This window comes from Synechococcus sp. BIOS-E4-1, assembly GCF_014279995.1.
GTDB lineage: Bacteria > Cyanobacteriota > Cyanobacteriia > PCC-6307 > Cyanobiaceae > Synechococcus_C.
This window is the reverse complement of sequence record NZ_CP047935.1, coordinates 344312-791801: the sequence shown is the minus strand read 5'-3', so window position 1 is coordinate 791801 and position 447490 is coordinate 344312. Positions and strand designations below refer to the sequence as shown.

Annotated in this window: 476 protein-coding genes, 16 tRNA genes, 3 rRNA genes, 1 other RNA gene and 5 pseudogenes (2 of these 501 cut by a window edge); 309 read left to right on the top strand and 192 right to left on the bottom strand. The window is 56.8% G+C overall.

Going from position 1 to position 447490, the window contains the following annotated elements; translation table 11 throughout:
• Positions 1–437: the beginning of a DUF1611 domain-containing protein gene (locus tag SynBIOSE41_RS03910; RefSeq protein ID WP_186540772.1), read on the bottom strand. Its footprint begins 610 nt before the window's first position; 437 of the gene's 1047 nt are visible here — the first part of the coding sequence; the start codon lies at positions 435–437; its stop codon lies off the left edge, out of view.
• A gap of 578 nt (positions 438–1015) precedes the next feature.
• Here SynBIOSE41_RS03910 and SynBIOSE41_RS03905 point away from each other — a divergent pair.
• Positions 1016–1339: a hypothetical protein gene (locus SynBIOSE41_RS03905; protein WP_186539683.1), complete on the top strand. Its 324-nt coding sequence runs from the start codon at positions 1016–1018 to the stop codon at positions 1337–1339.
• Between the two features lie 202 nt (positions 1340–1541).
• Here the strand turns inward: SynBIOSE41_RS03905 and SynBIOSE41_RS03900 are convergent, their stop codons facing one another.
• The gene (locus tag SynBIOSE41_RS03900; protein WP_186539682.1) at positions 1542–2630 is read right to left on the bottom strand and encodes a dipeptide epimerase; all 1089 of its coding nucleotides are present in this window, start codon (positions 2628–2630) and stop codon (positions 1542–1544) included.
• A gap of 97 nt (positions 2631–2727) precedes the next feature.
• Between SynBIOSE41_RS03900 and miaB the strand changes: the two genes are divergently transcribed.
• From miaB to ftsZ, 5 genes are all read left to right on the top strand, one after another.
• On the top strand, positions 2728–4122 hold the full coding sequence (gene miaB, locus SynBIOSE41_RS03895; RefSeq protein WP_186539681.1) for a tRNA (N6-isopentenyl adenosine(37)-C2)-methylthiotransferase MiaB: 1395 nt from the start codon (positions 2728–2730) through the stop codon (positions 4120–4122).
• A gap of 39 nt (positions 4123–4161) precedes the next feature.
• Positions 4162–5223, top strand: coding sequence for a D-alanine--D-alanine ligase family protein (locus SynBIOSE41_RS03890; protein WP_186539680.1), 1062 nt, complete (start codon positions 4162–4164; stop codon positions 5221–5223).
• 25 nt (positions 5224–5248) lie between these two features.
• A complete protein-coding gene (locus tag SynBIOSE41_RS03885; protein ID WP_066906837.1) occupies positions 5249–5659 on the top strand; it encodes a hypothetical protein in 411 nt (136 codons plus the stop codon).
• Entirely contained in the window at positions 5659–6501 is an 843-nt protein-coding gene (locus tag SynBIOSE41_RS03880; protein ID WP_186539679.1) for a cell division protein FtsQ/DivIB, read from the top strand. The genes SynBIOSE41_RS03885 and SynBIOSE41_RS03880 overlap by 1 nt, the downstream gene beginning before the upstream one ends.
• Before the next feature lie 103 nt (positions 6502–6604).
• Positions 6605–7732 (top strand): cell division protein FtsZ, encoded by a 1128-nt coding sequence (ftsZ, locus tag SynBIOSE41_RS03875; protein ID WP_186539678.1) that lies wholly within the window; start codon positions 6605–6607, stop codon positions 7730–7732.
• A 65-nt stretch (positions 7733–7797) separates the two neighbouring features.
• Here ftsZ and ffs read toward each other — a convergent pair.
• An RNA gene (ffs, locus tag SynBIOSE41_RS03870) (signal recognition particle sRNA small type) lies at positions 7798–7894 on the bottom strand.
• Positions 7895–7938: 44 nt separating this feature from the next.
• Here ffs and panB point away from each other — a divergent pair.
• Positions 7939–8757: a 3-methyl-2-oxobutanoate hydroxymethyltransferase gene (gene panB / locus SynBIOSE41_RS03865; protein ID WP_186539677.1), complete on the top strand. Its 819-nt coding sequence runs from the start codon at positions 7939–7941 to the stop codon at positions 8755–8757.
• Here panB and hemW read toward each other — a convergent pair.
• Positions 8669–9931: a radical SAM family heme chaperone HemW gene (hemW, locus tag SynBIOSE41_RS03860; RefSeq protein ID WP_186539676.1), complete on the bottom strand. Its 1263-nt coding sequence runs from the start codon at positions 9929–9931 to the stop codon at positions 8669–8671. The two genes, panB and hemW, sit on opposite strands and share 89 nt — an antisense overlap.
• A gap of 70 nt (positions 9932–10001) precedes the next feature.
• Between hemW and SynBIOSE41_RS03855 the strand changes: the two genes are divergently transcribed.
• The 5 genes from SynBIOSE41_RS03855 to cbiB are packed head-to-tail and all read left to right on the top strand — an operon-like array spanning position 10002 to position 14599.
• A complete protein-coding gene (locus tag SynBIOSE41_RS03855) occupies positions 10002–11156 on the top strand; it encodes a PIN/TRAM domain-containing protein (RefSeq protein WP_186539675.1) in 1155 nt (384 codons plus the stop codon).
• 29 nt (positions 11157–11185) lie between these two features.
• Positions 11186–11857 carry an ATP-dependent Clp protease proteolytic subunit gene (locus SynBIOSE41_RS03850; protein WP_067094175.1) on the top strand — a complete coding sequence of 224 codons (672 nt, stop codon included), beginning with the start codon at positions 11186–11188 and terminating at the stop codon, positions 11855–11857.
• Positions 11858–11911: 54 nt separating this feature from the next.
• Positions 11912–12514: an ATP-dependent Clp protease proteolytic subunit gene (locus SynBIOSE41_RS03845; RefSeq protein ID WP_186539674.1), complete on the top strand. Its 603-nt coding sequence runs from the start codon at positions 11912–11914 to the stop codon at positions 12512–12514.
• 56 nt (positions 12515–12570) lie between these two features.
• Positions 12571–13566 carry a ketol-acid reductoisomerase gene (ilvC, locus tag SynBIOSE41_RS03840; RefSeq protein ID WP_186539673.1) on the top strand — a complete coding sequence of 332 codons (996 nt, stop codon included), beginning with the start codon at positions 12571–12573 and terminating at the stop codon, positions 13564–13566.
• Positions 13567–13594: 28 nt separating this feature from the next.
• Positions 13595–14599 carry an adenosylcobinamide-phosphate synthase CbiB gene (gene cbiB / locus SynBIOSE41_RS03835; protein ID WP_186539672.1) on the top strand — a complete coding sequence of 335 codons (1005 nt, stop codon included), beginning with the start codon at positions 13595–13597 and terminating at the stop codon, positions 14597–14599.
• Here the strand turns inward: cbiB and SynBIOSE41_RS03830 are convergent.
• Positions 14593–15351 (bottom strand): sugar transferase, encoded by a 759-nt coding sequence (locus tag SynBIOSE41_RS03830; protein WP_066906817.1) that lies wholly within the window; start codon positions 15349–15351, stop codon positions 14593–14595. The two genes, cbiB and SynBIOSE41_RS03830, sit on opposite strands and share 7 nt — an antisense overlap.
• A gap of 196 nt (positions 15352–15547) precedes the next feature.
• Here SynBIOSE41_RS03830 and SynBIOSE41_RS03825 point away from each other — a divergent pair, with 196 nt between their 5' ends.
• Positions 15548–15805: a hypothetical protein gene (locus SynBIOSE41_RS03825; protein ID WP_186539671.1), complete on the top strand. Its 258-nt coding sequence runs from the start codon at positions 15548–15550 to the stop codon at positions 15803–15805.
• A 299-nt stretch (positions 15806–16104) separates the two neighbouring features.
• Here the strand turns inward: SynBIOSE41_RS03825 and SynBIOSE41_RS03820 are convergent.
• The 3 genes from SynBIOSE41_RS03820 to glyQ all read right to left on the bottom strand — a co-directional run bounded on the left by SynBIOSE41_RS03820 (position 16105) and on the right by glyQ (position 19114).
• A tRNA-Ser gene (locus SynBIOSE41_RS03820) sits at positions 16105–16191 on the bottom strand.
• A 40-nt stretch (positions 16192–16231) separates the two neighbouring features.
• The gene (locus SynBIOSE41_RS03815; RefSeq protein ID WP_186539670.1) at positions 16232–18169 is read right to left on the bottom strand and encodes a ComEC/Rec2 family competence protein; all 1938 of its coding nucleotides are present in this window, start codon (positions 18167–18169) and stop codon (positions 16232–16234) included.
• A 39-nt stretch (positions 18170–18208) separates the two neighbouring features.
• Positions 18209–19114, bottom strand: coding sequence for a glycine--tRNA ligase subunit alpha (gene glyQ / locus SynBIOSE41_RS03810; protein WP_186539669.1), 906 nt, complete (start codon positions 19112–19114; stop codon positions 18209–18211).
• A gap of 229 nt (positions 19115–19343) precedes the next feature.
• Between glyQ and SynBIOSE41_RS03805 the strand changes: the two genes are divergently transcribed.
• Positions 19344–19589, top strand: coding sequence for a DUF1651 domain-containing protein (locus SynBIOSE41_RS03805; protein WP_186539668.1), 246 nt, complete (start codon positions 19344–19346; stop codon positions 19587–19589).
• A gap of 956 nt (positions 19590–20545) precedes the next feature.
• On the opposite strand, the gene SynBIOSE41_RS03800 is transcribed toward SynBIOSE41_RS03805, so the two are convergent.
• The 6 genes from SynBIOSE41_RS03800 to SynBIOSE41_RS03775 form a co-directional block, all read right to left on the bottom strand.
• Complete coding sequence (locus tag SynBIOSE41_RS03800) at positions 20546–21142, bottom strand: hypothetical protein (protein WP_222930575.1); 597 nt, start codon at positions 21140–21142, stop codon at positions 20546–20548.
• Positions 21143–21191: 49 nt separating this feature from the next.
• Positions 21192–21737, bottom strand: coding sequence for a hypothetical protein (locus SynBIOSE41_RS03795; RefSeq protein WP_186539666.1), 546 nt, complete (start codon positions 21735–21737; stop codon positions 21192–21194).
• A 4-nt stretch (positions 21738–21741) separates the two neighbouring features.
• The gene (locus SynBIOSE41_RS03790; protein ID WP_186539665.1) at positions 21742–22080 is read right to left on the bottom strand and encodes a hypothetical protein; all 339 of its coding nucleotides are present in this window, start codon (positions 22078–22080) and stop codon (positions 21742–21744) included.
• Between the two features lie 66 nt (positions 22081–22146).
• Complete coding sequence (locus tag SynBIOSE41_RS03785) at positions 22147–22896, bottom strand: hypothetical protein (protein ID WP_186539664.1); 750 nt, start codon at positions 22894–22896, stop codon at positions 22147–22149.
• Positions 22897–23005: 109 nt separating this feature from the next.
• The gene (locus tag SynBIOSE41_RS03780; protein WP_186539663.1) at positions 23006–25135 is read right to left on the bottom strand and encodes a hypothetical protein; all 2130 of its coding nucleotides are present in this window, start codon (positions 25133–25135) and stop codon (positions 23006–23008) included.
• On the bottom strand, positions 25132–25296 hold the full coding sequence (locus SynBIOSE41_RS03775; RefSeq protein WP_186539662.1) for a ribbon-helix-helix protein, CopG family: 165 nt from the start codon (positions 25294–25296) through the stop codon (positions 25132–25134). Before SynBIOSE41_RS03775 ends, SynBIOSE41_RS03780 begins: the two co-directional genes overlap by 4 nt.
• A gap of 218 nt (positions 25297–25514) precedes the next feature.
• On the opposite strand from SynBIOSE41_RS03775, the gene SynBIOSE41_RS03770 reads away from it, so the two are divergent.
• The 4 genes from SynBIOSE41_RS03770 (at position 25515) to SynBIOSE41_RS03755 (ending at position 28460) form a co-directional block, all read left to right on the top strand.
• A complete protein-coding gene (locus SynBIOSE41_RS03770; RefSeq protein ID WP_222930574.1) occupies positions 25515–26201 on the top strand; it encodes a hypothetical protein in 687 nt (228 codons plus the stop codon).
• 92 nt (positions 26202–26293) lie between these two features.
• Positions 26294–26935, top strand: coding sequence for a hypothetical protein (locus tag SynBIOSE41_RS03765; RefSeq protein WP_186539660.1), 642 nt, complete (start codon positions 26294–26296; stop codon positions 26933–26935).
• Between the two features lie 103 nt (positions 26936–27038).
• Positions 27039–27479, top strand: coding sequence for a hypothetical protein (locus tag SynBIOSE41_RS03760; RefSeq protein WP_222930573.1), 441 nt, complete (start codon positions 27039–27041; stop codon positions 27477–27479).
• Between the two features lie 411 nt (positions 27480–27890).
• Positions 27891–28460: a hypothetical protein gene (locus SynBIOSE41_RS03755; RefSeq protein ID WP_186539658.1), complete on the top strand. Its 570-nt coding sequence runs from the start codon at positions 27891–27893 to the stop codon at positions 28458–28460.
• A 50-nt stretch (positions 28461–28510) separates the two neighbouring features.
• Here SynBIOSE41_RS03755 and SynBIOSE41_RS03750 read toward each other — a convergent pair whose 3' ends face one another.
• Positions 28511–28804 (bottom strand): hypothetical protein, encoded by a 294-nt coding sequence (locus SynBIOSE41_RS03750; protein ID WP_186539657.1) that lies wholly within the window; start codon positions 28802–28804, stop codon positions 28511–28513.
• 297 nt (positions 28805–29101) lie between these two features.
• On the opposite strand from SynBIOSE41_RS03750, the gene SynBIOSE41_RS03745 reads away from it, so the two are divergent.
• Complete coding sequence (locus SynBIOSE41_RS03745; RefSeq protein WP_186539656.1) at positions 29102–29821, top strand: hypothetical protein; 720 nt, start codon at positions 29102–29104, stop codon at positions 29819–29821.
• Between the two features lie 282 nt (positions 29822–30103).
• Here the strand turns inward: SynBIOSE41_RS03745 and SynBIOSE41_RS03740 are convergent, their stop codons facing one another.
• Together SynBIOSE41_RS03740 and SynBIOSE41_RS03735 are read right to left on the bottom strand one after the other, a co-directional pair.
• The gene (locus SynBIOSE41_RS03740; protein ID WP_186540771.1) at positions 30104–30349 is read right to left on the bottom strand and encodes a Nif11-like leader peptide family natural product precursor; all 246 of its coding nucleotides are present in this window, start codon (positions 30347–30349) and stop codon (positions 30104–30106) included.
• Between the two features lie 347 nt (positions 30350–30696).
• Complete coding sequence (locus SynBIOSE41_RS03735) at positions 30697–30939, bottom strand: Nif11-like leader peptide family natural product precursor (RefSeq protein WP_186539655.1); 243 nt, start codon at positions 30937–30939, stop codon at positions 30697–30699.
• 59 nt (positions 30940–30998) lie between these two features.
• Here SynBIOSE41_RS03735 and SynBIOSE41_RS17950 point away from each other — a divergent pair, with 59 nt between their 5' ends.
• A complete protein-coding gene (locus SynBIOSE41_RS17950; RefSeq protein WP_255475931.1) occupies positions 30999–31523 on the top strand; it encodes a DNA-3-methyladenine glycosylase in 525 nt (174 codons plus the stop codon).
• Between the two features lie 296 nt (positions 31524–31819).
• On the opposite strand, the gene SynBIOSE41_RS03720 is transcribed toward SynBIOSE41_RS17950, so the two are convergent.
• The 6 genes from SynBIOSE41_RS03720 to SynBIOSE41_RS03695 all read right to left on the bottom strand — a co-directional run bounded on the left by SynBIOSE41_RS03720 (position 31820) and on the right by SynBIOSE41_RS03695 (position 35963).
• Positions 31820–32077 (bottom strand): Nif11-like leader peptide family natural product precursor, encoded by a 258-nt coding sequence (locus SynBIOSE41_RS03720; protein ID WP_186539654.1) that lies wholly within the window; start codon positions 32075–32077, stop codon positions 31820–31822.
• Positions 32078–32144: 67 nt separating this feature from the next.
• Entirely contained in the window at positions 32145–32285 is a 141-nt protein-coding gene (locus SynBIOSE41_RS03715) for a hypothetical protein (RefSeq protein ID WP_186539653.1), read from the bottom strand.
• Between the two features lie 184 nt (positions 32286–32469).
• Positions 32470–33618: a PriCT-2 domain-containing protein gene (locus tag SynBIOSE41_RS03710; protein ID WP_186539652.1), complete on the bottom strand. Its 1149-nt coding sequence runs from the start codon at positions 33616–33618 to the stop codon at positions 32470–32472.
• Between the two features lie 14 nt (positions 33619–33632).
• A complete protein-coding gene (locus SynBIOSE41_RS03705) occupies positions 33633–34433 on the bottom strand; it encodes a hypothetical protein (RefSeq protein WP_186539651.1) in 801 nt (266 codons plus the stop codon).
• 238 nt (positions 34434–34671) lie between these two features.
• A complete protein-coding gene (locus tag SynBIOSE41_RS03700; RefSeq protein WP_222930572.1) occupies positions 34672–35466 on the bottom strand; it encodes a hypothetical protein in 795 nt (264 codons plus the stop codon).
• Positions 35467–35612: 146 nt separating this feature from the next.
• Positions 35613–35963 (bottom strand): hypothetical protein, encoded by a 351-nt coding sequence (locus tag SynBIOSE41_RS03695; RefSeq protein ID WP_186539649.1) that lies wholly within the window; start codon positions 35961–35963, stop codon positions 35613–35615.
• 300 nt (positions 35964–36263) lie between these two features.
• On the opposite strand from SynBIOSE41_RS03695, the gene SynBIOSE41_RS03690 reads away from it, so the two are divergent.
• From SynBIOSE41_RS03690 to SynBIOSE41_RS03650, 9 genes are all read left to right on the top strand, one after another.
• Positions 36264–38165, top strand: coding sequence for a DUF3987 domain-containing protein (locus SynBIOSE41_RS03690; protein ID WP_186539648.1), 1902 nt, complete (start codon positions 36264–36266; stop codon positions 38163–38165).
• Between the two features lie 79 nt (positions 38166–38244).
• Complete coding sequence (locus SynBIOSE41_RS03685) at positions 38245–39123, top strand: hypothetical protein (RefSeq protein WP_186539647.1); 879 nt, start codon at positions 38245–38247, stop codon at positions 39121–39123.
• A gap of 572 nt (positions 39124–39695) precedes the next feature.
• The gene (locus SynBIOSE41_RS03680) at positions 39696–40796 is read left to right on the top strand and encodes a VapE domain-containing protein (RefSeq protein ID WP_186539646.1); all 1101 of its coding nucleotides are present in this window, start codon (positions 39696–39698) and stop codon (positions 40794–40796) included.
• A gap of 527 nt (positions 40797–41323) precedes the next feature.
• Positions 41324–42115: a hypothetical protein gene (locus tag SynBIOSE41_RS03675; RefSeq protein ID WP_222930571.1), complete on the top strand. Its 792-nt coding sequence runs from the start codon at positions 41324–41326 to the stop codon at positions 42113–42115.
• A gap of 405 nt (positions 42116–42520) precedes the next feature.
• On the top strand, positions 42521–43090 hold the full coding sequence (locus SynBIOSE41_RS03670; RefSeq protein ID WP_222930570.1) for a hypothetical protein: 570 nt from the start codon (positions 42521–42523) through the stop codon (positions 43088–43090).
• A gap of 820 nt (positions 43091–43910) precedes the next feature.
• The gene (locus tag SynBIOSE41_RS03665; protein ID WP_186539643.1) at positions 43911–44522 is read left to right on the top strand and encodes a hypothetical protein; all 612 of its coding nucleotides are present in this window, start codon (positions 43911–43913) and stop codon (positions 44520–44522) included.
• A 160-nt stretch (positions 44523–44682) separates the two neighbouring features.
• Positions 44683–45081, top strand: a complete 399-nt coding sequence (locus SynBIOSE41_RS03660; RefSeq protein ID WP_186539642.1) for a hypothetical protein — start codon at positions 44683–44685, stop codon at positions 45079–45081.
• 101 nt (positions 45082–45182) lie between these two features.
• Positions 45183–45881, top strand: a complete 699-nt coding sequence (locus tag SynBIOSE41_RS03655) for a hypothetical protein (protein WP_186539641.1) — start codon at positions 45183–45185, stop codon at positions 45879–45881.
• A gap of 50 nt (positions 45882–45931) precedes the next feature.
• The gene (locus tag SynBIOSE41_RS03650; RefSeq protein ID WP_186539640.1) at positions 45932–46510 is read left to right on the top strand and encodes a hypothetical protein; all 579 of its coding nucleotides are present in this window, start codon (positions 45932–45934) and stop codon (positions 46508–46510) included.
• On the opposite strand, the gene SynBIOSE41_RS03645 is transcribed toward SynBIOSE41_RS03650, so the two are convergent.
• On the bottom strand, positions 46504–48555 hold the full coding sequence (locus SynBIOSE41_RS03645; RefSeq protein ID WP_186539639.1) for a hypothetical protein: 2052 nt from the start codon (positions 48553–48555) through the stop codon (positions 46504–46506). The two genes, SynBIOSE41_RS03650 and SynBIOSE41_RS03645, sit on opposite strands and share 7 nt — an antisense overlap.
• A gap of 143 nt (positions 48556–48698) precedes the next feature.
• Between SynBIOSE41_RS03645 and SynBIOSE41_RS03640 the strand changes: the two genes are divergently transcribed.
• On the top strand, positions 48699–49568 hold the full coding sequence (locus SynBIOSE41_RS03640) for a hypothetical protein (RefSeq protein WP_186539638.1): 870 nt from the start codon (positions 48699–48701) through the stop codon (positions 49566–49568).
• Here SynBIOSE41_RS03640 and SynBIOSE41_RS03635 read toward each other — a convergent pair.
• Positions 49565–49963 (bottom strand): hypothetical protein, encoded by a 399-nt coding sequence (locus SynBIOSE41_RS03635; RefSeq protein ID WP_186539637.1) that lies wholly within the window; start codon positions 49961–49963, stop codon positions 49565–49567. The genes SynBIOSE41_RS03640 and SynBIOSE41_RS03635 overlap by 4 nt on opposite strands.
• Before the next feature lie 782 nt (positions 49964–50745).
• Here SynBIOSE41_RS03635 and SynBIOSE41_RS03630 point away from each other — a divergent pair.
• The 10 genes from SynBIOSE41_RS03630 (at position 50746) to SynBIOSE41_RS03590 (ending at position 57184) form a co-directional block, all read left to right on the top strand.
• On the top strand, positions 50746–51234 hold the full coding sequence (locus SynBIOSE41_RS03630) for a hypothetical protein (protein ID WP_186539636.1): 489 nt from the start codon (positions 50746–50748) through the stop codon (positions 51232–51234).
• Between the two features lie 178 nt (positions 51235–51412).
• Positions 51413–51658 carry a hypothetical protein gene (locus tag SynBIOSE41_RS03625; protein ID WP_186539635.1) on the top strand — a complete coding sequence of 82 codons (246 nt, stop codon included), beginning with the start codon at positions 51413–51415 and terminating at the stop codon, positions 51656–51658.
• Positions 51659–51707: 49 nt separating this feature from the next.
• Positions 51708–52376: a hypothetical protein gene (locus tag SynBIOSE41_RS03620; protein WP_186539634.1), complete on the top strand. Its 669-nt coding sequence runs from the start codon at positions 51708–51710 to the stop codon at positions 52374–52376.
• A 477-nt stretch (positions 52377–52853) separates the two neighbouring features.
• The gene (locus SynBIOSE41_RS03615) at positions 52854–53051 is read left to right on the top strand and encodes a hypothetical protein (protein ID WP_186539633.1); all 198 of its coding nucleotides are present in this window, start codon (positions 52854–52856) and stop codon (positions 53049–53051) included.
• A gap of 145 nt (positions 53052–53196) precedes the next feature.
• Positions 53197–53727, top strand: a complete 531-nt coding sequence (locus SynBIOSE41_RS03610) for a hypothetical protein (protein WP_186539632.1) — start codon at positions 53197–53199, stop codon at positions 53725–53727.
• Positions 53728–53792: 65 nt separating this feature from the next.
• Positions 53793–54161: a hypothetical protein gene (locus SynBIOSE41_RS03605; protein ID WP_186539631.1), complete on the top strand. Its 369-nt coding sequence runs from the start codon at positions 53793–53795 to the stop codon at positions 54159–54161.
• 876 nt (positions 54162–55037) lie between these two features.
• Positions 55038–55400 (top strand): hypothetical protein, encoded by a 363-nt coding sequence (locus SynBIOSE41_RS03600; protein WP_186539630.1) that lies wholly within the window; start codon positions 55038–55040, stop codon positions 55398–55400.
• A 456-nt stretch (positions 55401–55856) separates the two neighbouring features.
• Positions 55857–56141: a hypothetical protein gene (locus SynBIOSE41_RS03595; RefSeq protein WP_186539629.1), complete on the top strand. Its 285-nt coding sequence runs from the start codon at positions 55857–55859 to the stop codon at positions 56139–56141.
• 158 nt (positions 56142–56299) lie between these two features.
• A complete protein-coding gene (locus SynBIOSE41_RS17945; RefSeq protein ID WP_255475930.1) occupies positions 56300–56434 on the top strand; it encodes a hypothetical protein in 135 nt (44 codons plus the stop codon).
• A gap of 72 nt (positions 56435–56506) precedes the next feature.
• Positions 56507–57184 (top strand): hypothetical protein, encoded by a 678-nt coding sequence (locus SynBIOSE41_RS03590; RefSeq protein WP_186539628.1) that lies wholly within the window; start codon positions 56507–56509, stop codon positions 57182–57184.
• Positions 57185–57469: 285 nt separating this feature from the next.
• On the opposite strand, the gene SynBIOSE41_RS03585 is transcribed toward SynBIOSE41_RS03590, so the two are convergent.
• From SynBIOSE41_RS03585 to hisF, 5 genes are all read right to left on the bottom strand, one after another.
• Positions 57470–58726, bottom strand: a complete 1257-nt coding sequence (locus SynBIOSE41_RS03585) for a site-specific integrase (RefSeq protein ID WP_186539627.1) — start codon at positions 58724–58726, stop codon at positions 57470–57472.
• A 173-nt stretch (positions 58727–58899) separates the two neighbouring features.
• Positions 58900–59247 (bottom strand): hypothetical protein, encoded by a 348-nt coding sequence (locus SynBIOSE41_RS03580; RefSeq protein ID WP_066906811.1) that lies wholly within the window; start codon positions 59245–59247, stop codon positions 58900–58902.
• Between the two features lie 85 nt (positions 59248–59332).
• Positions 59333–60034, bottom strand: a complete 702-nt coding sequence (ubiE, locus tag SynBIOSE41_RS03575; RefSeq protein WP_186539626.1) for a bifunctional demethylmenaquinone methyltransferase/2-methoxy-6-polyprenyl-1,4-benzoquinol methylase UbiE — start codon at positions 60032–60034, stop codon at positions 59333–59335.
• Entirely contained in the window at positions 60031–60234 is a 204-nt protein-coding gene (locus SynBIOSE41_RS03570) for a hypothetical protein (protein ID WP_255475929.1), read from the bottom strand. The genes ubiE and SynBIOSE41_RS03570 overlap by 4 nt, the downstream gene beginning before the upstream one ends.
• A 101-nt stretch (positions 60235–60335) precedes the next feature.
• Entirely contained in the window at positions 60336–61115 is a 780-nt protein-coding gene (gene hisF, locus SynBIOSE41_RS03565) for an imidazole glycerol phosphate synthase subunit HisF (protein ID WP_186539625.1), read from the bottom strand.
• 77 nt (positions 61116–61192) lie between these two features.
• On the opposite strand from hisF, the gene SynBIOSE41_RS03560 reads away from it, so the two are divergent.
• From SynBIOSE41_RS03560 to SynBIOSE41_RS03550, 3 genes are read left to right on the top strand one after another with little or no spacing between them, the layout of a single operon-like run.
• Positions 61193–61441 (top strand): DUF2862 domain-containing protein, encoded by a 249-nt coding sequence (locus SynBIOSE41_RS03560; RefSeq protein ID WP_066907168.1) that lies wholly within the window; start codon positions 61193–61195, stop codon positions 61439–61441.
• A gap of 11 nt (positions 61442–61452) precedes the next feature.
• A complete protein-coding gene (gene chlG, locus SynBIOSE41_RS03555; RefSeq protein ID WP_066906806.1) occupies positions 61453–62406 on the top strand; it encodes a chlorophyll synthase ChlG in 954 nt (317 codons plus the stop codon).
• Entirely contained in the window at positions 62403–64412 is a 2010-nt protein-coding gene (locus SynBIOSE41_RS03550) for a transglycosylase domain-containing protein (RefSeq protein WP_186539624.1), read from the top strand. The genes chlG and SynBIOSE41_RS03550 overlap by 4 nt, the downstream gene beginning before the upstream one ends.
• Here SynBIOSE41_RS03550 and SynBIOSE41_RS03545 read toward each other — a convergent pair.
• Positions 64390–65733 carry a 16S rRNA (cytosine(967)-C(5))-methyltransferase gene (locus tag SynBIOSE41_RS03545; RefSeq protein ID WP_186539623.1) on the bottom strand — a complete coding sequence of 448 codons (1344 nt, stop codon included), beginning with the start codon at positions 65731–65733 and terminating at the stop codon, positions 64390–64392. The two genes, SynBIOSE41_RS03550 and SynBIOSE41_RS03545, sit on opposite strands and share 23 nt — an antisense overlap.
• A 305-nt stretch (positions 65734–66038) precedes the next feature.
• Between SynBIOSE41_RS03545 and SynBIOSE41_RS03540 the strand changes: the two genes are divergently transcribed.
• On the top strand, positions 66039–66818 hold the full coding sequence (locus SynBIOSE41_RS03540) for a phycobilisome rod-core linker polypeptide (RefSeq protein WP_066906800.1): 780 nt from the start codon (positions 66039–66041) through the stop codon (positions 66816–66818).
• Here SynBIOSE41_RS03540 and SynBIOSE41_RS03535 read toward each other — a convergent pair.
• Complete coding sequence (locus tag SynBIOSE41_RS03535) at positions 66797–67159, bottom strand: MGMT family protein (RefSeq protein ID WP_066906797.1); 363 nt, start codon at positions 67157–67159, stop codon at positions 66797–66799. The genes SynBIOSE41_RS03540 and SynBIOSE41_RS03535 overlap by 22 nt on opposite strands.
• A gap of 128 nt (positions 67160–67287) precedes the next feature.
• Between SynBIOSE41_RS03535 and SynBIOSE41_RS03530 the strand changes: the two genes are divergently transcribed.
• Entirely contained in the window at positions 67288–68307 is a 1020-nt protein-coding gene (locus SynBIOSE41_RS03530; RefSeq protein ID WP_186539622.1) for a hypothetical protein, read from the top strand.
• 64 nt (positions 68308–68371) lie between these two features.
• Here SynBIOSE41_RS03530 and SynBIOSE41_RS17940 read toward each other — a convergent pair whose 3' ends face one another.
• A complete protein-coding gene (locus tag SynBIOSE41_RS17940; RefSeq protein WP_255475928.1) occupies positions 68372–68785 on the bottom strand; it encodes a glycine zipper 2TM domain-containing protein in 414 nt (137 codons plus the stop codon).
• Between the two features lie 163 nt (positions 68786–68948).
• Here SynBIOSE41_RS17940 and SynBIOSE41_RS03520 point away from each other — a divergent pair, with 163 nt between their 5' ends.
• Both SynBIOSE41_RS03520 and SynBIOSE41_RS03515 read left to right on the top strand, forming a co-directional pair.
• Complete coding sequence (locus SynBIOSE41_RS03520; RefSeq protein ID WP_186539621.1) at positions 68949–69488, top strand: hypothetical protein; 540 nt, start codon at positions 68949–68951, stop codon at positions 69486–69488.
• A gap of 67 nt (positions 69489–69555) precedes the next feature.
• A complete protein-coding gene (locus SynBIOSE41_RS03515) occupies positions 69556–69750 on the top strand; it encodes a hypothetical protein (protein ID WP_066906784.1) in 195 nt (64 codons plus the stop codon).
• A gap of 78 nt (positions 69751–69828) precedes the next feature.
• Here SynBIOSE41_RS03515 and SynBIOSE41_RS03510 read toward each other — a convergent pair whose 3' ends face one another.
• Positions 69829–70173 (bottom strand): AIR synthase, encoded by a 345-nt coding sequence (locus SynBIOSE41_RS03510; RefSeq protein ID WP_186539620.1) that lies wholly within the window; start codon positions 70171–70173, stop codon positions 69829–69831.
• A 160-nt stretch (positions 70174–70333) separates the two neighbouring features.
• Here SynBIOSE41_RS03510 and trmH point away from each other — a divergent pair, with 160 nt between their 5' ends.
• Entirely contained in the window at positions 70334–71023 is a 690-nt protein-coding gene (gene trmH / locus SynBIOSE41_RS03505; protein ID WP_186540760.1) for a tRNA (guanosine(18)-2'-O)-methyltransferase TrmH, read from the top strand.
• 36 nt (positions 71024–71059) lie between these two features.
• Here the strand turns inward: trmH and SynBIOSE41_RS03500 are convergent, their stop codons facing one another.
• The gene (locus tag SynBIOSE41_RS03500) at positions 71060–71320 is read right to left on the bottom strand and encodes a hypothetical protein (protein ID WP_066906732.1); all 261 of its coding nucleotides are present in this window, start codon (positions 71318–71320) and stop codon (positions 71060–71062) included.
• A 21-nt stretch (positions 71321–71341) separates the two neighbouring features.
• Positions 71342–72160 (bottom strand): ABC transporter permease, encoded by an 819-nt coding sequence (locus tag SynBIOSE41_RS03495; protein WP_255476023.1) that lies wholly within the window; start codon positions 72158–72160, stop codon positions 71342–71344.
• A 119-nt stretch (positions 72161–72279) separates the two neighbouring features.
• Here SynBIOSE41_RS03495 and SynBIOSE41_RS03490 point away from each other — a divergent pair, with 119 nt between their 5' ends.
• Both SynBIOSE41_RS03490 and SynBIOSE41_RS03485 read left to right on the top strand, forming a co-directional pair.
• Positions 72280–73692 carry a HAMP domain-containing sensor histidine kinase gene (locus SynBIOSE41_RS03490; RefSeq protein WP_186539618.1) on the top strand — a complete coding sequence of 471 codons (1413 nt, stop codon included), beginning with the start codon at positions 72280–72282 and terminating at the stop codon, positions 73690–73692.
• Positions 73689–74057: a hypothetical protein gene (locus tag SynBIOSE41_RS03485; protein WP_186539617.1), complete on the top strand. Its 369-nt coding sequence runs from the start codon at positions 73689–73691 to the stop codon at positions 74055–74057. Before SynBIOSE41_RS03490 ends, SynBIOSE41_RS03485 begins: the two co-directional genes overlap by 4 nt.
• On the opposite strand, the gene SynBIOSE41_RS03480 is transcribed toward SynBIOSE41_RS03485, so the two are convergent.
• Genes SynBIOSE41_RS03480 through SynBIOSE41_RS03460 form a run of 5 tightly spaced genes read right to left on the bottom strand, consistent with a single transcriptional unit; the run spans position 74008 to position 77483 of the window.
• Positions 74008–75432, bottom strand: a complete 1425-nt coding sequence (locus tag SynBIOSE41_RS03480; protein WP_186539616.1) for a sensor histidine kinase KdpD — start codon at positions 75430–75432, stop codon at positions 74008–74010. The genes SynBIOSE41_RS03485 and SynBIOSE41_RS03480 overlap by 50 nt on opposite strands.
• Before the next feature lie 48 nt (positions 75433–75480).
• Positions 75481–76083 carry a prepilin-type cleavage/methylation domain-containing protein gene (locus SynBIOSE41_RS03475; protein ID WP_186539615.1) on the bottom strand — a complete coding sequence of 201 codons (603 nt, stop codon included), beginning with the start codon at positions 76081–76083 and terminating at the stop codon, positions 75481–75483.
• A gap of 1 nt (position 76084) precedes the next feature.
• Entirely contained in the window at positions 76085–76624 is a 540-nt protein-coding gene (locus tag SynBIOSE41_RS03470) for a Tfp pilus assembly protein FimT/FimU (protein WP_186539614.1), read from the bottom strand.
• The gene (locus SynBIOSE41_RS03465) at positions 76621–77034 is read right to left on the bottom strand and encodes a hypothetical protein (protein WP_186539613.1); all 414 of its coding nucleotides are present in this window, start codon (positions 77032–77034) and stop codon (positions 76621–76623) included. The genes SynBIOSE41_RS03470 and SynBIOSE41_RS03465 overlap by 4 nt, the downstream gene beginning before the upstream one ends.
• A complete protein-coding gene (locus SynBIOSE41_RS03460; protein ID WP_186540758.1) occupies positions 77031–77483 on the bottom strand; it encodes a hypothetical protein in 453 nt (150 codons plus the stop codon). The genes SynBIOSE41_RS03465 and SynBIOSE41_RS03460 overlap by 4 nt, the downstream gene beginning before the upstream one ends.
• Positions 77484–77646: 163 nt before the next feature.
• On the opposite strand from SynBIOSE41_RS03460, the gene SynBIOSE41_RS03455 reads away from it, so the two are divergent.
• The gene (locus tag SynBIOSE41_RS03455; RefSeq protein ID WP_186539612.1) at positions 77647–78360 is read left to right on the top strand and encodes a response regulator transcription factor; all 714 of its coding nucleotides are present in this window, start codon (positions 77647–77649) and stop codon (positions 78358–78360) included.
• Here the strand turns inward: SynBIOSE41_RS03455 and SynBIOSE41_RS03450 are convergent.
• Entirely contained in the window at positions 78335–79621 is a 1287-nt protein-coding gene (locus tag SynBIOSE41_RS03450; protein WP_186539611.1) for a sensor histidine kinase KdpD, read from the bottom strand. The two genes, SynBIOSE41_RS03455 and SynBIOSE41_RS03450, sit on opposite strands and share 26 nt — an antisense overlap.
• A gap of 132 nt (positions 79622–79753) precedes the next feature.
• On the opposite strand from SynBIOSE41_RS03450, the gene SynBIOSE41_RS18260 reads away from it, so the two are divergent.
• The 12 genes and pseudogenes from SynBIOSE41_RS18260 (at position 79754) to SynBIOSE41_RS03395 (ending at position 91464) form a co-directional block, all read left to right on the top strand.
• Entirely contained in the window at positions 79754–80254 is a 501-nt protein-coding gene (locus SynBIOSE41_RS18260; RefSeq protein WP_186539610.1) for a type IV pilin protein, read from the top strand.
• A 96-nt stretch (positions 80255–80350) separates the two neighbouring features.
• Positions 80351–80869 carry a type IV pilin protein gene (locus SynBIOSE41_RS03440; RefSeq protein WP_186539609.1) on the top strand — a complete coding sequence of 173 codons (519 nt, stop codon included), beginning with the start codon at positions 80351–80353 and terminating at the stop codon, positions 80867–80869.
• A gap of 3 nt (positions 80870–80872) precedes the next feature.
• Positions 80873–82657 carry a hypothetical protein gene (locus SynBIOSE41_RS03435; protein ID WP_186539608.1) on the top strand — a complete coding sequence of 595 codons (1785 nt, stop codon included), beginning with the start codon at positions 80873–80875 and terminating at the stop codon, positions 82655–82657.
• A gap of 187 nt (positions 82658–82844) precedes the next feature.
• Positions 82845–83354 (top strand): hypothetical protein, encoded by a 510-nt coding sequence (locus SynBIOSE41_RS03430; RefSeq protein WP_186539607.1) that lies wholly within the window; start codon positions 82845–82847, stop codon positions 83352–83354.
• Positions 83341–84030 carry a Tfp pilus assembly protein FimT/FimU gene (locus SynBIOSE41_RS03425; protein WP_186539606.1) on the top strand — a complete coding sequence of 230 codons (690 nt, stop codon included), beginning with the start codon at positions 83341–83343 and terminating at the stop codon, positions 84028–84030. The genes SynBIOSE41_RS03430 and SynBIOSE41_RS03425 overlap by 14 nt, the downstream gene beginning before the upstream one ends.
• A gap of 219 nt (positions 84031–84249) precedes the next feature.
• Positions 84250–85758, top strand: a complete 1509-nt coding sequence (locus SynBIOSE41_RS03420) for a VWA domain-containing protein (protein ID WP_255475927.1) — start codon at positions 84250–84252, stop codon at positions 85756–85758.
• A gap of 358 nt (positions 85759–86116) precedes the next feature.
• Positions 86117–86728 carry a prepilin-type N-terminal cleavage/methylation domain-containing protein gene (locus SynBIOSE41_RS18255; RefSeq protein ID WP_304623149.1) on the top strand — a complete coding sequence of 204 codons (612 nt, stop codon included), beginning with the start codon at positions 86117–86119 and terminating at the stop codon, positions 86726–86728.
• 616 nt (positions 86729–87344) lie between these two features.
• Positions 87345–88994, top strand: a complete 1650-nt coding sequence (locus tag SynBIOSE41_RS03410) for a hypothetical protein (RefSeq protein ID WP_186539604.1) — start codon at positions 87345–87347, stop codon at positions 88992–88994.
• Positions 88987–89076, top strand: a pseudogene (locus tag SynBIOSE41_RS18295) (prepilin-type N-terminal cleavage/methylation domain-containing protein); the annotation flags it as partial. The gene SynBIOSE41_RS03410 and the pseudogene SynBIOSE41_RS18295, both read left to right, overlap by 8 nt.
• 99 nt (positions 89077–89175) lie before the next feature.
• A complete protein-coding gene (locus tag SynBIOSE41_RS03405) occupies positions 89176–89610 on the top strand; it encodes a hypothetical protein (RefSeq protein ID WP_255475926.1) in 435 nt (144 codons plus the stop codon).
• Positions 89558–90937, top strand: a complete 1380-nt coding sequence (locus SynBIOSE41_RS03400; protein WP_186539602.1) for a prepilin-type N-terminal cleavage/methylation domain-containing protein — start codon at positions 89558–89560, stop codon at positions 90935–90937. Before SynBIOSE41_RS03405 ends, SynBIOSE41_RS03400 begins: the two co-directional genes overlap by 53 nt.
• Positions 90938–90939: 2 nt before the next feature.
• Positions 90940–91464: a prepilin-type N-terminal cleavage/methylation domain-containing protein gene (locus tag SynBIOSE41_RS03395; RefSeq protein WP_186539601.1), complete on the top strand. Its 525-nt coding sequence runs from the start codon at positions 90940–90942 to the stop codon at positions 91462–91464.
• A 28-nt stretch (positions 91465–91492) separates the two neighbouring features.
• On the opposite strand, the gene lepA is transcribed toward SynBIOSE41_RS03395, so the two are convergent.
• The gene (gene lepA / locus SynBIOSE41_RS03390) at positions 91493–93307 is read right to left on the bottom strand and encodes a translation elongation factor 4 (RefSeq protein WP_186539600.1); all 1815 of its coding nucleotides are present in this window, start codon (positions 93305–93307) and stop codon (positions 91493–91495) included.
• 497 nt (positions 93308–93804) lie between these two features.
• Here lepA and SynBIOSE41_RS03385 point away from each other — a divergent pair, with 497 nt between their 5' ends.
• The 6 genes from SynBIOSE41_RS03385 to SynBIOSE41_RS03360 all read left to right on the top strand — a co-directional run bounded on the left by SynBIOSE41_RS03385 (position 93805) and on the right by SynBIOSE41_RS03360 (position 99203).
• The gene (locus SynBIOSE41_RS03385) at positions 93805–94137 is read left to right on the top strand and encodes a hypothetical protein (RefSeq protein WP_186539599.1); all 333 of its coding nucleotides are present in this window, start codon (positions 93805–93807) and stop codon (positions 94135–94137) included.
• Positions 94138–94199: 62 nt separating this feature from the next.
• Positions 94200–94715: a type IV pilin protein gene (locus SynBIOSE41_RS03380; protein ID WP_222930569.1), complete on the top strand. Its 516-nt coding sequence runs from the start codon at positions 94200–94202 to the stop codon at positions 94713–94715.
• Positions 94716–95545: 830 nt separating this feature from the next.
• On the top strand, positions 95546–96448 hold the full coding sequence (locus SynBIOSE41_RS03375) for a hypothetical protein (RefSeq protein WP_186539597.1): 903 nt from the start codon (positions 95546–95548) through the stop codon (positions 96446–96448).
• 2 nt (positions 96449–96450) lie between these two features.
• Positions 96451–96972 (top strand): prepilin-type N-terminal cleavage/methylation domain-containing protein, encoded by a 522-nt coding sequence (locus SynBIOSE41_RS03370; RefSeq protein WP_370594178.1) that lies wholly within the window; start codon positions 96451–96453, stop codon positions 96970–96972.
• On the top strand, positions 96969–97577 hold the full coding sequence (locus SynBIOSE41_RS03365; protein WP_186539595.1) for a type IV pilin protein: 609 nt from the start codon (positions 96969–96971) through the stop codon (positions 97575–97577). The genes SynBIOSE41_RS03370 and SynBIOSE41_RS03365 overlap by 4 nt, the downstream gene beginning before the upstream one ends.
• Before the next feature lie 81 nt (positions 97578–97658).
• A complete protein-coding gene (locus SynBIOSE41_RS03360) occupies positions 97659–99203 on the top strand; it encodes a vWA domain-containing protein (RefSeq protein ID WP_186539594.1) in 1545 nt (514 codons plus the stop codon).
• Between the two features lie 72 nt (positions 99204–99275).
• Here the strand turns inward: SynBIOSE41_RS03360 and SynBIOSE41_RS03355 are convergent, their stop codons facing one another.
• Together SynBIOSE41_RS03355 and SynBIOSE41_RS03350 are read right to left on the bottom strand one after the other, a co-directional pair.
• On the bottom strand, positions 99276–99608 hold the full coding sequence (locus tag SynBIOSE41_RS03355; protein WP_186539593.1) for a Nif11-like leader peptide family natural product precursor: 333 nt from the start codon (positions 99606–99608) through the stop codon (positions 99276–99278).
• A complete protein-coding gene (locus SynBIOSE41_RS03350; protein ID WP_186539592.1) occupies positions 99605–101812 on the bottom strand; it encodes a sulfatase-like hydrolase/transferase in 2208 nt (735 codons plus the stop codon). Before SynBIOSE41_RS03350 ends, SynBIOSE41_RS03355 begins: the two co-directional genes overlap by 4 nt.
• A 386-nt stretch (positions 101813–102198) precedes the next feature.
• On the opposite strand from SynBIOSE41_RS03350, the gene SynBIOSE41_RS03345 reads away from it, so the two are divergent.
• The 3 genes from SynBIOSE41_RS03345 (at position 102199) to SynBIOSE41_RS03335 (ending at position 104478) form a co-directional block, all read left to right on the top strand.
• Entirely contained in the window at positions 102199–102528 is a 330-nt protein-coding gene (locus SynBIOSE41_RS03345; RefSeq protein WP_186539591.1) for a multidrug efflux SMR transporter, read from the top strand.
• Positions 102529–102601: 73 nt separating this feature from the next.
• Positions 102602–103741, top strand: a complete 1140-nt coding sequence (locus SynBIOSE41_RS03340) for a glycerol dehydrogenase (protein WP_186540754.1) — start codon at positions 102602–102604, stop codon at positions 103739–103741.
• Between the two features lie 65 nt (positions 103742–103806).
• The gene (locus SynBIOSE41_RS03335) at positions 103807–104478 is read left to right on the top strand and encodes a TVP38/TMEM64 family protein (protein ID WP_186539590.1); all 672 of its coding nucleotides are present in this window, start codon (positions 103807–103809) and stop codon (positions 104476–104478) included.
• Here the strand turns inward: SynBIOSE41_RS03335 and SynBIOSE41_RS03330 are convergent.
• Positions 104467–105948 (bottom strand): malate:quinone oxidoreductase, encoded by a 1482-nt coding sequence (locus tag SynBIOSE41_RS03330; protein ID WP_186539589.1) that lies wholly within the window; start codon positions 105946–105948, stop codon positions 104467–104469. The two genes, SynBIOSE41_RS03335 and SynBIOSE41_RS03330, sit on opposite strands and share 12 nt — an antisense overlap.
• A 91-nt stretch (positions 105949–106039) precedes the next feature.
• Between SynBIOSE41_RS03330 and SynBIOSE41_RS03325 the strand changes: the two genes are divergently transcribed.
• The 3 genes from SynBIOSE41_RS03325 to SynBIOSE41_RS03315 all read left to right on the top strand — a co-directional run bounded on the left by SynBIOSE41_RS03325 (position 106040) and on the right by SynBIOSE41_RS03315 (position 108746).
• The gene (locus SynBIOSE41_RS03325) at positions 106040–106285 is read left to right on the top strand and encodes a NifU family protein (RefSeq protein WP_186539588.1); all 246 of its coding nucleotides are present in this window, start codon (positions 106040–106042) and stop codon (positions 106283–106285) included.
• Between the two features lie 74 nt (positions 106286–106359).
• The gene (locus SynBIOSE41_RS03320) at positions 106360–107499 is read left to right on the top strand and encodes a hypothetical protein (RefSeq protein WP_186539587.1); all 1140 of its coding nucleotides are present in this window, start codon (positions 106360–106362) and stop codon (positions 107497–107499) included.
• Entirely contained in the window at positions 107496–108746 is a 1251-nt protein-coding gene (locus tag SynBIOSE41_RS03315) for an urea ABC transporter substrate-binding protein (RefSeq protein ID WP_186539586.1), read from the top strand. The genes SynBIOSE41_RS03320 and SynBIOSE41_RS03315 overlap by 4 nt, the downstream gene beginning before the upstream one ends.
• On the opposite strand, the gene SynBIOSE41_RS03310 is transcribed toward SynBIOSE41_RS03315, so the two are convergent.
• Together SynBIOSE41_RS03310 and SynBIOSE41_RS03305 are read right to left on the bottom strand one after the other, a co-directional pair.
• The gene (locus SynBIOSE41_RS03310) at positions 108743–109462 is read right to left on the bottom strand and encodes a DUF4079 domain-containing protein (protein ID WP_186540752.1); all 720 of its coding nucleotides are present in this window, start codon (positions 109460–109462) and stop codon (positions 108743–108745) included. The genes SynBIOSE41_RS03315 and SynBIOSE41_RS03310 overlap by 4 nt on opposite strands.
• A gap of 405 nt (positions 109463–109867) precedes the next feature.
• Positions 109868–110053: a DUF350 domain-containing protein gene (locus SynBIOSE41_RS03305; RefSeq protein WP_255475922.1), complete on the bottom strand. Its 186-nt coding sequence runs from the start codon at positions 110051–110053 to the stop codon at positions 109868–109870.
• On the opposite strand from SynBIOSE41_RS03305, the gene SynBIOSE41_RS03300 reads away from it, so the two are divergent.
• From SynBIOSE41_RS03300 to SynBIOSE41_RS03275, 6 genes are all read left to right on the top strand, one after another.
• Positions 110043–111182 carry a hypothetical protein gene (locus SynBIOSE41_RS03300; protein ID WP_186541442.1) on the top strand — a complete coding sequence of 380 codons (1140 nt, stop codon included), beginning with the start codon at positions 110043–110045 and terminating at the stop codon, positions 111180–111182. The genes SynBIOSE41_RS03305 and SynBIOSE41_RS03300 overlap by 11 nt on opposite strands.
• Before the next feature lie 17 nt (positions 111183–111199).
• Positions 111200–111415, top strand: coding sequence for a hypothetical protein (locus tag SynBIOSE41_RS03295; RefSeq protein ID WP_186539584.1), 216 nt, complete (start codon positions 111200–111202; stop codon positions 111413–111415).
• The gene (locus tag SynBIOSE41_RS03290) at positions 111412–112953 is read left to right on the top strand and encodes a polyamine aminopropyltransferase (protein WP_255475921.1); all 1542 of its coding nucleotides are present in this window, start codon (positions 111412–111414) and stop codon (positions 112951–112953) included. Before SynBIOSE41_RS03295 ends, SynBIOSE41_RS03290 begins: the two co-directional genes overlap by 4 nt.
• On the top strand, positions 112953–113564 hold the full coding sequence (locus SynBIOSE41_RS03285; protein ID WP_186539583.1) for a DUF4178 domain-containing protein: 612 nt from the start codon (positions 112953–112955) through the stop codon (positions 113562–113564). Before SynBIOSE41_RS03290 ends, SynBIOSE41_RS03285 begins: the two co-directional genes overlap by 1 nt.
• A 650-nt stretch (positions 113565–114214) precedes the next feature.
• The gene (locus SynBIOSE41_RS03280) at positions 114215–115429 is read left to right on the top strand and encodes an aminotransferase class V-fold PLP-dependent enzyme (RefSeq protein WP_186539582.1); all 1215 of its coding nucleotides are present in this window, start codon (positions 114215–114217) and stop codon (positions 115427–115429) included.
• A 13-nt stretch (positions 115430–115442) separates the two neighbouring features.
• Positions 115443–116366 carry an alpha/beta fold hydrolase gene (locus SynBIOSE41_RS03275; protein WP_255475920.1) on the top strand — a complete coding sequence of 308 codons (924 nt, stop codon included), beginning with the start codon at positions 115443–115445 and terminating at the stop codon, positions 116364–116366.
• A 90-nt stretch (positions 116367–116456) separates the two neighbouring features.
• Here SynBIOSE41_RS03275 and SynBIOSE41_RS03270 read toward each other — a convergent pair whose 3' ends face one another.
• From SynBIOSE41_RS03270 to yidD, 3 genes are read right to left on the bottom strand one after another with little or no spacing between them, the layout of a single operon-like run.
• Entirely contained in the window at positions 116457–117977 is a 1521-nt protein-coding gene (locus tag SynBIOSE41_RS03270; protein ID WP_186539581.1) for a UDP-N-acetylmuramoyl-L-alanyl-D-glutamate--2,6-diaminopimelate ligase, read from the bottom strand.
• 26 nt (positions 117978–118003) lie between these two features.
• Positions 118004–118288, bottom strand: coding sequence for a glutaredoxin family protein (locus SynBIOSE41_RS03265; protein ID WP_186539580.1), 285 nt, complete (start codon positions 118286–118288; stop codon positions 118004–118006).
• A gap of 4 nt (positions 118289–118292) precedes the next feature.
• The gene (gene yidD, locus SynBIOSE41_RS03260; protein ID WP_186539579.1) at positions 118293–118571 is read right to left on the bottom strand and encodes a membrane protein insertion efficiency factor YidD; all 279 of its coding nucleotides are present in this window, start codon (positions 118569–118571) and stop codon (positions 118293–118295) included.
• Positions 118572–118645: 74 nt separating this feature from the next.
• Here yidD and rpsD point away from each other — a divergent pair, with 74 nt between their 5' ends.
• On the top strand, positions 118646–119254 hold the full coding sequence (gene rpsD / locus SynBIOSE41_RS03255) for a 30S ribosomal protein S4 (protein WP_066906690.1): 609 nt from the start codon (positions 118646–118648) through the stop codon (positions 119252–119254).
• Between the two features lie 143 nt (positions 119255–119397).
• On the opposite strand, the gene SynBIOSE41_RS03250 is transcribed toward rpsD, so the two are convergent.
• Entirely contained in the window at positions 119398–119700 is a 303-nt protein-coding gene (locus tag SynBIOSE41_RS03250) for a hypothetical protein (RefSeq protein ID WP_186539578.1), read from the bottom strand.
• A gap of 1113 nt (positions 119701–120813) precedes the next feature.
• On the opposite strand from SynBIOSE41_RS03250, the gene SynBIOSE41_RS03245 reads away from it, so the two are divergent.
• Complete coding sequence (locus SynBIOSE41_RS03245; RefSeq protein ID WP_186539577.1) at positions 120814–121161, top strand: hypothetical protein; 348 nt, start codon at positions 120814–120816, stop codon at positions 121159–121161.
• 179 nt (positions 121162–121340) lie between these two features.
• On the opposite strand, the gene SynBIOSE41_RS03240 is transcribed toward SynBIOSE41_RS03245, so the two are convergent.
• On the bottom strand, positions 121341–122066 hold the full coding sequence (locus tag SynBIOSE41_RS03240) for an SDR family NAD(P)-dependent oxidoreductase (RefSeq protein WP_255475919.1): 726 nt from the start codon (positions 122064–122066) through the stop codon (positions 121341–121343).
• Between the two features lie 1695 nt (positions 122067–123761).
• On the opposite strand from SynBIOSE41_RS03240, the gene SynBIOSE41_RS03235 reads away from it, so the two are divergent.
• From SynBIOSE41_RS03235 to SynBIOSE41_RS03225, 3 genes are all read left to right on the top strand, one after another.
• A complete protein-coding gene (locus tag SynBIOSE41_RS03235; protein ID WP_186539576.1) occupies positions 123762–124154 on the top strand; it encodes a type IV pilin protein in 393 nt (130 codons plus the stop codon).
• A gap of 48 nt (positions 124155–124202) precedes the next feature.
• The gene (locus tag SynBIOSE41_RS03230; RefSeq protein WP_186539575.1) at positions 124203–125159 is read left to right on the top strand and encodes a hypothetical protein; all 957 of its coding nucleotides are present in this window, start codon (positions 124203–124205) and stop codon (positions 125157–125159) included.
• A gap of 380 nt (positions 125160–125539) precedes the next feature.
• Positions 125540–125791, top strand: coding sequence for a hypothetical protein (locus SynBIOSE41_RS03225; protein WP_186539574.1), 252 nt, complete (start codon positions 125540–125542; stop codon positions 125789–125791).
• A 93-nt stretch (positions 125792–125884) separates the two neighbouring features.
• Here the strand turns inward: SynBIOSE41_RS03225 and SynBIOSE41_RS03220 are convergent, their stop codons facing one another.
• The gene (locus SynBIOSE41_RS03220) at positions 125885–126034 is read right to left on the bottom strand and encodes a hypothetical protein (RefSeq protein ID WP_186539573.1); all 150 of its coding nucleotides are present in this window, start codon (positions 126032–126034) and stop codon (positions 125885–125887) included.
• Between the two features lie 79 nt (positions 126035–126113).
• Positions 126114–126251, bottom strand: a complete 138-nt coding sequence (locus tag SynBIOSE41_RS18290; protein ID WP_370594221.1) for a hypothetical protein — start codon at positions 126249–126251, stop codon at positions 126114–126116.
• Here SynBIOSE41_RS18290 and SynBIOSE41_RS03210 point away from each other — a divergent pair.
• Positions 126246–126449 carry a hypothetical protein gene (locus SynBIOSE41_RS03210; protein WP_186539572.1) on the top strand — a complete coding sequence of 68 codons (204 nt, stop codon included), beginning with the start codon at positions 126246–126248 and terminating at the stop codon, positions 126447–126449. The genes SynBIOSE41_RS18290 and SynBIOSE41_RS03210 overlap by 6 nt on opposite strands.
• Positions 126450–126870: 421 nt before the next feature.
• Here SynBIOSE41_RS03210 and SynBIOSE41_RS03205 read toward each other — a convergent pair whose 3' ends face one another.
• Positions 126871–127128 (bottom strand): hypothetical protein, encoded by a 258-nt coding sequence (locus SynBIOSE41_RS03205; RefSeq protein WP_186539571.1) that lies wholly within the window; start codon positions 127126–127128, stop codon positions 126871–126873.
• A gap of 84 nt (positions 127129–127212) precedes the next feature.
• Here SynBIOSE41_RS03205 and SynBIOSE41_RS03200 point away from each other — a divergent pair, with 84 nt between their 5' ends.
• From SynBIOSE41_RS03200 to cysK, 3 genes are all read left to right on the top strand, one after another.
• Positions 127213–128370: a PLP-dependent aspartate aminotransferase family protein gene (locus SynBIOSE41_RS03200; protein WP_186539570.1), complete on the top strand. Its 1158-nt coding sequence runs from the start codon at positions 127213–127215 to the stop codon at positions 128368–128370.
• Positions 128367–129854 (top strand): PLP-dependent transferase, encoded by a 1488-nt coding sequence (locus tag SynBIOSE41_RS03195; RefSeq protein ID WP_186539569.1) that lies wholly within the window; start codon positions 128367–128369, stop codon positions 129852–129854. Before SynBIOSE41_RS03200 ends, SynBIOSE41_RS03195 begins: the two co-directional genes overlap by 4 nt.
• A gap of 133 nt (positions 129855–129987) precedes the next feature.
• A complete protein-coding gene (gene cysK / locus SynBIOSE41_RS03190; RefSeq protein ID WP_186539568.1) occupies positions 129988–130974 on the top strand; it encodes a cysteine synthase A in 987 nt (328 codons plus the stop codon).
• Between the two features lie 61 nt (positions 130975–131035).
• Here cysK and queA read toward each other — a convergent pair whose 3' ends face one another.
• From queA to lipB, 6 genes are all read right to left on the bottom strand, one after another.
• A complete protein-coding gene (gene queA, locus SynBIOSE41_RS03185) occupies positions 131036–132157 on the bottom strand; it encodes a tRNA preQ1(34) S-adenosylmethionine ribosyltransferase-isomerase QueA (RefSeq protein WP_186539567.1) in 1122 nt (373 codons plus the stop codon).
• A 15-nt stretch (positions 132158–132172) separates the two neighbouring features.
• A complete protein-coding gene (locus SynBIOSE41_RS03180) occupies positions 132173–134068 on the bottom strand; it encodes an APC family permease (protein WP_255475918.1) in 1896 nt (631 codons plus the stop codon).
• A gap of 74 nt (positions 134069–134142) precedes the next feature.
• Positions 134143–135537 carry a dihydrolipoamide acetyltransferase family protein gene (locus SynBIOSE41_RS03175; protein ID WP_186539566.1) on the bottom strand — a complete coding sequence of 465 codons (1395 nt, stop codon included), beginning with the start codon at positions 135535–135537 and terminating at the stop codon, positions 134143–134145.
• A gap of 64 nt (positions 135538–135601) precedes the next feature.
• Positions 135602–136045, bottom strand: a complete 444-nt coding sequence (locus SynBIOSE41_RS03170; RefSeq protein ID WP_114993972.1) for a YlqD family protein — start codon at positions 136043–136045, stop codon at positions 135602–135604.
• Positions 136046–136117: 72 nt separating this feature from the next.
• Complete coding sequence (locus SynBIOSE41_RS03165; protein WP_186539565.1) at positions 136118–138061, bottom strand: AMP-binding protein; 1944 nt, start codon at positions 138059–138061, stop codon at positions 136118–136120.
• A 102-nt stretch (positions 138062–138163) separates the two neighbouring features.
• Complete coding sequence (gene lipB, locus SynBIOSE41_RS03160) at positions 138164–138877, bottom strand: lipoyl(octanoyl) transferase LipB (protein WP_255475917.1); 714 nt, start codon at positions 138875–138877, stop codon at positions 138164–138166.
• 11 nt (positions 138878–138888) lie between these two features.
• On the opposite strand from lipB, the gene hpf reads away from it, so the two are divergent.
• Genes hpf through SynBIOSE41_RS03135 form a run of 5 tightly spaced genes read left to right on the top strand, consistent with a single transcriptional unit; the run spans position 138889 to position 143601 of the window.
• Complete coding sequence (gene hpf / locus SynBIOSE41_RS03155; RefSeq protein ID WP_066911959.1) at positions 138889–139476, top strand: ribosome hibernation-promoting factor, HPF/YfiA family; 588 nt, start codon at positions 138889–138891, stop codon at positions 139474–139476.
• Between the two features lie 37 nt (positions 139477–139513).
• Complete coding sequence (locus SynBIOSE41_RS03150; RefSeq protein WP_186539563.1) at positions 139514–140194, top strand: 2-deoxyribose-5-phosphate aldolase; 681 nt, start codon at positions 139514–139516, stop codon at positions 140192–140194.
• The gene (recO, locus tag SynBIOSE41_RS03145) at positions 140191–140979 is read left to right on the top strand and encodes a DNA repair protein RecO (RefSeq protein ID WP_186539562.1); all 789 of its coding nucleotides are present in this window, start codon (positions 140191–140193) and stop codon (positions 140977–140979) included. Before SynBIOSE41_RS03150 ends, recO begins: the two co-directional genes overlap by 4 nt.
• Positions 140980–141008: 29 nt before the next feature.
• The gene (locus SynBIOSE41_RS03140) at positions 141009–142388 is read left to right on the top strand and encodes an MFS transporter (RefSeq protein ID WP_066912023.1); all 1380 of its coding nucleotides are present in this window, start codon (positions 141009–141011) and stop codon (positions 142386–142388) included.
• A gap of 28 nt (positions 142389–142416) precedes the next feature.
• Complete coding sequence (locus SynBIOSE41_RS03135) at positions 142417–143601, top strand: glycosyltransferase family 4 protein (protein ID WP_186540736.1); 1185 nt, start codon at positions 142417–142419, stop codon at positions 143599–143601.
• On the opposite strand, the gene proC is transcribed toward SynBIOSE41_RS03135, so the two are convergent.
• The 6 genes from proC to der form a co-directional block, all read right to left on the bottom strand.
• Entirely contained in the window at positions 143598–144416 is an 819-nt protein-coding gene (gene proC, locus SynBIOSE41_RS03130; RefSeq protein ID WP_255475916.1) for a pyrroline-5-carboxylate reductase, read from the bottom strand. The two genes, SynBIOSE41_RS03135 and proC, sit on opposite strands and share 4 nt — an antisense overlap.
• A 12-nt stretch (positions 144417–144428) precedes the next feature.
• On the bottom strand, positions 144429–145004 hold the full coding sequence (locus tag SynBIOSE41_RS03125; protein ID WP_186539561.1) for a cell division protein SepF: 576 nt from the start codon (positions 145002–145004) through the stop codon (positions 144429–144431).
• Between the two features lie 106 nt (positions 145005–145110).
• Positions 145111–145764 (bottom strand): YggS family pyridoxal phosphate-dependent enzyme, encoded by a 654-nt coding sequence (locus tag SynBIOSE41_RS03120; RefSeq protein ID WP_186539560.1) that lies wholly within the window; start codon positions 145762–145764, stop codon positions 145111–145113.
• Positions 145765–145786: 22 nt separating this feature from the next.
• Positions 145787–146053, bottom strand: a complete 267-nt coding sequence (locus SynBIOSE41_RS03115; protein WP_066911974.1) for a PipX family protein — start codon at positions 146051–146053, stop codon at positions 145787–145789.
• Between the two features lie 17 nt (positions 146054–146070).
• Positions 146071–146988: an energy-coupling factor transporter transmembrane protein EcfT gene (locus SynBIOSE41_RS03110; RefSeq protein ID WP_186539559.1), complete on the bottom strand. Its 918-nt coding sequence runs from the start codon at positions 146986–146988 to the stop codon at positions 146071–146073.
• A 5-nt stretch (positions 146989–146993) separates the two neighbouring features.
• Positions 146994–148361: a ribosome biogenesis GTPase Der gene (gene der, locus SynBIOSE41_RS03105; protein ID WP_186539558.1), complete on the bottom strand. Its 1368-nt coding sequence runs from the start codon at positions 148359–148361 to the stop codon at positions 146994–146996.
• A gap of 183 nt (positions 148362–148544) precedes the next feature.
• On the opposite strand from der, the gene SynBIOSE41_RS03100 reads away from it, so the two are divergent.
• On the top strand, positions 148545–148928 hold the full coding sequence (locus SynBIOSE41_RS03100) for a L,D-transpeptidase (protein ID WP_186539557.1): 384 nt from the start codon (positions 148545–148547) through the stop codon (positions 148926–148928).
• Positions 148929–148930: 2 nt separating this feature from the next.
• Here SynBIOSE41_RS03100 and SynBIOSE41_RS03095 read toward each other — a convergent pair whose 3' ends face one another.
• The gene (locus SynBIOSE41_RS03095; protein ID WP_186539556.1) at positions 148931–149395 is read right to left on the bottom strand and encodes a DUF1823 family protein; all 465 of its coding nucleotides are present in this window, start codon (positions 149393–149395) and stop codon (positions 148931–148933) included.
• A gap of 82 nt (positions 149396–149477) precedes the next feature.
• Here SynBIOSE41_RS03095 and SynBIOSE41_RS03090 point away from each other — a divergent pair, with 82 nt between their 5' ends.
• The 3 genes and pseudogenes from SynBIOSE41_RS03090 to SynBIOSE41_RS18285 form a co-directional block, all read left to right on the top strand.
• The gene (locus tag SynBIOSE41_RS03090; RefSeq protein WP_066911987.1) at positions 149478–150059 is read left to right on the top strand and encodes a hypothetical protein; all 582 of its coding nucleotides are present in this window, start codon (positions 149478–149480) and stop codon (positions 150057–150059) included.
• A gap of 27 nt (positions 150060–150086) precedes the next feature.
• Positions 150087–151115, top strand: a complete 1029-nt coding sequence (gene dusB / locus SynBIOSE41_RS03085) for a tRNA dihydrouridine synthase DusB (RefSeq protein ID WP_255475915.1) — start codon at positions 150087–150089, stop codon at positions 151113–151115.
• A 14-nt stretch (positions 151116–151129) separates the two neighbouring features.
• Positions 151130–152320 (top strand): annotated as a pseudogene (locus SynBIOSE41_RS18285) (glycosyltransferase family 2 protein); the annotation flags it as partial.
• 786 nt (positions 152321–153106) lie between these two features.
• Here the strand turns inward: SynBIOSE41_RS18285 and SynBIOSE41_RS03075 are convergent.
• Together SynBIOSE41_RS03075 and cobI are read right to left on the bottom strand one after the other, a co-directional pair.
• Positions 153107–153733 (bottom strand): DUF4079 domain-containing protein, encoded by a 627-nt coding sequence (locus SynBIOSE41_RS03075; protein WP_370594174.1) that lies wholly within the window; start codon positions 153731–153733, stop codon positions 153107–153109.
• Positions 153730–154521 carry a precorrin-2 C(20)-methyltransferase gene (gene cobI, locus SynBIOSE41_RS03070; RefSeq protein ID WP_186539555.1) on the bottom strand — a complete coding sequence of 264 codons (792 nt, stop codon included), beginning with the start codon at positions 154519–154521 and terminating at the stop codon, positions 153730–153732. The genes SynBIOSE41_RS03075 and cobI overlap by 4 nt, the downstream gene beginning before the upstream one ends.
• A 61-nt stretch (positions 154522–154582) precedes the next feature.
• Here cobI and SynBIOSE41_RS03065 point away from each other — a divergent pair, with 61 nt between their 5' ends.
• Positions 154583–155128 carry an acireductone dioxygenase gene (locus SynBIOSE41_RS03065; RefSeq protein WP_186539554.1) on the top strand — a complete coding sequence of 182 codons (546 nt, stop codon included), beginning with the start codon at positions 154583–154585 and terminating at the stop codon, positions 155126–155128.
• A gap of 4 nt (positions 155129–155132) precedes the next feature.
• Here the strand turns inward: SynBIOSE41_RS03065 and SynBIOSE41_RS03060 are convergent, their stop codons facing one another.
• The 3 genes from SynBIOSE41_RS03060 to aroQ form a co-directional block, all read right to left on the bottom strand.
• Positions 155133–155375, bottom strand: a complete 243-nt coding sequence (locus SynBIOSE41_RS03060; RefSeq protein WP_255475914.1) for a hypothetical protein — start codon at positions 155373–155375, stop codon at positions 155133–155135.
• 164 nt (positions 155376–155539) lie between these two features.
• On the bottom strand, positions 155540–156166 hold the full coding sequence (locus SynBIOSE41_RS03055; RefSeq protein ID WP_186539553.1) for a tRNA-(ms[2]io[6]A)-hydroxylase: 627 nt from the start codon (positions 156164–156166) through the stop codon (positions 155540–155542).
• Positions 156163–156606, bottom strand: a complete 444-nt coding sequence (gene aroQ, locus SynBIOSE41_RS03050; protein WP_186539552.1) for a type II 3-dehydroquinate dehydratase — start codon at positions 156604–156606, stop codon at positions 156163–156165. Before aroQ ends, SynBIOSE41_RS03055 begins: the two co-directional genes overlap by 4 nt.
• A 105-nt stretch (positions 156607–156711) precedes the next feature.
• Between aroQ and SynBIOSE41_RS03045 the strand changes: the two genes are divergently transcribed.
• From SynBIOSE41_RS03045 to SynBIOSE41_RS03030, 4 genes are all read left to right on the top strand, one after another.
• Positions 156712–156793 (top strand) — tRNA-Tyr (locus SynBIOSE41_RS03045).
• 10 nt (positions 156794–156803) lie between these two features.
• Positions 156804–156875: transfer RNA gene (locus SynBIOSE41_RS03040), tRNA-Thr, on the top strand.
• A gap of 229 nt (positions 156876–157104) precedes the next feature.
• Positions 157105–158610 (top strand): glycerol kinase GlpK, encoded by a 1506-nt coding sequence (gene glpK, locus SynBIOSE41_RS03035; protein ID WP_186539551.1) that lies wholly within the window; start codon positions 157105–157107, stop codon positions 158608–158610.
• A complete protein-coding gene (locus tag SynBIOSE41_RS03030) occupies positions 158603–160171 on the top strand; it encodes a glycerol-3-phosphate dehydrogenase/oxidase (RefSeq protein WP_186539550.1) in 1569 nt (522 codons plus the stop codon). The genes glpK and SynBIOSE41_RS03030 overlap by 8 nt, the downstream gene beginning before the upstream one ends.
• 21 nt (positions 160172–160192) lie before the next feature.
• Here the strand turns inward: SynBIOSE41_RS03030 and SynBIOSE41_RS03025 are convergent, their stop codons facing one another.
• Entirely contained in the window at positions 160193–161887 is a 1695-nt protein-coding gene (locus SynBIOSE41_RS03025) for an alpha-amylase family protein (RefSeq protein WP_066912036.1), read from the bottom strand.
• 119 nt (positions 161888–162006) lie between these two features.
• Between SynBIOSE41_RS03025 and SynBIOSE41_RS03020 the strand changes: the two genes are divergently transcribed.
• The gene (locus SynBIOSE41_RS03020; protein ID WP_186540728.1) at positions 162007–163407 is read left to right on the top strand and encodes an aldehyde dehydrogenase family protein; all 1401 of its coding nucleotides are present in this window, start codon (positions 162007–162009) and stop codon (positions 163405–163407) included.
• 78 nt (positions 163408–163485) lie between these two features.
• Positions 163486–164562 (top strand): LysM peptidoglycan-binding domain-containing protein, encoded by a 1077-nt coding sequence (locus SynBIOSE41_RS03015; protein ID WP_186539549.1) that lies wholly within the window; start codon positions 163486–163488, stop codon positions 164560–164562.
• 7 nt (positions 164563–164569) lie between these two features.
• On the opposite strand, the gene SynBIOSE41_RS03010 is transcribed toward SynBIOSE41_RS03015, so the two are convergent.
• Together SynBIOSE41_RS03010 and SynBIOSE41_RS03005 are read right to left on the bottom strand one after the other, a co-directional pair.
• Positions 164570–166057: an ATP-dependent DNA helicase RecQ gene (locus SynBIOSE41_RS03010; RefSeq protein WP_186539548.1), complete on the bottom strand. Its 1488-nt coding sequence runs from the start codon at positions 166055–166057 to the stop codon at positions 164570–164572.
• Positions 166058–166099: 42 nt separating this feature from the next.
• On the bottom strand, positions 166100–167122 hold the full coding sequence (locus tag SynBIOSE41_RS03005; protein WP_186539547.1) for a hypothetical protein: 1023 nt from the start codon (positions 167120–167122) through the stop codon (positions 166100–166102).
• Positions 167123–167278: 156 nt separating this feature from the next.
• On the opposite strand from SynBIOSE41_RS03005, the gene SynBIOSE41_RS03000 reads away from it, so the two are divergent.
• From SynBIOSE41_RS03000 to mtnC, 4 genes are read left to right on the top strand one after another with little or no spacing between them, the layout of a single operon-like run.
• Positions 167279–167488 (top strand): photosystem I reaction center subunit IV, encoded by a 210-nt coding sequence (locus tag SynBIOSE41_RS03000; RefSeq protein ID WP_066912053.1) that lies wholly within the window; start codon positions 167279–167281, stop codon positions 167486–167488.
• A gap of 5 nt (positions 167489–167493) precedes the next feature.
• Positions 167494–168414 carry a DNA-formamidopyrimidine glycosylase gene (locus SynBIOSE41_RS02995; RefSeq protein WP_186539546.1) on the top strand — a complete coding sequence of 307 codons (921 nt, stop codon included), beginning with the start codon at positions 167494–167496 and terminating at the stop codon, positions 168412–168414.
• Complete coding sequence (gene mtnB / locus SynBIOSE41_RS02990; protein ID WP_255475913.1) at positions 168398–169009, top strand: methylthioribulose 1-phosphate dehydratase; 612 nt, start codon at positions 168398–168400, stop codon at positions 169007–169009. Before SynBIOSE41_RS02995 ends, mtnB begins: the two co-directional genes overlap by 17 nt.
• Complete coding sequence (mtnC, locus tag SynBIOSE41_RS02985) at positions 169006–169764, top strand: acireductone synthase (protein ID WP_186539545.1); 759 nt, start codon at positions 169006–169008, stop codon at positions 169762–169764. Before mtnB ends, mtnC begins: the two co-directional genes overlap by 4 nt.
• A 96-nt stretch (positions 169765–169860) precedes the next feature.
• Here the strand turns inward: mtnC and rrf are convergent.
• The 5 genes from rrf to SynBIOSE41_RS02960 form a co-directional block, all read right to left on the bottom strand.
• Positions 169861–169977: ribosomal RNA gene (gene rrf, locus SynBIOSE41_RS02980) — 5S ribosomal RNA — on the bottom strand.
• A gap of 116 nt (positions 169978–170093) precedes the next feature.
• Positions 170094–172959 (bottom strand): 23S ribosomal RNA (locus tag SynBIOSE41_RS02975).
• Between the two features lie 394 nt (positions 172960–173353).
• Positions 173354–173426, bottom strand: a tRNA-Ala gene (locus SynBIOSE41_RS02970).
• Between the two features lie 9 nt (positions 173427–173435).
• Positions 173436–173509: transfer RNA gene (locus SynBIOSE41_RS02965), tRNA-Ile, on the bottom strand.
• 183 nt (positions 173510–173692) lie between these two features.
• Positions 173693–175177 (bottom strand): 16S ribosomal RNA (locus tag SynBIOSE41_RS02960).
• The 16S, 23S and 5S rRNA genes sit together here with 2 tRNA genes alongside, the layout of an rRNA operon.
• A gap of 664 nt (positions 175178–175841) precedes the next feature.
• Between SynBIOSE41_RS02960 and SynBIOSE41_RS02955 the strand changes: the two genes are divergently transcribed.
• Positions 175842–177350 carry a glycoside hydrolase 100 family protein gene (locus SynBIOSE41_RS02955; RefSeq protein ID WP_066904178.1) on the top strand — a complete coding sequence of 503 codons (1509 nt, stop codon included), beginning with the start codon at positions 175842–175844 and terminating at the stop codon, positions 177348–177350.
• Between the two features lie 49 nt (positions 177351–177399).
• Here the strand turns inward: SynBIOSE41_RS02955 and petD are convergent, their stop codons facing one another.
• On the bottom strand, positions 177400–177882 hold the full coding sequence (gene petD, locus SynBIOSE41_RS02950) for a cytochrome b6-f complex subunit IV (RefSeq protein ID WP_066904183.1): 483 nt from the start codon (positions 177880–177882) through the stop codon (positions 177400–177402).
• A 75-nt stretch (positions 177883–177957) separates the two neighbouring features.
• Positions 177958–178614, bottom strand: a complete 657-nt coding sequence (gene petB / locus SynBIOSE41_RS02945) for a cytochrome b6 (protein WP_007100534.1) — start codon at positions 178612–178614, stop codon at positions 177958–177960.
• 66 nt (positions 178615–178680) lie between these two features.
• On the opposite strand from petB, the gene ctpZ reads away from it, so the two are divergent.
• The 7 genes from ctpZ (at position 178681) to SynBIOSE41_RS02910 (ending at position 183455) form a co-directional block, all read left to right on the top strand.
• Positions 178681–179985, top strand: a complete 1305-nt coding sequence (gene ctpZ, locus SynBIOSE41_RS02940; RefSeq protein WP_186540724.1) for a carboxyl-terminal processing protease CtpZ — start codon at positions 178681–178683, stop codon at positions 179983–179985.
• Positions 179986–181233, top strand: a complete 1248-nt coding sequence (locus SynBIOSE41_RS02935) for an HD domain-containing protein (RefSeq protein WP_186539544.1) — start codon at positions 179986–179988, stop codon at positions 181231–181233. It begins immediately after the preceding gene.
• Between the two features lie 26 nt (positions 181234–181259).
• Positions 181260–181934: a septum site-determining protein MinC gene (gene minC / locus SynBIOSE41_RS02930; RefSeq protein ID WP_186539543.1), complete on the top strand. Its 675-nt coding sequence runs from the start codon at positions 181260–181262 to the stop codon at positions 181932–181934.
• 68 nt (positions 181935–182002) lie between these two features.
• Positions 182003–182818: a septum site-determining protein MinD gene (gene minD / locus SynBIOSE41_RS02925; RefSeq protein WP_066904192.1), complete on the top strand. Its 816-nt coding sequence runs from the start codon at positions 182003–182005 to the stop codon at positions 182816–182818.
• A gap of 5 nt (positions 182819–182823) precedes the next feature.
• Positions 182824–183102: a cell division topological specificity factor MinE gene (minE, locus tag SynBIOSE41_RS02920; RefSeq protein WP_066904195.1), complete on the top strand. Its 279-nt coding sequence runs from the start codon at positions 182824–182826 to the stop codon at positions 183100–183102.
• Between the two features lie 48 nt (positions 183103–183150).
• On the top strand, positions 183151–183393 hold the full coding sequence (locus SynBIOSE41_RS02915) for a response regulator transcription factor (protein ID WP_186539542.1): 243 nt from the start codon (positions 183151–183153) through the stop codon (positions 183391–183393).
• Positions 183384–183455 (top strand) — tRNA-Thr (locus SynBIOSE41_RS02910). The genes SynBIOSE41_RS02915 and SynBIOSE41_RS02910 overlap by 10 nt, the downstream gene beginning before the upstream one ends.
• A 23-nt stretch (positions 183456–183478) precedes the next feature.
• On the opposite strand, the gene SynBIOSE41_RS02905 is transcribed toward SynBIOSE41_RS02910, so the two are convergent.
• The 5 genes from SynBIOSE41_RS02905 to SynBIOSE41_RS02885 all read right to left on the bottom strand — a co-directional run bounded on the left by SynBIOSE41_RS02905 (position 183479) and on the right by SynBIOSE41_RS02885 (position 186780).
• Entirely contained in the window at positions 183479–183652 is a 174-nt protein-coding gene (locus SynBIOSE41_RS02905; RefSeq protein WP_186539541.1) for a hypothetical protein, read from the bottom strand.
• Entirely contained in the window at positions 183640–184233 is a 594-nt protein-coding gene (locus SynBIOSE41_RS02900; protein WP_255475912.1) for an L-threonylcarbamoyladenylate synthase, read from the bottom strand. The genes SynBIOSE41_RS02905 and SynBIOSE41_RS02900 overlap by 13 nt, the downstream gene beginning before the upstream one ends.
• Before the next feature lie 51 nt (positions 184234–184284).
• Positions 184285–185178, bottom strand: a complete 894-nt coding sequence (prmC, locus tag SynBIOSE41_RS02895; protein WP_186539539.1) for a peptide chain release factor N(5)-glutamine methyltransferase — start codon at positions 185176–185178, stop codon at positions 184285–184287.
• A 9-nt stretch (positions 185179–185187) separates the two neighbouring features.
• Entirely contained in the window at positions 185188–186243 is a 1056-nt protein-coding gene (locus tag SynBIOSE41_RS02890) for a DNA-processing protein DprA (protein ID WP_186539538.1), read from the bottom strand.
• Between the two features lie 87 nt (positions 186244–186330).
• On the bottom strand, positions 186331–186780 hold the full coding sequence (locus SynBIOSE41_RS02885; RefSeq protein WP_186540721.1) for an acyl-CoA thioesterase: 450 nt from the start codon (positions 186778–186780) through the stop codon (positions 186331–186333).
• Positions 186781–186834: 54 nt separating this feature from the next.
• On the opposite strand from SynBIOSE41_RS02885, the gene SynBIOSE41_RS02880 reads away from it, so the two are divergent.
• Positions 186835–187683 (top strand): universal stress protein, encoded by an 849-nt coding sequence (locus SynBIOSE41_RS02880; protein ID WP_186539537.1) that lies wholly within the window; start codon positions 186835–186837, stop codon positions 187681–187683.
• A gap of 31 nt (positions 187684–187714) precedes the next feature.
• On the opposite strand, the gene psbM is transcribed toward SynBIOSE41_RS02880, so the two are convergent.
• Complete coding sequence (gene psbM / locus SynBIOSE41_RS02875) at positions 187715–187819, bottom strand: photosystem II reaction center protein PsbM (protein WP_006042119.1); 105 nt, start codon at positions 187817–187819, stop codon at positions 187715–187717.
• A gap of 58 nt (positions 187820–187877) precedes the next feature.
• Positions 187878–188372, bottom strand: a complete 495-nt coding sequence (locus SynBIOSE41_RS02870; protein ID WP_186539536.1) for a 2Fe-2S iron-sulfur cluster-binding protein — start codon at positions 188370–188372, stop codon at positions 187878–187880.
• A 261-nt stretch (positions 188373–188633) separates the two neighbouring features.
• Here SynBIOSE41_RS02870 and psbB point away from each other — a divergent pair, with 261 nt between their 5' ends.
• The 11 genes from psbB (at position 188634) to SynBIOSE41_RS02815 (ending at position 197102) form a co-directional block, all read left to right on the top strand.
• Positions 188634–190193, top strand: coding sequence for a photosystem II chlorophyll-binding protein CP47 (gene psbB, locus SynBIOSE41_RS02865; protein ID WP_186539535.1), 1560 nt, complete (start codon positions 188634–188636; stop codon positions 190191–190193).
• Positions 190194–190214: 21 nt separating this feature from the next.
• Complete coding sequence (locus tag SynBIOSE41_RS02860; RefSeq protein WP_006042122.1) at positions 190215–190310, top strand: photosystem II reaction center protein T; 96 nt, start codon at positions 190215–190217, stop codon at positions 190308–190310.
• Between the two features lie 117 nt (positions 190311–190427).
• Positions 190428–190904 (top strand): transcriptional regulator NrdR, encoded by a 477-nt coding sequence (gene nrdR / locus SynBIOSE41_RS02855; protein ID WP_067095529.1) that lies wholly within the window; start codon positions 190428–190430, stop codon positions 190902–190904.
• A 101-nt stretch (positions 190905–191005) separates the two neighbouring features.
• On the top strand, positions 191006–192112 hold the full coding sequence (locus SynBIOSE41_RS02850; protein ID WP_186539534.1) for a 30S ribosomal protein S1: 1107 nt from the start codon (positions 191006–191008) through the stop codon (positions 192110–192112).
• Positions 192113–192125: 13 nt separating this feature from the next.
• A complete protein-coding gene (locus SynBIOSE41_RS02845; protein ID WP_186539533.1) occupies positions 192126–192923 on the top strand; it encodes an HAD family hydrolase in 798 nt (265 codons plus the stop codon).
• Positions 192924–192963: 40 nt separating this feature from the next.
• Entirely contained in the window at positions 192964–194190 is a 1227-nt protein-coding gene (gene metK, locus SynBIOSE41_RS02840; protein ID WP_186539532.1) for a methionine adenosyltransferase, read from the top strand.
• 7 nt (positions 194191–194197) lie between these two features.
• Positions 194198–195484, top strand: a complete 1287-nt coding sequence (locus SynBIOSE41_RS02835) for an FGGY-family carbohydrate kinase (protein ID WP_370594172.1) — start codon at positions 194198–194200, stop codon at positions 195482–195484.
• Between the two features lie 148 nt (positions 195485–195632).
• The gene (locus SynBIOSE41_RS02830) at positions 195633–195920 is read left to right on the top strand and encodes a DUF2470 domain-containing protein (RefSeq protein ID WP_186539531.1); all 288 of its coding nucleotides are present in this window, start codon (positions 195633–195635) and stop codon (positions 195918–195920) included.
• A 21-nt stretch (positions 195921–195941) separates the two neighbouring features.
• The gene (locus SynBIOSE41_RS02825; protein ID WP_186539530.1) at positions 195942–196613 is read left to right on the top strand and encodes a ComF family protein; all 672 of its coding nucleotides are present in this window, start codon (positions 195942–195944) and stop codon (positions 196611–196613) included.
• Between the two features lie 25 nt (positions 196614–196638).
• Positions 196639–196711: transfer RNA gene (locus SynBIOSE41_RS02820), tRNA-Phe, on the top strand.
• 157 nt (positions 196712–196868) lie between these two features.
• Complete coding sequence (locus SynBIOSE41_RS02815; protein ID WP_186539529.1) at positions 196869–197102, top strand: hypothetical protein; 234 nt, start codon at positions 196869–196871, stop codon at positions 197100–197102.
• 195 nt (positions 197103–197297) lie between these two features.
• On the opposite strand, the gene SynBIOSE41_RS02810 is transcribed toward SynBIOSE41_RS02815, so the two are convergent.
• Entirely contained in the window at positions 197298–197999 is a 702-nt protein-coding gene (locus SynBIOSE41_RS02810; protein ID WP_186539528.1) for a hypothetical protein, read from the bottom strand.
• A 213-nt stretch (positions 198000–198212) separates the two neighbouring features.
• Between SynBIOSE41_RS02810 and SynBIOSE41_RS02805 the strand changes: the two genes are divergently transcribed.
• Positions 198213–198446 (top strand): hypothetical protein, encoded by a 234-nt coding sequence (locus SynBIOSE41_RS02805; protein WP_186539527.1) that lies wholly within the window; start codon positions 198213–198215, stop codon positions 198444–198446.
• A 33-nt stretch (positions 198447–198479) separates the two neighbouring features.
• On the opposite strand, the gene SynBIOSE41_RS02800 is transcribed toward SynBIOSE41_RS02805, so the two are convergent.
• Positions 198480–198944, bottom strand: coding sequence for a hypothetical protein (locus tag SynBIOSE41_RS02800; RefSeq protein ID WP_186539526.1), 465 nt, complete (start codon positions 198942–198944; stop codon positions 198480–198482).
• 170 nt (positions 198945–199114) lie between these two features.
• Here SynBIOSE41_RS02800 and SynBIOSE41_RS02795 point away from each other — a divergent pair, with 170 nt between their 5' ends.
• From SynBIOSE41_RS02795 to SynBIOSE41_RS02745, 11 genes are all read left to right on the top strand, one after another.
• On the top strand, positions 199115–199561 hold the full coding sequence (locus tag SynBIOSE41_RS02795) for a hypothetical protein (RefSeq protein WP_066904241.1): 447 nt from the start codon (positions 199115–199117) through the stop codon (positions 199559–199561).
• Positions 199558–200160, top strand: coding sequence for a phycobilisome polypeptide (locus SynBIOSE41_RS02790; protein ID WP_186539525.1), 603 nt, complete (start codon positions 199558–199560; stop codon positions 200158–200160). The genes SynBIOSE41_RS02795 and SynBIOSE41_RS02790 overlap by 4 nt, the downstream gene beginning before the upstream one ends.
• 50 nt (positions 200161–200210) lie before the next feature.
• The gene (locus tag SynBIOSE41_RS02785; protein WP_186539524.1) at positions 200211–200933 is read left to right on the top strand and encodes a phycobilisome rod-core linker polypeptide; all 723 of its coding nucleotides are present in this window, start codon (positions 200211–200213) and stop codon (positions 200931–200933) included.
• 311 nt (positions 200934–201244) lie between these two features.
• Entirely contained in the window at positions 201245–202147 is a 903-nt protein-coding gene (locus tag SynBIOSE41_RS02780; protein WP_186539523.1) for a phycobilisome rod-core linker polypeptide, read from the top strand.
• A 295-nt stretch (positions 202148–202442) separates the two neighbouring features.
• Positions 202443–203144 carry a pentapeptide repeat-containing protein gene (locus SynBIOSE41_RS02775; RefSeq protein WP_186540717.1) on the top strand — a complete coding sequence of 234 codons (702 nt, stop codon included), beginning with the start codon at positions 202443–202445 and terminating at the stop codon, positions 203142–203144.
• A 142-nt stretch (positions 203145–203286) separates the two neighbouring features.
• Positions 203287–204171 (top strand): phycobilisome linker polypeptide, encoded by an 885-nt coding sequence (locus SynBIOSE41_RS02770; RefSeq protein WP_186539522.1) that lies wholly within the window; start codon positions 203287–203289, stop codon positions 204169–204171.
• Between the two features lie 54 nt (positions 204172–204225).
• A complete protein-coding gene (locus SynBIOSE41_RS02765; protein WP_186539521.1) occupies positions 204226–205872 on the top strand; it encodes a phycobilisome rod-core linker polypeptide in 1647 nt (548 codons plus the stop codon).
• A 93-nt stretch (positions 205873–205965) separates the two neighbouring features.
• On the top strand, positions 205966–206700 hold the full coding sequence (locus SynBIOSE41_RS02760; protein ID WP_186539520.1) for a phycobilisome rod-core linker polypeptide: 735 nt from the start codon (positions 205966–205968) through the stop codon (positions 206698–206700).
• 299 nt (positions 206701–206999) lie between these two features.
• Positions 207000–207536, top strand: coding sequence for a phycobiliprotein lyase (locus SynBIOSE41_RS02755; protein WP_186539519.1), 537 nt, complete (start codon positions 207000–207002; stop codon positions 207534–207536).
• A gap of 23 nt (positions 207537–207559) precedes the next feature.
• Positions 207560–208174, top strand: coding sequence for a chromophore lyase CpcT/CpeT (locus SynBIOSE41_RS02750; protein ID WP_186539518.1), 615 nt, complete (start codon positions 207560–207562; stop codon positions 208172–208174).
• Positions 208175–208480: a CpeR family transcriptional regulator gene (locus SynBIOSE41_RS02745; RefSeq protein WP_186539517.1), complete on the top strand. Its 306-nt coding sequence runs from the start codon at positions 208175–208177 to the stop codon at positions 208478–208480. It begins immediately after the preceding gene.
• A gap of 2 nt (positions 208481–208482) precedes the next feature.
• On the opposite strand, the gene SynBIOSE41_RS02740 is transcribed toward SynBIOSE41_RS02745, so the two are convergent.
• The 4 genes from SynBIOSE41_RS02740 to SynBIOSE41_RS02725 form a co-directional block, all read right to left on the bottom strand.
• Positions 208483–208704 carry a Nif11-like leader peptide family natural product precursor gene (locus SynBIOSE41_RS02740; RefSeq protein ID WP_186539516.1) on the bottom strand — a complete coding sequence of 74 codons (222 nt, stop codon included), beginning with the start codon at positions 208702–208704 and terminating at the stop codon, positions 208483–208485.
• A 36-nt stretch (positions 208705–208740) separates the two neighbouring features.
• Complete coding sequence (locus SynBIOSE41_RS02735; RefSeq protein ID WP_186539515.1) at positions 208741–209037, bottom strand: Nif11-like leader peptide family natural product precursor; 297 nt, start codon at positions 209035–209037, stop codon at positions 208741–208743.
• Complete coding sequence (locus SynBIOSE41_RS02730; RefSeq protein WP_066904279.1) at positions 209037–209357, bottom strand: hypothetical protein; 321 nt, start codon at positions 209355–209357, stop codon at positions 209037–209039. Before SynBIOSE41_RS02730 ends, SynBIOSE41_RS02735 begins: the two co-directional genes overlap by 1 nt.
• Before the next feature lie 851 nt (positions 209358–210208).
• Positions 210209–210718: a hypothetical protein gene (locus SynBIOSE41_RS02725; RefSeq protein ID WP_186539514.1), complete on the bottom strand. Its 510-nt coding sequence runs from the start codon at positions 210716–210718 to the stop codon at positions 210209–210211.
• Between SynBIOSE41_RS02725 and SynBIOSE41_RS02720 the strand changes: the two genes are divergently transcribed.
• From SynBIOSE41_RS02720 to SynBIOSE41_RS02705, 4 genes are all read left to right on the top strand, one after another.
• Positions 210717–211253 (top strand): bleomycin hydrolase, encoded by a 537-nt coding sequence (locus SynBIOSE41_RS02720; RefSeq protein WP_066904285.1) that lies wholly within the window; start codon positions 210717–210719, stop codon positions 211251–211253. The two genes, SynBIOSE41_RS02725 and SynBIOSE41_RS02720, sit on opposite strands and share 2 nt — an antisense overlap.
• Before the next feature lie 43 nt (positions 211254–211296).
• Positions 211297–211794, top strand: coding sequence for a class 2 C-phycoerythrin subunit alpha (gene mpeA, locus SynBIOSE41_RS02715; RefSeq protein ID WP_066904288.1), 498 nt, complete (start codon positions 211297–211299; stop codon positions 211792–211794).
• Positions 211795–212108: 314 nt separating this feature from the next.
• Positions 212109–212990 (top strand): phycobilisome rod-core linker polypeptide, encoded by an 882-nt coding sequence (locus tag SynBIOSE41_RS02710; RefSeq protein WP_186539513.1) that lies wholly within the window; start codon positions 212109–212111, stop codon positions 212988–212990.
• Positions 212991–213129: 139 nt separating this feature from the next.
• Positions 213130–214023 carry a HEAT repeat domain-containing protein gene (locus tag SynBIOSE41_RS02705; protein ID WP_186539512.1) on the top strand — a complete coding sequence of 298 codons (894 nt, stop codon included), beginning with the start codon at positions 213130–213132 and terminating at the stop codon, positions 214021–214023.
• Between the two features lie 8 nt (positions 214024–214031).
• Here SynBIOSE41_RS02705 and SynBIOSE41_RS02700 read toward each other — a convergent pair whose 3' ends face one another.
• Together SynBIOSE41_RS02700 and SynBIOSE41_RS02695 are read right to left on the bottom strand one after the other, a co-directional pair.
• Positions 214032–214661 (bottom strand): HEAT repeat domain-containing protein, encoded by a 630-nt coding sequence (locus SynBIOSE41_RS02700; protein ID WP_186539511.1) that lies wholly within the window; start codon positions 214659–214661, stop codon positions 214032–214034.
• Positions 214662–214749: 88 nt separating this feature from the next.
• Positions 214750–216066, bottom strand: coding sequence for a HEAT repeat domain-containing protein (locus SynBIOSE41_RS02695; protein ID WP_186539510.1), 1317 nt, complete (start codon positions 216064–216066; stop codon positions 214750–214752).
• A 204-nt stretch (positions 216067–216270) separates the two neighbouring features.
• Here SynBIOSE41_RS02695 and SynBIOSE41_RS02690 point away from each other — a divergent pair, with 204 nt between their 5' ends.
• A complete protein-coding gene (locus tag SynBIOSE41_RS02690) occupies positions 216271–216543 on the top strand; it encodes a hypothetical protein (protein ID WP_186539509.1) in 273 nt (90 codons plus the stop codon).
• 22 nt (positions 216544–216565) lie between these two features.
• Here SynBIOSE41_RS02690 and SynBIOSE41_RS02685 read toward each other — a convergent pair whose 3' ends face one another.
• Positions 216566–216991 carry a DUF2656 family protein gene (locus SynBIOSE41_RS02685; protein WP_186539508.1) on the bottom strand — a complete coding sequence of 142 codons (426 nt, stop codon included), beginning with the start codon at positions 216989–216991 and terminating at the stop codon, positions 216566–216568.
• Between the two features lie 42 nt (positions 216992–217033).
• Between SynBIOSE41_RS02685 and SynBIOSE41_RS02680 the strand changes: the two genes are divergently transcribed.
• Positions 217034–217915, top strand: coding sequence for a HEAT repeat domain-containing protein (locus SynBIOSE41_RS02680; protein ID WP_186539507.1), 882 nt, complete (start codon positions 217034–217036; stop codon positions 217913–217915).
• A 58-nt stretch (positions 217916–217973) separates the two neighbouring features.
• On the opposite strand, the gene cpeA is transcribed toward SynBIOSE41_RS02680, so the two are convergent.
• The gene (gene cpeA, locus SynBIOSE41_RS02675) at positions 217974–218468 is read right to left on the bottom strand and encodes a class 1 C-phycoerythrin subunit alpha (protein WP_066904317.1); all 495 of its coding nucleotides are present in this window, start codon (positions 218466–218468) and stop codon (positions 217974–217976) included.
• Between the two features lie 50 nt (positions 218469–218518).
• Entirely contained in the window at positions 218519–219073 is a 555-nt protein-coding gene (gene cpeB / locus SynBIOSE41_RS02670) for a class 1 C-phycoerythrin subunit beta (RefSeq protein ID WP_066904320.1), read from the bottom strand.
• 374 nt (positions 219074–219447) lie between these two features.
• Here cpeB and SynBIOSE41_RS02665 point away from each other — a divergent pair, with 374 nt between their 5' ends.
• The 9 genes from SynBIOSE41_RS02665 (at position 219448) to SynBIOSE41_RS02625 (ending at position 225694) form a co-directional block, all read left to right on the top strand.
• A complete protein-coding gene (locus SynBIOSE41_RS02665; protein ID WP_066904975.1) occupies positions 219448–219681 on the top strand; it encodes a hypothetical protein in 234 nt (77 codons plus the stop codon).
• Between the two features lie 23 nt (positions 219682–219704).
• Positions 219705–220295 (top strand): phycobiliprotein lyase, encoded by a 591-nt coding sequence (locus SynBIOSE41_RS02660; RefSeq protein WP_186539506.1) that lies wholly within the window; start codon positions 219705–219707, stop codon positions 220293–220295.
• Positions 220296–220298: 3 nt separating this feature from the next.
• A complete protein-coding gene (locus SynBIOSE41_RS02655) occupies positions 220299–221003 on the top strand; it encodes a 15,16-dihydrobiliverdin:ferredoxin oxidoreductase (protein ID WP_186539505.1) in 705 nt (234 codons plus the stop codon).
• Positions 221000–221773, top strand: a complete 774-nt coding sequence (locus SynBIOSE41_RS02650) for a phycoerythrobilin:ferredoxin oxidoreductase (protein ID WP_186539504.1) — start codon at positions 221000–221002, stop codon at positions 221771–221773. The genes SynBIOSE41_RS02655 and SynBIOSE41_RS02650 overlap by 4 nt, the downstream gene beginning before the upstream one ends.
• A gap of 185 nt (positions 221774–221958) precedes the next feature.
• Positions 221959–222477, top strand: coding sequence for a phycocyanin subunit beta (locus SynBIOSE41_RS02645; protein WP_066904331.1), 519 nt, complete (start codon positions 221959–221961; stop codon positions 222475–222477).
• Positions 222478–222516: 39 nt separating this feature from the next.
• The gene (gene cpcA / locus SynBIOSE41_RS02640; RefSeq protein WP_066904334.1) at positions 222517–223005 is read left to right on the top strand and encodes a phycocyanin subunit alpha; all 489 of its coding nucleotides are present in this window, start codon (positions 222517–222519) and stop codon (positions 223003–223005) included.
• A 68-nt stretch (positions 223006–223073) separates the two neighbouring features.
• Positions 223074–223721, top strand: a complete 648-nt coding sequence (locus tag SynBIOSE41_RS02635; protein WP_186539503.1) for a chromophore lyase CpcT/CpeT — start codon at positions 223074–223076, stop codon at positions 223719–223721.
• A gap of 35 nt (positions 223722–223756) precedes the next feature.
• Positions 223757–225133 carry a HEAT repeat domain-containing protein gene (locus tag SynBIOSE41_RS02630; RefSeq protein WP_186539502.1) on the top strand — a complete coding sequence of 459 codons (1377 nt, stop codon included), beginning with the start codon at positions 223757–223759 and terminating at the stop codon, positions 225131–225133.
• Between the two features lie 66 nt (positions 225134–225199).
• Complete coding sequence (locus SynBIOSE41_RS02625) at positions 225200–225694, top strand: low molecular weight protein-tyrosine-phosphatase (protein WP_186539501.1); 495 nt, start codon at positions 225200–225202, stop codon at positions 225692–225694.
• A gap of 7 nt (positions 225695–225701) precedes the next feature.
• On the opposite strand, the gene SynBIOSE41_RS02620 is transcribed toward SynBIOSE41_RS02625, so the two are convergent.
• Both SynBIOSE41_RS02620 and SynBIOSE41_RS02615 read right to left on the bottom strand, forming a co-directional pair.
• Positions 225702–227225, bottom strand: a complete 1524-nt coding sequence (locus SynBIOSE41_RS02620) for a bifunctional pantoate--beta-alanine ligase/(d)CMP kinase (RefSeq protein ID WP_370594220.1) — start codon at positions 227223–227225, stop codon at positions 225702–225704.
• Positions 227226–227254: 29 nt separating this feature from the next.
• On the bottom strand, positions 227255–227965 hold the full coding sequence (locus SynBIOSE41_RS02615; protein WP_186539500.1) for a septal ring lytic transglycosylase RlpA family protein: 711 nt from the start codon (positions 227963–227965) through the stop codon (positions 227255–227257).
• Between the two features lie 348 nt (positions 227966–228313).
• Here SynBIOSE41_RS02615 and purM point away from each other — a divergent pair, with 348 nt between their 5' ends.
• Complete coding sequence (gene purM, locus SynBIOSE41_RS02610) at positions 228314–229351, top strand: phosphoribosylformylglycinamidine cyclo-ligase (RefSeq protein ID WP_186539499.1); 1038 nt, start codon at positions 228314–228316, stop codon at positions 229349–229351.
• Positions 229352–229484: 133 nt separating this feature from the next.
• The gene (locus tag SynBIOSE41_RS02605; protein ID WP_186539498.1) at positions 229485–230102 is read left to right on the top strand and encodes a histidine phosphotransferase; all 618 of its coding nucleotides are present in this window, start codon (positions 229485–229487) and stop codon (positions 230100–230102) included.
• Here the strand turns inward: SynBIOSE41_RS02605 and SynBIOSE41_RS02600 are convergent.
• Positions 230090–231049 (bottom strand): aldo/keto reductase, encoded by a 960-nt coding sequence (locus tag SynBIOSE41_RS02600; RefSeq protein ID WP_186539497.1) that lies wholly within the window; start codon positions 231047–231049, stop codon positions 230090–230092. The genes SynBIOSE41_RS02605 and SynBIOSE41_RS02600 overlap by 13 nt on opposite strands.
• A 49-nt stretch (positions 231050–231098) precedes the next feature.
• On the opposite strand from SynBIOSE41_RS02600, the gene SynBIOSE41_RS02595 reads away from it, so the two are divergent.
• Both SynBIOSE41_RS02595 and SynBIOSE41_RS02590 read left to right on the top strand, forming a co-directional pair.
• A complete protein-coding gene (locus SynBIOSE41_RS02595) occupies positions 231099–231266 on the top strand; it encodes a hypothetical protein (protein ID WP_186539496.1) in 168 nt (55 codons plus the stop codon).
• A 4-nt stretch (positions 231267–231270) separates the two neighbouring features.
• Positions 231271–231783 carry a hypothetical protein gene (locus SynBIOSE41_RS02590; RefSeq protein ID WP_222930568.1) on the top strand — a complete coding sequence of 171 codons (513 nt, stop codon included), beginning with the start codon at positions 231271–231273 and terminating at the stop codon, positions 231781–231783.
• 26 nt (positions 231784–231809) lie between these two features.
• On the opposite strand, the gene SynBIOSE41_RS02585 is transcribed toward SynBIOSE41_RS02590, so the two are convergent.
• Positions 231810–231880 (bottom strand) — tRNA-Cys (locus tag SynBIOSE41_RS02585).
• 60 nt (positions 231881–231940) lie between these two features.
• Here SynBIOSE41_RS02585 and SynBIOSE41_RS02580 point away from each other — a divergent pair.
• Both SynBIOSE41_RS02580 and SynBIOSE41_RS02575 read left to right on the top strand, forming a co-directional pair.
• Positions 231941–233158 carry a lipid-A-disaccharide synthase-related protein gene (locus SynBIOSE41_RS02580; RefSeq protein ID WP_255476021.1) on the top strand — a complete coding sequence of 406 codons (1218 nt, stop codon included), beginning with the start codon at positions 231941–231943 and terminating at the stop codon, positions 233156–233158.
• Between the two features lie 43 nt (positions 233159–233201).
• Entirely contained in the window at positions 233202–233465 is a 264-nt protein-coding gene (locus SynBIOSE41_RS02575) for a hypothetical protein (protein ID WP_186539494.1), read from the top strand.
• A gap of 6 nt (positions 233466–233471) precedes the next feature.
• Here SynBIOSE41_RS02575 and SynBIOSE41_RS02570 read toward each other — a convergent pair whose 3' ends face one another.
• Positions 233472–234116, bottom strand: a complete 645-nt coding sequence (locus SynBIOSE41_RS02570; protein ID WP_186539493.1) for a ribonuclease D — start codon at positions 234114–234116, stop codon at positions 233472–233474.
• Positions 234117–234242: 126 nt separating this feature from the next.
• Here SynBIOSE41_RS02570 and SynBIOSE41_RS02565 point away from each other — a divergent pair, with 126 nt between their 5' ends.
• Genes SynBIOSE41_RS02565 through SynBIOSE41_RS02555 form a run of 3 tightly spaced genes read left to right on the top strand, consistent with a single transcriptional unit; the run spans position 234243 to position 236057 of the window.
• The gene (locus SynBIOSE41_RS02565) at positions 234243–234626 is read left to right on the top strand and encodes a helix-turn-helix transcriptional regulator (protein ID WP_066904367.1); all 384 of its coding nucleotides are present in this window, start codon (positions 234243–234245) and stop codon (positions 234624–234626) included.
• A gap of 32 nt (positions 234627–234658) precedes the next feature.
• On the top strand, positions 234659–235213 hold the full coding sequence (locus SynBIOSE41_RS02560; RefSeq protein ID WP_186539492.1) for a cofactor assembly of complex C subunit B: 555 nt from the start codon (positions 234659–234661) through the stop codon (positions 235211–235213).
• Position 235214: 1 nt separating this feature from the next.
• Positions 235215–236057, top strand: coding sequence for an N-acetylmuramoyl-L-alanine amidase (locus SynBIOSE41_RS02555; RefSeq protein WP_255475911.1), 843 nt, complete (start codon positions 235215–235217; stop codon positions 236055–236057).
• Here the strand turns inward: SynBIOSE41_RS02555 and hemF are convergent.
• Positions 235984–237084: an oxygen-dependent coproporphyrinogen oxidase gene (gene hemF / locus SynBIOSE41_RS02550; protein ID WP_186539491.1), complete on the bottom strand. Its 1101-nt coding sequence runs from the start codon at positions 237082–237084 to the stop codon at positions 235984–235986. The genes SynBIOSE41_RS02555 and hemF overlap by 74 nt on opposite strands.
• Before the next feature lie 115 nt (positions 237085–237199).
• Between hemF and SynBIOSE41_RS02545 the strand changes: the two genes are divergently transcribed.
• The 8 genes from SynBIOSE41_RS02545 (at position 237200) to SynBIOSE41_RS02510 (ending at position 247712) form a co-directional block, all read left to right on the top strand.
• The gene (locus SynBIOSE41_RS02545) at positions 237200–238276 is read left to right on the top strand and encodes an Mrp/NBP35 family ATP-binding protein (RefSeq protein WP_186540713.1); all 1077 of its coding nucleotides are present in this window, start codon (positions 237200–237202) and stop codon (positions 238274–238276) included.
• 2 nt (positions 238277–238278) lie between these two features.
• The gene (gene rodA / locus SynBIOSE41_RS02540) at positions 238279–239553 is read left to right on the top strand and encodes a rod shape-determining protein RodA (RefSeq protein ID WP_066904376.1); all 1275 of its coding nucleotides are present in this window, start codon (positions 238279–238281) and stop codon (positions 239551–239553) included.
• A gap of 38 nt (positions 239554–239591) precedes the next feature.
• Positions 239592–240962, top strand: coding sequence for a sensor histidine kinase KdpD (locus tag SynBIOSE41_RS02535; protein WP_186540712.1), 1371 nt, complete (start codon positions 239592–239594; stop codon positions 240960–240962).
• Positions 240963–241055: 93 nt separating this feature from the next.
• Positions 241056–241487, top strand: coding sequence for a photosystem I reaction center subunit II PsaD (locus SynBIOSE41_RS02530; protein ID WP_066904379.1), 432 nt, complete (start codon positions 241056–241058; stop codon positions 241485–241487).
• 77 nt (positions 241488–241564) lie between these two features.
• Positions 241565–243097: an anthranilate synthase component I family protein gene (locus tag SynBIOSE41_RS02525; protein ID WP_186539490.1), complete on the top strand. Its 1533-nt coding sequence runs from the start codon at positions 241565–241567 to the stop codon at positions 243095–243097.
• Positions 243094–244242 carry a glutamate--cysteine ligase gene (gene gshA / locus SynBIOSE41_RS02520; protein ID WP_186539489.1) on the top strand — a complete coding sequence of 383 codons (1149 nt, stop codon included), beginning with the start codon at positions 243094–243096 and terminating at the stop codon, positions 244240–244242. The genes SynBIOSE41_RS02525 and gshA overlap by 4 nt, the downstream gene beginning before the upstream one ends.
• Positions 244239–247250, top strand: coding sequence for a phosphoenolpyruvate carboxylase (gene ppc / locus SynBIOSE41_RS02515; protein ID WP_186539488.1), 3012 nt, complete (start codon positions 244239–244241; stop codon positions 247248–247250). The genes gshA and ppc overlap by 4 nt, the downstream gene beginning before the upstream one ends.
• The gene (locus SynBIOSE41_RS02510; protein WP_255475909.1) at positions 247251–247712 is read left to right on the top strand and encodes an N-acetyltransferase; all 462 of its coding nucleotides are present in this window, start codon (positions 247251–247253) and stop codon (positions 247710–247712) included.
• A gap of 20 nt (positions 247713–247732) precedes the next feature.
• Here SynBIOSE41_RS02510 and SynBIOSE41_RS02505 read toward each other — a convergent pair.
• Positions 247733–247806, bottom strand: a tRNA-Arg gene (locus SynBIOSE41_RS02505).
• Positions 247807–247928: 122 nt separating this feature from the next.
• Here SynBIOSE41_RS02505 and recF point away from each other — a divergent pair.
• Complete coding sequence (gene recF / locus SynBIOSE41_RS02500; protein ID WP_370594171.1) at positions 247929–248987, top strand: DNA replication/repair protein RecF; 1059 nt, start codon at positions 247929–247931, stop codon at positions 248985–248987.
• Between the two features lie 29 nt (positions 248988–249016).
• Positions 249017–249499 (top strand): adenosylmethionine decarboxylase, encoded by a 483-nt coding sequence (gene speD / locus SynBIOSE41_RS02495; RefSeq protein WP_186539487.1) that lies wholly within the window; start codon positions 249017–249019, stop codon positions 249497–249499.
• Positions 249500–249507: 8 nt separating this feature from the next.
• Here speD and larE read toward each other — a convergent pair whose 3' ends face one another.
• Complete coding sequence (gene larE / locus SynBIOSE41_RS02490; RefSeq protein WP_186539486.1) at positions 249508–250356, bottom strand: ATP-dependent sacrificial sulfur transferase LarE; 849 nt, start codon at positions 250354–250356, stop codon at positions 249508–249510.
• A gap of 60 nt (positions 250357–250416) precedes the next feature.
• On the opposite strand from larE, the gene SynBIOSE41_RS02485 reads away from it, so the two are divergent.
• Entirely contained in the window at positions 250417–251613 is a 1197-nt protein-coding gene (locus tag SynBIOSE41_RS02485) for a cob(I)yrinic acid a,c-diamide adenosyltransferase (RefSeq protein WP_186539485.1), read from the top strand.
• A 16-nt stretch (positions 251614–251629) separates the two neighbouring features.
• On the opposite strand, the gene moeB is transcribed toward SynBIOSE41_RS02485, so the two are convergent.
• Both moeB and SynBIOSE41_RS02475 read right to left on the bottom strand, forming a co-directional pair.
• Complete coding sequence (moeB, locus tag SynBIOSE41_RS02480; protein WP_186539484.1) at positions 251630–252793, bottom strand: molybdopterin-synthase adenylyltransferase MoeB; 1164 nt, start codon at positions 252791–252793, stop codon at positions 251630–251632.
• Positions 252790–253341 (bottom strand): M67 family metallopeptidase, encoded by a 552-nt coding sequence (locus SynBIOSE41_RS02475; RefSeq protein WP_186539483.1) that lies wholly within the window; start codon positions 253339–253341, stop codon positions 252790–252792. Before SynBIOSE41_RS02475 ends, moeB begins: the two co-directional genes overlap by 4 nt.
• Positions 253342–253394: 53 nt before the next feature.
• Between SynBIOSE41_RS02475 and SynBIOSE41_RS02470 the strand changes: the two genes are divergently transcribed.
• On the top strand, positions 253395–253751 hold the full coding sequence (locus SynBIOSE41_RS02470; RefSeq protein ID WP_066904406.1) for a CAAD domain-containing protein: 357 nt from the start codon (positions 253395–253397) through the stop codon (positions 253749–253751).
• A gap of 40 nt (positions 253752–253791) precedes the next feature.
• On the opposite strand, the gene SynBIOSE41_RS02465 is transcribed toward SynBIOSE41_RS02470, so the two are convergent.
• Positions 253792–254673, bottom strand: a complete 882-nt coding sequence (locus SynBIOSE41_RS02465; protein WP_186539482.1) for a fructosamine kinase family protein — start codon at positions 254671–254673, stop codon at positions 253792–253794.
• A 35-nt stretch (positions 254674–254708) separates the two neighbouring features.
• On the opposite strand from SynBIOSE41_RS02465, the gene crtD reads away from it, so the two are divergent.
• Positions 254709–256223 carry a C-3',4' desaturase CrtD gene (gene crtD, locus SynBIOSE41_RS02460; protein WP_186539481.1) on the top strand — a complete coding sequence of 505 codons (1515 nt, stop codon included), beginning with the start codon at positions 254709–254711 and terminating at the stop codon, positions 256221–256223.
• Here crtD and SynBIOSE41_RS02455 read toward each other — a convergent pair.
• Positions 256207–257127, bottom strand: a complete 921-nt coding sequence (locus SynBIOSE41_RS02455) for a prephenate/arogenate dehydrogenase (protein WP_255476019.1) — start codon at positions 257125–257127, stop codon at positions 256207–256209. The two genes, crtD and SynBIOSE41_RS02455, sit on opposite strands and share 17 nt — an antisense overlap.
• Positions 257128–257212: 85 nt before the next feature.
• Between SynBIOSE41_RS02455 and SynBIOSE41_RS02450 the strand changes: the two genes are divergently transcribed.
• From SynBIOSE41_RS02450 to SynBIOSE41_RS02440, 3 genes are all read left to right on the top strand, one after another.
• Complete coding sequence (locus SynBIOSE41_RS02450) at positions 257213–258655, top strand: helicase (RefSeq protein ID WP_186539480.1); 1443 nt, start codon at positions 257213–257215, stop codon at positions 258653–258655.
• Positions 258656–258695: 40 nt separating this feature from the next.
• The gene (locus SynBIOSE41_RS02445; RefSeq protein ID WP_066904418.1) at positions 258696–258935 is read left to right on the top strand and encodes a DUF2839 domain-containing protein; all 240 of its coding nucleotides are present in this window, start codon (positions 258696–258698) and stop codon (positions 258933–258935) included.
• Between the two features lie 76 nt (positions 258936–259011).
• A complete protein-coding gene (locus tag SynBIOSE41_RS02440; RefSeq protein WP_186540706.1) occupies positions 259012–259356 on the top strand; it encodes a DUF1815 family protein in 345 nt (114 codons plus the stop codon).
• Here the strand turns inward: SynBIOSE41_RS02440 and recA are convergent, their stop codons facing one another.
• The 6 genes from recA to SynBIOSE41_RS02410 form a co-directional block, all read right to left on the bottom strand.
• Positions 259357–260499 (bottom strand): recombinase RecA, encoded by a 1143-nt coding sequence (gene recA / locus SynBIOSE41_RS02435; protein WP_186539479.1) that lies wholly within the window; start codon positions 260497–260499, stop codon positions 259357–259359. It lies immediately after the preceding gene.
• A gap of 153 nt (positions 260500–260652) precedes the next feature.
• Positions 260653–261417, bottom strand: coding sequence for an HAD family hydrolase (locus SynBIOSE41_RS02430; protein WP_255475908.1), 765 nt, complete (start codon positions 261415–261417; stop codon positions 260653–260655).
• Between the two features lie 16 nt (positions 261418–261433).
• Positions 261434–261505, bottom strand: a tRNA-Gln gene (locus tag SynBIOSE41_RS02425).
• A 105-nt stretch (positions 261506–261610) separates the two neighbouring features.
• Complete coding sequence (locus SynBIOSE41_RS02420; RefSeq protein WP_186539478.1) at positions 261611–263245, bottom strand: AAA family ATPase; 1635 nt, start codon at positions 263243–263245, stop codon at positions 261611–261613.
• A 69-nt stretch (positions 263246–263314) separates the two neighbouring features.
• A complete protein-coding gene (locus SynBIOSE41_RS02415) occupies positions 263315–264328 on the bottom strand; it encodes an LdpA C-terminal domain-containing domain (RefSeq protein WP_186539477.1) in 1014 nt (337 codons plus the stop codon).
• A 32-nt stretch (positions 264329–264360) separates the two neighbouring features.
• The gene (locus SynBIOSE41_RS02410) at positions 264361–264822 is read right to left on the bottom strand and encodes an NAD(P)H-quinone oxidoreductase subunit N (RefSeq protein WP_186539476.1); all 462 of its coding nucleotides are present in this window, start codon (positions 264820–264822) and stop codon (positions 264361–264363) included.
• A 395-nt stretch (positions 264823–265217) separates the two neighbouring features.
• Between SynBIOSE41_RS02410 and rplC the strand changes: the two genes are divergently transcribed.
• The 30 genes from rplC (at position 265218) to prfA (ending at position 281862) form a co-directional block, all read left to right on the top strand.
• Positions 265218–265874, top strand: a complete 657-nt coding sequence (gene rplC / locus SynBIOSE41_RS02405; protein WP_186539475.1) for a 50S ribosomal protein L3 — start codon at positions 265218–265220, stop codon at positions 265872–265874.
• Entirely contained in the window at positions 265874–266509 is a 636-nt protein-coding gene (rplD, locus tag SynBIOSE41_RS02400; protein ID WP_186539474.1) for a 50S ribosomal protein L4, read from the top strand. Before rplC ends, rplD begins: the two co-directional genes overlap by 1 nt.
• The gene (locus SynBIOSE41_RS02395) at positions 266502–266804 is read left to right on the top strand and encodes a 50S ribosomal protein L23 (RefSeq protein ID WP_066904443.1); all 303 of its coding nucleotides are present in this window, start codon (positions 266502–266504) and stop codon (positions 266802–266804) included. The genes rplD and SynBIOSE41_RS02395 overlap by 8 nt, the downstream gene beginning before the upstream one ends.
• Positions 266805–266819: 15 nt before the next feature.
• Positions 266820–267683: a 50S ribosomal protein L2 gene (gene rplB, locus SynBIOSE41_RS02390; protein WP_066904446.1), complete on the top strand. Its 864-nt coding sequence runs from the start codon at positions 266820–266822 to the stop codon at positions 267681–267683.
• Positions 267684–267718: 35 nt separating this feature from the next.
• Complete coding sequence (gene rpsS / locus SynBIOSE41_RS02385; protein ID WP_006854824.1) at positions 267719–267994, top strand: 30S ribosomal protein S19; 276 nt, start codon at positions 267719–267721, stop codon at positions 267992–267994.
• A gap of 4 nt (positions 267995–267998) precedes the next feature.
• A complete protein-coding gene (gene rplV / locus SynBIOSE41_RS02380) occupies positions 267999–268364 on the top strand; it encodes a 50S ribosomal protein L22 (protein ID WP_066904449.1) in 366 nt (121 codons plus the stop codon).
• A 19-nt stretch (positions 268365–268383) separates the two neighbouring features.
• Positions 268384–269115 carry a 30S ribosomal protein S3 gene (rpsC, locus tag SynBIOSE41_RS02375; protein WP_066904453.1) on the top strand — a complete coding sequence of 244 codons (732 nt, stop codon included), beginning with the start codon at positions 268384–268386 and terminating at the stop codon, positions 269113–269115.
• Positions 269116–269131: 16 nt separating this feature from the next.
• Positions 269132–269605, top strand: coding sequence for a 50S ribosomal protein L16 (gene rplP / locus SynBIOSE41_RS02370; protein WP_114993315.1), 474 nt, complete (start codon positions 269132–269134; stop codon positions 269603–269605).
• A 2-nt stretch (positions 269606–269607) separates the two neighbouring features.
• Entirely contained in the window at positions 269608–269817 is a 210-nt protein-coding gene (gene rpmC, locus SynBIOSE41_RS02365) for a 50S ribosomal protein L29 (protein ID WP_186539473.1), read from the top strand.
• 17 nt (positions 269818–269834) lie between these two features.
• Entirely contained in the window at positions 269835–270101 is a 267-nt protein-coding gene (gene rpsQ / locus SynBIOSE41_RS02360; protein WP_066904462.1) for a 30S ribosomal protein S17, read from the top strand.
• Complete coding sequence (rplN, locus tag SynBIOSE41_RS02355) at positions 270098–270463, top strand: 50S ribosomal protein L14 (RefSeq protein ID WP_066904467.1); 366 nt, start codon at positions 270098–270100, stop codon at positions 270461–270463. The genes rpsQ and rplN overlap by 4 nt, the downstream gene beginning before the upstream one ends.
• A gap of 1 nt (position 270464) precedes the next feature.
• Positions 270465–270821 carry a 50S ribosomal protein L24 gene (gene rplX, locus SynBIOSE41_RS02350; RefSeq protein ID WP_066904470.1) on the top strand — a complete coding sequence of 119 codons (357 nt, stop codon included), beginning with the start codon at positions 270465–270467 and terminating at the stop codon, positions 270819–270821.
• A gap of 49 nt (positions 270822–270870) precedes the next feature.
• Positions 270871–271410, top strand: coding sequence for a 50S ribosomal protein L5 (gene rplE, locus SynBIOSE41_RS02345; protein ID WP_066904473.1), 540 nt, complete (start codon positions 270871–270873; stop codon positions 271408–271410).
• 19 nt (positions 271411–271429) lie between these two features.
• Positions 271430–271831 (top strand): 30S ribosomal protein S8, encoded by a 402-nt coding sequence (rpsH, locus tag SynBIOSE41_RS02340; protein WP_066904475.1) that lies wholly within the window; start codon positions 271430–271432, stop codon positions 271829–271831.
• 15 nt (positions 271832–271846) lie between these two features.
• Entirely contained in the window at positions 271847–272386 is a 540-nt protein-coding gene (gene rplF, locus SynBIOSE41_RS02335; protein ID WP_066904479.1) for a 50S ribosomal protein L6, read from the top strand.
• A 33-nt stretch (positions 272387–272419) separates the two neighbouring features.
• Positions 272420–272788 (top strand): 50S ribosomal protein L18, encoded by a 369-nt coding sequence (gene rplR / locus SynBIOSE41_RS02330; RefSeq protein WP_066904482.1) that lies wholly within the window; start codon positions 272420–272422, stop codon positions 272786–272788.
• Between the two features lie 13 nt (positions 272789–272801).
• Complete coding sequence (rpsE, locus tag SynBIOSE41_RS02325; RefSeq protein ID WP_066904485.1) at positions 272802–273449, top strand: 30S ribosomal protein S5; 648 nt, start codon at positions 272802–272804, stop codon at positions 273447–273449.
• Between the two features lie 6 nt (positions 273450–273455).
• Entirely contained in the window at positions 273456–273908 is a 453-nt protein-coding gene (gene rplO, locus SynBIOSE41_RS02320; RefSeq protein ID WP_066904488.1) for a 50S ribosomal protein L15, read from the top strand.
• 104 nt (positions 273909–274012) lie between these two features.
• On the top strand, positions 274013–275332 hold the full coding sequence (gene secY, locus SynBIOSE41_RS02315) for a preprotein translocase subunit SecY (RefSeq protein ID WP_066904995.1): 1320 nt from the start codon (positions 274013–274015) through the stop codon (positions 275330–275332).
• Positions 275333–275426: 94 nt separating this feature from the next.
• Positions 275427–275978, top strand: coding sequence for an adenylate kinase (locus SynBIOSE41_RS02310; protein ID WP_186540702.1), 552 nt, complete (start codon positions 275427–275429; stop codon positions 275976–275978).
• 47 nt (positions 275979–276025) lie between these two features.
• Complete coding sequence (gene rpmJ / locus SynBIOSE41_RS02305; protein ID WP_066904998.1) at positions 276026–276142, top strand: 50S ribosomal protein L36; 117 nt, start codon at positions 276026–276028, stop codon at positions 276140–276142.
• A gap of 101 nt (positions 276143–276243) precedes the next feature.
• Complete coding sequence (rpsM, locus tag SynBIOSE41_RS02300) at positions 276244–276609, top strand: 30S ribosomal protein S13 (RefSeq protein ID WP_066904493.1); 366 nt, start codon at positions 276244–276246, stop codon at positions 276607–276609.
• 56 nt (positions 276610–276665) lie between these two features.
• On the top strand, positions 276666–277058 hold the full coding sequence (rpsK, locus tag SynBIOSE41_RS02295; RefSeq protein WP_066904496.1) for a 30S ribosomal protein S11: 393 nt from the start codon (positions 276666–276668) through the stop codon (positions 277056–277058).
• Positions 277059–277103: 45 nt separating this feature from the next.
• On the top strand, positions 277104–278042 hold the full coding sequence (locus SynBIOSE41_RS02290) for a DNA-directed RNA polymerase subunit alpha (RefSeq protein WP_066904499.1): 939 nt from the start codon (positions 277104–277106) through the stop codon (positions 278040–278042).
• A gap of 37 nt (positions 278043–278079) precedes the next feature.
• Complete coding sequence (rplQ, locus tag SynBIOSE41_RS02285; RefSeq protein ID WP_066904502.1) at positions 278080–278430, top strand: 50S ribosomal protein L17; 351 nt, start codon at positions 278080–278082, stop codon at positions 278428–278430.
• Positions 278431–278453: 23 nt separating this feature from the next.
• Positions 278454–279341 carry a tRNA pseudouridine(38-40) synthase TruA gene (gene truA, locus SynBIOSE41_RS02280; RefSeq protein WP_186540700.1) on the top strand — a complete coding sequence of 296 codons (888 nt, stop codon included), beginning with the start codon at positions 278454–278456 and terminating at the stop codon, positions 279339–279341.
• A gap of 156 nt (positions 279342–279497) precedes the next feature.
• Positions 279498–279950 (top strand): 50S ribosomal protein L13, encoded by a 453-nt coding sequence (rplM, locus tag SynBIOSE41_RS02275; RefSeq protein WP_066904508.1) that lies wholly within the window; start codon positions 279498–279500, stop codon positions 279948–279950.
• Complete coding sequence (gene rpsI / locus SynBIOSE41_RS02270) at positions 279947–280351, top strand: 30S ribosomal protein S9 (protein WP_186539472.1); 405 nt, start codon at positions 279947–279949, stop codon at positions 280349–280351. Before rplM ends, rpsI begins: the two co-directional genes overlap by 4 nt.
• An 8-nt stretch (positions 280352–280359) precedes the next feature.
• Complete coding sequence (gene rpmE / locus SynBIOSE41_RS02265) at positions 280360–280629, top strand: 50S ribosomal protein L31 (protein ID WP_186539471.1); 270 nt, start codon at positions 280360–280362, stop codon at positions 280627–280629.
• A 135-nt stretch (positions 280630–280764) separates the two neighbouring features.
• Positions 280765–281862, top strand: coding sequence for a peptide chain release factor 1 (prfA, locus tag SynBIOSE41_RS02260; RefSeq protein ID WP_186539470.1), 1098 nt, complete (start codon positions 280765–280767; stop codon positions 281860–281862).
• Between the two features lie 10 nt (positions 281863–281872).
• Here prfA and SynBIOSE41_RS02255 read toward each other — a convergent pair whose 3' ends face one another.
• A complete protein-coding gene (locus SynBIOSE41_RS02255; RefSeq protein ID WP_066904521.1) occupies positions 281873–282370 on the bottom strand; it encodes an HNH endonuclease in 498 nt (165 codons plus the stop codon).
• A 73-nt stretch (positions 282371–282443) separates the two neighbouring features.
• Between SynBIOSE41_RS02255 and alr the strand changes: the two genes are divergently transcribed.
• Both alr and SynBIOSE41_RS02245 read left to right on the top strand, forming a co-directional pair.
• Positions 282444–283625 carry an alanine racemase gene (gene alr / locus SynBIOSE41_RS02250; RefSeq protein WP_186539469.1) on the top strand — a complete coding sequence of 394 codons (1182 nt, stop codon included), beginning with the start codon at positions 282444–282446 and terminating at the stop codon, positions 283623–283625.
• Between the two features lie 34 nt (positions 283626–283659).
• Positions 283660–283748, top strand: a tRNA-Ser gene (locus SynBIOSE41_RS02245).
• Positions 283749–283769: 21 nt separating this feature from the next.
• On the opposite strand, the gene SynBIOSE41_RS02240 is transcribed toward SynBIOSE41_RS02245, so the two are convergent.
• A complete protein-coding gene (locus tag SynBIOSE41_RS02240) occupies positions 283770–284666 on the bottom strand; it encodes a serine hydrolase (protein ID WP_186539468.1) in 897 nt (298 codons plus the stop codon).
• Between the two features lie 17 nt (positions 284667–284683).
• Between SynBIOSE41_RS02240 and SynBIOSE41_RS02235 the strand changes: the two genes are divergently transcribed.
• Together SynBIOSE41_RS02235 and SynBIOSE41_RS02230 are read left to right on the top strand one after the other, a co-directional pair.
• Positions 284684–285424 (top strand): C40 family peptidase, encoded by a 741-nt coding sequence (locus SynBIOSE41_RS02235; protein ID WP_186539467.1) that lies wholly within the window; start codon positions 284684–284686, stop codon positions 285422–285424.
• Between the two features lie 97 nt (positions 285425–285521).
• The gene (locus SynBIOSE41_RS02230) at positions 285522–286484 is read left to right on the top strand and encodes a glycosyltransferase family 2 protein (protein WP_186539466.1); all 963 of its coding nucleotides are present in this window, start codon (positions 285522–285524) and stop codon (positions 286482–286484) included.
• Here the strand turns inward: SynBIOSE41_RS02230 and SynBIOSE41_RS02225 are convergent.
• Positions 286442–286936: a HEAT repeat domain-containing protein gene (locus tag SynBIOSE41_RS02225; protein WP_186539465.1), complete on the bottom strand. Its 495-nt coding sequence runs from the start codon at positions 286934–286936 to the stop codon at positions 286442–286444. The genes SynBIOSE41_RS02230 and SynBIOSE41_RS02225 overlap by 43 nt on opposite strands.
• Before the next feature lie 114 nt (positions 286937–287050).
• Here SynBIOSE41_RS02225 and SynBIOSE41_RS02220 point away from each other — a divergent pair, with 114 nt between their 5' ends.
• The 5 genes from SynBIOSE41_RS02220 (at position 287051) to SynBIOSE41_RS02200 (ending at position 295330) form a co-directional block, all read left to right on the top strand.
• On the top strand, positions 287051–287170 hold the full coding sequence (locus SynBIOSE41_RS02220) for a photosystem I reaction center subunit VIII (RefSeq protein WP_114993331.1): 120 nt from the start codon (positions 287051–287053) through the stop codon (positions 287168–287170).
• 58 nt (positions 287171–287228) lie between these two features.
• Entirely contained in the window at positions 287229–287720 is a 492-nt protein-coding gene (locus tag SynBIOSE41_RS02215) for a photosystem I reaction center subunit XI (protein WP_066904544.1), read from the top strand.
• A 128-nt stretch (positions 287721–287848) separates the two neighbouring features.
• A complete protein-coding gene (locus tag SynBIOSE41_RS02210; RefSeq protein ID WP_186539464.1) occupies positions 287849–290986 on the top strand; it encodes an efflux RND transporter permease subunit in 3138 nt (1045 codons plus the stop codon).
• 139 nt (positions 290987–291125) lie between these two features.
• Positions 291126–291395: a Nif11-like leader peptide family RiPP precursor gene (locus tag SynBIOSE41_RS18280; RefSeq protein WP_186539463.1), complete on the top strand. Its 270-nt coding sequence runs from the start codon at positions 291126–291128 to the stop codon at positions 291393–291395.
• Between the two features lie 614 nt (positions 291396–292009).
• Positions 292010–295330: a type 2 lanthipeptide synthetase LanM family protein gene (locus SynBIOSE41_RS02200; RefSeq protein ID WP_186539462.1), complete on the top strand. Its 3321-nt coding sequence runs from the start codon at positions 292010–292012 to the stop codon at positions 295328–295330.
• Between the two features lie 10 nt (positions 295331–295340).
• Here SynBIOSE41_RS02200 and SynBIOSE41_RS02195 read toward each other — a convergent pair whose 3' ends face one another.
• Positions 295341–295649, bottom strand: coding sequence for a hypothetical protein (locus SynBIOSE41_RS02195; protein WP_186539461.1), 309 nt, complete (start codon positions 295647–295649; stop codon positions 295341–295343).
• A gap of 153 nt (positions 295650–295802) precedes the next feature.
• Here SynBIOSE41_RS02195 and SynBIOSE41_RS02190 point away from each other — a divergent pair, with 153 nt between their 5' ends.
• Positions 295803–296729, top strand: coding sequence for a cupin (locus SynBIOSE41_RS02190; protein ID WP_186539460.1), 927 nt, complete (start codon positions 295803–295805; stop codon positions 296727–296729).
• Positions 296730–296843: 114 nt separating this feature from the next.
• Here SynBIOSE41_RS02190 and psaB read toward each other — a convergent pair whose 3' ends face one another.
• Entirely contained in the window at positions 296844–299051 is a 2208-nt protein-coding gene (gene psaB, locus SynBIOSE41_RS02185) for a photosystem I core protein PsaB (protein WP_067095224.1), read from the bottom strand.
• Positions 299052–299073: 22 nt separating this feature from the next.
• Positions 299074–301380, bottom strand: coding sequence for a photosystem I core protein PsaA (psaA, locus tag SynBIOSE41_RS02180; RefSeq protein ID WP_186539459.1), 2307 nt, complete (start codon positions 301378–301380; stop codon positions 299074–299076).
• Positions 301381–301769: 389 nt separating this feature from the next.
• On the opposite strand from psaA, the gene SynBIOSE41_RS02175 reads away from it, so the two are divergent.
• Together SynBIOSE41_RS02175 and cobJ are read left to right on the top strand one after the other, a co-directional pair.
• Positions 301770–303176, top strand: a complete 1407-nt coding sequence (locus tag SynBIOSE41_RS02175; RefSeq protein WP_255475907.1) for a hypothetical protein — start codon at positions 301770–301772, stop codon at positions 303174–303176.
• Positions 303177–303228: 52 nt separating this feature from the next.
• Positions 303229–305049: a precorrin-3B C(17)-methyltransferase gene (gene cobJ / locus SynBIOSE41_RS02170; protein ID WP_186540696.1), complete on the top strand. Its 1821-nt coding sequence runs from the start codon at positions 303229–303231 to the stop codon at positions 305047–305049.
• A 16-nt stretch (positions 305050–305065) separates the two neighbouring features.
• On the opposite strand, the gene SynBIOSE41_RS02165 is transcribed toward cobJ, so the two are convergent.
• Positions 305066–305139 (bottom strand) — tRNA-Pro (locus SynBIOSE41_RS02165).
• An 18-nt stretch (positions 305140–305157) separates the two neighbouring features.
• Between SynBIOSE41_RS02165 and lipA the strand changes: the two genes are divergently transcribed.
• Entirely contained in the window at positions 305158–306036 is an 879-nt protein-coding gene (lipA, locus tag SynBIOSE41_RS02160; RefSeq protein WP_186539458.1) for a lipoyl synthase, read from the top strand.
• 4 nt (positions 306037–306040) lie between these two features.
• On the opposite strand, the gene SynBIOSE41_RS02155 is transcribed toward lipA, so the two are convergent.
• Positions 306041–306346 (bottom strand): YciI family protein, encoded by a 306-nt coding sequence (locus SynBIOSE41_RS02155; RefSeq protein ID WP_186539457.1) that lies wholly within the window; start codon positions 306344–306346, stop codon positions 306041–306043.
• Between the two features lie 15 nt (positions 306347–306361).
• Positions 306362–310960, bottom strand: a complete 4599-nt coding sequence (gene gltB / locus SynBIOSE41_RS02150) for a glutamate synthase large subunit (protein ID WP_186539456.1) — start codon at positions 310958–310960, stop codon at positions 306362–306364.
• A gap of 98 nt (positions 310961–311058) precedes the next feature.
• Here gltB and SynBIOSE41_RS02145 point away from each other — a divergent pair, with 98 nt between their 5' ends.
• The 9 genes from SynBIOSE41_RS02145 to SynBIOSE41_RS02105 all read left to right on the top strand — a co-directional run bounded on the left by SynBIOSE41_RS02145 (position 311059) and on the right by SynBIOSE41_RS02105 (position 319665).
• Positions 311059–312753, top strand: a complete 1695-nt coding sequence (locus tag SynBIOSE41_RS02145; RefSeq protein WP_186539455.1) for a phosphodiester glycosidase family protein — start codon at positions 311059–311061, stop codon at positions 312751–312753.
• Positions 312754–312805: 52 nt separating this feature from the next.
• On the top strand, positions 312806–313132 hold the full coding sequence (locus tag SynBIOSE41_RS02140; protein ID WP_066904576.1) for an AIR synthase: 327 nt from the start codon (positions 312806–312808) through the stop codon (positions 313130–313132).
• 76 nt (positions 313133–313208) lie between these two features.
• Positions 313209–313583: a 30S ribosomal protein S12 gene (gene rpsL, locus SynBIOSE41_RS02135; protein ID WP_186539454.1), complete on the top strand. Its 375-nt coding sequence runs from the start codon at positions 313209–313211 to the stop codon at positions 313581–313583.
• A gap of 75 nt (positions 313584–313658) precedes the next feature.
• Complete coding sequence (gene rpsG / locus SynBIOSE41_RS02130; protein ID WP_066904590.1) at positions 313659–314129, top strand: 30S ribosomal protein S7; 471 nt, start codon at positions 313659–313661, stop codon at positions 314127–314129.
• Between the two features lie 85 nt (positions 314130–314214).
• Positions 314215–316290, top strand: coding sequence for an elongation factor G (gene fusA / locus SynBIOSE41_RS02125; RefSeq protein WP_066904593.1), 2076 nt, complete (start codon positions 314215–314217; stop codon positions 316288–316290).
• Between the two features lie 42 nt (positions 316291–316332).
• The gene (tuf, locus tag SynBIOSE41_RS02120; protein ID WP_066904596.1) at positions 316333–317532 is read left to right on the top strand and encodes an elongation factor Tu; all 1200 of its coding nucleotides are present in this window, start codon (positions 316333–316335) and stop codon (positions 317530–317532) included.
• 148 nt (positions 317533–317680) lie between these two features.
• On the top strand, positions 317681–318001 hold the full coding sequence (gene rpsJ, locus SynBIOSE41_RS02115) for a 30S ribosomal protein S10 (protein ID WP_006042265.1): 321 nt from the start codon (positions 317681–317683) through the stop codon (positions 317999–318001).
• 57 nt (positions 318002–318058) lie between these two features.
• Entirely contained in the window at positions 318059–318721 is a 663-nt protein-coding gene (locus tag SynBIOSE41_RS02110; RefSeq protein WP_186539453.1) for an LON peptidase substrate-binding domain-containing protein, read from the top strand.
• The gene (locus tag SynBIOSE41_RS02105; protein ID WP_066904602.1) at positions 318721–319665 is read left to right on the top strand and encodes a methyltransferase domain-containing protein; all 945 of its coding nucleotides are present in this window, start codon (positions 318721–318723) and stop codon (positions 319663–319665) included. The genes SynBIOSE41_RS02110 and SynBIOSE41_RS02105 overlap by 1 nt, the downstream gene beginning before the upstream one ends.
• On the opposite strand, the gene pheA is transcribed toward SynBIOSE41_RS02105, so the two are convergent.
• Entirely contained in the window at positions 319662–320501 is an 840-nt protein-coding gene (pheA, locus tag SynBIOSE41_RS02100) for a prephenate dehydratase (protein WP_186539452.1), read from the bottom strand. The two genes, SynBIOSE41_RS02105 and pheA, sit on opposite strands and share 4 nt — an antisense overlap.
• 50 nt (positions 320502–320551) lie before the next feature.
• Here pheA and SynBIOSE41_RS02095 point away from each other — a divergent pair, with 50 nt between their 5' ends.
• Positions 320552–321157, top strand: coding sequence for a DUF1997 domain-containing protein (locus SynBIOSE41_RS02095; protein ID WP_186539451.1), 606 nt, complete (start codon positions 320552–320554; stop codon positions 321155–321157).
• Here SynBIOSE41_RS02095 and SynBIOSE41_RS02090 read toward each other — a convergent pair.
• From SynBIOSE41_RS02090 to SynBIOSE41_RS02080, 3 genes are all read right to left on the bottom strand, one after another.
• The gene (locus SynBIOSE41_RS02090; protein ID WP_186539450.1) at positions 321098–321670 is read right to left on the bottom strand and encodes a ribonuclease HII; all 573 of its coding nucleotides are present in this window, start codon (positions 321668–321670) and stop codon (positions 321098–321100) included. The genes SynBIOSE41_RS02095 and SynBIOSE41_RS02090 overlap by 60 nt on opposite strands.
• The gene (locus SynBIOSE41_RS02085; protein WP_186539449.1) at positions 321667–323592 is read right to left on the bottom strand and encodes an Rne/Rng family ribonuclease; all 1926 of its coding nucleotides are present in this window, start codon (positions 323590–323592) and stop codon (positions 321667–321669) included. The genes SynBIOSE41_RS02090 and SynBIOSE41_RS02085 overlap by 4 nt, the downstream gene beginning before the upstream one ends.
• Positions 323593–323854: 262 nt before the next feature.
• Positions 323855–326434, bottom strand: coding sequence for a TIGR03960 family B12-binding radical SAM protein (locus SynBIOSE41_RS02080; protein ID WP_255476017.1), 2580 nt, complete (start codon positions 326432–326434; stop codon positions 323855–323857).
• Between the two features lie 146 nt (positions 326435–326580).
• On the opposite strand from SynBIOSE41_RS02080, the gene SynBIOSE41_RS02075 reads away from it, so the two are divergent.
• From SynBIOSE41_RS02075 to SynBIOSE41_RS02065, 3 genes are all read left to right on the top strand, one after another.
• Positions 326581–327807 carry an LL-diaminopimelate aminotransferase gene (locus SynBIOSE41_RS02075; protein WP_186540693.1) on the top strand — a complete coding sequence of 409 codons (1227 nt, stop codon included), beginning with the start codon at positions 326581–326583 and terminating at the stop codon, positions 327805–327807.
• 49 nt (positions 327808–327856) lie between these two features.
• On the top strand, positions 327857–328177 hold the full coding sequence (gene clpS, locus SynBIOSE41_RS02070; protein WP_066904616.1) for an ATP-dependent Clp protease adapter ClpS: 321 nt from the start codon (positions 327857–327859) through the stop codon (positions 328175–328177).
• Between the two features lie 104 nt (positions 328178–328281).
• Positions 328282–329037: a CPBP family intramembrane glutamic endopeptidase gene (locus tag SynBIOSE41_RS02065; RefSeq protein WP_186539448.1), complete on the top strand. Its 756-nt coding sequence runs from the start codon at positions 328282–328284 to the stop codon at positions 329035–329037.
• Here SynBIOSE41_RS02065 and SynBIOSE41_RS02060 read toward each other — a convergent pair.
• Complete coding sequence (locus SynBIOSE41_RS02060; protein WP_186539447.1) at positions 329001–330617, bottom strand: photosystem II high light acclimation radical SAM protein; 1617 nt, start codon at positions 330615–330617, stop codon at positions 329001–329003. The genes SynBIOSE41_RS02065 and SynBIOSE41_RS02060 overlap by 37 nt on opposite strands.
• A 174-nt stretch (positions 330618–330791) precedes the next feature.
• On the opposite strand from SynBIOSE41_RS02060, the gene psbA reads away from it, so the two are divergent.
• Both psbA and SynBIOSE41_RS02050 read left to right on the top strand, forming a co-directional pair.
• Positions 330792–331871, top strand: coding sequence for a photosystem II q(b) protein (gene psbA, locus SynBIOSE41_RS02055; protein WP_066904623.1), 1080 nt, complete (start codon positions 330792–330794; stop codon positions 331869–331871).
• 179 nt (positions 331872–332050) lie between these two features.
• Entirely contained in the window at positions 332051–333634 is a 1584-nt protein-coding gene (locus tag SynBIOSE41_RS02050) for a permease (RefSeq protein WP_186539446.1), read from the top strand.
• Here SynBIOSE41_RS02050 and SynBIOSE41_RS02045 read toward each other — a convergent pair.
• Genes SynBIOSE41_RS02045 through SynBIOSE41_RS02035 form a run of 3 tightly spaced genes read right to left on the bottom strand, consistent with a single transcriptional unit; the run spans position 333626 to position 336650 of the window.
• On the bottom strand, positions 333626–334606 hold the full coding sequence (locus tag SynBIOSE41_RS02045) for a glycine betaine ABC transporter substrate-binding protein (protein ID WP_186539445.1): 981 nt from the start codon (positions 334604–334606) through the stop codon (positions 333626–333628). The genes SynBIOSE41_RS02050 and SynBIOSE41_RS02045 overlap by 9 nt on opposite strands.
• Positions 334603–335499: a proline/glycine betaine ABC transporter permease gene (locus SynBIOSE41_RS02040; protein ID WP_186539444.1), complete on the bottom strand. Its 897-nt coding sequence runs from the start codon at positions 335497–335499 to the stop codon at positions 334603–334605. The genes SynBIOSE41_RS02045 and SynBIOSE41_RS02040 overlap by 4 nt, the downstream gene beginning before the upstream one ends.
• Complete coding sequence (locus SynBIOSE41_RS02035; protein ID WP_255475906.1) at positions 335499–336650, bottom strand: glycine betaine/L-proline ABC transporter ATP-binding protein; 1152 nt, start codon at positions 336648–336650, stop codon at positions 335499–335501. Before SynBIOSE41_RS02035 ends, SynBIOSE41_RS02040 begins: the two co-directional genes overlap by 1 nt.
• A 222-nt stretch (positions 336651–336872) precedes the next feature.
• On the opposite strand from SynBIOSE41_RS02035, the gene SynBIOSE41_RS02030 reads away from it, so the two are divergent.
• Genes SynBIOSE41_RS02030 through aroC form a run of 4 tightly spaced genes read left to right on the top strand, consistent with a single transcriptional unit; the run spans position 336873 to position 340202 of the window.
• Positions 336873–337715, top strand: coding sequence for a class I SAM-dependent methyltransferase (locus tag SynBIOSE41_RS02030; RefSeq protein ID WP_066905010.1), 843 nt, complete (start codon positions 336873–336875; stop codon positions 337713–337715).
• Positions 337716–337718: 3 nt separating this feature from the next.
• The gene (locus SynBIOSE41_RS02025; RefSeq protein ID WP_186539443.1) at positions 337719–338576 is read left to right on the top strand and encodes a cyclopropane-fatty-acyl-phospholipid synthase family protein; all 858 of its coding nucleotides are present in this window, start codon (positions 337719–337721) and stop codon (positions 338574–338576) included.
• Positions 338576–339079, top strand: coding sequence for a cupin domain-containing protein (locus SynBIOSE41_RS02020; protein WP_066904630.1), 504 nt, complete (start codon positions 338576–338578; stop codon positions 339077–339079). Before SynBIOSE41_RS02025 ends, SynBIOSE41_RS02020 begins: the two co-directional genes overlap by 1 nt.
• 34 nt (positions 339080–339113) lie before the next feature.
• Positions 339114–340202 (top strand): chorismate synthase, encoded by a 1089-nt coding sequence (aroC, locus tag SynBIOSE41_RS02015; RefSeq protein ID WP_186539442.1) that lies wholly within the window; start codon positions 339114–339116, stop codon positions 340200–340202.
• Between the two features lie 28 nt (positions 340203–340230).
• Here the strand turns inward: aroC and SynBIOSE41_RS02010 are convergent, their stop codons facing one another.
• The 5 genes from SynBIOSE41_RS02010 to psbO form a co-directional block, all read right to left on the bottom strand.
• Complete coding sequence (locus tag SynBIOSE41_RS02010; protein WP_186539441.1) at positions 340231–340887, bottom strand: hypothetical protein; 657 nt, start codon at positions 340885–340887, stop codon at positions 340231–340233.
• 52 nt (positions 340888–340939) lie between these two features.
• Positions 340940–341593, bottom strand: a complete 654-nt coding sequence (locus SynBIOSE41_RS02005; protein ID WP_186539440.1) for a bifunctional 4-hydroxy-2-oxoglutarate aldolase/2-dehydro-3-deoxy-phosphogluconate aldolase — start codon at positions 341591–341593, stop codon at positions 340940–340942.
• Complete coding sequence (ftsH3, locus tag SynBIOSE41_RS02000) at positions 341568–343421, bottom strand: ATP-dependent zinc metalloprotease FtsH3 (protein ID WP_066904641.1); 1854 nt, start codon at positions 343419–343421, stop codon at positions 341568–341570. Before ftsH3 ends, SynBIOSE41_RS02005 begins: the two co-directional genes overlap by 26 nt.
• Positions 343422–343467: 46 nt before the next feature.
• Complete coding sequence (sat, locus tag SynBIOSE41_RS01995) at positions 343468–344634, bottom strand: sulfate adenylyltransferase (RefSeq protein WP_186539439.1); 1167 nt, start codon at positions 344632–344634, stop codon at positions 343468–343470.
• A gap of 128 nt (positions 344635–344762) precedes the next feature.
• The gene (gene psbO, locus SynBIOSE41_RS01990; protein WP_186539438.1) at positions 344763–345584 is read right to left on the bottom strand and encodes a photosystem II manganese-stabilizing polypeptide; all 822 of its coding nucleotides are present in this window, start codon (positions 345582–345584) and stop codon (positions 344763–344765) included.
• Here psbO and SynBIOSE41_RS01985 point away from each other — a divergent pair.
• Positions 345583–346008, top strand: a complete 426-nt coding sequence (locus tag SynBIOSE41_RS01985; protein ID WP_370594168.1) for a hypothetical protein — start codon at positions 345583–345585, stop codon at positions 346006–346008. The genes psbO and SynBIOSE41_RS01985 overlap by 2 nt on opposite strands.
• Before the next feature lie 17 nt (positions 346009–346025).
• On the opposite strand, the gene coaBC is transcribed toward SynBIOSE41_RS01985, so the two are convergent.
• Together coaBC and SynBIOSE41_RS01975 are read right to left on the bottom strand one after the other, a co-directional pair.
• A complete protein-coding gene (coaBC, locus tag SynBIOSE41_RS01980) occupies positions 346026–347324 on the bottom strand; it encodes a bifunctional phosphopantothenoylcysteine decarboxylase/phosphopantothenate--cysteine ligase CoaBC (RefSeq protein WP_186539437.1) in 1299 nt (432 codons plus the stop codon).
• 4 nt (positions 347325–347328) lie between these two features.
• On the bottom strand, positions 347329–347532 hold the full coding sequence (locus SynBIOSE41_RS01975; protein ID WP_186539436.1) for a DUF2555 domain-containing protein: 204 nt from the start codon (positions 347530–347532) through the stop codon (positions 347329–347331).
• A gap of 71 nt (positions 347533–347603) precedes the next feature.
• Between SynBIOSE41_RS01975 and SynBIOSE41_RS01970 the strand changes: the two genes are divergently transcribed.
• The 6 genes from SynBIOSE41_RS01970 to SynBIOSE41_RS01945 all read left to right on the top strand — a co-directional run bounded on the left by SynBIOSE41_RS01970 (position 347604) and on the right by SynBIOSE41_RS01945 (position 350434).
• Positions 347604–347676: transfer RNA gene (locus tag SynBIOSE41_RS01970), tRNA-Ala, on the top strand.
• Positions 347677–347698: 22 nt separating this feature from the next.
• On the top strand, positions 347699–347860 hold the full coding sequence (locus tag SynBIOSE41_RS01965; RefSeq protein ID WP_066904648.1) for a PCP reductase family protein: 162 nt from the start codon (positions 347699–347701) through the stop codon (positions 347858–347860).
• 3 nt (positions 347861–347863) lie between these two features.
• Positions 347864–348016: a hypothetical protein gene (locus tag SynBIOSE41_RS01960; RefSeq protein ID WP_156486651.1), complete on the top strand. Its 153-nt coding sequence runs from the start codon at positions 347864–347866 to the stop codon at positions 348014–348016.
• Positions 348017–348083: 67 nt separating this feature from the next.
• Positions 348084–348284, top strand: a complete 201-nt coding sequence (locus SynBIOSE41_RS01955; protein WP_006042295.1) for a hypothetical protein — start codon at positions 348084–348086, stop codon at positions 348282–348284.
• A gap of 225 nt (positions 348285–348509) precedes the next feature.
• Complete coding sequence (locus tag SynBIOSE41_RS01950) at positions 348510–348851, top strand: DUF565 domain-containing protein (RefSeq protein WP_066904650.1); 342 nt, start codon at positions 348510–348512, stop codon at positions 348849–348851.
• A 77-nt stretch (positions 348852–348928) separates the two neighbouring features.
• Positions 348929–350434, top strand: a complete 1506-nt coding sequence (locus SynBIOSE41_RS01945) for an NAD(P)/FAD-dependent oxidoreductase (RefSeq protein ID WP_186539435.1) — start codon at positions 348929–348931, stop codon at positions 350432–350434.
• Here SynBIOSE41_RS01945 and SynBIOSE41_RS01940 read toward each other — a convergent pair.
• Both SynBIOSE41_RS01940 and SynBIOSE41_RS01935 read right to left on the bottom strand, forming a co-directional pair.
• On the bottom strand, positions 350383–351423 hold the full coding sequence (locus SynBIOSE41_RS01940) for an aspartate carbamoyltransferase catalytic subunit (protein WP_186539434.1): 1041 nt from the start codon (positions 351421–351423) through the stop codon (positions 350383–350385). The genes SynBIOSE41_RS01945 and SynBIOSE41_RS01940 overlap by 52 nt on opposite strands.
• Before the next feature lie 57 nt (positions 351424–351480).
• Complete coding sequence (locus tag SynBIOSE41_RS01935; RefSeq protein WP_370594219.1) at positions 351481–352002, bottom strand: DNA-3-methyladenine glycosylase; 522 nt, start codon at positions 352000–352002, stop codon at positions 351481–351483.
• Between the two features lie 194 nt (positions 352003–352196).
• Here SynBIOSE41_RS01935 and SynBIOSE41_RS01930 point away from each other — a divergent pair, with 194 nt between their 5' ends.
• Positions 352197–352427 carry a Nif11-like leader peptide family natural product precursor gene (locus SynBIOSE41_RS01930; protein WP_186539433.1) on the top strand — a complete coding sequence of 77 codons (231 nt, stop codon included), beginning with the start codon at positions 352197–352199 and terminating at the stop codon, positions 352425–352427.
• Positions 352428–352638: 211 nt separating this feature from the next.
• Here SynBIOSE41_RS01930 and SynBIOSE41_RS17925 read toward each other — a convergent pair.
• The 3 genes and pseudogenes from SynBIOSE41_RS17925 to SynBIOSE41_RS17915 all read right to left on the bottom strand — a co-directional run.
• Positions 352639–352842: pseudogene (locus tag SynBIOSE41_RS17925) on the bottom strand (hypothetical protein); the annotation flags it as partial.
• Positions 352805–352936 carry a hypothetical protein gene (locus tag SynBIOSE41_RS17920; RefSeq protein WP_255475905.1) on the bottom strand — a complete coding sequence of 44 codons (132 nt, stop codon included), beginning with the start codon at positions 352934–352936 and terminating at the stop codon, positions 352805–352807. The pseudogene SynBIOSE41_RS17925 and the gene SynBIOSE41_RS17920, both read right to left, overlap by 38 nt.
• 257 nt (positions 352937–353193) lie before the next feature.
• A complete protein-coding gene (locus tag SynBIOSE41_RS17915; protein ID WP_255475904.1) occupies positions 353194–353325 on the bottom strand; it encodes a hypothetical protein in 132 nt (43 codons plus the stop codon).
• A 491-nt stretch (positions 353326–353816) separates the two neighbouring features.
• Here SynBIOSE41_RS17915 and SynBIOSE41_RS01925 point away from each other — a divergent pair, with 491 nt between their 5' ends.
• Positions 353817–354050: a Nif11-like leader peptide family natural product precursor gene (locus SynBIOSE41_RS01925; protein ID WP_186539432.1), complete on the top strand. Its 234-nt coding sequence runs from the start codon at positions 353817–353819 to the stop codon at positions 354048–354050.
• A 187-nt stretch (positions 354051–354237) separates the two neighbouring features.
• On the top strand, positions 354238–354474 hold the full coding sequence (locus tag SynBIOSE41_RS01920; protein ID WP_186539431.1) for a Nif11-like leader peptide family natural product precursor: 237 nt from the start codon (positions 354238–354240) through the stop codon (positions 354472–354474).
• Between the two features lie 303 nt (positions 354475–354777).
• Here SynBIOSE41_RS01920 and SynBIOSE41_RS17910 read toward each other — a convergent pair.
• A pseudogene (locus tag SynBIOSE41_RS17910) lies at positions 354778–355011 on the bottom strand (hypothetical protein); the annotation flags it as partial.
• Between the two features lie 145 nt (positions 355012–355156).
• Here SynBIOSE41_RS17910 and SynBIOSE41_RS01915 point away from each other — a divergent pair.
• Complete coding sequence (locus SynBIOSE41_RS01915; RefSeq protein ID WP_186539430.1) at positions 355157–355777, top strand: glycosyltransferase; 621 nt, start codon at positions 355157–355159, stop codon at positions 355775–355777.
• Positions 355778–356146: 369 nt separating this feature from the next.
• Here SynBIOSE41_RS01915 and SynBIOSE41_RS01910 read toward each other — a convergent pair whose 3' ends face one another.
• Positions 356147–357337, bottom strand: coding sequence for a hypothetical protein (locus SynBIOSE41_RS01910; protein ID WP_186539429.1), 1191 nt, complete (start codon positions 357335–357337; stop codon positions 356147–356149).
• Between the two features lie 969 nt (positions 357338–358306).
• Here SynBIOSE41_RS01910 and SynBIOSE41_RS01905 point away from each other — a divergent pair.
• From SynBIOSE41_RS01905 to gatC, 5 genes are read left to right on the top strand one after another with little or no spacing between them, the layout of a single operon-like run.
• Positions 358307–360328: a tetratricopeptide repeat-containing sulfotransferase family protein gene (locus tag SynBIOSE41_RS01905; RefSeq protein ID WP_186539428.1), complete on the top strand. Its 2022-nt coding sequence runs from the start codon at positions 358307–358309 to the stop codon at positions 360326–360328.
• Positions 360329–360386: 58 nt separating this feature from the next.
• A complete protein-coding gene (locus tag SynBIOSE41_RS01900; protein ID WP_186540689.1) occupies positions 360387–361163 on the top strand; it encodes a queuosine precursor transporter in 777 nt (258 codons plus the stop codon).
• A 4-nt stretch (positions 361164–361167) separates the two neighbouring features.
• Positions 361168–361311, top strand: coding sequence for a hypothetical protein (locus tag SynBIOSE41_RS01895; protein ID WP_186539427.1), 144 nt, complete (start codon positions 361168–361170; stop codon positions 361309–361311).
• A 44-nt stretch (positions 361312–361355) separates the two neighbouring features.
• Positions 361356–362144 (top strand): creatininase family protein, encoded by a 789-nt coding sequence (locus tag SynBIOSE41_RS01890; RefSeq protein ID WP_186539426.1) that lies wholly within the window; start codon positions 361356–361358, stop codon positions 362142–362144.
• Entirely contained in the window at positions 362141–362434 is a 294-nt protein-coding gene (gene gatC / locus SynBIOSE41_RS01885; protein ID WP_186539425.1) for an Asp-tRNA(Asn)/Glu-tRNA(Gln) amidotransferase subunit GatC, read from the top strand. Before SynBIOSE41_RS01890 ends, gatC begins: the two co-directional genes overlap by 4 nt.
• Before the next feature lies 1 nt (position 362435).
• On the opposite strand, the gene crtR is transcribed toward gatC, so the two are convergent.
• Complete coding sequence (crtR, locus tag SynBIOSE41_RS01880) at positions 362436–363464, bottom strand: beta-carotene hydroxylase (protein WP_066904687.1); 1029 nt, start codon at positions 363462–363464, stop codon at positions 362436–362438.
• Positions 363465–363518: 54 nt separating this feature from the next.
• Positions 363519–363600: transfer RNA gene (locus SynBIOSE41_RS01875), tRNA-Leu, on the bottom strand.
• 54 nt (positions 363601–363654) lie between these two features.
• On the opposite strand from SynBIOSE41_RS01875, the gene SynBIOSE41_RS01870 reads away from it, so the two are divergent.
• Both SynBIOSE41_RS01870 and ileS read left to right on the top strand, forming a co-directional pair.
• The gene (locus SynBIOSE41_RS01870) at positions 363655–364191 is read left to right on the top strand and encodes a Ycf66 family protein (RefSeq protein WP_186539424.1); all 537 of its coding nucleotides are present in this window, start codon (positions 363655–363657) and stop codon (positions 364189–364191) included.
• A 22-nt stretch (positions 364192–364213) separates the two neighbouring features.
• Entirely contained in the window at positions 364214–367138 is a 2925-nt protein-coding gene (ileS, locus tag SynBIOSE41_RS01865; protein ID WP_186539423.1) for an isoleucine--tRNA ligase, read from the top strand.
• Here the strand turns inward: ileS and SynBIOSE41_RS01860 are convergent.
• Together SynBIOSE41_RS01860 and SynBIOSE41_RS01855 are read right to left on the bottom strand one after the other, a co-directional pair.
• Positions 367123–367416: a hypothetical protein gene (locus tag SynBIOSE41_RS01860; RefSeq protein ID WP_066904693.1), complete on the bottom strand. Its 294-nt coding sequence runs from the start codon at positions 367414–367416 to the stop codon at positions 367123–367125. The genes ileS and SynBIOSE41_RS01860 overlap by 16 nt on opposite strands.
• A gap of 2 nt (positions 367417–367418) precedes the next feature.
• Positions 367419–368030 carry a DUF3177 family protein gene (locus SynBIOSE41_RS01855; RefSeq protein ID WP_186539422.1) on the bottom strand — a complete coding sequence of 204 codons (612 nt, stop codon included), beginning with the start codon at positions 368028–368030 and terminating at the stop codon, positions 367419–367421.
• A 70-nt stretch (positions 368031–368100) separates the two neighbouring features.
• Between SynBIOSE41_RS01855 and SynBIOSE41_RS01850 the strand changes: the two genes are divergently transcribed.
• The 4 genes from SynBIOSE41_RS01850 to SynBIOSE41_RS01835 are packed head-to-tail and all read left to right on the top strand — an operon-like array spanning position 368101 to position 372396.
• Positions 368101–369411: an FIST N-terminal domain-containing protein gene (locus SynBIOSE41_RS01850; protein ID WP_186539421.1), complete on the top strand. Its 1311-nt coding sequence runs from the start codon at positions 368101–368103 to the stop codon at positions 369409–369411.
• Positions 369411–370118 (top strand): tRNA (guanosine(46)-N7)-methyltransferase TrmB, encoded by a 708-nt coding sequence (gene trmB / locus SynBIOSE41_RS01845; protein WP_186539420.1) that lies wholly within the window; start codon positions 369411–369413, stop codon positions 370116–370118. The genes SynBIOSE41_RS01850 and trmB overlap by 1 nt, the downstream gene beginning before the upstream one ends.
• A complete protein-coding gene (locus SynBIOSE41_RS01840; RefSeq protein ID WP_186539419.1) occupies positions 370118–371416 on the top strand; it encodes an IctB family putative bicarbonate transporter in 1299 nt (432 codons plus the stop codon). The genes trmB and SynBIOSE41_RS01840 overlap by 1 nt, the downstream gene beginning before the upstream one ends.
• On the top strand, positions 371413–372396 hold the full coding sequence (locus tag SynBIOSE41_RS01835; protein WP_255475903.1) for a BadF/BadG/BcrA/BcrD ATPase family protein: 984 nt from the start codon (positions 371413–371415) through the stop codon (positions 372394–372396). The genes SynBIOSE41_RS01840 and SynBIOSE41_RS01835 overlap by 4 nt, the downstream gene beginning before the upstream one ends.
• On the opposite strand, the gene glmM is transcribed toward SynBIOSE41_RS01835, so the two are convergent.
• Both glmM and SynBIOSE41_RS01825 read right to left on the bottom strand, forming a co-directional pair.
• A complete protein-coding gene (gene glmM, locus SynBIOSE41_RS01830; protein ID WP_186539418.1) occupies positions 372383–373771 on the bottom strand; it encodes a phosphoglucosamine mutase in 1389 nt (462 codons plus the stop codon). The two genes, SynBIOSE41_RS01835 and glmM, sit on opposite strands and share 14 nt — an antisense overlap.
• A gap of 86 nt (positions 373772–373857) precedes the next feature.
• The gene (locus SynBIOSE41_RS01825) at positions 373858–374061 is read right to left on the bottom strand and encodes a hypothetical protein (protein ID WP_066904706.1); all 204 of its coding nucleotides are present in this window, start codon (positions 374059–374061) and stop codon (positions 373858–373860) included.
• A gap of 25 nt (positions 374062–374086) precedes the next feature.
• Here SynBIOSE41_RS01825 and SynBIOSE41_RS01820 point away from each other — a divergent pair, with 25 nt between their 5' ends.
• On the top strand, positions 374087–376168 hold the full coding sequence (locus SynBIOSE41_RS01820) for a lytic transglycosylase domain-containing protein (protein ID WP_186539417.1): 2082 nt from the start codon (positions 374087–374089) through the stop codon (positions 376166–376168).
• Here the strand turns inward: SynBIOSE41_RS01820 and SynBIOSE41_RS01815 are convergent.
• Complete coding sequence (locus tag SynBIOSE41_RS01815) at positions 376130–376639, bottom strand: hypothetical protein (protein ID WP_066904710.1); 510 nt, start codon at positions 376637–376639, stop codon at positions 376130–376132. The two genes, SynBIOSE41_RS01820 and SynBIOSE41_RS01815, sit on opposite strands and share 39 nt — an antisense overlap.
• Before the next feature lie 120 nt (positions 376640–376759).
• On the opposite strand from SynBIOSE41_RS01815, the gene SynBIOSE41_RS01810 reads away from it, so the two are divergent.
• Positions 376760–377305: a thioredoxin domain-containing protein gene (locus tag SynBIOSE41_RS01810; protein ID WP_186539416.1), complete on the top strand. Its 546-nt coding sequence runs from the start codon at positions 376760–376762 to the stop codon at positions 377303–377305.
• Between the two features lie 66 nt (positions 377306–377371).
• Positions 377372–378097, top strand: coding sequence for an FAD-dependent thymidylate synthase (gene thyX, locus SynBIOSE41_RS01805; protein WP_186539415.1), 726 nt, complete (start codon positions 377372–377374; stop codon positions 378095–378097).
• A 30-nt stretch (positions 378098–378127) separates the two neighbouring features.
• Here thyX and dcd read toward each other — a convergent pair whose 3' ends face one another.
• Together dcd and SynBIOSE41_RS01795 are read right to left on the bottom strand one after the other, a co-directional pair.
• Entirely contained in the window at positions 378128–378721 is a 594-nt protein-coding gene (gene dcd / locus SynBIOSE41_RS01800; protein ID WP_066904716.1) for a dCTP deaminase, read from the bottom strand.
• Positions 378721–379329: a cob(I)yrinic acid a,c-diamide adenosyltransferase gene (locus SynBIOSE41_RS01795; protein WP_186539414.1), complete on the bottom strand. Its 609-nt coding sequence runs from the start codon at positions 379327–379329 to the stop codon at positions 378721–378723. Before SynBIOSE41_RS01795 ends, dcd begins: the two co-directional genes overlap by 1 nt.
• 143 nt (positions 379330–379472) lie before the next feature.
• On the opposite strand from SynBIOSE41_RS01795, the gene rph reads away from it, so the two are divergent.
• The 4 genes from rph to SynBIOSE41_RS01775 all read left to right on the top strand — a co-directional run bounded on the left by rph (position 379473) and on the right by SynBIOSE41_RS01775 (position 382724).
• A complete protein-coding gene (rph, locus tag SynBIOSE41_RS01790) occupies positions 379473–380210 on the top strand; it encodes a ribonuclease PH (RefSeq protein WP_186539413.1) in 738 nt (245 codons plus the stop codon).
• A 75-nt stretch (positions 380211–380285) separates the two neighbouring features.
• Positions 380286–381020, top strand: coding sequence for a global nitrogen regulator NtcA (ntcA, locus tag SynBIOSE41_RS01785; protein ID WP_066904724.1), 735 nt, complete (start codon positions 380286–380288; stop codon positions 381018–381020).
• Between the two features lie 58 nt (positions 381021–381078).
• The gene (locus tag SynBIOSE41_RS01780) at positions 381079–382290 is read left to right on the top strand and encodes a DUF3084 domain-containing protein (protein ID WP_186539412.1); all 1212 of its coding nucleotides are present in this window, start codon (positions 381079–381081) and stop codon (positions 382288–382290) included.
• Positions 382287–382724 (top strand): resolvase, encoded by a 438-nt coding sequence (locus tag SynBIOSE41_RS01775; RefSeq protein WP_186539411.1) that lies wholly within the window; start codon positions 382287–382289, stop codon positions 382722–382724. The genes SynBIOSE41_RS01780 and SynBIOSE41_RS01775 overlap by 4 nt, the downstream gene beginning before the upstream one ends.
• Here the strand turns inward: SynBIOSE41_RS01775 and SynBIOSE41_RS01770 are convergent.
• From SynBIOSE41_RS01770 to psbH, 4 genes are read right to left on the bottom strand one after another with little or no spacing between them, the layout of a single operon-like run.
• The gene (locus SynBIOSE41_RS01770) at positions 382702–382959 is read right to left on the bottom strand and encodes a DUF3146 family protein (RefSeq protein WP_066904730.1); all 258 of its coding nucleotides are present in this window, start codon (positions 382957–382959) and stop codon (positions 382702–382704) included. The two genes, SynBIOSE41_RS01775 and SynBIOSE41_RS01770, sit on opposite strands and share 23 nt — an antisense overlap.
• Complete coding sequence (gene pth / locus SynBIOSE41_RS01765; protein ID WP_186540687.1) at positions 382959–383588, bottom strand: aminoacyl-tRNA hydrolase; 630 nt, start codon at positions 383586–383588, stop codon at positions 382959–382961. Before pth ends, SynBIOSE41_RS01770 begins: the two co-directional genes overlap by 1 nt.
• Before the next feature lie 6 nt (positions 383589–383594).
• Positions 383595–383834: a TatA/E family twin arginine-targeting protein translocase gene (locus SynBIOSE41_RS01760; RefSeq protein WP_066904732.1), complete on the bottom strand. Its 240-nt coding sequence runs from the start codon at positions 383832–383834 to the stop codon at positions 383595–383597.
• Between the two features lie 22 nt (positions 383835–383856).
• A complete protein-coding gene (gene psbH, locus SynBIOSE41_RS01755) occupies positions 383857–384057 on the bottom strand; it encodes a photosystem II reaction center phosphoprotein PsbH (RefSeq protein ID WP_066904734.1) in 201 nt (66 codons plus the stop codon).
• Positions 384058–384143: 86 nt separating this feature from the next.
• Between psbH and psbN the strand changes: the two genes are divergently transcribed.
• On the top strand, positions 384144–384284 hold the full coding sequence (gene psbN, locus SynBIOSE41_RS01750; protein ID WP_066904736.1) for a photosystem II reaction center protein PsbN: 141 nt from the start codon (positions 384144–384146) through the stop codon (positions 384282–384284).
• Here the strand turns inward: psbN and SynBIOSE41_RS01745 are convergent.
• A complete protein-coding gene (locus SynBIOSE41_RS01745; protein ID WP_255475902.1) occupies positions 384272–387031 on the bottom strand; it encodes an alpha-mannosidase in 2760 nt (919 codons plus the stop codon). The two genes, psbN and SynBIOSE41_RS01745, sit on opposite strands and share 13 nt — an antisense overlap.
• Positions 387032–387063: 32 nt before the next feature.
• On the opposite strand from SynBIOSE41_RS01745, the gene SynBIOSE41_RS17905 reads away from it, so the two are divergent.
• The 3 genes from SynBIOSE41_RS17905 to SynBIOSE41_RS01735 all read left to right on the top strand — a co-directional run bounded on the left by SynBIOSE41_RS17905 (position 387064) and on the right by SynBIOSE41_RS01735 (position 390801).
• Complete coding sequence (locus SynBIOSE41_RS17905; protein ID WP_255475901.1) at positions 387064–387252, top strand: hypothetical protein; 189 nt, start codon at positions 387064–387066, stop codon at positions 387250–387252.
• Between the two features lie 56 nt (positions 387253–387308).
• Entirely contained in the window at positions 387309–387428 is a 120-nt protein-coding gene (locus tag SynBIOSE41_RS01740) for a photosystem II reaction center protein I (protein ID WP_006172424.1), read from the top strand.
• A gap of 112 nt (positions 387429–387540) precedes the next feature.
• Positions 387541–390801, top strand: coding sequence for a DUF3769 domain-containing protein (locus tag SynBIOSE41_RS01735; protein WP_186539409.1), 3261 nt, complete (start codon positions 387541–387543; stop codon positions 390799–390801).
• A 12-nt stretch (positions 390802–390813) separates the two neighbouring features.
• On the opposite strand, the gene SynBIOSE41_RS01730 is transcribed toward SynBIOSE41_RS01735, so the two are convergent.
• The 7 genes from SynBIOSE41_RS01730 to SynBIOSE41_RS01700 form a co-directional block, all read right to left on the bottom strand.
• On the bottom strand, positions 390814–391284 hold the full coding sequence (locus SynBIOSE41_RS01730) for a pentapeptide repeat-containing protein (protein WP_186539408.1): 471 nt from the start codon (positions 391282–391284) through the stop codon (positions 390814–390816).
• A 79-nt stretch (positions 391285–391363) separates the two neighbouring features.
• Complete coding sequence (locus tag SynBIOSE41_RS01725; protein ID WP_186539407.1) at positions 391364–391978, bottom strand: 3-isopropylmalate dehydratase small subunit 2; 615 nt, start codon at positions 391976–391978, stop codon at positions 391364–391366.
• A 63-nt stretch (positions 391979–392041) separates the two neighbouring features.
• On the bottom strand, positions 392042–393445 hold the full coding sequence (gene leuC, locus SynBIOSE41_RS01720) for a 3-isopropylmalate dehydratase large subunit (protein WP_186539406.1): 1404 nt from the start codon (positions 393443–393445) through the stop codon (positions 392042–392044).
• 43 nt (positions 393446–393488) lie between these two features.
• Positions 393489–394760: a competence/damage-inducible protein A gene (locus SynBIOSE41_RS01715; RefSeq protein ID WP_186539405.1), complete on the bottom strand. Its 1272-nt coding sequence runs from the start codon at positions 394758–394760 to the stop codon at positions 393489–393491.
• Positions 394753–395898: an MraY family glycosyltransferase gene (locus tag SynBIOSE41_RS01710; RefSeq protein ID WP_186539404.1), complete on the bottom strand. Its 1146-nt coding sequence runs from the start codon at positions 395896–395898 to the stop codon at positions 394753–394755. Before SynBIOSE41_RS01710 ends, SynBIOSE41_RS01715 begins: the two co-directional genes overlap by 8 nt.
• Before the next feature lie 90 nt (positions 395899–395988).
• Positions 395989–397278, bottom strand: coding sequence for a serine hydroxymethyltransferase (gene glyA / locus SynBIOSE41_RS01705; RefSeq protein WP_255475899.1), 1290 nt, complete (start codon positions 397276–397278; stop codon positions 395989–395991).
• A gap of 98 nt (positions 397279–397376) precedes the next feature.
• A tRNA-Arg gene (locus SynBIOSE41_RS01700) sits at positions 397377–397450 on the bottom strand.
• A gap of 92 nt (positions 397451–397542) precedes the next feature.
• Between SynBIOSE41_RS01700 and SynBIOSE41_RS01695 the strand changes: the two genes are divergently transcribed.
• From SynBIOSE41_RS01695 to SynBIOSE41_RS01685, 3 genes are read left to right on the top strand one after another with little or no spacing between them, the layout of a single operon-like run.
• Positions 397543–397797 (top strand): 2TM domain-containing protein, encoded by a 255-nt coding sequence (locus tag SynBIOSE41_RS01695; RefSeq protein WP_066904750.1) that lies wholly within the window; start codon positions 397543–397545, stop codon positions 397795–397797.
• A gap of 30 nt (positions 397798–397827) precedes the next feature.
• Entirely contained in the window at positions 397828–398118 is a 291-nt protein-coding gene (locus SynBIOSE41_RS01690) for a DUF3181 family protein (protein ID WP_066904752.1), read from the top strand.
• Between the two features lie 25 nt (positions 398119–398143).
• A complete protein-coding gene (locus SynBIOSE41_RS01685; RefSeq protein ID WP_066905031.1) occupies positions 398144–398407 on the top strand; it encodes a cytochrome-c oxidase in 264 nt (87 codons plus the stop codon).
• On the opposite strand, the gene murJ is transcribed toward SynBIOSE41_RS01685, so the two are convergent.
• Positions 398394–400001, bottom strand: coding sequence for a murein biosynthesis integral membrane protein MurJ (gene murJ, locus SynBIOSE41_RS01680; protein ID WP_186540683.1), 1608 nt, complete (start codon positions 399999–400001; stop codon positions 398394–398396). The two genes, SynBIOSE41_RS01685 and murJ, sit on opposite strands and share 14 nt — an antisense overlap.
• A gap of 81 nt (positions 400002–400082) precedes the next feature.
• Between murJ and sfsA the strand changes: the two genes are divergently transcribed.
• The 9 genes from sfsA to SynBIOSE41_RS01635 all read left to right on the top strand — a co-directional run bounded on the left by sfsA (position 400083) and on the right by SynBIOSE41_RS01635 (position 407680).
• Positions 400083–400847, top strand: coding sequence for a DNA/RNA nuclease SfsA (gene sfsA, locus SynBIOSE41_RS01675; protein ID WP_186539403.1), 765 nt, complete (start codon positions 400083–400085; stop codon positions 400845–400847).
• 95 nt (positions 400848–400942) lie between these two features.
• Positions 400943–402415 carry an ammonium transporter gene (locus tag SynBIOSE41_RS01670; RefSeq protein ID WP_186539402.1) on the top strand — a complete coding sequence of 491 codons (1473 nt, stop codon included), beginning with the start codon at positions 400943–400945 and terminating at the stop codon, positions 402413–402415.
• 131 nt (positions 402416–402546) lie between these two features.
• A complete protein-coding gene (locus SynBIOSE41_RS01665; protein WP_066904756.1) occupies positions 402547–403746 on the top strand; it encodes a 4-hydroxy-3-methylbut-2-enyl diphosphate reductase in 1200 nt (399 codons plus the stop codon).
• A gap of 66 nt (positions 403747–403812) precedes the next feature.
• Positions 403813–404436 carry a DUF1997 domain-containing protein gene (locus SynBIOSE41_RS01660; protein ID WP_255475898.1) on the top strand — a complete coding sequence of 208 codons (624 nt, stop codon included), beginning with the start codon at positions 403813–403815 and terminating at the stop codon, positions 404434–404436.
• A gap of 307 nt (positions 404437–404743) precedes the next feature.
• Positions 404744–405133, top strand: coding sequence for a hypothetical protein (locus SynBIOSE41_RS01655; protein ID WP_186539400.1), 390 nt, complete (start codon positions 404744–404746; stop codon positions 405131–405133).
• Between the two features lie 211 nt (positions 405134–405344).
• Positions 405345–405668: a hypothetical protein gene (locus SynBIOSE41_RS01650; protein ID WP_186539399.1), complete on the top strand. Its 324-nt coding sequence runs from the start codon at positions 405345–405347 to the stop codon at positions 405666–405668.
• Between the two features lie 155 nt (positions 405669–405823).
• Positions 405824–406240 (top strand): hypothetical protein, encoded by a 417-nt coding sequence (locus SynBIOSE41_RS01645; RefSeq protein WP_066904760.1) that lies wholly within the window; start codon positions 405824–405826, stop codon positions 406238–406240.
• Positions 406241–406302: 62 nt separating this feature from the next.
• The gene (gene fldA / locus SynBIOSE41_RS01640) at positions 406303–406866 is read left to right on the top strand and encodes a flavodoxin FldA (protein WP_370594167.1); all 564 of its coding nucleotides are present in this window, start codon (positions 406303–406305) and stop codon (positions 406864–406866) included.
• A gap of 595 nt (positions 406867–407461) precedes the next feature.
• A complete protein-coding gene (locus tag SynBIOSE41_RS01635) occupies positions 407462–407680 on the top strand; it encodes a hypothetical protein (protein ID WP_186539398.1) in 219 nt (72 codons plus the stop codon).
• A gap of 322 nt (positions 407681–408002) precedes the next feature.
• On the opposite strand, the gene SynBIOSE41_RS01630 is transcribed toward SynBIOSE41_RS01635, so the two are convergent.
• Together SynBIOSE41_RS01630 and purH are read right to left on the bottom strand one after the other, a co-directional pair.
• Positions 408003–408461: a DUF4079 domain-containing protein gene (locus SynBIOSE41_RS01630; RefSeq protein WP_186539397.1), complete on the bottom strand. Its 459-nt coding sequence runs from the start codon at positions 408459–408461 to the stop codon at positions 408003–408005.
• Between the two features lie 82 nt (positions 408462–408543).
• Positions 408544–410127, bottom strand: a complete 1584-nt coding sequence (gene purH, locus SynBIOSE41_RS01625) for a bifunctional phosphoribosylaminoimidazolecarboxamide formyltransferase/IMP cyclohydrolase (RefSeq protein ID WP_186539396.1) — start codon at positions 410125–410127, stop codon at positions 408544–408546.
• Positions 410128–410186: 59 nt separating this feature from the next.
• Between purH and SynBIOSE41_RS01620 the strand changes: the two genes are divergently transcribed.
• Positions 410187–410792, top strand: coding sequence for an alpha/beta hydrolase (locus tag SynBIOSE41_RS01620; RefSeq protein WP_186540679.1), 606 nt, complete (start codon positions 410187–410189; stop codon positions 410790–410792).
• 27 nt (positions 410793–410819) lie between these two features.
• On the opposite strand, the gene SynBIOSE41_RS01615 is transcribed toward SynBIOSE41_RS01620, so the two are convergent.
• Positions 410820–411188: a DUF3155 domain-containing protein gene (locus SynBIOSE41_RS01615; RefSeq protein WP_066905043.1), complete on the bottom strand. Its 369-nt coding sequence runs from the start codon at positions 411186–411188 to the stop codon at positions 410820–410822.
• Between the two features lie 392 nt (positions 411189–411580).
• On the opposite strand from SynBIOSE41_RS01615, the gene SynBIOSE41_RS01610 reads away from it, so the two are divergent.
• Complete coding sequence (locus SynBIOSE41_RS01610) at positions 411581–412726, top strand: sensor histidine kinase KdpD (protein ID WP_186539395.1); 1146 nt, start codon at positions 411581–411583, stop codon at positions 412724–412726.
• Here the strand turns inward: SynBIOSE41_RS01610 and SynBIOSE41_RS01605 are convergent.
• Complete coding sequence (locus tag SynBIOSE41_RS01605; protein WP_255475897.1) at positions 412674–413489, bottom strand: adenosylcobinamide-GDP ribazoletransferase; 816 nt, start codon at positions 413487–413489, stop codon at positions 412674–412676. The genes SynBIOSE41_RS01610 and SynBIOSE41_RS01605 overlap by 53 nt on opposite strands.
• A 34-nt stretch (positions 413490–413523) precedes the next feature.
• On the opposite strand from SynBIOSE41_RS01605, the gene tgt reads away from it, so the two are divergent.
• Both tgt and SynBIOSE41_RS01595 read left to right on the top strand, forming a co-directional pair.
• Entirely contained in the window at positions 413524–414642 is a 1119-nt protein-coding gene (gene tgt / locus SynBIOSE41_RS01600; RefSeq protein ID WP_186540672.1) for a tRNA guanosine(34) transglycosylase Tgt, read from the top strand.
• A gap of 29 nt (positions 414643–414671) precedes the next feature.
• Positions 414672–414815 (top strand): photosystem II reaction center protein K, encoded by a 144-nt coding sequence (locus SynBIOSE41_RS01595; RefSeq protein WP_066904771.1) that lies wholly within the window; start codon positions 414672–414674, stop codon positions 414813–414815.
• A 5-nt stretch (positions 414816–414820) separates the two neighbouring features.
• Here the strand turns inward: SynBIOSE41_RS01595 and SynBIOSE41_RS01590 are convergent, their stop codons facing one another.
• Positions 414821–415567, bottom strand: a complete 747-nt coding sequence (locus SynBIOSE41_RS01590) for a WecB/TagA/CpsF family glycosyltransferase (RefSeq protein ID WP_186539394.1) — start codon at positions 415565–415567, stop codon at positions 414821–414823.
• Between the two features lie 49 nt (positions 415568–415616).
• Between SynBIOSE41_RS01590 and SynBIOSE41_RS01585 the strand changes: the two genes are divergently transcribed.
• On the top strand, positions 415617–418805 hold the full coding sequence (locus tag SynBIOSE41_RS01585) for a glycoside hydrolase family 15 protein (RefSeq protein WP_186540674.1): 3189 nt from the start codon (positions 415617–415619) through the stop codon (positions 418803–418805).
• Positions 418806–418826: 21 nt separating this feature from the next.
• Here SynBIOSE41_RS01585 and SynBIOSE41_RS01580 read toward each other — a convergent pair whose 3' ends face one another.
• The 4 genes from SynBIOSE41_RS01580 to SynBIOSE41_RS01565 form a co-directional block, all read right to left on the bottom strand.
• Complete coding sequence (locus SynBIOSE41_RS01580; RefSeq protein ID WP_186539393.1) at positions 418827–419831, bottom strand: Gfo/Idh/MocA family protein; 1005 nt, start codon at positions 419829–419831, stop codon at positions 418827–418829.
• A gap of 55 nt (positions 419832–419886) precedes the next feature.
• Positions 419887–421200, bottom strand: a complete 1314-nt coding sequence (locus SynBIOSE41_RS01575; RefSeq protein ID WP_186539392.1) for a hemolysin family protein — start codon at positions 421198–421200, stop codon at positions 419887–419889.
• A 13-nt stretch (positions 421201–421213) separates the two neighbouring features.
• A tRNA-Ile gene (locus SynBIOSE41_RS01570) sits at positions 421214–421286 on the bottom strand.
• Positions 421287–421300: 14 nt separating this feature from the next.
• On the bottom strand, positions 421301–421774 hold the full coding sequence (locus tag SynBIOSE41_RS01565; RefSeq protein ID WP_255475896.1) for a hypothetical protein: 474 nt from the start codon (positions 421772–421774) through the stop codon (positions 421301–421303).
• Positions 421775–421882: 108 nt separating this feature from the next.
• On the opposite strand from SynBIOSE41_RS01565, the gene pyrE reads away from it, so the two are divergent.
• Together pyrE and SynBIOSE41_RS01555 are read left to right on the top strand one after the other, a co-directional pair.
• Entirely contained in the window at positions 421883–422482 is a 600-nt protein-coding gene (gene pyrE, locus SynBIOSE41_RS01560; RefSeq protein ID WP_186539390.1) for an orotate phosphoribosyltransferase, read from the top strand.
• Positions 422482–423336, top strand: coding sequence for a folate-binding protein YgfZ (locus SynBIOSE41_RS01555; RefSeq protein ID WP_186539389.1), 855 nt, complete (start codon positions 422482–422484; stop codon positions 423334–423336). Before pyrE ends, SynBIOSE41_RS01555 begins: the two co-directional genes overlap by 1 nt.
• Here the strand turns inward: SynBIOSE41_RS01555 and SynBIOSE41_RS01550 are convergent.
• Positions 423237–424802, bottom strand: a pseudogene (locus SynBIOSE41_RS01550) (TM0106 family RecB-like putative nuclease). The gene SynBIOSE41_RS01555 and the pseudogene SynBIOSE41_RS01550 sit on opposite strands and share 100 nt — an antisense overlap.
• A 53-nt stretch (positions 424803–424855) precedes the next feature.
• On the opposite strand from SynBIOSE41_RS01550, the gene SynBIOSE41_RS01545 reads away from it, so the two are divergent.
• The 6 genes from SynBIOSE41_RS01545 (at position 424856) to SynBIOSE41_RS01520 (ending at position 431863) form a co-directional block, all read left to right on the top strand.
• Positions 424856–426319 carry a phosphoglucomutase/phosphomannomutase family protein gene (locus SynBIOSE41_RS01545; RefSeq protein ID WP_186539388.1) on the top strand — a complete coding sequence of 488 codons (1464 nt, stop codon included), beginning with the start codon at positions 424856–424858 and terminating at the stop codon, positions 426317–426319.
• Between the two features lie 2 nt (positions 426320–426321).
• Positions 426322–426909 (top strand): RdgB/HAM1 family non-canonical purine NTP pyrophosphatase, encoded by a 588-nt coding sequence (gene rdgB, locus SynBIOSE41_RS01540; protein ID WP_186539387.1) that lies wholly within the window; start codon positions 426322–426324, stop codon positions 426907–426909.
• Positions 426910–426986: 77 nt separating this feature from the next.
• Positions 426987–428024: an SAM-dependent methyltransferase gene (locus SynBIOSE41_RS01535; protein WP_186539386.1), complete on the top strand. Its 1038-nt coding sequence runs from the start codon at positions 426987–426989 to the stop codon at positions 428022–428024.
• Positions 428024–429079 carry a Glu/Leu/Phe/Val dehydrogenase dimerization domain-containing protein gene (locus SynBIOSE41_RS01530; RefSeq protein ID WP_186539385.1) on the top strand — a complete coding sequence of 352 codons (1056 nt, stop codon included), beginning with the start codon at positions 428024–428026 and terminating at the stop codon, positions 429077–429079. Before SynBIOSE41_RS01535 ends, SynBIOSE41_RS01530 begins: the two co-directional genes overlap by 1 nt.
• Positions 429076–430263 carry an FAD-dependent oxidoreductase gene (locus SynBIOSE41_RS01525; protein WP_186539384.1) on the top strand — a complete coding sequence of 396 codons (1188 nt, stop codon included), beginning with the start codon at positions 429076–429078 and terminating at the stop codon, positions 430261–430263. Before SynBIOSE41_RS01530 ends, SynBIOSE41_RS01525 begins: the two co-directional genes overlap by 4 nt.
• Before the next feature lie 25 nt (positions 430264–430288).
• Positions 430289–431863: a BCCT family transporter gene (locus SynBIOSE41_RS01520; RefSeq protein ID WP_255475895.1), complete on the top strand. Its 1575-nt coding sequence runs from the start codon at positions 430289–430291 to the stop codon at positions 431861–431863.
• On the opposite strand, the gene SynBIOSE41_RS01515 is transcribed toward SynBIOSE41_RS01520, so the two are convergent.
• The 4 genes from SynBIOSE41_RS01515 to hisB all read right to left on the bottom strand — a co-directional run bounded on the left by SynBIOSE41_RS01515 (position 431778) and on the right by hisB (position 436051).
• Positions 431778–433031 (bottom strand): MFS transporter, encoded by a 1254-nt coding sequence (locus SynBIOSE41_RS01515; RefSeq protein WP_186539383.1) that lies wholly within the window; start codon positions 433029–433031, stop codon positions 431778–431780. The two genes, SynBIOSE41_RS01520 and SynBIOSE41_RS01515, sit on opposite strands and share 86 nt — an antisense overlap.
• 42 nt (positions 433032–433073) lie before the next feature.
• A complete protein-coding gene (locus SynBIOSE41_RS01510) occupies positions 433074–433784 on the bottom strand; it encodes an SIMPL domain-containing protein (protein ID WP_186539382.1) in 711 nt (236 codons plus the stop codon).
• A 111-nt stretch (positions 433785–433895) separates the two neighbouring features.
• Complete coding sequence (locus SynBIOSE41_RS01505) at positions 433896–435383, bottom strand: carotenoid oxygenase family protein (RefSeq protein ID WP_186539381.1); 1488 nt, start codon at positions 435381–435383, stop codon at positions 433896–433898.
• A 59-nt stretch (positions 435384–435442) separates the two neighbouring features.
• A complete protein-coding gene (gene hisB / locus SynBIOSE41_RS01500; protein WP_066905059.1) occupies positions 435443–436051 on the bottom strand; it encodes an imidazoleglycerol-phosphate dehydratase HisB in 609 nt (202 codons plus the stop codon).
• Positions 436052–436109: 58 nt separating this feature from the next.
• Between hisB and SynBIOSE41_RS01495 the strand changes: the two genes are divergently transcribed.
• The gene (locus SynBIOSE41_RS01495) at positions 436110–437315 is read left to right on the top strand and encodes an NAD(P)/FAD-dependent oxidoreductase (protein WP_186539380.1); all 1206 of its coding nucleotides are present in this window, start codon (positions 436110–436112) and stop codon (positions 437313–437315) included.
• 33 nt (positions 437316–437348) lie between these two features.
• On the opposite strand, the gene fabI is transcribed toward SynBIOSE41_RS01495, so the two are convergent.
• The gene (fabI, locus tag SynBIOSE41_RS01490; protein WP_186539379.1) at positions 437349–438131 is read right to left on the bottom strand and encodes an enoyl-ACP reductase FabI; all 783 of its coding nucleotides are present in this window, start codon (positions 438129–438131) and stop codon (positions 437349–437351) included.
• Between the two features lie 120 nt (positions 438132–438251).
• Here fabI and SynBIOSE41_RS01485 point away from each other — a divergent pair, with 120 nt between their 5' ends.
• Both SynBIOSE41_RS01485 and SynBIOSE41_RS01480 read left to right on the top strand, forming a co-directional pair.
• The gene (locus SynBIOSE41_RS01485) at positions 438252–439193 is read left to right on the top strand and encodes an FAD-binding domain-containing protein (protein WP_370594166.1); all 942 of its coding nucleotides are present in this window, start codon (positions 438252–438254) and stop codon (positions 439191–439193) included.
• A 3-nt stretch (positions 439194–439196) separates the two neighbouring features.
• Positions 439197–439625 (top strand): hypothetical protein, encoded by a 429-nt coding sequence (locus SynBIOSE41_RS01480; RefSeq protein WP_186539377.1) that lies wholly within the window; start codon positions 439197–439199, stop codon positions 439623–439625.
• On the opposite strand, the gene SynBIOSE41_RS01475 is transcribed toward SynBIOSE41_RS01480, so the two are convergent.
• A complete protein-coding gene (locus SynBIOSE41_RS01475) occupies positions 439583–440113 on the bottom strand; it encodes a hypothetical protein (RefSeq protein WP_186540669.1) in 531 nt (176 codons plus the stop codon). The genes SynBIOSE41_RS01480 and SynBIOSE41_RS01475 overlap by 43 nt on opposite strands.
• 99 nt (positions 440114–440212) lie before the next feature.
• On the opposite strand from SynBIOSE41_RS01475, the gene SynBIOSE41_RS01470 reads away from it, so the two are divergent.
• Together SynBIOSE41_RS01470 and SynBIOSE41_RS01465 are read left to right on the top strand one after the other, a co-directional pair.
• Complete coding sequence (locus tag SynBIOSE41_RS01470; protein WP_186539376.1) at positions 440213–440830, top strand: thioredoxin family protein; 618 nt, start codon at positions 440213–440215, stop codon at positions 440828–440830.
• A gap of 10 nt (positions 440831–440840) precedes the next feature.
• Complete coding sequence (locus SynBIOSE41_RS01465) at positions 440841–442052, top strand: DegT/DnrJ/EryC1/StrS aminotransferase family protein (RefSeq protein ID WP_186539375.1); 1212 nt, start codon at positions 440841–440843, stop codon at positions 442050–442052.
• A gap of 2 nt (positions 442053–442054) precedes the next feature.
• Here the strand turns inward: SynBIOSE41_RS01465 and SynBIOSE41_RS01460 are convergent, their stop codons facing one another.
• Both SynBIOSE41_RS01460 and SynBIOSE41_RS01455 read right to left on the bottom strand, forming a co-directional pair.
• Positions 442055–443533: an FAD-binding domain-containing protein gene (locus SynBIOSE41_RS01460; protein WP_186539374.1), complete on the bottom strand. Its 1479-nt coding sequence runs from the start codon at positions 443531–443533 to the stop codon at positions 442055–442057.
• A 14-nt stretch (positions 443534–443547) separates the two neighbouring features.
• The gene (locus SynBIOSE41_RS01455) at positions 443548–444108 is read right to left on the bottom strand and encodes an NUDIX hydrolase (RefSeq protein ID WP_186539373.1); all 561 of its coding nucleotides are present in this window, start codon (positions 444106–444108) and stop codon (positions 443548–443550) included.
• 26 nt (positions 444109–444134) lie between these two features.
• Here SynBIOSE41_RS01455 and SynBIOSE41_RS01450 point away from each other — a divergent pair, with 26 nt between their 5' ends.
• Positions 444135–445910, top strand: a complete 1776-nt coding sequence (locus SynBIOSE41_RS01450) for an ABC transporter ATP-binding protein (RefSeq protein WP_186539372.1) — start codon at positions 444135–444137, stop codon at positions 445908–445910.
• A 1-nt stretch (position 445911) separates the two neighbouring features.
• Here the strand turns inward: SynBIOSE41_RS01450 and folK are convergent, their stop codons facing one another.
• Positions 445912–446421, bottom strand: a complete 510-nt coding sequence (gene folK, locus SynBIOSE41_RS01445) for a 2-amino-4-hydroxy-6-hydroxymethyldihydropteridine diphosphokinase (protein ID WP_186539371.1) — start codon at positions 446419–446421, stop codon at positions 445912–445914.
• A 21-nt stretch (positions 446422–446442) separates the two neighbouring features.
• On the opposite strand from folK, the gene SynBIOSE41_RS01440 reads away from it, so the two are divergent.
• Positions 446443–447490, top strand: partial view of a putative cobaltochelatase gene (locus SynBIOSE41_RS01440; RefSeq protein WP_186539370.1) — the 5' end (the start) only. The gene runs 1127 nt beyond the window's last position; the window shows 1048 of its 2175 coding nt (coding positions 1–1048); it begins with the start codon at positions 446443–446445; the stop codon falls past the right edge of the window.

Below are 447490 nucleotides of genomic sequence, written 5' to 3'. Positions count from 1 at the left end.
TGACAGGGGAGCGCAGCAGCGCGAGCTTTGCCGACGCCAAGTCCAGTGGGCTCTCGGCGCAGGTCCCAGATCCAGCGACCGGGTTGCAACGCTGCTTGCAGCTCCTGGTCATCGTTCAGATAGGTGTGCAAACCACTGGCGATGGACAGGCCGGCCTTGAGTGCCGCCAATACATCGGTCCTCATGGCATCGGGCAATCCACCGCCAGAGGGAGCCAGACCGACGACAGCAACAGTTGGTCCAAACGCCAGCGCCTCGGCCAGATTGCGCACTACAGGCACTGGCCTGGCAATCCCTGTGACGAGCTCCAGCCGCTGTCCTGCATGGTCAGGATCAATCACGGCCACGATCGGGCCAGGCCGATGGCGCAACATCGCCAATCCGGTCTTACCGGTGAGAGACGACAGCCCACCGTGCTGCATCAGCACCACCGGCATGGCAGCAAAGCCTGAAGGGCACTGAGTAATGGATTCAAGACTCAAGCGATGGGGCCCACACCAGTGACCATGGATCTAGCAACGCCCACCAACCTGCATGCGCCCCGACCTGGATGGGCAGCTCTCGATGCACATCCAGGAGAAGAAGACTGAGCCTGAAGCGTGAATCAACCGCAAGGGCTTCGATGACCGCTGCGACGCACAGCTCATCGAAGACACAACGCAACCCCGCAACAAAAAACCATCAACTCAATGAAAAGTCACGATTTTTTGTGTCGCCAAGAGCCTCATAAGCAGGCTTTTGGGGACCAATGACACAGAACACTGTAGAAACTTGATTGTCATCGACAAGCAAAAAATATTTTTGTGTTTTGAGCAAACTCGAGCAGCACTACTGATTAATCTTCTGTTCAGAAGGCTGCGTTTTTCTGGGGGCACTGCTCATGTCCAAAGGATTAAAAGAAGCAAGTTTTCTCGGCGCCACATTCCTACTGGGCCTTGCCACACTGGAGGCCCTGCTTCATTTGGCTGGCTTTTGAACAGTCTTTCTGAAGCCAGAATCACACTGCTTGAGCAGGTTGCGAAGTGCCCTACAAGGCAGACGAAAACATTCTGGTGATCAACCTGAGATTCCAGCAATCCAAACCTCGACAAAAAAGGTCGAAACAAGCGGCGAGGATGATGTAGACCATCAGTTGCAATTGGTCATCCACCACTCAGGAACATTGCTCAACCCTTTAAAAGCAACCATGCATGGCGATGCGCATGCAGAGCAATGGAGCAGAACAGCTTGTTTTGAGCCAAGACTTAAGCCGCAGAAGGTCAAACAACCTCAGACCCAATCGACTGTTCGTCCGATTGTGCAGGTCAGTCTTTCATGCAGAAACTTGAAAGCCGTGTAATAATTACCTAACGCCGAAGAGCCCTGAAGGGTCCACTGCGCGAGATCCGATAAGTCGAACCCAAATGAATCGAAGAGAAACTTCTCCCCATCGGGAGTGGAGAAGGTCTGGCAAACCTGCCAAGGCCTACCAAATCACAGGATACGAGTCACCACAGAGACGCCGTTATCTGCGAGAACTTGCAGAACAAGAGGCCAGCCAATCAGTTTGAACACATTGCCTTGCTGCTGATGCCCAAACCAGCTGCAAACGGCGGTGACAGTCTGTCCTGATCCAGCGCAAGCCCCAGATAAGGGTCATCAACAAGATTGAGATGGCTGTCCAGATCAGGCCATCGGATCAACGACATCAGTTGAGCTGCAGCCCCATTGAGCAGAGAGCTGTCTGAATAACAGCCCACCATCAGATCAAGGTTCAATCGCCTCGCGACTTTTGCCATCAGCAGGGCTTCCGTTAAGCCACCGGTTTTAAGCAGTTTGAGATTGACCCCATCCACATGGGGGGCCAAACGCAGCAGATCCCCAAGATCCCAGCAGCTTTCATCGGCCACAATCGGCAGGCTGCAGTGCTCTTGCAAAGCGACAAATCCCAGCAGATCCTGCTGGGGATCATTGTTTGCAGCGATCGGCTGCTCCAGCAGCACAACCTCAGCAGCCACAAGGTCTGATTGCATCTCCCTGGCCTGCTGCACAGTCCAGCCACCATTGGCATCCACCTGAAGCTCATGGACCACTCCGGTCTGCTGCTTTCGGGCTTTCAGCATCGTCGCCACCGCTCGCAACAGTGACCTGTCATGGTCAAGGCCATCGGGGCTGCCCAGCTTGAGTTTGATGCGGGTGGCAGGCAGTTGCTGCCACCAGCGATGGAGCCGCTGCTGCACGCCCTCGACCGAAGCCAGGCCCAGGGTGACGCTGGTGGCAACAGCGCAACATCCATCAAGGGAGCACAACCGCCAGAACGGTTGCTGCAAGAACTGACCCCACCAGTCCCAAAGCGCCAGATCCACAGCACATCGCGCCGGTGGGGAAAGGTTGCTCAACAGCGTGTCAAAAACGCTTCGATCGGCAGGATCAAGCCTGTTCAGGGCAGGCAGCACACCCTGGAGTTCAGCCTCGATGTCCTCCAATCCATAGGACCGGTGACCGGTATCCAGACCACCGGTTTCACCCCGAGCGGTGATTCCTTCATGGTCAAGGCGCAGTTCAAGCCGCTCGACAGCCGATGTGGTGCCTCGGCTGATGGCCAGTGGAACCGCCTTGGTGAGCGGAAACCGACGCAGAGACCAGCCCATGCAACATGCGCACCGAACCTCAAGGTGACACAGGACCTTTGTGAACCACACTGAAGGAAGGTTCCATCGTCGGCGGTCCATCGGACGGCCCTCCGTCTTGACCGTCACCGCCTCTCCCTCAACCGCTCAAGTGCCAGGCCTGGAGCGGGGCAGCTACTGGATCACCACCTTCGGCTGCCAGATGAACAAGGCTGATTCCGAGAGAATGGCCGGCATCCTGGAGTCGATGGGTTATCGAGAAGCCACGGCTGAGCTGGACGCCGATCTCGTTCTCTACAACACCTGCACAATCCGCGACAACGCTGAGCAGAAGGTTTACAGCTACCTCGGACGACAGGCACGCCGGAAACGCATCAACCCCCATCTCAAGCTTGTCGTCGCGGGCTGTGTTGCCCAGCAGGAAGGTGAATCACTGCTAAGGCGCGTGCCCGAACTGGATCTGGTGATGGGCCCGCAACACGCCAATCGGCTGGAAACCCTCTTGCAGCAGGTTGACAGCGGTCAGCAGGTGGTCGCGACTGAGGAGCACCACATTCTTGAAGACATCACCACAGCGCGCCGCGACAGCAGCATCTGTGGCTGGGTCAACGTGATCTATGGCTGCAACGAACGCTGCACCTATTGCGTTGTTCCATCCGTTCGCGGCAAGGAGCAGTCGCGCCTGCCGGATGCGATCAAGCTGGAAATGGAAGGACTGGCGGCACAGGGTTACCGCGAGATCACCCTGCTGGGCCAGAACATCGACGCTTATGGACGCGATCTGCCTGGCATCACTGCCGAAGGACGGCGCAAAAACACGCTGACCGACCTGCTCCATCACGTCCATGACGTGGAGGGAATTGAGCGAATCCGATTCGCCACGAGCCATCCGCGCTATTTCACTCGGCGTCTGATTGATGCCTGCGCCGATCTGCCCAAACTCTGCGAGCACTTCCACATCCCCTTCCAGAGCGGAGACAACGACGTACTGCAGGCCATGGCCCGCGGATACACCATCGAGCGCTACCGCAAGATCATCGACTACATCCGAGAGCGCATGCCTGAGGCCTCACTCAGCGCCGATGTGATCGTTGCTTTCCCCGGCGAAACCGACACCCAGTTCAGACGCACCCTGCAATTGATCGAGGAGATCTGCTTCGATCTGGTGAACACGGCCGCCTATTCACCACGGCCCAACACCCCAGCTGCAAACTGGGAAAATCAGCTTCCAGAGGACGTGAAGGTGGCACGCCTACAGGAGATCAACGCCCTGGTCGAGCGCTGCGCCAAGCAGCGGAACGACCGCTATGCCGGCCGGGTCGAAGAGGTGCTGGCTGAGGGCATCAACCCCAAGGACCCCACGCAGCTGATGGGACGAACGCGCACCAACCGCCTGACGTTCTTCAGTGCGCAGGGCTCTGATGGACGCCACTATCAACCCGGCGACTTAGTTCAAGTTCGCATCAGCGCGGTGCGTTCCTTCTCTCTCAGTGGCACTCCTGTGCACGGCTGATACGTTTGCGGCGCAGACCGTTGTACAGCTTGTCCTCCCATGCCGACTCCCCTGATCCGCGTTGGCGTGGTGTTCGGAGGTGCGTCCGGTGAACACGACGTCTCAATCCGGTCGGCCACAACGGTGATCAAGGCCCTGGCCGACGCCAGCAATCGGGAGAAGTTCGAGGTGACGGTCCTCTATATCGACCGTGAGGGCCGCTGGTGGCCGGAGACCATCGCCAGAAATGTGTTGAAGAGCGGAATCGCACTGAGTGATGAGCAACTGCCTCAACCACTGCCCGCGCGAGGTCTGCGCCAGTTGCCGGTGGACCCCGATCAAATCGATGTCTGGTACCCAGTTCTGCATGGACCCAACGGAGAGGACGGCACCGTTCAGGGGCTGTTCACGCTGATGCAACAACCCTTTGTGGGCTCCGGCGTGCTCGGATCGGCCGTGGGCATGGACAAGCTGGCCATGAAAGCAGCCTTCGCCGTCGCGGGCATCAATCAGGTGCCCCACATCGGAGTCAACGCGGCTGACCTCAACAACCCGCAGCAACTGGAGCGTCTGCTTGTCAAGTTGGAGGAGGAGCTCGGCTACCCCTGCTTCGTGAAGCCCGCCAACCTCGGCTCATCCGTGGGCATCAGCAAGGCACACAATCGCGATGAGTTGCTGGCAGGCCTGCAGCTGGCAGCGGAACTCGATCCGCGCCTTGTGGTGGAACAGGGCGTCAAAGCAAGAGAACTGGAATGTGCAGTGCTCGGGCGTGATCATCTGAAGGCGTCCGTGGTTGGCGAAGTGCGGTTCGATGCCGACTGGTATGACTACGAGACCAAATACACGGAAGGGCGCAGTCAAACGCTGATCCCCGCACCCTTACCCGATGCAGTCAGCCAGAGGATTCAGGCCATGGCCGTTGCTGCCTGCCGCGCCGTTCACGCCTATGGCCAGGCACGCGTGGATGTCTTCTACGACGAAGCGGATGGCCAGATCTGGATGAATGAAATCAACACGCTGCCGGGCTTCACCTCCCAGAGCATGTATCCCACCCTGTGGGAAGCCTCCGGTATTCCTTTGCCACAGCTGGTGGCGGAGCTGGTGGCCACAGCGCAAGAATGAGCCTTCTGCCTCTGCTGCTGCCGCAATGATGCACGGTTTGCTCTGGTTCCCTCTGCTGCTGGTGTTTGTGCTGTTGGCGGCCCTGGGCTGGCTGGAGCGACGACGCCAGAATCTGTTCAGGGTCTGGAGCGAATCATCCGAGCTGGCCAAACTCGATGGCTGCGGCGCCGCACGACTGAAAAACGGTGAACTGTGCTGGAGCAGTTTCCATGCCGGCAGCTTCAAAGATGAAGGGCGCTTTGTGATCAAGACACTGGAACTGGTGGAGTTGATGTCGCTCTCCTCGGGTGATGCGCCACTGGCCCACGAATCGCAGGGTCGCTGCCGCCTGAGGTTGATCGGTGAAGGCCGCCAGATGGATGTGCCCTTCTCAGATGCGGAACGGGCTCGCCGCTGGATGAATCAATTGATGGCGAAGGCTCGTTGCGACCTGTGATGGCACGCTCGAAAGTCAATCAAAAGGCCAGCAAGAGCAGCGCCCCCCTGCCGCCAGGCGTCGAACGCCGGCGCAGGCTGCGCAAGGAGCGACGGCGAGAGCAGTTGATTCAGAGCTGGCGCATCCTGCTGTTCGGCGGAGTCTCAGGCGGACTGATCTGGGTGCTGCTCAGTGCCGGCTGGAGCCTGCGCTCTCAGCAGCAGCTCACGGTGCGAGGCAGTGACCGACTTGGCAGTGAGGCGGTGGTTAAGGCCGCCGGCCTGCGTTTCCCACGCCCCCTGATCACCCTCGAACCGGCTCGTCTCGAACGCCGATTGCTGGCCGAACTGCCGGTGCAGTCGGTGTCGGTTCAGCGCCGCCTTGTGCCTCCCGGTCTGGAGATCGAGCTGAAGGATCGCCGGCCTATCGCCGCTGCAAGCCGGATGGGAGCCCGAGGCAAGGAACAGGGCATGGTTGACCTTGAAGGCCATTGGATGCCGCTCACCGTTGCGCGCCAGGGCGAAGCCCCAGCCAGTGCGGTGCGTGTGGAGGGATGGATTCCCAGCCGGCGCTCAATGATTGCCTCAGTGCTGGCGCGACGGGATCAGTTAGGCAGTCCGTTAAATGTGATCCATATCGCCCCGGATGGCGATCTCAGCCTGCGCTTAAAAACTCTCGGGCTCGTGAGGCTGGGCTCCAATGAACGTCTGTTGGATCAGCAGCTCAGCACGATCGCCCTGCTGTCCAGCAGTCTTCCTGAAACCCTGCGAGGCAAAGACAGCAGCGGTATTGATCTTTCCGACCCCTCCAAACCGGAGTTGCAGTTAAAAGCTGATCAGAAACAGACAACGAGCAAACCCTGACCAGTGGTTACTCAGTGCTGAAACCACAACGAGTGTTATTTGAATTCGGCGATCGTCGCTCGCAGGGACATAATGCACGCACCTCAATGGTTCGACGTCGACGATGGAGATGGTGAGCGGTCAGATGTCCCCTTCTCCTGATTCAGCAGGAATTCTTCCCTCTCAATCCGCGCGAATTGAAGTCATCGGCGTTGGTGGCGGTGGCAGCAATGCTGTGAACCGCATGATTCAAAGCGACCTCGAAGGAGTTGCTTACAGAGTTCTTAACACTGATGCGCAGGCGTTGCTGCAATCTTCATCAGAACATCGCGTTCAGCTTGGCCAGACCCTGACCCGTGGCCTCGGGGCCGGCGGTAATCCCAGCATCGGCCAGAAAGCAGCTGAAGAATCCCGCGCTGACCTGCAGCAGGCACTTCAGGGTGCTGATCTGGTCTTCATTGCCGCTGGCATGGGGGGGGGCACTGGAACCGGTGCAGCACCCGTGGTGGCTGAAGTCGCCAAGGAAAGCGGCGCCCTCACCGTTGGCATCGTGACCAAGCCCTTCAGCTTTGAAGGACGTCGTCGCATGCGCCAGGCCGATGAAGGCATCGCCCGGCTGGCTGAGCATGTGGACACGCTGATCGTGATTCCCAACGACCGTCTGCGCGATGCCATCGGCAGTGCCCCTCTTCAGGAAGCCTTCCGCAGTGCTGACGATGTTCTGCGCATGGGCGTGAAGGGCATCACCGACATCATCACCTGTCCAGGACTGGTGAATGTTGACTTCGCTGATGTGCGCTCGGTGATGACTGAAGCAGGCACCGCCCTGCTTGGCATCGGCGTCGGATCCGGCCGTTCCCGCGCGATCGAAGCCGCCCAGACGGCGATCAACAGTCCTCTTCTTGAGGCTGCCCGGATCGATGGTGCCAAGGGTTGTGTGATCAATATCAGCGGCGGCCGCGACATGACCCTTGAGGACATGACCAGCGCCTCAGAAGTGATTTACGACGTTGTGGATCCCGAGGCCAACATCATTGTTGGCGCCGTGGTGGATGAACGTCTCGAAGGGGAGATTCACGTGACGGTGATTGCCACAGGCTTTGAGAACGGCCAGCCCTATCGCACCGAGAGAAGCGTTCCGCGCGCAGCAACATCGGCCTTCAGCTCTGCCGAATCTCAGGATGCCGGTGCGCGCATCCCCGAATTCCTAAGACAGCGTCAACAGCACCAGGATGGCGGGAAGGACAGCTGATTGAACCATCAGCACTTCAGATCAATCGCCTGAATCCGACGCGTTCAAGCGAACTTAATCAATGTGGTGACCCGGAGTCCACGCCTGTTCAGAGCATCCCGTGTGGCTGCTGCCTTCCGGTTCTGACCAAGTTTGGGCGTCTGAACCGCATAGGTCCGAGTCGCTTGCAATGTTAGCAATGGAAGTCCGCTGATCCGACAACGCGGTTGCGCGCTTCTGACCTGATCCGGTTCAAGCAGACCGGCCAACCGATCACCATGCTCACCGCCTGGGATGCCCTGAGTGCCTCCCTCGTGGAGGATGCCGGCGCTGATGTGGTGCTGGTGGGGGATTCACTGGCCATGGTCAGCCTCGGCCACAGCACAACCCTTCCCGTCACGCTGGAGCAGATGCTGTTGCACACCCAGGCGGTCTGCCGAGGCTTGAGTCAACCACTGGCTCAACAACCGTTGGTGATCACGGATCTTCCCTTCCTCAGCTACCAGTGCGGATTGGATCGCGCTGTGGCTGCAGCAGGAACCCTGATTAAACAATCCGATGCGGCTGGGGTGAAGCTTGAAGGCGCCGAACCCGAGGTGTTGGCCGTGATTGAACGCCTGGTTCGCACTGGGATCCCTGTCATGGGGCACCTGGGACTGTTGCCTCAGGCGGTCCACAGCCTTGGCTACCGACGTCAGGCCAGGGATCCCCGCAGTCAGGAACGCCTGCTGCAGCAAGCTTCGGAACTGGAATCAGCGGGATGCTTTGCCATGGTGCTCGAGCACGTTCCCGCCGAACTCGCAGGTCAGGTGAGGCGGCGTCTGGCCATCCCGGTGATCGGCATCGGTGCTGGGGATGACTGTGATGGGCAGGTGAGCGTGACCGCAGATCTGCTTGGACTCACCCGATCACAACCCCCGTTCAGCCAGGCCCGGATGGAGGGTCGGGGGCTGGCGGTCAGGGCCTTGAGCAGCTGGCTGGATGATCAGCGGCAGCCGTCAGCTCCTCCCACCACTCCACCAGCTCCACCAGAACCGCATTGCTGACAGCCATTCCCCCAGGATCGGTGAGCTGCCAACGGGAGCCGCAGTGCCGCATCAGATCAGTTGGCAGAAATTCTGCCCAGCGCGCCTCCAGCTGAGGCAACCAGCGGCTGCAAACGTCCAATGACCAGCCACAGCTCTGAGCCTGCTCCAGCAGGTCAACGCCTTCCCGTCGCCTCAATCCCACCAGCAGACGATCCTCCAGGCTCATCGGCGCGGCCAGCTCTCTCAGCAGCGAGGAATGTGGCCCATCCCTGTGTTGTTGCTCCAGCCAATCCCCATAGGCCTCACGGGTGCGGGGCCTGGCGAAGCGCTCACCCCATGGAGCACTGGTTGCACCCAGACCGAACGCCCACCAGCCGGCTCCGCTCCAATACACCCGGTTATGGCGCGACGCATGACCTGGCCTGGCGAAGTTGGAGATTTCGTAGCGGCAGTAGCCAGCCCTGGCGAGCCGATCACTGGTCGCAGCGATCCGATCGGCAGCGCCGTCCTCATCGGGCAACTGCAGATCACCGCGTTGCTCCAGCTTCGAGAACACAGTGCCGGGTTCAACGCTGAGGTCATAAATGGACAGATGGGGAGCAGCCATCGCAACGGCACGCTCCAGCTGCACGCCCCAGCCGTCATCGCTCTGGTCGGGCAGGTTGCGGATCAGGTCAAGGCTCCAGCTGCGCAGAGCGCCGTTCTCAACGGCTCCATGAAGCCATTCGCAGGCTTCCAGCAGATCCGAACGGCGATGACGACGACCGAGGGATTCCAGAACCTGGTCGTCGAAACTCTGACCGCCGAGACTGACCCTGTTCACTCCGGAGCGCAGCAACGCTTCGAGATCCATCTGCTCAAAGCTGGCAGGATCCATTTCCAGAGTGATTTCAGATCCGCACTGCAAACCGAAACGCGTTCGCAGTGCGTTGAGCACTCGCCCGATCTGTTCAGGAGTCAGCAGCGAGGGGGTACCTCCTCCGACATACACGGTGGCCAGGGGCGGCCCCGCTGGAGAAAGCTCGATTTCATGGAGCAGCTGCCCTAGATAGGCCTCGATCGAGCGACTCCCTGGCCCGCCCTTGGCATCCGCCTTGTCTCCCAGTGGCACCACCGCGAAATCGCAGTAGAAGCAGCGCCGATGGCAGAAAGGAATGTGGACGTAGGCGCTACGGGGCGCGGGTGCGGCCATCAGCCCGAGCCAGGAGAGTGAGAATGGTGCATGCTGCCTGCAATGGACTGGGCAGTGAGAACCCAACCTCATGGTCGAAGCGCTCATCATCATCCTGTTCCTGATCTCCGGAACGGCGACCGGCTGGATGGGCGTGCATCTGCTCCCACAGGAACTGTTGGATGACACCAACGCCCAGCAGGTGCGTCTGGGGCTGAGTGCCGGGGGGGCAGTGATCGGCCTTGTGGCAGGACTTGTCTTCAGGCAGTTGCGGCAGCGACTGATGAATCAGGTGCGCACCATGCCCACCGATCTTCTGGTCAGCCGGGCGGTTGGACTGATCCTCGGTCTGCTGGTGGCCAACCTGTTGCTGGCTCCGATTCTGTTGCTGCCTCTGGCCGGCGCCAGCTCTCTGGTGAAGCCCCTGGCAGCGATTCTGAGCAATGTGTTCTTCGGAGTGCTGGGTTACAACCTGGCCGAGGTGCATGGACGGACGCTGCTGAGGCTGTTCAACCCAACCTCCACCGAAGCTCTGCTGGTGGCGGATGGAGTGCTCACACCCGCCACAGCCAAAATCCTCGACACCAGCGTGATCATCGACGGGCGCATCCAGGGAATGATCGGCTGCGGGCTGCTGGAGGGGAAGGTGATCGTGGCCCAGACGGTGATCAACGAGATGCAGCAACTCGCTGATTCCAACAACCTCGAGAAACGCGGCAAGGGACGACGCGGCCTGAAGCTTCTCAATGCCTTGCGTGAGACCTACGACAAACGTCTGGTGATCAACACGACCCGCTACGACGGGGCCGGCACGGATGATCGTCTGTTGCAGCTCACGGAAGACACCGGCGGCACCCTGGTGACAGCGGACTTCAACCTGGCTCAGGTGGCCCGGGTCAAAGAGCTCAAGGTGATGAACCTGAGCGAACTGGTGATCGCCCTGCGCCCTGAAGTGCAGCCCGGGGATGAACTCAACCTGAAGATCGTCCGCGAAGGCAAGGAAGAACACCAGGGGGTGGCTTACCTGGATGACGGAACGATGGTGGTGATTGAGAACGCCCGGGCCGCCATCGGTGAACGGCGGGCCGTGGTGATCACCGGAGCCTTACAAAACCCAAGCGGTCGAATGGTGTTCGGCCGGCTCGACAAGAAAGGCGAAACAACCGCCACCGGAAAGAACAGCCCAGACGCAAAAACGCACCGCAAGAACCGTCGCAACGAGCGTCCAACCCCTGAGTCCCGCTAGGGTCCACAGACCACGGCGGCCTGACGCGGATGACCACATCAGCTCCCTATTACGGCGATTCGTCGGTGATGCGGACGCCCCCTCCTGATCTGCCTTCGCTGCTGCTCAAGGAGCGCATTGTCTATCTGGGGCTACCCCTCTTCTCCGATGACGACACCAAACGTCAGGTGGGTCTGGACGTCACTGAACTGATCATCGCCCAACTGCTTTTCCTGGAATTCGATAATCCCGACAAGCCGATTTACTTTTACATCAACTCAACTGGCACCAGCTGGTACACAGGCGATGCCATTGGATTTGAAACGGAAGCTTTCGCCATCTGCGACACCCTCCGCTACGTGAAGCCCCCCGTCCACACCATCTGCATCGGCCAGGCGATGGGTACGGCAGCTGTGATTCTGTCTGCCGGAACCAAAGGTCACCGCGCAGCCCTCCCCCACGCCTCGATCGTGCTGCATCAGCCCCGCAGCGGAGCACAGGGTCAGGCCACGGACATCCAGATCCGTGCCAAGGAAGTGCTGCACAACAAGCGGGCCATGCTCGAAATTCTTTCGACGAACACGGGCCGCAGCGTGGAGGAACTCTCCAAGGACTCCGATCGCATGAGTTATCTGACCCCGGACCAAGCCAAGGACTATGGGCTGATTGACCGGGTGCTCTCCAGTCGCAAGGAGCTTCCAGCTCCAGTACCGGCCGGCTGATTAAGGCCTCTTCTCCCACATTTCACCCCTTTTTCCTTCAACCCACCAGGACTCATGCCGATCGGTACCCCAAGCGTCCCTTACCGCCTCCCTGGCAGCCAGATGGAGCGCTGGGTGGACATCTACACCCGACTGGGAGTGGAGCGAATCCTGTTCCTCGGCTCTGAGGTCAACGATGCCGTGGCCAACAGTCTTGTTGCCCAGATGCTCTATCTCGACTCCGAAGACAGCAGCAAGCCGATTTATCTTTACATCAACTCCCCTGGTGGATCTGTGACAGCAGGGCTGGCGATTTACGACACCATGCAATACGTCAAGAGCGACGTGGTCACCATCTGCGTGGGTCTGGCGGCATCGATGGGCGCTTTCCTTCTGGCAGCGGGCACCAAGGGCAAGCGATTGGCCCTGCCCCACAGCAGGATCATGATTCACCAGCCACTGGGTGGAACTGCACAGAGACAGGCCAGCGACATCGAAATTGAAGCGCGCGAAATCCTGCGCATGAAGGAGATGCTCAATCGCTCCATGGCTGATATGAGCGGCCAGAGCTTCGAGAAAATTGAGAAGGACACCGATCGCGATTACTTCCTCAGCAGCGAGGAGGCCAAGGACTATGGGCTGATTGACCGAGTGATCGCTCATCCGAACGAGGCTTGATCGGTCCGGCACTTGCGTAAGCTCTGTCGTTACCAAGCTCCACGTTCATCGTCCGGATGGCTCAGCTTTTTTACGACTCCGATGCCGATCTCTCGCTGCTCAGCGGCAAGAGAGTCGCGATCATCGGCTACGGCTCCCAGGGCCACGCCCACGCCCTGAACCTCAAGGACAGCGGTGTGAACGTGGTGGTGGGGCTTTACGAAGGAAGCCGCTCCGCTGACAAAGCCAAGGCCGACGGTCTTGAGGTGCTGAGCGTTTCTGATGCTGCCGCCAAGGCGGACTGGATCATGGTGCTGCTACCCGATGAGTTCCAGAAAGAGGTCTATGACAAGGAAATCGCCCAGCATCTGAGCGCTGGCAAGGTTCTCAGCTTTGCCCACGGTTTCAACATCCGTTTCGGTCTGATCCAACCGCCCGCCGATGTGGATGTGGTGATGATCGCCCCCAAGGGCCCCGGTCACACCGTGCGTTGGGAGTACCAGAACGGCCAGGGTGTTCCAGCCCTGTTCGCCATTGAAAAAGACGCTTCCGGGAACGCCCGTGGCTTGGCCATGGCCTATGCCAAGGGGATCGGCGGAACCCGTGCCGGGATCCTGGAGACCAACTTCAAGGAAGAGACCGAAACCGACCTTTTCGGCGAACAGGCTGTGCTCTGTGGAGGCCTGTCCGAGCTGGTGAAAGCAGGCTTCGAGACCCTGGTCGAGGCCGGCTATCAGCCAGAGCTGGCTTACTTCGAGTGCCTGCACGAAGTGAAGTTGATTGTGGATCTGATGGTGAAAGGTGGTCTGTCTGCCATGCGCGACTCGATCTCCAACACCGCCGAATATGGCGATTACGTGAGTGGTCCCCGCCTGATCACCGGCGACACCAAAGCGGAGATGAAGCGCATCCTGGCGGACATCCAGGACGGAACCTTCGCCAAGAACTTCGTGGCCGAGTGCGAAGCCGGCAAGCCCGAGATGAACAAGATCCGCAAACGCGACGGTGACCACAAGATCGAGGAAGTGGGCAAGGGGCTGCGCTCGATGTTCAGCTGGCTGAAGGCCTCCTGAACGGGGCATCATTCAGCCCTTTCTGCTGGTGATCGCCGCAGCCGGTCTCGACCGGCTGATCGGCGATCCCCTCTGGTCTCCCCATCCTGTGGTGTGGATGGGGCGTTGCATCAGCCAACTGCAACGCAGCGTTGAAGCCTGGAGCGGCGATCAGCCCCTGCGGCTGCGCATCGGAGGAGTCGCCATCACGCTCGCTCTCACACTTGGCAGCGCCGGCATCGGCTGCCTGATCGAACGGGTTGCCCTGTACACGCAAGGCTTGCCCCAGGCCATTGCGGTGCTTGCGCTAGTAGCTGGCCTTGCCAGTGCGCTGGCAGCCAAAAGCCTTGAACAAAGTGTGCTGAATGTGATTTCAGCCCTTCCCTCAACAGAGGGAGAGGATCTTTCGGCAGCACGCGAAAAACTCAGCTGGATCGTGGGTCGCGATACGAGCTCACTGAGCAGGGGTGAGATCCTTCGCGCCACGGCAGAAACCGCCAGTGAGAATGCGGTGGATGGGCTGTTTGCACCGTTGTTCTGGATGTTGGTGGGCGCCGGTCTTTGGAACTCGGGGCTGACCGCCGCTCCAGGCCCCCTGGCCCTGGCCTGGGGGTTCAAGGCAGCCAGCACCCTGGATTCCATGCTTGGGTACCGCAGAGGAAACCTCCGCTGGCTGGGCACAGCCGGGGCACGGTTGGATGACCTGCTGACCTGGCTTCCCTGCCGCTTGGTGTTGCTGACCCTGCCGCTGGTGAGCAGGTCCTGGCTGAAGTGGCCAGCACTGGTCAAATCTGCTGAATCCGAGGGCAGACACGATGCATCCCCCAACGCCGGGCGCTCAGAAGCGATCTATGCACACTGTGCCGGCGTGCAACTCGGCGGCAGAAACCGTTACGGCGATCGCTGGCTGGACAAGCCACAGCTTGGCGCTGGTTACCCCAACGCAGACCCAAAAGCGATCAAAAGAATCCTTCAACTGACGCAACGACTGGAACTGCTGTGGATCCTGCTTGCGGCCTCGTTGAGCTGGCGACTGCAGATAGGGATTCAGTAGGCGCCACGATCCATCGGCAGCAACAACACGCCGAAGGTGCGCAGGATGATGGCCAGATCAAGCAAGAACGAACGTCCGCGGGCATAGGCCAGATCAAGCCTGACCCGCTTGGGATAGCTGAGGTTGTTTCGGCCACTCACCTGCCAGAGGCCGGTGAGACCTGGCCGGACCGCCAGAACTTCATCCATGTAGTCGCCGTAACGACTGATCTCTTTGCGCACGATCGGTCGTGGACCGACCAAGCTCATCTCGCCACGCAGAACATTGAGAAACTGAGGAAGCTCGTCAAGGCTCGAACGGCGCAGAAACCTGCCGATGGGCGTGATTCTTGGATCGTTGCGCAGCTTGAAATCGCGTTCAAATTCAGCGCGCATCTCAGGTGAGCGCTCCAACACCTGGGCCAGAACTGAATCAGCGTCAGGCCGCATCGTGCGGAATTTGATGCATCCAAACTGTCTATAACCGCGCCCAACCCGTTTCTGCACATAAAACACTGGACCGGGTGAACTGAGTTTCACCAGAACCGCCAAAAGCAGAAACAGTGGGGAACCCAGCCCAAGCACTGCGGCTGAGAACACAACATCACCACTGCGCTTCAGCGAACGCCCCACTCGACTCTGACGGCGAACCAAAGTGAGCGCAGGCAGGCTCGAAGGCGGCGCAGCAACCAACTCGAGGTGTCGGCGTGAAGCGCGAAGACGGAGCTTGGAGGGAGACGCGGAAAGGACAGGTCGACGGGGAGCACTAACCACGCATTGTCCCTCTCGTCTCAAACCAATCAACCTCAAGGATGAGCGTTCGTCAGCCGCAAAGGGCCAGTAACCGCAACGGCACAGAACCAGCTCAACAACCTACCGAGCCATCCAAGCGTGTCTCACGACGCGACAGATTGATCAAGAAGTCTCTCAGGGGATTGCCGTCCCACGCCCCTATCCCGAAGCTTGTGGCATGGCATCCACAAGCACTGCTCTCAATGGCCTCCTCGAAGAGGCTCTCCAGGAAGCCTCCATCGGAGAAACCACCCACTTCCATTGGCATGCCACAGCCGTGGGAATCGCCGCGCTTTGGCAGGGGGATGCTCCCCCCAGCACCCCTCCCTTTGACCAAGCCGTGACCGAAGGACTGGAAGTCGGCCTGGACCTGAGCCGAGAGGAACGGGAGTTTCATCAGGTCAGCGATGGACTTGTGCTGCTGTTCCACTCATAAATCCAATGTCGCTGGCTGCAGCATCAACCTCTTTTCGAGAATCGATTGTCGGCTGACCTCTCAGGGCCAAGTCGAACCATGGGGTTCAGATCACTCGCTCAATCAGGGCATAGCCGGAACTGTTTGATGCAAGCCAGCAGGAGGGTTTCGATCAAACATCAGGCAAGAGGCCAAGTCCGAGCCAGTCAGAGTCAGCCTCAGAAAAAAATTTCAACCGAATGATTGAAAGCAAACAGCCCAAGCTCAAACAGAACCCCGATTAAACGGGTTAAAAAATCTCATTTAAATACTAGTTAAAACGGAGAGGGTGGGATTCGAACCCACGAGGGTGTTACCCCTACACGATTTCGAGTCGTGCGCATTCAACCGGGCTCTGCCACCTCTCCAAGCGCTTAAAGCACTAACCCACTTTAGTAGGCAGCCATCTCACACCCTGGGCACCAGGCCCGATTGGGGCTGAAGATCGCTGCGGCGCAGTCGTACGGCTCTGCTCCCGAAGCGAACATCCAGAAGACGACCATGGCGCTTAGGGACACCAACACTCAGTCCATCACTCTGCAAACGCTGTCCTGCTGACAGGGGCAACCGTCCTCTCTGTTCTGCCTGCAATGTGCGCGCCAAGGCGTTCCAACACGCTTGCTGATCTGCACCGACAGGATCGAGAACCGCCACCCAGTCCAACCGCTGATGACCGAGCCCATGACTCAGTCGTGTCGCGATTCGACAACTGAGCTCATCGCCATGGCTGCTCAACATGGCAGCCCGTCCTCGGTGGCGCAACAACAACCACTGACGCCCCCACTGCGCCACACGAATCAAGTCATCCCGAAACTGAACGCGAGCCTGCAAACCCACCACCAACAGAAGCAACGGCAGCGAGAGGCAGCGCAAGCCCTGTGAATAGGGCAACAACCAAAGGAGCAAGCCCAACGAAAACACCAGCACCAGCAAAGGATGCACCGGTCCTGTGAGCAGCTGAGCCCATGGCCACTGACTGATCCAGTGCACCAAGCTGATCAGCAGCCAGCTCAGCTGCTGCACCGGCCAGATCAACCAGGGCAGCAGAGCAGAGCACAGCGCCGACGGCAGCAGCAGAACCATCAGAGCAAGAGCCATGGCGGCGAGGGTGAGGGGCCCCAGCAGAGGCGCCGCCAGCAGGTTGCTGATCACGGCATAAAGCGGTGCTGCGCCGAAATGAAGCAATTGCAGCGGGAGGGTCCAGAACAAGGCAGCAATTGGAATCGAGAGCGCTGGAGCTAACCGGTGCAATGGGCGAGGCAGGTGCTGCACGATCCACTGCTCCATGGGCCCAGCCGAAATCACCAGGCCAGCCGTTGCCGCTGCACTGAGCTGAAAACCGATGGAACGTGCCCAGGTCGGATGCAGCAGCAGCATCACGACCAATGTGAGCAGGAGCACCCCCAGCGGGCGACTGCGATGTCCGCTCTCACGAATCAGCAGTGCCGCCGCACCCATCAACACCGCACGCACCACGGATGGCTGCGCCCCCGCCAGGGCGAGAAACAGCGCCATTGCTCCACTGCCAGCAGCCAGCCTCAGTCCGCCAGGCCAGGCCCTGGTGCAAGCCATAGTGCTGCCCAGCAGTACGGAAAGATGAAATCCCGATGCTGCAAGGGCATGCGACAGGCCGGCCATCCGGAAGACATCGCGCAAGCTTTGCGGTAACGGCACCTGGGCACCTCCGAGCACCAGCGCAGCAAGCAAACCACCCTGTTGCTCTCCGGCAACAGCGATCAAACGCTGAGCAATCTTGCGGCGTGCATCGGCCAGAAGGGTCCGGTCCTGCCTCAACACCTGGATGGCATCGGTGCGTAAACGACTCCAAGTTCGTTGCAGCGCCAAGCGCTCATCAGCACCGGCCAACAATGGATGCGAGCCAGCTTGAGGTCGTCGCATTTCACCTTGAAGCTCAATCCAGGCTCCTGTCAGCAACGGGGTTGTACAAGGATCAAGAGTCAGCTCCGTTCGACCACGACTCCGCTGGCCATTGAGGCTGCTGACCGCCAGCAGAGATCTGCAGCGTCCGTTGTTCACAGCACCGTCAGCCTGGATCCGGCCCACCACGCGCACCGCAAGAGGCTTGCCATCAGGAGGAATGAACAGGCTGGGATCACCAGGCTGAGGCTGGGGCATGGCCCCAGTTCCGCAGCGAACACTGACCAGACAGAGCATCAAAGCGAGAACAGCAATCGCCTTTCTCGGTCGACGACAGGCCCGCCCCCAGGCCGCCAGTCCGCAGACCAGAAGGACCACCAGGAGCAACCAATGCATCGAGGAGCGCAGATAGGCCGCCCCAATGCAGGCAGAAAGCAGCAACAACCCGGCACTGAAGACCGGTTTCATTCAGCATGATCGGAGTTGCTGCGAAGGTTCCCCCCGCAATCAGACAGCGGTGGCGGTGGCGGTTGCAGGGGCGGACTGCTGTTGGAGCAAGGGGAATCCCAGCGCTTCACGCTCGGCGAGCCAGGCTTCTGCAACTTTGCGGGCCAGGTTGCGGATGCGGCCGATGGTGGCCGTGCGCTCGGTCACCGAAATCACCCCACGGGCTTCCAGCAGATTGAAGGTGTGGCTGCACTTGAGCACAAAATCCAGGGCCGGAGCAGGCAGATTGTTGTCAATTAGATCGGCTGCTTCCGCTTCATAGATGGCGAACAACTGCTTGAGGCGCTCAGGGTTGGAGACCTCGAAGTTGAAATGGCACTGTCCTTTCTCAAAGGGAAGCCAGATATCGCCGTAACTGCGCTCGCCATTCCAGCTCAGATCCCAGATACTTTCTACGTCCTGCAGGTACATCGCCAAACGCTCAAGCCCGTAGGTGATTTCAATCGACACCGGCTTGCAGTCGATGCCGCCGCACTGCTGGAAATAGGTGAACTGGGTCACCTCCATGCCATCAAGCCACACCTCCCAGCCCACGCCCCAGGCACCCAGTGTCGGTGACTCCCAGTTGTCTTCCACGAAGCGGATGTCGTGCTCGGCAGGCTTGATGCCAAGTGCTTCCAACGAGGAGAGATAGGTCTCCTGAATGCCATCCGGTGAAGGCTTGATCAGCACCTGATACTGGAAATAATGCTGTGCCCGATTGGGATTGTCGCCGTAGCGACCATCGGTGGGGCGGCGACAGGGTTCGGGGTAAGCCACCGCCCAAGGCTCCGGCCCGATCGCTCGCAGCACGGTGTGCGGACTCATCGTTCCTGCGCCCTTTTCCGTGTCGTAGGGCTGCAGCAGCAGACAACCCTGCTCCGACCAGAAACGGTTGAGAGTGCTGATGATGTCCTGGAAGTGCATTGTGCTTAACGCTTCTTGCTATGACTGGGTTCTTGGCCTATCAATCTGTTTAACAGTTGCTTAACAGAGGAGGTAGGAGGCATGAGTGACTCTAGTCCAGCACTTGCATCTCACCTGTTGAACAACGAGCGCATAACAAAGGGGACACCACGTGATTCCGTTAAACAAAGGCCGTTGACAAGCCTCCAGCCCCGCAGCTAGTACATGTGTTCTAGCAACGAGGAAGGTCATGGATGGATGGCTCGCAGATCCGAAGGGGTATTGGCGTGCAAGGTTCCACAGAGATCCAACAAAGACCTGGGCCAAGGATCAGAGGGTGTTTGTTGACCACGGCAGGCCCATGCCAGACGGTCCAGCCCTGCTCAAGACACGCAGGGAGATGCGATATGAAGACGCAGCCTCTCTTTGGTTTCAGCTGAAGAGGCTGGGCTGGACCATTGCCAAGCCTGCATGGGGAGCAGATGCCGAGCCATAAGGAGAGCACCGATGCGTGCTCTTCAGTTTTTATTTTCAGCAAAGCTGGGCACCTATCCAGCCATCAATCGGCGGCTTCACGCAGCACCAGAGCAGCTGAAATCACCATGACGGCTCCAGCTATTACGGCCTCGAGGAGGAGAGGCATGCGAGCAAAGCAGCTGCTCCCAAGCTGATGACATTCGCCAGTACTGACAGCAGCGAGGCACTACCAGGTACGACTGATCCTTCCTCCGACCACATTCCGTGACTGACGTCTTCGCTTTACCCAGCTGTCGCTGGGAAAGCTCGACACAAGCAGAGCAGTCCCCTCTTACTGATGAGCCTCCGTCTAATCGCAGAGGGCAGACTTGAGTAAGGCAGCTAGGTACATATGCCTAGATCGCCACTCTTAAGCTGCTGCTTTTGCTGTGACTTGCGTCGACGGGGCACATTCCCTTTCTCTTTCTTGAAGGCTCGCAGGCGCGGGCACGAAAGCCGCCTCGGTTTCAAGAACTTCAGAAGAAAAACAGCGACTCAAAAAACATACGAACTTTCCCGAAGAAAGCCATAGCTTTACGCACGTAAGTGACACTATCTAGTTACTAATACGTGCTATTACTTAATCCTTGCTGCAGCATATGTGCAACCTTAAATGCAAAACCTTTGATGCACATACGCGTCACGACGAATGCGTGAGGCATCGTAGCAACTTTACTTAAGTTAACAATTGCCACCCATTAGTTAGGCGCTAGTCATGACAAAGGTTTTGACCGACGATTAAACAGGCGGAACTGTTTACGTAAACCCCGATAGAGCTTGACTCAAACTCTGACTCTGGGGTTTCACGAACTCATGTGTAGTGCCATACTTCAAACGTGAACCGTATGCACTACGCATTCTCTATTGGAATACTAAAATTAATTAGTAGTAATCTTTAGTTTCCTTATATTATTTAGCATGATGCTTGATCTTCGTTTATTTGCGTGCCACGTCATAGAAGTCTTCACGCTTGCTAATCCAGTTATTGCCACCACGTACCCGCTTACCTTGTCGTACTGCGACCTTGGGATTGTCTAATGCCTGCTGAAAACTTGCGTCGAGTTCAGCTCGAATTCTTTCTGCGTCAGTGAGCTCGTCAAGTACTCCTTCTTTAACCCTCTCTTCATGCTGCTCTTTAGAGATAGTGCCATGTGTCCCCTCTGATATATCAAAGATAGACTTCTTGTTCTTCGGTGCGAAGCCTCTCTTGTTTTTACCAGTCACTGGGTTGATGCGATGAATCTTGCTCCACTCCTCTACTGACATTTGCCCAGCTGCTGGTGTTATCCCTTTAGCCGTTGCTTCAGCTACACCGACGGCACAGGTACTCATGTAAGTATCTGTGCTCTCTTGTTCTTTTGTATGCCGCAACTCATCCACAGCATCATCGTAAAGCACACGGAGTATTCCACTTAAATGCAATAGCTCATTCCTTGTGAGTTTTGTGATATCTAGATCAGCAAGCTCACCCAGTGCTTCACATCTAGCTTCAGGATCTATGGGGAGATATTGCGACACAGCTCTCTGTCGCATCCTCTTGACAGCTTGTTTGCGTAGATCATCAGCTTGAAGTGGCTTTCGTTTAGGACGAGGCATCTGTCTTGTCTCCTGTCACAAGGCTTTCACTCTTGGCAAAGAGCTGCTCTAACTTGTTAATATCTTTTTGTTTTACAGGGTAAGGTTTCGTACTGCCTTGATCATCAAGGATAAACATCTCAACTTTTCTGAAAGATAAAGCTGCTGCATAATGAGCATGCAGTGTGTGCAGAACTTGAGCAGCCTCCAAGATTTCGGTTGAAAGGATACTCATTGCTTCCGACAGCTCTTGGGGATACCGTGTGTCTTCTGTGTATGCTGCTTCTTCAGCTCTGGCCTGCGAAGACAGTCCTACATTCAAGGTAGATGAAATTGCTAGCAGCATCCCGACGGCTGGGTTTAGGTCGCTGCTGTCAGTAGCATTGTCGTTGATGAAAGAATCTACAGCTAGGAGATCGGTTGTTCTTACCGCAGCTTGTTTTGATTCCTCAAAATTCTGACTGACCAACTCCTGATATAGGTTCGCTCTTTGTTGAGGGCTCATTGCAGAGACGGCTTCCTCTGCTTTAGCTTGTCTTGAATCTTCACTCATAATTTCACCTTATATACTCCACAGTGTCTACTGAAATAGGAGTTCCATTACTCATCACAGTGGTATTTGGTGACACGATAGGAATGGGAGGTTCATATTGGCTGACTTTTTTAAAACGATTCATAGCCTCGACTCCTGCCACAGTTTGCTCAAATTGAGCTTGCATATTCTGTTCCGCAGTAATGTAAGTCCCAGGTGCATCTGGCTCTGACACAGTCCTTACAACTCTGTCGGATTGAGACATACTATTATTAGCAGCCATCATTCCCATCTTCTGAAGCTGTTCTTCAACCTGTCTTGGATTCAGCCCACTTGCTTGTAGCGCTTGAATAAGGTTAGCCATGTCATTGTTCATTTGTTTTTCTCCTTATGTAATAAGTTTAAGTGAATGATCTATTGAATGTGAAGGCTATAAAATCCCTTCGGCACGCAACTGCATCCCTACTTCTTGTTGAGCAAGACGGATTGCAGTATCAAAGTCCATCGGAGCAACGCTGCCGTCAGACTGTTGAATCGGCGTAGCCATCAGCTCTTGTGCTCTGTTGTTCACAAGGTCAGCGACTTGTGAATCGAAGGTGTTGGCAGGGCCCTGATCAATAGCTCTCTGCTGCGCTCTAAATTCAAGAGATTGAGCTTCTTCGGCGGCTCTGACTTCATCGTCAACCAATGCCCTCACGACAGCAGGTGAACCGATGCTTTCATTCATTTGCTGAACGTTTGCCCTTGCCTTCGCCAGTGGGTCGAGGCCTAGGCCACCAGCGATACCACCAGTAATTCCATCAATAAAGTTTCCAGTACTACGCGAGGCCACTCGGAATGGAGTTGGTTCATAACCTTCGTTCATTAGTTGATTAGCTGCGTTGAGTGCAGCTACTGCACCAGCAGTTCCAGTAATACCTGCGGCAAGGTAGGCGCCACGAGGGATCGCTCTTACCTGTGCTTGTGCGTCACCTACCGCATCGATCACGTTGCGAGTGGCATCTGACTTCATAAATTCAGGCAGATATTCCATAACATCTTCCCGACCTTGAACCCTTTCGTTCTGCCTGCGAATCTGCTCTGCGGCTGCGTAGTCATTGATAAGTTGCTGCCGTCTCGCACCTCCGAATGGGTTGATTCGTTCAATAAAGTTCAGCTCTTGTGGAGTGGGGACTGGCATAGTTTGCCTGGGTTCTCTATTGATTCCGCGTCGTCTTGCTTTAGTCATTTGTCTTGTCTCCAGTTGTTAGTAAGTAATAGATAGATAGCTGTCAGTAGTCATTGAGTATTCATAACAACTGCTCCTCATCTTTTTGCTTCCTTCGGGCTCCGATCTCTTCATCAATAGAGCTGGCCTTTGATAGTGCCCACATCTGCTTGCCCAGTAAATCGCTAGCTCTTTCCCTGTCAGGACCAGGGGCCATCTGATCAATCAAAGATTGCTGCTCAAGGGCGTAATCCATGAGAGCTGCCTGCTGGTTACGCCTTGAGAACCCGACCGCAGATTGCTCACGTTCCTGTGCAGCGTTTGGATTCTCTCGACCCATGCGGATCTTGGTGTCAAGAAGAGCCGCTGCGTTTGATTTGTACTGGTCGTAATCCAAGTCCTCGCCGTACTGTTCGGCAAAGTTCCGACGCCTGCGCTCGTCCTCTAGTGCTCCAGCGATGGCTCCAGCAGCAAGAGCTCCGACGGTTCCGCCAGCTGCAAGGGCAGACAAGGTACGAACATTATTCGTCCATGAGTTCTGTGCATCAGGTGCATCGAAGAACCTCTGGACTCCACGGACACTGTCACCGAGTGGCGTGCCTTCCTTGAATGCTGGATTGAAGTTTCGTTCGCCTACACCCTGGTCCTTACGCGGTATCGATTCAGGAATAAAACCAGCTGCTTTTCCAAGCGCCTTCTCAACACGGTTGCCTTTGCTTATCTTCTGGCGATAAGCCTCTGCGATCTTTTTGTTTGGATCATTCAAACGTCCTCGACGAAAACGAAGCGACCCAACATTTGAGAGTGCAGCTCCAGCTGCTGTACCAAGCAGAGCACCAGCAACAGGCATCAGCGTGTCGTTCACTGGCAATGACTTCCCGAGGAACTGAACTTCAACACCTCGTATCCCATCAGGGTTGGTCTTGAGCACGCCACCGAGATTGATCTTGCCGTCATCAAACGGATTCAGATCGATCTCTCTGTCACGGAGATAGCCCTTGTACTGGTTGTATTCAGCCCGTGTGACGTCAGGTCTTTCAAGCAGAACGTCATCAGCAGGTAAGAGGTTGCCCTCACGTCCGAGGAAATATCGAGAGGCAACCTCGGCAATGGCATTGCTGGTTTGCCTGGGATCCTCATCACTCGGAACGGTTGCGGCGTAACCGTCTTGCCTATCCAGTAGGCCAATGCCTGCGTTAACTGCTGTTGCGGCAGGTAGTAGAGCAGCAAGGCTGACGAGGTTCGGATTAAACCGACGACGCTTGAAGAAGGTCTTGCCTCCCTCCCGTTCAACCTTCCTGACCCCAGGCGCACTGGCTACATAGTTCTCTGCCTTGTTCCTTTCCTTCCTCTCGTTATCGAGCAGGTCCTTGTAGTTCTTCAGCTTGTCCTGTGCATCCTCATAGAGCGCTTGCTGTTCAGGGGTGAAGACAAGAGGATCAAGCTGACCGTAACCAGCAGCAGTGCCGCCAGGAGGAACGGGTGAAGGTTGAATCCCATCGACAACTTTCTTGGCCCTATCCCACTGCTCTTCTGCTGTACCTCCCTTCGGACTGAAACGAATCAGACCAAGCTTCTCGGCTTCAGTAATTCCATCAGCTCCAGAGGTGAGACGTTCGGCACCGAATAGGGAAGGGTTCAGTTGAGAAGCAACACTTTCACTAGCCAGGTCGACCACTGCCTGGGGTGCGTTGATCAGCCACCAAATGTTCCTTGATGCGTTGTTCGTGAAGTCCTGTGCAAGGTTGCCCAGTGCATACCCTGCCTTGGAGACAGTAGGAATTCTCCGCAGCTTTTCCTTGAAGGCTTCGACTACTTCAGGTGAAGCATCAGGCTTGATCTGTTCACCTCGGGTGAGTTGAGGCCCGAGGAGGAAGCCAGCATTCCCACGGCGGATCAGCTCCTCATCGTCATAGGGACTGATGCCAGGAAGCATCCGAGCAATCCTTCCTTCAGGGTTGACTGCCTTGACTTGCTTGGCCAGATCCACCAAAGGATTATTGCCAAGGACGTAGTGAATACGCGGTGCCTCGTCCATGCCCTGCACATCTCGAATGTGCCTCAACATTCCATGGCGCTCTTCAGGAGCCACATCCATGCCTCCCTTAAGTCCGTCACCTAATGCTCGCCAGAACTCTGGGTTAGCTGGATTGCGTGCACGCTCAAGGAAAACAGGATCGGAATATGGATTGCTGTTGTAACTGGACGTCATTGCCTCTGTCCTCTCTGTGTCAGCTCAACCATCTCCAATGAATGACGCAGGCTGCGTCTCACAAATTCAGAGGGAGAGATGCCTGCTTGCTTGGCAACCTCGGCGATCTGATCCTTGTAATCGCCTGGAACACGCACGTTCAGCGTGCTTTCTTTGTTCAAACCACTAATCATTTGTATTACTCCACTCAATACTGTTACTTCTATTCTACAATATTTTGTAAGACAAATATGATAACAAAGAAGAATATATTGCACTAATAATAATGGCTGCTAATAGAGCGCGTAGGCGTCAGCCTTCTATGGGTGAGGTTGAATTCAACCAAGCTTTTGATCGGATGTACGGTCGGCAGCCGACTGCTCGTGAAAAGCGTGAAGCGATGAGCGCAGTTGAGAGACTTGCCGAGCAAGAGGCAGGTGCACGGTTCATCGACGAACAGGATCGGGATGCGCTGCTTGCTTATCAGCAGAGAGAAGACGACATCTTTAATCTCTTCCCTGGCGATAGACCAGACGAACTTCGTAGCGTCATCGGCCCTGGTCTTGAGGACCATACCTATCAAGCCCCTGGTGTTTACTCAAGACGAGTGAGTATGGAGACTCCTGCAGCAGAGCTTTCGCCAGCTGAAGCTCGGACAAAGCTGCAGGCCATCGATGCGATCAGGGGACAGATCATCAAGGGAGCAATGCTTACAGGCGGTGCTGCATCAGCTGCTGGCTTGATCAACGCTCTCCAAGGAGAAGGCCTTGTTGGGTCAGCAATCACGCCTGCTGCTCTAGGCCTCCTCGCTGCAGGAGCTGGTGTAGGTGCAGGAGCTATTGCTCACAGAACCTCACGATTGCCTAGCCGTAGGTACGTTGAAAGGATCGGTCAGCTTGAGGATCGATTCGGGCCAGAGAAAGTTGTCAGCAAGATCGGCCTTCTCGACAACGCCATTGAGAAGCAAGCAATGGAGAACGCGCTGATGTCAGGAGGCCTGACCTCTGCAGGTGTGTCTACCTTGGGCCTGATCAACGCCATGGCCAACAGTCCTGACCGTGACATCGAGATGTATCCCTTCCCCTGACTGCTGAAGGGGATGACACTAGCCCTAGTGCCGTAGGGGGTTGAGACTCCATCTGCAGTGCCTAAAATGAAGGGTCACTTGATCTCGAACTCATGAAGGGTTTGTACGCACTGCAAGAGCAGATCGATCGGATCACTGCCCCGATGCTGGAGATCGAGGAGCTGGTTGCTCCCATGCGCAAAATAGAAGAGAAGCTTCTCGGGCCAGAGCGCAGGATGCGCGAAGCGATGGGCCTCCCTTCCAAGTCAAGTCAGCACACCTCCTACAGGTCAAGCCATCAGGGCACTGTTAAAGCCGTGGGAATTTCAGAAGAGCAGGCAGTGGTTAACCAACGCCAGGCTGCTGTTAACGAGAAAGCCGCGATCGAACGTGAGCGGATGAGGCTCGACATCAACAGGATTCTTGAAAAGGATCAGCAGGGTATGTACGTGATGAAGCTTCCGAACGGGCTGTACCTGAATGTTGGCTGGGGCAGTGACCTTGATGAGCGCATCAAAACCCATGAGTCAAAAGCTGGTGGTGAATGGATCTTGATGGCGAAAACCTATGGCGTCTCCAAGACTGAAGAGGGACGGGTCCACGCCAACCTCAAAGCAGCAGGCCATAAGCGATACGGAAACAAGAAAGAGGAATACGAGAACACCCCCGAGCTAGTTGCTGATTTAAGAAAAGCTCGACTTATTCCCGACGACGTTTCTGACACAGACTTCTTCCAAGGAACGCTTGCTCTCTGACTCAACCCTCTACTCGTGTGTTCAGCTTGAGCGGCTGGACACTTTGCTTGTGGTTCACTGCAGCAAAGAGTTATGAGTAAGTCAGGCATAGCGAGAAGAAGCAATGGCAAAGATGTACCTTGCAACGTTGAGTGAAGCAAACAACAACGATATCGCTCGACAACAGTGGTTACTTGAAAACGTCTGCTCTCGCTTTGAATTTATTCGAACTGTCTCTCACTCGGTAAGAGATGACAGCTGCGGAGAGATGACTTCGTTAATTCAACTGTTGTCAAAGGTATACGCAGCCTCATCATCACCACAAGGACACCCGCCTAAATACCGCGAAATCTACAAGGCTCTCGAGGAGATGCTGCACAAGTACGAAGAGCAGTGGGATCCTGAACAAGTCGCTAGGGCAAGAGAAGAATTCGCACGCAAGGGAGATGATTTAATGAATGAACTCGAAGAGATAGAAGAAAAGCGCGACGTAGAAAAGCTTGAGCGTCTACCAGCCTTCACCTTCTTCTCGCCTAACGCTCGGAGACATCGTCGCCAGAGATAACACGACAATCAATCTTGTTAGATTATATCGGTAACCAATGCAATACATATGCCTGCTTAAAAGAAAGCACAAAAGAAAGTAGACTACGGCTCACCTACTTCAGACCATACTGTTTCTTCAGATGGAGACTACATCCATGTAGCTGGAGGGCAGGTTTACAAGCGAGTTGTCATACCAGCTGGAGAAGGTTTGTCAGTTGCCGAGCCTACTGAAGATTTAACATCCGCAGAGTTCGAGGGAACGCCGAGAGAATCAGGATTGAGCGAGGAGCTTCCATGGCAATCATTATGCAAACATAAAGACGTGTGCTTTTAAGTTGCGTATCTTTGACAGCATCAGTTGTCTACATAGCTAGTCTTTAAAGACTGATGATTAAATGCAATGGGTCTTACGTGTGAACATAAGCTAGCAATGGTATTCGAGTCAGAAGATGTAGCCCTTCGTGTGTTTAACAGACTCTTATCTGAAAGCAAAACAACAGAGCCCTTCCCTGGTGGCCTTGCTGATGCTCACTGCGAAGAAGGCTTCAATGAATATGGCGTGACTATCGACGATAAAGAAAGCAAGCTAGAAGATAATTACTTTGTACTTTCGTCTGGTGGTTACGGAGCATTCGCCTATAATGAGTTTGCTTTACGACCATCTGAAAGGGAGGACTTCATCGGCTGGGTCTCGATGATCCAGAGCATTCAAGGTGAAGAGGAGACGATCGACCACGTTTTGAGTGGTGAATCCTTGGACGATCCTATTGGGTTCAATATGTATTCACTCCCCGAGGAAAAGGTATGGCCCTTGCCTGTTACTGCTGATGTCAAATGCGAGAAGTATGAAGAGCAGAATGGTGAACCACCGAGTGACGAGCACTATGAAAAGTGGGAGCAGCAATATCAAAAAGATATAGAGGAACGTCCAGCAAAGATGCAAGAGCAGTTCCAGATACTCCTCTCTCGAATGCGTGACGGTGGTATGTCTGATCTGTAGCAGCACAGCACCGTCAAGCACTCACGACCATCGACTCATCTACTAAAGCTTCAAGTCGCAGCCACTGCGGGTGCTTCATCTGCTTCAGCTTCGGTAGCTGTGTCTTGTGCGGCTGCAGCTTCGATTGACTTCAGACGCTCCACCAGATTGTTCCAGGTCTCAATGTTTGCTTCACTAACAATCCTGTCCTTTAAGTCATAGCTATTCAGATCCTGGTAATTCTGAAGCAGTGCGCTTGTACAAACCTGGAGAAGCACATTGACAGGTTGTGCCTGGACAAGATTTGATACGTAAATGGAAGCGAGGAGCTGAAGCTGCTTATCATTAAAAATAGAATCGCTCATTTTTAATTATCACGAGTACCAATTAACTATAGCTACTGCTTATATTTAATTGGGGATTATTTGTGTAGTGATAAACCTAATAACAAGGTAGTGCTATCCACCAGACATTATCACTCAAGATGCTAGCGACTCACTGGGATTTCAAGGAATACGATCTTATCTCTTTGCAAACATTACGCTACACATGTAGTGTGATTACTCTTGCAAATGTGACTGAAATGCAACCGACAATGACGCTATTAATATCCACAAAAGATACAATCTATAGCTAGACTAATAGTATAAATAAGAATGCAAATGAAACCAATTACAGAACTACTTACAACAGAACAACTCAAGAAAGACTTCGCTCAATACAAGATCATCAACCCGCTTCTATTCGCAAGGAAACTGAATAAGCTGCTCCGCTCTGAACGTGTGCGCCGTGAGGTTCACCGTGCATGCTTGGCCTTCGATGCGGTGAAGAGGTGGGAATGCCTAGAGAATTACAACTTCGACAGGTATGTAGAACCACGTCGTCCCTTGAAAGACGAGAAGTATCTACTGCCTTGGCAGGTGGTGACCATGGACTGGGACTGTTTCCTCCCACCAGGGCGTAGGCCGAACTATCACCAGTTTGTAATGGCAGCAGGTTGTCACTGGCGTGCTGGCTACGACCTGATGCTGGCTCGTGAGCTAATGCCAGAGCACGACTGGGTTGTTGTCTCTGCAGAAAAACACACGATGGTTATGGCTCCTGAAGCACAACTCATCTGGGACATGAGCTTCTATGCCATGGGCGTTGATGCACAGTCAGCTCTCGAGCAAACCTTCGGTGAGGACCTCGACAACACTGACTACGATTTATACGAGGATGACTTCTCCTTTTCTCTTTACACTATTGAGCTCATCAATATTCTCGACACGATTGATAACAGCAGTAAAGACAAGGTTCAACTAATTAAAGACGTCAAACTGATCATGGATGGCGTTGACCCTGATGAACTTGCAGTGCAACGAGAGCTTGTCGCTGCTTAACCTTGGACAAAAGAAAAGCCCGACGAGTGCATGCGTCGAGCTTCTCTCTATCCTTGAGCAAAAGCAAATGAACTTAACTCTTTTGCTCTTTTAATCCTAACAATCAGCAACAAATAATGTGTCTTGGAATTAGATCTATCTTGACGGTTTGAGAAGAGATAACCAAGACTATATTCATTTTAACCATTACCCTTTTTGTCAAGAGACTCTCGTAGCATTGAAGCAAAAGCCCTGTCAATGCAGGGGCTTTCGCGGGTGTGTAGGCTTGAGAACGCAGGTAGGCTAACCCTCAACAGTTGGCACAGAGTAAAAGTCTTTGCAAGCACACCTCCCTCCAGCTGCGCCCTCCAATTCCTCATCTGAAAGCTCTGTGACTTGAGCGTTCTTCAAGTCTTCAGCAGAAATCTTAAACCCAGCCTCTTTCGCAATCGCAAGAACTGCATCAGTATTAGCTGCAGCTTTCAGCTTCTCCTGAAGGCTGGTGTCTGCTTTGACCTTCTCCAAGAAGGCTTTGAGTGCCGTTTGTATTTGATGTGCGGCTCAATCAAATCCCAGAGGAGTGGCATCAGGTTGCGGTGAGATTTAGACGGGCGAATGGCATCCGTGATGGTGATAGGGAGCGAAGGTTTTGGCAGTTGCGTTGAGGAGATATAAGTAGATGTAAGGTTAAAGAATGCGGAGGCTTTATTCGCTGTGCCTTGTATTTTTTGTGGATGGATTAGGCGGTTGGATGGGTGAAACTAGTGACTGTTTTATGGATAATGGTGCCAGGTATTGAAGGCTGATTTATGGGGTCAGTCAGACCATTGAAGCAATAAAAAACCCCTGTCAATGCAGGGGCTTTCGTGGGTGTGTAAGTCTGGGCTTGCGAACGTCTATCGAATGCAGTCGGGGTTGCAGGACCAGTCTTCCCTAGTGCAGTCGTAACCACCCCCAGCCGCGCCTTCAAGTTCCTCATCTGAAATTGACGTCCGAACGTCATCAGCAGAAATACTAAACCCAGCCTCTTTCGCAATTGCAAGAGCTGCGTCAACATCAGCGGCTGCTTTGAGCTTTTCCTGAAGACTGGAGTCGCCTTTGACTTTTTCGAGGAATGCCTTGAGTTGTTCTTCTGACATAAGGGAAAGAATGTAGATAATTCAATTGTCTCTTCTGCAGGCTGCATTGTCAGACTTCAGTGAAGAAGGTTGTCGCTCCAGCCACGCCCATAGCCACCCAGCACATCGCCAACGATTTCCCAGCTCTACCTCAATCCTTCTTCTGCCGCCCTGCAGAGGTGGTGGGACCTGACTTGGTGGGCTGTCGGCTGGTGAAACGCCAGAGCGATGGAGGGGTGTTGTGGGGCGTGATTGTGGAAACGGAGGCGTATTCACAGGACGAACCTGCCTGCCACGGCTACCGCAGGCGTTCGCCGCAAAACGAGACGCTGTTTGGTGAGCCTGGGCGGTTCTGCCAGAAGTATCGCCATCACGCCAAGGGAGGGGCTAAGTGCCATTGGGGCTCAAGGATGCTGAAGCGATTGGTTGGGAGCAGTAGAAGCAAGAAGAAACGGGTCTCACCAGGGCAACAGCAACTCCCTTTTGCTTTTGATGTTCGGCTCAATCAAATCCCAGAGGAGTGGTATCAAGTTGCGGTGAGATTTAGACGGGCAAATGGCATCCGTGATGGTGATAGGGAGCGAAGGTTTTGGCAGTTGCGTTGAGTGGATATGAATAGATATAGGACTAAAGAAAGCTGAGGCTTTATTTGCTGTGTCTTGTATTTTTTGTGGATTGATTAGGCGGCTGGGCGTGTGAAAGCTTTGACTGTTTTATGGATAATGGTGCCAGGTATTGAAGGCTGATTTGTGGGATTACTGGCGAGATTGAAGAAATAAAAAAACCCTGTCAATGCAGGGGGTTTGAGTGTATTGGCTGTGGTCAATCTCTAACGGCAGTCCTGATCTTCTAGCAACACAGTGATGGGTAACATATGTCAGTGGCACAGCCAGTGACCCCCCTACACACACCAGCATATTAACACAGTGCACCTCTGTCCAGTCGAGACACCAGTGACCTTCCCCCCAGATGCATTTTCAAGCTCTTCTTCTGAAACCTTTGATTGAGCGTTCTTCAAGTCATCAGCAGAGATGCTAAAGCCAGCCTCTTTTGCAATCGCAAGAACTGCGTCTGAATCAGCAGCAGCTTTGAGTTTCTCCTGAAGGCTGGTGTCTGCTTTGACCTTCTCCAGGAAGGCTTTGAGTTGTTCTTCTGACATAGGTTTCAGGAGTCTTTAACGGTTATAGCATTGATATCTTCTAGTGTCTTTGTCTGACAACCATCTATCAATCTGCTTTATCGACAACCTCCCGTAGTACAGAAGGTAGAAGCATCTTCTCAAGCTCCTTTCTTGCGATCAGGATTTGAGTGAGCTCTTCTTCTTCTACCTGCTCTTCATGCTTACGTTGCCAGATGTCGTCTTCCATGTTCACTTCTTCTCCTCAAGATAACGAGCTACCAGTTGATCATGGTCTGCCAGGAAGGAACTCAAGACATGCCTAATACTGTTGGCTCTATCGCAATCGATGTGCATTGCATACCAAGTGAGAAAGCCTTCCTCAAAGTCAGTAAACCTGACAGTGATTTGATTATTTCGTTTAGGTGTCGTACTCATGATTCGTAGCCAGTAAGTGAAAAATTGAAGAAGCCTGGAGTACCTGGCTTATGTGAACGCAGGAGCTGGAAGCAAGGACTGATGAACTGTTTCTGTGTCTTTCCCATGAAGGGGCAGAGATAACGCCACTGTTTATCGCTTTCGTTGGCGTAGTGGATTAGCGTTCCAATCCCTATGGCAGAAGTCTCACTGAAGCGTTCCCAGTTCTGCTCCATATAGGACCAGGCTCTCCAGTAGTGACCGTCGTCAAACCGTGAACAGGTTGCAAGCCATGGCTCCTTGAGGTCATCACTGATGCCTCGACAAGCCATGCCAACCTTGGTCCATGACTTACGGTCAGTCAGTACCTCCTCTGACAAGACGTCGTTCTCCAGAATCCAGAGTGCAAGCTGATAGTCCTGCTCGTTCTCTTCCTCGGTACGTCGTGCCTTTGGTTTGAGACGTTCTCCCTGTTGTTCACGGAAGTCAGCAATCAGCTGATCCATCAGATCTACAGGCATGCAGCCATCGTTCAAGTAGAGCCAGCTGTCGGTTGAGCAGGGATACGTGCTCTTTGTTCCGTCATCTCGTTGGAACTCGACGGGAGTCTTACCGTCGTTGCCATACATCAGCTGGCCAACAGTCTTACCGCAGTCGTCCTGCAGTCCTTCAATGCCGAGCTCTCTGCAGAAGCGGTCATAGATGTATTCACTGACTGCGATGCGCTCGACGTGGACAGCTGTCCTCTCCAATGCGATTGCAGTCGTGGGCTTACCTGTGTTGAAACTTCTGCCAACACGGAACAAGACACGAGATCTGACCTGTCCATCAACTCCCTTCTTCTCTGCAGTGACACTGCTGCTGGCACTGGGCCAGATCGCAATACCGAATGCCTTAAAGACAGGCAGTTCGGCAATCACAGCAGGATCGATGCCTTCATCCTCGTCAATAACAACGGTGTCACCTCCGAAAGCGTTGGCACCAGAGCGATAGCCACCTCTGAACAGCGATGGACAGAACGCATAGCCCTTACGAACAAACTCATTGATGAGATCACCAAGAGGCAGAGCAACGTTTTGCCATTGCTCGTGCTCTCCTTGATGTCGGGTCTTGTTCGTGCAACAAGTATTGGTCGAGACCGTGACTCGAATGTCCTTGGGATCCATTGCTCTGACCTCGATCAGAACGGCAGATCATCAAGGCCGATAGCGGCATTGCTGGTATCGACACCGTCGACGTCATAACCAGACTCGTAGTCAGTAACAGGGGTCTGGGCCTTTTTACCACCACCGTTGTACCGCGACTTACCCGCAAAGCTCACACATTCTTGAGCAGTAGTGATGGCCAAGCTCACGTGGTCATAGGGGTTGTACGTCGTGCCCTTGTCATCAGTGCGAGCTTCCGTGCTCTGCTGACGACTCAACGATCCAACGACTGCGACGTTCTTGCCTTTGAGGTGAGCAACGTCAGCCTGTGCTTGCTTGGTCAGCTTCACGGCGAGTGGACTCTTGTCATCTTCAACACTGCTGTTCAAGTGAATGAACTCCATTGACCAACCCTTGTCTTGGATCTGACCAAACAGAAAGACGGTGTTGCTGTGGGGGTCGACGTCAGGTCGCGGATGCACAGGCCTGACGGTTGCAGCAGCGACATGAAGCTTCAGTTGACGATCAGGATTTCCTGCCAGCTCTGAAGGTGCGTAATCCATCTCGACAGGACCAGTCACCTGGAAGCGGAAGCTTGCTCTCCCTTTTGCTTGTGCTCCCTTATCGAGAGCTTCGATCTGTGCACGAGCAGCCTCCGCAGCAGAGATCTCAACAGGGAACCAGATATCGGTATTGCCTTGAGCGTTCGCAGTCATCGTGAGGATTCCTCCTTCGACGGCATAAGTACCGACCTTGGCAGCAACAGTGGCCACGATCATTCCGCAGTGAGCTGGCGAATAATCAAAGTCAGTAAGAGCTTTAGTTTCAGTGGACATAATTAATGATGATTGTTGATCTTTGTATAGGTACTGCGCATACACACAGCTGATAGCAATTTGAATATCAATCTATTCACATCGCTTTCAATAATATAAACGATTATTTCTATAATTGAGGATCTTTGAATATCTTTTCCAGACTCTCATATATTAGAAATGTGACTAGATATTAACAAGTGCAAAACAAATGCCCTTGCCATTCAACCAGAGCAAAGCGTCAGATACATTGCAATGACTATGCACTCATCAATTCAAGCGCCTGCTCTGTTGCTGACTGATTAACAGATACTCCAGGAGTGACCGTCGCTTTCATCGTCTGCTTGGTCTTACAACATTCTTCAAAGACTCTTGCCATCTTATTGACAACGTGCGCCTGGGCTGATGTCATCTCACCTTGAAGACGTTCAAGGTCATACAGGCAATAGCTACTTTCACATACGACAGGCTCGGTATCGACGAACTCAACATCAGCTCCGATAGTGAGCACTGCTGTTCGCGTACCCCTACCAATTGCCAACTCACCGATAGCAGGGATGACTTCAGAACCCTTTGCAGCGTCTGCTTCCACCATCAGATCCTGAAAAGCTGCAAGGTCTTTGGGCCTGGTGACACCGATGGTCCTACATAGCCAGCTCAAGTATTCGGTCTTGGCCAGAGGAGCCTTTGAACGGCGCTCGTAATCATCCAGAACAGTCGCCGCTCTCCTGTTGATCACCTTGTGCCCATTCGTCTTGAACGTGTCTTCAAGGCGACCAGAGAACACGGTGAAGACAGGTACTCGTCCAATGCCAGGAACAACAGTCGAGCCATGAGGACTGTCGAGCTGAACGCAAGAAGCAATAGTGCATCCGCTTCTACTGCTCAACTCACGGAACCCATCAAAGGCAGCCAGCTGCTTCTCCCTTGATTCGCTAACGGCCACAAGAAGACCGACCATGCTCGGGATCTCCAACACACCTTTGTCTGCATTGACGACACGCGTTTCGATACCCATCAACGCAAAGAACTGTTCAATCAAATAAGTCTTCATTCGCTTTTCTACTTCGTTTTTTAAGTCTAGTCTTTTATATTGCTAAACATGACCTCATCCTTGTCTATTTTAGATGAACTTCGATGCATAAAAAAGCCGCTCATATCGAACGGCTTCCTCTTGACCTTTCACTAATCTAGCAACAGTCAATCAATAATGCAGACAGACTTCTTCTTCCCCTTCCGCATCCCAGAGCCAGCCTCCTCACACATCTTTGACAGTTTATATGTGTGCACATAGCGATTATTAACTACTTGCTGCCTCCTATCCAGGAAGGACAAACGAGCTGCACTGGTATGAGCAATGCCCGTTATATTCCTCAACTTCTTCGCTGTGTATTGCCGCTGAAATTCAGAAGGGTTATTGGTTTCAAATACCCAGCAGGCCAGGGTCTTCGCATCCACCCAAGCGTTGTCAGCATTGACCTCGCAAAAGAAGTCGACCAGTCGGCGGTCAAGATAGTTTTGAATTTGATTGTGTTGATAAAGTTGATTCATGATGAGACCCAGATTGATACTTTGATCAGAGTGTTTGCCTCTGTTTCTATTTTAATTCACATTACTTTCGCGAGATTGCTATAGTCAATGTATAGGGAATGATATACAAATATTCCTTTTGACCTATCGACAGTTAACCAATGACTAGTAAATTAGTCGCTCAAGAAAATGTCAGGATGACACTTGAGCTTAAACATAAATTCAACCAGCTAATCGATGAGGGCAACCTCAACAAATCCTCCGTACTCCGCTCTCTTGTTGAGCAATGGATCAAGCAGCAACAAGGAAGGAGTTGAGGAGATGAACATGACGATTCAAGAACCATCAAAGAACGCAAATAGTATTCTGCTGTCCACTAATCCTAATCCATCCAATCACAATTTGCGTGAAGGAGAAAGTGAAGCTTATTTCGCCTTTCAGGATTATGTCTCCACGGCTAGTAAGAAAGGGGGAAGAGTTAAGTCTCAAACAAATAGCAATACCATCGATGCTCTTGCAAAGCTGCTGGGTACTTACCCAAGTGTTGAGCCTGTAGCAGTCAAGTTCGTTGCTGAACTCTGGGACATGTCTACCTACGAGATCAGGCAGAGCGTCGCCAAGGCTTCTGAAATTCTCGACAAGACGCAGCAGTACGCCGATGCACTTGGCAGCTTGGCTCCGAAGTTTGAAGCTGACTTCAATATTGAAGACCTTCTACCACCAGCTGTCGCATCCATCATTCAAGACTCCTGTGACCGCAGCGGTACTGACTGGAAGTCCTCTGTCTTCCTGCTGCTTGCAACGACAGGGACCTTGCTCGGAAGCAAGATCATGGGCCATTCAGGAGTGAACGGCTCCGACCCGATCCCGCCCAACCTGTATGTCTTCTGCTGCGGAGACACAAGCTCGTTCAAGAGTGTCACCTCAAACAAGTTCATCACTCCACTACGTCAACTGCGCCGCATGATGAACACGCTGCGTAAGAGCGCGCTTGAAGAAGCCAAGCGGCTTGATGACCCAGCCCAACAAAAGGCAGAAGTCAGACGTCTTCAGGACAACCTCAAGGACTACATCTCTGAATCGCTGTCGTTCTCTGCTGAAGGCTTTGCTCGTGAGCTCTCAAAACAAAAAGCTCGCTCTGGCTTTCACCTGCATCAGGACGAAGGCTCTGACCTTTTGGCTTGCAACCGCTACGGGAACAACGGCAATAGCGGTGCTGGCGTTCAGAGCATGGGACTCTTCATCAAGATGCTTGTTGAGGCCTACACCAAAGAGCTAACCAATACTTTCACTCGGGCTAACAGCGACAACAACATCGAGTTCCGTGCACAGTCCGTCACCCTGACTGCCAACCTCCAGCTCCGTTTCATCACAGAGATCCTTGACTTTGCAGAGGATTCAATGGGCTGGACGAGCCGCACTCTTGTAGTCGAGTCAAAGGCAAAGGAAGGTTCTTTTGGACTGAACACCACTGACCCAGGTGACGCATCTATCGATCCGATTCAGGAGTACATCTCCACTCGCTTGATCCCGTGGTGCCTTGATATAGATCGAATGGCTGCAACTCAAACAGATGTGCTTGGCAATGTCATCGACTATCAAGTGCTTCACCTAGATCGGTATGACGGAGCTCAAACGCTTTACAACGACAGCGTTAGAGACCGTATGGAGATGGCTTCTGACATGGAAGCCGAGAGTAAAGAGGCAGGCCTTCGTTCCTTCTTGAGGAAGACAGGTGTGCGCGTGATCAAGTTCGCTGTACTGCTCCACGTCCTCGAAACGCTGGTAGGCAAACGCTTCACGTCAGCGAAAGATGGTCAAGGCAATCAAATCCGTACACCGTGCTCTGACGCTGTGCATGCTGTGACCTCAATCCCTATCTCCAAGGAAACCGTTCAACGTGCTCTCAACCTTGAAGCTCTTGCCTGTAGTCAGTACCAACACATTGCTGACATCTGTAGAGCTGCTCCTTCTATTCGGGAAGCCGAGCTAGTACGTGAGGCAACACTCAAACGCCTTGACTATGTACTGCGCAAAATCCGAGAGCACACACCAATCAAAGAGAGTGTCCTCAAGACGAAACTGAAAGGTGTCAAAGGGTTCTCTCGAGAGGACATCACCAGTGCAGTCGTGCAGCTTGAACGACAAGGATGCATTACTCGACTTAAACCAAAAGGTGAACGCACTTATTACTTGACTTACGTTCGAGATCTTCGTCAGTGACTTGCTGATGACAACAGCGCTCCAGCTACGGGGCGCTTTTTCAATGTGAGTGTATTATGCATCTAGTGATTCTCTAGGAATGAAAAAATTCATTGCGCTAGGTATATTTTTATCATTGACTATCTGCGCCTGTGACACTAATCAAACACAGCCTGATAGGCCTGAAGCTGAATCTCAAAAGGAATCTCCAAAAGAATCAACCAGCTCCAAACCCGTTGAACCAGGAAAGGGAACATTTCAAAAGAAAGGTGGAGAGCTTGAGACTTTTGACATAACCGTTCACGATCGAGGCCATAAAAAGTTTTACGGTGAAGGAGATGCACCCATTATTGTCATTGACTGGTCTGATGGTTATTCGTCTGCATATCTGTTCGGACTTGATAATACTGGACTAGTTTATGACTATGATCCCAAGTCAGAGAAATGGGGGAAAGACGGTGCAAAGATGGAATGGGGTTATCTCGGTAATAATATTTCCATCACTTCAGAGAGTGGGGCTAAAACTGTATTGGGAGGCGTCAGTGAAAAATTAAAACCAATGCTTGCTAGCTTTAAGGATTTCCAGAAGCAACAAACCGAAGCCTATGAAGCTAGGCAGAAACAGCAAAAAATGTACACTGATATGGATTTAGGACAGCTTGATACCGAGTTCAAGCAGAACCGCATCAGAGCCAGGAGAAATTATGAGAATAGAGTCATTACCGTCAGGGGCGAGATTGATGCGATTTATGATGACCACATGACTTTATGCCAGTCTAATTCTGGTGAGTGCATAAGCTTGCCCTACGGTTACTTGGAGCCTGGTCTTGAAAACTGGCTTGCTGATAGAAGTCAAGGAGACAGGGCTACAGTCACAGGGACCCTGCAGATAGATGTGGCATTAGGTGTCCCTACTTTTAGAATGGGTAGATGGAAGATTGTTTCTGGCTATTCCAATGCGCCTTTGAGCCTCGACTGAAAAGGAAATTTGAGATCACACCGCTTTCATTTGTTATCTGAACACGGTGCGCCGAAGGCGGTGTCACTCACTTAAAAGATAATATTATTATTATTTCTTTAGTCTATGACAGGGTTCTTGATTACTGAAAGGCAGAGATGTTTTCTCAAACGAGCACCTAGGTGATCAATAATATTCAACGAAAGCGGGGAGGGCGGTGCTCTATTCAGAGCTTAACTCTGCGTCTATTCCTCGAGATCAATTGCTATGACTAGATCAGCTTTTCAGAAGGGGGAGCGGTGACCCATATTTCACACCGCTTTCATTCCTACAGCTGAACACGGTGTTATCGCATCCCCGTCATATCCCCAATCAAAATCAAAGATAGCTACCGTAGATATATCCTTGAAACCTTTATATAAATGACAAACTTTACCTTTCAACCTGCTCCTGAACCTTTGAAGTTGTTGCAGGGCGGTGTTACTACAGCAGGACCAGGCCGTCCTCTCAAGACAGCTGACGTAGTTGCTCAAGAAAAAATTGCTGATATTGAAAAGATCAGAAGTACTGACGTCAACTTCAGGAAGAATTTGATGACAAATCAGATTGAGTTTGCCGATACCAATGGACGCACTGCTGCACTCGAAGGCGACCGTTTCACCTGGCTGGGCTCTGATCTGGCCGTAAGGTTCGGCGCTTCTCTACCAGACGGGCGGCTTAAATCTGCAGTTCAGTTCCTGGCAAACGAAAACTCCTATGACCCCCGCACTCAATTCCTTGAACGGTGCGTTGAAGAGCATGAGCCATCAGAGGGGATCAACTCAATAGCTACTGACTACTTCGGCAACGAATCAGAGATCGCCAACCTGGCAATGAAGCGGATGATGATCGGCGCTGTAGCTAGGGCATACAACCCAGGCTGCTCGATGTCCTGGCTGCCGATCCTTATCGGTGCACAGGGACGAGGCAAGAGTCAGTGGGCAAAGAGCCTTGTACCTACAGAGATGTTTTCGGAGATGAACTCCGACCTCCACACCTTAATCAAGGAGGCCTATCGCCTTCACACAGGCTGGATCCTTGAGCTCCCAGAGATTGATCAATTCTTCAAGCCGCAGAACGCGGAGGTACTGAAGAACCTGATCACACTCCAGGTCGATGAGATCAGACGTCCCTATGAGCTGCCAACCAAAGCCAAGCGGGGGTTCATCTTCTTGGGCACGAGCAATGAGCCACAGCTTCTAGTCGACAGCACAGGCAACAGACGCTTCGTACCGATTCGTTTACCCAACGATCACGTCGTTCCTTGGCGGAAGTTGAAGGATGAGCGAGGCAGCTTATGGGCTGCTGCCGTCAAGCTTTACCGAGAGCATGAGCCATGGGAGTACACGTCTGGCCAACTGGCAGAGCTCGCTACATATCAGGATGACTTCTTGGAAAGGGACTCCTGGTACGAGTCGATCAGTAGCTACATCAGCGACAAGAAGGACACGACCACTTCCAACATCCTTCAATACGCAATCAACATTCCCCTTGACCGCGTGAATAACGGCCATCAGCGCAGGGTCGGAAGAGTAATGAGGTCTCTGGGATGGGAGTACAAGCAGACGAAGAGGACCATCGATGGCAAGCGAAAATCCGTCAGGCTCTGGCTGAACCCAGAGGATCCGAAGCAGTCAGCTAGCTCGGACTTCTGATCCCTCTCACCTGTCATTGACGATCACTTATCCCCCGAATGGGGGATGACGATATTGGCCCCAAAAAAATAAGGTGCGATGCAACTCGTATTCAACATGATTCGATCTATCTCTTTGCTGGTATTGGCTACCGTTTTTGCCTCATTGCCAGTAGAGGCCAGCTCTGGAAGAAGAGCGGCAAATGAGCATGCGAAAAGCGCGATTATTGCAACCTGCGCCGTAGAGCTTGAGACAATGGATTACGACGATTCAGAGGACTTTATAAGGGAAAGGATGAAAAGCAATTTATCGAGACGGGACTATCAGTTGTGGGCAAACTATATGAGCAGAAAGGGGTTAAGCTCAATAGCAAATAAAGCAGTTGACAAGACAATAAGCAGGTATGGCGGATGTAAAAACGTTCTTGAGTCACTTGGTCCTGAATATTTGCCTACCTCCAGTTACTAGCCCATAAAGAAGAAACAGTAATCCTCTAGAAAATGGACTCCCCCAAACGAGGGAGTGGATCAAGATACCCAGTCATACCAATGGTTTCAGATTCACTCGAATGGGGGATGTGCTCTCTATCCATCTCAACGATGGTGAATAGGTCAGAGGGCGACCTCACACACACGGACTCAACAATGACTACTACCTTCCCCACCACCAACGTCGAAGAGTGGCGCGAAGCAAACCTGGGTCTGGCATTCGTGACACCGAGGCTCGAAGCTTGGACCATGATGGCCGCTAAAGACGAGAAGTATCAAGGCGGCCTCGACAATGATCAGGAGAGATGGACGGAGTTAGTGAAGTTGAATATGGCCTCACCAGCTCCTTACAGAGACAACGTCATCAGGAACAAGGCTTTCGCTTTCTCCAAGGTGAACTGCTTTGGTCAGATGAGTGAAGACACAGAGGCGTTTGTAGAGGCATACCAGGCAGCATTCCGAATGGAGTGGTTTGTCGCAGAGAACGACTACATCTCTAGTCGCCTGACCGAAGACGAAAGAGCTAGGCAACACGAAGCTGGATACGACATGGACTTGAGTTACTACATCGAAGTCCTGGCCTTCTACTACTGCAATCGCCTATGCAACCTTGCTGATGGTGGCGATAGAGATGTCGTTTCAGTCGATAGCCCAGAGCATGCACGCCTAGTTGAGCTCACCAAAAAGCTTGAGGAACGAAAGATGTTCGATGAAATGTACCTCGTACGAGTCGGAGTGGCAGGTGCCTTCAGTGCATTCACTGGACCGAGCTGGAAGCCTGATGGGATTAAGTTCATGGAAGACGCTGTCGTCATGCTCTCGGAGCTGTACAACGTCCCTGTCGCTGCTTGAGCTGCAGGACTGACGTAAAAGCAGCGGCCAAATTTTCGTAAAAGCACGCGGAAGGTTTTGGATGAAAGCCTTCCTTTTTTATTTCTCGAATTCCCTTCGGGAAACCCAGTCATAGCAATGCATCAGAAGAATATATTCATATTCAAATAACTCGCGTTTGACTACTATTGTCGCTAGCTTATATATGCACTATTCATTTAGTAGCAAGTCACATAACGTGACCGATGCGTAAATACTTAAGTATGCAGCATCAACAACCTATATTTAATTTGACACTTAATCATGACACTACAAGTTTTGCCTCCCGAGTTGACCCAAGCAACTGCTGATTCAACGAGCAAAGGAGACAACAAATTTGATTCGAAAGAATTTCTTGCTTCATCTTTGAGCGATGGTCAATCCGTCTTGCTTCGTCCTCTAGGAGTCTTTTCCAGTGGACATGCCGCACTGTTTTACAGATGGCCAGTCGAGCAAGCGGTTCAAGGCGAGCTCAAGTTTTCTGGATATGACTTCAGCCAGGCGTGGCCTGGTGATCCTGCTCCTAACGCTGCCCGTGCAGTCGACTGGAGTAATCCCGCGCGACCCAAGATCGAAGGTGAGTACGTACGTCCCAAGCGTGCTCTGGTCTGGACGGTCTACAGCCAGGAGACCAAGCGCGTTGAAGTTGCTGTGATCGAGCAGCGTTCGTTGAAGGACGGCATCATCGAAATCATTGGAGAGTCCGATGACTACACCTTCACAGACGATGGTATTGCCAACTTCTGCTTGAAGATCACGCGCAAGGGAACTGGTCTAGACACCAGCTACTCGGTCCTGCCCAAGCTGACCAAGCCAACCAAGGCTGAAGTTGATGCTTTCCAAGAGGTTGCAGAGACTTCACAGATGAGCAACTACTTAAAAGGCAAGCATCCTCTGCGTAAGCCAGCTGCTGAATTCAGCTCCACAACTGAAGCAGGCGCGACGTCCGAGTTCTGATTACAAACTAATCACAACCATTGGAAAGCCTCGGCAGAAATGTCGGGGCTTCTTTTTAGTTAGACTTAAGATCCAACTATTGCGGAAGTATTGTGAGATTTGCTGGCGACATTTATTCTCAACGAACTCCTCCTGGGAGGCATTTGGAATCGCTGCCTAGACCTACAAACTCCGTGCATCAAAGTAACGACAGTGGGGCGGCATCTGTTGATAGAGATAGTGACCACTACAGAAGGCATCTCGCTGCAGCGGCAGGAGGTGGACGGGTCGATAGGCTGGGGTGGTCGCTATCTGTTTAGCTCGAGTATTAATCAATAGAATAAATATCTAGAATAGAAATATATTTTGCGGCAAGACAATGGCACGTATGGCAGGAACTCTCGGAGAAGATACCCCTGATGCAATCCTGATCGCCCTTGACCCACGTCAGCGTATGCAGCCAAATGCTGAAGAACTACGTTTTCAGTACCAACAGCTGCAGGATGAGCTGAATCAAAATCCTTCAGTGGATCCCAATTCCCTCGGGCTTTCTGGGGATCAGGTCCCAGCAGGTGAGTTTGGAATCCCTCCAACGATGATCCCGATGCTCCGTGACAGATACCTCATGGGACCACAGTCGCCACTTGCTAGTGGTCGTTAGTACTGGAGCTCTGCATCCTTCAAATGCACTAGCCCAATAGGGGGAACGAGCAGACAAGCTCTAGTCATACCAAGCGATCTTGAGGATTCAAAGATCCCCTGAATGGGGGATTCTTTCTGCTGTCGAAAAGGCGATCGTTAATTCACGGGGCGAGAGCTCCACTTACGCACAAACAAACCAATGACCACTACTTACCCACGTCTGACAGGTGCCGCTCTACTGGAGCGAGTCAGAGAACTTGGTGACGCGTCTGGCCCAGAAATTGCACAAGCTTGCGGCTACTGCGATGGAGACACGCTTGAGTTCAGAGCGCTGCACGATGCCCTCCTCCTAGCCAAGGCAGGCGAGCTAGGACTCGATGCTGAAGACTTTAGTTCTATGCGTTTAGCCCCAACGGATGCTGATAGAGACGCTGAATTTCTAGAGGTTTTCAGACAAGACTTCGAGACTATGGGTCAGTACTTCGCCATGTCTTTCGAACAAGCGTGGCTTGATGCGAACGAGAAGGGTGAATTAACCACTGCAGCTTTCGTCAACGCTATGACCGTGGGTAACCCTGCTGCACAGGTCATGGCAGAGTCGCCTGGAAGCGTAGACGTTGTCCATAAGTATGTCGCTGAAATACTTGATAAGTATGTTCCCGATCCTGCTAATACTGCAGAACAAACTGCGGAACATATGCTTCAGACGAGTGCGTTACTCGCAGTGATGTCGAAGGAAGCTCTCTATACACAGAAAGTACCTCTGAACGTAGGTGACGTTGCTCTCAAGCCCAAGCACTGGAGTAACTGATTAAGTTCTCACCTTCGGGAAGCCTGATGCTTCCTCTTCAGTGAGGAAGTCGAAAGCTATACAAAACCATCAAAGGAAAGGCAGGGGGCGTTGTGTAGTCGCCATCGATCTCCCGAAGAACAAATACTTCGCACCAAGACAACTACCACTCATAGAACAAATGGAATCAATTTCTCCAGATACTCAATCTAAAAGCACAGAAGTGAATCAAATCTGGTATCTAAAGCAAAAAGACGTACTGGTCGAATTCCGCAGCCTCACAGACACAGGCTTTTTAGAGATCGTAACCTGCGGAGCTAGTAATCAAGAGCCCGAGGTTCTTTCCGTTGAAGCAGCACGTTCTAGATGGAGAGAGCTTCGAGATGAAGGCTTTTTCCGAGTATTCAGGCTTGAACATTCGGTTCGACCAGAGGAGAAATTATCAGAGCCCCTCCCTGCGTATTGGGGAGAAAACAGAGGAGACGAAGAGCATATTCCTTTTCCGTTTGAAAAGATCGAGTACTCACCTTCTATCAATGAACAACTGGGAGTTAGCTATGACGCGGAGGATTGGAGCTAACAGACCTATCTCGGCGAGCTCGTGAAAGTCTTTTGATTGATAAGTTATCTTAATAGATTGAAAGGGCCGAATGGCAACGGGCATATCAGCCCAAACTAATAATGACAATCGCATATCAAGGCTTCGTCGTTGACGGTGAAGCATATCCTTCTGTATCTTCAATCATCAAATCAGACCCGAAGCACAAGCAATCAAAGAAGTCTGCCTGTCTTGCTAATCAAGGCAAGAAGAAACAGCATCAGCTCAACAGCACGAACCGAGGCCTTGCAGTGCACAATGCTTGCAGGCAGTACTTAAAAACGGGAGAGTGTGACCTCGACCCTGCTTATTTTAAATACTTCGATCCAGTACACGATTTACTCAAGACACTTGACCTGAAGTTGTGGTGGGCAGAAGGTCCTGTACTTGAAGAACTTAACCACCTTCGATCAGGAGATAAGTCTGCTGTCTGGTCGAACAAGCCACACAAGTACATCGGCATACCTGATGCGGCAGGTTTAGTAGGAGGTGTGCCTTGTCTACTTGAATTTAAAACCAGTACCTTACCTATCCGTAGTAACTACAATCCAAAGCAATTCAATCAATATTCAGAGTGGGTTAGATATAGCTGTGCTGCGCAACAGGTGTCCGCTTACATCCATGCCTGGAACCAACGCATAAAGAGTAGACCTATACACACAGGACTCATAATCAACAGCACGCCAGAAGGTGCTCAACTATTTATAGTAGAGAAAGGTGAAGTGAAAAAACGCCTAGCAAGCTTTCACAAACTCTGCAAAGAATACAAATCCCTTTATTAATTACTATGGCTCAAAGACGCGATACCTCCTCCTTAAGTTTCGGTAGAAGAATGCTTCAGCTTGAAATGGAAGCTGCTGAAAACTCACGCAAGGTTGCAGAGCTTGAAAAAGGCAAGCTCACTTCTGCAGAAAAGGAAGCGGCACGGGAGATGACACGTGCTCGTCGCGCCGAAAGGAATAGAGCTGCAGCCCTTTTGTCCAGCTACAGCACGAGCGCTGACGATCTTCTCTCGCTGGATACAGGGTCACTCACTCGAGCACAACAATTTCTTGTGGGAGAACAGCTGAAGGCTTTGGCCTTTGCAGATGCTGTAGCACCTGCCATCGTTTTCAGCGATGAAGCATCGTTGCGTATGCAGAACTGGCGTCAACTGCAGCCGATCAACGGTGCTCAAGCATTCGCCAAGAGCAACTGCCGTGGCTGGGTAGAGCCGCAGACCGAGTTCGAACGGTGGTCAACCAGGCGTGATGAACCCTCCGCGCGGAAGGCACGGGAGGAAAACCAAGCACGTCAGCTGCAGCTGGAGCTAGATCAAGCAAGAGCTGCTGCTGCTAAAGCCAGAGAGCCGAAGCCCCAAGGAACTCACTTCGGAGTGTCAGCTCTCAACAAGCACAGGTCAGATCAGTAACCCTCAATCAGAGCCTCTAAAAATTCAGCATCATCAGCAGAAATCTCACGTCGTTTCAGTGCTTCTTGTTGTATTGCCCTTACACCCGTAGGTCTCACAAAGACATCAGTAGGGTCAACCTCAACACGAACTGGTGGTACGCGAGTAGTGATAGGAGCGTCCCCTAGACCGAGTAGATAATCAACTTCATCGGTGTTAGTGACGGGCCTCCGCGATGGTCTTCGCCTCGGCGTTGGCGCGCTCGGATCCCATCTTGGACGTTCAGCAGCAGCCGCTCGCAATTCATCCACGGGGAGAAGATCCTCATCCTCCAAAAGCTCTTGTCTGGTCTGGGCGTCGAGAGATCTCGCAGCTCTGGCAGCTTCCCTTGGCGTTAGTGGTTCTGCGCTCTGCAGTCTTCGGAATGGAACTGCAGGACCGTAGTTCGCTTCATCGACGATCGCTCGCAGACGTAGCCCCTCACGAGTATTCACGCTGATCCCACGCGCCCTCATCTCCGCAAGAGTTTCTGCAGCAGCTTCTTGAGTCGGGGTTAGGGCGCGCCTATTTATCAATGGAGTATTTGGCCGAATCGGGTCACGCCCTGGAAGCGACGAGAGCATGGCGACACTATCTGGTACAGCGTTTTCAGGACCAACTCGTCGTGACTGAAATGTGCCATCAGCGTTAAGTGTCGGCGGTGGTGTGCGCGGCGGATTCGAAATAGGCCAGTTCAATGCTTGTGATTCTTGCCAAGCACGGAGAGCCGCAACATCTTCTGGTAGATAGTTCTCTTGAAGCACTACGTTCAAGTCGTCATCGGCAGTGCGAGTAACAGCTGCACGCTTAAGTCGATCGCGTACGACGCTCGGGTCATGGTCATATCCTGTGGCGCTAATTCCACTCTGGCTTGCTCTCAATGCATCGATCATTTGTGCCCGCCTCCCTTCCAGAGTGCGCGCATTGATTTCGTCAAATTCAGTTAGTCTCCAATTGTTCAATTCATCGAAACTGCGGTCACGCTGAAGATCTGCGGCAGTAATTCTTGGAGGTATAGGACGTGGCCGATAATCATTGATCACATCGATTTGATCTCTTGCCCCCGAAGGTACAGCACTTGCACGGATCTGCTGCTCTCTAAACCACGCCAAATCCTCTGGAGTGGGTTGATAGTCACCCCTGTTCGGATACCGCCGTGCCATCTCCGCATTTCGACGCATACCAATCTCGGGCGGAATGTCATCCCCCACAACACTTCCATATCCGCCCTGGGGTTCCGTGTATGAGTCAATAACTCTCGCCCTTAAATCCGCTTTAGTAGCAGGGGTTGGCTCGTCATAATATTCACCATCGTCGTAGTCATAATCTTCGGCTGTAAGACGTCGCTCTTTATACGGTTGAACAACAGATTCTGGATTGAGATTTTCCGCTAGCCGTTTATTCAACTCACGGCGAAGAACGTCGTTTGTCTCCATGTCGCCTGATGCATATGCTCTATCAGCAAGGTGGCGAAGATGTTCTGCATCCGCCTTGAAGGGAGAGAGCGGCTCTATCTTCCCTCCTTTGACGTAACCGTACTGGTAACCATCGCTCATTAGGGGACCAAACCCCTTCCTTAAATACAAATCCGCACGCTCAAAATCCCCACTAGTCGCACCGACAGGAGTATTTCTGACAATAGTGTTGGTCGGAAGCTCCTTCAGCTGCTCTGACCACGCACGCTCTGCAGTACGAGCAGCGCGCATCTTCGTGCCTGTGTCATCACCTGGGTGTGCGGTAGTACTCCATGCAAGCTCAACGATACCAGGAGAATTCAGTTCACGAATTTTCTGCAGCTCTGCTTTGTTTCCTATAATCCTATCTTCATCAAAGATGGTAGGCATGTAGACGGAGCTACCAGAAATATGTACATTCTCATTAATTCCAGGGACAGGCACATCTTTACTAAACCCTAGGCCAGCGTTTTCTTTTTGTAGCTGTTCCGTAAGCTCCTTAAGCTCTTGAGTGATATCTTCTAAAGGAACACCAGCGGCTAAACGTGCGCCAGCAAATCTACGATTACCCATATCCTTACCTGCACTTTTAAGCCTTATTAATCTCTTTTCTATTTTATCTTTTTATTAATAAGATTGTTTCGCTTTTACATACTTAACAGCCCACAAATTGTATCTTCATTAGTTATAGTATAGATATGATTGTATCTACAAATATGTCTCAAGTAACTGACAAAAAATTTCAAGCTTTTAAAAAGATATTTGATGAAGTTGTCGCTGAAGTCAAGCAGTTCAAGAGTGTTTGCGCCATCCTCAAAACGAAGGGTTTAGATCGATCAGATTTTTACCGCAAGATTAGGCACTATGGTTTTGATGTAAGCCAAGTGAAATTACAGAGCTACCGAAAAGAACTGCTACAGGAAATGCTTGATGACATTTGCAGTTACAAAGTGACTAGAACTGAAGTAGCAGAAACGCTGCAGACTTCCCCTCAATACATCACAGTTCTGCTTGCCGATATGGGAATTGTGCTGGATTCAGCCAAGGCAAAAAGAGCCGCTCATCGCCGCAGAATTCAGAAAAAATACAAGCCAGTGCTTGACCACATCGAACAACACGGTGGTTACGCAGTCGATGCATGCAGAGCTCTTGGAATCCCAGACCACGCTGCAGTACTCGTAAGACGTGTAGCTGAAGAGCTCGACTTCCCACTTGATGACTACACTTTTGCCTATAGAAGATACGGTGATTGGATCACTCTGCCGAAACCTGCAAAGCCACTACAACACAAAGGTCAAGGCAAGATTCTTTCATGCCGTTGCACGCTGTGCGGCACAGAGCATGACGTCGCATACTGTAATTTGGCAGCAGGTCGGTCAACATGTTGCTTGAAATGCGCGTCAGTCAACAAGAAGAATTACGTGATTGAGTGCGACCAATCCACAGAACAATACTCGTCTTTCCCGAAGTTCTTTGAAGCTGTTGATATTGGCAACCGCTGCAAACAGAAAGTGAAACACGATTTACGAAACGGTAAGGCCATCACAATTGACGGTTGTGCTTGGCGCGCTACACCTATTGATTAATCTTCTCTCCCTTTAATCGTTCCAGCCAGCGCAGCCTGTAGAGCTTTATGCCTTAACCGTAGCTCCTCAAGCTCCATCTTTAGTTGATGATTTTTCTCACATAGCTCAATTACATTATCTTCCACAGCAATAGAGTAAGCGTTCAATTTTGCTGGAGCTTCAAGACCAAAGCGGAGGAGGATATCTTTACTGTCATCTGAAAGGTCCGCTACAGCAATTGTCTCGGGCAATTCTTTGAGGACGTTCTCTGCAGACATCCCGTCAATCGTATCGACACTTGCCTTTAGTTGTTCATATGTCTTGTCGTCCATAGGAAATGGCTTGGGATTGAGCTGGCCCAATTCGTTAACCTCTCCCTTGATATAAGCGGCTACTTGTTTTAGTGCGGTTTCCATTACATTATTGCGTCTGCTTTTATGTTAATTGCATAGCTAGGTTGATGTGACTTCAGTGCCTTTCCCGAAGTGTTATTGACCAGAACCTTTCCCGAAGTTAAAAACCTCTATAGGACCTAAAAAATGCTACAAAATTTTTGATAGGTTAAAACCCCTCTGTTCTTCGGGGGTTGCTCAAACAAAAAAATAAAGTACTTATGTATGCACATAGTACTTGTGTTATCAACACAATATTATTTTTGTAGCAACCAACGAGAACGAAAGGGTTTCAGCTCACAAGAATCAGAACTAAAGTTCTTCTTCTGTTCACATTCCAAACGTGAAACACTTTGTGTTTCGTTTGTCTTTGAACTTCAGACTTAAGTCTTCAGTTCTTTAATTGAAATGACACAAACGATTCGTTTGTTATTTCATTCGCGAACGTACGAACGTCGTTCTTGTTCGCTGATTTAGATTCAGTTACCAATGTTCCATTGATACTGGGCACCAATCCGAAGGATGACGAGCGACAACGTTGCCTGCTTCGTTGATGCGCTGATGCTTCAGCCACCGCCGCACTGCACACAGCATCTGTTCACATGCATGACGTGTGTGCTCGTGTGCGGCTTCAGTTGTTTGCTTCGTTGTGCTGGTGTTGATGCGGTGGTTGCCTGACCTACCACGCCTACCGAACAGCCAGCTGTCGTGAAAGCAGCGGTTCGATTTGTGCACAGTCACTCTTTCTTTCCTTGTAGATGCGCGCCTATCGCGCGCCTCGAGGGGGATGTTCTTCTCTTATATCCATGAGTTCCTTCCCTTCAGTCGTTGAGGCATACGAGCAGCAGCGTGTCGCTACTGCCAAAGCCAACGGCTTCTCTCTATTCGCCATCAACGGCGATAACGAGTGCCCAGCCCACGTGTACACGATCGGTCTGTCCCAGTTCAAACTGCCAGAGCTGCTTTGCTTCTCCACACCAGAGATGATGCCAGGCACTGTCGCCATGATGTCCCAGCTTGCTGCTCACCTTGTTGAGGGTGTCAAACGTTTGCCTCGTCTCGCTCTCGTCAAATCTTTGATTGACCGAGGTATCACCGTGAGTGATCCAGAGATCCACTATCAACCCGAGTTTTTACAAGGCGATGACTTCGTCTACGCCCTTCAGGGTTACGTAACCAGAGCAACCAGATACAGACATGAGCTCGGCATGCCACGAGGAGTTCTCGTACTCAATCATGACGGTGTGCCAACGATCCAGCAAATTCGCGCAGCAAAAATGCTTGCCGCTGTTTGATAGACATATCCAGTTGCATGTGTCTTCAGACTCCGATGACTACAGCTGTTAGCTTGTAGATATGCCCGCCTATCGCGGGCTCCGAGTCTTCTCGCTCTTTCAGAGCAACAGCCAACAGCCCTAGGGCGCTATCGCGCCCACAGAGGGCAGGCTGTACACATTCAATATTTTTAAATCAATGACTACTACTATTTCTGCAACTGAAATAGAGACCTTCACAGTTACCTACAGAGTTGACACATACTTCACCGTTGACGTTGAACGTCCGACAGGCACTGACGTTGATGCTGTAATCGCTAGTGTCACTGCTAGTGAACTTGCTTCTGCCGAAGAAGTTCAAGGCACAGTTGAGGGTCTTGAAGACGCCCGTCTTTCTCAAGACGTTGTGCGTGTCGTCAACCAAGACGACGAAGATCTTCTCTGATAATTACCACCTTTAAATCAAACACACGTTATAAACTATGCATTCCCAATTGACACCTAACGCCTTTAACAGCGTTGACATTCATGACACAGAACTAGGCGACGTAGTTGCCGAGAGCAATGCCTCTGCAATCACTCGCTATCTGCAGAAGTCCATGCAGGATCTTCTGCTTGACAATGTTGAGTTTGATCCTTTCGCAATTGCGATTACCTCCAATAGGTACATGACCGCAAGTCTTAACTACGAGGATCGTGTGCAAGCCAGCAGAGTTGCAGGTCGCTACTTCGGTAACCTCGCACTAGAGGCAGGCGAAGAGCTGCTTTACGTAGGCACTGCCTTCGTAGGACTGACGAATGATTCAGGATCAGATGTCAGACCAGCAGACGACCCCGATGCTCGTCAGGTTTTAGTGACGCATGTCCAAGACTTACGCCCCATGCATGAGGCTTCTGACGTAGACGGATTTGTTGAAGCTCTGAAGCAATCAGACATGCGTGTCTCCATTGCCTCTTTACATGAGGGGCTAATCATTGACGTACTGTCTGATGCCGACAAGGTAATACCTCACGATCAGTACAACGCTATCTCTGAAGATGACCGCACAGGTTTCACAACTCTTGACTCTGCACTGTTACCAGAGATCTTCACGGGCGCTGCACCTTCATTCGCCGTAATCGCTAAAGAAGCAGACAAGGCTCAAGCTAAAGCTGCTGTTTAAGTCGCTCGGTTTCTGCTACGCAGAAAGCTCGCTCTGTAAAGTGCACAATTTAAGTACTAATACTACTCATATAGTGCACTAATTACCCACACTATTTGTTTAAATTTGTTATATTAATTGTATGCCCTAGAGATTATATCCTTGATCTTGAGGCATGCACTTTATACGTTTAACCAAATGAACAACTCTACTGTTAAATCCCAGGCTCTCGCACTTGAGTTTAAGCAAGTACGTGAAAACATGCTCGCTGATTACGTAACTTCTATCAGCGGAAACGATCTATTTAAGATTATCTTTGATCATCTTTCGGATACAGAATACGAAAGGTTCGCAAGCAACTTCTATGAAGACGACGAGTACACCTCTGCTTGCTTCGATTAATTCTTACTCCCAACAGCCAGCGGGCCTATCGCCCGCTCCGAACTCGGGTGCTATTCGATAAACGAGTAGCACCTTTACTCACTCAATAATTTTCAAATGACAACAGCTACACCCACGCAACTCACAACTGATCAAGCCAAAGAGCTTGTCATGAACGGTCTTGAAATCTTCTTCTCTGATCACTATGAGGATGCAGAGAAATCAATGAGAGACGGTGAACTCGGCGATGAATTTGCTACTGCAATTGATCTAGTCGGTATTAACTTTCCTTGGAAAGTTTCTGTCTCCTTGTAATTCAACAGCCAGCGGGCCTAGCGCCCGCCTTGAACTCGGGTGGCAGGTAATGAATAACAGAGTCGTGTACTCAAATTAGTCAGAGACTCAACATTATTCTGCCATTCAAATTAGACTTAACTTAACTCAAGTATTTATCCCAATCATGACATTACAAAAGAATCACAACGGGGAATATGTCATCTCCCCTCGCAAGGCAGGTCCAGAAGCTGCCGCATTCGGTACTGGCTTTGCACCAGACATCAATGCAGACGGTTCAATGCTCGGCTTCGACGGTCTTGTTGAAGGTACAAGCGGAGGCTTGATTACCTACGCCATCTACACAGCAGTGCTGACGTTCCTCGACACAGAGAAATCAGTCAAGTCAGGACAGCTAACTCGAGACGAGCAACGAGAGATTGTCCTTGATAGGACTTGGGAATGCACCAAAGGTGCCGTGCCCACAGTCATCATCATCAGTTGCTTGCTTGCTGTCTTCCCCTTCCTAGGTTGGCCAGCTTTCCTCGCAGGTCTAATCGGCGGCGGTGTCATGGCTACTCGCATTACACGTGCTGTCTTTGACGCATTGAGCGAGGAACAACGCCAGACACTCGTTACCAAAGCGAAAGAAGCAGAGGTGACGATCAAAGGTCTCACCGATGTTGATGACGCAGATCCAGCTATGGGCGTCGCTTGATAACAACTAATGCCGCTACTTTTGTATGCGGCTCTTAACATTTACTTAACATTCGCATTAAACTAATGACCTACCGATTGATAGGCATAGCGATACTTGTGCTTGCCATAAGTAAAGTAATTGCCACACGCATTCTCATTCCTTCTCTCTATATAGCATTCAAACTTATAGAAAGAACCTTTGCTCCAGATGAATCTACTCAACCAGCTCTAGCTTTAATTACTCCTATTACTGCTGCTATTCCAGAAGCTGATGTTCCCTCTGTCCCAGCTTCTACTGTCAAGCCTAAAGCTGCTGCCACTTCTTCTCCAAAGAAGGATGTGCTCGTGGCTGATGTAACTAAAGATGCAGTTAAAGCTCCAAGAAAAGCTAGGCGTAGGAAACCAAGCCAGAAAACCCTTGAGCGTATCCAAAGCCTCAAGGTTTCTACTTGATGCAGATTCTACCGCCAGAGCTTACTTGTTTCAGCCGCACTAGACATCACTCTGATATTGACTATCGCCACTTGATTGATATGGAGATGCAGGCTGAAAGATTCCAAAGACTAACAATTTTATTTCACAATATTGATATCTACAATGACACCACTTATGAAACCTCCAACACCCAGCTTCAAAGTCAAGCCGACTGAAGCTTTAGATGCTCGCCTCCTCATGAGGCAGCTGCCCGAGACGATCCGCAAGAGACTCGGCATGATCGAAGAAACAGGCTTTCACCTCGGACTTAATCGCCGTGATATCTACTGTCAAAACGGATCTGTTCAATACGTTCTGAACAGTGACACTATGACTGTTGACTTCGACTGATTACAGACTCAACCACATCAGGAAGAGAGCCTCTATTAACTACTGCTTTATAAATACAGGGGCCAGCCTACCGCTGGCTCCGAGCAGGGGTGTTCATTCTTTAAACCTAATATGAATACCATATTGCTATTGAATACTGCTTGCTTAACGGTGAGGTCTGTACAGATACCGTTTACTCACAGAGGAAGGCCAATCAATTAAGTGACAGGCTTGAGTCTGATGACAACGTTATTGCTATCCGTCTACTGTACGGCTGACAATTGAATAACATAAGGGCACTATCGTGCCCCCAGATTCTTCGTACATTTATATCCTCAATCAAATGCAAGTACCTAATCGTTACCATCACAGCAAGAAAGATACCAAGCCAAAGCTGAAGCCACAGGCATTAAGAGCTAGGCGGCAGGCACTGAAAGCACTGAAGCGAAAGCTCAACTGCAAATAACAACAGCGGGCCTATCGCCCGCTTCATTTGCTGGTGTTCTCTCATAAGAACTATCTCTCATGACTACAGCTCCAGCCAGCAAACTGCTCAAGCTTGGCCGCTTTGTACTGACCCGAGGTGTCGCTGACTTTATCGACACAGGTGTCTTGCCTTATGACGATGAACCTCTACCTGGCACACTCGGTGTGGACTGGCGGCGGCACTGGCTCACTGTCTGCGTTACCTCTCACGCAGATGGATGTTGGGGTGACACCTGTGCTGAAGATGCCGCACTGAATGACGAGGTCTACAACAACCCAGGTTGTGGTGGACGTCTCATGAGTGTGTGGCACAGGTCAGGCTTCCCCAAACTCTGGGTCATCACTGAAGACTTCGGCGGGGCTCACTGCAATACCTGTGCTCTGTGGCCTGACGAGTACTGATTCAGAAATCCCCCGATCGGGTGAGGACATGCGTCTGCTTCCGACGGATGCTGATAAGTGACCCACCCGTTTATTAATCCTTCTTCCTGTTAATTAATCCAATGCTTCGTTTGTCTTTAGCCGATTACATTCCTGAATAGCCATGTGGTTAAAACTAAATTGGTGGCAAAGGATCTTGCTCTTTCTCGCAATCTTCTTACCTTACAACTGGGTGCAAACCCATTTGAATACGGAGAAGACATGCGAACGTTTAGTCACAGGTCAGATTAACTACATCGTCGCGATCCAAGACCTGCGGATTAACAAGTATGCGATAGGAGATTCCAATCCAAAGCAGTACGTTCAAGATTACTGCAAAGTCAATTCGTACTCTGCAAGAGGTTAATTGATCCCCAAAAAAAAGCTAACACCGCCGCTTAACAGCGGCTTTTTTCTTGCGTGTCATTCATATCTCCTATGACAACTACCTCTGCACCAGGCACAGCTCACTCACTGCCTGCCTTCAACATCAACGGCACTAATCCTCGTGCCATCGAGGACGAGTACGAAGCTGCACTCAAAGCAGTTCGTATCGCTGAACAACTACTCGTTGCAGCTACCTGTCATGGCCGTGACTTCCAGACGTTGCCACCTACTGCATTCGAGCAAGCCCGTGATCAGAGAATGCAGATGCTCAAGCATCTGTGTGAAGTCCACGACTACATCGAGGCCTGGTACTGGCATGCAGTGGATGCCCAGTAATGCATCTACCCATTGCACTCACTGCTCTATCAGCAGCAGTGTTGTTCAGCTCGACACCCTTGATTACAGCTGAACCCCCTGACTATGCAACCTTCATTGCCATTGAAGGCTGTCGTCTTATGCAAGAGGAAGGTATTAACCCTGCATTAGCTGGTCAGATGGCTAAAGAAATCACACTCAATAGTCATCACGGACCAGCTCTCAAACGTGCATGGCAAGACGGTAGTTACTTCGCTCGTGTAGCTCATCAACTGATGGCGACATGTCCTGACTACTTCCGCAGCCTCGACTAAACCAATGCCCGCCTAGCGCGGGCTTCATTCCTTGGTGTTCTCTTCTTGAGAACTTCAATCGCTAGATACTCAATGACTATCGCAGTCGTTCCAACTGACGAGCTCGGCATCAACAACCTGGCTCAAGGCGTCACTGGTTTCCTCGATGAAGGAGAGGAACAGCTTCAGCAATCGATGATGACCACGCTCTTCATTGGTGGTAGCTGTCCTGAAAGTCAAGGCCGTGCGGCATACATGCTGCTCGACGATGGCTCCAAACTCTGGATGCCTAACTCCCTGCGCTGCTGGCTGGTTGACCTCAAGATCATCACTCAAACCTATGAGTCCTTTGATCCTGTCGACAAGTTACTTGTCCGTGTCATCGCTGCTGATGGCACATCGTATGTGTACCGCACATCGCTCAACAGCTGGACAGCTTCAAGCTTCTTGCTTCAGCTCAAGTACCTAACGCGCAAGCAGCTTGGTGATCAGCTCACCATCACTCTTGCACCCAAGGGGAGGGCAACGTTCGTCAACGTTCAATACGTTGAACAAGGTGCATTCCACCGTGTCGACATTCCCAAAGAGGAGTTCGGCAAAGGCAAGATGGGTTACGACGACATGCTTGATGCAATCTCTTGGGCAAATGGAACTGCTCAAGAGAATGAGGATTCACCTCAACTAACCCAGCAGGTTGATGAGGAAGAAGTTCCTTTCGATGTACCTGAAGAAGAGCTTGACCAGCTTCTCGCCGAGGTTCGCCAGGCATAGCGCCTCTGGCTCACTCGCCTCGTCTCATTCAATAATTTCAATGCCCTCCCTAGCGGAGGGCATTCTTTCTTATTTCTCAAAGCCTCAACATTTCATTCGGTTTCCACGCCTTGTGACAATCGCTCATCTGTCCTACGCTGAACATGAAGAAAGCGAAGGTTGGCGGATGACTGAAGTCGATTGGGTTGGTGTATGCGCACTTATATCGATCATTACTTTGATCACAGTGATTGGATACCGAGAAGGACACTCAACTCTTTAGATACAGCGAGCTACGCAGTATCGCTACAACAATTCGTTGATCAACTGATCTTCATTGAGCTGTTCGTAGTCTCTCATCATGACTTTCAAGTCATGCCCACAATTACGGGCGACGATGTACGGAGCCTTACCTTCAGCTAGACGATCAGTGATGTATGTCGCTCTTGTTGAGCGGATTGTGTAGCCCTTACCCTCTAATCCAATGTGACGGAGTCGATCACGAAACATTTTCCCGTAATGAGTGTATGAGTACGCCTTATTACTTGGGGGATACGCAAATACCAAGTCAGATCCTTTGATCTGTGGGTAACCATTCTCTTTTCTCCAATCATTCGAGTATTTCTTGAAGGCTTTCAGCAATACCCCTGCATTCGTTGCAACTGAACGCGAACCTTTGCCTTGATCGTTGCGAACGCGGATGACAAGAGCAGAATCAAGCGCTCTAGCTGTAGCATTCGCCCCTTGATTGCGGAATTTCAGGTCATTCCACGTGATGATCTGGGTTGCTTCCTGTGGACGCAGGCCTGACAGCACAAGCATCTGCATCAGGTAGAAGAAGTTCCTTCTTCCGAACCAATGCACTGGACGCATCCTCTTGATCTTCCAGTCAGGGCCTTTCGCTTCGGTAAAAGCCCAGCGTTTCAGCTCTGCAAGGAGCTTTTTCCAGTCGGCATCTGTGAATGCCACGTTGCGTTGCCGTGGTTCCTCCCGTCTGGTGGAAAGCTCTTTGATTTCAAGCTCGACCTCGCTCAATCGCTGTGCCTTCACCCACTTCCACCACATCCGCAGCTCCCTGATCCCTTTATTGAGGGACGAACGGCGCATAATCCCTGCCTTACCAGTGGTGATCAGCAGTGATTTGTCCCGACGCCAGGGCAAAAACTCGTTGAAGCTGTGCGCTTGGACGTGAGTCAGCAGGGTCAGCTCCTGCAAGCCGCAATAAATCAAAGCAACAGAGAGCTGTGCCCTTGAATCCCGCAGTGCGCCTGCCTGTATCTCCCCTGCTTCCACCCTCCGCTGCTGATACGCGTAGTAATCCTCGATGCAGGCGGCGATTGACCCTGCTTTCAACGGCACATTGGCCTCAATCAAGGGCATCGACTCCCGCCAAAGGGCTATTGCCCTGTCAGTCGCTACTGCCTGGTCGGTCGTGCGCAGAGAACGCGTGATGTAACGCCTGTTCTTGCGGTCGTACAGACGTGCTTGATAATTAGGTCGGTCATCGAACCGCTGAATCAGCAAATCCCCGCCCATCAGGCGGATGCTCTCGAGGATTTTCACGTAAGTGCAACCCTGTTCAACAGTTGTTTAACAGTTGAGACAGGCTAATCACCCAAGCCAGTAGTTGCAACGGATCTCAAGGACAAAATCGAATGTTGTCTTTCTGTCCTGAAAATGCATCCGTGCGCTGGAGCCAATCCGATGCATTCTCTCGTCAGAGCCGCCTCGGCAGCTCAGCTCAAGGAAAGGCAGCGGCGCAGATGGGCGATCGCATGATGCCGATGGGGATGACTGCGACCCGGACCCATGGTGCCCAGCCAGAAACTGCCATCACCCTGAAACACCAGAACGGGCTTGCTGGCCCCTTTGCCGTGGGTTTCCAGCAGCGACATGCAGAGCTTTTCAGCCACCTCCGCACCTCTGGGCCGAGAACGCAGACGGCGCAGCACAGGATCCACCTGAGAAAAGGAAACGAAGGTGGCCTTCTGTGCGTCGGTGACCAGGATCATCCCGTCCAGCCACTGGACTTCATCCAGCAAATCCTCAATGGAGGACAGCAGAGACGGCAACGGAAAGGCCATGCGTTTCTCCCCCGCTTCTTAATCATTCCTTCATAGTTCATCGGTCTCACTTGTCGCAAGCGAGCTGCGCCGGGGGATTAATCTTTCAGGCCCAAACCGTGAGAAGGCCCATCAGGCCACCTGCCAACGGGCGATGGCAGGCTTCGCGGAAGCCGGCGTCGAGTGCCAAATGCTGCTGTGCGGGTCCATCGGGGAAACGCATGAGGCTCGCTTCGAGATAGGCGTAGTGATCGGCAAGGCCGGCCCTAGACGCAACAGGAACCACCACTCTGCGCAGGTAAGTCCGTTGGAACACAGCCGCAGCAGTGCCAGACGGCGGTCGGTTGAAATCCAGCAGACCGGCGCGGCCTCCCTCACGCAACACGCGCCGAAGCTCCCTGAGGCCAGCAGCCGGATCAGCCAGATTGCGCAATCCATAGGCCATCAACGCCCCATCGGCGCAGGCATCCTGCAGTTCCAGATTCAGAGCATCGCCCTGCTGCCAGTGCACCGGCAGCCATGGTTCCCGCGCTGATCGCTGGGCCGCGATCGCCAGAGGAGCAGCCGCCGCATCCACACCAACCACGCCCCCGCCAGGTCTCAAACGGCGTGCCAGAGCGAGGGCCAGATCACCCGTTCCGCAACACAGATCCAGCCATTGCTCTCCTGGCCGCGGTGCAAGCTGCAGCACCATCTGTCGCTTCCACTGGCGATGGAGTCCGAAGCTCAGCCAATCGTTCAGCCTGTCGTAGCTGGGCGCAGCCTCGTTAAACAACTGTTCAACAGCTTCTGCATCGCCGGGTTTCAAAGCGGCAGGCCACTGAGCGTCATAACCATCACCGTGGCGATTCCAACTGCGGCTGAACAGACCATGCAGCCAGCCAGCATGAGCGAAAACTCTCCCTGATCCATGGCGGCTTGCATCAACTGAAGAGCCCAGCCCACAAGGGCGATCACCACGAACACAAGCAAAATGCCAAGGGGCAGCACCCAGCTCGAGGGAATCAATGGCTGACCAGAAGAAACCTTCAGTGCCTCAATCGTGGAAAGCGGGAGATGCACTAAGGGAATCCAACTGTGAAGAAAAGTTCCACACACATTAAGAGAAATCAAGCCTCCAAAGGCCGGATCATCAGGCCTCGACTGAGCAAATCCGCCTTAATCGCCTCAACGGTGAGGATTCCGTCATGAAGCAGGGATGCCAGCAGCGCAGCGGATGCCTGGCCTCCATCCGGGCCGGAGTCAAGAGCCGCAGCGATGTGATCAAGACAACCGGCGCCTCCGGAAGCGATCACAGGCACGGGAACGGCCTGTGCGACCGCCCGCGTGAGCTCCAGGTCATAGCCCGCCTGGGTGCCATCACCATCCATGGATGTGAGCAGGATCTCGCCGGCTCCGAGTGCAGCGACCCGCCGTGCCCAGGTGATCACATCTAGGCCGGTGTTCTCACGACCACCCTTCACATACACATCCCATCCGCCTTCATCCCGGCGGCGAGCATCAATGGCAACCACGATGCATTGACAACCAAAGCGATCCGCTCCCTCCTTGACCAGCTCCGGCCTTCGCACTGCTGAGGAGTTGAGGCTGACCTTGTCAGCACCGGCCCGCAGCAGCTCGGTGATGCCCTCCACCGAGGCGATGCCGCCACCAACCGTGAAGGGAATGGTGACCTGATCCGATGTTCTGCGGACCATCTCCACCAGGGTGGCTCGGCCCTCATGACTAGCCGCGATATCCAGAAACACGAGTTCATCCGCACCGGCCTGGCTGTAACGGCAGGCCAACTCGACAGGATCTCCCGCATCGCGAAGTCCCACGAAATTCACTCCCTTCACCACGCGCCCCTTGGCGACATCAAGACAGGGAATCAGGCGCAGGGCGACCATGGCATTCGATACACGGCTGTTAAGGTGCAATGTCTTTCCAAGCCTTGCAGGTCATGCTGGGAAATGTTCTCAATCTGATCAAACGATTAACCGGCTCAGAACCTCTTCCAACACCGAAACTCGAGTCCATTGAGGTCGGAAGCAAAGTTCGCGTAACCCGGGTTCGTGATCGCATTCCTCAGGACATGGTTGACCTGTTGAAAAGTGATGCATTCGGCACCGTGACTGAATTCCGTACGGTCGACGGCAAAGGCATTGGAGTGGTCGTCGAGCTGAGTGATGGATCCAGCTCCTGGTTCTTTGAAGATGAAATCGTCGCAGCCTGAGGCTTGATTTTGTGAGTGACGCCCGTCAGCTGCTCGGCATGAAAGGTGCCAGCGGCACCACCAACATCTGGAAGCTGCGTCTGCAGCTGATGAAACCGGTCACCTGGATCCCCTTGATCTGGGGCGTTGTCTGCGGTGCAGCCGCAAGCGGGAACTACGAATGGCGGCTTGATCACGTGCTCGCAGCCATCGCATGCATGGTGATGAGCGGCCCCCTGCTGGCGGGGTACACCCAGACCATCAACGACTACTACGACCGCGAAATCGACGCGATCAACGAGCCTTACCGCCCGATTCCCTCCGGTGCGATTTCCCTCGGACAGGTCAGGCTGCAGATCTGGGTCTTGCTGCTGAGCGGACTGGCCGTGGCCTGGGGGCTCGACCAGTGGGCCAACCATGAAATCCCTGTGCTCTTCCTGCTGGCGATCGGCGGGTCTTTGGTCAGCTACATCTATTCAGCGCCTCCCCTCAAACTCAAACAGAACGGTTGGCTTGGGAACTATGCCCTCGGTGCGAGTTACATCGCCCTTCCCTGGTGGGCAGGCCAGGCACTATTCGGTCAGCTCACCTGGGCGACTGCCCTGCTCACCCTGGCCTACAGCCTTGCTGGGCTGGGAATCGCCGTCGTCAACGACTTCAAGAGCGTTGAAGGTGACCGTGCCCTCGGGCTTCAGTCACTTCCGGTCGCATTCGGAATCGGCCCCGCAAGCTGGATCAGCGCTGGAATGATCGATGTTTTTCAGCTGCTGATGGTTGCGGTGCTGATCGCAATCGGGCAGCATTTCGCTGCTGTTCTTCTTGTGCTTCTGATCGTGCCGCAGATCACCTTCCAGGACATCTGGCTGCTGCGTGATCCCGTGGCCTACGACGTGAAATACCAGGCAAGCGCGCAACCCTTTCTGGTGCTTGGAATGCTGGTCACTGCTTTAGCGATTGGTCACAGCCCTCTGACCCAAGTCATGTGATTCGCACCCGTCGTCATTGGATCCTGATCGGCGGTTCAGCCCTCGTGATCGGCAGTGGTGTGGCTCTGGCCCAATCTGCTGTGGTGAGAGCATTCGATGCCACACTCCCGGACGCACGCGGCATCAGCCGTTTCAACAGACCCGGCACCATCACCCTGCTGGCCAGCAACGGAGCGGTGATTCAGAAACTGGGTCCGGCGACCCGCGAGAAGATCCAACCGGGGCAGATGCCTCTGCTCGTGAAGCAGGCGTTCATCGCCGCGGAAGACCGGCGCTTTTATGAGCACAACGGTGTTGATATCTGGGGAATCGGCCGGGCCCTGGTGCGCAACGTGCGCCAGAGAGCGGTTCGGGAAGGCGCCAGCACGATCACCCAGCAACTGGCTCGCACGGTGTTCCTCAGCCAGGACCGCACGATCACGCGCAAGCTCAAGGAAGCAGCGCTGGCCTACAAACTCGAACGCCAGCTCAGCAAGGAGCAGATACTCGAGCAATACCTGAACTATGTCTATCTCGGGGCCAGCGCTTATGGGCTGTCCGATGCCGCCTGGGTTTATTACTCCAAGACACCGGATCAACTCAATCTTCAGGAAGCCGCACTGATTGCAGGCCTGCCTCCGGCTCCATCGGTGTATTCACCCCTGGTGAATCCCGAACTGGCCCTGGAGCGGCGAAGCATCGTGCTCAATCGGATGCGACAGGCTGGCTTCATCACCGCAAGTGAAGCCGAGCTGGCACGCACCAGCCCGCTCGATCTCAAACCAGCCATTCCCAAATATTTCAACAGCTCAGCGCCTTACTTCACCAGCTGGGTTGCTCAACAGTTACCGCAGCTGCTCACCCCCGAGCAGATCGAGGTGGGAGGCCTGAAGATCCGCACCAGCCTCAACCTCGACTGGCAGAAGAAAGCCCAGCAGGTGGTCCGCAAGTTTGCCCCGTTCAACACCGAAGGGGTGATCGTGTCGATGGAACCCGGCACTGGCCTGGTGCGGGTGATGGTGGGAGGCAAGAACTTCAGCAGCAGTCAATTCAACAGAGCAACCCAGGGCCTGCGCTCGCCGGGATCCACCTTCAAGCTGTTTCCCTATGCCGCCGCCATCAGTTCCGGAGTGAAGCCGGAAGACATCTTTGTGGATTCTCCCCGCTGCTGGTCCGGGTACTGCCCCAAGAATTTCCGCAACAAATACTTCGGCAATATTTCGCTCGCAGACGCTCTCAAGAATTCTCTGAACACGGTGGCCGTGCAGCTTCAGGACAAGGTCGGCTTCGACGCGATCATCAGCACCGCAAACAAGCTGGGCATTGGCAACGAGCGACCTCTCGGCAAGTACTACCCAATGGCGATCGGCGCCTATGAGCAGACCGTGCTCGACATGACCGCGGCCTATGCCGCAGTGGCCAATCGCGGTGTGTACGTGAAGCCGATGGCCTTCGAAGAGATCCGCGGCCCTGAAGACAACGTTCTCTGGAGCAGGCGCATCGATGGTGAGAAGGGCAGTCGGGCACTCGACAGCGAGGTGGCCGATGCCATGAACTGGATGCTGCAACGGGTGGTGACAGGAGGAACGGGTGCTGCAGCCCGCCTCGACGATCGCCCCGTAGCTGGCAAAACCGGAACCTCTGAAGGAGCCAGGGACCTGTGGTTTATCGGCTCCATCCCACAGCTCACCACCGCAGTGTGGTTCGGCTACGACAACAATGCTGAAACCAAAAGTAGCAGCGGCGAGGCTGCCTGGGCCTGGAAGCAATTCATGACTCAGGTCAAAGGCAGCTACAACGTCCAGAACTTCCCTCCTAAACCGGTGCTCAACCGCCCCTTCAAAGGGCCTAAGAAGAAGGGCCGCACCCCAGGGGGAGACTCAGCAACCGGTGGCAATGGTGATCAGCCCTTCAGCAGCGGAGAACAAACCACACCAGTCGCGCCGGTCGCACCACCCAGGCGCTACATCGCTCCAGATGATGGTCCACCGGTTGATGAGAACTTCAGGCCGCTGCCGGTGCAGTGATCACCGCGGCATAAAAGCCATCCCCCCCACTGGGATCAGGCCAGCGCTGCTGCTCTGATTCGAGCACCAGATCAGGATGGTCCTTCAGCCAGCCATGAACCTGTTCGGTGTTTTCTGAAGGATGAATCGTGCAGGTTGCGTAAACCAGGCGTCCGCCTGGGGCCAGTAGAGATCGCAGGCCATCCAGAAGGACGATCTGCAGTTTCAGCAATTCAGCCACCGACGCCTCGGTCACCCTCCAGCGAGCATCGGGATGGCGCGCCAGGGTTCCCAGGCCGGAACAGGGTGCGTCGACAAGAATCCGATCAAATCGATTCCTCCACTCAGGTCGCTCCTGCCCGAGCTGCGATGCATCGGATGCCAGAGCATGGATGCTGCTGCAGCCCAGCCTTGCGGCATTGGCAGCCACCCGCTGCAAGCGACCGGGTGAACGATCCACAGCCCAGATCTCTCCCTCGTCACCCATCAACTCCGCCAGATGGGTGGCTTTGCCTCCTGGGGCAGCACAGGCGTCCAGCACTCGCTGACCAGGCCGAGGATCCAGCAGTGGAGCCACCCACTGGGCCGCACGGTCCTGGACACACCAATAGCCTTCGCTGAAACCGGGCCACTGGCGCAGATCACCGGATGGTTCCAGCACCTGAAGCCCGTGCGGGCAGCCTGAGATCGGAGCTGTTGCAATGCTGCGTTCAGCGAACAGTGCTGCCGCCTGGTCAGGCGTTGAACGCAGCCGATTCACGCGCAGATCGAGGGGCGGCACCTGATTGAAGGCCCTGGCTACGCGCTCAGCCTGCTCCGAACCACACCACTGAAACAGCCCACGGCTGATCCATAACGGCAGCGAATGCTGCTGCGCCAGAGCCGCCGCGGGCTCCTCGGGCAGAGCCAAGCCTTCTCCGGCCTCATGGGCTCGCAAGGCTGAACGCAACAGTCCATTCACCACCGGTGCCAAACGTGCCAGCTTGCCCTGCTTGGCCAGTTCCACCGTGGTATTCACCGCAGCGGAGGCAGGAATGCGCTCCATACGCAGCAACTGGTAGAGGCCGATGTGCAGGAGCCAGCGCAAACGCGGAGGTTGCTTACGGGCCGGAACTTTGCCCAATCGATCCAGCCAGCCATCCAGCCACTGACGCCAGCGAATGGCCCCATAGGACAGCTCCGTGACAAATCCGCGGTCGACAGGAGCCAGAGACCGTCGACGCAGAGCCCTCTCCAGAGCGACATCCGCGTAAGCCCCAGCCGCAACAGCTTCAAGAACGTCCCAGGCGACATGGCGAGAGAGCAAAGCATCTCGGGAAGACGGTTCAGCAGGTTGAGCCATAGATGGGCTTCGCTGGCTTCAATCATCTGCCAGCAACATCCAACACCTCGACTGAAGCGCCAGCAGCCGGACAGGGCTCCTGCTGAGACCGAGCGCTTCAAAGCCAACCCCTAGATCAGAAATTCAAAATCAGCTCTTTACCAGAAAGATTGAAAACAGCTTAAAAATGAAACCCAAATTCACCAAAAACGCCGATTTATTTGAACAAAAATCTTGTTTATTTGCGAAAGCATAAGAATCTTTCAATTCAATCTTAGTTCGGTCCAGGACTCTCTTTGATACCAAGGTCATGTCCAAAAATTGCCATGCTTTCGTCCACCTCTGTCGCGACACAATTCGGCGGTGAACGTGCAACAAAGCAGCCCGTAAAACTGCGTTCCGGCTTCGCAGGCTCTGCCGAAGCAGCTGATGTCGACTCGGCGATTCATGAGGCCTACAAGCATGTCTATGGCAATGGACATGTCATGGAGTGTGAGCGCTCAACCTCTCTTGAGGCTGAATTGCGCGATGGAAGGATCACCGTTCAGGAGTTCATCCGTGGCCTGGCCAAGTCGGACTTCTATCGCAAAAATTTTTACGATTCCTGCTCTCCACAGAGAACCATCGAACTGGATTTCAAACATCTGCTGGGCAGACCGCCTCATGATCAAAGTGAAGTGTCTGAATGCATTCAGCTCCAGGCTTCACAAGGTCATGATGCGCTCGTGGATTCTCTGATTGACTCCGAGGAATACAGCCAAGCCTTCGGAGAGCATGGCGTTCCATTCGTGCGCTCCTGGCAATCCCAGCCTGGATCAGCCCAATCGGCCTTCAACCGAACCGCCGCGGTGTCTCTGGGTTACGCCTACAGCGACAAAGCGATCGGAACAGGCTCCAGACTGGGTAATCAGCTGGCTTCTGGACGCGCCAGCACGATCGCTTTTCCTGCCTCCGCCGCAGCCCAGTGGATGAGGGCCTCCAGCAGCTGGAGAGGCAATCAGCCACCGCGCTGGGCCACCCGGGTTGCAACGGTGTTCGTGATCGCTGGCGTGATCGAAATCACGCGCCTGGTGGTCACCGTCGCCTACAGCGCCCTGAGCAACTGACCCATCTCGGCAATCTGCCCTTCATCAGGTGACCACAGGAACCTTTTGAGGGGCAAGCGGCCTTCCAGATCCACAGGAATTCCCTCGGCGATCAAAAGCTCCCGCTGCATCCAGTCGGATCCCTCGCGACTGAGGCTCATGGAGATACGACCCTGGGCATTGACAACACGCTGCCAAGGAATCTGAGAAGGCAGGCTCAAACGACGCAGAGCCCAACCCACCTGGCGCGCACAGCCATAGGCACCAATACGGTCGGCAACCTGGCCATAGGTGGAGAGATGTCCATGAGGAATTTGCCCAACCATGGCGTAGACACGTTGATCAAAATCGGTGCCTTTCATCACACTTTTGAGATCTTTGATATTACTAAATATCCTCAAAACCCCTTCATAGGGCTTAGCTGGCCACAATTGCGATATTTCACTCAAGCAACGTGTTAATCCATCTTCTCGCCGGATTGTCATCAGGCTTGACCACAGTTGCCCCTGTTTCGCTCGAATCAATTCCTCAGCGGTTGGATTTTCAACACCAACAAAACAAGCCAATGATGATGAGCGGCTTGGGCCAAGGATGGTGCTGGGCAAACGAAGGCGGAACGATCAAAAAATTAGATACCTTCTGCGGCGGTGGGGGAGAAGGTGCTTCAGACATCAGTTGCACCCCCTTTTATTATCGCCCCTATCAATTCAACTGGGACAAAGGTTTATCGCCGGTCTGTAAAAGCAATAACAACGATCCCTATGACATTGTTAATGGAGCCAAATACAACATGGGAGCCCGAACATGGGCCAGCTTTCCCAAAGAAGGGCGCAAAGATTATTGGGTATTTCATAATTGCGATGGAGCTGGAATTCAACCCGACTGTTTAGGTGATATCAAATACATCGAACGCTTCGATGGGCCACCGACATCTCCCGAATGTGAGAACAGCGGCTCAAGCAGCCCCCACGGGCGTAATCACTGCACATTCACGCATCCCAATTCTGGGACTACTTTTGGTGTTCAAAGATATTGGGCAGGATGGTACAGCGATGGCAATACGGTCATCAGCGGTGCTGTTTGCGGAGCAGGACCAGAACAAAACCAACGCAAATGGAATAAGAGTGTCTGTCAAAAAATCCAAGACATCCACCAAGTCAATCCATATGCAAACGTGAAAGGCGTGCTTAAGACGTTCAACTTCGCCCTTTATCCATGGGTTTGCGAAGCAGATTCAAGCATGCCTAACACCAATTTCACCTCGCCAACGATGGATACTTTTGGAGTTAAGAGTGGTTGGAAATGTTATGCCGACAACGAGCCTGGATGCAAAGACGACTGCTGGCCACCTTTTATCGAGATTTACTACGCGGGTCTCTTTGATGAAGGCAATGGCGTCTATGCGTTGCGACTGGATAAATGGATGATCAACAACAGCGACACACCGGAATTGATCGGGAAGGGCTATCGCATCTATCCCTGCAACAGCGGCGACAACTGCGAATGGTGAGACTGCTGATTGATCGCTTATCCAGTCAGAAGACTGACAAAACCCTTCCCCCATCCAGCAAAGATCAGCCCCCGTCAACCTGGCAACCAATCAGTGCACCAGCGGCACCACCGACAGGCATACCGATCCAGCGACCGTTGCCACGGGACAGCACTGCGCCGAGACCGGCCCCGAGCAGACCACCGATCACGCTGCCTTCAACGCAACTGTTGGTATCTGTACCTGGTTCGTCCCATGCAGCCCGCTGAGCCACTCCATTCGGTCGATACAGATACTCACGGCTGTTCTCATAGTCACGGCTGTCGTCATAGTCACGGCCGATGCCGTAGGCGCGACGGCCGTAGTAATCGCGGCCGTCGTAGTAGTTACGCCCGTCATCACCGCGATACTCGTGTGCGAGCAGAGGAGTTGCCGTCATGGGCAACAGGGCAGCGAGCGTCAGCAAAGCGGACCAACGCATCGGAACAGGCTTATTCATGAAAACTTCATTCATGGACAACGCCATCCTGTTGAAGCCCACCTCTGAAGAGATGACTGAATATCAGCGACCCTGCATCCAGATATGACTGGGATCAGTCACCTGCAGCGAACAGTCATCACGAACAAGCCATCAGCGTGGGCAAGGCGAAGGGGACGAAAACATGAGCAACCAACCCAAAAGCAACCAACCCAAACCCATCACCTATGCGCTGCAGGATTCAGAAATCCTTGAGTTGCTCGCAGCCTTGCCGAACACAACGATGGGACGCCGCTATGGATTCGCCTTCCAGCTGATGGCGACCTATGGCCTCAAAGCGGCTGACCTGCGCTACCTGCAGGTATGCAGCCAGGAGAGCGAGCTTTGGCTGCGATCCAGACGCCATGGCGCTGAACACAGCGGACGCAGCAACGAGCCCTGCAGACTTCAAGCCTTGAAGGTTGTGAATGTCGAGGGCATTCCCCAGGACTGGAATCTGGTGCGTCGCGTCGTGCTCGGCGAGCGACTCCCCCCCCTGGGCAATGACTCCGAAGCAGACCGGCATCTGGAGCTGTACCTGAACGACAAAGCTGTCTGGCGACAGATTCAGATCAATGCACAGCGATCAGGTCAAAAAGCCATGGTTGACAGCTTCTGTGAGCGCTATGCCTCCTCAGCCCAAAACCTTGACCGTGCCATGGGGAATGCTGATGAAGAGTGCTGAACTCAGCAATCGAGATCCTTTCAACATCAGACAGGCATAATGATGGATCACAGCACAAGCTTCAACAATGTCTGAGCAAGGCAATATCCAAAGAGTCGAGTTGATCAACTACAAAAACGACGCTGGAAAAGAGCTGCTGGGCCTTGGCATCGAACTTGCCGACGATCCAGACGGCGGCATCAAAGTGCGCGTTTTAATGGACCCTCAAGTTGTGAGTGGCGTCACCGTGACACCACTGCAGCAGAGCGGTTGCTGCGGATAAATGTGCAAAGGCAACCGACCGACCCTGGGCACCTAGAGCTGAACCTTAAGAAGAGAACTTCAACCAGTAGCAAAGATTTTAAGCAGCCCTGAAAGAGAAACAATTTCCGCACGACGACACATCAATCGTCTTACCAGAGAGAAAAAAACCGCCCCCAGAGAGAGACTCCTGATAATCGATCACAAGACCGGAAAAGAGCCGAACCTGCTCAGCCTTGGAGTAGAGCGTTACCCCAGCTTCTCTGGAGATTGGCTCACCTGAATTGCGCCCTGCTTTGAACACAATCGCGTAATCAGAGCAACCTCCAGACACCACTTCCGCATGCATTTCACCCGGCAGGCCAGCAACAGCGGATTGACGCATGAGCTCCAAAGCCGCATTGGACGTCAAGATCGTGCCCATCACCAGATCCCTCGCTTCCATCAGAGCTATCAGCTGAAGTCACCTTGAGCCTGTGGTCATGACAGGGCCCTGTGTAGCAAATGCATTGGGCGCTCAGCAGGATGCCGGTTGCGGCTCGCATGCAAATCTGAGCCATGCCCATGGCTGCCAGCAAACCTTCACGCCTGCAGCGATCTCAGCGATGCCGATCCTTCCCCGCAGATTTCAGCGTCTGAAGCAGGTTCTGAACTGCCGGATGACGGATCTCACCGTGCTGGTGGAGCACGTGGAAAAGCCCCATAACCTCTCGGCGATCCTGCGCAGCTGCGATGCCGTGGGGGTTCTGGAAGCCCATGCCGTCAGTTTCAGCGGACGGCCCCGCACCTTCAACAGCACCGCCCAGGGCAGTCAGCGCTGGGTGCCACTGCATGACCATGCCGACATCAGCAGCGCCGTGCGCCAGCTCAAGAATCAAGGATTCCGGCTGTATGGCACCAACCTGGGCGTGAACGCGCGCGACTACCGCGAATGCGACTTCACTGGCCCCACTGCCTTCGTTCTCGGTGCTGAGAAATGGGGACTGACCGCAGAAGCCACCGCATTGATGGATCAGGCGGTCTTCATTCCAATGCGTGGGATGGTGCAGTCCCTGAATGTGTCGGTGGCCACGGCCACATTGCTGTTTGAGGCCCTCAGGCAGCGTCAGGCGGCTGGGCTCGCACCGCTTCAAGGTGAAGGCATTCCTGCAGAGCGATACACCGACCTGCTGTTTGAGTGGTGCTATCCGGAGGTGGCGGGCTGGTGCCGTGAGCAAGGCCGCAGCTATCCCGCCCTCTCCGAAGACGGTGAGATTCTCGAACAGCTGCCTCGCACCGCCAAGCTGCACTGCTGAACTCTGAAGCCAGGAGCCGAAGCTCTGCTAACAGGTTCAGAACGGCATCAACACATCCTTGCTGCCTTGCCTGCGCTCCATCACAGGATGGTTTCGGCGCGCTGCCGGCAGTCGCAGGGCGAACACCAGAGCAAGCAGTTCCAGGGGCAGACTGCGACCAATGAACAGGACCACGAGCCCCAGCGCAATCGCCAGCATCTGCTCCAGAAGACCGATCACATCATCTGGGTTGCTGCGGCCAGACACCCAGAGCGTCACCATCAGCGTCATCAGAGCGAGCGTGGCCCAGAACGGCATGGTCTGATCTGTCCTGTTGAACTATTTTGCCGCGTCCCGGCCCGTGCTGCTCACCCAGGCTTCGAGACCCTCACCCAGAAACGACAGCCCCAGCACCAGCACGAACATCGCTAGGCCTGGATAGAGAGCGGTCCACCACACACCGGTCGGCACAGCCGCGAGCGCAAGATTGAGATCACTGCCCCATTCCGGCACCGTTTCCGGAAGTCCTAAGCCGAGGAAGCCAAGGCCACCCAGCACCAGCACCGCATCGGCAGCATTGAGCGTGAGCAGCACCGGCACGGAGGTGATCACGTTGCGCAACAGATATCGGCGCAGGATCCAGACCGGTCCGGCACCGAGCGTGCGCGCTGCCTCCACGAACAGCTCCGCCTTCACCTGGGCCGTCTGGTTGCGCACGACCCTGAAGTACTGGGGGATGTACACCACGCACAACGCCGCAGCCGCGTTGGGAACCCCCCGACCAAGGAGAAAGGCCAACACCACCGACAGCAACAACACCGGCAGTGTGTACAGCGTGTCCATCAGCAGCACGAGCAAGCGATCGACGCCTCCCCCCAGGTAGCCACTCACCATGCCCAGGGGCACACCAATCACCAGCGCGAAGGTCACGGCCAGGAGCACCACCTGCAGGGCCACTCCGCTGCCCTGCAAGGTGCGCACGCAAACATCACGCCCAAGCCGATCGGTGCCGCACCAGTGCGCTAACGAGGGAGGTGCATAGATGGGATTCTCCAGGCCGGCATTGGGATCCGGCAGCAGGCCAGCGGCCAAGAGCACCGGTGTGATCAGGGCCACCAGGCCATAGATCGCCACGATCACCAGGCCCCAGCGGGCCATGCGAGCCGAAAGGCTGGGGCGGGCGATGCCCAGCGGCGAGGCGGCAAAACTCACAGAGGAGTGCAGTGCTGATCAAGCGCATTCTTGCCCGACTGTCCGACCAAGAGCAGCATTGGAGCATGAACCGTTCCCGCCACTGGCGCTCCCGCCTGACGGGCACCATGCTCGGCCAGCTGCAGCTCGCCACCTACGCCGCAGTGCTGCTCGGCTTCACCGGTGCCACCAGCACAGGGCTGTTGCTGAGCGAACGCAGCCGGCTGCGCGTGGGAGAAGCTGAGCTGCTGACAGCATCAGCAGCACTCGCTTTTCAGCTGGAGAGCCAAGGCGATCAGGGCGAAACGCTGATCGTGCAGGAACTTCAGAACCACTCCAGCCTGCGCACCAACCTGTGGCTGGAACAGCCGGACGGGCAGCTGATCACCCCCAGACGAGACCACCGCCCCATCCCAGCAGCACTGCTGCAAGCCGCCGCAACGGCCAATCCACAGCGGGAACAAGGCCAGTCGAATCTGATCGTGCTGCAGGAGCGGGAGTACCTCACCCTGCTGGACCGCCGTTTGCGGTCTGGTGATCTGCTCTGGAGCAGCACGGAAATCTCCGGCCTGGGCCCTGCTCAGAGCGAATTTCTGGCCTGGATGATCCTGATCTGGGGCAGCGCCCTCAGTGGCTCGTTGCTGCTGGTCAGCCTGTTGGTGAAGCGAATCACCAGACCATTGCAGGAGCTCAGCAGCCGCAGCGCCGAGCTCACTGCCGAAGGCCTGCAAACAGCCGCTCTACCGGTGCCGAGGGGACCACAGGAACTCAGCCAGCTCACACGCACCTACAACGCCCTCACCGAACGACTGGCCCAGTCCTGGAGCCAGCAGCGTCAGTTTGTGAGCGCCGTGAGCCATGAATTGCAAGCGCCACTGACCCTGGTGTCTGGATCTCTCAAACGCGTGATCCGCAAGGCACCGCAGCTGGAGGCACAGCTGGTTCAGCGCCTTCACGACGCTGAAGAAGAGACGATCGGCATGCAGCAACTGCTCAATGACCTGCTCGACCTTTCACGCAGCGATTCCGGGCGCTTGCAGGTCAAGCAGGAGCCCGTGGATCTGCGACCACTGCTCGAGGAAGTGGTGCGAGCCCAGGGATCGGCCCTGGCCCGTGAACTGACCCTGGAGCTGCCTGCAGAAGGCAGCTCCAGCATGGCGCTCGGCGATGCCGCCAGGTTGCGCCAGGTGTTGCTCAACCTGATCGAAAACGCCCACAAGTACTCACCGGCTGAGCAGCCCATCCAGCTGCGCTTGCGTTCAGGCATCAACAACCTGACGCTTGAGGTGGAAGATCGAGGCATCGGCATTCCCTTGCAGGACCAGGCCTACGTGTTCGATCGCTTTCACCGTGGCGCCAACACCACGGGGCAGAGCGGCAGCGGCGTTGGACTCTCCGTGGTGAAACTGCTGTTGGAAGCGATGGGTGGCAGCATCAAGGTGAGAAGCGAACCCGGCATGGGCAGCTGCTTTCGCATTCAATTGAGGCGAGCCCCTTGATTCCCTACCTGATCCTGGTTTCGCTGCTGGTGCCGGCCAATCTCTGGGCGTCGATCACACCGCATCTGCACAGCGATCTGAGCATGCGTGTTCTGCATGGCGTCTCGACGCTGGTGTTGCTGCCACCCCTGTTCAGCATGTGGCGTCAACGCCGGCAGATTCAACGGCTACCCGCCCTGCTGCTGGCGAGCTTTGCCGTGGTGCTGGTGGTGGTGAACAGCAAGATCACCGCCATGGGCATGGGCGTGCAGTACGGCTGGGTGGATCACCTGTTTCTGGCCATCGCCTGCATGGCCGTGCTGGCCTTCTACCTGCTCAATGAAGCGGAGGATGACCTTCCGGCGCAGGAGACGAGCACCTCCTGAGACCCAGCACAACAACGGCACCTCCGCCTTGGGCGTCCTCGATCGACACGCTGCCTGCCATGGGGTCGACCAGCGTCTGCACCACGGCCAGCCCGATACCACTGCCGGAACTTCCCTCACTGTTACGGCCACGCCGGAAACGCTCGAACACCAACTGCCGTTCTTCCACGGGGACGCCGGGGCCATGGTCGCGAACCTGCAGGAACACCCTCTCTGCTTGGCAGAGATAGCCAATCTCGACTGGAGAAGCTGGCGGACTGTATTGGCAGGCGTTGTTGAACAGATGGGCAAGACACTGCAGCACAGCATCACGATCAGCGAAGACCTCGATCAACCGGGGATCAACGCCATCAGCAGGAATCACCACAATCCGCGGCTGTGCCTGTGGATCGAGCAGCGCAATGGCCTGCTGAACCAGATCAGCAATGCAAAGAGGCTGACAATCCAGGTTCTGAGCGCTGATCTCAGCGCGGGTGATCGTCACGAGATCGGTGACCAGTTGTCCCAACCGGCGGATTTCATCCTCAACAATCAAGAGCTGTCGTCGCTGATCGTCAGTGAGGTTTTGGGCGCGGCGCATCAGCCTGCGGTTATAGCCGCCAATGATGGTGATGGGATTGCGCAGCTCATGGCTCACGCTGCTGGCGAACTGTTGCTGATGATCCAAGACGTTCGCAAGACGCTCGCGCAGATCGTTGACAGCAGCAGCCAGAGGCTTCAACTCCAGTGGTTGCTGGTCGGGCGTAAGCGGTTGATGCTGTAGAGGATTGGAGCACAACGTCTCCAACATGTCGCCAAGGCGCGTTAAGGGCTGCAATGCACGGTGAATACCACGGCGATTGAGCAGGACAGACACCAGCGCGGCCAGAACAGCGGCAAGCAGCAACAGTGCGTTGCGTTGATGCTGAAACGCCATTTCAGCAGAGACATCCTCCAGCAGATACAGGTGGAAGGGGTTGCCGTTGAGATTCACAACCCTGCTGGTGACGATGTAACTGTTGCTGCGGTTGCGGAATAGCTGAGGCCTGGATTGGTTTTGAGCCAGCTGCTCAGCCCGTTGGCGCAGATCTGCAGAGGGATCCATCAACGCAGCATCAACGGACTGCTGATCTGAAAAGTGCCCCCAAACCGCCAGATTGGAACTGGAGAAGGCGCCGAACAAACGTTGCAGCTGTTGGGGTTGACCTGCAAGCGCAACGTTGCTGCGCAGCAAGCGTTCAGCCCGCTGCATCGTGGTCAGCTGTCGCTGGTTGCGCTGCTGCTGGAACAACTGAACATTCGCCAGCACCAACAAGGCGTACCCCAGCAGCACCACCAGCACACTGGTGCGCTCCAACCGTCGCCGGATCGACGTCTGTTCAACCTCGGCGCTCACAGTGGCCTCTCTGCCGCAGCACCAGAGATCGGCAATCTTCTCAAGCCGTCAGGCGGCCAGACGGCTACGCAGGACTTGCGGATCCCCGGAACGGGACGGCAACTGCTGTTCGATCTCCAGCTCCAGCACAGGCCATTGCGGGTGCGGACGTGCCGTGAATCCTGAGCCGATGTCGTGGGGAAGTGCATCCAGCAGCACCCGATTCTGGAAAGCACCCCGGAGGTTAGGCACACCATCCAGGCCGTAGGCCGGGCCACAGCGCATCAACACCTGCCCGCGCCAGATGGAAGCTGGAGCAGAACCCACCGAATACACGATCACGCTTTCGCCGCGTGCCTGAGCATCGTCAGCGAGAGTTGCAATGGCCAGCACCGGACGGCGACCCCGCATGCGGCACGGCCAATACGCGGAGACCGGTGGATCGACCATCCAGCCATGGGCCCGTCCCAGTTCCTCGCGGATCAGCTCCAGACTGCGGCGTTGTCGCGAGCTTTCGCTCAGGCGCAGGGCCATGGCCCTGCCCAGCTGGAGATCGGCGCCGATCAAGCGCAGCAGCAGGGCAAAGAGCAAGGTGCCCAGGCTCAGAGCCAGCAGCAGCTCCACCAGCGTGAACCCCCAAGAGCCTCCTGGCTTGCATCGCCCTCGCTTCATCTCAACCCTCCTGAACCCTGGGTTTGCAGAGCGTGCTGCGGGGTGCCTCACCGAGCGCGGGAAGGTCTCCCTGATACGTGCCAACCCTGCTCACACCCAACGGCAAACTCACCACCAGGCAGCGCCCCTGATCCAGCCGCTCATGGCTGAGCACGGTGGTGCCGCCATCGAGCAGCAAGCCGTTGGCTGACACGCGAATCAGCTCCGGCAGGTTGGTGTGCACCCGAATCGGCCCCTGCTCGAAGGCCTCCTGCAAGGCCAGGTCAACCCCTGAGCAGGGCGCCAACGCAGCCGGCAACTGCTGTTGCCCTGGCTCCAGCCAGGCATCACTGCCAAGGCTGATGCCGCAGGCCTGCTGCGCACGTCTCGCCGCCAGGCGGGCCCGTTCCAGGCCCAGCTGCAAGCGCCGGGCCGCCGCATCCAGCTGCAGCCGATCACGATCAGAAGCAGCATCGGGCACGACCAATGAGGCGATGATCCCCAGAAGTGCCACCGTGACGACCAGCTCCACGAGACTGAACCCTGCGTTGACACGCTTCATGAGCGGCAGAGCCCATAGGCCGCTGGGCTGACCAGCTGGCGGCGCTGCAACAGCACCTCACCATCGACGTTCAGCGCAGACAGCTCCTGCCAGATGCCGAGCTGATCAGCATCCACAACCCATTGGCGAGTCATCCCCTGTGGCAACGGCACAGCCTGATCCAGCGCAACAGCAACAGCACTGGCATCCAGCAGGCATGGATCCAAACCAGGGATCACCAGATTGCGCTCAGCGCCGTGCTGCATCAGCCAGCGATGGCTGGCCAGCTGAATCAGCTCCAGCTGATCTGCTGTTTGCTGCAGCGTGCGGCTCTGCTGCCAGGTCGCCGTCGCCTGGCTCCAGACGCCAAGGGCCGCACTGCTGCTGCTGGCCAGGAGAATGGATGAGATCAGGACCTCCGGCAGGCTCATGACAGGGGCTCCGATCGATCACGCCCGATCAACTGCACAGCACGGATACGCAGGATCTGAGCTCCATCGGCGGCCAGCTCAAGCCTGAAGCTGGCGCGACGACCATCGGCCAAGGCCAAGCGCAAATCCCCCGAGCCGGCGGCGGGTTGCCAAGACAGCAGCTGCCATTGCTGATCAGCAACCATTCCTCTCAGCAATGATCGGGGCTCTGCGCCGGAGCATCTGTTCTGAAGCAAGCCCCAGTCATCAGAGGGCCATTGCAGCAGACAGGCATGCTGCGCACCAGTGGCCATGGTCGTAAAGGCCTGGGCCGCTGAGTGCAACTGATCGGCCGACTGATCACGCTCGATGGCCGCGTGCAAATGCAGGCGGCCCTGCAGACTGAGCGTATGAATGGAGGCGCTGCTTAGTAACAACACCGCGGAAGCAGTCAGTGCCAAGGGCAGCACAAAACCTGTTACTGCTGGCTTCGTGTTCGCGCCAGGCCACTGGCGAAATCCCGGACACAACACGGCAGAGCTTCACGACTGCACAAAGCATTCCCCCGAATGGGTGATGTGCATTGCTACCACTTCAGAAAGGATGGGGCGAGCCGAGAGAGGAGATGCAGGGATGGCTAGTTCCGCAGTGGATGCCAGCAGAGTGTTGGTTGTTGATGACGATCCGGAACTGCTGCAGTTTCTGCAGGACGAGTTCAGCCAGCAGGGGCTGGACTGCAGCAGCGCCAATTGCGGTGGCGATGCCCTGCTGATGCTGAGGCAGGAGAGCTTTGATCTGGTGGTGCTCGACTGGACCCTGCCGGATTTCGATGGCACGGAGATCTGCCTGCGACTGCGCAGCAGTGGCGACACCACGCCCGTGCTAATGCTCACCGCTCACGACGATCTGGATGATCGGGTGCAGGCACTGGATCTTGGCGTCGACGATTACCTCACCAAACCCTTCGAGCTGAAGGAATTGCACGCCCGCGTGCGCGCCCGCTTGCGCCGAGGGCAGTTCGCGAGTTCTGAACGCGCTAAAGACAGCCTCACCCTTGAAGATCTACAGATTGACCTGATTGAACATCGGGTCACACGAGGGGATCGTGAATTGGCTCTCTCTCAGCGTGAATTCGATCTGCTCGCCTACCTGGTGAAGCACAACAACGAGGTGCAGACCCGGCAAGAGATTCTGGAAGGGGTGTGGGGCAAACCCTTTGTGGGCGATCCCAACTCACTGGATGTGTACATGGGATATTTGCGCAAAAAAGTGGAAGCCAAAGGTGAACCGCAGCTGCTGCACACCGTGCGCGGCGTGGGCTTTATGGCCCGGCTGCCGCAAGCCTGAAACGCAGCTGCAGATCGGCGCCACCACCTTCAGCATCGTTGATCAGCAACTCACCCTGCATGACCTGCATCAACTCGTAGACAAGAGCCAAACCAATACCCATGCCCCGGGTGCCAGCAGAATTAACGCCGCGCTTGAAGCGCTGAAGCAGAACAGAGCGATCGCCTTCTGCGATGCCATCACCCTGGTCGATTACGTGCAAGATCAAGCCATCACAGCTCTGCTCTGTTTGCAATCGCACAATCCCCGAGCTGTAGAGAAGAGCATTACGAATCAGTGCTTGCAAACACTGCTGCACCCGCGCTGAATCAGCCCATAGAGATGGCATTAATTCGCCAGCAGGTTGAGGCAACTGAAGCCGACCATTGGAATTAGCGGAAAGCGACTCGTAAGCCAGCAGCAACTGATCATCAGGATCGAGTGATTGGTAATCAAGTTGAAGGCGACCGGAGTCGATCAGAGCCAGATCACGCAACACCCGTAGCAGATCAGCGATTCGCGCAGCTTCCGCATTGATCAGATCAGCGGAACGCTGGACAGATGCCGGGAGTGCTTCGCGCTGAAGCCGCTGACTATGGCCGGAGATCACGGTGATCGGCGTGCGTAGTTCATGGGCTACCCCATCCACAAAAGCCCGCTCTCGACGCCAGGCAGCGGCAAGGCGTTGCTGCAGGTTGTTGAAGGCGATAGCGATGGCACGCAATTCCTGCGGCTGCAGCTGGGGATCCAAAAGGTGCTCACCGAGGTTGTCGGCTTCCAGGGTCTGCAGCTGCTGGTCGAAATCATCCAATGGAACCAACAACCCACGCCGAATCACAGGCCTAAGCAACAGAGCTGTGAACAAAGTCGAAAGTCCTGCGGCTGCAACCAAAAGCAACTGCGCCAAGCGCTGTTGCTCAAGGGAACTGGTCACGTTCTGCCGAAGCTGAAGCCAACGTTGTTGACCACTGGGCAACTGCAGGAGTTGTCGACTAACCAGCCATTGCTCACCAGAAGCATCACGCTGAAGCCTGGGCTTCTGAGCTGAGCCTACCGCCAGTAACGATGCCTCCAGCCCAAAGCTGCGCAAGGGGGCTGGATCCAATTGCACCACTGCAGCCCGTTGCACCAACGACTGCACTAACCGTTGATGCTGTTGACGTCTCTGCAGCTCAGACAAAACACCGTTAAGCAGCAGCAGCACGGTGTAACCCGCCACAACCGTGAGCACCGCGGTGGACTGCAGCCAGGTGCGCAGCGAGGGTAGAGGCTGGTAGTTCAAAAGCTCAGAGCAACCCTAAGAACGTTCTTAGAGAGCTCTAGCTGTTCTTTCCTCTGCAGGCCAAACAAAGGAGAGATGCTGAATTTGTGAGCACGACATGTGCCAAAACCATTTACAAACACTGATTCAGCCATGACAACTCTCAACAGCCGCCTTCAACTGGCGATGCTCAACCGCAAGAGAGGACGCAACCTGATCGAAAAGGGCTTCACCTTGGTGGAGCTGATGATCGTGATCGTGATTGTTGGAATCCTCTCTGCTGTTGCGCTACCCAACTTCCTGAATCAAACAAGCAAAGCCAAGGCCACAGAATGCACTACGAAAGCTGGAACAATAATGGGAACAGTGGGAGCAGATGCATTAGATAGCCCAGCAGCAGGGACAGCGACGTTAAATGCACTCGTGAGTGACGCCAACGGTAAATCCGCTCTTTGTACATTTACAGCGGGAGGAACCGGAACGAGCGTAGGCGTACCTGTCAGTGGTGTATACACATTAACTGCAGTAGGAAAGTCAGGTAGTGATCTAGAAAATAAATACAGCGGAGATTTCTGTGTAAACTACGAGACTGGCAAAAAAGGGCAAGCAACATCAAATACAGCAACCGCACCAACCCCAGGCGCATCATGCTAAAGAGCTAAACAATCAGAAGAAAGAGCAAAAAGGCGATGTATCAAAAATCGCCTTTTATCAAGGCAAACTTATCTTAAACGCTTAAAACAAGTCAACATGAACCATTTAGCAAAGCGCAGACGAAAGCGAGCACGACAACTAAGCCACCATACTCAACCAGACATCAACGGATTCACTTTAACAGAGCTGATTATAGCCGTCGGAATCGTTGTAACTCTCAGCTTTATTGCAATACCGAGCTATTTCAGCCAGGCTTGTAAATCAAAAACAACAGAAGTTATATCAAGCGTCAGCTCTCTGCAAGCAATCATTTCCGCCTATATCGACGAAACAGGCGCCTACCCGACCAACTGGGACAACCTCAACAGCATCAGCGCCATCATGAGCGTCGGTGGTGAAATGACAGGAGAATTCACTGAAATATGGACACTGCCAAGTGAACACTATGAAATCACCGTCAGCGGTCCAGCAAGCTCGACGTACAACATCACTGGAGTCTCGAAAGATGGGTGTCCTAACAGAGACGTCAAAGCCTGCTTGAACGCAAGTACCGGAGCCAGCAAACTCAGCAGAGGAGATGGAACAACCAATGCAGTAGATGTCATTTGCACGTAGACCATGAAAAGCAGATTCGTAGAAACACAAAATTCATCATTAGCCCCCAATCAAGAACAAGGGATGGCCATGGTGATGGCCTTATTGATGGGAACCGTGTTGCTCGCAGGAACTACCGGCCTCATGATTCGCCAGATGATGGCTAGAAAACTTGGAGCAGCAGAGAGTTACAACCAATTAGCCGAATCTGCAGCATTGAATGGACTCAATCGCATCATCAGTGACCTGAACAAAGATGATCGTGATAACTACACAGGATTTCTGCTCACGCTTCGCAACGACTCACAGCAATGGGGTTGGTCAAACCCAAACGCTCCAGCCACAGACACCTCACCAAGTACTCAACTGGTTGAACTCTGTACCCCAGTCGAGCCATTCATCAATGCCTACCCCACGGGCACAGTGGGAAAACCACAAATCATTCCAATCAACACAAGCAACATCCGAGCCGATGGTGTCGATGGGGACATCGAAGTGGGATACCGTCTACGCAGCTACAACACCACGGCGACAGGCGGCAATGGAGAAGGCAGTTTCTACGTCGAAGGCATTGTCAAGCGTGGAGACACACTTCTGTCACGAGCGTTGCTCAAAAGGGCTCTCTACGTCAATTCGAGGGTCGTAGGGGCTGGAGATTGGGCGGTGATCAGTGGACATAACTTACGACTGAACAACACCAGCATTGACGGACCTGGATATATCTTTTACTTAACCAAATCACCTGACAATTATTCTGCCGATCAATACTCTTCACGTTGCTTTGGCTCACTGCTTAATGATGTCGGAGCCACTAACGTAAATCTTGGAGGAACAGATAGCGACAATCAGATCTGGCCAATCAATATTGATGAAACTAAGCGTGGCATCAGCGGTCTTCCGCCTGCAAATCTTTTTGAAAAAGATCGCATTAACGACACAACATCGGATTCCGACGGAGACACGATTCGAATCTGGAGTTTTGACGACAGCCCACCAGCCCCAGACGATCGCGATGGCGATGAACTCAACGACATCGACCCGTTAACCGGCGAAGAGATCCTGTATCCGCCACTCCCCTGTGGTGAGGTGATCTGCGTTCGCAATGCAGATCAAACAAATGCCAGCGACTTTCGAACGCTTGCACAAGAAGGAATCAATCTAGACCAGACCGGCGGAAAAATAAAATTAACCAAAAACGTTCTGTGCAATAATTCGGACAACTTTGACTGCCATGTTCATCTTGATCACGTCAGGTTGAGTAGTACACAATTACATTTTGAACCATCAGAGTCAGGCGCGATTGTTCTGCATCTGGATCAGCCCGTGAGCTATCCCAACAACCTGAATCTGACTCAAGCCATTCACCTATCTGGGTCAGCAGAGCTGTGTGCTGCCACGGGCAATGATTGCAGCACCAAACCAGAACAACTCGTCATCATGGCGGCAAGCGGAGAAGCACCCTCAACAGATGCCTGCTACCGCACTGAACAATCAGTGGTCTTTACAGGAGAAACCTTGCCGTATGCATTGCTCTACTTACCAACAGGAATCGTACGACCGAATAACGCCACACTCACGGGGCTGGTTTGGGCTAGCAGCATCTGCGTCCTCAAGGATGAGGACGCATTAGCCGATGAAGACACAACACCACCAAGCTTTAATTTAAAAACAGAACAGGATGGGATTTCGGTTGTTCAGAGCGCAAACAATCACTGGGGCTGGACAGAACGTTTTAATTATCCAGGCTATGGGCGCATGGTCACCCGCGCGATTCGTGGCACCAGCCTTGATGTCTTTGAACGATGGTAAACAAACAGTACATGGAAATATTCTCATCAAAAACTCAGGCGCACCACATCAAACTCTCTTGATCGCTTAGACCAATTGTCATCAGCTGAGCATTACGACAGACCAGAATAGAAAAGGAGGTTCTCAAGCAGCAATTACGTTTCGGCACACCCTGTCGAATGGCTCAGAGAAGGCTCATTCAGACACCATGAAGCAGCCATCAACCCTAAAAATATTCAGGCCTCTCAAAAGAGATGCTTCAGTGGCTGGATTCACATTGGTCGAAACGCTAGTTGCTGGCCTTGTCATCGCAGCCGTGATGACAGCTGTGGGGCGTCTGAGCGTTGCAGGCATGGCCGCCAGCCAAAATCAGTCGGCAAGAAATTCCATTGAAGCTGCGATTAATGATCACATTCAACTCCTACAAATGCAGGATTCTTATCTGACTCAGGAAGCGATTACGAGTGCTGCTGGCCTCGATAGCCCAATGGAGACTGCTTGCATCTCTCCAAGCACCTTCTTAAAAGATCACCTGCAAAAGCCAGAAATCGCAGGAGTCGTTGAGCATCCTGCTGTAGAACTTGAATGGAATGCCGATAATCCATATTTGTTAGTGGTCACCCACAGCTTCGAAGCACCTGAATCGTCCATCGGCTTGGAAAAACGCATCACAGAGCTCAATCCCAATTTTTCTTCGCAATGCTATGACCTGCAATAACACCAAGCAAAAGGGATTTAGCCTCGTTGAACTCATTGTTGGGCTGGCAATTCTAAGCACTGCATCAGCAATCACAGTTCCAATCATAACTCGAAATTGGTGGCAAGTTGATGTGGATCGTTATGCATCACAACTCGAATCAGGCATTTATGGCTTACGCGCAAAACTCGGTTCACGCAAAACCAGCTGTTCCATGATGTTTCCTGCTGCAGAAAGCTTTATGACACCAGAAACCATCACGGAATTTAGCCAAGGTAAAAACAGAACAGATTTCAAGTGTTGCGACTCCGAAATCAGCCAATTGATCGACGACACGGGCTGCATGGAGGGATATGCCGGCAACAAGCTCAGTGAGATTACGGGAAGGCCTCTCGATAACTTAAGGCTTGTGCAAAAAGAATCCGCGCCAGAATCGCAACATGTCAGAGTTGCGGTCAGCACAAGAGACTTTGGCTTTACGCCACCTGGAACAACTGCAAACGCGGGAACGCTCACGTTTTTAATTTGTCATCAAAAGGCCCTATCCAAAGGTGATCCCACCAACTGCATCCCTGGTCAAGAACGACTCAGCATTCGCTGTATACAAATTGATGGAACTGGCGCTATTGAGAGTGGCAACTGGATCAACGACACAAGCATTGCAGCGTCGAGTAATGGTCGTTGCCAAGCAACATAAGCTTGACTATCAGCGATCTCTCATAACAAATTCAGCGATAACAAATTTATGAGTCCCAACAGGATGGCAGATTGAAGGGAAGATCAAAAAGCTGGTAAAAAGAAAATGCTTTTAATCTCACCAAAAAACAAGCGTTCACACAAGAGATCAAAGGGGTTCACGATCCCAGAATTGATGGTAGGCGTTGTATCAGGAACACTGATTATGGGTGCTTCCTCCATGGCCTTGCGCTCAACACAAACACTGATCTCTGAAGGACAAGGGAAAGCAACGCTGCGACAAAATACAACCAATGGCCTTCGGTTAATGCGCTCAGAGGTTGAGCGCAGCATGAATCTCTTGGTCACGCGAACTGATACCACTGAAGGAGACGATCCAGAGATGGATCTGATGAGCAATCATGCTGATGTGGTCATGCTGTGCAAGAATAATGCAGGCAGCCAAGGATTTAAGCCGATATTTGGAATCAATATGGTCGAACTTGAAGAGCCTGTGATCTATGGCGTCAGCCTGAGTAGCAACCAACGCGGCTATTCGATTTTGAGGTGCGGAGCTGCACTGAATATGGATGGAACATATCAGGGAAGCAAATCAGGCACCAGTGAGGCAACCACTTCTGATGAGACCTTTGAATCGCAACTGTTTATCAGTCGGGTGATTGATGATATTGGAACAATCCCTTGCAGACTGGACGACTTGGCAGAAGACGAAGGCTGTCCAGCTGGGCAGCCGCTAGCCGATGTTCTCGAACAATCAGAATTCACCTTCACGCAGGGCAAAACACCAGCAAGAACCTTTCAGCAGCCAGCCATTCGAGTCCAAACTGACATCAACACCAAGCTCGTTAAGTTTATTGACCCGTACACCCTGGACGATTCCAACACAGAGGACCCTTATCAAATTTCAGCAAGTTATTTAGAAAAGACGTCCGACGTTAAATCCAGTACCAAAAAAGACCTTCACTTTGCAGCCTTTGCAAGAGCCGACAAGAGAGTGCGCTATGGATTTAACGACACCAACGGCAATCAAGGCGATGGCTATAGCGGCGGTGCTTTTTTCCAAAACATCACCAGCCGCAATGTTCGCTTTATCCTTGATGGATCAGGCTCAATGAGTGCCTGTGTGGCCTGGAGTGGCGAATATAGCAATTCATGGAGACTCTTCTATGACCCTAACAAGGGGTGGTTTTATACCAGAGAAATCTGCAGTTTCACCAGGATGGAGGCACTGCAACACGAGATGATTGACATCATTAAAAACTTACCTGACGCCACCAAGATGGGCCTTGCTGCATTCAGCACAGAAGATAATGATAACAACAAAACGTGGGCACCGAGTGAAGAAAACCTTGTGGAACTTGGACCACCTACTTCAGAAACTCGCCAATCTGCAATTGATTTTGTTCTCAGCCTCAGCGCCGGCAATCCAGGCTCTTGGGGTGGCACAATGCCATGGGACAGCCTTGATCAAGCGTTTGGAGACAGCGTCACCGACACCGTTTACTTCCTCTCTGATGGCAAACCAAATCGTGACCAAGACTCAAACGATTGGACTAATAGTGATTACGACATAGTTGCCAATTACTACGCCGGCCTTAATGCTTCACGGGTGACCAATGGCAACCGCTCGATCAAAATCAACTCCACAAGTGTTGGTCTTGACTCCCCATGGATGCAATTACTCTCAAGCAAAACCTCAGGAGAATACATCAAAGTCGATGATATTTAGATCGCAAACTCAGAGGTAAACAGAGATTTACGCAATTCAGCCAACATAAGATTCTAGCTACATCACAAAAACAAATTACATATCCGATAAAGAATATCTAGCCTATTTGAGGCGTTGAAACAGAGAAGAATGATGATGTGAGGCGAGAGTGGCTGAACAACGGACCTAAACACTTGGCACGGAATTAAATCCTAAAGCAAGATGGGGAACTTGCCTCAATAACCCGTCTTAACATCAAGGCCAAAAAGCCAACCATCCAGCGACTCTGAAGTTTTAGCCATCAGATTCAAACCACGAACGCAGAACGCATCCGAAGCGATGATCATCAAAAACAAAGAAGCTTCAAAGCGTAAACACATTGGTTGCAGACGCAAGCGCCAAGCAAGGCTTTTGCAGCCTTGCTCATAGCGACATGAAAACTTTAGCCTTTCTTTCCCCCATATCCGGCGAAAAGTGTGAAGGTGAGGTGGTATGCGCCATCGGTGCGGCACAAACATCCACCCACAGACCAGCCATGACCACATTGAACAGCCGGCTCACACTGGCCATGCTCAAGCGCAAAAATGCACGCAACATGCTTGAAAAGGGCTTCACCCTGGTGGAGCTGCTGATCGTTGTGATCATCATTGGAATTCTCTCAGGCGTAGCACTGCCGGCTTTCCTGAACCAACAAGACAAGGCCAAAGTCAATGCAGCCGAAACTCAGGTCATGAGCGCGGCTAAGAGCTGTGCTGCTCTACAAGTCACCGGCCAAGAATCTAGTTTCGAAATTCCCGAAAAAGCCGGAACCGCCACAGTGACATCAAACGCCACTGCTACCAACGGCTGCGATGCAAGTGGAGTAGGAGATATCACTTTTACATCTGTTAGCGCTGCGGGCTCTCCTTTTGAAGGGCTTGCAACACCAGCCGTAGCAACATTAAGCGAAGAGGGGGGCGTGAAACTCACACAAGCAGCAGCAAAAAATTAGTATCGGAATAGAATACAAATACAAGTCGCCATCAAGAAGCTTGAAAGCCAAAAAGGTGGCGACAAACACCAAGAAAAGCGAACAAGTCGACTATGTTGAAACCCCGAAATTGAGGCTTCGCTTCAGCTTAAATTCTTTAACATCAAAACCCACAAGCAAGCGCTGACCGATTCTTCCACAAAATCGTGACAGCGAAGAGAATGGCAACTTCACCCAGAAATATTTAAAGCAATTCAAGCAAATTTACTCACCAAAATTGCCAGAACATTCAGAACAAAACCACAAACAACGACTATAAATACGCATAAACACTTACGATATAATTCGTTGTCATGATAAGCACCTAACAGACCTCAAGGTCCAACAATTTCCGCAGCTCAACGATCAGTCAAATCATAGACTTAATCAGCAAAACCAGTTATTAATGAAATATCAACGCACAGAAGTCAAACAAATCGTCAGAGCAAACAGCAAAAATCTCACGCATACCCCGACAAACGCCTAAACACCACTACAGCGATATGCACATTGACAAAAAACACAGAAATAGCTAAAAAGAAGTATAAGCTTGTAATTCATCGACCCTTCAACTTAAAACACTAACAGATTAATCCCCTTGACTTGGCCAACCAAGCCATCCAGAAAAACATCTTCCAACCAGAGAGAGCCTGACGGGTACGTACTAATCCTGGTAATTTTTACAGGATTAATACTCGCGATTGGCGCTATGGTTATCGCTGCACGGAGTTTTGATGGATTAATTAAATCAGGTAGACAAAAACAAAAAAGCGAGGCAGTAGACATTGCTGAAATAGGAGTAAATAATATTCTGGATGAATTAAACAGCAATTATCCTTCACTATTAACGGTCAACTGCAAAGTAGAGAACAACAGTGTTTCTGAGCAGTTTAATAAACCTTACTGCACGGGTTGGGATCAATTTACTTTAGGGAAATTCGGAGGGCCAACTAGCACTTGCCCCGGTCGATCAACTAAACCCTGGCAGATTATTGATGATCAATCTGAAACGCTATACAAGACAATAAACAATAATAGTGGGGCTTATCGATTAAGGAATTACGAATTTCTGGGTGATCAGAGTCAGGGTGGAACCGCAATCATTCAGGTACAAGGGCAACAATTCAAAAAAGGGGATACAAGCAGTCTGGCAGCCTCGGCAATCCTCGAGCAGGAGGTAACGATCGTACCTAAATGTTGCAACAAAGCTCCCTATGCAGCCTGCTCATCTTCTGGATGGGGGTATGGCTTGGCAACGAAAAATATCGCACTGCAACTCGGCGATATCATCGACGAAGTTCGCCCTACAACTCCAAGCGGGGCCAATGTTCATTGTGTGAATTGTGACGAGCCACCTCCGGAAAAATGTGAACCATGGACGAGTGCTGGGCAAAAAATCACTGTTGACTGTTCAGCTTTTAATCAAGAAAGTCTCGATGAGCAATTGACTGGAGCAGGTGTCATTGACGGGGAACGTTCAAGCGGAGAAATTGATTTTCCTACAGCACCGACCTGGGAGGATATACGAGACGCAGACGGAAAGGAACTGCCTGACAATTTAAAAAATTTAGAACCTTGGAGTTTATATTATCAAGCTGTCACAATCGGGCATGACTCAGAGCCTGGGAATTTTCATCCAGAACACTGTATTACAGTTACCGAAACGTCTACCAATAAAAAAACGACTCATTGCAGAATCCTAAACATTAATGCTTCAGGCACAACCACACTAACCGTCAAACCCCAAATAGGTGGAAAAATTATATTTTACATGGAAGGTCAACAAATTAATCTGTCTGGAGAAAACAGCTTTAAGTGTTATATCGAAGACCCAGTAACCGGAGAGGAATTACCTTGCGAGTTTGGGCAATTTGTCATTTACGGTGGAGCGAGTACATACACGGGACAATGGCCTAGCATTCCGGATACTACACAATATGCTTGCGGGCAGAAAGATTTCAACCTATCTGGTGGTGGAGCGATAGACGCATTTTTACACATGCCATGCTTTAATGTTAATTTGAGCGGAGGCAATGAAACATATCCGATCACCATCAAGGGCGCGGTCATTGCCAATGATTACGACACTACGGGGGATTACGCAAGATTAATCGTTCCCACAGGTGCAGGATCAATCATCTGCAACAATTACAAAATCTGCTCAAGTGGAAGCAGCAAAATGGAATTTATCGCCCTTGGTAGTAATCGCTGGTCACTCATTCAAATGAATAGTAAAGATAATGATTGATTTAAACACAGAACGGTCACAGCTGGGGCTCACTTTTGTTGAACTAGTGATAGCTGTGACGATCCTAGGAATACTTTCAAGCATTGCCTTGGTCAATCTGTCATCCTCATGGAAAAATAATCGACTTCTGTCAAGCACAAGAGAGTTGGAGAATTGGCTCAGCACTCAGCGGAGTTATGCGATGACTCATGGTCTCACCTGCCGAATCGTGATTGATGAGAATTCCAAACAACTCTTCAGCAGAATGGATGTTGATAACAGCAACACTCCATGCAGCATTGATTCCTCAAATCCGAACGACTCCTCTTTTGATTTGTCTAAAAGCTTTGGCGACGGCAGTGAAAAAGTCGCACTGAGTCTTAACCCACCGCCCGAAAAAGGTCATACCACTCGGGTCATCCGCTTACAACACCAAGGATTCAGTCAAGACAATCAACTCAATGCACTAGGTGAATTAAAAGATGGGAACATCAATGATGGCGTACTTGAACTAAAAATTCAACACGAAGATCTTGATCAACAACGCTGTATCAGAATACTTTCACCAATCGGCATGATTCGTGATGGTCGTGCAGAAAAAGGACGCTCAGATTGTGATTATGACAAATCATTCTAACGAATCACCAAGCAGTTTCGATCCAATGGTCCACTCTGAATCAGGGTTGACCTTGGTTGAATTATTGGTCGCCTCGTTAATTGCTGGCATCGTGTCAACATTAACATGGAACATCTTGATCCAAAATGCCAAAGGCGACGCACGCGCTGAATTCAGACGAAGGCTTCATCAGGATTGGCAGCAGGCAACATCATTGATTCAATCAGAGATTGCTCTTAGTGATGTAATCAAGTCGCAAAGCCTTTCACAGGAAGACGTCGAAGCCACTGGCTGCGCACTCCTACAAGACCAAAGTGCACGATTGAAGCTGAAAATGCACCTCCTTGGAACATTGCCGGAAATCATCTATGGTGTCCGTAAAATCAGCTCCCTGCCGGTTGATTACTCCAAGAAGCTATTGGGAGGCCCAGATGCAGGGGTGTTGATACGTTGTGGGCCTCGGATGACAATTAGCAAAAAAGGAAGAATCGAATATATCCAAGGGAATTATCAACAATCAATCGTCCTGGACAATCTTGACTTATCGGAACATGATGGTCTTGATATTCTTGATAGAATAACTAGTCCTGACGGGAAAACAAGTCAAAAATTTGTAGATTTTTCATTAAGCATGATAGAAAATTCAAGCGAAGCTAACGACAGAGAAATACGAACAAAAACATTCAACAGCGGTGGCGTATCACGAATCAACGAAGTGCCGCCGATCCCCAGTGATCAATCAGTCTGCGAAGCAATTTGTCGAATCCAAGATGTTGAATGCGGAAATAACGTAGTCACACTCCTCAAAGCTGATGAAAGCTTTCACGTGGCAGGTGGGCGTGAGGAACCAGCCTTTGGCACTGAAACAATCTGCACCAATCGTCCATACTCGTACAGTCAAGGTATACAAGGGGCCAACGGTAATTATGTGCTGGATGGCAACCCAACGCCCAGTCGAACTAATCCATCTCGAGTCACACTGATTGGTGGACAACAAGGTCGTAATATTCTGCTTGGCTCACCAGCCGATGACGTCATGAAGGGTGGCGAAAAGCATGATGCACTGATCGGACGGGGTGGCAATGATCAACTTGATGGAAACGACGGTAATGACAGTTTCCTTCCATGGTCCGATACCTCACAAGAAAACGGAAGCACCATTTCAGTGAACGGGGGTAAAGGATTTGATCGTGTCTATCTCAAAGGCGATCAAAAAACTTATCGACTGGCTGGTGGCTGTGATGACAAGACGTGCGAAGTGCGCTTGAGCGGAAACGATAACGTCATCCTCAATCTGATAAGTGTGGAGCAAATCATCTTCAACAATGGTATAACGACCTTGAAATAAATATGGGGATCTACACGTTTCCAAATCGCTCATCAATTTGCGAACCACAAGCTGGATTCAGCTTGATTGAGGTTTTAGTGGCATTCACAATATTACTCATCGTGCTTGCGGGAGTATTTGAGTTGCGATTAAGCAGTATTCGTCGAACTGAGGAAACTGGAACCCGCAATCAAATCCAGGACTTGATTCGCATCGACATTGCCCTTGTCCGCAAAAAAGCACTTCAATGGCAATGCCAATCAGGACCATCGTGCAGTGGAACCCAACCCCAGACCGCTCAATATCAACCAACGCGCTATATGAATTCATATTGTTCTGAAACGATCAACGATCAACTGGGGCATTTTCTAACCGACGAAGGCATTAACGACAAGACGATTGAAAACAACGAGCAAAACATCAACATTTCCAGAACGATCAACATCAATGGCAAACAAATTGATATCACCTACCTCGGCTCTTCAGGAAAGCAGACCATCAGCAAAAACATCTCTCTCCTGCCTGAGGCGATCAGCTGGTGCGGCTGATCAAAGTGTGATCAACCGAAGCTATGGATCAATTCGCGTGATTCAGTTTCAGCACCGCCATGAAAGCCTCCTGGGGCACATCCACCTTACCCATGGCCTTCATGCGCTTCTTGCCTTTGGCCTGTTTTTTCAGCAGCTTCTTCTTGCGCGAAATGTCACCGCCGTAGCACTTGGCCAGCACGTCTTTGCGCATCGCACTGATGCTGGTGGAAGCAATGATGCGACTACCAATTGATGCCTGCAGGGGAATCTTGAACTGCTGGCGGGGAATCAGCTCCTTGAGCTTTTCCACCAAACCCTTACCCACGTTGTAGGCCTTGTCGCGGTGCACGATGGTGGTCAGCGGGTCAGCCCGTTCACCATTGATCAACACATCGAGGCGTACCAGTTCGTTTTTGCGATAACCGATCAGGTGATATTCCATCGAGGCATAGCCCTGGGTGCGCGTCTTCATCTGATCGAAGAAGTCGGTCACCACTTCAGCCAGCGGTAGTTCATAGATCAGCGTCACCCGGTCGGTGGTGATGTACTTCATATCGATATACTCACCTCGACGCTCCTGGCAGAGGCCCATCAACGTACCGTTGTAGTCATTAGGTGCATAGATCTCCATGCGCACGTAAGGCTCTTCGATGGATTCACGCTTCTGCGGATCGGGAAGCGTGGCGGGGTTATCCACCATCTCTTCAGTGCCGTCAATCATGTTCACCTGATAAATCACCGACGGTGCGGTAACGATCAGATCAAGGTCGTATTCGCGCTCCAGGCGTTCCTGCACGATTTCCATGTGCAGCAAACCAAGGAAGCCACAACGAAACCCGAAACCCATGGCACTGCTGGTTTCAGGCTCGAACTTGAGTGCAGCATCCGAGAGCTGCAGCTTGTCGAGCGCTTCACGCAGATCGGGATACTGATCCGCTTCAGTAGGGAACAGACCGCAGAACACCATCGGCTTGGCCTCGGTGTAACCGGGCAGCGGCTCATCCGCCGGAGCATTCAGCAAAGTAATGGTGTCACCCACACGGGCATCGGCCACGGCCTTGATCGATGCAGCCAGATACCCCACCTCACCAGCGTGCAGCTCATCAACTTTGCGCTGGTCAGGGGCCATCACGCCCACTTCATCGAGCTCATAGACCTTCTTGCTTTCCATCAACAGGACCTTGTCCTTGCAATTGATCCGGCCGCTCATCACCCGGAAATACACAATCACCCCCCGGTAGGGGTCGTAATAGGAATCAAAGATCAGCGCCTTGGTGGGCTCATCCACCGCATCGGCAGGCGGCGGCACCTTATCGACCACTTCTCGAAGAATCTCGGGAACACCAAGCCCTGTCTTGGCTGAACAGGGAATGGCATTGCTGCAATCCAGCCCGATGATCGCTTCGATCTCTTCCTTAATCCGATCGGGGTCCGCTCCTGGCAGGTCGATCTTGTTCAGCACCGGAATGATCTCCAGATCGTTTTCCAGGGCCAGGTACACGTTGGCCAGCGTCTGAGCTTCGACGCCCTGGCTGGCATCCACCACAAGCAGGGCACCTTCGCAGGCCTGCAGGCTGCGGCTCACCTCATAGGAGAAGTCCACGTGACCAGGGGTATCGATCAGGTTGAGGGTGTAGGTCTCACCATCAGCAGCGGTGTACTTCATCCGCGCGGCCTGGAGCTTGATCGTGATCCCCCGCTCCCGCTCCAGATCCATGTTGTCCAGAAACTGCTCCTGCATGTCCCTGTTGGCCACCGTGCCTGTGTCCTGCAGCAAACGGTCGGCCAGGGTCGACTTGCCGTGGTCGATATGGGCAATGATGCAGAAATTACGGATCCGTGAGACGGGAGCGTCGGTCATGCGGTTGGCGGTCTCCCGTCGAGGGCTTATCAATGCGTTTTTAATCCTAAGTAGCAGCCATCAGCACCAAGAGCCTTGGAATTGGGATTTAAGCGTGGCGCAACGCAGCGACCGGTAACAGGTATAAGGCTTCGTGGTGCAGCTGCTGAGAGCACGCGCTGAACCCTACAAGCAGCCGCTAAATCCTTTAGTTAAAGGACGGAAGAAATCCGGTTGCCAGAGCTGAATCAAAAGGCTCTCATGCCAGCACCTGGGCCACGCAGAAACCCAAAGATTGCTTGCAACGGCACATCCAGTCGCATCTGGTCACAAGCTTCTCAAGAAGAACTCAGACAATTTTCAGACAAATGGTCTGCAGAAATTAAAATTTGTGTTAACGGATCGAGGATGCACAGGAGCAAGCAAGACATTCCACTCAAATTCCTATAGCCATGACAGTAATCAAAACTCAGCTCCTGTGCACACTTGCTGCACACTCAGGCAGGCCCAGATCATCTTTGAAGACTGGGATTCTCTGCGCCGTTGCGCTGCCCCAATTCATCAATCAAACCCAAACAGCAGCGGCTACTGAAGAGACAGCACAAGCATCAACAATTATCAATCAAGCCAGTCTTGACAACCTGGAGAATGGCAATATCTCCAGCGGCATCGAGCACCCTGACTGCAAAGACTACGCAGGACTTCCAAAAGCGACTAACACAAACTTCACAGATCAATGCGACGGCACCAAAGGTAATTTGGTGCACAACAATAAAGACGGGGTCGTCAGAAAAACTGATGAAGACCTGACCGATGGAGCATTCAAAAAACCGGTCGTCACAGGCATTTAGGCCAGTAACGCTCAACAGCCATTTTTGCAACCCAAACAATGATGTCATTCAAAAATAAAAATTTGGATGGCTTTTCATTAGTTGAAATGCTGATCACTGTATCGATCATTGGCATCTTAGCGGCCATTGCTTTGCCCCAATATTTTTCTCAGGTCCAGAAAACACGCCAGAACGAAACCGCTGCAAGTTTGTCGCAACTGCAGGTCACGATTGCGGCATTTGTTGATGAGATGGGCTTACTCCCTGAAAGCTGGGCTGATCTCAACAAAATCACGCCGCTGATGACCATTAGTGGACCCGCTGTTCAAGAAGATTTTGAATGGATCACGTTGGCGAGCGCCACCTGCGGTAAAACAGCAAAACGCGAGGCCAATGGTGAGCTGAATTGCTACGAGGCTTACGTCAAGGAAAATGATCAGCTCTACACCCTAGAAGCACGCTCGAAGAATCCAAGAGCCAGCACCTACAACGTTGTGGCCTGCCTTGATCTACGCAATGGATCCAGTGATCTGAGAAAAGGAACTCACAACGCAGTGGCCTCCGTCGCAGATTTGCAATGCGTGAGGAATGGACAATGACGCGATCATTGACCAACAGCAGCAAAAGACACCGTGATCAAGCAACAATCGAGAGAAGACGCTGTGAAGACGGACTCGCCTTAATCTCAACACTAATGCTGGGGGTGATCATTACGGCAGGAGTCAGCAGTCTGCTGGCCAGGCAGTTAATGTCACGCCGATTAAGCGTCAAAGAAAGCTATCAGCAACTGGCTGAAGCAGCCGCTAACAATGGATTGAACCGTATTCTTGGCGAACTCAACAATCCAAATCCAGATCAAAACAGAGGATTTCTGTTCACACTTGATAACCGCGAAAACCTCAACGAAGCCAATAACGGATTCCACTGGGAGCGCTTGAATAGCAATCAATCACCCCAATTTTCAGAAGTCTGCCTGGATACATCCATCGGTCTGCCCAAACAGGGTCAGGGTCAATCCGGTGAATCCTGGCCAACGACAGAAGTTGCACTCGAAGACGCAGATGATCCATCACTGCGAGAGGATGGAATTTCTAAAATAGAAACGTTTTATCGACTGAGAGGATATAGCAGTCCGGGCACATCAGGAAGCACAGACAATGGTGAAGCGAAATTCATCATCGAAGGGATTGTGCGTCGCAAAGATGCACCGCCTGATTCCTATCTCGCACGAAGTCGCCTGGAACGATCGCTCTATATTCAATCCTGGGTCGATGTGAATCGGTCAAATGATTGGGCCATTTTGGCTGCCCATCATATGGAGCTGGGCCCAATTGAGCTGGACAGTCCTGGGCAAATTCTCTGGCATATATCGGACGACAAAGCTAGAGCACTTGCGAGCCAATGCAATCAATCAGCAATTGTCAAACAGATGAAAGGCATCGATAACTACACGGCAAATTTGCCATCTCGTATCTGGCCAGTTATCAATCAAAAACAACCCGCTGCCGGCATTTTCAAAACCAACGGATCCAAGGATAATTACCCGGGAGAGCCCTCCACCACTCGTATCTGGAGGGTTGATGATGATCAGTACAACCCTTCTGGCCGCTGCTCGTGGCGTGTAATTTGCCAGCGTAGAAATCAGTCGGGGGTCTACAGCACACCCGTCAACATTGACAGCAGACGACGCTGGCGTCGTGTAAACGGCCAATGGCAGACAACCGCAACAATTCGATTACGCGAAAAAGACATCTGTACAGGAAAGAGCGGTGATTGTCATGTCTACTTTGATCGAATCAATCTCAGTCGTTCACGACTGCTGATTGAAAACAGCACGAGGCCTGTGGTTCTTCATCTGCTTGGACCTCAGCAAGCACAGTTCAGTGGCACCAACAGCGAAAATGCTTCCATCACTCTGGGGCCGCGGGCACTGATCTGCGGGGTCAACACCAACTCCAACACCTGCAATCAGCAACCTGAACGACTGGTGATCATGACGGACGCACCCCAAGATCCTGCGCAATGTGCAGATCAAAACAACAGAATCAATCTAGCCGGCAGCAGTCTCCCGGCAGCATTGATTCTGATGCGACAAGGAACCGTGGCATTGCAAGAAGATGCACAGCTTCAGGGAGTGATCTGGAGCCACAGCTACTGCTCCAATGGTCATCGTCTCAGCCTGAATGCACAAACGAAGGGAGGCAGATCCGCATCGCTGGTAAAGCAGGCATCCACTGTTTGGGACTGGGCCAAAAAGGGGTTCTCGGGATATGGGCGCAGAATCACCCGTGGAATCAGAGGAACGGGCCTTGATCAATTCCAGCGGTTCTGATCATGGCCAAGAACTCGCTAATGCAACAGTTTTCTCCCCCCGGTGGCCAGAGAAGCGAGGGCTTCACCATGGTGGAGGTGCTCATCGCAGGAGTGATCATGCTGATTGTGATGGTTGGAACAGCAAGGGTTTCAATCCAATCCATCACCAGCGGCAGACATCGAATCGAACGGGACAGAATCGAAGCTGCAATTCACAACAATATTCAATTAATTCAACAGGCGGATTCAAAGCTCACCCTGGAATCCATGCCAAGCCAGGACCAACGGGCAGCCTGCCTCAATCCAGCGGCTTACCTGAAAAAGCAGTTATCCCAGCAAGGGGGATCAAACGCCGTTCCTGCACCAGAGATATCAGGGGTAAGCAATAACAACCTGATCGAACGATCAATCACCGTCGGGGACCATCCGGGCATCACCGTTGTGACCTATCAATTTTCAGCCCCAGAGCATTCAATCGACAATGAACGAAGAACCATCGAACTCAATCCAAATTTCCAAACGCGATGCATTTTAGAAGAATGAAGAAGAATCAATTCCCACCGACACGTGGATTCAGCCTTCTGGAAGTGCTGATTGCGGCACTGATCGTGATGATCAGTGCATCATGGGCAATCCCTCAATACCGGCGTCAACTGGCACTGAATCAACTCGATCAATACACACAAAAAATCGAATCAGGATTGTTCAGCTTGCGAGCTCGCCAGTCTACAGAAGGGACAAGCTGCGAAATAAAATTTGCAGCCAATTATGTTGGCATTGACAATATCAATGGCGGATTTGGAGCAGTTGAAAATGTTGTCGAGTTAGGCCATTTGTCGAAAGAAGACCGTGCTCAAAGGCTTGAATGCTGCGACACAACGCAATGCGAATGGAATCCTCCATATCGCTTAATCAACCTGGAAAAAACAAGAATCTCAAAAAATGTAGAAATCAAAGTTTCCCAATCGGCCTACTCCCTCTCTCCTCCGGGTACAAGCACGGATGGGAATGCTTTGGTTTTGCTCGTTCGCTCAACCAGCTGGAACCAAGATCCAGAACGACCTCTACCCATTCGCTGCATCAAGTTATCGACGTCCGGTCACCTGCACAGCGGCACATGGGAGGAGAGGCGATGTCGACGCCGATGACATCAACGAGAAACGCATTCTCTCCCTAACACTCTCCGATCATCCGCTTTTCAATCGATGAATCCCCTAACCATCAAGCCCATGACCCAAATCAAACAACGCATGGCCTGCCGTGATCAACGCGGCTTTGGGATTCCGGAAACATTAATTGCGGCCAGCGCAGGAGTTGCACTGATCGGGGCATCAACATTGGCCCTGCGAAGCACTGGGAGCCTGATCGACAAGATGGATCTCAAGGCAGGCTTGCAACAAAACACCATCAGTGGAAAACGTATCATGCGTTCAGAAATTGAGCGCAGTTTGCACCTACTGATCAGAACCAAACAAAAGCCAACAGATCAACTGGCTCATACAGATCTGAATCACGACGACTACAAAGTCTCCCTCAGCCAATGCCAATCATTGGCACAACAAGCAGGACAGGTCTTCAATCCAGTATTCGGCGTCAAGATGGCTGAACTGAACAATCCTCTATATTACGGCTTATCGCTCAGCAGTGTTGGCAAAGGCTATTCATTAAAGCGTTGTGGGGCCTCAATGCAGCTCGATGGCCGATATAACGAAACAGAGCAACAATCGCTCGCCATGGTGATTGACGATATTGGTGTGATTCGATGCAGCTCAGATCAGCCTGAGTGCATCATTGATCCCCGCAAGGAAACAACACCCCTGAGTGAGCTGGCCGCGAACACTGATTTCGTCTTTAACGAAGACAAGACCCCCGAGCGATCCTCTCGAGAGCCAGCCATTCGCCTGATGACAGACGAAAACAGAAAGCTGATCCGGTTCATCGACCCGACCACAGAACAAGACAACATTCAAACAAGCTTCCTGAAAATCGAAACTGTCAACAAAGAGATCACCACACACCCGTTCTATTTCGTGGCCTACTCCCGTGCCGACAAACGTCTTGAGAAAGGACCGGAAGACGGCGAAGTGCTCGATGGTCTCTTCTTCCGGAATGTCAGCAGCAATCGTATGCGTTTTCTTGTGGATGGCTCTGGCTCGATGAGTGCATGCATCCTGTGGGGTAGTGGCTTCGGCAACTGGAAGATCTTCTGGAATGGTCGTCATTACTTCTGGAGCCGGAGAAGTTGTGCACTCACGCGCATGGAGTCGCTTCAGCACGAGTTAAATTCACTTCTCCAAGAGCTTCCCAACGACACACAGATCAGCCTCCGCTCTTTCAGCTCACCTGGCTATCAAAACCATCGAATTTGGCAGAATTCGGCCAAGTCACTGGTCAAAATCGGAGCTGAAGGCACGCGTGATTCAGCCATTGCCTTTGTCAACACCTTGGATGATGGCTACCCCTACCGCTGGGGAGGAACCGATCCCTGGGAGGGGCTTGATGAAGCATTCGCCGACAAGAACACTGACACTCTTTACTTCCTGTCCGATGGCGAACCCAATTACGACCGCAATCGCGGGCGCTGGACGAAAGCCGATCACGCATCAACCTCTGGTCATTATGCAGGCCTGAATAACAATAGGGAGATCACACTCAAAGTGAACACCATTGCACTGGGACTACAATCTAATTGGATGCAATCCCTCGCAGGAAAAACAACCGGCGACTACCTACACATCGACAAAAAATATGTACTGAGCTCGTCAACAAAATAATGCTCAGATCTCACAATAACTGAGCCAATGTCCTGATCATGCCTTTTTGAGCAATCTTCTGGAGGGGGAAACTTAAGCCCGGTAGTAGCTCATCGGCTGCTCAGGCTTTCCTCCCCGGTCAATCTGCAACTGGATCCTGGCCATGTAGCGGCGGGCCACAACGGCGTTGTCCATCTCAAAGGAGGCAAAACGCTCCAGATGCCGACACTGACTGGCCACCACATCAGCTCGATCAAAGTGAAATCCGATCTCTGAGGCCAGAGCGATCACAGCATCCAGGTCAATATCGAGAGGCAGATGGGCGTCTCCCCAAAGCTCCACATGAAATGCCGTCAGTTGCTGTTGCAGCTCGGCATCCGAGCGCACCCTTTCCAGAAAGGCAGTGAGCTGCTCGGCTCCGTTCATCCCCACAAGCCAAGAGGCACAAAGCCACCGATCCATTCCACAGCCAGATCCGAGAGCTCCAGGCCACTGGAAAGACCGGTGATGTACTGATAGGTGGGACCGTTGGTACCGGTGATATTCGAAACCAGAACATCGTCCCTGCTGAAGACCAGCTCCCCATCTTCGATCTGACTTTGCAGCGTGACGATGTTGTAGCTCTGGCCCGCTCTGGTGTTGAAGGCCACTTCAAGGGCATTGCTCCCGTCCCCTGTCGGTAGCAGCCTCACAATCGGATCGCCATCGTCGTAGGCGGATGACTCTCCAGCGGAACCGCCTCGATAGATGGTCACCGTGGGTTGCCGTGATGGAAAAGGCTCCAGCGGCGTGAGCCGACGATCAATCTGCTCATCCAGCAACTGCGACATCTGCGCATAGGCCAGCCGTTGCTCATCGGTGGCCAGGGGCTCGTGTCCATGGATCACTCTCAGGGCCTCGGCCTTGGGATCCAGATTGCGCAGTTCCAGAGGAGCGGCCTTAAACGGATTCAACTGGCCGGTGATGGGATCGATGTTGGGGTAATAGTCGCCGCCTCCGGGCCGGAGGTCATAAAACTCGCCCTGCCAATTCGCCGGTTCATACGGCTCATCACCGGAGAAGTAGCGAACGTATTTGTAATCCTTCGTTCGTAACGCCTGCAGACGGTTGGGGCCTGGCAACAGCCCATGATCCCATGCACCCTCTGGGATTGAATTAGCAGGATCTTGGCCTGCATAGATATCGTCGTAGGTGTAGAGCAACGACGACTGCACATCGAGGTCATCAATGGAGAGCGGCGAACCTGTCGCAGCTCTGCGAATGATCGGGGAGTAGTCAACGCCGCGCAGGTCGTAACCCTCCAGTTGCTGTTCACTGGAGCCATAGAGCCCAGCCACAGTGGGCAGGAAGTCCACAAGCGAGACAAGAGCATCAGACGTCTGACCGCCCTTGAAGTATTGGGGATTCGACCAGATCATCGGAACCCGAATCGACTCTTCATAGGCGTTGAACATCTTCTGAACCATGCCGCCATGGGTCATGCCCATCTCGCCGTGATCACTGGTGCTCACAAACATGGTGTCGTCGACCATCCCATGACGGCGCAACGCCAGGATCACGTTGCCCATCTGGGTGTCAGCGATCTCCATGAGATTGCCGTAGAAGTTGAGATAGTTGAGCTTCATCTCATCAGTCGGCAGCGGTTGAGCACCGGCCTGCGCAATCAGCCACTCACGCTGAATCTGAGGTTTGTAATTGCCTGCTAAATCAAACCCTTGCTGAACCGCCGTCGGTGATGCGATCGGTTCCTTCACCGTCTTTGGCAGGATGTCGATGCTGCCTTCGATCATGTCCCGGCTGTAGCCGAACTTCGTCTGAGGATCACCCTTGCCCCAGGTCTCTGGATACGACAACACATCGTGGGGATTGACCAAAGACACGACCATGGCAAACGGGCGGTCATTCCCCGACTTCACGCGTTGATTCAGCCAACCGGTGGCCTCATCAACAAAACGGGAGTCGTTGTCGGCGTAACCACCACCTGCGTTGGCAGGATCCATATCCTGCCCGGCATCCGGCCCCTGCCAGTCGCTGAACTCATAGGGCTGCATGTCCTGGTAAACCACCTCGCCGTCTTCGAGGGTGATGGTCTTGCTCAGGTGGGTCTTGCCGAAAAACGACACGTCATAGCCCTGATCCAGCAACACATTGCCGAGAGTGGGCAGATCGGGATTGAGCTGAACCTGAGAATCGAGAATTGGATTCTCAATGTCGCTGAGAAGCAGGTCGAGCTCATGCTGAGCCGGGAACTTCCCCGTGAAAAACGTGGCACGTGCAGAGGAGCACATCGCCGTGTTGGTGAAGGAGTTCTCGAATGAAAGTCCGTTATCAAGCAACCACTGACGGGTTGGAAGCTTCTCCTTTGCCCAGTCGCGAGGAAGCCAAAGGTCCTCTGGTTTGACCTGATCTCGGATGAAAACCACCAGATTCGGTGGACGTGCCGTTGCCGACTCAGCATCAGCAAGAAACTCAAGGACCTCTTGCAGATCGGCTGAGCTTTGCAAGCCAGACAATCCAATCTGTTCAGCAACATTCAAATAATCCCTGCAGAGCAACAGCTGTTGATCGCTGAGCTGATCTGGATTGAATCCCGCCAACGCAGCAACAAGCCGCTCGTCCTCGCTGGGCATCAACCCCAACTGATCAAGACTTGGTGACGAGGACTGGTCCAGTTCAGGAACCCCCTAAAGAACGTCTTATTCGGCAATTCTTGCAGGATTTAAGGGCTTTGCAAAAACCCTCGAGACGTTATTTGCCGATCGACGACAAGACGCAGGCTCGAGCCAAGAAACAACGCAGACTCAGTCGTCATGATGCAACCAACCGCTTTAAAGACTTCGCCATTTCAATCAGCGATCAGCGATTTATCCAGCTTAATGACGTAGCCAGGACTGATCGCTGAACAATCCGTCCTGGTCATTCACAACACGACTCCATCGACCACATCGCGACGAAGTCCAAGGGCGAAGCCGAACGCCATTGCGTTGAATGGAAAGCGTCCCTGACTCGGACAGGCATGGGCTCTCCCTGGTTGTTGCTGCTGCTGGCCATCACAGCTGAGGTGATCGGCACCTCTTGCCTCAAGCTCTCGCAAGGCTTCAGTCGACCGGTTCCCACCCTAGTGGTGCTGTCGGCTTATGCCATTTCGATGACATTGATGTCACGGGTGGTGCAAGTGCTCCCCATGGGCCTCACCTACGCGCTCTGGAGTGGCATCGGAATCGTGGCGATCGTGATGATTGGCCTGCTCCTCTATCACCAGGTGCCGACCCAGGGTCAGCTGATGGGCATGGCCCTGATCACAGCCGGCGTAATCACCGTGAACCTCAGCGGGAACCACGGTTGATCACGCCTCAGCCACCGAAGCACTGACGGACACCCAAGGCCTGGCTAGGGAAAGATCATTGCCTAGATGGGCTATGGGCTATCGCACAGATTTCGGCAGGGATCACCAACGCCCGCTGGCGGTGTTCGCCTCACCGGGACGGTACGTCCAGGGTCCCGGTGCCACCTGGGAACTGGGCACAGAGCTGAAACGCCTGGGCCTGAGTGGACCGGTGCTGTTCATCGCTGGTGGCACGGCCCGCAGAACGCTGGCTTCGATCTGGAAGGAAACACTGCCGCCTGTCGGCATCACGCCGGTGGTTGAAGCCTTCGGTGGCGAATGCAGCGATCAGGAGATCAGCCGTTTGGTCGGCCTGGCAGCAACGCAGCCCTTCTCAGCGGTCGTCGGCGCTGGTGGTGGCAAAACCTCCGACACAGCGAGGGCCGTCGCCGATGAGCTGGATCTGCCAGTGGTGATCACCCCAACTCTGGCGAGCACCGATTCGCCGTGCAGTGCCCTCTCGGTGATTTACACCAATGGCGGAGGGGTGCAGGGCTTCCGCTTTTACAACCGCCATCCGCTGCTGCTGCTTGTTGACACGGAGGTTGTGGCCAAGGCGCCGAAGCGGCAACTGGTCGCTGGCTTCGGCGATGCCCTGGCCACCTGGTTTGAAGCCCGAAGCTGCCGGCAAAGCCACAGCTGCAATGTGGTTGGGGGCTACCCGACCACCACGGCCACAGCCCTGGCGAAGCTGTGCTGCGACATTCTTTTGGCCGATGGGCCTGCCGCCTGCTCCGCCGTGGATTCGCAGGTCACCACCCCCGCTCTCGAGCGCATTGTGGAAGCGAACAATCTGCTTTCGGGGCTTGGCTTTGAAAGTGGTGGACTGGCACTTGCCCATGCCGTTCACAACGGCATCAGCGAGATCCCCGCAAGCCACGCGATGCTTCATGGGGAGAAGGTCGCCTTCGGACTGCACACCCAACTGGTGATGGAAGGCCAGCCACAGTCGGAGATCCAAGAGATCTTCAGCTACTGCCAATCCGTGGGACTGCCCACCACGCTGCAGCAGATCGGGATCAACCCCGACGACGACGAGGCCATCCAGCAGATTGCGCAACGGACGGTGATCCCAGGCGAAAGCAGCCATAACGAGCCTTTCGAAGTCACCGCCGCAGCGGTGGAGGCTGCTATCCGGGCAGCTGATCAACAGGGGCGTGCCTATATCAACTGATACCGGTGGTCACAGGAGGTGACATCGATATGGGAAGGTCATCAGCACGCTGAACCTCCCCGCCTGTGCCGCGCTTTCGCCGATTCCTGCTGATTGCAGCTGTGATTGCCGTGCTGGCCGTGCTGTTTCAGATCATCAGGGCGAATGGCCTTTGGCCAACCCGGGAAGAAATCGAACTGCAGGTGAAGACCCTCGGGATCTGGGGGCCCCTGGCACTGTTTGCGCTGCGTGGTGTGAGCATTGTGCTGCCTGCACTGCCCAGTACTGTTTTTTCACTTGTAGCCGGAGCAGTTCTTGGCTTTCGCTCAGGCTTCATCACCATTGTGATCGCCGATCTGATCTTCTGCCAGGCAGCCTTTCTACTGGCCCGTAACTACGGGCGAGACCCTGTCCGAAAGCTGGTGGGAGATCGGGCAATGGGCATCATCGAAGGATTCAATCGCAATCAACTGGAAGGCAATCCCTTTCTTCTCAGCGGGCTGCTGATGACAGGGTTATTTGATTTCGTCTGCTACGCAGTCGGTCTTGGAGGCACTCGCTGGCGAGCATTCATCCTGCCGTTGCTGTTCAGCGTGATTGTGAGTGACGCTCCGATCGTGGCTCTTGGCGCCGGCATCTTCAGCGACAACAACAGCAAACTGTTGATCGGCGCGGCGGTTTTTGGAGTGTTTGGCCTGGCCGTCATCGCAGGCTGGGTCAAGAAGCGCATGCGCAAACAGACGAGTTCAGACACGTAGACCCAGCAGCCCGTCACTGCGCTCCCTTGTGCGTGCGAGCAGCTCCGGATCGCTGTTGAGATCCTGGCGGTAACTGGGAATCAGCTGATGGAGGCGCTCTTGCCAGGCCTGCGTGGCCAGCTTTGCAGCAAAGCAACGCTCCAGCACCTCCACCATGATCTGCACGGAGGTGCTTGCCCCAGGAGAGGCACCCAGCAGAGCGGCCAGGGATCCATCCGCAGCACTGACCACTTCGGTGCCCATCTGCAGGCGACCACCATCAGGCGTGCGTTTGATGATCTGCACCCGTTGACCGGCCACCGAAAGGCTCCAGTCATCCGCATTGGCCTCTGGCAGGAATGCCCGCAATGCCTCCATCCGATCAGCTTCGCTCTGGCGCAGCTGATTGATCAGATACTTCACCAGAGGCAGGTTGTTCACTCCCACCTGCAGCATCGGCAGCAGGTTGGTGGGACGCACCGACAGCGGTAGATCCATCAGCGAACCGGTCTTGAGAAATTTGCTGCTGAATCCGGCATAGGGACCGAACAGCAGGGATCGCTTGCCGTCAATCCAGCGGGTATCGAGATGGGGCACCGACATCGGCGGTGCGCCCACCTTCGCCTTGCCGTACACCTTGGCGTGGTGACGCTCCACCAGAGCTGGCTCGCCGCACACCAGCCATTGGCCGCTCACGGGAAAGCCGGCATAGTCGGCGGCCTCGGGGATGCCACTGCTCTGCAGCAGTGGCAGGGCACCACCACCGGCGCCCAGGAACACAAACGGAGCCTGCACCTTGCGACGGCCCGACGGACCGCGCAAATCAAGCTGCCAGTCACAGCAGGTCATCGACTCCGTCAGCGGTCGTTTGAGTCCCTGCACTGAGGTGCCATACACCACCTGAAGAGCGCCCGCTGTCTGCAGCGGCAGCAGCAGTGCCCTGGTCAGAGCACCAAAGTCGAGATCGAGTCCACGCTCGATACGGGTGGCTGCAATCTGTTGACCAGGCCGACGTCCTGCCATCACCAAAGGCATCCAGTCGCCGATCTGCCAAGCATCCGTGCTCCAGTGCATGGCGGCGAAGGCCGGCAGCGCACTCAACTGACGATGCCGCTGCTGAAGAAACGCCACATCCTCCTGTCCCCAGACAAAACTGAGATGGGGCACCTGGTGAAGAAAGCTGCCTGGGTCAAGAACTCCCCGTTCTGTGAGGGAGGCCCAGAACTCCAGACTTCGCTCGAATGCTGCATTGATCGCCAGTGCTTTCTCAGTGGACACCGTCCCGTCGGCCTGCTGAGGGGTGTAGTTGAGCTCACAGTTGGCGGCATGGCCGGTGCCGGCGTTATTGACTGCTGCACTGCTCTCCAGAGCGGATGCCTCGAGACGCTCCACCAGCAGCAGGCGCATCTCCGGGTCGAGGGCATGCAGCAACGAAGCCAGGGTGGAACTCATCATTCCCGCACCCACCAGCACGGCGTCGTAACGATCCATCGCGTGAGCTGATCCTGCTTCTCAAGGGTATGAATCCATCCGGACACGTGCCTGCCTACCCTGAGCGAAAGCACTTACCCCCCATCCGGCCATGAGCACCGAAACGCTGCCGCTCACCCAAGACAACGTGGAAAAGGTGCTCGATGAGCTGCGCCCGTTCCTGATGGCCGATGGTGGCAACGTGGAAGTGGTCGAAATCGATGGACCGGTGGTCAAAGTGCGATTGCAGGGTGCATGCGGCAGCTGCCCCAGCAGCACCATGACCCTGAAAATGGGAATCGAGCGCAAAATGCGCGAATCCATTCCTGAAGTCAGTGAAGTGGTTCAGGTTCTCTGATTCGGTCCAGCCACTGACAGGCTCAACTCGAAAAGCCATCCTGAAGACATCAGTGCAGGCGCGAGCAGCTGTCGATGCGGAGGTTGCCCCGTCCACGCCCGTTCGTGTTGGTGCTGCTGGCAGCACTCACGATCGTTCTGATGCTGAGCGGACGAGGGCTGATCGGCCAGGGGCCCTCCGAGGTGCTCGACCGCGATGCTGTTACGGCGGTGATGGAGGGTCCCTCAGGCCTGGAAGAAGTCCAGCTCTCGGAAGCTCTGGTGCGCAAACATCCGTTCATCTACGCCGGAATCCATCTCGACAAGATCTATGAGCTGAATCTGAACTCACGCACCTTCACAGCCGATGGTGAGATCTGGCTGGAGTGGCTGCCTGAGGTGGAAGCGCTGCTGCAGAAACATGGCGACGAACCGGCCGACCTGATTGCACTCGCCAACCGCATCGAAACGTGGGACTCCACCTTCGAACCCTCAACAGATACACCACGGGAGCTTTCCGGTGGCAGGCGTCAGCAGCTCTATCACTTCTCGAGCCGCTTTTACGACGATGAAGTCGACTTCCGCCGTGATCCATTCGACATGTTGCGGCTGCCGGTGATCGTGGAGCTCAAACCACTGTGGACCTCGCAGAAATACGCCGATCTGCGGTTGCTGCCCGAACCGAGTGATGACAACCTTGTGGGAGAGCTGGGCACCCTGAGCGGCTATCAGCTCGAGAGTTCCAGCTTCACGCCCTATCTGCGACGCACAAGCAACCGGCGGGGCACCTGGTATCGGCCGCACATGAGCCAGGTGCGACTGGAAGTGGTCTACCAGTCGAATCTCTGGCCTGGAATCGTCAACTGGGTCATCCCGCTGATGATCATCAACTCGATTGTGTTGATGGCTCCTTCGGTTGAGGGAACACTGTCCGATGTGCGCCTGGCCATCCCGTCCACGGCAATGCTCACACTGATCTTTTTGCAGCAGTCGTATCACTCCTCGCTGCCGAAACTGCCCTACACCACCTTTCTCGATGATCTGTTCACTGCCAGTTATCTGATCGCCATGGCCCTGTTCGCTCTGTTCACATGGGGGTACAACACCTATGCCGCCGCGCCCGACGATCAGAAGCTCGAGACCATGCGCCGGATCAACCGAGCTGACATGCGCTTTCAGGTCATCTCGGCCTCAGCCCTGGTACTGACGGCCTTCATCAGCTGGGGAAGTCGATGAACGACAAGATGTTTGTCAGCCTGCTGGCCACCCTGCTGGTCAGTGGTTGCAACACAGGCGCTTCCACAACCGACGTCAATGTGGTGCGTGTGGGCCTGCTCCATTCCCGCAGCGGGACGATGGCGTTATCGGAAAACACCGTGGCCGAAGCCGAACGACTGGCGATCGAAGAAATCAACGCCAGCGGTGGGCTGATACTGAAGGGCAAGCGCGTCTTGATTCAGCCGATCGAGGAAGACGGCATGTCCGATCCGGACACCTTTGCGCGTCAAACCGAACAGTTGCTGGATGACGAGCAGGTGGTAGCCATCTTCGGAGGCTGGACCTCGGCCAGTCGCAAGGCGATGCTGCCTGCCCTGGAAACACGGGATGCCCTGCTGTTTTATCCGGTGCAATACGAAGGCCAGGAGTGCTCCCCTTACGTGGTGTATGGCGGTTCGGTTCCCAATCAGCAGTCGGAACCCGCCTTGAACTGGATGCTGGCCAACCGCAGCAAACGCATCCTGCTGATCGGCTCGAACTACATCTATCCACGCACCGCCAATCGCATCATGCGTGCCCAGGTGCAACGCGAAGGGGGAACCGTTCTTGCTGAGCACTACCTCCCACTCGGCAGTGCAAAGGTGGAGCCGCTGGTTGAAAGCATTCGGCAAGCCAGTGCGAGCGGGCCGGTTGTTGTGATCAACACCCTTAACGGCGACAGCAACATCGCCTTCTTTGAACAGCTCTACCGCGAGGGCCTCATTGGCTCACAAGCCATGGATAGCGCAGTGACCGTGTTGAGTCTCTCTGTCTCGGAGGAAGAGGCGCTGGCGATCGGTACGAACAAACTCTCCGGGACTTATGCCAGCTGGAGCTATTTCCAATCGTTAGCTGGAGACGCCTCCAAAACATTCGCGCAGCGCTTTCGTCGTCGCTACGGCTATCACCGCGTGATCAACGATCCCGCTGAAGCCGCCTACAGCCTGGTCCATCTCTGGGCCCGCGCAGCGGAAAGCGCCGGCAGCACCCATCCCAAAGACGTGCGTCAGCAGCTGATTGGCACCAGCTATGCAGCCCCGCAGGGTTTACTGACCATCACCCCCAGCCAGCACCTCAACAAGCGCTCCCTGCTTGGCCGAGCCGATGACACTGGAAACTTCCAGGTGGTGAAGGATTTCGGCGTGATTGAGCCCCAACCCTGGAATCCCGATCATCCCGACTCAGCAGGGCAGCACTGTTATCAGCGCAGCGGCACCGCTCCCTAAGGCATCGATGCAGGAGGTGGCGGGGCCAACGGCGGGCAGCTGCGGGCCTCAAAGTTGCAGGCATAGATCGTCGACTTCTGCCAGCTCAGTGGAATCTCCAAAAGATCGCGGGTGCCCGTGATGCCCTGAGCCACGAACAGCACCGCAGCAAGCAGATTGGCGGTGACATGCAGGCGGCGCAGGCGCAGGTCGCGCAGGATCTCCGGCCGGGCACCGAGCGAAAACAGCATCAGGCCCACCACGGCGACACCCGACCAGTAATGGGATTGCCAGAACGCGGGCGAGAAAGGGTCATCGGATAATCGCCAAACCTCCGGCTGAGCTCCCAGACCAAGCACACCAGCCCAGGTAATCAGAGCAAACGCCAGTCGCAGGCCAGGTGCCTTCGCCATCCAGAGCGCGCCAAGACTGAGCAGGGTTCCGATCAAGACCAGCAGCAGCGTGCCAGCCCGGCGGAAGCCACCTTGAAACTGATCGAGCGGCCCATGCGTTGCGATGACCACAGTGAGCGCAACGATCACCAGAACAACCACAGCTGCGGCGAGCCAACGGCCGAGATCGCTGTGGTCGCGTCCCACCGTCGGGGGCGGTTTTGCAGTCTTCAAGCGCCGGGATCGTGTCTGAATCGCCAGTCGGATCACGATGCCCGTGAGGGGATAGATCAACACCACCGCCAGCACGGGGTGAACAATCCAGACCCAGTCCACCAAGGTCATCGGTGATACCAACCCAACGGACAAACGCAACGTAGCCATGGCTTGGCTGAACACTCCTCAACAGAGCCAAGTCCTGAAATGAGACACGGGCCCCTTCGAAGGAGCCTGGCAGAGCCTGGGATTGCAGCAATGAAGCTCCAATCAACAGGGAAGCACTACTAAAAACGCTGTTCGCAAAAATATTATTTTTAATTTTCCTGGCTTTCTTTCAGCTGATCAATGACAAGAATTTCTCAAGCCGGAATACTTCTATCACCATGGCAGCAATTCTCCCAGATCCCGCTGCAGTCTTCTTTCACTCTTTGACCATTGCCGGGCAGTTGCTTTAAACGATGAGCATCAATCAAGACACTAACCACCGGAGAAATAAGAATCATCCCATGAAACAAATTGGAATAAAAACAACTAAGTAAGAACAACAGCAACCACAACAGCAGTAATTGAAACGACCACAGATGCGACTACCAAACCGGCCGCCACATTCCCTTTGCGAATTTCAGCTCGATAATCAATTGGAGTGAGTCGATCAAACAGCCAGGTACCTCCAAGGATCAAAAGAACACTGATGAAACTCCACCCAATGGTGAGCATCACCTGGGTGACCAGCTGGGACATCGAAACAATTGCAACGTCAACCCTTATTCTACTGAATGTGTTGACTGCCCTTGCATTTATGGCTCAGCCATCGGGCGTGCACAGACCCTTTCAGTCGATTCGACAGCAACCATTGTTGCTTTGGCCTCTTCTCAGCCTGATGATCCCCCTATGGCCGGGATGCACGGCACCACCGCCCAAACGTGAACTTCTCGGCCAGGAGCTGATCTTGCCGAGCAATGGTGAAGTGATTTTAAGCGAGCCTTTTGTTCTTGATGCAGAAGCGGTTGGCGCGACACGCCTTTTTGCATCGGTTGGCCTGCCTGTGAATTCGGCGATCTCGCTCACCACTGAATTATTAAATGCTTCCGACCAAGTTGTTTTGGCATTTGACAAGGAAGGATGGAGAGAGAGGGGAACTTGGCAAGAAGACGGACAAAGCGGCATTTACGATGAATCTGACAGTTACTATGAAGTGCTGTTTAAGCCAAATCAATCAGGGCAATATCGACTTCGCTTTGCAGTCGACGGCCTTGAAGATCAGGCTGGTCAAGCACTGCTGGCTCAACTACCTCTAAGGGTCAATGTGCAAGATCGACAAGTCGATCACGGACTCGCTATTTGGACATTCTGGATTGGTTTAGGAATTGTGCTCATGTTCCTAAATAGTATTTATTGCCAAGGACGACGTCGACATGGGGGACGTATTGATGACCTCCTAGAAACCTCATCATTCACACGAATGAATTACGAAAGAGGCGTGATTATGTTAAAAATAAAAGGTCGCTTTGAACTTCCCTCTCGCGTCAAATCGGATGCATATCAAAAAATATCAAGCAGCTTCCAACTACCCCTGAGCCTGGAGATCATTGATGGCAACGGACTGACCCTGCAGTCGGAAAAGATCACTCTGTATCTTAATAAAAAATCAGCAAATGATGAAGACGATCCACCCTACTGGCAGTTTAAAAAACGACTGTTTTTTTACAACCCCAGACTTAGAAGCCTGAGGTTCCGATTATCCATTCCAGAACAAATTGACTGCCTAGAACAAGAATGGATTGATTTCGACCTTCGAGATCGAATTGTATCCATGAGACCGCTCAACATCAGGAGAATTCTCTAATGCATCGACCTCTTCTTTTGGTCCTATCAGTTTCGGTCACGGTGCTGGGAAGCAACGATTCAATCCACCGCCCAGCGATCTACCGGCTCGGGAACGACGGAACGCCCTCCAGCCGACCGTCATCCGCTGGAGGTGTCATTTACCGTGGCTCCGGCAGTGGTGGACAGTGGCGCACCAGTTCACGGGGGGGCTGGGGTGGTTTTCAGGGACGTGGACCATCGGGTGTGAAGTGACGAATTCCATCGCACCCAGCCAAGTGCGCGTGCTGATGATGACAGCGATGCTTTCGTCAGCAGCCGGACTGATTCTTGAGCTCTTGCTGGTGACGCAAGCCAGCTACCTCGCAGGGAATGCCACCGTGGCGACAGGCGTGGTGGTCGGCACCTTCCTCGCCGCCATGGGCCTTGGAGCCTGGTTGACTGAATTTTTAGCCGTGTCGACAACTCCACAACCAGCCTTATTGCGCTGCTTGTTAATCGTCGAACTCAGTCTATGTCCCTTGTGCTTCCTCGGACCTCTGGGCTTATTTCAACTGTTCGCCATGGATGGTCCTCTTTGGTTAGCCGTTGTCATGCTCACCGTCTTGGTCGGTGTCTTGGGGGGCATGGAACTTCCATTAATCACCCGGCTACTGGAGACACAACAACAGCTCAGGCAGGTCTTAGCGCGTGTTCTAGCCCTCGATTACTTCGGGTCATTACTTGGAGCATTGGCATTTCCATTGCTGCTTTTACCAACACTTGGGTTACTGCCAACTGCAGCCGCTCTTTCCTTGGTTCCCATCGGCTGCGCATGCTGGCTCAGCTGGTCATTCGATGATTTACGTCGATGGCGACGTGGAACACTCTTCGCCATTCCCTTAATTGCAACAGGAGGATTTTTCTCTATCCCAATGGGAGATCGGATCGAAGACAACCTCTACTCAGATCCAGTCATCAGCAGAGTTCAGAGTCGATATCAACGCATAGTTTTAACGCGAAGACGTGGTGATATACGTCTTTACTTAGATGGGAATCTTCAATTTTCTAGCCGCGATGAATACCGCTACCACGAGGCCTTGGTCCATCCTGCAATGGCAGCTCACCCCAAGCCAAAAAATGTCCTGCTTCTCGGAGCGGGCGATGGGTTGGCCCTAAGGGAAGTGTTGCGCTGGCCAAGCGTCGAACATGTTGAACTGATCGAACTGGATGAAGCCATTCTGACCATGGCTCAAGAGCACCCAGCGCTTCAACGCCTTAACCAAAACAGCTTCGCAGATCCAAGAGTGCACATTCAAGTTGGTGATGCATTCGGGTTAATAGCGAAAATGCCAGGTCCGTTCGACGTGGTGATTGCTGACTTTCCTGATCCAGACACCGCTGCAGTGGCAAGACTTTACAGCGTTGGCTTCTATAACCGTTTAATCAAACAACTTGATTCCGATGGTGTCTTCGTGACACAAGCCAGTACACCCTTTTTTACGCCATTGGTGCTGGCCTCCATCGAAAAAAGTCTTCAACATCTGCCGTTGCAGACCCATCCCTACAGTGTGACGGTACCAAGTTTTGGGCCATGGGGCTTCGTGCTCGCGCATCGCGAAAGCCAACAACTTGCTTTTCAAACGGTTCCCTTTGAAGCGAAATGGTTTGATCACGCTCAACTCACTCGGATGTTGGAATTTCCAAGGGACTACAGACCCTCCGACCGAGATTCAGTACGAGCCAATCGACTTACCAGGCCCATTCTGATTGACTATCAACGCAGAGATCGCTGGTCAGCCCCCATCCGCTAATGCTCTTTATTCTGATTCTCGTCCTGATAGCGGCTCTAGCTGTATGGCTGCGCTTCCGCTCCAAACGCATGGCCATAGGGCGATATGCAGAGCTAAAAGGGAAGGTTGCGACAGAGCGAACACTATTCACCCTTCAGATCGGCGATGTTGTGCAATATCAAGCACGGGATTGGATTGTTGAAACTGTTTATCGTTATCAACAGGGTCAATTCGAGTGGACTGAATACCTATTACGAGACAATTCTGACGTAGCATGGCTTGTGGTAGTTGAAGATGATTGGCTGGAAGTGAGCTGGCTAAGCCCCGTACCTGAGGACCAGCTACACATCGAACTACCGCCACCAAGATACATCACTTACGCAGGCACCGACTATTCATTGAAGGAGAAAGGAGAAGCAAGATACTCAACAGAAGGCAGAGCCAAAAATCAGTTAGGGAATTGCTTGTTTTATGATTACGAAGCAAAAGATGGCTTACAGCTCAGCCTTGAGGCGTACGATTCCAAAAATGAAGGAGGCCTTGATATCAACGTTGGCGAAAAGATCGATTCTCGCGACCTATCTCTACTCCCAGGAGATGGCAGAAGTGTTTATTCAAAGATATCTCGTTAAATAGATTACGACACAAAGACAAACATCAGCGCAGTGATTAGCCACCTGGCTACCAACGACTATTGGCGGCATACCCACGAACTGATCACTGCCAACATAGTTCCATGCTAGGCGATTCACTCACAACAAATCACCTTGCCAGGGGCAGCACAAATACATTTCATGCTAGTCAATGCGAAGCGCAAATTAGCTTCGTTTTTTAAATATAAATGATTCGCAGGACATCTTCGCCAGCGACTAGGCAATAGATGTTGACACCCAGAGCTGCGACTGAGCGTTATAGCGATCGCCTTCCACGCAGAGCAATCAGCCACCGCAGGCGCAGCTGCAGGATCCTCTGCCATAACTAGTTTCATAGCAGGGATGATCTGTTGGGCAAGATTCGGGGCAGAAGTACTGCCCATTACGGACAGCAACAGCTCATGAAGCATCCATGCATTGACATGGTTTTTAAGCGGGCGAAAGTTTTTACGCCATTCGATAGGTCGATCCAGCGGTCTCAACCAATCCTCCATGAATGACTGGCTGAATGTCCTTAGAAACGCCACGCTGTAGCTGATCCCCATTCCGCGCTTTTCGGACGTAAAGATGCTTCCGATGGGTCACCTTTCGACACAGCGTTAGTTACTCACTGGTACGCCCAAGGGCCTATGGACACCAACAAGCTGCGATCACTCTGCCCCGCGCTGGCTAACAAGACCTACTTCAACTACGGCGGGCAGGGGCCGCTGCCAACACCCTCGCTGGAGGCCATCACCACCAGCTGGAAACAGATCCAGGAACTCGGCCCCTTCACGACCGACATCTGGCCCTACATCAGCTCCGAAGTGAGCAAAACTCGCGGCCGTCTGGCCCGGTTGTGCAATGTGCCAGCCCATCGGCTCGCCCTGAGTGAGAACGTCACCACTGGGTGTGTGCTGCCGCTCTGGGGCCTTCCCCTTGAGGATGGCGACCACATTCTGATCAGCGACTGTGAACACCCCGGCGTCGTCGCGGCCTGCCACGAACTGGCTCGTCGCCGCCAGCTTCAGGTCAAGACACTGCCGGTGAAGCAACTCAGACTCGGACACGATCAACAGGCCCGCACCGATCGCGACGTGCTGGCGGCCCTCGAACAGCAGCTCACCAGCCGAACCCGGCTGGTGGTGTTGTCGCATCTGCTCTGGAACACCGGTCAGCAGATGCCGATTACGACAGTGGCCGCACAGCTGCAACAGCACCCGGCACAGCCTTACCTACTCGTTGATGCTGCACAGAGCGTCGGCCAGATCCCCGTTGCAGAGGCGGCAGAAGCGGCCGATATCTATGCCTTTACCGGGCACAAATGGACCTGTGGTCCGGAAGGGCTGGGTGGGGTGGCGCTCTCAGAGCGCATGCTTACGGAAGCCCATCCCACCATGATCGGCTGGCGCAGTCTTCAGGATGAAACGCGGGCTGTAGCTGATGATCCAGACCCCTTCCATCACGACAGCCGTCGCTTTGAGGTGGCCACCAGCTGCGTGCCATTGATGGCTGGTCTGCGCTGCTCTCTTGAGCTGCTGGAGCAGGCAGGCTCGGATGGCGATCGACTCGAGTGCATCCGCACTCTGAGCAACCAGCTGTGGAGTCAGCTGCAGTCGATCCCCGGGATCTCACCACTGCTTGAAGGCCCACCGCCTGCTGGTCTCGTGAGTTTTCAGATGCACGCTGAGGCAACGGCAGTCCCACCAGCCGATGTGGTGAAAGCACTGGGTGCAGAACAGATCTGGATCCGTGATTTGGCAGATCCGATCTGCCTGCGTGCCTGCACCCATATCTGCACCAGCGAGAACGACATGGCGCAACTCATCGATCGGATTCGGACGTTGTCAGCGATGGGCAGATAGCGCCAGGAGCGCCATGGAGCGAGCCCTGAAAGACATGAAAAACACACTCCAAAAACTAATCATTCCATCTTCTTATCTCTGGACTGCGCTGGCCTCGGCTCAGGTCAATTTCACAGAAATTGACAACAGTCTTTTGCACTCTCAATATCATCCAAACCCCAATTCAATCTTCAAAGGCACTATTGTTTTTCAAAACGGAACAGGATCGTCATTAGAAGCATGGTCTGCAAACGAAACGTTCTTTGAGTGCATCAAACAGCTTGGCAATCTGTTCATGTACGACCGAAGCGGCCTAGGCCAAAGCTCACCAGACTTCAGCGTCTCTTCAGCAAATCCGATCACAGCGAAACACGTCAATTCCAAACTCGTCCAACTCCTAGACAGGAATCGCATTAAATCACCATATATTCTCGTTTCACACTCATACGGTGGACTCTATGCAGGATATTTTGCACGCAAATATCCTGACTCAATCGCCGGCATGCTGATGGTTGATCCAGTACCGAGCAATTTCCTGTATTCAGACCGGATTCAAAAACAATTTGACATCGCCCTCACAACAATTGGAGACATTCCCAGCAGGGAAGCCTACAAGCTATACAACGTTTCAAATCAACGCAAAAACAATGGAATCACAGCCGATGGTTTTTATCAACAGAAAGGATTTCAGGCAAGCAAAAGGCAAGTGGCAGAGCTGCCTCCGATGAGCAGCACATTCCCAATCATTATCATGTCATCTACTGAAATGAATTCCAGCACTCCAATCAAAGGAAATTGGAACAGCCTGCAAAAGCAATGGTTAAACCAGAATCCAAACAGCAAGGCTCTCAGAGCTCAGGGTGGACACTTCATACAGATCGAACGTCCCAAGCTCGTTTGCGAACAACTCAATCATCTCGTGAAAATAGCAGCACAGAAATCAAAGCCAACTCGATAGGAACAAAGAAGTTATGAGCATCAAAATCACTCAAGACAATCGCATCTTGAGTAGCAATCATCAAACTGATGCCCGATCAAAAACTGAAGCTTAACGACCAACTTTTTTGGCATCGAAGCGTTGCTTGAGGGCTCGCTCTGCTTCTTCTCTGTCGTCGAAATGCAGCTTTTCAGTACCCACAATCTGGTAATCCTCATGCCCTTTACCGGCGATCAAGACAAGATCACCGGTTCCTGCCTGAGCAATCGCCTGAGCGATCGCGATCGCTCGGTCAACTTCCACCTGGTAGTCGATGCCTGAAGAAAGCCCCGCCACCACATCGTCGAGAATGCGCTGAGGATCCTCCGTGCGTGGATTGTCGGATGTGACCACAACGCGATCAGCCAGCTCTGCAGCAATCGCGGCCATCTGAGGACGCTTGCCCCGATCACGGTCGCCACCGCAGCCAAACACACATACCAGCTGTCCATCCACAAAGGGACGACTGGCCTCAAGAGCGCTGCGCAGGCCGTCCGGGGTGTGGGCGTAATCCACAACAACGGCGGGCAGCTGGACTGTGGCAGAGGCGGAAGGCAGCACCCTCTCCATCCGACCAGGCACACCACGGAAATGCGGAAGGGCCTTTAACAACAACGGCAGTGGCAAGTCCTGCTGAAGCAGCGAGCCGATGGCCTGCATCACATTCATCAAATTGAAGCGACCGACCAGAGGCGAATGAAAACGTCCTTCGCCTCGAGGTGTCACCAGCATTCCCTGCACGCCGCTGGATGTCATCACGAGATCGCGCATGCTGAGATCGGCCATCTCGTCGAGGCTGCAGCGCCAGCAGCGATCGCCAAGGCGATCCGCCAGACGACGTCCCCAGGGGTCATCGACATTCACCACCGCACGGGGACCTTCCCCGATCAGGAAAGGATCGGCAAACAGACGCGCCTTTGCTTCGAAATAGGCCTCCATCGTCGCGTGGTAGTCGAGGTGGTCCTGCGTGAGGTTGGTGAACACGGCAGAGGAGAAACGACAACCCGCGACGCGTTGCTGATCCAGAGCATGGGAACTGACCTCCATGGCCGCCACCTGGGTGCCCCGGTTCAACGCTTCAGCCAGCTGAGCCTGCAGCTGATCCGCAACCGCAGTGGTGTGGGTCGACGTCAAGCTGTGTCCAGGCCAGCGGTTGACCAGTGTTCCGAACAGCGCTGCGGAACAACCGCACGCCAGGCTCAGATGTTCAATCAAGTGGGTTGTGGTGGTCTTGCCATTGGTGCCGGTCACACCGATCAAATGCATGCGCAATGAGGGCTGCTGCCAGAAGGCGGCAGCCAGCTCTCCGGCCCAATGGGACACCGGCTCAGGAATCACCAGAACGGGATCCTGATCAGAGGGCGGATTCGACTGTGCTGCTTGCGAACCGATCAGCGCGGCCACGGCTCCAGCCTTCAGGGCCTCCGGCCAAAAACAGCCGCCATCGACGCGTTCACCAGGGAGACCGATGAAAAGACAGCCCTGGCGGACACTGCGGGAATCACAGGTGATCGATGTGACCGCGGGGTTAGGGAGTCCCTCCGGCAGTGGAAGCCGCACTGCTTGCAGCAGCGCATGGAGCGTCTGCGTCATCACCGGCTCCTAAAGCTGAGGCCGTTCTAATCCGATCCGGCGACGCTGGAGCAGTGCCGTTGCAACCAATTGAACAGTCCCTCACCGCTCAGGCGAGGGGAGACCCGTGGCAAGGGCTTGCCCTGCAGTGCCAGAACCGGCACTTCAAGGTCATAACGAGCCCGCAGTTGCGGCTCAATCCCCTCTGCATCAATATCGATCACCTCCAAGCTCAGCGGTGGTTCGAAGCGACTGAGATCTAGGCCTTGAAGCCTTTGCTCCAAGCCTTCACAAAGGCAGCAACCCTGCCTGCTGAACAAGGTCAGCTGCATGGACTCAGTCAGGAACGGGGTCACAACCGCAGGGGGTGAAGGGATGACAGCGACAAACCCGGCGCAGAGTGAGCCAGCCACCCCGCCAGGGGCCATGGCGTTGAATCGCTTCCAATCCGTAGGCACTGCAGCTGGGAATGAAGCGACAACGGGGGCCAAACAGTGGAGACAACCAACTGCGATAAAAACCGATCGCGGCGATCATCAGCTGGGCCATGACCTTGCTGAAACCCTGTCCAACGGACTCCAGGAAGCCGACAGATAGGATGTGTGGTTCGCGCATGCAGAAACGCAAAGCTGACATCAAGTCCAGCATGGCGTCTCATCAGCGTGAATGGTCCAACACCTTCTTCACCTATGTCTCGTTACCGCGGCCCTCGCCTGAGGATCACGCGGCGCTTGGGAGACCTCCCTGGTCTCACTCGGAAGGCCGCAAAGCGGTCCTATCCACCCGGTCAGCACGGCCAAGCCCGTCGCAAGCGCTCTGAATACGCGATCCGCCTTGAAGAGAAGCAGAAGCTTCGTTTCAACTACGGCGTCTCCGAACGCCAGCTCGTGCGCTACGTGAAAAAAGCGCGCGCCCAGGACGGTTCCACAGGAACCAACCTGCTCAAACTTCTCGAAAACCGTCTCGATAACGTCTGCTTCCGCCTCGGTTTCGGCCCCACTGTGCCTGGCGCCCGCCAGCTTGTGAATCATGGCCATGTCACTGTGAATGGCCGCGTCACCGATATCGCCAGCTATCAATGCAAGGCCGGTGATGTCATCGCCGTCCGTGAGCGCAAGGGCAGCAAGAAATTGGCTGAAGGCAACCTGGAATTCCCAGGTCTTGCCAACGTGCCTCCCCACCTGGAGCTCGACAAAGCCAAGCTCAGCGCCAAGGTGGTCAGCAAGTGCGAACGCGAATGGGTCGCACTGGAGATCAATGAACTGCTGGTGGTGGAGTACTACTCCCGCAAAGTCTGAGGCCTGCCTCGCATCTCACCGCGTTCTTGCTCTGCATTCCCCGCACAGGTGCTCTGGAGCGGGGTTTTTCATATAGGGATCAATGCATCGGTGACGTTGGGTTCACTCGAACAACCGATCACCACCATTCTTAGCGGAAAGCTTCAGTTGGCCTCCGCCAGAATTTTCCAGGAGATATCTTCCATCAGCACGGATGGCTGCCCTTCCAAAGCTGCAGCCAGATCTGCCGGTTCGGAAAGATCAACCAGTATCACTCCATCCCTGCAGAGAAACTGCATGTCGGATTGATCGAGACTGACAACCCGAAAGGCAGCCGCGTGTTCTTGTGACCAAAGTGTTGCTTTCGCTCTTGCTTCAAGCAGGTTGAGATTGTCTGCAATGCAGTCCCAGCCTTTGTCAGAAAGCCGTTGAATACAAAACACGGTCGCACCCTGTGATAACGACACTCTGCGTCAACCAGCATTTACAAGCCACTAAGCAATAGATCAGCTTTGGGATCAGGCAGCGTCTGACGACACTATGAGCAATGTCTTACGCCTGAACTTTTAACGGAGAGAGTCAAACAAATCGGACGGTGTGGCTGGTTTCATCCGTCCTGCTTTTTGAGTCTGATGGCTGATGCTCGCGGTCGCCGGGGTTGATTCGCCAACATTTCCAAAATACATTCACGACGATGCTTCGCCTCTCGACCCTTCTCTGCGCAACGCTTCTCATTACAGCTCCTGCATTCGCAGGATCAGGTGGCTGTCAGCGCAGCCAGAACTCAGCAGATGCCGAGACCACTGAACAAAAGCAGGAAGCCGAGGCTCAGTCCTGACGACAAAGCACCGTTGGTCTCGAGACGTTAAGGGTTCTCTGCAAAAAGCATTTGCACTGCCATCATCGAAGCATGCAGGTGGCTGGGGTCGGATTTATCCGGCCCCTTTTGTTTTGGATTGCGATTCATCCCAAAGACCACTGGCATGAACCTCTCCAGACCTTGAACGGGTGATCGAGTTGTACGGGTGAATGAACCAACGAAATCACAGCGCCAGCCGTAGCGACCGAAAGCACCAAACCGCAAAAGCACTGACGCCGAGTCAAATCGGATACAACGATATTGAGTGTTGATAAGCGGCCGTAACGGGCGAACTACAGCTCATCGACCAGAGCTAGCCTGGATCAATATGCTCGAAAAATGCTGAATTGGTTAATGTCCTTACTGTCTGTCAACCAGACATTTCCAGACGAAAAGATGCTCCTAATTCTCGGCCAAGTCCCCAAAGAAGGAAGATGCGAAACCGCTGAATGAGTTGCCCAATTCTGCTCACACTCTCACTCGGAAATCTCGAAATCAGTGAACTCAGCGCAGCTGTTCTCATCACTGTTTCACTGGTATTTCTAGTGAGCTTCGCAATTGTCTCCCTTAAAAACGACAGCAAGGGAATGATGGAATGGATGTTTGACAATAAAGCCAGTGAAAAGCGCTGATGTTATAAGGACAGACCACTCAAGAACGCGAGATCGCACCAAAGACCCTGAGCCTAGAAAACGTAGCCATCATCGACATAGGGCGAGTTATGCCTAAGGAACAGCATGCACTCGTTAAGGACTTGTCTGCATCCGACGGCCAGCAGACAGCACCTGTCCGGAGATCAGATGCCGAAGCACAGGCACACACGTTCTGCCGCATTCAACCTCTGGAAGCAAGAAGTCTTCAAGGGAACAGAATCAACCTGCTTCCCACGAGTCATGGCTTGAAGTTCCGTCTTCTTGATAAGCAGCCTCAGGGAACCATTGATCAGATGATTACCCGAACTGAGGCCGGCGACACATCAGTTCAGGCTGCTGCACCAGAGTTGACGGAAGACTCTGATGCTCAGTGCCAGCTGCTGAAGGATAGTCAGGGAGCTTCGAACAGCCCTTGAGTACGTAGATCGCCATACAGCAGTAATCGCAACGAATCGAGCCTTCTCAATCAATCCGCAGACCTACTGACCAGTAAGCCAAGCATCTGGAAAAGATTCATTGCTCCAAGCATCGAAATGGAAGCGATACTGTTTAATTGAAAGACTATCCACCAAATCAAGACGCTCTAATACACTCATCACCATCCAAGATTTGAGTTAACAGATACCTCAAAAGGAACAGCTCTATTATCGAGCTTAAGCAGTGCAGAACTTATATCGGCAATATCTTCAGGCTGAGTCATTTCTTCTGGCTTGAGCGAATGTGTTGGCCAAAATTCACTTGGCTCTGCCAATACAGAATGAGCCATATCAGTGTTAACCCAACCTGGGCAAATAGCTGTGACTCTAATGCCATCATTCCAACCTTCATTACGCATCGTCTGACACAAACCTAACAACGCGAATTTACTGGCGCTATATGCGGCGAGTTTACCTTTACTTTCTTTCCCGCTCAGCGACACCAGCATCTGAATTCTTCCAGAACCATGATGAACCAGCTGAGGCCAAGCGGCCCGGGCCAAAATCCAGGGAGCTATCAGATTTATTTTCATTGTCCGCTCAATCTCCTCTTCTTCGCCTGGAGAAAATAAGACTGAAACCCTACTGAATATACCGGCGCTGCATATCAAACTATCAAAAGAACCAAAATAATCCACCGTGGCATCAACCCAGGACTGAGCTCCAAGTGAATCTTCAGCTGAGTATGAGTGCAGCATTACACGATGTTTTCCAGCAACTTCTGGGTCTAATACTGAACCTTTTAGCGAGTTCAAATCTCTGAGCCCTAGGCTTAAGCGGTGACCATCAGCCAATGCCTTCCTTGCAATTGCCCGCCCGATGCCACGACTTGCACCACTGATCATCAATGTCCGCACAATTTTCACGAGCCAAGCAAGCAAAAAGAAACCCCCGCCGAAGGCAGGGGTTCTGAAAACTCTTGAGGGAGTGTTGCCTTGTTTCCACCCCGCGAGTGTTTTCTCCTCACGATCGGATTTTATTCGCAAGGCATGGCCATGCAATCAGCTAAGACCAGTAAGTCAAACGGCACAAGCTGTCGCGCTTTCAGAGACCATTAGCCCATCACACCGTGACACCCAACCCTCACCCCCAGCCGTTGCGCCAGCCGAACGCCCATCGCTATTGATTGGCATCGCGCAGCCAGGAGAAAGGAGGTTTTTTGCTTACTGAGCAGCACGGATCATCTGTTTACGCAAATGAGTACAAATTCACTAGCAAATAGTACATGTGTTTGCTATAACTCTCATAGTTGGTTCTCCTCACAAGGGCATCCAACTCCTTACACGGACAACCATGAGACCCAGCGGTCGCCAAGGCGTTGGGTCTTTTTTATTGGATTGACCGTTAAAGCCCATAATCAAGCCTTGCGCATCCTTTCGTGCATTAACTGCCTTGCCCTTCGCCTGGATCTCCTTTGCGACAGATCCACTCAGGCAGGGGTTTTCCATCTTTATCCTTACATTCCTCAAGCATTTTTACATCAACGTTGCATCCTGAAACGAGGACAGCAAGAGCAAGAAAGCCTGGAAGTTTTTGACGCATATTCAATAGATGGCTCCTTGTTATTGATAGCTGATCAGAAATAAAAAGCCAACAACCTGATTGCAAATGTTGCTGACATCAGCTTTGAGGCACGAACGCTTCAACAATGCCCTGTCTTACTGATCAGTCGGAACTCGGTCTGCATTCAAGCCCCCAGAGCCAAGAAAGCAGTCCTGGCATTTTCTGAGATACAGCACTCGGCAAGCATCGGGCGTTACCCATGGGCACGGACGCCAGATGGGTTTCAACAGCCGCGCCTTATCCTGTAGCGATCCGCCTCGAGCAGGGGCGTGGATGGCCTGCCGTTTCAACCCTTTGGGTGAGGTGAACCGAATTGGTTGCGGAGATGGAAATGAGGTCCGAGAGCGACGAGCTCCTCTCCTTCCATCAAACACATGAAACGGTCTACTTGTATCGCTATCGCTGCTGCGAACAGCAGATTACGCTTAATCCCTGCACTTGGCCGAGCTGGCTAGCTTTAGAACTTAACGATCGTGCTGGGAGCAGCAGCAACAATGGAAACCTCAGAATAACGATCACTTATAAGCACACACTAAGAGTTTATTTTAATGATAGGAATCAAAGCCCCAAGGATTCCGGATGAGCTTATTAGAACATTTGCAATTTGAACAGAAGTCAAGAAGCGCCGGGGCTAAACTTTGCATGCAGGAAGCAATTGTATTGTCATTCAAGATGTTGGCGGTATTTCACTGGCCAAGAAGATATACGAACAAGCAATGTTTATGTCTTATTGAATAATGGTCGGGAAGCCTGGTGCCCTTACAAGATAGCTGAAAGCAATACAAAACCCTTGCTGAGAAAAGCAGGGTGGTCTTGCGAGTTGTGAGTGACTGAACCAGCTCTCGGCAGAACAAGCCAGACCTCAGGACGCTGTGAGCAGAATCACAGCAAACATTGCCCCAGGTCATCACAGCAAGCAGTGGTTCGGGAGATGGTGTGTGCATCGGAGGGGGACCTCCACCACTCCACTCAAACCAATGAACAACTTTCTCAAACGTTCTATTGCTAAGCGCAATCAAAGGCAAAACGGCTTCACAGTACTCGAGCTGATGGTCACCGTCTCAATCGTTGGCATCCTCAGTTCATTAGCTGTTCCAAGTTTTACTGGGACTCTTGAGAGTTCAAAATCCATTAATGCCAAACAATTTGTAGTTGACGCCGCCAAAGATTGCTCAACTGCAATTCTTTACGAACACGCTAAGCCAACTGTCACTCAAGCTGACGCTGGACCAGACATTACTCTCATCACCCACAACTGTATCGAAGAAGGGTCGGTTGTTGCCGACGGAGGAAACGATCGTTGGACAGTTGAAATTGACGCAGACGCTATTCCGGAATTCCCGGTTAAATCTGCAATCCCTGCAACCTGAAAATCTATTAACCAAGTAACCGATCAACAAAAACACCAAAACAAAACCATGAATCTCACAACAGTTCTTGTCGCCGTCGTCGTTGCTGGGTCTGCCACACCGGGGATCAGCAGAATGGCGATTCAACCAGTAATCGCTCAAAAACGAGCAACCAATTTCGGTATTGCCGAATCACAAGCTGTCACATTTGCCGCCATGAACGAGGGCAAAATGTCCTTAATACAAACACCCAACCAATGCAAACTTCAAGGCATCGGCAACAATGCTTATGCGATTACATGCCGGGAAGGCAAAAGCAAATACGAAATGTCTGCGACTCGTGCTTTCAGGCTAGGAACATCAGCTTCAGGAACGAGCCCCATTAATTCAGGAACGGGCTCCACTAATTCAGGAACGGGCCCCACTAATTCAGAAACGGACTCCGTTGATTCAGGAATTAATTCAATCGCAATAGATGTCGGAGCCACGACAACTAGTAACAATCATGTGCACGCGGAGGGCACATCAACATCTACAAGTGGGAGATCATATGAAGAAAACCACACAACGAACGAACATCAATCTTCTGGAGATAGAACATCAAGTGATAAAAAGTACACTACGAACGAACGTCAGTCCTCCAGAGACGGCACATCGAGCAATGAAAAACACAAGAAGGACTGTGATAAATCCTCCAAAGGTAGAACATCAAGCAAAGAAAAGTACGCAACAAACGAGAAAGTTTATTCTAGACATGAACAATCAAGTGACACAAAGCAGCAGCACCACCATCATGACCCTAGGCATTATGACTCTAGTCATCACGACCCTAGATATCGCGACTCTAGGCATCATGATCCTAGATATCGTGATCCGAGATATATTGAGTCGAGCAGAATTCGTCAAGCATCCCAACATGATGTTCGCAGAGTTTATACCCGCAAGGTCACTGGCAATACACGAGTGATTTCTGGTACCAAATCCAACTACCGTATCAGTCAATTCGGAATCCGAAGGAGGTATTGATTTAAATCTTTTGCCAAATAGCCTGAGGGCATCACGCGTGGACTGACAGAAACAAAAAACTCGAGAATAGAAAAGGGAGAAGCGTTGAGTGTCTCTATGAATCTGCCGACAGAATCCTTAGATCAATCACGCCCCGCCAAGTGCGGGGTTTTTAATGCTTTAGAAGCCTAAATCAACTGATGCAGGAAATCGACAGCATTCAGTTTGAGCTGACTCTCTTGAAGCGAAGTCTTTTCAAATAGTTCGCAGATGAGCTAGCGGCGGACTAGCAGCCTTCGGCAGCAATGATCCTTCACGCCTAGAAACAGAGAGAGCCTGTAAAGACTCGGCTTGCCAGGGTATCGGATTGACCCTGAAGCCAAGAGGCGACCTAGACAGGATTGAATAGAAGGGAACGTAATAAACTGCTTCTGCAGGAAAAAGAGATCCACCACATCGCTGATGGATTTGATCTGACTGAAGACGGCATATCAATCTTTGCTGACGCGTCAATCAAACTGAAAAGCAATGCCAAGCCTGCAAAAAACTTTAAATGGCAACAAAGTCTTGATGGCATTGCCGCGGCGATGAGCCGGCCAGTGGCGCAATTAATGCCTGCATTGGCTGAGATCAAGCTATATCCAATAATTTAGAATTACCCATAACAAGATTTTTCAAGCGAATGAATCAATTTGCATGATATTCACTCTTTACCATCCCATTGCAGGCAAGGCATTGAATAACTATTATCTGAGATTAAATCCACCACAATACATCCAAATATCCCACAGCGATGGCCGTAGAGGCTGATTGCCTGCAGTCATTTCAATATTTTCGTTGACTTTTTTTGATTGCGACTCTTCCTTAAGAGCCTTGTTTTCTTGTCCTTCAGGCATTGAATCAAAGAATTGTGGGATTGACCCCGAACATCTTCACTATTCATGTCTCATATTTGAGCATTTGGTCAAACCCTGGTCAGGGGGCAGAATATTTCTGGTGAAAAGCAGGTAAGCAAATCGATATTTCTGCTGCAAAGACGTAGGTCATAAAGTCAGCGATGTACCAGCTGATCTCACCGGAATCCACTGCAGCAATCTGGGACAGGTTGTGAATCCTCGGATCACGGGCAGCGCCGCCGCCATGGATGACATGTTCGATCCACCCATCACGGTCGCGTTTCTCTCAGGGGGAGATCGTCGTGGCGCACGACACTCTCATCCCTGGAGCCACGTCCAGAAAGATCGAGCGCCCTCCCAACTGCTGCTGGGTGTGGCTACTGCTTCTGTATTGGCCAATCACCATTGTGCCTAGACGAACTCAAGCATTCATTGAAAAGGTGAGCGGTGATATCAAGCTTCAGGAGGAACTCAAAGCAGCTGGGATATCGAAGCAATGGCTGCAATTGCCACAGAGGAATGATTTAGCATCTCTGCTGATGACCTGAGAGCGATAGGATCACCGCATTCAGTGATATCAAGGAGTTAAAAAGCATGGCTGGTGGACCGCAATACCCATGATGAATGCGTTCCAATTGACAGCTAACTCGTGTGAGCTCCATCCAGAATGCATAACTTGCATTAAGGCGCGAGATATTTCGTGTTTACAGACACTCCAAGCTTCGGCGAAAGAGCTGAGGCAGAAAAAACTGACAGTAACTTTTAGAGACTTTTTATCTATTGCTACTGTAGATATCAACTGAAACGAGGCAATTAGCGATCGTGGCGCGGTCACTTCAACGGATCAGGTTCGCCTTGAAAAAGCCCAGTCCCAACCCGAAGCCTTTGGGCTTGTCTTCCAGAAAAGTGATGGCGAGCTCGAAATCCATCAGTCCCTCCTGCTCGATCAGATCACGAGCGAGCTGCCCCTGACGCTGCTCCAGATAGCGAGCATGAATCTGCTGCTTGTTCTCGCTCAGAAACGTGACGATTTCGCTGAGCACATGATCCCGCCACTCATCCTTATGGCTCTGTGGCACTGAGGTGTCAGCCAAGGCTCCTGGTCTTTAGGTCGGACTCGACGCTAGCGGCGACAGTCAGCCTGTTTCCTAGCTTTGAGACCTGATCGCAGCCATCACTTGCAGCGCCCAGCACCAATACCAGCCGACGCCACCCTGGCGATTCACCACGGGGAGAGTTTTGCGGAGGGGACGGGCACCGTGATGCCACCGATTTACTCCACCTCAACGTTTGCTCATGGCAACGCTGGTGGTTTCGATTACACACGCTCTGGGAATCCCAACTTCCGCATCCTTGAGGACGTGCTCGCTTCAGTTGAGCACTGCAACCATGCCACGGTGTTTGGGTCGGGAGTCAGCGCGATCACGGCGATTGCCTCCGGTCTCAGCCAAGGGGATCTGGTGCTCTGCGAGGAGAACCTCTATGGCTGCACTGTGCGGCTGTTTGAACAGGTGTTCGCCAAATTCGGGATCCGCACTGAATGGGTGGATTTCACATCAGCCGAAGCCCTCTCCAGCATCGCGGCTCGAAAGCCAGCGATGGTCTGGCTGGAAAGTCCCACCAACCCGCTGCTCAAGGTGATCGACCTGAGACAGGTCTGCACGGCAGCCGCGGCCCTCGAGGTGCCCGTGGTGGTGGACAACACCTTCGCCACCGCGCTTGTGCAGCGCCCCCTGCAGCTTGGGGCCACCCTTTCACTTACCAGCACGACGAAATACATCAACGGACACTCCGACGCCCTTGGTGGTGCGGTCTGCACTGACGATCCGGCCTGGCAGCAAAAGATGGTGTTTGCCCAGAAAGCCCTGGGCCTGCAGCCTTCCCCGTTCGATTGCTGGCTGATCACCCGCGGCATCAAGACCCTGCCGTTAAGACTCAATCAGCAGATGGCCAACGCGGCCGCTTTGGCTGATCACCTCGCCAACCATGCCCTGGTGAACTGGGTGCGCTACCCCCATCGCCCGGATCACCCCCAACACTCCCTGGCGATGCAGCAAATGAGCAGCGGTGGCGCCATCGTCACGATTGGAGTCAAAGCCAGCCGCGCCCATGCTTATGCCATGTGCAAGGCCCTGCGCTGGTTCACCATGGCCGAAAGCCTTGGAGGCGTGGAAAGCCTGATCTGCCACCCGGCCACGATGACTCACGCTTCGGTGTCCACAGAGGTCAAAGAAAAACTGGGCATCAGCGATGGGCTGATCCGTCTGTCCGTGGGCTGTGAAGACGCTGCCGATCTGATCGCTGATCTCGACCAGGCACTTTGCTCGCTCCAATGAGTTCGCGCGACCTGCTGCGCGATCCCTGCTGGCAAGGCAGCGATCTCGGCCATCCTCTTCCTGATGCCACCCATGCCGTCTCGGTCGCCCTGCCTCGATGGAGCGATGTCATCGCCTATGAGGAACAGGATCCCGGGTGCCGAAGAGCGTTGCGGGCGGTGTATCCGCGATTCGGTCAGCATCCGCTGGTGGCGCAGTTAGCGAAGCTTTCGCTGCAGGTCTCCGACCTCGCCCCAGCCAAGGGCTCAAGCAGCTGGCCGTATCCGAACCGCACGGCGGCAGAAGCCGCTCTCGCCCACTGCCACAGAACAAGGCCTGCGGGAGAAACGCAGCTCATCACAATCCATGGCCTGACCTGCCTGATTGCCGACCCAGCCAGCACTCCTGCCGCAAAGGCCTTCTGGCAACACACTGGCCTTGGAGCATCCTCCAGGCTGGCTGCCATCGCCCTCGGTCAAGAGCCGAGCGCCGGCGTAGCCGCAGCAGAGAACGCCCGCAGCAATGTGATTGGCCGGCTGGCGCGAATCTATCGCTGTGAGGGAGATGCGATCAGCCTCCACCCCTCAGGCATGTCGGCTCTACACAGAGCACTCCAACTGATCTCGGCCATCCGGCCCAACAGGCCCGTGTTGCAGATCGGTTTCCCCTACGTGGATGTGCTCAAGCTGCCCCAGGTGGTGTTCAACGGGGCCGAACTGCTGCTGGATGACAGTGCAGCCAGTGTGGATGCCGCTCTCGAGCGCCTGCAGCCGTCGGCAGTGGTCGTGGAGCTGCCTAGCAATCCCCTGCTGCGCTGCATTGATCTGGCAACGATCGCCAGGCTTGCCCACCGGCAGGGCATCCCCGTGATCGCCGACGACACCATTGGATCTGGAATCAATATCGACGGGTTGCCCCACGCCGATCTGGTCTTCAGCTCACTCACCAAAAGCTTCGCGGGCCGTGGTGATGTTCTGGCTGGAAGTCTGGTGCTGAGTCACCACTCCCGCTGGAGAGATCAGCTGGCTGCATCAGCCAGCTCCCTGCAACCACTGGCTGAGCTTGCCGACGGGGATGTCATCGCCCTCGACCAGGGCAGTGAAGACGTGGTCGAACGGGTGCATCAGCTCAATCGCAACACGCTGTGCCTTGCTGAACAGCTGCGCGACCACCCCGCCGTGGAGAAGGTGTTCCATCCGGGTGCATGCGAGAACTTCAAGGCTCTGCAGCGGCCAGGTGCAGGCCATGGCTGTCTGCTGTCCTTTGAACTGAAAGGAGGAACTCCCTCGGCGCAGAAGGTCTACGACGCACTGGAGATCTGCAAGGGGCCAAGTCTCGGCACCGCCTTCACCCTGGTCTGCCCCTACGTGCTGCTTGCTCACTACGACGAATTGGTTTGGGCGCAACGCTGCGATGTGCCATCCCATCTGCTGCGCGTCTCCGTGGGACTTGAGGATCAGCAGAATCTCTGGAAGCGGTTCCTGCTGGCTCTGGAGAAGGCGTGACCGGAGAGCTGGGGAAAGGAATGCTGAGTTGCTGCCTGCTGGATTGACAGAGTTTGAACAAGCTCTTAAGAGCCAGGCACCTGACTGAGAGTCTCCCTAAATTGCAAAAATTGGCCATTTTTTCGACTCCCTCATGTCTCGCGTTTACGCCGATAACAGCCAGGCCATCGGTAATACCCCCCTGGTGCGTCTGAACCATGTCACCAAGGACTGCAAAGCCACCGTGCTCGCCAAAATCGAAGGTCGCAATCCCGCCTACAGCGTGAAGTGCCGCATCGGCGCGAACATGATCTGGGATGCCGAGAAGCGTGGTGAACTCACTGAAGGCAAGGTGATCGTCGAGCCCACATCGGGCAATACCGGCGTTGCTCTCGCCTTCACCGCAGCTGCTCGCGGTTACAAGCTGGTGCTCACGATGCCAGAGTCGATGTCGATTGAACGTCGTCGCGTGATGGCTGTTCTCGGTGCTGAGATCGTGCTCACCGAAGCCGCCAAGGGCATGCCCGGCGCCATCGCCAAAGCCAAGGAAATCGCAGCAACCGACCCTGACAAGTACTTCATGCCCGGGCAGTTCGAGAACCCTGCCAACCCGGAGATTCACGAAAAGACCACTGGCCCTGAGATCTGGAACGACTGCGAAGGAGCCATTGACGTTCTGGTGGCCGGCGTCGGCACCGGCGGCACCATCACTGGCGTGTCTCGCTACATCAAAAACGAGCAAGGCAAGGCGATCGAATCAGTGGCGGTGGAGCCCAGCCACAGCCCGGTGATCACTCAGACCATGAACGGCGAAGAGCTGAAGCCAGGTCCCCACAAGATCCAGGGGATCGGCGCCGGCTTCATTCCCAAGAACCTTGACCTTTCCGTTGTCGACAAAGTCGAGCAGGTGACCAACGACGAGTCGGTTGAGATGGCTCTGCGTCTGGCCAAGGAAGAGGGTCTGCTGGTGGGCATTTCCTGCGGAGCCGCAGCGGCGGCCGCCATTCGACTGGCCAAGCAGGACGCCTACGCCGGTAAGACCATCGTGGTTGTTCTCCCCGATCTGGCTGAGCGCTATCTCTCATCAGTGATGTTCGCCGATGTTCCCACCGGGATCATCGAGCAACCCGTCACCGCCTGAACCGCAGCGTTTGCACACCACTCAGCCCCGGAACACCGGGGCTTTTTTAATGCCAATCTGCTCAATCATCAGCTCGTGGTGTCACACCAGGAAGCACGGCATCCGGAGCGATCCACATGGCATCGCCATAGGAATAGAAGCGATAGGTCTCGCGAATGGCGACTTCATAAAGTTCAAGCAACCTGCTGCGTCCGATCAGAGCGCTGACCAGAAGCAACAGCGAGCTCTTGGGCAGATGAAAATTGGTCAGCAGGCCCTGCACCACCAGGAAACGAAAGCCGGGCTGGATCACCAGATCAACAGGTCCCCTTAGAGGTTGCAGGCTGCCACCCCCTGCGGCCGCAGCTCCCTCCAGAGCCCGCACGCTGGTCGTGCCCACGGCAATCACACGTCCTCCACGCTGCCGGCACGCGATGACAGCGTCCACCAGCTCAGCAGTCACCTCCACCCATTCGCTGTGCAGACTCAGATCCGTGAGATCTTCAGTCTCCACGGGCCGGAATGTACCCAACCCCACGTGCAACGTCACCGTGGCCAGTTGAACGCCGCGGCCGCGGATCAGCTTCAGGAGCTCGTCACTGAGGTGCAAGCCCGCTGTTGGAGCAGCAACCGCTCCTGGCCTGGCGGCATAGCGAGTCTGATAACGCTCCTGATCCGACTCGTCATGACGCGTGATGTAGGGCGGTAACGGCACTTCGCCATAGCGCTCAAGCAGGGTTTCAATCGCGGCGGCATCAACGAAAGCCGCAGGGAACTGAATGATGCGACCGCCACTGGCGCCGTCCGATGCCAACACCTGCAGAGGAACGGGATCCTGTTCGAGCGCTTCAAGCCAGAGCTGATCACCGGGCTTCAATTTCTTACCGGGTCTGGCAAGACACAACCAGCGGCCTTCGCCGCGGGGCTCCAGCACCAAAAGCTCCGCAAGCCCACCTCCGGAACGCCGCACCCTCAAACGCGCACGCAGAACCCGTGTGTCGTTGACCACCAGCAGGTCGCCAGGACGCAGCTCATCCTGCCAATCCCACACCCGACGATGCATCAGCTCCGTCATGGGTTGGTTGATGGGGGGCGCCATCAGCAGTCGTGCTGCATGGCGTGGCTCCACTGGTGCCTGCGCGATCCGCTCTTCGGGCAAGCGGTAGTCGTAGGAGCTGAGCTGAAGATCCCTTGGATCCACCACAACGCTTGAACGTGATCAATCCATGCTGCCTGAGGGCGACGATCCCCCTTTGCTGGCCAAGCGGGGAACGAAATAGCGCACAATTGAAAACACCCTGCTCTGGTCGTCGGAGAGCGCCTCGAACAGGTTGCGAGCCCTTTGGTTGAGCAGAGCCACATCCAGTCGATCCCTGGGAATGGCCACAGGCATGACCACCGTGGTGGTGCGCTCGGGATGCCGTCGCTCTTCCTCCATCACAAAGTCACAGAAGGGATCCAGCAGCGAACTGTATGGACTGTCGAGCAGCACCAGCTCCAGAGCACCGGTGTCCGTGCCCGCATAGCGATCCCACATCTGGCTGAGCTTTCCGGCATCCTCTTCCTTCTGGACCACCATCACCGCCGTGACTGAATCGGCGAACGAGCAGGCGTAGCGCAACGCCTCAAAGGAAGGTTGCATCATGCTTGCGACCCAGACGATCGCGTGGTGCCCTGTAGGTGGATCGCGGGGCACCAGCTTCAGTGACGACCCATCATGGTCGAGAGCAAGGGCAGTGAAGATCTCCCGGTATCGGCGGCGGATCAAGGCCAGTCCCCACACCAGCAGAGGAATAGCGATCACCACGGTCCAGGCCCCCTCATCAAATTTGCTCACCACGATCACCATCAACACCACAAAGGTGGTGAGCGATCCGAGCGCATTCATGGCCATCCGCCCCCGCCAGCCCTCTCCGCGAAGCTTCCACCAGCGACGTACCAGACCCAGCTGCGACAGGGTGAAAGCGGTGAAGACTCCAAGGGCATACAGATTGACGGCCACAGTGGTGTTACCCCTGCAGATCACGATGATCAGCGCCGTGATTGTCACCAGCACCCCGATCCCGTTCTGGTAGACGAGGCGGTCACCCAGCAACTTCATCTGCATGGGCAAGCAGTAGTCCTCCGCGAGCATGGCCGCCAGACGCGGGAATCCGGAGAAGGCCGTATTCGCTGCAAGTACCAGAATCAGCAGCGTTGAGATCTGCAGGATCCAGTAGAGAACGCTGCCATCACCGAACACGCGCTGCCCGATCTGAGCCAACACGGTGATGTCGGGATTGGGTGCAACCCCATACATGAAGCCCAAGGTGCTGACCGCGAGGAACATCACCGACAGCAGAACACCCATAACCAGAAGGGTTTTACGGGCATTGACTGGAGCAGGCTCGCGAAAAACCTGCACACCATTGGCGATGGCTTCGATGCCGGTCATCGCTGAACAACCGGAGCTGAACGCCCGCAGAATCAGAAACAGGCCGATCGGCTCCAACGCAGCCTTAAGAGGAGGGGCATCGGGAGTCCAGCCGTGATGGAAGGTGAGATCCTTGAGCCCCGCAACCGTGAGCAGCACAATCATCACCACGAACGCATAGGTAGGAACCGAGAACACACGCCCTGCCTCCCTGACCCCGCGAAGGTTCGCCCAGCCCACGAGCACGAGCAGCAGCAGGCCGATCGGAACCTCGTAGGCCAACAGGGATGGCTGCAGTGAGGACAGTGCCTGGGTTCCCGCCATCAGGCTGACCGCTGCGGTGAGGGTGTAGTCGATCAGCAGTGCAGCGGCCGCCACCAATCCCACATTGCGTCCGAGATTGTCGCGGGCCACCACGTAGGAACCGCCACCCTTGGGATAGGCCGAGATCGCCTGCCGATACGACAACACCACGATCGTGATCAAAGCGATGATCGCCACCGTGATCGGGAGCGACAGCCGAAGAGCGGCACTGCCTCCCAGGATCAGAATTCCAAGCGCCGCTTCGGTCGCATAGGCCACGGATGACAGAGCATCCGAGGACAAGATCGGCAACGCCTCGAGATTGGGGAGTCGCTCATCCTTGGCACTGGACCGCGGCAGAGGACGGCCCAGCAGGCGTGAAAAGGATGGAACAGACACGAGGCGACCTACACCACGTCAAGAGTGGCAAGGTTCCCTTAGCTCGGCAGCTGAGTGTCTTCTGCTGACCTGATTCAGATCGCCAGACTTTCAGGGCGGGTTTCGATCAATTCCGCCAGATCCTTGAGGAACGCGGCACCATCGGCGCCATAGATCACACGGTGGTCCGCCGTGAGATTGACCTGCATCTGACGCTTCACAGCGATGGACCCATCCTTTCCAGCCACAACGGCAGGTCTTGAAGCAGCCACCGCGAGGATGGCACCGGTGCCGGGGGGAAGGATAGCATCGAAGCGATCCACCCCGAACATGCCGAGGTTGGAGAGGGTGAAGGTGCCTGTGCTGTACTCCTCAGGCTGCAGCTGCTTGCTGCGCGAGCGCTTGACCAGATCCGACCACTGACGGGAAAGCTCATAGAGATCCGTTCGATCGGCCTGACGCAGTACGGGTGTGATCAAACCACCGTCCTCCATGGCCACGGCAACAGCCACATTGACGTCGGCGGGATAGCTCATGCCCGCGGCGGTGGTTGCAGCATTCACCTGAGGATGCCGAGCCAGGGTGACGGCTACGGCCTTCGCCAGAAGAGCCGTCATCGTGACGCCCTTGGGCTTCACCTGCTGATAGAAGGCATCGAGTTGATCGGTGGTGATCGTGTAGCCCACCCGGAAGCAGGGGACGACGAGGCTGGCTTCCATGTTGCGGTTCACCGCACCCTGGAGGGTGTTGAACGGGACTGTGTCGCCAGGGCGACCGAAGCTGTTGCCGGCAGGGGAGCTGGGAGCCTTTACGGCGCTCGCAGCTCCGGCATTCACGGCAGCGGCGGTCCCTTCCCCGACCAGGGGCACACTGATGGGACGCCCAGCGGCGCGCTCCACGTCTTCCGCCTGAATTCGACCATTGGGGCCGCTGCCGCGGACCCCGCTGAGGTCGACGCCCATCTGAGAGGCCAGTTTCTTCGCCCTTGGACTGGCAATCAGTCGACCATTGCTCGTTGGCGCAGCAGCAGGAACAGCAGGCGCAGCAGCAGGAACAGAAGGCGCAACTGGCGGTTGAACCGCAGCGGGAGCGGGTGCGGCGGCGGAAGCAGCTGGCACTGGTGCCGTTGGCGCCGTCGATGCTGGCGCAGAAGCTGTTGCCGCAGGAGCCTGGGCTGCGGGGGTGGGGGGTGCAACTGCCGATCCACCACCCGACGGGGCCTTGGCCTGGGCCTCGGCAATCTCAGCCTCGGTCTCCACGATCAAACCAATGGTCTCGCCCACAGGAGCCGTGCTGCCCGCGGGCATCAAAACAGCTGCGAGATAACCCTCATTGAAGGATTCGACATCCATGTCGGCTTTATCGGACTCGACCACAAGCACGGACTCGCCGCGGCCCACCTTGTCGCCAGGATTTTTAAGCCACTCAACGATCTTCCCCTCCGTCATCGTGGAGCTGAGGGCAGGCATGAAGATGTCGTGGGTTGCCAAAACCGTCTCCAGAGGGGCTGACTAGAAAAATCTTACGGGCCGGCAGGCCGGCCCCCATCAGCGCTCAGCCCTGCTCAATCGACTCGATCACGCCGTCGCGCACGACCACGGCAACCTGCATTTTGCTCACCAGGTTGTCGCCCACCTGGATGTCGCAGAAGCTCTCAAGCTGACCCTGATCCACGATCTGTTCCATTTCAAGATCGCGAACCTGGGCCTGCTGCTGAAGAAGATTGCGCTTCTGCTCTTCGAGCTCAGCCCGCTTGGCTGCAACCTGCTGCTGCACCTGAGCGACCTGCTCCTGTACACGCGGATCAAGCGGGTTGGCGCTCTGACGACGAACATCATCAACAACCTGCTGGCCCTCCTGTTCGAGCTGGGCCAGTTGCTGGTCGGTGGTGGAGATGCCAGCGCTCAGCTCACGCTCGGCCTCTTCTTTCCAGGCCGGAGTAACGACGGCACGGATAGTGATGGAACGCTTGATTGACAAAGTGGTGCCGTCAGACATCGGGGCGGGGAAGCAGCGCCAAGCGTCTCAGCACCTCGGCGGATGGTCAACCCGACCCTGGCGTGATGGCTTTCAGCGGCCGTACACGCTCTCGATTGACGAGCGATCGCGGTCTGTGATCCGATCTCGGCGTTGCTTGAGCGTCTGGGTGAGCAGGCCGTTCTCAATCGAAAAGGGTTCCACAAGAGCCACGCCGGCAAGGCGCTCATCAGCCCTGGATCCAACACGGTCAGCCAACAGTCGGTTCAGCTCTCCGCGCAGCAGCTTGAGCAGGCGCTCATCACCCGGATAACCGCCAAGGTCATCACCTGGATCGCAGCCCTGGGAGCTGGCCCAGGCCTTGATCGCCTCTAGCCGCGGCACCACAAGGGCTCCCAGTTGACGCTCGTCCTGCCCCACCAACATCACCTGCTCGATCAGGGGGCTGGAAACCAGCGCCTCCTCAAGCGGCCCAGGCTCAATGTTTTCACCGCTGCTGAGCACGATCGTGTCCTTGGCCCGTCCGGTCAGGACTACAGATCCATCGGGGAGAAGCATGCCCAGATCGCCTGTGTCAAACCAGCCATCAGCGTCGAGAACCTTGGCTGTGGCCTCGGGTTTGCCCAGGTAGCCAGCCATCACCTGAGGACCGCGCACCAGCACCACCCCACGTTCCCGGAACCCGAGTGGCTTCCTGGTCTCGGCATCAACAATGCGGAATTCTGTTTCCGGGAGGGGCAGACCGGAGCTACCGCGGATGTTGCGCCACGGCCGCCGGCAGCTCACCACCGGACTGGTTTCCGTGAGGCCATACCCAACCAGGAGCTCAATGCCCACCGCTTCAAAGAAGGAATCCACGTGGGGAGCAATGGCACCTCCTCCGTTGATCGGATAGCGCAGTTCTCCGCCACTCAGCTGCTGCCTCAGCTTGGGCCAGATCAGCTTGGAAGCAAGCGCATGGGCGGGCCAGCGGCGGCTCGCCTCTGCCGCAGCCCTGAGACGGTCGCGCTTGCGCAACGGTTGAATCATCAGGTCACGGCTGCGGCGCCTGGCCAGGGTGTAGGCCGTGCTGTTGGCCAGGGCAGCCCTCAACAGGCGTTGACGGGATGCGGGAAATGTCTTGACGGCATCCTCGAAGCCAGCCTGAACCGCTTCCCACAGCCTGGGCACCGTGGCCATGATCACGGGCTTGACCCGAGGCAGATCCTTTTTGAGCTGCTTGATCGTGGTGTAACTCTGCGAACAGGCACAGGAAAAGAAGTAGTACTCGGCGCTGCGTTCGTAGGAATGCCAGATCGGCAGAACGCTCAACACCGGTGATCCCGGTTCCGGTCGGGTGACGCAGGCAAGGCTGCGCATCTGATGCAGAAGGTTGGCATGCGTGAGTGGCACGCCCTTGGGCCGACCTGTGGTTCCGCTCGTGTAGAGGATCGTGGCCGTGGTGGCTGGCGCAGAGGCACGGTCCCGCCCGGTCATTGGATCCGGTGCTCCCTGACCCTTGCCAAGGGCCAGAAAAGAATCGAAGTCGAGCGCACCAGCAGCAGCCGGACCCTCCAGTACGAGCACAAAACGCAGTCGCTCCTGCTGATCCGCGGGAAGCTGTAGGCGCTGCAACAGATCAGCGGTTTGCACCACCAGCGCGACGGCCGCTGAATCCTCGAGGATGTAGCGCAGCTCTTCGACAGGTGCTGCTGCACCACGCACCGCATCAATGGCGCCTGCCCGCATCAGACCCTGATCGGCCACGAGCCAGCGAGGACTGTTCTCCGCGAAAAGGCCCACGACATCGCCACTGCCGATCTGCAAACTGTGGAATGCGGCAGCGGCTTGATCAATCCGCTCCGCCAGCTGTTGGTAGCTGAGACGCTCGGGATGCGCGGCATGGGGGGCATCAACAGCCATCACATCACCGTGATGGGATTTCAGCCAGGGCCAGACCTGATCCACCCTGCCGAGACTTTGAACATGGGCCTGGCGAGCCAGTGCCGCCTGCTCTCGGGAGGTTGGATACCAGGTGGATTTGGCGGCGGTAGTCACGAAAACGGTATGCAGTCGCCCAGGCCTATCACCTCAAGGCTGCTTCGGCAATCGAACGGCTTCGGCAATCAAACAGCTTCGCGAATCAGGCTGATGCGGACATCAAGGCTTTTGAGTGCTCTCTTGCCAGACCAGCTCGAAGCGTGCGGCCAGGGCATCGCGCAGCAGAGGTTGCACGATCTCGATTTCCAGATCAGGAATCCAGTCGCAAAGTCGACCGACAGCTCGGCCTTTGATGCCACAGGGCACCACGGACGCGAAACCCTCCAGATCGCAATTCACGTTCAAGGCAAGACCATGCTGTGTGATCCAGCGACGGCATCCCACACCGATCGCCGCCACCTTCTGCTGATCGAGCCAGACCCCGGTCAGTCCTTCAATGCGTTGGCCCTGCAGGCCGAGAACCTGCAACACATCAATCACCACCTGTTCCAACTGACGCAGATACCAGTGCAGATCGGTGCGACGACGGCGCAAATCCAGCACTGGGTAAACAACCAGTTGACCGGGTGCGTGATGCGTCACTTCCCCACCACGGTCAATGCGGTGCAGTGGGGCGGGCGGATGCTCTGGGTCGAACAGCAGATGATCTTCACTGGCGCCGCGGCCGAGGGTGTAACAGCGTGGATGCTGCAGCAGCCAGACCGCTTCCGCATCAGCTTCGGCTGCTGACTCCAGGAGCAAACGCTCCTGCCAGCGACGCTGAAGATTCCAGGCCTGCTGGAAAGGCACCAGCTGATCAGGCTGAAAAAGAAATGCCGAAGACCCGGTTCCGGAATCCAACGGCGTCACTAGCTTTCCGTTAGGCGCAGGCACCGGAGGGATGCATGAAGCTCTTGATCCATGGTCGCAATCTGGATGTGACTCCCGCATTAAGGGATTACACCGAGACGAAGCTTGATCGGGCGATCCATCACTTCAACGATCTTGTTCAGGAAGCGGATGTACATCTATCGGTGGCTCGCAATCCCCGCGTTCCCCAGCAGACGGCCGAGGTCACCGTCTTCGCGAACGGCACAGTGATTCGTGCCCAGGAGCGCAGTGAGAATCTCTACGCCAGCATTGACCTTGTGGCCAGCAAGCTGGCACGGCAGCTGCGACGCTTCAAAGAACGCCACAGCGACCATCACCACAGCCATGGCCATCGGGCCACTGAGACCCCAACCACTGAAGCTGTGCTGGATGACAGCCCCGTGGACGGTTCACTGCTCGAGGGGAAGGAGGCTCAGCTGCCCAGTCCGGGGGTGCGGCGCAAATACTTCGCCATGCCACCGATGACGCTGGATGATGCCCGCACCCAGCTGGATCTCATCGACCATGACTTTTATCTGTTCCGCGACAGTGAAAGCGGCGAGCTCCAGGTGATCTATCGGCGCAACCACGGTGGCTATGGAGTGATCCAGGCACGCAACTGAACCTTTCGTGACGGCTTGATCCGTCGTTTGCTCAGCGATGACCAAGTCACCGCGCCGGCAGGACCTGCCGGACATCCCCCCTCTGATTCATCAGGCTCTGCTCAATCCACTGCTGCAGGAGGAGGAACTGCTCACGCTCTGCGACGCCGCCCGCCAACTGGGATTCGGCGGTGTCTGCGTCAGCCTCACTCACCTTGAAGTCGTGCGCAGGCGCCTGGGAGGCCAGGGACCGGTGAAGTTGATCGCCACCGTCGCCTTCCCATTCGGAGCGCTTCCCGCCGAGCTGAAACAGGCCCAAGCCGAATGGGCGGCTGCCCATGGGGCCGAAGCTCTCGAAGTCACACCGGACTGGTCAGCGCTTGTGAACGGCCGTGCCAACAGCTTCGCCGAGGAATTGGCAGCGATCGCAGCACTGGATCTGCCCATGACTGTGGTGCTGGATGTCAATCAGCTCAATGAAGCGCAGCTTGCTCTGGCCGCGGAGGCAGCCATGGATGCAGGCGCTGCATCGCTCCAGGCCGGCAACGGGTTCGGGGCTGCCGTTTCAGCGGACCAGATCCGAGAACTGCGGCAGCTCACCCGAGGCCGTTGCGCCATCAAGGCCGCCGGCGGGATCCGGGCGCTGGAGCAGGCGCTGGATCTCGTGGAAGCAGGAGCCATCGCGTTGGGCACAGGTCATGGCCCAGCCTTGGTGAAGGCCCTGCGACAATCGCGATGAGTGGGGACAAGCGCCTGACGGGACTGGCCCTCAAGGTGGGCCCCCTCGGCGAGCATGACCGACTGCTGACCCTGCTGAGTGATCAAGAGGGTGTCGTGCGCCTGGCCGTGCCTGGAGCGCGCAAACCACGCAGCAGCCTTGCCGCTGCAGTTCCGCTCACCCTGCTGAATCTGCAGGTGGTGGGTCGTCGCAGTTTGAAGAGGGTGAGGCAGCTGCAGGTCGTGCATAACTACAGCGGTGTTGCGAAACAACTGGAAACGCTCGCTGCAGCCCAGGCTCTGGCGGAACTTGCCATTGCCCTTGTCAGCGACTGCGACCCTGTTCCTGGAATGCTGGAGACGGTGCTGATTCATCTCGAAAGCTTTGAAACCCTGAGCCGCTCCACCCAACCCGACGCAGATCTCTGCCTGGCCATGCTCGTGCAGGCGGGAGTGCATCTGCTGGCGCTGGGTGGCTATGGAATTCCACTGCAGGTTTGCTGCCGGACAGGAGCAGAGCTAGCTCCTCCGATCGGCCAGTGGGATTGGCGCTGCAGCCTTCTGCCTGAGGAGGGACTTGCGATCGGTTCATTACCGGGCGCCACACTTCAGTTCAACCCATCCGAGCTGGCTCTTCTGCAACGGTTGCCCAGGGCGGAACTGCCAAGGAGACGCGATGGCGGACTGATGGGCCCACGGCCGGTGTGGCTGAAGCTCCTGGCTGTTCTGGAATGCTGGTGCCGCACCCATCTGCCCCGCCCAGTGCGGTCGCTGGAGATGGTCGGCAACTGCATGCCAGCGCAGTGAGCGATCATGAGCCGGTCATTGCTGGAACCTTGAGCGGATCCCCCCTGAACAGTCCAGAGCCGGTCCTACCCACCGGCAACAATCCGGAGGGAGGCCGCGGTCTCCAGGCCGTGTTGCGCCTGAGCGACTTTCGCAAACTCTGGATCGGCCAGATCTTCTCCCAACTGGCGGACAAGTTCTACATCGTGCTGATGGTCTTTCTGATCGATCAGCACTTGCTGCTCACGACACAGCAGAACGGCGTTCTTGCCGAGGTGGCTTCCGATTACGGCCTCGACATCAGTACCCGCACAAAGGTCATCACCCTTCTGGCCACAGGGATTTTCGTGGCAAACACGCTGCCGGCGATGGTTCTGGGCAGCGTTGCGGGGGTCTGGGTTGACCGCTGGCCCAAACGGCGGGTGATGGTGGCCTCAAACGGACTGAGGGCACTGATGGTGATGCTGACCCCTCTGTTTCTGATTCCAGGTCCCCTGATCCTTGGACTGCCCTGGGGCTACTGGGGTCTGATCGGCATGACGTTTGTCGAATCGATCCTCACTCAGTTCTTTGCACCGGCCGAACAGGCTGCCATCACCTTGCTTGTGCCAGGCGAACACCTGCTGGCAGCGAACTCGCTGTACCAAACCACCAGCATGGGAGCCACCATCGTTGGCTTCGCTCTGGGTGAGCCGATCCTGCGAGGACTGAATCACCTGTTCAGCTCGGTCGGAGTGCGCGGTGGAGAGTTCATTCTGCTGCCGTTCTGTTACGGCATGGCGGCGCTGAGCCTGCTGGCAGTCCGCTACCGGGAACGGGAGATCCACAACGACGGTCGGTCGGTCTGGCACGAGATCGGAGAAGGGCTGCAGGTTCTGAAGCGCATCCCCACGGTGCGCAACGCCATGATTCACCTGGTATTGCTCTACAGCCTGCTGGCCGCTCTCTATGTTCTGGCCCTTCAACTGGCAGGCCTGATTCGCAGCCTTGGGCCCTCTGGTTTCGGCATGTTGCTGGCGATGAGCGGACTGGGAATGGCTCTTGGCGCGGTGATGATGGCCCAGCTTGGTCATCACTTCAGTCGGCGTCGACTCACAGCGGCAGGCCTTGGCTTGATCACCTTTTCACTGGTGTTGCTCAGCCAGTTCAAGGGCTCACTCAACAGCACCCTGGCTTTCTGCGGGATCCTCGGCATCGGAGCCGCCCTGGTCGCCATTCCGGCACAGACAACCATCCAGGAGGAAACTCCTGAATCCCAGAGAGGCAGAGTCTTTGGCCTGCAGAACAACCTGATCAACATTGCCCTCAGTCTGCCGCTGGTGCTGGCAGGCACTCTGGTCAGCAGCATCGGGCTCAGTCCGGTGTTGTGGTTGCTCGCCCTGCTGGCTCTTATTGCCGCCTTGCTCGAACGGCCCTGGCAGCGCTGCTAGCGTCAGCCATGGCCTGTGAACGGTGGCGGTGACGCATATTGCCTGGCTGGGCAAAAAAACTCCGTTCTGCGGCAATGTCACCTATGGGCTCAGCACAACGGAGGCCCTGCGGGCACGGGGTCATCAGACCAGTTTCATTCACTTCGATAATCCGAAGGCACCTGGCAGCAGCACATCGCTGCTGGCCAATGATCCCGATGTCAGCCTTCCCTATCTGGTGAAATCGCAGGTTTACACGATCCCCTCGCCGGGTGCCCAGCGTGAGTTGCGCGAATCGCTTGAACGCCTGCAACCCGATCTGGTGCATGCAAGCCTCACGCTCTCGCCGCTGGATTTCCGACTGCCGGAGCTCTGTCAGCAATTGGGGGTGCCCCTGGTGGCCACCTTCCACCCTCCCTTCGATGCCAGCCTTCGCAACCTGACGGCAGGCACACAGCAACTCACCTATCAGCTCTACGCACCGGCACTCTCCAGGTACGACCGGGTGATCGTGTTCTCCGATCTGCAGGCTGAATTCCTGGCGCGTCTTGGCGTGCGTGAAGACCGTCTGGCCGTCATCCCCAATGGCGTTGACACCAACCAGTGGAAACCCTCTGAGCTGAAGACAGATCCGGGCATCACACCGGCAATTGGCAGTCCAATGCATCAGGTGCGCTCCCGCCTTGGTCAGCAGCGCGTCTTCCTCTACATGGGGCGTGTTGCCACCGAGAAAAACGTCGAGGCTCTGCTGCAGGCCTGGCGTCTGGTACGGATGGAAGGCTGTCGTCTGGTGATTGTCGGCGAAGGGCCTCTGCGCAGCACCCTTCAGAACAGTTACGACGAAGACGTGCTCTGGTGGGGCTATGAAGCAGATCTGGCCACGCGCATAGCCTTACTGCAATGCGCCGAAGTATTCGTGCTTCCTTCCCTTGTGGAGGGGCTGTCACTGGCACTGCTTGAGGCCATGGCCAGTGGCTGTGCCTGTGTGGCCACGGATGCCGGAGCCGATGGAGAAGTGCTCGCCGGTGGGGCAGGAATTGTGATGAGCACCCTGGGAGTGACGAGCCAGCTGCGCACCTTGCTTCCGGTGCTGCGCGAGCAACCGGTGCTGACGCGTGAACTTGGTCGACAGGCCCGCGAGCGAGTGCTTGAGAAATACACCATCAGCCGCAATATCGACTCCCTCGAACGTTTGTACGGTGACCTGATGAGCAGAGCTCCTCTGGCGGCTTAGCGCAAGGCCCGTCCATGTTCAGTGGCCGCAATCACCGCCTCAATCAGGGCTGTCCGCACACCGGCGTTCTCCAATTTGCGCAGAGCCGCCATGGTCGTGCCACCAGGCGAGGCAACCATGTCCTTGAGCTGAGCTGGATGAAGCTGCTGCTGATCGAGCAATGCGGCGGTTCCGGCCAGTGTCCGATGAGCGAGTCGGTGGGCTTGCTCACGCGGCAAACCAGCGGCCACTGCACCGTCAGCCATGGCTTCGGCAACCAAAGCCACATAGGCAGGTCCTGAGGAGGTCAGAGCCAGAAACGCATCCAGCCTTGACTCCGGCAGCTCAAGCACCTCACTCACAGGATCAAAGGCTTCCTTCACCCACTGACGCTGCTGCGCTGTGATGCCCTCTCCCCATGACAACCCACACAGTCCTTCTCCCACCAAACAGGGGGTATTGGGCACCGCACGCACACACACCCTCCCCGGGAATTGGCTCTGAAGACGCTTCAGGGTGACACCTGCCAACACCGAGATCAGCAGCGATGACTGACCGAATTCAGGGGGGGGAACGCATTCAGCAACAGCATCAAGCTGCTGGGGCTTGATGGCCAGCAACTGAACAGGGGCATTCCAGGCATCGAGGGCCCGGGGATCAGATGCCGGAACAACGACTAAACCCTTCGGCGATTCAGGAGTCAACCTGGCGACGGACGCTTGACTGCCGACAACCGCGATGACATCGGCTGACTGAAGCTTGCCTTTCTCAATGAGAGGAAAGATCAGGGCCTGAGCCATCCGACCCATGCCAATCACACCAACGGAAACGGTCACCGAAGCGAAAACTCAGAGAGCGGCAGCATCCGAAACGGACCAGGCTGGAGCAGGTGCGACACTGCTCTCGGCGGAAGCCTGCTCAACATCCTTGGTGACCACAGTGGGCGTGGTGCTCTCGTCCTGACTGGCATTGGTCACGGTGACGCAACTCGGGGCGAACAGGAAGATGCTCTCACCAACGCGCTCCTGATGACCATCAATGGCAAAGGTTCCACCGGCAACAAAGTCAACCGCTCTCTGAGCCTGGTCAGGCTCCATCATCGTGAGATTGAGAATCACTGTCTTGCGCTCACGCAAGGCCTGAATTGCTCTCGGCATTTCATCAAAGCTGCGCGGTTCCATCAGTGAAACCTCTGCTGTGCCGGAACTGATTCCAGGCATACCGATTACGTTTGAGCCTGAGAAATTCTGGTCCATCTCAAAGGGGTTGGCTGCATCCAGAGGTGCCAGAGCGCTTGTGTTGACAGACGACATGCCCTGCATGTTGTCTTCATGCTCACCTGTGTCGTAGTCGAGCTCGTCATAATCGCCGTCCAGGTAATCATCACCAGCAACGACCGCACGAAGGCGAGAAATCAACGACACTGGAAATCTGCAGAACCTTGACCCTGAATAGCGCTCAAGGGAGTTGTGAGCAAGCGTGTCCAGATGAATTGATGTCCATCTCGCAACGTTGCTCTGTTCATCGCCATTAGGGGATCACAGGCGGCCGCGCACCAAACAGGGCTGATCCCACACGGACCCAGGTCGCACCGGCGGCGGCGGCCTGGGGCCAATCGCCACTCATCCCCATCGAACACTGAGACAGATCGAGCTCATCCGCCAGATTGCGGCAATCACTGAACAGCCCCTGACGCTCGTTGCTGTCCAGTCCCAACGGGGCCATGGTCATCAGCCCGGAGGCATTCAGGCCTGGCAACTCGCGCAGCACCGGCCAAGCCTCTTTCAGAGTCTGAGGGTCCCAGCCACCCTTGGCGGGATCAGGCCTCAGCTTCACCTGGAACAACACTGACGGACAACGTCCTTCCTCCAGGGCAATGCGGGAGACACGTTCCGCAAGAGCCATCGAGTCGATGGAATGAATCCAGCTGAAGGCCTTCACGACCGCACGCACCTTGTTGGCCTGCAACCGGCCAATGAAATGCCAGCGCAAATCGGTGAGGTCCGACAGGGCCTCCTGCTTGGGCAAGGCCTCCTGAACACGGCTTTCACCAAAATCGATCTGACCGCAAGCGGCCAGCTCTCGAACTGCCGAAGCAGGCTGCGTTTTGCTCACAGCGAGCAACTTGACTCCCTGCGGGAGCCGCTGTTGCAGTTGCTGCCAGCGACTCTCAATCTCCGTCACCCGAGCTGTCCGTCTTGCATGGTCAGATGAAGGTCTGATCGAACAACTGCTTCCAGCTGCCGTAATCCTCCGATGAATCCCGGCGACGACGGGCCAGATTCAACTCAGCGTGATGACGCGCATCCAAATAGGGAATCACCTCGAACTGAGCCCCTCGAGGCTGCAGAGTGACCAAAAAGAACATGCGCTGTGCGTACAGCGTGGCGTATACGTCACGACCTTCCCCGGCAGGAGCCACTCTGTAGAGCATCCCAAAGGTGGGGTGGTTGAGATAACCCTCAGCGCTCACAGACATGAAAACGGGGATCAGAGAGCACCGTACCTTCCGCGCAGAACCAGAACAGTGACAAGCCCCACAGCAGCCACCCCGTTCAGAATGCTGCGGGCAGCACTCTTCGTGGCCTGATCTGGACGAAACGCATCAGCAGGCAACCAGGTTCCACCTCGAGCCAGCAGCGCTTCGGCGCCCTGTTCAGCACGCAGCAGGATGTTGGCCAAGAGGCGCTCTCCCACTGAAAGCACCAGAGCAAAGGAGGCTTTAAAGCCGAGCCGTCGCAGGTTGACAGCGCGACTGGCGAGGGAGCGCAACAAGTTCTGGAGCTCCTCCTGGACCAGCGGCAGAAAGCGAAGGGCCAGCAGCAACTGAAAGCTCAGTCGATCAATCGGCACGCCAAGTCGAGCCAGAGGAGCCAGCCACCAACTCAGAGACCACATCAATTCCTCACTGGGGGTGGAAAGCAACATCAGATTCACGCTGTGGACAACGGTCACGATCAGGGTGGCGCTGTTCAACCCCAGCTCAGCCGAGCGGCGATCGACCACAAGCGGGCCAAGTTTCAGAGATCCCAACTGAAGAGGCCCAAGGCGAATCAACTCCCAGGAGGGTGATGTCAGCGTGAGACCTGCAATCTCCCCCGGCGGCCGCAGGTGCACGCTGGCTCCAGGATCACCAGTCGGCAGCAACATGGCCAGCACTCCGACCGCGCAACCGAGAACACTGACCAGCAGCAACGAGCGCCACCACAGCCGAGGCGGCAATCCACTCACCAACGTGATCAACAGGAGAGCCATCACAAGTGCCACTCGCCACAGCGGACCTGCCAGCACAGGCGTGAGCAGAAACACCAGAACCCACAACAGCTTCAGGCGGGGATCCAGCTGACGCAGCCAACCACCGGCACCATCCACGTACTGACCGATCGGAATCTGCCTCAGCCAATCCATGCTGCTCAGCCCTGATGGTTCTGCTGCCTGGCCAGATCCTTCTCCGCGTCACGCTGCTGCTTCCCACGCCAGAACAATTTCAGGGGAGTGCCATCAAACCCGAGCCCTTCACGGATCTGACGCTCGACATAGCGCCGGTAGGTGTCACCGAAAAGCTTGGGGTCGTTCACGAACAGGGTGAAACTCGGAGGCCTGGTCGCCACCTGGGTGCCGTAATACAGCCTGCCCTGACGTCCACCCCTGGTTGTCGGCGGGCTCCGCCAGCTGAGGGCTTCCTTCAGGACTTCGTTCACCACAGAGGTGCTGACACGACGACGGTGCTGCTCCACAGCCAGAACCGCCAGGGCAAAAATGCTGTCGACACGCTGGCCGGTGAGCGCTGAGGTGAACAGCATCGGAGCCCAGTCGAGGAAATACAGCTTGGAACGCAGCTCCTTCTCCATGGCCGTCATGGTGTGGCTGTCCTTCTCCACGGCATCCCATTTGTTGACAACGACCACGCAGGCCCGACCGTCTTCTTCGATGCGACCTGCCAGGCGTTGATCCTGCTCGGTGACACCGTCCAGCGCATCAATCACCAGCACGCACACATCACTGCGCTCAATCGCCTTGAAACTGCGATTGATCCCAAAGAACTCAGGCCCGTAGTTGACACTGCGGCGGCGTCGGATCCCAGCGGTGTCGACCAGGCGCCAGGGACGATTTTCACGCACGATGCTGGTGTCAATCGTGTCGCGGGTGGTGCCTCGAATCGGACTCACGATGGCCCTCTGCTCACCGCAAATGGCATTCAGAAGACTTGATTTACCCACATTCGGACGACCGATGATGGCCATCTGAATCGGCTCTTCCTGATCACCCTCCTGATCCTTCGGAGGCAGGAACGTGAGCACCCGATCCAGGACTTCTGCTGTGCCTGCCCCGTGAATTGCCGAAATGGGGTAAGGCTCTCCCAGCCCGAGGCTCCAGAACTCCGCAGCCATGGCCAGACCTTGATCCGGTGACTCACACTTATTTACGGCGAGCAATGTTGGGCAACGCTGGCCGCGCAGGAACTCCGCGATGGCTTCATCCGATGCCGTAAGGCCCTGCTGACCGTCAACGATCACCACAGCGACACTGGCCTCCTCGAGAGCCAGCGCGGCCTGCTCGCGGATTTCAGGCAGAAACTCACTGTCGTCATCGAACACCAGTCCGCCGGTATCGACCACCTTGAATTCGCGATCCCCCCAGTAGCCGTCCTGATAGGTGCGATCACGGGTCACACCGGGCTGGTCATGAACAATCGCCTCTCGACTGCGGCAGAGACGGTTCACCAGCGTGGACTTACCAACGTTGGGGCGCCCGATGATCGCGACGACGGGACGCGCCAAGAAGGTTCACAGCAAGAACAGTCTTGACAGTACAGAGGCGTCTGTCGGCGGGAGGAGGCCCTGAAACGGAAGCCGCTCGACTTTTCATTTCGCCAACAAGAATGGGAATTCTTTCCGAGCGAGACCAATAAGTCTCAAAAGAGACAGCTAGCGGTGGATCAGTGCACCCGCTGTCACACAATCATGCTCGAACTGATCGCCACCCTGGTGGTGGACCTCTCGGATCAACAGCTCACCGTCTACGACAACAACGATGAAATCGTGCGGGTCATCCCAGTGAGCACTGGCAAGGCGTCCACGCCAACCCCAACCGGAGAAGCCAAGGTGCTCACCAAATATCGCTCCGTGACCATGCGTGGACGGGGCTATGTCGCACCCGGGGTGCCCTATGCGATGTGCATCACCGCCAACGAGATGATCTGCATGCACGGCGCTCCATGGCAGGAAGATGCCGGCCATGCCTTCGGTGTTCCCCGCAGCAATGGCTGTGTTCGCATGCCCACGCATCAAGCCCGCTGGCTGTTTGAGAACACACTCAAGGGCACCAAGGTGGTGATTCAGGTGTGAGCTCATTCCACCAGCGGATCGCCGGGGTGCCCCTGCACCGGATCCGCCGGTGGAATGAGCAGAGGTGGTAGAGACCCGTCTTCTGGCAGCAGCTCACCAGCTGACACCAGCCAGGCCAGCAACCAGTTCACCGCAGTGGCACGGCGCGTGCGCCTTGGATTGAGCTCCGTGATGCGATAGCCGCCGAACTGCAGCTGCTGCTTCAGCAGCTGCTTGGATTCCTTGGCAATCGACCGAGTCAGACGCACCGAAGCGGGCCGCGAAGCAATCACCTGCGGGGCCTCCGGGAAGGCCTCTCTCCAGGCGGCGGGCGTTGCAGGGCCTGCCAGCCATGGCCCCTCTCCAGCCTCAGGGGGGAGATACGCCAATCGCTCCCAGATCAGCGAGGCCACGAATCGATCGCTGAGACGATCTTCAAGGATCGCCATCAGGAGAGTTCGGCTCAGACTCCAGGAGTGTGATGACATCGCCGCATGCTGTCATCCACAGCCGCTGCCACCGCAGAGGGACCACGACAGCCCCTGCCTCACCTCCATTACCTTCTGCTATATGTACGTCTTCGACACAGCCCTGGAACCGAAGACGTCACTTCTTGGTGATGCACGCCTGCAGCGTCTGATTTTTCGGCTTCCGGACGAGGTCATGGCAACCGTCAAACGCGATCGTCGGCGTCTGCTCAAAAACCGGCAGTGCGGTGAGATGTCTCCCCCTCCCTGGGATGCACAAGGCAGGGTGTGCTTCAGCTACAGCGGCAAGACCGGCATCAGCACCCCGGTGTTTGCCGACCGTCGTGACGCGCCTCTAGGCAACAGAGGCCTGCAACGCATTCGTGCAGGTTGCCCTGTGCGATTGACAGTGCGTCAGGTGCGACACCGGCAGCCACGTGCCGGCACCAGGCTTCAGGTCTTGAAAGTGCAAGTGCTCCACCTCGATGCTCCCCACCAGGGGGGACTGGCCAGTCCCCACAGCATCCAGAACGTGAACCTTCAACTGCCGCTCGATCTGATGCAGGAAGTGGAGCGACTGGCCCTTTATGAAGACTGGTCCAATCAAGCCTGGCTTCGCAACGCCATCGAATCCCAGGTTCGCGACACCCGTACCCGGCTTGGACTGGATGAGTCTGTGGCCTGAAAGCACTTGGGCCTGCCATTGGCGAGGATGCGTGAACTGAATCCAATGCCGATGGTGAGGGGCCTGCAGCTGAGTGGAAGCAGCGTTGAGCGCGTTTTGCGCTGCAACGTGCTGCAGTCTCCGCTTGCAGGAGTCAGCGACAAAATTTTTCGTGCTCTGGTGAGGCGCTGGGCGCCGGATGCTCTGCTGTTCACGGAAATGGTGAACGCCACCAGCCTTGAGCTCGGCCACGGCAGGGGCAAAGTCGAGGAGCTGAGCCAGGAAACCGGACCAATCGGCGTCCAGCTTTTCGATCACAGACCCGAGGCGATGGCCGATGCAGCCCAACGAGCCGAGGACGCCGGTGCCTTCCTGATCGACATCAACATGGGCTGTCCTGTCCGCAAAATCGCCCGCAAAGGCGGTGGCAGCGGACTGATCCGCGATCCCGATCTGGCCTGCCGGATTGTGGACTCGGTGGCTTCAGCCGTCGGCCTGCCTGTCACCGTGAAAACACGCCTGGGATGGTGCAATCAGCCACAAATCAAAGGGTCTCATCAAGCGGCAGTGTCCTGGTGCAGACAACTGCAAGATGCGGGTGCAACGCTGCTGACCGTGCACGGTCGTACGCGGGAACAACACTTCAGTGGATCAGCGGACTGGGAAGCCATTGCCTCGATCAAGCAGTCACTCAGCATTCCGGTGATCGCCAATGGCGATGTCAACAGCCCTGATGCCGCCTTGCGCTGCCTTGAGAAAACCGGTGCCGATGGGGTGATGGTGGGGAGAGCAACCATGGGCGCTCCCTGGCTGGTCGGTCAGATCGATGCGGCGCTGAGCGGTCACACCATTCCCCTCACCCCAGGCCCGCGAGAACGCCTGGTGCTGGCCTCTGAGCAACTGCGGGCCCTCGTTGACTGGCGAGGAGATCACGGCCTGCTGATCGCGCGGAAACACATGAGCTGGACCTGTACAGGATTCACTGGAGCGTCTCAGTTCCGCCAGAAACTGATGCGTGCGCCCACCCCTGATCAGGCACTGACATTGCTTCAACAACAGCAGGAGCAGCTGGCTTGAACTGGCTGCCACTCATGGTGTTGGCGTGGCCTATCTGGTTGAGGAGACAGCCTGAGCAGCTGAGCCCCATCTGGAAGCGACGCAGTCTGATCCTGCTGATCAGCCTGCTGACCGCCCGATATCTGCATTGGCGGATCACCAGCAGTCTCAACCTGAGCACAAACCTGAGCACAGGACTGAGCCTGTTGTTGCTGACGGCGGAAGCCTGGCTGCTGCTGTCAGGACTGTTGCCGTTATGGCTGGCCTGGCGTCGCTTTCCCGACCGTCGAGGCTCGTTGCAGCAGCTGCAAGACCAGTGGCAGAAAAGCGACTGGCGGCCAATGGTCGACGTTCTCGTGCCCACCTACGGCGAACCCCTTGAGGTGCTGGAACGCAGCCTGATCGCCTGTTGTCATCAGAACTATCGGAACCATTGCGTGTGGGTGCTGGATGACAGCGGCCGAGACGAGGTGAAAGAACTGGCTCTCAGGCACGGTTGCCATTACCGCCATCGACCGACTCGCACCCATGCCAAAGCCGGCAACCTCAATGACGGCCTCCACCACTGCAGCGGCGAGCTGGTGGCTGTGCTCGACGCTGACTTCATTCCGCAGCGAAACTTTCTCGATTGCTGCATCGGCTTTCTCCAGGACCCCTCGGTGGGGCTGCTTCAGACCCCGCAGACCTTCATCAATGCCGATCCGGTGATGCGGAACCTGGGCATGGAGCGTTGGTTACTGCCCGATGAAGAGAGCTTCTATCAATGGATCGAACCCGTTCGCGATAGCTGGGGAGCAGTGGTTTGCGCCGGCACTGCTTTTCTGGCTCGACGCAGCGCCATTGATTCAGTCGGAGGATTCAAGCAAGAGGCGATCTCCGAAGATTTCGTAACGGGGCTTCGGCTGCGGCGCAAGGGCTGGAAACTGCTGTATCTCCAACAGAAGCTCAGTGCGGGCCTCGCGGCCGAAACCATGGCCGACTTTGTGCGTCAGCGCCAACGCTGGGCGAATGGAACGCTGCAAAGTCTGAAACTGCGTGATGGTCCACTGGGTCCGGGCGACCTCCGCGTTGGAGAGCGGATGGCCTATCTCGAAGGCGTTGTGCATTGGTTCAACAACATGCCCCGGCTGGTGCTGATGCTGATGCCGCTCAGCTACGGCCTGCTTGGCACTGTTCCCATCCTGATCAGCACAAGTGACGCTCTCCGGATGCTGTTGCCGCTCTGGGCAACACTTCTGCTCAGCATCGGCTGGATCAACCGCGGCTCCCGCACAGCCTTGCTCAGCGAACTGACCGGCTGGGTGCTGACGGTGCCGCTGACGCTGACGGTGTTCACCAATCTGATGGGACATATCGGTGGTTTTCGTGTGACACCAAAACACCAGAAACGCACTCGGGGCAGCTTCAGCATCGTGCTGGTGATCCCTCTGCTGGGACTGCTGCTGCTGAACCTGGTCAACCTGTTTGGACTGGTGACGACGGCATCACTGGACAGCGAGATCCTCGACTCCCGGCCGCTTGGCCTGACCTGGGCGGTGATCAACCTGCTCAGCCTCTGGATTGCACTGCGAGCCTGCTGGGATCCACCCGCACGAGATCCAGCACCATGGCAAGCCGTGTCCTTACGGGCAGAGCTGGAAGACGTCGCCGGGCAGTGGCGACCGTGTCGAATCACAGCCCTCAGCGAGAGCGGTGTGGAGCTGGAGACTGCCATTCCAATGCCAGCGCAGGCGAAGATCAGGCGGCTTCGCTGGACTGACGACGTCCCGGCACTGCCGGTTGAACTGGACAGCAGCCAAGGCAATCAACTCGCGCTTCGCTGGCGGACACTCAGCGACACGGCACGGCAACAGCTGATCCTCTGGTTGTTCTGCCGACCTCACTGCTGGCCGGAACGCCAGGCCAAGCCTGAGTTGCGAGCTTTACTCGTCCTGATCAGCCGTCTGTTCATCCTGCCGTCACGACGTCCGTTCCATCGCTGTCTGATGCCTCAGACCCCGCCGCCCTCACACTCAGCCAAGCCAGAGGTCACGGGTTCCTGTGATGGCCTGAGTCGCCAGCAAAAGGGCCACGAAAAGATTGAGAGACACATGCAGACGGCGCATCCACAGGCGACCGGCGATCTCCCGCTGACAAGCCATGGTCAGCAGCAGAAAAGCGAGCAGCAACAGTCCACCCCAGGTGTGCGACTGCCAGACAGCAGGAGCCCCAAGCGCACGATCAGTCGCTAGCAAAGGCTGGATCGTGATCAGCAGCAGAAACAGCCAACAGCTCCAGGAAAAGAGCAGCCGCAGGGCCAGTCGGCGGGTGCGCAGCAGGGCTAGAAACGACAGCACAACCCCTGCCGCCTGCAGGATGGACAGCACCCAGCTCCTCAGTCCGGCATCTGCGGCAGCCAGGTCATGGCTCAAAGCGAACAGCACAGCCACGAGCAAACCAGCCGTCGCCCATCGACCGTGATCAACGTGTTCAACCGGCACGGTTGGAGCGATGGGATTGATCTCCAGACGGCGCTCTCTGGCCAGAATCCCGAGCCGAATCGTGGCGCCGATCACCGGATACACAAACAGGATGATCAGCACCGGATGCACCAGCGCAAGCCATTGCAGGGGTGTCAACGGTTGCAAAGCGGCGATCAAGGCAACACCTCAGGCCATTGCTGACGGATCAGCAGCAATGAGAAGTAGGGCTTCACATCGTCGGGCACCGCCTGAGCCGGGGCCACCCACTGATCAGGCCAACCAACCCGTTGAGCAAAGAGGGCCCGATCCAGCAGTTTCTCCTGCTCCAGCGCTGCTCGCACCCAGGACCAACGCTGTCCCAGCTTGATCAAACCCAGCACCGTGGAGGTCTTGCGCGCACTCTGCAGCAAGGCGATCAACTCGACATTCGTTTCCGGACAAGGACGGATGAGCAAGCCCTCCTGCTGAAACGCCAAAGGAAGATCGAGAGATCCCTCGACAGCAGCTGCTGCCGCTGCACACACCGAGGGAATGCCTGGAATCAAGGCGAAGGGAACATCAGGGTGATGGCGCCGCAGAGCCAGTTGCACGTAGCTCCCGGTCGCAAACAGTGAGACGTCCCCTTCGCAGAGCAGCACGACCCGGTTGCCGGATCTGACCTCTGCAGCCAGCACATCAGCCGCCTGTCTCCAGGCTGCGATCCTTGGCTGAGACTCAGTCACCATGGGGAACAACAGAGGCAGCAGGCGCTGATCAGAGCGAATCCAGCGGGACGCAATGGCAAGAGCCATACCCTCAGCTCCCTCATGAGCAATGGGATAGGCAACAACATCAGCAGCCTTCAACACTCGAACTGCAGCCACGGTGAGCAGCTCAGGATCCCCCGGACCTACGCCAACCAACACCAGCTGATCTGAGGAACACTCGGACGCGATGGACAACGGCAATGCAAGCCAACCAGCCATCCAGCATGCTGAACAGGGTGACAGGAGCTTTGATGCACTGCATCAGGATTGCTTCCGGACCATGAGCGAACTGACTCTCTATTCAGCGCGATCCAACACTGTCTTATTGAAAACCCGAGAGTTCAGGCTGATTCAGGATCTTCTGAAGCAACGCGGCATTGGCTTCGAACGCTGGCCGACCCAGCATCGGCCGGAAACCAACGCTTCCTCCGCACAGATTTTGGAGCGCTACAAAAGCGAAATCGAACGAACTCAGGCTCGAGGGCATTACCCCAGCGTTGATGCCATCAGGGTGCTTCCTGATCATCCGGATCGCGTGTCCCTGCGCCGCAAGTTTCTGAATGAGCACGTCCATGCAGAGGACGAAGTGCGGTTCTTCGTGGAAGGCTGCGGCCTGTTCTGTCTGCACATCGGCGATGAAGTCATGCAGGTGCTCTGTGAAACCAATGACTGGATCAGCGTTCCTGCCGGAACGCCTCACTGGTTTGACATGGGCGAGACGCCTTATTTCTGCACACTGAGATTTTTCAACAATCCCAACGGATGGGTTGCTGAGTTCACCGGAGACGCAATCGCCGATGACTACCCCCGCCTCAGTACGCCTTAGGAACTCAAGCCGCCAGAAGCAAACGCGCATCAACAGCGGATTTCAACGATGCCGTCCTGCAGGTCGGCAACTCGGCTACCAGGCACTGATCCTCCAGCAGCATCGCGGCCTCCAGATCAGCACAACGACCGATCAGGTCGCGAACCAGTGGGTTGGACTTGAGGCCATCCCATTGCTCATCAGTGGTGCCGTTACGCAAAGCCTGCAGCGAGTCAGCAACAGCGGTCACAGGGTCAGGCATCGACATTGCAAAGTGACTGGGTCAATTCTAGAAGTGACCCAGACTCCATGGCGCGTCTCTTCAGACTTCTTTTGGACTCCGGTTACGAACTTGCTGCGCCTGGTGCTCACGCCACTCTCGACCACCTGGCAAGCCTCGCCTTAATCAGGTGATGGACAGGCAATCCCTGATCAGGCATCAACTCCAACGGAATGCATGCGCACAGCCTCCGGTGCGGCAAGCTCACCGCGCAACGCATCCACCTCCGCCGCGGCCAGCTCGTGAAGCCGAGGCACGATCACATCCCTTGGATAGCGGTCTGCGCACAGCACCCAGTAGAGGCCGAAATGGCGGGCTTCGCTCTTCAACAGATCGCCATAGAGCAAGCGCAGATCTGGATCCGGGCTGTACTCAGCAAGCAGGGCCATGCGCTCATGGCTCCTGGCCTCGATCAGCCCCGCAACCAGGAACGAGTCGAGCATGCGCTCGGGCTCTCCCCGGCGCACCTGCTTGGCCAACCATGCTCCATAACCTGGCGAGGGCAGGGGCTCCAGATAACGTCCCCGGTCCTTGAGGAGCGTCAACACCCGTTCAAAGTGTTCAAGCTCTTCACGCGCCAGCGGACTGAGAGCCTCGCCCAGGCCTGGCTCGCACAGATAGCGGAACATCAGCTGAACAGCCGCCCCAGCCGCTTTACGTTCGCAATGGGCATGGTCGATCAGCACCTCCATCGGCCTGGCGATGGCTTGCTCCACCCAGCGACGGCTGGTGGGTGCTGCAAGCCAGCGGATACTCGTCACCGAAGAGGTGATGGTCATGGGGCAGATCTGCGCAGGTGATTCAGCAGGCCATCGAAGGCCAGGTCATAACTGAAGGGCCCGAAGCCACTGACGACGCCAACGGCACGATCGGCCAGAAACGACTGATGACGAAAGGCCTCTCGGGCATGCGTGTTGCTCAAATGAAGCTCGACATAGGGAATCGCCACTCCCAACAGAGCGTCACGCAGAGCGATCGACGTATGCGTGTAGGCGCCTGCGTTGACGAGAATCCCGTTCACCCCATCCATGGCCTGGTGGACGCGTTCCACCAGCGCACCCTCGAAATTGCTTTGAAAACACTCCAGCTGCACACCAGCAGCCGTTGCACGCAGATGCAGATCCTGCTCAATCTGCTCGAGCGTCTGATGTCCATAAAGACCAGGTTCTCGTTGCCCCAGAAGATTGAGGTTGGGGCCGTTCAGGAGCAGCAGGCGCATGGCCTTACGAGAATTCCTTGGGGACCCGATCGTATCGAGAACCAACGAGAGGCACAGATCGCTGAAGGGAACGCCAGGCCGACTGGTAAGTTCTTCGGGTGGTTCGGGTCGGTGCCCGAGTGGTTAATGGGGGCGGACTGTAAATCCGCTGGCTCTGCCTACGTTGGTTCAAATCCAACCCGGCCCATCCACCACAAGCCCTTGTAGCTCAGCGGTAGAGCACTCCCTTGGTAAGGGAGAGGTCTCGAGTTCAAGTCTCGACAAGGGCTTCATCCAACACCCAGGCACCGGGTGTTGAGTCCAGAGGCAATCAAGAATGGAAGGCTACTCAGGACCTCAGCTCTGATCTTGGGTGGCGTCAGCTCTCGGGGGTCAGGCCAGCCCGGGGTTCATGGATGAAAACCTGCCCCAGAGCAACGATGCCCTGGTGATGCGACATCAGCTCATCGTGTGGCGACAGCCGACAAGTGCCGCTAGCACTTGAAAAACGACTCGTCCATGGCAGCAACGCCCCTCCTTCTCGCACTGGATCAGGGCACCAGCAGCTCACGCGCCGCCCTGTTTGACTCGCGTGGCTTCCCCGTTGCTAGTGCAAGCGCTCCCTTGGCCATCAGCTATCCAGCTGACGGATGGGTGGAACAGAACCCAGGCGAGATCTGGGAAAGCCAGCGTCTGGCCATGGAGCGCCTGGAACAGACCATCAGCCAGGAACAGAGAGACGCTGTTGTTTCCTGTGGAGTCACCAATCAGAGGGAAACAACGATCCTGTGGCGCCGCAGCGATGGCCAGCCCTGCGGCCCGGCCTTGGTGTGGCAGGACGGCCGCACCTCGGACATCTGTCAGCAATGGAAAGAGGATGGCCTGGAGCAGGAATGGTGCGCCCGCACCGGCCTGCTCCTAGACCCTTACTTCAGCGCCAGCAAGATCCGCTGGCTGATGCTGCATGAACCAAGCGCCACCAGCGCTGCCGCCAAGGATGATCTCTGCTTCGGCACGGTGGAGAGCTGGTTGCTGTGGAACCTCAGCGGTAACCGCCGCCACTGCTCGGACATGAGCAATGCCAGCCGCACTCTGCTCATGGACCTGAAAAAACGTGAGTGGGTGGATGCATTCTGCGAAAAGACAGGCCTACCCCTGAGCGCATTGCCGGAGCTTGTGCCCTGCCGCGGCGACTTTGGCGCGATTGCATCGGGCCTCCCCTTTGCCGGAGTCCCGATCCAGGCCCTGCTCGGCGACCAGCAAGCAGCGACGCTGGGCCAGTTATGCCTGGAACCCGGCGAAGCCAAATGCACCTACGGAACAGGTGCATTTCTGGTGGTGAACACAGGCAGCAACATTCATCGCAGTGATGCGGGTTTGCTGAGCACCCTCGGCTGGACCGACGACCAGGGTGAGCCCACCTACTGCCTTGAGGGCAGTCTCTTCAACGCCGGCACGGTGGTGCAGTGGCTGCGGGACGGATTGGGGATCATCGAGACAGCCGAAGACGTCAACCAGCTGGCCCGCAGCGTCGAAGATTCGGGAGGTGTCATGCTCGTTCCAGCCTTCACAGGCTGGGGGACACCGCATTGGGATCCTGGTGCTCGCGGCCTTCTGATCGGATTGACCCGCGACACCGGTCGAGGCCAGATCGCCCGTGCAGCCCTCGAAGGCATTGCGCTCTCAGTGGCGGGACTGGTGCAGCTCGCCGAGCAGTCCCTTGGCCAGGAGCTCGGAGAACTGGCCGTGGACGGCGGTGCAGCCGCCTCAGATCCACTGCTGCAGGCCCAGGCCGACAGCACTGGACTGAGGGTCCGACGTCCGGCCTATCTGCAGAGCACCTCCCGCGGAGTCGCGCTGTTGGCAGGTGTTCAGGCCGGGGTGATCAACAGCCTGCAGGATCTGGAATCCCTTCGCGGCAAGCAGGCGGACGTTTTTGATCCCTCGCTCACTGGCGAACAACGCCAGAACTGGCTGAAGCAGTGGAGCGATGCCATCTCAAGGAGCCTGCGCTGGCATGAATGACAACTGCTTCGACCTTCTGGTGATCGGCGGCGGTGCCAGTGGAGCCTGCGTGGCCTATGAAGCCGTCTGCCGGGGGCTCAAGGTGGCCCTGCTTGAGGGCCATGACCTTGGTGGCGGCACCAGTTCACGGAGCACAAAGCTCTTGCACGGAGGGGTTCGCTATCTCGAACTGGCGTTCAAGACCGCCGACACCGCTCAGCTTCGACTGGTGCGCGAAGCATTGCTGGAGCGCGGTCATTGGCTGAAACATGCGCCGTTTCTTGCCCATCGCCTTGAGCTGGCTCTGCCAACGGATGGGCTGATCGGCCAGATCTACTACCGCCTTGGGCTCGGCATCTACGACGCCCTCTCAGGCCGTTCGGGAATCGGCAGCAGCCGGCTGATGTCTCGAGCACGGATGCATGAAGCTCTGCCCGATCTGCGCAGCGATGTCAGCGGAGGGGTCGCCTACAGCGATGGGCAGTTTGACGATGCCAGATTGAACCTGCTGATGGCTCTCAGCGCCGAGCGACACGGGGCGGTGGTCCGCACGCGGACACCGGTGGTGGAGCTGGAGAAAGACAGCCATGGAAAGCTGTGCGGAGCCATCAGCGAAAGCGCGGATGGGCACAGAGAACGCTGGCAAGCCCGCGTGGTGGTCAACGCCACTGGCATTCATGCCGATGTGCTGAGGCGCATGGCCGAACCCGATTGCCAGGAGCGCATGTTGACCAGCCGCGGAGTCCATTTGGTGCTGAAGCAGCGACTCTGTCCACAGCGAATCGGCCTGCTGCTGCCCTCCACGGATGACGGCAGGGTGCTGTTCATGCTGCCCTTCTTCGGGCGCACATTGGTGGGAACAACCGACACGCCCTGCAGCCAACAGCAGGCAGCCATGCCATCCGATCAGGAGCAGAGCTATCTCCTGGACTACGTGAAGCGATGGTTCCCAGGCCTGAACAACATTGAAATCGGCAGTTGCTGGGCTGGAGGAAGACCCTTGCTCAAGCCTGCCGATGCAGACATGAACAGCAGCCGTGTGGTGCGTGAGCACGAGGTGGAAACGCTGCAAAGCGGTCTGGTGAGCGTGATGGGAGGGAAGTGGACCACTTGCCGTCCCATGGCTCTCGACACCCTCACTGCGGTTGAGAAGCAACTCGGACAGTCACTGCCACCGCCTGAGGAACTGCCCCTGATCGGCGCCGACGCCAATCCCCTGCAAACCCCAAACCGGCTGATTGCACAACGCACAACCCTCCAGGATCTATTGCCGAAATCGCCGCAACAAGCGGAACAGATTGACCATCTTGAAAGCAGTCATGGCCTCCATGCAGAGGCTCTGGTGAACAGCTGGTCAGAAGCAGAGCGTGAACCACTCAGCTCGGTGATGCCCATCTGCAGAGGAGAGCTGCGGCATGCCGTCGAAACAGAAAAAGCGAGAAGCGTCACAGACGTGCTGGCCCGGCGAACGCGGCTGGCCATGGTCGACCGCGACGAAGCGCAACGGTTGACTCCTGTGGTGAATCAAATTCTTGAGCAGTGCGGCCATGGCAACAGCACACCTCTGGAACTGAATCACTGATTGATGTTCAACGATCAGGATTCATTGATTGGAGTTCACCAACTCAGTGTTCACTGATCGATCGGAGTTCACATCCTCCACTTCGCCGATCAGCCACCAGCTGAATCCATGGGATGGCAGATAGACGAACCAATTCTCCGAAGCAGGCGGATATTCACACCCCCAGAAGACCTCACGCGTGCGCATACCGCTCCAACGGCTCAGATCAAGATGCAGAGAGGCCCCTGCTGCCGAAAGGTTGGCAGCCACGAGCACCGTCATGCTGCCGTCACAGCGCACGTAGCTGATCACCCCTGGGTGGGCACATTTCAGGAGTTCGAAATTGCCATGTCGCAGCGCCGGCAGTAATCGCCGGCAGGTGAGCATGCGCCGGTGCCAGTTCAGCAGTGAACCAGGCAGCTGCTTCTGCACTTCAACATTCACCACGCGGTAGTCGTAGCCGGGAGCTGTGATGGGTGGCAGCACCAGCAGCGGATCAGGTGCGGTTGAAAAGCCACCGTTTCGCGCTGGAGTCCAGGCCATAGGTGTGCGGTTGGGATCGCGGTCGCGCAATCCCGGCCAATCCCCCATGCCCAGCTCATCGCCGTAATAGAGGCATGGCATCCCCGGCAGGCTGTAAAGCAGAGCGTGAAGAACACGGTTAGAACCTGGATCTCCATTGAGTAATGGCGCCAGGCGACGGTTGATTCCCCAGTTGAGCCAATGCCCCTGTCCTTGATGAAGACCAGCACGGATGGTCTGGATCACCTCCTCCGGGATCAGGTGACCATCACCCAGCCACAGCTCATCGTGATTACGCAGAGGCAAGGCCCAGCGGCAGCCACTGACGACCTTCTGTGCCTCCTCAAGACACTGGCGCAGATTCTCCACACTGCCGCTGGCGATCGCAGCAAACAGGTGTGCAGTCAGAGCAAAGTTGAAAGCGCCGTGGAGCTCATCCTGCAACAGATAGGGCGCGATTTCTTCAACTGGCTGGATCGCTTCCCCCACCAACAAAACATCCCGACCATGGGAATCCACCCGCTGGCGCAGTCGCTTGAGAAAAGCGTGGGTTTCAGGAAGCCCCTCACAGCGTGATCCCTCCTCCTCACACAGGAAAGGCACGGCATCCAGGCGGAAGCCATCGACACCACGATCAATCCAGAAATCCACCACATCCAACATCGTCTCCTGGACAAATGGATTGGCGTAGTTGAGATCAGGCTGATGGCGCAGGAAACGGTGAAGGAAGTACTGACCTGCCACCTCATCCCATTCCCAGTTCGACGACTCGAAATGGCGGAAGAGCACCGGAGCATCCGCATAACGATGCGGATCATCACTCCACACGTAGATCTCACGCTCAGGGCTGCCCTGTGGTGCCCATCGAGCGCGCTGAAACCAGGGATGGAGGGTGCTGGTGTGATTCATCACCAGATCCATCACCACCTTGAGGCCCTGCGCATGCGCAGCCGTCAGAAAACGATGGAACGCTGCGAGATCACCCAGGTCCGGATGAATCGCCTTGAAGTCGGTGATGTCATATCCACCGTCATCCAGCGGTGAGGGATAGATGGGCGTCAGCCAGATCGCTTCCACCCCCAACCAACGCAGATAGGGAAGTCGGCTGGCCAACCCCTGAAGGTCTCCGATCCCATCACCATTGCCATCGCGGTAACTGCGCACGATCAACTGATAGATGACGGCACCGCTCCACCAAGGCTTCTGCTGACTCATCAGGCCGTTGCCTCTGATCACGGTGTAATAGCGATCGTGCACAACGTCATCCCCGCGCCAACGGTTGAGCCAACGAAACTGCGAGCATGCCCAGCACAGTCAGCAAGCTCATCCCCGTCATGGTCCAGGCCAACGCTGCACCACATTTCACCGAAACCGATCTGGGACGCCTGCGTAAACCTGTGTTGGAGGGCATCACCAGGCCGGAAGCCTGGCGTCGTGCACAGCTTCAGCGCCTGCGTGAGCTTGTGACAGAACACGAGCCAGAAATTCTTGAGGCCCTTCGCCATGACCTTGCCAAGCCAGACCTGGAGGGGATGGCAGAGGTTGTGACCTTGCTGCAGGAGCTCAAACTCGCTGAACGGCGACTTCGGGCCTGGATGCGTCCGCGCCGAATCCCTGTTCCATTGGTGCAGAAGCCCGGCCGTGCCGAACTGATCCGCGAACCACTCGGATGCGTGCTGTTGATCGGCCCCTGGAATCTGCCCTTCAGTCTCACCTTATGGCCCCTTGTCAGCGCCCTGGCGGCCGGCAACACCGCGGTGATCAAGCCCTCTGAACATGCGCCGGCAACCGCAGAGCTCATTGAAAAGCTCGTACCCAAGCACTTTCAAAGCGATGTGGTTCAGGTTGTCAACGGCGATGGAGCTGTTGCCGCTCAACTGGTGAGGCAGCGCTTCGATCACATCTTCTTCACTGGCGGAGGAAAGATCGGAGCCAAAGTGCTGGAGGGGGCCGCCGCCAATCTCACACCGGTGACTCTGGAACTCGGAGGCAAAAACCCTGCGATCGTTCTTCCTGGAGCCGATCTGTCCGTCACGGCACGCCGGCTGATCTGGGGAAAGGGTTTCAATGCAGGCCAGGCATGTATCGCACCGGATCATCTGCTGGTCCAAGCGGAGCAGCGTGCACCTCTGCTGCAAGCCATTGCAGAGGAACGGCTGAAGCTCTACGGCAGCGATCCACTCGAATCCAAGGCACTCGCATGCCTGATTCACGACCATCATTTCGGGCGACTGGAGGCATTGCTGAAGCAGGCCAAAGATGAAGGTCGTGTACTGATCGGCGGTGAGTCGGACCCGATCAGACGCCGTATTGCACCGACGCTGATCGCCGTGCAGGACGAAAAGGACCCGCTGATGACCGATGAACTGTTCGGACCACTGCTGCCTGTGCTGGAGATCACCGATCTGAATGACGCCATTCAAAGGATCCAGAAGCAGGACAAACCGCTTGCCCTGTACTTATTTGGCGGTGACGATCGTGACCAGGAGCTTGTACTGCGCAGCACAAGCTCAGGTGGTGTGTGTTTCAACGACGTGTTGATGCAATGTGGCGTCCCCGATCTGCCCTTCGGTGGGGTGGGCGCAAGCGGGATGGGCACCCATCACGGAGAAGCGGGATTCAGAACCTTTTCCCATGAACGATCGGTGCTGCGTCGTCCGTTCTGGCTTGATCTTCCTCAGCGCTATCCGCCTTACACCCTGAAGCCGGAAACATTCCGTCGTTTATTGAGCTGACCAGCGTTGAAATAAGTACAGCCTGGGACTGGCGCACCACGGGAGGCACCTTATCTTTCGCCCAGCCAACGGACACGCATGCGCCGCACCCTCCTGACCGTCCTGGCCGCAATGGCCCTGACACCAATCGCCAGTCATGGCTCCAGCGTGACGGTCAAGTCAGGTGAGACCCTCTCGGATATTGCCGCTCGCTATGGCGTATCGATGAACAGTCTGATGCGCCTGAACGGGATCAGAAACTCAGACCATGTAGAGGCCGGCCAGACACTTCGGTTACCGGGGAGCGTTTCAGCCGGAAAAGGCCGGCACAACGTGCGGTCCGGAGACACTCTCAGCGGCATTGCCGCGCAGTACAGAGTCAGTGAGCGTCAGTTGATGGCCCTGAATGCGCTGTCGAGTGCTGATCATGTTGAGATCGGTCAGACCCTGAAGCTGCCCAGCAACGCGGTGCTTCCTCAGGCAAAGCCCAGAGCCACAGCCAAACCGGTGCCGATTCAGGCCAAGCCAAATGCCATCTCCCACACCGTGGCCCGCGGCCAGACGCTCACCCAGATCGCCAGGGCCTACGACATCCCGATCACGTCATTGATCAACATCAATGCCATCCAAAATCCCAATCAGGTCAACATCGGAACCCAGCTTATGCTGCGCTCCACCGAAAGCAACAGCAACGCATCGATCGCCACGTCGACAACACCTGCTGAACGGCAACCCTTGGCGACCGAGAGCCAGCCCCAAGAGCAGAAGCCAGCTCAGGCCCAGTCAAAAACCGAGAGCGTCAAGCCCACAGCGGCCAATCCGGCGACTGTGAAACCAGAGGCTGCCAAGCCCGCAGCTGCGAAGCCAAAGGTTGTCAAACCCGTCACGACCGCCAAGGCAAGCCAGACAGCCACGACCAACGTTCAGCCGAAGCCTGCCTCCTGGCGCACCTATGGCCCCCTTCAGGTCGACTGGGGTAACTGGCAGTCGATGGGTGGAAGCGAGGTGGCCCCAACACTGAACAGCGATGGACAATCGCTCTACGTGGCTGTGAATTGTTCTGCCAGGAAGATCAATGCCACCGGCGCAAACGGGATGTGGAAAAGCTGGATCGCACCCCAGTCTGAATTCGAGAAGTCGCTCGTGAAGGATCGCTGTACGGCTGCAAAGGGTTGAATACGGGCTAAGCGGCGTAGTGCAAGGGCCAGGGCTGACGCAGAAAGCGCCGGCCGCTTTCCTTCAAATACAGGCGCTGGCTGCCGTCATCGGTTTCATGGATCAACTCCTCCTGAACCAGCCGCCGCGTGAGCCATCCCCAGTGCACCGAACGACCTTCTTCAGCGTTAAGCCGTTCACTCAGCCTGCGGGCGTCCGTGCCGTGAACCTCGGCCAGCAACTCCAAGACAGCCGTGGCCTGGTCAGACCAGTCCTGCCTTGAGGCACCGGAGAGACAGCGATCACAGCGGCCACAGGGAGGAACCAGTTCACCGACGGACAGCAGCAGAGCCTGTTCTCGGCAGGTTTCGCCCTCTGCAACGGCCTCCATACGGCGCAACTGCTGCTGCGCCAGTTCAATCCGACGCGATTCTTCAACAGCATTGCTGGCGGACGAACGGCGCAGCGCACTCTGCATCGCCCATCCAAGACTGGTTCGATCTCTCGGCGAGAACAACACCAAACAGTGAGCCGGCTTGCCATCACGCCCGGCACGACCTGACTCCTGCAGATAGCCCTCCGGGGTGCTCGGGAGATCCAGGTGCAGAACCAAGCCGACATCAGGCCGGTCCACCCCCATACCGAAAGCCACAGTGGCCACCAGCACGGGATCCTGCGCTCCCAGGAAATGTTCGAGGGCCCGATGCCGAACCTCAGGCTCAAGACCGGCGTGATAGGCGATGGCCTGAATCCCGTTGGCACAGAGACGCTCAGTCCAGCGCTCCACCGAAACACGGGTGCGGGCGTAAATCAGACAGGCGCCGCGGGCCTTCTCCAAAGCTTCCATGACATCCTGCAGAGGATCTCCAACCCGCCGGCGCATGGCGTAGTGCAGGTTGTGACGCCGAGCCGATCCCACCTGAATCAGCGGCCGCCGGAGATGCAGAAGACGGAGAAGATCTGCCCTGACCCTGGGGGCAGCCGTGGCACTGAGGGCCACCAATGGGACCCCTGGACAGAGTGCCCGCAACTCTCCCAGCCGGCGGTAATCAGGACGGAAGTCATGCCCCCAGGCGCTGATGCAGTGGGCTTCATCCACAGCGAGCGCCACCAGCTGTCCTTTGGCGGCATGCTCCTGCAGAACGGCACGGGTGGCTTCACCCTGAAGACGCTCCGGCGCGAGATACAACAGCCGCAAAGAGCCTTCGTTGAGTTGCTCGAGCGTCTGGCGTCTCTGAACTGGCTCGATTCCACCGTGAAGACAGGCCGCTGCGATGCCTCGACGTCTCAACTGGAGAACCTGATCCTCCATGAGCGCGACCAATGGTGAGATCACGACCACAAGCCCTGATCTCACCAGGGCAGGCAACTGGTAACAAAGAGACTTGCCTCCACCGGTCGGCAGCACTGCCAAGCAGTCCTGCCCCTGCAATAGGCACTCCACAACGGGACGCTGCCCTGGCCGGAAATCGGACCAGCCGTAATAGCGCTTGAGCGCATCCAACAGCAGGTCCAAAGCACTCCACAGATGGTGTGCGTAGCCTACCGAGCCCCAGATCTAGGGGATTGGAGGAGGATCCAGCTGATCCGGTGATTCCTCAACCAACTGGAGACGCACCCGCTTCCCGCCCGCCAATTCTCCCAGAGACACCCGCAGCGTTGCACCGCTGAGACTCTGCAGCGCCGAGAGCACATCCCGGAGATACGGCGTACTGCTGCCACTTTCCACCCAAAGACGTTCCTGCAAACCACCCAGTCGTCGCCAGGAGGTATGCAGCTTGAGCACCGCCGATTCCAGAGACTGCGCCTGACCGACTGCATCAGCCAGCAATCCCAGTGCATCCAGCCGCTGCGCTTCCTGCATCGCCTTCTCGAGATCCAGCTCACCTTGCTGGAAGGCACGGACAGCGACACTGGATTCAGTCGCCTTGGTGATCCATCGGGCGGTGTGAGTCACATCCTTGATGCGATCAAGCTCAGGCTCATCGCGCAGCACCTTGCGCAGATCATCCTGCTGTGGCTCCGGCAGCTTGGCCAGCTCACGCACCAGCGGCGCAACCACCTTCGGTGGCAGCAGATTCTCCTGGGTGCGTTGCCGGATTTCCTCAGGAAGCAGTGGGCTCGTGGCAGCCATGAACTCGTCCGTCAGACGTCGGACCTGCTTGCGGGTGATCTCCTGCCCTTCATTGGCAGCCTCGGAGATCATCAGCTGCACCTCAGGTGCCGCCTGGGCAGTTTCCATAAAGGCGCGTTTGGAGAACTGATTGACGCTGGTCTCCTCGAGCACGCCCTCACCCAGCATTTCCTGCGCCGACTCCGCCAGCTGGATCAATCCGTAGGCCCGGGTCTTACTGATCTCCCGCTCCCTGAGCCACTGCAGGAACCCGGCGCCACGTCCTTCTCCCCCTCTCTTTTCACGATCGCGAACGGCCTTGAGGATCTTTCCACGCCAGATCTCAGTCTGGAGATCGAATTTGTCACAGACAGCCCAGGCCTGTTCCAAGCGAGCCAGAAACTCCATCGTGCTGATGTCGTCCTGTTCGGGATCTGGCAGATCCAGCTCCAGAACTGGAGTTTCCATGTTCGTTGGCAGCAAGGCAGGCAGCACTCCGGAGGCTGGATGCTGGCATGGCGCAGGGCCGGCAAACGGTTGATCAGGGCGACATTGTGTGACGCAACAGCACGCCAGGGAAAGACCCAGAGATAGGGTTTATGTGCTTTTAGTTGCTACGAAGCGATGGCGATCTCCCGCGGTGACATGGTGCGGATCAAGCGCCCTGAGTCCTTCTGGTTCAACGATGTCGGCAAGGTCGCCTCAATCGACACGTCGGGCATCCGTTACCCAGTCGTGGTCCGATTCGAACAGGTCAACTACAACGGCCTGCAGGGTTCGGACGGTGGCATCAACACCAACAACTTTGCGCTCGACGAACTCGAGCCGGCCTGAGTCTGTTGCCGGAACTTCCGGAAGTTGAGACGGTTCGTCGGGGACTGGCGAGCCGTCTTCAATCCTTTGTCATCCAGGAGGCCGAAATCCTCCGCGAGAGGGCAGTGGCAAGCCCTGGCGGTTCGACAGCCTTTTGCCGGGGGCTTGCTGGTCAGACCGTTGGTGACTGGCAGCGACGCGGTAAGTATCTGATCGCTCAGCTGCTGCATCCCAACACAGGAGAGCCCAGTGGTTGCTGGGGAGTTCATCTGCGCATGACGGGACAGTTCCAGTGGCACGAAGAGCCCACAGAGCCTTGTCAACACACACGGGCACGCTTCTGGAATGCCAGGGAGCAGGAGCTGCGTTTCGTTGACGTGCGCAGCTTCGGTGAGATGTGGTGGGTTCCACAGGGCACCGCCACTGACTCCGTGATCACAGGATTGAAGCGGCTAGGACCGGAACCCTTTAGTGAAGAGTTCAACGCCGGTTATCTGCAAAAGAAGTTGAAAGGGTCCACTCGCTCCATCAAGGCTGCCCTGCTGGACCAGTCACTGGTGGCAGGAGCAGGCAATATCTATGCCGATGAAAGCCTCTTCGCAGCAGGCATTGCACCCCAAACACCCGCAGGCAGGCTCAACCGCAAACAACTTGAAAAAATCTGCGAAAGCCTTGTGCACGTCCTCGAGATCAGCATCGGCGTTGGTGGCACAACCTTCAGTGATTTCCGTGACCTTGAAGGCGTCAACGGCAATTACGGAGGGCAGGCAGCGGTCTATCGACGCACTGGGCAACCCTGTTTGAACTGCGGCACTGCCATTGATCGGGTCAAGCTTGCGGGTCGCAGCACCCATTGGTGCCCCACCTGCCAATCCGGAAACTCGGATGCGATAGGACGGAGAAGGATGAAACGCGGGGGGCAAGGAACCGTTGATTCAGGCTGCTGAAGAACTCGCAGCCACGATGGAGGGGCTGCATCGCCGCGGCTGGTGCGACGGCACCGGGGGCAACTTCAGCGTTGTGGTTTCGCATCAGCCTCTCAAACTGTTGATGGCGCCCAGCGGAGTCGACAAGGGATCAGTTCAACCAGAAGAACTGATCGAAGTGAACAGCAGCGGAGACGTTACCCGCGGAGCGGGCAAAGCAAGTGCAGAAACCCTGCTGCATCTGCGCATCATTCACTGTTGCGGAGCAGGGGCCGTGCTGCATACCCATTCCCTGTCGGGGACTCTGCTGTCGAAAACGGAGCTGGAACAAGGCGGCGTGATTCTGGAGGGCTGGGAGATGTTGAAAGGCATCAAAGGAGTGACCACCCATGACACCAGCGTCAACGTGCCCATCATTGCCAACAGCCAGGATCTACAGACCCTGAGCGACTCAGCAGCCCTGCGGTTGAGTGAAGCCCCTCATGGACTGCTGGTCTCAGGCCATGGGCTCTACGCATGGGGCGACGACCTGAAAGAAGCTCGTCGCCACACCGAGATCCTGGAATTCCTCTTGGAACTCACCTGGAGACAATCACTACTCAGGAGTCACAAGTGATTCGGGCCATCGTTCTGGATATCGAAGGAACAACCTGTCCTGTCAATTTTGTCAGTCAGACGCTGTTTCCATTCGCCCAAAAGAACATGAAAGCGGCCTTAATGCACAGATCTAGCAATATCGAGATTGACGCATTAGTGCATGAAGCCATCGACGAATGGCGGGCTGATTCAGATCCAACCAGCCAAACAATGCTGCGCCAAACCAGGAAAAAACCACCATCAACAGCAGAGGTGGAGGAGTATCTACAACACCTGATTCGATCAGACAGGAAGTCCACGGCCCTCAAGGAGTTGCAAGGAATCATCTGGGAAAAAGGCTACTTATCAGGCGAACTGAAATCACCCTTATTCAGCGATGTACGACCACAACTCGATGCCTGGGAACGCAATGGAATCAGTCTTTCCGTGTACTCATCTGGCAGCATTCAGGCTCAGAAACTCCTTTACGCCCATACCAACGAAGGAGACATAACAGATCGTTTTTGCCATTGGTTCGACACTCGCACAGGCCCCAAGCTGACCGAGCAGAGCTATACAGTGATTGCCCAGAAACTGGGCATTCAATCCAACCAGGTGCTGTTTATCAGCGATCATCCAGGCGAATGTGATGCAGCTCAGCGGTCAGGAATGAACACTGTTTTCTGCTTGCGCGCGGGCAATCCGCATCAAGACCCTGGCGATCACGCAGTCGTACATCAACTTTGCGATATCGATCTCGAGAAGATCAGTGCAGCGAATGACCATCAATGCTGAATTAAACCTGACAGCAGCAAACGCGCGTCAAGGCACAAAAAAAGCCACCCTCTCCGGGGTGGCTTTCTTCGTATCACAATGTGATTGGAATGTTTTACCTGGCATCGAGCTATTTTCTCAGGGGGCTACCCCCCAAATATCGTCGCCGCTGCTGCGTTTCACAACCGAGTTCGAGATGGATCGGAGTGGTTCCACAGCGCTATGGACACCAGGATAGAAAACATTCCCAAGGGTGAACCCTGAGAACTGCATAGGACATGATCAACAACTTTCATCATCAATCATTCGTCTGAATCGAATAAAACTTCGCCTCAGGCAAGAACCAAATCATGGTCAAGCCCTCGGTCTATTAGTACTCCTCCGCTGCATCCATTACTGGACTTCGACGTAGAGCCTATCAACGGGTGTTCTTCCCGTGACCTTACTGGGTTACCCCATGGGAATACTCATCTTGAGGTGGGCTTCCCACTTAGATGCTTTCAGCGGTTATCCACTCCGCACATGGCTACCCAGCGTTTACCGTTGGCACGATAACTGGTACACCAGAGGTGCGTTCCTCCCGGTCCTCTCGTACTAGGGAGAAATCCTCTCAATATTCCTACGCATACACCGGATATGGACCGAACTGTCTCACGACGTTCTGAACCCAGCTCGCGTACCGCTTTAATGGGCGAACAGCCCAACCCTTGGGACCGACTTCAGCCCCAGGTTGCGATGAGCCGACATCGAGGTGCCAAACCTCCCCGTCGATGTGAACTCTTGGGGGAGATCAGCCTGTTATCCCTAGAGTAACTTTTATCCGTTGAGCGACGGCCCTTCCACTCAGAACCGTCGGATCACTAAAGCCGACTTTCGTCCCTGTTCGACTTGTAGGTCTCACAGTCAAGCTTCCTTCTGCTTTTGCACTCAGCGGCTGATTTCCAACCAGCCTGAGGAAACCTTTGCGCGCCTCCGTTACCTTTTAGGAGGCGACCGCCCCAGTCAAACTGCCCACCTGATACTGTCCGCTCCCCGGATAACGGGTGAACGTTAGAACCCTAGCTCTGAAAGAGTGGTATCTCACCATTGACTCCCTCGTACCCACAAGCACGAGATCAACGTCTCCCACCTATCCTGCGCATTCAGAGCCCGGGCACAATACCAAGCTACAGTAAAGCTTCATAGGGTCTTTCTGTCCGGGTGTATGTAGTCCGCATCTTCACAGACAATTCTATTTCGCCGAGCCTCTCTCCGAGACAGCGCCCTGATCGTTACGCCTTTCGTGCGGGTCGGAACTTACCCGACAAGGAATTTCGCTACCTTAGGACCGTTATAGTTACGGCCGCCGTTCACCGGGGCTTCAGTCGCCAGCTTCGCTTACGCTGACCGGCTTCCTTAACCTTCCGGCACTGGGCAGGCGTCAGCCCCCATACATCGTCTTGCGACTTAGCGGAGACCTGTGTTTTTGGTAAACAGTCGCCAGGGCCTTTTCACTGCGACCACCTTGCGGTGGCACCCCTTCTCCCGAAGTTACGGGGCTAATTTGCCGAGTTCCTTAGAGAGAGTTACCTCGCGCACCTCGGTATTCTCTACCACCCCACCTGTGTCGGTTTCGGGTACTGGCAGTTATGCCTTAACGGGTATAGAGCTTTTCTTGGAAGCATGACATCACCAACTTCGCTGCCGTAGCAGCTCGTACTCACGCCTCAGCTCGGAACGTTTTCGCCGCTCCTCATAGCCTCGAACGCTTGAACCAGTAACCAATATCTGGCTTGGCTAGCCTTCTCCGTCCCTCTTCCCAAAACATAACCGGTACAGGAATGTTGACCTGTTATCCATCGACTACGCCTTTCGGCCTGACCTTAGGACCAGACTAACCCTCCGCGGACGAGCCTGCCGGAGGAACCCTTAGGGTTTCGGTGCATGGGATTCTCACCCATGTTTTCGCTACTCAAGCCGACATTCTCACTTCTATGCAGTCCACGCCCGCTCACGCTAACGCTTCGCCCCACATAGAACGCTCCCCTACCATAAATCCGCAGCTTCGGTACAACGCTTAGCCCCGTTCATTTTCGGCGCAGGATCGCTCGACCAGTGAGCTATTACGCACTCCTTTGAGGATGGCTGCTTCTAGGCAAACCTCCTGGTTGTCTGGGCAATCCCACCTCCTTTATCACTTAGCGTTGATTTGGGGACCTTAGCTGGCGGTCTGGGCTGTTTCCCTCTCGACCATGGAGCTTATCCCCCACAGTCTGACTGCCTCGCTACACACAGGGTATTCAGAGTTCATCTCGATTTGGTACCGCTCTCGCAGCCCGCACCGAAATGGTGGCTTTACCCCCCTGCTGGAGCACGAGACGCTACGCCTCAACGTATTTCGGGGAGAACCAGCTAGCTCCGGGTTCGATTGGCATTTCACCGCTAACCACAGCTCATCCAGTGACTTTTCAACGTCAGTTGGTTGGGACCTCCACTTGGTATCACCCAAGCTTCATCCTGGCCATGGTTAGATCACCCGGGTTCGGGTCTATAAACACTGACAAACGCCCTATTCAGACTCGCTTTCGCTGTGGCTCCACCATTTCCGGTTTAACCCGCCAGTGCCTATAAGTCGCCGGCTCATTCTTCAACAGGCACACGGTCACCCGATAAGTCGGGCTCCCATTGCTTGTAAGCTCACGGTTTCATGTTCTATTTCACTCCCCTCCCGGGGTTCTTTTCACCTTTCCCTCGCGGTACTGTTTCGCTATCGGTCACACAGTAGTACTTAGCCTTACGAGGTGGTCCTCGCGGATTCACACGGAATTTCACGTGCTCCGTGCTACTCGGGATACAGCTAGGTCAGTTCAGTTTTCGTGTACGGGGCTTTCACCTTCTTTGGCGTGTCTTTCAAACACTTCCACTAACATCCCTTTTCCACATTGCTGTCCCACAACCCCGATGGTCGAAACCATCGGTTTAGGCTCTTCCCCGTTCGCTCGCCGCTACTCAGGGAGTCGTTTTTACTTTCCTTTCCTCCAGCTACTAAGATGTTTCAGTTCGCTGGGTTGGCTCGTGCCAGCCTATGGATTCAGCTGGCCGTTCTAAGGGTTGCCCCATTCGGAAATTCCCGGATCAAAGCGTGTTTCCAGCTCCCCGAGACTTATCGCAGGTAACCACGTCCTTCATCGCCTCTGTGTGCCAAGGTATCCGCCGTGAGCTCTTTGTAGCTTGACCATTCATCTCCAAAACGCTTGCTGTCGTTGAAACAGATTCTGACTAATTCAAATTTGAATTAATCATCAAACTCTCGATTGCTCGACACAATCAAAAGAACGTTATGGAGTCTCGGCTCTTGCTCAAGAATTGACATCATCCTATAAAAGAATGATGCATCCATGAGAGATGCTTTATTCTTACAGACTTTTTCCTATGCAGTTGTCAAGGTTCTGCTAGACATCAAACTGATCAATCAGTTCGAGCCCAGCATCTTATCAACCAAAACAATCGTGATGATTCACTTCATTTCGGAATGACAGGAAGCTGGGGTCATGCCAGCGGACACATCTAAATCACATCACATTCGAGTTCATCTTCCATCATCCAGAAGATGGAGATTGAGTTCGATCAGTGGAGGTTAGGAGACTCGAACTCCTGACATCCTGCTTGCAAAGCAGGCGCTCTACCAACTGAGCTAAACCCCCAACACCGAATGGGCCATCCTGGACTTGAACCAGGGACCTCACCCTTATCAGGGGTGCGCTCTAACCACCTGAGCTAATGGCCCAGGAAGACTCAACCCTTGTGGGATGTGACCTAGACAAAGTTTAGGAACTGAAAATCTCCATCAAGCAATGCACATTGCTACACATTCTTGACTTCAAAATTGAGGTACCGATCGACCTAAGGTGACAGGATTTCGGCCTAAGAATTAAGTACTCAGACATCAAAATCGTTGTTTGTCTCCCTGTTAGGAGGTGATCCAGCCGCACCTTCCGGTACGGCTACCTTGTTACGACTTCACCCCAGTCATCAGCCCCACCTTCGACGTCCTCCTCCACAAGGGTTGGAGTAACGGCTTCGGGCGTGGCCAACTTCCATGGTGTGACGGGCGGTGTGTACAAGGCCCGGGAACGTATTCACCGCAGTATGCTGACCTGCGATTACTAGCGATTCCTCCTTCACGTAGGCGAGTTGCAGCCTACGATCTGAACTGAGCCACGGTTTATGAGATTTGCTTGTCCTCGCGAACTTGCTGCTCTTTGTCCGTAGCATTGTAGTACGTGTGTAGCCCAGGATGTAAGGGGCATGATGACTTGACGTCATCCACACCTTCCTCCGGTTTATCACCGGCGGTCTCTCTAGAGTGCCCAACTAAATGCTGGCAACTAAAGACGTGGGTTGCGCTCGTTGCGGGACTTAACCCAACATCTCACGACACGAGCTGACGACAGCCATGCACCACCTGTCACTGCGTTCCCGAGGGCACTCTCTCGTTTCCAAGAGATTCGCAGGATGTCAAACCCTGGTAAGGTTCTTCGCGTTGCATCGAATTAAACCACATACTCCACCGCTTGTGCGGGCCCCCGTCAATTCCTTTGAGTTTCACACTTGCGTGCGTACTCCCCAGGCGGAACACTTAACGCGTTGGCTACGACACCGAGGGGGTCGATTCCCCCGACACCTAGTGTTCATCGTTTACGGCCAGGACTACAGGGGTATCTAATCCCTTTCGCTCCCCTGGCTTTCGTCCATGAGCGTCAGTTATGGCCCAGCAGAGCGCCTTCGCCACTGGTGTTCTTCCCGATATCTACGCATTTCACCGCTACACCGGGAATTCCCTCTGCCCCTACCACACTCAAGCCCAACAGTTTCCACTGCCATGATGGAGTTAAGCTCCACGTTTTAACAGCAGACTTGAAAGGCCGCCTGCGGACGCTTTACGCCCAATAATTCCGGATAACGCTTGCCACTCCCGTATTACCGCGGCTGCTGGCACGGAATTAGCCGTGGCTTATTCCTCAAGTACCGTCAGATCTTCTTCCTTGAGAAAAGAGGTTTACAGCCCAGAGGCCTTCATCCCTCACGCGGCGTTGCTCCGTCAGGCTTTCGCCCATTGCGGAAAATTCCCCACTGCTGCCTCCCGTAGGAGTCTGGGCCGTGTCTCAGTCCCAGTGTGGCTGATCATCCTCTCAGACCAGCTACTGATCGATGCCTTGGTGAGCTCTTACCTCACCAACTAGCTAATCAGACGCGGGCTCATCCTCAGGCGAAATTCATTTCACCTCTCGGCATATGGGGTATTAGCGGTCGTTTCCAACCGTTATCCCCCTCCTGAGGGCAGATTCCCACGCGTTACTCACCCGTCCGCCACTAACCCGAAGGTTCGTTCGACTTGCATGTGTTAAGCACGCCGCCAGCGTTCATCCTGAGCCAGGATCAAACTCTCCGTTGTAGATCAAGTCCTCTTAAAGGCTTTCACCTCTTCAACTTGATTTGCTTTACCCACTCATCAGCACTGGCGCACTGATGGCAGTTAAAACCTCCTTCCTCTGACAGAAGGGTTCTTAAGAGTGCACTTAGAATCTCTCCCTCGTGACTTTCCAGGATCTCAGATCCGGTTGTTGCTCCACAACGTGCACACCGACAAACTCAAAAGCTCGTGAAAACTTTCAACCTTGTAAGCACGTTGCTTCCTTGCAACGAATAATTGTTGACGGGACCTCACACTTACATCGCATTTTCATCAAGCTCAATTACTCAACCTTGCGGCTCAGCAACCGAAACTCGACGCGATGAAAGCGTCAGTTCCTAAACTTTTCGATTGTCCAGGTTCTGCCGTCGCGTCCCCTCTCAGGAACGGTTGGCCGTGCGGTCTCGCGACCGCTTGTGAAACTTACAACACCGTGGGATCTCTCCCTCCTGGCCTCGTAAGCACCCCCAAACATTACAAGCTCGCGCTCTTCATGCTCAAAGGCTGCGCTGCAGGCTTCCGCCTGACGCGCAGTCCAAAAACATAACTCACAATCCACCCCATACGCAACTGGTTGCATCTCAAGACTTACTTCCACTGCCGTAATCGAAAGCCAGCACTACGTTTTGGCTACTTGCAACGGAACATGGCAGGACGCTTCAGCCAGCAGAACCAGCGTGTCCGACCGAGCTCGAAGGAAGACCAGGTGGTCCAGAAGGCCCGCGAACACTTCGAGCGAACGCTGATTCCCCTGCGTGGACAGCTGGCTGGCAGCGTCGCCGCCCTGGAACACCCCCGTCATGACGAAGCGCTCAACTACGGCGAGATCTTTCTGAGGGACAACGTTCCCGTGATGGTCTACCTGCTGACGCAGAAACGATTCGACATCGTCCGTCAGTTCCTGACCATCTGCCTTGACCTGCAGAGCACCACCTACCAAACACGAGGAGTCTTTCCCACCAGCTTCGTGGAAGAGGAAGGCCATCTCATTGCGGACTATGGCCAACGCTCCATCGGGCGGATCACATCAGTCGACGCAAGTCTCTGGTGGCCCGTTCTGTGCTGGATGTACGTGAAATCCAGTGGGGACGAGGAATTCGCCTCGAGTCAGGGTGTACAGCGCGGTGTCCAGCTGCTGCTGGACCTGGTGTTGCATCCCACCTTTGAAGGAACTCCGGTGCTGTTCGTACCGGACTGCGCGTTCATGATTGACCGTCCGATGGACGTCTGGGGAGCACCACTGGAAGTGGAGGTGTTGCTGTACGGATCTCTGCGTTGCTGCACTCAGCTCATGGAGCTGGGACGAAAGCACCACAACAGCAGGCTGCTGGACCAACGGCTGGTCCTGACCCGGCAGTGGGTTCATGACCTTCGCCAGTTTCTTCTCAAGCACTACTGGGTCACCAGCAAAACCATGCAGGTGCTGCGTCGCAGACCCACAGAACAGTACGGAGACAACCAGCACCAGAACGAATTCAATGTTCAGCCCCAGGTCATTCCTGACTGGCTGCAGGACTGGCTTGAAAACCGTGGGGGCTACCTGATCGGCAACATGCGCACAGGACGTCCTGACTTCCGCTTTTACAGCCTCGGAAATTCACTCGGCTGCCTGTTCGGACTGCTGACTGCACCACAACAACGGGCACTGTTCCGCTTGACGCTGCACAACCGCGACAACCTGATGGCTGAAATGCCGATGCGCATCTGTCATCCTCCGATGGAAAGCCTTGAGTGGCAGAACAAGACGGGTTCGGATCCGAAGAACTGGCCCTGGAGCTATCACAACGGTGGCCACTGGCCGAGCTTGTTGTGGTTCTTCGGTGGCTCCATCCTTCTGCACGAGCGTCGCCATCCCCATGCTGATGTCCTGCTGATGGGGCAGATGAAAGCACTGCTGGAGGAGTGCTACTGGAGTCATCTCAACCAATTACCGCGGCAACAGTGGGCTGAATACTTCGATGGACCAACAGGCACCTGGGTGGGTCAACAGTCCAGGACCTACCAGACCTGGACCATTGTTGGCTTCCTGCTGCTCCACCACTTCCTGCGCGTCAATCCTGATGACGTGCTGCTTCTGGACCTCGATGAAGGAGCTGTTCCTGACCCTGCGGATGATGATCCTGAGGGCAGTGATCACGACTGGGATCACCAATAAAAAAGCCCAGCCATGAGGCTGGGCAGAGGTCATCCTTCAGTCAGGAGATTCAGAAGAGGCCGAGGGTCAGTGACTTGTCGATAGGCATTGCTGCACCGATACCTAAGTAGATGGTGGTGGCAGTGCCGAACAGGAAAACAGCCATCGCAACCGGACGACGGAAAGGGTTTTGGAACTTGTTGAAACTCTCGATGAAAGGAACAAGCATCAGACCCAGTGGGACAAGAGTCTGAAGAGCGATCCCCAGAAGTTTGTTAGGAACAACCCTCAGGATCTGAAAGACCGGATAGAGATACCACTCAGGAAGAATTTCCAAAGGTGTTGCGAAGGGATCTGCCTTATCGCCAAGCATGGCTGGATCCAAGACGGCGAGACCGACAATGCAGGCAATGGTGCCCAGAATCACGACCGGGAAGATGTAGAGAAGGTCGTTGGGCCAGGCTGGTTCGCCGTAATAGTTGTGGCCCATGCCCTTGGCGAGCTTGGCGCGCATTTTGGGATCAGTCAGATCCGGCTTCTTGAGGATGTGCATGGATCAGGATGTGATGTTTGAACCTTAATCAGACCAGGGGTGCTGAACGACCGAGCGCTCAGAGACTGAAACGGATCACAAGGGACCGGAAATGCCTTGCTTTCGGATCATCAAGAAGTGCATGAGCATGAACACCGCAAGAAGCCATGGCATCACAAAGGTATGAAGGCTGTAAAAGCGCGTCAGCGTGGACTGACCAACACTTTCACCGCCACGAAGCAGTTCAACCATGAAGTCTCCGACCACAGGGATGGCAGCAGGAACACCCGAGACGATCTTCACAGCCCAGTAGCCAACCTGATCCCAAGGGAGGGAATAGCCGGTGACGCCAAAGGAAACAGTGATCACGGCCATGGTCACGCCGGTGACCCAGGTGAGTTCACGGGGACGCTTGAAACCGCCTGTCAGATAGACACGGAACACATGGAGGATCAGCATCAGCACCATCATCGAGGCACTCCAGCGATGGACCGAGCGGATCAACCAGCCGAAACTCACATCCGTCATCAGGTACTGAACGGAGGTGTAGGCCTCAGCGACCGTCGGCTTGTAGTAGAAGGTCATCGCGAAGCCTGTCGCGAACTGAATCAGGAAGCACACAAGTGTGATTCCACCGAGGCAGTAAAAAATGTTGACGTGTGGAGGCACGTACTTGCTGCTGATGTCATCAGCAATGTCCTGAATTTCAAGACGTTCCTGGAACCAGTCGTAGACAGGTGAGGAGTTCGCCATGCAGAGGTGGGCTTGGATTGCGAGAGTCTACCGATGTCGTTCCAGTTGCGGGCCGGGATGAAGCCAATGTTGCCGACTGTTAACGGATGGTCAGATCGTCTGCGACGGCTGGCTTTTGGATTGGCGAGTGCCATCCTCATCGTCCTGCTTGCTAGCCCGCACGCCCTGGCGCTTAACGATGCGCAGCAACTGGTGGTGGAAAGCTGGCGATTGGTGAATCAGGGATATCTGGACCCTGAACAGTTCGATCGGATCCGCTGGAAGCGCCTTCGCCAGAAGGCACTTGAAAACACGATTGAAAGCAGCGAAGAGGCTTACAGCGCCATCGAAACGATGCTGCTGCCGCTGAATGATCCCTACACACGCCTGCTGAGACCTGCGGACTACGAGGTGATGAAGGCCAGTAACGAGGGGAACCTCAGCGGTGTTGGCCTGCAACTGGGCCATCGCCAAGACAGCACCGCAACCGTGGTGATTGCTCCTCTGGAAGGATCTCCTGCAGCTGACGCCGGCATCGTCAGTGGAACTGAAGTGTTGGCAGTGAATGGCGAATCCGTTGAAACACTCGGCCTTGAAACAACTGCAGCTCGTCTCCGCGGAGCTGTGGGAAGCCAGGTGGTGCTCACGGTGCTGCCGCCGCAGGAGGTGCAGCAGCAGGAGATCACCCTGGAACGGCGCAACATCGATCTGCGACCGGTGCGGACACGGCGGCTGCGCAGTGACACCCACACACTCGGTTACATCCGCATCACACAGTTCAGTGAGGGCGTCCCCGAACAGGTCCGCGCCGCCATCGACGAGTTATCGGACAAGAGCGTGGAGGGGCTGGTGCTGGATCTCCGCAATAACTCAGGAGGACTGGTCAGTGCCGGGCTCGCGGTTGCTGATGCATTCCTCAATCAGCAACCGATTGTGGAGACCCGAAATCGCAGCGGCATCGCCGATCCAATCCAGGCAGGGCCTGAGGTGCTTTATTCGGGACCGATGGTGACACTCGTCAATGGAGGTACGGCCAGCGCCAGCGAAATTCTTGCGGGCGCCCTGCAGGACGATGAACGATCGCTGCTGCTCGGTAGCAACACCTTCGGTAAAGGCCTGATTCAAACTCTGACCAACCTCAGTGATGGCAGTGGACTTGCGGTGACTGTGGCGGGCTATGTCACCCCCAGCGGTCGGGACATTCAGGGCGAAGGCATCACACCGGACAGGATCCTGGACGGACCGGAACCCCTGAATCCCGGCGGAGAAGGTGATCGCTGGCTCACGGACGCCGAACTGGTGCTCCAGTCGATGATTGATCAGGAAGCCAGTCAGGCCAGTGCAGATCCAATGCCGATCACGGACGAGATTGAAGCGGAGCCGATGAGCTGAATGGGCTCCCGCACCTATCACGACCCTCTTCATCACGGCATCAGCCTCGACGCCGATCAACCAGCCGAAGCCATGGTGCTTGCGCTCGTGGATTCGGCGCCTTTTCAACGACTAAGGCGCATCCGGCAGCTCGGCCCAGCATTCCTCACGTTCCACGGCGCCGAGTCCAGTCGTTTCACCCACTCGCTGGGTGTTTTTGCCATCGCGCGCCGAGCGATGGGCCGCCTGATTGAGCTCGATCCCTCTCTGAACAAGCAAAAGGGCGTGCTTTACGCCGCCGCTTTGCTCCATGACCTTGGCCATGCTCCGCTCAGCCATTCAGGCGAGGAGATGTTTGGCACGCACCACGAACAGTGGTCAGCACGTGTGATCCGGGAACACCCAGACATCCAGGCCCCCCTCGAACAGTTTTCAGCAGGCACCGCTGCCTCAGTGGCTGATCTTCTCGAACATGGACGTGCGGAGCGTGGTGTCATCAAGGCCCTGGTGAGCAGTCAACTTGACTGCGATCGCCTGGATTACCTCCTACGCGACAGCTACAGCACAGGCGCCCGATACGGTCAGCTTGATCTTGATCGCATCCTCGGTGCGATCACCCTTGCACCAGATGGTGAATTGGCCATTCATCCGAAGGGCCTGATGGCGGTGGAGCACTACCTGGTGGTCAGGAGCCTGATGTACCGCAGCGTCTACAACCATCGCCTCAATGTGGTTTGCAATTGGTTGCTGGATCAATTGATCCGTCAGGCACGGCTGCTTGGCCCCAGTCGCATCTGGGCAGACCGAACCATGCAGGCATGGCTGTGGCAGACCCAGGAGCTCGACCTCCAGAGTTACCTCGCCAACGACGACCTGCGCACCGGTTATCACTTTCAGAGATGGAGAGAGGAAGCACCGGAGCCGCTTGCCGAACTCTGCGATCGATTTCTGAACCGCCGACTGTTCAAAGCTCTCGATGTCAGCCAGATGGATGCATCAACGCAATTGGAGCTGCTGGCTAAAGCGCAGACCTATGCGGCGGCTGCAGGCCTCGATCCTGAAATGTGTTGTGGACTTCGACACCACCAGACCCGGGGCTATCACCCCTACCGAGGTGGATTGCGCCTTTGGGACGGTCAGAGCCTGCAGGCGCTCGAACAGTGCTCGCCATTGGTGAACAGTCTCGCGATTCCAGCAGCGTCAGCCTGGTTGATTCACCCGGGAGACATCTCAACCGAACTGAATGGGGCCATGGCCAGCATTCGCTAGGTGGGTGATCTGCCTACTCTCCGGCCATGACCGTTGAACCAACACCGCAGATCCCTTACTGCCTCAGCCTCCCGGCTTTCCGATCCGTGTCCTGGCAGCAATGGCTTCCGGCGCAGCTGCCATCCCTTCCTTCGGGTGACATCGACCTTGACACCGGTGACTGGACCCTGAGCTGTCGCGATTTGGAGGCGTTGCTGCATGCTTTGCATCAGGCTGGCCACAACGTTCAGCTGTTGATCACGCGCTGCCGCAACACGTTGATCAGCGCAGCTGCACTTGGTTTGCCTGTTCGAGAGGCCAGCACTGTGATCCCCACCCTTGAAGCCAGAGACGATCAGCCGAACGAGGCCAAAACCAATGTTGATCTCACGGTTCATCGGGGAACCTTGCGATCCGGTGATCACATCGAAACTCAGGGGCACCTGCTGATCGTGGGTGATGTGAATCCGGGCGGATCGGCATCGGCCGAGGGAGATGTCTATGTCTGGGGACGCCTGCGAGGCAGGGCCCACGCAGGAAGCAAGGGCAACAACACCGCCAAGATCGTGGCATTGCAGCTGAGGCCACTGCAGCTGCGGATTGCGGAGCTTGTGGCGCGAGGTCCAGAGGAACGACCGCAGCCTGGGCTCGCCGAGCAGGCTTGCATTCTGGATGGCGCCATCTCCATCCAGCCAGCCAGTGCGCCCTTCATACCTCAGTAAATCTGATCGATTTCAGGCGGACGGGACGAATCAATGCCATTAAGGTGGCGCGATCAAAACGGGACCCCGTGACCAATTCGCGAACGATCCTGATCTGCTCGGGAAAGGGTGGCGTCGGCAAGACCACCCTCACTGCCAATCTCGGCATCGCTCTGGCTGGACAAGGAGCTCGCACCGTGGTTCTCGACGCGGACTTCGGACTCAGAAATCTCGATCTGCTGCTTGGACTCGAGAATCGAATCGTGTATACAGCACAGGAAGTGCTGGCAGAGAGCTGCCGCCTTGACCAGGCACTGGTCAAGCACAAGCAAGAGCCGAACCTGGCACTGCTGCCTGCGGGGAATCCGCGGATGCTCGAGTGGCTGAAACCTGAAGACATGCAGACCATTGCCGGGATGCTGTCTGAAAGTTTCGATTACGTCCTGATTGACTGCCCAGCAGGCATCGAGGACGGCTTCAAGAACGCCGTGGCAGCCGCAAAGGAAGCAATCGTGATCACGACTCCGGAAGTATCGGCTGTCAGAGATGCCGATCGTGTGATCGGATTACTCAACACCCACGGGGTTTCACCCGTTCAGCTCGTGCTGAACAGGGTCAGACCAAAAATGATGGCCAATCAGGAGATGCTGGCGGTCGACGACGTCACCGACATCCTTGCTCTACCGCTTCTTGGCCTGGTTCTTGAAGATGAGCAGGTGATTGTCAGCACCAACCGAGGCGAACCCCTGACTCTCAATGGAAGTGCTTCTCCTGCTGCCAAGGCTTACGGGCATATCGCCCGTCGTCTCCAGGGAGAAGACGTCCCGCTCATGGACCCTGCAAAGGACGGTCGACGCGGCATTCGCGCCAGGGTGCGCCAACTGATGCAAACCAAGATTTTCTGAACGCCATGACCTTGCAAGACTTGATCGACAAAATCCTGCGCCGTCAACCCGCCAGTGCAACCACCGCACGTGAGCGCCTGCAACTGGTTTTGGCCCACGACCGCAGCGACCTGAGTCCTGAAACTCTGGATCAGATGCGACGTGAAATCTTTGAAGTCGTGGCCAAATATGTGGACATTGACCTCGAGGAAGGCGATGTGAGCCTGGAGACCGAAGATCGCGTCACAGCACTGGTGGCCAATCTGCCGATCCGGCGTTCAATGGCGACCAGCTCACAAGAGTGACGCGTCGGCGATTGAGGGGAATCCCCACATCAGCACTTCTCCCGATCCATGACAAACTTTCAGCTCACACCAGCAGAGATTGGCGTGCTCAATCTTCTGTTGGAGGGCAACAGCAACCGTGCCATTGCTGAAACGCTGGTTTTGAGTGTGCGCACCGTTGAAAGCCATATCAGCAGTTCCCTGGGCAAGACAGGCTGTCGTTCAAGACTGCAGCTCAGCCTTTGGTGGTTGCAGCAGGTCAAAGAGGACAAGCGGGTGTGCGCCGGTAGAGTTCCGTCATTGCCGGCTTAGCTCAGTGGTAGAGCAGCGCTTTTGTAAAGCGAAGGTCGTCGGTTCAAATCCGTCAGCCGGCTTCACGGGACTGAAAACCCATTGCTCAGCGCGTTCTATCGGAGTCAGTGCGCCCTGCCAGAAACCAGATCCCCAGCAAGCCGAGTAGCAAGGGCAGCACCCTCAGTTCGAACAAGGGCGTGAGCCATCGGATTGCCGGTTCCAGCGTCCAGTGAAAGAGGGCCTGGAGTAGCAGCACAAGTGCAATCAGCCAGAGCATGGAGGAGACCTCTCAATCACATCAACCATCACAGCGCCCTGGCGCAGCAGTTGCCAGCACCCTGGAGATTTCCAGCCAATCACAGTGCTCGCCAGCCCAGAGGTCTGGGGCCAGGGCAGCGGAGCCAGCAGCGGCAGATCCGGAAAAGCCGCAGCGGCTTCCGCTGCGTTCTGACTTGGCGGTGCGCCCGAAGGATTGGCACTTGTTGTTGCCAGTGGACCGCTCTGCATCAGCAGAGCTCGGGTGAGATCACAATCCGGGATGCGCATTCCCAGGGTTCCTTGACCTGGATTGAGGCTCTGAGTCAGACGCCCCTGCACCGGAAGCACCAGAGTCAGTGCGCCTGGCCAGAAGCGACGGGCGAGCGGTTGCGCATCAATCCTGGCGTCTTCACTGGTAAGCGCAAGTAACTGATCAGCCTGAGCTGCCATCAGGATCAGAGGTTTCTCCTGAGGACGCTGCTTGAGAGTCCATATCTGTGCCGCATGGTCAGGTACGGCGGCAAGCGCTGGCAAGGTATCCGTGGGTAGCAGAGCTGCTCCACCACCCCTGAGATGCCGGACCAACTCGATGGCTGACATCAATGAGGGCTTGTCATGGGTCATGAGCGAGAGCAAAGAACAGGATGAAAGTCAAAGGTGACGCCTCGCGATAGCAAAACGCCTGACGCCGCTGAGATCGGAGCGGGCTCTGGACGACACAAGTCCTGCAGAGCTCATCAGGCCAAGCACCTGATCACTCTGATCGTGATGATGCTCGAGCAACAACCATCCGCCTGGTGAGAGTGCCTGAGGGGCCAGTCCCAAAATCGCTCTGCAGCAATCCAGACCATCTTCCCCACCACACAGAGCCTGCCTTGGTTCATGGTCGCGAACGAGTGGATCGAGCTCGTCCACAACCTGAGTGGGGATGTAAGGCGGATTGGCGACCACAAGGTCGAACTGTCCCCACCAGCATTCCAGTGGATCCCACCAAGAACCTTGATGCAGCTGCCATCTGAGAGATGTCGTCAAGGCGTTGAGGTTGATCCGCGCCAACTCGAGAGCAGCAGCGCTGAGATCCACAGCATGTCCATCCCATCCCGGCAGGGCACGAGCGAGAGCAACGGCAAGAGCTCCGCTGCCTGTACCCAGATCAGCCCAGCGTCCCGCAGAGGCCCAACCTGTCGCCGATGGATCCTGCAGGCAATCAAGCGCGAAATCAATCAGGAGCTCCGTCTCCTGGCGGGGGATCAGTGCTGCTGGGCTAATTCGAAGATCGAGATCGCGCCATGGACAGCGTCCGACAAGATGCTGCAGCGGAACGTGGTCCTGAAGATGCACTGCCCAGAGCTTCTCCAGGTCCTGGAGGGTGCTGGCCAGAGGAGCGATCGACTCGGGCAGAATCCGCAACCGCTGAAGTTCCGCCCAGCTGAGATTGGCCTCCATCGCCAAAAGCCAGTCGAGATCAACAGCCCGCCCTCCACGAAGTAATTGCTGGCGTCGCCAGGTCAGCAATTCCTGTCCTGAACACGAAGCCGACTCCATGAAATCAACCTAAAGCGAGCGCCAACGCAGGCCTGGCTGCGCCACAACCAAACCATCCAGCTCAAGTTTCAGCAGCTCCGCAGCAACACGGTCAGGGGTGGTTTGCAATGCTTGCACCATCACATCGAAGCTGGAATCGTCATCCACCAGCTTCAACAAACGAGTCTGCACAGGATTGACAGTCAGAAGCTTCTCTGACTTCAAAGCGGGAGCATCACTCTTCCCAACACAGGAAATACAAGGACCTGGCCCAAGCTGATCAAGCAAAGCCTGGACATTGATCAGCGGCAGTGCCTCCGACTGAAGCAGCGCATTGCTGCCTTGAGACGATTCACGCAGCGCATCACCTGGAACAACCCAGACGGGGATGCCTAAGCAACGCGCCATCGCAGCCGAACGCAGCGCTCCACTGTTCTCAGGACATTCCACCACCACCACAGCCCTTGTCACAGCGACGAGCAAGCGGTTGCGCAGAGCAAAACTGGATCGCAGGACCCTCTCGGAATCGCGGAGCTCAGTGATCAGCAGCCCAGCCTCTGCGACCTCCTGCTGCAAACTGCGATGTTCAGGCGGATAAACGCGATGCAGCGGAGTTCCCAGAACAGCCACGGGACTGCCTCCAGCCTGAAGACAGGCTCGATGAGCAGTTGCATCAACGCCCTCAGCAAGACCACTGACCACAGGCCATTGAGCCTGGGCAAGGGCTCGACCCAGATTGTCCGCCATCCGAAGGCCGTGGCTGGAAGGCCTTCTCGTACCCACCACGGCAACCGCCTGCTGCATCGAGAGCAACGACAAAAGACTTCGACTGCCACGCCACTGAATTGACAGAGGCGGGCGCTCCAGCCTCTCAAAGCCAGCCGGCCACTCAGGATCACAGGGCAACAGAACATTGATAGGAACCTTGATGCAAGGCTTCAGGCCGAGACTTGATCGATAACGCTCAAGCGATGCCAGCACCGAAGCCGGCCATCCGAACTCCTTCTGCAATGTCGGGAGAGACCAGCTCCAGAGATCCTGAAAACCCCGTGGCGCATCAGCGGCTGCTGAACAGAGCTGGCGCATCCGAGCTGCGCCTATCCCAGGGCACTGCAACCACAACCATCTCCAGGAGCGTTCCAACACGCCATGAGCGCTAGTACAAAAATACTATCAACCCTTGCACTTTGGCCCCTCAGCCAAGGCCCTGAATGCCGCTGCCACTGCTTCAGGCGGGTGCCGCAGAACCTTTCGGACTGGACGCACGCTCACCAAAGCAAGCTCCACTGAAGCTTCAGCCACGCAAACGCCAGCTTTGATGAATTGAGTTGACCAAGGCCAGCGAACACCCCGGGGAGCGCAGGAGACGCTCATCAGCTCCACCTCATCGCCAAGCATCAGCGCCTCCCGATAACGAATCTGCAGCTGAACAACGGGCATTTCCAGCCCACCTGAAGCCATCTTTTCGTAGGGGTATCCGGTTGCAGACAGCGCCTCCACCCGGGCCTCCTCAAGCCAACCCACATAGGCGCCATGCCACATCACACCGCCATGGTCTGTGTGCTGTGGGAGCACTCGCTTGTCCAGGCGCCAGGGGAGCCTGGTAACGCTCTCATTCAGCATGCGAACTGGGAACTCCAATCAGCCATAGGCTGCTGCATAGGCTGAAACTTCGCCGTGTTCAAGAACCTTCTGATCGCCGATTCAGGCAAAGGCCACGTCGGTGAAATGATCAACATGCTGCGCGACCTGCCTGCCTTCAAGGCTGCCAGGATCAATCTCCTGCATGTGGTCCCGGAACAGACCATGGCGGCAACGCAACAGCACTGGGAAAGCGCAGGCAGCCTTCTGGCTGAGTCTGTGGAAAAGCTGGGACTTAACCCGCAGGACGTCAATTCGATCATCCGTCAGGGGGACACCAAGCAGACCGTTCTCAATGTGGCGGATGAACTGAACGTGGATCTCATCGTGATGGGATCACGAGGACTTGGCAGGCTCCGGTCAATCCTGTCCAACAGTGCCAGTCAGTACGTCTTCCAACTGTCGACGCGACCCATGTTGCTGGTCCGCGACGACCTTTACATTCGTCATATCAACCGGGTTCTGGTCACCATCGATGGCACGGGAGTCGGCGATGACGCCCTCAAGCTCGCTTGCGAAATGGTCCTCGAGATTCCAGGAGGGCAGCTAACCGGCGTCCACGTGGCGCGACAAGACCCCACCCCATCACGAGGAGCAGCCATCAAGAGCGATACCTATCTCGACTGCGCTGTCCAGAGAGCTCGCAAGCTCGGGGTTGAACTCAAGCCCTTGCACGTCACCGACGCCGACATCGGCAAAGGGGTGTGCTTGGCAGCAGAACAGATCAATGCTGACCTGGTCGTGCTGGCCTCTCAGGACCGTCGCCCTCTGGTGGCGAGAGGACTGGTTGACCTCGACAAACTGCTTGGTGGTTCAGTCAGCGACTACATCCGAGTTCACGCCCCTGCACCGGTGCTTCTTGTGAGAGAACCGGAACAGAGGTGAAAGGTCACGATCGGAACAGCCGTGAGTGGAGTCACCCCTCACGGCTGTTGGTCTGAATGAACAGGATGATCAGGAAGACGGTCGGCACCAGAACAAACAGCAGGCTGGCCACGAAGCCGAGATCGTTGGTTTCCATGAACGTGAAAGAACCTGCTGGAACGTATCACCGTCCGGAAAGCTTTGACTCGAACCGATCAGCGCTCTTCACCGGGCGTTGCAGGCGAAGCCTGACCTGAGACTTTCAGCGGCCGCATGGATTCGTCAGTGACTGACTGATCAGCCGTCTCCCCATCAACAGCAGGCGCAACAGGCCACTCCACTGGACCAGGAGGAAGAGTTGCCGCCAGGGCGGCAGCCACCCGCTTGTTCTGTTCAGGCATGGATGCCTGAGGTTTTGTCACCACCACCACCGACTGCTCAACTAGAGACTGGCAAGCCAGGCGCCATCCTTCTGGCCTGCGCCTGAGCTTCACCTCCTCCACCGCGGTTCTTGGGCTCATCGCGGCTGTGGACGTCTCACCTTCAATCTTTACGAAGCAGGTACTGCACTGACCGCAGCCCCCACAGTTACCGAGCTGACCTTTCAGCCCGTAAAGCTGAATTCCCTCCCGCACGGCCACAGCGCGCAGGTTTTCACCCGGGAAGCACTCCACATCCCGACCCTCACGCACAAAACGGATGACAGGCATTGAACCTCTTGAAGAGAAGGGCGCTGCGACACGCCGGGGCACAGACACTACGAGCCTCAGGTTGAGTTTTGTAACCCCCCGCGAGAGATTGCTGCGAAGACAAGCAAACCCAGGAATCCGGCGGGCACGAGAACTTCGATGTAATAAGAGCCCGTCAATTCGCATTTCAGCTCACGACAGCCTGGCGCATACATCGAAGTGAACGACCTACGATCGAAAAGTCTGACTGCATTGGCAGCTACGTTCCCCCGAACCTGACTCATGGGATTGCCCTGGTATCGGGTGCACACCGTCGTCATTAACGACCCAGGCCGCCTTCTGGCCGTGCACCTCATGCACACTGCCCTCGTCGCCGGCTGGGCCGGCTCGATGGCTCTTTATGAACTCGCCATCTTCGACCCCTCCGATCCAGTCCTGAACCCGATGTGGCGTCAGGGCATGTTCGTGATGCCCTTCATGGCCCGCTTGGGCGTGACGGACAGCTGGGGAGGCTGGAGCATTACGGGAGCCTCAGGCGTAGATCCTGGCTTCTGGAGCTTCGAAGGTGTCGCCGCTGCACACATAGTTTTCAGTGGCTTGCTCATGCTCGCCGCTATTTGGCACTGGACATTCTGGGATCTCGAGATCTGGCAAGACCCCCGCACAGGGGAGCCAGCGCTCGACCTCCCCAAAATTTTTGGCATCCACCTGCTCCTGGCAGGTCTCGGCTGCTTTGGATTCGGAGCTTTTCACCTCACAGGAGTCTTTGGCCCAGGAATGTGGGTCACTGATGCTTACGGGATCACCGGTCACTTAGAGCCTGTACAACCGTCTTGGGGTCCTGAAGGTTTCAACCCTTTCAACCCAGGTGGAATTGTTGCCCACCACATTGCTGCTGGAATCGTCGGCATCATTGCAGGAATTTTCCACATCACAACACGTCCACCTGAACGCCTCTACAAGGCCTTGCGGATGGGCAACATCGAAACAGTTTTGGCCAGTGCCATCGCTGCTGTGTTCTTCGCAGCATTCATCGTTGCAGGAACGATGTGGTACGGAGCTGCTGCAACTCCGATTGAGCTGTTCGGCCCCACTCGTTATCAGTGGGACCAGAGCTACTTCAAGACCGAGATCAACCGTCGCGTTCAGACCGCGATGGATCAAGGTCAATCAGAATCTGAGGCCTATGCTTCGATTCCAGAAAAACTTGCCTTCTACGACTACGTCGGCAATAGTCCGGCCAAGGGTGGACTATTCCGAGTTGGCCCCATGGTCAACGGAGATGGCTTAGCCACTGGATGGTTGGGGCACATTGCTTTCACAGATAAAGACGGACGTGAACTGCAGGTCCGTCGCCTGCCGAACTTTTTCGAGAACTTCCCTGTGATTCTTGAAGACACTGATGGAGTTGTCCGGGCTGACATTCCCTTCCGTCGAGCTGAAGCGAAGTACTCCTTCGAACAGCAAGGCGTCACGGCATCAGTGTTTGGTGGAGCACTTGACGGTCAAACCTTCACTGACCCTGCTGACGTGAAACGACTGGCCCGCAAATCACAGTTAGGAGAAGCGTTCGAATTCGATCGCGAGACCTACAACTCCGACGGCACCTTCCGCAGCTCACCGCGTGGTTGGTTCACCTTCGGTCACGCGGTATTCGCTCTGCTCTTCTTCTTCGGCCACATCTGGCACGGAGCCCGTACGCTGTATCGCGATGTGTTCGCCGGAATTGATCCCGACCTCGGCGAACAGGTGGAATTTGGTCTCTTCCAAAAACTGGGAGACCGTTCTACTCGCCGACTGCCAGAGGGCTACGTTCCCCCTGCAGGCACACCGCTCAGCTGATCAGCCCTTTGGAGATAACCGATGGAAAGCTTCGCTTACATCCTCATCCTCACTCTCGCGATTGCAACTCTGTTCTTCGCGATCGCATTCCGCGATCCTCCGAAGATCGGCAAGTGATCTTCTCAGCCCCGCATTGAGCGGGGCTTTTTTTATGTCTAAAACGTGAATTCGCGCCATAGATGTCATGGGTGGACGCGAGCCTTACAATTCATACATCTACGTAATTGTTAGGGCGTGCAGTGCCCCTCCTGCCAGAACACCGATAGCCGGGTGCTCGAATCAAGAGCCGCCGACGGAGGTAGAAGCGTGCGTCGGCGACGGGAATGCCTCAATTGCGAATTTCGTTTCACCACCTACGAACGGGTTGAAACCGTTCCGATCACAGTGATCAAGCGAAATGGCAATCGTGAAACTTTCAGTCGCAGCAAATTGCTTCATGGCTTGAGTCGTGCCTGCGAGAAGACTGGGATTCCTCCAGAACGCCTTGAAACCATGGTTGAAGAGCTGGAACTCAGTCTTCAACAACGCAGCGGCCGTGAAGTCTCCAGCAGTGACATCGGTGAACTGGTGCTCGAAAAGTTGAAAAGTCTCAGCGAAGTCGCCTATATCCGTTTTGCATCCGTTTATCGCCAGTTCAGCGGTGTGAGTGATTTTGTAGCCACCCTGGAAGGCATCAATGCAACCAAGGCGGAGCTCACAGCCGCGATCTGAGCTTGATCGTCGATCTGTAGAATCTGCAATTGCCTGATCCAGGTCGGCGGGCCTGTTTCAGATCCCATCGCTCTGTCCCAGAGGCAGACCGCCAACGTTCCATGACTGTCACTCCCACAGATCCTTCCCAGGAATCTGCAGTGGACACCGCAGAAGCGGTCGCATCCGAAACCGAAGCAGTGGCTGAAGGGTCAGCTGATCAAGCCGACTTCGGTACCGATGAAGACCTCGGCATTCCCGAAGACATCCCCACTGCTGACGATCCCAGCAGCCGGGCGACCAGCCGGGACATGGACAGTGCTGGATTCACCCTGGATGAATTCGCGGCGTTACTGAGTAAGTACGACTACAACTTCAAGCCCGGAGACATCGTTAACGGCACGGTTTTCGCCCTGGAATCCAAGGGCGCCATGATCGATATCGGAGCAAAAACCGCTGCATTCATGCCTCTTCAGGAGGTGTCGATCAATCGCGTTGAAGGACTCAGCGATGTACTGCAACCCGGTGAAATCCGGGAGTTCTTCATCATGAGCGAGGAGAACGAAGACGGACAGCTCTCCCTCTCCATTCGACGGATCGAATATCAGCGAGCCTGGGAACGTGTTCGCCAGTTGCAGAAGGAAGACGCCACCATCTACTCAGAGGTGTTTGCCACCAACAGAGGTGGCGCCCTGGTGAGGGTGGAAGGACTGCGTGGATTCATCCCCGGATCCCACATCAGTACACGTAAACCCAAGGAAGAACTTGTTGCCGACTTCCTCCCCCTCAAGTTCCTTGAGGTTGACGAAGAGCGCAATCGTCTGGTGCTGAGTCACAGGCGCGCTTTGGTCGAACGCAAGATGAACCGCCTCGAAGTAGGTGAGGTTGTGGTGGGCACCGTGCGCGGAATCAAGCCCTACGGCGCCTTCATCGACATCGGCGGTGTTAGCGGTCTGCTGCACATCTCTGAGATCAGTCACGAGCACATCGAAACGCCACACTCGGTGCTCAACGTGAATGATCAGATGAAAGTGATGATCATCGATCTCGACGCAGAGCGAGGCCGAATCTCACTCTCCACCAAGGCGCTTGAGCCAGAGCCTGGTGACATGCTCACAGATCCGCAGAAGGTGTTTGACAAGGCTGAAGAAATGGCAGCTCGCTACAAGCAGATGTTGCTTGAGCAAGCCGAGGAAGGCGAAGAGCCCCTGGGTTCAATGATGATTTGAGGGATCCGAGCCAATGGCTCACCTCAAACTCAAGGACTGTGAGCTCGGTTCAGTTCAGGGGGTGCTGTTCGATAAGGACGGCACCCTTTCCCATAGCGAGCCGCGTTTAATCGAACTGGCTGACGCCAGACTTGATGAAGCAGGTCGCAGATTTAGATCGCGAGGTGCCTCAGCTAGAGAGCTCCGGGAGCTGAGCGATCTGCTTGCGAGAACCTACGGACGCTGCAGTGCAGGAGTCATCCCTGACGGCACACTGGCGGTAGCGTCGCGACATCACAACCTGCTGAGCACCGCAACGGTGTTCTGTCAGATGAATCTGAACTGGCCTCAATCATTGGTCCTGGCTCAGGAGGTGTTTGATCATGTGGATCAGCACAAACAAGCACTGCATCCAGGTGGGCACCCAATTGGCTTGTTGCCAGATGCAGCAAGACTTCTTAGAGAGCTGGCCGCTGCTGGAATCACTTGTGCCGTGATCAGCAATGACACCACAAAGGGCATTGAGAACTTTCTCCACCAGCACCAACTCAACGACTGCATCAGCGGGCTGTGGAGTGCCGATCACCATCCAGCCAAACCAGACCCAAGAGCTGTTCAGGGACTGTGCTCACAACTGGGGCTAAGAGTGGAGAAATGCGCCCTGATCGGAGATGCCGACACCGATCTGTTGATGGCACGACAGGCAGGGATTGCACTGACCATCGGCTATGTGGCCGGATGGCATCGCCAGCCAACGCTCACCGCCCATGAACATCTGATCAGTCACTGGAGCGAACTGACCGCAACGTCAGACGCATTATCAAAGGCCTAAAGAGTCGACCTCGTAAAGTCGCCGGCAATTACCGATGGTTATGAGTCGATACGTTTTTACCTCCGAGTCCGTTACGGAGGGGCATCCCGACAAGATCTGCGATCAAGTCAGTGATGCTGTACTCGACGCCCTTCTGGCGCAGGATCCCACCAGCCGTGTGGCCTGCGAAACAGTTGTAAACACTGGCCTTTGCATGATCACAGGCGAAGTGACATCCAAAGCGCAAGTGGACTTTATCCACCTTGTTCGCAACGTGATCAAGGAGATCGGCTACAGCGGAGCCCGCGCCGGTGGCTTTGATGCCAACAGCTGTGCTGTCTTGGTCGCCCTCGACCAGCAGTCGCCCGACATTGCTCAGGGTGTAAATGAAGCCGATGACCACGCTGGCGATCCGCTGGATTTGGTTGGCGCTGGCGATCAGGGGATCATGTTCGGCTATGCGTGCAACGAGACACCCGAGCTGATGCCTTTGCCCATCAGCCTGGCCCACCGGCTGGCAAGAAGGCTGGCGGAAGTGCGTCACAACGGCACCCTGGACTACCTCTTGCCCGACGGAAAAACGCAGGTGAGTGTGGTTTATGAGAATGACAAACCGGTTGCGATCGACACGATCCTGATCTCGACCCAGCACACGGCTGAGGTGGGAGGCATGGGTGACGAGCAGGGCATCCGTGAGCGAATCACGGAGGACCTCTGGACCCACGTGGTGGAGCCGGCAACAGCCGATCTGGTCCTGAAACCAAGCCGCGATGCGACCAAATATCTCGTCAACCCAACCGGAAAGTTTGTTGTCGGTGGCCCCCAGGGTGATGCCGGGCTGACCGGTCGCAAAATCATTGTGGATACCTACGGGGGTTATGCCCGTCATGGGGGCGGCGCCTTCTCAGGCAAGGACCCCACCAAAGTGGACCGCTCAGCGGCCTATGCAGCCCGTTACGTGGCGAAAAGTCTTGTAGCAGCTGGTCTGGCGGAAAGGGCCGAAGTGCAGCTGAGCTATGCGATCGGCGTTGCCAAGCCGGTGTCAATTTTGGTTGAATCCTTCGGAACAAGTCAGTTCGCCAACGACGCGCTGACAGGTCTGGTTCAGGAGCACTTTGACCTGCGCCCCGGAGCCATCATCGAAAGTTTTGGACTGCGCAACCTGCCTCAGCAACGTGGGGGACGCTTCTACCAGGACACTGCTGCCTACGGGCACTTCGGCCGCAATGACCTGAAAGCGCCCTGGGAGAACGTTGACGCCAAGGCGGCAGAACTCCGCAACGCCTGATCGGTTGATGCACGATTCACTGGCGCTCGGCATTGATCTGGGCACCAGTGGAGTGCGGGTTGCGGTTCTTAATCAACAGCGCGATCTGCTCTACACGGATTCCAACGGCTACGACCGAGGCCTGGCGGATCCAGATGATTGGCTGACAAGCTGCACCCAGCTGATCAATGCCATTCCAAACGAGCTGCGCAGCCAGCTCAAGGCTGTGGCTGTCGATGGAACCTCAGGGACGTTGGTTGCCTGCGATCCAGATGGCACCCCCCTCGGAAAGGCTTTGCCCTACAACGTTGCCTGTCCGGAACAGCTGGAGCAGGTGCGTGAGCTGGTGCAAGCAGGCCAGCCGGCGGCGAGCGCCAGTGGCAGCTTGGCCCGCGCTCTGAGGCTCTTGGAGCAACACTCGCCACCGCTGATCCTTCGTCACCAGGCTGACTGGATCAGCGGCTGGCTGGTCGGGGACTGGAGGTTTGGAGAAGAGGGCAACAACCTTCGCCTGGGCTGGTCGCTCAGCGATCAACGATGGCCTCATGCTTTTGAGCATCAGGCCTGGCGCGAAGCACTGCCGGAGATCCGACCGAGCGGCTCAAGGCTCGGAATCATGAACACTGCCCGAGCCAAACAGCTGGGGCTATCGGAGGACATACTCGTGATCGCAGGCACAACCGATGCCAATGCAGCAGTGCTTACGGCCGATGCCGCCGACGATGAAGGCATCACCGTGCTGGGAAGCACTCTTGTGCTCAAACGCTTCACCAGCATCCCTTTACGAGATGGTGCAGGGACGTCCACCCACCGCGTGGGCGGTCGCTGGCTTGCAGGGGGAGCCTCCAACAGCGGTGGTGCAGTGCTGCGCAAGTGCTTTCCAGGAATCGACCTCGACGAACTGAGCCGTCAAATCGACCCTGATCAACAGAGTGGGCTGAAGCTGCTGCCCCTGATCGGTCGAGGAGAGCGTTTTCCCGTGGATGATCCCGATCTTGTACCAATCCTGACTCCACGACCGGTGAGTGATGCGCTGTATCTGCATGGTCTATTGGAAGGCCTTAGCCAGATTGAACGCCAGGGCTGGACCAAGCTCACTGAACTCGGAGCACCCGCGCCCAAACGTCTGGTGACCCTGGGAGGGGGCGCCAGAAACCCCCAATGGCGACGGATGCGGCAACGATTACTCGGTATTCCGATCCGTAGTTGTTACAGCCCTCCTGCTGCAGGGGTTGCGCGGCTCGCACTCACCGCTCTGCAACAACAAGATGATCAAATCACCTGTTCCAGGCGAGAATCGGTTGAGCTTCCATGAGCCTTTGGCAAACAGACTCCGCGACGCTCTTGCCATCGGGCTGTTCATCGTGTTGGCCGGATTCGTCGGGTACAGCGGTCTACGACTAGCCCTGCTGCTCTGGCAACGCTTTAGCTGATTTCGTTCATCCACTCCCTGCATCTTTCCCATGGCCGCCGAACCGCTTACTCCAGCCATCAGCGAACGCATCTGTCGTCATATGAATGACGACCACAGTGATGCTGTGCTCCGCTACGCCCACCACTACGGAGGCCTGACATCGGCAACGGAAGCCTCAATGACAGGAGTGACCGCAGAAGCCATGACCCTTGAGGTGAATAGCAAGACCATCAGCATTCCCTTCGACCACATGCTCACCGACAGCGAGGATGCACACCGCACTCTCGTGGCCATGTTGAAAGCCATGCCTGCCGGGGCTGACAAAGGGGAATCCTGAAGTCAATCGCAGATCGTTGCCTTGCTGACCTGCATCAAGACCTGTCTTGGGCAGCTACTGATCGAACCCAGTTGCGCAATCTGCAAGCGACAGCTCATCTCAGAAGCTGATCAGTCAGGCCTCTGCCAGACCTGCCAACAACGCCTGGGGCTTGCTGAATCTGGGGTGAAGGGCAACAGCCCCCTGCCCTGGCGCGCAGTCTCTTGGTACAGCGGTGCCATGCGCCAGTTGATTCTGTCGTTGCGCAGGACTCACGATCTTGGCTCTCTGCAGGCGATTTGCACGAGTCTTCAGTGCGATCTACCACAAAACAGTCTGCTGATACCGATCCCTGGCTGGAAGGCGAAGAGCCGATCGAATCCGCTTCCGGAACTGATCTGCCGCTGCCTGGAACGACCAACACTTCAGCTGCTGCAGCGTTGTCGCCCCACAGTGGGTCAGCACTTGCTCAATCGTCGGCAGAGAGTGAGCAACCAGTCCGGCAGCTTCACCCTGAAGCAAACTTCGACCCAATCGACAAGTCATCCCTGGACGTGCCTGCCCAGACAGCAGCAGGTCTGGCTTGTGGATGACATCGTGACAACAGGTGCAACCGTTATGGCCGCGCACCAGGTTCTTCAGGCCTACGGAACCTCCATCCAAGGGGTGCTCTGCCTGGCCAGAACACCCTGGGAGTTCCACCCTGTGATTTAGGATTCACAAGTCGCGCAGACAACGCGCCGGGATAGCTCAGTTGGTAGAGCAGGCGACTGAAAATCGCCGTGTCCCCAGTTCAAATCTGGGTCCTGGCACCTTTCTTAAGCGCCCAAAGAGCACTGAATGGTCCCCGTAATGGAACGATTCGGTGCTTTTTAGTTCGCGAATTCCTGGAGGCCATGCGCCGCACCTGCAAAGGTGCAGCCATGACTCAACGGACCTAGAACGCCCCGAATGAATACAAAAAACGGGATGGCTTTCCGGACCATCCCGCTCCCCCTGTTCGCGTTTTCCGCAGCCTGCGCAACCCCCTTCATCTGGACGTACTTATTTTTGTGTATCGCATCGATACACAAAGTCGTCAAAAGCACAATTCAGGTCATCGGTTTGGCCAGGTACAAAGTCGAAGCTTCAGCCTCCACTGCAGAGCCGAACTGCTCCGGCATTGGTCATACCATCGGCGAAGGCCTCTTCGGCTTCTTCTGACTGGGAGTGCTGGAGGTGGAGTTCTCTCCGGTCATGGGTAGGACATCGCTACAAGACAACACCCAGAAACTCATCAAGGGAGAGGGATGCCTGCTACTCACCAGCACAAGCCTTCTTGAACCGGTGTTAGCGCACATCTCTAACCCTTCTGCCACTGGCCGACGAAGGGAATGAATACTTTTCAAGAGTGCCGCTTTACTTGACTTGCTTCCTGATCACAGGGAACTGCGGACAATTCAGAGCAGGAAAATCTGATTTCGCCTCCCTAAAGAGATTACGGATCAGGGTTTTGTATTGGCGCCTGGTGTCGTCCACAGAGATTCCCTTCACTTCACAGTATTTGCGAATGATGAGGAAAAACTCCAGGAAATCGTTGCTGGAAATTCGCTCAATCCTTTTAGTGGTCGCCCAGGGCTGGAGACCAAGACCTGTGGGCCCATTCCACAGGTGCCGCTTGTCACTCAACCAGCGATTGCGATTGTTCCTTGGTTGCTGCTCTTCATGGGCATACCACCGTTCCCAATACACGGAAAGTGCCTGGCCTTGCTCACGCTGCTGCTGTTCCAGCTGCTGATGAAGGCTTCGCCACCGCTCCTGTGACGCAGCCACAGCAATGATTGCGGCCTCCCAGGGGTCAGTGGTTCCACAGGTCCCCTCGATCGACAGACGCTTGCCTTGTCCTCGGTTGGTTCTTCCCGCAAAGGGACGCGGATCATCGGCCTTGTCTGGAAGAAAACGCCATTGAAGATTCTTGGTCTTCCTGCTTTTGGCGCTTGGTTTCTGGCGGAAGACAGACAGTGATGGGTGAACGATCGCCCCTGGCCATCCCAGGTCTCTCAGCACATTCAGGCTGTGCAGAGTTCCGTCGATCCAGTTCTGGGGAAGAGAGCGAGACATAGAGTTCCCTCACCAACGCCAACGATCAGGAGGGCGAAGGACGTACCGCCAAACCGAACCAAACGTAAGGACGCGGTATGGGAACAGCAAGACAAGCCTTTGCTGAAAGGCGTTGTCTTGATTACTGCTGAACCAAGCTGAGTGTTTTAACGGGTCAATAGTCGCATCACCCACAGCTCAAATCCTGGTCCTGGCACTTCGCAGAACCGCTCATTGATTCCAATCCCGGTTAACGACGATCGACAGTTCAACAACGCTGACGGATTCGCCATGGTGTTCGATCCCGTCTGGAAGGAATGTCTCAGGCGCGGCGAACTTGAGAACAAATCAATCGATGAAAAAATCGAAACAGTGATCGACCATTTGAACGATCATCCGTTTGTGCAGTCAGAGCCAAAACAGGCACGCCAGGTTGCTCAGTTCAGGGTCCGCCTGCTTGAGCTGTAAGCAGCCGAATCGGACCTGGCCCCCACCCAATGATCAGGCACTCAGGAGATCAATCTGATCATTTTCGTCCTGATCCTTGACCTCCTCTTGTGAAGGCTCAAGTTGCGGGTCATCCACGTAGACCGTCTCATTCAGCGACGTCTCAAGCTCAGCCTCAATGTCCTCCAGATCGTCAGGATCAGAGACCTCTTCATCCCGGCAGGCTGGGGCCATCTCTTCGGATGTTGGCGTCACGAGTTTGACGACCTGACCGGGGGCCTCTTCGCCCAGCAACCCCTGCAGATGTCTGAGACGGTCACCACTGTCGTCAAGCAGCTGTTGACTTGCTTCGTCTGGCACGGGGTCTGATCCATCCGACAAAGCATTCAGATGCAACTGCTCAAAACGCTCCTCCAGTGCAAGCAAACGCAGCGTGAGTGACTCAGCAATCTCGCTGACGACATGCAATTGACGACTGAGCTGCTGGACCATCAGTGCATTGGATTCAGCTGCAGCCATGGGACACGAGCGGTGGCGGCCCGATCGTATCGATCGTGCGTGGGTTGTCCAGGAGTGCCTGGCGCCAGCACAACCGGGCCTCACTCCATAGGCTTCTGGTGACATCCCTGGCGTTCGACACCGGAGATTCCGAACAGTACGGATACAGTTCCCAAGGCCGGACTTGAGCGATGGATGGATCACAGCAGGCCAACCTCATGTCGTTGATCGAGGGGGTCGGAGATCAAAACGAACAGCTCCATTCGGTCGGCGATCAGATCCTGCGGCTCAACCTGAAGCCCGAGGACCTGCAGCTCTGGCAGGACACCTTCGCAGCCATGCCAGAACCTGGAAATGTGCTGCTCGCCTGCGAAAGCGATGCCTGCCCGTTAGAGGCGACCAAACTCACCTGGGTTGTTGGTGCCGCCATCCGCAGTACGGCAGTCAGGTCCGCATCCGATGTTGGAACACTGCTGAAGAATCTGGGAGTGAGTGATCCAATCGCGGATGCCATCCCCTGTCATTGCCCGGGAGTTGGCCAGGAGATTGCATGGGCTTTCTATCTGGAACGCCACGGCTGGCTGACCGCGTGTCCGATTCTTCCCATCACTTCCAGAAACAACGCTGTTCATCCGTGAGTTCCGCCTCAGCAGAACAAATCCAAGAACTGGCACGACATTCGAAGGTGTGTGGGCTCGATGGAGATCCCAGCCTTCCGGAGCAACTGCGTGTTCTGATCCATGGAGCCGATCAGAACAAACGCTTACTGACTGACGAGGAGATTCACTTGTGCTGTGGCTGGTCAGGCCTTGAAGCCGCTCCACTGGCTGCACTTCAGCGACAGGCTTCCGATCTTGTTGACCAAGCGCGCGCGGATCTTTTGAGAGAACAGCCGCAGCTGGTGCAACCGGGCGGCCAGTTGTTTCCTCAGGAACGGGCCGAAGCCTGCTGGCGCGACTGCTTCCATTTTCTGCGGGTCAGCCTTTACGGGACTGCCTTACGCAGGACCGACGTCACCGACAGCGAGGGCATGCGATGCCTAGCGCAGCTTTACGCACTGCTCGATGTTCCAGTGCCTGCATTACTGCTGGCACTGGAGTGCCTACGTCTGCATTCAGTGACCAGTTATCGCAAACTTGGAGCAGGGGCTGATGCTGAATCACTCGGTGACGCGTTATCTCATCTCTGCATCATTATTGGCAACGAGATGAAGAGACACGACGGGGCGCAGCAGTAAGGCCGTGCAGCAGGCATAAAATGATCGGCGTTCATTGAGCATTTCTACGGATGGCGCTTCAGCTGCTCGACTACCCGCTCACAAGCCAGAACAATCGTGTCGGCGACCAGGGTGGCCTGAAGGCTGAGCTGAATCGCGCCACATTCCCAAGCCGTGAAGACCGGAACTTCCAGATCGAGCAGGCCTACCGGCAAATCTTTTTTCACGCCATGAAATGCGATCGTGACGTGAATCTGGAATCCCAGTTTCGGGATGGAAGCATCACAACCAGGGACTTCATCCGCGGCTTACTGCTGTCCAGGCGCTTTCAGGAAGGCTACGTAGCCTGCAGCACGAATTACAGACTTGTCGACCAGGTGGTCGGTCGCGTTCTAGGTCGCGAAGTACATGGGCAAAGTGAACGAATTAGCTGGTCAATTCTGATTGCAGAAAAAGGCTTCAGCAGCTTTGTCGATGCTGTGCTCGACAGCAGTGAATATCTTGATTCTTTTGGTTACGACGATGTTCCAACTCAGCGCTCCCGCGTCATTCCCGGGGCATCAACAGGAGTGATGCCGATTTACCAGCAATTCCCTCGCTACGGAAGCGACTGGAGGGATCAACAATGGGATCAAAAGCTACAGGCCAGGATTGAAATTGAAACGCTCGTCCCTGCCTACATCAAAACGCCTGAATGGGCCAAAAAGGTATGGCTTGGCCTGGCTGCTATCGGAGCCTTTGAACTGATCAGAGTCCTTCTGATTGTGGCCGGGGAAATGTACAGCACTCGCTAGCTGAAGTGCGCTGGAACCAGAAATTCATCTCAGTCAGCATTGGCCACACAGGGCGCCATCTTTCAGATGATTGCTCAGGACAACTCGAGGCCTTGGCGTCAAAAAGCTACTCAAGCGCAGAAACAGCATCACTCGATGACACCCAAATCAATGGAAAACGAGGAATTAAGAATCATTAAGCGGCCAATCGCCGATCGTTAAGAAAACCAAAAAATCGCCAGAAAACATTTTGTTGCAAGCCTCGTGGCTCTGCGGAGTTCATCTGTAAACGCGATTATTGTCTGGTCACAAATACCCCTTTGAGATCAGTAATGGTCGCCATCAAGCCGACACGTGATTTCACGAACCTGAACCGCGTCTCTTACGCCACAGGGAACTCCAAGAAAGCAATACAAAACAAGACGACCAATCTCTACCGTCAGGAGTGCGAGAAAGGCAACTTGATACCACGCAAGGGCCGGGCAGCGTCAACTCCTGAGGAATACAAAGAAAACCTATGTTCCGCCATGGGCATCGGCATCGGACCAAGAGTCCACAGCGAATGCCCTTTCAGCAGCGTGAACGACGTTTATGCAGCAAACGGAAGTGAGGCCTTAGAGAGAGCCATCGCAGCGAGTTACAAGCAGGTATTCGGAAACCTCGGGCCCATGGACAATCAACGCTGCACTGAGCTGGAATCGCAACTCAGCAACGGCGAAATCAGCGTTCGAGATTTCGTGGCCGGACTCGCCAAGTCAGACCTCTATAAAGAAAAGTATTTCCATCGTGTTTCACCGATTCGTGGCATCGAATTGAACTACAAGCATCTGCTTGGAAGGCCCCCGATCAATCAAGCCGAAGTGAGCGCAGCCATCAAGCTGGTCGCGGAGAGTGGCTTTGATGCTTTGGTCTACAAAATCACTCACTCTGGGGAGTATATGGAAGTGTTTGGAACAGACACTGTTCCCTACCCACGTGCCTGGACTTCGGCAGCTGGCGCTTATTGCTCCACATTCACAAATCTCGCCAGAGTGACTCCGGCCAACGCTGCTTCAGACACAACGATCGAGTCGCGCAGCCAACTGGTCATGGAGTTCAGCAATGCCCGTCGGATATCTGAATCGGGCCCCGGATACGATGTGAGTGGATTCGTTTACTCCAAGGCAGTCAAAGACCCCTATAGCGGAGCATTCCAACGGATGTATCAGTCTAAAAATGCAAAAACCTGGGCATGACTTAACCGTCCTAGGTGATTCAAGACTCCATCTCAACCAAGCGTGAAGATAACAGCATCGACCTCTCCAGTCGGTGCTTTTTTATGGCTTGATGAAACCAAGAAAAAGCACCAAAATCAGCGAACCATCCTGAGTCCTTTCAAGCCGAGATACCATCAAGACTTGGACAATGAGCAACAGCTTGACCGCAAGAACAATCAGGCTTTAGAGCTCCTTGATTAACTTCAGCCTGACAGCAAAGGGGTAACCTCCTTTCAGCGCCATCAAGGAGGCTCGAGCTCTGACATCTCAATTCATCGACCTTCGTACCTGGACAGCTCCCGAAACTCAAACGCCTGAAGACGCCAAAGGTCCAGCCGTGGACGCTCGTGGTTCCGACTGGAGCCATCGGGATTTAGGCCAACGTGATCTGAGCGGAGCCTTGCTTTGCCGTTGCAACCTTCGCGGCAGTGATTTAAGCCAATGCAAACTGGAAGGAGCAGATCTAAGACTGGCGATATACGACTCACAAACCAAATTTCCCGACGATTTCGATCATCAAAACTGCGGAGCTGTGGGCCCAGGAGCAAAGCTAAATGGCGCATTTCTCAATAACGCTGACTTAAGAGGAGTTGACCTGCGCAAAGCTGTCTTGATGGGCGCCTATCTCAGCGGAACCGATCTCAGCGGGGCAATTCTCGATGGCACTGCAATGGCTGGAGCAGATCTTCGACACGCAAACCTGCGTGGTGCGATGTGCAGAGGCACGCGCTTTGGAACCAGCCAGCTCGACATGGCCGATTTCAGAGGCGCAGACCTGGAATCTGCGGCCCTGGACTGCGTCGAATCCATTCGAGGGGCTGACTTCAGCCTTTGCAGGGGTCTCGACCAGCAACTGGAAGCATTGCTGAACCGTGCACCCCTTGAACTTGATCAATGGAACCCGCTCACACGCAGCTCGACACGGACAAGCCTGGAATCGCTGAAAGCTAAAAATGATTCATCAAACCAAAACTGATGCATGCTTCAAACCCCTTCCAGGAGCACAGAATTGTCATGTCACGCAATATTTAGACACACTTGATTGAGCTTTATAAAGAACGCGCTCTCGCACGGCGGATCTGACGGACGATGGGTCCGCGAATATCGCGAGAACCTTCATGCCCTTCGGTCCTGCCTCGCTTTTGGGGGTCGAGCGCTTCTCGGACGAGAGTGAAGCCCCCCTCGAACTGCTCCCTGGCGACGACGATGCCAAGAAGGAGCAGATCATCCGCAAGGTGTATCAGCAGGTGCTTGGCAACGCTTACGTCATGGAAAGCGAGCGCCAAATCATTGCTGAATCGCAGTTCAAGCTCGGTGAGATCAGCGTTCGAGAACTGGTGCGGCGCATCGCGAAGAGCGAGCTCTACCGCACACGCTTTTTCGATACCTGCGCACGGTACCGCTACATCGAGCTGGCCTTCAGACACCTTCTAGGACGGGCTCCTGAAGACTTCCAGGAAATGCGCACCCATGCTGAGCGTCTGGACAGCCAGGGGTATGAATCAGATATCGACAGTTTTCTGGATTCAGCCGATTACCAAAATGCTTTCGGTGAATGGACAGTCCCCTATCAAAGGGGTTGGAAAACCGAATGCTGCACGACCCTTCAGGAATTCACCTGGAGCTTCCAGTTATTACGTGGAAACAGCAGCAGCAGCCTGAAAGGTGATCTGGCTGGTAATCGCAGCAAACTTGGCGGCGCGGCATACCAAAACCTGCCACTTCCCGTGGTTCCGCCTTCATCCACCCAAGCGACAGGCTGGAGTTTCCGCCCCTCCACCAACTTGCAGGATGCACCCACCCGACTGGGTGCCGGTGCTGGCGAGGAGGGAGTGACCTACCGAGTGGAGGTCACTGGCTACAGCGCCAACAACGTGCGACGAATCTCTCGCTACACCCGCAGTAACCGAGTCTTCTACGTTCCCTTCGACAAGCTTTCCGAACAGTTCAAAAGGATTCACCGAGAAGGCGGAAAGATCGCAAGCATCACTCCGGTGACCTGAACGCATCAGAACAAACATTCGACCACGACCCAACCCCATTCATTGATCTGAACCATGGCAACCAACCAAACTTCGAACGGATTCGGCGCTGAAACCAAATGGAATAAGCCTGTCAGCTTCCAGAGAAAAGGTCAGAACGCTCCGAAACCTGCACTCACCATTGGCGAATTCCTCAAGCAGTCATGCGATCAGATGGCGATCGGCGTGGGCCCTCGCAGCCATGAGGATTGCCCACACCGCGTTACCGCAGAGTGCTACAGCCCTGACGACCAAGCATCACTGGATGAAGTGATTGCTGCCAGTTACCGACAGGTGTTCGGGAACGCCCACGTCATGGATTACGAACGCTGCAATGAACTTGAAGCGCAACTGCGCAACGGCGAACTCGATGTCAGAAATTTCGTCCGAGGACTGGCGAAGTCAAGCTTTTACAAATCTCGATTCTTTTCTTCAGTTGCCCCGCAACGTGGAATCGAACTGAACTTCAAGCACCTCCTGGGTCGAGCACCGCATTCTCAGGGTGAGGTGTCCCAAAAAATCAGTTTGCAAGCTGAAAATGGCCACGATGCGCTGATTGACAGCATCATCGATTCCGCTGAATATCTCGAAGTTTTCGGCAGTGACATTGTTCCTTACGCCCGTGCGTGGAGTTCACCTGCAGATCTAGCCACATCAGCATTCCCCATGCTGGCAGCACTGCAAAAGAGCTTTGCTGGAAGTGACAGCGCACGCGGAGGCAGCAGTGCACTGACAACCAGCATGGCATCGGGCATTGCTCCTCGCATCAGCAGTCCTTCTGAGACCATTGGAGTCCGCCCGTCCTCTGCATTCTCAAGGGGACAGATCGCCAGCAAAGCGCCTGGAATCACCAGCGGCAGCGATAGCGCACCGATGCGCGGAGATTCTTACGTGTTCTTTGGCCTGGGACAAAGAGAACAAGAAACGTTCCAGCGCTGCCCTGGCGATAGTGCAGATCAGCTGAATGCCCTGATCCGGGCCACATACAAGCAGGTGATGGGCAACCCTCACCTCATGGAATTCGAAAGGTCAGTCTCGGCAGAAAGCAAATTCATCGATGGCTATCTAAGCACTCGCGAGTTTGTACGGGCGATTGGTCTTTCAGCCGAATACAAAAAGCGTTTCTTCGAGACGAATGCTCCCTATCGATTCATCGAACTGAACTTCAAGCATTTCCTCGGACGTGCACCAAAATCACAAGCAGAAATCAGTGATCACACACGAATTCTTGCTGAAGGAGGTTATGAAGCCGAAATTTGCAGTTACGTTGACTGTGAAGAATACCAAAGCACTTTTGGTGAAGATACCGTGCCATTTGCACGAATTCTCTCCGAAGATGGTCGCTCACAAGTTGCCTTTAACCGTCACCTCAAGCTGGCCGAAGGTTTCGCTGCAAGTGACACAGTTCTGACAAGTTCTTCGTTGGTCACCTCAGTGGCAACGGGAATGGTTCCCGGCGGTTGGAGCTCCACCACCACCAGAATCAACAGAACTGGTACTCAATCTGGTGCACCAGATCCCACCAAAAAGCGCTTCCGGATTGTGGTTGCAGCTCAAGCTGCTCGCACCAGACAACGCACCGCAGGCAACACTTATCTGGTTTCTGGCAAAGACATGTCCAGCCAGATGAAGTACATCCACGCTAGAGGTGGAAAAATCGTTTCCATCACCGAAGTGATGTAAGCAAACCTCCAGTATTGACCTGTTGAAAGGGTCTTTTGATATTCAAAAGGCCTAAAAATCAACTCATCACCTAATCACCTAATCACCTGAGACATGACGGAAACCACCACACTGGCGACCCAGGCAAATGCAGATCTGGGACATGCTGATGATGTGATTCAAAGCATCTACAAACAGGTTTTTGGCAACCGTCATCTCATGGAGCTTGACGTCAACAAGTCTCTCGAAGCCTTGTTTATGAATGGAGATTTAACTGTTCAAGGCTTCGTGACAGCTCTGGCACAGTCGGATACATATAAGAAACTATTTCTTGAAGACAGGAGTCCCTATCAATTTGTAGAGCTCAATTTCAAGCATTTACTTGGCAGACCCCCTCATGATCAGCAAGAGCTGATGGAACATGTCAGCAAGCTGAGCACCGAAGGATATGAAGCGGAAATTGCTAGTTACACCTATAGCGAAGAATATCTCGCAGCATTTGGTATCGACGGAGTACCTCATAATCGCTCAAGCCAATCCATCAGTGGTGGACGAACGATTAATTACACACGAGGAATTGCTGTTGATGCAGGTTTCGCAGGCTATGACGCGGCCAGCAATGAATCAAAACTCCTGAGCAGCCTCTCCACTGGAAATGCTCCAGCGATTGTCAATCGCAAGAGCGTTGGCAACGCCAATGGAATCTCAATCTTTTGGACAACCCGTCGTCAGGTCAGTGCCAATCGTCGTGTGATGCAGAAATCAGTTGTCAGCCAAACTTCAATGTCCGCAACTCTGCGGAGCATCCAAGCCCAAGGTGGTCGGATCGTTTCTATTTCGAAGGCTTAAACCTTCATAAGATTGAGCTCTGATTGTTCATGGCATCAGAGATAATTGAATTGGCGTTAGCTAACGTCAATTCAATTCCGTCTTTCAGACACGCACCTAGTTTTTCTCGTTTACACACCCTGACATGCCAATTCTTAGAGACACGACCAGGTCTGACCCGAATCAGACAGACGCTTTTAATAAGTCTGTATCATCGGTCCCCATGGCAATGTCGATGATGGTTGACTCAATGGTCAACATGATGCAAGCAAATTTGCCTAAAAACACTGAAGGATTCGACAGTCACGGCAGAAACACTGATGAATATTGAGCAGTTTGTTGCTCAAAGCATCGGAGAATGGCGCTCAATGAGAAGCGGACACTCCCTTGCATTTCAACAATTCGAAGATGTAGTCAGTGAAATATCAATCAAAGAATTCATTGATGACGACAATCAGCTGCGGGAGCTGATCAAAGCTTCATCACAACCCAATGACAGCCACTACATTTCTCCCTTTTCAATGGAATGGAGTGCAGAGAGTGATTGGGAACCTGACGATCCCAGTGAAGTTTCCAGTGGGTCGTGCATCATTCTGCCGATCCCGAACGATGAACAATCCGGGAAACTATTGAGAAGCGTTGGCTATGCAGAGTCGGTAGCAGCAGAGTCAGAATACCGTTTTCTTGATGATGGCACGTTCATTCTCAAGACTCACTATGATCAATCCATTGCAGAAGAAAGAATTTGGTTCATTTCTGATCATGTCCGCTGCCGCTCATCAGTCCTGAAAACATCAAAGGGATCGGGCATTCTGCAAGCTTCATTTGCTTCCGAAGTCAGAAAAATCTCTGTTTAGTCCTCAGCGACTACATCCCATTCATGAAACCTGAAGAAAAAATCAGATTCGCAAAAACATTATCTGGCGTCTTTGATAATTTTGCACAGTCTCAAGAGCGACCCAAAGACTTTGCTCGAATTAATATTGTATTCAGGCCACTACCGTGGCATATCTTTCAAGGACCCGGCTTTTATTCAGAGCAATATTACGACTATTCTCCATGGGATCCTTATAGACAGGGAATTCATCGCTTGTATTACAAAGAAGATATCTTTGTTGTAGAGAACTTTGGTTTCAGCAATAAAGAGCGGTTGGCTGGATCTGGGCGAAGACCAGAATTACTTGATTCGTTAGATCTCAATAGCCTGGAAAGAAGATGCGGATGCGCAATGTACTTCACAGAAAAAACAGCTGGTCACTATATTGGCAATGTAGAGCCAGGCAAAGCATGCATAGTACCTCGAGACGGGAAACTAACTTATCTCGTCAGCGAGGTTGAAGTGAACGAACAAAGTTGGGTAAGCCGCGACAGAGGTTTTGACCCCGAAACAGATGAAGTACGATGGGGTTCTGAACATGGTCCACTTAAGTTCAAACGAGTCGAAGATCTTTCTGAGATGGTCACATCTGAATGGATCGACAAAACCAAAGAATGAATGCAAAACAGCATAAAACAGCTCAAAGGATGGATACGATCACAACATCTGATCTGCGAAGGAACTGATTTTATATTTGAAACTGTTGATCAAACGCAACTCGAGAAGTTTGAAAAATGTATGGACGAAATCGGTGGAAAAGTAAGGCAAATTAAAGCCGTGGGTAACTGGCCGATGGGGCCAAACCGTTCATTTAAAATTTTAAGGGCAATTGCGAGCGTCCCTAGACCTGGCGGGGAAAGTCTCGTAACTTATTGGGCGAAACGAGGAGGAAAACAAACACGTTATTCAGATATCAATACTTGAAATCACTCCGAGAACCAACCCATCCATGTTGGCTTGGAGAAGTCGGTATGCTTGCTCCACTTCCTTAAAATAGCTAGCGGGTCGATTAAAAAACCACGTTCTGCCGCAATGGCAATGACTTGATCCTGATTGAGTGCCGCCTTGATCTCGTCTTGAAGACTTTGATCTGCTTTAGCTAGGGCGATAAATTGTTCAAGGATTTGATCCTGTTCAGCATCAGACATCATTCACCTCACAATATCGTGATCTGAGCACGAGAATCAGGAATGATTCGTGTCCGCACCCTCCATCAGCATAGCTCTCCAAGCAGAAGTCTGACGAAAAGCCCATGACCAATGACTGGTCTGAGCAGCTAGGATTTTTTGCTGAGTGGAATCAGATAACTGAGCGAAGTCACGTTCAAAGTAAGAGTTCCATTCATTCTGATTAATATTGAAGCCCTGACTTTGGGCATAAGCGATAATCTCCTCGTGCGATACAAGAGGTTTTAATCCCGTCGCAAGCTCATGAGACCGAATCACCTCATTGACAAAACGGGGGAGTTCTTGAGAATTCATCAGCAACTCTCGATCCAGATTGCAAAATTAGCGTTGGTGCAGATCAATTGCAAAACAAGTGGTCCGCCAGTGCAACGCAGCAGCCTCCAGGGGAGAGCATTATTAATCACACCGGAATCCACAAGAATCTTCGGAGGACGGGTGGCCTGATCGAGTGGGATCAGGGCGGCACCTGTTAGGGATGGGTCAACAGATTGAACGGCCTTACGAAGGCCTTCTATATCACTCACCTGATTTAACTGATTCTGAAAATTCTGGTCATTGTTCAGTGTCTCGACAAAACGTGGCAACGCTTTTTCCGCTTCAGCAGAGACTGGCATTTGTTTTACAGAAAGCTGATTTATGCTATCAGACAGGATGAAAGCCCTGAATGACTCAATTCCAGAGAGTTAAATCTGCATAAATTTACAATCAACATGTGTGAGACAAACCCGGGGCAATCCGATGAGCTGTCGGAATGCTTCACAGGAGGGGAGGCCTCACAATCCAAACTGAACTCCAAGTTGAGAGCAACGATCAAGTCAAAAAGCAACCGAAGCATTCGCGGGAGGATTGCTACGATAACGAATAATTTTCAAGATAGGGCAACTGGAATTGATTTAATAAATGATTAAAAAAGTCTTCTGAAAGCAACGAGCAACCTCAACAACTCGAGAAAGCAACAAATCTGTTCTACAAATTGTTGTCAACGCTGAGACATCAGTGATCAATCCAGCGAAAGCCAGTCAAGACTGAACTGAATCCTCTAACAAGGTCACGCAAGCAAAATTGAAGAGCCTTGATCGACTCGATCGACCACCTGAGTCGAGGATTAGATCAGCTCCAACTAAGACCAATTCAGAGGATTCGATCGGCCAACCGGAGCTCGGAGCAAGATCAGTGCGTGCGCGAGCGGGAAGGCTGGGTTGCGGATGCAGGAGAGGATGAGACCTTGCAGACGATGGAACAGACCAGACATCAAGAGCTCAGAGAAAAATGCTTCAGCATTCATTAACTGCCAATGAGCTTGGACGGCACACCCTGAACTCCGGAAGATCTGACAGACCTTGCTCTCTGATCACACTCGAGCCTGACTCGCGATGAGACAGCATATGATTCAGCTGAAGGACGGGAGAATTCAAAAAATTCAACGTCTTCCTCTCAAACGTTTACCTGCGACAAGAGCAAAGGATCAAAATGCTCTGAACCAATGGCCAGCCCAGCCATGACTGAAGCAAAACGTTGATTGATTGAGAGTTGAACCGAACGATGGCAACTGTGCGATGACACAAGGTTCGATATGCAACAAGCGCATGAGCGCCGAGCTGATTTGCATCATCACGACTGAAAGACCACCTGGATCAGCCAGGACGTTCACAACAGCTGCTCGATCCTGTTGCAAGCTTGCACCGAAAGGCTTAACAGACCTTCGCCATGAAACTCGATCAGTTGCGTTGTTAGCAGTGAAAGAGCGCCATGGATGGGTCCTTAAACAGACGTCATAAACATCAAGACCCACTGCAGCGCAGGGCAACCAAAGCCAGAGAGGCGACAGGTTTGCAATTTTTGGTTTTTCCTTGGATTTGAGTTTGCAAACTTGTGTGTCCTGACAATCTGCTTTTGGTGGGGGGACAGAAAGCAGGGTTAACGTCATTCGTGATGCGGATTTGCATCCCCCTCTAAAACTTTCCGAAGCACCCATGCTCGACGCATTCTCCCGGAAGGCCGTCTCGGCCGATTCCAGCGGCGCTTTCATCGGCGGAGGCGAGCTGGCCTCCCTCAAGTCCTTCATCTCCGATGGCAACAAGCGTCTCGACGCTGTCAATGCGATTACTTCTAACGCCGCTTGCATCGTTTCTGATGCCGTTGCAGGTATCTGCTGCGAAAACACCGGCCTGACCGCGCCTAACGGCGGCGTGTACACCAACCGCAAAATGGCTGCATGCCTGCGCGACGGTGAGATTGTTCTCCGTTATGTGAGCTACGCCCTTCTGGCCGGCGATGCTTCCGTGCTGCAGGACCGCTGCCTGAACGGTCTGCGCGAAACCTACGCCGCACTGGGCGTTCCTACAGGTTCCGCTTCCCGAGCTGTGGCCATCATGAAGGCTGCTGCTGGTGCTCTGATCACCAACACCAACAGCCAGGCCAAGAAGATGCCTGTCACCCAGGGTGACTGCGCAAGCCTGTCTGCTGAAGCTGGCAGCTACTTCGACATGGTGATCAGCGCCATCAGCTGAGCCCTATCTGTTTGATCGTTCAAAACAACACACATCCTTCATCATGAAGTCCGTCATCACCACTGTTGTCGGTGCAGCCGATAGCGCTTCCCGCTTCCCCTCTGCTTCCGACATGGAATCCGTTCAGGGTTCCATCCAGCGTGCAGCTGCACGTCTGGAAGCTGCTGAAAAGCTGGCTTCCGGTTACGACGCCATTGCTCAGCGTGCTGTTGACGCTGTATACGCCCAGTACCCCAACGGTGCTACCGGCCGTCAGCCCCGTGCGTGTGCCACCGAAGGCAAAGAGAAGTGCAAGCGTGACTTCGTTCACTACCTGCGTCTGATCAACTACTGCCTGGTCACCGGCGGCACCGGCCCCCTGGATGAGCTGGCCATCAATGGTCAGAAAGAGGTCTACAAGGCCCTCAGCATCGACGCTGGCACCTACGTGGCTGGTTTCTCCCAGATGCGTAACGACGGTTGCTCACCTCGTGACATGAGCCCCCAGGCTCTGACTGCCTACAACAACCTGCTCGATTACGTGATCAACTCCCTGGGCTGATTCGTCAGTTCAACTGTTGAATAATTCAGCAATGTGATTGGGGTGGGCATTTCTGCCCACCCTTTTTTATTACCTTCAGCTCGAAAGTAATCATCACGCCAAACTTGTGGCATTGCTGAATCATGGGACATTCCATTCGGCCACATCATTGGCCGAAAACAAAGACTTACACCATTCTCGACAGCAACAAGAGGCCGATAAGGTTTTTCTTGTTCCCTCAAAGTTTGAAACCGATTGCTCTTGAGCTTCAGCGTCTAAAGCAACTATCAGGGGTAATTCGGGACCAATAGTCAAACCTATCCCCAATTCACATCATGCTCGGCCCAGAAACCAGTCTCAAATCAAACACTTCAGCAACCCGAACCGGGCCTGCTGCGTATTCAACACCCAGCAAAGCAGGCAAAAACACAATCCACCGCACATTTGCAGGGGCACGCGCCGAGTACAAGAGGCAGCACTGTGCCTCCATGGGAATTGGGATTGGTCCCCGACTTCACGCTGAATGTCCCTTTGGAGCTGTTTTCGATCAATACAACCCAGATAATTCTGCAGCTCTCGAACGCGTAATAGCTGCCGCGTATCGTCAGGTTTTCGGAAACCTTCATCCCAGAGAGAGTCAAAGAGAGACCTCACTGGAGGTCAGGATGATGAATGGTGAAATCACAGTCCGTGATTTTGTCAACGGCTTAGCGAAATCAGATTTCTACAAAGCAAACTTCTTCCATTCTGTGGGAGCACAGCGTGGTATTGAGCTGAACTTCAAGCACTTGCTTGGCAGACCTCCTCTGAATCAAGAGGAAGTCCAGAATCACATCAAACTGCAGGCTGAAGCCGGCTTTGATGCACTGATCGACAAGCTGACTGACTCGGCTGAGTACACCGAGGTCTTTGGTTCGGACATCGTTCCTTACCAAAGAAGCCACGATTCCTATGCAGGGATGTTCACACGTTCCTTCAACCTGATGCGTGAACTGGGCGGCATGAAGGTTGCTGTCAGCGACAATGCTCAAGGCCGCAACAGCCGTACGATCAATCCACTTGCGATTGCATCGAGAGAAGAGGCAAAGCCCCAGGCATTCACCTACACCTCAGTTCAGAGGACCCCAGTCAAACTGCCTCAACAGCAGTACAGCGGACATCAGACTCCAAAGATGACCGATTACGTGGCATTCCGCCCTTTCGGAGTTCACTTCTGATCCCAATGCAAGTTTGATCTAAATGCAAGTTTGATCAATAGGTTCCTAAACCCATCTTTAGATGGGTTTTTTTTTGCCAATGGCCAACCAACAGAGCTTCGAGCCAATCAATTAGATTCAATACAAGCGAATGATGACCATGAGTGAGGCAACATCGAATCAACAAATAGAAGAACTTGACAGTCTCACCGAGCAGGAAGCTTTCGAGCTGGCTGAAGTACTGAAGCAAAAACTGACTGATCAAGAGACCCCTCGCTCTGATCAAACTTCAATCAAGCAAATGATTGCTGGATTGGGAGATCAGCGTGGTGCTTTACGACTGACATTCGCGCAAAGTCTTGGGAATGTGGGTGAAGCAGCTGTTCCATATTTATGCGATGCATTGAAAAACAACCCGAATGTCATCATTCGACGCGCATCTGCGAAAACACTAAATTTAATTGGTAGCAGAAAAGCATTACCGAATCTCGTTGAAGCATTCAAAACAGATTCTGATCCAGTCGTTCAAGGATCATCGGCAGGCGCCATGGCAACAATTGGCGTCCCTGCAATCGATGCCCTACTTCAAATTCTGGTGGAACCAGACTGCACAGCTTTTCAAGTGGGGCTTATCAATCTGGCACTGAGCTTTATTGGTTCGAAAGCACCAGATGCATTTGATCAAGCGACACAATCAGACAATGTTGAAATCCGCATCGCTGCGATCACAGTGCTGGCTGAACAGATTCAGGAGCAAACGAGCAATTCAGCGAAAATTGCACTTATCAAAGCGTTATCTGATGAGGCCAGCGAAGTTCGTGCGGAAGCGGCCACTATGGCCGGCAAAATCCTAGAACCCGAAGATGCCTCCAATCAATTGTGCAAGATGCTCAAAGATAAATCCAAGCAAGTCAGAAAAAACACATCACTTGCTTTGATGAAAATGGAAGCAAAAGATGCAATAGATCGAATTAAAGATGCAATAAAAACTGAAAAAGATGAACAGGTTAAGTCTGTGATGACTGTGGCAGTGAATGTACTAAATAAAAACTAGGACTTCCGCTAGTTAAAACCCAGACTCTGTCGTCTCTCAAGACTAGCTTGAGCAACTTCGCGAATTAATTCGTCTTTAGAATCATCTTGAACCAGCCTTTGCAGGCATTCATTCACCAATGGAGAATCTAATTCAGCCAGAGACATAGCCGCACCTTGAACATGTGCAATATTGCTATTGTCGCAGGCTTTAATCAACAAAGGAATAACACGAGCTTCTTCTGAAGCTTGTTTGGAAAGATGGCCAAGAGTCATCAGAGCGGACTGAGCCACTACCGGGCTGTCATCATCGAGAGCTTTTTCCAACATCGTGATCGTGTCAACAGAAAAAGCTTGATCAGGAAAACTGACTGAGACCTGAACGATTGCCTTAATACAACATGCTCTAATAGTTCCATTATCAGATGAGTCAAACAGTTGAATCAGATCGGGGACACTCTTATGGCCGATCATGCCTAGAGCTTTAACAGCAGTGCGATACACACCTGGATCAGAATCGTGCATCAAAGCGAACAGCCTTGGCATTGCCTCCTCAGGGAACTGCTCAGCAAGAAGTGAACAAGCAGTGAAGCGAATATTGGGATTTGGATGGACTAAATCAGCAAATAAAGAGTCAATGGAGTTGCTAGACGCGTCCATATAAATACGTGCAAATATCGTTCAATACTACACCAGCGCAAGGAGCATATTAGAGTCAATTCCATCCATATTGAAACAACAGGTTCAATCAAGCCAGTCGTATCGATGCCAGCCTGGCTTGAACAAAACAATCATCGTCATCGACAAGTGATTTCAATAAATCTTCAACTTGAGCTTGATTGGCTTGACTAGAAATTGATTCCAACGCCAGGATCGCCACATAACGACAATCCCAAGCAGGCAAATATTGATCAGACAAAAACATTGGCATAAGCTCGAGAAAGCTATCTGGATTCCATTGAGCCATAGAATACATGGCTGCAGGACGACTCTTTTGAAACTGAGGTCGCATATTAATTGCTGAACTTTTCAGGATTTCATCAATAGAATGCACTGCTTGCTGAGGCCAATCAGATCGAGAACCAATTAACCGCATGAAGAAATAATGAGCCCCATAGTCGTTATGAGCTTCTTCTTCCCACTCTCTTGAAATTACAGGCCAGAGCACTTGCGAAGGCATTTGACTCAACGTCTTCATGGCAAGATAACATCGACTGAAATCGGTGTTGAAGAGGTCACGCACTAAAAAGTCGAGACCAGGCGTGACGTCATACTCATGCACAATGTTGATATCGCTTGGATTATCAATCAGAACAGCATCAACGAGGTGCATTGATTCGACCAACGCTGAATGATCTAGTGAATTCAGTAGAAGCCTGCAAGCGCGAACTCGAAAGGTCGGCGACACTGGCGAGCTAACAATGGCAGGAAGCTGCTCAACTGCCTGGGCATCGATTAGATCCTGGATTGCACATTGACGATCCATCTGGTTTGGCAGCAAAAGATGGTCAGCAACAACAGAAAGCTCCTTCCTGCAACCTGTGAGTTGAGCATCTGCAGCAATTGCGGCACCTCTGATCCCGGGAGATTCGACATTCTTGAATACCTGAATAGTCGTGAGACTTTCCTGTACAGATAAGCTCGCCAAGCATTGAATTAAAACGCGTTGATTGTAATCATCGTCTTTTAGAAGATTGATTATTTTTGCAATCAGATCAGTCTGATTACATTTTAGCTGCCTAAGTGAGCAGACAGTGTTTTCAACCAAGTAACGATCATCAGACCACAAGCATCGACCAATTACAGAGATCGAAGACTCAGCACCCAGCCTTCCGAGAACTTCCACAGCCTTTCGTTTCGCAATATTTACAGCTTGCTCATTGAGAGGATTTTCCAACAAATCTACCAAAGCTTGCTCAGTATCTGATCCCGGGCAATTAATCAAATGAGACGCAGCCATATAGTAATCGCTTTGCGACTCCAACTCATTAATAGGTCGAAGAAGAATCTGCCGAGCATGCTCACATGTCAGCTCAGGATGAATATTGTCAAAACGACCTGTCATCAAGAGAAGTATTAGTGTATAAATTGTACCTTAAAATCAAGCAAGGTGTCTTCACTAAACTCAAACTGATCAAAAAAAACTAACTCGATGCCTTGAAAAGCAAAATCAGCATAGACTCTCATGAGTTACTTAAACATTGTGGGACCTTTTTCTGGCAAGCGATTCATCGTACAAACGACGACCATGAATCGCTCAAGGCCATCGATGTCAGTCAGTTTCAACATTCCGTTTAATGGGTTATGTCAGGGGATGCAAGTGATGCATCGATCTGGATTTAGCGTTACTGCTCTGAATACAGATCACGCAAAAGGTGAAGGCCAAGTTCAAACAACTACCGGCAATAACGAGCTGAAAGCTGAAAATGCTCCAAAATCATCTAATCCTAAAACCACACAGCTGAAACCAGAGAGCAAGTCAGAAAGCACAAAAGAGGAGAAAAAGTCAACTCAGAAGAATCGACGCCAACGACGCAAATAAAAGAAATCTGACCTTCGTTATTTCATGATCTAATTTCAAAGATTGCATCGCTGGGTCGTCCGCTTTTTAGGCCTTCCCAGTTGATGCCAAGCAGAAACTGATTCGGGTCTGCACATTCAACAACGTCAACGCCCCAAGATCCTGCTTGAAGTGGTGAACCAGTTGATCCCGGGGAATCTTTGCGCCCGCCAAGTGCGAGCCAGTGATGTTCAGAGCCATGAGAAGAAGAAATTCGAAATTTTTTCCATGCCTGAACAAGCTCCTTGGCCATTTCTTCCGGTGGTAATGAAGACTCTAAGCGGATAAGCCAATGCGGATGACTCAAGGCTTCGGCGTGGTCAAAAGCATTTGATTGTCCCTTCAATCCCTCAGCTAACGTTTGAGCAGATAATGTAGGAACACTATCTGATGTGATCTGAAGGTTATGAGAGACAATAAAAACGGTCATGGTTTGGGCTATGGTCAAAGTCAAATGTGATGAAGGAGCTCAATGAATGACTTCGCTGAAACACAGTTGAGTCAAGAAGAAGCTCTTGATCTGGCCAATCATCTCAAAGAAAAACTGAGAGCGGGATTGCCAATCGATGCTGATCCAGATTCGATCGCGATCATGGTAGCTGGGCTAGGGGATCCTCGAGGGCTGCTGCGCCGCCAAATTTCCGAGGGTTTGGGATCAGTTGGGAAAGCAGCTGTACCTGCTTTGTGTCAGGCGATGCGACGCAGTGATCAGGTCACAGTGAGAAGGGCAGCTGCTAAGACTCTGACCTTGATTGCTGATCGCAATAGCCTGCCTGATCTACTGACAACTTTTCTGACCGATACAGACTCGGTCGTTCAAGGTTCAACGATGGGGGCGATGGCTTCCATGGGGAAAGAATCGATCGGAGCAATTTTCAGCATTGTTGAAAATGTTGATAGCACAGAAATGCAAATTGGCTTAGCGAATTGGGCACTCACGATCATTGGCGATCGAGACCCAGAAACACTAAAAGCTGCATTATTATCAAATAATTCCAAAGTACGAAAAGCTGCAATATCCGCTCTTGCAAGCCAAATTCAATCTCTCAATTCTCAAGAAGATCGCGACTTACTGCAAAAGGCTCTGCAGGATTCATGTGCTGAAATTCGTTCCGAAGCAGTGATTCTGCTTGGAAACCTTGAGGATTCAGAGTGGGCATTATTCTTACTCTCTCCTGCTCTTTCGGATCAGGAAAGTTTAGTCAGAAAAAATACTGCCTTGTCACTGATGAAGCTGGGTTGCAGCTCAAGCATTCCCAATCTTCAAAAACAACTCGAGAGCGAGTCTGACCCAGCAGTTCGTAAAGTTCTTCAGCTTGCCATTGATCGGCTCCAAAAATTCGCAGAAACCTAGGCACAAAAAAGGGGATGACTGAACACCCCCCGATTTTGTTATTTGCTGTGAGCCAAACTCAGGAAAGAGCGTTGATCACATAATCCAGGTAGGACTTGAACTCGTTCAGAGCCTGAGGACTCATGTCACGAGGTGCACAAGCACGATCACGGGTGTATGTGAGGGCTTCGACGTAAGGACCAGTCGGCAGACTCAGTGAACGATAAACCTCACGAGCACCGGCGATGCCCCATTCGTCCAGAGGACCAGTACCGCCAACAACAAGGCAGTAGTTGATCAAACGCAGATAGTGGCCGAGATCGCGGTAGCACTTGTCAACCTTGACCTGGCTATCACCAGCCTCACCAGGCTGCTTGAGATAGGCATACTTGTTGAAGCAGGCATCACCGGCTTCACGCGTCACTGCGTCCAGGCCGGCAGCAAGCTTTTCAGCAGCTTCCAGACGGGCAGCGGCACGCTGGATGTTGCCCTGGACTGCTTCAAGATCGTTCTGGGAAGGGAAGCGACCTGCTGCATCTGCAGCAGTCACAACTGTGGTAACGACGGACTTCATTGTTGGGTTCCTTTAAAAGCGAGGGTGTCTGAGAAGAAAGCGAGAAGCCGTCAGGAAACGGCGCCGATCACGCGATCGAAGTAGGCACCAGCTTCAGCCACAAGCGCGGAGCAGTCACCTTGCGTGGTCTCCATCTTGCGGAAACGCTTGCCGCCAGAGGCAGGAGAGTTGGTTTCGCCGATGAGAGCAGTTGCTGAAGCCTTCATGATGGCCACGGCACGGGCTGCCGACTGGGTCGGAACTCCCAGAGCGATGTAGGTCTCTTTCAGACCATTCAGGCAACGGTCATCCAGCACGGAAGCGTCGCCTGCAAGCAGGGCATAGCTGATGTAGCGGAGCACGATCTCGCCATCGCGCAGACAAGCAGCCATGCGGCGATTGGGATAGCAGTTACCACCAGCCTGAATGAGGCCGGTGTTTTCGCAGATCATGCCGGTCACAGCATCAGAAACGATGCAGGAGGCGTTGGAGGTGATGGCGTTGACAGCGTCCAGGCGCTTATTGCCTTGGCTGACGTAGCTGCGAAGGACAGCGAGGTCGCTACCACCAACGGGTGCGGTTTTGGCGTCAGCGCTGACGACCGAACGGGAGAATGCGTCGAGCATTTGGGGCCAGACAGTTTTGTGGGGGAGAAGCTTCTAATGCCGAGAGGCAACCAGTGAACAAGGCCTTTAAAGGTGTCTTGAGCACATGGCTGATAAACCCAAGGGGTTGGAAGCGCTTTAACAAGCTAAGCCGGGTCAACCAAGCAGTGGTTCGTGATCAGCTGATCACGCAAGAGTTCGTCACCTTGTGAGCGCAAGAATGCTCTCAACTGGCCTCAGGACGCTCAATAGCCTTAGCAACGAACAGAACAAAAGGCACACTCCCGGGAAAAATCTGTCTGCAGAGCCACTAGATCACCAATCACAACGCAGGCAGCACTTCGGCTTCAGTCGGCGGGTAGGCTCACACTCGCTTTTCTGTTCATTTGCTCAGCATGGCGGATCAACCTCCTCAGCAAGCACCAAGCATTGAAGAATTGCAGGAATCGATTGATGAACTTTCCACCTATCGAGAGCGACTTTATAACGACGTTCTAGGTCTGGGAAAAAAACTTCGTTTATCCCAGAAGAAGATTGATGCAACGCTCAGCGAACACCCTGAGCTCACACGTATCGATGAGGTACTGGATCAACTTAAGGCGCAAAAAAATGCTCAGAGCGGCCAATGATGGGACCAGAGGGGCTAGCCCCCATGACGATGGCAAGCTTTTTTGAAGCCAGTCGTGGTACTTGGCTGAACCGTCGAGCGGTCCATCACCTGGATTGCCAAGACGATGAAGCTGCGGATTCAAATCTGATTATCGAACCTTTCGACAACAACGATCCCGTTGTTGAAAAAGTTTGTACCGCACTGAACGTGAAGATCAGCGATGCAAGTGGCGGAGCAAGATTTTGGTGGGAAAGCAACCTGATGGAAGACACGCGTAATAACGATTACGCTGCAGTGGTTGTGGATGCCCCTAATCCTAAAGATCCCAGTCAAGGTTTTCTGCTGAGAGATGTCGGTTATGTTGAAAAAAAATCGGTCGTTAGTACCTATTCTTTCGCTGATGACGGTGTGTTGACAATTAAAACCCGATACGACACCAATACGGGTATCGAACGATGCTGGTTTGTGAATGACCAAATCAGAATGCGGGTGAGTTCAGTGCAATTTCTCAACGGTGTCGCCATGACCACGTACTGCACAGAATTTCGCTGCCCCAGTGATGCTGACATTGCTGCACTTTCGTCAGCAACCAGAGCGAAAGCTGACAACAATCCTCCAACTCAGGAGAGCTGAAACGTGTTTGACCCATTTCTCAAAGAGCTTCACCACGGCATCGAGCAAAGAGGCGGTAAGTCCATCGAGGTGCCTGCTGGGCTCGAGGAATGCCGATCCAAAAAAGGCACCAGCGTGATCCGCAGCTGGCTATGGAAGGTCCCGAACTTTCGTCGCTGGCGTGTCACCAGGCTTGATGCCGGTGAGAAGCTGCAGGTCCTCAACTCTGTTGCTTACCCCGATTACAGCCTCGACCATCCTCTGATGGGGGTTGACCTGCTCTGGTTTGGCGCACGGCAAAAGCTTGTCGCCGTTCTCGATTTCCAACCTCTGGTCCAGGATTCAAATTATCTCGATCGATACTTCTCCGGACTGAAACAACTGAATCAGGAATTTCCTGATCTGAACGGCGAGGAGACCATGCGTTCCTTCGACCCAAACCAGTATTTCTCGTCCTGGTTGTTGTTTTGTCGTGGCGGTGCTGATCAAGCTGAGACCTCTTTACCGCCGGCATTCAGTGCATTCCTGAAGGCTTACTGGGAGCTTCACGACACCGCTCTCAACAACGACGCGCTCATTCAGTCGGACGAAGTCAAACGTCTGCAGGACAACTACGACGTTTACAGCGCCGAACGGGACCCTGCGCACGGACTCTTCACCAGTCATTTCGGCAAAGAGTGGTCCGACCGATTCCTGAGCGAATTTCTATTCCCAGCATCCAAGCAATGAGTTCAACCCGACGCAGCAGCCTCGACCCTGTTGCCATTGAAGGCTGGAGTTGGCAACCGTTCCTCGAGGACGCTGTCAACTCTCTGCAACCGCTTGGCATCGAGCCTTATCCGGTGAGCGACGCTTTTCTATTCAAACAAGATCAAACAGGATCGAAAGCAAAACCTGTCAGCGTGACCACCGCGACCTGGGCCTGCAAAAGCGAGAAATTCCGTCAGGTGAGGGCAGCTTGCGTCAGTGCCGGCACATCCGCATCGGTTCTGAACTTCGTGATCAATCCGCTGCCGCGATATGACTTGCCCTTCTTTGGTGGAGATCTTGTCACCCTGCCGTCTGGCCACTTGCTGGCGCTTGATCTTCAACCGGCTGACAAGCAGGACAACCAACACACTGAAGGCGTTTGGGATCGTCTGATGCCGATCTTTGACCGCTGGCGTTCTCAGTTACCGGATGGAGGTCCAATTCCTGACGAAGCCCAGCCCTTCTTCTCGCCTGGGTTCCTCTGGACGCGACTTCCCTTGGGTGAAGAAGGCGATCAGCTGATCGACACCGTTGTGCGACCGGCTTTCAATGATTACCTCAACCTCTATCTCGAACTCGCAGCTGCAGCTGCCCCTGTCTCCGATCAACGCATGGAGCATCTCTTAGCGGGTCAACGGCGGTACACCGATTACAGAGCAGAGAAAGACCCTGCCCGAGGGATGCTGACTCGATTCCATGGCAGTGAATGGACCGAGGCGTACATCCATGATGTGCTGTTTGACCTCTGAAGACTGGCTGGCTTCCTGCTCTGACTTGGGCAAAGTCCTGCATTGACAGGGGATTAAGCATTATGAACAGCAATCGGGTGCGCTTCGACCGTTTAGCGAGAATTGTCTTCGACCCCGACGGGACTTTTACGATGTCCCTCCGGTGTCTGTGACACCCATTTCGACGCTGCCAAGAGGAGTTCCAAATGTTCGACGCCTTCACCAAGGTTGTCGCCCAGGCCGACGCCCGGGGACAGTTCATCAACACCAGCGAGATTGATGCTCTCGCCGCCGTCGTCTCTGACAGCAACAAGCGTCTGGACGCCGTGAACCGCATTTCCAGCAACGCCTCCACAATCGTCGCGAATGCTGCACGCGCTCTGTTTGCTCAGCAGCCTGCACTGATTGCACCCGGCGGCAATGCCTACACCTCCCGTCGCATGGCAGCCTGCCTGCGCGACATGGAGATCATCCTTCGCTATGTCACCTACTCCGTGTTCACCGGCGACGCCTCAGTGATGGAAGATCGCTGCCTCAATGGCCTGCGTGAGACCTACCTGGCTCTGGGTACACCCGGCTCATCCGTAGCCGCCGGCGTCAACCTCATGAAAGAAGCTGCTCTGGCAATCGTCAACGACAAAGACGGAATCACCTCGGGTGACTGCGCATCTCTCAACAGTGAGATCGGAACCTATTTCGATCGCGCAGCAGCCTCTGTCGCTTGACACCGATAACCGCCTTTTTCGCTTAACTCCTTCTTCATCATGAAAACCCCCCTCACCGAAGCCGTAGCCGCTGCAGATTCTCAGGGACGCTTCCTAACCAACGCCGAAGTGCAAGCTGCCTCCGGTCGTTTTACCCGTGCCAAAGCCAGCCTTGAAGCTGCCAAGGCTCTCACTGCCAAAGGTGATGCCCTGGTCAACAGTGCTGCACAGGCTGTTTACACCAAGTTCCCTTTCACCACCCAGATGGAAGGTTCGAACTACGCCTCAACAACTGAAGGCAAAGCCAAGTGCTCCAGGGACATCGGCTATTACCTGCGCATGGTCACTTACTGCCTCGTTGCTGGTGGCACAGGCCCCATGGATGACTACCTGATTGCTGGCCTCGCTGAAATCAACCGTACATTTGAGCTGTCACCAACTTGGTACGTTGAAGCCCTGAAGCACATCAAAGCCAACCACGGTCTTTCTGGTGATGCGGCTACCGAAGCCAACAGCTACCTCGACTACGCAATTAATGCCCTGATCTGAACCACGTTGTTATTCAGACTCTCAACAAGCCCCCATTCGGGGGCTTTTTTGTTTTCAGGTCATCACTGATGAAACCATCTCTGCAACGATTCCTAGACCTTTTATGTGGAGAGTACAGCAATCAGCAGCAAGCCCTGGACAACCCACCGTTATTTGCACATATTTTTCTTAAATATCGACCAATAGAACATCTTGATCCAGGATCCATCCTCCTGGAACAAACTTATGCTGTTGATCCTAAAAACCCATACCGATTAAGGATGATACGAGCAGAAGAAATTGAAGACGGAGTCATCAAACTCTGGAACCATCTTTTTCGCGAACCCGATCGATTCTCAAAAGCAACAGCAGACCTCAATCTACGAAAACAAATAAAAGAATCAGATCTCATAGCATTGGATAATTGCCACTATCAAGTCACCAAAAGAGAAAACGGATATCATGGCGAAATAGAGCCAGGCTCTCGATGCATTGTCAAACGAGACGGCAAAGAAACGATTCTTGTTAGTTCATTTCACCTGGATAACGAAACTCTGTCAACGCTTGATCGTGGTCAGGACCCAGTCACCAACGAGAGATGCTGGGGCTCGATCGCAGGTGAATTTCGCTTCAAAAGGACTGCATCATGGGAAGCAAAATGGAGTCAATCTTCCGAAAAAGATCCCAAGCCTGATGGAGGTTTCTCGGACACGCAGGGCGAAGAAACCCCTATTTAAACTGAAGCGGATGATCTGTTGCTGAGAATTCAGACTTGATCCCCATCAACTCAACACAATCAGCCCTCGAAGCCCTGGATCATGAAGATGCTGGTGTTCGCTACCACGGCGCCTGGTGGCTTGGCAAACACAGAGCTTTCGAAGCAGTACCCAAGCTGATTGATTGCCTGAAGGATGAAAGGGAGATCACCTCCTCAGGTGGGTACCCCCTGAGACGGCAGGCGGCACGATCCCTGGGCATGATCCGAGATGCAAGCTGCGTCCACGCGCTTCTTGAAACACTGGAAACCGATGATGTTCAACTACACGAAGCAACATTGAGAGCGCTGATAGAGATCAAAAGCGATCAATGCTCCAGCTCACTCATCAACTACCTCGACAAAGATATTCATAACAAGCCCATAGAAGCTCTGATTGAAGCGCTGGCTTCGCTCCGAATCTGGCAGGTTTCTGAAAAAATCCAGCCCTTCCTCCGATCAGATTCCGAAAGAGTGGTGAGCTCAGCTGCATCTTTCTTTTTTTGCTGCACAGGCGACAAAAGCTATCTCGATCAAGTCGTTGCACTCCTCAATCACGAGAATCGCTTTGTCAGGCAGTCAGCCGCATTCGATCTTGCCCGCATCGGAACGCTCGCAGCAGCCAAACCGATCCTGGCAGCCAACATCCCCAATAACGTCAAGATGTATGCCATCAGGGCAATCCTGAGCGATTCATTGCTCAAGTCAACCAAGAGAGAAAATAATCAAGAGGCACGGAATGAAGAGGTGCATGATTCTCTATTCACAACACTCGATGAATTAACGAGAGAAAACTTTGCGGGCAATTTGCTCATTAGCCAAGAAGTTCAAAAATCCACCAATCCCGAGCAGCCACCCAGTTCAACAGCTGAATTAATCTCCAATGCCTTTAAGAGGCTCGGGTCGCCGTCGTTAATGGAACGGGAACAAGGCATCAAGTTGCTTGTCAACAGTCCGGAAAGCATCAAAGGAGATCTACACAATCTGTACTTTTCAGAATCAGATCAGGACATCAAAATGGGCCTTGTCAAAGCCATGGCAAAGCTCAAAGACAGGATTTACATCCCAGCATTGATTGATGCTGTTGGAGTCGAAATCGGCAATCACTGCCAAGGCAACATACGACGTGTAGCCGCATGCGCACTGGGAGACATTGATTGGATTCAGCAAGCCGATCATCAATCACTCACGATCACAATGGATAAACTGAGCTGGACACTTCAATACCCTGACGACTGGGGATTGCGCTACAGCGCTTGCATCGCACTGGAAGGCATCAGCGACGCCCGAGCCAGGGATCTTCTGATTGAAACAAGCGAACAAGAGACAGATCCGGTGATCTCAAGACGCATCAATATCGCCATAGCCAGAATGAGCAAAAATAACGACCCATAAACCCTTTCAATGTCTGACATCACGGCATTTCGCCCCGGCCGATGACTCACACCAGTCTTTAAAAACATGAAATTACTCTTCGTCTGTCTTGGCAATATCTGTCGTTCACCCGCAGCGGAAGGCGTTTTTCTGCATCTTCTCCATGAACGAGGACTATCAGACCTCTACGTGGTGGACTCCGCCGGCACCGGCAGCTGGCACGTGGGTAATCCCGCGGACCGTCGGATGCAGGCCGCGGCCAAGCGGCGTGGCATTCACCTGCCAAGTCGGGCTCGACAGATCGAACGCCATGACCTGGAACAGTTCGATCTGGTACTGACCATGGATGACGACAATCTCGAGGCCGTCAAGGGATTAGCTCTTGAAGCGGGGGCAAGGGCCACCGCCCAGATCCGGCCAATGCTCAGCTACGGCGAGCGTTACAGCGAAAGCGAAGTTCCTGATCCTTATTACGGAGGGGAGGCCGGCTTTGATCATGTGCTGGATCTACTGGAAGATGCCTGCGCGGCATTGCTCGATGAACTGAGCGCACAGGATCAAGGGGAACCCATCCAAGACTGAACAGGGATCAACGTTCGGGAGTGGGCCAGACCTCTTCAGCAACCCGCCTGCGGAACAGGTCCTCGAGTGCGTCAATCACGGCTTCGATCCCCATCCCGTCGGTGATCAACTCAGTGGCATCCTGCGCCTGCACCAGAGGGGCAATTGTCCTGGTGCTGTCGAGCCGGTCACGCTCAACAATCTGCGCTTCGAGTTCACTGAGGGCAGGCACGGAATGACCGCGCATCTGCAGATCCTTGGCGCGGCGACGGGCCCGTTCTTCAGGAGTCGCCGTCAGGAACACCTTGAGCTCGGCATCCGGAAACACAGCCGTTCCGATATCGCGTCCTTCCGCCACCAATCCACCCTTCTCGCCCAGTCGCTGCTGCTGCCGCGTCAGCAGTGCTCGCACGCAAGCATGGGCAGCCACCAACGACACCGCAGCGGTGACCTTGGGATCACGGATCGCCTCCGTGACGTCCCTGCCGTTCACAAAAACGGTCTGCACACCGTTCCGCAACGGTGAAAGATCCACCTCCAACCCGTTCAGAAGCCGCTCGACGGCGTCTGCATTGGCAGGATCAGCCCGGTGCTCCTGGACCCACAAGGTCACGGCCCGATACATGGCGCCGGTATCGAGATAAAGCAGGCCCATGCGTTCAGCGAAGGCCCGGGTGACCGTGCTCTTGCCAGCACCGGCGGGGCCGTCAATGGCAACGATGGGAGAACGGGTCATGACAAAAATGTGATCGATCAGGCGTGTGGAGCCAGAGCAGACTGCTGCCGCCAAAAGGCGCAAGGACTGCGTTTCCTGCGCAGGCTGCAGCGTGGATGGATCCACGACCTCTACATACTCCACCTCAAGGCCAGCGGTTTCGAGCTGCCGTCTGAGTTGGATCAGAACATCATTCTGGCCGACAAGCCTGTTCTGCAGCTGCGTCGCAGCACCACGAAGAGCGACTCCGATCGCTACCGCGCTGCGTCTCTCCGCTGGAAGCAGGTACAGATTGCGCGAACTGGCAGCCAGACCATCAGACTCCCGCACGGTGGCACATCCCCTGACCCGAACCGACAAACCCAGGTCACTCACCATCCGGCGCACAATCGTGAGTTGCTGCCAATCCTTCTCACCCAGCCAGAGCTGTCTTGGCTGGACCAGTGCCAGCAGGCGGCTGACCACGGTGACGACTCCATCGAAATGACCTGGCCTTGAGGGACCACACAACACCGACAGCAAGGCTGATGGTGCTTGGAGTCTCCACCCAGAAGCCACGCCCTCCGGATAAATCTGGCGCTCATCCGGGCACCAGATCGCTGTTGCACCCGCCTGCCCTGCCAAAAGGCAGTCAGCCTCGAAGGTGCGGGGGTAACGCTCAAAGTCTTCCCCCTCGCCGAATTGCAGTGGGTTGATATAAACGCTCACCACAACTGATCCCGGCTCAGGGCAGCAAGCAACCGCACGTCGGATCAGTTCGGCGTGACCCTGATGCAGCCCCCCCATGGTGGGAACGAAATCAACCGGGCCAGGCCTTGATGCACGCCAGGCAGACAGTTCGGAGCCAGATCGGAGGACGCGAAGGCTCAGCGAAGCACCTCAAGACGAACCTGGGCAATGCCACTGCTCGTCAATCCCAGTTCGCTTGCGGCGCCATGCGCCAAATCAATCACTCTGTCACCGGCGAATGGACCACGATCATTGATGCGCACCACCGCTTTACGACCATTCCAAAGGTTCGTCACGCGCACACGCGTCCCGAAGGGCAGTGTGCGGTGAGCGGCAGTCATCGTTCCGCGGCGGAACACCTCTCCGCTAGCGGTGCGATTTCCGTAAAAACCGGGGCCATACCAACTGGCTTCACCGGAATATGTGGAGATCACCAGAGGAACAACAGGATTGGGAGGCTCCGGGGGAGTTGGGATCGCCGCTGGCTCAGGCTCGGCGACGGCTGTCAGTGGGTCAGTTGTCAGTGGGTCAGTTGTCAGTGGGTCAGTTGTCAGTGGGTCAGTTGTCAGTGGGTCAGTTGTCAGTGGGTCAGTTGTCAGTGGGTCAGTTGTCAGTGGGTCTGCTGTCAGCGGGTCAGTTGTCAGTGGGTCAGTTGTCTCCGGATCAACGAGCTCTTCGATCGATGGCTCAACAATTTCGACAGCGGAAACTGGCTCGGAAGGCAGCACGAGGTCCAGAGGGTCAGTGATCTCAAAGCCATCGAGATCTCTCGCAAGCACAGGGTAGAGAGCCATGCTTGTCAGCGAAACGCTGGCGAATGCAGCAATGGCAGGAAGAAAGCGAGCCATAACAGTGGGTCAAACGGCGGGCCTGGATAACCCCTTGCTTCGGCCCTCAAGGACCAATGCGCACCGCGACCAAAACACACAAAAGTGAATTGACCGTAAAAATGACTGGAGGCTCCTGCAGACCGGGATGGTTCATGCGGATCGGCAGCAAGACGCTGATGAGCTACCCGGAGAGGATGCGACAACTGGGCTACTAGCAGAGAGCCCCGACGCCCCATTGATCAGTCCAGGCAATCCGAGCAACAAGCCTCGCTGATCACCAGAGGACCGGCGACTGCAGCGGCACAAGCAGAGGACACGACACTCCGCTCGTAAAGGGAGAGGATCAGAGCAGAACGACAGCTGTTGATGGACTACCGAGCCGCCGGTGTGGACGTGGAAGCTGGGCGAGCTTTCGTGCAGCGGATCAAAACCGGCGTTGAAGCGACTCACCGTCCTGAGGTTGTCGGTGGACTGGGCGGCTTTGGCGGCATGATCCGACTGCCGCAGGGGTTGAAACGTCCACTGCTGGTGTCGGGGACCGATGGCGTTGGCACCAAGCTTGAACTCGCCCAGGAGCATCACGGACATCACGACGTGGGGATTGACCTGGTCGCCATGTGCGTCAATGACGTCATCACCAGCGGCGCTGAACCCCTCTTTTTTCTCGATTACATGGCAACAGGAGCCCTGAGTCCTGATGCCATGGCCACTGTGGTCGAAGGCATCGCTGATGGCTGCCGCCAGAGTGGCTGTGCATTGCTCGGCGGCGAAACGGCGGAGATGCCTGGCTTTTATCCAGCCGGTCGCTACGACCTGGCAGGTTTTTGCGTCGCCGTCGTTGACGAGGTCGCCGTCATTGACGGCAGTCAAGTTCGAGCCGGCGATCGCATTCTTGGGATCAGCAGCAGCGGAGTTCACAGCAATGGCTTCAGCCTGGTTCGCAAAATCCTCGAGGCCAACAACGTCTCAGCCGAAACCCGCTTCGGCTCCGATGATCAACCTCTGATTCAGGCGCTCCTGAAGCCGACCCACTTGTACGCAGCACTGGTGAAGCGGTTGATCGAATCAGCCACTCCGCTTCACGCCATGGCCCACATCACAGGCGGAGGCATTCCCGAGAACCTTCCTCGCTGCCTTCCGGATGGCTTGATCGCCAAGGTGGAGCCCGAGCGCTGGCCGCGCTCAGAGCTGTTCAGCTGGCTTCAGTCCCACGGAGAGATCAAGGAACGCGATCTCTGGCACACCTTCAATCTTGGAATTGGCTACTGCCTCGTGCTTCCCGGAACAGCCGTGGAAGCTGCACGCAAGCACTGTGAACACCAGGGCTTCAGGGCATGGGACATCGGCGAGATCTTGACCTCAGCTGACAAGGGAATCTCTCCAGTGCTCGGCCTACCGGCCTGAAACAGACCTGCATCCAACAAACTCCAACAGCTGGACGACAAAGCGCACTGAGGCCTTTCAGCCCCGTTAGTCTCCAAGCAGACAGATCGATCCTGCATCGATCAATGCGTCGTGACATACGTCCTAGTAAGCCATGCCATTTGATAGACCTCAACGCACGACCCGACGACGTTCGTCGGCGGGTCCCACACCTCCAAGACGCCCAGTCAGTTCTGGATACGACAAAAGCGGAGCTCACCGTCAGGGCGGACCGAGGCCAACCTTTCTGGCACTGAAGGACCACGGCAAAGTCTTCGTTGCCGACATGCCCTTTCTCTCAGATGGGCAACTGGCCAACATCAGCAAAGAAGCTGCGGAGGTGCTGGTCAGCCTTGAGCGTCGCATCAGCGAGTTGGAGCAGGTTCAGGGTGACCGTGACACGTTGATCAAGGCCTGCACGAAGCGCGATGTCACCCATCGTTTTCTGAGAGCGATCGAGGAGGAACAGCAACAGCGCCGGGACAACCCGGCCGTTCGCCGCGCTGCGGGAGAGTCCCTGCCTCGAACATTCCTGGAGATCGCGCGCCACCGCCTTCCTGGCGCGACGTTCGATTCCCTGCTTCAGGAAGCGCTCTCAGCCTGCGAGCAGTCGGCGGAAGAACCTTCACCCACCATCAAACCACCACTCAAGGTGGTTTCCCTGCAACCCCAGGCTTCATCCCTGCCGGTGGTCGTGAGTCCAGACCCGGAACCCAGTGATCAGGCGCTCTGAAACGGATTGTCCGGCATGCGAACCGGACAATCGCGACTGAGCTGATCGAGCAGATTGCGCTCCTGCTGAGTGAGGTTCCAGCTGAGGGCCTGTTGGGCATCTTCAACCTGAGCGGGTCTGCGAAATCCAGGAATCGGACAGGTTCCGTGAGCCCTGCACCAGTTCAGTGCCACCTGCACCTGATTCACCCCCCTTGCCTGCGCCATGTCAGCCATCGCCTGACGCAGAGTCAGCGAACCTGGCAACAGGCGACGAAAAAGGCCTGAACGCAAAAGAGTTGCATCTGCCGGCGTCCATCCAGGGCGGCGCGCCAGAACCCCAAGAGCCAGAGGGCTATAGGCCAGCACCTCAACACCAAGGTTTCGGCACACGTCAAGAATGCCGCCAGCCCTGATCGGCTCTGGCGCCAGCAGTGAGAGCTGAACCTGCACACTGGCCAGCCGAACACCCCGATGCGCCAGATGATTGTGGAGAAGCTCTAGACGCTGGGGTCCGACATTGGAAACACCAAGCTCACGCACTTCACCCTGCTCCACCAGATCAGCGAGTCCATCCAGCAGCGGTCGCTCCTGCCATGGCGCATAGCGGGCCGTGCTCCAGTGCAACTGGACCCGATCCAGCTGCCCACGCAGGCGCTGCCGACTGGCCTGGAACGCTTTCAAAAGGCCGCGACGGCCAAGACGCCAGGGGAAGGGAGCCAGCTTGGTGGCAACGATGAGGTTGGCACGCGAAGAAGCCTCAAGCCCTGTCAGACACTGACCCAGCAGCTCTTCGCTACGACCATTCAGGTGTCCTGTGCCGTAGGAGTCGGCCGTATCCACAAGGCGGAGTCCGGCAGCAACGGCTGAGCTGAATGTCGCCCTCAGCTCTGAATCGTCTCTCTCGGGGCGATAGCCCCAGAGCAGCTGGTTGCCCCAGGCCCAGGTGCCGAATCCGATTCCTGTCACAACGCCGTGGATCGCTGCACGCCATGATCGCTTCAGTACGGTCGATGCGATGTCACTCTCCGCTGCCGAAACAGCTCGCAATCGGCGGGACGAGAGCTCCGCGCAGGATTCAGCCAGCACCGCTTCGCAAGAGCGCGTGCTTTGCTCTCACTGCGGTCGTACCGCCAGCAATGGCATCAGCTGCATCGGCATGTGTGTCGCCGACAGCGACTACTGAAGTGATGCGCTTCCCACCAATCCACCGAGAAGCCCTCCGCGGGTGCGCCCTGGCGTTTGTCATGGGCTGCCCACTCGCCGCTCATGCCGAACTCGAATCCTTTGCAGGTCGGTATCAGGCCCAAAGCAGCAACTGTCGTTTCACCCCCACAACTGGACAAAAGCGTGGCTGCCGCTTGGTCCAGATCGATGGCAGGACATCCACGATCATCAGCATCCGCTTTGTCGGATCTGGCGATCGGCCCGGCTCCAGCCAGAGGCTCACATTCGTGGTGTCCGAGTTGTCATCAACGCCTTTTCTGAACTGCAGCCTTGGCAGCTGCCAACTGAAAACGGCCAACTGGCAGGGCAGGATCAACAGTGTGTCCGTTTCGAGCTACGACGCCGATGGGCTTGCTGGAGGTGTGCCGAAGGCCTGGGCTGTGAGCCAGGGGGGCTGCAGCGCTCAGGCTGGACGGATTCTCTGTCGTGCTGAGATACCAGATGGAGGACAGGTCAGTGCTGAAGCACAACTCTGATCATCCAGACAGTGTGATGAGAACGAAGGCGGCACCCAGATTCGAACTGGGGATAAAGGATTTGCAATCCTCTGCCTTACCACTTGGCCATGCCGCCACTCGGAGCAAAACCGCTCCACTGGCGGATCGTATCAGCGAGACCGCCCCTGCTCTGTTGGTGATCAGCAACGGACACGGCGAGGATCTGATCGCGCTGAAAATCCTTGAAGCGCTGCACCGACTGCAACCGGCCTGGACTGTGAAGGTGTTTCCTCTCGTCGGCCAGGGCAGCTGCTTTCAAGCCGCTGTTGAGCAAGGGTGGTTGGAGAAGATTGGTCCGGGAGCACGACTCCCAAGCGGGGGATTCAGCAACCAAAGCCTGCCTGCACTCCTCTCGGATCTCATGGCAGGTCTGCCACTGCTCACCTGGAGGCAGTGGATCTGCCTGCAGAAGCAGCGCAGGTCTATTGCGGCAACCCTGGCCGTGGGGGACCTGCTGCCGCTGCTGATGGCCTGGAGCACCCGTCGACCATTCGGATTCATCGGCACCCCCAAGAGCGACTACACCTGGAGCAGCGGACCAGGGCAAGCCCTGAGTGATCGCTATCACGCACTCAAAGGCAGCGAGTGGGACCCGTGGGAATGGCAGCTGATGAAATTGCGATCGTGCCGCCTGGTTGCCATGCGTGACCGTCTCACAGCTCGGGGGCTTCGCCGCCATGGCGTCAACGCCAGCAGCCCCGGAAACCCGATGATGGATGGTCTGGCTCCGTCGCCACCACCAGCCTGTTTGGAGCGATGCCGGCGCATCCTGCTGCTGTGCGGCAGCCGAATGCCGGAGGCATTGCACAACTTTCGCCGCCTGATCAGCGGACTGATGCAGATGCCTAGCCCAGTTCCTCTGGCCGTTCTGGCAGCCCTTGGCTCCTCACCCCTTCAGCACGAGCTGGGTGAACTGCTCAGAGGTCTGGGATTCCGTAACTGCCCTCCTCCAAGCAGCGCTCTCGAAACGGCTGAATGCTGGGTGCATGGACCAGTGCTTCTACTGATTGGCCCAGGGCGATTCCAGCGCTGGGTGGCTTGGGCGGAAGCGGGTGTTGCCACCGCCGGCACAGCGACTGAACAGATGGTGGGGATGGGAATCCCAGCCCTGTCCTTGCCAGGTCGCGGTCCACAGTTCACCCATGGGTTCGCAGAAAGGCAAAGCAGACTGCTGGGCGGGGCCGTCCGCACCTGTCGATCAGAAGAGGAGCTGGGCCACCGTCTGGCCCAGCTTCTTCATGACCCTCTGCTGCGACAGGAGATGGGACGCATGGGTCGTCAGAGAATGGGCCCGTCCGGCGGCAGCGAAGCCATTGCCCGGGAGGTGATCGGCCAGCTCGCACCCGACCGCTGATACTGGGTTTCACTTCAGAACGAAGGATCTCCTTCCCACCGCCATGGCCGCCATTCAGGACCGCGACTATCTGAGGCTTTGCGCGGAACTGGCGAGTCTGCTCAGCATCAGCCAGGCCTCAGCACGCAGGCGGGTCGACCAGCAAGCGGCAAAGGATGGTGCTCGGGATCTCGAAACCCGGAAAGCCGTGGCAACAAGCCTTCTTGACGCAGCAAAAGCCGAACAGGCTCAGAGCTCAACAGGCAGCAACCTGGACACGCTGCTGGAGGCTGAGCCCATTGATCAACACTTCATGCTCGAAGACTGAATCCACTCAGTGTTCGAAGGTGTTGACGAAGCGGAAACGGTCAAGATCAGACATCACCGGAACGCACGCGAAGCAACGCTGCGCCAGCTCCCAACGCCCCTCTCGCCGCAACATCACCTCCAGCTGGCGGCGTGCGGGGAGCAGATAACGGGCATCGTTAGCGGCGTAGGCCAGCTGGGCGTCGCTCAACTCGTCAGCCCTGCCCCAATCGCTGCTCTGGGCCTGTTTATCCAGTTCAACCCCGACCAGCTCCATGACCAGATCCTTGAGACCATGCCGCGGGGTATAGGTGCGAGCCAGTCGACTGCCCACCTTGGTGCAGAACACTGGATTGACTCGAATAGCCAGCCCAGTGGCCAATGCCGCCACATCAAACCGGGCGAAGTGGAACACCTTCTCAATGGCTTGCGACTCCATGAGAGCCTTCAGCCGAGGGGCCTCTGCCTGGCCGAGACCAATGCGAATGCAGGCAACCTGGTCCCTGTCGTCGCAGATCTGCACCAGACAGAGTCGGTCACGACCGTGAATCAAACCCATGGCCTCGGTGTCGACCGCGAGGGCCTTCGCCTGCACAAAGCGGTCATGCCAGTCCTGATCCAGGTCTCCGTCAAAGACTGCAAAGGCACAGGGCTCATTGGGGATCTCAGCCATGGAGGAGAAGCAAGGGACTACAGCCAACCACCACTCTGACCTCAGTAAGCGATGGAGCGAGTTTTAACTGACCGCTTGAAAATCAGAACGAGACCGGGTTAGACAAAATTGAGACAGCTTGTTTTCATGCTCACTCAACGCAAACCAACGCGCTCCTGTTTGGCAGACATCGAACACTATTTCCGACAGCCCCCCCCGCTCTTCCTGGATCTCGAGCTGGCCGTCTGCTGGGTTTTGGACTGCCTGCTGCAAAACGACAGCTACCCCTCAGGACTGCTTCAGCGCCTGCAGAGTGATCATCCCAAGCTGCGTCTCTCCGAAACGGTGCTGCATCAGGCCGTCGATTTTCTGGAGCAGCAGGAGATGCTCGATTCCTACACCAAGCGCTGTCCAAGCAGAGGTCGCCCCCGCCGCATGCTGCATCTGCATCAAGAGGCCAGAGGGCAGGCGGAACGCCTCATGGAACCCTGGAGCCGCTGGCTTCATGAACACGATCCACTGACCACTTAGAACGGACTCACTGTTCGGGCAGCAGCTAGCGGATGCCATCCCCCCAGACGTCCACTCTGCTGCTCACTGCCCTGCTGGGGATCGGCCTGATTTTCTTTCTGCGAGCTGCCAGCAAGGATCGAACCACTGTTGTGGAGGTTCGATCACCCCGGCCTCCTGTGGAAGTGCTGAACGGCCTCGATGCCTGGTTGAAGCAACGGGGGTGGAGCCAGCTGGGCGGGGACGCTGATCGCTGCCTGCTGGAGTACAGGGGCCAGGTGGACAGCAGTATCCCTCTGGCAATCCTACTTTCACTGCTGGGTACTGTCGGCGCTGGCAGCCTTGGCCTGGTCGTGCGACAGATGAACCCATCTCTGAACTGGTGGCCTCTGGTAATTGCCGCCCTCGGCCCCCTGGCTGGTTGGATCTACGCCCGACGCGCAAGACGCGTGGAAGAGATTCAGATCCGCCTGATCGAACCCGACGTAGGCGAAGGCAGCACACTGCGACTGCGTGCCCATCGCGATGAGCTCATCGCCCTCGAGCTCGCCCTTGCCGATCCGCTGGAACTGGCCAGCGACGGCGCATTGCTGACATCTCCGATCTGACGTGATTCCGCGACGGCTGGCGCTGACCCCAGCACTGTTGGTCGCGGGACTGATCCTGTCAGTCGTGATAGCAACCGCCGCCAAAGCACCACATCCCCAGGAGGAAGACCCTCTCACCGGTGTCAGAGTCACGTTGTCAGCCAGCTGGATGGGCAGGGCAACAACCTCAGAGGACAAGGAGATTCTGGTTCTTGCAGGCCATGGCGACTCCCAGGGGATCGAAGGTGCCGGAACCTCGGGAGCCGCCGTTGACCGTGGAGGAGCCCGCCCCATGAATCCACACATGCGCGATGAACTGTTCTGGAATCGGCGCGTTCGTGATGCAGTCGTGAGAACAGGGCAGGCTCGCGGACTCAACATCCGCTCCTATGAACCGGATCAACTGACCATTCGCAACGAAGACGATCCACGCACCAACTGGTCGGTGGGGCGACGCCACCACGATGCCGGTGGCTACGCCCTGGAGATCCATTTCGATGCCTATGGCAACCACGGCGTCGGCTCAGGCCTGATCCCCAACCTGCGCAGTCCAGCAACGAGAATTGATGAGAGCCTGGCCCTGAACTTCGGGCGCTATCCGCTGAACTTCCGAGGAGGCCTGGGCGCGCCCAGACGAGGCATCAGCATTCTCGAGATCGGCAAACTGGAGGGACAGCTGGAGCGAAAGCTGCGGGATCCGCAAAGCCGCAATGCGGTCGTCGCAGCACTGGCCCTTCGCATCGTTGAAGCCATCGAGCTGGGCATCGGGGAAGCCCCAGCAACCCGGAAGCTCAGTTCACCGCCTGATGCGGACGACAGCGTTCCTCAAGCGACAGATCATCGAACCAATGTTGTGGGCGGGTGAACAAATCGGTGAGAAGAGCCTCGCGAGACCCCTCTTCGGCCTGATAACCGTATTCCCAGCGGGCCAGGGGTGGCAGAGACATCAGGATCGATTCAGTGCGGCCATTGGTCTGCAATCCGAAGATCGTTCCGCGATCCCAGACAAGATTGAATTCCACGTACCTCCCGCGTCGATACAACTGGAACTGACGCTCACGGTCTCCGTAGGAGAGGCCATTGCGCTTATCGACGATCGGTGTGTAGGCGGGAAGGAATGCCGTTCCATTGGCCTTCGCCAGATCATGCAGCTGCTGCCAGGAGAGATTCACTGAACCGATCTCAGCCGCTTTGCGGGCCGCTGGGCCCTCTGGATCCTGGCCTCGGTAAAGACGACCAGAACCATCCTGGTAGTCGTAGAAGATGCCGCCGATCCCCCTCGTCTCCTGGCGATGCTTCAGGAAGAAGTACTCATCACACCAGGGCTTGAACACCTGGTAGAGACGCTCGTCGACTGAATCACAGGCCTGTCGGTGGCTGCGATGAAAATGGCGGGCATCCTCAAGGAAGGGGTAGTAGGGCGTGAGATCGGCACCACCTCCGAACCACCAGACCGGTCCAGCTTCGAAATAGCGGTAGTTGAGATGCACCGTCGGAACAAATGGATTTCTGGGATGCAGAACCATGGAGGTGCCGGTGGCAAACCATGGATGCCCTTTGGCCTCGGGCCGCTGTTTGAGGATTGAGGGTGGCAGTTCCTTGCCGTGCACCTCGGAGAAATTCACACCCCCCTGCTCGAAGATGCGGCCTTCACGCATCACGCGGGAACGACCACCGCCTTCTTCAGGCCGATCCCAGCTCTCCTCCTGAAACCTGCCCACACCATCGATCTTTTCCAGGCCTGAACAGATCTCATCCTGAAGACCCATCACCAGCGCACGGGCACGCTCGCGGGAGTCGGCGGGGGGACGCTCTCCGGAAATAGCCGCAGGCGACGAGGGCACTGCCCCGAGCATCCGGCCCTTCAGACGCTTAAGCAGGGAACGGACCATGGTCGACACTGTCGGTGAACTCTCGACCATTTCAGCCCAGCACCGTCTCCGACAAGTCCGTGTGAAGGACTGTCATGGAAAAGCGCCCCTAGGATCCAGCCAACGAATGGGACGCATGACCACTGCGGAACAGGCCACTCAGGCGCTCAGCGACCTCCGCGATGCGGGCAGTGACCGTTCTCTGTTGGATCTCGGTTGGCTCGACCAGGTGCGGGTGGTCCCTCCACGGGCTGTGATCCGGCTGAACCTGCCTGGATTCGCCCAGAACCAGCGTGATCAGATTGTGAGCGGTGCAAGGCAGCGACTCCTGCAACTCGAGGGCATTGACGATGTCCAGATCGAACTGGGTCAACCACCCTCCCAGGGAGGAATCGGACAGGCAGGCCACGGCCAGGTCGCCGAACGACAGTCGATCCCAGGGGTCCGCCATGTGATCGCTGTCAGCAGCGGCAAGGGTGGCGTCGGCAAGAGCACAGTGGCGGTGAATCTGGCCTGTTCATTGGCCGTGCGCGGTCTGAAGGTGGGTCTTCTGGACGCCGATATCTACGGCCCCAACGCTCCAACCATGCTCGGTGTGGCTGACCGCACGCCCGAGGTGAGCGGCAGCGGAGACAACCAGTGCATGCAGCCGATCGAGACCTGCGGCGTTGCCATGGTGTCCATGGGTCTGCTGATTGAAGAGAACCAGCCCGTGATCTGGCGTGGACCCATGCTCAACGGGATCATTCGCCAGTTTCTTTATCAAGTGCAGTGGGGAGAGCGCGATGTCTTGGTGGTTGACCTGCCTCCGGGCACCGGAGATGCGCAATTGTCACTGGCCCAGGCCGTTCCCATGGCGGGCGTGGTGATCGTGACCACCCCCCAGCAGGTGGCCCTTCAGGATGCGCGACGCGGACTGGCCATGTTCCGCCAGATGAGCATCCCAGTGCTTGGTGTGGTCGAAAACATGAGCGCATTCATTCCGCCTGACCAGCCCGATCGGCGATATGCCTTGTTCGGATCAGGCGGTGGACAGACTCTGGCCGATGCCTTCGACGTCCCACTTTTGGCCCAAGTTCCCATGGAGATGCCTGTTCAGGAAGGTGGAGATCAGGGCAGACCGATCACGCTGTCCAAGCCCGACTCAGTCAGCGCCAAGACATTTCTGGCGCTGGCTGATCGTCTCTCACCCATGGTGACCAACGAAGCCTGAGCATGGTTTCCGGAGTCGGCCTCAGCAGACAACCTGTATTCAGAAGACCTGGCAAACGACGGGGTCGTGGACGAGAGCGGGACTGGATTCTCTGGGGTATTCCCCTGGCCATGGTCGCCGTGGCTGGAATTCTGATCGCCAGTACACAACGTCAGGCCGATTACGCCGACTGGTATCACCACTGGATCACGGCCGGTGTTGGTGTGGGCATCGCACTGCTGCTGGCACGGCTGTCATTACTGCGACTGCGCCCCCTGCTGATCCCTATTTACGGTCTCACAGTGATCAGCCTCATCGCCGTTCGAATGATCGGCACCACCGCTCTGGGTGCCCAACGCTGGATCAGCATTGGAGGCGTGCACGTCCAACCCTCCGAATTCGCGAAGCTGGCGGCCATCCTGCTGCTGGCAGCGGTCCTGGATCGACACCCCGTTGAACGCCCGGTGGATCTTCTCAGGCCGCTGGGCGTGATTTCACTCCCCTGGCTACTGGTGTTCATCCAGCCCGACCTGGGCACATCACTGGTGTTCGGGGCGCTGCTGTTAACGATGCTGTATTGGTCTGGGATGCCTTTCGAGTGGCTGGTTCTGCTGCTCTCCCCCCTGATCACGGCCCTGCTCGCTGGACTGTTCCCCTGGGGACTCACCGCCTGGATCCCACTCACCCTTGGCATCGCCTACCGATCCCTTCCCTGGAAAAAGGTTGCGCTTGCTCTGGTCCTGGCGGTGCAGAGCGCAGCTGCACTGGTGACGCCCTGGCTCTGGGAAAACGGTCTGCAGGATTACCAGCGCGATCGCCTTGTGCTCTTTCTTGACCCCACCAAGGACCCTTTGGGTGGTGGCTATCACCTCCTTCAGAGCACTGTGGGGATTGGTTCCGGTGGCCTGTTCGGCACTGGCCTACTCCAGGGACAACTCACCAAGCTGCGCTTCATCCCTGAGCAGCACACCGATTTCATATTCAGTGCACTGGGGGAAGAGTTGGGATTCTTGGGCACAATTCTGGTCGTGGTCGGCTTCGCACTACTGATGGGGCGGATGCTTCAGGTGGCGGGGAAAGCTCGCACTGACTTTGAATCGCTTGTGGTGATCGGCGTCGCCACGATGTTGATGTTCCAGGTTGTGGTGAACATCTTCATGACCATCGGCCTTGGGCCTGTGACTGGAATTCCACTGCCCTTCATGAGCTACGGACGCAGCGCCATGGTGGTGAATTTCATTGCCCTTGGTCTCTGCCTGTCTGTGGCAAGGCGATCAAGACGAGCTCTGATCCGTTGAAGGACTCCACACCGCTGCTGCAGTCAATTCAGGCCTGCATGGCCACGGGAGTTCCCACCGGCCAGGCCAGCGATGCCAATGCCAGACGTCTGTGGTGGGGGGGATTGGAAGTGCTGCAGGATTTGCTGGAGATCCAGGACAAGTCCGCTGCAGGCATCTGGCTAGCGGCCCCCCTTCCGGCCCTCTATGCGCCCGATCTGCTGCAGCGCTTTCAGGGCTGGGTCTGGGCGCCTGAGGCTCTTGATGTCTTGAGTGCTGCAGAGCGGTCAACCCTGCTCCCACCGGATCGTCTCAACGCCAGAAAAACCCCTTTGCCAGCGAGTACTTCCAACGAGCACTTCCAGCGCCTACCCCTAAGAGAGTCAGACAGTCACGATCCACTGCTGATCGTGATCACAAGCCAGCTGCAGGTGGCCCTGGCCCTCCATGGCGAAGAGGGACAGCGGCAGCTATTGATGCGCAGCGAACCCGACATTCTTGGCCAGGCTCTGACACTGGTTGAACAGCGTCTGCGCCTAGATGCACCTGAGCAGGCCGACGGACTGCAACAGGCGGTTCGACAACTCGGCCCCTTGCAGAGCAGCACCGATCTCGCCACACGCTTCTGGCCCCGCCTGGCGGAGCGGCTGGCAGGGATGGCACCCACAGTCATGTTGCAGACCGCACAGGGATCCAAATGCCCGCCACCTCCTCCACAGTCTGCAAATGATCAAGGGGATGAGGATGCGGAACTGTCGCTGCTGGAGGCCATCACGCATGAAGTGCGAACTCCCTTGGCCACCATCCGCACCTTGATCCGCTCCCTGCTGCGCCGCCGTGACCTACCCCAGCAGGTGCTTGGTCGACTGCAGCAGATCGACACGGAATGCAGTGAGCAGATCGACCGGTTCGGGCTGATTTTTCAGGCGGCTGAACTGCAACGACAGCCTCAAAGTTCATCCGTGCTGGCTCGCACCGACCTTGGAGCGATGCTGAACCTACTGGCACCAGGATGGGAACAACAGCTGCAACGCCGTGGCCTGCATCTTGAGCTGAGCCTGGCGTGTGGACTTCCACCCGTACTGAGCGACCCAGGTCGACTGGAGCCCATGCTTGGCGGACTGATTGATCGCTGCAGCCGCAGCCTGCCGGCGGGAAGCAGCCTGGAGCTGACCCTTCAACCGGCAGGCGCCCGCCTGAAGCTGCAGATTCTCAGCAGAACGCCTGACCAGCTCTCCACCACGGTGGCGGACACTGACAACGTGTCCCAGGAAAGCCTGGGGCCCGTGCTCAGCTGGAACACCAGCACCGGTGGACTGCAGCTGAGCCAGACGGCAACCCGTCGACTGCTTGAACGCCTGGGCGGTCGCCTTACCCAGCGCCGGGACCGCGGGCTGACGGTGTTCTTCCCGATCGCCGATCATTGTTGACGGGTGTGAAGGTCCAGATCGGATCACCAAATCAGAGCCGAATCATTTGCTACTTTCCAAGCAGATCGGCATGCGGACTTCCTCAGGACAGCCATGACATCAACTCCTTTGACAGGACAGCTTCCCCAGTACATCGGAAGCACCGGTGGTCTGCTCAATTCCGCTGAGACCGAAGAGAAATACGCGATCACCTGGAGCAGCAAAACCGATCAGGTTTTCGAGCTCCCAACCGGGGGCGCGGCCGTGATGAACACCGGCGAAAACATCATGTATTTCGCACGCAAGGAGCAGTGTCTGGCTCTCGGCACCCAGTTGCGCACCAAATTCAAGCCACGCATCGAGGACTACAAGATCTACCGGATCTACCCCGGTGGAGACACAGAATTCCTGCATCCCAAGGACGGTGTCTTCCCTGAGAAAGTGAACGAGGGGCGTGCCATGGTGGGCCACAACCCCCGCCGGATCGGTCAGAACACCAATCCTGCCAAGATCAAGTTCAGTGGCCGCGACACGTTCGACACCTGATCTCCTCTGCCCCTGGACCCATCGCGTCGTTCTGTTGAGCGGCATGATGGTCGGCGGTCGGTTTCGACGACTTCTTCATGCTCAGTCCCGACCGCAAAGCCTTTCTGGAAGCCGCTGAATCAGGCGCAACCATGATTCCTGTGGCCAGCAGCTGGCCTGCGGATCTGGAGACACCACTAACGACCTGGTTGAAGGTCGGTGATCAACGTCCACCTGGTGTTCTGCTCGAATCCGTTGAAGGCGGCGAGACACTGGGCCGCTGGAGTGTGGTGGCCTGCGACCCCCTCTGGACATTGTCAGCAGGTCGCGATGGTCTGAAGCGCATCTGGAGGGACAGCCAGTGTGAGACTTTCAGCGGAAACCCTTTCGATTGCCTGAGAAGCTGTCTGGAGCCTTACAAACCGGCGACTCTTCCCGGACTTCCTCCGCTGGGGCAGCTTTATGGAATGTGGGGATACGAGCTGATCCGCTGGATCGAGCCCAGCGTTCCCGTGCACCCCTCGATCGCCGATGGTCCCCCCGATGGATTGTGGATGCTGATGGACAGCATCCTGATCTTCGACCAGGTCAAACGCCTGATCACCGCTGTTGCATACGGGGATCTGAGCGGACAGCACAATGCAGCCACCAGCCCTGAAGAGGCCTGGGAAGGCGCGATGGCGCGCATCAACACGCTGCGCGAACGCATGGCAGCTCCCTTGCCACCCGTGCGACCTCTCAACTGGAGGCCAGACCGAGGTGCAACTCCAGAAACCAGAAGTAACCGAACCCGGGAGGATTTCCATCAGGCGGTGGATCAGGCACGTGACCACATCGCTGCCGGTGATGCCTTCCAGCTGGTGGTGAGTCAGCGGCTCAGCGCTGATGTCAACCATCCACCGCTGGATCTTTATCGCAGTCTGCGGATGATCAACCCCTCTCCGTACATGGCGTTTTTCGACTTCGGAGACTGGCAGCTGATCGGCTCCAGCCCAGAGGTGATGGTGAAAGCGGAACCGGATCAGGGTGGGATCCGCACGGTGTTGCGGCCGATTGCCGGCACAAGGCCCCGAGGCAGAAATCCCGTTGAGGACAGGAACTTCGAGGCCGACCTGCTCGCCGACCCCAAGGAGCGCGCCGAACACGTGATGCTCGTTGACCTGGGGCGCAATGACCTCGGTCGGGTATGCACTCCCGGTTCGGTCTCTGTACGCGAATTAATGGTGATCGAGCGTTATTCCCACGTGATGCACATCGTGAGCGAAGTGGAGGGCCGTCTTGCCCCTGGCAAGGACATCTGGGATTTGTTGATGGCCTCCTTCCCGGCAGGGACTGTGAGCGGAGCTCCCAAGATCCGGGCAATGCAGCTCATCCACGACCTGGAACCCGAAGCCCGTGGCCCCTACTCCGGGGTCTACGGCTCGGTGGACCTGGCCGGAGCACTCAACACGGCCATCACCATCCGCACCATGGTGGTGAGACCCCGAGCCGGGGGCGGCTGGACCCTGCAGGTGCAGGCCGGAGCAGGGATTGTGGCCGACTCCCAGCCCGAGGCCGAGTTTCAGGAAACTCTCAATAAGGCACGAGGAATGCTCACAGCACTGGGCTGTCTTGAGGACGTCGGGGCATGACCCGCAACCGATTGCTCAAAGGTTTTGAAGTCGAGCTGTTCACCGGCCGGCCCGATGGACGCAATGTCGGCATCGCAGCCCGTGCCCAAAGGGAACTGCAGGGCTTCGTCACTGAACCGGATCACCGAAATCTCGAATACGTGACCGATCCGCTGGCGGATTACGACGCAATTCCGGAAGCACTGCTGTCACCTCGTCGCCGGCTGCGTCACTGGCTGATGGAGCAGGGTCTCACCCTGCTGCCTGGCAGCACCCTCAGCCTCGGAGACACCGACCGTTTTGAGCGCTCAGACCCTGAGAACACTTATCACTCACTGATCGAAGCCACCTACGGCACGGCCGTGGTGACAGCAAGCATCCATATCAATCTGGGGATCGCCAATCCAGCCGAACTGTTTGCCGCTTTGCGGCTTGTGCGCTGCGAAGCGGCTCTGTTGCTGTCTCTGAGTGCCAGCTCACCCTTCCTTAACGGCCGCATCACCGGAGCACATTCCCAACGCTGGCTCCAGTTCCCGCTCACACCGGCCCGGGTTCCTCTTTTCCTCGACCACCAGCACTTCATCTCCTGGACCAATCAACAGATTCAGGCCGGTGCCATGCACAACGTCCGTCACCTCTGGACTTCCGTGCGACCGAACGGACCGGATCGTCCGCAGCGACTGAATCGTCTCGAGCTGCGCATCTGCGATCTGATCACCGACCCCGAGGTGCTGATTGCGGTAACCACTCTTCTGGAACTGCGTGTGCAGCAGGTGCTGCGAGATCCCGAGCAGCATGACCCCCTACGGGACAGTGCACTCAATCTTCAGCAACTGGAAGAGCTCAGCATGAGCAACGATCGCGCCGCGGCCCGATCCAGTCTTGAGGCCACGCTGCACAACTGGCGCGACGGACGCGAACGCTTCTGCAGAGACTGGCTGGAACAGCTGATCGACAGTGTGACGCCGCTGGCTCAGGAGCTTGGACTTAAGCAGCAACTCGATCCACTGGCAGCCGTCCTGCAAAACGGCAATCAGGCCATGCGATGGCTGCAGAGCATCGATTCTGGGGAAAGCATCGAATCGGTGCTTCGCGAGAGCATCACGGCCATGCGAGAGGAAGAGATGCGTGGGGTTTGCACACCGGCCGAGCGCACTTTGGGATGATCATGACGACTCCAGATCCCGACCCACCTTCAATGTCCTCCTCCCCCGCAATGATTCCTGCGAGCGATCAGCCCAGGGCTGCGGTGCAGGAGACATCCGGCAATGGCCATCTGCTGCAGCAGCGCCTGGCCCTGGTGGAGGATCTGTGGCAGACCGTGCTGCGCAGCGAATGCCCTGCCGAACAGGCAGAGCGCCTGCTGCGCATGAAGCAGCTCAGTGACCCGGCCTTACCGGAACCCAGCGCTGTCAGCTCGGATTCCGTGGTCTCGCTGATTCGAGACATGGACCTTTCGGAAGCCATTGCAGCCGCCAGAGCCTTTTCCCTGTATTTCCAGCTTGTCAATATCCTCGAGCAGCGCATTGAGGAGGACAGCTACCTCGAAAGCATCGTCCGCTCACAGGAACTGGCTGAGCAGGTCGATCCCTTTACTCCACCACTGGCAACCCAGACAGAGCCCGCCACATTCAGTGAATTGTTTGAGCGCCTGCGGCGCCTCAACGTGCCTCCCGCACAACTGGAGACGCTGCTTCAGGAGCTCGACATCCGACTGGTGTTCACAGCCCATCCCACGGAAATCGTGCGTCACACGGTGAGGCACAAGCAGCGACGTGTTGCCAGCCTCCTGCAACAACTGGAAACCGCATCAGAAACCAGTCCACGTGAAGCGGACAGCATCCGTCTTCAGCTTGAAGAGGAGATCCGGCTCTGGTGGCGCACGGATGAACTACACCAATTCAAACCATCAGTGCTCGATGAGGTCGATTACGCCCTGCATTATTTCCAGCAGGTTCTGTTCGATGCGATGCCGCAACTGCGTCGCCGCCTGACCAACGCACTCTCCAGCAGTTATCCCGATGTGCAGCTGCCTCCGCCGTCGTTCTGCACCTTCGGTTCCTGGGTCGGGTCTGATCGCGATGGAAATCCCTCCGTCACCACAGACATCACCTGGCGGACAGCGTGTTATCAGCGACAGTTGATGCTGGACCGCTACATCAGTGCCGTCCAGAGCCTGCGAGACCAGCTCAGCATCTCGATGCAGTGGAGTCAGGTGAGTGCTTCCCTGCTGGAATCACTGGAAATGGATCGGTTTCGCTTCCCGGAGGTCTACGAGGAGCGAGCCACCCGCTATCGCCTCGAGCCCTACCGACTGAAGATGAGCTTCATGCTCGAACGGTTGCGTCTCACAAAGTTGAGAAACGATCAGCTGGCAGACGCCGGATGGCGGGCTCCGGCTGAGAGCCCCCAGCCGTTTGCCCCCGAGAGTCAACCAAGCGAAGCCCTGCATTACGGGTCGGTGGCCGAATTCCGCAGTGATCTTGAACTGATCCGAACAAGCCTGGTCAGCACTGATCTCAGCTGCGAACCCCTCGACACCCTGCTCACCCAGGTTCACATCTATGGCTTCTCGCTTGCGGGTCTCGATATCCGTCAGGAGAGCACGCGTCACAGTGACGCACTGGATGAACTCAGCCGATATCTCAATCCAGAGCAGGCCTATGGAGATCTGAATGAGCAGGAGCGCGTGAACTGGTTGCTGCAGGAGCTGCAGACACGCCGCCCGCTGATTCCTCCTGCCGTGGACTGGTCAGCCACCACAGCAGAAACCGTGGATGTGTTCCGAATGCTGCATCGGCTTCAGGACGAAGTCGGCAGCCGTATCTGTCGTACTTACGTGATTTCCATGAGTCACAGCGTTTCCGACTTGCTGGAGGTGCTGCTGCTGGCCAAGGAAGCCGGCCTCGTGGATCCTTCCTCCGGCCATGCCGATCTGCTGGTGGTTCCTCTGTTCGAAACGGTGGAAGATCTGCAACGAGCCCCCGACGTGATGGGAGAGCTGTTCCAGACATCGCTCTACAGAAACCTCCTGCCTCGCGTTGGCAGCCAGGGGCTGCCGCTCCAGGAACTGATGCTGGGGTATTCCGACAGCAACAAGGATTCAGGCTTCCTGTCCAGCAACTGGGAAATTCACAAGGCTCAGATTGCACTGCAGGATCTGGCGGCACGCAATGGCGTGGTGCTGCGACTGTTCCACGGCCGTGGAGGTTCCGTCGGCAGAGGCGGTGGCCCGGCATATCAGGCGATCCTGGCCCAACCGAGCGGCACACTCCAGGGACGCATCAAAATCACCGAGCAGGGCGAAGTGCTGGCCTCCAAGTACAGCCTGCCTGAGCTGGCTCTTTACAACCTTGAAACGGTCACCACAGCAGTGGTCCAGAACAGCCTGGTGACCAATCAGCTGGACGCCACACCGAGCTGGAACGAGCTGATGGCTCGACTAGCGAAATGCTCACGCCGCCACTACAGGGCCCTGGTGCATGACAATCCCGACCTGGTGGCCTTCTTCGAACAGGTGACTCCGATTGAAGAAATAAGCAAACTGCAGATCTCCAGTCGTCCGGCACGGCGCAAATCGGGTGCCAGGGACCTGTCCAGCCTGCGTGCGATCCCCTGGGTGTTCGGCTGGACCCAGAGCCGATTCCTGCTGCCCAGCTGGTTCGGTGTGGGCACAGCTCTCAGTGAGGAACTGCAAGCTGACCCGGAGCAGATGACGTTGCTGCGCACCCTTCACCAGCGCTGGCCTTTCTTCCGGATGCTGATTTCCAAAGTAGAGATGACACTCTCCAAAGTCGATCTCGATCTGGCCCGCCACTACGTGACCAGCCTTGGCAGTTCAAACCATCGCGATGCCTTTGAACGGATCTACACGACGATCGCCGATGAATACACACTCACCCGCAGCCTGGTTCTGGAGATCACCCGACAGGAAAGGCTGCTGGATGCAGACCCTGCACTGCAGCTGTCGGTGAACCTGCGTAACCGCACGATCGTCCCACTGGGTTTCCTGCAGGTCGCACTGCTCAAACGTCTGCGTGATCAGAACCGTCAGCCCCCCATGAGCGAGTTTCCTAGCGATGGCGACGGCCGGACCTACAGCCGCAGCGAGCTTCTGCGTGGAGCCCTGCTCACCATCAACGGCATCGCTGCCGGCATGCGCAACACCGGTTGAGTGGCACTGCTTCCCTTTCGCCAACAGGCCGCCGTTCCACGGCTCCCGGAGCGCTACCGCGCGAGCATGGAGTTCGTTCCTGATGGGGCCAGCATCAATGCCCTGCTCGAAGACTGCGGCGATCAACCCCACCCCGTGGAACGCTGGCCGCTTGCGCTGCAACGCAGCATCTGGCACCTGAGCATCCTGGACAGTGAGGAGCAACGGCTTGTGGGCTTCGTCAGAGCCACCAGTGATCAGGCGCTGAATGCCAATCTCTGGAACCTGGCAGCCGCTGCTGGACCTGATCAATCCAGATTGCTGGCGGTGCTGGTTCACCGTTCACTGGCCTGTCTGCGCAGAGATCTACCTGGATGCAGCATTTCGATTGCGGCACCTGCCCAGGCAATGGATGCTCTCAAATCACGCGGATTCATTCTTGATCCAGGCGGGATAAGAGCCATGGGTCTGCGGCTGCGATGACCGGTCGACCTTTCTGAACACGAGCATGGAGGGACTCGAACCCCCGACCCTCAGAACCGGAATCTGATGCTCTATCCAACTGAGCTACATGCCCACGCGGCGGCTGGGAGAACAACCACGCTCCAGTTACCTTAACCACACACCGCACCCGGACCGATTCGGCTTCTCCGGCTCGAACTGCAGGAGTTCCGCAACCACTGCAACCTGCAGCTGGTGATGGATGCGCCCCGTCTGCTGGTGATCGGCAGCAACGGTGTAGGGAAATCCAACCTGCTCGAATCGGTCGAACTGCTGGGCAGCCTTCGCTCCCATCGATCCAGCCAGGATGCGGATCTGATCCACTGGGATGCCTCCCGCGCTCTGCTCAGGGCCACCTGCGCGGATGAGGATGTGGTGGAGCTCGAACTGCGGCGCCGGGGAGGTCGACAGGCACGTCGCAACGGCAAGGTGCTGCAACGTCAGATGGATCTGATCGGGCCGCTGCGTTGTGTTGGATTCAGCGCTCTGGATCTGCATCTGGTGCGTGGAGAGCCAGCACTGAGGCGCCAGTGGCTCGATCGGGTCGTGTTGCAGCTCGAACCTGTCTATGGCGACCTGATCGGTCGCTACAACCGCCTGCTGCGACAACGCAGCCAATTTTGGAGACGCGGTGGCCTCGGCACATCCTTGGAGCAGAGGGTCTTATTGGACAGCTTCGACACCCAGATGGCACTGGTGTGTACACGCATTCATCGCCGCCGCCGCCGTGCATTGGCACGACTGGAGCCCCTCGCGGCAGCCTGGCAGCAACGTCTCAGCCAGGGGCATGAGCAGCTGGAACTGCGCTACACCCCTGGAAGCGTGCTGGAAGGGGAAGAGGCCGAGGAAGCCTGGAGGCTGTCCATCGAAGCGCAACTGCAGCGTCAGCGGCCGGAAGAGGAAAGGCTGGGTAGCTGCAGGGTGGGCCCCCACCGCGACGAAATCGACCTGATGCTCAATGGCACTGCCGCTCGCCGCTTCGGCTCTGCGGGTCAGCAGCGCACCGTGGTGCTGGCACTGAAACTGGCGGAACTGGAATTGGTCGGGGAACTGTGTGGTCATCCACCTCTGCTGCTGCTGGATGACGTGCTGGCGGAACTGGATCCACGCCGCCAGCTCACCCTGCTGGAAGCCGTGGGAGATTCCCATCAATGCCTGGTGAGCGCAACGCACCTGGATGCCTTCGAAGGGCAATGGCAGCAGCGTTCGCAGATTCTCAACGCTGATCACTTGAGAAACGGGATGAGAAAAAGCTAGGGTCTGGAGCCCTTTGCCTTGATGCCCTGATGGAGCAGACCCTGTCCTGCCTGCATCCCAACCCGGGATGGGACCTCGCTTTGACCGCTTCAGCCCCAAGCCCCAATCAGGCTTATGCGACTGACATGGTGGGCAAACATTGCATCCTTGAGCTCTACGGCTGCGATCAGCGCAAGCTCAACGACGAAGCCTTCCTGAGAACCACCATCACGATGGCAGCGAAACGTGCTGGTGCCACTCTTCTCAACCTCATCACCCACCGATTCGAGCCACAGGGTGTGACCGGACTCGCCCTTCTGGCTGAGTCGCACATCTCAATCCACACCTGGCCGGAAAACGGTTATGCCGCCGTGGATGTGTTCACCTGCGGCGATCACACCATGCCCGAATCAGCCTGCGAGCACCTCAGGCAGGAGCTTGGAGCAGCAAGCCATGCCATGCGCAGCTTTCTGCGTGAAACACCTGCGGCAATGGCTGAAGCTGAACGAACACCGAGCATCCAGGCCGGCTGAATGGGTTCTCAACCGGGTATGACCCGGTTGAGCTTTCCGCTCACCAACCCTTCCAGATCGAGGCTCACACTGGTGAAGCCGATGTCAAGCATGGCCTGAACCAGGGGCACCCTGAGATCAGGAGCCAGCAATTCAGCGAGCCGCTCCGCAGGAACCTCGATCCGAGCGGAAAGGCCCTGGGAGCGAACTCTGACGCGGGAGAAGCCCCGTTTGATCAACCAAGCTTCGGCTTGACCAACCTGTCTCAGGCGGTCATGGCTGATGGCTTCCCCATAGGGGAACCTGGAGGCGAGGCAAGGCTGAGCTGGCTTGTCCCACCAGGGAAATCCCATCGCCTTCGACAGTCGTCGCACGCAGGACTTGTCAATCTGCAGATCCGCCAGCGGAGAGCCCACCCCTGCTTCACTGGCCGCCTGCAGGCCAGGCCGATGATCGCCGAGGTCATCGAGATTCACACCATCCAGCACCCTCGCGCCTTCGGCAGCCTCAGCAATGGGAGCGAGATGGCTGTGCAGCTCCCGTTTACAGGCATAACAACGATCCGTGGGGTTGCTGCTGTAGGCGGGGTCTTCGAGCTCCCTGGTTTCCACTTCGCGGTGGCTGATTCCCAGCCAGTGCGCCTGCTGACGCGCTTCAGCCAGCAGATGAGGAGCAAGCGAAGGCGACACACCCGTGATGGCACACGCGCAGTCGCCAAGCTGTTCCCGGGCAATGGCAGCAACAAGTGTGCTGTCCACTCCTCCTGAGTAAGCAACGAACACTCGTTCGCACTCCAGGATCCATGCGCGCAGCTGATTCAGCCTCTGCTCATCCTCGATGGACAGTGGTTCCAGCAGGCGCAAGGTCTCGAAAGCCACTGCTGAAAATAGGAATATCGTTATGCTCCGATCGTAAGAAGCGCCATCTAGAAATCGACGATGGACGCAGTCCAGTCATCCGACAGCTCGAGCGGAACTCGACGCAACAGCAAGCCAGGCATCGGCATCGTCACAGCTGCCGACAGCCGTGAACGCAGCCTTGGCCAGCTCCATGTCTACGACGGAGAGGGCAAGGGCAAAAGCCAGGCAGCACTCGGTGTGGTGCTGCGCACCATCGGTCTTGGCATCTGCGAACAACGGAGAACCCGGGTTCTGCTGCTGCGGTTCCTTAAAGGACCTGGTCGGGCCTACGACGAGGATGCAGCGATCGAAGCACTGCAACAGGGTTTCCCTCACCTGATCGACCAGGTCCGCACTGGACGGGCCGACTATTTCAACGCTGACGAAGCCACCAAATTCGACCAACAGGAAGCCCAGCGGGGTTGGGACATCGCGCGAGGCGCTATTGCCAGCGCTCTCTACTCCGTTGTGGTTCTGGACGAGCTGAACCCGGTGCTCGATCTCGGGCTGCTCGACATCAATGATGTGGTGAAGACCCTCTCGGCTCGACCGGAGGGCATGGAAATCATCGTCACCGGACGCGCTGCCCCACAACCGTTGATTCATATCGCCGATCTGCACTCTGAGATGCGCGCCCACAGGCGAATCGAGCCCAAGGACGATTCACTGCTTCCATTCCCATCCCCGGGTGGAATCGAGATCTACACCGGCGAAGGCAAGGGAAAATCCACCAGTGCCCTGGGGAAAGGTCTCCAGGCCATCGGCCGAGGTATCAGCCAGGACAAAAGCCACCGCGTCCTGATCCTGCAGTGGCTCAAGGGAGGCAACGGCTACACCGAAGATGCTGCGATCGCAGCTCTACGCGAAAGCTATCCGCATCTGGTGGACCACCTGCGTTCCGGACGGGACGCAATTGTCTGGCGTGGTCAACAGGAGCCGATCGACTACGTGGAGGCCGAACGTGCCTGGGAGATCGCCCGAGCGGCGATCGCCAGTGGCCTTTACAAAACCGTGATCCTGGACGAACTCAATCCCACCGTGGATCTGGAACTGCTACCGGTCGAACCCATCGTGCAGGCCCTGGTGCGCAAACCCTCCGAAACCGAAGTGATCATCACTGGTCGCTGCAAACACCCACCGGCCTACTTCGATCTGGCGAGTGTCCATTCGGAAATGGTCTGCCACAAGCATTACGTCGAACAGGGCGTCGACCTCAAGCGCGGGGTTGATTACTAAGACCCTGGTCAGAATCTCAGTAACGGGGGACTCCAGGATCCACTTCCTGTGACCAGGCATCGATCCCTCCCGACACATTGGTGGCATCGATTCCATGCTGAGTCAGAAGCTCGACCGCCCGCGCGGAGCGTCCCCCCAGCTTGCAGTGCACATAGATCGGTCGATCACCAGCAAGGCGGCGAATCTCGTCGATCCCCTCTCCGTTCTCGATTCTTGCAAGCGGGATCAGTTGCGATCGAGGGATCACGGCCACGTCTGCTTCAGAAGGATTGCGCACGTCAATCAGCTCCAGCTCACCGCCGTCTTCCAACAATGCGCTGAGCTCCTTCACGGAAATGCTTCTCACGCTTGACGCTCCCTCAAGACGTCCGGAATCTTCGACGCTACAGAACGCCTCGTAGTCGACCAGGGCTGTGATGGGAGGGCGATGGGGTCGGCGCTGCAGACGGAGCTCACGGAATCGCATGGTCAGGCCGTCCACCAGCAGCAGCCTTCCATCCAGAGATTCTCCGATCCCTGCCAGCAACTTGATGGTTTCGGTGGCTTGAAGCAGCCCAATCAACCCCGGCATCACCCCAACCACACCTCCATCGGCGCAGGAGGGAACAAGGCCCGGGGGCGGTGGCTCTGGAACCAGATCGCGGTAATCCGGTGACTGGGGGCCCTTGTTGAAGACACTGACCTGCCCCTCAAAGCGCTGCACGGAGCCATACACCCACGGCTTGTTGAGCAAGGCGCAGACGTCGTTGATCAGATAGCGAGTGGGAAAGTTATCGGAACCATCCACCACCAGGTCATGGCCCTCGATCAGCTCGATGGCATTCGTGGTTGTAAGCCGACAGGCATGCTGCTCTACCTGACAATGGGAATTGAGACCCAGGATCCTCTCAGAGGCGGAGTCCGTCTTCAGCTGACCGAGGCGACTTTCAGCATGAATCACCTGCCGCTGGAGATTGGAAACCTCCACGCGATCATCGTCAACAATGCCGATGCGACCAACACCAGCCGCCGCCAAATACATCAATAGGGGCGAGCCGAGCCCACCTGCCCCAACACACAGCACCGAAGTCGCTTTCAAACGCTTCTGGCCGATGACCCCAAACTCCGGGAGTGTGAGGTGGCGGGCATAACGTCCTCGCTCCTGTGCACTCAGCTCGGGATCCGAAAAGTGTTCCGTCATTGCAAAGGCAGGAACGCGTCATCGGGACACGTATTCATAGTGTCTCCCACCGTTGCGTTGCTGTGGACAACCATTGAAAGCGCACTGACAGGTCTGTCGGGCGCCCCCTGCCGAGGCCCCTGCAACCACCAGGCTCGGACACCGGCAGTACCGGCATCAATGAGCACGACCCCCTCCCCGGCAGCCCATTGCCTGTCCAGTGCACTGGGCACCGGCTGCCCCCCTGGATGGGAGTGTGCACTGCCAAGAATGCGCCAACCTCTCTGACGAGACCATCGCTGGGCAGCGATCTGCTCACGAGGATCGAGTGCAAACCGTGATCGGCGCGAAGCCGAGATCTGCGCTCGATCGCCATCTGCATTGATCGGATCGCTGAATCCGCCGAAACCAGGGCCCCAGACATTGCAGCAGGGCCATACAAAGTGCACATGCGGATCAGGTGCTGAGTTGCCAAGCAGCAGTGCGCAGCCCTCTTCCGGCGAAACGGCCTTCAGTGAGGCCCTGAGAATCATCAGACAATCGAGATCGATGCGGAGCCGGCATGGCATTCCAGTGATCTTGCCGATATCGTCGCGGAGTATTAGTAGCCAGCCTAGGCGTCATGAGCGACGAAACCACTACGCAGTCGACTGAAAGCGCCACAAGCGACAACGTCGCATTCGCTGAGCGCTACAAAGACGTCCTCGGCAAGGTGAACGAAACCCTCGACAAGGTCGACTGGAGCCAGGCAGGTCGCATCGGCAAGGTTGTTGGCATTTTCGCCGCTGTGATCGTTGCCCAGATCCTGATCAAAGGAATTCTCGACACGATCAATTTGCTGCCGGTTGTCCCAGGCTTGCTGGAACTGCTCGGCGTTGTGGTCGTCGGACAATGGAGCTGGAAGAACCTCACGACAAGTGACAAGCGCAATGCACTCGTTGCCCGGATCCAGACTCTGCGCAAGGAGTACTTGGGCTGAAGCGACCGAATCTCAACCGTAAGAGCCAAGCTGAATCTTTTTAGAGCAAGGCGAGCCGCAGATCCTTGAAGATCTCGCGGCTTTGTTGTTTGTATCCACCCCCAAAAAGGTTGGCGTGATTCAACAAGTGATAGAGATTCAGAACTTCAATTCTGTGTTCTGCACCATCCTGGAGCGGCCATTCACTGCTGTAACCCTCCATAAAGCGACGGGAGAAGCCACCGAACAGACGGGTCATGGCCAGATCCACCTCGCGATCAGCCCACCAGCTGGCGGGATCAATCAAGAGACCACGACCGTCAGCCAGGACCGCGGCATTGCCGGCCCACAGATCGCCATGCACCAGACAGGGCTCAGGAGCATGAGCATTCAGCCATGCAGCGATCGGTCCAAGCAGTGGCTCCCACTCCTGCGCAGCCAGCCCCCACGCACTGGCCAGGCACAGCTGGGGGTGCAGTCTGAGTTGAGTGAACGCATCACCCCAGCTGTCACACCATCCCGAGGGTTGGGGCCCCAGACCGATGAAGCCATCGTGATCCCAGCCAAAACAACCAGGCCCGGCCACAGCCGACGCACGATGCAGCTTCGCCAGTCCCCGGCCCAGGCGGAACTGATCTCCGCTGCTGGCATCCCACCAGGCCATCACCAAAGCTGACTTGCCAGCAAGTGGTAAGCAACCCAGCACCTGGGGCACTTCGATCAAGGCTGGATCAGCCCAGTGACGCAAAGACTGCAATCCTGACTGTTCAGCCAGCAGGTTGGCCGTCTGAGCCACCTTGACAAACAGTTGCTCACCATCGCTCAGACTCAGCCGCCACGTGGATCCGACACTGCCCCCGCCCACACTGCGCAGACCCACCACCTCTCGCCCCTCAAGCACCTCAGCGTCCGCCGCCAGAGCCCGTTCCAGCTGATCACGCATCCACGTTGATCCAACTCTGCTGCCAGCATGCCGCGATGGAATCAGTCCAGGACGTGATCGTGATCGGTGGGGGCATTGCCGGCCTCACCGCCGCAGCCCTGCTGGCCCATGAGGGTTTGACCGTCACCCTGCTGGAGGCGCACCATCAGCTGGGCGGTTGTGCTGGAACGTTCCGACGGGGTCGCTTCATTTTTGATGTGGGTGCCACACAGGTTGCGGGACTGGAACCAGGAGGGAGTCATGCTCGCCTCTTCCAGCACCTGGGCATCCAACCGCCTGAAGCCGAACAGCTGGACCCTGGCTGCGTGGTGGACCTCAATGACGGGTCACCTCCGGTGCATCTCTGGCATGATCCCCAGCGCTGGCGCCAGGAACGCAGCCAGCAATTCCCCGACAGTGAACGCTTCTGGCAACTGTGCAGCTGGATTCATCAGCAGAACTGGCAGTTTGCAGCGGCTGATCCAGTGCTGCCTGTTCGCACCGGCTGGGATCTCGGACGCACCCTGGCTGCGCTGAGCCCCGGAAATCTGGCTTGTGCCCCCCTCAGTCTGCTCACGGTTTCCGATCTGCTGAGCCTCAGCGGATGCGCTGGAGACCCTCGACTGCGACGCTTTCTCGACCTGCAGCTGCGGCTTTATTCACAGCAACCGAGTGACCGCACCGCAGCCCTCTATGGCGCCACGGTCTTGCAGATGTGCCAGGCCCCGCTTGGTCTCTGGCATCTCCACGGATCGATGCAAAGCCTCAGCGAGCAGCTGGCCACTGCCCTGGAACGCGATGGTGGGCGTGTGCTTCTGCGCCATCGCGCGCTGAAACTGGACCGCGACGACGGACAACCTGGATGGTCGGTCAGGGTTGAAGCGCCTGCGAAAGTGCAGCAATGCCTGCGTGCCAGCGAAATCATCTGCAGCCTTCCACCCCAGTGCCTGCCAGAGCTGATTCCAGACCAAGAACAGATGCCCGACCAGTACCGCAAGCACCTCAACAGCTTGAAGGCGCCGAGCGGAGCGCTTGTGTTCTATGGCGCTGTCGAACGGCATCAGCTGCCGGATGACTGCCCCGGACATCTTCAGCGCGACGGCAACTCTCCCGGCTCACTCTTCTTGTCGATCAGCCGCGATGGTGATGGCCGAGCCCCGAAGGGCCAGGCCACCGTGATCGCCAGTGTCTTCACCTCACCGGAGGGTTGGCAGGATATGGATGAGAAGGCTTACCAGCAGCGCAAACGAGAGCTTCAGGATTCAATTCGACAAGACGTCAATGCCGCTCTGAATCTGCCGGATGAGGCCTGGCTGCATCAGGAACTGGCAACACCGAGAGGATTCGCCCACTGGACCGGTCGACCGAATGGCGTTGTGGGTGGTCTCGGTCAGAGCCCAGGTCGCTTCGGCCCCTTCGGACTGGCCAGCCGCACACCCATTCCCCAGCTGTGGCTGTGCGGTGATTCGATTCATCCCGGAGAGGGCACCGCTGGCGTCAGCCTGTCGGCACTGATGGCATGCAGGCAGTTAATGGCTGCGCGAGGCCTGAACATCAGGCTTGCGGCATAGCTGGATCAGAAGGGGGCTCCAGGAAACCGGGACGCAATGCACGGGTCTTTTCCAACTCCTGCTCCAGTTGAGCCCAGTGGCCGTTGAGGATTGCCTCTTCCAGCTGCTCGAGGCTCCATCGATAGGCGGCAAGAGACTTCAACAGTGCGGGGGTATTGCGGCAGGCCATCGCCGTTCCCAGCGCTGGATTACCGCCACCGACTCTGGTTGTATCCGCGAAACCGCTGGAGGCCAGTTGACGCGCAAGATCACGCACACGTGGGTCTCGCTCCTCCCCGAGCACGCGTAGCAGTGCTGCGCTCACCATCACGGGCAGATGCGAGATCAGGGCAACAGCCTGATCATGAATGAGCGGATCCGCACTGATCCAGTGTGCTCCGAGCGAGCAAGCCAGGGCTCTCACCTGCTTCACGGCTTCGGGGGCTGTCTCAGCTTCCGGCGTTCCAACCCAGGCGCGTCCTCTGAACAGACCGCGGCAACCCGACTCCACCCCTGACTCGGCAGTCCCTGCCATCGGATGAGACGCCACGAAGCGGGGATGAAGGTCTCTCCAGACATCGAGGACGGCTCCCTTCACCGACCCCACGTCCGTGACGACGGCTTCTGACGGCAGGGCTTTGAGCAGCGCATCTTGCGGCTGCAGCAAGGCCTCCAGCGGCAACGCCAGCACGACAAGATCGCAGCCCTCGAGGCAGGCAGGGTCGCAGCTGACAGCATCGACCAGCCCCCGCTGAAGGGCACGCTCCGCTGTGCTGTCTCGATGCACAAGGCCCTGAACGCTGACCCCAAGAGCACGCAGATCAAGGCCGATCGAGCCACCGATCAGGCCAAGACCCACAACACCGACCCTGCTGAAACCAGCCAGTTCTGCGATCCGCTCCTGATCCATCACCGCTGTGTGCATCCAGCCCATGTTGCTCGACCCATGCAGGGATCGGAACAGCTCAGCCTGAACCGATGAGCGTCCCAGCGCTCCTTAGGCTGCTCAAATGCTGGAAGTCCAGGCCCATCAGCAGCTCAAGCACCTGCTCAGGGGAGAAGCAGGACAATGGGAGCACCAACTGACCCTGAGTCGGCTGGTGGGCCGAAGCCTGCGACGACAGGATCGAACCAGAATCCAACTCTCCGCGGGCAGCAGCGACCGCTGGTGGCTGGCCCTGCTGGTGCCCCTCAGCCTGCGCAGAGATCACACCGTGCTGGTTCTCGAGCCGACACAACACCAGCGGCTGCTGCACGTTGAACGGCCACGTCTGCTGGAGAGCGGATTAAGGCTGGGCTGCTGGACAGGCTTTGATCCCCCGCCCGGAGACCAGATCTGGCTGTTGACACCCCAACAGCTTCTGGATGTCCATCGCAGCGGACAACTCCGTTCAGACGACCATCTGGTGATTCCGGAGGCGGAGTGGCTGCCAGACCGTCTTCGGCGAGCCATGACCGTGAAGATCGACTCCCATCACTGGGAGGAGCTGCGAGCAGCATTTCCCTCCGCCGGAGAGGGTTTGCTCGATCTGCACGAACGCCTGAGCCGCCAGCTTGTCGCCCCTGGAGGCGGAACGAACCGCGACCTCGCCATGCCCGAGAGCGCTCTGACCATGGTGTGCGATCTGCTGCAGTTGCTCGGACCAACACCACAACCGTGGTGCCAGCTGATCTCCATGGACCGAGCGTCATGGGCCAGCTGGGCTCGCGTGAATCCAAACACCCTTCAGTGGAGCTGGCAGTTGCAACCGCTGGAACCACTGATCACGCTGGAATCACTCTTCTTGAACCATCCCTGGACACTGATCCATGGAGATGGTGGCTGTCGTCGTCATGGCGACGAGCCGAACAGTGACAGCGAGGAGCTGCGCATTGATCTGCGCGATGCCCCGCGAGGAGAAACGCTGCCGATCTATCTGCCCAGACGTCAGCCATTGCCGAACACGGAAATTTTCGCCGGACATCTGCTGGAACAGAGCCGACGCCTGATCCTGGGCCGATCTGGCTTGACCGGCGTGCTGGTTGATGATCCATGCATGCGTCAGCGTCTCTGCAGCGAACTCGCGGCGGAGTTCGGCAGCAGGGTCACCCTGGAAATCACGGCACCGGAGTCAAACGGAGTGATCTGCTGCAGCTGGAGCTGGTGGTTGAGCCATCAACATCTGCTGCCTGAACCGGAACAGCTGATTGCAGCCATGCTGCCGATCGCCAGCCTGGAGGACCCACTCACCGCAGCCCGAGTGGAGTCGCTGAAGCGACAGGGGCGTGATTGGTTTCGCACGCTTCTGCTCCCGGAAGCACTGGCGACCCTGATCCCTGCCATTGCCTCTCTGAGGCGCAGCGGCGGTCGCCTGGCCATCCTCGACGGCAGGGTGCGCGGACGCAGCTGGGGAGAGCAGGTGCTGCGAGCCCTTGAACCCTGGGACTCGTTGCAGAGACTTCGTCCAGACTGACAATCACTTCTAGGCTGATCAACAGCTTGTGAGGCCTGGGATGGGAGAAGCACGACGCCGTGCCAGTCAGGGACTGCCACCTCGCCAGCGCAAACCAGACCCCAAGGATGCTGAGCGGTTTATCGCCTGGTTACCGCTGACTCGCGCCCAGGCCACGCAATTCGTGTCGATCACCACACGAGGCGCCTGGATCGGAATCGCAGCCCTGGTGCTGTTCTGGGTGGTGGTGCGCTTCATCGGCCCTGCCGCCGGATTCTGGACACTGGCCGACAGCCCTTAAAACCGGGAAAGCACACCAGGCGCCCTGAATTCGGAAGAAAACCTTTAGGGTCATTTGAACCTGGATGGTGTTCTTCGTGTTCCTCAGACTTTCCGAGCAATACCGCTCGGTCGTCCACGATCTGGTGATGAGTCTGCAGGCTCTGGCAGCAAATCTCAGGAAACAGGGCATCACCGCAACCTGCTATGTCTGCGATGACGGTCAGGACGGAAGTGGAGCCTCATTCATGGCCGAACTGGGCGAGCAGCACATGGTGCGCTTTCTGGTCTCTGACTTCGGGATCAGCTGGGTCGAATCCCGCAATGGGCGCGAACTGGTGAAATTTGAAGGCGCAGAAGCCATTCAGGAGCTTCAACGCATCGCAGGCAATCTGCAGAGAAGCCGCAGTGAATGCAGCTCCTCACAGATCCAGCAGGGATGATCAGGCTGCGTCCTTCGACGGAGCAGCAACTTCAGCGGACTTGGCGAGAGGCTTGGCAGCAGCCGAACGTGCCGCAGCCGCGAGAGGACGCATGGAATTGGACGTCACTTCTGAACCTTCCGTCAGCTTCTGCCGCACCAACACTTCAATGGCATCCTTGGCCTCCGGATTTTGTTCCAGCCAACCAATGGTGTTGTCACGACCCTGACCGATGTTGTCGCCCTCATAGCTGTACCAGGCACCCTTGCGAGTGACCACACCCGTCTCCTCAGCCAGATCCAGCAGACAACCCAGCGTGCTGATCCCCCGACCGAAGAGAATGTCGAATTCCGCAATGCGGAAAGGGGGAGCCACCTTGTTCTTAGCCACCTTCACCTTGGCGCGGATACCGTACTCCTCGGTACCGCGCTTCAGCGTTTGAATACGGCGGATATCAAGCCGCACTGAGGCATAGAACTTGAGGGCGTTACCACCGGTGGTGGTTTCTGGATTGCCATAGGTGACGCCGATCTTGAGACGCAGCTGATTGAGGAAAATCACCGTGCAACCGGACTTGCCGATGTTGCCGGTGATCTTGCGCATCGCCTGGCTCATCAGGCGGGCCTGACTGCCCACCGCAAGGTCTCCCATCTCACCCTCGATCTCGGCACGGGGCGTGAGAGCGGCGACGGAATCAACCACCACGATGTCGACAGCCGCGGAACGGACCAGCTGATCCACAATCTCCAGCGCCATCTCGCCTGTATCCGGCTGCGATACCAGCAGATTTTCCACATCCACTCCCAGTGACGCGGCATAAACCGGGTCGAGAGCATGCTCGGCATCCACAAAGGCTGCGACGCCTCCATTGCGCTGAACCTCGGCAATGGCATGCAAGGTCAACGTGGTCTTACCAGAACTTTCGGGCCCATAGACCTCAACGACACGTCCCTTGGGATATCCACCACCCAAAGCGAGATCAAGAGTGAGGGCTCCGGTGGAGATTGTTTCCACCCTCATTCGGGATGCGTCTCCAAGACGCATGATCGATCCCTTGCCGAAGTTGCGCTCGATCTGACCGAGCACGAGATTGAGCGCTTTATCGCGCTCACCTGGGCGGACATCTCCACCGGGGGACTGGGAGGCTTTCACATCGGCTGGCATGGCTGAAACAGTTAAAGAGCAGAAGAACGCCGCAGGCAGCTGATCGGGACGGCGGATGAACCGACGCCTCGGTGGGATTCAGAGACCGGACAGATCATCCAGTGCCCCGATCCAGGCCATCCGTCTCACGTAGTACAGATGTACGTTATCGAATCAGGGCCAGTCCGCCAAGGGGGCTGCGAACTGCTCTGGTCGCAGCAGGCGAATGGCACCGGAGGGATCAGTGAAATCAGTAGGTCTCAGGTATCCCCAGCTGACCAGCCAGCAGGGCAGGGATTCAAGACCTGGGGTGGCACGAACGGTTTCCAGAGTGGGGCGACGGTCCTCAACAAAACCGCTCAAGGTCCAGTCGCAGGCGAGGCGGCGCAGCACCTCAGGCTTCGATCCCGACTCATGGCCATCCAGCCGTTCAGGTTTGAGCCCCATCGAGGCGAGCAGCTCGGCCGTGAAATCACGTGCCTTTGTGGTCAGCACAGCCCAGGCCATGTTCTCTTCCGAAAAAGCATTCAAACGTTCAGGCACGCCCGGATAGGGCTGATGCAGAGCCAGCCAGGCATCACGATCGGTCCGCACCGCATCGGCCCGCACCGCCTCCAGTGCTTGCTGCAGCAAGGCAGGCGTCCAGCTGAAACGTTTCAGTGCAGCTGTGCAATGCGCCGCGTAATCATGCACAAACTCGTGGACCCCGAGCTGCTCGAGAGGGCCGCATTGCTCAGAGATCAATGCCGCGATCAGCACCATCTCCCAACCGTGATGAATCCAAGGCCTGAGCTGCCTGAACTCTGGAGGTGTGGACTCAGGAAGATCGACAGCAGGATGCAGACGCAGGCAGGCACGACGAGCACTCCACCAGTACTCATTCATCCCATCCACAATCACGCCGTCAAAATCAAAGACCAGCAGACTGGGGGAAAGCACCGAAGTTCAAAAAAAACTGGGCCGCTAGGATTCGAACCTAGGAATGGCGAGACCAAAACCCGCTGCCTTACCGCTTGGCGACGGCCCATTGACTCCAGTTATGAGACTCCCTACGGAGGTCAACTCTGGGGTTTAAATAGTTACTCACAATGGAGTGACCTTCGTCAATGCATTGGGGCCACTAGATCGTTGATCATGGGGGGAAAACCCTGAGCCGGCGTTGGTCACTGGATCCATAGACATCGCTCTTGAGGCTGTAACGCGCCACAAGATCCGCCTGCATCTGGAGGACGTTCTCATTACGGGGCAGGAGTTCAACCGGACGACCCTGCGGCATCACAATCTGCTCCACCGCAAGACGACATTCCTCAAGAGCAGCCAAGGCGTCATCTCGGTCAGGCTCGTCTGATGACGCCTCAGGCTCGTGATCCTTCCTCGGCAGGGTCTGGCGGTTGAGCAGGCGCTCAAGAGCTCGCTCAACCTGGGCCAGAGAGTCCGACTTGATCACAAGAATCGGCACCCCGGCCTCCCTTGCCTGTCGGCGCAGCTCGGGCTGGCGTCCCAACCCTTGACGCACGCTCAGCAGCACATCAGCACACGCCAGATCGTCAACGGCACTGACGGGCCAGCCATGGCAGCGGACAGCCTCTTCAAGTCGCTGCCGACTGAGTCCACAACAGAGCACCTGCAGCTTCACCTCGCGCAAGGCCACATCAGCGGGGGACTTTTCGGAACCACGGTTGCTGGGACCGGAACGCCTGGGGTCGGGCAATGGAACAACGGCCAGGGCAGGCCGACGCTGAGGAGGCTGCGGCACTGATGGTTCGGGATCGACCAGCCTGACACCTCCATCCGCCATCAGCTCACGCTCCTGAGGCCTGGGACTTTGTCCACGCAGCAACAGATCCACCGTGCGCCCAACATCATCGTGAACGGCCCAGCGATGACGGCTGTGCATCTCCACAGCGAGCGGGAATGTGGGTTCAGCGGCACGCTCCAGAACCGTTTTCTGGGTTCGGCGACGTCGAGCCTCATCGTCACCCAGGGTGACGGACTCAATCCCGCCCACCAGATCGCAGAGCGTTGGATTCTTGATCAGATTGGCAAGAGCATTGCCGTGGGCGGTGGCCACGAGCATCACGCCCCGCTCTGCGATTGTTCGTGCCGCCTGAGCTTCCAGCTCTGTGCCGATCTCATCAATCACGATGACCTCAGGCATGTGATTTTCGACCGCCTCGATCATCACCTGATGCTGGAGTTCAGGCTTGGACACCTGCATACGCCTGGCACGACCAATCGCTGGATGTGGAATGTCTCCGTCACCGGCAATTTCATTGCTGGTGTCGATCACAACGACCCGTTTGTGCAGATCATCTGCCAGAACACGGGCAATTTCCCTTAGGGCTGTGGTCTTGCCCACACCGGGGCGTCCCATCAGCAGGAGTGACTCACCGCTGTCGAGCAGATCACGAACGATGGCGACTGTTCCGAAAACGGCACGTCCCACACGACAGGTGAGGCCCACCACATCACCTCTCCGATTACGGACGGCACTGATGCGATGCAGGGTTCGCTCGATGCCGGCACGATTGTCGGCGCCGAATTGGCCAATCCTGCCCACCATCTCAACAAGATCCTGGCGCTCGAGGCAGCTCTCGCCGAGTTCTACCGAGCGACCTGGATAACGCGCCTCAGGAATCCGACCGAGATCGAGCACGACCTCAAGCAGCTGATCACGACGGTCAGCAGGCGCAAGAGCTTCCTGAACTGCAGTTGGCAACAGCGCGAGCAGCCGCTGCAGATCATCGGTGATGCGCTCAGTACCCATGGCCCAGGCTCCCAGTGCTCATCAGGAGCTGAACGCCTTCTAGCAGGACTGTGTCCCCAATCGGGACAGTCAGGGGCGTGAAAGCCAGGGGGTTACAAGATCACGGGCCAGCGCCAGAGCCTGCTCCCAGCCAAAAGGCCAGTCACGCAATGTGGTCCGGCGGCATTCCGCCTCCTGCAGAAGCGGTTGCACAATCGAACGGGCCATGCCACCGAAGGCGACGCCGGCAGGACCACTGGAACGCGGCAGCCCCAGGCCCTCCAGCAAACCAATTGTCGCGCCGTTGGTGCCTCCCGCCAGCTGCAACGGCCCGGGAGGTGCGCTGGTCCGGACCTGCTGCCAGAGACGCAGAGCCGCGCGGGCCGTGCCTGCACCGACATCGCCACTCATCGGACGTCCATCCAGCTGCCAGAGAGGACGAAACCCGCGCTTTCGCAAAGCCTCGTGGCGCCCCCAGAGCTCCGTAACCAGATCCGCTGCGCGCAGTCCATGCCCCTCCAGTCCGCAGCTCACCGCAAGCCTGCGCAGCGAAACTGAGGACGCAACAACCTGATCAAGCGTGCGTTCAAATTCCTCGAAACGATCCGGCGCGGTGTGCACCTCAAGCGCATCGGGTTGCAGCTCTGCGAGCAGAGGGGCGAGATTATCGAGCCCCACCCGATGATCGGAGGTTTCAATCAGTCCAAGCGGACAAGCCGGCAAACAGCGCCCACAGCCATAACAACGGCTTGGGTCGACACCCGGACCGGCGTGAATGGCATCAGCCGGACAAACTCGCTCGCAGGGCCGGGGACAATCCGGCGGGCAGCGGGAAGGGTCAAAGACAGCCTTGCGGAAATGGGCATCGCGACCATCGCTGACGCTGACCATCAACCAGGGAGCATGACCGGTGCGTTCACGGGCCCAGCTGAGACCCGTTCGAGCAGCATTCACAACAGCCGCATCGGCTGCCACATCAACACACTGAACACCCGCAACCGCATAAAGCGCGCAGAGATCAGCCACCGCAGCCAGGTCCTGATTGCTGGCCCCACAGATCAACTTGACCCAACGCCCCTCGCCAAGGGCATCGTCACCGGCCATCAATGGTCCGGTGACCGGCAGAAGACAGGCGTTCAGGCTCCCAGCAGCCGTGTCATCGGCTGCCAGCGGAGGCTGCGGGCACCACCCATTTCCACAACCAGCTTCAAACGCGGCTCACGCCGACAAAGATCACACAGGGAAAGCAACTCAGATCGAGACAACACCTGCCCCTCGATCAACCAGAGAACAACAGGTTTATTACCCAGCAACATCTCTCCGAGCTGGGGCATGACCTCCTGCACCTCACCAACTGCTGCGCCACGTCCGACACTTTGATGTCCGAGATGTGGAGGGCGCACGCCATGTTTCTGAAAGAGGAACACCTCAGGATCTCCGAGACCTCGTGCCGAGGTGATATGGGTGCGGTAACCGGCAGCACGCAGACGCCTCAGCAGGCGAGTCTCTGCGCCGCCTTCAAGCGGAGCATGGACTGCCATGACACCGGCAGATTCCAGTTCACGGCGGAAACCCCGACCTGAAAGCAGCAACGGCATGAAATCAGTCCAGATGAACCGAGTCTGGCAGCTGATCAGGGATGAATGGAAGCCGGAAGGCAGTGGTGTAGGGTTTTCGTTTGCTCTGCCGATCTGTGCCCGTCCGCTAGCCGGGCCTCCAGTTCCAAGAGCAGGTCCGGCGTGTGCGCCGGATCTTCAGGCCAGTGCAATTCTGCGATTTCATTCGTTGCATTGCCGGGAAACTACCGACCCCCCGGTCGATCAAGTCCCAGCCAGCTGATTCGCTCGCTAGCCCCAATCCGAATTGCCCCAGCGGTTTCCGTTGATGCTTTCGGCCATGACTGCGTCATCTCAATCAGCGCCCTTCAGGCCACGGCTCAAGCAGCGTCAAGTTGCAACAGCTGAGGTTGTCCACGCTGGCGTTATTACCTCCCATGTCCATCGGCATCCTTGGGAAGAAACTGGGTATGTCCCAGTTCTTCGACGAGCAAGGCAAAGCCGTCCCGGTCACCTTGATCGAGGCGGGGCCTTGCCGGATCACCCAACTCAAGACCACTGAAACTGACGGCTATGAAGCCGTACAGATCGGCTTTGGCGAAACACGCGAAAAGCTGATCAACAAGCCCGCCAAGGGTCACCTCGCTAAATCCGGCAAAGGGATCCTCCGCCACCTGCGTGAATATCGCGTCGACGACCTCAAGGGTCTCGAGCTGGGTGGAGCCATCACCGTGGGTGATTTTGAAGCAGGCCAGAAGGTCGACGTCAGCGGCGACACCATGGGTCGTGGCTTCGCCGGTTATCAGAAGCGTCATGGCTTCAGCCGAGGTCCGATGACCCACGGCTCGAAGAACCATCGTGAGCCCGGTTCAACCGGTGCCGGCACCACACCTGGTCGGATCTATCCCGGCAAGCGGATGGCTGGTCGCTACGGCGGCAAGAAAATCACCACGCGGGCTCTCACCATTCTCAAGGTGGACAGTGAGCGGAACCTGCTTGTGGTCAAGGGCTCTGTTCCTGGCAAGCCTGGATCGCTTTTGAACATCCGGCCCGCCAATCGCGTGGGTTCCAAGCCCGCCAAAGGAGGTAAGTGATGGCCAATTGTGTCGTTCGTGACTGGCAGGGCAAGGAAGCCGGCAAAGCCTCCCTGGACCTGAAGGTGGCCAAGGAAACCACCGCCGTCGACCTGATGCACCGAGCAGTGCTGCGCCAGCAGGCCCACAGCCGTCAGGGAACCGCCAGCACCCTCACCCGTGCGGAAGTACGTGGTGGAGGTCGCAAGCCTTACAAACAGAAAGGGACCGGTCGCGCCCGTCAGGGGTCGATCCGTACGCCTCTGCGTCCAGGCGGCGGCATCGTGTTTGGTCCAAAGCCCCGCACCTACAACCTTGCGATGAATCGCAAGGAGCGTCGTCTGGCCCTGCGCACCGCGCTGATGGCCCGCATCGACGACGTGATTGTGGTGAAGGACTTCGGAGCAGCCCTCGAAGCGCCAAAAACTCGTGAAGTCGTTGACGCACTCGGGCGCCTCGGAGTTGCTGCCGACGCCAAGGTGTTGATCGTGCTCAGCGCCCCCAGTGAGGTTGTGCGGCGTTCCGTTCGCAACCTCGAGAAGGTGAAGCTGATCACGGCTGACCAGCTCAACGTCTTCGATCTGCTCAACGCCAATTCACTGGTCTTGGGCGAAGAGGCAGTCGCAACCATCCAGGAGGTCTACGGAGATGACTGAGCGCTTCACAGGACGCCTGGCGGACGTGATCCGCAGGCCCCTGATCACTGAAAAAGCCACCCGAGCGCTGGAATTCAACCAGTACACCTTCGAGGTGGATCACAGAGCTGCCAAGCCCGACATCAAAGCCGCTGTTGAGCAGCTGTTTGATGTCAAGGTCACCGGCGTGAGCACCATGAACCCTCCCCGCCGCAGTCGTCGGGTCGGCAAATTTGCCGGCAAGCGCTCGCAGGTGAAGAAGGCTGTGGTGCGCCTCGCTGAGGGCAACTCCATCCAACTCTTCCCTGAGTCCTGAGGGGTCTGAAACGTCATGGCAATCCGTACCTTCCGCCCCTACACACCCGGTACCCGCACCCGGGTCGTCACCGACTTCAGTGAAGTCACCGGCCGCAAGCCGGAGCGTTCGCTTGTGGTGTCCAAGCACCGCCGCAAGGGACGCAACAACCGCGGTGTGATCACCTGTCGCCATCGTGGCGGTGGCCACAAGCGGCAATACCGCATCGTCGATTTCCGACGCAACAAGCATGGCGTCCCCGCCAAGGTGGCCGCCATTCACTACGACCCGCACCGCAATGCGCGGCTCGCTCTTCTCTTCTACACCGATGGTGAGAAGCGATACATCCTCGCGCCAGCCGGGGTCAGCATCGGTCAGACCGTAGTGTCAGGGCCTGAATCTCCCATCGAGATCGGCAACGCCATGCCGCTCTCTGACATTCCGCTCGGTTCCAGCGTTCACTGTGTCGAGCTTTACGCCGGGCGCGGTGGACAAATGGTCCGAACTGCCGGAGCCAGCGCTCAGGTGATGGCCAAGGAGGGCGATTACGTCGCTCTGAAGCTGCCATCCACTGAGGTTCGCCTGGTGCGCCGTGAGTGCTACGCCACCATCGGCGAAGTCGGCAACTCGGAGATCCGTAACACCAGCCTGGGCAAGGCAGGGCGCCGGCGCTGGCTCGGACGCCGACCTCAGGTGCGAGGCAGTGTGATGAACCCCTGCGACCACCCCCATGGTGGTGGTGAGGGCCGAGCTCCGATCGGCCGCTCCGGTCCCGTAACCCCGTGGGGCAAGCCTGCGCTGGGGCTCAAGACCCGCAAGCGCAACAAGCCGAGTAACAAGTTCGTCCTCCGCAAACGTCGCAAGACGTCCAAGCGGAGCCGTGGCGGACGCGACTCATGATGCTGCCCACCATTCTGTCGTTCGCTTAATCCGCCATGGGACGTTCACTTAAAAAAGGCCCCTTCATTGCCGACAGCCTGCTTCGCAAGGTTGAAAAGCAAAACGCCGCCGATGACAAGTCGGTGATCAAAACGTGGTCGAGGGCTTCCACGATCCTGCCGATGATGATCGGCCACACAATCGCGGTTCACAACGGCCGCACCCACGTGCCGGTCTTCGTGACCGAACAGATGGTGGGCCACAAGCTCGGCGAATTCGCCCCCACCCGCACCTTCAAAGGCCACATCAAAGACAAGAAAGGAGGCCGCTGAGACCATGACAACGTCATCCCCAACGGCAACTACCGCCCAAGCCCACGGTCGCTTCATCCGCGGCTCCGTGTCCAAGGTCCGGCGGGTGCTCGATCAGATCCGCGGTCGCAGTTATCGCGATGCGCTGATCATGCTCGAGTTCATGCCGTACCGCTCCACGGGTCCCATCACCAAGGTTCTGCGTTCTGCAGTGGCCAATGCCGAGCACAACCTCGGACTTGACCCTTCAACCCTGGTGATCTCCCAGGCCAGCGCAGACATGGGTCCCTCCATGAAGCGCTACCGACCCCGCGCTCAAGGTCGCGCTTTCGCGATCAAAAAGCAGACCTGCCATATCAGCATTGCTGTGGCAGCCCAGACCGACTCCTGACCCCCGAGCACCCCAACTGATGGGACACAAAATCCATCCAACCGGCTTACGCCTGGGGATCACCCAGGAGCACCGGTCACGCTGGTACGCACCCAGCAAGAGTTATCCGAGCCTCCTTCAGGAGGACGATCGGATTCGCAAGTTCATCCACAAGAAATACGGCTCAGCCGGTATCAGTGATGTGCTGATCGCCCGCAAGGCCGATCAGCTGGAAGTTGAGCTGAAAACCGCACGTCCTGGCGTGTTGGTTGGACGCCAGGGCAGCGGCATCGAAGAGCTGCGCTCCGGCATCCAGAAAACCGTCGGTGATCTGAACCGTCAGGTTCGGATCAATGTGGTCGAAGTCGAGCGTGTCGACGCCGATGCTTTCCTGCTTGCCGAATACATCGCTCAGCAACTTGAGAAGCGTGTGGCGTTCCGTCGCACGATTCGCATGGCCGTGCAGCGGGCACAGCGAGCTGGCGTTCTGGGCCTGAAAATCCAGGTTTCAGGCCGTCTCAATGGTGCTGAGATCGCTCGCACCGAGTGGACGCGAGAAGGTCGGGTGCCTCTGCACACCCTTCGCGCTGACATCGACTACGCCACCAAGGTCGCCAGTACCACCTACGGGGTACTCGGCATCAAGGTCTGGGTGTTTAAGGGCGAAGTGCTGGGTGATGAAGCCCAGCAACAGCTGCCTGTGGGGGCAACCCCGCGGCGTCGGGCCGGTCGCAGGCCCCAACAGTTCGAAGACCGCTCCAACGAGGGTTGAACAGGAGGCCTGAACCATGCTGAGTCCAAAACGCGTCAAATTCCGTAAGCAGCAACGCGGCCGCATGCGCGGTGTTGCCACTCGTGGCAACACCATCGCCTTCGGCCAGTTCGCTCTGCAGGCACAGGAGTGTGGCTGGATCACCTCCCGCCAGATCGAGGCCAGTCGTCGTGCCATGACCCGCTACGTCAAGCGTGGCGGCAAAATCTGGATCAGGATTTTCCCTGACAAGCCGGTCACCATGCGCGCTGCCGAAACCCGAATGGGTTCAGGTAAGGGCAACCCGGAATTCTGGGTGGCGGTGATCAAGCCGGGCAGGATCCTGTTCGAGATGGGTGGTGACGAAATCACCCCCGAAATCGCCAAGGAAGCCATGCGCCTCGCGCAGTACAAGCTTCCTGTGAAGACCAAGTTCATCACTCTCGATGAACAGGAGCAGACATCCGGTGCGCAAGCTCCGGCTGCTGCTGCCGCCACCGTCGAGTCCTGACCATGGCCCGTCCCAATGCCTCCGAACTGCGTCAGCTCTCCGACGCAGACCTCACAGAGCAAATCGCCGGTCTCCGTCGAGAGCTGTTCGATCTGCGCTTCCAGCAAGCCACCAGGCAGCTGGCCAACACCCACCGCTTCAAGCAGAGCCGCACCAAGCTGGCCCAACTGCTGACGGTGCAGAAGGAGCGCCTGAGCTCCACCGCCTCCTGATCCTTCGCTTCATACCCATGGCACTCAAGGAAAGGGTCGGCACCGTCGTCAGCGACAAGATGGACAAAACGGTGGTGGTTGCGGTGGAAAACCGCTTTCCCCACCCCATCTACCAGAAGACGGTCAGCCGTACCACCCGCTACAAAGCTCACGACGAGAACAACACTGTTCGCGTTGGTGACCGTGTTCGCATCACCGAGACCCGTCCGCTCAGCCGTCACAAGCGCTGGGCCATCGCAGAGGTGCTCAGCCACAGCCCGAAGGCTGAGGAGGTCAACAAATGATTCAGCAGGAATCCTTTCTCACCGTTGCTGACAACAGCGGCGCCAAGCGCATCCAGTGCATCCGCGTACTGGGAAGCAACCGTCGCTACGCCCATGTCGGCGACGTGATCGTGGCCACCGTCAAGGACGCCATGCCCAACATGGGCGTGAAAAAGTCCGATGTGATCAAGGCCGTGGTGGTCCGCACCAAAGCCACACTTCGTCGTGACACCGGCAACTCCATCCGGTTTGACGACAACGCAGCCGTCATCATTAACGACGACAAAAACCCCAAGGGCACTCGTGTCTTTGGACCTGTGGCCCGCGAACTGCGCGACCGGAACTTCACCAAAATCGTCTCCCTCGCTCCGGAGGTGATCTGAGATGGCTACCGCAACACCGAAATCCGCCGCAGCGAAGCGCATCAAGATGCGTCTGCGCAAAGGCGACACCGTTCAAGTGATCACCGGCAAGGACAAGGGCAAGACCGGAGAGGTCTTGCGCACCCTGCCCAATGAAAACCGCGTGATCGTGGAGGGCATCAATATGCGCACCCGCCACGTCAAACCCACCCAGGAGGGTGAAAGCGGTCGGATCGTCACTGAAGAGGCTTCACTGCATGCCTCCAACGTGATGATCTACTCCACAGACAAGAAGGTGACCAGCCGAGTCGAGCTGATCACTGAGAAGGACGGCAGCAAAAAGCGCCGCCTCAAGAAAACCGGCGAGGTGATCGACTGATCACCCCGATCCGCCTTCTGACCAAGTCCAGAAGTCCCATTCCCCAGCCATGTCACTGAAACAGCGCTACAGGGAGACCATTCAGCCCAAATTGCTGAAAGATCTCAGTCTCTCCAACGTCCATGAAGTCCCCAAGGTGGTCAAAGTCACCGTGAATCGAGGACTTGGCGAAGCTGCCGCTAATGCCAAGGCCCTTGAGGCCTCTGTGAACGAACTTGCTCAGATCACCGGCCAGAAAGTGGTGGTGACCCGAGCCAAGAAAGCCATTGCGAGCTTCAAGATCCGCGAGGGCATGCCGATCGGCTGTGCCGTGACTCTGCGCGGTGATCGCATGTACGCCTTTCTCGAGCGACTGATCAACCTGGCACTGCCCCGCATCCGTGACTTCCGTGGCGTCAGCCCCAAAAGCTTCGACGGACGTGGCAATTACACCCTGGGGGTGAGAGAGCAGATCATCTTCCCTGAGATCTCCTTCGACAAGATCGACGCCATCAGGGGCATGGACATCACCATCGTGACCACTGCCCGTTCGGATGAAGAGGGCCGCTCCCTCCTCCGCGAGATGGGAATGCCGTTCCGCAGCAACTGAGCCCTCCTCGGAAACCACTATGGCCAATCACGACCCTATTTCCGACATGCTCACCCGCATTCGCAATGCGAGTGAGAAACGTCACCAGAGCACGAAAGTACCTGCCTCCCGCATGTCTCGCAGCATCGCCAAAGTGCTGCAGCAGGAAGGCTTCATCGCCGAGATCAGCGAGGAAGGCGAGGGAGTTCACACCAACCTGGTGCTTGAACTGAAGTACAGCGGCAAGAACCGCCAACCCACCATCCGCTCCATGCAGCGGGTGAGCAAGCCTGGTCTGCGCATCTACAAGAACACCCGCGGCCTTCCCAAGGTCCTCGGCGGACTGGGGGTGGCGATCATCTCCACCTCCAAGGGTGTCATGAGCGACCGCGATGCCCGAAAGCAGGGCGTGGGCGGTGAAGTGCTCTGCTACGTCCTTTGATCTGGAGCCAAAACCATGTCACGTATCGGTAAAGCCCCCATCCCCATTCCTGAGAAGGTGACCGTGAGCCTCAACGGCCTCGCTGTCACCGTGAAGGGACCGAAGGGAGAACTCAAACGCACACTGCCTGAGGGCGTGAGCATCGATCAGGTGGAGAACACCATCGTGTTGTCCCCCACCAGCAGCAAGCGCACCTCCCGTGAACGCCATGGCCTGTGCCGCGCTCTCGTCAACAACATGATTGTTGGCGTCGAAAGCGGTTTCAGCAAAAGCCTGGAAATCATCGGAGTTGGCTCCAGGGCTCAGGTGAAAGGCACCACCCTGGTCGTCTCCGCCGGTTACAGCCACCCCGTCGAGGTTGCAGCTCCTGACGGCATCACCTTCAAAGTTGAGAACAACACCAAGGTGACGGTGTCCGGGATCGACAAGGAATTGGTCGGTAATGAAGCCGCCAAAATTCGCTCCATCCGTCCGCCCGAGCCCTACAAGGGCAAAGGGATCCGGTACGAGGGCGAATGGATCCTCCGCAAGGCAGGCAAGTCGGGCAAAAAGTAATCCACTAATAGACGCCGTTCTTCTTTACCCACCATGTCGACCCTCTCCCGTAAACAACAGACCCAGAAGCGTCATCGACGCCTGCGTCGTCACCTCAGCGGCACCGCCGGCAAACCCCGCCTGGCTGTGTTCCGCTCTAACAGCCACATCTATGCGCAGGTCATTGACGATGACGCCCAGAGCACACTCTGCTCAGCATCGACCGTTGACAAGGACCTGCGCACTAGCCTCAAGGCCAACGGCAACGACTGCAATGCTTCGGTAGCCGTCGGTGAACTGGTGGCCAAACGCGCCCTTGCCAAGGGCATCCAACAGGTGGTCTTCGATCGCGGCGGCAACCTGTATCACGGCCGGGTGAAAGCCCTTGCCGACGCCGCCCGGGAAGCGGGCCTTCAGTTCTGATCCTGCTCTCAACATGACCGATTCCAACCCCCAGACCAATCCCAACGACGTGCCCTCGGCGGCCGATGTTCCCGCTGCAGCTGAAGGCCAGCAGCAGCAGGAGCAACGCCGTGGAGGAGGTCGCGACCGCGGTGATCGCCGTGGCGGACGCCGTGGTGACCGACGCAACCAGGAGCGTGACTCCGAGTGGCAAGAGCGGGTTGTCCAGATCCGCCGTGTGTCCAAAACCGTGAAAGGCGGCAAGAAGATGAGCTTCCGGGCCATTGTTGTTGTCGGAAACGAGCGCGGTCAGGTCGGCGTCGGCGTCGGCAAGGCCGGCGACGTGATCGGTGCAGTCCGCAAAGGTGTTGCTGACGGCAAGAAGCATCTCGTCAAAGTGCCTCTGACACGTCACAACTCAATTCCGACCCTGTCCAACGGTCGCGATGGCGCAGCCAACGTGTTGATTCGCCCCGCAGCCCCCGGTACCGGGGTCATTGCAGGAGGCTCCATTCGCACAGTTCTCGAGCTTGCCGGCATTAAAAACGTGCTGGCCAAGCGACTGGGCAGCAAGACTCCTCTGAACAATGCCCGGGCTGCCATGGTGGCTCTCGATAGTCTCCGCACACATAAGGAGACCGCCAAGGAACGGGGGATCTCCCTCGAGCAGATCTATTCCTGATTCCCCATGACTCTCCGACTTGATTCCCTAAAGCCCAACAAAGGCGCCCGACGCCGCAAACTGCGCAAGGGTCGCGGCATCGCCGCTGGCCAGGGTGCGAGCTGCGGCTTCGGCATGCGCGGCCAGAAATCCCGTTCCGGACGGCCCACCCGCCCCGGTTTCGAGGGTGGCCAGATGCCTCTTTACAGGCGCGTGCCCAAGCTGAAGCACTTCACATTGGTGAATCCCAAACACTTCACCGTTGTCAATGTCTCAGCGCTCAATGAGCTCAAGGCCGGCAGCACCGTCAACCTCGACTCACTGGTCAAGGATGGTGTTGTCACCAGCCCCAAGCACCCGCTGAAAATCCTCGGCAACGGGGAACTCAAGGCCAAGCTCACGGTTCAGGCCGCTGCTTTCACGGCATCAGCACGAACCAAAATCGAAGCGGCCGGTGGCACCTGCGAACTGTTGGACTGAGATCCGTCGATCGACTTCTACAGATCTAACGTCTGAGCCGTCCGCCGGATTGACATCCGCGGACGGCTTTGCTGCATCAACCTCAATCATCCAATCTCTGTTCCATGCTCGTCAGTCGGGGACGAAATCCCAGCGCCACTGAAGTCATCACCCAGCTGGTTCAAAACCCTGAGCTGCGAGGCAGGGTTCTCACCACTCTGGGGCTGTTGATGCTGGTGCGTCTCGGCATCTACATCCCGATGCCAGGCATTGACCGTGTCGCTTTTGAGCAATTCATCCAACAGGGTGGTCAGCTGATCGGTTTCCTCGACATCTTCACCGGTGGCGGCATCTCCACTCTGGGCATCTTCGCCCTCGGGATCCTGCCGTTCATCAATGCCTCGATCATCCTTCAGCTGCTCACAGCATCCCTTCCGCAACTGGAGGATCTGCAGAAAAATGAAGGAGAAGCGGGCCGTCGCAAACTGGCTCAGATCACTCGCTACGTCGCACTTGGCTGGGGGCTGATTCAGAGCGTGGTCTTCGCGATGATCCTGCGCCCCTACGCAGTGGAGGGCCTTCCCGTTGGCGTTTTCGTGGTGCAGACAGCCCTGGCGCTGGTCACCGGATCGATGATCGTGATGTGGCTGAGCGAAGTGATCACGGAGCGAGGCATCGGCCAGGGAGCCTCACTGGTGATCTTCCTGAACATCGTGGCTACCCTGCCTCAGGCACTCGGTTCAACCATTGAGAAAGCCCAGACAGGCGATCGCAATGATGTGTTCGGGATCGTGATTCTTGTTCTGGTGTTCCTGGTCACGATCGTGGGGATCATCTTCGTGCAGGAGGGACAGCGCCGGCTTCCGATCGTCAGTGCAAAGAGGCAGGTGGGCGGCGGAGCCGTTTTACCCAATCGCCAGAGCTACCTGCCCCTGAAGCTCAATGCCGGCGGCGTGATGCCGATCATTTTCGCCTCGGCCCTGATTTTTCTGCCGATCACCATTGCCAACTTCAGCCAGAATCCGTTTCTGATCAGAGCAGCCACCGCCCTGAACCCAGGCAGCTCGAATCCATGGCCTTATGCCCTGGTGTTCTTCTCCCTGATTCTTGGCTTCTCCTATTTCTATGCATCCCTGACCTTTAACCCGGTGGACGTCGCCAGCAATCTCAAGCGCGGAGGGGTGGCCATACCAGGAGTCAGACCTGGAACGGCAACAGCGAATTACCTCGAAGGGGTGAAAAACAGACTCACCCTGCTGGGTGGTCTTTTCCTCGGGGCCGTCGCAATCATTCCTTCCGCCGTGGAACGGGCCACCAATGTGCAGACCTTCCAGGGCCTCGGAGCCACCTCGCTACTGATTCTGGTGGGTGTTGCCATTGACACTGCCAAGCAGGTCCAGACCTACGTGATCTCACAGCGCTACGAGGGAATGGTGCGCCAGTAACGAGTCACGGTTCGGGCAGCCGCTCGGAATGAACGCAACCTCGGCGGATCCTCCACACCTTTCATCCCCTCCAACCCAACCACCCAGAATCGCCATGAAACAACGTCTTCTGTTCGTGGGCCCGCCCGGTGCCGGGAAGGGCACGCAAGCTGCGCTCCTCTGCGAAAACCATGGACTTCGGCACTTGTCCACCGGCGATCTGCTCAGAGCTGAGGTGGCCGCAGGCAGCGACCTCGGCAAGGAAGCGGAAGCCGTGATGAACCGGGGCGAACTGGTCACAGACAGCCTGGTACTGGCCATCGTCAAAGCGCAACTGTCTGCTCTCAATGGCCAGGGCTGGCTGATGGATGGCTTTCCACGCAACGTGGCGCAGGCCGAGGCACTGGCGCCGCTACTCCAGGAACTCAATCAAGCGATTGAAAGCGTCGTGTTGCTGGAGCTTGATGACTCCGTTCTGATCGAGCGACTGCTCGGTCGCGGTCGAGCAGACGACAACGAGCAGGTGATCCGCAACCGTCTTGAGGTCTACAAACAGCAGACAGCTCCGCTGATCGATCACTACAGCAGTCAGAACCTGTTGGTCAGAGTGCAGGCCAACGGCAGTGTTGAAGCCATTGCTGAGCGAATCGAAAAGGTTGTTGCTTGACCCTCTGTGGTACGGTAGCTGTTTGCAACAATGGAGAGCTTCGCCCCATGAAGGTGCGTTCCTCGGTTAAAAAAATCAGCCCTGACGATCAAATCGTCAAGCGCAGAGGTCGCATCTACGTGATCAACAAGAAGCGCCCTCGCAACAAGCAACGCCAGGGCTGAAGCCTCGGTCTGCCGTCTCAAGGCGGGGGTCCTTTCCCTGCACCCTGAATTGAAGACTTCCCAGGCATAGGAAGTCATTGTCCACCTCGATTAATTGCTCAGTGGCACGGATTGCTGGTGTCGACATTCCCCGCGACAAGCGGATCGAAGTCGCCCTCACCTACATCTACGGAATTGGCCCGACACGGGCCAGAACCATCCTTTCCAAGACCGGTGTCAATCCCGACATCAGGGTGAAGGATCTCGAAGACGGTGATGTGCAGAAACTGCGCGGTGCCACCGAGACCTTCACGATTGAGGGTGACCTGCGCAGGCAGGAGGGGATGGCCCTCAAGCGCCTCCAGGACATCGGCTGCGTGCGCGGTCGTCGCCATCGCATGAGCCTCCCGGTGCGCGGACAACGAACCCGCACCAATGCGCGAACCCGTCGCGGAGCTCGCAAGACCGTGGCCGGCAAGAAGAAATAAGCCGCTTCGGCCCATCGGATCCTTCAGTTCCTTAAGCCCCCTCCATCTCCAGGCCCATGGCCAAAACAGTCAAGAAATCAGGTCCCAAGAAGGCCAAACGCAACGTTCCCAATGGCGTTGCCCATATCCAAAGCACCTTCAACAACACGATCGTTTCGATCACCGATACCACTGGAGAAGTCATCTCCTGGTCCTCGGCAGGTGCCAGCGGCTTCAAGGGTGCTCGCAAAGGCACCCCATTTGCAGCGCAGACCGCAGCCGAAGCAGCAGCCCGCAGAGCTCTTGAGCAGGGCATGCGCCAGATCGAAGTGCTTGTTCGCGGTCCCGGCTCAGGCCGTGAAACCGCGATCAGGGCCTTGCAGGTTGCCGGCCTGGAAATCACTCTGATCCGCGACGTCACTCCCTTGCCTCACAACGGCTGCCGCCGTGCCAAGCGTCGGCGCGTCTGAGCCAACGCGTCCCCGTTCAGGTCCCTCTCTCCCCCGCCTCAGACCGTGTTGCAATACCAGATCGACCGTATCGAGCATCAGATCGCTGACGATCGCTCCCAAACCGGTGTGTTTCTCATCGGCCCCCTCGAGCGGGGCCAGGCCACAACCCTGGGCAATTCCCTGCGGCGTGTGCTTATGGGCAACCTTGAAGGCACCGCTGTCACAGCAGTCCGGATTGCCGGCGTCAACCACGAGTACGCGACCATCCCCGGAGTTCGGGAGGACGTACTGGACATTCTGCTGAACTGCAAACAGATCACGGTCAACAGCCGCACCAATGAGCTGGAGATCGGTCGTCTTGTCATTGCTGGCCCTGCCACGGTGAAAGCCCGGGATCTGCAGTTCTCCTCCCAGGTCCAGGTTGTGGATGGTGAACGCGTGATCGCCACGGTGAGCGATGGCTACAGCCTCGAGCTCGAGGTTCATGTGGAACGCGGTGTGGGCTATCGCCCCGTCGACCGTCACAACGAAGACACCAGCGCGATTGATCTTCTCCAGATCGATTCCGTGTTCATGCCCGTCCACCGGGTGAACTTCACCATTGACGAGACGGCAGTTGCTGAGGGTGGTTCCGCCCGGGAGCGCCTGCGCATGGAAGTGGTGACCGATGGTTCGATCACACCTGACGATGCCATCGCTCAGTCCGCGAACCAGCTGATCGAGCTCTTCCAACCTCTTGCCACCGTCACCATGGTGGAAGAAGTTCAGGCAGAACCTGAACCCACAGCCGAAGCTCAGATTCCTCTCGAAGAATTGAATCTGTCCGTGCGCGCCTATAACTGCCTGAAGCGCGCTCAGGTCAATTCCGTCTCTGATCTGATGGGCTTCAGCTACGAGGATCTGCTGGAGATCAAGAACTTCGGTTCCAAGTCGGCTGATGAGGTGATTGAAGCGCTTGAAAGGATCGGCATCCAGATCCCCCAGAGCCGCACCAGCGTCTGACTCTTACCTACCTCCTTACTCCAGCCCCTCCAGAACCATGCGTCACCAATGTCGAGTTCCCCAGCTGGGACGTCCCGCTGACCAACGCAAAGCCATGCTTCGCGGCCTCACAACACAGCTGATCCGCGAAGGTCGCGTCACCACCACCAAAGCCCGTGCCAAGGCACTGCGTGACGAAACCGAACGGATGATCACTCTTGCCAAAGAGGGCAGCCTTGCCTCCCGGCGCAGGGTTCTGGGGTACGTGTACGACAAGCAGCTTGTGCATGCCCTGTTCGAGAAAGCTCCCGATCGCTACAGCGACCGCAAGGGCGGCTACACCCGCATCACCCGCACCGTGCGTCGTCGCGGAGACAATGCCGAGATGGCGATCATCGAACTGGTCTGAGGTTCGGCGTCAGCATCACGCAAATCACCATCCCAAACCCCTCGGCTGATTCTGTCGGCATCCGCATTAAACGGATTGCTCTCAGTCTTCAGTACGAGGGGTCTTCATTTTGTGGATGGCAACGTCAACCCAACGGCACCAGCGTGCAATCGGTGCTCGACGATGCCATCTCAGAGCTCGATCCCCATCGACCGATACAGACCGTGGCTGCAGGGCGAACGGATGCAGGCGTCCATGCCTCTGGTCAGGTGGTGCATTTCGACAGCTGCGGCCCAATACCAGCCAGGCGCTGGGCGCCGGCTCTCAATGGCCGCTTGCCCTCGTCGATCAGGGTGCGAGAAGCGGTGGAACGTCCACTTGAATGGCACGCCTGCTACTCCGCCAGCTACCGGCGCTACCGCTATACCCTCTACAACGGTCGAAGGCCAAACCTGTTTCTTGCGCCCTGGAGCTGGCATCGCTACCAGACAAGGCTGGATGAACAGGCGATGGAAGAGGCTCTTCATGGCCTGCTGGGAAGTCACGACTTCGCAGCGTTCCAACGCGCAGGAAGCCGACGATCCCACTCGCGCACAACGATCCAGGACGTGTCCATCCAGCGGCATGGAGACCTGATTCAATTTGAAATTCAGGCCAGCGGTTTTCTGTATGGAATGGTGCGTCTGCTGACGGGTCAGCTCGTGGCTGTGGGAGAGCACCGACTGACCCCGGATCACTTTGAACGCCGTTGGCGAGAACGTCGCCGCGGTGAAGTGAAAGACGGAGCACCGGCGCAGGGACTATGCCTGCTGCGCGCTGGTTATCCGGAAACCATCTTCAGCAAGGGCGGCTGGTACGATTGTCAACCGACGTTTTTTCTGGCCTCAGAGGACCCGCCACCGGATCCTCCACCATGGCCAATCAGTGCCTGAGCGGTCGCTTCCACTCAACTGACTCGATCAGTGAGGGAACCACCGACAGGTACAGTCGATCTTTGAGCTCTGAACAGCACGCCACGGCGTGACTGAAGCTCCCTGCCCAGCTTCGTCGCTCGCGACGAGGCATAACCGAACCGGCATGCCGGCGCGATGAACAAGACCTCCGTCCCTTCCATCGATTCAATCGACCGCCAGTGGTATCTGGTGGACGCTGAGAATCAAACTCTCGGTCGCCTGGCGACCGAGGTGGCTTCCGTGCTCCGCGGCAAGAACAAAGCCAGCTACACCCCTCACCTCGACACCGGCGATTTTGTCGTTGTCGTCAATGCCGAAAAGGTGAAGGTCAGTGGCAGCAAGCCGCAACAGAAGCTGTACCGCCGTCATTCCGGACGCCCAGGAGGCATGAAGGTAGAGACCTTCGCTCATCTCCAGGAGCGACTTCCTGAGCGAATCGTGGAAAAAGCCATCAAGGGCATGCTTCCCCACAACGCCCTGGGTCGCCAGATGTTCCGCAAACTGAAGGTTTACAAGGGTGCCGATCATCCGCATTCCGCCCAGCAGCCTCAGCCCCTGCAGCTCGATCCCGCCGCTTCCGCCAAATGAGCACGTCCAATTCCGTCGTCTATTGGGGCACCGGTCGCAGTAAGACCTCCGTCGCCCGCGTTCGCCTGATCCCCGGCAACGGCACGATCACCATCAACGGTCGTCCTGGAGATAACTATCTCAATTACAACCCTGCCTACATCGCTGCCGTCAAGGCGCCATTGCAGACGCTGGGTCTGACCACTGAATATGACGTGCTCGTCAACGTGAGAGGTGGTGGGCTCACCGGACAGGCTGATGCCATCAAGCAGGGTGCCGCCAGAGCTCTGTGCGAGCTCTCCTCCGATAATCGCAAGCCTCTCAAAACCGAAGGTCACCTCAGTCGTGACCCACGGGCCAAGGAGCGTCGCAAGTACGGCCTCAAGAAAGCCCGCAAAGCTCCCCAGTTCTCCAAGCGCTGATCCCTGTCATGCCCAAGCCCGACATTCATCCCACCTGGTACCCCGACGCCAAGGTGATCTGCAACGGAGAAGTGGTGATGACCACAGGCTCCACGCAGCCCGAAATCCATGTGGACGTCTGGAGTGGTAACCATCCTTTCTTCACTGGCACCCAGAAGATTCTCGACACCGAAGGACGCGTGGACCGCTTCATGCGCAAGTACGGCATGGGCAGCACCGCCAGTGTCAACGAAGACAAGAAAGCTCCCGCCAAGGACGAGAAAAAGGCTGAAGCCTGATGCGCTCTGCAATCGACGCACAAGCGATCGATCTCCACGACTTTTGTCCCCGAATGCAGACACTGCTCTGCCTTCGGGGCTTTTTTCTGAAAGGGCAGAACCGTCAGGTCCTTTCCCGACCGTGCTTCTGAGGCCATGGACTCCTCAACTCTGATCAGCCGTCTCGAGGCCGCGACCAGCAGTTTCCACAATCTGGAACGCCAACTCGCTGACCCCGATGTGGCCTCGGATCCGGAGCGCCTGCAGTCCGTGGCCAAAGAACGCTCGCGCCTTGAACCTCTGGTCGTTGACTACACAAGCCTGCAGAGCGTTCTCCATGAACGGGATCAGGCGAGGACGCTGCTGCGTGAAAGCCGCGGCGACGCCGAGATGGAAGAACTGGCGCAGCTGGAGCTGCAAGCTCTGGAGCAACGTCATGACGAGCTGATCCAGCGGCTGACGCTTGCACTGCTGCCCCAGGATCCGCGCGATCAACGCAGCGTGATGCTCGAAATCAGAGCTGGTGCGGGCGGCGATGAAGCCTCACTCTGGGCAGGAGACCTTGCCCGAATGTATGAGCGATTCAGCAGCAGACGCGGGTGGACGGTCCAGCCCGTGAGCGCCAGCGAAGCCGACCTTGGCGGTTACAAGGAACTGATTCTTTCCGTCAAAGGTGATGCCGTCTTCAGCGAATTGAAATTTGAAGCCGGTGTTCATCGCGTGCAGCGTGTCCCGGCCACCGAATCCCAGGGCCGTGTGCATACGTCCACCGCAACGGTGGCTGTCATGCCGGAAGCAGATCCCGTAGAAGTTCAGATCGAACCCGGAGATCTTGAGATCAGCACGGCGCGATCGGGGGGAGCCGGTGGTCAGAACGTGAACAAAGTGGAAACAGCCGTGGACCTGCTGCACAAACCGAGCGGCATCCGTGTGTTCTGCACGCAGCAACGCTCTCAGCTGCAGAACCGTGAAAGGGCCATGGAGATCCTGCGAGCCAAGCTTTACGAGCGCCAGCTCGCCGAAGCAAATGAACGGGAGAGTTCAGCCCGACGCTCCCAGGTGGGCACGGGCGACCGCAGCGAAAAAATCCGCACCTACAACGCCAAAGACAACAGGGTCACCGATCATCGATTGGGTAGGAATTTCAGTCTTGAATCTGTTCTTCAGGGACAGATGGAGGATGTGATCGGTGCCTGTGTCGCCGAGGAACAGCGCAGCAAACTGGAGCAACTCAGCCAACAGACCGAGGATTGATCCGAATGGGTCAGACGCCGATGACGTATTTGGCCCACTCGCTGTGGCGACCTGAATCAATCTGACGAACGGCCTCGAAACTGAGGCTGCTGAGGGGACGTCGCGGAACCCGTTTGAGAGGCATATCCGCTTCTGAAGGAGTGCGGCTGGCCTTGCGGACATTGCAACTCGTACAGGCCGTGGTCACGTTGTCCCAGGCATCCGTTCCCCCACGGCTGCGGGGGATCACATGGTCGATCGACAGGAGTTCGCGGCTGCCGCAGTACTGACAGGTGTGATTGTCCCGCTGAAACACGTTGCGGCGCGTCATCGGAACCTGGCGAAAAGGCACTCGTACGAACTGACGCAGACGGATGACTGTCGGCAGATGCATGTCACTGCGAACAAGATGCTTGGAATCGTGTTCGAGACTCTCGGCTTTCCCCTTGATCATCATCACGACGGCTCGACGCCAGGTGGTGATGTTCAACGGCTCGTAGGACGCATTGAGAACGAGAACCTGGCCCATGCCAGCTCCCTGATTACACGGCATGCTATCGGGGTCACAAGGGCAGCCTTGTGACCTTCACTACCCAGTCCCGATGCCCGACCTGTCCGCCGATCGCAACAGTCCCTCCGGCATTGAGATGGCTGCTGGAGCTGACCCGCGACAGCGAGCCTGGATGGAGGTGTCGGCCTCCGCTGTTGAACACAACGCCAGAGCGTTGAAACGTTTGCTGGCAACAAACTGCGCCCTGATGGCGGTCGTCAAGGCTGATGGCTACGGCCATGGGGCCGAAACCGTTGCCCGGGCAGCCATCTGCGGAGGAGCGACCAGCCTTGGAGTCGCCACCCTGCAGGAGGGAATCGAACTGCGTCGCGCGGGACTGGAGCTGCCGGTGCTGGTGCTGGGCAATCTCACCCAACCTGAGGAACTGCGCGCCTGCCTGCACTGGCAGCTGATGCCCACGCTGAGCAGCATGCGCGAGGCTCTGCTCTGTCAGAACCTTGCCAATGGCAGTGGCCGTCAGTTCACAGTCCAGCTCAAGCTCGACACCGGCATGACTCGGCTCGGGTGCGACTGGCAGGACGGGGAACGCCTGACCGAGGCGATCCTGCAGCTCGATCAATTGAATCTGGGAGGGGTCTACAGCCATCTCGCTCTGGCCGATGGCGAACTTGAAGGCCATGCCGAACGGATCACTCGCCAACAGCAGGAACGTTTCGAGGCCGTGACCCGCAAGCACCGACAGCAGGGTTTACAGCGACATCTGGCCAATTCGGCAGGCACCCTGCGGGACCCGTCACTGCATCACGATCAGGTGCGAGTGGGATTGGCTCTCTACGGCCATGCCCCCAGTGCCCATCTGGAGAAGAGCCTGGATCTTCAGCCGGCGATGACCGTGAAAGCTCGGGTCAGCCTGATCCGTGAGGTCGCAGCAGGTGTGGGGGTGAGCTATGGGCACCGCTTTGTCACCAGTCGGCCCAGTCGGCTGGCCGTGATCGGTATCGGCTACGCCGATGGGGTCAGCCGCTGCCTGTCCGGGCAAATCCACGCTCTGCATCGAGGTCAAACCCTTCCTCAGGTTGGTGCCATCACCATGGATCAACTGATGCTGGATGTCACTGACCATCCCGATCTTGAGAGCGGTGATGTCGTCACGCTGCTTGGACAGGATGATCAGCAGGTGATCCGCCCTCAGGACTGGGCGGAACTGTCGGGTTCCATCCCCTGGGAAGTGTTGTGCGGCTTCAAGCACCGCCTGCCGCGACTGGTGGTCTGAACGGTCACCCTCTTGATAGGGTGGGCGGGCCGCTGGAGAGGTGGCTGAGTGGTTGAAAGCGGCTCCCTGCTAAGGAGTTACAGGAGGCAACTTCTGTCGAGGGTTCGAATCCCTCCCTCTCCGTTGAACTGAAACAGCGAGTCGTTAATCGGCTCCATAGGCCGCGAGTTCCGTCGCTATCCGCGGCAGCAGATGTTCATCATCAGCACGTTCCTGGCCTTCGCTGAAGACCACCAGCAGACAAGGCGCCTGCCCATCGATGCACCACCACGCTGCGTCATGGCGGGCCTGACTCATCCACCCGGCTTTACTCCAGAGCTGACTGCCTTCCGGCAAACCCTCACCGAGGAAGCCATCCACTTGATTCTCCGGATTATCCAGTCTGTCTGACTTGCTGAGTGAGCGAGCCAACCGGGTTCGAAGTCTCTGACAGGCCGGTGGTGAAAGCAGGCCATCGGTCATGACCGCCTCGAGAACTCTGGCGACAGCGGCCGTGCTGAGAGCATTGCGATTGTTGTTGTCTTCCCCGTAGAACACGCGCTCGCGTCCATAGGGACCATCGCCCCAGGTTTTCTGGCAGCAATTGACGCGCTCCAGCTCAGGCCAGCCGAAACCATGAAACCAGTCATTCACCAGGCGGCGTTGCTGCTGCCACCGCTCCCATGCAGGGGAGCGCAACGGCGGACCACTGGTGGTGCCGGTGAGCAGATCCACGATCAAACCCGTGGCGTCGTTGCTGGAGTCAGCCAGCATGTCGAGGAGCGCTCGACGAAGTTCTTCGCTGTCTGGGATCAGATCCCGCTGCAACCAGTGCTCGGCCGCCACGGCATACAACAGCTTCACCACGCTGGCGGGATACAGCAGCTTCTGGTCAGCCCAGGCAGCACCGCTACCGCTGCCGTTGGTCGGCGAAGTGGTGTCGTAACGCACCCAGCTCACCGCGACCTGATCATGCAGGCCAGGACGGCCATCCGCTGCAAGCTGATCGATCAGGTCGATCAGACGTTGCTGCATCGCCGGCTCGGGACGGTAGAACGCCATGGCACTGGCTACTGGCAATGCCGACCCTAGGCACACCGATAGCTCCGGACCTGATCAGCCCAGGGAGCTGCTGGAAACTGCTTAATGGACAGAACGGTTACGCCAGGCCCACGGAGAAGGGACTCGCCACCCAGGCCGCTGCCGGGCGAGGCTTCAAGGTCGCCGCACCCTTGCGTCCCGAAGATCACGGGCGTCTGCACGTTGTGCTTCTCGAGGATGGCTATCCCTGCTGGCTGTCCATGGATGCTCTGGCCGGTCAGGCTGTGGCCTGTGAAACCTGGCAACCCTGTCTGCTCTCAAGCTCAGACATCAGCAGCCGGCTGCATGCGGTTCTGGAGTGGCTGAAAGCGGCCGCCGAGCGCGACAACACCTACCTGTGGGGAGGCACCATCGGGCCCGATCTTGACTGTTCCGGCCTTGTGCAGACAGCCTTTGCCAACGCTGGGATCTGGCTGCCCAGAGATGCTTATCAGCAGGAACGGTTCTGCCAGCCTGTAGCGGTGCAGCCGGACAACATCGACGAATTGCGCGCCGGCGATCTGATCTTCTTCGGCACCCCTGAGCGCTGCACCCATGTCGGCATCCATCTGGGAGAGGGGCGCTACATGCACAGCTCGGGGATTGAACACGGCCGCAATGGAATCGGCATCGACAGCCTGAATCCCCAGGATCTCCATCCTGTGGCCAGTCACTACAGAGCTGAACTGCGAGGTGCCGGCAGGGTGATGCGCTGCCATGACGGCAGCACCCTGCCCTGACTGCCCCTGTTGATGAGCTCACGGTCTGCCTGAGTTGTGCTCTCAGATTTGGCCCAACAGGTGCCGATTAGGTTGCATTGACATCGATCGGATCCCGATGACGGCTGGGCTGGACCTTTCGGTTGTGGTGCCGCTGTACAACGAAGAGGAAAGCCTGCCTGAGCTGGTGGACCAGCTGCTCAACGCGCTGCGACCCACAGGAGAGCGGTTTGAGCTGGTGCTGGTCAATGACGGTTCAACGGACGACACCGCATCAGTGCTGGAGAGCATCAGCGGACAAGTGCCTGAGCTGGTGGGTGTTCTGCTGCGCAAGAACTACGGTCAGACCGCTGCCATGGCGGCAGGTTTCGATGTGGCCGAAGGGCAGGTGATCGTGAGCCTAGATGGTGATTTGCAGAACGATCCCGCCGACATCCCCCTGCTGCTCCACAAGTTGCGCGAGGGTTATGACCTGGTGAGCGGTTGGCGTTTTGATCGCCAGGATGCCGAGCTGCAAAGAAAGCTTCCCTCCAGGCTGGCCAACCGCCTGATCGGGAACGTCACCGGAGTTCGTCTGCATGACTACGGCTGTTCTCTCAAGGCCTATGACCGCGATGTGCTTTCCGACATGCGCTTATACGGCGAACTGCATCGCTTTCTGCCTGCGCTGGCCTTCATCGAAGGAGCACGCATCACCGAAGTGAAGGTGAATCACCGTGCGCGTCAGTACGGAACCAGCAAATACGGCATTGATCGCACCTTTCGAGTGCTGATGGACCTGCTCACGGTGTGGTTCATGAAACGCTTCCTGACCCGGCCGATGTATGTGTTTGGGTTTGGCGGCCTCGTCGCCATCGCAACAAGCCTGGTGGCAAGCGCCTACTTGCTGGTGATCAAGCTGAAAGGAGAAGACATCGGTAACAGGCCACTGCTCACCATGGCGGTCGTGCTCGGCCTGGCCGGGATCCAGCTGTTCTGTTTCGGACTGTTGGGAGAACTGCTGATCAGGACCTATCACGAGAGCCAGGGGCGCCCGATCTATCGCATCCGGGCAATGTTGCGAGGGGGACGGGCCAGCTGAACCGGAGACGGTCGGGTTGCTCCACGGTGTCGCTCGATTGCTGATGCAGCGGCCTCGACAACCAGACTGTCAGCGTCACGCAGTCCGCGCCTCAGAAGCGGCAGAACGGACCGATGCCCCCATTGACCGGCCACCCTCACGGCCTCAAGTCTCTGGTCTGGGTTGCCTTGATCCATCGTCTCGCGTAACCGGCGCTCAAGCGAAATCCGCTCGGCGATGCTGACCGGAGGCGCAAACGGGGCCGAATCCAAGGCGTCGGCAAGAGACCCTGTCTGATTCTCATCATCTTTCTGCGGCAATGAAGCCTGCACCAGCCCCAGCTGAGCTCTGTTGATGGCTGCCACAGATGTCGCATCAGTGCTGCGCAACAACGTTTTTCCAGGTCGACGGCCAAGACCCCAGAGCACGACCACTAGGACAAGGGCGGCACCGCCTGCAAGCAGCTGATTCATGGGTTCAGAGCGGCGGAGGCCGAATGGATTGAACTTTTATGTCACCGACCGGATCGGTCGAAGACCACTAGAAAGGCAGTCTTTACAGTAACCGCAGACATTTGGGTCGCTGCCATGACAGGAGATTTCGTCGCTTCCTGGATGCCTTCGGTTTTCATTCCATTGGCTGGGGTTCTGGGTCCAGCTGTCGTGATGGTTCTGATGTTCAACCTGATCGAAACCACTGCTGACTGATCGCTCTCAGGCTCCGGCCAACGATCAAGCGCACCGCCCACCCACCGCTTTCCTATCCATGTCTGTTTCCCCCGTCGCTGATCCAACGGTTGGCAACCTCGCCACCCCGGTGAACAGCAACTACTTCACCAAGGCGTTTCTCAACGCGCTACCGATCTATCGACCTTCTCTCTCGCCGAACAGACGCGGCCTGGAGATTGGCATGACCCATGGGTATTTGCTGTATGGCCCTTTCGCCGTCTGTGGTCCTCTCCGAAACAGCGATTACGCATCAACGGCAGGATTGCTGGCCTCCATCGGATTGGTGTCGATCCTGACTGTGTGTCTGTCGATCTACGGCACCGCTGGCAACGGACCCAAGGTGCAACCGGCTGACGCCACCATCAACAATCCACCGTCAGACCTCTTCACCAAGGAAGGCTGGTCTGAATTTGCCAGTGGCTTCTGGCTGGGTGGTTGCGGAGGAGCGGCTTTTGCATGGTTCCTGGTCAGCGCAACTCCATTGCTCTATCTGGCCAAGATCGCTGGTGGTGTAGCGCCCGCAGGCTGATCCACTCACTCCAAGCTTCAACGAGGCAGTTTCAGATCACTGTTGAAGATGCCCTGGATGACGTCATCAATGACTCATTCGGGGCTTTCTGCTGCCAGGATCTGGGCCCTTGCTGAGCGGTCGCCGACTTGCGGTCCATCTCCCAGCCATTTCTGAGACGGCCCGTCTTCACCATCGTCTGCAGCTTGTTGGTGCTGTTGGCTGGGGTGGTGTCTCTGGTGGGCCTCGGCCTTGAAGACCTGCCTCAACTGGCACCCACCCGCGTGAGCGTGAGCGCCAGTTTTCCTGCCGCAGGCCCTGAAGTGGTGGAGCAAAGCGTCACATCAGTGCTGGAAAAACAGCTCAGTGGCCTGGATGGCCTGGAGAGCATGACCTCCAGCAGCAGGCAGGGCGGAGCCAGCCTCAGCCTGCGCTTCGAGTCAGGCGATCCAGAGCTCAACGCGATCAAGGTTCAGAACGAAGTCAACCTGGCCAGCCGTCGACTGCCCCAGTCAGTCACCAGACAGGGGCTGAATGTGAACCGCTCCAGCAATGACCTGCTGCTGATCCTCGGCTTCAGCGCTCCTCCCGGGATGTATGAGCCGATCTTCATCGGTGGCTGGCTCGACCAACGCCTCAGTGAAGGCCTGCGAACCACGCCTGGGGTTGGCGACATCCGTGTGTTCGGCAGTAGCGAGCTCGCCTACCGCCTCTGGCTGGATCCGAGTCTCCTGGAGCAATTCAGTCTGTCCACCAACGACATCACCGCCGCTCTGGCAGAGCAGAACGTTCTTGCCGCAGTGGGAAACCTGGGCGAGGCGCCGGCTCCGGCGGGACAGCTGTTCAGCCTGCCGGTGGATGCCGAAGGGCGTCTGCGCAGCAAGGCCGACTTTGAAGCCATGGTGGTGAAACGCACCAGCAACGGAGGCCTGGTTCGTCTGAAGGATGTAGGTCGCGTTGAGCTGGGCCAACGCAACTACGGCAGCAGCGCGCTCAATCTTCAGGGCGAAAGCTCAGTGGCTGTCGGCATCTTCCAGCGGGATGGATCGAACGCTCTGGAGGTCAGTCGTGCGGTTCGGGAGAGGCTGAAAAGCCTGGAAAGCAGCTTTCCCCCTGGGTTGGACGTGCAGATGATCTTTGATGTGGCCGAAAACGTCCAGGCCAATCTCGATCGCACCAGAGACACCCTCCGGGACGCGGTGCTGCTGGTGCTGGTGGTGCTGGTGCTGTTTCTGGGACGCTGGCGTCTGGCCTTGATTCCTGGCCTGGCGGTGCCTGTGGCGTTGATCGGCAGTCTGGTGGTGGTGCGCCTGAGCGGGTCGAATCTCAACAGCCTGATCCTGTTCGGCCTCGTGCTGGCCACGGGCATCGTTGTCGACGATGCCATCGTTGTCAGCGAAGACATCGCAGGCCGGATCGAACGGGGCGAAGAGCCACAGGGGGCTGCGGAAGATGCGATGGCAGAGCTTGCGGGCGCAGTTTTAGCCACATCTCTGGTTCTGGCTGCTGTCTTTCTGCCTGTTCTGCTGATCCCTGGCTCCATCGGCCGCCTGTATCAACCGATTGCACTGGCCATCAGCGGCGCAATTCTGTTCTCAACGTTCAATGCCCTCACGTTCACTCCGATGGCCTGCGCCCGTGTGCTGGGAAAAGGCGACGGACGATTGCCAGCACCGTTCAGATTGATCAGTCGAAGTCTGCGTGCGGGCATGGCCCGGTTGCAACGTCTTTACGCAAGGATGCTGGCGGTCTGGCTGGCACGGGGTAGAACCGTGATCGCGCTGGTGCTGGCAGGACTGATGCTCACCGGCATTGGTCTGGCGACGATCCCCACCTCCTTCATCCCCGACGAAGATCAGGGGCAGGTGCGCGGTTATTTCACGCTGCCGGAAGGGGCAAGCCTGGAACGTACCGAGGCTGTGATGGAACGCATCCGCGAGGTCGTCGCTGAAGAGCCCCTGATCCGCAGCGGCAATTTTTATGCCGGAAGCTCATTCGGACAGAGCGGCGAGGACACCGGGTCTTTCTATCTACGCCTCTCACCCCTGAAAGAACGCCCAGGGCGGCAGAACAGCAGTCAAGCCGTGAAGCAGCGTCTGAACAGCGAACTGAGACGACGCATCACCGACGCCCAGGTGATTGTGACCACGCCGCCCACGGTGCAGGGTTTCAGCAGCGAATCAGGCCTGCAGATGGAACTGCTGGATCGCAGTGGCGGCCAGCTCAGCCTGCAGGATTTCGAGAATCAGGCCCAGCAGTTCATCCTGGCTGCTCAGAACTCCAGGCAGTTCCAGCGCGTGAGCACGCGCTTCGATGCAAACTCACCGCGCTGGAGACTGGAGCTTGACCGCAGCCAGATGGCAGCGCTGGACCTACCGGTGGGTCCGACTCTCAGGGACATCGGAACCGCCATTGGAGGCCGTTTCATCGATGACACCTTCTCAGGGGGGGAAATCCGCAGCATCTACATCCAGCTTGAGGGAACTGACCGCAGCAAGCCTGGAGATCTCACGAGCCTGATGGTGCGCAACCGCAGCGGCGACCTGGTCTCATTGGCGAACGTTGCGCAACTGAAACGTGATTCAGGAGCGAATCGAATCACCCATTACAACCAGAAGCGATCGATCAGCATCACGGCCATCCCTTCAGATGGGTTCAGCAGTGGCCAGGCCATCGATCTCCTTCAGGCGATCAGTGATCGGACCGGAGGCAACAACCTGGGCCTGGCCTTCACCGGTCTTGCCAGAGAGGAGACCCGAGCGGAATCCGTGACCTGGGTGCTGTTCGGCCTTGGCGTCACGGTGGTGTATCTGTTGCTGGCGGGCCTCTATGAAAGCTTTGTGGATCCGCTGATCATCCTGCTCACAGTGCCGATGGCACTGCTGGGAGCCTTGATCGGCCTGAAGCTGCGCAGTCTCACGCTCGACGTCTTCGCCCAGATGGGCTTGCTGGTGCTGGTCAGCCTGGCCGCAAAGAATGGAATCCTGATTGTTGAATTCGCCAACCAACGGCTTGCCCAGGGCACCGCCCTGATCGATGCCATCGAGGAAGCGGCGATCAACAGAATGAGGCCGATTCTGCTGACAGCGGTGACATCGCTGGCGGGATTTCTGCCATTGCTGCTTGCCACCGGAACAGGTTCCGCCAGCCGCATCAGCATCGGCACCGTTGTCTTCAGCGGACTGCTGGTGTCAACGCTGCTCTCGCTGTTCATCGTGCCGGCCACCTATCTGCTGTTCAAACGCTGGAGAGGCGTCGGTCCTGCGATCCTTGAACTGGATGGCTGAAAGGCGGCGTGACCGGATTCAAGGCCTCATCAATGCGTCTCAGGTCAATGGCTTCATCCCTTAAAAAACCCAGAGTTATGAACAATCTCACGGCCATCTCAGCTAAGAATTAAAGGTTCATCGATACAACTTCTCCAAAATGAGCAGCCAAATCGAAGGCTTTAAGGCCAAGGTCGCCTCAGACGCAACGTTGCGGTCCAAGATCCAAAATGCCAGCGACGCAGAGATCATCTCATTGGCAGCTGCCGCAGGCTTCACAATCACAGAGAAGGAATTAAGGGATCTGAATGCTTCCAATCTGAGCGAGAAAGAATTGGAAGCTTTGGCTGGCGGTGCTGGTGATGATTACACCAAGTACCACACAACCTGCTATACCAAGTGTGCATGCTGGTCTGGCTGTGGCGGGTGACGCGCCAAACGGCGACCGCCGATCAATAAAGCAATAAGATACCGGCCGATGTTAATCATTCAACAACGTAGCCACATGATTGGCTTAATGTAACATCGGCTTTCCAAGCTTTGAATACAAAAAGCAAGGATACAGAAAAAATACAATTCAATTTTTTTTGCGACATGGTTGCATCCCCAACAGCCCACGTGAAAAGAACAATGACAACATGCAAGCGTCATGCAGCAAACAGCTGATGTTCACAAAAAGGCTTAAATTCTCTCAGGATTATTGATCAACGAGAAGAATTCTTAATTCAAGCCGCATGTAGCCAAGACATTCCAACCAAGATCGATGATGCAACCGATGCAGCGATTGCGAGGCTTGCAGCAACAGCTGGCTTCGCAACCACAGAACAGGAGTTGCAAGACCTCAACACCTCAAGACTTGAGGAGCATGGACTGGAAGCCCTCGATGGCAGCGGAATGCGCAACCCCGCGAACGATTCTGGTAACCGCCCGGCCAACACAGAACATCACACGGCTTTTCATGCAACGTACATTTACGAGCAATATCCCAGTTGTTGTTAACAACAACAAATTGACAGCATTCTCAGGGCTGATCAACCTAGAGAGATGACAGATGCCTCAACTGATTGGAAGGATCCTGATCCAGGCCTTTCTTTCCACACTCTGCTTGAAGAATGCCGAGAAATTGATGGCAACGCGTCGACCATCAACTTGAAGGACTTGCCTGAATCTCTCAGGATGAGTTGGCAAGCAGCCCTGGGCCCGGAGGAACCGCACAAACTCGAGCGGCGTTTGCAATGGGATCGTCTAGCGACTGAACGAATTGCCGCACAGATCCAAAGCTGCGAGTCCCCCTCCACCTGTCACCCACTCTGGACTGAACGACTGAAACGGCTCCAGAAATCACTCCAACAGTGCTGGGATCAGCCCCTGTTAGAGGGAGATCAACTCCATCAACTTGCCTTTCCCTTCGTTGACCTCTGGCATCCGGCCGCTCTGCTCATAATGAGCGACCTGCGTCAGCAGGTATCAAGCACTCTTCCTCAGCTGATCCTGCAAGACAGCGCATGGGCCGATCTCGAGCGGAACCTTATTGCCCGACTGTCTTTTCTCGGAGAGCAACTGCTCTGGAAGCCGTTCATGGAAGGACGTCGGTCGGGAACCATGCTTCTTGCACAGCTTGGCCCAGACGGCAGCGGCCAGCACGGTCCAGTGCGCGAGTACTACCAGAGTTTCATCCAGGACTTACGCCAAGACGGACTGAAGTCTTTGCTGCAGCAGCATCCAGTATTCGGAAAGCTCCTTGCCGATCTGCTTGAACGCTGGCCAACCAACATTCTTGAAATGCTGAACCGGCTTCAAGGCGACCGACCTGATCTTGCCAATCGCTTCGGAATCAGCATTGGGGCACCACTGAGCCGGTTGAGGGCCGGACTCAGCGATCCCCACCGGGGAGGGCGCGGCGTCATCCGGCTGAGCTTTGGCGACGAAACATCTGAGCAACATCTGATTTACAAGCCCAAGGATCTTCGCCTGGATGCCACCTGGCAGGAGGCTCTGGCTGACCTCAACCAACACAGCAAGCTCCCGCCTCTACGTACGCTCCAACTGCTATGTCGTGAGAACTATGGCTGGATGGAAGCGGTGCAGCACCGTCTCTGCCGCACGCCCGATGAACTGAATCGCTTTTACCACAATGCTGGCCGGATAACGGCCATGCTCCATTTGCTTGGCTGCACCGATTGCCATGAGGAGAATCTGATCGCCGAAGGCGATCAGCTGCTGCTGATCGATACCGAAACACTGTTTGAACCGGAGCTGCCAAACCACATTGCTGAAGCACGCAGCGAGCCCCAGATCGAGCGCGGCAGCCTGAGGCATCGCATCGCCGATTCAGTACTCCGAACAGGTGTACTACCACGCTGGATCTTCACCGGTGATGGTGCTCAAGACATCAGTGCGCTCGGGGCCACTCCTCCCATAACAGCGGAGCACATGGTGCCCGGCTGGGTCGAGCTCAATAGTGACGGAATGATGCCAGGACAACTAATGCGTCCAGCAACGTTGCCGACAAGTCTCCCGGTGGGGATAGGAGAACGCAATCCTTTCACGCGTCATCTGGATGTCTTCACTCAAGGCTTCACTGATCAGTGGCATGTCGTGATCGAGTGCCGAAAACGATGGCTGCAAAACGATGGGATTCTGCAACGTTTCACCGGACTGCCTCGTCGAATCGTGCTGCGAGCCACGGCTGTTTACGCCACGATCCTCCGCCAGCAGCTTCAAGCCGATGCCTTGCGCTCACCGATTCAGCAGGCCATGAAGCAGGAACAACTGGCCAGAAGTTTCCTGCTCGCCGACCAGGTTCCTCAGCACTGGCCAATCTTTGCCGCGGAGGTGCGCCAGCTGGAACAACTGGATGTTCCCTACTTCGAGCATCGCATCGATAGCTGTGATCTGATCCTGGATCAACAGGGATCCGAACTACAGGGGTTCATCCGCACCAGTGGACTCAATGCGGCACGGATTCGGCTCAAGCAGATGGAAGAGCAGGAACTGGAGTTTCAGCTGAAGTTGATCCGAGGCGCCTGCGAAGCCCGCTTCCTGGGAGAACAAACACCTGAATTCAGCGAATCGCAGCTGATCACGGCGGGAGACACATCCAAATCGCTATCGGATCAAAGCCCAAGCCTGACTCAAGAAGCAGCGGTGGAACGGCTCATTGAGCAATTAAAAAACAGCGCCATCACCGATCCAGACGGCAGCTCCGAGTGGCTGGGGATGAACATTGGTGAGGATGGTGAAGGCTTCACCTTCGGTCCCGTGGGATCCGAGCTGTACGGCGGTTCGATCGGCATCGGCTGTCTGCTGCGAGCCTGGCGAGGCGACGGCCAGGAGAACTCTTTTGAACGAGCAGTGCTCAAACCGTTGCAAACGCTCTGTGACCAGAATCGTCGGGATGGTCGTTTGCGCTGGTGGCGTGATCAGGCCAAAGGGCTGATGGGCTGCGGTGGGATGCTCCTAGCTCTGCAACTGATGGGTGAACAGGGTCAAAGCAACGCGACGCGGATCCTCGATGGACTCATGAGCGAAGCTCGCGCGGACTACCTCAGGCGCGATCGTCAGTTTGATCTAATTGGAGGTGTCGCCGGCCTAATCGGCCCCTTGCTCGCCATCCAGAGTGATCAGAGCCTGGGACTGGCCAGCGTCTGCGGTGAGCGACTGTTGGAAGCGCAGGATCCTGATGGCAGCTGGAGGGATATACCGATGCGGCCGGGCATGCTCGGCTTCTCCCATGGAACTGCTGGAATTGCGGCATCACTAACTCGGTTGCACGCTCACAACGGTGACACCCGACTGCTGGACGCGGCATGCCGTGCACTGGGCTATGAGCGACGGCACTTCGTGCCTGACCAAGGGAACTGGCTCGACCTGCGCCGGGACCAAACCGACCAAACCGGTCAGCCCAAGCAGGTCTGTACCAGCACCTGGTGCCATGGAGCTCCCGGGATTGCTCTGGGCCGAGCCTGCCTCTGGGGAACACCTCTGTGGGATGAGGACTGCGAGAACGAGCTACACACAGCAATCAGAAACACCGCTCAGAGTCAACTCACCCATGCGGACCATCTGTGCTGTGGATCCTTAGGTCTCATTGCCATCATGCGAATGCTTCTGTCAGGTCCCTGGCCGATCCCCACAGCCTTAAGTGAGCATTGCCAACAAAGCATCAAGGCCATCGAAACGGATGTGCTGAACAGGGTGGGGCAAGACCCACCCGATTTGATCTGCCTCGGGACACCCGAGGGAAACCTCACACTCCCAGGTTTCTTCAACGGTCTCAGCGGCATGGGGATGGCACTGCTCGGCAATGAACGGTCGGAGCGCATGCTCAACAGCCTGCTAACTGCAGGGCTATGGCCGAACTAAGTGCTTTCGTTCAACAAGGCTCGAAGCGTTGGTTGAGTGCAGGACCTCCACCTGGAGGAATCGCACAGGACTCGCCGGAGGCAAACATAGACCTCTTCTCTACAGACTGAACAGGGACGGTCTGCTGAGTCGCATTTAATTGAGGCGATCGAAGGGGTGCAGGAAAAACCGCAGGCCTCTGGGTACGTTCCTCCGCCTCAAGCTGAGCCAGGTCGATTCGCTCTCTTGGCAGGATCTGCATGGTGAGGTTGTAACCGGCCGCGACGCCAACCAGCAGCACCACGAGCTCCAGTTTGGGGGGCAGGGAAGGAAGCGACATCAAGGACTCAACCAATCGGTGATGGACCAGTAGACACGAACGGCAGGGTCAAAACGTGACTGAGATCGGTCGAAACAATGACGCTTTGCATACGAAGTCAGGGTCCAGCGATTTGTAAGGTGTGTGCTCCTTTAAGCGCTGAGACGTCACGGCATGCTGAGCAGCGCAACGAATCGCCAAGCGTCATCGTCCCAGGCTCAGTATTTCTCCTACGGCGAAGCGGCCAACCCAATCCGCAGCGGACTGACCGGCGCCGTTCCCTATCGCTCCTTTTCCCCGGCTTTCTTTTCCCAGAGCGGCAGTGCTGTGATGCCTCTGGATCTGAGCGATGAACTGCAGTGCAGTGGACCTGCCAGCGGCCCATCGTTATGCGCCAACTTCATCCGACTGGATGGCGACGGACTGCGCACTGCCGCTGTGGCAACAAGCCAGTTGTTCTTCGTGGCCGATGGCCAAGGTGACACTGAAGCCTGCGGAGAACACTTCCAGTGGACGAAGGGCGACATGCTCGTTCTGCCCGCCGGAGGAGACGCCATTCACAGCTGCTCTGGCAAAGCGTCTCTCTACTGGGTGCACGACGCGCCACTGCTGCGTTTTCTGGGTGTGACTCCCAATGAAGCCCGTTTTAAGCCAACGTTTTACAGCCATCGCGACAGCCAGGGGCGACTGGCTGAGATCGCAGCCAGCCCCAGCGGCGCCCGTGCCAACCGGGTCAGCGTGCTGCTGGGCAACTCTGCGTTTCCCCAAACAAGAACGGTGAGCCACACCCTTTGGGCCATGCTCGGCATTCTTCCCGCGGGGCAGGAACAGAAGCCCCATCGCCACCAATCGATCGCCCTGGATTTCGCCGTGGATTGCAGGCCAGGTTGCTACACCCTGATTGGCACTGAGCTCGATGATCAGGGAAGAATCCGAAACCCACACAGGGAAGACTGGACAGCTGGTGCCGCATTCGTGACCCCACCGGGCTACTGGCATTCGCACCACAACGAGTCAGGTGAGGATGCCTATGTGCTGCCGATTCAGGACGCAGGACTGCACACCTATCTGCGGACGCTGGACATTCTTTTTAGCGGCTGATGAACGGCTGAATTGTTCTGCACCATTCAGCTTCAGCCAACAAAAAACCCCCGCCAGATGTACTGGACAGGGGTAATTGAAATCTTGCCCTGTGGTCAGGGCAATCAGGATTGATCAGCCGAACTTGCCGGATGTCGATGCGATCAGGAAGGCTGCATACGTGAGGATGTAGCCGATCGTGAAGTGGGCGAGACCCACAACACGAGCCTGAACGATGGACAGAGCCACTGGCTTGTCGCGCCAGCCAACAAGGTTGGCGAGCGGTGTGCGCTGATGAGCCCAGACGATGGTCTCGATCAGCTCCTGCCAGTAACCACGCCAGGAGATCAGGAACATGAATCCAGTCGCCCAGACGAGGTGGCCGAACAGGAACATCCAGGCCCAGACGGCGAGGTTGTTGCTGCCGAAGGGGTTGTAACCGTTGATCAGCTGGGAGGAATTCAGCCACAGGTAGTCACGGAACCAGCCCATCAGGTAGGTGCTGGACTCATTGAACTGAGCGACGTTGCCCTGCCAGATGGCCAGGTGCTTCCAATGCCAGTAGAAGGTGACCCAACCGATTGTGTTCAGGGCCCAGAAGACGGCCAGATAGAAGGCGTCCCAGGCAGAGATGTCACAAGTACCGCCTCGGCCAGGGCCGTCACAGGGGAAGGAGTAACCGAAGTCCTTTTTGTCAGGCATCAGCTTGGAGCCACGAGCATCCAGCGCGCCTTTGACCAGGATCAGAGTGGTGGTGTGCAGACCCAGAGCGATGGCGTGGTGAACCATGAAGTCACCAGGACCGATCGGCAAGAACACGTCGGTGTTGCCGTTGATGGCATCCATCCAGCCACCCATGTAGGCAGCGTTGGCATTGGCTGCAGCACCAGCGGAATTGGAGAGAAGAACGTCGAAACCGTAGATCGCCTTACCGGAAGCGGCTTGAACGAACTGGGCAAAGACGGGCTCAACCAGAATCTGCTTCTCAGGTGTTCCGAACGCCACAACAACATCGTTGTGAACGTAGAGACCAAGCGTATGGAAGCCAAGGAAGAGGGTGATCCAGCTCAGGTGGCTGATGATCGCTTCCTTGTGCTCCAGCATCCTGGCCAGGACATTGTCCTTGTTGGCTTCGGGGTCGTAGTCACGGATGAAGAAGATCGCTCCGTGAGCAAAGGCACCGCACATCAGGAAGATGGCGATGTACTGGTGGTGCGTGTATAGAGCAGCCTGTGTCGTATAGGCCTTGGCGATGAAGGCATACGACGGCATCGCATACATGTGTTGTGCCACCAGGGAGGTGACCACACCCAGGGAAGCAAGAGCAAGGCCGAGCTGCATGTGCAGGCTGTTGTTCAAGGTGTCGTAAAGACCCTTGTGGCCAGCGCCGAGATCACCGGGAGTGCCCTTGGGAGGGTTATGAGCTTCGAGGATCTCCTTGATGGAGTGTCCGATACCGAAGTTGGTCCTGTACATGTGACCAGCGATCACAAACAGGCAACCAATCGCCAGGTGGTGATGGGCGATGTCAGTGAGCCAGAGAGCTTCTGTCTGAGGATGGAAGCCACCGAGGAAGGTGAGAATCGCAGTTCCAGAGCCTTCGGCCGTACCGAAGATTTGACCCGCGGAATCAGGATTCTGTGCATACACACCCCAGTTGCCGGTGAAGAAAGGTCCAAGACCGGCGGGGTGAGGCATCACGCTCAGGAAGTTGTCCCACCCGACGTGCTGACCCCTGGATTCAGGAATCGCCACGTGCACCAGGTGACCTGTCCAGGCGATGGAGCTGAAACCGAAGAGGACTGCCAGGTGATGGTTCAGACGTGACTCAGCATTTTTGAACCATGCAAGTGACGGGCGGAACTTGGGCTGCAGGTGCAGCCAACCGGCGAACAATGCCCAGGCCGACAGGATCATCATGAAGATGGATCCCTGATACAGCTCGGCGTTCTTCGTCATGCCGATTGTGTAGAACCAGTGGTACAGGCCTGAGTAGGCGATGTTCACTGGCGATGTGGCTCCCGCTTGGGTGAAGGCGGTAATGGCGCCTTGACCGAAATGGGGATCCCAGATTGCGTGAGCAATGGGCTTCACGTGCAGAGGGTCGGCGACCCACTGTTCAAAGTTGCCCTGCCAGGCGATATGGAACAGGTTTCCCGAAACCCAGAGACCGATGATTGCGAGATGCCCGAAATGGGTGGAGAAGAGCTTTTGGTAAAGCCTCTCCTCCGTCATTCCGTCATGGCTCTCGAAGTCGTGAGCCGTGGCGATCCCGTACCAGATGCGGCGGGTTGTCGGGTCCTGTGCCAGACCCTGGCTGAACGAAGGAAATTTCGTTGCCATTAGAGGGAAAGTTCAGGAAAGGTCAGCCGCCCACCACAAGGATGTGGGCATGGAAGAAGGACCACGTGACTGTGATGCCGCCCAGCAGATAGTGAGCAACACCGACAGCACGGCCCTGGATGATGGACAGAGCACGAGGCTGGATGCCAGGAGCCACCTTCAGCTTGTTGTGAGCCCAGACGATGGACTCAATCAGCTCCTGCCAGTAGCCGCGGCCACTGAAGAGGAACATCAGGCTGAAGGCCCAGATGAAGTGACCACCAAGGAACATGATTCCGTAGCCAGCTGTGTTGGAGCCGTAGCTGTTGATCACCTGAACGGCCTGAGCCCACAGGAAATCACGCAACCAACCGTTGATGGTGATGGCGCTGTTGGCGAAATTGCCGTTGGTGAGGTATTGGACTGAACCATCAGGCCTCACGGCACCCCAGACATCGCTCTGCATTTTCCAGGAGAAGTGGAAAATGACAACCGACAGGGAGTTGTACATCCAGAACAGACCCAGGAAGACATGGTCCCAAGCAGACACCTGACAGGTGCCGCCGCGACCAGGGCCATCGCAGGAGAAGCGGAAACCGAGGTTGGCTTTGTCTGGAATCAGGCGGGAATTACGGGCATAGAGAACACCCTTGAGCAGGATCAACACCGTCACGTGAATCGTGAAGGCGTGAATGTGGTGGACCATGAAGTCCGCCGTGCCCAGAGGAATCGGAGCAGCTGCAACCTTGCCGCCAACGGCCACGACCGAACCGTTGAACACTTCACTGACGCCAGCGAGAGCGTTGGGTGCGGTGCTGCCGGCAGCTGCAGCGTGCAGACTCTGAATCCACTGTGCGAAAACAGGTCTGAGCTGAATCGCCGAATCGCTGAACATGTCCTGGGGGCGACCCAGAGCACGCATGGTGTCGTTATGGATGTACAGGCCGAAGCTGTGGAAGCCAAGCCAGATGCACACCCAGTTGAGGTGGCTGATCAGAGCGTCACGGGCCTTGAGCACCCGGTCAAGAACGTTGTCAACGTGCTTGGCAGGGTCGTAATCGCGAATCATCGCTATGGCGGCATGCGCTGAAGCACCGACGATCAGGAAGCCACCAATCCACATGTGATGGGTGAACAGACCGATCTGAGTCGGATAGTCAATCGACATGTACGGATAAGGAGGCATCGCGTACATGTGCTGGGCAACGATGATGCTCAGGGAGCCGAGCATTGCAAGGTTCAGAGCCAGCTGGGCATGCCAGCTGTTGATCATGAACTCGAACAGGCCGTCATGGCCCTTCGTTGCAGGGAAAAGCAGAGGATCGCCTTTCTGGCCCTCGAGAATCTCCTTGATGGAGTGCCCGATTCCCCAGTTGGTCCGGTACATGTGACCGGCCACGATGAACAGCACCGCGATGGCCAGGTGGTGATGAGCGATATCGGTCATCCACATGCTTCCGGTCACAGGATTAATCCCACCCTTGAAGGTGAGGAAATCGCTGTATGCAGCCCAGTTGCCATTGAAAAACGCACCGACGCCGGCACCGAATCCCGGATAGAGCTGAGCCAACAAATCCTGATTGAGGAATTCGTGGGGAAGAGGAATATCCGCCATGGAAGCAATGGTCTTGCCGTTCAACACCAGCGGCTGGCCGGCATCGATGGCATCCATCAACTTCGTGGTGGGCAGGGAGACATGCAGCAGGTGACCGGTCCAGGAGAGTGAGCCCAGGCCGAGCAGACCAGCCAAGTGGTGGTTGAGCATCGACTCAACGTTCTGGAACCACTCAAGCTTCGGAGCTGCCTTGTGGTAGTGAAAAACCCCTGCATTCAGCATCAGGCCGGCCATCACCAGAGCGCCAATGGCCAGAGACATCAACTGCGTCTCATTGGTGATGCCCCAGGCTCTCCAGACATGGAAGAGACCGGAGGTGATCTGGATGCCTTGGAAGCCGGCACCCATATCGCCGTTGAGGATTTCCTGGCCAAAGATCGGCCAAACCACCTGAGCGCTTGGCTTCACATGGGTGGGATCGGCGAGCCAGCCGGAAAAGTTGGAGAAGTGGGCGCCGTGGAAAAAGGCACCACTCAGCCAGATGAAGATCACGGCCAGATGGCCGAAGTGAGCACTAAAGATCTTCCGAGAAACCTCCTCAAGGTCACTCGTGTGGCTGTCGAAATCGTGAGCGTTGGCGTGGAGATTCCAAACCCAGGTAGTGGTTTTGGGACCTTTCGCGAGGGCTCGGTCGAAATGTCCGGGCTTACCGAACAGTTCGAAGGTCGCTGGATTGTCGACCTTTTCGACCTGAGTCTTCGCGGTGCTCCCACGCTCTGGTGGGCTGATGGTCATCGAGTCGTTCCTCGAGGGACGGGATCGAGGTGGTGGGACACCCCTCCGGAAATCTTGTGGACTGCCGGGGCCCCGGTCGCGGTTCAGCAAAGCCTCACCGCGACCGGGCGCCAGTGGTATTCAGAGTAGACCTCTGTCTCTCACTGGAGCTAGAGCCCCAAAGAGGGGACCGCTGGCGAAAGCATAGGAGGGGGAGCGGGCATCACACGACAGGGAGTTACAAAGGTTCAATCCGGCCGCGGGCCTGTCCAGGCCAGGGGTCTACTTCAGCCCGAGCATCAGCGAGATGCTCCCGATTAGGCACGTTGTGCAACACAAACAAGCCGCAGATAGCGATCTATTTAATGCAAACCATTCCCAATAGTGCGCCGCTTCGATCGGTGCCCAGAATGGGTCGACTCAAGCTTTGCCCCATGGCGGCATCAGGCCGGACGGACCACTTTCATCACTGGCTTCAGGCTCTGCTTGTCCTTTGGATCATGGTGCTCCCCGCCGCAGCCGCGCAGGCCTGGCCCTGGGGAGCAGACGGCTCAGTCAATGGAGAACGCTCTGCAGAGATCATCAGTGTTTCTTCTCCTTCCGGGCGACTTCAGGAAGTCAGTCCCCCAGGTGCTGTGCAGCAGCTACAAGCAGCCCTGAGCAGCCATACCCCCCGTATTGAACTGATCAGCCCCTCGGATGGCAGTGTGCTGAAGAACGGGGAGGTGCAGCTCTCGTTACGGATCGAGGATTGGCCGCTGGCCATGGATCCACAACTGGGGCTTGGTGCGCATGTGGCAGTCCAGATCGACGACGGTCCACCACTGCGTTTCAGCCACGCCGACAATGATCAAATTCAGATCACGCTTCCTGCTCTCAGCCCGGGGAGTCATCGATTGACGGCCTACGCCGCCATGCCCTGGGGTGAAGCTGTGAAATCTCAGGGGGCCAGCCTTCAGTGGCGACTGAATCTCTTGCAGAAGCTTTCAGGAACGCAGCCGGATCAGGATGCTCCCTGGCTTGCAGTGGTCAGCCCCGCCGAACTCAGCAGCGGTGATCCCCTGCTGATCGACTGGCTGATCTGGAACGCCCCGCTGCAGAACCTGCGGGAGGGTGATGGCCGCTGGAGGCTGAGGATCAGCGTGGATGGCGACAGTTTTCTTGTTGATCGCCAGGAGGCCCTTTGGCTGAAAGCTGCGGGCAATAGAAACGGCAGCGTGCAGATGGAACTGCTTGATGGTCTTGGTGATCCGATCACACCGGTCTTCAACAATCAACTGCGTGCCACGGTGGCGCTCCCCGGCACCCGTCCGATCTGGATGCACTCGAGGCTCAGCGATGAACAGATGGCACGCCTGCTCGGCGTCGCCAGTCCTGCAACAGAACAGTCACCTGAGGAAGAAGCAATACCGCCACAGACTGCGCTCGACACTGACTCTGAACCTGAAGCGTCCATTCAGGACGACCCTTCAGCGGAGATCCAGACAGCAGAGGGACAAACCGTTGATGGACAAACAATTGTTGGACAAACCATGGATACAGACGCAGACGGCGCTGCGGACTTGATGCTTGATCCAAGCCAGCATCAGATCGACTCCTCTGCGGCAATCAAAGCTGACGATGAGCTGCCTGTGGTGCCTGATCGGGCAGAGGCTGAAGCAGAAGAGCCGCTGGAGACCAGCAAAGCCGAAAAGGCTGTTCCCGAAGCAGAGATCCGGAAGACCGAACCGGCAGCCGAACCAGAAAAGCTGCGGATCACCAGCAGCCTTGGAGGATCAGCCAGGGAGCTGGTGAACGAGGATGGCACCCAGCGCTGATTCACTGAGGCCGCTTGCCCTGAACGCTGTCAACACCACCACCATCCAGCCGATGGGAGCCTCACTTGCATTGGGACTGTCAGTGAGTGCCTGGCCCCTGCTTCAGCAGCTGCGACAGACCGGCCAGGCTGATCGGGTGGGACTGACACCGCTGGCGGCCGCAGCACTGCAGACTCCTCCCAGCGACTTGCTGGTCGCACCGGCTGCGCAACTTCTCACTGACCAATGGCTGCGTGGAGGGCCCACGATCGTGGTCGGAGCCTTGGGTGCAGTCACACGCCTGATCGCTCCTTTGCTGAGCGACAAGCAGAACGACCCAGCCGTGGTTGTGATGGATGCACACGGTCAGAACATCGTGCCCCTGATTGGTGGTCATGCGGCAGGAGCTGAACAGCTTGCCCATGCGCTGGCAGCTGCACTGGGGGGGCAGGTCGTGCTGACCGGTGATGGAGCGAGCCAGCAGCGACTGGCTCTCGACGCCTTCGGTGAAGGCTGGGGATGGGTGCGTGGCGGCACGCCGAATGACTGGCATGAGCTCATGCTCTCCCAGGCCTCTGGACATCAGATCAATGTTCTTCAACAGACAGGATCAGACCTCTGGCGGAGGAGTGCCGCCGGGCAGGGCTTCGGAGTTGCCGCAGAAAGCGAGCATGGATTGGGGCTCGCCATCGGACCGCGCACCGATGGGGCTCCGTGCCGCTGGCACCCAGCCACGATCTGGATCGGCATCGGCTGCGAACGCTTGAGCAGCCTTGAACTGATTGAAAGAGCCGTGGATTGTTCTCTTGAATCCGCAGGAATGGCCAAGGAGGCCGTGGCAGGCATCAGCAGCATTGAAGCCAAGGGTGACGAGCCGGCCTTGCTGCAACTCTCTGAGCAGCGTGGTTGGCCTCTGCGGCTGTTCGGCGCGACTGCCCTCGCCGATGTTGCCGTGCCCACACCATCGGAAGTGGTGAAAGCGGAGATGGGCACAGCATCGGTTGCGGAAGCCTCAGCACTGCTGGCCTCAGGAGAAGGAGCACAGCTCTTGCAGGCCAAACAGATCTTCCATGCCGAGGGCGGCGAGAAGGGCGCCGTGACGGTGGCGATCGCAGAGGCTGCCCACGCCCTCGCACCCAGGAAAGGAGAACTGCATCTGATCGGCAGTGGGCCCGGGTCACTGCAACTGCTCACGGCCGATGCCCGCGAAGCGCTCAGCCGCTGCATCATCTGGGTGGGATATGGCCTTTACCTGGATCTGCTTGAACCGCTGCGTCGCTGTGATCAGGTCCGCTTAGACGGGCAACTCACCCGGGAACGGGATCGCTGCTTGCGGGCACTGAATCTGGCCCGCCAGGGCACCCGTGTTGCTCTGATCTCCTCGGGAGACAGCGGCATCTATGGCATGGCAGGGCTGGCGCTGGAGCTTTGGCTGGACCTGCCTCAGACAGAACGTCCTCAGTTTCAAGTGCATCCCGGTCTCTCCGCACTGCAGCTGGCTGCCGCCAGGGCAGGGGCACCACTGATGCATGACTTCTGCACCATCTCTCTCAGCGACCGCCTCACACCCTGGGAGGTGATCGAACGACGCATCGAGGCAGCTGCCGCCGGAGATTTTGTGGTGGCGCTCTACAACCCACGGTCCAGAGAACGTGACTGGCAGTTGGCAAAGGCCATCGAGATTCTGCTCTGCGCTCGTCCACTGACCACCCCTGTGGTGATGGCTCGCCAGCTCGGTCGCAGCGATGAGCAAGTGAGCATCAACAACCTGGGCAACCTGCGGCCTGAAGACGTGGACATGCTTACGGTGCTGGTAATAGGAAACAGCAGCAGCCGCGTTCAGGACGGCCGCATGGTGACCCCCAGGGGTTACCCAGGTGCCGCTCTGAGCTGATGACGACTTAGTGCAGTCGGGATGACAGGATTCGAACCTGCGGCCCCTTCGTCCCGAACGAAGTGCGCTACCAAGCTGCGCCACATCCCGATGGCCCGACTGTAGAAGATGACCTCAGTTCTGAAACCTGACTGGTTACGCGTCAAAGCCCCTCAGCGGGAACGCATCGGAGCTGTTGCCGACCTGCTTCTTGACCTCAAGCTCAACACGGTCTGCCAGGAAGCGAGCTGTCCAAACATCGGTGAATGCTTCGCCGGGGGAACGGCCACATTTCTGATCATGGGTCCGGGCTGCACGCGAGCCTGTCCCTACTGCGACATTGACTTCGACAAGAGCGTTCGAGCGCTGGATCCCACCGAACCGGAGCGTCTTGGTGAAGCGGTGTCAAGGTTGAAGCTGAAGCATGTGGTGATCACCTCGGTAAACCGTGATGACCTCAGCGATGGCGGAGCCAGTCAGTTCGTTGCCTGCATCGAACAGGTGAAACAACGCTCCCCCTTCACCACGATCGAACTGCTGATCCCCGACCTCTGTGGGAACTGGGATGCACTAGCAACGGTGATGGACGCTGCCCCGCATGTGCTCAACCACAACATTGAGACGGTGCCAAGGCTCTACAGAAGAGCCAGACCTCAGGGCAATTACGAACGTTCTCTGACACTGCTGAAAAGGGTCAGGGATGGATGGCCCAGGTCATACAGCAAATCAGGTCTGATGGTGGGTCTCGGCGAAAACGATGAGGAGGTGATCGGGGTGCTGCGCGACCTGCGCGACCACCGTGTCGACATTGTCACCATTGGCCAGTACCTCTCTCCAGGCCCGAGACACTTACCGGTGAACCGCTTCGTGACTCCGGAACAGTTCGACAGCTATCGGCGCATTGGGGAAGACGAGATGGGTTGTCTGCAGGTGGTGAGCAGTCCACTGACGCGCAGCAGCTATCACGCCGGTGAAGTGCAGCGCCTGATGATCAGCCACCCACGCTGATGATTCAGAGCTGATCACCGCCGATCTGAATCCATTCCTGCAACTGCCAGGTCACCAGTCCGGACTGAATCATCGGGTCGGCCTGCACCCAGCGGCAGGCGTCCTCGAAGCTGCAGGCTTCAAAGATCAACAGTCCACCGCCGCCGGGCCGCTTCTCGCCATCCACCAGATATCCACTGTGGATACGACGTCCACAGTCGCACTGGGACATCACCCATCGGCGATGAGCCTCGAGGTGAGGCCGCTTTTGCTCAATGGGCAGGGCGGCCGTCTCTTGAGTGAACGTTTCGGTCTTGATGAACCAGGGCACGGTGCGAGAGCTCGATCAGGCCGCAACCGCCTGCTTATCGGCCAGCCCCATGGCAGCACGTTCGCTGGGCGGAACCAGAACCTTGAAACGGCTTCTTGCGGCGGACCAGTCAGACAGAAGAGCCACAGCCTTCTCACTGCCGGTAGCAGCGACATGAAGCTCGAGCAGCTCCTTGAGCGTGGACTCCTGCTCAGATGTGCTGACCGGGCACACCTCAACGATCTCCGGGTTCACACGTGGAGTGACCCGGTCGCCTTCATCCAGAAGGAATGTGACGCCGCCGGTCATCCCGGCGCCCACATTGCGTCCGGTGCTGCCGAGCACCACCACTACGCCACCGGTCATGTATTCACAGCAGTGGTCGCCAGCGCCCTCAACAACAGTGCGGGCTCCGCTGTTGCGCACACCGAAGCGCTCCCCGGCGCGCCCATGAGCGAACAGCTCACCACCGGTTGCTCCATACAGACAGGTGTTCCCGAGAATCACCTGCTCACCGGGATTCGCTGTGGAATCAGACGGCACAAGCGTGATGCGACCGCTGTTCATGCCCTTACCGACATAGTCGTTGGCTTCGCCTTCAAGGCGCACATTCATACCCTGAACCAGAAAAGCACCGAAGCTCTGGCCGGCAGCTCCGCGGAAGGTGAGATCGAGCTGGCCCAGAAAGCCACGATTGCCGTAGCGCTGGGCAATCTCGCCGGCCAGACGTGCACAAACGCTCCGGTCGGTGTTGATGATCTCCACTGTGCGACGAATGGATCGCTGACTCTCAATGGCAGCCATCAGCTCGGGATCAGCCAGCAGCTGGTCTTCGAGAATCGGCCCATTGCCATGGGCTTCGGCACTGTGAATCAGCCATGAGCGATCTTCCGAACCACTGATCGGTGCCAGCAGGCTGGAGAGATCCACGCACTTGGTTTTGGCCAGAGACACACCCCTTGGCTTCAGCAGGTCGCTGCGACCAATGAGATCCTCCAGTCGAGCCAGACCAAGCAGACTCATCAGCTGACGGACCTCTTCGGCGACATACCAGAAAAAATTCACGACGTGCTCAGGAACTCCGGTGAAGCGCTGACGCAGGTTCTCCTTCTGCGTCGCCACACCAACCGGGCAGCTGTTGAGGTGACAGACGCGAGCCATCACGCAGCCTTCGGCGATCATGGCGATCGAACCGAAGCCATATTCCTCAGCACCGAGCAGCGCAGCAATCACCACATCCCAGCCGGTCTTGAGACCGCCATCGGCTCTGAGCAGAACTCTTTCGCGAAGGCCGTTTTCGAGCAAAGCGCGATGCACCTCGGTGAGGCCCAGTTCCCATGGACCGCCAGCGTGCTTGATCGAACTCAGCGGGGAAGCTCCTGTGCCTCCGTCATGGCCAGAGATCTGGATCACGTCCGCGTTGGCTTTGGCCACACCGGCAGCGATAGTGCCAATGCCGATCTCAGCAACCAGCTTGACGCTGACCGGCGCCGAAGGATGCACCTGATGCAGGTCATGGATCAGTTGGGCCAGATCCTCGATCGAATAAATGTCGTGATGCGGTGGCGGTGAAATCAAAGCGACTCCAGGCTTGCTGTTGCGAAGCCAGGCGATGTATTTGTCCACCTTCGGGCCTGGAAGCTGTCCTCCCTCTCCTGGCTTGGCCCCCTGGGCCACTTTGATTTCCAGCTGTTTACCGCTCCTCAAATATTCAGCCGTCACACCGAAGCGGCCTGAGGCGATCTGCTTGATCGCAGAGCAGGCGGTATCGCCGTTCTGAAGCCCGCCGATGCTGGGGAAGGCGATGGATCTGCCGTCGTCATCCACATCAGTGAGCACCTGAAAGCGGGCAGGATCCTCACCACCCTCACCGCTGTTGCTCTTACCGCCGATGCGGTTCATGGCCACAGCCAGAACCTCGTGGGCTTCACGAGAGAGAGCGCCAAGGCTCATGCCACCGGTACAGAAACGGGTGCAGATGCTTTCAACGCTTTCCACCTGATCCAGGGGCAAGGGCGTCGAGGCGACCTTGAACTCCAGCAGGTCACGCAGCGCCATCACCGGACGGTTCTCCAGCAACGTCTTGTAGGTGGAGAAATGGTCATAGCCGGGACCCTGGGCCAGAGCCTTGTGCAAGGCCTTGGAGAGTTCAGGATTGTTGCGGTGGTACTCCGCACCGTTGCGGTATTGAACGAAGCCCATGAACTCGAGCTTGCTGCGATTCAGCTCGGGGAAAGCCTTGGCATGCATCGAGAGTGTTTCGTTTGCCAGTTCCGCAAGAGTCATGCCGGCAACCCGGCTGGTCGTGCCACTGAAGGCGGTCTCGATCACGTCGGCACCCAGCCCGATCGCCTCGAAAATCTGAGCACCGTGGTAACTCGCCAGCAGCGAAATGCCGATCTTGGAAAGAATTTTTCTGAGACCGTTTTCCAGAGAGATGCGCACATTGGCCTGAACCTGATCAGCACTGAGGTCGGGAAGCTTTCCCTGCTCGATGCGTTTTCTTGTTTTGGGGTGTTGAAGCCAGTGGCGGGTGGTCTCCCAGGTCAACCATGGACAAACGGCACTGGCGCCATAGCCGATCAGGCAGGCCATGTGATGGGTGCTCCAACACTGAGCGGTGTCCACCACGATTGAGCAGCGCAGCCGCAACTTGCGGCGCAGCAAATGGTGGTGGACGGAGCCAACGGCGAGAAGCGCTGGCATCGCCACCGTGGTGGCAGTCAGTGGTGTGGATTCAGCATTGGCATCGAAGCGGTCGGAGAGCACCAGAACCTGGGCCCCAGCGTGCACGGCTTGCTCTGCCGCCTGACACAGGGCATCAAGGACGGTTCGGAATCCACCGGTGCAGGATTCAACCGCCACCTGCGTGGACAGGAACTGAACGGGAAGACCTTGCTGGCTGATCTTTTCCAACTCAGCCTCATTGAGAACCGGGGTATCGAGGTGAATCACCGAAGCGGCGTCCGCCTGGGGCTTCAACGCCGGACGACGCTCACCCAGATGCATCTCAAGGCTCATCACCAGTTGTTCCCGCAGGGGATCGATCGGCGGATTGGTGACCTGAGCGAAGCGCTGCTTGAAGTAGTCGTAGAGCAGATGAGGCTTGTCAGACAGCACCGCCAGTGGGATGTCATCACCCATGCAGAAGGTGGGCTCCTTCCCAAGGGAAGCCATGTCTCCGATGATCAGGTCAAAATCCTCGGCGGTGAAGCCCATGGCGGTCTGCAGTCTCAGCAGGTCGAGTTCTCCGACCTGCTGAGACTGGGTCCAGGGTTGCGGCCCCACGTTGCGGCGATGTTGCTTCAGCCAATCGCCGTAGGGGAAACGACCAGCGGCGTCTTCTTTCACCAACCAGTTGTCGAGGAGCTGGCCGGTCTGCAGATCAACCGCCAGCATCTGACCGGGACCGAGCCGACCTTTCTGGACCACGGTCTTGCCGCTGAGATCCACGACGCCAGTCTCGGATCCCATGATCACGAAGCCATCCTCTGTGGAGCACCAGCGCGCTGGACGCAGGCCGTTGCGATCCAGGGTGGCTCCGACACGTTTACCGTCGGCGAACACCAGCAGGGCAGGGCCGTCCCAGGGCTCCTGGATGCCAGCGTTGAATTCATACATGGCCGTCACATCAGGACGGCTATCGAGGTCTGGCTGGTTGCGGAATGCTTCAGGGACAAGGGTGATCAGGCTGTCAGTGACGGAACGACCACTGCGCACCATCAGCTCGAGCGTGGCGTCGAGGTTGGCTGAATCACTAAAAGCGGGATTGACCACGGGGTTGAGATCGTCCGCGGCGTCTCCCCAAACTCCAGCGAGGCTGGCTTCAGATGCCTTGGCCCAGTTGAGATTGCCCAGCAGAGTGTTGATCTCACCGTTGTGCCCCAACAACCGCATCGGCTGAGCCAGCGGCCAGCGAGGAAGGGTATTGGTGCTGAAGCGCCGGTGATACACCGCGAAGCTCACCTCAAAGCGGGAATCACGCAGGTCTGCGTAGTACTGCGCGAGCACTTCCGAACGAACCATGCCCTTGTAGACGACGGTTCGACTGCTCATCGAAGCGACATAGAAGTCGCGTGATCCCTCAAACCCCCATGCTTCTCTGGCTCTGGCACCAACGCGACGCCTGAGACGCAGCAGCAGCGCCTCGAAGGCATCGCCTTCAGCCTCCCCCTTGACGAGCCACTGCTCAATGACCGGAGCCGTTTCACGAGCCATGGGCCCAAGCACTGCCGAATCGACAGGCACCTCGCGCCATCCGGCGAACTGCATGCCAAGCGCAGCGGCTTCCTCGTCAAAAAACTGGCGAGCCTGCTGACGTCGTTCAGCATCTGTGGGCAGGAACATCATTCCGAGCCCTCGGGCATCAGCAGCTTCAGGCCAGATCGCCCTGAGATAAGCCCATGGAATTTCACACAAAACGCCTGCACCATCTCCGGAGTCAGCGTCACCGCCACAGCCACCGCGGTGTTCCATGCAGCCAAGGCCACGCAGGGCCTGCTCCAGAACCCAATGGCTGGGTTGCCCCTGCATCTGGGCCAGGAATCCCACTCCACAGGCATCCTTCTCACCAGCTACCGCCTGGGGCGCAGCGCTGTCGCTGTAAGGCCAGGAGGCGCCGGTGAGGTGAGTCATGACCTGGATAAGAGTCGGGCTGACGCCGCTCTGGATTCAACATCCAGCACGGAGCAAATTCGATCCTAAGGATTGGCCACCCCGGCTAGCGTCTACGCATGTTCTTGCCGCCTCCTCCTCCAGTCCCGGTTGCCGAAGTGCGCACAGCCGGTCGGTACAGCGGTACCGAAGTCAAGGTTGGAGGCTTCCTATCCAAGGGGGCCTGGCAGTGGGTCGGAAACGACCAACGCTCACCGGAGCAGCTCTGGATTCCACTGGATCTGCTGATCGGACGACTCGGCTTCCAGCGGGTGGCCACTGAGGCGGGGGAGGCACTGGAGTGGTTCGGTCAAAGCGTCCCTTTAAAGGCTCTGACCAAGCGCTCCCTCGACGATGAGGTGGCGGTTGACGCAGCACCTTGGTTAAAGGCATTGAATGTTTCGACCAGCCGTCGAAACGGAGTCCTCTCAATCTCACTGCAAGCTCCCAGAGTCCAGAATCTGCGTCAGGGGCGCGGCAGCACAGCAGGGCGGCTGGTGCTCGATCTCAGCGGTCCGGCACTACTTCAACGTCAGAACGATGACCTGTTACTCGGGGTTTCGATCACAGCAGCCCAGGAAGCCCGTTTGCGTGAGATCGGCTTGAAAACCAAGCGCGAAAGGCAGGGTCTGCGACTCCAGGGCAGTGCCGATCGTCCGACGCTCACGCTTGCATCACCCTGGCGGCTTGTGATCGATGGGTTGAGCAGCTCGCGCGCCACCCGAGCCCGTTCCACAGGGAATGCGTTGCGGTCAGCTCTGCTCAATCCAGAGATCCAGGCGGAAAGTGGCAACGGACTGGTGCTGGACACCCGCACGCTTCGTGTAGGGGTCAAGCCGGTGAAGATTTACAGGGCAGGCGTTCCTTTCAACAGCCAATCTCTCCAGCTTCGACCACTGGCCGCTCGAGGAGCACAAACCGGGATTCGATTTCTGAGCCAACTGGCCCAGCCTGAACAGGCTTTGCTGGCCGTCAATGGGGGATTCTTCAATCGGGTTCGTCAGCTTCCCCTGGGCGCCCTTCGTGTCGATGGGACCTGGCTTTCCGGACCGATACTCAACCGCGGAGCAATCGGCTGGACAGCAGGGAACAGGCTTCTGTTCAATCGTCTGCGCCTGGACCAGTCCATGCAGGTCAACGGAGGACGTCGCTGGGGCCTGGGTTTTCTCAACAGTGGCTACGTCCAGCGCGGCTTGAGTCGTTACACCCGTGCATGGGGTCCGGTCTACAAAGCCCTGAGCGGCGAGGAGAAGGCCATCACTGTGAGGGAAGGAGTCACCGTTAGCCAGCACGATCGCGCCGAACTGAGTCGGGGGGTTGCTCTGACACCCGGAGTCTCGCTGATCGTTTCGCGCGCTGGAGCGCCGCTTCCCGCCCAACCCGGTGATCGGGTCAGTATCAGTCTGCGGCCCTCCACTCCCGTTGGAGAGCAACCTCAGGTGCTGGCGGGTGGTCCACTCCTGCTGAAAAATGGTCAGGTGGTTCTGCGGGGTCGCCAGGAAGGGTTCAGTGCCGGGTTCCTGTCCCTTTCAGCTCCACGTACAGTCGTCGCCCAGGACCGCAGTCGTGTGTGGCTGTTGACACTCGAGGGCACTACAGGCACTGATCCCACGCTGCTGGAAACGACACTGGCTCTTCAGCAGCTGGGAATGCTCGACGCCCTCAATCTTGACGGTGGCAGCTCCACCACACTGCTTGCCGCCAATCGAACCGTCATGACCGGACGCGGTGTGACACCCAGAGTTCAGAACGGTCTGGGACTGGTTCGTCGTTGAACGGTCGTTGAACAACGGCTGGCAAACTGGTTTCTCTCCTGAGCTTTGCTCCATGGGCGCCACGCTGCAAATCACCGCCACTGCAGCCGCCGAACTGGGGCGACAGGCGGCAATTGCAGGCACCCCAGGAGTGATGCATCTGGATCTCACGGCAGGTCACTGTGAACGGAATGTCATTCGTTTACAGCCAGGCCAGCTGAGCGGAACACCGGTTGCCAGATCAGAGGGAGTCACCCTGCATGTTCCCGATGCCCAGCACGCATTGCTGGAAGGGCTGACGCTGGATTACCGCAGCGACATCAGTGGCGGTGGATTTCTGATCCTGAGCAACGATGCAGTGCGTTGCTGTGCCTGCGGCAGCGCTTTCAGCCGCCTGTGATCAGTTCAGGCAGGTCGAACCGGTATTGTGATGGATTGTCGAACAGGTCGGATCTCCGGCCGCTACGCGACCGTCGATGCCAACCATTCAGCAACTGATCCGGACCGAGCGCCAGAGCACAAAGGCGAAAACCAAATCGCCAGCTCTGAAAGCCTGCCCCGAACGCCGTGGTGTTTGCACCCGTGTGTACACGTCCACGCCCAAGAAGCCCAATTCGGCTTTGCGCAAAGTGGCCCGTGTGCGCCTCACCTCCGGTTTCGAGGTCACTGCCTATATCGGCGGTATCGGCCACAACCTGCAGGAACACTCGGTTGTGCTGATCCGCGGTGGTCGAGTCAAGGATCTCCCCGGTGTTCGGTATCACATCATTCGCGGAACTCTTGACACCGCAGGGGTCAAGGACCGCCGTCAGTCCCGTTCGAAGTACGGCGCCAAGTCACCGAAGGAATGATCGCCAACGATCCAGCTTCAGGATCGTTCCATCCATTCCCTTCACCCCTTTCTGTTCCTTTTCATCTGACAGTCCATGTCACGCCGTAACGCCGCCGTCAAACGCCCGGTCCTCCCTGATCCCCAGTTCAACAACCGACTTGCCACCATGCTTGTGGCTCGGCTGATGAAGCACGGCAAGAAGTCCACGGCACAGCGCATCCTGTCCGATGCCTTCAGCCTGATCGGCGACCGCACTGGTGGTGATCCCATCGAGCTTTTCGAGACGGCCGTGAAGAACGCGACTCCTCTTGTGGAGGTCCGTGCACGACGCGTCGGGGGTGCCACCTATCAGGTGCCCATGGAAGTGCGCCAGGAGCGCGGCACAGCCATGGCTCTGCGCTGGCTTGTCAGTTTCTCCCGCGCTCGCAACGGTCGCAGCATGGCTCAGAAGCTTGCTGGTGAACTGATGGATGCTGCCAATGAAGCCGGCAGTGCCGTTCGCAAGCGGGAAGAAACCCACAAGATGGCAGAAGCCAACAAGGCATTCGCCCACTACCGCTACTGATCCAAGCCCGCCCTTAAGCCTCGATTGCTCAGGGCGGACCTGTAGGATCTCACCCGCCTTTTTACGCCCCACCCCGGAGTTTCCTGTGGCTCGCGCCTTTCCCCTGGAACGCGTCAGAAATATTGGTATCGCTGCCCACATTGATGCGGGCAAAACCACCACGACAGAACGGATTCTGTTCTATTCAGGCGTGGTTCACAAGATCGGTGAAGTGCACGACGGTGCGGCAGTGACCGACTGGATGGCCCAGGAGCGCGAGCGGGGCATCACCATCACTGCTGCGGCAATTTCCACCAGCTGGAAGGATCACCGCATCAACATCATCGATACGCCTGGCCACGTGGACTTCACCATCGAGGTGGAGCGCTCCATGCGCGTGCTTGACGGTGTGATTGCGGTGTTCTGCGCGGTTGGAGGCGTCCAGCCTCAGTCAGAAACCGTCTGGCGTCAGGCCGACCGCTATTCCGTTCCCCGAATGGTGTTCGTCAACAAGATGGATCGCACCGGCGCCGACTTCCTCAAGGTCCACGGTCAAATCAAGGATCGCCTCAAAGCGAATGCCGTTCCGATTCAGCTGCCCATCGGCGCTGAAGGCGAGCTGAGCGGCATCATTGATCTCGTGGCCAATCAGGCGCACATCTATAAAGACGATCTCGGTCAGAACATCGAAGTCACCGATGTTCCGGCTGAGATGAAGGATCAGGTGGATGAATGGCGCAACGTCCTGATGGAAACCGTTGCCGAGAACGACGAAAACCTGATCGAGAAATTCCTGGAAACCGGTGAGCTTTCGATTGAGGAGCTCAAAAACGGCATCCGCGAAGGAGTTCTGAGGCATGGCCTTGTGCCCGTGCTTTGTGGCTCCGCTTTCAAGAACAAAGGTGTGCAGCTTGTTCTCGATGCGGTTGTCGACTATCTGCCGGCACCAGTGGATGTTCCTCCCATCCAGGGAGTCCTGCCCGATGGCAAGGAAGCTGTTCGCCCCTCCGACGACAAAGCGCCTTTCAGTGCTCTGGCCTTCAAGGTGATGGCCGATCCCTACGGCAAGCTCACCTTTGTTCGGATGTACTCCGGTGTTCTCGAGAAGGGCAGCTACGTCCTCAACTCAACCAAGGACAGCAAAGAGCGTATCTCCAGGCTGGTAGTGCTGAAGGCCGATGACCGCGAGGAAGTCGATGCACTACGAGCTGGCGATCTGGGCGCTGTTCTAGGTCTGAAGAACACAACCACCGGAGACACTCTGTGCTCGGTTGAGGATCCGATTGTCCTTGAGACACTGTTTGTTCCGGAACCGGTCATTTCCGTGGCGGTTGAGCCCAAGACAAAGGGTGATATGGAGAAACTCTCCAAAGCTCTTGTCGCACTGGCTGAAGAAGATCCCACCTTCCGTGTGAGAACTGATTCAGAGACTGGTCAGACCGTGATTGCCGGCATGGGTGAGCTCCACCTGGAGATCCTGGTCGACAGGATGCTGCGCGAATTCAAGGTGGAAGCCAATATCGGTGCTCCTCAGGTCTCCTATCGCGAAACCATTCGCGCGGCATCAAGAGGCGAGGGCAAATTCTCTCGTCAGACCGGCGGTAAGGGTCAGTACGGCCATGTGGTGATCGAAATGGAGCCGGGTGAACCCGAATCCGGCTTTGAATTCATCAACAAGATTGTTGGTGGTGTCGTCCCCAAGGAATTCATCAAGCCTTCGGAAATGGGCATGAAGGAGACCTGTGAGTCCGGCGTGATTGCTGGATTCCCCATGATCGACGTCAAAGTCACCATGGTCGACGGTTCATATCACGATGTGGACTCGTCGGAGATGGCATTCAAGATTGCCGGTTCGATGGCCTTCAAGGACGCCGTCAAGAAGTGCAATCCAGTGCTTCTTGAGCCGATGATGAAGGTCGAGGTCGAGGTCCCCGAGGATTTCCTCGGCTCGATCATCGGCGACCTGTCCTCCCGCAGGGGCCAGGTCGAAGGTCAGGCAATTGACGATGGCACGTCAAAAGTCTCGGCCAAGGTGCCCTTGGCCGAGATGTTCGGCTATGCCACCGAGCTCCGATCCATGACCCAGGGTCGGGGTATTTTCTCGATGGAATTCAGCCACTATGAGGATGTTCCTCGCAACGTGGCCGAGGCCATCATCTCCAAGAATCAGGGCAATTCCTGATCTCTACCCCCTTTTAATTCCACCCCCGATTCTTTAACCAAAATGGCACGCGAGAAGTTCGAAAGGAACAAGCCCCACGTCAACATCGGCACGATCGGCCACGTTGACCACGGCAAGACAACCCTCACCGCAGCGATTACCAACGTGCTCGCCAAAAAGGGACAAGCAGAGGTTCAGGACTATGCCGATATCGACGGCGCTCCTGAAGAGCGCGAGCGCGGGATCACCATCAATACCGCTCACGTCGAATACGAGACCGACTCGCGTCACTACGCCCACGTCGACTGTCCTGGCCACGCGGACTATGTGAAGAACATGATCACCGGTGCCGCTCAGATGGATGGCGCCATCCTCGTGTGTGCCGCAACCGACGGTCCCATGGCCCAGACCAAGGAGCACATCCTGCTGGCCAAGCAGGTTGGCGTGCCGGCCCTGGTGGTTGCACTGAACAAGTGCGACATGGTCGATGACGAGGAGATCATCGAACTGGTGGAAATGGAGATCCGCGAACTGCTCTCCAGCTACGACTTCCCCGGCGACGATATTCCCGTAGTGCAGGTCTCCGGCCTGAAGGCGATCGAAGGCGACGCTGAATGGGAGTCCAAGATCGAGGAGCTGATGGCGGCTGTTGATGCCAACATCCCTGAGCCAGAGCGCGAAGTTGACAAGCCTTTCCTCATGGCTGTTGAGGATGTCTTCTCCATCACCGGCCGTGGCACCGTGGCGACAGGTCGTATTGAGCGAGGCATCGTCAAGGTTGGCGAAGAAGTGGAAATCGTCGGCATCAGAGAGCCACGCAAAACCACCGTCACCGGTGTGGAGATGTTCCGCAAGCTGCTCGATGAGGGCATGGCTGGTGACAATGTGGGTCTGCTGCTTCGTGGCATTCAGAAGGAAGACATCGAGCGCGGCATGGTGCTCGTGAAGCCCGGATCGATCACCCCTCACACCAAATTTGAGGGTCAGGTTTACGTTCTCAAAAAAGAGGAAGGTGGCCGCCATACGCCTTTCTTTGCTGGCTACCGCCCGCAGTTCTACATCCGCACCACGGACGTGACCGGTCAGATCACCGCCTTCACCGCAGAGGATGGCAGCAACGTGGAAATGGTGATGCCTGGAGACAACATCAAGATGACCGGCGAATTGATCTGCCCAGTCGCCATGGAAATGGGCATGCGCTTCGCTATCCGCGAGGGTGGTCGCACCATCGGCGCAGGCGTCGTCTCCAAGATCATCGAGTGATCTAGACCGGGATGATCAAAAGGATGGTCTGACTGCTGTCAGGCCATCCTTTAACATTCCAAACGACTCGAACGTTGCTCAAACACGTTCGATCTGCACCTCGACAATCCACCTCTCGTGATCTCCGCAGGAGATTTCTTCGCGCTTCATGTCCACTGCAATCGCCCAACAGAAGATCCGCATCCGCCTCAAGGCGTTTGACCGCCGCATGCTGGATCTGTCCTGCGACAAAATCATTGAAACCGCCGATAACACTGCAGCAACGGCGATCGGGCCCATTCCCCTTCCGACCAAGCGCAAGATTTACTGTGTTCTTCGCTCACCCCATGTGGACAAGGATTCCAGGGAACATTTCGAGACCAGGACCCACCGCCGAATCATCGATATCTACAGCCCTTCCGCCAAGACAATCGATGCTCTGATGAAGCTCGATCTGCCCAGCGGCGTGGATATTGAGGTCAAGCTCTGAGCCGAGCCCGTTCATTCAGTCAGCTGCCTAGGATTCGAGCCCTCGAGAATTTCCTGCGTGGCTGACCTGTCCGTCAGAGAGCTTCCGTTATTTCCTCTGCCGGATGTCGTTCTGTTCCCCAGCGACGTGCTGCCCCTGCACATTTTTGAGTCGCGCTATCGGATGATGCTGCAGAGCGTCCTGGAAACCGATCGACGCTTTGGTGTCGTCCGTTGGGACCCCCGCAGCCAAAGCATGGCGACCATCGGCTGTTGTGCCGAAGTGATCCAGCATCAGACGGGGGAGGACGGTCGCAGCAACATCGTGACGCTCGGACAACAGCGTTTTCGGGTGCTGAATGTGACCCGTGAGACGCCTTTCCGTACGGCCATGGTGAGCTGGATTGAGGATGAGCCTGAGAGCGATCTCGATCAGCTTCACACCCTCAGCGATTTCGTCACCAAAGCCCTCAGAGATGTGGTGGAACTGACAGGCAAGCTCACCGATTCCCCCACCGCACTTCCTGACGATCTGCCCGACCTGCCAAGAGAGCTGTCGTTCTGGATCGGTGCTCACCTGGGTGGCCCCGTGGCAGATCAACAGCAGGAACTTCTTGAGCTCACGAGTACCCGTACCCGTCTCGAACAGGAGTTCGAAATGCTCGATGAAACCCGTCGTCAGCTGGCTGCACGCACCGTGCTGCGCGACACCCTCTCCTCCGCCGATTCCGGCAACGGTTGATGTCTCTCACCACTTTTTTGGCTCCGGCCGTGATCGGTCTCGCCGCCGCTGCGGGGGCTTATGGACTCTGGACTCGACGTAGCCGGACCTATCACTCCAGTGAAAGCGTCGCTTCTGCCTATGACGCCTGGACCGAAGACCGGCTGCTCGAGACCCTCTGGGGGGAGCACGTGCATCTTGGACATTACGGAGATCCTCCGATTCGACGGGATTTCCGCCGTGCCAAAGCCGATTTCGTGCACGAACTCGTGCATTGGAGTGGGTTGGATCGCCTGCCCCCCGGATCAAGGGTGCTCGATGTGGGCTGTGGGATCGGCGGCAGCGCCAGGATTCTCGCCAGGGACTATGGATTTGACGTACTCGGCATCAGCATCAGTCCCGCACAGATCCAACGGGCCACGGATCTAACGCCGGACAACCTGTCCTGCCGCTTTGCCGTGATGGACGCGCTGAACCTGAATCTTGCGGACGCCGAATTCGACGCGGTGTGGAGTGTGGAGGCAGGCCCCCACATGCCGGATAAGCAACGGTTTGCTGATGAACTCCTCAGGGTTCTGAAACCGGGTGGAGCATTGGCTGTCGCTGATTGGAACCGTCGCGATCCTCGCGACGGTGCGCTGGATGCCCGCGAACGCTGGGTGATGCACCAGCTGCTCACTCAGTGGGCTCATCCCGAATTCGCCAGCATCCCGGGGTTCCAGCACAACCTGGAAAGCAGCTGTCAACGCAGGGGGCTGATCGATACAGCAGACTGGACCAGGGCGACTCTCCCTTCCTGGAATGAATCGATCCTGGAAGGGTTCCGACGGCCCGCCGCCGTGCTCAAACTCGGCCCGCCCGCCCTGCTTCAAGGCCTGCGCGAAACTCCAACGATGTTGTTGATGCGCTGGGCATTCGCCCGGGGAATGATGCAGTTCGGCGTGTTTCGCCTCGCCTCTGATTAGTTGAATTCCGAGCTGGGATAAGCGCCGAAATTGGCCAGATGCTCACACAGCGGGCTGAGAAGGGCCTCGAGTTTGGTCAGCACGTCATCCACACAGGAAGCTGGCAATTCCACATCCACAAAGAACACGTATTCACCCAACTCGCGTTTCGACGGTCTCGACTCGATTCTGCTCATGTTCAGCCCCAGGCCGGCAATCGCCTGAAGAGCTTCGATCAGGGCCCCAGGAGCATTGCGATGCAGAGAGAAGGCCAGGCTTGCGATCTGCCCATCGCGCAGACGCTCTCCGCGATGCAGCAGCAGAAAGCGGGTCCTGTTGCCCACAACATCATTGACCGGGAACGCCAGTTCCCCGAGACCCTGCAGTTCGCCAACGGAGCGATCCGCAATCGCTGCTCTGAAACGGCTGCCTTTGACCATCCGAGCGGCTTCCGCCGTGGATGTGGTCGGTAGTTGGAGCGCCTGCGGCAGATGGGTTGACAACCAGCCGCTGCATTGTGCCAGCGCCTGAGGGTGAGACAGAACCTCAGTCACGCTCTCAATCGAACCACTACTGAGCAGGGCGTGGCGGATCGGCAGAACCAAAGCGCGTCGAATACACAGATCGGGATGAGACCAGAGGGCATCAAGACTGGCCGTGACACCACCCTCCACCGAGTTCTCAACAGGCACCACAGCAGCCTGACAACGGCCATCAGCAACATGGTCGACCACTGAACGCAGCCCGGTGCATGCCACCAACGCAGCATCACTGATCTGTTCAAGCCGGATCATCTCTTTAGCCGCTCGCTCTCCATAGGTGCCTTCCGGCCCAAGAAACGCCATCCGAATCGGCATGGATCCAAGCACTTGCATCGATAGGATCATGCCGCGTCAGCACAAGGGGCATGACCCTTGCCTTCCGCGCCAGTCAGCATCTCGATCTGCCGGTCGCCAACCAGAGTGAACACCTGCGCAGCTACCTGCGACAGGAAGACCGGGTGATTAAAGCTCTTCTGGATGCGCGTCAGCTCGACAGAATCGGGCCTGGCCGTTACCGATACACCGTCACCACACTGCAAGTGTTTCAGCTGCAGGTCTGTCCTGTCGTTTCGCTGAAGATCGAGCAGGGTGATGGAACGATCGCCATTCAGGCGACCGATGCAACTCTGGATGGACTTGGCCTTGTCGATGACTTCCAGCTGAGCCTGGAAGCATTACTCGAAGTGGCGGATCACGGCTTGCAGGGCGAGGCCAAGCTCGGAGTGCATGTCAGCCAGCCACCACTGCTGAAGCTGATTCCAAGACGAGTGCTGGAAAGCACCGGCGAGTCAATCCTGAACGGCATCCTGATGACGATCAAAGGTCGGGTCGGGCGACAGCTGGTGCGAGATTTTGAAGACTGGGCACTGCAACCGGCCGAGGCCGGGGAGACCACAAGTGCGGAGCAGCGCTCAGACCCCGGAAAACACCTTGGTGAGGAAGGTGTGACGATGCATCGGAGTGGGACCTGAAGCCAGCAGCGCCGCTCGATGTTGAGCGGTGCCATATCCGGCATGGCGTTCCAGTGCGTAACCAGGGAAACGTTGCGCCAGACGACGAATCAAGGCATCGCGCGCCTCCTTTGCCAGCACGCTGGCGGCAGCAATCGAGGCCTCACAGCTGTCACCACGCACGATGGTGCGCTGAGCTCCTGTCCAGAGACGCAGGGGCAGCACTCCATCCACCAGAACCAACTCGGGGACCTGGGAAAGTTTTTGAAGAGCACGAAGCATGGCAAGCTCCGTCGCCACCCTGATCCCCTTGGCATCCACATCACGCGCGGCCGCCTGGCCAAGTGCCCAGCTGGTCGCTCGAGCTTCAATCTCGGGAACCAGCGCAGCTCGGCGCTTGGGAGAGAGGGCTTTGCTGTCGGTCAGGCCGAGATCGGAGAGTTCATTCGCGGCGGCATCAGTGAGGCTGACCGCCGCAGCGAAGACAGGGCCGAACCAGCATCCACGGCCAACCTCATCAACTCCAACAATCACTCGGCGATGGCGGAAGACCGTCGACGGCGACGGCCCGGACGGGCCTCTTCAACGGGCTTCTCAGGCTCAGCGACTGCTGCTGCAACGGGTTCAGGAAGCTGTGACTCAGGTCCAGCAGCCGTTTGCGACGGTGTCGGGACGTCGTTGGTGGGGGTCACCTCCAGCGGGGTGATCTCAACCAGCAATGGTGCTTCTTCAGCGGGACCCGAGGCAGACACGGGCGAATCTGTCGGAGCGGTTGAACCATTGCGCCCACCTCCTCGACCTCCACGGGAGCCGCGACGACGGCGGCGACCTGAACTGGCAGCGAGCTGCTGTCTCGCGTCCTCCAGGACCGAGTCGGCATCTTCCCCCGGTCGGACCACACGCACCAGCAGGTTGTCATTTTCAGGAGGTGGATCCAGCAGGAGCACAGGATTCAGACCCAACCAGCCAAAAACCCTTTCCTGGTCGTCGTCCATCGGCACAGCGACCAGTTCAGGATCCTGACGGCGGTTGGCGCCCGCAGGCTCCATGGCCTCCGATGTGGATTCACCGGCAACAGCGGTCTCCAGGGTCGAGTCAACCAACTTGGGCTCAGTGGATCCATTAGGCCGGCCGCGGCCACCCCTACGGCGGCGGCCTCCCCCTGAGTCAGCGGAGGCAGGGACTTCCGCACGCACCGATGTTGCTGACCTCACAAGGCCTGTGGCAGCAGCTTGAGGCTGAGGAAGATCCTTACCAGGCAGCACTGCCTCGTAACCAGGGGAGACTCGACCGAACAGCTCGTAAATGTTCTGCCCCTGACGCTTGCGCGTCATCTCAACCAAGCCCAGCTCGGTGAGTTGCGCAATCTGAGGGCGTGCCGTGTCATCGCGCATCGCCGTCATGAAGTGCTCTAGCAACTGAAGCTGATCACGCCGGGAATCCATGTCGATGAAGTCGACGACGATCACACCCCCTATATTGCGGAGCTTCAACTGCCGTCCAATCTCGACAGCGGCTTCGCAGTTGGTCCAGAGAACGGTCTCACGGGCATTAGCGGAACGGGTGAACGAACCCGAGTTCACGTCAATCACGGTGAGAGCTTCCGTGGGCTCGATGATCACGTAGCCGCCGGATGGAAGATCCACCCTCGGTTTCAACGCATCACGGATGGCCGCATTCACCTTGAAGTGCTCAAGCAGCTCGTCGGATTCGGTGTGTGCCTCCACCGACACGTTGGACCCTTCCTGGCCCAGGAAGGTGGTCACTCGGTCGACGGCGGCGGCATCATCGAGCACCACGCGAGCCAGCTCAGGGCCGGTGTGATCTCTGAGAATCCGATGGATGAAATCCTCGTCCCGATTGAGCAGAACAGGCGGCGAAGCGGTTTCAGCAGCTTTCTGAATCGCTTCCCACTGACGCAGCAAGGACTCGAGATCATCAATGAGCAGGTCTTCACTGACTCCCTCCGCTTCCGTGCGGATGAGCAGACCCGCACCCGGCGGTTTCACCAACACACCCAGAGCTCGCAGGCGATTGCGCTCCCCTTCGGCGCTGATGCGGCGGGAGATATTCACGCCCTGACCACTGGGCTGCAACACCAGATAACGGCCTGGCAGAGCCAGATTTCCGGTGAGTCGAGGGCCCTTTGTGCCGGTGGGTTCTTTCATCACCTGAACCAGAACCTTCTGGCGCGGTTCGAGCAGCTCAGTGATGCCTGCGGCACCTTTTTTGAGCCGCAGCGGGCCCAGGTCGCTCACATGGATGAACCCGTTTTTCTCACTCTCACCAATGTTCACAAAGGCGGCGTCAATCCCCGGGAGCACGTTCTCCACTGTTCCGAGGTAGACGTCACCGATCTGATAGCGGCCTTGCGCCACGATCAGCTCATCAACACGGTCATCGGACAGAACCGCTGCGATTCGCAGCTGCTCGGCGATGACGATTTGCTGGGGCATAAACAGGAACTGACGACGCCCGTCAGGGCAGATGCCGATCAGCGAGCCGCTGGCTCCAAGATCGGGGGTGAATTGGAATTGCTTTGAGAAGACCCTTGGGTCGAAATGGCACGGAGTGAATCACTCCTATGGCAGATCAGTGTCAGCGCGAGGGCGCTGGCTGGAGCGAAGGCCTAGGCCTCTCGTTCCAAACAATGATTGGGACAAGAAGTCCGGGACGAATCCGTGGCTCAAGCCTCTAGATTGAAGTCCTGATTTGAACTTAGCACTGCAACAGAGTCAACTCCACTCGTCGAACACGGGAGAGTGACAAGTCAAACCCCAGATGTTGCGAGAGCCAGAACTGCAACTGGGCCGGCTTGAGACTGCGACCCTGGGAATCAACGGAAGCGATCAGCTCCAGCTCCGCACGGCATCCGACCGCACCGGAAGAGAGCTCAGCCTGGCCGAGAAGGCGCAGACTCTGGAGCAGGTCACGGACATCACGACGACGCGGTCGACCCTTCTTATCGGTGTCTTCCCAGATCAGCTCCTGCTGAGCAAGCAGTGCCGAGACGGCTTGCGACCAGGCAGTGGATTCACAGCGCGACAGCAGCTCAGAGCCACTGAGAACGAAACGCCAGCGACTGGTTCGCAACTGCTGAGCAAGGCTGGGGGATGACACGGCCACTTCTTCAGCCGTGATCAAACGCAATCCCGGTGGCAGTGTCTGCTGCCAACGCTCCTTCACCATCAGCGCATCCACCATCTCCACAAATTCCAGATCCATCCATTCACCTTCCCCTTCCACTCCCAGAGGAAGCGCCAGCGCCAGCTGCAGCCGAGGCAAGGGATGAAATCCACCTGTGAAGCTCACGGGCAGCTCAGTCCTGCGCAACGCCCGCTCGAGAAGCCGCACCAGATCCAGATGACTGAGCAGCGCCATCGCTCCGGTTTTGCTGAAACGAAAGCGAATACGACAGGCACGATCGCTGGGTGGTGCCTGCTGAGGCCTGGCCACTGGGACCACAGGTGGAGCCACCACAACGTTGTGGCCCAGATCGGGGCCGCAGACACCGCAGCTGCTGCATGCCTCAAACGAGCAGTCAGGCACAACGCTTGAGGCAAGCGCATGCTGCAGATCCTGCGCCAGCCAGCCCTTGTCGATGCCGCTGTCAATGTGATCCCAGGGCAGGGGTTGCCGGCAGAAGGCCTCAAGATCATCACGATCCAGCGCCGACACTGCGCTCCAGCCACCAAGCTCCATCTGCCGGTAACGGCCTTCAAGCCCGGCCTCTGCAATTGCAGTGGTCCAGGCGTTATGGGTGCGATCGAGGGCCTCAAACCAGGCATCCATCCCCGCACCGGCACGCCAGGCCGCTTCGATCACAGGTGCCAGTCGCCGGTCTCCTCGACCGACAAAATCCTCCATCGCCGAAAGGCGCACATCCGTGAAGTTGAAGCGCACACCCCGAAGGCGTCGTCCTGCATCACGCAGGAGTTGCTGACGTCGGAGAAACTCAGCTGTGGAAACGCTGTGCCACTGAAAAGGAGTGTGGGGCTTGGGTGTGAAATTGCTGATGGTGGTGTTGAGGCTGAGGCGGCCCAGGTCGCGACAACACTCCTGAAGCATCCGGCAGGTTTCGGCAATCCCGAGCACATCGGCATCGGTCTCTCCCGGAAGCCCGATCATGAAATAGAGCTTGACCTTGCGGTAACCGTTCTGCATCGCCGTACGGATGCCCTGCAGAAGGTCGTCGTCGGTCAGCCCCTTGTTGACGATATCCCGCAGACGCTGAGTGCCGGCTTCCGGAGCGAACGTGAGTCCTGCCTTGCGGGCACCTCCAAGAATGTGAGCGATGTTCTGGTCAAAACGATCGACCCTTTGGCTGGGGAGCTGAAGAGTGACATTGCGATCTGCAAGCCGATTGCGCAGCTCCACTCCCACAGCAGGGAGCGCAAGGTAGTCACTGCAGCTGAGCGAAAGCAGTGAGAAATCGCTGTAGCCCGTCTGACGCATGCCGGTCTCAACGGCCTCGATCACGGCTTCGGGCTCCACATCTCTGGCCGGCCGCGTGAGCATGCCCGGCTGGCAGAAACGACAGCCACGCGTGCAGCCCCGGCGGATTTCCACCGTCAGCCGGTCATGGACTGTTTCCACATGGGGGACCAGACCCATGGCGTAATGGGGCATCGGCGTGGCAACCCTCCGAAGCACCCGCTTGGGCAGTCCTGGCTTCAGCGGTTCAAGCCCTACCCCATCCGGGCCCGGAGCATAGAGAGAGGGCACATAAACCCCTGGCACCAGAGCCAGATCAAGCAGCAGATCCGAACGGGTCAGGCCTGCCTGCTTGCCTTCGGCCAGCACCAGGCCGATCTCCGGCAACAGCTCCTCACCATCTCCCAGGGCGATGAAATCGAAGAAGGCGGAGTAGGGCTCTGGATTACTTGTGGCTGTTGGTCCCCCCGCAAAGATCAGTGGCGGAGCCTGCGGGTCACTGAGCGGAAGGTCTCCACGGTCTGCCGCTCGGATCGGAACCCTGCAGAGATCCAACATCTCGAGGATGTTGGTGGCTCCCAGCTCATAGCTGAGACTGAAGCCGAGGATGTCAAAAGTGTTGAGAGGCCAGCGACTCTCCACACCGAACAGAGCCTGCTCACGCTGCTTGAGGCGATCGGCCAGATCAGCTGCCGGGAGATAGGAGCGATCACACACCTGCCCAGGCAGGGCATTGAGAATCGAATAGAGAATGATGTGGCCCAGATTGCTGGAGCCCACCTCATAAAGCTCGGGATAGGTGAGGGCCCAGCGAACCCTGGCACCGTTCCAGTCCCTTGGCTTGACGCCGAGCTCATGGCCCATGTAGCGAGCCGGCCTGTTGATGCCCGCATCCACCAGCTCATCAAACGCCACAGGAGCGATGGATGTATTCAACGCGACGGTCACGGTCTTCCGACCCGACTTCCTTCATCGTATGTAGCAGGATGCCCGCAGAAATCGGTCTTTCTGTGGTTCAGGTCAACGGCAATTACCTCAAACTCAAGGCGGGCTATCTGTTCCCTGAAATCGGACGTCGGGTGAAGGCCTTTGCTGCCGCCAACCCTGATGCAGCCCTGATCCGCCTAGGCATTGGCGACGTGACAGAACCTCTGCCCAAGGCCTGTCGCGAGGCGATGAAAACAGCCATTGATGAGATGGGCACCGCAGAAGGTTTTCACGGCTACGGCCCTGAACAGGGTTACGGCTGGCTGCGGGAGGCCATCGCCAAGCACGACTTCCAGGCACGCGGATGTGACATCAGCGCCGAGGAGATCTTCGTGTCCGATGGCTCCAAGTGCGACAGCAGCAACATCCTGGACATCCTCGGTGCGGGGAACAAGATCGCCGTCACAGATCCTGTCTACCCCGTCTACGTGGACAGCAATGTGATGGCCGGTCACACCGGCGATGCCGGTGACGAAGGGCGCTATGCGGGTCTGACCTATTTGCCCATCAGTGCCGACAACAGCTTCACTGCCGAGATCCCCAGCGAACCGGTGGATCTGGTCTACCTGTGCTTTCCCAACAACCCCACAGGTGCCGTGGCAACGAAGGAGCAGCTGAAAGCCTGGGTGGACTACGCCCGCGCTAACGGCTCTCTGATCTTGTTCGACGCCGCCTACGAGGCCTTTATTCAGGACCCGAGCCTTCCCCACTCGATCTTCGAAATCGAAGGAGCCCGTGAATGCGCCATTGAATTCCGCTCGTTCTCCAAGAACGCCGGCTTCACCGGCACCCGCTGCGCGCTCACCGTTGTTCCCAAAGGACTCAAGGGCAAAACCACGGGCGGCGAGGCGGTTGAACTCTGGGGCCTGTGGAACCGCAGACAGAGCACCAAGTTCAACGGTGTGAGCTACATCATTCAGCGTGGCGCAGAAGCCGTTTACTCCGATGCTGGCCAGCAAGAAGTGAAAAACCTGGTGGCCTTCTATATGGAGAATGCCGCGATCATCCGTCGCGAACTCAGCGCAGCTGGCCTCACCGTCTATGGCGGGGAGCACGCTCCCTACGTGTGGATCAAGACTCCTGATGGCATGGACTCCTGGGGTTTCTTTGACCATCTGCTCAATCAGGCGAATGTGGTGGGGACTCCGGGAAGCGGCTTCGGCGCAGCCGGAGAGGGTTACTTCCGCCTCTCGGCGTTCAACAGTCGAGACAATGTCGACAGCGCCATGGCGCGAATCAAGGCCCTCTGACTCGCCAGCTGTGCTCCCATCCCCTTTAAATTCGATTTCTCTGAGAACCATGGTCATGGCGGTGGACACCCCCAGCCGTAGCCCAGGTGGAGCAGCCGTTCTGGACAAGGCACCGGAACAGGTCCGCAAGCGCTCTCCCCGGTACAAAGTGCTGCTTCACAACGACCCGGTCAACTCCATGGAGTATGTGGTCACCACCTTGCGCCAGGTCGTTCCCCAACTCAGTGAGCAGGACTGCATGGCTGTGATGCTCGAAGCTCACAACACAGGCGTGGGGCTTGTGATTGTCTGCGACCTGGAGCCGGCCGAGTTCTACTGCGAAACGCTCAAGGGCAAAGGGCTCACCAGCACCATCGAGCCGGAGGAGTAATCGTCAAACCCACTGCTGAAGCCTGGGATGGCCTGCTCAGCCTTCAACCCCGCTGGGTCTCAGCGATTGTCCTGATACCCGCGCTCTACGGACTGGGGTGGTTGATGGCACAGCCCCTCGGTTTGCTGATTCCTGGTGTATCAGCTTCCCGGCTGTCGCTGATCGGCACGGTCATCACGTTTGTGCTGTTCATCCTGGTGTTACCCAGCTGGGTGCGCCAACGCTGGAACAGCCGTCAGCCCTGGCTGACCCTCGGCGTTCGCAGCCGCCGCGATGAGGCATCACCGGGGTCGTGCCTGGTCCAGGGCCTGCTGCGTTCCGCAGGCCTGCTGGCCCTGATCTGCCTGCCCTTGCTGCTGGGATCCTGGGGGCGCTGGCTCGGAGAGCTCACCACGGCGGATGTCATCAACGCCTTGTTGCTCTGTTTCGGACTGGGCTTGGCGGAGGAACTGCTCTTCCGGGGCTGGCTCTGGGGAGAGCTCAACGCACTCGCTGGCCCTCGCCCAGCCGTCATCGGTCAGGCCCTGATTTTCAGCCTCGCGCACACCCGATTTGATCAGGGTTTTCTGCCGATGCTCGCTCTGCTGACAGGCTTATGGCTGCTTGGTCTGATCCTTGCAGTGCAGAGGCGGCTGGACGGTGGTTCCCTCTGGGGTTGCGTCGGATTGCACGGCGGGCTGGTCGGCGGCTGGTTCGCGCTGCGAGCCGGGTTGCTGCAGGTCTCCCCCAATGCTCCTCAATGGCTGATCGGCCCCGGAGGAGCCCATGCCAACCCCCTTGGCGGACTGATCGGAATCATCGCTTTAAGCGTTTTGCTCTGGCGTCAGCTCACAGCCTTGGCTAAGGCGGCTCGACCCTGAAGCGGTGCTCGAAGTGCTTCCTGCAGAGGGGCCACCCCGTAATCCCTCTCAAGCAGTGACATCACGGTTCGGCCGAAATCGGAAGGATCAAGATCAAAGGCCTCCAGACAAATCCTGCCGAACGTGCTGCCCATGGGCTCGGGATTCCAGAGCAGCTTGCGCGCCGTCCAGGGCATCATGCTCATCGGGTTGTAACCGGGCTTGATCAGTCCCTGGTCGAAGCCGTACTGCTCCAGGTGAGTGTGGGGCTGCAGCCCGATGAAGAAAATCGCGGGCTCCACGAGATTGGCGCCAAAGATGCGCTCCAGCTCACGGTGATAGGCAACGGTCTGACGAATCGTCTCCGGACGCTCGTCGATCACGTTGAACGAGTAATTCACCGAGACATGGTCGCGGAAGCCGGCATCCGCCAGCATCCTGCAGCTTTCCAACACCGTGCGCAGGTTGTAGCCCATGCGCATTTTGCGCACGAGCTCCTGGGAGCCTGAGGTGATACCGATTTCGAAGTAACTCATCCCGGTCTCGACCATCAGCTGAGCAAGCTCAGGATCGAGATTGTCGGCCCGGATGTAGGCAGCCCAGCGGATATCGGTGAGACCCTCCGCCTTGATGGCTTTCAAAAGCTCCTTGGCGTCCTCGATGTAGCGCTTGGCAGGAATGAACTGGGCATCGGTGAACCAGAAACCTCGAACACCTCTGTCGTAGAGCTGACGCATCTCCGACACCACCGACTGAACAGGGTTCAGGCGTACCTGCTTACCCTCCACAGCCGTGTAGACGCAGTAACAGCAGTTATGGGGACAGCCACGCTTGGTCTGCACTCCAACGTAGAAATCGCCTCCCTCGAGATACCAGTCGAGCTGAGGCCAGATCGAGGCGATGTAGTCGTAGTCGCATGCCGTTTTCGGTCGACTTTCCGGTTGCTCGTGGATCAACCCCGGCCGAGGGGGCTCGCCGACCACGAAACAGCGCTCGCCCTCGAGTGATTGGCCGAGAAGCAATTTCTCCAGAAGAGGCTCACCCTCACCGACGGACACAATCGTTCCCTTCGGTAAAGAGCGGCCGAGCTGTTCATAGAAAACGCTGACAGCACCTCCGCCAAGTACGGCCCTTGCTTCAGGACGATGACGCCTTGCTCGACGCAGCCCCCTGCGCACCAGAGCCTGATTGCGTGAGAGCTCTCCGTAGTGGCTGGTCATCAGCCTGATTCCACCGAGGGCACCGTGCAATCGCTTCAGGGGATTGCGGGCATAGAAGACCTCAAAGGAATTCTGAAGAGGGTTACCACCCCGACCATCAACGGGGGCATAGATCTGAATGTCCCTCCAGGAGAACACCAGGAGAGTGGGGCGGAACTGATCAATGGTGATGCGCAGAACACGGTGCACATCAAGAACCGGCAAAGCAGCCAGATCAAGAATCCGCTGAGGAACCCCAGGAAAACATTTGTGCAGATGATCAGCGAGATAGATCGGGCCGATCGGAAAAATGGGATTGCAGGGCAGACGAACCAACAGCACCCTTTCGCGGGAATGCTTGGGCTGAGACAAAAGCTCAGGCGGTTGCAGGAGGCCTTGCATGATCTGGACGCTAACAACCACGTCTCTGAGAACGCCTGAGCGAGGTCTCAATGGTTCTTCACGACAGCTTCATAAAGCAGCCGACATCTTGCGCAATGTTGCTTTACAATCACAACTGGCAGGGCTTCCTGCCCTTCCGTAACCGTCTCTTCGGAGACCTTCTTTTCCGTTCTCATGACCACCACCATTCAGCAGCGCTCCGGCGCTAATGGCTGGCAGCAGTTCTGCGAGTGGGTCACCTCCACCAACAACCGCCTCTATGTGGGCTGGTTCGGTGTGCTGATGATCCCCACCCTGCTGGCTGCCACCACCTGCTTCATCGTTGCGTTCATCGCAGCACCCCCCGTCGACATCGACGGCATCCGTGAGCCCGTCGCCGGCTCCCTGATCTACGGCAACAACATCATCTCCGGTGCTGTTGTGCCCTCCTCGAACGCCATCGGCCTTCACTTCTATCCCATCTGGGAAGCTGCTTCTCTCGACGAGTGGCTGTACAACGGCGGTCCTTACCAGCTGGTTGTCTTCCACTTCCTGATCGGCATCTTCTGCTACATGGGTCGCGAGTGGGAACTCTCCTACCGCCTTGGCATGCGCCCCTGGATCTGCGTTGCTTACAGCGCACCTGTGGCTGCTGCCTCCGCCGTGTTCCTGGTGTACCCCTTCGGTCAGGGTTCCTTCTCTGACGGCATGCCCCTGGGCATCTCCGGCACCTTCAACTTCATGTTGGTGTTCCAGGCCGAGCACAACATCCTGATGCACCCCTTCCACATGCTTGGTGTGGCTGGCGTCTTCGGTGGTTCACTGTTCTCCGCCATGCACGGTTCACTGGTGACCTCCTCCTTGGTTCGCGAAACCACTGAGAACGATTCACTGAACTACGGCTACAAGTTCGGCCAAGAGGAAGAGACCTACAACATCGTGGCTGCCCACGGTTACTTCGGTCGCCTGATCTTCCAATACGCATCGTTCAACAACAGCCGTAGCCTGCACTTCTTCCTGGCTGCCTGGCCCGTTGTCGGCATCTGGTTCACCGCCCTGGGCGTGTCAACCATGGCCTTCAACCTGAACGGTTTCAACTTCAACCAGTCCATCCTTGATGGTCAGGGCCGCGTCCTGAACACCTGGGCTGATGTGCTGAACCGCGCCAACCTCGGCATGGAAGTGATGCACGAGCGCAATGCTCACAACTTCCCCCTCGACCTGGCTGCTGCTGAGTCCACTCCTGTGGCTCTGCAAGCTCCCGCCATCGGCTGAGGCTGAAGTCTCCAAGAGATTCAGCTTTAGCTGAATCGGAAAGCCCCCTCTCACGAGGGGGCTTTTTGTTGGCTTGCTGTCCAGACAACTCAAAGCCGAATCGCCCCATCAATGCAACGGGTGCTCTGGGGCGAGATCCAAAACGTGCCTATCAAGAGATCAGACCCATTGAGCCATTCATGGACATCAACCAGGTGGCACCGCTGCTGATCGGTCAATCGCTCTGGAGCGGATGGCTGATGTTCTGGGCAACGCTGTGGCCTCTGGTGCTCGGCTTCTGCCTCTCGGGCTTGGTGCAGGCCTGTGCAAGCCGCAACGCCATGGAACGCGTGATGGGATCACACAAGCCGGGAGCGATTCTGCGCGCCTCCGGGCTGGGCATGGTGTCGTCGTCATGCTCCTACGCCGCTTCGGCCATGAGCAAAAATCTCTTCGCCAGAGGTGCCGACTTCATCACGGCCCAGGTGTTCATGGTGGCCTCCACCAATCTCGTGCTTGAGCTCGGGCTGGTCCTGATCGTGCTGCTGGGCTGGCAGTTTGCCGCAGCTGAGTTCATCGGCGGTCCACTGATGATCATTCTGCTGGCGTGGTGGGGACCCCATCTATTCCCTGTTCGCCTCACTCGACCTGCCCAGGAGAGGCTGCGGGAAAGTGCCATCGCCAATGCCGCGGACGCCGGGTCGTCCACACCGGAGCGTCTTGGAAGCAGGCTGCGCTCACCAGCGACCTGGGCCAACGCCGCCAGTTATGCGCTGGCCGATCTAACGATGCTGCGCAAAGAGCTGCTGATCGGCTTTGTGGTGGCCGGCATGCTCAGCACCCTGGTGCCGGACGCGCTCTGGCGGATTGTATTCATGCAGAACCAGGGGATCTGGACATCGATCCAGAACGCATTGATTGGCCCCCTGATCGCCATCATCAGCTTCGTCTGCTCCGTCGGCAACGTTGCTATGGCAGCGGCTTTATGGACTGGGGGCGTGTCCTTCGGTGGCGTGATCGCGTTCATCTTCGCTGACCTGATCACATTGCCGCTGCTGTTGATCTACAGGAAGTACTACGGACCGCGCCTGGCTCTGCGCATGCTGCTCGGCCTCTGGCTGTTGATGTCCATCAGCGGCCTGTCCGTTGAGGGACTGTTCCGAATCTCAGGACTGATTCCTGACCTTCGAATCAATGCTGGGCAGAGCCTGTCGATCGGCTGGAACAGCACCACATGGCTCAATCTGGTCGCCCTCAGCATTCTTGTGATGTCTTGGTGGCTGGCTCGCAACAAAGAACGCTTCGGAGGCGGTGCCGGATATGCCCTCGATCCGATCTGCGGAATGCAGGTGGAAAAAGCCAACGCACCGGCCACGCGGAAGCGGAATGGCCATCAATTCTGGTTCTGCTCGGATCACTGCGCTGAGCACTTCGATCAGCAGACCGAGCCAGAACCCGCAACCACCCCTGAGGTGAGTCATGACAACTCCACAGACCTCGGGAAGCAAGACAAAGATCCCGTCTGCGGGATGAGCGTCAATCCCGCGAAGCCAGGCAGCCGGCGTGAACACGCCAAGGAGACGATTCTGTTCTGCAGCTCACGCTGCGCGCAGCATTTCGACGCAGAACCCGCGACCTACGTGAAGGAATCAACGGATCCGATCTGCGGAATGCAGGTCCACATCAAGCCCTCCACGCCACATCGACAAAGAGGTCAGGTGCATGCATGGTTCTGCAGCAGCCATTGCGCCGATACCTTTGATTCCCGAGAGTCATCAGCCTGAGGCAATCTCGCCGGTGCTCCAGTAGCGAACGCGCGCCGGATGCGATGCGATGTAGTCGTCAACAGCGGCCTCGGCCGACTGCTCATTGGCCTGCAGCAACAGATCCGACATCTCCTGATCAGGCAAGTAGAAACGCGTGAGGAAACCGGCCACATCTGGCATCTCCAGATCCAGCTCAGGACGACCAAGCGCATGAATCCACTCGATACCACCGAACACCCGTTGCGGATCCTGCAGAAAACGCAACTTGTAGCGAGCGAACATCCAGTGGGGAGTCCAGCTGGTGACCACCACCCAACGTTGCTGACGGATCGCCTGATCAAGCACCGCCGTCATTGCAGCACTGCTGGACGCCACCAGCTCCAGATCATTGAGGCGATAACTCTTGAGTGCTTCGACCGAGGCCTGATTCAGACCCGAACCGGGGTCAATCCCCTGCACGCGGTTGTCGAAGCGGGCCGCCAGAGAAGGATCGCGTAAATCAGCGATGGAGGAGAGATCCGAAGCAGGCACATAGTCCGGAACCACCCAGCCCAGACGGCCTGAGTACATCGAGCCAAAGTCGACGACCCGATCGCGTACCCGCCGGTAATAGTCACGATGCGTCAACGGCAACCATGCCATCAGCATCAGGTCCAGATCACCACGGGCAAGGGAGGCGTACTGAATGCCGATATCGGCGAGAACACGCTCGACCCTCACGTTGTAAGCCTGCTGGATCACAGCCTGAGCAATGAGGCTCACCACCTCAGCATCAGCCCAGGGTGACCAACCAAGGCGCAGTGTGGGTCGTGCGGATGCAGAGCCGGGCAGTGAACTGCGAGGGGCCTCCAAACCTTCCTGCCCGGAGGAGGCTGAAGAACTCAGCGAGGTGGAAGGAGCACTGAGCTTGACCAGGCTTGCCGCGGAGATCCCCGCGACCCCAAGGCCCCCGAGCAGAAAAGCTCGTCGTCGGATCTGTCGAGCGCTCATGAAGCCCTCCACACAGACATCCAGGCGCGCAAACGCTCTTGCAGTGATGATCCACGACGACCGGCAAAGCTCTGACTGAGTCGGTCGAGGATCACCGCCAAAATCACCACGGCGATCCCTCCTTCAAAGCCCATCCCCACATCAAGCTGCTGAATTCCACGCAACACGACATCACCGAGACCGCCACCACCGATCATCGAAGCGATCACGACCATGGAAAGTGACAGCATGATCGTCTGGTTGACCCCGGTCATCACGGTGGGAACGGCATTGGGCATCTGCACCTTCCAGAGCAACTGTCGATCAGTACAACCAAAGGAGCGACCGGCTTCGATGAGGTCATCCGGAACCTGAACGATTCCCAGGTGCGTGAGCCGGACCACCGGTGGCATGGCAAAAATCAGCGTGGCCAGGATCGAAGGAACAGCGCCCGTGCTGAACAACATCACAGCTGGAATCAGATAAACAAAAGCCGGCATGGTCTGCATCAGATCCAGGCAAGGGCGCACCAGCCTCCACACCAGTCGTGAACGTGCCGAAAGAATGCCAAGAGGAAGGCCGATCAGCAGAGCAAGGCCTGACGCAGTCAGCACCAGCGAGAGAGTGGCGATCATCTCGCTCCACAGCGCCATCGAAAGCACAAGGTTGAAACCGAGCAAAACAAACAGAGCGAAACCCCCATTGACTCGCCAGAGCCCGAGCGCCGCGGTGATCAGAGCGAACAACCAGGCCGGCGGCCACTCCAGCAACCAAGCGGTGACCGAGACCAGGGCCAGGACCGACGCCTTGATCACATCAAACAATCCCTGGGCATTGGCCAACAACCACGCAACACAGAGATCGATCGCCTGACCGAGCCAACCGGCTTGAGAGGCAGCGGCAAGGATCAGCATCAGGCGCCTCCCTCCATTGCGAGCAGCAATTGACGCGGGCTGATCACGCCCAGCAGGCGCTTCTCGTGATCCAGCACTGGCACCGGCTCAGAACTGTTCGCCACCACATCAATGGCTTCCTTCACGGATGTTCCGGCTGACAACGTCCTGATGGCAGCCACGTCGAACCAGCCGCGACCTGCTCGCAAAACACCACGCAAATGCTGCAGACGATCCGTCACGTACACCGTGACGTCCCCTTGATCAGGCAGGAGTTCGTCCAGATCACACACCTGCTGATGGAGGGGAGGCTGCGCAATCGCCTCCACTGTCAGAACGGACGCCACATCGACGTCGCGGAAAAAGCGTTTGACCTCATCATTGGCGGGGTGATGCAACAACCGCTGTGCGGTGTCGCACTGCAGAAGCCGCCCGTCCTGCATCAAGGCGATCCGGTCACCGATCCTGATCGCCTCATCAAGATCATGGGAAATGAACACCACCGTGCGACGCTGCTCCGCCTGCAGCTCCAGCAACAGATCCTGCATGTCCTTGCGGATCAAGGGGTCCAGTGCAGAGAAGGCCTCATCCATCAGCAGAATCGGCGGGTCAAGGGCCAGGGCTCTGGCCAGACCAACTCTCTGCTGCATCCCACCGGACAGCTCACGCGGGTGCTTGCGGGCCTCTGCAGCCAGCCCTACACGCTCAAGAGCCTGCATGGCACGATCGATCCTCGCCTTGCGTGGCATGCCCGCAACCTCAAGGCCAAAAGCTGCATTTTCAAGCACGCTGCGATGAGGGAAGAGCGCAAACGACTGAAAAACCATCGCCATCTGATGACGGCGCAGCTCCGCCAGCTGCTGTCCAGTCATCGCGTTGAGCGAACAACCCTGGACAATCACCTCCCCTGCGCAGGGAGAGATCAGTCCATTCAACATTCTCAGCAGAGTGGATTTGCCTGAACCGGAAAGCCCCATCACCACAAAGATCTCGCCGGCGAGAATCTCCATTGAGACATTCTGGACAGCAGCCCGCACGCCACGACTGGCATAAAGAAGCTCAGGATCCACGCCCGAGCGCAGCTGCTCGATCAACTCAGAGGAGGATCCGCCAAAAAGCTTCCAGACCGACTCGATGGAGATCTCTGATTGCACTTCAGAGCCTCCGCCCAAGTCTGAGCTGCTTATAGCAGTGGCCTGACCGCTGATCAGCGATCAGGCACGATCCGTTTGCCCAAGCCTGCGTCCGCGTAGCTGACAGCTCCAAACGCCGTGATTAGGTTGCCGATTGAGCCCGTTTCGCAATGTCGATACAGCTCAGAGGGTCGGTGACGAGCTGTCAGACAGCGCCGCTGCTGTCCTTCGCACCCCCCGCGCATAGAGGATTCGACCGGCATGACCACACTCAGAAGCCAACCGTCAGCGGAATCCGATGATTCGCAACGCTTCGGGCAGCGACCCGAACGCGTCAGGGAAACAGATCATTATCAGCAGGAATACATCGAGCAGTTCGCAGACCGCTGGGATCGCCTGATTGATTGGGATGCCAGGGAAGAAGCTGAGGGCAACTTCTTTGTGCGCTTACTGCACGAGCACGGTGCCCGATCGGTGCTGGATGTGGCCACAGGCACGGGCTTCCATTCCGTCCGACTTCTGCGCGAAGGCTTCGATGTCGTCAGCGTGGATGGCAGTCCCAACATGCTTGCCCGTGCCTTCAAAAACGCCAGGGAACGCGACCTGCTGATGCGCACGGTTCATGCCGACTGGCGCTTCCTGAACCGCGACATCCACGGCGAGTACGACGCCGTGATTTGCCTGGGCAATTCATTCACCCATCTGTTCCGCGAGCGGGATCGTCGCAAGGCTTTGGCCGAGTACTACGCGGTGCTGAAGCACAACGGCATACTGATTTTGGACCACCGCAACTATGACCGTCTGCTGGAGGGAACCTCCACAAGCGGCAAGAGCAATGTCTACTGCGGCAAGGACGTCGAAGTGGGACCGGAACACGTCGACGATGGACTGGCCCGTTTCCGTTACGCCTTCAGCGATGGCAGCACCTATCACCTGAACATGTTCCCGCTGCGCCACGGCTACGTGCGGCGTCTGATGCGCGAGGTGGGCTTCCAGAGGATCACCAGCTACGGCGACTATCAACGCGGCCACGATGATCCCGACTTCTACGTGCATGTGGCTGAGAAGGAATATCTGTTCGACACCGACATCACAGCGATCTGAGCGATGACGAGCGCTTATTCCGCCGCAGCCAGCACCGCAGCCAATTACTACGACAGTGATGATGCCGATCGGTTTTACGCAGGCATCTGGGGCGGTGAGGACATTCACATCGGCCTGTACGAGAGCCCCGAGGAACCGATCGCAACCGCAAGCCGTCGAACTGTCGACGCGCTGATTGCACTGATGGGGCAGCCTCCAGCCTCAGACACAGCGACCACACTGCAGGTTGTGGACTTCGGGTCCGGCTACGGAGGTGCAGCCCGACGACTCTGCGACAGCCCTGGGGTCCGGGTGGATGCCATCAACATCTCCGCGGTTGAGAACAACCGACATCGGCTGCTCAATCAAGAGGCCGGCCTCTCTGAGCGGATCACTGTCCACGATGCATCCTTCGAAGCGGTGCCTCTACCCGATGGCTGCGCCGATGTGATCTGGAGCCAGGACGCGATTCTCCACTCCGGTGACCGCCCAAGAGTGATGCGGGAAGCAGCTCGTTTGCTGAAACCCGGCGGCGTCATGGTGATGACCGACCCCATGGCAGCGGATGGGGTCAACGCTGATTCACTCACGGCGATTCTCGATCGCATTCACCTTGCTGATCTCGGATCACCGGAGCGTTATCAACACTGGGCAATCGAAGCGGGACTCACAAGGACTGCATGGCATGACCGCACACTTATGCTGATCGAGCACTACAGCAGAGTGCGATTGGAATTGCGACGGCGGCGAAAGGATCTTGAATGCAGCATCACACCCGGTTATCTGGAGCGGATGGACACGGGTCTTGGCCATTGGGTTGATGGTGGACAGTCAGGAAAGCTCAGTTGGGGCTTGATGCGTTTCAGCAAACCCCTGAACTGATGGAGCCAATGCCTGAGGAGTCCCCATCAACGAATCGCTCGCCGATGGAGGTGGTGAATCAACTGATTCTGGAATGGAGCCTCGAGCAACATCCAGAGGGTGGTTGGTTCCGTGAGCTGTATCGGAGCCCATCACGGGTCACCCGTGCCGATGGTCAGCAGCGGGCCGCAATCACCAGCATCCTCTATCTGCTCGATGCAGGGTCCAGAAGCCGCTGGCATGCGGTTCATCAGGCCGATGAGGTCTGGACCCATCTGCAGGGAACACCACTGAGTCTCTGGACGCTTGAACCGCAGGGAGGCCAGGCCGTGCAGCACGTGCTATCCATGCACAATCCTGTTCACGTGGTGCCCGCAGGCCACTGGATGGCAGCACGCTCAGAAGGGCAGTACTCCTTGGTGAGCTGCTGTGTCGGACCCGGTTTCGACTTCGCGGACTTCGAGATGCTTCGAGACCGGCCAGCGTCTGAACATCCTTCAGGGGCCCTGAGCGAGCTGATCTGAGCTCTCTTACGCTCAAACGAGAGAAGGCATTCCATTGGGCAGCAGTTTCGGCACCCTGTTCCGCATCAGCAGCTTCGGAGAATCCCATGGCGGCGGAGTCGGCGTGGTCCTGGAGGGTTGCCCGCCGCGAATGGAGCTCGACTTGCCAGCGATTCAGGCCGAACTGGACCGGCGCAAACCAGGCCAAAGCAGAATCACCACACCGCGCAAGGAAGCCGATCAGGTGGAGATTCTCAGCGGCGTTATGGATGGCATCACCCTGGGCACTCCGATTGCCATGGTGGTGCGCAACAAAGATCAGCGGCCCCAGGATTACCGAGAGATGGAGGTTGCCTTTCGTCCCTCCCACGCCGATGCCACCTATCAGGCGAAGTACGGCATTCAGGCCCGCAGCGGCGGAGGCAGAGCATCGGCCCGCGAAACAATCGGCCGCGTGGCAGCCGGTGCCATTGCCCGGCAGTTGCTGAGCAAGGCCCATGGCACCGAGGTGGTGGCCTGGGTCCGACGCATTCATGACCTCGAAGCCACGGTGGATATCAATGCGGTGAACCGCGAAGCCGTGGAAGCCAACATCGTGCGCTGTCCGGATTCTGCAATGGCCGAGCGGATGATCGAACGGATTGAGGCGATCGGCCGCGACGGTGACTCCTGTGGAGGCCTGATCGAGTGCGTTGTACGCAGACCTCCCGTGGGTCTGGGAATGCCTGTGTTCGACAAGCTGGAAGCGGATCTGGCCAAGGCGGTGATGTCACTACCTGCCACCAAAGGGTTCGAAATCGGCTCAGGTTTTGCCGGCACCCTGCTGAAAGGGAGCGAGCACAATGATGACTTTCTCCCAAGCGAAGACGGTCAACTGCGGACAGCCACCAACAATTCCGGCGGAATTCAAGGAGGCATCAGCAACGGTGAGCCGATTGTGATCCGGGTGGCATTCAAGCCAACAGCCACAATCCGCAAAGAGCAGCAAACGATCAACGACCGCGGGCAGGCCACCACACTCGCCGCCAAAGGTCGGCATGACCCGTGTGTACTGCCCAGGGCCGTGCCGATGGTGGAGGCAATGGTGAATCTGGTTCTGGCCGATCACCTGCTCAGGCAGCAGGGTCAGTGCAGCCTCTGGTGAGACCGCACTGTGTGGATCAGCTTGTGGATCAGCTGCGAGCCGGAGAAGGGATGCCGCTGCTGCTGCCCAGCTGAGCTGCAGCCTTGGCCATGCGTCCAGCCACTGATCCAGCGGGAGCTGACTTGGTGGCCTTGCGGGCACGTCGAGCTGCGCGTGGCTTGCTGGCAGTGCTCACGGTTGTCGACGTTGTCGTGGTCTTTTTGGCGGCTCTGGTCGTGGTCGGCTTACGCGAAGCGGGTTTCTTCACGGAAGCCTTGGCAACCGAGGCTTTCGCTGCAGGAGCCTTAGCCGTGGCGGCCTTTGCGGCAATACGCTTTTTGGCTACGGGCTTTTTAGCCGCAGGCTTTTTGGCAGCGGTTTTTTTGGCAGCCGACTGGCGAGCAGGCTTGCCTGTGGACTGACGGTTGCGATGGCTCAACACCATCACCCACTCTTCATCGCTGAGAGAAGAGGGCTTACTGCCATGGGCATTGGCCAGCTTGGCGGCCTTTTCGATGTCCTCAATCAGATTGACCCAGGAGGTTGAGAAACGCTTGTCGGACTGCGATCGAGCCCCGCTTTCCACCAGGGTCTCCACAACGCCGGAGGCAGTGACCTTCTTGCGTCGTCGATTGAAAATTTCTTTTTGCAACTGAGCGATCAAAGCATCAGCTTTGTCGCTCAACTTGATGGATAGCTGAGACATCGTCACCAAAACATCTCTCTTATCTGTAGCAGATGGGTCTCATCGCTACCACTCATGCGCCAATCCAGGCGGAAAGACAAGGATCAAAACCATCGTTTTCGAACACCGTCCGGCCAAGAGCGATGGCGTCATATCCAGCTCCCAGCCAGGAGTAGAGGTCACCGGCACGCAAGCCTCCAGCAGCAATCATGAAGGGAAGATTGCCCATTGGCGCAGCGATCTGTCGATAAAAACCGCGACCCAGCACGCTGGCCGGGAACAACTTCACCAAACGGCAATCCAGATCGCAAGCTTGCCTGATCTCAGAGGGCGTCATCACGCCTGGCACCAACAGAAAATCGAGCTGCTTCGCCTTTTGCTGTAAACCCCTGTCCAATAGCGGCGACATGGCGTAGCTGAATCCCAGCTCAGCCACCTGCTTCAAAGCCAACTGCTGGGTGATCGATGCCGCTCCTAGAGACACACGTGGATGACGAGACATCGCTGCCATCACCAGATCGGGCCAACGAGGATGCTCAATCCAGGCAATTTCGACGTGTTGAACACCCGCCTCAACCAGCTGATCGAGCTGACGACTCAGGCGGGTGCCTGGAAAGGATGCCTCCAGGTCAGTGCTCTCTGGACGCAAAACAACCAGAAGGGGCTGGATCCGCAGGGAGCGGATCAAACCCTGCTCATGATCAGACGTATTCAGCAATACGGACATCGCTGCGGATCAGCAGTTCTTGGAACTCTTCAGCATCCACAGTTTCCTGGTCCACGAGCATGTCAGCGAGCTCGTCGAGAACGGATCGGTTATCGACAAGAACCTTGGTGGCACGCCTGTAGGCGAGAGCCACGAGATCGGAAACTTCTTCGTCGATAGTGGCCGCAGTGTCTTCAGAGAAGTCGCGTTCAGCAGCGATATCTCGGCCAAGGAACATGCCTCCCTGAGAACGACCGAGAGCCACTGGGCCAAGCTTGTCGCTCATGCCGAAGCGGGTGATCATCTGTCTTGCTGTCGAAGCCACCTGCTGCAGGTCATTGGAGGCGCCTGTTGTGACTTCATCCTCTCCGTAGACGATCTCTTCGGCGACACGGCCACCCAGCGCGACGGCCATCTGGTTCTGAAGGTAGGTGCGGGAATAAAGGCCTGACTCCATCCGCTCCTCGCTGGGAGTGAAGAAGGTCAGTCCTCCAGCATTTCCACGCGGAATGATCGAGATCTTCTGAACCGGGTCGTAGTCAGGCATCAGGGCACCGACCAAGGCATGGCCAGCTTCGTGGTAGGCGACGAGACGCTTACGACGATCACTCATCACGCTGTCCTTTTTCTCAGGACCAGCCATGACGCGCTCAATGGCATCACTGATCTCGTCGTTACTGACTTCGCTCAAATCGCGACGGGCCGCCAGGATCGCCGCTTCGTTGAGCAGATTGGACAGGTCAGCACCCGTGTAACCCGGTGTGCGTCGTGCCACCTTGTCGAGATCAACGTCCTTAGAAAGAGTCTTGCCACGGGCGTGAACTCCGAGGATCTGTAGACGACCCGCGTAGTCGGGGCGATCCACCGTGACCTGACGGTCGAAACGACCAGGCCTCATCAGAGCAGAGTCGAGGACATCCGGACGGTTGGTGGCCGCCACAATGATGATACCGGTATTGCCTTCAAAACCATCCATCTCAGTGAGCAGCTGGTTGAGCGTCTGTTCACGCTCATCATTTCCACCGCCCATGCCAGCACCACGCTGACGACCGACCGCATCAATCTCATCGATGAACACGATGCAGGGAGCGTTTTTCTTGGCCTGCTCGAACAGATCGCGAACACGACTCGCACCAACGCCGACAAACATCTCGACAAACTCCGAACCGGAGATTGAGAAGAAAGGAACGTTGGCCTCGCCTGCAACAGCTTTGGCCAGAAGCGTCTTACCTGTACCTGGAGGACCTACAAGCAGCACACCCTTGGGAATCTTGGCCCCGACAGCTGTGAAGCGATCAGGATTCTTGAGAAAGTCGACCACCTCAGTGAGTTCAAGCTTGGCCCCTTCAATGCCTGCAACATCACCGAAGGTGATCTGCGTGGAAGGTTCCATCTGAACACGGGCCTTACTTTTGCCGAAATTCATGGCGGGATTACCGCCACCACCGCCCGACTGGGCACGACGGAAGAGGAAGAACAGCCCGCCGAGCAACAACAAGGGGAAGATCAGGCTTGAAGCAGCTTGCTGCCAGGCCCCTGGCTGACGCGAAGGCTGAACCGCGATGTCAACGTTGTGATCGGTGAGCAGCTTGAGCAGGTCCTTGTCGGGAGCGAGATTCACCTCAGCGCGACGGCCATCGGTCTCGACAACCTGAGCAGTACCACGATCGGGAGAAAGAAGCACACGGCTGACCTGATCTTCCTGGACCCGCTCCACAAAATCGCTGTAACGAAGCGAGCGAGCTTCGGGTTGAGGCCCACCGGCACCACCGAAGAAAGCCGGTGCGATCACAACGATCGCTAGCACTAGGAGGGCCCCAAGCCCGATGTTCCGCCAACGTTTGTTCAAGGGTCTTCCGCCTCTGATGAAGGAATGTTAATAGGAAGCTGAGAACTCAGGCGGACCGGAGCACATCCACAACGCTTTTGAAGGCGAACCACTCGGGGATCTCTTCACCGCTGCGCAGCATCTTGCGGAACTGAGTGCCGCTCAGCTTCTTCACGTGCAGACCTCTGGCCTCGGCATGTTCAGCAGTGACGTACCCCTCTTCTTCGGTGTAGACGAGGTTGAGAGAGGGCACGGTTTCCATGGTGAGCTCAGGCGCGCACTCCTTGGCAAAGTTCTGAGCGTCATAGGGGCCGTAGAAGTCGTCGCCGCTCAAGGACGACTTACAGCCGGCCATGTCGCGTCCAATGATGAAGTGGGTGCAGCCGTAATTACGGCGAATGATCATGTGCTGCAAGGCCTCACGAGGGCCTGCCATGTGCATGGCGTAGGGCAGATAGGCCCAGCGGATCCGCGGGTTCCCCACCTCGGCCGCCAGGCGCTCATAGGTCTGAAATCGCACAGCGCCGGGAATGTCATCCTGCTGGGTGGGACCACAGGTTGGATGCACTAGCACCACAGCGTTCTCACTGACATTGCTGGCATGCAGAGCTCGGGTGAACAGCTCGTAATGGGCTCTATGGATGGGATTGCGGCACTGGAAAGCCACAACGTCTTCGCCTTCAGGCAGACCTGCGCGAACTTCAGCTGGGGTCTTGCAGGGGAACACGCGCGAAGGCAGTTCCAGGCCCTGAATCAGACCACCGAGGTAGAAACGGCGGCGCTCGGTGGCGATCATGCGCACAGCGGGATGTTCCATCGACGTGGTGCCGTAGCAGCCCTTGGCCTCAATCACCTTGTCTGGCTCCCACTTGTCCTCAACGGTGAGCACCGCGAGATCCTGACCCTTGTAGGTGAGCAGAATCTTCTGCCCCACCGTGATGTCCTCACGGTCGGTGTCCATCACGATCGGCAGTCCGAACAGGTAACCCGTTGTGGTGCGATTGCCTGCCACCACGGCGTTGTAATCGGCCTGGAGCATGAAGCCCCTTTCAGGGGAGAAGCCACCGACCACCAGCAGCTCAACATCACAGGCATTGCGGTCGGAGCACTCGATGCTGCTCACGGCTGAGGCCTTCACAGCGGCTTTGTCACCCTCAGGCACCATCAAATCCACAAGGGTGCCGCCGTAGGGAGCGATCACACCGGTCTGAGAGGAAGGGGAGCTGGCGGTCATGACAGGCCGGAGTGGATTGGGAAGACGGCGCGATTCTCCCAGACGACAGCCTGCGGCTTCAGCGAAAAGGGTTCACAACAAAAAAGGGGCCGAAGCCCCTTGTTGCTGATCGAAGTGTGTTGAAGGAATCAGGCTTCCTCAAGCTGGCCGTAGAGCTCCCCGGTGATCTTGACGTCCACAGTTTGTCGACTGCCCATATCAGAGTCTGAGGGCTGGATCGCGGTGAACACCCCTGCGAATTCACCCGTGGAAGGATCTACACGAGTGATCGACAGGCTCATCACACCCTGTCCGTCGATGTACTGCTTCTTGTTCTCTTGCTCGAGCTCCTGGTAATCACCACCCAGACCGATCAGACCCTGCGGGTAGTCCACACCGGTTGTGAGTGAACGTCCTTTGGGGTCAAGGAAGTTGCTGGTGCGGTAGCTCGGTGTGCGGTACTCGCCTTCAAAGTCTGTACTGGTGGTGATGGCTGCACCTTCAGACTCGGCCTTCAGGTTTTTGCTGGAGAACGTAAAAGGGAACTCCTCACCGCCTGGAACCAGAACGGTGATCGCCTGGAAGTCAATGCCACCCTCCTCAGTGAAGGAAAGGCCTTTCTCACCCACAACGAGGTCTCCGTAGACCTGGTCAAGACTGGAGGTGTAACGGGTGAGGATCTTGCCCTCAATGAATTGGGCTTCCTGACGCTTGTTGGCAGGCTCACCCTTGACGAAGACCTGACTGGGGTGCATGCAGATGGCACTCAGCTGATAGTCATTACCGGGGGTGAGCGGAATGGATCCTCGGGCGGATTCAGGGAGCGTGGGGCAATCATTCGCCTTGCCGGTGTTACGGATGTCGTCGTACGTGATGTTCGAACGATCAACAGCCTGAGCATCTCCGCTGCAGGCAGTGACGAAGGTCAGACAGAAAGCCAGCACAAGGGCCAGCAGAGGACGGATGCGCATGGAGGAGAAGCCGAAACGCCGGCTGTTGACGATGTCCACCGGACAGGCGGATCCTACAGGTGGCAAACGGTCGCACCGGCTGGCCTTTTGCACGTCTCAACAAGGTGAAGTGTTCTCGATGCAGTACGACGGCCGAGAAACCATCCAAAAGAAGCTGAAGCCGGCGCTGAAAACACTCCGAGAACTATCGGAACTGCATCGAGACGATCCCGAGTCTCTACTGGTGCTCCTGCATGATCTGGAAGCCCTGCACAGAGACATTCAGGAGGATGCATTTCGCGAAAGCCTTCCCGAAGACCGCCAAAAGCTGTTCGCTCTGCTTAAAACGATGGAACGCAGTGGCGGCTGGCCCTATATCCCGCGCCTTCAACTACGCACGTTCATCGATCTGCTGCAGCATGATCCTGTTGATATGGCTGCCTGATCAAGACAGCTGACTGATCAAGTCGGCTGACTGACCAAGCCGGCTGACTGATACAAGTCGTCAGAATTGATCTCCAACAGTCGATCCAGCAATCGGTGGGACAACGCGAGCTTGTCTTCGAGGGGGCAGATCTGATGATGATCGCCTGGACCCAGAAGCCAGCCGGCGTTCTGATCACTGTCGAGCCCCTGACCCGGACGATCGACGGGATTGACCATCAGCAGGTCACAGCCCTTGGCTTGGAGCTTTCGGCGGCCAAGCTCAAGCAGTTGCTCGTCGGATCCCGTCAGAGCGGCAAATCCCAAAACAGACTGCCCCTTGGGACGCCTCCTCACCAGAGCCTGAAGCAGATCTGGCGCCAGTTCCCAACCAGCCTCAATCGAGTCAATCAGCTGGTCTTTCGGCAGCTTCTCAACATCAGCAGAACCGGTCCGGCGCAAATCGGCCACAGCCGCGCACATCAACACCGCATGCGCTTGCGGCTGCAGTTGTTGGAGCGTGTTGTCCATAGCAGCACTTCCGACCACAGGATGACAGCGCAAACCTTCCAGCCAGGACGGGGGAACCTGCAGCGGGCCATGCACCAAATCGACGGTGGCACCTCGCAGATGAGCGGCCTGGGCCAGCAGAACACCCATGCGGCCGCTGCTGCGGTTGGAGAAGACGCGGACACAGTCCAAAGCTTCCAGAGTGGGACCTGCGCTGACCAGCACATGCCTGCCACGCCAGTCGGATTTGAGCAGGCCCTCAGCATCGGCTTGCAACAGAGCGCTGGCGGCGGCCAACTCAATCCTGACGGGGTCTGCCATGCGTCCCGTGCCGAGTCGGTCACAGGCGAGCAGACCGCTCTCAGGCGCCAGGGGCAGCACGCGAGGGTCGTCAACCAGAAAGCCCCAGTTGCGCTGCACGGCTGGATGCTTCCACATGGCTGTATTCATCGCTGGCGCCGCCAGAACTGGGCACTCACAAGCCAGCAGAAGACTGGCCAAAAGTCCTTCGCCATCGCCCTGAACCCAGCGGGAGAGTGATGTCGCACTGAGCGGGGCCACCACCACGAGGTCCGCCCATTCGGCCAACTCGATATGCAGTGGTCGCGGGCGCGCAGGATCCCACTGGTCAGCGTCCTGCAGGCAGGGTTCACGACTGAGCGTTGCCAGAGCCACTGGGCTCACCAAGCGGGCTGCACTGGCGGTGAGCACACAGCGGACCTGAGCCCCTGCCTGCACAAGGGCACTGACCAGCAGCGGAGTCTTGACAGCAGCAATGCTTCCCGAGGCAGCCACCAGCACCCGTCGTCCCTTCAGCAGCGCCGGCATTGGCTCAGTCCTCGTCGAAGGGTTCCTGATCGATCAGATGGGCGTATGGAGCGGTGAGTTCCGGTCGATGAATGGCGAGGGCTCTCAACAGATGCCAGTCACTCAGGCCCTCAAAGGGAGTTGGGTAATCGTCGTACTCCAGACGGCGCGCCAGCGTCGCAACGGATGCCTCATTAAAAGAAGCCAGTCGCTCCGGAGTGATCAGCATGCAGGCACGAAGCACTGATGTTCATTTTGCCTTCGAGTGCGTTTGAAAACCGGCGCTAAGTTGCTCAGCCCGGGGAATTAGCTCAGCTGGTAGAGCGCTGCGATCGCACCGCAGAGGTCAGGGGTTCGAATCCCCTATTCTCCATCGAGGTCGTGAGAGATCAAGGTTGAACTGGAGTGCTGAAGCAGAACAGTCGCTCAAGGAAGTTCCCTTTTTCGTGCGGCCGGCCGTTCGCCGCAGAATCGAATCAATGGCCCAGGAGTGCCAGCTTGAATGCATCGATTCAACGTTCTACGCCGAAGCCAGGGCGAAGTTTGCAAAGAGCTGAACCATGATCAGGCCCACGCTTGGCTACCGGTACGCGATCAGGTCTTCGCTGCTGATCGCCCTCGGCGTTACGAGCTGTCTTTCAGTGCTCGTTAGACCTTCCGCTCTTTTGACCTACGGGCTGATTCTTCTGGCAGGTGGCCTTTCCCGCCGCTGATTAACGCTGATTAAGAGCGTTTCATTCAGGCCATGCGGTAAAAGAGAGGCTGAGAAAGCCACGATTGATGTCTCAGTCGAAACGGGAACAGGTAGTGAGCCATCTGCGCTACATCCGCCAGGAACTGCGGGAAATGCATCAGGGCGTTATGGAAGACGGTCTGCTTCCTGAAGCTGGTGAGGTGCGGGGAGTGATGGCCCAAATGGAAGCGCTACTTGAACTTCTCGAAGGCAAAAGCTCTCGCAAAGCAAAAGCTGAATCCGACTAATCCTGAAGCCTGCTCTTGCCAAGCAGCGTTGTTCAGGCTTTTCTTTGGGAGTGATCAGCCGCTGAACCGGACAATTTCAGGCTTTTTGCATCAAAAGCCTCAATATGTAGCGGTTGATAGAGGCATTAACCCCACAAATGGTGTATATATTGAACGGCAGGGTTCGGGCCGGGTGATGGGGATCATCGGTTGTTGTCCCTGCCCCTCTTTTGAGAGGTCGTCAAGTTGACAGCGCGTCTCCAAACAACACGCCTGCAGCGAACGATTGGAGAAGCCACGACCAGGCTCGACCTTTGGGCGACCAACCCGTGGAGACGCTTTTCACTCCTGCTGATCGCCCTGACAGGAAGTTTCATGATCGGCAACGGCGTTGCTTCCGTCTCCGGTGCTCTCAATCTGATGGATCCTGTGGCTGCGATGCTCAGCGTGGGGCTGATGGAAGTGATGGTGCGGGTGAGAAGACACTGGGCCAAAGATCGGGGCAGTCATCTAGGCCGACAATTGCTCGACATGACGCGATTTGGACTGCTGTACGGCCTGCTCCTGGAGGGATTCAAGTTGCTTTAACCAGCTCATGTTGTTGAAAGCGCAGACAAAACCCTTCGGCATCCATACGCTGAATTGAGATTGTCAACCTTGCATCCATGGCTGGAGAGCACTACTTCCTCGAGCTGGATCCACCTGAAGAGCGTCTGCGACACGCTCCCCACGTCGTCATCGTGGGCGGAGGATTTGCAGGTGTGCGTGCCTGCAAGGCGCTGGCCAAGGCAGACGTACGCGTCACCCTGATCGACAAACGCAACTTCAATCTGTTCCAACCTCTGCTCTATCAGGTTGCAACAGGATTGGTTTCCAGTGGTGATGTGGCGACTCCGCTGCGCCAGCTGGTTGGACGCCAAAGCAATGTGCAGGTCCTGCTTGGTGAAGTCACCGAAATCAAGGCGGAAGACAAGCAGATCATCTTCAGCGGCAAGGCTTACAGCTACGACCACCTGGTTCTGGCAACAGGATCAGGCAGCACCTTCTTCGGCCACGAAGAGTGGCGGACCTTTGCCCCGCCAATGAAGATCCTGGAGCACGCCGAGGAGATCCGACGGCGGCTGCTGATGGCCATGGAGCAGGCCGAACAGACCCCTGATCCTGAGGCACGTCGCTTTCTGCAGACCGTTGTGATTGTTGGAGGAGGGCCCTCAGGATGCGAAATGGCAGGAGCAGCTTCCGAGCTGATGCGCAATGCCATGCGCAAGGAATTCCGCCAGCTGAATCCGGAGGAGACCAGGATCGTGCTTGTCGATCCAGGCGACCGCGTACTCAGAGCCATGCCCGAAGAGCTCTCTGAGGCTGCTCAGAAATCCCTGTCGGCTCTCGGCGTGGAGTTTCTGTTCAAAGGACGTGTGCAGAGCATGCAACCCGGTGAAGCGATTGTGGGAACACCGGATGGTGAGCGCCGGCTGCAGGCAGCCACCGTGATCTGGACCGCTGGCGTACGGCCCTCACATCTTGGCCGCAAGCTGGCGGATTCGGTTGGCTGCGAAACGGACCGAGGCGGCCGCGTGATTGTGGAGCCTGACTTCTCAGTCAAGGGGCATCCCGAAATCCGGGTGGTGGGCGACCTCTGCTGCTACAAGCACACCCGAGACGGAAATCAGCTGCCCGGCATGGCAGGGCCGGCCACCCAGGCCGGGGGCTTCATTGGCAAGGACATTGCCGCGATTGTGGCCGGCGGATCGCGTCCGAACTTCAGCTGGTTTGATTTCGGCAGCATGGCCGTACTGGATCGCGTCGACGCGGTCGCTGACTTGCGTGGCTTCAAGTTCAAAGGCAGTCTTGGCTGGCTGCTGTGGGCCGCTGCACACCTCGCTTTCATGCCCAATGATGAAAATCGCTTCTCATTGCTGGTGAAATGGATCTTTGCGGTGGTCTCTCAGGCCAGAGCATCGATGCTGCTCACGGGCATGCCAAGTCAGCACATGGGCTTGGATTCGCCTGATGCTGCCTTCCCGATGGCACCAGGGGCCGGTCCCTCCATCTCCGAACCTGGAGCAGCGCTGCGAGCGGCAATGGACTACTACTCCAATCAGGTTTCCGGCCTTGCGCCTCAACCCAAAGGAGGTGAGTCCACAGAGGATTCAGCCGCTGCCATCAAATAAAGCAAGGCCATCCTGATCGGGATGCCATTGCTCACCTGACTCTCCACCAGGTTTGAGCTGAGGTCATCGAGCAGAGCGCCACTCATCTCAATCCCCCGGTTCACCGGACCGGGGTGCAGCACCGGAATCGAGGCACCACATCGAGCCAAGCGCTCGTGGCTGAGACCGTAGTCGCGGTGATAGCGATACAGATCGGTGAGCATCTGCTGCCGCATGCGTTCCTTCTGAAGTCGGAGTGTCATCACCGCATCGGCTCCGGACAGGGCCTCATCCAGATCACGGCAGATGGTCAGCGATCCCCGCTGCGTAACAGGATCCATGGTCTGGCCAGGGGGAGGCTCAGCCAAAAAGTCGGCGAAAGCATCCGGAACCAGCGTGGGCGGACCACACAGCACGACATCGGCGCCGCAGGCACTCAGGGCCCAGAGGTTGGAACGGGCCACACGTGAATGCAGGATGTCACCCACGATCAGGACACGCCGACCCTGCAAAGCCTCTGGCAAAGGATTGGCGGGGTCAAAGTGATAGGCCAGGGTGTAGAGATCGAGCAGTCCCTGGCTGGGATGGCTGTGCAGGCCATCACCGGCATTGAGGATCACAGTGCGTTCACCGGTGCGTTCCAGCGCGTCTGCCAGCTGGCGCGGCACACCGGTGCAGCGATGACGCACCACCAGCATGTCGGCGCCCATCGCCACATAGGTGCGTGCGGTATCCAGCAGTGACTCCCCCTTGCTGAGCGAACTGCTGGAAGGCGAAAAACTGGAGACGTCTGCCGAGAGACGCTTGGCCGCCAGCTCGAAGCTGCTGCGGGTGCGCGTGCTGGGCTCGAAAAACAGAGTGGCCACCAAGCGTCCCTGCAACGCCGGCAGCCGACGGGCACCCGTAACCGGCATCGACCGGAAACGATGAGCCAACTCCAACACAGTCGCGAAGTCTTCTCGGGAAAAAGCCGCGAGATCCAGAATGTGTCGGTGTGTCCAGGCGCTCAACTGGGCGGCGGCTCACTGCTCTCAACCGTAGAGGCACACCGTGCATCCACCCAAGGATCAACGGGGCTGAAACGCAGCGTCAGGCTTCGGAGAGCGATCCCCACGAGCGCGTTTGCTGACACTTCGACTGGCCTTCAGGTACCAGCGCAGAGCAAGATCTTCGCCCTGATTGATCCCGATCCGGGTGGTGGTGAGCAAAACAGGTTTGCTCAGCTCGACCGGGCGGGGTGTAATCCAGAGGTCACCGTCACCGCAGACCGATAGACCATCACAACCGCGATCGATCCCGAACCGACGGGCCAGCAAACCCGGACCGGCAGCAACCCGTTCAGGCTCATCAGGCAATGCCACAGCACGCAGCAACACGCCATTGGCCCATTCAGGGCGGTCGGTCACCACATTCACGCAGTGGTGGATGCCATAGCTCACATACACATAAAACCGCCCTGGCTCTCCAAACAGGGTTTCGTTCTGCGGTGAGCGGCGCCGGTAACCGTGACAGGCAGGCTCATCCTGTGAATACGCCTCCGTTTCCACAATCACGCCCCACAGCAAACCTCCATCCGCTTGACGTTTCACCAACCTGCAGCCCACCAACTCAGGTCCAACAACTTCTGCAGGACGGCAGAAGAAGGATTGAGGTAGTGCTGGGAAATCCTTGGCGATGTGCTGAGTGGCTATGGGCGTGGCTGGAGCGACAAACCTTCTTCACCAAAGTCTGACAACGCTGCTTGAAGAAGAGACAATGAAATGAATGAAGCCCTTTCTTTCAGATGTCAGAAGAGCAACTCGAAGCCTTCTTAGAAAAAGTCAAAGCTGACACCAACCTGCAGGAGAAGCTCAAAGCAGCTGCTGATTCAGACGCAGTTCTTGCGATTGCGAAAGAGGCGGGATTTAGTATTTCTGCTGATGACTTGAAGAACGCTCAATCAGAACTTTCAGATGATGAGCTTGAGGGTGCGGGTGGCGCTGTTTGTTTTTTTACCTGCGCCTACTCGAGATAGCCTACACACTCAAAGCCCCTGCATTAGCAGGGGCTTTTTATTTCTTCAAACACCCCAAAAAGACCATCAATCAGCCTTCAATACCTGGCACCATTATCCATAAAACAGTCAAAGCTTTCACACGCCCAGCCGCCTAATCCATCCACAAAAAATACAAGACACAGCAAATAAAGCCTCAGCTTTCTTTAGCCTTACATCTACTTATATCTCCTCAACGCAACTGCCAAAACCTTCGCTCCCTATCACCATCACGGATGCCATTTGCCCGTCTAAATCTCACCGCAACTTGATACCACTCCTCTGGGATTTGATTGAGCCGAACATCAAAAGCAAAAGGGAGTTGCTGTTGCCCTGGTGAGACCCGTTTCTTCTTGCTTCTACTGCTCCCAACCAATCGCTTCAGCATCCTTGAGCCCCTCTTGCCTCAACCACATGCCTGGAACCACGCTGAGGAAGATCGGACGCTCTGAAGGGTTGCTCTGGTTGTAGTGACCGTGATCGAATGGCATGCGCTCGAAGCTAGGTCACCTGTACTAGCCATGAGAGCAAAAAGGGCTGCTCAGCCAAAGGGTTTGTTTAGGAGCCATAGAACCACTGCAAATACTGATGCGGTCGTCGCTGAATTGCGGTTCACGCAAGCGATCTTTCCGGTGAGTGCAGCGCCATAGGCCGCCCCGTAAACAAAGCAAAACAGCACTGTGTAGAGAAGGAGGAGCCAGGGATTCATTAATGCAGTGAGCAACTGACCAGAGCTCTAGCAACACTGCTAAACCCGAGCCAGCACCCTTTCAGCCGCAGCAATCAGCTCTGACTCTCTGGCAAAACCAAGCCGGATGGTGCCCGGAGTACAGGTAACGCTGCAGCTGGCCATGGCTAAGCCTTCTGTGCTAAAGAACATGGCCACGAATTCACTGCTGATAAGATTACTGAACTCAGTGAAGAGGAACTAGAAGGCGTGTCTGGAGGTCAGTGCTGGAAGAAAACTAACAACTAACTAAATGGCTGAGAAAACTGGAGGGTTGTTTGCTAACTGGCAGGAGATGAGTAAACTTAGTGATGTGGGATGAGAGTATAGCATTGGTATTCCCCTCGCCTTCAAAACTTACACACTCAAGCCCCTGCATTGACAGGGGCTTTTTATTTCTTCAATCACCCCAACAAGACCATCAATCAGCCTCCAATACCTGGCTCGATAGAGCCCAGTTGAGCAGAAGTTCGACGGGTGAAAGCGTTGCTCAACTTAGTGGTGAATTGGTTCTAAGCCATTCACCAAAAGCTCACCAGAACGTCGCTGGTTCTGCACCAAAGTGTGTAGTGGGGTTCACCAGAAGAGCTGTGATCTTAAGGGAGTCGAGGGGCAACACACCCCAACATTCACTCCTTAGAACCATGACACAAGAACAACTCACAGCTTTCATCGCTAACGCCAAAGGCAACACCAGCCTGCAGGAAAGGCTCAAAGCTGCGGCTGATACCAATGCTGTTGCTGCCATTGCTAAAGAAGCAGGATTTAGTATTTCTGCTGATAGATTGAAAAACGCTCTGTCTGAAATGTCAGATACAGAGATTGAAAGCGTGGCTGGTGGTTATTGCGATAAGGAGTGGTGCCTTCACTCCTGTTAACTAACTCATCATAAAACATATTAGAAAACCGAAGCCCCTGCATTGACAGGGGTTTTTTATTGCTTCAATCACCCCAAAAAACCCCCACAAATCAGCCTCCAATCCCTGGCACTATTGAGCGCAGCAAGTGCTAGCTAAAGGCACTTTGTGAGGTCGCTGCTATGGTTATAAAAGACTTCCGATAACCATGTCAGACAAGCAATTCAAAGCCTTTCTCGAAAAAGTCAAAACTGACATCAGTCTTCAGGAGAAGCTCAAAGCCGCTGCTGATTCCGATGCAATAGTTGCAATTGCTAAAGACGTGGGGTATATAATTTCAGCCGATGACATTCAGATCGAGATTTCAGAAGAGGAGCTTGAAAGCTTGGCTGGAGGTCAATACAGTGGGTGCTCAGGTATAGCTTGTATTAGTTACTCACCATAGAGTGTGGAGTCTACAATGTTATGCGCGAGTTGGCATAAAAGTTGTATACGACAAAGAGTAGACAGGGTTGGGACAGTAGCTCATTGCATTCCACCAAAGCCCCTGCAAACCCAGCTAATTTTTATTGCTTCAATGCCTGACTAATCGCATAAATCAGCCTCCAATATCTGGCACAATTACCAATAAATCAGGTACAGACTTTACCCATCCAGCAGCCCAATCCATCCACAAAAAACGCAAGGCAGAGCCAATAAAGTCTCAGCATTCTTAGGCACTACATCAACTCATATTCCCTCAACGCAATTACCAAATGCTTCGCTCCTTATCGCCATTACGGATGCCGTTGGCGCGTCTAAATCTCACTGAAACTTGATGCCACTCCTCTGGGATTTGATTGAGCCGCACATCAAATGCAAATGGGAGTTGCTGTTGCCCTGGCGATACACGCTTTCTCTTACTTTTGTTGCTCCTGCTGCTCTGAACCAATCGTTTCAGCATCCTTGAGCCCCAATGGCACTTAGCTACTCCCTTGGCGTTGCACCAACCTGCAGCCCTCCAAGTCAGGTCCCACCAGCTCGGCAGGGCGGCAGAAGAACAATAGAGGGACAGCGAGTAGACCCTTAGTGACTATGAGAATATCTACAAATTTATACTAAAATAATGAAAATTTCCTATGCGAGACGTGAGCAAGCTCATACATATAATCGCTGTAGCCTACAAAAGACTACCGGAACTACGAGTTTTCATACAATCTTGGATAAATCAAACAAATGACAACTGGCAACTAACCATCATTCATGACGGAGAAAGCCAAGGGTTCACAAACTTAATGAATGAAGCAAACTACATCCACCCCAACATAGAATTCTTCAGCACAGAGAAAAGACACAACGACTATGGTCACACGCTTAGAGACTTGGGACTGAAAAGATCAGAAGGCAAATATACGATTCTGACAAATGCAGACAATTACTTTATACCGAGAACGACAGAATACATTTCAACATTAGTCCAGAATTCGGATAATACATCTGACGTGCCTGATATTATTTTATTTGACATGATCCACTCTCATACCAACCCTGGGACAAGGAAGCAGCCTGCTTACAATCTTTTTAAGACTGAATTCAAGCTGTACTGCATTGACGTGAGCTCTGCAGCTGTCAGAACAGAGCTCGCTAAAGCAGCAGGCTTCAGAGACAAAACTCACGATGGAGACCAGACTTATTTCAAAGATATCGCATCAAGAGCGACAAGCTTGAAAATTGCGAAGATTAATCGTGTTTTACTGATTCACAATTAACTCACAACAACACAAACACTAAAGCATTAAGAAATCACCAATAAATGCCTATATTTCATTGAATTGTTTGTTTATATTGAGAATCAATGCCTACTGAAAACCCATTAAATCGTTGACCCTCTTTTGAGCCTTTACCAGCAGGCCTGACAAGCTCAGCCAACTCAGTGAAGATATACTAGATGGCATAGATTGTGATACATTTTCATAATGCTCGTCGGTAAAGCCATGTGGCACCAAGCTAAGAATTTGATTATTAATTATACCCATACTTAATTCCGGCGAAAGTAGGTGTTTCAGTACTCTTCAATCACCCCCCATGACTCCACCAATTGCCCATCAATCACGACAACATAAGCAAAAAATTGGCAATCAATCAGAGAGGCACTGCTTGACATAAGCATATGATTTAATGGTGATATCTTTACCCAGCTCAAGACAAATCTTGTAATGACTAAGCACCGCTGCTTGCTGATACTTATGCTTACTCACCATCTTTTGCGAAAAATCAAAACGCCCCTGCATCATGTCAACCAACCTTGCATCTAACTTTTGACCAATAGGCAGATGTTGATGCACGGAGCGAACATGCTTAGTAGCCGACATCGTTAGACCGAAAATATCAGCAAGCTGATCCAAGACCAACCAGTTTCTAGTTTCAGACATTACCTGAGACGGAAAAATTTCAAAGCAAAAACGGGGAGCAATTGCAGCTCGTTGCAAATTCATATCGAGACACAATCTAAAGGTTATGTCGCTCACTTTAAGCAGACTCACAACAGCAGAATTGACTTGATCCAAAAACTCTGCTGACACATTGACGCAACATTCCACGCTCAGAGCCTTACGAATATCAATGGGGCTTTTTAAGCAACCAAATATAAGCTTAAGATCTTGCGAACGACCAACCATCACACCCAGATTAATGGGCTCTCCTAACACTTGAACGAGACTAGTGATTAGACTTTTTAGGCCATGTTGATGCTTAATCGACGATTCACTTTTGGCCCGCTGGATCTCACAGATAACATCAAAGGCTGAAGAAAATACAGGCTTAGCATGCTCCTTAATCTCATGACTCAATGAAATAAAAACACCAGCGACAGAGATTTGACCATTGCGCGCCTCACACTCAATAATATGATCACCTAGCAGTTGCAAAGTAGAAGTAGCATGATTGGTCAGCCGGCCAGAGATTGAATCGTTACCAGAAAAGAGACTGCCACCAAAATCACCACTGCGACCGGATGGTTCCAAACAAATTTTTTCAATCTCAGACCACCATTCAGGCATGATGTTTTTCTGAATTTTTTCGCTCCATTCATGGCCAAAGAAAGATATGTCAACAAATTCTGATTTGTCGTGATGGAACTCAAGCCCTATAATGATTTCATCTACATTTGAATAGTGATCGACGAATAACAGACAATTACTGATGGGCAAACATTGTGCTTGGATCAGCTGAAACATCTCCGGATAAGCAAAACTTGTCACTGCGCGCAGAACATATGAAATCTGAGCTTTAGAGGGGACAGCGTCTGGATTATCAGAGAGAACTTCCACGAATTAAACTGCTAAGGCTTTCTTTAATTCTATTGCCACTGCTTCTGAAGACTCGCTGCGGAAGATGTCTAATCGAGACAATACAGCAACTAAGTGCTTACAACCTAGAATGAATCTATAAACTGCTTCGATGCTTTTGAACCTGAATAAAGCTGATCATCATCAATTCGAACTCCAGGCGTTCATCAAAACCACCGCTCAAACCCAGAAGCCGCTTCAACCTCGACAAGAATATATCGAAAATCGTAACAAAAGGATGAGAACATGCTTCGTTTGTGTGACAAGTCAAGGAGCTCCTATAGCTCGACAAGGAGTCAAAATCACATCATTTTATCAGTACAATTTGACCTTTCTAAATCGAAAACTGTTTGCCTGACCGCTATGCCATCTCAACATGGCTCAGCAGCGGGTATCGAACAGTCATCCCCGCAGCAGGCTGCAAGAGCGTGGTCCGGCAACCTTTTCACTTCACGCCGCAGATCTCTCTTGGGACTAGCACCAGGAATTCCCTTCAGCAACCGCGTTCGCCACGGAAGCATCTAACAGCCAACTTTTTCAATAGCAATCAGCTTTGCTGCAACTACCACCACTGCTCGACGCCTAGAAGGCGAACGCTTTTCAGGCCAAGGGGACATCACTCATCTGGTGCTGGCAGAGCTGTTTCTAGGGACGCTTACGATCCTCAACATTCCTGCACTGAAAGGCTTTCTTGCACTAAAAACAACGACTTCTGATCGATTGTTGTGGCAACAGGCTCAATCGAGGAATACGCCCCTGTCTTCAAATTCACGCCCAAGAGCTCATGAGCGTTTAACGAGCCGGCAGCCCACCAGGTCAGCTTCCAGCACCTCTGCAGGGTGGCAGAAGAAAGTGCTTGGTAGAGCGTAAGAACCCGTAGGAACAGGCTTTGTGACTATCCGATGTGGCTTGAAAACTTCCCTAACCTTGACTGAACCCTCCTGATCAATCGTGAGCAAGCCCAGAAGAAAGAGCTCTGGATTCTCCAACACCCCCAAAAGTAAATCGAAAAATGGCAACCCTGATAAAAAAAGAAGCTTTACGGATCACACCCGCAAAGAGCACCAAGCCATCGAACTAATTAATCAGGGGAAACCGCAAGAAGCAGAGCGTATTTATAGAGACTTAATTACATCAGGAACAAAAAATCACATTGTCTATGGAAACCTGGCTGCAATCTTGGGAATGCAGGGCAGATTTAATGAGCTTATAGATCTGCTCAGGAAAACTATAGAATTGGAGCCCAATTACCCAGATGCTCATAACAACCTGGGAAATGCGCTCAAAAAGAAAGGTGACCTCGCAGCTGCCATCACCTCCTACAACACCGCCCTGCAACTCCAGCCCAACTACCCAGACGCCCACTACAACCTGGGTAATGCTCTCCAAGAGCAGGGCGACCTCAGAGCTGCCATTGACTCATACAGGGCTGCCCTCCAACTCCAACCCAACTACCCAGACGCTCATAACAACCTGGGAGTTGCGCTCCAGGAGCAGGGCGAGCTCAGAGCTGCCATTGACTCATACAGGGCTGCACTCCAACTCCAGCCCAACTACCCAGACGCTCATTACAACCTGGGCGATGCTCTACAGGAACAAGGGGACCTTACAGCTGCTATCGCCTCCTACAACACGGCCCTCCAAATTCAGCCCGACTATCCCGGGGCTCATTACAACCTGGGGAATGCCCTCCAGAAGCAGGGCGAGCTCACATCTGCCATTGCCTGCTACAGCACCGCACTCCAACTCCAACCCGACCACCCAGGCACCTATTACAACCTGGGCAATGCTCTCCAGAGCAAGGGCGAGCTCACAGCAGCCATTGACAGCTATCAAAAGGCGATTGAGATGGATCCGGATAACTCAGATGTTTTGCGCGCAATTGGTCGGGCACAACAGAAAAGAGGAGACATCGATGAAGGCATTCTCTACTTCCTTCGAGCAATAGAACTCAATCCTAAAAATACGGCCGCATTTTTTGAACTTAGCAAGAGCCTTAACAGTAGCGAGGAAGCGATCAAATTAGCCGCAGACATAGAAAAGCTCGACAAAAAAGAATTTAACAATAGAGAAGCTTCATTTTTAGAGTTTGCGCTGGCAAACTGCTTTCATAAAGCACAAAATTACACAAAAGCAGCTCAGCATTTAGCCAATGCAAACAAGCAAAAGCTAATTTACATGAGTTCAGACCTTGCCTCTCAGCTAAAAGAATCCACCTTAGCTTTATCAATATCTGAAAAAATTCAAATTGGTGAGCCAAGTGACGGAACAGGCAGAATTTTTATTGTTGGAGCTCCCCGCTGTGGCTCGACGCTACTCGAGTCAGTCTTAGCAACAAATCCCAACATCAAAGATCTTGGAGAATCCCAAGCATTTGTCCAAGCCCTTGCTCATGAAAAAGCGGAGAACAACTTGCCAACCGAACGATCTAAACTAGCCAATGCTTACACGAAAGCAGCAAATGAACCACTGAAAAAATTCACTCATAGCGTCGACAAAAATCTCTACAATTTTAGATTTGCGGAAGCAATCAATCGTTCAATGCCCGCCGCAAAAATTATCCACTGTCGCAGAAATCCCCTCGACAATGTACTTTCCATGCTTAGAAGCAACCTGAGCGCCGGGAATAATTACACCGCAGACCCGGTAGATGCGGCCAAATTTATAATACATCAACAAGAATTACTCTCCCCGTTAAAGGAAAATGCAGGTAATCAAATTTTCACTTTTGACTACGACAACTTCACAAACAGTCCGGAGAACCAAGCCAGAGAGTTAATTGATTGGATTGGCCTGCAATGGAATGATCATTATCTACATCCAGAGCAAAGCGATAGGAGTATCAATACCGCGAGCGTCATACAGGCTCGTCGACCCATCAGCAATAGATCTGTTGGCGGCTGGAACAATTACAAAGAGCTTTTGAAGCCGGCAGAAGCCGTTTTACGAGAAAGCGGGCTTTTCAACATCTAAAAAAAACAGTGAGAGAGATGAATAACCGCCAGCCTGAAACCATCGAGAAGCGTCAATGATGAATCCCGAGCTGCAGCAACGGCGAGAATTCTGCTTTCTAGTCCTTGCAGGCCTCTTCCTGGGAACGCTGGGCATGCTCAACATCCTGGGCCTGACCCGTTTTCTCGAGCTGGGTCACATCGGCTCATGGCCAGTCGTGGTGGCCGTTGGCGCCCTGCCCTACCCGATCACCTTTCTCTGTACAGACCTGATCAGCGAGCTCTGGGGGGAAAAGAGAGCAGCTCAGGTTGTCTGGGTTGGACTGCTGCTCAACGGCTGGGTCGTGCTGATCCTCTGGCTGGGCGGAGTGTTACCAGGCGTGGACGGTGCACCCGATGCCACCTTCTTCGAAATTCAACGCCTGGCCTTTGGCTCAGTGATCGCCTCCATGGCCGCCTACCTCACGGCCCAATTCGTGGATGTGCGGATGTTCCATTTCTGGAAAAGGGTGAGCAATGGCAAGGCTCTCTGGCTGCGCAACAACGGCTCCACGCTGGTGAGCCAGCTGGTGGACACGAGCGCTGTCGTGCTGATCAGCCATTACGCCTCTGGTGTGTTGCCTGTGCGGCCCGGTGAACCCGTGGCTCCGCAACTGATCTCGTTCATCGCCAGCGGCTATCTGTTCAAATCCTTCGCTGCACTGGCGGACACGCTTCCTTTCATCTGGATCACCGGTTGGCTGAGACACTGGCTGGAGATCCCCAGCAGCGGCAGTGAGATCGGCGGCGATGACGATCCCTGCATGCAAGTGATGACAAGCATCGATCCCCTGCCAGGCTTGGAGAAACGGATCTAAAGCCATGGATGCTGCACTCTCCGGCTTCAACCTGGGCACCGTGCTGTTGTTCAGCAGCGGTCTGTTTGTGACCGCCACCCTGTTCTTCGGAACTCAGGGCGGGTACTACAACACTGATCAGTACGACGGCAACGGCACAGCTCACTAGAGACACCTAGCAAGATCGATCATCAAGCCCACGCCACGCTCGGCATGCCTTCCATCCTCCCCGGCCCGGCCGCCAGCAAAGACGCCATTCGCCTGGCTCTACAGAGCTGGCCCGACGTTGATCAGTACCTGCAGAGTTGCAAGGGAATCATCGTGCCCCTTGGATCCACGGAGCAACACGGCCCGACAGGCGCTATCGGCACCGATGCCCTGACCGCCGAAGCAGTGGCACTCGAGCTGGGACAGCTGAGCGGTGTATTGGTCACACCCGTGCAGGCTTTCGGCATGGCCGAACACCATCTTGGATTTGCGGGCACCATGAGCCTGCAGCCCGCGACCTTGATGGCCGTGATGCACGACCTCGTGATGTCACTGGCCACCCACGGCTTCGAGCGAATCCTGGTGGTGAATGGTCACGGCGGTAACATCGCCACGACCAAAGCTGCCTTTGCCCAGGCCTATGGCACCGCCGCAAGCCGCGGCCTGGAGGTTGCCCCACGTTTGCGCTGCAGGCTGGCGAACTGGTTCATGGCGGGTCCTGTGATGAGGCGCGCCCATGAGCTCTATGGCAATCGTGAGGGCCAGCACGCCACCCCCAGCGAGATTGCCGTCACCCTGCATCTCCATGACAGCCTGATCAACAAGCAGAGATCGCTACCGGAACCGGCGCCCTGCGGATCGATTCATGGACCAGCGGACTTCCGGCGCCGCTACCCGGACGGACGCATGGGTTCAGACCCCTTTCTGGCAAGGCCCGAACATGGCCATGAGCTGTTGAACACAGCCGCGATGGCGTTGCGCGAGGATCTTGAAGCTTTTCTCGCCGCTGCATGAGCAAGATCACTGCCGACGACGTACGCAAGGTGGCCCATCTGGCCCGCCTCGATCTGCCCGAGGAGAAAATTACGGCCTACACAGGTCAGCTCGAGCGCATTCTCGATTATGTGGATCAGCTCCAGGGCGTGAACACGGAAGGTGTTCCTCCTACAACCCGTGCAGTGGAGGTGGTGAATGCCACCAGAGAAGACAAGGTGGAACCCACCAAGGTGCGCGAGGAACTCCTGGAACAGGCGCCTCTCAGAGAAGGAGATTTTTTCCGAGTACCCAGAATCCTGGCTGAATGATTCAGCGAGAGGAGTGACGCTTTTGCTCGGTTTTGATCGCAATTTGATTGACAAATCCAAGCCATGAACGCCTCAATCGACGCAACGGCATGAACCTGGCCACGCGACGCATTTTCCCCCTGCGGCGTTTATGGCTGCGAACACCGACAAGAATGTCATAGAGGAAGTTATACCCATCACGGCGTGTTTCAAAAATTCCCAGACGTTGGGGTGAGCCTTTGGAATCCAGCAAAGGCTTTGTGGCTTCATAAGCAGGCTTGTAATCAAACCAGGGAATTGATGGCCAGAGATGATGAATAAGGTGGTAGTTCTGACCCATGATCAACCAGTTCATTAACCTGCCTGGATAGATCCTGGAGTTTTTCCAGCGATTACGGGACGTAAAAGGTCGGTGGGGAAGGTAATCAAAAAAGAGCCCCAGAGTCACGCCCACCATCAGAGCTGGAGCAAACCAGCAATTGAAGATGAAAGGGAGAAATTGAAACTTGGCAGCAGCGAGAACAATCACCAGAAACACACTGCGCTCAAGCCCCCACTGCATCAATTCCCAGCGCTTCCACAACCGGCGCTGAAAGAAAAACCACTCGTGATAGAAGAATCTCGGAGCGATCAGCCAAAGAGGTCCAAAGGTGCTCACGATGTGATCCGGATCATTACTTGGATCGTTCACATGGGCGTGATGCTCCAGATGAACCCTCGTGAACACAGGAAAACTGAACCCGAGCAAGAGTGCTGATCCATGACCCATGGCCTGATTGATCCAGGGAACCGGATGGGCCGATTTGTGGCAGGCGTCATGGATGACGGTGCCTTCCAGGTGCAAAGCCAGAAAACCTGTGCTCAAGAGCACTGGCAGGGGCCATCCCGCTGAAAACCAGCCCCAGATGGTCAGTGCGGCCAGCACATAACCACCGATGAACAACCCCAGAGTGAGGTTCAAAGCTGCAGGTGGTGCCAGGAATTCCCTCGGAACAGAGCGCAGGCGCTTCTCGGTGCCTTGCGTTGCAGGTTTTGTGAGAGCCTGTGTCATCAGCGAGGGGAGATTGGCTGACCGCAGAGAGTTGAACCAAATTAGGGAAACGGATGCCCACCGGGGGACTTGAACCCCCACGACCGAAGCCACTGGTACCTAAAACCAGCGCGTCTACCAATTCCGCCAGATGGGCAGGTTGCAACTCTAGGCAGAGAACCAGAATGCACTCAGACACGCGGACGCCTTAATGCTGGCCACAATCGCAGGAGACCTCTGCCTGTTGCTGGGCCTGGCGGTACTGCTGCTGCCATTGCTCGCCACTGAGCTGAGCCGGCCCAGGGATGGGGTTTGGGGGGGCGTTGTGCTGTTACTCGGCCTGGTTCTGGTCACCAGCAGTGACCGTCTGCGCGGCGCACCGATGCTCGCCGTCATCTGCAGCGCATTGCTCATCAGTCGACTGGGAGCAGAAGTGGCCCAATCACGCTGGCAACATCTCAGCCAGGAGGAGCAGAAGCGCCTCCGCTCAAAAGAACGTTGGGCGACAAGCGTGCAACAACTCGGAACTTCGTTCACCACCCTGCTAAGCAATATCGGTTCAGCTTTCGGCAGCCTGAAACCCGAACCACCCGCTGCCAATCGTGAAGAGGGCAGCAACCGCAGCGGCAAACGCTGGGTTCGTCCAGAGGACTCCAACCAGCAAGGCACCCCGGAGCAAACTCCTTCAGCAGCCCTGGAGAAGCCCAAGGAGGTAAGCGCACCCAAGTCGGCCAGCGAGGACGGATAATTTCGTCTGCAGCTGCCCAACCGTGAGCAAGGAGACGCGCGACGCCAATGCCGAAGGACGTCCCTCCTACAAGGACACGCTCAACCTGCTGCAGACCAGCTTCGGCATGCGTGCCAATGCGGTGAAGCGGGAACCGGAGCTGCAGGCGTTCTGGGCAGAACAAGGCATCGACCTGAAGCTCGGCCTCCACAACCCTGGGGCGGTCTTCACGCTGCACGACGGACCGCCCTACGCCAACGGCCCCCTGCATATGGGCCATGCCTTGAACAAGGTTCTCAAGGATGTGATCAACAAATACCAGATCCTGCGAGGACGCAAGGTTCGGTACATCCCTGGATGGGACTGCCATGGCCTGCCGATCGAGCTGAAGGTGCTGCAGTCGATGGATTCCGACCAGCGCCAAGCACTCACCCCGATCAAGCTGCGCAAAAAGGCTGCCGCCTACGCCCGCAAGCAGGTTGAAAGCCAGATGAAAGGGTTTCAACGCTGGGGCATCTGGGCCGACTGGCAACAGCCCTACCTCACTCTTCAGAAGGACTACGAAGCCGCACAGATCAGAGTCTTTGGGGACATGGTCCTCAAAGGGCACATCTACCGGGGCCTCAAACCGGTGCATTGGAGCCCCAGTTCGCGGACAGCTCTGGCTGAGGCCGAGCTTGAGTATCCCGATGGCCACACCAGCACCAGCGTTTACGTGGCCTTCCCAGCGGTTGAACTGCCCCCGGCCCTGCGCGACGCCCTGAAAGCAGAGGGGATCGCCCTGCCAGGCGATGCCGATGCCCTCGGCCAGGCTCTTCAGGTGGCGATCTGGACCACAACCCCTTGGACTCTGCCGGCCAACCTTGCGGTCTCGGTGAACGAACGGCTGGACTACGCCCTGGCCGACGATGGCAACGGGCGACTGCTTTTGGTTGCCGTCGACCTGATCGACTCCCTCGCCAAAACGCTCGAGCTACCACTCGTCCGCAAAGCAACGGTCAAAGGAGCGCTGCTCGCTGGACTGACCTATCGCCATCCTTTGCTGGACCGCACCAGTCCCGTTGTGATTGGCGGCGAATACATCACCACGGAATCAGGCACCGGCCTGGTGCACACCGCTCCCGGACATGGTGTCGACGACTTTCACACGGGCCAGAAAAACGGATTGCCGGTGCTCTGCCCTGTCGACGAGGCAGGAAACCTCACCGAGGAGGCGGGACCCTTCGCCGGCCTCAACGTCCTGAAGGACGCCAACCCGGCAATCATCGATGCGCTTGAGACGGCCAGTGCACTGCTCAAGCAGGAGGCTTACGGGCACCGCTACCCCTATGACTGGCGCACGAAAAAGCCCACGATCTTCCGTGCCACAGAACAATGGTTCGCCTCCGTTGACGGCTTCCGCCAGCAGGCCCTCAGTGCCATTGATCAAGTCGAGTGGACTCCCGCTTCAGGGCGCAACCGCATCGAAGCGATGGTGAAGGAGCGGGGCGACTGGTGCATCTCACGTCAGCGCACCTGGGGTGTGCCGATCCCAGTCTTCTACAACCGCCGTGGAGGCGACGTGCTGCTCAACGCCGAAACACTGGCTCACATCGAAGCTCTGATCGGCGAATACGGTGCAGACGTGTGGTGGGAAAAGGACGAAGCCGATCTGCTGCCACCCGCCTACGCCGAACAGGCGGACCAGTGGCGCAAGGGCACCGACACCATGGACGTGTGGTTCGACTCCGGCTCCAGCTGGGCTGCAGTCTCCAGCCAGAAAGAGACCCTCAGCTACCCCGCCGACCTCTACCTGGAGGGCTCAGACCAACATCGCGGCTGGTTCCAGAGCTCACTGCTCACCTCGGTGGCAGTCAATGGCCATGCCCCTTACCAACGGGTGCTCACTCACGGTTTCGCCCTGGATGAGAAGGGTCGCAAGATGAGCAAATCGCTGGGCAACGTTGTCGACCCGATGGTGATCATCGAGGGCGGCAAGAATCAGAAGCAGGAGCCTGCCTACGGCGCTGATGTGCTGCGCCTGTGGGTGAGCTCGGTTGACTACTCCGCTGATGTGCCGATTGGTGCCGGCATCCTGCGTCAGCTCGCTGATGTCTACCGCAAGGTTCGCAACACCAGCCGCTACCTGCTTGGCAACCTCCACGACTTTAACCCAGGCAGTGACACCGTTGCTGTGGCAGAGCTGCCACTGCTGGACCGCTGGATGCTGCAGCGCACTGCGGAGGTGATGGATGAAATCACGGAAGCTTTCGAGAGCTATGAGTTCTTCCGCTTCTTTCAGTTGCTGCAGAACTTCTGCGTCACCGATCTGTCGAACTTCTATCTCGACATCGCCAAAGACAGGCTCTATGTGAGTGCGCCCTCCGACCGGCGACGGCGAAGCTGCCAGACCGTGATGTCTCTGATCATCGAACGCCTGGCCGGTCTGATTGCTCCTGTGCTTTGTCACATGGCCGAGGACATCTGGCAGAACCTGCCCTACCAGGTGGAGGAGACATCGATTTTCAACCGCGGCTGGCCGACCGTTCCGCCCGAGTGGCGCGATCCCAGCCTCAGTGAACCCATTCAGCGATTGCGCGAGCTGCGTGCTGCGGTGAACAGAGTTCTTGAAGACTGCCGTAGCCGACAGGAACTTGGGGCATCGCTGGAGGCAGCCGTCAGGATCGAAACCCGAAAGCCCGAGCTGGAATCAGCCCTCAACTGGTTGAACGAGAACGGCGACGCGGAGGCTGATGGCCTGCGCGACTGGCTGCTGGTCTCACAACTGCAATTAGGAGGAGAGCCCTGGGCCGAACTCCTGGCCAACCAGACCGATGACACCGCGATCATTGAGGTGAGCAGAGCTCGCGGGATCAAATGCGAACGCTGCTGGCACTACGAAGGCGATGTCGGACAGAACAGCCAGCATCCGGCACTCTGCGGGCGCTGCTGCAGTGTTCTGAATCGACGTGATCACCAGCTGGCCTGAGCCAGCAGGTCGTCCGGTTTCAGAGGGCCGACAAGACGTGTTTCGCCGGCGGGGTCCAGAGGGCCCTGAAGCAGTTCCGCCCAGTCCAGACGGGTTCCCTCGGGGATCACCGAGGCGTCTGGATCGAAGGCTGTTGGATGGGTCGTGCTGCTGCTGAAGCCACGAAAGATCAACAGTTCAAACGGCTCATCCAGCACAAATCCGTGCAACCTCACCACCCGATCAGGGCTCAGACGCGTGCGCTCTTCCAGCCCCTGAACCAGAGCGATGGAGTCCATGGTCAGAAATCCCCTGCAACCCTTCCCTGCTTGGGAAGGCGCACCAGAGCCCACTGCAGCAGACCCACGACGTAAGCCACCAGCGCCACGTATCCGATGAACGCGGCAACGGCCATCGTCCACTCACCGCCGAAGACGAAGTCAAACACCCGCTCTGCGACCCGATGCAGCCCCTGGGGCGCTTCCAGCCACACCCGACAGGCTGCACCCGCCAGCTGGCGGGTGCAGCCCAGTGCCGAACCGGACATCACGGCTGCAAACACAGCGAAGACCGTGAGGGACCATCGCCAGACCCGCACCGTGAACGGCAGCGCACGACCCGGAGGGCCGTCGGCCAGCTCCTCATTGAGGTCAACCCAGAACCACAGAGACGCAGCCATCAGAAGAGGAGCGAGGAATGCCGTGAGATAGCCGATCGGCCGTTGATCAGTGAGCAACAGCACGCTGATGGCCAGCAGGCTCGCCACTTTCCAGTAGATCCCGAGCAGCCTCACAAGGGCAGGATCACGTCGCAGCCCCGACCAGATCAGAAGCACCAGCGGAATACCGAGAGCAATCGTTGCCCCCAGGCGATAGGTCAGCCACACCAGGGAGCGTGTTGTGAAGTCGGACACCGGCCAGGGACATCAGAGGGCCATTATCACGGTCATCCAGCAGGACGAAAGGATTGGTATGGTCCAATCCATGGTTCCGTTCAATCCTCTCGACTGGTTCCGGAGCCGCGGGCTGCAGGCCCGATGCCGACATGCCCTCTCCGGCAAGCCTTCTCTTGAGGACGCTGCCCGGGAAGTGACCAGTGCTCTGGGCTCGAATGAGGCCGATCTGGCGTTGGTCTTTATCTCTAGTCACTTCGCGAGCGACTTGACCCGCCTGCTCCCCCTGCTGCAACAACGCCTCAACGCCAAACACTGGCTGGGTTGTCTGGGTGGGGGTGTGGTTGGCACCACCACCTCAGGGGAAGCCCATGAGCTGGAACGCACTCCAGCACTCAGCATCAGTCTCCTCAATCTTCCAGGGGCTGAACTGAGCAGCTTCAGTCTCGACAGCAGCCAACTTCCAGATCTTGATGGAGCCGCCAAGAACTGGCAGGACTGGGTGGGGGTGAACCCTGCTCAGAGCCGTTCGATGTTGCTGCTGCTGGATCCGGGATGCGATGCCATCAACGATCTGGTGAGCGGACTGGATTACGCCTACCCCGGCATCGCCAAGGTCGGAGGCATCGCCGTTCCTCACAACGCTGATCATGGCTCCCTTCTCTACGGAAATCAGGTCGTCGGGGGAGCAGTGGGGCTCAGCATTGGCGGAACCTGGAGCCTGGATCCAGTGGTCGCCCAGGGATGCCGACCGATCGGACCGGTCTTCGCCATCGAACAGGCTCAACGCAACGTTCTGCTCGAACTGAGTGACGGTGACCGCCGCGCCAGTCCTGTGGCCTGCCTGCAGCGTGTGCTCGCTGATCTCAGCGCCGAGGACAGAGAACTGGTACAGCACTCACTGTTTCTTGGTGTGGAGCGAGAGGAATTGATTGCCGATGCCATGCTGGCTGGGCTGAATCAGGGCGGCGTATCAGCCGACCGCCCCGAAAGAGCCTTCCTGGTGCGCAATCTGATCGGCGTTGATCCCCGCAACGGCGCTGTAGCGGTTGCCGATCGCGTCCGTGCTGGACAAAACGTGCAGTTCCAGCTGCGGGAAGCGCAGGCCTCAAGAGTGGAAGCCCGCCAGCTGTTGCAGACCCGGCGTGATCAAAGCAGCGACGCAGCACCGCTGATGGGAGTCCTGTTCGCCTGTCTGGGCCGGGGCAATGGCCTGTTCGGAAGCCCCGATGGCGATGTAACCATCGCTCGCGAGGTCTTTCCGCAACTTCCGATTACCGGCAGCTTCTGCAACGGCGAGATCGGACCGCTCGGGGGTGCCACCCATCTGCATGGCTACACCGCCTGCTGGGGTCTTTTGCGCTGCGATCCTCCCGAGGCTGAGGCTGCGAAGCGGTCCTGATGCGGCAGCACGTCAATCCCCTCAGCCGCTTCTTTCAGCTGCCTCTGGAGCTGCCGGGTCCCGATCAACTTTTCGACTCAGCACATCGCCCCATCCATCTGGATATCGGCTGCGCCCGAGGCATCTGTCTTCTGGCGCTGTCAGCACTGAAACCCGACTGGAATCATCTCGGTGTGGAAATCAGGCGTCCGCTTGTGCTGGCAGCCCAGCGTGACCGCGACAGACTGAAACGACACAATCTTCATTACCTCTTCTGCAACGCCAACATCAGCCTGGAGGGATGGCTTGCGGAGCTCTCCACGGATCAGCTGCAACTGGTGAGCATCCAGTTTCCGGATCCCTGGTTCAAGCGTCGCCACCGCAAACGCCGGGTGATGCAGCCCTCGCTTCTGCTGGCAATCGCGGCGGCGCTCAGCCCCAGTCGCGAACTGTTTCTGCAAAGCGATGTCCTGGAGGTGGTGGAACCGATGGTGAACCTCGTGGAACTGAGCGGTTGCTTCGAGCGTCCCAGCGAAGACAGCCGTCCCTGGCGAGCCGACAATCCCCTGCCGGTGCCGACGGAACGCGAGCGCTACGTGGATGAGCAGGGCCTGCCCACCTACAGGGTGCTGTACCGCCGCAACAAACAGCCCTTACCGGAGCGGGAAGAACTGGAGATCGCCTGGCAACGGGTCGATAATCCGGCTGATGTTCCTCTCAATCACTGATGGCTGAGGCTTCGGCGCCAACCCCATGGTTGCTGCGCTGGCAAGGGCTCCTGCCAGGTTCCGCGGCACAGCAGAAGCGACTTGGCGACCTGGCGGGGATTGTCCTGATCCTGCTGATGGCTGGACTGCCGGTGCTCACGCGAACAGGCCTGGGCCTGATCGTGCTGGCCTGCGGAGCCCTCTGGCTGCTCTGGTCACTCACGCGCACTCCCGCTCGCATTGGCGCGATCAGTGGCTGGCTGCTGCTGTTCCTGGCCGTGGCAGTGCTGGCCAGCGGTGTTTCACCCGTACCGAACGCCGCCGCCAAAGGACTCCTGAAACTGGTCAGCTATCTCGGGGTGTATGCACTGATGCGCCAGTTGCTGAGTGTCAGGCCTGAATGGTGGGACCGTTTGGTCGCGGCCTTGCTGGGAGGATCTCTGCTGAGCAGCTTGCTGGCATTACGTCAGCTTTACGCTCCAACAGAAGAGCTCGCTCGTTGGGCCGATCCCAACTCGGTGGCGGAGGGCACCATCCGCATTTACGGGCCGCTTGGCAACCCCAACCTGCTGGCGGGGTATCTCGTTCCCATCCTGCCCATTGCCATCGTGGCGATGATTCGATGGCGTGGCTGGGGGTCCAGGCTCTACGCCGCAACCGCACTGATTCTTGGCTGTGCTTCAACGCTGTTCAGCTACAGCCGCGGAGGCTGGCTGGGCATGGTGGCCTCGGTCGGTGCACTGCTGCTACTGCTGTTGCTTCGCTATATCCGCCACTGGCCAGTGTTCTGGCGAAGGCTGCTGCCCCTGGCGCTGCTTGTGGTGACTGGGCTGGTGCTCGCCATTGCTGCCACTCAGCTGGAACCAATCCGCACCAGAGTCGCCAGCCTGCTGGCAGGCCGAGGCGACAGTTCCAACAATTTCCGCATCAACGTCTGGCTGGCAGCCATCGACATGATTCAGGACCGTCCCTGGCTGGGCATCGGCCCAGGGAATGCAGCGTTCAACAGCGTTTATCCCCTCTACCAACAACCGAAGTTCAACGCCCTCAGCGCCTATTCAGTACCGCTTGAAATCCTTGTTGAAACAGGCATTCCTGGCCTGCTCGCCTGCCTTGGGCTCGGGGTTGCCAGCATCCGCAATGGCTTGCGTGCACTGACCGCAGACTCAGAACTTGCTCTTCCCTGCCTGGGCTGCCTGGCGGCCATTGCCGGATTGCTGATCCAGGGTGCAGCCGACACGATCTTCTTCCGCCCGGAAGTGCAGATCAGCGGCTGGTTCTGTCTCGCCACCCTGAGCCAGATGGGCCGGAACTCTTGAACAGGCCCCTGCCCATCCTGGCTGGATTTGATGCCGGTCAAACCAAGTGCCGCTGCCGGCTCAGTGTCTGGGAAAACGGCAAGCTGAAGAGAGTCGCTGACGGCTCAGGGCCTGGAGTCAGTCATCTGGATGCCGATGACGGCGAACAGCGCTTTCGCTCTGCCATCCGCTCCAGCCTCAACAGTGCCCGACTCAACTGGACACAGCGATTGGGACTGCATCCCGACGAGGCAGAACCAATCACTGCTGCGGCTATCGGAGCAAGCGGCGTCGAGGTTGGGACGCCTCTGCAGGCGAGGGGCGGAGCGCTTCTTGCTTCAGAGCTGCAGCTGCCCGAAGCTCGCTGTCTGGCCACCGGCGACGAACGCACCGCCTTGCGGGGCGCATTCCCCGATCAGGCGGGCATCGTTCTGATCAGTGGCACCGGAATGATTGTGGTTGGTCGGGATGCCAATGGCCGCGAGCATCGCTGCGGGGGCTGGGGCTGGCGTCTGGATGGCGCGGGATCTGCCTTCGACATTGGCCACCATGCACTTCAACTGAGCGTGAAGATGGCCGACGGCCGTGCTGCTGATGGGCCCCTGCGCCAACGGCTCTGGAATGCGCTCAGCTGTCACAGCTCCGCCGACCTCAAATCTCTCGTGGTGAGCCCTCTCCATAAGGTCGCCGACCAGGCGAAGCTGGCACCGCTGGTCGACGAGGCAGCCGCACAAGGAGATGCAGCCGCTCGGACAATCCTGCAGCAGTCGGCCTCTGCTCTCGCTCAGGCAGTCGCGGTCACTGCTCATGCACTCGATCTGAAGAGGCCATCACTGGGCGCCCGCGGGGGAGCACTGGAGCATTTGGCGGAGTTCCGTTTACTCGTCAACAAAGCAATCTTCGAGCTGCTGCCGGAGAGCAACTGGCAGTCAGCATCGGGGGATGCCTGTGATGGTGCGCTGGCCTGCGCGCTGGAACGTTCCGCCCTTAAGCCACATTGAGATGGCGGTCGGCAGCCTCAGCCAAGCGACCGGTCCAGAGTTCCACCACATCCGCTTCTGCCGCCTCCACCATCACCCGCAACAGAGGTTCGGTGCCGCTTGCGCGCACCAGCACCCTGCCGTCGTCGGCCATGGAACGTTCTGCTTCGTCGACCAGCTCTCGCAGAGGGCCGCACTCGGCCCAACCCTTGCGACGCGCCAGGTCTGTCACCCGTACATTGACCAGCTTCTGGGGGTACGCCTGGAAGCTGCGGTCAAGCCAGTCCTCCAGATTCATCTGCTGGCCATGGCAGAGAGTGGCGAGCTGAAGCGCCGTTAGAACCCCATCTCCGGCGAGTCCATGGGCGGAGGAAAGGATGTGTCCGGACTGTTCACCTCCGAGAGCTGCACCACTGCTCACCATGGCCGCGTGCACATGCTGGTCTCCCACAGGAGTCCGCTCCAGCTGACCACCTCTTGCCTGCCAGGCCCGCTCAAATCCAAGGTTGGACATGACCGTGGCGACAAGGCGCTGATCAGGCAGAGCACCGCTGTCCTGAAGCACAGACCCCCAGAGATAGAGAACGTGGTCACCATCAACCACGCGGCCACGACCATCGACCGCAAGCATCCGGTCGGCATCACCATCGAAGGCGAAGCCCATGGCCGCGCCACGATCGATCACGGCCTCACGCAGAGGGCCGAGATGGGTGGATCCACAACCCACGTTGATGCGTTCGCCGTCGGCGACTCCGTGCAGAACGGTGAGGTCGGCCCCAAGTGAGCGGAAGACCTCTGCACCGCAGGCGGTTGCTGAACCCCAGCACAGATCGAGCACGATCGGCACGCCATCCAGACGCTGATGCTGAACGCTGCTCAGCAGACTGTCGCGATAGTGCTCCAGCAATTCAGCACGGTGGCTTGCCGCACCACAGGCGCTCATCGACCCAGCTGCATCAGTTTCTCCACGCAGACCGGATTCGATGCGGCGTTGCAACGCAGAACCCAGCTTGCTGCCGTCAGGCCCGAACACCTTGATGCCGTTGTCTTCAGGCGGGTTGTGACTTGCGGAAACCATCAGTCCACCCGCTGCCTGCAAGCGACGGATGAGGCCTGGAACCGCCGGAGTGGGGCAAAGGCCAAGCGTCCAGACCTCGCGACCTGCCGCCGTGAGGCCTGCAGTGAGAGCTGACACCACCATCGAACCGCTGCAGCGGGAATCCATCCCGATCAGGACAGGACCATCCGGTGGCAAAACGCGTCCACACCAGAAACCCACCTGCAATGCCAAAGCAGGAGTGATCGCCGAACCGACGCGCCCCCGCAAACCATCCGTCCCGAAACTGACCTCGGGGGATTGGAGTGAACCAAGCGGATGGGCAGCGGAAGAGGCCATGAGGTCTCATTTGTGGACTGAACCTTAAGAGCCTTGAGACAACCGATCTCTGAACCAGTGACAGGGCCTCAGCCGCACGATGCCAATCAGTTCCATCGCTGAGGCACAAGCAGCAGTGCTGCCAGCTCAAGCAGAGCCCACAAACCCACCAGCAGCACGACCCAGCCAGGCAGCCACTGCAACGGCCAAAGCCAGCGCAGGCCCCACACCACAAAAGCCAGCCCTAAGGCCACAACCAGGCGCAAGCGTTGGCGCTGGCCAGGCCGGGGTTGCCGACGCTGAGCAACCATCCAGTTCGATCCTGCTGGGCACAGAATGCCAGCAGTTTCCAGCCATGGCTTGAACGCTCGAGAGACCCGCGGACCGCTGCTTCTCGGCGGCACCACGCTTCTGACTGTTCTGGCGATCCTGGGGGGTCGCGCCATGTTGCGCAGTCAGCACAGTCCGATCACTCCGAAGTGGAGCGATGCACAGCTCTGGAGGCACTACCGCTGGTCCGCGAACCCTGAGCAGCGACGAGAAGCGGCCTTGATGCTGGGCAGCCGCAGCAGTGATTCTCCGCAAAGGCGCAGGCACCTGCTGACCGGACAAGGCTGGGGGCCAGCCCCATTGGCCGCCGTCGCCCTCAAACAACAAGCTCTGGCAGCAAAGTCGCTGGGCCGCAACCAGGAGGAGCGTCAGCACTGGCGCGATCTGCTCCGACGTTTTCCCACTTCGCTGGCCAGTGCCGATGCCCGCTATCACCTTGCTGATCGCCAGCCACAACTGAGGGCCGAGCTGCTCAGACTTCAACCTGCCCATCCCGCTGCTCTGGCGGCCGCCGCCGAACTGCCGGACGCCGCCGACCAGACTTTGGTCCAGGCCAATGCCCTGCATCTGGCGCGATGGGGAGCCAGATGGCCAGGAGCGAGGCGACTGCTTCGCCAGGCCTGTGGCGACATCACAGGCCAGGGACTTGAGCAGCAGCAGCGTCTGCAACTCGCCGCGGCCCTGGCTGAGCTTGGTGATGGCCGATCCGCTGAACTTTGTCTACAGGGAACGCCCCTGGCACCGTCGCAGGCTCTGACGATCGGGCGCACACTGTTGCGAGCCGACAAGGAACAGCAACAGCGCGGCGAAGCGATGTTGTTGCAGCTGGCCAAGGATCATCCGGATAGCCAGGAAGCGCTGGAGTCAGCAGCGTTGCTGAGCGAGCCCTTGCGTCCGAAACAGGCCTTGATCGACGCCTTGCCTGAATCCCTCCAGAAACGGTCAGCTGATGTGGCCGCCGCACGGGTCCGTCTGGCAGGGGGCGAGGGAGGGCTGGTCGTGCTCAAACGTTGGCCAGGCCATCCAGCCAGCTGGCAACTGCAGTGGGACCTGGCTCGTGACGCACTCCTGACCGGTCAATGGGAACTGGCACGGTCATGGTTGGTTGCGATCCCAGCTGAACAGCTTCCTGACCCCCTGCGTGCTCGCCAGCAGTTTTGGCTGGGGATGAGCATGGACAAACTCGGAGACAACAACGCTGCCAGACAGATCTGGCAAACCCTGACGCGTCAGCAGCCGCCCGGTTACTACACCTGGCGAGCTCAGGCCAGGCTTGGATCTGACAACTTGCCTGCTCTCTCAGGAGACAAGGTGATCACGGCCACAGAGGCTGACCGTCTGAACTCTGACCAGACCTGGAGCCCTCTCAACAGCGGTAGCCCGTTGATTGATCAGCTCTGGCGCCTTGGCATGAATCAGGAGGCCTGGGAGACCTGGCGCAGCGATGCAGGCAACGCCGATCCATCACCACAGCAGCTCCTGCGGGAAGGCCGGCTTCGACTGGGGGTGAACGACCACTGGACCGGTCTGAGCCGGCTGTGGCGGGCCAGCCTGCGACTGGTGTCCCCGGACTGCAACACGCGCCAGTTGCTGCACAACAGTCTTCACCCCAGACCGCTACTGCCTCTCTTCCTGGCCGCTTCAGAACAGGAGAAGGTGCGATTGGAACTGCTGCTGGCCATTGCCCGCCAGGAATCTCGCTTCTCGCCTGGCGTGGCTTCACCCGTGGGTGCCGTGGGACTTCTGCAGCTGATGCCAGCCACTGCCGCGGAACTGGCAGGAGAAGAGCTCAGCAACGACGATCTACGCGAACCGGAGCGCAATGCGATTCTCGGAGCCCGCTATCTGGCCGATCTGCTGGACCTTTGGCAGGGCAACCCATGGCTGACAGTGGCCAGCTACAACGCAGGGCCGGGGGCAGCAGAATCATGGGTGAGCGCTGAACTGGAAAAAGACCCTGAGCTGTGGGTCGAACGCATCCCATACCCTGAAACCCGTCTCTACACCAAGAAAGTGCTCGGCAATCTCTGGGCCTACCTGAACAACAGCTCAGGCAACGATCGCGGCACTGATCGCTGCACCGAATGAAGCCGGGGGGTTGGGCAGATCTTGCCCGATCCAGATGCCGGCGATCACGATCACCGCAAGCCAGAACGCCATCAGCTGCGGAGGGGGAACCACCTTGATACGGCTCAGGTCAAGGCGCGCCAGCAGGGTGGCGGACCCCAGAATCAGCACATCGGACAACAGGCTCAGGCTGAGAACGTAGAGGCCAACGGTGATCAACAGCGTGAGAGTGACCACCAAGCTGAGGACGCGACTCGATGCCATCAGCATGGAAAGCTGACGAAGCAGCAGATCGGGCATCGTGCAAATCACCACCACCACCACCGCCTGGATCATCTCGAGAGCCCAGAACGTGCTCACCGAAATCGAATGGGCCTCAGCCAGCCAGGCCTCCTGGATCGCCCAGTGATGGCCGAGGAACAGCGACACCACGAACAGAACGATCAGCAGCGGGGCCCGAAGCGGCAGCAAGAGGAAACGCAAGACGGGCATCGGCTTGGGGCAGATTCGCGGCGGACAAGCGTCGATCAACGACGCGATCATCTGCGGTCAGACGCTAGCAACAGCAAGCGGTTTGTCCTGTCAGAGTGGTGTCATTGATGTCAGTCCGGGATGAGCGACAGCGCTCCAAACTCCAGTCTCACCACATTTCAGAAAGTTCTGCTGCTGGTTTCAGCCCTGGTCTTGGCTGTCGGCCTTTTCCTGGTGCGCAACGGCGGTTCGATCGAATCGCCGCTTGATCAGCTCGCCAGACGTTCACTCTCTCCGGAAGTGGCTCTCAGCAACGGTCGGCCCACGATCCTTGAGTTCTATGCCGACTGGTGCGAGGTCTGCCGGGAGATGGCTCCAGCGATGCTTGAGGTTGAGCAACGCCACAATGCCGATCTGGATGTGGTTCTCGTCAACATCGACAATCCGCGCTGGCTTGACCTGACCGATCGCTACGACGTCACCGGAATTCCTCAGCTGAACCTGTTCTCTCCGGACGGCACAATGCGAGGTCGCTCGCTCGGAGGCCGCAGTGAAACCGAGCTGGATTCGATCGCCAATGCCTTGATTGAGGGCAGCCCACTTCCAGCACTGGCCGGGGTGGGCAGCACCAGTCCTCTTCCGGAGGCCGCCTCGGCGGATTCCACCGGTCCACGAAGTCACTCATAACCCCGGTTAATGCTGACCGGGGAGGCGATGATCGACCGACACCCGTACCCGAAACCTCAAAACCTCATGGATTCCCGCTTCCGGGTCGAACTGATCGCCGCCACGCCCAATCCCCAGCAGAGCGTGTATGCCGGCATGCACCAGGACTACAGCGAGGGATTCGTGGTGATGGAACGCGACCAGTGGCCGAACGAAACGCGAGCTGGGGAAATCTGCATCAAACGGCTGCTGGGTGGCATGAAAGGCCATTACGGCCCACTGGAACATGCCCAGATCGTGCTGAACGTGGGCTGGTTTCCTCACTCGGTGATGCAGCAGGCGCGAACGCACCGGGTGGGAGTGAGCTTCGATGTTCAATCGATGCGTTACACAGGCGAGCGGATCTGCCGTGCGGCTGATGGGGAACTGGATCTTGAGGAGGTGTTCTATCTGCGGCCGGTGGGTGAGTATCGAGACCGGCTGGGCAAGAAATACACCTACGTCCAGGAACAGAGACTGATCGATCTGAAACTCTGCCAACTGGCAGCGGAGCGCTATCGCGATCTGTTACGCGAAGGCTTTTCCGAAGAGCATGCCCGAGGCATCCTGCCGTTTGACTACAGACAGCATTTTGTTGTCAGTTTCAGTCTGCGAGCCTTCCTTCACTTCCTCGATCTGCGTTCCAAACTTGACGCGCAACAGGAAATCAGAGAGCTCTGTGACTTGATGTGGCCCCATCTCCAGAGCTGGGCACCTGAGTTCGCTGACTGGTACGAGAAAAACCGCCTGCACAAGGCGCGATTGGCTCCCTGACCGAGAGGCGAGATCCATGTCTTGTCGGCCTTAAACCTTGGCCAGTGTCACCTTTTCAGGTTGATGCTGGTATTTGCCTTGGCGATCGCTATAGGTGGTGTCACAGGGATCGCCTTCGAAAAACAGCAGTTGGCAGATGCCTTCATTGGCATAGATGCGGCAGTCAGCTCCTGAACTGTTGCTGAATTCAAGCGTGAGATGCCCCTCCCAGCTGGCTTCAGCCGGTGTGGTGTTCACGATGATTCCCAGACGTGCATAAGTGCTTTTGCCCAGGCAGATCACGGTGATGTTCGGCGGGACCTTCATCTTTTCCAGAGCCACACCCAAGCCATAGGAATGGGCTGGAAGAATGAAGTAGTCACCATCGTCATCATGGTGAAGCTCTGTGGGCTCAAGATTTCCAGGATTGAACCGTTTGGGGTTCATCACTGTTCCAGGAACATGCTTGAAAATCAGAAATTCCCGAGGCGATAAACGCAGGTCGTAGCCGTAGGAGGAACATCCAAAGCTGAGAACAGGTGCAAGCTTCTGTTCAGGATCCAGATGACGAATCAAGCCTCTCTGAAAGGGTTCGAGCATGCCTGCGGCAGCCTGTTCCGTGATCCAACGGTCGTTCTTGAGCATCAGAAACCCCTACGCAGTTCCGTCACTTGATCGGCCAGGCCCATGAGAGATTCCGGGATCGACGGTCCTGTGATGATCACATCCATGGAACCAGGGCGTGCATCCAGGCTGTCACGCACCTCAGCTTCGTTCAGATAGCCCAGTGCGATAGCCAAACCGAGTTCATCCAGCACCAATTGATCGAGATCACCACTGGCGAGGTGGCGGCGACAGATCTGCCAGACCGCCTGCACAGCATCCACAGTCGTGGGTTCAGTTGAGCTGGCCGGATCTGAAAGACATCCCATCACTGCAGGCCTCATCCAGACCATGCGATCGCAGAGCGTGATCGCCGCATCAGGCCCCTGTGCGACTCCACCCTTGAGGAACTGCATCACTGCGACACGGCTGCCAAGCCCAGCGGATCGCAGTGCCTGACTGAGCACTGTGCCGAAACTGCCTCGATACGGGGCGGTATGCACCTGCAACTGCCCCTCAGGAGCCACCAGATGCAGTGGCTGATGAGGCTGAAGCGAGGGCAGGGGATGCAGGCCGGTACGGTTCAGAGCCCGTTGATCGGCGCCGCTCTGCTCGCGGGAGCGATGGCTTGGGCTCAGGCTGGCTGTCATCTCGGTCGCTTCCGTCGTAACTGGAATCGAATCGACCCAGCGGAACTCGAATCTAGCGGCGAAAATGCAAATCACAATCCCTTTGACACCATCCCTGGTGTCTCTAGGCCAACTGGCAGGCTCAAGATCCCGAACCTTTCCCCATGAGCGAACCCCAGCGCAACGTTGATCGCCAAGATGGCCGCCAACCCGCCGACCTCAGGGCCTTCTCTGTCGACTGGGATCCCATGGGTTTCGCTCTGAGCTCCGTCATCGTTCGCACCGGACGTACCACCGTGCTCTGCAGCGTCTGCCAGGAAGACGGTGTCCCTCGCTGGCGACGTGATCAGGGCCTGGGGTGGCTCAGCGCTGAATACCGACTGCTGCCGGGATCCACTCCTGATCGTCAGCGCAGGGAACTGATGAAACTGTCAGGACGAACCCAGGAGATCCAACGCCTGATCGGCCGCAGCCTTCGCGCCGCAATCGACATGGGGGCTTTGGGTGAGAACACACTGCTGATCGACTGCGATGTGATTCAGGCGGATGCGGGGACCCGGACAGCGGCCATCACCGGCGCATGGCTCGCCCTGCAGAAGGCCTGCGAACGGCTGCTTGCACAAGGCCGCATCAGCACCAATCCGGTCATCAACCAAGTGGCAGCGGTCTCTGTGGGCCTGATCGAGGGGCATCCTCTGCTTGATCTGGACTACAGCGAAGACAGCCGGGCCGATGTGGATCTCAATGTGGTGATGAACAACGCCGGCGATCTGCTCGAGCTGCAAGGCACTGCCGAGGGTGCACCATTCAGTCGCCGGCAGCTCAACAGCCTTCTGGACCTTGCCGAACCAGGGCTCAAGCAACTCATGGCCGCACAGCTGAATGCACTCCATGGGGACTGAGCCAGAAGAACCGTGTGCGTTGCTACAGGGTGACGGCGCATCGCTCCTTAACTTCCCCGCATTGATGCGTTGGTCATGGCCGAAGTGATGCGCGGCTTCAGTCGGACTGCTCCCCAACCTGGGCGATCCACAGAGACAAGCCTGACCAATGCGCCCAACCCCGCCAGCAGAACCCTGCTGGAAGTGATCCGTGATCTGGATGGTGCCAGCACCGAAATGGTGGAGCGGAACAAGACAATCTTTTTCCCTGGCGACCCCGCCGAACGCGTCTATCTGATCCGAAGGGGGGCTGTACGTCTGTCGAGGGTGTACGAGTCGGGGGAAGAGATCACCGTTGCCCTGCTGAGGGAAAACAGCCTGTTCGGAGTGCTCTCACTGCTCACCGGGCATCGCTCCGATCGGTTTTATCACTCCGTGGCATTCACCAGAGTGGAGATGGTGACAGCACCAGCGAGCTCCGTGCGCCAGGCGATCGAAGCGGACACCAGCGTGGGATTGCTGTTACTGCAGGGTCTCTCCAGCAGAATTCTGCAGACCGAGACCATGATCGAAACACTCACACACCGGGATATGTCCTCCCGTCTGGTGAGTTTTCTGCTTGTTCTCTGCAGGGACTTCGGCATGCCTGGGTCCCAGGGCATCACCATTGATCTGCGTCTGTCTCACCAGGCCATCGCTGAAGCGATCGGATCCACCCGTGTCACGATCACGCGACTGCTTGGCGATCTACGCAATTCAGGCCTGGTCGAAATTGACCGCAAGAAAATCACCGTTCTCGATCCGATTGCACTGGCCAAACGTTTCAGTTAATCCCTCGACAGGTGAAGATGGGCAGCACCTCAGCGGCCTGCCGCATGTTTGACCGTCCGTGACCGGCTGGCTTCTGCTGCTGTCCCTGTTGATCCTCGGGGGGGTGCTCTCCACCCTTGGTGATCGACTGGGTTCAAGGGTCGGCAAGGCCCGGCTGAGCCTTTTTGGTCTTCGCCCACGTCAAACCGCGGTGGTGATCACAGTGCTGACGGGGAGCCTGATCAGCGCCCTGTCGCTGGGGCTGATGCTGCTGGTGAGCCGTCAGCTGCGGGTTGGACTGTTTGAACTCAACGACCTGGAAGCACGCCTGCGCAGCAGTCGCTCAGATCTGAAAGGAAGCCGCAAGGCTCAACGCAAGGCCCGTCAACAACTCGAGGAGGCTCGCGCCGATGAAATCAAAGCCAGGAAGATCCTGGCTGATGCAGAGGCCCGGGCCGGTGAGCTGCGCAGCACACTTCAACCGCTGCAGGAACAGACGCGCCGACTTGAAGCTGAACGACAGAGACTCAGCCAGGACGTGCGCAACCGCGATGCGGAAATCCAGCGCACGGATGATGAACTTCAGGCGGTGCGCGAACGCATCAGCTCCGGTGAAGCGGAGCTCCAGCAACTGGAGGAGAACCTGCTGGCACTGCGGCGTGGAGATGTGGCCATCAGCAGTGGTCAGCCACTGGCCACCGTCACGCTCAAGCTGGATCGTCCTGATCAAGCCCGGCAAGTGATTGACCAGGTGTTGCGGGAAGCCAATCTGCAGGCCTTTCAGAAAGTTCTGCCAGGACAGGCACCTGATCGCCAGATCATCCTCGTGCCCCGCCAGGACATTGAAAGACTGGAAAAAGCCATCCGAAAACCTGGCACCTGGGTGGTGCTGCTGCGCTCAGCGGCCAATGTGCTGCGTGGTGAGCGAGTGGTTTACGCCTTCCCGGATGTACGTCCCAATGTGGCCATCACCATTGAGGGAGAAGTTCTGGCCAGAACCACTCTTGCCAGCCAGGACACCAACCCGGAAGCGGTGCGAAACCGCATCAACCTGCTGTTGGCATCCACCCTGGCAGAGGTACGCCGACGGGGGTCGCTCAGCCAGGGACTTCAATTTGATGCCAACGGCGTCAACACGCTTGCCCGGGAGCTGACCGAACGCAGTGGTGGACTGGTTGAACTCGAAGCGGTGGCCGTGCGGCGCAGTGAAACCGCCGATCCCATTGCCATCGAGCTGCGTCCGAGCCGCCGGCTGCGCCCAAGATCGACGCTCCAGGACGACACTCCATGAGCTGGATCGTCTCGGTTGACCCTGGACGCAACAAGTGCGGCCTTGTCCTGGTCGATTGCGGCAATAACTGCGTCATCGAAGGGCGAGTGGTTGCAACTGAGGATGTACGGGACACTCTTCAGTGCTGGAAGCAGATCGCACCCATTGAAGGCATGGTGCTGGGAAATGGCACAGCCAGCGACAGCTTGAGAGAGCAGCTGCCTGAAGATCTTCCCGTCAAGCTGGTGGATGAGCGCGGCACCACACTTCAGGCACGCAAGCGGTATTGGCAGCTGTGGCCCCCCAAGGGATGGCGGCGATTGATCCCCCGAGGCCTGCTGCTACCACCCACCGAACTGGATGCCCTTGCAGCCCTGGTGATTCTTGAATCCGAGCTCGGTCGCGAGATCCTCTGGCCTGGTCCAGCCCCACTCAGAAACGGGCTCGCACCGTAAAGCTGTAGTCACCGCCGGCTTCAAGCCTGTAGTCGGATTTCACAAGGAACCGAAGCAACGCGTCCTGAATCAGCGCTCTGCCCAGGGAGGGCTCCACGCTCAGCTCACCCCGGTCAAACAACCAGTGAAAGGTCCAGGTAAAGCCACCCGCCTGAACCTCTCCCTGCAGACATTTGTCTCGGAAGCTGTGCTGGTGCACCCGGAGATGAGCTGTGGTGACAGGCAGGGGCGCCATCAGGCCGGTTCGCCATCAACAGCAGGAGCCAGATTCACTGCATTGATGGCATTCCCAGCCCGATCCAGGCCTTGTCGCTGAATGTGATCGAGGCCTGACAACACTTCGCGCAGCACGTCCTGGAGCAGAGGTTCCTCAGCACGGTTGAACTGACCGAGAACATGGGAGATCATGCGGGCACGACGCTCCTCGGGATTGCGGCCGGGAGCGCCGATGCCAATGCGAAGGCGGGCGAACTCCTGTGTGCCGAGGTGCTGAATGGTGCTCTTCAGACCGTTATGTCCACCAGCACCTCCCTGCGCGCGCAGGCGCAGCCGTCCTAGCGGCAGATCCATGTCATCGACGAGCACGATCAACTGGTGAATCCCTAGATCAAACCAATCCAGTGCCGCACGGATCGAACGCCCGCTGTCGTTCATATACGTCTGTGGCATCAGCAGCCTGAGTCGATCACAACCTGAACCGACATCAGCGAGATCACCCTGAAGCTTGGACATCGGCTTAAAACGCCCACCTTCACGGTCTGTGAGCAGTTCAAGAGCCATGAACCCGACGTTGTGGCGGGTCGATGAATATTTTTCACCGGGATTGCCAAGTCCGACCACCAGACGGAGGTCTCCACGCTGGATCACCGGTCAGTCCTCAGAACCCTTGGATGATGATGCTGAATCCGTTGGTGAGGAGGATGGAAGTTCCTCTGGATCTGCCATCGCCTTGCTGATTTCCCGTTCGAACTCCTTCGAAGCCGTCTGAAATCCTTTCAGGGTCTTGCCAAGCGTCCGGCCAAATTCAGGCAGGCGCTTTGGGCCGAACACCAGAAGCGCGACTGCTCCGATGACGGCCATCTCAGGGAGTCCGATGCCGAAGATGTTCATGGAAGGGGATGAGTGGGCCGAATCAGGCGCCGCCGTTCCAGTTCACGTTGATTCCCTCGAGGATCAGAGACTGGTTGTAGAGCTGAAGAATCACCAGCAGGAAAACCAGAAACAGCACCATGAAGATGCCCATGACAGGAGTCGTTCCCCAGCCGGGGACAACCTTGCCGTACTCGGAATTGAGTGGACGGAGCAGATCGCCCAAACGAGTGCGTTGTGCCATAGCGGCCCTGAGGTCTCGGGTGAAGTTCAGTTCCGATACTGTAAGGGTCCCGACCCGTAACAGGGTCGATCCTGTCGCGAGATTTGATGGAAAGCTCCTCCCCGGCGCTGTCGGTGTCGATTGCCGTGCTTACGGCTCTGTTTGGGCTCACCGGTTTTGGCGTTTACACAGCCTTCGGGCCACCGTCGAAGCGCCTGGATGATCCCTTTGATGATCATGACGACTGAGGGGCCAAGCGAAGCTCTTGCAGTGCTCCTGGAGAGATCACTGTTGAGTGCTGTTGATCCTGAACCCACCAGCCCTCGTCACCGGGCGACCAGTTCACCCTTGCGCTGCCTGGGTTGAGCAGCTGGAGCAGAACAGCGCCTTTGACAGCCCCAGCAGACTGATCCACTCGTATGGAGACCGGCACCAATGTCTCAGGCAGTGCCGGAAAACCCTCCCAACGACGACACAGTTCGATTGGACCCAGCCACCCGGGTTCACGGAATTGAATGGCTGCCTGTGTGAGGCCATCCCGATACCAGCCCCGAGACACTGGCATCAGGGCGAGGCGATGACGATGCAATCGCTGATCAGCCGATGGATCAGGCCAGGTCGGCCCGCGCAAGAGGGACACTCCCAGATGATTCGGTCCGGCATCAACACCCTGAGGACCGTCGAGCAGGACGCCAAGCCCACCACCCGAGGCTGCTTCCTCACTCGCCAACCAGGAGATCACAGGCAGCTCCCAACGGGCGTGTTCCCAGGGCGTCAAGGCAACAGCGGGTCGTTCGATCACACCGCCGCTGGTGTCCGCCGCCCAGCGAACAGCTGGCCTGACCAGGGGACAGACCATGCGAAGCAGTTCATGGGTCTGCCGCCAGTCGATGGTCAGTTGCAGTTCAACGGCGGGGCTATCAGCTCGCAGCAGCACATCCAGACGCATCGCACTGCTCTCGATTGAGCTGCGCAGCACGATCCTGGCCACCAGAGGGCCCTGCTCCACCAGCTCCACCTGCCATTCCGCAGCCATCGGCAGTTGGTGCTGCGGGTAATCCGCGGCCAGATCCCAGGCATCCCAGAACTCACCGTGGTCGCGGTAGCGCCTGAACTGCAGTGGCGCCGAGAGCTGATCAACACCCTGCTGATCCTGCAGTCGGGTCAATCCCCTGTGATCCAGCTCAATCATCAGTAGACTGTTGCAAAGGCGCCAGCTCTGCTCAGCAATGAGCTGGACCCGCACCGGATTCCGCACAGCAGCAGCTGTGGCAACCGCTGGGGGGTCTGAATAACACTCCAGTGGCAAGGCCGTAATCCCCTTTGCCTCCGGCAACTGCACCCACAGATCCCCGCCCGGAGCCGCCTGTGATGGCAGGTTCTTGCCCTCACAACACCAGCCGCCGCGCGGCAGACGAACCAGGGGAGACCAGCGCTGCAGAGGCTGAAGGCCGCACCAGGCCCAGCGTTGACAGCTTTGTTCAGGCCTTGAGTCATCCGAGGATGCACGACTGAACAACTGATGGAGACCGGCAGTCCGCGCCATTGCTGCACGACGGCGCGCACCTCGCCATTGATGCTCCGCCTGATCAAACACCTCGGGAATGGATGTTCCAGGGAGGATGTCGTGAAACTGCTGGAACAGCAGTATCTGCCAGTCTCGGCGCTGCCTGGGTTCAGCCCCCAGAGCCTCCACCACATCCGCCTCCCGCAACAACCTCTCCAGGGTGCGGTTGTGTCGTTTCTGATCCGGGCGTGATGTGGCACAGCCCCGATGCAGCTCCAAGTACAGCTCATCTCTCCACACGGGTAACGATGGCCTGAGCGGCTCAAGCTGCTTCAGGTACTCGCGAACCGTGCCTGCTCTGTGTGGGGCGGTCTGAGGATGGTCTTGCCAGAGCTTCATCTCTTCCAGCATTTCCCTGGTCGGGCCACCGCCGTGATCACCAACCCCTGGCAACCACAGCGCCTGATCCACCCCTGTCTTGACCCGGAAACGCTGCTGTTCCTGCTGCATGGCCACAGGATCGGCATCCGTGCCGATGCCTGGCAACATCAAGGCCAGCAACTCAGCGCCACCGCGGCCTTGCCAGCGAAAAAGACGGTGCGGGAAAACGTTGGTGGCATTCCAGGCCAGTTTGTGCGTGCAGAACCAGCGAACGCCGGTGGCGTGTGCAACGGCCGGCAGCCCGGACGCAAATCCAAAACTGTCCGGCAACCAGGCCAGGTCATGTCGCCACTCAGGGAACTGCCTCTGACTGGTCTCCTGACCCAGTGCAAATTGCCGCCAGAGAGAGGCCGTGCTGACAAGAACACAGTCGGTCTCAACCCAGGGACCGTTGATGGGCTCCCAACGTCCCAGACGACTGGCCTTCTGGATGCGTGTAAACAGCGCAGGGCGGTGACGCTCCACCCACTCGTACAGGGCCGGGGTGGAATGGGCGAAATGCAGCTCCGGGAAGAGCTCCATGAGATGCAAAGCGGACCGAAAAGTGCGTTCCGCCGCCTGCCAGGTGTCAGCAACAGGCCACAACCAGGCCAGATCCAGATGGGCATGACCCACCCAGTGCAGTCCACCGCTGGCACGAGCCTGCCCTGCGAGGTGTTGATCAACCAGGGCCACCGCCTTGTTGGAGAGGGGATCGCAATCAAGCCACATCTCGGGCAGCGACTCTGTCTTGATGCCCGTGAGTTCAAGGGCCTGGGGAAGCAGACACCCCTGGGGATCAAGAGCGGGCAGCGCGGGCTCCCGGACCAGATCGCTTCTGATCAGTGCGCCATCGTCATGACAAGGACTGCGCAGCTCCAGAAGCAACTTCAGCTCTGTCCCATGCCTCCAGTGAGCCGGCAGCTTCCAGCGGCAACGGGTGTCAAACAAGTCCCCTTCATGCACGAGAACCCCATCCACCCAGAGCCGCACCTGGTCTGCCCACCAGCTGAGCACAAGCCGTTCAAGGCTGTCTTCACAGTGTTGCCAGTGCTCCGGCCAGGTCATGGTCTGCTCGATTCGCAACCAGACGCCCCCTCTTGGCCAGATCAACAGTCCGCGCTGCGCCCAGTCAGGTCGATGCTGTGCCCCCCAGGGCTCTTCAAGGACGGAATGTCTATGGAAATCGCCGCACCGATGCCAAAAAGGGAGCCGATCAAGGCGGCTGCGACTTCGAAACGTTTCAATCCACGCCAATCGCCGGGGCTGTAGAGGGGGCTGCATCGTGATCTCACAACCTTGACCCATAAGATGATGGCGCTATCCCAGACGCCGGTCGGTCTCCATGCTCGCCCTCAAGATTTCCGTTTACTCGGTCGTCTTCTTTTTTATCGGGATCTTCGTCTTTGGATTTTTGGCGAGTGACCCGAGCCGCACCCCGAGTCGCAAGGACCTGGAAGATTGAGTGCAGACGTGATCTGAACGGACACCGTTCAGGGGTCACGAAAAGCACTGGTCATTCCAGGACAGATGCGGAGGATGCTCGTGTGAGGATCACCAGCCACTCCTGAGCGGATTTGCCGGCCTCCCGATCTCCCATCACGATCACGGGACTTCTGGCTGTTGCTGCAGTCCTTGGCGGTCCAGCACGATCCGAAGGCATTGAAGACCTGATCGACTTCGGAGTGATTCCCCCCGAGGGTGTGGAACAGTTCGCTGACGATGATGGCGTTATTGAGGCGTTGCCGACCGAGGCAGAGCGAGCCAGGGCAGAGCAAGCCGATGCAGAGCAAACCGAGGTTGCAGAGCCTGATTCAGTTGTTCAGCCTCCCCCTGAATTACGCCTCAGGGCCGACCGCCAGACCTACGACGCCAGGCGTCAGCTGTTCGTAGCTGAAGGCAATGTCAGTGCTGAGATCAATGGCGGAGTGCTGCAGGCGGATCGCCTCGAGTTCGACACGAACTTCAACAGCCTGTTCGCTCGCGGCAGTGTGCGTTATCGCAAGGGTGCTCAGTATTTTCAGGCCAGCAGGCTGCGATTCAGCCTGATCCAGGGCAGCGGTTCGATGGAGGACGTTTATGGCGTTCTCGATCTGGATACCGCTGCAGTGGAGTTCAACCCACTGGCAAGCAGCCCAACAGCACCGCCTCCCAACACACCGTCATCGGTTGAGGTCCCTGCTGAGGATCCAAGCCAAACCGGGCTGCTGCCTGTCATTGAAAGCACTGGCCTGGGATTCCCGTCAGCCATCGACATCGACCTGGAGTCATTCACGGCCAATCGCATCAGCCCTCAGGGAGATGATGAGAGCTTCTGGACCGTTGAGCAGCCGCTTCCCAGCGAAGAATGGCTGGTTCCGAACACCAGCAAGCCAGAAGCAGAGGCCGACAAGGGCATGGCTTGCCCACCGGCCATCCCACCCATCCCCGACTGGCATCCGCACCCCTGGGCCATCACCGCCTGGGGCGGACAGATGATCGATTCCAACTTCGGCGACACCTTCCTGTTCAACGGAAGGATGCGTCCTGAGTATCTGCTGGGAGTCAGCATGCAGAAACGCATCTGGCGAGCAGGACCACTGCAACTGGAGCTCGAAGCTGATCTGTTTGCCCACCAGGCCTATGAACAGCAAGGGGGCCCGTTCAATCAGACCATTCCCAACGCCAATACCCCGTCCCAGACCTTCGGCGAAGGCATCCTCGGCATTGGTGCGCGCCTGTGGGTGCAACCCTGGCTCAGCCTCGGCTTCGTCGAAGGCATCAGCTACAACTCTGCGGTCAGCAATTACGAGCGCACCTACCGCGAGAATTACGCGAATCTGCTCAACTATCTCGCTTTCGAACTGGAAGCAGCGGTGTCTCCGGAGCTTTCCATGGTGGGCCGCATTCACCATCGATCTGGAGCCTTCGGGGCCTACAGCGGCGTGAAGGAGGGCAGCAACGCTTATCTGATTGGACTGCGCTACCGATGGGGGCAGGATCAACCCGAGCCACTGGCTCCCGAAGCACCCCCACCGCTGGGTTGTCCTGATTCCGACCGCGCAGCAAAGAGCCAGTCACAGAGCCTGAGCGCACAGCTCGAAGACATCACCCTGGGGAATCCTTTGCGTGAGGCAGAGGTCAACTCTGCCGCTGCAGATGTCGCACAGCCTTCAGCCCAGACCGAAAACTCGAATCTCTCGCCAGCGGAACAGGAGAAACGTCGCAGCGCGGCCATCGCAGCCATCGATCAACGGATCAGCAGTATTCAGCTGCAACAGCGGCTGGTGATCGAACAAAGCCAGGGTGGCGGTGACAACTTGCGCAACAGCGAAGTTCTGGCCGCCAATCGCTACGGCGGGGTGAAGCCCTCCCAACTCAATAAACGGGGGAAAAGTGAACTGATCACAGGCGAAATCAGCCGTTGGCGCATCCAGGCGGCCCAAGTGGAGTTCACCCCCGAGGGGTGGACGGCCAACCGCATGAGCTTCACCAATGATCCCTACACACCGGCGCAGACGCGCATTGATGCGGAGGATGTGGTGGCCACGGAACAAGAGAACGGAGACATCCTGATCAAGAGTCAACGCAACCGCCTGATCGTTGAAGAGCGGTTGCCCATTCCTGTCTCCAGAACGCAGAGAATTCAGAAACAGGAAGAGGTTGTGAACCGCTGGGTGTTGGGCATCGACAACGACGATCGCAGTGGTTTCTTTGTTGGCCGCGAGCTTGAATCCATCGAACTGGCGGACAACATCAGCCTCGATCTACAACCTCAGTTCCTGCTGCAGCGAGCTATCGACGGCGGCAACAAAAGCTACGTGGCGCCGGGCACATCCATCGACAGCTCAAAGGTCAGACAGGGCAATGCCTTCGGAGACCTGTTTGGCCTCGAGGCCGAACTCAGTGGGGAGCTGCTGGGCCTGAACGTCAAGGCTGAAGCCGACATCAGCACGTTCAGTCCAAGCAATTTCATGAATGGCAGCCGTTTCTGGGGCAATGTGAATCGCTTCATCAAGCTGCCCTTGCTTGGCGAGGTGGAAACCCGTTTCTTCGGTGCCTATCGCTACCGCACCTGGAACGGCTCACTCGGCGAGACCGACGTGTACAGCGCTTACGGCGCCTTTGCTGAGCAGAGAGGCGACTGGCGATGGGGCAAGCTCTCAAACAACTACATCTGGCGCTTTGGCCTCGGCAATTACCAGGCGGAGAGCTTCACGAGCACCAACCTCATCGACACCACACGCGCTAATTTCTACGGTTCGCTGAACAGCAGCTATCCACTCTGGCGCGGCAAACCTGCTGCACTCACACCCGAAGCGGCCTATCGCTACTCGCCGGTAGCCATCGTGCCCGGCCTCACACTGCGCACCAATATCAACACTTCTCTTGCTGCTTTCGGTAATGGGAAGAATCAGAGCACCCTCAGCCTCACCGGGGGACCAACCCTCACGCTGGGCACATTCAGCAAGCCTTTTCTTGACTACACCCAACTGTCCATCGCCGGTGGAGGCACCCTCAAAGACGGAGACAGTCCGTTTGAATTTGACCAAGCGGTGGACCTCGCAACTCTCGGCATCGGCATCACTCAGCAGCTTGCTGGGCCCTTGCTTCTGAATGCAGGCATTGGCGTGAACATTGATCCCAACTCCGAGTTCTACGGCAATGTGATCAATTCCAACATCGAGCTGCGCTGGCAGCGCCGCAGCTATGACCTTGGTTTCTACTTCAACCCCTATGAAGGCATCGGCGGTTTCCGCTTCCGCCTGAATGACTTCAATTTCACAGGGACTGGACAGCCCTTCATCCCCTACACACCACGCAATCTGCCCAACGAACTTGAACGGCGACCATTCTGAACAGAACCCGCCCTAGTCCGGTCCACCCCCATAAATCAGATGGCTGCCGGTCAGGTCTGCACCTGCAAAACGCATTCCATCGGTGCGAACATCCGGCGCATAGGCATTGATCACAACAGCTCCACGGAGATCAGCACGGCGCAGATCGGTTCCCGAGAGATCCGCGTTACTCAGTTGCGCTCCCTGCAGATCAGCGCCATCGAGACGGGCTCCACTAAGGTCTGCGCCTTCCAGGTTGGCTTCGCGCAGATCGGCATTTCGGAGGTCGGCATCACGAAGGTCAGCGCCGATCAGGTGGGCACCCTGCAATCGAGCCGAGCGCAGATCACAGCCGTAACAGACACCACTGTTCAGCAATCGCTCTCTGGCAGATCCATGGGGCTGTACAAGCAATGACTGAACAGGTTCAGCATTGGCAGCGACGGGGGTCAGTGCGCTGACCAGAAGGACAGCAGCTAGGGGAACAGGTCTGAACTGATTCATGGCAGCAGTGCCTCTGTCTCAGTCTTAGACAATCTGGTCGCTATTTGCCGTGGTCCATTCATAGGCATGGACCACCAGCTCAGAAACCATGCAAATAAGGGAGTGCCGCCATCGTGCGGGTCAGCTCCGCATCTCTGGCCACGAGCTGCCCTGTGGCATCCCACTGGCCGGTACGAAGCATGTCCAAAGCACCTGAAGCCAGAGCAATGGTCTGTGAGGTTGATCCATCACTGAAGGTGAGCGCCTGGAGATCAAGCGTCCATTCAGCGGTGGGATCCGCCGCCACCGCATCCTGAAGAGCATGGATCTGATCAGCTGTGGCCGTGGCACAGGGAATTCCCAGGGCGAGGCAATTGCCATGAAAGATCTCGGCGTAACTGACCCCCAGAACGGCACGGATCCCCCAGCGCATCAGTGACTGCGGCGCATGTTCACGACTTGAACCACAGCCGAAATTGTCATTTACAACCAGGATCGACGCTCCCTGATGCTCCGCCTGGTCAAAGGGGTGTGCACCGGCAAGTTCCTTGCGGTCATCGGCAAAGGCCTGTTCCCCCAGAGCTTCAAAGCTCACACATTTGAGAAAGCGGGCTGGGATGATCCGGTCGGTATCGATGTCATCACCCCGCAGCACAAGTCCACGACCCGACACACGACCGATCGGGCCCTGAGGGAAGGCAATGGTCTCAGTCATCACAGAACAATCAGCGTGGGGAGAAAAAATCAACAGCGGGATGGAACTGAATGCAGTGCGGTCTTAGCTCAGCTGACGCACATCGCTCACCCGTCCGGCGATGGCAGCTGCAGCAACCATGGCCGGACTCATCAACAAAGTCCGGCCACTGGCGGAACCCTGGCGTCCCTTGAAATTACGGTTGCTTGAACTGGCACTGATCTGGCTGCCTTCAAGACGGTCAGGGTTCATCGCCAGACACATCGAACAGCCAGGCTCACGCCACTCAAAACCAGCGTCGCGAAACACCTGATCAAGGCCTTCCTTGATCGCGGCACGAGCCACCTGTTCCGAACCGGGCACCACAAAAGCCTTGATGCCTTCGGCGACATGCCGACCGCGAGCCACAGCCGCCGCGGCCTGAAGATCACTGAGACGACCATTGGTGCAACTGCCGATGAAACAGACATCAACAGGCACTCCTTCAATGGGCTGACCAGGAGCCAGATCCATGTAGCGATAGGCCTCTTCTGCGATCGGACGATCAGCCGGGTCGAGCTGCTCTGAGATCGGCACACGTTCATCAACACCAATGCCCTGTCCAGGCGTGATGCCCCAGGTCACCGTGGGAGCAATAGCAGCAGCATCGAAGCGAATTTCATCATCGAAACTCGCATCGGGATCGGAGGCGAGGGAACTCCACCAGGCGACGGCACGGTCCCAGATCTCCGCTGATGGAGCCTCGGCGCGACCCTGCAGATAGTCGAAGGTGATCTGATCCGGATTGACGTAACCGCAGCGCGCACCTCCCTCAATCGCCATGTTGCAGAGAGTCATGCGCTCTTCCATCGACAGAACCTCAATCGCAGGTCCTGCGAACTCATAGGCGTAACCCACCCCAGCCTTCACACCCAGGGTGCGAATCACATGCAGGATCAGATCCTTGGCGAAAACGCCATCAGCGAGTCGGTTCTCAACCCAGATACGACGCACCTTGAGCTTGCTCATGGCCAGGCTCTGGCTGGCGAGCACATCACGCACCTGGCTTGTGCCGATGCCGAAGGCGATGGCGCCAAAAGCTCCATGCGTGGAGGTGTGGGAATCGCCGCAGGCAACTGTCATCCCCGGCTGGGTCAAGCCCAGTTCCGGCGCGATCACATGCACGATTCCCTGGCGACCGCTACCCAGGCCGTTGAGGGTGATGCCATGTCGGGCGCAATTGCGCTCGAGCGTGCTCAGCATCTCCTCAGCCAACGGATCGGAGAAGGGGCGTTCCTGACTGATGGTCGGAACAATGTGATCCACCGTGGCGACGGTTCGTTCAGGACAGCGCACCGGCAGTCCCTTGTCATCCAGGGCTGCAAACGCCTGAGGACTGGTGACCTCGTGAATCAGATGCAGACCGATGAACAGCTGCGTGGCACCTCCGGGAAGATCCGCGACGCAATGCAGATCCCAAACCTTGTCGTAGAGGGTTCCGCTGCTCATCCGATGTCAGCCGTCAACAGCCAACACTAATCGCCGACATCCATTACCCAGCCTCCATCAGACGCAACCGCAATCGATTGAGAGCCTCTCCGACGCTCACGGTCCGGACCCAGTTCCTTCCGCGCGTTTCACCCAGACGGATGGGCTGACTGAAACAACCATCGGGACCAGCGACGGCGATGTGCACCAACCCAACAGGCTTCTCATCTGTGCCACCCCCAGGGCCGGCAATACCTGTGATCGCCATCGACCAGTCGCTCCCCGTGACGCGACGCGCCCCCTCCGCCATGGCTTGAGCCACAGGATCACTGACCGCCCCGAACTGCTCAAGAAGCTCCGCTGAAACACCTAGCAAATGCTGTTTGACGGCATTGGAGTAGGCAATCACTCCGCCCAGCAGAACATCGGAGGATCCTGGGACCGCCGTGAGTTCAGCCCCCAGCCCACCGCCGGTGCAGGATTCAGCGACCGCAAGCGTTTGTTTCCGCATGCGCAGCTGTTCGAGCACCACACAAGCCAGCGACTGCTCATCACAGCCAAAACAGAGCTTGCCGGTGCGTTGACGCAGCTCAGCTTCTGTGGAATCCAGCAGCCTCAGAGCCTCAACTTCGGCTGAGGCATGGGCCGTGATGCGCAGTTTGACCTCACCACGACCGGCATAGGGAGCCACCGTGGGATTGGTCTGATCCAGCAGATCATGGAGCTGCTCAGCAAGGCTGGACTCACCGATGCCCCAAAAACGCATCAATCGACTGCTGAACACTCCTTTGGACAGCCCGGATTGTTCAAACCACGGCACTGCAGTGGCTTGCCACATCGCCCTCATCTCGCTGGGCACTCCTGGGAAGGTGAGCACAGTGAATCCCTCCACCGGGGACCAGATCATTCCTGGAGCCGTTCCAGTGGCGTTAGGGAGAAGAGCTGCACTAAGCGGCAATAAAGCCTGCCGGCGTGTCTCGGGTCCAGCCTGCCGGCCGCGACTGCGGGCTTTGGCAGTGATGTCGTCCCAGACCTCATGGCGCTCCTCCAACGCTGTGGAGAACGCAGCGGCAATCGCTTCGGTGGTGAGGTCGTCGGGCGTCGGACCCAGGCCTCCGGTGGTGATCAGCACCCGTGAACGGCGGGAGATGGCCTGCACCTCAGCGATCAAACGTTCACGGTTGTCCCCCACGACGGTTTGTCGGTAATGAGGCAATCCAAGCGTTGCCAGTTGCTCTGCAAGCCAGCGTGCATTGCCGTTAACAATGTTGCCGAGCAGCAGCTCGGTTCCGATGCAGAGAATCTCCACCCCAGAGGGAGGGGATGCTTCAGCCACGGGAATCCGAACAGCACGACTGGGCGCACTCTTGCTGAGGTTCCTGCTCAGACGCCTCAAGTGCAATCTCACTGTGGCGATGACGCTGCATCACCATCACGGTTCCCACGAGAATCGCTGTGGCCAATGCCAGCCAGAGGAACCGCATTTCCACATTGGCCACCACCATGGCGATCGACGCCAACCACTGGGTGAAGACGTAAATCAGCAGGACGGTTCTGCGATGACTGAATCCTGCACGCAGCAAACGATGGTGCAGATGGCGACGGTCTGGATAAAAAGGTGAACGGCCGGAGCGCAAGCGCCCCATGATCACCGCTGACATGTCTGCCAGAGGCAGGGAAAGGATCAGCAGCGGCAATAGCAGGCTGACCGTTGTGAGTCCCTTGGCAGGCCCAACGATGCTGATCGCCGCGAGACTGAATCCCAGGAAATAGGAGCCTCCATCGCCCATGAAAATACGGGCGGGATTGAAGTTATGTCTGAGGAATCCAAGACAGCATCCAGCCAGAGATGCTGCCAGGAAAGCTGCTGCTACCTGATGCAGAGAGAAGCTGACTGACACCAGGCCGATCGCAGCAATACCGGCGACGCCGGCTGCCAAACCGTCGAGTCCATCCAGCCAGTTGATCGCATTGGTGATGCCGACAAGCCAGATCACAGTGGCAAGAAGACTGATCACATCAGGCAGGATGACGGCTTCGGCGCTGCTGGAGAGCCAGGGCAGGTCAATCGCACCGATTTGAACGCCCTGTGACCAGACCACCACAGCAACAGCGACCTGCCCAGCCAGGCGCGGCCAGGGAGACAAGGAAAAGAGATCGTCGGCAAGGCCGATCACGAAAAAGCACAGTGATCCAGCCAGGGTTGTCCAGATGAGCTGATCACGGGCTGGGGTCAGCATGCCAAACCCCCCGAATAACCAGGTCAAACCAAGCGCAAGGCAGAATCCGAGCACCATGGCGATGCCGCCGAGACGAACCATCGGAACGCTGTGCTGCTTGCGTTCGTCGGGAGTATCAGTAAAGCCGTGCCTGAGTCCGAGCCGCCTCACCATTGGCGCAATCGCTGTGGTGATCAACGTCGACGAGACGAAGATCCCGACAGCAACTGCGAGGGGAGTACTCGCGAGAGTCAAACAGAACTCCGGAGGTGGCGACCCTGAAGGGGACGAGACAACAGGATCCTAGGCAGACCTCTGTGCAGGATCCAGTGGACCTTGGTCCAGTCAGGCAAGCGCCGGCTCCGCAGCGGTGGCGTAGAGGGGAAAACGGCTGCAAAGGCTGGCAACTCTCTCCAGACAACGTGCCTGGATGGAGTCGTCCTCAGGATTAAGCAAGCGGTCAGCAATCACATCCGCCACTTCACGGAAGGCTGCGGCATCAAAGCCCCTTGTGGTGAGAGCTGCAGTACCGAGACGCAAGCCGCTGGTGACGAAGGGAGATTCGGGGTCAAAGGGAACGGTGTTCTTGTTGGCGGTGATGTGAACATCACTCACGAGCAGATCCGCCACCTTTCCGGTCATGCCGATCCCCCTCAGATCGAGAAGAACCACATGGTTCTCGGTGCCACCGCTCACCACATCGATGCCCCGCTCGATCAGGCGCTCAGCCAGGGCGGAAGCATTGGTCACCACCTGCTGGCTGTAGGTCTTGAACGAAGGCAGTAGCGCTTCTCCAAAGGCGACCGCCTTGGCAGCGATGACATGCTCCAAAGGACCGCCCTGACTACCGGGAAACACGGCTTTGTCGAATTTTTTGGCAAACTCTGCATCGCGGCAGAGGATCAGGCCGCCACGGGGACCGCGCAATGTTTTATGTGTGGTGGTGGTCACGACATCGCAGTGAGGGACAGGGCTTGGATGAACACCAGCAGCCACAAGTCCAGCGATGTGAGCCATATCTGCAAGCAGGTAGGCACCCACCTCATCAGCGATCGCGCGGAACGCTGCGAAATCGATGATGCGGGGATAAGCGGAGTACCCACACACAATCAGCTTCGGCTTCTGCTCGAGCGCCAATGCCCGGATCGCCTCCATATCAAGGCGCTGGGTTTGCTCGGCAACGCCGTACTGAACCACGTTGAACCACTTGCCGCTGACGTTGACGGGAGAGCCGTGGGTGAGATGACCTCCATGGGATAGGTCAAGACCCATGATTGTGTCGCCGGGCTGAAGCAGCGCCAGGAACACGGCAAAATTCGCCTGAGCACCGCTGTGAGGCTGAACATTGGCCCAGGCTGCACCGAACAGCTGCTTGGCACGTTCGATCGCGAGCTCTTCAATCGCATCGACATGCTCACAACCGCCGTAATAGCGCTTGCTCGGCAACCCTTCGGCGTACTTGTTGGTCAGCACAGAACCCTGAGCTTCCATCACCGCCCTGGACGCGAAATTCTCAGAGGCAATCAGCTCCAGATGAGTCTCCTGGCGCTTCTGCTCCTGATCAATCAGACCGGCAATGGCCGGGTCGGACGATGCCAGAGAGGCATTGATCGGGGCCGAAGCGAAATCCGCCATGCGTCGAAATATTGCTTTGCTCGATCGTAAGCAACGAGCCCTGCCGTGACGCGGAAGGACGTGAGCAAAAAAAAACTGCCCTGAGGCAGTTTCGCAAGCGCGCCTGGAGAGATTCGAACTCCCGACCCTCTGATCCGTAGTCAGATGCTCTAATCCGCTGAGCTACAAGCGCTGGCGTCACACCATCTGACCCCAAGAAGGTGCCGTTCGTCAACTGGGGCACATCCGCGCGCCAGAATCGTTGCACTGCAACGACACTTCCCAATGCCCATCCGCTGGTATGGCACCGGTGACAACACGGATCCCAGGTACCGGCACTTCAGCCGGATTGTGAATTTCACACTGCATGCTGGGGCTTTCGCTGCAGTGAACAGCGGTCTTTGGTTTATCCAGTCGATAAGACACCCATGGAATCACCTGGATTTCTTCACTGAAATCTGGTTTGCCGCCCTGTTGATCCACCTCACTGTTGTGTTGAAGCAACGCCCGATTGAGGACGCGGACAGCCGTGAATCCTGACGGCACGATGGTTCAAGACACCCTCTCCCCATGACTCTTGATGCGGCTGACCTGAAAGACCTCACTGCAGCACTGAGTGACAGGCTGTATCTCCAGGTTGCTGGCTGGCATCTTTACCTCGGTGATGCCGGTCTGGCTGAGACTCTCGCCATTGAATGCAGTGCTCTGCTGGACCAGGGGCCAGCCGTCTGCGCTCGACGCGCACTTGAAGCCGTGCAGGTTCCCATCGGCGCTGGGAGCAGTCGACTGCCGCTTTCACGCTTGTTGCCGTCCTCTCAACTTTCCGAGTTGGAGCAGATTCTCGAGGACCACTGCCGATAAGGTTGCTGACCTTCAGGGAGTGCGCGTGCTCATCATCGAGGTCACCAATGCTCGCGACGTGGTGCGTCAACGCCTCGGGCGCCTGGGTGAGCGGCTGATCGGCAAGGTGGTCGATCCCGAAGCACAGGTGGAAAAAGCCCTGATTCAGGAAATCGACACAGCGTTCCGGGAATTCGGAATCGAAGCAAGGATCCTCTCCGTGCAAGGACCTCAGCTGGTGGGGCGCCAGCACCTTGAGCTGCCGATCCAGGTCCGTGAAGAGCGCGAGGTTCGGCTCAACGACGCCTGAAACGCCTGGCGATACCTGCAGTGATCTCACTGACCTCTGGGACGGCGAAGGCCTGAGCGCAAAGCACAAACACCAATAATCCCAACGCACCAGAAAGCCCCACCTGGAAGAGTCGCCCAACGAAGTCCTCACTCCAGGCGACGCCAACACTGAGCGCCCAGGCCGCCAGTCCTGCTGCAGCCGCAGCAAGGGTGAGCTTCAGGGCATCGAGTCCCCAGTCACGCAGTGGCAGTCCCCCCAGTCGCTTCTGCAGAGCCAGCAGCAGAGCAAGGCAGGTGAGCAAATTGATCAGAACTGTCGCCAGAACCAGTCCGGGGGCCCCAAGGTTGATTGGGAACTGTGGTCCCCAAGGGGAAGGACCGCCCACCAGTGCCCAGTCAAAGATCACATTGAGGCCGATCCCCGCCATCGAGAGGCGGAAAGGGGTTGTTCCATCACCAAGGGCATAAAAAACACGCACAAGAACATCCCGGCCCAGATAAGCGGGCATGCCGATCCCATAAGCCATCAACAGGCCCGTCACGAGCTGCACTGCTTGTTGATCAAACGCTCCGCGCTGATAAACAAGGGCGACGATGGGTGTCGACAACGCCAGAAACAAGGCTCCCAGCGGCAGCATCGAAGCGGTCGACAGCATCAGTCCCTGCCGGATCCTGGCGATCAGCGGCAGCCGGTCCGCAGGAGCAGTGAGCCGGGAGAACGTTGGCAGCAAAGGCACCAGCAGCGCATTGGAGATCAATCCCAATGGCGTCTGCACCAACAGATTCGAATAGCTCAGGCCGGCCGCAGCACCGAGGATGCCTGAAGCAAAGAACATGTCGGTGAACACATTGATCTGGAGCATTCCCGACGACAGAGTCGCGGGGCCCATGACCCGCCAGACCTCACGGACTCCGGGATGACTCCAGTCCCAGGAAAGACGAAAGCGCGCCATCCCCTGGCGGGCCAGGGCAGGAAGCTGCAGCAGCCACTGCAACAGAGCCCCAACAAGCGTGGAGAGCGCCAGGACAACACCCCCCCAGAGGGCATTGATGGGCAGAGCGATCTCAGCACCGAGCTGCCACCACAACAAGCCCACCCCGAGCACGAGCGCCACGCTCGACATCAGCGGTGAGATTGCAGGTATCCAGAACTCATCTGCGGCATTCAGCGATCCGAAGCCAAGTCCGATCAGACCTGCCAACAGCGCCATGGGAGCCATCACCTGCAACTGCGCCACCGCAATGCGGTGCAGCTCTGGAGTCAGACCAGGACCCACCAAGGTGATCAAAGGATCAGCGGCAAGCACTAACGCCACTGTCACGACAAGCAGCAATGCACTCACGGTGGTGTTGAGCGTGACCAGGATGTGAGCTCCTTCCTCACGGGGCCGGCGGCTGAGCACGCTGACCATGGCGCTGTGAAACGGACCGTTGATTCCTCCCAGCAGAATCAGCAGGAAGCCCGGAAGGATGTAGGCGTAGTTGTAAGCGTCGTAGGCCGCGCCCACCCCGAATGCCGAAGCGATCACCAGCTGACGGATCAGGCCTCCGGCTTTGCTGAGCAAGGTGCCATAGGTGACCACCAGAGCAATGCGCTTGAGAGATCTCCCCATCGATGCCCGCTCAACCGTGCCATCACTGGAAGAGATCTTCGGTCCATCGCCAGGCACCATGGCGCCAGCAAGCCCGCCTCCATGACCGGCACCCCTCTGCTTGAGTTCACCCCTCTGACAGAGGGCATGCTGATCAAGCGCTACAAACGCTTTCTCGCTGATGTGGAACTCAAGGACGGTTCGGTGGTGACGGCTCACTGTGCCAACACAGGACCGATGACCGGTGTGCTCCACCCCGGAGGTCGGGTGAGGATGCGCTACGCCCCTTCCCCCAAACGCAAACTGGCCTGGACCTGGGAACAGGCGGAAGTGCCGAGTGCTGATGGAACCTCCTGTTGGGTCGGTATCAATACAGCTCTCCCCAATCGGCTGATCAGAGCAGCCATTGAGGCCGGTTATCTCAATGACGCGCTGGGACCCATCGCTGGGATCCGTGCTGAGGTGCCCTACGGCGAGAACCGCCGCAGCCGCATTGATCTACTGCTCACTCCGGGAGAGAGAGCCCCTGACCAACGCCCGATCTACCTGGAAGTGAAAAACACCACCTGGTGCGACGGGCCGATGGCTCTATTCCCAGACACAGTGACCGAACGAGGACAGAAACACCTGCAGGAGCTGATGGGCGTGCTGCCTGATGCACGTGGCGTTCTGGTGCCCTGCCTCAGCCGCCCAGATGTGTCGTGCTTCGCCCCTGGAGACAGCGCGGATCCTCGCTACGGCGAGCTGTTCCGCGAGGCCTCAAAAGCAGGCGTTGAAGTGGTGCCCTGTGCCTTCAGCTTCCAGATCGACCGAATCCTCTGGGAGGGCCAACGGCCAGTCAAGCCAAGCCAATCAGCAATTCGGTAGCAACGGCGACTCGGAAAGTGTTCATCATTGAGCAATTTGTTGGCGAGTGATGGTCTGTTACGAGATCGTCCAACTTGCAGTTTCGCTTTCTTTCCATGACAACTGCTCTGCATCCGCCATCGCGGCGGCGCAAAGCGCGCCTCCAAGAGGCAAGCCTGATCGAAGGCCCAATGCTTCTCCTTCAGAGCATTCGGGGCTTCAAATCCAACCGAGCGATGCTGTGGTTGGCCTGTGCACCCTTAGCCCTCTTTGGCTTAGGTGTTTTCAACCTTTCTGCCCATGCGCAGGAGCTGCCTGAACTCAATGCAGCTTTCCTTGCGAACAATCTCTGGCTTCTGGTCGCGACCATCCTGGTGATCTTCATGAATGCCGGCTTCGCCATGGTCGAAGCAGGGATGTGTCGTCAGAAAAATGCCGTCAATATCCTTGCAAAAAACCTGTTTGTCTTCGCTCTGGCAGTGACGGCTTATTGGTTCATTGGTTATTCGCTGATGTATGGCGGATCCGTCATTGATGGCTGGTTTTACTTCAAAGGTCTGTTCTTTGACCCTGCAGTCACCGCTGAGACCATCAGCGAAGGAGGCCTTGTCCCCACCGTCGACTTCCTCTTCCAGGCAGCCTTTGCTGGTACAGCTGCAACCATCGTTTCCGGACTGGTCGCCGAGCGCGTCAAGTTTGGTGAGTTCGTCGTTTTCTCCCTGATTCTGACTGCGTTCATCTATCCGATTTCTGGAAGCTGGGAATGGAATGGTGGCTGGCTGAACAACGTTGGAAACAAAGAATTCATTGATTTCGCAGGCTCCTCCATTGTTCACTCCGTTGGTGCCTGGGCCGGCCTGGTTGGAGCCATGCTGCTCGGACCCAGAATCGGCAAGTACGTGAACGGTCGCACTCAGGCTGTTCCTGGCCACAACATGGCCATTGCCACCCTTGGAGCTCTAATCCTCTGGATCGGCTGGTACGGCTTCAACCCTGGCTCCCAGCTGGCGATGGACCAATGGGTTCCCTATGTGGCCGTAACGACAACGCTCGCAGCAGCTGGTGGAGCCATTGGAGCAACGGTCATCTCCACGATGACGTCCGGCAAACCAGATCTGACGATGATCATTAACGGCATTCTTGCCGGTCTTGTCAGCATCACCGCTGGCTGCGGCAATCTCACCCTGGTGGGTTCCTGGGTTGCTGGCCTGATCGGAGGAGTGATTGTTGTCTTCTCCGTTGCAGCACTTGACGCAGCGGGAATCGACGATCCTGTCGGCGCCTTCTCAGTCCACGGCGTTTGCGGGGTCTGGGGAACACTGGTGGTCGGTCTCTGGGGTTTTGACATCCAGGGCGACGGATCTCCTCTGGGCCTGTTTGTTGGAGGTGGCATCGAACAACTCGGCATTCAGGCCCTTGGATGCGCGGCTTACGCCATCTGGGCTCTGGTGACCTGCTGGATCGCCTGGAGCATCATTGGCGCCTTGTTCGGCGGCATCCGCGTCACCGAAGAAGAGGAAATCAATGGCCTCGATATCGGTGAACACGGCATGGAGGCGTATCCCGATTTCGCCTCTGCGGGCAACTGAAGTCCCAATCGTGGTCATTGAACCTCGGTCCACAGTGACCGGGGTTTTTTCTTGGTTTAGTTCAGTACGGCCACTAGAAAAAGACAGCTTTCTCCCACAGCCCATAGAGTCATCCCACTGTTGCAGCGGCCATGGATACCCACGCCTTCAAGCGCTCTCTTCACAATTCCGACCGCTACAACCGTCGTGGCTTCGGACGTGCTGATGAGGTGGCTGGAAGTCTGGAGCAGGCCTACCAGAGCAGCCTGATTGGATCCATCCGTGAAAACGGGTATCAACTCAGCCATGGACGCCTGAACGTTCGACTCGCTGAGGCCTTCGGTTTCTGCTGGGGAGTGGAGCGGGCCGTTGCGATGGCTTATGAGACTCGCAAGCACTATCCAAGTGAGCGGTTATGGATCACCAATGAGATCATCCATAACCCTTCTGTGAATGATCATCTGCGCAAGATGAATGTCCATTTCATCCCTGTGGATCAGGGGGTGAAGGATTTCTCAGGTGTTGAATATGGCGATGTGGTGATTCTTCCTGCTTTCGGGGCCACCGTGCAGGAAATGCAATTACTCAATGATCGTGGCTGCCACATTGTGGACACCACATGTCCCTGGGTGTCCAAAGTTTGGAACACAGTGGAAAAGCACAAAAAGCATGTTTTCACATCGATTATTCACGGCAAGGTGAAACATGAAGAAACCCTTGCCACCAGTTCCTTTGCAGGAACGTATCTTGTGCTGCTTGATCTAGAGGAAGCTCAGTTCGTCGCTGATTACATCCTCGGCAACGGTGACAGGGAGAGTTTTATGGCCCGTTTTGCCAATGCCTGCTCCCCAGGCTTCGACCCGGACCGCGATCTGGAGCGTGTCGGTGTCGCTAATCAGACCACCATGCTTAAAAGCGAAACAGAAGAGATCGGCCGGCTGTTTGAACGCACGATGCTCAGCAAGTTCGGGCCCATGCAATTGAACGAACATTTTTTAGCCTTCAACACCATCTGCGACGCAACCCAGGAGAGACAGGACGCAATGTTCTCCCTGGTTGACGAACCGCTTGATCTCATGGTCGTGATCGGTGGGTACAACTCCTCCAACACCACCCACCTGCAGGAAATTGCCATTAGTCGTGGCATTCGTTCTTTCCATATCGACACGCCAGAGCGGATCAGTGAGGACAACAGCATCGAGCACAAACCCCTTGGCGAGGATTTAACACGTGATACAAACTTTTTGCCGAGTGGACCGATCACGGTTGGCATCACATCCGGAGCTTCAACCCCAGATCGCGTAGTGGAGCACGTGATCCAACGCATGATTGCCATCAGCGACGCAGATTGATCGCCGCGAAGCTTTACATTGATTCATCACAGCTATTCCCCTGATCGGGGCTCGTCCGTCCTGATCTTGTCGAGACCATCCGACGAAGCTCTGCGTCATCACGAAGACGTGGACCCACAGGTGCGTTGCTATCGCAGCCACTTCAGTGACCGCATGGAAATGCGGGCGGATCCCGACACAATTGCAACGTATCTCGATCAACACCAGGGTTGGTTCCGCAGGTGTGCGTCACCCATGGAGGTTGAAGCTCTCGATCCCCAGGCTTACGCGCTGACCCTCGGACGCTTTGGGAATTTCGGCTTCGAAGTGGAGCCGACCATCGGCCTGCGACTGCTACCTCGCCAAGCAAAGACCTACGCGATCGAAACAGTTACCCTTCCAGATCACGATTCCGCACTGTCCAAGCTGTATGACGTTGATTTCCAGGCCAATCTGAGCCTGGTGGACTTCCCTGAGAACACCGTGGAGCATGATCAGACCTGGGTCAGCTGGACGCTTGATCTAACGGTCTGGATCGCACTTCCCCGAGTGATCACCATGCTCCCCAATGGCCTCGTTCAATCCAGTGGCGACCACCTGCTGCGCCAGATCGTGCGCCAGATTTCGCGCAGACTGACCTGGAAAGTTCAGGAGGATTTCCACGCAACGCATGCACTGGCTTGCCCTCCCAGACGGAGGGCCGCTTTCTGACATTGGCGCGAAAATCTGAATCAGGCTCGGGCAAAGCCGCTCAGCCAATGTTTACCGGCTACTTGAAACGTGAGACAAAAGCCTGTCACAGCAAAACAAAGACTTAACGCTATTAATCCCAAAAACCTGGTCAATCTGCGTCGTAAAGGAACAGAACTGAACACAGACTGAGCCGATGAGGCCCTCAAACAGCGATCTCAACAACGGCTCGGATCGACACTGCAAAGCCTTAGCGCAGTCCATCAGATTTGTTGCAAATTGTGGAAATGGTCATATGTTATCTTTTTTACTTCTCGGCCGATCAGCAATGGCATTGTCAGGGTTTGAGATTGCCGTAGGGGGCATCGCTTCGATTCCAGTGCTTGGCGGCTTGGTTTTTCTCGGATACAAGGCTTTCGGCGAGAAAAATCTTGACACATCCAAGCTGAAACCCAAAAAACCAGCAGCCGCTGACAAAAAAGCCGCTCCTGCTGCTGACAAGAAAGCTGCTCCTGCCGCCGACAAGAAAGCTGCTCCTGCTGCTGACAAAAAAGCTGCTCCTGCTGCTGACAAGAAAGCTGCTCCTGCCGCCGACAAGAAAGCTGCTCCTGCCGCTGACAAAAAAGCTGCTCCTGCCGCCGACAAGAAAGCTGCTCCTGCCGCCGACAAGAAAGCTGCTCCCGAAGCTGCCAAAAAAGCTGCTTCCACTGACAGCTAAACGCTGTTAGATCAGTCCATCTCAATTAAAAATCAGTGCATCAAGACAATGACTTGATGCACTTTTGAGTGCATCTAAATAAATGCCCAACCCTCTACCAACGACACAATTTCCCGCGAGATAACTGTGATCATTGGACCGCACAGCAGACAAAAAAGATGCATGAATCAATGCATCGACGACTAAAGTCAAAGAACAATGATTAATAATCATGGCTGACTGGTGTGAGCAGCTCCTGAAGCTGAATTTCCAAAAAGAGAAAAAAGATGACGGTTCGATCTCTTACACGCTTATTCCTGGACATCGCCGAGACTCTTATTGGACAAAAATCACGGTAAAGCAGGTTGGTTCACCTACGCCTGACGCATGGCAAGTGACCTGCGCAAGATCAGAGATTCGAATCGGCCTGTGGAAAATTCATAATACAACTCAAGATATTAGCGTCGTTGTTCACACAAGTGCTCAGAAGATGATCGAGGACATCAATTACCAAAAAAGGCTGAAACCAAGCTTTTTGTCAAAAATCAGCAACTGATCTGATCCCATTGGAACTTAAATTGATCCACAACATCTTGATTGTCTCCCTCCTTTCAACTTGTCACAAGCCAACGCTTAACTGGATCTTGATCAGCTCTTACCTAGGTCTTGATCAACATAGGTCAGACACAACGAACTGATGCATGACGATCAATGAACATCGCAAAATCCAACCCGAGGCCAACTCTCAATCCAGATGAGATCGATCAAGCCATCAACCAGGCTGATCTGAGCGAAATTGAAAGCGAAATCATTGAATACATACGATATATCGGGGTTTTCAATGAACTCAGCTTAAAAAAGGCATTGTCCATGCCATCCAAACCGCCTGCTTTATACCGATTGTGCAAGGCATGCGAAAAGATTGGCCACCAACTCCCTGATCAATTCAAAACGATGATGAGTTGGTCCGAAGAGCAAAGCGATGACAACATCGCTTGGCAAGGGAATTTTATTTGCGCAATCGCATATACATGCGACGGAACTAAATTACAACCCGAAAACAAAACTTCGCTTTACCATACTTTTGCAGTCCATAAAGAATTATTCAACGGACTAGAAGTAGATTGAATCGCCAATGCCGTAACAGGATTTAGATGTATAGTATTTAACAATACATTGTTAAATACTATTTGATCAATGCCTCAGGGCGAGAAAAAATAGTGTTGATAGGTTTCTCTATGAAATTTACGATTGTCTTTGCATCAGCGACCGGTCATACCGAAGACATCGCTGAGAGGCTCGACCAGCTCCTTCCCGATTCTGAACTCAAAGAGCTCAGTGATTTTCAAGACATCAAGGATATGGAAGCCTGTGAGGCACTGATCTGCTGCACTCCCACGTGGAATACCGGGTCAGACGTCAAAAGGTCAGGAACAGTCTGGGATGAGCACATTGAGCAGATCCCAACTCTCAATTGCTCAGGAAAGCCTGTGGCCATCGTTGGCCTTGGAGATTCAGCAGCTTTCAGCAAATTTTTCTGTGATGCAATGGAAGAGCTCTACACAGCCTTTCAGAAAGCGGGTGGCAATTTGATTGGACATGTGTCAGGCGAAGATTATATTTTCGATGATTCAAAAAGCATGATCAACGGGATGTTTTGCGGGCTTCCGATTGACGAAGACAATGAGTCTGAAAAAACGCAAGATCGCCTGGAAGCTTGGTGCAAAACAATTTTAGAAGAGTCAAAGCAATAAAATTTTATGCACTGCTTTAAAAAGCAGGCAACAACTTATATCAGCTTGTTGAGGTTAAAGAATCAATCTTAATTAATGATCAAAACGAACAACGATTAATCGATTTGTTTGCTCTGAAAGGACATGCAATTCACTGGAAGTCCGGCAATGATGCTCACCAACACAGGGGTCATAACCATGGCAACGATCAGCAGTCCTATCGGTTGCGGAGTTGACTCGCGCGTCGCTTGAAGCAAAGCCAGTACGCAACTGCTCACGTACAACAGCGCTATCAAAAAAGGCTTCAGCACCTGAACATTGTTGCAATTGCGGAATATTCTATGACAGCCAGGACAGAGTGCGAGCAGCTGTCCATTCCACCCCCTCCAGGAAAAACTGCCAGGCGCGGCTGAATTGTGCAACTCATTCGACTTCGAGGGCAGAAGCAGAAGTTAACTTTGATAACGCCACCAGAACGACACTTAGCCCGCAATCAAAAGAGCTTTCAACCAAAACACTTTGCAGAAATTAAAGCAACAGATTACCCATTTGTTTGCACATATTGGGCCGGCTTTTAGCGAAGCATAGGCGAAGATTGACTAGCTTATTTCGGCCGATGGTTGAACCGAACTGGGATTATTTCATCCATGCTCCACTGGACCAAGGGACCATTAGGTTTGAAACGAAAACCGAGAGAGCTCTGCACGCCAGAGTTGTTGCAGCAGAAGCCAACTGGATGCAATACAAAACCTGCGAGCAACTCAGCGCTTACTGGTCTGCCAAGCTGGATCTCGCTGCGTTTCGAGAAGGGCGGGAACAAGCAAAACAGAAATAAGCGTGCTCATCGGAAGTTTTCAGGGCAATTATCAAAATTCTCAACCTGCTGACCACGGAGTAACCTCAGCCGCAGACGCAGCAAAAAAGGCTTAGCCGAATATCATAAGTTACATTTTTCAGTTATTGTATAATTGTGTTGGTTGCTTTCAAAAAACTCAATGTATCAAGACTTCACAGCAGTCGCGATATTGCTGTTAACAGCAATTCCCGTTTTAGCGGTCGCAGCAACCGTATTTTTCTACGTTAGAAGCAATGACAGAAAAACTCCTCTAACCAGGGAAGATTTTTATCGTTGATACAACGAAAACTTCTCAATTACTTCAGCGATTAATCCAGATTCTGTTCATAATTTGCATCCCACTGATTGCTTGCCAGAGAAACAATGTAAGCATTCCCATATTCAGCCCTACGTGGGCTTTTCGTGCCAGAAGGTTTCCACGCTGCATCAAGGGTGAAAGGGATGAAGCCGCAGCGATCATTCCGGTCATCAGCAGACCAACCAATAAGTGCGGACCAACGAACAGCTTGCCGTTGTTGAGATAGGTCACCGCCATACCACCAAGCGTTCCAAACACCATGACGGCCATCAAAGCGCTGCCCCAGAGGTAGTGTCTCTGAGCGAATTTTCCTGGGATCAACGCCTTGCGCTGCTCACAGGTTCCGGTACGCACTTTCTTGGCCTTGATGCCGAGGTACATGGCGTAACCACCCGCAGCCAGCAACAGCCACATCATCAGCGGATGAAGGAAGTTGAGACCAAAAGACAGGGTCGGTGGCATCAAAAATCACACGATTGAAGCGAAGGCTAAAACTGCAGCCTTCAGGTCGTGGACTCCTGCGGCCCTCTTGCCGCTCAGACCATCAGTGCAGGAAGTGACGGCGTCCTGTCAGAAGCATGGACAAGCCAAGTTCGTTACAGGCCTGGATGGAATCTCCATCACGCTTGCTGCCGCCTGGATGGATCACAGCCGTAATTCCATGATCGGCAGCAAGGCGGACCGTATCGTCGAAAGGGAAAAAACCATCACTGGCCAGCACAGCTCCACGGCTGCGATCACCAGCGGCCTCCAGGGCGATCTGGGCTGAACCCACCCTGTTCATCTGGCCGGCTCCCACACCGAGGCTCTGGCCTTCCCTCGCGACGACGATCGCATTGGAGCGAACGTGGCGCACTAACTGCCAGGCGAAACAGAGATCCTCGCGTTCGCTTGCGGTGGGAACTCGCTCGGTTGCCACGGTCCAATCATCCGGCGTCACGAGCTGATCATCAAGATCCTGCACGAGAACTCCGCCAAGAATGCTGCGCACGTGATCCTGACCGGCTGCGTCAATTGAGTCCGGAGACAGTTCAAGCAAGCGCAAATTGGATTTGGCAGCCAGGATCTCCCGCGCTTCGGGTGCAAACCCTGGTGCAACGACACACTCCAGGAAGAGGCTCGTGAGTTCACGGGCAGCCGTTCCATCAACACAACCGTTCAAGGCCACGATGCCTCCAAAGGCGCTGACGCGATCCGCATCCAAAGCTCGACTCAGTGCGGCAGCAGTGCCATCACCGATCGCAACTCCGCAGGGGTTGGTGTGTTTGACCACAACCGCTGCAGCGCGGCTGGCGGGGTGGCTGCCGCTGGTGCCGTAGCCAAATTCTCGGACCGTTGCCAGAGCAGCCTCCAGATCCAACAAGTTGTTCGTGCTGAGCTCTTTGCCTTGCAATTGAATGGCTCCGCCCCAGCCTGCCTTTGCGGCGCTGTACCAACTGGCGTGTTGATGGGGATTTTCTCCATATCGCAAGCGTTGAAGCAACGGCAAGGCCTCGAGCCAGGGGAGATCTGCTGCCGTTGGATCAGCCGTGCTCACCTCTGGTCTCGCCTGCATCCAGCGGGTGATCGCAGCGTCGTAAGCCGCAGTATGCGCGAAAGCTTCCACGGCAAGCTGACGGCGCACTGCATCCGTCAGAGCTCCCCCTGACGCATCCAGCGCAGCCAAGAAACGGTCGTACTGATTCGGAGCGGTCAGCACTGCGACGTGCGCGTGGTTCTTGGCTGCGGATCGCACCATCGTCGGACCGCCGATGTCGATGTTCTCGATTGCGGTGTCCCAGCTCACCGCGGGGTCAGCAATCGTTTCCCGAAACGGATACAGATTGACGACAACAACATCAATCGGTGCGATCTCCTGAGCGATCAGATCAGCTTCATGGCTGGCATCGCCACGCCTGGCGAGGATGCCGCCGTGAATGCGGGGGTGCAGCGTCTTCACACGTCCGCCGAGGATCTCCGGCGCGCCGGTGTGATCCGCCACAGGAGTGACAGGCAAACCAGCCTGCTTGAGGACCTTGGCTGTTCCACCGCTGGAGAGCAACCGGTAGCCATAGCGGTGGTGCAAAACCTCAGCGAGAGGCACCAGTCCGCGCTTATCGGACACGCTCAGCAGCGCAGTGGGAGCCATGGCAGCAGGACAGGAAGGAGACCTTGGGCCAACCTACGCAGCAGCAGGTCAAGCAGCTGATGCCTGATTCAGTGATTCATGCCGGTCTGGAACCGGGGCGCATACGCCTGGTGCTTCTGCATGGCTGGGGGGCTGATGCAGAGGATTTGCTACCCCTCGGCGATGGGCTGGCGGCAGCAGCACCAGTTCCTGCGGAATGCATCGGACTTCAAGCACCCGAACCTCACCCAGGCGGTCAGGGGCGCCAGTGGTATGGACTGTTCCCCTCTGACTGGCAGGCCGTGCCATCAGCCACGCAACAGTTGCGCCATCGCATTGAGGAACTCGACCTGGAGACCATTCCGCTCTCTAAGACAGTCCTGATCGGTTTCTCTCAGGGAGGAGCCATGGCCCTGCATGTGGGTTGCGACCTGCCACTTGCTGGAGTGATCAGCTGCAGTGGCTATCCCCATCCGGGGTGGAAACCTCCATCGACCCGACCACCAGTGCTGCTGCTACACGGTCGGAATGACGATGTCGTGCCGGCTGCGGCAGCAGAAAAGCTGTTTGAGCTCCTGAGGCCAGGGTCCAATGAATGCAGCCTCAAAATCTTTGCCGGTGGACACACGATTCCACTGGAAGCTCAGCAGGCCATGGCTGAATCGATCGTGTCCTGGCTGCAATAGCCCAGCCAGGACGTCACTACGCCTGATTCAAACGAAGGCGTATTCGTACTCTTCCATCTCTTCCCAATCGTCGGAGGAAAGCTCCAGGCCTTCAAAGATCACCTCTTCGCCAACGCGGTCGACGATGGTGCGCAGCGATGGGAAGAGAAAGTGATTTTCCTCCGCATACTGAGCACTGAAAAGGCCCTTTTCGCCCCAGAAGAAACGGTCGGTGGTGTGCTCATTGCGCCGCACGTTCAGCAACGCTGGAGGAACAAGACAGCCTTCAGCAATGAAGCGGCGGGCCGCTGTGACGGGCTTGTGTTCACCGGTTTCCAGATGGAACGTGGGCACGTGGGCCAGGACACGCTGACCGGCAAGACGGCGGCGGCTAATCCGCTTGCGCTTCTTAGACATAAATTTGCCTCCCGCAGACGGGAGCTGAGAGGTGGACTGAAGGGAGCTGTTGGGCTGAGCCGTTGGTTGGGCAATGGCCTGATCGATCCGCAAGGGAAGCATTCAGGTCATCAGCGTTCGGACTGCGGAAATCCGGAGAAGGCCGGCTCGCAAATAAGACACACTCCATTGCTCACAACGACGAATGTCGACGTCAACAGGGGATTCATCAACCTCTGCTGTAACCTTGGTGGCACGGAAAGTGCAACCTCAATCGGAGCAACGAAGGAGCAAGGCCTCCCAGGGGCCGTGCTTTTGGTCGCATCTCCAACCTTAAGACTTTTTCCCAATTTGGCAAGCAGTCCAGATGCTGTACCGCACGACCGTCTGTATTCCGTGATGCAGTTCGGCTGATGCAACTGTCCGATCGGTTCCTCGAGCTAGCGCAGCAGCAGCTGCAGTCTTTGGCGGTCGATACGGCCATGGCCCGTCTTGCCCTGTACGTCACCGACCGAGACCAGGGCTCGACCCCCACCCTGACTCTCGTGGCTCAGTGGCCGGTCGATTCAGCCCTGCCACCCGCCATCTCCGAAGATCCCAGCCTGCGCAGCGTGGCCCAGGAACGTCGCTGGTATCCCTTGCGACATGAGAGCCTGTTGCTAGGCGTGCTACGTGCCGAGCAACGACCCCTGCCAGGCAGGCCCGTCGAGCATGACCCTCGCCTTCAGATCTGCGCGGAAACGCTCGCTTGCATTCTCGGTCTTGAACAGGATCGGCAAAAGCTTCATCACCAACTGGACGAGCAACGCCAGCAGCTGAATTTGGTGGTGCACCAGCTGCGCAATCCCCTCACAGCTCTGCGCACCTACGCCCAACTGCTGCTGCGTCGCATCGGCCCCGAAGATCAGCAGCGCTCATTGGTGGAAAGCCTGATTCAGGAACAGGATCAGCTGGATCGTTATCTCCAGTCTCTCGACCGAATCGGCCGGGGCGACCTCAGGCTCGAGGCGGATGCTTCCACACCTCTGCTGCTGCCACCCGTTCCCGTAGATGCTCCAGACCTGACCGTGGCAGATCTGCTCCATCCTCTGATCCAGAGGGCTTCTGCAACAGCGACCCTGCAGAACAGGCCTTGGCATGGCCCTGACCATTGGACTGCCTGGACCCAGGCCGCTCGCCCAGCCGCCGATGCAGTGATGGCTGAAATCGTGGCCAACCTGCTGGAAAACGCCTTCCGCTACAGCCCGCCAGGATGCGCACTTGGCCTGAGGCTTCTGAACCATGCAATCTGCGTCTGGGACGCAGGCCCCAGCATTCCCGCCACGGAGCATCAGCGCATTTTCCAGCAAGGAGAGCGTGGCAGCAGCAGCATCGATCGCCCAGGCTCCGGCCTGGGTCTGTCCCTGGCCCGTCGCCTGGCTGAAAACCGCGGCGGCTCTCTGAACCTTCACACCGAACCCAAAGCCCTGGATCCGGATTTGCCCGCGCAAGGCAATGCCTTTCTGCTCAAGCTGCCGGCAACAGAGCGGGAGCTAGCAACGCAAAAGCCAGAAGAGTGAGCGTTTCGCAGATCATCAAAGTGGCGCCATAACTGTCGCCGCTGTGGCCCCCCAGACGCCTGCCCAGCCACTCAGCCGGAAGCAGAGCTGCCAAGGTCCCAAGCAAAGCGACGCCGATCCAAACAATCAGCAGACGGGGCTGTAGACCCCACAGCAGCAGCCCTATGGCAAGCAACAACAACAGGGTTGGGCTGCCTTCACTCCAACCACACCAGTTGCGGCGATGGAACGCCGCAGTACCTCTGTCCTGTGCGCGCAGATAACCGAAGCGCCCCATGGCCCATAGCGGCGAGACCCTCGCGAAGATCGCTGAAAACACCAGGGCAGCCGGGGCGAACCCAGCCAGCTGGACCAGAGCTGAAAACTGGAGCAGCAGCACGATGAACGCCGCCTGAACACCACTGGCCCCGACACGACTGTCATCCATCGCCTCAAGACAACGACTGCTGCCTGCAGCGAGACCGTCGGCCGTGTCCATCAGTCCATCCAGATGGAGCCCACCTGTCAGCCAGAGGCCAAGAGCCAATACGACAGGTGCCATCGCCACAGGTGGCCAGTTCAGAGCACTCAGCAGGAACCAGAGAGCTGCCATCAACCCGCCGATCACCGCTCCGATCCAGGGGGCAAAGCGAGCAATGCGCTCGAAACGGGGTGCAGGCCACGGCCAGCCGGGCAGCACCGAATAGAACACCCAGGCACCGGCCAGATCACGCAACCAAGGGGGAGAGACAGACCGCAGAGCAGCGCAGATCAGGGAGTTCACTCACCGTAGGGTCAGAGGTCGGGCGGAGATGCGCGTGTTCGACTTCAAGATCAGCGCTCACTGTTGCCGCACGGATGCACGCTGCGGAGCGTTCTCAACCCCGCATGGAGTTGTTGACACGCCGCGGTTCATGCCGGTAGGGACCCTGGCCACAGTGAAAGGGGTCAGTGCGGATCAGTTGGCAACCACCGGGGCCCAGATGGTTCTGTCCAACACTTACCACCTGCATCTGCAACCCGGCGAGACGGTCGTGGAGGCCGCAGGCGGACTGCATCGGTTCATGGGCTGGAACGGACCAATGCTCACCGATTCCGGTGGATTTCAGGTTTTCAGCCTCGGCGATCTCAATCGCATCGATGACCAGGGAGTGGATTTCCGCAACCCACGCAACGGCAGTCGCATCCTGCTCACCCCGGAGCGGTCGATGGAGATCCAGATAGCACTGGGGGCGGATGTGGCCATGGCCTTCGATCAATGCCCTCCCTATCCGGCAACGGAGAACGATGTGAAGGAGGCCAGTCGTCGAACCCATGCCTGGCTGGAGCGCTGTGTGAATGCCCATCAGAGGACCGATCAGGCTCTGTTCGGCATTGTGCAGGGAGGCTGCTTCCCACACCTTCGTGACGCCAGCGCCCGCGCGGTCGCCAGCTTCGATCTGCCGGGAATCGCTATTGGTGGGGTCAGCGTGGGCGAACCCGTGGAAGACATGCACCGGATCGTGCGCCAGGTCACTCCACTGCTTCCGGACGATCGCCCCCGTTATCTGATGGGAATCGGCACCCTGAGGGAAATGAGCGTTGCCGTCGCCAACGGCATCGATCTGTTCGACTGTGTGCTGCCAACCCGGCTTGGCCGGCACGGCACAGCCCTTGTGGGTGGTGAGCGCTGGAATCTGCGCAACGCCCGTTTCCGTCATGACCACACGCCGCTGGACACGACCTGTCCGTGCCAGGCCTGCCGGAAGCACAGCCGCTCCTATCTGCACCATCTGATCCGCAGTGATGAGCTGTTGGGGCTGACCCTGCTCAGCCTGCACAACCTCACCCACCTGATCCGCTTCACCACCGCCATGGGGCAGGCGATCAAGGACGGCTGTTTTTCAGAGGATTTCGCTCCCTGGGAAGAGGACTCTCCGGCTCATCACACGTGGTAGCGTCCGCACACTGACCGTGTTCCGCCGGGATGGCTGCTTTCTCCCTCGATCTACTGGCTCAACTTCCAGAGGCTTATCAGGCGTTCGGCCCGCTGATCGACATCCTCCCGATCATTCCTCTGTTTTTCCTGTTGCTGGCCTTCGTCTGGCAGGCATCCGTCGGTTTCCGCTGAAGCGCTCAGCCCTGCAGCTTCCCGCTGCGCAGCACCGCCCAAGCAAATTGAGGCAGAGCGAGATAGCGCCTCCAGCGGCTTGGGTCCTGGCACAGCCTGTAAAGCCACTCCAGCCGCAAACGACTGGTCCAGCCTGGGGCACGTTGTTTCAAACCTGACCAGACATCAAAGCTGCCGCCAACTCCCATCCAAAGACCGGGGAGATGATCGCGCATTCTCTGGATCCAAATCTCCTGGAGGGGCACCCCAAGAGCCACAAGAACCAGATCGGGCCTGAGTTGCCGCAACCTGGTTTCAAGCTCCGGCCAGGCACTGGCCTCCTGATATCCGTGTTCTGCAAAAACCAGCTGCAGCGCTGGACTCTGCTGAGCCAGTCGGTCAGACAACCTGTCCATCACTTCAGGCGACGCCCCGACAAGTGCGATGCGCCAACCATGGGCTTCTGCATACTTGAGCAACGACCAGGCAAGTTCGATTCCTGGACTGCGCCGCACCTTGATGCCCTGGCGCGCAAGAGCCCAGACCACACCGGCACCGTCAGGAACCACCAGATCAGCAGCTCGGATCACAGCACCCAGGTCGGTGTTGCGGCGAGCGAGCATCGTCATCTCAGCATTCAGCGTGACGATCTGACCTCCCCCCTCTGCATGCAGGCCGATGGCTGCGGAAGTCACATCTCGGCAGGCATCAACGGGAATGTCGAGAACTTGGCAACGACGTTGATCGCGCGGACCCGTTGTCAGTGCTTCCATCCGCGTGTCCGCTGCACGAGAGAATCTAGATCCGGTCGCGTTAGCCACCATGGTTCTGTCGCACCCGACCCGTGAAGAGGATCAGCTGCGTGCGCAGCGGCTGACGCAGCTCGACCGCTCCATCGAGCGCGTGGTGCTGCAGCGACAGAACCCGATCAGTGGGCTGCTGCCTGCCAGCACGGCCCACACCGTGCATGGCAATTACGGTGACGCCTGGGTCCGCGACTGCATTTATTCGATCCAGTGCGTCTGGGGTCTGGCGATCGCCCACCGGCGCCAAAAGGGCAGCTGTCAACGCTGCTGGGAGCTCGAACAGCGCGTCATCGACCTGATGCGGGGATTGCTGAACGCCATGATGCGTCAGGCCGAAAAAGTGGAGCGCTTTAAAAGCAGCCTCGATCCACTGGATGCTTTGCATGCGAAGTACGACAGTGCCAGCGGATCCCCAGTCGTTCCTGATGAAGGATGGGGTCATCTGCAGCTGGATGCCACATCACTGTTTCTGTTGCAGCTGGCCCAGCTGAGCTCCAGCGGCCTGGCTGTCATCCATAACAGCCACGAAGCATCCTTTGTCCAGAACCTTGTCTATTACGTCGCCAGGGCCTACCGCGTCGCCGATTACGGCATCTGGGAGCGTGGCGACAAGGGCAATCACGGCCTGCCCGAAAGAAATGCCAGTTCGATCGGTATGGCCAAGGCCGCACTGGAGGCACTGGACGGGGTTGATCTCTGCGCTTCTCACGGAGATGGAAGCATGCAGGTGCTGATTCCACACGGTGCCGTGGTGCGTCTGCGGCGAGCCCTAACGGGGTTGCTGCCGCGTGAGTCAGCAAGCAAAGAAGTCGACAGCGCCTGCCTCTCAGTGATCGGCTACCCCGCCTGGGCGGTGGAGGATCGAGCGCTGGTGGAGCGCACCAACAGGCGGATCAGGCGCGAGCTGGGAGGTCCCTACGGCTACAAGCGCTTTCGCAGGGATGGGCATCAGACGGTGGTGGAAGACATCACCCGGCTGCATTACGAGCGTGAAGAGCTGGCCACCTTTGAAGGAATCGAATCGGAATGGCCGCTGTTCCTCGCCTATGAATTGGTCACCGCCTGTTTCGAGCAGCGCTGGGACGAGGCCAACCTCTGGCATGAACGTCTGCAGGCACTGCAGGTGGAACGCGATGGAGAACGACTGTTCCCAGAGCTGTACCTTGTGCCCGCTGAGCAGCTGGAGCTGGAACGGCGTGCACCTGGAAGTCAGCGACGCATCGCCAACGAGAACGTGCCGTTGCTCTGGACCCAGAGCCTCGCCTGGATTGGAGAGATGCTCCTGGACGGACTGATCAAGGCAGAGGATCTTGACCCCTGCGGAAGGCGACTGCCCGCCTCGCTGGGAGCGGAGACAGTGATGGTTTCGCTGGTTCCCGAGGATGCCGCCGTCGCGCGCAAACTGGAGAAACTGGGGTTGCCGATCAGCAATCCTGAGTTTGCTGAGCTAACGGTGCTGCCATCTGAAGCTCTGCGAGAACGGTTTGGAAAGATTGGTGCCGACGCCGCCCTTGGTCTCAGCGGCCACCCACCACTTCGACCGGAAACCGCGGTCACGGCGCGTCTCTATCGCCAGGGCGGACAACAACTGGCTTTTCTGCCTGCAGTGCTGGAGGAGGGCACGTTCTTTCTCAGCCATGACCCGAGACAGCTGGTCGAAAGCATCGTTAACGAGCTGCATCTGCTCCAACGGCACTGGCAGGGGCAGGGAGCTCCGCTGCTGCTGATCCCCGTACAGGCCGCTCTGCTTGAGCGACACGAAACGCTTCTGCTGGAACTCACCCAACGCCTGCAGAGCGGCAGCATCGAAGACATTGCTGTGGATTTCGCTGATCTCGGGACCCTGGCCAGCAAAGCCCAGTGGTTAACGCTGCCGAATGAAAGCGAGGGCAGCAGACCACCGGAGAAGGCCGAACAAGCAGCTGAACTGCTGCAGGCCTCCACCGATCTGAGCGACCTCACAGCTGCACAGGAGCAGGAACTGGATGACATTCCCCTGGAAGAGCTGCGCCAGAGGCTGTGGAGCAGCCATTCGCTGCGGGAACAAGCGGAGGTCCTGGAGCTGTTAACGCAACAACTCGGTCAGCAGGCCATCCTCAGCGGACCCAAGGGAACTCCGGTTGAGCTGGCCACACTGCTGCAGGAGATCTACCGACGCGGTCTCAGCCAGGAGGACTGGAATGTGGCCAGGCGCTGCGCCGGCGCCATGGGACTGATTCATCCTCAACTGGAGGATGCACTCACGGACCTGCTGAGCCGTCAGAAGCAGGTTGTGATCGGCCGGAACTACAGCAGCGACTCGCGACTGACCAGTCCTGTCTCCAGCCAGTCGATCGCAGCACTGATTGAGCGCACCTGCGGCAGTGACGGTCGTGAACGGATGCTTCAGCAGGAGTTACTGCTGGCCCTGGACGGGATCGCCAGGCGCGAACCGAGCATGATCCGAGGATCTCTGACCTTCCAGCTCGGGCAGCTGCTGCTGTTGCTGACCTCAGAGCTGGCCGCCGAGCAACGGTGCGGTCAGGACGAAGCCTTCGAAGCCCTGTGCGATGAACCGCCTCATCGCATCAGCTTGCGCCTGCGCACAGTGCTGGCCGACGTCGACCATGCCAGAGCGGCCCTGCAACGTCGGGAACTGTTGCACCTAAGCGGCAAGGTGCAATGGAACATCCCCGAACCCCTGGATGAGAGCCCCAGTGGTAGCGACTGGCTCCAGCACCGGATCCGCCTGGGCTCACTGCAGCAGGTGCCCAAAGAGTTCTATGCAGGGATCTGGTCACTGCTCCACCACTGCCGTGGGCTGGTGATCGGCGACAAACTGGAGCGCCGCAACCGCCTGACCAGCGCCCTGCTTCGGGAGAAAACCCCAGGCGAACGCAACTTCGCCATTCAGGTGGAGCATCTGCTCAGTCGGATTAGAGCTCCTGAATACCGTCAGCTCTGCACCGAAAGCCTGCTCTCACTGATGGCCTTTGCAACGGCCAATCCCGAGATGCGCTTTGACGACGACATCGCCCTTGATGTGGTCATCGGCCACGCCGTGAGGGTGGGCTGGAGAAATCGCCATCCGGAGCAGAACAGCAGCGACTATTCCCAGCACAAAGCAGCTGCCTGGGCTCAGTTCTACCAGTCGTCTCCAGCCGAATGCCGGCATTGGCAGATTGAAGCCCTAAGGGAGCTCGCCGATCAGGAAGGACTGCGCTGATCAGGAAGGGGCTGATCCAGATCAGATCGGAGTCTCGATCGCAACACCCACACCAGGCTGCTCCACGGCCTGTTCAATCAGATCAGCCAAACGCAAGGCCCTCGAAGCTTGCTGCCCGTCCACTGCAGGAGTTTCGCGACCTCGTACACACTGCAGGAAGTGTTCGAGCTCGGCATACAGGGGCTCGATCGAGGTGGTGCTCACCTCCTCGATGAAGCCGTCGTTGCGATAGAGCAACTCTCCGTGATCCGCGGAGTACCACTCATGAGCCCTGCGATGAATGTGCAGGTTGTGATTGAGGAAGTCGGTCTCAACAAGGCTGGCCCGGCAGTGGGCACTGAGCGTCCGGATCTTGCGATGACTCATCTTGCTGGCCGTGAGACTGGCCACCACGCCGTTTTCAAATCCGAGCGTGGCGTTGACGTAATCGATCGGCCCGTCCGAGCTGCGACCACCTGCTGCCGCCAGTTGCACCACCGAAGAACTGGCCAGCTCGAGCACCAGATCCAGATCGTGAATCATCAGATCGAGCACCACAGACACATCGTTGGCTCGATCAGCGTGGGGACTGTGACGCCGGGCTTCGAGCACCACCACCTCTTCATTGGCCACCACCTTGGTGAGCTCACGGAAAGCGGGATTGAAGCGTTCGATGTGACCCACCTGAAGCAAGCGGCCCACTCGGCTGGCGGCATCAATCAGGGCAGCGGCCTCCTCCTGACTGGCTGCGATCGGCTTCTCGATCAGCACGTGTGAACCAGCCTCCAGGCAAGCCAGGCCTACGGAGTGATGAAGCAGGGTCGGCACTGCAATGCAGACCGCCTCCACTTCCTGAAGCAGGGTGCGGTAATCGGAGAACCAGCGACAGCCGAACTGCTCGGTGGCCAGTGCTCCCCGCTGCGCGTCCGGGTCGGCAACACCAACCAAATCCGCGTCCTTGAGCAGGCTGAGCACACGCGCGTGATGCCAGCCCATATTGCCAATCCCGATCACGCCGACCTTCACCGGAACCATGGCGTCGGTCATCAGTGGGACTGCGCGAACCGGCTGATTATCGGTGATCAGTGCAATCGGGGGTGAATCACACCAATCCCTGTTCTTGATTGATGGAGTCGACCGGTGAATCCGGCTCTTCAATGAGAACCAGAAGCACCCGCACGATGCGGGGACCAGCCATGGCAACGATCTCGAACTGGATGTTGTGGTGGCGCAATGCCTCGCCTGGTGAAGGGATGTGCTGAAGCCGTTCCAGCAGGAACCCAGCCAAGGTGTGATGGTCACTGGCTTCGGGAAGATCCAGCTGAAGCTGACGATTCAGCTCGACAATCTCCAGATCTCCGGCCACCAGCCATGTTCCTGGCTGATCCTCCATCGGCACCAGGTCCGGTTCATCTGTTTCATCGTCAGGTTCATCGCCGACGATTTCTCCAGTGAGGTCTGCTGCGGTGACGAGACCCTCCGTTCCGCCATGTTCATCGACCACCAACAGCAGGGGATTACCTGAACGGATGATGGCGAGCAGATCGGCCAGGTTGCTGGTCTCCGGCACCGTCTGCGCAGGCATCAGGTAGGGCTCCAGCCAGGAGTCTTCGCGCAGCTCTCCGCGGGCGATGGGCTCGGCAAGACGCCTTAGATCAAGGACTCCCCGAACATCATCGAGCGATTGACCGATCACGGGAAAGCGGGCGTGACGCGTGCGATGAACCGCCTCCATCAACTCTGCGAAACGGACCTCAACAGGAAGGGTGACCATGCCTGAACGCGGCACCATCACCTCACGAACCTGGGTGTCGCGCAATGCAAACACACCTTCAAGGATGTTGCGTTCGTCGGGTTTGAGACCCGTCACAGCGCCACTCTCGATCAAAGTCTCCAGCTCGCCTGCCGTGAGAGCCGGAACAGGGGCATCCCAGCGCTGGGTGAGCCCTGCAACGCGCAGCAACAGCGAAGCCAGGCTGTCGAGTACCGACAGCAGCGGACTCAGCACCCGGATCGCTCCCTCGAGAACAGGCCCAAGTTGCAGGGCTGCAAACTCGGGACGGCTCAGCACCCAGGCGCGTGGCAAAAGGCCCGCAATCAGTGTGGCCAGCACGACCAGCAGCAAAAACCAGGCGAGATCCCACCAGCGGCCTGCAGGCATCTCCAGTGGCCACCAGCGCTGACCGAATCCACGACCGATCCAGCCGAGGGCCACCAGCGACAGGGAAGCCCCGAACTGTGTCATCAGCAGAGCGATGCGCAGATGCCGCTGAAGTCTCTGAACAGACTGGGCACCGGGGCGGCCCTCCTCAGTGAGAGCCTGAACCTGACTGGGCCTAAGCCGGAGCAGCGCCACCTCAGCTGCTGAAAACAGAGCCGGCAGAACCAGCAGCGCGATCAGCAGCAGAGTGCGCATTGGAACAAAACAATGGGGGTCGCGGGGATCGAACCCGCCTTAGGCGAATTATGAGTTCGCTGCATTCACCAGATTGCTAGACCCCCCTTGATCCGTGGGTTTACCACAGTGCACGGACCGGAGAAAAGACTTCCAGCTCCTGAACGCGATCAGGAACGGGGGAGGCCATGTCCTCAGCGATGCTGCCACTGAAGCCGTTGGGAATATCAACGGTGCGCCAGGGGATCGGATCACTCTGATTCTCAAGCAACATCCGGTAGGTGTTCTCCACGGCCGAGCCATCCCAGACAATCGTTTGATCAGGGAAACCAAAGCCCATCCAGCGCTCGCCATCGGGACCAGCCACAGCGAATCCATAGATGTCGGCGAGCTGATGCCGGATATTCACACCGCTGGCGAAGGGGGCTGTCCAGGTGTAGAAGCGCTCCTCCATCAGCGCTGCGGTGCTTTGCACCCTGGCGCAACGGGTCACTTCAACCGGTGATGCCTGCTCACCTCCTTCGATGAGCAGGACCGATGGGGCCTCCAGCGTGGTGGTGCAGACCACCGGTCGAGCCACTGCAGCAGTCTGCAACGAACTCAGTGAAAGAAGCAGAAGCAATGATCTCAATCGCAGCCTGTCCAAGGGAAGAGGCACCACTGCGCGCAAACTAGGCAGAGGATCCGCGAAGCACCAGCCCCCATGCCCGTCAATTCCGAGCCGTTTTTGGATCGCCAGGTCCTTCTGGACCGACTGGCCCTGGAGGCTTACCGGCACGGGCAGTTCACTCTCGCATCGGGTCGCAGCAGCGAACACTATGTGAACTGCAAACCGGTGGCCCTGAGTGGCAGCGGCCTTGCTTTGCTCAGTCCAGCCATGCTGGCTCTGGTGGACAAGGAAGCCATGGCCGTGGGTGGCCTCACGCTTGGGGCAGATCCCTTAGTCAGCGGGGTTGCCATGGCAGCGGCGCAACAGGGACGTGATCTGAATGCGCTGATTGTGCGCAAACAGGCCAAAGGCCATGGCACCGGGGCCTGGTTGGAGGGCCCACTCCCTGAGGCGGGTGCCCTGGTGACGGTGCTGGAAGACGTCGTCACGACCGGTGGCTCCTCCATCCAGGCTGTCAACCAGCTGAAGGAAGCCGGATACCGCGTTCGGCGAGTGGTCACCATCGTCGATCGTGAGGAAGGTGGCCAGGAGGCCATGGAGGAGGCAGGCCTGCAACTGGTCAGCCTGTTTCGACTCAGCGAAGTCGCGGCCAAAGCCAGGGAGCTTGAACAGAACAGGGAGCCTGAACAGTGATGAACAGCAATCAGGACGCAACGGAATTGATCTGGGATGGACGATTTCCTCTCATCCGCCTTGAGGGAAGAGGCTGCGGCAGCTTCCTGCATGGCCAGACCAGCGCAAAGGTCGACGGCTGCGCCCCCGGCGATCTGATCCAGGCCTGTTGGCTTAATGCCACTGGCCGCGTGCAGGCCTTGCTTGAAATTCGTCTGGATTCCGCAGGCGCCGATGTCCTCGTGCTCAACGGAAACAGCGACAGCGTCGTCGGCGGGTTTGATCGGGTGATCTTTCCTGCAGACCAGGTGCGACTGGGAGAACAGCGTCAGCAGCGCCGGCTGCAACGCCTGGAAGCGGGCAAGGCACCCGACCTGAACCAGGTGATCTGGCTCAGTGAAAGCAGCGAGCCGCCGACCTCCTGGGCAGATCTTTCACCCTGCAGCGCCACAGAACTGGAGTGCTGGCGGAACAAGCAGGGCTGGCCCCTGGGAGAACAGGAGCTCACTGGCGACACCAATCCCTTTGAACTGGGTTTATCCGATTGGGTCGAGCTGAACAAAGGCTGTTATCTCGGCCAGGAAACCGTGGCCAAGCTGGCGTCCCGCGGTGGTGTGAAACAGCAGCTGCGTTGCTGGCACAGCACCTCTGACACAAAAAATGTCCTGCAAAGCGGCGATCAGCTCAAGCTGAATGACTCGCGTGCAGGGATCATCACCAGCGTGTCCACAGACCATGCAACGGGGAGCAGTTTCGGCCTCGCCCTGGTCAGACGTCAGGCGCTCGAAGCGGAAACACTGCAAGCAGGAAGCAGTGATGTGGAGGTCTCCATCGCACGACCCAGTGCCTTCTGCGACCCACCCACCCGAGGTTGAGAGGGGCTGTCGGCTGCCAGCATCCATGCCGCCACCGTCCAGGTGGCCAAACAGTCATCACGGTTGTAAGTGAAGATCCAGCGCAGAGCCTGGACATGCCCACGGTCCAGTGGTCCGGTGCCACGCCACTGCCTCCACCAGAGCAGAGCCCTTGCACCATCGACACCAGCCTGACTCCAACTGAATCCAAGCCAGTTGGCCACTGTCTTCAACCCATAGCTGTTGAGAGGAAGTCGCCAGTGACTGCGCAGGCGAGCATGCACATCGACAAGCCTGCAGCGCAGGGCATGCCGATCCCCATCACTGACGCCCTGACGTTGGGCCATCTTGCACAGAGCCAGCGACTCCGTCTCGCCGAAGTGGAGCACCGGCCAGCCCTCATAACGGTTCAGGAATCGCTTGATGCGTTGTCAGCAACGGCCTTCTCCATGTTCCTGAAGCATCAGTAAAGGGTGATAACTCGCCCGATCAAGAGCCCAGCGGCCGTCGGGATCCCGAGGCAGACAGACAAATCCATGCAGAAAGTCATCACGGGCATCCGGGTCTGATTCGATGTCATAGATCAACACCCCAGGCGCCTTGATCAGTTCCGGCAGCGCCGGTGAATCGGCCAGAGTCTCCGCTTGTCCATCCCGCTGGGCTCGGGCCTGAGCCACGAGTGGAGCCGCCACGGCGCCGTGCTGGTCTCCAAATCGCTGCAGCTGCTCGGCCAGACGATGCGGGTCGGCATCGGCAAGTGCATGCAAACCATCAATCCCCAGCTCGAGAAGCATCTCCCGACGCTTGGCGCCGATACCACTGACCTCACTGAGATGCCCAATCCGACGTGCCTCGGCGTTGCACACGGCTCGCCAGCTGCACAACGAGCACTTGCGCCGGTCAGACGCGAGCGGGGGCGCCTCGGTCCGCTCCAGATCAGCCGCCAGTTTGCGCAATGCCTCATCCAGCTGACGCTGCAGGTTTTCACCGAGAGCAACCTTGTCCTTCTCGAGGTAACGGCCTGCTCCCGCCAGAGCCAGGCCATCGATCACAGGAGCCTGCTGAAGTTGTGCGAGCAGACGGGCTGACAACGCCAGCTGAAGTCGATGCTCCCGGGTGAGTCGTCGCCCCTGCCGGGCCAACACAGGCCGGTAAACGTAATCTCCCCAGCGACTGCGGCCCGGCTGACGCTGCAGCAGAGCGGGATGCGCCTCAATGCTGTAGCCCTCTGCGGTCTGTCCGCGCAGTCTCAGTCCCACCACACCGACTTCACCCCGTTCACAGGCGGCGAGCCCGTGTCCAGGCTTGTGGGGCAGCAACGCAACAAAACTGCGTTGCTGATCATCAAGCTGGAGAGTGCGATGGGCGGTGTAAACCCTCTTGCCCTGATCACCATGGCGATCGAGCCAGGCCCGGCGCCGGCAGCGGGACCAGCTGCGCAGCAGTCGGTCGGTGAGTGGCTTGTCAGCAGAAGGGGTGTCACCCATGGTCTGAGGTTAAGGCGGCCAACTGCTAAATCCAGATGGACTACAGGCATGCCATGGCGTCGGCTCCCCTCCCTCTGAGCGCAGCTCCGATCCGTTTCGGCACCGACGGATGGCGGGGAATCCTTGGGGTGGACATCACCATGGAGCGGCTGCTGCCGGTGGCAGCAGCCGCAGCACAGGAACTTGCCCATCAAGCATCGGATCCGCTCAACAGCAAAACCGTGGTGATCGGCTACGACCGCCGTTTCCTGGCACCAGAGCTTGCTGAGGCGATTGCTTCCTCGGTGCGCGGAGTTGGCTTGGAACCACTGCTCACAAGCACTCCTGTTCCCACACCGGCATGCAGCTGGACGGTGGTGCAGCGCCGGGCGCTGGGAGCCCTTGTGATCACGGCCAGCCACAACCCGCCCGAATGGCTGGGTTTGAAGATCAAGGGACCGTTCGGCGGATCGGTGGATGGCACGTTCACTGCCGCGGTGGAACGGCGCTTGGCCGCAGGCAGTATCAGTGTGCCGGTTGCAGGGGAGCCAACTCGCTTTGACGCCCGCAGCGAACACCTTGAGGGGCTGCGAACCAAGCTGAATCTGGACGCCATCAGCTCTGGGCTAAAGGCCATGGGCCTGCGGGTGATCGTGGACCCGATGCATGGCTCTGCGGCAGGTTGTGTGTCTGATCTGCTCGGGTCGGATGCCGAAGGTCTTGTCTCTGAGATCCGCAGCCAGCGTGATCCTCTCTTCGGGGGCTGCCCTCCGGAACCGCTCGCCTCTCACCTGCAGGATCTGATTGAGACGGTTCAAGCCTCCAGTCGCAACGGGCAGCCTGCAGTGGGCCTTGTTTTCGATGGTGATGGCGACCGCATCGCAGCCGTGGATGAGCACGGTTGCTTCTGCAGCACCCAGCAACTGATGCCTCTGCTGATCGATCACCTCGCCGGAGCAAGGCAGTTACCGGGAAGCGTGGTCAAGACCGTCAGCGGTTCGGACCTGATGCGCCTGGTGGCTGAAGACCTGGGCAGGGAAGTGCTTGAACTTCCTGTGGGCTTCAAATACATCGCCGCAGAGATGCTGGCGGGTGATGTGCTGATCGGAGGAGAGGAGTCTGGAGGTGTCGGCTTCGGCATGCACCTGCCTGAACGTGATGCGCTGTTCGCGGCCATGCTCGTGCTGGAGGCACTTGTTCAAGGCGGGATGCCGCTGGGAGCGCGGATGCAGTCTTTGCGTCAGCGCTGCGGTGGCTCCAGTCATTACGACCGGCTCGATCTGCGCCTGGCCGATATGGAGTCCCGACGACGCCTGGAGCATCTGCTGGCAACCCAGCCTCCAGAAGAGGTGGCAGGACAGACGGTGGCAGAGGTGATCACAACGGACGGTGTGAAACTGAGACTTGGCCCCAGCCACTGGTTGATGTTGCGCTTCTCCGGCACTGAACCCCTGCTCCGGTTGTACTGCGAAGCACCCGACAGCGATCGTGTGGCAGCCGTGCTCGCCTGGGCCCGCCGCTTCGCTGAGAGCGCTTGAGCATGGATAGGCAAACACTTGTGATCGCCAGCGGCAACCAGGGCAAGGTGCGGGAATTTGAAGGTCTGCTGAGCGGACTTCCGCTGAAAGTGAAAGCCCAGCCTGAAGGGTTGGAGGTGGAAGAAACCGGTCATACCTTCACCGCCAACGCCCGTATCAAAGCCGTTGCCGTGGCGGCCAAGACCGGGGAATGGGCTCTCGCGGACGACTCAGGGCTGAGTGTGGATGCTCTTGATGGAGCTCCAGGCGTTCACTCCGCCCGCTATGCCCCGAGCGATCCGGAACGGATCGCTCGACTGCTGCAGGCGCTGAAGCCTGAAGACAATCGCAATGCCCGCTTCTGTGCAGCTCTCTGTGTGGCGGCTCCTGACGGCACGGTGCTGCTCGAGGTGGAGGGCCATTGCAAGGGATGGATTACCCGATCACCGAGGGGAGATCAGGGCTTCGGTTACGACCCGATTTTTGAAGTTGAAGGCACACAGAAAACCTTCGCCGAAATGTCTCTGCAGGAAAAAAAATCCCATGGCCACCGTGGTCGGGCTTTCGCACTTCTGGAACCAGGCTTGAAACAACTGCTTTCTCAGCAGTGAGACCCAGGAATGCACTGATTGTGACGAGGTGCTGACAAACAGCTCCTGTACGGTGTGATCTGTCGCTGACGAGGTCGATGGCCATCGCCATGACCACCGGTTACAGCGCACAGACTGAAGGCGCTCTGCTTTGCATCGAAGCCGCCTCGGACTGGGCCCTGACTTGTGTTGACCAACTGGCTGCTGCTGACAGCTATGTCCTGATCGATTACGGCGCCGCCGATGGAGGCACTGCAGTAGGTCTGTGGCACCAGGTGCTGGACCGCCTGCATGCCAACCAGCCCCAGGCCCACCTGACCCTGATCGGCAACGATCTGCCCAGCAATGACAACGTTGCCCTGGCCGAAAATCTGGCACTGCAGATTCCGCGCGCTCCCAAACCCACCGTGCTGGTGAGTGCCCGCAGCTTCTACGAGCCATCCGTAGGTCCCAACACGGTGAGTTTTGGCTTTTCCGCCACCGCCATGCACTGGCTGAGTGAGTCGCCAGGTCCCCTGAATACCCATACCCACGTGCTGGCATCCGGCGATTCCGATGCTCTGCAACGCTTCACGGCACAGGCGCTCAAGGACTGGACTGCCGTTCTGGAATTACGCAGCAAAGAGCTCAAGGTCGGTGGTCGCCTGTTGACGGTGAACCTGTCCCGGGATGAAGAGGGTCGCTACCTCGGCCACAACGGAGGCGAAACCCGCAATGTGCACGACCAGCTGCATCAGATCTGGAAGAGCCTCGCCGACGAAGGTGTGATCTCCGAGGAGCAGTACCGCAAGGGGACGGTGCTGAACTTCTACAAATCACCCGATGAGTTCATGGCGCCGCTGAAAGATCAGAGCTCAGCGCCTTACCGCAATGGTCTGCGTCTGGTGGATGAGCGCACCGTTTACGTCAAGTGCCCCTACCGCCGTCGCTGGGAGGAGAACGGCGATACCGCAGCCTTCGCAACTGGACTGATGGCCACGATCCGGAGTTGGAGCCGTCACAGCTTCGCCAGCGCTGCTGGAGATGCAGCGGCCGATGAGGTGTACCGCCGCCTGGAGCAACGCATTGCGGAAGCCCCCTCTGAGTGGAGTCTGGATTACGTGGAGCACCACCAAATAATGGAGAAAGTGACCTGATGACAACAACAACCCGACCCGCGCCGGACGTCTCGGTGCTAGCTGAACATGTCTCCGACCATCTGTCGGTGTTCGTGGTCGCCGAGAACACGGATGCACGCCGTCCGGCCAACGGCGGCCTGCGTCTGCTCAATTACCCCAGCGATGAGGCCTGCATTGCTGATGGTCAGCGACTGGCAGGGCTGATGACCCACAAGCACGACCTCTATGGCACCGGTTTCGCCGGCGGCAAGATCGTGGCGCGCGCCGCCGAACCGGAGGCGGTGAAGGACGAACTGATCAGCATTACCGCTGGGCTTCTGGAGTCTCTCGAAGGAGCCATGATCACCGGCTGTGATCTCAATACCAGCCTGGAGGATATGGAGCGCCTGACCGAACTCACGCCCCATGTGCTGGCAGCCGTCGGCAGCCCTGTTGATGCCAGCGCAGCAACGGCTCATGGCACTCTCGGCGCCGTCGAAGCGGTGCTCGAATCATCGCTGGCTGACGCGACACCGGGTCGGGCACTGGTGCATGGATGTGGCGCCGTCGGCGGCACCGTGGCCCGCGCCCTTGTTCAACACGGCTGGACCGTGTTCACCGTGGATCTCAGTTGCGAACGTGCAGGCTTCCCTGGTGCCACTCCTCTGCCTCAGGAGTGTCCCTGGTGGGAGCTGAAGCTGGATCTGCTGCTCCCCTGCTCGATCTCAGGTCTGATCAATGCTGAAATCGCCTCGGCCCTGAGGGTCAAATCCGTGGTCCCAGCGGCCAATGCTCCCTTCCAGAGCACTCAGCTCGCCGACGACCTGCGTCGCCGCGGCATCCGTGTGCTGCCGGATCCATTGGTCAATGCGGGCGCCGTGATTGCTGACTCGATCGAGCGCTTCTCACCCGACGCCTGGAAAGGTGCAGGTGCGGAGGATGTCTACGCCTTCGTGCGCAGCGAGGTGCGCCAGCGCGCGACTGACTTCCTGAATCAGCGCGATCAGGGCCTCTCCGTTGGAGCAGCTCTCGTGGAAGTCACCGCCGAACGGGAGACCGATCCCATCGGCCTCAGCTTCGGGGATGTGGCATGAGCTCAACTTCTCTTCCAGCCCAAGCCGCAGTGGTGATTGTCGGCGGCGGCATGGCCGGTCTCAGCTGTGCGGCGTCCCTGGCCCGTCGCGGGATCACCGACGTGCTGTTGCTCGAGGCCAAAACCCTGGCGCATGCCAAAGCCAGCAGCTTTGGCGAAACCCGGATGTTCCGGGAGATGTATTCCGATCCCGTTCTCTGCCGTCTGGCGCAGGAGGCGAACAGGCTCTGGCGCGAGGAAGAGATCCACGCAGGAGAACAGCTGCGCGAAACCCATGGACTGCTCTTTTACGGCGAAAGCTGGGACGAGGAGACCATCGAAGGCTCGATTCCAGGAGCCCGCCGGGTCATGGACGAGCAGGGCATTCCCTATGAAGCCCTCAATGCCGATCAGATCTCAGCCCGTTTTCCTCTGAAACCGAGGAGCGATTTCACCGGACTGTTCGAGCCCACCGCTGGTGCGGTGCGCAGCGACAAAGTGGTTGCCCACTGGATCCGCACGGCCCGCAACGCCGGACATCAATTGATCGAGCACTGCCCGGTGGCCAACCTGGATGCCGACGGTGGTGGCGTGACGCTTGAGGGTGGACATCACATCGCCGCCGAACAACTGGTCGTGGCTTGTGGCATCTGGAGCCAACTGATGCTGGCTCCACTGGGTCTCGCGCCGAAACTCGAGGTATGGCCGATGCTCTGGGCTCACTACACCGTGGACCCTGCGTTGGCGGATCGTTATCCGCAATGGTTCTGCTTCCAGAAGGAACGCGGCGATGACGGAGGTCTTTATTACGGCTTCCCGGTGCTCAGCCACACCAACGACGGCCGGCCGCGAATCAAGGCGGGAATCGACTGGGCGCCTAAAGAGCTGCGTGTCGCAGAACCGAATGCCATGGCCACAGAGCCACCAGCAAGGCTGGTCGAACTGCTCGATACGTTCCTGTTCAACGACGTTGAAGGCGTCCAGGAACGGGTCGAAACGGTGATCAGTCCCTACTCGATGGCCAGTGATGTGAATTTCGTTTTGGATCGTCTGAGCCCCAAGCTGAGCCTGTTTGCCGGCGGCTCAGGCCAAGCCTTCAAATTCGCTCCTCTGATCGGCGACTCGCTGGCACGCCTGGCCAGCGGTGAAGCCCCTGCTGTGGATCTGTCCTGCTGGAGTCACCAGCGCGAAGCCGTCAGCATCTGAAGCCCCTCTCGCGAAGACATCTCCCTTGCCCGACCCATCAACCCTCCAGGACGGCGCGACTGAAACCAATCAGTGGTGGCGACGCAAACCGCTGTTGATCGGCGCAGGGCCACTGCTGGTTTTTCTTGTGGTGGCAGCCATTGACCTCAAACTGGCGGAGCAGTTCACCAGCTCAGGCAAAGCCATTGTCAGCAACGCTCTCGGCGGTCTGTGGCAGTGGATGGTGCTGCTGCTGTTTGTGATTGCCATCGTGCTGGCGCTCAGCCCGATCGGGAGCTTGCGCCTTGGAGGAGCTGATGCCAAACCAAGCCTGAAATTCTTCGACTGGTGCGCTGTGCTGATCTGCACGCTGCTGGCCGGCGGTGGAGTGTTCTGGTCTGCGGCCGAACCCCTATTCCACTTCCGAGATCCAGCGCCCTACTTCGCCGGAGTTGAGGGATCGACCGCAGCTGCAGTCGATCCCTCCCTGGCCGTGAGCTTCCTGCACTGGGGTTTCCTGGCCTGGGCCCTGGTCGCAACAACGGTGACCATCACCCTCTCCATCCAGGAGCAACGAGGGGAGCCTTTGCGACCACGCACACTGCTGGTGGGAATCCTCCCCAGCGGCTGGGTGGAGGGTCCTCTTGGAGATCTCGCTGACGGCCTTTCCGTGGTGGCGGCCATTGCAGGCACCGTGGGGCCACTCGGCTTCCTCTCGCTCCAGCTCAGTAACGCCGCGGGAATGCTGCCGGGTTTCAGCGACAGCGCCGGACTGCAATCCCTAGTGGTGGTCTTGCTCACAGCAGTATTTGCCACCTCAACCGTGAGTGGAATTCAACGCGGCATCAAGTGGCTCTCTGAACTGAACGTTTGGCTCACCCTTGGGCTTGCTGCGGCTCTGCTGTTGCTGGGCCCGGGGATCTGGCTGATTCAGCATTTCTTCAGCGCATTCGGGCTCTACCTCATCAACCTGCCGGGCATGGCCCTCGCCCACAACAGCAGCCCGGGCAACTGGGTCAACAGCTGGACCGTGTTCTATTGGGGCTGGTTCCTGGGCTACGCACCGCTGATGGGCCTGTTCACGGCAGGTGTGAGCCGCGGCCGCACTTTGCGCGAACTGGTGCTGGCGGTGGCCATCCTCTGCCCGATCGTGACCAACATCTGGTTCACGCTGCTCGGCGGCTCCGGCATGCAGCTGGAACTGGCCAATCCCGGCTCGATCAGCGGCCCGCTCACTGCCAGCGGTGAGTCGGGAGCACTGCTGGCCATTCTCGGACAGCTGCCCCTGTCGTGGCTGTTGATTCCAGTCGGGCTCGTGCTGGTGGTGCTGTTCATGGCCACCAGTGCCGACTCGATGAGTTATGCAGCAGCCATGGTGGTGAGTGCTCAGAGCACACCACCAGCGCTGCTGCGCTTGTTCTGGGCTCTGATGATCGGCACCCTCACGCTGGTGTTGCTGCGCATCGGCACCAGCCTGGGAGATAACACCTCGATCAACGCCCTGCAGGCCTTCATTGTGATCACTGCCGTGCCGGTCACCCCTCTGGTTCTGCTGAGTCTCTGGACAGCACCGCGTCTGGCCTGGAAGGAATGGCGTCAGCGGCAACCGGCTCAGGGCTGAAACTGATCCAGCTGGCCATCGCCAAACCAAACAGCGCCAGTGCTCCATAGATCAGAAGCACCAGCGACAGGTCTCCTGGAGGAGAGGCCTGAAGAATCAATCCCGACACGATCGTCATCAATCCGCCCATCACCGTTCCGGAGGTGTTGACGATCGACACCGTCATCGCCGTCTGTCCTGGAGGTGCCGAAGCTTCCGCGATCGGGAAGGCCAACACCGACGTGCCGATGCCGACACCGAAGCTGAAGGCGGGCAGCAGCAGCACCCCACGCGGCAACGAGGGCACGATCAGCAGCAACAGCGAAAGCAAAGTGATCACAGTGCCGATCAGCAACAAGCGTCCACGCTGCTGAGGGCGTCCGCCGAGAGCCCCACTGCTGACCATCCCCACCACCAGGCCGATCGACATGATCAGGGTGAGACTCTCCATCAGTGGACTGGACCAGCCCCTCAGACTGGAGAGCAGGCCGTACTGCGCCATCCCGAACACAAAACCAAGCCCCCACGCATAAAGCAGACAGCACTGAATCAGGCGATTCACTCCAGCCCTGGTCCAACGCTGCAGGCGAACCTCCTGCTCGGCTGCCGGCGCCATGGCGGGCGAGCGACGGCTGGCCCCAAGCAGAAGCATCGGCAACGCCACCATCAAAGCCAGTGAAAGGCCCTGGAGCAGCACCAGTTCCCGCCAACCGGAGCGACCCAGCAACAGGGGCACCACGGCCGCCAGGGCGGCACCGATTCCCAGCAAACCATCGGTGAATCCCATGGCCAAGGCGAAGCGATCTGCTGGCAGGCTGCGCCGCGCCAGCAACGCGGATGCCGGAAAAGCCACAGCGCAGGCCATGCCGGTGCCGATGCGAGACAACAGCAGCCCCTGCAGGCTGTCGCTGCTGGCAAACACCAGACTGCAACACGCTGCAGCCAACGCAGCCAGCAGCAGCCAGAGCTCGACCTTGCCCCGGTCAATCAGGCGACCAACGGGCACCTGCACCAAGCCGTAAGGCAATAAAAAGCTGCCGGCCACCAGAGCCACTCCCGCCGAGTGCAGACGCAGATCCGATCCCAGGGAACCCTGGAAATACTGAAAGCTGGTTTCCACCCAGACCAGCCAGACCACGAACAGAAGACTCGTGACCCAGAGCAGCCGATCGCTGCGTCTCCCCTCCATGACTCTCTGCCGCCAGCTGATGATCAGTGTGGGGGAATGAGCTCAGTTGAGGCAGTAATCCAGCGCAAGACTGAGGCTGGCTGTGGGCAGCGGCGCTTCCTCAGGCCTGAACCGTGGCGCCGCACTGACCGCCATCGCGGCAGGGCGAACCGAGGCATGACTGCGCTGATCGATGCGCAGCAGCGCCACCCTGCGAAGCCCAAGGGATGCTGCCGTCTGCTCGGCCTGCCTGCGACCGCGCTCAAGAGCCCTCTCAAGCAGTTGGTGCTGCAAACGATCCTGCCCCTCGGCAGATGGCAGGGAGGTCATGCCCTGGAGACGGACACCCGGCAAACGGCCGGCGCGCTGGATCAAGGGGTCGTAGTTGCTGCGACCAACCGTTCCGGTGATGGTTGTTGAAGACCGATAGCCCCTTGATGGCTGAGAACCGGGCATGGCATAGGTGTTGGGTGCCGGAATCACAAGCCGCCCGTCAACAAGGGTCTCCAACTCCTCGCGCAGCCTGACCTGACGCTGATTGAGTTGTTCCAGTGCGGCTGCGGTCGTCGAGCCCTCTGCCTCGAGGCGCAGATTGAAACGGAAACGAACCGTACGGCTTTCACCGCTCTCCTGCAGATTCAGCTGAAGAAGGGTGCCACGGCAAACAGGACCCTGAATCTCAGCTTTGGCCGCTGGCGGCAGCAGCGAGACGGCTGGAGCGAGCAACACTGCTGCTGCCAAAGAGATCACGGGGGGATTCAGCTCAGAAGGCATCACGAGCGAGACAGCGAATGGAACCTGAGTCGCTGTCTAAGTCATGCGGCGCCTGGAAAGATTTCACAACCATGACCGGCGCTGCTTCAGACACCACCGAGTCCGACTGAGTCAGCTGGCATCAACCCAGCTGCCGTGCAGGCCATGGGGTATCGCCAACGGCAGCTCGAACACCGCCAGTTCGCGCAGATCAGCCGCGTCAAGAATCACAAGATCAGAACCTTCCCGATCACCGTTCCACACCAGTTCCAGCACCCAGCCATCGTCTTCAGCGCTTGCCCCATGCCTGGGAACCATCAATGGCTCACTCACAAATCCGTGGGGCACGGCACTCCAGATCTGGCGCTCACCGCTGACCAGATCAAGCTTTTTAACCACCTGAAGCGGATCATTACCCTGCTCGCGCGCTGCGGCTGCCATCCAGGCGAAGCGACAGGGAAGACCTTCCTTCACAGGATTCACCATCGCAAATTCACAGCAGCGTTCACTCAAACGCGTGGTCTGCACCGTGGCGCTCTCCAAGTTGATGCGGCACTGCTCGAGCAGCCCCTCGGGGATCAGATCGAAGTCAACCGCTGCAAAGTCGACATCGGGACCGATCGATGGAAAATCGCTGTAGTAAATGCTCTCCACCACCACATCACCCTCCTGTTCCCAGGCGTTGAGGTGATGAAACACAAAGCCCTCGGGTGCATCCACAATCCGCGGGGATTGGCCGGCAAAGGCACCGCTGTCCCGTGGAATCAGCCAGAACTTGGCCTGGCCATTCTGCTTGGATTGCAGGCACTGGGCCGCACCCTTTCTGCCAAGCACGAAAGGAAGCGGGTTGAAATCGATCGCGTTCTGGAGAAACACAGCCCAGTTGGGTGTGATAGCGAAATCGTGCAGGAAGGCAAAGCCGTTGAAGCTGTCACGGCGGTCGCTGAGAAGGTCTCCTGCCTTAATCCCGGCGGCGGAGTCATCTTCCGTGGCGAATTCCATCAAACGGATGGTGCTGCGTGGCCCGGTGTTGACCCCGAAGGTGACCATGCGCGGGCGACTGTGATGTCCGGGATCGAAGCGAGGATGGGCACTGAAGGCCTCACCTTTCTTCAGAACACCGCCCAGCAGGCTGATGCCGTGGGTCTCGAGGGTTCGGGGATCGAGCGCATGGGGTTCGGCTGCTTCCCAGAGTGCGAGCAACTGGTCGCCAAGCTGAACAACGCCAGTATTGGCGATGTTTTTCAACCTCAGATCAAAGGCATTGGCCAGCGGACCTCCAGGCTTCTGACTTCCGAAAACCCCTCGATACAGCACCTTGCCTGCCGCTTCCTCGGCCTGCCAGCCAGCAGTACGCACAAAACGATTGGTGAGCGAAACACCCTCAGCATTGAACTGAATCGCAGTGATCATGCCGTCACCATCAAAGGGATGGTGAACACGCTGGCCATTACGCTCCAGAAGTCCAGGGCCATTGCGATAGAGAGTTCCCAGCAGCTCTGATGGCACGCTGCCCCTCACCGGCTGAAGCGCAACATCAGTGAGCTCCTGCTCCACATTGCGGAAGGCGCTGGCCCATTCCGACCGGTTGAAACGTTCAGCGGCGGGAGCGACGGTCACGGGGAACAACAGCAGCGATCTCCATCTTCTCGTAACGGACTGTGAAGCGCGGCGAAGACTCAGGTCGCCCCTGCCTGCTCAAGCACACCCTTGCTGCTGGGAACCGCACCGGCACGCCGCGGGTCGATCTCCGTTGCCATACGCAAGGCCCGGGCAAAGGCCTTGAAACAGGCTTCAACGATGTGATGGGAATTGGTTCCATCCAGCTGACGGATATGGAGGGTGAGCCCGCTGTTGTTGACCACCGCCACAAAGAATTCCTTGACCAGCTCGGTGTCGTAGCGACCGATCTTCTGATTTGGAATGCTGAGGCTGTAGGAGAGATGTGGGCGGCCTGAACAATCCAGCACGACCTGCACCAGCGCTTCATCCAATGGAGCGACGAAGTGACCGAAACGCACGATGCCGCGCCGATCACCCAGGGCCTGCGCCAGAGCCTGTCCGACGGCAATGCCCACGTCTTCATTGGAGTGGTGGTCATCAATATGGGTATCACCCACCGCATTGATCTCAAGATCAATCAAGCCATGGCTGCTGATCTGATGGAGCATGTGGTCCAGGAAGGGCACGCCGGTGCTGGCCTGACACTTGCCACTGCCGTCAAGATCAAGGCACACCTTGACATCGGTTTCACCGGTCACTCGATGGATCTCGCCTTGTCGCGTCATCCCATTGCTTTCAGTGACTTCATCGTGCCGCACGAGCAAGCAATCAGAAACCACAACCATGCAATTCCCCGACCTTGACACCGACGTAAAGAAGAGCAGTGCGCCAGTCCAACGAAGGGTTCAGGTTCTGATTGTGGGTCTCGGCCCCGCAGGCACAGCCTGCGGAATGGGGCTAGCGAAAAGTGGTCTTGAAGTGCTGGCGATTGATCGTGCCCACTTCCCGAGAGACAAGATCTGCGGTGATGCCCTGACAGGCGATGCGCTCCGTTTCCTGAGAGAGAACAACATCCCAACCACGATCATCCAGAGATCTGTCAGCGAGACACGCAAACCCAGCTATGCGGAGCTGACGCCCACCCTCGCTGAAGCGAGTGGCTACTCACTTCAGGGCACTGGCCTGCGCACGAGGGAAGCGTCCTTTCACAGCATTCGCCGCATCGACCTCGACAACTGGCTGGTTGAGTGCTGCGCGAGAGCTGGATTGCCCATGGAATTCGGTTGGCAGGTGCAATCGCTCCACCGTCACTCAGCCTCTGATCCCTGGTGCGTCGCAGGCACAATTCGCAGCCGCAAGGGTCAGGTGCAAGGGAAATTCGAAATCACCGCCGAGGTGGTGGTGGGGTGTGATGGGGTTTCCTCAGTTGTGCAGAACCTGACGCGTGAACAACACGCTGCGCGACCGATTGCATTGGCGAGCCGAAGATATTCTAGGCGCGACGAAGTTGACACTCCGGACGTTTCACTGATGGATTATCAGTGGCCTCGCAACCCCTCCTACGCCTGGCGGTTTTCAGTGAATGGCGGAACCAACGCTGGCATCTACTGGTGTCATCACCGCGAGATTCCACCACTCAGCGGTCGCGATCTCCTGGCGCTCACCCGTCAACATGCTCCCAGAGGTGACGCCATCAGAACCTGGGGAATTCCGGTTTTAACCGACGATCCCCTGCCCCAATCCCCGTCGGGGATTTTGCTCACGGGTGATGCAGCCTCACTGGTCGACCCCATGATCGGGCATGGGATCGACCGCGCCATTCACAGCGGAGAGCTGGCCGGCCAGATCCTGAGCAAAGGATTTCAAACCGGCTGCACTGTTGAAACGATCACACGCACCTATGAGAACAACCTTGAAAGTCGGCGGGTTGAGTGGCAAAGAAGCTTCAAGGAAATGGACAAGATGCTCGGGGGAGTCGATCGCACCGCCGAGCAGTTCGTCAGAAGTCTGCTCAGATCAGTGATGTTGCCTTCAACAACCCAGCCCTGAATTCGTCGGACCCAATCTCACAGCACAGCTGAATCACATGCCATTGATGCAATACCCCGCATCCACATAGATGGTTTGGCCGGAAATACCACTGGACAGCTCACTGAGCAGGAATGCAGCAGTGTTGCCCACTTCCGTCTGGGTGACGGTGCGGCGCAGCGGTGCCTTTTCCTCCACGTTGTGAATCATGTCGAGGATGCCACCAATGGCCGAGCTCGCCAGCGTGCGGATCGGGCCTGCACTGATGGCATTCACGCGAACCTGCTTGTCGGGACCGAGCTCGGCGGAGAGATAGCGAACGGACGCTTCCAGAGCGGCCTTGGCCACACCCATCACGTTGTAGTTGGGAATCGCGCGTTCAGCGCCCAGGTAAGTGAGCGTGACCACCCCGGCTTTCTCACTGAACAACGGCTTGGCATGACGACACAGGGGAGCCAGGGAATAAGCACTGATCTCGAGAGCTCGGGCAAAACCCTCAAAGGTTGTGGCGCTGTAATCACCGATCAGTTCCTCCTTGCCCGCGAAAGCAAGGCAATGCACCAATCCATCCAGCACGCCCCACTTCTGCTTGATCTCTGCGAAGACCGTTTCCATTTGAACGGCATCCTGAACATTCAGAGGCAGGAACAACGAGGGTTCAAGTGGAGCGGTGAGCTCACGAACCTTGGTCTCAAAACGACCTTTCTCGTCAGGGAGATAGGTGATGCCCAATTCAGCACCCGCCGCTTTGAGCTGCTGGGCGATGCCCCAGGCAATCGATCGATTGTTGGCGATGCCGGTGACGAGGATCTTCTTGCCCGTGAGATCGAGAAGCATCGGACCGGTCTTGGCTGAACTGTTGGGGGATTCTCCACCATCCCCGGCCCGAACTCCCAGCAGCGGTCGCGTTTGAGCCCCTGGATCGACAGGATGACACTCAGAAAATCCATTGTTTCGGTGCCCCCGCAACCCAGCCCAACATCGCTGTCATGGTCTGAACGGCCTGGAGACCTTCCCAGGGATCTCCCGGACCGCGGTGCGCTCGAACGCCTGCTGGAAGAGGAGTTCCCGGAGGCGGACGGAGCGCTCAGCCCACTGCGCGGAGGCCGAGACGCTGCGGAACAAACGCTGAGTCGTATCGACCCACGGCGCTACACCAAAAGTCGCAATCACCTCAGAGGTGCGGTCACGGGTTTATCGCCTTACATCCGCCACGGTGTGCTCAGCCTCGCCGAGGTGAGGGATGCCGTGTTCCAGCGCATTCGCAGCCGGGATGAGGGAAGCAAGCTGATCAATGAGCTGGGATGGCGCGACTTCTGGCAGCGGATGTGGCGGGATCTTGGTGATGGCATCCACGACAGCCAGGAAGAGCTGAAAACAGGGCACGATCCCGCCTCCTACGCCAGGGAGCTCCCTGATGACATCCGCCAGGGAACAACAGGTCTGGCCTGCATGGACGGATTCCAGAGCGAGCTCATCACCCGTGGCTGGCTGCACAACCACGCCCGCATGTGGCTGGCTGCTTACGTGGTGCATTGGCGCAAGGTGCACTGGAAGGCCGGCGCGGACTGGTTTCTGGAGCATCTGCTGGACGGAGACCCCTCCAGCAACCATCTGAGTTGGCAGTGGGTGGCCAGCAGCTTCAGCCACAAGCCCTATTTCTTCAACAAAGCCAACCTGGAGCGGTTCAGTGATGGGCAGTTCTGCAGGACCTGCTCCAGCAGCGAGCACTGCCCCTTCGAGGGCAGTTATGAGCAACTGGAAGATCAGCTTTTCGCCAACCAGGGCGCCATTCGAGACGTTCCCCCCAGACGCAACCGCAACCACCGGCAACGCTCAGGCCGAAAACAGAGCCTGAACGGAAACGGTCATGCGGCCATGGCCCGACCAAAGCGATAAGCCATGACTCTTCAACGACCAGTGATCTGGGTGCACGAGGAAGCACTCGGCTCCAACAACCCAGCGCTGCTTGAGCGGCCGGATCACCCCGCCATTTTTGTCTTTGACACCCGATGGATCCGAGAAGCCTGCATCAGCCGCAAACGACTCGGCTTCCTCTACGAAAGCGCCCTGGATCTACCCATCACGCTGCGCAAGGGTGATGTGGACAAGGAAGTGATCGCCTTCGCTGAACATCACCATGCCGATGGCGTCCTGAGCAGCGTGCCCGTCGATCCCCGCCTGGAACGCATCGCGGCCTCGATCGAATCGCACTGCCCGCTGGAACTGCTGGAGCCGGAACCATTCGTGGACATGCCGCGGCCCCCGCGACTGGGACGCTTCAGTCGCTACTGGCGCGATGCCGAACCGGTGGTCTGGGAACGCTTCTGAGCTTCATCGAGCAACTGGTTTTCAAGCCGCTTCTCTTCAGCGGGATCTGATAGCAGATCCCGCTGCTCATAAGCCGGCAGCTGGACAGGCATCAGCTCCGACGCATCGGTTGGCGGGGGAGTCCAACGCCAGCGAGCCTGGGGAGCCCGCTGCTGGCAAAGAGCCTTCAACTGCGCCTGCAAAGCCTGGAGAACATCGCTGCGACGGACGACAGCGAAGAATTCCTCACGCGGTGCGAGGCCTGCACTGAAGGGTGCTGAGCCGTTGCCGTTGAAGAGACGTGCAGCATCGGGGAACCAACGTGGCGCGCACTCCGCTGCATCGTCCGTGTTGGTTTCCAGGAAGAGGTGGAGACCGTAGCCATCGGGCTGACTCACCACAGCGAGCCCGTCATGGGGCATCCGCCGCTGCAGCGGGAACACTTTCCAACTGGGTTCCTGCGCTGCCGAACAGGCCGCCAGCACCAGAACAACAGTTATGACTGAGATCCGACCTGCCTGGGCACGCCTGAGCACGCGTTCTCTGCACCGGAGGGCCGGAGTCTGAACCAGGATGAACAACGGTGCACCATTTGTTGCTCGTTCGCCATGGCTCTCACTCCCTCAACCATGCTGCCCCTTGGCGAAGCGTTACCTGACTTCAAGTTGCCCGTGGTGAGCGGAAGCTTGAGGGATGCCGCTGCCGCAGCAACTCTCAGCAAAAGCGAGCTACCGAGACAACCGCTGCTGGTGATGCTGATCTGTGCGCACTGCCCATTTGTGAAGCATGTGGAACCCGAGCTGAGCAGGCTCGCAGAGCACTACGGCCCAGCCGTGACCCTGCTGGCCGTTTCCAGCAACAGCCTCACCACCCATCCACAGGATGGTCCCGAGGGCCTGCGCCATCAGGCCAAGCGGCGGCAGTGGAGTTTCCCCTATCTCCTGGATGAGCAGCAGAACCTGGCCAAAGCCCTCAAGGGTGCCTGCACGCCGGAGTTCTATCTGTTCAGCCCCGATGATGCAGGCCTTCAGACCCTGCGCTATCGCGGCCAGCTCGACGGCAGCCGCCCAGGCAACGATGTGCCAGCGGATGGTCGCGATCTGCGCAGGGCACTGGATGCGGTCCTCAACGGTCAACCTGTCAACGGAGAACAGCACCCTTCCGTGGGCTGCAATATCAAGTGGCATCCCGGACAAGAGCCACCGTGGTTCAGGGCACCGGCTTAAGGTGCCCCCCATGCAGGTTCCTCCCTTCAGCCTCAGTCAGCAGCTCGCCGACCTGGGGCCGGAACTCGATGAAGCCGCGCTGCGTGTGTTGCGCAGCGGGCAGTACATCGGCGGCAGCGAAATCAAAACCTTTGAAACTCGCTTCGCAGCGGTGGTCGGCACGGCCCACGCCGTTGGTTGCAACAGCGGCACCGATGCCCTGATCCTGGCGTTGAGAGCCCTCGGCATCGGGACCGGTGATGAGGTGATCACAGCCTCCTTCAGCTTCTTTGCCACAGCAGAAGCCATCAGCGCTGTGGGTGCCACCCCCGTTTTCGTGGATGTGGATCCACTCACCTACCTGATCGATCTCGATCAGATCACTGCTGCGATCACTCCCGCGACCAAAGCCCTGATCCCGGTGCATCTGTTCGGTCGCCCCGTGGACATGACGCGGTTGATGGCGATCGCCAAAGATCACAACCTTTGCGTTGTTGAAGACTGTGCTCAGGCAACAGGTGCGAGCTGGAACGGGCGACCAGTCGGCAGCTGGGGGGATACGGGCTGCTTCAGCTTTTTCCCCACCAAAAACCTGGGAGCGGCCGGTGATGCTGGCGCAGTGACCTGCCACGACGCAGCTGTTGCTCAACGCATGCGCGAACTGGCCGTGCACGGCATGCCCCGCCGTTACCTGCACACAGAGCTCGGATACAACAGCCGGCTTGATGCGATGCAAGCCGCAGTGCTCAACGTGAAACTGCCCCGGCTGCACCAATGGGTGGAGCGCCGCCGGGAGATCGCCCAGCGCTACCGCGAGGGTCTGCAAGATGTGCCAGGCCTGCTACTCCCTGATGCCTCGACAGGTGATGGTCACGGCTGGAATCAGTTTGTGGTGCGTGTCACGGTCTGCCCCACTGACATCTCCTCCAGTGGCAGTCATCGCCCCAGTGAGTTCGGGCTACCCAGCAGTCATTGCCGCGACTGGCTGAAACAGAGCCTGCAGGAGCGTGGAGTGAACACGATCATCTACTACCCCATTCCCATTCACTGCCAACCGGCTTACGCCGATCAGCAACAAGACACCCGTCTACCAGTGACCGAGCAGCTCTGCAGCGAAGTGCTGAGTTTGCCGATCTTCCCGGAGCTCTCCAGCGAACAGCAGGAACAGGTGATTTCCGTGCTGCGTTCGCTGCTGATCCAGAACGCCTCATTGGATTCACAGACCTGCACTGTGGCGGCCTGAGCTCAGGATCGGATCGTGGCGTAGAGACCCTTGAAGTGGGCCTGTTGTTTCTTGTGATCGATCAAAAGCTCTGGATATCCGCGTCGCTCCAGCGCGCCAATCTCGCCGCTGAGCAGATCCTTGGTGTTCACATGGCGCAGCTCAGGTAACCAGTAACGGATGTAATCACCCTCGGCGTCGAACTTTGAGGCCTGAGTCGCGGGATTGAAAATCCGCAGGGGCTTGGGATCCATACCGCTGCTGGCACTCCACTGCCAGCCGCCATTGTTGGCCGCAAGATCGCCATCAACCTCCAGCTCCATGAAGGCCCGTTCGCCCCAGCGCCAGTCGCAGATCAGGTCTTTGACCAGAAACGAGGCGACGATCATGCGACAGCGGTTGTGCATCCAACCGCTCTGATTGAGCTGGCGCATCGCTGCATCGATGATCGGCATCCCTGTTTGGCCCTCTCTCCAGAAGGAAAACCAGTCTTCGTTGTTCTCCCAGGGGAAGCGTCGCCATTGCTCGCGGTAAGGGCCATCAGCCAGTTCGGGGAAATGGAACAACGCCTGCTGATAAAACTCACGCCAGCCCAGCTCCTGCTCCCACACCGTGATCGCATGCTGCTGTTCATCACTGCGCACCATCTGCTTGGCGCTCTGGGCAGCACACCAGGCCTGCCTGGGACTGATCGTGCCGACACTCAAAGCCGCACTCAACGAAGAGGTCCCCTGCTGACCGGGGAAATTACGATCAGGCTCGTAGCCAAGCAGGGGCCCATCAGCGAAGGTCGCCAACTGATCCACCGCCGCAGCTTCTCCCGGCCTGCAAGGACACAGGTCCGTACCGGCAAATCCATGACTGCTGCGCAATCGCTCAAGCTCGGCCTGACCCTGGGAACAGAGGCGAGCAAAATCTCCCTCGGTGGCGTTGATCTGCTGGAGCTGGGACTGGGTCAGATCCTGCAGGCCTTGCGGAGCTTCTGCGGTGCGTGGGGCGAGCCGTTCGACCTGACCACGCCAGTTGCGCAGGAAAGGTCCATACACCCGATAGGGATCACCTCCACCGGTTTTCAGTAACTCCGGCGCCACCAGCAGCTGGTCCCAGTCCACAAGCAGCTTGCGCCCGTCGGTCTGCAGAGCCTTGGCCACCCGACGGTCACGCTCACGGGCATAGGGCTCCACATCGCGACTCCAAACCACGGTGGGCGCGTCCAGAAGAGCCGCCAGCTGGGGCAGCAGCAGGACTGGATCGCCAGCCAGCACCAACAGGCGACTACCAGCCTGACGCCAGCGCTGTTGCAGTTCGACCAGGCTCTCCACCAGAAACCACAAGCGGGCCGGCGCCATCGGCGGCAGCTGGGGTGGCGGAGTGATCAGAGCCGGATCAAGCACATAAACACCGGTCACAGCCGGGCCGAGTGCTACGGCCGCCTGAAGACCTGAGTTGTCCGTCAGGCGCAGATCGCGGCGGTGCCAGAACAGCGTGCGAGGGTTGCTCATCTTGGATCGAACATTCAGAAACCGAGCAGCTGTTTGGCCCGATACCAGGCGGTCACGCTTTTGCCATCCAGCCACTCTTCGCCGGAGCTCAGGCGAGCATCCAGTTCGGCGGGACTCATCTGCAGAACCTCCAGATCCTCGTCGTCGTCACCTGCCGGGGGATTGTCCAGCTCTGCGAGATCCCTGGCTAGGAAACAATGGATCACCTCATCGGAATACCCAGGACAAGGCAGCATTGGGCCGAGTGCATCCCAGCGGGCGGCGCTGTAGCCCGCCTCTTCACCCAGCTCACGCTTCATCGATTCCAGGGGATCTTCGCCTTCCTCAAGCGTGCCGGCCGGGAACTCCAGCAGCCTGGCCTGAACAGCAAAGCGGTACTGACGCAGCACCACCACCTGTCCCTCATTGGTGATCGGTACTGCCAGGGCAGCTCCCGGATGCTTGATGATCCCGAAGCTGCCCTCCACCCCCATCGGCAACCTGATGCGGTTGCGCTCGAAGCGCACCTTGCGCGCATCCAGGGCATCGATGGTCTCCAGCAGCTCATAGGGCTCTGGAGCCGGCAGCGGGGCCATGGCTTCTCAGGACAATCGGCACCAGCATGGCGGGTGAGCGTCAGGATCGACGGAGGACTGTCCCTTCTTTCGGCATCGCGCTCACCGGTCAAGCCTTGAAGTCTTCGCCACCCAAAGTGCTCCCCCGGCGGCAGCAGCTGCAGCTCCTGAAGGCCTTGGCGCGGGAGGCGGGCTGGCGACAACTCAGCCTGCAGACCTTGCTGAGCGTGGTCAGCAGCCTGCTGGACATCGCCGGACTTGGGTTGGCCGTGAGCCTTTTGCTGAGCTCGGGAACAGATTTCGCTACATCACCGACTTGGCTGAGAGAGCTGCCACTGTCGTCCAGCCTGGTGCTGCTGGTGGGCCTCATCCTTGCTCGAGGTCTGATCCAGGCTCGAGTGGCTGTCAGCAGGGAATGGCTGCGCTCAGGCTTCACCGACCGGCTTCGGCAACAGTTGCTGCATGAGGTGTTCTCCGCCTCATCCCGGCAACTGGATCAACTCGGCCGTGGTGATCTGCTGGCACTGCTGATGGCCGACATCACTCGCTCGGCCATGAGCCTGGATCAGGCCTTGCTCATGGTTCAGGCGCTGCTGGCGATGCTGGTTTACCTCATCAGCGTGCTGGTGGTGGGGCGCACTGCAGCCTGGCCGCTGCTGCTGGCGCTGGCGGCCACTGCGAGCGCAGCCCTGCTCAAGCGATCCGGCAGTTGGGGACTGGGCCGGATCCAGAGCCGCCTGAATGCAGCCCTGCAGCGAACAGTGGGGGATGGCCTGCATGGACTCAATGCCTTGCGTGCCGCTGCCGCTGAAGTCTGGCTGCTGAATCGCTTTGCACGGGAGACCGCCAAAGGCCGCTGGCTGCTCAGGGAACGGGTGCGCAGACGCGCGGGCTACAACGCCTGGCGCGACACGCTGGTGGTGGCCATTGCTGGCGTCTGGATGCTGATCCAGGGGGAAGCACTCACGGCTGAGGTGCTGGCCACAACGTTGGTGCTGGCCTACCGAGCCGGTACATCCCTGAGCGCTGTGGTGCAGGCCCGACGCCTGTGCCTCGGCAGCCTGCCTGGATACGAGGCGCTGCGTGAGCGCCGCCAACAACTGCGGGCTGACCCCTTACTGACATTTGGGACAGCACTCAGCGAACGCTCTCTGCAAAGACTCGGACTGGAACACTGGAGCCGACTTCACTGGCAAAGCACAGATCCTGGCGCAGCTGCGCCGACATCCATCAGCCTTCAACCCAACCGACTGGTCGCGATCACTGGGGCTTCAGGCTGCGGCAAGACCAAGCTTCTGGATCGCATCAGCGGACTGCATGATGAAGAGAACAGCTTCTGGACAATCCACGGCCAAAACACAACTTTTCAGCTGAACGGGCTGGCCGCTGCTCAGCAGTTGCGTGGACTGATGGCCTGCGCACCACAACATGCCGCTCTGTTTGAAGCCAGCCTGCGCGACAACCTGCTGCTTGGCGCTGATCTTGCCGACCAAACCATTAAGGAATGGCTGCATCGCCTGGGACTGGAGCACCTATTGGACAGACAGGACGGCCTGGATACCCCCATGTCACTTGCCCAGACACCCTTCTCCGGCGGTGAGATCCATCGCCTCGGGTTGTTAAGAGCCTGGCTTCGGAGCCGACCGGTGGAAGTTCTGGATGAGCCCACGGCATTTCTTGATGCCACCGCCAGCCAGCGGGTTCGGGAGGTGATTCTTGAACGGTCCAGGGAGCGACTGGTTTTGTTCAGCAGTCACGATCGGGATCTGCTTAAGCAGGCGGACGTGGTGATCGAACTGCCCTCTTCAGAGTTGAAGGTCTGATTCAAGGACGCCAGTCGACTGATCGCTGCATGGCTGCCAGCAAGGGCTCAAGCACAAATTGGCGCAGGTGCAGCCGTGGGTGAGGCAAGACCAGGCGCGGATGGTCCAGTCGCCATTCCCCCCAGAAGAGCAGGTCCAGATCGAGGCTGCGAGGACCCCATTGCAGCTCCTTGTTTCGATTACGACCGAAACGCCGCTCAAGCTGATGCAGCTGCGTGAGCAACTCCAACGCCGCAGCCTCGGCGGCGGCGCGCTGCACTCCTTCGAACAGCACCACGGCATTGCAGTACATCGGCTGCCCTGAAGGCCCGCCCACTGCAGCCGTCTCAAACAGTGGCGACCAGGAGCAGCGCAGCTCTCCGGCAACAGCCCTGGCCCAGTGGATCACAAGCTGCTCCAGTTGAGGACGCACCATGATCAGAGTCTGACGAGGCTCACCCGCGCAACTTGGCAGGTTCGCCCCAAGGGCGATAGCAAGCGAATGAGCCTGATCAGCGAGACTGGGGCTCACGCGCAGGGCCGGCAAACATTCATGGTTTCAGGTGGAGGGGTCGCCAGCGGTATGGCCAGCACAGCTGCTCAGGAACAGGCAAGCCGTGCCTTCCCTTTGGCAGCCATCACAGGCCATGGAACGCTGAAACTGTCGCTGATGCTGGCAGCGGTGGACCCCGCTCTGGGAGGCGTGATCATCGCCGGGGGCAGAGGCACCGGCAAGTCGGTTCTGGCAAGAGGCCTGCATGCCCTGCTGCCACCGATCGAGGTGCTGGATCAGGAGAGCGCGGATCTCCCTGCCGGACCGGGGCTCAACCTCGACCCAACCAGGCCCGAGGAATGGGATGCCAGCTGGCGCGAGCGGCTGAGCCAGGATCCACCCTCCAAGGTGATTCCCGCTCCCTTTGTGCAGGTGCCCCTTGGCATCACCGAAGACCGACTGGTCGGTGCCGTGGACGTGGCCGCATCCTTGGCCAGCGGCAGCCCTGTGTTCCAGCCGGGGTTGCTGGCAGAAGCTCACCGGGGAGTGCTGTACGTCGATGAGCTCAACCTGCTCGATGACGGCATCATCAATCTGTTGCTGGCAGCGGTGGGAACCGGTGAAAACCAGGTGGAGCGGGAAGGCCTCAGCCTCAGCCACCCCTGCAGGCCGCTGCTGATCGCCACCTACAACCCCGAGGAGGGCAACGTCCGCGACCACCTGCTCGACCGCTTTGCGATCGCCCTCTCAGCCAATCAGCTTGTGAGCACGGAGGAGCGCGTGGAAATCACCAATGCGGTGTTGAGCCACGGCCAATGCAGCCGCAGCTTTGCCGAGCGCTGGAAAGAGGAGACTGATGCCCTGGCAACCCAGCTGCTGCTGGCCCGTCAGTGGCTGCCGGACGTGCGCATCAGTGGTGAGCAGATCGAGTACCTCGTCACCGAAGCGATCCGCGGAGGCGTGGAGGGGCACCGATCCGAGCTCTACGCCGTGCGCGTCGCCAGGGCTCATGCAGCCCTCAGCGGTCGTGAACAGGTCGAAGCGGAAGACCTGCAGGTGGCTGTGGCCCTCGTGATCGCACCACGTGCGTCACAACTGCCGCCGCCGG

Coding starts and splice junctions, on each gene's coding strand:
- SynBIOSE41_RS03900 (WP_186539682.1), bottom strand. CDS start 2,630: ATGGGCTGGTCTCTGCGTCGGTTTCCGCTCACCAAGGCGGTTCCACTG.
- SynBIOSE41_RS03890 (WP_186539680.1), top strand. CDS start 4,162: ATGCCGACTCCCCTGATCCGCGTTGGCGTGGTGTTCGGAGGTGCGTCC.
- SynBIOSE41_RS03885 (WP_066906837.1), top strand. CDS start 5,249: ATGATGCACGGTTTGCTCTGGTTCCCTCTGCTGCTGGTGTTTGTGCTG.
- SynBIOSE41_RS03880 (WP_186539679.1), top strand. CDS start 5,659: ATGGCACGCTCGAAAGTCAATCAAAAGGCCAGCAAGAGCAGCGCCCCC.
- ftsZ (WP_186539678.1), top strand. CDS start 6,605: ATGGAGATGGTGAGCGGTCAGATGTCCCCTTCTCCTGATTCAGCAGGA.
- hemW (WP_186539676.1), bottom strand. CDS start 9,931: ATGGCCGCACCCGCGCCCCGTAGCGCCTACGTCCACATTCCTTTCTGC.
- SynBIOSE41_RS03855 (WP_186539675.1), top strand. CDS start 10,002: ATGGTCGAAGCGCTCATCATCATCCTGTTCCTGATCTCCGGAACGGCG.
- SynBIOSE41_RS03850 (WP_067094175.1), top strand. CDS start 11,186: ATGACCACATCAGCTCCCTATTACGGCGATTCGTCGGTGATGCGGACG.
- SynBIOSE41_RS03845 (WP_186539674.1), top strand. CDS start 11,912: ATGCCGATCGGTACCCCAAGCGTCCCTTACCGCCTCCCTGGCAGCCAG.
- ilvC (WP_186539673.1), top strand. CDS start 12,571: ATGGCTCAGCTTTTTTACGACTCCGATGCCGATCTCTCGCTGCTCAGC.
- SynBIOSE41_RS03825 (WP_186539671.1), top strand. CDS start 15,548: ATGGCATCCACAAGCACTGCTCTCAATGGCCTCCTCGAAGAGGCTCTC.
- SynBIOSE41_RS03815 (WP_186539670.1), bottom strand. CDS start 18,169: ATGAAACCGGTCTTCAGTGCCGGGTTGTTGCTGCTTTCTGCCTGCATT.
- glyQ (WP_186539669.1), bottom strand. CDS start 19,114: ATGCACTTCCAGGACATCATCAGCACTCTCAACCGTTTCTGGTCGGAG.
- SynBIOSE41_RS03805 (WP_186539668.1), top strand. CDS start 19,344: ATGGATGGATGGCTCGCAGATCCGAAGGGGTATTGGCGTGCAAGGTTC.
- SynBIOSE41_RS03800 (WP_222930575.1), bottom strand. CDS start 21,142: ATGCGACAGAGAGCTGTGTCGCAATATCTCCCCATAGATCCTGAAGCT.
- SynBIOSE41_RS03795 (WP_186539666.1), bottom strand. CDS start 21,737: ATGAGTGAAGATTCAAGACAAGCTAAAGCAGAGGAAGCCGTCTCTGCA.
- SynBIOSE41_RS03790 (WP_186539665.1), bottom strand. CDS start 22,080: ATGGCTAACCTTATTCAAGCGCTACAAGCAAGTGGGCTGAATCCAAGA.
- SynBIOSE41_RS03785 (WP_186539664.1), bottom strand. CDS start 22,896: ATGCCAGTCCCCACTCCACAAGAGCTGAACTTTATTGAACGAATCAAC.
- SynBIOSE41_RS03780 (WP_186539663.1), bottom strand. CDS start 25,135: ATGACGTCCAGTTACAACAGCAATCCATATTCCGATCCTGTTTTCCTT.
- SynBIOSE41_RS03770 (WP_222930574.1), top strand. CDS start 25,515: ATGAGCGCAGTTGAGAGACTTGCCGAGCAAGAGGCAGGTGCACGGTTC.
- SynBIOSE41_RS03765 (WP_186539660.1), top strand. CDS start 26,294: ATGAAGGGTTTGTACGCACTGCAAGAGCAGATCGATCGGATCACTGCC.
- SynBIOSE41_RS03760 (WP_222930573.1), top strand. CDS start 27,039: ATGGCAAAGATGTACCTTGCAACGTTGAGTGAAGCAAACAACAACGAT.
- SynBIOSE41_RS03755 (WP_186539658.1), top strand. CDS start 27,891: ATGGTATTCGAGTCAGAAGATGTAGCCCTTCGTGTGTTTAACAGACTC.
- SynBIOSE41_RS03750 (WP_186539657.1), bottom strand. CDS start 28,804: ATGAGCGATTCTATTTTTAATGATAAGCAGCTTCAGCTCCTCGCTTCC.
- SynBIOSE41_RS03745 (WP_186539656.1), top strand. CDS start 29,102: ATGAAACCAATTACAGAACTACTTACAACAGAACAACTCAAGAAAGAC.
- SynBIOSE41_RS03735 (WP_186539655.1), bottom strand. CDS start 30,939: ATGTCAGAAGAACAACTCAAGGCATTCCTCGAAAAAGTCAAAGGCGAC.
- SynBIOSE41_RS03720 (WP_186539654.1), bottom strand. CDS start 32,077: ATGTCAGAAGAACAACTCAAAGCCTTCCTGGAGAAGGTCAAAGCAGAC.
- SynBIOSE41_RS03715 (WP_186539653.1), bottom strand. CDS start 32,285: ATGGAAGACGACATCTGGCAACGTAAGCATGAAGAGCAGGTAGAAGAA.
- SynBIOSE41_RS03710 (WP_186539652.1), bottom strand. CDS start 33,618: ATGGATCCCAAGGACATTCGAGTCACGGTCTCGACCAATACTTGTTGC.
- SynBIOSE41_RS03705 (WP_186539651.1), bottom strand. CDS start 34,433: ATGTCCACTGAAACTAAAGCTCTTACTGACTTTGATTATTCGCCAGCT.
- SynBIOSE41_RS03700 (WP_222930572.1), bottom strand. CDS start 35,466: ATGAAGACTTATTTGATTGAACAGTTCTTTGCGTTGATGGGTATCGAA.
- SynBIOSE41_RS03695 (WP_186539649.1), bottom strand. CDS start 35,963: ATGAATCAACTTTATCAACACAATCAAATTCAAAACTATCTTGACCGC.
- SynBIOSE41_RS03690 (WP_186539648.1), top strand. CDS start 36,264: ATGAACATGACGATTCAAGAACCATCAAAGAACGCAAATAGTATTCTG.
- SynBIOSE41_RS03685 (WP_186539647.1), top strand. CDS start 38,245: ATGAAAAAATTCATTGCGCTAGGTATATTTTTATCATTGACTATCTGC.
- SynBIOSE41_RS03680 (WP_186539646.1), top strand. CDS start 39,696: ATGACAAATCAGATTGAGTTTGCCGATACCAATGGACGCACTGCTGCA.
- SynBIOSE41_RS03675 (WP_222930571.1), top strand. CDS start 41,324: ATGGTTTCAGATTCACTCGAATGGGGGATGTGCTCTCTATCCATCTCA.
- SynBIOSE41_RS03665 (WP_186539643.1), top strand. CDS start 43,911: ATGACCACTACTTACCCACGTCTGACAGGTGCCGCTCTACTGGAGCGA.
- SynBIOSE41_RS03660 (WP_186539642.1), top strand. CDS start 44,683: ATGGAATCAATTTCTCCAGATACTCAATCTAAAAGCACAGAAGTGAAT.
- SynBIOSE41_RS03655 (WP_186539641.1), top strand. CDS start 45,183: ATGACAATCGCATATCAAGGCTTCGTCGTTGACGGTGAAGCATATCCT.
- SynBIOSE41_RS03650 (WP_186539640.1), top strand. CDS start 45,932: ATGCTTCAGCTTGAAATGGAAGCTGCTGAAAACTCACGCAAGGTTGCA.
- SynBIOSE41_RS03645 (WP_186539639.1), bottom strand. CDS start 48,555: ATGGGTAATCGTAGATTTGCTGGCGCACGTTTAGCCGCTGGTGTTCCT.
- SynBIOSE41_RS03640 (WP_186539638.1), top strand. CDS start 48,699: ATGTCTCAAGTAACTGACAAAAAATTTCAAGCTTTTAAAAAGATATTT.
- SynBIOSE41_RS03635 (WP_186539637.1), bottom strand. CDS start 49,963: ATGGAAACCGCACTAAAACAAGTAGCCGCTTATATCAAGGGAGAGGTT.
- SynBIOSE41_RS03630 (WP_186539636.1), top strand. CDS start 50,746: ATGAGTTCCTTCCCTTCAGTCGTTGAGGCATACGAGCAGCAGCGTGTC.
- SynBIOSE41_RS03625 (WP_186539635.1), top strand. CDS start 51,413: ATGACTACTACTATTTCTGCAACTGAAATAGAGACCTTCACAGTTACC.
- SynBIOSE41_RS03615 (WP_186539633.1), top strand. CDS start 52,854: ATGACAACAGCTACACCCACGCAACTCACAACTGATCAAGCCAAAGAG.
- SynBIOSE41_RS03610 (WP_186539632.1), top strand. CDS start 53,197: ATGACATTACAAAAGAATCACAACGGGGAATATGTCATCTCCCCTCGC.
- SynBIOSE41_RS03605 (WP_186539631.1), top strand. CDS start 53,793: ATGACCTACCGATTGATAGGCATAGCGATACTTGTGCTTGCCATAAGT.
- SynBIOSE41_RS03600 (WP_186539630.1), top strand. CDS start 55,038: ATGACTACAGCTCCAGCCAGCAAACTGCTCAAGCTTGGCCGCTTTGTA.
- SynBIOSE41_RS03595 (WP_186539629.1), top strand. CDS start 55,857: ATGACAACTACCTCTGCACCAGGCACAGCTCACTCACTGCCTGCCTTC.
- SynBIOSE41_RS17945 (WP_255475930.1), top strand. CDS start 56,300: ATGGCTAAAGAAATCACACTCAATAGTCATCACGGACCAGCTCTCAAA.
- SynBIOSE41_RS03590 (WP_186539628.1), top strand. CDS start 56,507: ATGACTATCGCAGTCGTTCCAACTGACGAGCTCGGCATCAACAACCTG.
- SynBIOSE41_RS03580 (WP_066906811.1), bottom strand. CDS start 59,247: ATGGCCTTTCCGTTGCCGTCTCTGCTGTCCTCCATTGAGGATTTGCTG.
- hisF (WP_186539625.1), bottom strand. CDS start 61,115: ATGGTCGCCCTGCGCCTGATTCCCTGTCTTGATGTCGCCAAGGGGCGC.
- SynBIOSE41_RS03545 (WP_186539623.1), bottom strand. CDS start 65,733: ATGGCTCAACCTGCTGAACCGTCTTCCCGAGATGCTTTGCTCTCTCGC.
- SynBIOSE41_RS03540 (WP_066906800.1), top strand. CDS start 66,039: ATGCTTTCGTCCACCTCTGTCGCGACACAATTCGGCGGTGAACGTGCA.
- SynBIOSE41_RS03535 (WP_066906797.1), bottom strand. CDS start 67,159: ATGAAAGGCACCGATTTTGATCAACGTGTCTACGCCATGGTTGGGCAA.
- SynBIOSE41_RS17940 (WP_255475928.1), bottom strand. CDS start 68,785: ATGAATAAGCCTGTTCCGATGCGTTGGTCCGCTTTGCTGACGCTCGCT.
- SynBIOSE41_RS03520 (WP_186539621.1), top strand. CDS start 68,949: ATGAGCAACCAACCCAAAAGCAACCAACCCAAACCCATCACCTATGCG.
- SynBIOSE41_RS03515 (WP_066906784.1), top strand. CDS start 69,556: ATGTCTGAGCAAGGCAATATCCAAAGAGTCGAGTTGATCAACTACAAA.
- SynBIOSE41_RS03510 (WP_186539620.1), bottom strand. CDS start 70,173: ATGGAAGCGAGGGATCTGGTGATGGGCACGATCTTGACGTCCAATGCG.
- trmH (WP_186540760.1), top strand. CDS start 70,334: ATGCCGATCCTTCCCCGCAGATTTCAGCGTCTGAAGCAGGTTCTGAAC.
- SynBIOSE41_RS03500 (WP_066906732.1), bottom strand. CDS start 71,320: ATGCCGTTCTGGGCCACGCTCGCTCTGATGACGCTGATGGTGACGCTC.
- SynBIOSE41_RS03495 (WP_255476023.1), bottom strand. CDS start 72,160: ATGGCCCGCTGGGGCCTGGTGATCGTGGCGATCTATGGCCTGGTGGCC.
- SynBIOSE41_RS03490 (WP_186539618.1), top strand. CDS start 72,280: ATGAACCGTTCCCGCCACTGGCGCTCCCGCCTGACGGGCACCATGCTC.
- SynBIOSE41_RS03475 (WP_186539615.1), bottom strand. CDS start 76,083: ATGAAGCGAGGGCGATGCAAGCCAGGAGGCTCTTGGGGGTTCACGCTG.
- SynBIOSE41_RS03470 (WP_186539614.1), bottom strand. CDS start 76,624: ATGAAGCGTGTCAACGCAGGGTTCAGTCTCGTGGAGCTGGTCGTCACG.
- SynBIOSE41_RS03465 (WP_186539613.1), bottom strand. CDS start 77,034: ATGAGCCTGCCGGAGGTCCTGATCTCATCCATTCTCCTGGCCAGCAGC.
- SynBIOSE41_RS03455 (WP_186539612.1), top strand. CDS start 77,647: ATGGCTAGTTCCGCAGTGGATGCCAGCAGAGTGTTGGTTGTTGATGAC.
- SynBIOSE41_RS18260 (WP_186539610.1), top strand. CDS start 79,754: ATGACAACTCTCAACAGCCGCCTTCAACTGGCGATGCTCAACCGCAAG.
- SynBIOSE41_RS03440 (WP_186539609.1), top strand. CDS start 80,351: ATGAACCATTTAGCAAAGCGCAGACGAAAGCGAGCACGACAACTAAGC.
- SynBIOSE41_RS03435 (WP_186539608.1), top strand. CDS start 80,873: ATGAAAAGCAGATTCGTAGAAACACAAAATTCATCATTAGCCCCCAAT.
- SynBIOSE41_RS03430 (WP_186539607.1), top strand. CDS start 82,845: ATGAAGCAGCCATCAACCCTAAAAATATTCAGGCCTCTCAAAAGAGAT.
- SynBIOSE41_RS03425 (WP_186539606.1), top strand. CDS start 83,341: ATGACCTGCAATAACACCAAGCAAAAGGGATTTAGCCTCGTTGAACTC.
- SynBIOSE41_RS03420 (WP_255475927.1), top strand. CDS start 84,250: ATGGCCTTGCGCTCAACACAAACACTGATCTCTGAAGGACAAGGGAAA.
- SynBIOSE41_RS03405 (WP_255475926.1), top strand. CDS start 89,176: ATGACTCATGGTCTCACCTGCCGAATCGTGATTGATGAGAATTCCAAA.
- SynBIOSE41_RS03400 (WP_186539602.1), top strand. CDS start 89,558: ATGGTCGTGCAGAAAAAGGACGCTCAGATTGTGATTATGACAAATCAT.
- SynBIOSE41_RS03395 (WP_186539601.1), top strand. CDS start 90,940: ATGGGGATCTACACGTTTCCAAATCGCTCATCAATTTGCGAACCACAA.
- lepA (WP_186539600.1), bottom strand. CDS start 93,307: ATGACCGACGCTCCCGTCTCACGGATCCGTAATTTCTGCATCATTGCC.
- SynBIOSE41_RS03375 (WP_186539597.1), top strand. CDS start 95,546: ATGAAAGGCATCGATAACTACACGGCAAATTTGCCATCTCGTATCTGG.
- SynBIOSE41_RS03370 (WP_370594178.1), top strand. CDS start 96,451: ATGGCCAAGAACTCGCTAATGCAACAGTTTTCTCCCCCCGGTGGCCAG.
- SynBIOSE41_RS03365 (WP_186539595.1), top strand. CDS start 96,969: ATGAAGAAGAATCAATTCCCACCGACACGTGGATTCAGCCTTCTGGAA.
- SynBIOSE41_RS03360 (WP_186539594.1), top strand. CDS start 97,659: ATGACCCAAATCAAACAACGCATGGCCTGCCGTGATCAACGCGGCTTT.
- SynBIOSE41_RS03355 (WP_186539593.1), bottom strand. CDS start 99,608: ATGAACGGAGCCGAGCAGCTCACTGCCTTTCTGGAAAGGGTGCGCTCG.
- SynBIOSE41_RS03350 (WP_186539592.1), bottom strand. CDS start 101,812: ATGCCCAGCGAGGACGAGCGGCTTGTTGCTGCGTTGGCGGGATTCAAT.
- SynBIOSE41_RS03345 (WP_186539591.1), top strand. CDS start 102,199: ATGGGCTCTCCCTGGTTGTTGCTGCTGCTGGCCATCACAGCTGAGGTG.
- SynBIOSE41_RS03340 (WP_186540754.1), top strand. CDS start 102,602: ATGGGCTATCGCACAGATTTCGGCAGGGATCACCAACGCCCGCTGGCG.
- SynBIOSE41_RS03330 (WP_186539589.1), bottom strand. CDS start 105,948: ATGGATCGTTACGACGCCGTGCTGGTGGGTGCGGGAATGATGAGTTCC.
- SynBIOSE41_RS03325 (WP_186539588.1), top strand. CDS start 106,040: ATGAGCACCGAAACGCTGCCGCTCACCCAAGACAACGTGGAAAAGGTG.
- SynBIOSE41_RS03320 (WP_186539587.1), top strand. CDS start 106,360: ATGCGGAGGTTGCCCCGTCCACGCCCGTTCGTGTTGGTGCTGCTGGCA.
- SynBIOSE41_RS03315 (WP_186539586.1), top strand. CDS start 107,496: ATGAACGACAAGATGTTTGTCAGCCTGCTGGCCACCCTGCTGGTCAGT.
- SynBIOSE41_RS03310 (WP_186540752.1), bottom strand. CDS start 109,462: ATGACCTTGGTGGACTGGGTCTGGATTGTTCACCCCGTGCTGGCGGTG.
- SynBIOSE41_RS03300 (WP_186541442.1), top strand. CDS start 110,043: ATGGTGAGCATCACCTGGGTGACCAGCTGGGACATCGAAACAATTGCA.
- SynBIOSE41_RS03305 (WP_255475922.1), bottom strand. CDS start 110,053: ATGCTCACCATTGGGTGGAGTTTCATCAGTGTTCTTTTGATCCTTGGA.
- SynBIOSE41_RS03285 (WP_186539583.1), top strand. CDS start 112,953: ATGCTCTTTATTCTGATTCTCGTCCTGATAGCGGCTCTAGCTGTATGG.
- SynBIOSE41_RS03280 (WP_186539582.1), top strand. CDS start 114,215: ATGGACACCAACAAGCTGCGATCACTCTGCCCCGCGCTGGCTAACAAG.
- SynBIOSE41_RS03275 (WP_255475920.1), top strand. CDS start 115,443: ATGGAGCGAGCCCTGAAAGACATGAAAAACACACTCCAAAAACTAATC.
- SynBIOSE41_RS03270 (WP_186539581.1), bottom strand. CDS start 117,977: ATGACGCAGACGCTCCATGCGCTGCTGCAAGCAGTGCGGCTTCCACTG.
- SynBIOSE41_RS03265 (WP_186539580.1), bottom strand. CDS start 118,288: ATGCAGCTGACCTTGTTCAGCAGGCAGGGTTGCTGCCTTTGTGAAGGC.
- yidD (WP_186539579.1), bottom strand. CDS start 118,571: ATGCGCGAACCACACATCCTATCTGTCGGCTTCCTGGAGTCCGTTGGA.
- rpsD (WP_066906690.1), top strand. CDS start 118,646: ATGTCTCGTTACCGCGGCCCTCGCCTGAGGATCACGCGGCGCTTGGGA.
- SynBIOSE41_RS03245 (WP_186539577.1), top strand. CDS start 120,814: ATGCCTAAGGAACAGCATGCACTCGTTAAGGACTTGTCTGCATCCGAC.
- SynBIOSE41_RS03240 (WP_255475919.1), bottom strand. CDS start 122,066: ATGATCAGTGGTGCAAGTCGTGGCATCGGGCGGGCAATTGCAAGGAAG.
- SynBIOSE41_RS03235 (WP_186539576.1), top strand. CDS start 123,762: ATGAACAACTTTCTCAAACGTTCTATTGCTAAGCGCAATCAAAGGCAA.
- SynBIOSE41_RS03230 (WP_186539575.1), top strand. CDS start 124,203: ATGAATCTCACAACAGTTCTTGTCGCCGTCGTCGTTGCTGGGTCTGCC.
- SynBIOSE41_RS03220 (WP_186539573.1), bottom strand. CDS start 126,034: ATGCCTGAAGGACAAGAAAACAAGGCTCTTAAGGAAGAGTCGCAATCA.
- SynBIOSE41_RS03195 (WP_186539569.1), top strand. CDS start 128,367: ATGAGTTCGCGCGACCTGCTGCGCGATCCCTGCTGGCAAGGCAGCGAT.
- cysK (WP_186539568.1), top strand. CDS start 129,988: ATGTCTCGCGTTTACGCCGATAACAGCCAGGCCATCGGTAATACCCCC.
- SynBIOSE41_RS03170 (WP_114993972.1), bottom strand. CDS start 136,045: ATGTCTGACGGCACCACTTTGTCAATCAAGCGTTCCATCACTATCCGT.
- hpf (WP_066911959.1), top strand. CDS start 138,889: ATGAAGCTCTTGATCCATGGTCGCAATCTGGATGTGACTCCCGCATTA.
- SynBIOSE41_RS03150 (WP_186539563.1), top strand. CDS start 139,514: ATGACCAAGTCACCGCGCCGGCAGGACCTGCCGGACATCCCCCCTCTG.
- recO (WP_186539562.1), top strand. CDS start 140,191: ATGAGTGGGGACAAGCGCCTGACGGGACTGGCCCTCAAGGTGGGCCCC.
- SynBIOSE41_RS03110 (WP_186539559.1), bottom strand. CDS start 146,988: ATGGATTGGCTGAGGCAGATTCCGATCGGTCAGTACGTGGATGGTGCC.
- SynBIOSE41_RS03100 (WP_186539557.1), top strand. CDS start 148,545: ATGCTCGAACTGATCGCCACCCTGGTGGTGGACCTCTCGGATCAACAG.
- SynBIOSE41_RS03095 (WP_186539556.1), bottom strand. CDS start 149,395: ATGTCATCACACTCCTGGAGTCTGAGCCGAACTCTCCTGATGGCGATC.
- SynBIOSE41_RS03090 (WP_066911987.1), top strand. CDS start 149,478: ATGTACGTCTTCGACACAGCCCTGGAACCGAAGACGTCACTTCTTGGT.
- dusB (WP_255475915.1), top strand. CDS start 150,087: ATGCGTGAACTGAATCCAATGCCGATGGTGAGGGGCCTGCAGCTGAGT.
- cobI (WP_186539555.1), bottom strand. CDS start 154,521: ATGGCTGGTTGGCTTGCATTGCCGTTGTCCATCGCGTCCGAGTGTTCC.
- SynBIOSE41_RS03065 (WP_186539554.1), top strand. CDS start 154,583: ATGAGCGAACTGACTCTCTATTCAGCGCGATCCAACACTGTCTTATTG.
- SynBIOSE41_RS03060 (WP_255475914.1), bottom strand. CDS start 155,375: ATGTCGATGCCTGACCCTGTGACCGCTGTTGCTGACTCGCTGCAGGCT.
- SynBIOSE41_RS03055 (WP_186539553.1), bottom strand. CDS start 156,166: ATGACCATCACCTCTTCGGTGACGAGTATCCGCTGGCTTGCAGCACCC.
- aroQ (WP_186539552.1), bottom strand. CDS start 156,606: ATGCGCCTGCTGCTCCTGAACGGCCCCAACCTCAATCTTCTGGGGCAA.
- glpK (WP_186539551.1), top strand. CDS start 157,105: ATGGCAGCAACGCCCCTCCTTCTCGCACTGGATCAGGGCACCAGCAGC.
- SynBIOSE41_RS03030 (WP_186539550.1), top strand. CDS start 158,603: ATGAATGACAACTGCTTCGACCTTCTGGTGATCGGCGGCGGTGCCAGT.
- SynBIOSE41_RS03025 (WP_066912036.1), bottom strand. CDS start 161,887: ATGAGTCAGCAGAAGCCTTGGTGGAGCGGTGCCGTCATCTATCAGTTG.
- SynBIOSE41_RS03020 (WP_186540728.1), top strand. CDS start 162,007: ATGGTCCAGGCCAACGCTGCACCACATTTCACCGAAACCGATCTGGGA.
- SynBIOSE41_RS03015 (WP_186539549.1), top strand. CDS start 163,486: ATGCGCCGCACCCTCCTGACCGTCCTGGCCGCAATGGCCCTGACACCA.
- SynBIOSE41_RS03005 (WP_186539547.1), bottom strand. CDS start 167,122: ATGGAAACTCCAGTTCTGGAGCTGGATCTGCCAGATCCCGAACAGGAC.
- SynBIOSE41_RS03000 (WP_066912053.1), top strand. CDS start 167,279: ATGGCGATCTCCCGCGGTGACATGGTGCGGATCAAGCGCCCTGAGTCC.
- SynBIOSE41_RS02955 (WP_066904178.1), top strand. CDS start 175,842: ATGGCAGGACGCTTCAGCCAGCAGAACCAGCGTGTCCGACCGAGCTCG.
- petD (WP_066904183.1), bottom strand. CDS start 177,882: ATGCACATCCTCAAGAAGCCGGATCTGACTGATCCCAAAATGCGCGCC.
- petB (WP_007100534.1), bottom strand. CDS start 178,614: ATGGCGAACTCCTCACCTGTCTACGACTGGTTCCAGGAACGTCTTGAA.
- ctpZ (WP_186540724.1), top strand. CDS start 178,681: ATGTTGCCGACTGTTAACGGATGGTCAGATCGTCTGCGACGGCTGGCT.
- SynBIOSE41_RS02935 (WP_186539544.1), top strand. CDS start 179,986: ATGGGCTCCCGCACCTATCACGACCCTCTTCATCACGGCATCAGCCTC.
- minC (WP_186539543.1), top strand. CDS start 181,260: ATGACCGTTGAACCAACACCGCAGATCCCTTACTGCCTCAGCCTCCCG.
- minE (WP_066904195.1), top strand. CDS start 182,824: ATGACCTTGCAAGACTTGATCGACAAAATCCTGCGCCGTCAACCCGCC.
- SynBIOSE41_RS02915 (WP_186539542.1), top strand. CDS start 183,151: ATGACAAACTTTCAGCTCACACCAGCAGAGATTGGCGTGCTCAATCTT.
- SynBIOSE41_RS02905 (WP_186539541.1), bottom strand. CDS start 183,652: ATGCTCTGGCTGATTGCACTTGTGCTGCTACTCCAGGCCCTCTTTCAC.
- SynBIOSE41_RS02900 (WP_255475912.1), bottom strand. CDS start 184,233: ATGTCAGCCATCGAGTTGGTCCGGCATCTCAGGGGTGGTGGAGCAGCT.
- prmC (WP_186539539.1), bottom strand. CDS start 185,178: ATGGAGTCGGCTTCGTGTTCAGGACAGGAATTGCTGACCTGGCGACGC.
- SynBIOSE41_RS02890 (WP_186539538.1), bottom strand. CDS start 186,243: ATGCGCCAGCTCTGTTCAGCAGCCGCTGATGCGCCACGGGGTTTTCAG.
- SynBIOSE41_RS02885 (WP_186540721.1), bottom strand. CDS start 186,780: ATGCTGAATGAGAGCGTTACCAGGCTCCCCTGGCGCCTGGACAAGCGA.
- psbM (WP_006042119.1), bottom strand. CDS start 187,819: ATGGAAACCAACGATCTCGGCTTCGTGGCCAGCCTGCTGTTTGTTCTG.
- SynBIOSE41_RS02870 (WP_186539536.1), bottom strand. CDS start 188,372: ATGCCTGTCATCCGTTTTGTGCGTGAGGGTCGGGATGTGGAGTGCTTC.
- psbB (WP_186539535.1), top strand. CDS start 188,634: ATGGGATTGCCCTGGTATCGGGTGCACACCGTCGTCATTAACGACCCA.
- SynBIOSE41_RS02860 (WP_006042122.1), top strand. CDS start 190,215: ATGGAAAGCTTCGCTTACATCCTCATCCTCACTCTCGCGATTGCAACT.
- SynBIOSE41_RS02850 (WP_186539534.1), top strand. CDS start 191,006: ATGACTGTCACTCCCACAGATCCTTCCCAGGAATCTGCAGTGGACACC.
- SynBIOSE41_RS02845 (WP_186539533.1), top strand. CDS start 192,126: ATGGCTCACCTCAAACTCAAGGACTGTGAGCTCGGTTCAGTTCAGGGG.
- metK (WP_186539532.1), top strand. CDS start 192,964: ATGAGTCGATACGTTTTTACCTCCGAGTCCGTTACGGAGGGGCATCCC.
- SynBIOSE41_RS02835 (WP_370594172.1), top strand. CDS start 194,198: ATGCACGATTCACTGGCGCTCGGCATTGATCTGGGCACCAGTGGAGTG.
- SynBIOSE41_RS02830 (WP_186539531.1), top strand. CDS start 195,633: ATGGCCGCCGAACCGCTTACTCCAGCCATCAGCGAACGCATCTGTCGT.
- SynBIOSE41_RS02815 (WP_186539529.1), top strand. CDS start 196,869: ATGGCTTTCCGGACCATCCCGCTCCCCCTGTTCGCGTTTTCCGCAGCC.
- SynBIOSE41_RS02810 (WP_186539528.1), bottom strand. CDS start 197,999: ATGTCTCGCTCTCTTCCCCAGAACTGGATCGACGGAACTCTGCACAGC.
- SynBIOSE41_RS02800 (WP_186539526.1), bottom strand. CDS start 198,944: ATGGCTGCAGCTGAATCCAATGCACTGATGGTCCAGCAGCTCAGTCGT.
- SynBIOSE41_RS02795 (WP_066904241.1), top strand. CDS start 199,115: ATGGATGGATCACAGCAGGCCAACCTCATGTCGTTGATCGAGGGGGTC.
- SynBIOSE41_RS02785 (WP_186539524.1), top strand. CDS start 200,211: ATGGCGCTTCAGCTGCTCGACTACCCGCTCACAAGCCAGAACAATCGT.
- SynBIOSE41_RS02780 (WP_186539523.1), top strand. CDS start 201,245: ATGGTCGCCATCAAGCCGACACGTGATTTCACGAACCTGAACCGCGTC.
- SynBIOSE41_RS02770 (WP_186539522.1), top strand. CDS start 203,287: ATGCCCTTCGGTCCTGCCTCGCTTTTGGGGGTCGAGCGCTTCTCGGAC.
- SynBIOSE41_RS02765 (WP_186539521.1), top strand. CDS start 204,226: ATGGCAACCAACCAAACTTCGAACGGATTCGGCGCTGAAACCAAATGG.
- SynBIOSE41_RS02760 (WP_186539520.1), top strand. CDS start 205,966: ATGACGGAAACCACCACACTGGCGACCCAGGCAAATGCAGATCTGGGA.
- SynBIOSE41_RS02755 (WP_186539519.1), top strand. CDS start 207,000: ATGAATATTGAGCAGTTTGTTGCTCAAAGCATCGGAGAATGGCGCTCA.
- SynBIOSE41_RS02750 (WP_186539518.1), top strand. CDS start 207,560: ATGAAACCTGAAGAAAAAATCAGATTCGCAAAAACATTATCTGGCGTC.
- SynBIOSE41_RS02745 (WP_186539517.1), top strand. CDS start 208,175: ATGCAAAACAGCATAAAACAGCTCAAAGGATGGATACGATCACAACAT.
- SynBIOSE41_RS02740 (WP_186539516.1), bottom strand. CDS start 208,704: ATGTCTGATGCTGAACAGGATCAAATCCTTGAACAATTTATCGCCCTA.
- SynBIOSE41_RS02735 (WP_186539515.1), bottom strand. CDS start 209,037: ATGAATTCTCAAGAACTCCCCCGTTTTGTCAATGAGGTGATTCGGTCT.
- SynBIOSE41_RS02730 (WP_066904279.1), bottom strand. CDS start 209,357: ATGCCAGTCTCTGCTGAAGCGGAAAAAGCGTTGCCACGTTTTGTCGAG.
- SynBIOSE41_RS02720 (WP_066904285.1), top strand. CDS start 210,717: ATGCTCGACGCATTCTCCCGGAAGGCCGTCTCGGCCGATTCCAGCGGC.
- SynBIOSE41_RS02725 (WP_186539514.1), bottom strand. CDS start 210,718: ATGGGTGCTTCGGAAAGTTTTAGAGGGGGATGCAAATCCGCATCACGA.
- mpeA (WP_066904288.1), top strand. CDS start 211,297: ATGAAGTCCGTCATCACCACTGTTGTCGGTGCAGCCGATAGCGCTTCC.
- SynBIOSE41_RS02710 (WP_186539513.1), top strand. CDS start 212,109: ATGCTCGGCCCAGAAACCAGTCTCAAATCAAACACTTCAGCAACCCGA.
- SynBIOSE41_RS02705 (WP_186539512.1), top strand. CDS start 213,130: ATGAGTGAGGCAACATCGAATCAACAAATAGAAGAACTTGACAGTCTC.
- SynBIOSE41_RS02700 (WP_186539511.1), bottom strand. CDS start 214,661: ATGGACGCGTCTAGCAACTCCATTGACTCTTTATTTGCTGATTTAGTC.
- SynBIOSE41_RS02695 (WP_186539510.1), bottom strand. CDS start 216,066: ATGACAGGTCGTTTTGACAATATTCATCCTGAGCTGACATGTGAGCAT.
- SynBIOSE41_RS02690 (WP_186539509.1), top strand. CDS start 216,271: ATGTCAGTCAGTTTCAACATTCCGTTTAATGGGTTATGTCAGGGGATG.
- SynBIOSE41_RS02685 (WP_186539508.1), bottom strand. CDS start 216,991: ATGACCGTTTTTATTGTCTCTCATAACCTTCAGATCACATCAGATAGT.
- SynBIOSE41_RS02680 (WP_186539507.1), top strand. CDS start 217,034: ATGAATGACTTCGCTGAAACACAGTTGAGTCAAGAAGAAGCTCTTGAT.
- cpeA (WP_066904317.1), bottom strand. CDS start 218,468: ATGAAGTCCGTCGTTACCACAGTTGTGACTGCTGCAGATGCAGCAGGT.
- cpeB (WP_066904320.1), bottom strand. CDS start 219,073: ATGCTCGACGCATTCTCCCGTTCGGTCGTCAGCGCTGACGCCAAAACC.
- SynBIOSE41_RS02665 (WP_066904975.1), top strand. CDS start 219,448: ATGGCGGATCAACCTCCTCAGCAAGCACCAAGCATTGAAGAATTGCAG.
- SynBIOSE41_RS02660 (WP_186539506.1), top strand. CDS start 219,705: ATGACGATGGCAAGCTTTTTTGAAGCCAGTCGTGGTACTTGGCTGAAC.
- SynBIOSE41_RS02650 (WP_186539504.1), top strand. CDS start 221,000: ATGAGTTCAACCCGACGCAGCAGCCTCGACCCTGTTGCCATTGAAGGC.
- SynBIOSE41_RS02645 (WP_066904331.1), top strand. CDS start 221,959: ATGTTCGACGCCTTCACCAAGGTTGTCGCCCAGGCCGACGCCCGGGGA.
- cpcA (WP_066904334.1), top strand. CDS start 222,517: ATGAAAACCCCCCTCACCGAAGCCGTAGCCGCTGCAGATTCTCAGGGA.
- SynBIOSE41_RS02635 (WP_186539503.1), top strand. CDS start 223,074: ATGAAACCATCTCTGCAACGATTCCTAGACCTTTTATGTGGAGAGTAC.
- SynBIOSE41_RS02625 (WP_186539501.1), top strand. CDS start 225,200: ATGAAATTACTCTTCGTCTGTCTTGGCAATATCTGTCGTTCACCCGCA.
- SynBIOSE41_RS02615 (WP_186539500.1), bottom strand. CDS start 227,965: ATGGCTCGCTTTCTTCCTGCCATTGCTGCATTCGCCAGCGTTTCGCTG.
- purM (WP_186539499.1), top strand. CDS start 228,314: ATGGACTACCGAGCCGCCGGTGTGGACGTGGAAGCTGGGCGAGCTTTC.
- SynBIOSE41_RS02605 (WP_186539498.1), top strand. CDS start 229,485: ATGCCATTTGATAGACCTCAACGCACGACCCGACGACGTTCGTCGGCG.
- SynBIOSE41_RS02595 (WP_186539496.1), top strand. CDS start 231,099: ATGTCACTCTCCGCTGCCGAAACAGCTCGCAATCGGCGGGACGAGAGC.
- SynBIOSE41_RS02590 (WP_222930568.1), top strand. CDS start 231,271: ATGCGCTTCCCACCAATCCACCGAGAAGCCCTCCGCGGGTGCGCCCTG.
- SynBIOSE41_RS02575 (WP_186539494.1), top strand. CDS start 233,202: ATGGCCGCCATTCAGGACCGCGACTATCTGAGGCTTTGCGCGGAACTG.
- SynBIOSE41_RS02570 (WP_186539493.1), bottom strand. CDS start 234,116: ATGGCTGAGATCCCCAATGAGCCCTGTGCCTTTGCAGTCTTTGACGGA.
- SynBIOSE41_RS02565 (WP_066904367.1), top strand. CDS start 234,243: ATGCTCACTCAACGCAAACCAACGCGCTCCTGTTTGGCAGACATCGAA.
- SynBIOSE41_RS02560 (WP_186539492.1), top strand. CDS start 234,659: ATGCCATCCCCCCAGACGTCCACTCTGCTGCTCACTGCCCTGCTGGGG.
- hemF (WP_186539491.1), bottom strand. CDS start 237,084: ATGGTCCGTTCCCTGCTTAAGCGTCTGAAGGGCCGGATGCTCGGGGCA.
- SynBIOSE41_RS02545 (WP_186540713.1), top strand. CDS start 237,200: ATGACCACTGCGGAACAGGCCACTCAGGCGCTCAGCGACCTCCGCGAT.
- rodA (WP_066904376.1), top strand. CDS start 238,279: ATGGTTTCCGGAGTCGGCCTCAGCAGACAACCTGTATTCAGAAGACCT.
- SynBIOSE41_RS02535 (WP_186540712.1), top strand. CDS start 239,592: ATGGCCACGGGAGTTCCCACCGGCCAGGCCAGCGATGCCAATGCCAGA.
- SynBIOSE41_RS02530 (WP_066904379.1), top strand. CDS start 241,056: ATGACATCAACTCCTTTGACAGGACAGCTTCCCCAGTACATCGGAAGC.
- SynBIOSE41_RS02525 (WP_186539490.1), top strand. CDS start 241,565: ATGCTCAGTCCCGACCGCAAAGCCTTTCTGGAAGCCGCTGAATCAGGC.
- gshA (WP_186539489.1), top strand. CDS start 243,094: ATGACCCGCAACCGATTGCTCAAAGGTTTTGAAGTCGAGCTGTTCACC.
- ppc (WP_186539488.1), top strand. CDS start 244,239: ATGATCATGACGACTCCAGATCCCGACCCACCTTCAATGTCCTCCTCC.
- recF (WP_370594171.1), top strand. CDS start 247,929: ATGGATGCGCCCCGTCTGCTGGTGATCGGCAGCAACGGTGTAGGGAAA.
- speD (WP_186539487.1), top strand. CDS start 249,017: ATGGAGCAGACCCTGTCCTGCCTGCATCCCAACCCGGGATGGGACCTC.
- SynBIOSE41_RS02485 (WP_186539485.1), top strand. CDS start 250,417: ATGGACGCAGTCCAGTCATCCGACAGCTCGAGCGGAACTCGACGCAAC.
- moeB (WP_186539484.1), bottom strand. CDS start 252,793: ATGACGGAACACTTTTCGGATCCCGAGCTGAGTGCACAGGAGCGAGGA.
- SynBIOSE41_RS02475 (WP_186539483.1), bottom strand. CDS start 253,341: ATGCCATGCCGGCTCCGCATCGATCTCGATTGTCTGATGATTCTCAGG.
- SynBIOSE41_RS02470 (WP_066904406.1), top strand. CDS start 253,395: ATGAGCGACGAAACCACTACGCAGTCGACTGAAAGCGCCACAAGCGAC.
- SynBIOSE41_RS02465 (WP_186539482.1), bottom strand. CDS start 254,673: ATGCGTGATCAGCTGGAACGGGCTCTGGCGGCGGACGCTGAGGTGCTT.
- crtD (WP_186539481.1), top strand. CDS start 254,709: ATGGAATCAGTCCAGGACGTGATCGTGATCGGTGGGGGCATTGCCGGC.
- SynBIOSE41_RS02455 (WP_255476019.1), bottom strand. CDS start 257,127: ATGCACACAGCGGTGATGGATCAGGAGCGGATCGCAGAACTGGCTGGT.
- SynBIOSE41_RS02450 (WP_186539480.1), top strand. CDS start 257,213: ATGCTGGAAGTCCAGGCCCATCAGCAGCTCAAGCACCTGCTCAGGGGA.
- SynBIOSE41_RS02445 (WP_066904418.1), top strand. CDS start 258,696: ATGGGAGAAGCACGACGCCGTGCCAGTCAGGGACTGCCACCTCGCCAG.
- recA (WP_186539479.1), bottom strand. CDS start 260,499: ATGCCAGCCGATGTGAAAGCCTCCCAGTCCCCCGGTGGAGATGTCCGC.
- SynBIOSE41_RS02420 (WP_186539478.1), bottom strand. CDS start 263,245: ATGGGTACTGAGCGCATCACCGATGATCTGCAGCGGCTGCTCGCGCTG.
- SynBIOSE41_RS02415 (WP_186539477.1), bottom strand. CDS start 264,328: ATGGCCGGTGACGATGCCCTTGGCGAGGGGCGTTGGGTCAAGTTGATC.
- SynBIOSE41_RS02410 (WP_186539476.1), bottom strand. CDS start 264,822: ATGCCGTTGCTGCTTTCAGGTCGGGGTTTCCGCCGTGAACTGGAATCT.
- rplC (WP_186539475.1), top strand. CDS start 265,218: ATGTCCATCGGCATCCTTGGGAAGAAACTGGGTATGTCCCAGTTCTTC.
- rplD (WP_186539474.1), top strand. CDS start 265,874: ATGGCCAATTGTGTCGTTCGTGACTGGCAGGGCAAGGAAGCCGGCAAA.
- SynBIOSE41_RS02395 (WP_066904443.1), top strand. CDS start 266,502: ATGACTGAGCGCTTCACAGGACGCCTGGCGGACGTGATCCGCAGGCCC.
- rplB (WP_066904446.1), top strand. CDS start 266,820: ATGGCAATCCGTACCTTCCGCCCCTACACACCCGGTACCCGCACCCGG.
- rpsS (WP_006854824.1), top strand. CDS start 267,719: ATGGGACGTTCACTTAAAAAAGGCCCCTTCATTGCCGACAGCCTGCTT.
- rplV (WP_066904449.1), top strand. CDS start 267,999: ATGACAACGTCATCCCCAACGGCAACTACCGCCCAAGCCCACGGTCGC.
- rpsC (WP_066904453.1), top strand. CDS start 268,384: ATGGGACACAAAATCCATCCAACCGGCTTACGCCTGGGGATCACCCAG.
- rplP (WP_114993315.1), top strand. CDS start 269,132: ATGCTGAGTCCAAAACGCGTCAAATTCCGTAAGCAGCAACGCGGCCGC.
- rpmC (WP_186539473.1), top strand. CDS start 269,608: ATGGCCCGTCCCAATGCCTCCGAACTGCGTCAGCTCTCCGACGCAGAC.
- rpsQ (WP_066904462.1), top strand. CDS start 269,835: ATGGCACTCAAGGAAAGGGTCGGCACCGTCGTCAGCGACAAGATGGAC.
- rplN (WP_066904467.1), top strand. CDS start 270,098: ATGATTCAGCAGGAATCCTTTCTCACCGTTGCTGACAACAGCGGCGCC.
- rplX (WP_066904470.1), top strand. CDS start 270,465: ATGGCTACCGCAACACCGAAATCCGCCGCAGCGAAGCGCATCAAGATG.
- rplE (WP_066904473.1), top strand. CDS start 270,871: ATGTCACTGAAACAGCGCTACAGGGAGACCATTCAGCCCAAATTGCTG.
- rpsH (WP_066904475.1), top strand. CDS start 271,430: ATGGCCAATCACGACCCTATTTCCGACATGCTCACCCGCATTCGCAAT.
- rplF (WP_066904479.1), top strand. CDS start 271,847: ATGTCACGTATCGGTAAAGCCCCCATCCCCATTCCTGAGAAGGTGACC.
- rplR (WP_066904482.1), top strand. CDS start 272,420: ATGTCGACCCTCTCCCGTAAACAACAGACCCAGAAGCGTCATCGACGC.
- rpsE (WP_066904485.1), top strand. CDS start 272,802: ATGACCGATTCCAACCCCCAGACCAATCCCAACGACGTGCCCTCGGCG.
- rplO (WP_066904488.1), top strand. CDS start 273,456: ATGACTCTCCGACTTGATTCCCTAAAGCCCAACAAAGGCGCCCGACGC.
- secY (WP_066904995.1), top strand. CDS start 274,013: ATGCTCGTCAGTCGGGGACGAAATCCCAGCGCCACTGAAGTCATCACC.
- SynBIOSE41_RS02310 (WP_186540702.1), top strand. CDS start 275,427: ATGAAACAACGTCTTCTGTTCGTGGGCCCGCCCGGTGCCGGGAAGGGC.
- rpmJ (WP_066904998.1), top strand. CDS start 276,026: ATGAAGGTGCGTTCCTCGGTTAAAAAAATCAGCCCTGACGATCAAATC.
- rpsK (WP_066904496.1), top strand. CDS start 276,666: ATGGCCAAAACAGTCAAGAAATCAGGTCCCAAGAAGGCCAAACGCAAC.
- rplQ (WP_066904502.1), top strand. CDS start 278,080: ATGCGTCACCAATGTCGAGTTCCCCAGCTGGGACGTCCCGCTGACCAA.
- rplM (WP_066904508.1), top strand. CDS start 279,498: ATGAACAAGACCTCCGTCCCTTCCATCGATTCAATCGACCGCCAGTGG.
- rpsI (WP_186539472.1), top strand. CDS start 279,947: ATGAGCACGTCCAATTCCGTCGTCTATTGGGGCACCGGTCGCAGTAAG.
- rpmE (WP_186539471.1), top strand. CDS start 280,360: ATGCCCAAGCCCGACATTCATCCCACCTGGTACCCCGACGCCAAGGTG.
- prfA (WP_186539470.1), top strand. CDS start 280,765: ATGGACTCCTCAACTCTGATCAGCCGTCTCGAGGCCGCGACCAGCAGT.
- SynBIOSE41_RS02255 (WP_066904521.1), bottom strand. CDS start 282,370: ATGGGCCAGGTTCTCGTTCTCAATGCGTCCTACGAGCCGTTGAACATC.
- alr (WP_186539469.1), top strand. CDS start 282,444: ATGCCCGACCTGTCCGCCGATCGCAACAGTCCCTCCGGCATTGAGATG.
- SynBIOSE41_RS02240 (WP_186539468.1), bottom strand. CDS start 284,666: ATGGCGTTCTACCGTCCCGAGCCGGCGATGCAGCAACGTCTGATCGAC.
- SynBIOSE41_RS02235 (WP_186539467.1), top strand. CDS start 284,684: ATGCCGACCCTAGGCACACCGATAGCTCCGGACCTGATCAGCCCAGGG.
- SynBIOSE41_RS02230 (WP_186539466.1), top strand. CDS start 285,522: ATGACGGCTGGGCTGGACCTTTCGGTTGTGGTGCCGCTGTACAACGAA.
- SynBIOSE41_RS02225 (WP_186539465.1), bottom strand. CDS start 286,936: ATGAATCAGCTGCTTGCAGGCGGTGCCGCCCTTGTCCTAGTGGTCGTG.
- SynBIOSE41_RS02220 (WP_114993331.1), top strand. CDS start 287,051: ATGACAGGAGATTTCGTCGCTTCCTGGATGCCTTCGGTTTTCATTCCA.
- SynBIOSE41_RS02215 (WP_066904544.1), top strand. CDS start 287,229: ATGTCTGTTTCCCCCGTCGCTGATCCAACGGTTGGCAACCTCGCCACC.
- SynBIOSE41_RS18280 (WP_186539463.1), top strand. CDS start 291,126: ATGAGCAGCCAAATCGAAGGCTTTAAGGCCAAGGTCGCCTCAGACGCA.
- SynBIOSE41_RS02200 (WP_186539462.1), top strand. CDS start 292,010: ATGACAGATGCCTCAACTGATTGGAAGGATCCTGATCCAGGCCTTTCT.
- SynBIOSE41_RS02195 (WP_186539461.1), bottom strand. CDS start 295,649: ATGTCGCTTCCTTCCCTGCCCCCCAAACTGGAGCTCGTGGTGCTGCTG.
- SynBIOSE41_RS02190 (WP_186539460.1), top strand. CDS start 295,803: ATGCTGAGCAGCGCAACGAATCGCCAAGCGTCATCGTCCCAGGCTCAG.
- psaB (WP_067095224.1), bottom strand. CDS start 299,051: ATGGCAACGAAATTTCCTTCGTTCAGCCAGGGTCTGGCACAGGACCCG.
- psaA (WP_186539459.1), bottom strand. CDS start 301,380: ATGACCATCAGCCCACCAGAGCGTGGGAGCACCGCGAAGACTCAGGTC.
- SynBIOSE41_RS02175 (WP_255475907.1), top strand. CDS start 301,770: ATGGGTCGACTCAAGCTTTGCCCCATGGCGGCATCAGGCCGGACGGAC.
- cobJ (WP_186540696.1), top strand. CDS start 303,229: ATGGGAGCCTCACTTGCATTGGGACTGTCAGTGAGTGCCTGGCCCCTG.
- lipA (WP_186539458.1), top strand. CDS start 305,158: ATGACCTCAGTTCTGAAACCTGACTGGTTACGCGTCAAAGCCCCTCAG.
- gltB (WP_186539456.1), bottom strand. CDS start 310,960: ATGACTCACCTCACCGGCGCCTCCTGGCCTTACAGCGACAGCGCTGCG.
- SynBIOSE41_RS02145 (WP_186539455.1), top strand. CDS start 311,059: ATGTTCTTGCCGCCTCCTCCTCCAGTCCCGGTTGCCGAAGTGCGCACA.
- SynBIOSE41_RS02140 (WP_066904576.1), top strand. CDS start 312,806: ATGGGCGCCACGCTGCAAATCACCGCCACTGCAGCCGCCGAACTGGGG.
- rpsL (WP_186539454.1), top strand. CDS start 313,209: ATGCCAACCATTCAGCAACTGATCCGGACCGAGCGCCAGAGCACAAAG.
- rpsG (WP_066904590.1), top strand. CDS start 313,659: ATGTCACGCCGTAACGCCGCCGTCAAACGCCCGGTCCTCCCTGATCCC.
- tuf (WP_066904596.1), top strand. CDS start 316,333: ATGGCACGCGAGAAGTTCGAAAGGAACAAGCCCCACGTCAACATCGGC.
- rpsJ (WP_006042265.1), top strand. CDS start 317,681: ATGTCCACTGCAATCGCCCAACAGAAGATCCGCATCCGCCTCAAGGCG.
- SynBIOSE41_RS02105 (WP_066904602.1), top strand. CDS start 318,721: ATGTCTCTCACCACTTTTTTGGCTCCGGCCGTGATCGGTCTCGCCGCC.
- pheA (WP_186539452.1), bottom strand. CDS start 320,501: ATGCCGATTCGGATGGCGTTTCTTGGGCCGGAAGGCACCTATGGAGAG.
- SynBIOSE41_RS02095 (WP_186539451.1), top strand. CDS start 320,552: ATGACCCTTGCCTTCCGCGCCAGTCAGCATCTCGATCTGCCGGTCGCC.
- SynBIOSE41_RS02085 (WP_186539449.1), bottom strand. CDS start 323,592: ATGCCCCAGCAAATCGTCATCGCCGAGCAGCTGCGAATCGCAGCGGTT.
- SynBIOSE41_RS02080 (WP_255476017.1), bottom strand. CDS start 326,434: ATGGGCCATGAGCTCGGCGTCAAGCCAAGGGACTGGAACGGTGCCAGG.
- clpS (WP_066904616.1), top strand. CDS start 327,857: ATGGTCATGGCGGTGGACACCCCCAGCCGTAGCCCAGGTGGAGCAGCC.
- SynBIOSE41_RS02065 (WP_186539448.1), top strand. CDS start 328,282: ATGGCACAGCCCCTCGGTTTGCTGATTCCTGGTGTATCAGCTTCCCGG.
- SynBIOSE41_RS02060 (WP_186539447.1), bottom strand. CDS start 330,617: ATGCAAGGCCTCCTGCAACCGCCTGAGCTTTTGTCTCAGCCCAAGCAT.
- psbA (WP_066904623.1), top strand. CDS start 330,792: ATGACCACCACCATTCAGCAGCGCTCCGGCGCTAATGGCTGGCAGCAG.
- SynBIOSE41_RS02050 (WP_186539446.1), top strand. CDS start 332,051: ATGGACATCAACCAGGTGGCACCGCTGCTGATCGGTCAATCGCTCTGG.
- SynBIOSE41_RS02045 (WP_186539445.1), bottom strand. CDS start 334,606: ATGAGCGCTCGACAGATCCGACGACGAGCTTTTCTGCTCGGGGGCCTT.
- SynBIOSE41_RS02040 (WP_186539444.1), bottom strand. CDS start 335,499: ATGCTGATCCTTGCCGCTGCCTCTCAAGCCGGTTGGCTCGGTCAGGCG.
- SynBIOSE41_RS02030 (WP_066905010.1), top strand. CDS start 336,873: ATGACCACACTCAGAAGCCAACCGTCAGCGGAATCCGATGATTCGCAA.
- SynBIOSE41_RS02025 (WP_186539443.1), top strand. CDS start 337,719: ATGACGAGCGCTTATTCCGCCGCAGCCAGCACCGCAGCCAATTACTAC.
- SynBIOSE41_RS02020 (WP_066904630.1), top strand. CDS start 338,576: ATGGAGCCAATGCCTGAGGAGTCCCCATCAACGAATCGCTCGCCGATG.
- SynBIOSE41_RS02010 (WP_186539441.1), bottom strand. CDS start 340,887: ATGTCTCAGCTATCCATCAAGTTGAGCGACAAAGCTGATGCTTTGATC.
- SynBIOSE41_RS02005 (WP_186539440.1), bottom strand. CDS start 341,593: ATGTCCGTATTGCTGAATACGTCTGATCATGAGCAGGGTTTGATCCGC.
- sat (WP_186539439.1), bottom strand. CDS start 344,634: ATGACCGCCAGCTCCCCTTCCTCTCAGACCGGTGTGATCGCTCCCTAC.
- SynBIOSE41_RS01985 (WP_370594168.1), top strand. CDS start 345,583: ATGGAGGAGAAGCCGAAACGCCGGCTGTTGACGATGTCCACCGGACAG.
- psbO (WP_186539438.1), bottom strand. CDS start 345,584: ATGCGCATCCGTCCTCTGCTGGCCCTTGTGCTGGCTTTCTGTCTGACC.
- coaBC (WP_186539437.1), bottom strand. CDS start 347,324: ATGCCGGCGCTGCTGAAGGGACGACGGGTGCTGGTGGCTGCCTCGGGA.
- SynBIOSE41_RS01975 (WP_186539436.1), bottom strand. CDS start 347,532: ATGCTGATCACTCCGGAGCGACTGGCTTCTTTTAATGAGGCATCCGTT.
- SynBIOSE41_RS01960 (WP_156486651.1), top strand. CDS start 347,864: ATGATCAGGCCCACGCTTGGCTACCGGTACGCGATCAGGTCTTCGCTG.
- SynBIOSE41_RS01955 (WP_006042295.1), top strand. CDS start 348,084: ATGTCTCAGTCGAAACGGGAACAGGTAGTGAGCCATCTGCGCTACATC.
- SynBIOSE41_RS01945 (WP_186539435.1), top strand. CDS start 348,929: ATGGCTGGAGAGCACTACTTCCTCGAGCTGGATCCACCTGAAGAGCGT.
- SynBIOSE41_RS01930 (WP_186539433.1), top strand. CDS start 352,197: ATGTCAGAAGAGCAACTCGAAGCCTTCTTAGAAAAAGTCAAAGCTGAC.
- SynBIOSE41_RS17920 (WP_255475905.1), bottom strand. CDS start 352,936: ATGCCATTCGATCACGGTCACTACAACCAGAGCAACCCTTCAGAGCGT.
- SynBIOSE41_RS17915 (WP_255475904.1), bottom strand. CDS start 353,325: ATGTTCTTTAGCACAGAAGGCTTAGCCATGGCCAGCTGCAGCGTTACC.
- SynBIOSE41_RS01925 (WP_186539432.1), top strand. CDS start 353,817: ATGACACAAGAACAACTCACAGCTTTCATCGCTAACGCCAAAGGCAAC.
- SynBIOSE41_RS01920 (WP_186539431.1), top strand. CDS start 354,238: ATGTCAGACAAGCAATTCAAAGCCTTTCTCGAAAAAGTCAAAACTGAC.
- SynBIOSE41_RS01900 (WP_186540689.1), top strand. CDS start 360,387: ATGAATCCCGAGCTGCAGCAACGGCGAGAATTCTGCTTTCTAGTCCTT.
- SynBIOSE41_RS01895 (WP_186539427.1), top strand. CDS start 361,168: ATGGATGCTGCACTCTCCGGCTTCAACCTGGGCACCGTGCTGTTGTTC.
- SynBIOSE41_RS01890 (WP_186539426.1), top strand. CDS start 361,356: ATGCCTTCCATCCTCCCCGGCCCGGCCGCCAGCAAAGACGCCATTCGC.
- gatC (WP_186539425.1), top strand. CDS start 362,141: ATGAGCAAGATCACTGCCGACGACGTACGCAAGGTGGCCCATCTGGCC.
- crtR (WP_066904687.1), bottom strand. CDS start 363,464: ATGACACAGGCTCTCACAAAACCTGCAACGCAAGGCACCGAGAAGCGC.
- SynBIOSE41_RS01870 (WP_186539424.1), top strand. CDS start 363,655: ATGCTGGCCACAATCGCAGGAGACCTCTGCCTGTTGCTGGGCCTGGCG.
- SynBIOSE41_RS01860 (WP_066904693.1), bottom strand. CDS start 367,416: ATGGACTCCATCGCTCTGGTTCAGGGGCTGGAAGAGCGCACGCGTCTG.
- SynBIOSE41_RS01850 (WP_186539421.1), top strand. CDS start 368,101: ATGGTTCCGTTCAATCCTCTCGACTGGTTCCGGAGCCGCGGGCTGCAG.
- trmB (WP_186539420.1), top strand. CDS start 369,411: ATGCGGCAGCACGTCAATCCCCTCAGCCGCTTCTTTCAGCTGCCTCTG.
- SynBIOSE41_RS01840 (WP_186539419.1), top strand. CDS start 370,118: ATGGCTGAGGCTTCGGCGCCAACCCCATGGTTGCTGCGCTGGCAAGGG.
- glmM (WP_186539418.1), bottom strand. CDS start 373,771: ATGGCCTCTTCCGCTGCCCATCCGCTTGGTTCACTCCAATCCCCCGAG.
- SynBIOSE41_RS01825 (WP_066904706.1), bottom strand. CDS start 374,061: ATGGTTGCTCAGCGTCGGCAACCCCGGCCTGGCCAGCGCCAACGCTTG.
- SynBIOSE41_RS01820 (WP_186539417.1), top strand. CDS start 374,087: ATGCCAGCAGTTTCCAGCCATGGCTTGAACGCTCGAGAGACCCGCGGA.
- SynBIOSE41_RS01815 (WP_066904710.1), bottom strand. CDS start 376,639: ATGCCCGTCTTGCGTTTCCTCTTGCTGCCGCTTCGGGCCCCGCTGCTG.
- SynBIOSE41_RS01810 (WP_186539416.1), top strand. CDS start 376,760: ATGAGCGACAGCGCTCCAAACTCCAGTCTCACCACATTTCAGAAAGTT.
- thyX (WP_186539415.1), top strand. CDS start 377,372: ATGGATTCCCGCTTCCGGGTCGAACTGATCGCCGCCACGCCCAATCCC.
- dcd (WP_066904716.1), bottom strand. CDS start 378,721: ATGCTCAAGAACGACCGTTGGATCACGGAACAGGCTGCCGCAGGCATG.
- SynBIOSE41_RS01795 (WP_186539414.1), bottom strand. CDS start 379,329: ATGACAGCCAGCCTGAGCCCAAGCCATCGCTCCCGCGAGCAGAGCGGC.
- rph (WP_186539413.1), top strand. CDS start 379,473: ATGAGCGAACCCCAGCGCAACGTTGATCGCCAAGATGGCCGCCAACCC.
- ntcA (WP_066904724.1), top strand. CDS start 380,286: ATGGCCGAAGTGATGCGCGGCTTCAGTCGGACTGCTCCCCAACCTGGG.
- SynBIOSE41_RS01775 (WP_186539411.1), top strand. CDS start 382,287: ATGAGCTGGATCGTCTCGGTTGACCCTGGACGCAACAAGTGCGGCCTT.
- SynBIOSE41_RS01770 (WP_066904730.1), bottom strand. CDS start 382,959: ATGGCGCCCCTGCCTGTCACCACAGCTCATCTCCGGGTGCACCAGCAC.
- SynBIOSE41_RS01760 (WP_066904732.1), bottom strand. CDS start 383,834: ATGAACATCTTCGGCATCGGACTCCCTGAGATGGCCGTCATCGGAGCA.
- psbH (WP_066904734.1), bottom strand. CDS start 384,057: ATGGCACAACGCACTCGTTTGGGCGATCTGCTCCGTCCACTCAATTCC.
- psbN (WP_066904736.1), top strand. CDS start 384,144: ATGGAAAGCTCCTCCCCGGCGCTGTCGGTGTCGATTGCCGTGCTTACG.
- SynBIOSE41_RS01745 (WP_255475902.1), bottom strand. CDS start 387,031: ATGACCTGGCCGGAGCACTGGCAACACTGTGAAGACAGCCTTGAACGG.
- SynBIOSE41_RS01740 (WP_006172424.1), top strand. CDS start 387,309: ATGCTCGCCCTCAAGATTTCCGTTTACTCGGTCGTCTTCTTTTTTATC.
- SynBIOSE41_RS01730 (WP_186539408.1), bottom strand. CDS start 391,284: ATGAATCAGTTCAGACCTGTTCCCCTAGCTGCTGTCCTTCTGGTCAGC.
- SynBIOSE41_RS01725 (WP_186539407.1), bottom strand. CDS start 391,978: ATGACTGAGACCATTGCCTTCCCTCAGGGCCCGATCGGTCGTGTGTCG.
- leuC (WP_186539406.1), bottom strand. CDS start 393,445: ATGAGCAGCGGAACCCTCTACGACAAGGTTTGGGATCTGCATTGCGTC.
- glyA (WP_255475899.1), bottom strand. CDS start 397,278: ATGGCGGATTTCGCTTCGGCCCCGATCAATGCCTCTCTGGCATCGTCC.
- SynBIOSE41_RS01695 (WP_066904750.1), top strand. CDS start 397,543: ATGCCCATCCGCTGGTATGGCACCGGTGACAACACGGATCCCAGGTAC.
- SynBIOSE41_RS01690 (WP_066904752.1), top strand. CDS start 397,828: ATGACTCTTGATGCGGCTGACCTGAAAGACCTCACTGCAGCACTGAGT.
- murJ (WP_186540683.1), bottom strand. CDS start 400,001: ATGGGGAGATCTCTCAAGCGCATTGCTCTGGTGGTCACCTATGGCACC.
- sfsA (WP_186539403.1), top strand. CDS start 400,083: ATGACCGGCACCCCTCTGCTTGAGTTCACCCCTCTGACAGAGGGCATG.
- SynBIOSE41_RS01670 (WP_186539402.1), top strand. CDS start 400,943: ATGACAACTGCTCTGCATCCGCCATCGCGGCGGCGCAAAGCGCGCCTC.
- SynBIOSE41_RS01665 (WP_066904756.1), top strand. CDS start 402,547: ATGGATACCCACGCCTTCAAGCGCTCTCTTCACAATTCCGACCGCTAC.
- SynBIOSE41_RS01655 (WP_186539400.1), top strand. CDS start 404,744: ATGGCATTGTCAGGGTTTGAGATTGCCGTAGGGGGCATCGCTTCGATT.
- SynBIOSE41_RS01650 (WP_186539399.1), top strand. CDS start 405,345: ATGGCTGACTGGTGTGAGCAGCTCCTGAAGCTGAATTTCCAAAAAGAG.
- SynBIOSE41_RS01645 (WP_066904760.1), top strand. CDS start 405,824: ATGAACATCGCAAAATCCAACCCGAGGCCAACTCTCAATCCAGATGAG.
- SynBIOSE41_RS01635 (WP_186539398.1), top strand. CDS start 407,462: ATGGTTGAACCGAACTGGGATTATTTCATCCATGCTCCACTGGACCAA.
- SynBIOSE41_RS01630 (WP_186539397.1), bottom strand. CDS start 408,461: ATGCCACCGACCCTGTCTTTTGGTCTCAACTTCCTTCATCCGCTGATG.
- purH (WP_186539396.1), bottom strand. CDS start 410,127: ATGGCTCCCACTGCGCTGCTGAGCGTGTCCGATAAGCGCGGACTGGTG.
- SynBIOSE41_RS01620 (WP_186540679.1), top strand. CDS start 410,187: ATGCCTGATTCAGTGATTCATGCCGGTCTGGAACCGGGGCGCATACGC.
- SynBIOSE41_RS01615 (WP_066905043.1), bottom strand. CDS start 411,188: ATGTCTAAGAAGCGCAAGCGGATTAGCCGCCGCCGTCTTGCCGGTCAG.
- SynBIOSE41_RS01610 (WP_186539395.1), top strand. CDS start 411,581: ATGCAACTGTCCGATCGGTTCCTCGAGCTAGCGCAGCAGCAGCTGCAG.
- SynBIOSE41_RS01595 (WP_066904771.1), top strand. CDS start 414,672: ATGGCTGCTTTCTCCCTCGATCTACTGGCTCAACTTCCAGAGGCTTAT.
- SynBIOSE41_RS01590 (WP_186539394.1), bottom strand. CDS start 415,567: ATGGAAGCACTGACAACGGGTCCGCGCGATCAACGTCGTTGCCAAGTT.
- SynBIOSE41_RS01585 (WP_186540674.1), top strand. CDS start 415,617: ATGGTTCTGTCGCACCCGACCCGTGAAGAGGATCAGCTGCGTGCGCAG.
- SynBIOSE41_RS01580 (WP_186539393.1), bottom strand. CDS start 419,831: ATGACCGACGCCATGGTTCCGGTGAAGGTCGGCGTGATCGGGATTGGC.
- SynBIOSE41_RS01575 (WP_186539392.1), bottom strand. CDS start 421,200: ATGCGCACTCTGCTGCTGATCGCGCTGCTGGTTCTGCCGGCTCTGTTT.
- pyrE (WP_186539390.1), top strand. CDS start 421,883: ATGCCCGTCAATTCCGAGCCGTTTTTGGATCGCCAGGTCCTTCTGGAC.
- SynBIOSE41_RS01555 (WP_186539389.1), top strand. CDS start 422,482: ATGAACAGCAATCAGGACGCAACGGAATTGATCTGGGATGGACGATTT.
- SynBIOSE41_RS01545 (WP_186539388.1), top strand. CDS start 424,856: ATGGCGTCGGCTCCCCTCCCTCTGAGCGCAGCTCCGATCCGTTTCGGC.
- rdgB (WP_186539387.1), top strand. CDS start 426,322: ATGGATAGGCAAACACTTGTGATCGCCAGCGGCAACCAGGGCAAGGTG.
- SynBIOSE41_RS01535 (WP_186539386.1), top strand. CDS start 426,987: ATGGCCATCGCCATGACCACCGGTTACAGCGCACAGACTGAAGGCGCT.
- SynBIOSE41_RS01530 (WP_186539385.1), top strand. CDS start 428,024: ATGACAACAACAACCCGACCCGCGCCGGACGTCTCGGTGCTAGCTGAA.
- SynBIOSE41_RS01525 (WP_186539384.1), top strand. CDS start 429,076: ATGAGCTCAACTTCTCTTCCAGCCCAAGCCGCAGTGGTGATTGTCGGC.
- SynBIOSE41_RS01515 (WP_186539383.1), bottom strand. CDS start 433,031: ATGGAGGGGAGACGCAGCGATCGGCTGCTCTGGGTCACGAGTCTTCTG.
- SynBIOSE41_RS01510 (WP_186539382.1), bottom strand. CDS start 433,784: ATGCCTTCTGAGCTGAATCCCCCCGTGATCTCTTTGGCAGCAGCAGTG.
- hisB (WP_066905059.1), bottom strand. CDS start 436,051: ATGACGCGACAAGGCGAGATCCATCGAGTGACCGGTGAAACCGATGTC.
- SynBIOSE41_RS01495 (WP_186539380.1), top strand. CDS start 436,110: ATGCAATTCCCCGACCTTGACACCGACGTAAAGAAGAGCAGTGCGCCA.
- fabI (WP_186539379.1), bottom strand. CDS start 438,131: ATGCTTCTCGATCTCACGGGCAAGAAGATCCTCGTCACCGGCATCGCC.
- SynBIOSE41_RS01480 (WP_186539377.1), top strand. CDS start 439,197: ATGACTCTTCAACGACCAGTGATCTGGGTGCACGAGGAAGCACTCGGC.
- SynBIOSE41_RS01470 (WP_186539376.1), top strand. CDS start 440,213: ATGGCTCTCACTCCCTCAACCATGCTGCCCCTTGGCGAAGCGTTACCT.
- SynBIOSE41_RS01465 (WP_186539375.1), top strand. CDS start 440,841: ATGCAGGTTCCTCCCTTCAGCCTCAGTCAGCAGCTCGCCGACCTGGGG.
- SynBIOSE41_RS01460 (WP_186539374.1), bottom strand. CDS start 443,533: ATGAGCAACCCTCGCACGCTGTTCTGGCACCGCCGCGATCTGCGCCTG.
- SynBIOSE41_RS01455 (WP_186539373.1), bottom strand. CDS start 444,108: ATGGCCCCGCTGCCGGCTCCAGAGCCCTATGAGCTGCTGGAGACCATC.
- SynBIOSE41_RS01450 (WP_186539372.1), top strand. CDS start 444,135: ATGGCGGGTGAGCGTCAGGATCGACGGAGGACTGTCCCTTCTTTCGGC.